Origin of the sequence: Ensifer sp. BR816 (assembly GCF_000378985.1) — a bacterium.
In the GTDB taxonomy this organism is placed as follows: domain Bacteria; phylum Pseudomonadota; class Alphaproteobacteria; order Rhizobiales; family Rhizobiaceae; genus Sinorhizobium.
The window spans coordinates 3,537,856-3,993,186 of sequence record NZ_KB905370.1 but is presented as its reverse complement, the minus strand read 5'-3'; the positions used below and the strand labels follow the sequence as shown (position 1 = coordinate 3,993,186).

General features: G+C 61.7%; 406 protein-coding genes and 22 pseudogenes (2 of these 428 cut by a window edge). 217 read left to right on the top strand and 211 right to left on the bottom strand.

Translation table 11 applies throughout. The annotated features are described in order from the left end of the window. The 3 genes in view from RHIBR816_RS0119190 to RHIBR816_RS0119180 are tightly spaced (at most 54 nt apart) and all read left to right on the top strand, a layout consistent with a single transcriptional unit that may run on beyond the window. Positions 1–1,446, top strand: the 3' portion of a protein-coding gene (locus RHIBR816_RS0119190) for a tripartite tricarboxylate transporter permease (RefSeq protein ID WP_018238207.1). It extends 90 nt beyond the left edge of the window; 1,446 of the gene's 1,536 nt are visible here — the last part of the coding sequence; its start codon lies off the left edge, out of view; it ends in the stop codon at positions 1,444–1,446. A gap of 54 nt (positions 1,447–1,500) precedes the next feature. Then, positions 1,501–2,442, top strand: coding sequence for a sugar phosphate isomerase/epimerase (locus RHIBR816_RS0119185; RefSeq protein ID WP_018238206.1), 942 nt, complete (start codon positions 1,501–1,503; stop codon positions 2,440–2,442). A 4-nt stretch (positions 2,443–2,446) separates the two neighbouring features. Further along, entirely contained in the window at positions 2,447–4,165 is a 1,719-nt protein-coding gene (locus RHIBR816_RS0119180; RefSeq protein ID WP_018238205.1) for a dihydroxyacetone kinase family protein, read from the top strand. Positions 4,166–4,501: 336 nt separating this feature from the next. Here RHIBR816_RS0119180 and RHIBR816_RS0119175 read toward each other — a convergent pair whose 3' ends face one another. The 4 genes from RHIBR816_RS0119175 to RHIBR816_RS0119160 all read right to left on the bottom strand — a co-directional run bounded on the left by RHIBR816_RS0119175 (position 4,502) and on the right by RHIBR816_RS0119160 (position 7,552). Further along, positions 4,502–5,116 carry an acetyltransferase gene (locus tag RHIBR816_RS0119175; RefSeq protein WP_018238204.1) on the bottom strand — a complete coding sequence of 205 codons (615 nt, stop codon included), beginning with the start codon at positions 5,114–5,116 and terminating at the stop codon, positions 4,502–4,504. Further along, complete coding sequence (gene phnL, locus RHIBR816_RS0119170; RefSeq protein WP_018238203.1) at positions 5,113–5,820, bottom strand: phosphonate C-P lyase system protein PhnL; 708 nt, start codon at positions 5,818–5,820, stop codon at positions 5,113–5,115. Before phnL ends, RHIBR816_RS0119175 begins: the two co-directional genes overlap by 4 nt. Before the next feature lie 65 nt (positions 5,821–5,885). Then, complete coding sequence (gene phnK, locus RHIBR816_RS0119165; RefSeq protein WP_018238202.1) at positions 5,886–6,662, bottom strand: phosphonate C-P lyase system protein PhnK; 777 nt, start codon at positions 6,660–6,662, stop codon at positions 5,886–5,888. Continuing rightward, entirely contained in the window at positions 6,659–7,552 is an 894-nt protein-coding gene (locus tag RHIBR816_RS0119160; protein ID WP_018238201.1) for an alpha-D-ribose 1-methylphosphonate 5-phosphate C-P-lyase PhnJ, read from the bottom strand. Before RHIBR816_RS0119160 ends, phnK begins: the two co-directional genes overlap by 4 nt. A 44-nt stretch (positions 7,553–7,596) precedes the next feature. On the opposite strand from RHIBR816_RS0119160, the gene RHIBR816_RS0119155 reads away from it, so the two are divergent. After that, positions 7,597–7,791: a hypothetical protein gene (locus RHIBR816_RS0119155; RefSeq protein ID WP_018238200.1), complete on the top strand. Its 195-nt coding sequence runs from the start codon at positions 7,597–7,599 to the stop codon at positions 7,789–7,791. 46 nt (positions 7,792–7,837) lie between these two features. Here RHIBR816_RS0119155 and RHIBR816_RS0119150 read toward each other — a convergent pair whose 3' ends face one another. Genes RHIBR816_RS0119150 through phnG form a run of 3 tightly spaced genes read right to left on the bottom strand, consistent with a single transcriptional unit; the run spans position 7,838 to position 9,996 of the window. Next, positions 7,838–8,917, bottom strand: coding sequence for a carbon-phosphorus lyase complex subunit PhnI (locus RHIBR816_RS0119150; RefSeq protein WP_018238199.1), 1,080 nt, complete (start codon positions 8,915–8,917; stop codon positions 7,838–7,840). Between the two features lie 3 nt (positions 8,918–8,920). Beyond that, positions 8,921–9,529, bottom strand: coding sequence for a phosphonate C-P lyase system protein PhnH (gene phnH, locus RHIBR816_RS0119145; protein WP_018238198.1), 609 nt, complete (start codon positions 9,527–9,529; stop codon positions 8,921–8,923). Continuing rightward, on the bottom strand, positions 9,529–9,996 hold the full coding sequence (gene phnG / locus RHIBR816_RS0119140; protein WP_018238197.1) for a phosphonate C-P lyase system protein PhnG: 468 nt from the start codon (positions 9,994–9,996) through the stop codon (positions 9,529–9,531). Before phnG ends, phnH begins: the two co-directional genes overlap by 1 nt. Before the next feature lie 93 nt (positions 9,997–10,089). On the opposite strand from phnG, the gene phnF reads away from it, so the two are divergent. Continuing rightward, positions 10,090–10,827, top strand: a complete 738-nt coding sequence (gene phnF, locus RHIBR816_RS0119135; RefSeq protein ID WP_026187191.1) for a phosphonate metabolism transcriptional regulator PhnF — start codon at positions 10,090–10,092, stop codon at positions 10,825–10,827. Here phnF and RHIBR816_RS0119130 read toward each other — a convergent pair. After that, a complete protein-coding gene (locus RHIBR816_RS0119130; RefSeq protein WP_018238195.1) occupies positions 10,824–11,123 on the bottom strand; it encodes a DUF1905 domain-containing protein in 300 nt (99 codons plus the stop codon). The genes phnF and RHIBR816_RS0119130 overlap by 4 nt on opposite strands. A gap of 129 nt (positions 11,124–11,252) precedes the next feature. Between RHIBR816_RS0119130 and RHIBR816_RS0119125 the strand changes: the two genes are divergently transcribed. Together RHIBR816_RS0119125 and RHIBR816_RS0119120 are read left to right on the top strand one after the other, a co-directional pair. Further along, entirely contained in the window at positions 11,253–12,647 is a 1,395-nt protein-coding gene (locus RHIBR816_RS0119125; protein ID WP_018238194.1) for a selenium-binding family protein, read from the top strand. A 157-nt stretch (positions 12,648–12,804) separates the two neighbouring features. After that, positions 12,805–13,422, top strand: a complete 618-nt coding sequence (locus RHIBR816_RS0119120; RefSeq protein WP_018238193.1) for a hypothetical protein — start codon at positions 12,805–12,807, stop codon at positions 13,420–13,422. A gap of 12 nt (positions 13,423–13,434) precedes the next feature. Here RHIBR816_RS0119120 and RHIBR816_RS0119115 read toward each other — a convergent pair whose 3' ends face one another. The 8 genes from RHIBR816_RS0119115 to RHIBR816_RS0119080 all read right to left on the bottom strand — a co-directional run bounded on the left by RHIBR816_RS0119115 (position 13,435) and on the right by RHIBR816_RS0119080 (position 23,321). Further along, entirely contained in the window at positions 13,435–14,121 is a 687-nt protein-coding gene (locus tag RHIBR816_RS0119115) for a glutathione S-transferase family protein (protein ID WP_018238192.1), read from the bottom strand. A gap of 48 nt (positions 14,122–14,169) precedes the next feature. Beyond that, positions 14,170–14,760, bottom strand: a complete 591-nt coding sequence (locus RHIBR816_RS0119110) for a VOC family protein (protein ID WP_018238191.1) — start codon at positions 14,758–14,760, stop codon at positions 14,170–14,172. Between the two features lie 42 nt (positions 14,761–14,802). After that, positions 14,803–16,119 carry a phenylacetate--CoA ligase family protein gene (locus RHIBR816_RS0119105; RefSeq protein WP_018238190.1) on the bottom strand — a complete coding sequence of 439 codons (1,317 nt, stop codon included), beginning with the start codon at positions 16,117–16,119 and terminating at the stop codon, positions 14,803–14,805. A 2-nt stretch (positions 16,120–16,121) separates the two neighbouring features. After that, the gene (locus RHIBR816_RS0119100; protein ID WP_018238189.1) at positions 16,122–16,916 is read right to left on the bottom strand and encodes a citryl-CoA lyase; all 795 of its coding nucleotides are present in this window, start codon (positions 16,914–16,916) and stop codon (positions 16,122–16,124) included. A 154-nt stretch (positions 16,917–17,070) separates the two neighbouring features. After that, a complete protein-coding gene (gene scpA / locus RHIBR816_RS0119095; protein ID WP_018238188.1) occupies positions 17,071–19,209 on the bottom strand; it encodes a methylmalonyl-CoA mutase in 2,139 nt (712 codons plus the stop codon). A 253-nt stretch (positions 19,210–19,462) separates the two neighbouring features. After that, complete coding sequence (locus RHIBR816_RS0119090; protein ID WP_018238187.1) at positions 19,463–21,466, bottom strand: acetyl/propionyl/methylcrotonyl-CoA carboxylase subunit alpha; 2,004 nt, start codon at positions 21,464–21,466, stop codon at positions 19,463–19,465. Positions 21,467–21,495: 29 nt separating this feature from the next. Beyond that, positions 21,496–21,753, bottom strand: a complete 258-nt coding sequence (locus RHIBR816_RS0119085) for a hypothetical protein (protein ID WP_245262624.1) — start codon at positions 21,751–21,753, stop codon at positions 21,496–21,498. 35 nt (positions 21,754–21,788) lie between these two features. Further along, positions 21,789–23,321, bottom strand: a complete 1,533-nt coding sequence (locus RHIBR816_RS0119080; RefSeq protein ID WP_018238185.1) for an acyl-CoA carboxylase subunit beta — start codon at positions 23,319–23,321, stop codon at positions 21,789–21,791. A gap of 244 nt (positions 23,322–23,565) precedes the next feature. On the opposite strand from RHIBR816_RS0119080, the gene RHIBR816_RS0119075 reads away from it, so the two are divergent. From RHIBR816_RS0119075 to mmsB, 4 genes are all read left to right on the top strand, one after another. After that, on the top strand, positions 23,566–24,984 hold the full coding sequence (locus RHIBR816_RS0119075; protein ID WP_018238184.1) for a short-chain fatty acyl-CoA regulator family protein: 1,419 nt from the start codon (positions 23,566–23,568) through the stop codon (positions 24,982–24,984). Positions 24,985–25,111: 127 nt separating this feature from the next. Next, a complete protein-coding gene (locus RHIBR816_RS0119070; RefSeq protein ID WP_018238183.1) occupies positions 25,112–26,254 on the top strand; it encodes an isobutyryl-CoA dehydrogenase in 1,143 nt (380 codons plus the stop codon). 12 nt (positions 26,255–26,266) lie between these two features. Further along, on the top strand, positions 26,267–27,334 hold the full coding sequence (locus RHIBR816_RS0119065) for an enoyl-CoA hydratase/isomerase family protein (RefSeq protein ID WP_018238182.1): 1,068 nt from the start codon (positions 26,267–26,269) through the stop codon (positions 27,332–27,334). A gap of 60 nt (positions 27,335–27,394) precedes the next feature. Then, positions 27,395–28,291: a 3-hydroxyisobutyrate dehydrogenase gene (gene mmsB / locus RHIBR816_RS0119060; protein WP_018238181.1), complete on the top strand. Its 897-nt coding sequence runs from the start codon at positions 27,395–27,397 to the stop codon at positions 28,289–28,291. A 328-nt stretch (positions 28,292–28,619) separates the two neighbouring features. Here the strand turns inward: mmsB and RHIBR816_RS0119055 are convergent, their stop codons facing one another. Further along, positions 28,620–29,369 (bottom strand): SDR family oxidoreductase, encoded by a 750-nt coding sequence (locus RHIBR816_RS0119055; protein WP_018238180.1) that lies wholly within the window; start codon positions 29,367–29,369, stop codon positions 28,620–28,622. Positions 29,370–29,600: 231 nt separating this feature from the next. After that, positions 29,601–30,350, bottom strand: coding sequence for a carbonic anhydrase (locus RHIBR816_RS0119045; protein ID WP_018238178.1), 750 nt, complete (start codon positions 30,348–30,350; stop codon positions 29,601–29,603). 529 nt (positions 30,351–30,879) lie between these two features. Here RHIBR816_RS0119045 and RHIBR816_RS0119040 point away from each other — a divergent pair. From RHIBR816_RS0119040 to RHIBR816_RS0119030, 3 genes are all read left to right on the top strand, one after another. Continuing rightward, positions 30,880–31,962, top strand: coding sequence for a substrate-binding domain-containing protein (locus RHIBR816_RS0119040; protein ID WP_018238177.1), 1,083 nt, complete (start codon positions 30,880–30,882; stop codon positions 31,960–31,962). A 268-nt stretch (positions 31,963–32,230) separates the two neighbouring features. Continuing rightward, entirely contained in the window at positions 32,231–34,486 is a 2,256-nt protein-coding gene (locus tag RHIBR816_RS0119035; protein WP_018238176.1) for an ABC transporter permease, read from the top strand. Further along, the gene (locus RHIBR816_RS0119030; RefSeq protein WP_018238175.1) at positions 34,479–35,267 is read left to right on the top strand and encodes an ATP-binding cassette domain-containing protein; all 789 of its coding nucleotides are present in this window, start codon (positions 34,479–34,481) and stop codon (positions 35,265–35,267) included. Before RHIBR816_RS0119035 ends, RHIBR816_RS0119030 begins: the two co-directional genes overlap by 8 nt. A gap of 31 nt (positions 35,268–35,298) precedes the next feature. On the opposite strand, the gene RHIBR816_RS0119025 is transcribed toward RHIBR816_RS0119030, so the two are convergent. Both RHIBR816_RS0119025 and RHIBR816_RS0119020 read right to left on the bottom strand, forming a co-directional pair. Next, positions 35,299–36,693: a sulfite oxidase gene (locus RHIBR816_RS0119025; protein ID WP_026187189.1), complete on the bottom strand. Its 1,395-nt coding sequence runs from the start codon at positions 36,691–36,693 to the stop codon at positions 35,299–35,301. Positions 36,694–36,888: 195 nt separating this feature from the next. Next, positions 36,889–38,352: a mannitol dehydrogenase family protein gene (locus tag RHIBR816_RS0119020; RefSeq protein WP_018238173.1), complete on the bottom strand. Its 1,464-nt coding sequence runs from the start codon at positions 38,350–38,352 to the stop codon at positions 36,889–36,891. 84 nt (positions 38,353–38,436) lie between these two features. Between RHIBR816_RS0119020 and RHIBR816_RS0119015 the strand changes: the two genes are divergently transcribed. The 8 genes from RHIBR816_RS0119015 (at position 38,437) to RHIBR816_RS0118980 (ending at position 46,895) form a co-directional block, all read left to right on the top strand. Then, the gene (locus tag RHIBR816_RS0119015; protein WP_026187188.1) at positions 38,437–39,135 is read left to right on the top strand and encodes a GntR family transcriptional regulator; all 699 of its coding nucleotides are present in this window, start codon (positions 38,437–38,439) and stop codon (positions 39,133–39,135) included. Between the two features lie 231 nt (positions 39,136–39,366). Beyond that, positions 39,367–40,431, top strand: a complete 1,065-nt coding sequence (locus RHIBR816_RS0119010) for a glycosyltransferase (RefSeq protein WP_018238171.1) — start codon at positions 39,367–39,369, stop codon at positions 40,429–40,431. A 253-nt stretch (positions 40,432–40,684) separates the two neighbouring features. Beyond that, entirely contained in the window at positions 40,685–41,944 is a 1,260-nt protein-coding gene (locus RHIBR816_RS0119005) for an ABC transporter substrate-binding protein (protein WP_018238170.1), read from the top strand. Between the two features lie 95 nt (positions 41,945–42,039). Next, positions 42,040–42,960, top strand: a complete 921-nt coding sequence (locus RHIBR816_RS0119000; protein WP_018238169.1) for a carbohydrate ABC transporter permease — start codon at positions 42,040–42,042, stop codon at positions 42,958–42,960. Positions 42,961–42,964: 4 nt separating this feature from the next. Then, entirely contained in the window at positions 42,965–43,825 is an 861-nt protein-coding gene (locus tag RHIBR816_RS0118995) for a carbohydrate ABC transporter permease (protein WP_018238168.1), read from the top strand. Positions 43,826–43,838: 13 nt separating this feature from the next. Beyond that, positions 43,839–44,906, top strand: coding sequence for an ABC transporter ATP-binding protein (locus RHIBR816_RS0118990; RefSeq protein WP_018238167.1), 1,068 nt, complete (start codon positions 43,839–43,841; stop codon positions 44,904–44,906). A gap of 268 nt (positions 44,907–45,174) precedes the next feature. Beyond that, positions 45,175–45,921, top strand: coding sequence for an SUMF1/EgtB/PvdO family nonheme iron enzyme (locus RHIBR816_RS0118985; RefSeq protein ID WP_018238166.1), 747 nt, complete (start codon positions 45,175–45,177; stop codon positions 45,919–45,921). Continuing rightward, a complete protein-coding gene (locus RHIBR816_RS0118980; RefSeq protein ID WP_018238165.1) occupies positions 45,900–46,895 on the top strand; it encodes a ScyD/ScyE family protein in 996 nt (331 codons plus the stop codon). The genes RHIBR816_RS0118985 and RHIBR816_RS0118980 overlap by 22 nt, the downstream gene beginning before the upstream one ends. A 5-nt stretch (positions 46,896–46,900) precedes the next feature. On the opposite strand, the gene RHIBR816_RS0118975 is transcribed toward RHIBR816_RS0118980, so the two are convergent. Beyond that, positions 46,901–47,095 (bottom strand): DUF2735 domain-containing protein, encoded by a 195-nt coding sequence (locus RHIBR816_RS0118975; RefSeq protein WP_026187187.1) that lies wholly within the window; start codon positions 47,093–47,095, stop codon positions 46,901–46,903. Between the two features lie 503 nt (positions 47,096–47,598). Here RHIBR816_RS0118975 and RHIBR816_RS0118970 point away from each other — a divergent pair. Continuing rightward, the gene (locus RHIBR816_RS0118970; RefSeq protein WP_018238163.1) at positions 47,599–48,633 is read left to right on the top strand and encodes a glutamine synthetase beta-grasp domain-containing protein; all 1,035 of its coding nucleotides are present in this window, start codon (positions 47,599–47,601) and stop codon (positions 48,631–48,633) included. A 166-nt stretch (positions 48,634–48,799) separates the two neighbouring features. Here the strand turns inward: RHIBR816_RS0118970 and RHIBR816_RS0118965 are convergent, their stop codons facing one another. The 6 genes from RHIBR816_RS0118965 to RHIBR816_RS0118940 form a co-directional block, all read right to left on the bottom strand. Then, on the bottom strand, positions 48,800–49,579 hold the full coding sequence (locus tag RHIBR816_RS0118965; protein WP_018238162.1) for a TIGR01458 family HAD-type hydrolase: 780 nt from the start codon (positions 49,577–49,579) through the stop codon (positions 48,800–48,802). A 182-nt stretch (positions 49,580–49,761) separates the two neighbouring features. Continuing rightward, positions 49,762–49,926: a hypothetical protein gene (locus RHIBR816_RS36200; protein ID WP_083854030.1), complete on the bottom strand. Its 165-nt coding sequence runs from the start codon at positions 49,924–49,926 to the stop codon at positions 49,762–49,764. Between the two features lie 201 nt (positions 49,927–50,127). Beyond that, positions 50,128–51,645: a tripartite tricarboxylate transporter permease gene (locus RHIBR816_RS0118955; protein ID WP_018238159.1), complete on the bottom strand. Its 1,518-nt coding sequence runs from the start codon at positions 51,643–51,645 to the stop codon at positions 50,128–50,130. Between the two features lie 14 nt (positions 51,646–51,659). After that, the gene (locus tag RHIBR816_RS0118950; RefSeq protein WP_018238158.1) at positions 51,660–52,151 is read right to left on the bottom strand and encodes a tripartite tricarboxylate transporter TctB family protein; all 492 of its coding nucleotides are present in this window, start codon (positions 52,149–52,151) and stop codon (positions 51,660–51,662) included. Further along, on the bottom strand, positions 52,148–53,092 hold the full coding sequence (locus RHIBR816_RS0118945; protein ID WP_018238157.1) for a tripartite tricarboxylate transporter substrate binding protein: 945 nt from the start codon (positions 53,090–53,092) through the stop codon (positions 52,148–52,150). The genes RHIBR816_RS0118950 and RHIBR816_RS0118945 overlap by 4 nt, the downstream gene beginning before the upstream one ends. A 234-nt stretch (positions 53,093–53,326) precedes the next feature. Further along, the gene (locus tag RHIBR816_RS0118940) at positions 53,327–54,394 is read right to left on the bottom strand and encodes an ABC transporter substrate-binding protein (RefSeq protein WP_018238156.1); all 1,068 of its coding nucleotides are present in this window, start codon (positions 54,392–54,394) and stop codon (positions 53,327–53,329) included. Between the two features lie 78 nt (positions 54,395–54,472). Here RHIBR816_RS0118940 and RHIBR816_RS0118935 point away from each other — a divergent pair, with 78 nt between their 5' ends. After that, positions 54,473–55,150 carry a response regulator transcription factor gene (locus tag RHIBR816_RS0118935; protein WP_018238155.1) on the top strand — a complete coding sequence of 226 codons (678 nt, stop codon included), beginning with the start codon at positions 54,473–54,475 and terminating at the stop codon, positions 55,148–55,150. Then, positions 55,147–56,526 (top strand): sensor histidine kinase, encoded by a 1,380-nt coding sequence (locus RHIBR816_RS0118930; protein ID WP_018238154.1) that lies wholly within the window; start codon positions 55,147–55,149, stop codon positions 56,524–56,526. The genes RHIBR816_RS0118935 and RHIBR816_RS0118930 overlap by 4 nt, the downstream gene beginning before the upstream one ends. 20 nt (positions 56,527–56,546) lie before the next feature. Here the strand turns inward: RHIBR816_RS0118930 and RHIBR816_RS38010 are convergent, their stop codons facing one another. From RHIBR816_RS38010 to RHIBR816_RS0118900, 6 genes are all read right to left on the bottom strand, one after another. Further along, complete coding sequence (locus RHIBR816_RS38010; protein WP_018238153.1) at positions 56,547–56,690, bottom strand: hypothetical protein; 144 nt, start codon at positions 56,688–56,690, stop codon at positions 56,547–56,549. 307 nt (positions 56,691–56,997) lie between these two features. Further along, on the bottom strand, positions 56,998–58,023 hold the full coding sequence (locus RHIBR816_RS0118920; protein ID WP_018238152.1) for an ABC transporter permease: 1,026 nt from the start codon (positions 58,021–58,023) through the stop codon (positions 56,998–57,000). Positions 58,024–58,053: 30 nt separating this feature from the next. Next, positions 58,054–59,595, bottom strand: coding sequence for a sugar ABC transporter ATP-binding protein (locus RHIBR816_RS0118915; RefSeq protein ID WP_026187186.1), 1,542 nt, complete (start codon positions 59,593–59,595; stop codon positions 58,054–58,056). A gap of 139 nt (positions 59,596–59,734) precedes the next feature. Further along, positions 59,735–60,664 carry a sugar ABC transporter substrate-binding protein gene (locus RHIBR816_RS0118910; RefSeq protein WP_018238150.1) on the bottom strand — a complete coding sequence of 310 codons (930 nt, stop codon included), beginning with the start codon at positions 60,662–60,664 and terminating at the stop codon, positions 59,735–59,737. Between the two features lie 236 nt (positions 60,665–60,900). After that, a complete protein-coding gene (locus RHIBR816_RS0118905; RefSeq protein ID WP_018238149.1) occupies positions 60,901–61,710 on the bottom strand; it encodes a TIM barrel protein in 810 nt (269 codons plus the stop codon). 101 nt (positions 61,711–61,811) lie between these two features. Further along, entirely contained in the window at positions 61,812–62,027 is a 216-nt protein-coding gene (locus RHIBR816_RS0118900; RefSeq protein ID WP_018238148.1) for a hypothetical protein, read from the bottom strand. A gap of 53 nt (positions 62,028–62,080) precedes the next feature. Here RHIBR816_RS0118900 and RHIBR816_RS34410 point away from each other — a divergent pair, with 53 nt between their 5' ends. Beyond that, a complete protein-coding gene (locus RHIBR816_RS34410; protein WP_018238147.1) occupies positions 62,081–62,719 on the top strand; it encodes a hypothetical protein in 639 nt (212 codons plus the stop codon). 40 nt (positions 62,720–62,759) lie between these two features. On the opposite strand, the gene RHIBR816_RS0118890 is transcribed toward RHIBR816_RS34410, so the two are convergent. From RHIBR816_RS0118890 to RHIBR816_RS0118855, 8 genes are all read right to left on the bottom strand, one after another. After that, complete coding sequence (locus RHIBR816_RS0118890) at positions 62,760–63,647, bottom strand: NAD(P)-dependent oxidoreductase (RefSeq protein ID WP_018238146.1); 888 nt, start codon at positions 63,645–63,647, stop codon at positions 62,760–62,762. Between the two features lie 82 nt (positions 63,648–63,729). Continuing rightward, positions 63,730–64,503: an exodeoxyribonuclease III gene (gene xth, locus RHIBR816_RS0118885; protein WP_018238145.1), complete on the bottom strand. Its 774-nt coding sequence runs from the start codon at positions 64,501–64,503 to the stop codon at positions 63,730–63,732. A gap of 7 nt (positions 64,504–64,510) precedes the next feature. Continuing rightward, a complete protein-coding gene (locus RHIBR816_RS0118880; protein WP_018238144.1) occupies positions 64,511–65,149 on the bottom strand; it encodes an alpha/beta fold hydrolase in 639 nt (212 codons plus the stop codon). A 93-nt stretch (positions 65,150–65,242) separates the two neighbouring features. Further along, positions 65,243–66,325, bottom strand: coding sequence for a tetratricopeptide repeat protein (locus RHIBR816_RS0118875; RefSeq protein ID WP_018238143.1), 1,083 nt, complete (start codon positions 66,323–66,325; stop codon positions 65,243–65,245). Next, positions 66,325–67,209, bottom strand: a complete 885-nt coding sequence (locus tag RHIBR816_RS0118870; RefSeq protein ID WP_018238142.1) for a Ku protein — start codon at positions 67,207–67,209, stop codon at positions 66,325–66,327. The genes RHIBR816_RS0118875 and RHIBR816_RS0118870 overlap by 1 nt, the downstream gene beginning before the upstream one ends. Before the next feature lie 26 nt (positions 67,210–67,235). Then, the gene (gene ligD / locus RHIBR816_RS0118865; protein ID WP_018238141.1) at positions 67,236–69,698 is read right to left on the bottom strand and encodes a DNA ligase D; all 2,463 of its coding nucleotides are present in this window, start codon (positions 69,696–69,698) and stop codon (positions 67,236–67,238) included. An 87-nt stretch (positions 69,699–69,785) separates the two neighbouring features. Next, positions 69,786–70,622, bottom strand: coding sequence for a bifunctional allantoicase/(S)-ureidoglycine aminohydrolase (locus RHIBR816_RS0118860; RefSeq protein WP_018238140.1), 837 nt, complete (start codon positions 70,620–70,622; stop codon positions 69,786–69,788). A 43-nt stretch (positions 70,623–70,665) separates the two neighbouring features. Then, the gene (locus RHIBR816_RS0118855) at positions 70,666–72,015 is read right to left on the bottom strand and encodes a C4-dicarboxylate transporter DctA (RefSeq protein ID WP_026187185.1); all 1,350 of its coding nucleotides are present in this window, start codon (positions 72,013–72,015) and stop codon (positions 70,666–70,668) included. Between the two features lie 247 nt (positions 72,016–72,262). Between RHIBR816_RS0118855 and RHIBR816_RS0118850 the strand changes: the two genes are divergently transcribed. Next, on the top strand, positions 72,263–73,138 hold the full coding sequence (locus RHIBR816_RS0118850) for a LysR family transcriptional regulator (RefSeq protein ID WP_018238138.1): 876 nt from the start codon (positions 72,263–72,265) through the stop codon (positions 73,136–73,138). Between the two features lie 36 nt (positions 73,139–73,174). Here RHIBR816_RS0118850 and RHIBR816_RS0118845 read toward each other — a convergent pair whose 3' ends face one another. After that, entirely contained in the window at positions 73,175–74,005 is an 831-nt protein-coding gene (locus RHIBR816_RS0118845) for an IclR family transcriptional regulator (protein ID WP_052522737.1), read from the bottom strand. Positions 74,006–74,179: 174 nt separating this feature from the next. On the opposite strand from RHIBR816_RS0118845, the gene gcl reads away from it, so the two are divergent. The 6 genes from gcl (at position 74,180) to RHIBR816_RS0118815 (ending at position 80,679) form a co-directional block, all read left to right on the top strand. Further along, a complete protein-coding gene (gene gcl / locus RHIBR816_RS0118840) occupies positions 74,180–75,964 on the top strand; it encodes a glyoxylate carboligase (protein WP_018238136.1) in 1,785 nt (594 codons plus the stop codon). Between the two features lie 70 nt (positions 75,965–76,034). Beyond that, positions 76,035–76,820, top strand: coding sequence for a hydroxypyruvate isomerase (gene hyi / locus RHIBR816_RS0118835; RefSeq protein WP_018238135.1), 786 nt, complete (start codon positions 76,035–76,037; stop codon positions 76,818–76,820). A 35-nt stretch (positions 76,821–76,855) separates the two neighbouring features. Beyond that, positions 76,856–77,740 carry a 2-hydroxy-3-oxopropionate reductase gene (gene glxR / locus RHIBR816_RS0118830; protein WP_018238134.1) on the top strand — a complete coding sequence of 295 codons (885 nt, stop codon included), beginning with the start codon at positions 76,856–76,858 and terminating at the stop codon, positions 77,738–77,740. Between the two features lie 116 nt (positions 77,741–77,856). Beyond that, the gene (locus RHIBR816_RS0118825; protein ID WP_018238133.1) at positions 77,857–79,125 is read left to right on the top strand and encodes a glycerate kinase; all 1,269 of its coding nucleotides are present in this window, start codon (positions 77,857–77,859) and stop codon (positions 79,123–79,125) included. A gap of 40 nt (positions 79,126–79,165) precedes the next feature. Then, complete coding sequence (locus tag RHIBR816_RS0118820) at positions 79,166–79,657, top strand: ureidoglycolate lyase (protein WP_018238132.1); 492 nt, start codon at positions 79,166–79,168, stop codon at positions 79,655–79,657. 80 nt (positions 79,658–79,737) lie between these two features. After that, positions 79,738–80,679 carry a DUF930 domain-containing protein gene (locus tag RHIBR816_RS0118815; protein ID WP_018238131.1) on the top strand — a complete coding sequence of 314 codons (942 nt, stop codon included), beginning with the start codon at positions 79,738–79,740 and terminating at the stop codon, positions 80,677–80,679. A gap of 207 nt (positions 80,680–80,886) precedes the next feature. Here the strand turns inward: RHIBR816_RS0118815 and otnK are convergent, their stop codons facing one another. The 4 genes from otnK to RHIBR816_RS0118795 form a co-directional block, all read right to left on the bottom strand. Continuing rightward, entirely contained in the window at positions 80,887–82,167 is a 1,281-nt protein-coding gene (gene otnK, locus RHIBR816_RS0118810) for a 3-oxo-tetronate kinase (RefSeq protein WP_018238130.1), read from the bottom strand. A 3-nt stretch (positions 82,168–82,170) separates the two neighbouring features. Then, entirely contained in the window at positions 82,171–82,947 is a 777-nt protein-coding gene (gene otnI, locus RHIBR816_RS0118805; RefSeq protein ID WP_018238129.1) for a 2-oxo-tetronate isomerase, read from the bottom strand. A gap of 13 nt (positions 82,948–82,960) precedes the next feature. Continuing rightward, entirely contained in the window at positions 82,961–83,890 is a 930-nt protein-coding gene (gene ltnD, locus RHIBR816_RS0118800; RefSeq protein ID WP_018238128.1) for an L-threonate dehydrogenase, read from the bottom strand. Positions 83,891–83,960: 70 nt separating this feature from the next. Beyond that, positions 83,961–85,277, bottom strand: coding sequence for an MFS transporter (locus tag RHIBR816_RS0118795; protein WP_018238127.1), 1,317 nt, complete (start codon positions 85,275–85,277; stop codon positions 83,961–83,963). 223 nt (positions 85,278–85,500) lie between these two features. Between RHIBR816_RS0118795 and RHIBR816_RS0118790 the strand changes: the two genes are divergently transcribed. Beyond that, positions 85,501–86,502: a LacI family DNA-binding transcriptional regulator gene (locus RHIBR816_RS0118790; RefSeq protein ID WP_026187183.1), complete on the top strand. Its 1,002-nt coding sequence runs from the start codon at positions 85,501–85,503 to the stop codon at positions 86,500–86,502. Positions 86,503–86,521: 19 nt separating this feature from the next. After that, on the top strand, positions 86,522–87,199 hold the full coding sequence (locus RHIBR816_RS0118785) for an aldolase (protein ID WP_018238125.1): 678 nt from the start codon (positions 86,522–86,524) through the stop codon (positions 87,197–87,199). Here RHIBR816_RS0118785 and RHIBR816_RS34405 read toward each other — a convergent pair. Further along, the gene (locus RHIBR816_RS34405) at positions 87,138–88,160 is read right to left on the bottom strand and encodes a DUF817 domain-containing protein (RefSeq protein ID WP_018238124.1); all 1,023 of its coding nucleotides are present in this window, start codon (positions 88,158–88,160) and stop codon (positions 87,138–87,140) included. The genes RHIBR816_RS0118785 and RHIBR816_RS34405 overlap by 62 nt on opposite strands. A gap of 262 nt (positions 88,161–88,422) precedes the next feature. Between RHIBR816_RS34405 and RHIBR816_RS0118775 the strand changes: the two genes are divergently transcribed. The 7 genes from RHIBR816_RS0118775 (at position 88,423) to RHIBR816_RS0118745 (ending at position 95,535) form a co-directional block, all read left to right on the top strand. Next, positions 88,423–89,199, top strand: a complete 777-nt coding sequence (locus RHIBR816_RS0118775) for a FadR/GntR family transcriptional regulator (RefSeq protein ID WP_018238123.1) — start codon at positions 88,423–88,425, stop codon at positions 89,197–89,199. Between the two features lie 33 nt (positions 89,200–89,232). Further along, on the top strand, positions 89,233–90,216 hold the full coding sequence (denD, locus tag RHIBR816_RS0118770; RefSeq protein WP_018238122.1) for a D-erythronate dehydrogenase: 984 nt from the start codon (positions 89,233–89,235) through the stop codon (positions 90,214–90,216). A gap of 1 nt (position 90,217) precedes the next feature. Further along, positions 90,218–90,994: an SDR family oxidoreductase gene (locus RHIBR816_RS0118765; protein WP_018238121.1), complete on the top strand. Its 777-nt coding sequence runs from the start codon at positions 90,218–90,220 to the stop codon at positions 90,992–90,994. Positions 90,995–91,063: 69 nt separating this feature from the next. Then, complete coding sequence (locus RHIBR816_RS0118760; protein WP_018238120.1) at positions 91,064–92,131, top strand: ABC transporter ATP-binding protein; 1,068 nt, start codon at positions 91,064–91,066, stop codon at positions 92,129–92,131. Positions 92,132–92,282: 151 nt separating this feature from the next. Continuing rightward, complete coding sequence (locus RHIBR816_RS0118755) at positions 92,283–93,587, top strand: ABC transporter substrate-binding protein (protein WP_018238119.1); 1,305 nt, start codon at positions 92,283–92,285, stop codon at positions 93,585–93,587. A gap of 100 nt (positions 93,588–93,687) precedes the next feature. Next, a complete protein-coding gene (locus RHIBR816_RS0118750; protein ID WP_026187182.1) occupies positions 93,688–94,620 on the top strand; it encodes a carbohydrate ABC transporter permease in 933 nt (310 codons plus the stop codon). A gap of 15 nt (positions 94,621–94,635) precedes the next feature. Continuing rightward, the gene (locus RHIBR816_RS0118745; RefSeq protein WP_018238117.1) at positions 94,636–95,535 is read left to right on the top strand and encodes a carbohydrate ABC transporter permease; all 900 of its coding nucleotides are present in this window, start codon (positions 94,636–94,638) and stop codon (positions 95,533–95,535) included. Positions 95,536–95,547: 12 nt separating this feature from the next. Here RHIBR816_RS0118745 and RHIBR816_RS0118740 read toward each other — a convergent pair whose 3' ends face one another. The 4 genes from RHIBR816_RS0118740 to RHIBR816_RS0118725 form a co-directional block, all read right to left on the bottom strand. Then, positions 95,548–96,204, bottom strand: a complete 657-nt coding sequence (locus RHIBR816_RS0118740) for a DUF6064 family protein (RefSeq protein WP_018238116.1) — start codon at positions 96,202–96,204, stop codon at positions 95,548–95,550. A gap of 34 nt (positions 96,205–96,238) precedes the next feature. Next, a complete protein-coding gene (locus RHIBR816_RS0118735; protein ID WP_026187181.1) occupies positions 96,239–97,156 on the bottom strand; it encodes an aldo/keto reductase in 918 nt (305 codons plus the stop codon). A gap of 264 nt (positions 97,157–97,420) precedes the next feature. Beyond that, a complete protein-coding gene (locus tag RHIBR816_RS0118730) occupies positions 97,421–97,831 on the bottom strand; it encodes a hypothetical protein (RefSeq protein ID WP_018238114.1) in 411 nt (136 codons plus the stop codon). A gap of 611 nt (positions 97,832–98,442) precedes the next feature. Next, positions 98,443–99,990 carry a trimethylamine methyltransferase family protein gene (locus tag RHIBR816_RS0118725; RefSeq protein WP_026187180.1) on the bottom strand — a complete coding sequence of 516 codons (1,548 nt, stop codon included), beginning with the start codon at positions 99,988–99,990 and terminating at the stop codon, positions 98,443–98,445. A 95-nt stretch (positions 99,991–100,085) separates the two neighbouring features. On the opposite strand from RHIBR816_RS0118725, the gene RHIBR816_RS0118715 reads away from it, so the two are divergent. After that, entirely contained in the window at positions 100,086–101,033 is a 948-nt protein-coding gene (locus tag RHIBR816_RS0118715; RefSeq protein WP_018238111.1) for a LysR substrate-binding domain-containing protein, read from the top strand. Positions 101,034–101,157: 124 nt separating this feature from the next. Here the strand turns inward: RHIBR816_RS0118715 and RHIBR816_RS0118710 are convergent, their stop codons facing one another. Then, positions 101,158–102,351 carry a dihydrolipoamide acetyltransferase family protein gene (locus RHIBR816_RS0118710; protein WP_018238110.1) on the bottom strand — a complete coding sequence of 398 codons (1,194 nt, stop codon included), beginning with the start codon at positions 102,349–102,351 and terminating at the stop codon, positions 101,158–101,160. Between the two features lie 3 nt (positions 102,352–102,354). After that, positions 102,355–104,433, bottom strand: coding sequence for a transketolase C-terminal domain-containing protein (locus RHIBR816_RS0118705; protein ID WP_026187179.1), 2,079 nt, complete (start codon positions 104,431–104,433; stop codon positions 102,355–102,357). A gap of 122 nt (positions 104,434–104,555) precedes the next feature. On the opposite strand from RHIBR816_RS0118705, the gene RHIBR816_RS0118700 reads away from it, so the two are divergent. Continuing rightward, a complete protein-coding gene (locus RHIBR816_RS0118700) occupies positions 104,556–105,023 on the top strand; it encodes an Lrp/AsnC family transcriptional regulator (RefSeq protein ID WP_018238108.1) in 468 nt (155 codons plus the stop codon). 60 nt (positions 105,024–105,083) lie between these two features. On the opposite strand, the gene RHIBR816_RS0118695 is transcribed toward RHIBR816_RS0118700, so the two are convergent. Next, positions 105,084–107,129, bottom strand: a complete 2,046-nt coding sequence (locus RHIBR816_RS0118695; protein WP_018238107.1) for a 3-hydroxyacyl-CoA dehydrogenase NAD-binding domain-containing protein — start codon at positions 107,127–107,129, stop codon at positions 105,084–105,086. Between the two features lie 176 nt (positions 107,130–107,305). Between RHIBR816_RS0118695 and paaG the strand changes: the two genes are divergently transcribed. From paaG to RHIBR816_RS0118675, 4 genes are all read left to right on the top strand, one after another. Continuing rightward, the gene (gene paaG, locus RHIBR816_RS0118690; RefSeq protein WP_018238106.1) at positions 107,306–108,100 is read left to right on the top strand and encodes a 2-(1,2-epoxy-1,2-dihydrophenyl)acetyl-CoA isomerase PaaG; all 795 of its coding nucleotides are present in this window, start codon (positions 107,306–107,308) and stop codon (positions 108,098–108,100) included. After that, positions 108,097–108,546 (top strand): hydroxyphenylacetyl-CoA thioesterase PaaI, encoded by a 450-nt coding sequence (paaI, locus tag RHIBR816_RS0118685; protein ID WP_018238105.1) that lies wholly within the window; start codon positions 108,097–108,099, stop codon positions 108,544–108,546. Before paaG ends, paaI begins: the two co-directional genes overlap by 4 nt. 31 nt (positions 108,547–108,577) lie before the next feature. Further along, a complete protein-coding gene (gene paaK / locus RHIBR816_RS0118680) occupies positions 108,578–109,888 on the top strand; it encodes a phenylacetate--CoA ligase PaaK (protein ID WP_018238104.1) in 1,311 nt (436 codons plus the stop codon). A 100-nt stretch (positions 109,889–109,988) separates the two neighbouring features. Further along, positions 109,989–110,585, top strand: coding sequence for a TetR/AcrR family transcriptional regulator (locus RHIBR816_RS0118675; protein ID WP_018238103.1), 597 nt, complete (start codon positions 109,989–109,991; stop codon positions 110,583–110,585). A 46-nt stretch (positions 110,586–110,631) separates the two neighbouring features. Here the strand turns inward: RHIBR816_RS0118675 and paaZ are convergent, their stop codons facing one another. From paaZ to RHIBR816_RS0118635, 8 genes are all read right to left on the bottom strand, one after another. Next, entirely contained in the window at positions 110,632–112,689 is a 2,058-nt protein-coding gene (paaZ, locus tag RHIBR816_RS0118670) for a phenylacetic acid degradation bifunctional protein PaaZ (RefSeq protein WP_018238102.1), read from the bottom strand. An 18-nt stretch (positions 112,690–112,707) separates the two neighbouring features. After that, positions 112,708–113,463, bottom strand: a complete 756-nt coding sequence (locus RHIBR816_RS0118665) for a Phenylacetic acid catabolic protein (RefSeq protein WP_026187177.1) — start codon at positions 113,461–113,463, stop codon at positions 112,708–112,710. Positions 113,464–113,491: 28 nt separating this feature from the next. Next, on the bottom strand, positions 113,492–114,568 hold the full coding sequence (paaE, locus tag RHIBR816_RS0118660) for a 1,2-phenylacetyl-CoA epoxidase subunit PaaE (RefSeq protein WP_018238100.1): 1,077 nt from the start codon (positions 114,566–114,568) through the stop codon (positions 113,492–113,494). 25 nt (positions 114,569–114,593) lie between these two features. Next, positions 114,594–115,118: a 1,2-phenylacetyl-CoA epoxidase subunit PaaD gene (gene paaD / locus RHIBR816_RS0118655; RefSeq protein ID WP_018238099.1), complete on the bottom strand. Its 525-nt coding sequence runs from the start codon at positions 115,116–115,118 to the stop codon at positions 114,594–114,596. 16 nt (positions 115,119–115,134) lie between these two features. Then, entirely contained in the window at positions 115,135–115,914 is a 780-nt protein-coding gene (gene paaC, locus RHIBR816_RS0118650) for a 1,2-phenylacetyl-CoA epoxidase subunit PaaC (RefSeq protein WP_018238098.1), read from the bottom strand. After that, positions 115,914–116,198, bottom strand: coding sequence for a 1,2-phenylacetyl-CoA epoxidase subunit PaaB (paaB, locus tag RHIBR816_RS0118645; protein ID WP_018238097.1), 285 nt, complete (start codon positions 116,196–116,198; stop codon positions 115,914–115,916). Before paaB ends, paaC begins: the two co-directional genes overlap by 1 nt. A gap of 28 nt (positions 116,199–116,226) precedes the next feature. Beyond that, positions 116,227–117,231, bottom strand: coding sequence for a 1,2-phenylacetyl-CoA epoxidase subunit PaaA (paaA, locus tag RHIBR816_RS0118640; RefSeq protein WP_018238096.1), 1,005 nt, complete (start codon positions 117,229–117,231; stop codon positions 116,227–116,229). A gap of 569 nt (positions 117,232–117,800) precedes the next feature. After that, positions 117,801–118,727: a LysR family transcriptional regulator gene (locus RHIBR816_RS0118635; RefSeq protein WP_018238095.1), complete on the bottom strand. Its 927-nt coding sequence runs from the start codon at positions 118,725–118,727 to the stop codon at positions 117,801–117,803. A gap of 154 nt (positions 118,728–118,881) precedes the next feature. Here RHIBR816_RS0118635 and RHIBR816_RS0118630 point away from each other — a divergent pair, with 154 nt between their 5' ends. The 5 genes and pseudogenes from RHIBR816_RS0118630 to RHIBR816_RS0118610 all read left to right on the top strand — a co-directional run bounded on the left by RHIBR816_RS0118630 (position 118,882) and on the right by RHIBR816_RS0118610 (position 126,153). Next, positions 118,882–120,579, top strand: coding sequence for a GMC family oxidoreductase (locus RHIBR816_RS0118630; RefSeq protein WP_018238094.1), 1,698 nt, complete (start codon positions 118,882–118,884; stop codon positions 120,577–120,579). Between the two features lie 22 nt (positions 120,580–120,601). Beyond that, a complete protein-coding gene (locus tag RHIBR816_RS0118625; protein ID WP_018238093.1) occupies positions 120,602–123,115 on the top strand; it encodes a CoA transferase in 2,514 nt (837 codons plus the stop codon). Between the two features lie 110 nt (positions 123,116–123,225). Further along, positions 123,226–124,224 carry an ABC transporter substrate-binding protein gene (locus tag RHIBR816_RS0118620; RefSeq protein ID WP_018238092.1) on the top strand — a complete coding sequence of 333 codons (999 nt, stop codon included), beginning with the start codon at positions 123,226–123,228 and terminating at the stop codon, positions 124,222–124,224. 90 nt (positions 124,225–124,314) lie between these two features. Next, a pseudogene (locus RHIBR816_RS34400) lies at positions 124,315–125,087 on the top strand (ABC transporter permease). Then, on the top strand, positions 125,080–126,153 hold the full coding sequence (locus RHIBR816_RS0118610) for a glycine betaine/L-proline ABC transporter ATP-binding protein (RefSeq protein ID WP_026187174.1): 1,074 nt from the start codon (positions 125,080–125,082) through the stop codon (positions 126,151–126,153). Before RHIBR816_RS34400 ends, RHIBR816_RS0118610 begins: the two are co-directional and overlap by 8 nt. A 778-nt stretch (positions 126,154–126,931) precedes the next feature. On the opposite strand, the gene RHIBR816_RS0118600 is transcribed toward RHIBR816_RS0118610, so the two are convergent. Next, entirely contained in the window at positions 126,932–127,867 is a 936-nt protein-coding gene (locus RHIBR816_RS0118600) for a LysR family transcriptional regulator (RefSeq protein WP_018238088.1), read from the bottom strand. Positions 127,868–127,959: 92 nt separating this feature from the next. On the opposite strand from RHIBR816_RS0118600, the gene speB reads away from it, so the two are divergent. The 7 genes from speB to betA all read left to right on the top strand — a co-directional run bounded on the left by speB (position 127,960) and on the right by betA (position 134,780). After that, positions 127,960–128,931, top strand: a complete 972-nt coding sequence (speB, locus tag RHIBR816_RS0118595; protein WP_026187173.1) for an agmatinase — start codon at positions 127,960–127,962, stop codon at positions 128,929–128,931. A gap of 4 nt (positions 128,932–128,935) precedes the next feature. Beyond that, a complete protein-coding gene (locus tag RHIBR816_RS0118590) occupies positions 128,936–129,718 on the top strand; it encodes an SDR family NAD(P)-dependent oxidoreductase (RefSeq protein ID WP_018238086.1) in 783 nt (260 codons plus the stop codon). Further along, positions 129,715–130,452 (top strand): SDR family NAD(P)-dependent oxidoreductase, encoded by a 738-nt coding sequence (locus RHIBR816_RS0118585; RefSeq protein WP_018238085.1) that lies wholly within the window; start codon positions 129,715–129,717, stop codon positions 130,450–130,452. The genes RHIBR816_RS0118590 and RHIBR816_RS0118585 overlap by 4 nt, the downstream gene beginning before the upstream one ends. Further along, positions 130,449–131,339, top strand: coding sequence for a polysaccharide deacetylase (locus tag RHIBR816_RS0118580; RefSeq protein ID WP_018238084.1), 891 nt, complete (start codon positions 130,449–130,451; stop codon positions 131,337–131,339). Before RHIBR816_RS0118585 ends, RHIBR816_RS0118580 begins: the two co-directional genes overlap by 4 nt. Before the next feature lie 101 nt (positions 131,340–131,440). Next, positions 131,441–131,611 carry a hypothetical protein gene (locus tag RHIBR816_RS36180; protein WP_018238083.1) on the top strand — a complete coding sequence of 57 codons (171 nt, stop codon included), beginning with the start codon at positions 131,441–131,443 and terminating at the stop codon, positions 131,609–131,611. Between the two features lies 1 nt (position 131,612). Beyond that, complete coding sequence (locus RHIBR816_RS0118570) at positions 131,613–133,076, top strand: cytosine permease (protein ID WP_018238082.1); 1,464 nt, start codon at positions 131,613–131,615, stop codon at positions 133,074–133,076. Positions 133,077–133,094: 18 nt separating this feature from the next. Next, positions 133,095–134,780, top strand: coding sequence for a choline dehydrogenase (betA, locus tag RHIBR816_RS0118565; protein ID WP_018238081.1), 1,686 nt, complete (start codon positions 133,095–133,097; stop codon positions 134,778–134,780). Between the two features lie 132 nt (positions 134,781–134,912). Here betA and RHIBR816_RS34395 read toward each other — a convergent pair whose 3' ends face one another. Next, complete coding sequence (locus RHIBR816_RS34395) at positions 134,913–136,394, bottom strand: PLP-dependent aminotransferase family protein (RefSeq protein WP_018238080.1); 1,482 nt, start codon at positions 136,392–136,394, stop codon at positions 134,913–134,915. 232 nt (positions 136,395–136,626) lie between these two features. On the opposite strand from RHIBR816_RS34395, the gene RHIBR816_RS0118555 reads away from it, so the two are divergent. The 7 genes from RHIBR816_RS0118555 to RHIBR816_RS0118525 all read left to right on the top strand — a co-directional run bounded on the left by RHIBR816_RS0118555 (position 136,627) and on the right by RHIBR816_RS0118525 (position 144,293). Beyond that, positions 136,627–137,745: an ABC transporter substrate-binding protein gene (locus tag RHIBR816_RS0118555; protein ID WP_018238079.1), complete on the top strand. Its 1,119-nt coding sequence runs from the start codon at positions 136,627–136,629 to the stop codon at positions 137,743–137,745. 101 nt (positions 137,746–137,846) lie between these two features. Beyond that, positions 137,847–138,731 carry an ABC transporter permease subunit gene (locus RHIBR816_RS0118550; protein WP_018238078.1) on the top strand — a complete coding sequence of 295 codons (885 nt, stop codon included), beginning with the start codon at positions 137,847–137,849 and terminating at the stop codon, positions 138,729–138,731. After that, positions 138,728–139,516 carry an ABC transporter permease gene (locus tag RHIBR816_RS0118545; RefSeq protein WP_026187170.1) on the top strand — a complete coding sequence of 263 codons (789 nt, stop codon included), beginning with the start codon at positions 138,728–138,730 and terminating at the stop codon, positions 139,514–139,516. The genes RHIBR816_RS0118550 and RHIBR816_RS0118545 overlap by 4 nt, the downstream gene beginning before the upstream one ends. Before the next feature lie 3 nt (positions 139,517–139,519). Further along, positions 139,520–140,578, top strand: coding sequence for an ABC transporter ATP-binding protein (locus tag RHIBR816_RS0118540; RefSeq protein WP_018238076.1), 1,059 nt, complete (start codon positions 139,520–139,522; stop codon positions 140,576–140,578). Positions 140,579–140,644: 66 nt separating this feature from the next. Then, on the top strand, positions 140,645–141,667 hold the full coding sequence (locus RHIBR816_RS0118535; protein WP_084811112.1) for a sugar phosphate isomerase/epimerase: 1,023 nt from the start codon (positions 140,645–140,647) through the stop codon (positions 141,665–141,667). Then, positions 141,664–142,455 (top strand): inositol monophosphatase family protein, encoded by a 792-nt coding sequence (locus RHIBR816_RS0118530; RefSeq protein ID WP_018238074.1) that lies wholly within the window; start codon positions 141,664–141,666, stop codon positions 142,453–142,455. The genes RHIBR816_RS0118535 and RHIBR816_RS0118530 overlap by 4 nt, the downstream gene beginning before the upstream one ends. A 182-nt stretch (positions 142,456–142,637) precedes the next feature. Further along, positions 142,638–144,293 (top strand): Na/Pi cotransporter family protein, encoded by a 1,656-nt coding sequence (locus tag RHIBR816_RS0118525; RefSeq protein WP_018238073.1) that lies wholly within the window; start codon positions 142,638–142,640, stop codon positions 144,291–144,293. A 466-nt stretch (positions 144,294–144,759) separates the two neighbouring features. Here RHIBR816_RS0118525 and RHIBR816_RS0118515 read toward each other — a convergent pair. Beyond that, positions 144,760–145,265: pseudogene (locus tag RHIBR816_RS0118515) on the bottom strand (tyrosine-type recombinase/integrase). A 342-nt stretch (positions 145,266–145,607) separates the two neighbouring features. On the opposite strand from RHIBR816_RS0118515, the gene RHIBR816_RS0118510 reads away from it, so the two are divergent. Then, entirely contained in the window at positions 145,608–145,934 is a 327-nt protein-coding gene (locus RHIBR816_RS0118510; RefSeq protein ID WP_018238072.1) for a GYD domain-containing protein, read from the top strand. A gap of 412 nt (positions 145,935–146,346) precedes the next feature. On the opposite strand, the gene RHIBR816_RS0118505 is transcribed toward RHIBR816_RS0118510, so the two are convergent. Beyond that, positions 146,347–147,372 (bottom strand): LacI family DNA-binding transcriptional regulator, encoded by a 1,026-nt coding sequence (locus tag RHIBR816_RS0118505; protein WP_026187165.1) that lies wholly within the window; start codon positions 147,370–147,372, stop codon positions 146,347–146,349. 201 nt (positions 147,373–147,573) lie between these two features. Here RHIBR816_RS0118505 and RHIBR816_RS0118500 point away from each other — a divergent pair, with 201 nt between their 5' ends. The 7 genes from RHIBR816_RS0118500 (at position 147,574) to RHIBR816_RS0118470 (ending at position 153,896) form a co-directional block, all read left to right on the top strand. Next, complete coding sequence (locus RHIBR816_RS0118500; protein ID WP_018238070.1) at positions 147,574–148,605, top strand: sugar ABC transporter substrate-binding protein; 1,032 nt, start codon at positions 147,574–147,576, stop codon at positions 148,603–148,605. A 99-nt stretch (positions 148,606–148,704) separates the two neighbouring features. Then, positions 148,705–149,661 (top strand): ABC transporter permease, encoded by a 957-nt coding sequence (locus RHIBR816_RS0118495; RefSeq protein WP_026187164.1) that lies wholly within the window; start codon positions 148,705–148,707, stop codon positions 149,659–149,661. Between the two features lie 17 nt (positions 149,662–149,678). Continuing rightward, on the top strand, positions 149,679–150,455 hold the full coding sequence (locus RHIBR816_RS0118490; protein ID WP_018238068.1) for an ATP-binding cassette domain-containing protein: 777 nt from the start codon (positions 149,679–149,681) through the stop codon (positions 150,453–150,455). Beyond that, a complete protein-coding gene (locus RHIBR816_RS0118485) occupies positions 150,455–151,429 on the top strand; it encodes an ABC transporter permease (protein ID WP_018238067.1) in 975 nt (324 codons plus the stop codon). The genes RHIBR816_RS0118490 and RHIBR816_RS0118485 overlap by 1 nt, the downstream gene beginning before the upstream one ends. A 9-nt stretch (positions 151,430–151,438) precedes the next feature. Continuing rightward, the gene (locus RHIBR816_RS0118480; RefSeq protein ID WP_018238066.1) at positions 151,439–152,449 is read left to right on the top strand and encodes a Gfo/Idh/MocA family oxidoreductase; all 1,011 of its coding nucleotides are present in this window, start codon (positions 151,439–151,441) and stop codon (positions 152,447–152,449) included. 12 nt (positions 152,450–152,461) lie between these two features. Continuing rightward, positions 152,462–153,421: a sugar phosphate isomerase/epimerase gene (locus RHIBR816_RS0118475; protein WP_026187163.1), complete on the top strand. Its 960-nt coding sequence runs from the start codon at positions 152,462–152,464 to the stop codon at positions 153,419–153,421. A gap of 166 nt (positions 153,422–153,587) precedes the next feature. After that, positions 153,588–153,896, top strand: a complete 309-nt coding sequence (locus tag RHIBR816_RS0118470; protein ID WP_018238064.1) for a hypothetical protein — start codon at positions 153,588–153,590, stop codon at positions 153,894–153,896. A 281-nt stretch (positions 153,897–154,177) separates the two neighbouring features. Here RHIBR816_RS0118470 and RHIBR816_RS0118465 read toward each other — a convergent pair whose 3' ends face one another. From RHIBR816_RS0118465 to RHIBR816_RS0118435, 7 genes are read right to left on the bottom strand one after another with little or no spacing between them, the layout of a single operon-like run. Continuing rightward, complete coding sequence (locus RHIBR816_RS0118465) at positions 154,178–154,768, bottom strand: hypothetical protein (protein ID WP_018238063.1); 591 nt, start codon at positions 154,766–154,768, stop codon at positions 154,178–154,180. Beyond that, a complete protein-coding gene (locus RHIBR816_RS0118460) occupies positions 154,761–155,456 on the bottom strand; it encodes a hypothetical protein (protein WP_018238062.1) in 696 nt (231 codons plus the stop codon). The genes RHIBR816_RS0118465 and RHIBR816_RS0118460 overlap by 8 nt, the downstream gene beginning before the upstream one ends. 18 nt (positions 155,457–155,474) lie before the next feature. After that, positions 155,475–156,470 (bottom strand): carbohydrate kinase family protein, encoded by a 996-nt coding sequence (locus RHIBR816_RS0118455; RefSeq protein ID WP_018238061.1) that lies wholly within the window; start codon positions 156,468–156,470, stop codon positions 155,475–155,477. After that, positions 156,470–157,513, bottom strand: a complete 1,044-nt coding sequence (locus RHIBR816_RS0118450) for an ABC transporter ATP-binding protein (RefSeq protein WP_018238060.1) — start codon at positions 157,511–157,513, stop codon at positions 156,470–156,472. The genes RHIBR816_RS0118455 and RHIBR816_RS0118450 overlap by 1 nt, the downstream gene beginning before the upstream one ends. A gap of 3 nt (positions 157,514–157,516) precedes the next feature. Then, positions 157,517–158,359, bottom strand: a complete 843-nt coding sequence (locus tag RHIBR816_RS0118445; RefSeq protein ID WP_018238059.1) for a carbohydrate ABC transporter permease — start codon at positions 158,357–158,359, stop codon at positions 157,517–157,519. A 1-nt stretch (position 158,360) separates the two neighbouring features. After that, positions 158,361–159,308, bottom strand: a complete 948-nt coding sequence (locus RHIBR816_RS37575; RefSeq protein ID WP_026187162.1) for a carbohydrate ABC transporter permease — start codon at positions 159,306–159,308, stop codon at positions 158,361–158,363. A gap of 4 nt (positions 159,309–159,312) precedes the next feature. Next, on the bottom strand, positions 159,313–160,872 hold the full coding sequence (locus tag RHIBR816_RS0118435) for an ABC transporter substrate-binding protein (protein ID WP_018238057.1): 1,560 nt from the start codon (positions 160,870–160,872) through the stop codon (positions 159,313–159,315). Between the two features lie 434 nt (positions 160,873–161,306). On the opposite strand from RHIBR816_RS0118435, the gene RHIBR816_RS0118430 reads away from it, so the two are divergent. The 6 genes from RHIBR816_RS0118430 (at position 161,307) to lpdA (ending at position 168,928) form a co-directional block, all read left to right on the top strand. After that, entirely contained in the window at positions 161,307–162,287 is a 981-nt protein-coding gene (locus RHIBR816_RS0118430) for a sugar-binding transcriptional regulator (RefSeq protein WP_018238056.1), read from the top strand. A gap of 465 nt (positions 162,288–162,752) precedes the next feature. Further along, entirely contained in the window at positions 162,753–164,078 is a 1,326-nt protein-coding gene (locus RHIBR816_RS0118425; RefSeq protein WP_026187161.1) for an NAD(P)H-dependent oxidoreductase, read from the top strand. A 2-nt stretch (positions 164,079–164,080) separates the two neighbouring features. Further along, a complete protein-coding gene (locus RHIBR816_RS0118420) occupies positions 164,081–165,115 on the top strand; it encodes a thiamine pyrophosphate-dependent dehydrogenase E1 component subunit alpha (RefSeq protein WP_026187160.1) in 1,035 nt (344 codons plus the stop codon). 1 nt (position 165,116) lies between these two features. Beyond that, complete coding sequence (locus RHIBR816_RS0118415) at positions 165,117–166,115, top strand: alpha-ketoacid dehydrogenase subunit beta (protein WP_026187159.1); 999 nt, start codon at positions 165,117–165,119, stop codon at positions 166,113–166,115. Positions 166,116–166,117: 2 nt separating this feature from the next. Then, entirely contained in the window at positions 166,118–167,404 is a 1,287-nt protein-coding gene (locus RHIBR816_RS0118410) for a dihydrolipoamide acetyltransferase family protein (protein WP_018238052.1), read from the top strand. A gap of 78 nt (positions 167,405–167,482) precedes the next feature. After that, positions 167,483–168,928 (top strand): dihydrolipoyl dehydrogenase, encoded by a 1,446-nt coding sequence (gene lpdA, locus RHIBR816_RS0118405; protein WP_026187158.1) that lies wholly within the window; start codon positions 167,483–167,485, stop codon positions 168,926–168,928. A gap of 500 nt (positions 168,929–169,428) precedes the next feature. On the opposite strand, the gene RHIBR816_RS0118400 is transcribed toward lpdA, so the two are convergent. Beyond that, complete coding sequence (locus RHIBR816_RS0118400) at positions 169,429–170,136, bottom strand: TetR/AcrR family transcriptional regulator (RefSeq protein ID WP_018238050.1); 708 nt, start codon at positions 170,134–170,136, stop codon at positions 169,429–169,431. A 231-nt stretch (positions 170,137–170,367) separates the two neighbouring features. On the opposite strand from RHIBR816_RS0118400, the gene RHIBR816_RS0118395 reads away from it, so the two are divergent. From RHIBR816_RS0118395 to RHIBR816_RS0118360, 8 genes are all read left to right on the top strand, one after another. After that, entirely contained in the window at positions 170,368–171,480 is a 1,113-nt protein-coding gene (locus tag RHIBR816_RS0118395) for an extracellular solute-binding protein (RefSeq protein ID WP_026187157.1), read from the top strand. 31 nt (positions 171,481–171,511) lie between these two features. Next, on the top strand, positions 171,512–172,594 hold the full coding sequence (locus RHIBR816_RS0118390; RefSeq protein ID WP_018238048.1) for an ABC transporter ATP-binding protein: 1,083 nt from the start codon (positions 171,512–171,514) through the stop codon (positions 172,592–172,594). After that, positions 172,587–174,305: an ABC transporter permease subunit gene (locus RHIBR816_RS0118385; RefSeq protein WP_026187156.1), complete on the top strand. Its 1,719-nt coding sequence runs from the start codon at positions 172,587–172,589 to the stop codon at positions 174,303–174,305. Before RHIBR816_RS0118390 ends, RHIBR816_RS0118385 begins: the two co-directional genes overlap by 8 nt. Positions 174,306–174,417: 112 nt before the next feature. Next, complete coding sequence (locus RHIBR816_RS0118380) at positions 174,418–175,188, top strand: SDR family NAD(P)-dependent oxidoreductase (RefSeq protein ID WP_034816531.1); 771 nt, start codon at positions 174,418–174,420, stop codon at positions 175,186–175,188. A gap of 133 nt (positions 175,189–175,321) precedes the next feature. Continuing rightward, positions 175,322–176,209, top strand: a complete 888-nt coding sequence (locus tag RHIBR816_RS0118375) for an alpha/beta fold hydrolase (protein WP_018238045.1) — start codon at positions 175,322–175,324, stop codon at positions 176,207–176,209. Between the two features lie 187 nt (positions 176,210–176,396). Continuing rightward, positions 176,397–177,374, top strand: coding sequence for a thiamine pyrophosphate-dependent dehydrogenase E1 component subunit alpha (locus RHIBR816_RS0118370; RefSeq protein ID WP_018238044.1), 978 nt, complete (start codon positions 176,397–176,399; stop codon positions 177,372–177,374). A gap of 12 nt (positions 177,375–177,386) precedes the next feature. After that, positions 177,387–178,394 carry an alpha-ketoacid dehydrogenase subunit beta gene (locus tag RHIBR816_RS0118365; RefSeq protein ID WP_018238034.1) on the top strand — a complete coding sequence of 336 codons (1,008 nt, stop codon included), beginning with the start codon at positions 177,387–177,389 and terminating at the stop codon, positions 178,392–178,394. Between the two features lie 5 nt (positions 178,395–178,399). Continuing rightward, complete coding sequence (locus RHIBR816_RS0118360; RefSeq protein WP_026187154.1) at positions 178,400–179,521, top strand: acetoin dehydrogenase dihydrolipoyllysine-residue acetyltransferase subunit; 1,122 nt, start codon at positions 178,400–178,402, stop codon at positions 179,519–179,521. A 252-nt stretch (positions 179,522–179,773) separates the two neighbouring features. On the opposite strand, the gene RHIBR816_RS0118355 is transcribed toward RHIBR816_RS0118360, so the two are convergent. Then, a complete protein-coding gene (locus tag RHIBR816_RS0118355; protein ID WP_018238042.1) occupies positions 179,774–180,736 on the bottom strand; it encodes a Gfo/Idh/MocA family protein in 963 nt (320 codons plus the stop codon). A gap of 45 nt (positions 180,737–180,781) precedes the next feature. Next, on the bottom strand, positions 180,782–181,774 hold the full coding sequence (iolG, locus tag RHIBR816_RS0118350) for an inositol 2-dehydrogenase (RefSeq protein ID WP_018238041.1): 993 nt from the start codon (positions 181,772–181,774) through the stop codon (positions 180,782–180,784). Between the two features lie 662 nt (positions 181,775–182,436). Between iolG and RHIBR816_RS0118340 the strand changes: the two genes are divergently transcribed. The 12 genes from RHIBR816_RS0118340 to RHIBR816_RS0118285 all read left to right on the top strand — a co-directional run bounded on the left by RHIBR816_RS0118340 (position 182,437) and on the right by RHIBR816_RS0118285 (position 192,828). Further along, on the top strand, positions 182,437–183,600 hold the full coding sequence (locus tag RHIBR816_RS0118340; protein WP_018238039.1) for a Gfo/Idh/MocA family protein: 1,164 nt from the start codon (positions 182,437–182,439) through the stop codon (positions 183,598–183,600). Between the two features lie 11 nt (positions 183,601–183,611). Beyond that, the gene (locus tag RHIBR816_RS0118335) at positions 183,612–184,478 is read left to right on the top strand and encodes a sugar phosphate isomerase/epimerase (RefSeq protein ID WP_018238038.1); all 867 of its coding nucleotides are present in this window, start codon (positions 183,612–183,614) and stop codon (positions 184,476–184,478) included. A 90-nt stretch (positions 184,479–184,568) separates the two neighbouring features. Next, positions 184,569–185,507: a substrate-binding domain-containing protein gene (locus RHIBR816_RS0118330; RefSeq protein ID WP_026187153.1), complete on the top strand. Its 939-nt coding sequence runs from the start codon at positions 184,569–184,571 to the stop codon at positions 185,505–185,507. Positions 185,508–185,592: 85 nt separating this feature from the next. Next, positions 185,593–186,639, top strand: coding sequence for an ABC transporter permease (locus RHIBR816_RS0118325; protein ID WP_026187152.1), 1,047 nt, complete (start codon positions 185,593–185,595; stop codon positions 186,637–186,639). 93 nt (positions 186,640–186,732) lie between these two features. Then, on the top strand, positions 186,733–187,710 hold the full coding sequence (locus tag RHIBR816_RS0118320) for a thiamine pyrophosphate-dependent dehydrogenase E1 component subunit alpha (protein WP_026187151.1): 978 nt from the start codon (positions 186,733–186,735) through the stop codon (positions 187,708–187,710). A gap of 12 nt (positions 187,711–187,722) precedes the next feature. Continuing rightward, positions 187,723–188,730 (top strand): alpha-ketoacid dehydrogenase subunit beta, encoded by a 1,008-nt coding sequence (locus RHIBR816_RS0118315; protein WP_018238034.1) that lies wholly within the window; start codon positions 187,723–187,725, stop codon positions 188,728–188,730. A gap of 5 nt (positions 188,731–188,735) precedes the next feature. Further along, on the top strand, positions 188,736–189,854 hold the full coding sequence (locus RHIBR816_RS0118310; RefSeq protein ID WP_026187150.1) for an acetoin dehydrogenase dihydrolipoyllysine-residue acetyltransferase subunit: 1,119 nt from the start codon (positions 188,736–188,738) through the stop codon (positions 189,852–189,854). A 60-nt stretch (positions 189,855–189,914) separates the two neighbouring features. After that, positions 189,915–190,670 (top strand): SDR family NAD(P)-dependent oxidoreductase, encoded by a 756-nt coding sequence (locus RHIBR816_RS0118305; RefSeq protein ID WP_018238032.1) that lies wholly within the window; start codon positions 189,915–189,917, stop codon positions 190,668–190,670. Between the two features lie 15 nt (positions 190,671–190,685). After that, positions 190,686–191,108, top strand: coding sequence for a heme-binding protein (locus RHIBR816_RS0118300; protein WP_245262620.1), 423 nt, complete (start codon positions 190,686–190,688; stop codon positions 191,106–191,108). Positions 191,109–191,141: 33 nt separating this feature from the next. After that, positions 191,142–191,966: a putative hydro-lyase gene (locus tag RHIBR816_RS0118295; RefSeq protein WP_026187149.1), complete on the top strand. Its 825-nt coding sequence runs from the start codon at positions 191,142–191,144 to the stop codon at positions 191,964–191,966. A gap of 58 nt (positions 191,967–192,024) precedes the next feature. After that, positions 192,025–192,492 carry an OsmC family protein gene (locus RHIBR816_RS0118290; protein ID WP_018238029.1) on the top strand — a complete coding sequence of 156 codons (468 nt, stop codon included), beginning with the start codon at positions 192,025–192,027 and terminating at the stop codon, positions 192,490–192,492. A gap of 42 nt (positions 192,493–192,534) precedes the next feature. Beyond that, on the top strand, positions 192,535–192,828 hold the full coding sequence (locus RHIBR816_RS0118285; RefSeq protein ID WP_018238028.1) for a putative quinol monooxygenase: 294 nt from the start codon (positions 192,535–192,537) through the stop codon (positions 192,826–192,828). A 329-nt stretch (positions 192,829–193,157) separates the two neighbouring features. On the opposite strand, the gene RHIBR816_RS34390 is transcribed toward RHIBR816_RS0118285, so the two are convergent. From RHIBR816_RS34390 to RHIBR816_RS0118255, 4 genes are all read right to left on the bottom strand, one after another. Beyond that, positions 193,158–193,541, bottom strand: a complete 384-nt coding sequence (locus RHIBR816_RS34390; RefSeq protein WP_084811278.1) for a RidA family protein — start codon at positions 193,539–193,541, stop codon at positions 193,158–193,160. Between the two features lie 14 nt (positions 193,542–193,555). Then, a complete protein-coding gene (locus RHIBR816_RS0118265; RefSeq protein ID WP_018238025.1) occupies positions 193,556–194,623 on the bottom strand; it encodes a DUF4392 domain-containing protein in 1,068 nt (355 codons plus the stop codon). Further along, positions 194,616–195,635, bottom strand: a complete 1,020-nt coding sequence (locus RHIBR816_RS0118260; protein WP_026187148.1) for a threonine/serine dehydratase — start codon at positions 195,633–195,635, stop codon at positions 194,616–194,618. The genes RHIBR816_RS0118265 and RHIBR816_RS0118260 overlap by 8 nt, the downstream gene beginning before the upstream one ends. A gap of 102 nt (positions 195,636–195,737) precedes the next feature. Next, entirely contained in the window at positions 195,738–196,631 is an 894-nt protein-coding gene (locus tag RHIBR816_RS0118255) for a LysR family transcriptional regulator (protein ID WP_018238023.1), read from the bottom strand. A 348-nt stretch (positions 196,632–196,979) separates the two neighbouring features. Between RHIBR816_RS0118255 and RHIBR816_RS0118250 the strand changes: the two genes are divergently transcribed. The 10 genes from RHIBR816_RS0118250 to glcF all read left to right on the top strand — a co-directional run bounded on the left by RHIBR816_RS0118250 (position 196,980) and on the right by glcF (position 210,684). Continuing rightward, positions 196,980–197,960, top strand: a complete 981-nt coding sequence (locus RHIBR816_RS0118250; RefSeq protein ID WP_026187147.1) for a Gfo/Idh/MocA family protein — start codon at positions 196,980–196,982, stop codon at positions 197,958–197,960. 387 nt (positions 197,961–198,347) lie between these two features. Further along, positions 198,348–199,334 carry a LacI family DNA-binding transcriptional regulator gene (locus tag RHIBR816_RS0118245; protein WP_026187146.1) on the top strand — a complete coding sequence of 329 codons (987 nt, stop codon included), beginning with the start codon at positions 198,348–198,350 and terminating at the stop codon, positions 199,332–199,334. A 289-nt stretch (positions 199,335–199,623) separates the two neighbouring features. Then, entirely contained in the window at positions 199,624–200,610 is a 987-nt protein-coding gene (locus tag RHIBR816_RS0118240; RefSeq protein WP_018238020.1) for a LacI family DNA-binding transcriptional regulator, read from the top strand. Between the two features lie 171 nt (positions 200,611–200,781). Beyond that, positions 200,782–202,320, top strand: coding sequence for a sugar ABC transporter ATP-binding protein (locus tag RHIBR816_RS0118235; RefSeq protein WP_018238019.1), 1,539 nt, complete (start codon positions 200,782–200,784; stop codon positions 202,318–202,320). Positions 202,321–202,499: 179 nt separating this feature from the next. Continuing rightward, on the top strand, positions 202,500–203,285 hold the full coding sequence (locus tag RHIBR816_RS0118230) for a LamB/YcsF family protein (protein WP_018238018.1): 786 nt from the start codon (positions 202,500–202,502) through the stop codon (positions 203,283–203,285). Beyond that, on the top strand, positions 203,278–204,876 hold the full coding sequence (locus tag RHIBR816_RS0118225; protein ID WP_018238017.1) for an urea amidolyase family protein: 1,599 nt from the start codon (positions 203,278–203,280) through the stop codon (positions 204,874–204,876). Before RHIBR816_RS0118230 ends, RHIBR816_RS0118225 begins: the two co-directional genes overlap by 8 nt. Further along, positions 204,873–206,579, top strand: coding sequence for a biotin carboxylase N-terminal domain-containing protein (locus RHIBR816_RS0118220; protein WP_018238016.1), 1,707 nt, complete (start codon positions 204,873–204,875; stop codon positions 206,577–206,579). Before RHIBR816_RS0118225 ends, RHIBR816_RS0118220 begins: the two co-directional genes overlap by 4 nt. Before the next feature lie 166 nt (positions 206,580–206,745). Further along, on the top strand, positions 206,746–208,203 hold the full coding sequence (locus RHIBR816_RS0118215; RefSeq protein WP_026187145.1) for an FAD-linked oxidase C-terminal domain-containing protein: 1,458 nt from the start codon (positions 206,746–206,748) through the stop codon (positions 208,201–208,203). Next, on the top strand, positions 208,194–209,351 hold the full coding sequence (locus RHIBR816_RS0118210; protein ID WP_018238014.1) for an FAD-binding protein: 1,158 nt from the start codon (positions 208,194–208,196) through the stop codon (positions 209,349–209,351). The genes RHIBR816_RS0118215 and RHIBR816_RS0118210 overlap by 10 nt, the downstream gene beginning before the upstream one ends. Before the next feature lies 1 nt (position 209,352). Further along, complete coding sequence (glcF, locus tag RHIBR816_RS0118205; RefSeq protein ID WP_018238013.1) at positions 209,353–210,684, top strand: glycolate oxidase subunit GlcF; 1,332 nt, start codon at positions 209,353–209,355, stop codon at positions 210,682–210,684. 9 nt (positions 210,685–210,693) lie between these two features. Here glcF and bhcR read toward each other — a convergent pair whose 3' ends face one another. Further along, entirely contained in the window at positions 210,694–211,503 is an 810-nt protein-coding gene (gene bhcR, locus RHIBR816_RS0118200) for an HTH-type transcriptional regulator BhcR (protein WP_018238012.1), read from the bottom strand. A gap of 197 nt (positions 211,504–211,700) precedes the next feature. Between bhcR and bhcA the strand changes: the two genes are divergently transcribed. The 5 genes from bhcA to lipA all read left to right on the top strand — a co-directional run bounded on the left by bhcA (position 211,701) and on the right by lipA (position 217,124). Next, the gene (gene bhcA, locus RHIBR816_RS0118195) at positions 211,701–212,891 is read left to right on the top strand and encodes an L-aspartate--glyoxylate aminotransferase BhcA (protein WP_018238011.1); all 1,191 of its coding nucleotides are present in this window, start codon (positions 211,701–211,703) and stop codon (positions 212,889–212,891) included. A gap of 12 nt (positions 212,892–212,903) precedes the next feature. Then, complete coding sequence (bhcB, locus tag RHIBR816_RS0118190) at positions 212,904–213,851, top strand: beta-hydroxyaspartate dehydratase BhcB (RefSeq protein WP_026187144.1); 948 nt, start codon at positions 212,904–212,906, stop codon at positions 213,849–213,851. 15 nt (positions 213,852–213,866) lie between these two features. Next, positions 213,867–215,030, top strand: coding sequence for a 3-hydroxy-D-aspartate aldolase BhcC (bhcC, locus tag RHIBR816_RS0118185; protein WP_018238009.1), 1,164 nt, complete (start codon positions 213,867–213,869; stop codon positions 215,028–215,030). 48 nt (positions 215,031–215,078) lie between these two features. Beyond that, positions 215,079–216,044, top strand: a complete 966-nt coding sequence (gene bhcD / locus RHIBR816_RS0118180) for an iminosuccinate reductase BhcD (protein ID WP_018238008.1) — start codon at positions 215,079–215,081, stop codon at positions 216,042–216,044. A gap of 114 nt (positions 216,045–216,158) precedes the next feature. Further along, positions 216,159–217,124, top strand: coding sequence for a lipoyl synthase (lipA, locus tag RHIBR816_RS0118175; RefSeq protein ID WP_018238007.1), 966 nt, complete (start codon positions 216,159–216,161; stop codon positions 217,122–217,124). Positions 217,125–217,300: 176 nt separating this feature from the next. On the opposite strand, the gene RHIBR816_RS0118170 is transcribed toward lipA, so the two are convergent. Continuing rightward, a complete protein-coding gene (locus tag RHIBR816_RS0118170) occupies positions 217,301–218,305 on the bottom strand; it encodes a glycosyltransferase family 2 protein (protein WP_018238006.1) in 1,005 nt (334 codons plus the stop codon). Between the two features lie 781 nt (positions 218,306–219,086). Between RHIBR816_RS0118170 and RHIBR816_RS37165 the strand changes: the two are divergent. From RHIBR816_RS37165 to RHIBR816_RS34380, 4 pseudogenes are all read left to right on the top strand, one after another. Beyond that, a pseudogene (locus tag RHIBR816_RS37165) lies at positions 219,087–219,227 on the top strand (ATP-binding protein); the annotation flags it as partial. Positions 219,228–219,479: 252 nt separating this feature from the next. Next, positions 219,480–220,350: pseudogene (locus tag RHIBR816_RS34385) on the top strand (tyrosine-type recombinase/integrase). 56 nt (positions 220,351–220,406) lie between these two features. Further along, positions 220,407–220,595: pseudogene (locus RHIBR816_RS0118155) on the top strand (IS110 family transposase); the annotation flags it as partial. A 62-nt stretch (positions 220,596–220,657) separates the two neighbouring features. Beyond that, positions 220,658–221,068 (top strand): annotated as a pseudogene (locus RHIBR816_RS34380) (transposase); the annotation flags it as partial. Positions 221,069–221,568: 500 nt separating this feature from the next. Here RHIBR816_RS34380 and RHIBR816_RS0118145 read toward each other — a convergent pair. From RHIBR816_RS0118145 to RHIBR816_RS0118130, 4 genes are all read right to left on the bottom strand, one after another. After that, entirely contained in the window at positions 221,569–222,369 is an 801-nt protein-coding gene (locus tag RHIBR816_RS0118145; RefSeq protein WP_018238002.1) for a hypothetical protein, read from the bottom strand. Between the two features lie 44 nt (positions 222,370–222,413). Beyond that, the gene (locus RHIBR816_RS0118140) at positions 222,414–224,363 is read right to left on the bottom strand and encodes a mechanosensitive ion channel family protein (protein ID WP_018238001.1); all 1,950 of its coding nucleotides are present in this window, start codon (positions 224,361–224,363) and stop codon (positions 222,414–222,416) included. 53 nt (positions 224,364–224,416) lie between these two features. Further along, positions 224,417–225,652 (bottom strand): alpha/beta hydrolase, encoded by a 1,236-nt coding sequence (locus RHIBR816_RS34375; RefSeq protein WP_371259071.1) that lies wholly within the window; start codon positions 225,650–225,652, stop codon positions 224,417–224,419. 229 nt (positions 225,653–225,881) lie between these two features. Further along, positions 225,882–228,107: an adenylate cyclase gene (locus RHIBR816_RS0118130; RefSeq protein WP_018237999.1), complete on the bottom strand. Its 2,226-nt coding sequence runs from the start codon at positions 228,105–228,107 to the stop codon at positions 225,882–225,884. Positions 228,108–228,384: 277 nt separating this feature from the next. Between RHIBR816_RS0118130 and RHIBR816_RS0118125 the strand changes: the two genes are divergently transcribed. The 5 genes and pseudogenes from RHIBR816_RS0118125 (at position 228,385) to petA (ending at position 232,686) form a co-directional block, all read left to right on the top strand. Continuing rightward, a complete protein-coding gene (locus RHIBR816_RS0118125; RefSeq protein WP_018237998.1) occupies positions 228,385–228,684 on the top strand; it encodes a hypothetical protein in 300 nt (99 codons plus the stop codon). Between the two features lie 65 nt (positions 228,685–228,749). Further along, complete coding sequence (locus tag RHIBR816_RS0118120) at positions 228,750–229,562, top strand: DUF2092 domain-containing protein (RefSeq protein ID WP_018237997.1); 813 nt, start codon at positions 228,750–228,752, stop codon at positions 229,560–229,562. After that, positions 229,559–229,894, top strand: coding sequence for a hypothetical protein (locus RHIBR816_RS0118115; RefSeq protein ID WP_018237996.1), 336 nt, complete (start codon positions 229,559–229,561; stop codon positions 229,892–229,894). The genes RHIBR816_RS0118120 and RHIBR816_RS0118115 overlap by 4 nt, the downstream gene beginning before the upstream one ends. A 101-nt stretch (positions 229,895–229,995) precedes the next feature. Next, positions 229,996–231,537 (top strand): DUF1254 domain-containing protein, encoded by a 1,542-nt coding sequence (locus tag RHIBR816_RS0118110; RefSeq protein ID WP_084811110.1) that lies wholly within the window; start codon positions 229,996–229,998, stop codon positions 231,535–231,537. Positions 231,538–232,129: 592 nt separating this feature from the next. Beyond that, positions 232,130–232,686, top strand: a pseudogene (petA, locus tag RHIBR816_RS34370) (ubiquinol-cytochrome c reductase iron-sulfur subunit). Between the two features lie 97 nt (positions 232,687–232,783). Here the strand turns inward: petA and RHIBR816_RS34365 are convergent. Further along, positions 232,784–233,499 (bottom strand): annotated as a pseudogene (locus RHIBR816_RS34365) (L,D-transpeptidase). Positions 233,500–233,686: 187 nt separating this feature from the next. Here RHIBR816_RS34365 and RHIBR816_RS36170 point away from each other — a divergent pair. Beyond that, positions 233,687–234,055 (top strand): hypothetical protein, encoded by a 369-nt coding sequence (locus RHIBR816_RS36170; protein ID WP_084811109.1) that lies wholly within the window; start codon positions 233,687–233,689, stop codon positions 234,053–234,055. Here the strand turns inward: RHIBR816_RS36170 and RHIBR816_RS0118085 are convergent. The 7 genes from RHIBR816_RS0118085 to RHIBR816_RS0118060 all read right to left on the bottom strand — a co-directional run bounded on the left by RHIBR816_RS0118085 (position 233,971) and on the right by RHIBR816_RS0118060 (position 239,789). Next, a complete protein-coding gene (locus RHIBR816_RS0118085) occupies positions 233,971–235,326 on the bottom strand; it encodes an adenylate/guanylate cyclase domain-containing protein (protein WP_018237991.1) in 1,356 nt (451 codons plus the stop codon). The genes RHIBR816_RS36170 and RHIBR816_RS0118085 overlap by 85 nt on opposite strands. A 112-nt stretch (positions 235,327–235,438) precedes the next feature. Next, positions 235,439–235,723 (bottom strand): copper-binding protein, encoded by a 285-nt coding sequence (locus RHIBR816_RS0118080; protein WP_018237990.1) that lies wholly within the window; start codon positions 235,721–235,723, stop codon positions 235,439–235,441. A gap of 19 nt (positions 235,724–235,742) precedes the next feature. Then, the gene (locus RHIBR816_RS0118075; protein ID WP_026187141.1) at positions 235,743–236,222 is read right to left on the bottom strand and encodes a plastocyanin/azurin family copper-binding protein; all 480 of its coding nucleotides are present in this window, start codon (positions 236,220–236,222) and stop codon (positions 235,743–235,745) included. A gap of 39 nt (positions 236,223–236,261) precedes the next feature. After that, the gene (locus tag RHIBR816_RS0118070) at positions 236,262–237,611 is read right to left on the bottom strand and encodes a multicopper oxidase family protein (protein ID WP_026187140.1); all 1,350 of its coding nucleotides are present in this window, start codon (positions 237,609–237,611) and stop codon (positions 236,262–236,264) included. Between the two features lie 14 nt (positions 237,612–237,625). Further along, positions 237,626–239,089, bottom strand: coding sequence for a TolC family protein (locus tag RHIBR816_RS0118065; protein WP_018237987.1), 1,464 nt, complete (start codon positions 239,087–239,089; stop codon positions 237,626–237,628). Further along, positions 239,086–239,313, bottom strand: a complete 228-nt coding sequence (locus RHIBR816_RS38475) for a hypothetical protein (RefSeq protein ID WP_084811108.1) — start codon at positions 239,311–239,313, stop codon at positions 239,086–239,088. The genes RHIBR816_RS0118065 and RHIBR816_RS38475 overlap by 4 nt, the downstream gene beginning before the upstream one ends. 95 nt (positions 239,314–239,408) lie before the next feature. Then, positions 239,409–239,789: a hypothetical protein gene (locus RHIBR816_RS0118060; RefSeq protein ID WP_018237986.1), complete on the bottom strand. Its 381-nt coding sequence runs from the start codon at positions 239,787–239,789 to the stop codon at positions 239,409–239,411. Between the two features lie 248 nt (positions 239,790–240,037). On the opposite strand from RHIBR816_RS0118060, the pseudogene RHIBR816_RS38005 reads away from it, so the two are divergent. From RHIBR816_RS38005 to RHIBR816_RS38000, 5 genes and pseudogenes are all read left to right on the top strand, one after another. Continuing rightward, positions 240,038–240,495: pseudogene (locus tag RHIBR816_RS38005) on the top strand (YqaA family protein). Between the two features lie 475 nt (positions 240,496–240,970). Then, positions 240,971–241,166 (top strand): annotated as a pseudogene (locus RHIBR816_RS36155) (DUF305 domain-containing protein); the annotation flags it as partial. Positions 241,167–241,196: 30 nt separating this feature from the next. Next, on the top strand, positions 241,197–241,499 hold the full coding sequence (locus tag RHIBR816_RS0118045; RefSeq protein ID WP_018237982.1) for a four-helix bundle copper-binding protein: 303 nt from the start codon (positions 241,197–241,199) through the stop codon (positions 241,497–241,499). Positions 241,500–241,609: 110 nt separating this feature from the next. Further along, the gene (locus RHIBR816_RS39055) at positions 241,610–242,410 is read left to right on the top strand and encodes an FAD-dependent monooxygenase (RefSeq protein ID WP_084811107.1); all 801 of its coding nucleotides are present in this window, start codon (positions 241,610–241,612) and stop codon (positions 242,408–242,410) included. A 29-nt stretch (positions 242,411–242,439) separates the two neighbouring features. Continuing rightward, entirely contained in the window at positions 242,440–242,793 is a 354-nt protein-coding gene (locus RHIBR816_RS38000; protein ID WP_198294177.1) for an FAD-dependent monooxygenase, read from the top strand. A gap of 10 nt (positions 242,794–242,803) precedes the next feature. Here the strand turns inward: RHIBR816_RS38000 and RHIBR816_RS0118030 are convergent, their stop codons facing one another. Then, positions 242,804–244,894 (bottom strand): copper-translocating P-type ATPase, encoded by a 2,091-nt coding sequence (locus RHIBR816_RS0118030; protein ID WP_018237979.1) that lies wholly within the window; start codon positions 244,892–244,894, stop codon positions 242,804–242,806. 330 nt (positions 244,895–245,224) lie between these two features. On the opposite strand from RHIBR816_RS0118030, the gene RHIBR816_RS0118020 reads away from it, so the two are divergent. After that, positions 245,225–245,782 (top strand): cytochrome c, encoded by a 558-nt coding sequence (locus RHIBR816_RS0118020; RefSeq protein WP_018237978.1) that lies wholly within the window; start codon positions 245,225–245,227, stop codon positions 245,780–245,782. A 26-nt stretch (positions 245,783–245,808) separates the two neighbouring features. Here the strand turns inward: RHIBR816_RS0118020 and RHIBR816_RS38465 are convergent, their stop codons facing one another. From RHIBR816_RS38465 to RHIBR816_RS38450, 3 genes and pseudogenes are all read right to left on the bottom strand, one after another. Then, positions 245,809–246,072, bottom strand: coding sequence for a hypothetical protein (locus RHIBR816_RS38465; protein WP_245262617.1), 264 nt, complete (start codon positions 246,070–246,072; stop codon positions 245,809–245,811). Further along, positions 246,048–246,308 carry a hypothetical protein gene (locus RHIBR816_RS38460; protein ID WP_245262615.1) on the bottom strand — a complete coding sequence of 87 codons (261 nt, stop codon included), beginning with the start codon at positions 246,306–246,308 and terminating at the stop codon, positions 246,048–246,050. The genes RHIBR816_RS38465 and RHIBR816_RS38460 overlap by 25 nt, the downstream gene beginning before the upstream one ends. A 739-nt stretch (positions 246,309–247,047) precedes the next feature. Further along, positions 247,048–247,176, bottom strand: a pseudogene (locus tag RHIBR816_RS38450) (Cu(I)-responsive transcriptional regulator); the annotation flags it as partial. A 104-nt stretch (positions 247,177–247,280) separates the two neighbouring features. Between RHIBR816_RS38450 and RHIBR816_RS37995 the strand changes: the two are divergent. Further along, the gene (locus RHIBR816_RS37995; protein WP_018237977.1) at positions 247,281–247,499 is read left to right on the top strand and encodes a hypothetical protein; all 219 of its coding nucleotides are present in this window, start codon (positions 247,281–247,283) and stop codon (positions 247,497–247,499) included. A 752-nt stretch (positions 247,500–248,251) separates the two neighbouring features. Here RHIBR816_RS37995 and RHIBR816_RS34350 read toward each other — a convergent pair. The 10 genes from RHIBR816_RS34350 to RHIBR816_RS34345 form a co-directional block, all read right to left on the bottom strand. Further along, entirely contained in the window at positions 248,252–249,520 is a 1,269-nt protein-coding gene (locus tag RHIBR816_RS34350; protein ID WP_018237976.1) for an MFS transporter, read from the bottom strand. A 98-nt stretch (positions 249,521–249,618) separates the two neighbouring features. Next, on the bottom strand, positions 249,619–251,112 hold the full coding sequence (locus RHIBR816_RS0117995; RefSeq protein WP_026187137.1) for an ABC transporter substrate-binding protein: 1,494 nt from the start codon (positions 251,110–251,112) through the stop codon (positions 249,619–249,621). Positions 251,113–251,235: 123 nt separating this feature from the next. Further along, the gene (locus RHIBR816_RS0117990) at positions 251,236–252,288 is read right to left on the bottom strand and encodes an ABC transporter ATP-binding protein (protein ID WP_018237974.1); all 1,053 of its coding nucleotides are present in this window, start codon (positions 252,286–252,288) and stop codon (positions 251,236–251,238) included. Beyond that, a complete protein-coding gene (locus RHIBR816_RS0117985) occupies positions 252,285–253,289 on the bottom strand; it encodes an ABC transporter ATP-binding protein (RefSeq protein WP_018237973.1) in 1,005 nt (334 codons plus the stop codon). The genes RHIBR816_RS0117990 and RHIBR816_RS0117985 overlap by 4 nt, the downstream gene beginning before the upstream one ends. Next, entirely contained in the window at positions 253,282–254,196 is a 915-nt protein-coding gene (locus RHIBR816_RS0117980; RefSeq protein WP_018237972.1) for an ABC transporter permease, read from the bottom strand. The genes RHIBR816_RS0117985 and RHIBR816_RS0117980 overlap by 8 nt, the downstream gene beginning before the upstream one ends. After that, entirely contained in the window at positions 254,186–255,130 is a 945-nt protein-coding gene (locus RHIBR816_RS0117975) for an ABC transporter permease (RefSeq protein WP_018237971.1), read from the bottom strand. The genes RHIBR816_RS0117980 and RHIBR816_RS0117975 overlap by 11 nt, the downstream gene beginning before the upstream one ends. Before the next feature lie 445 nt (positions 255,131–255,575). After that, on the bottom strand, positions 255,576–257,054 hold the full coding sequence (locus RHIBR816_RS0117970; RefSeq protein WP_026187135.1) for a multicopper oxidase family protein: 1,479 nt from the start codon (positions 257,052–257,054) through the stop codon (positions 255,576–255,578). A gap of 32 nt (positions 257,055–257,086) precedes the next feature. Then, a complete protein-coding gene (cueR, locus tag RHIBR816_RS0117965; protein ID WP_018237969.1) occupies positions 257,087–257,560 on the bottom strand; it encodes a Cu(I)-responsive transcriptional regulator in 474 nt (157 codons plus the stop codon). Further along, a complete protein-coding gene (locus RHIBR816_RS0117960) occupies positions 257,557–258,648 on the bottom strand; it encodes a 2Fe-2S iron-sulfur cluster-binding protein (protein WP_018237968.1) in 1,092 nt (363 codons plus the stop codon). Before RHIBR816_RS0117960 ends, cueR begins: the two co-directional genes overlap by 4 nt. Then, complete coding sequence (locus tag RHIBR816_RS34345) at positions 258,623–261,145, bottom strand: heavy metal translocating P-type ATPase (RefSeq protein WP_034815481.1); 2,523 nt, start codon at positions 261,143–261,145, stop codon at positions 258,623–258,625. The genes RHIBR816_RS0117960 and RHIBR816_RS34345 overlap by 26 nt, the downstream gene beginning before the upstream one ends. Positions 261,146–261,213: 68 nt before the next feature. Here RHIBR816_RS34345 and RHIBR816_RS0117950 point away from each other — a divergent pair, with 68 nt between their 5' ends. Together RHIBR816_RS0117950 and RHIBR816_RS38445 are read left to right on the top strand one after the other, a co-directional pair. Beyond that, positions 261,214–261,570 carry a heavy-metal-associated domain-containing protein gene (locus RHIBR816_RS0117950; RefSeq protein ID WP_371259057.1) on the top strand — a complete coding sequence of 119 codons (357 nt, stop codon included), beginning with the start codon at positions 261,214–261,216 and terminating at the stop codon, positions 261,568–261,570. A 1,063-nt stretch (positions 261,571–262,633) separates the two neighbouring features. Beyond that, positions 262,634–262,797, top strand: a pseudogene (locus tag RHIBR816_RS38445) (multicopper oxidase domain-containing protein); the annotation flags it as partial. 37 nt (positions 262,798–262,834) lie between these two features. Here RHIBR816_RS38445 and RHIBR816_RS0117935 read toward each other — a convergent pair. Further along, a complete protein-coding gene (locus tag RHIBR816_RS0117935) occupies positions 262,835–263,503 on the bottom strand; it encodes a FadR/GntR family transcriptional regulator (RefSeq protein WP_018237963.1) in 669 nt (222 codons plus the stop codon). 436 nt (positions 263,504–263,939) lie between these two features. On the opposite strand from RHIBR816_RS0117935, the gene dmeF reads away from it, so the two are divergent. The 4 genes from dmeF (at position 263,940) to RHIBR816_RS0117910 (ending at position 270,590) form a co-directional block, all read left to right on the top strand. Then, a complete protein-coding gene (dmeF, locus tag RHIBR816_RS0117930; RefSeq protein WP_018237962.1) occupies positions 263,940–264,938 on the top strand; it encodes a CDF family Co(II)/Ni(II) efflux transporter DmeF in 999 nt (332 codons plus the stop codon). A gap of 23 nt (positions 264,939–264,961) precedes the next feature. After that, on the top strand, positions 264,962–265,237 hold the full coding sequence (locus RHIBR816_RS0117925; protein ID WP_018237961.1) for a metal/formaldehyde-sensitive transcriptional repressor: 276 nt from the start codon (positions 264,962–264,964) through the stop codon (positions 265,235–265,237). 695 nt (positions 265,238–265,932) lie between these two features. Continuing rightward, a complete protein-coding gene (locus RHIBR816_RS0117915; protein ID WP_018237959.1) occupies positions 265,933–267,582 on the top strand; it encodes a Glu/Leu/Phe/Val dehydrogenase dimerization domain-containing protein in 1,650 nt (549 codons plus the stop codon). A 35-nt stretch (positions 267,583–267,617) separates the two neighbouring features. Next, positions 267,618–270,590, top strand: a complete 2,973-nt coding sequence (locus tag RHIBR816_RS0117910; protein WP_018237958.1) for a response regulator — start codon at positions 267,618–267,620, stop codon at positions 270,588–270,590. 208 nt (positions 270,591–270,798) lie between these two features. Here RHIBR816_RS0117910 and RHIBR816_RS0117905 read toward each other — a convergent pair. Then, a pseudogene (locus RHIBR816_RS0117905) lies at positions 270,799–271,905 on the bottom strand (ISNCY-like element ISRsp17 family transposase); the annotation flags it as partial. Between the two features lie 87 nt (positions 271,906–271,992). Here RHIBR816_RS0117905 and RHIBR816_RS0117900 point away from each other — a divergent pair. Then, a complete protein-coding gene (locus tag RHIBR816_RS0117900) occupies positions 271,993–273,183 on the top strand; it encodes an IS110 family transposase (protein ID WP_018237956.1) in 1,191 nt (396 codons plus the stop codon). 625 nt (positions 273,184–273,808) lie between these two features. Here RHIBR816_RS0117900 and RHIBR816_RS0117890 read toward each other — a convergent pair. The 3 genes from RHIBR816_RS0117890 to RHIBR816_RS0117875 form a co-directional block, all read right to left on the bottom strand. Next, positions 273,809–273,967, bottom strand: coding sequence for a hypothetical protein (locus RHIBR816_RS0117890; protein ID WP_245262612.1), 159 nt, complete (start codon positions 273,965–273,967; stop codon positions 273,809–273,811). Positions 273,968–275,012: 1,045 nt separating this feature from the next. Further along, complete coding sequence (locus tag RHIBR816_RS0117880; RefSeq protein ID WP_026187131.1) at positions 275,013–275,249, bottom strand: hypothetical protein; 237 nt, start codon at positions 275,247–275,249, stop codon at positions 275,013–275,015. A gap of 46 nt (positions 275,250–275,295) precedes the next feature. After that, positions 275,296–276,240 (bottom strand): complex I NDUFA9 subunit family protein, encoded by a 945-nt coding sequence (locus RHIBR816_RS0117875; protein ID WP_018237951.1) that lies wholly within the window; start codon positions 276,238–276,240, stop codon positions 275,296–275,298. 208 nt (positions 276,241–276,448) lie between these two features. Between RHIBR816_RS0117875 and RHIBR816_RS0117870 the strand changes: the two genes are divergently transcribed. Together RHIBR816_RS0117870 and RHIBR816_RS0117865 are read left to right on the top strand one after the other, a co-directional pair. Then, positions 276,449–276,889, top strand: coding sequence for a DUF2267 domain-containing protein (locus tag RHIBR816_RS0117870; RefSeq protein WP_018237950.1), 441 nt, complete (start codon positions 276,449–276,451; stop codon positions 276,887–276,889). An 86-nt stretch (positions 276,890–276,975) separates the two neighbouring features. Next, a complete protein-coding gene (locus tag RHIBR816_RS0117865) occupies positions 276,976–277,311 on the top strand; it encodes a hypothetical protein (RefSeq protein ID WP_018237949.1) in 336 nt (111 codons plus the stop codon). Positions 277,312–277,408: 97 nt separating this feature from the next. On the opposite strand, the pseudogene RHIBR816_RS38440 reads toward RHIBR816_RS0117865, so the two are convergent. Next, positions 277,409–277,742 (bottom strand): annotated as a pseudogene (locus RHIBR816_RS38440) (IS110 family transposase); the annotation flags it as partial. Between the two features lie 338 nt (positions 277,743–278,080). Between RHIBR816_RS38440 and RHIBR816_RS38890 the strand changes: the two are divergent. Beyond that, positions 278,081–278,206, top strand: coding sequence for a hypothetical protein (locus RHIBR816_RS38890; RefSeq protein ID WP_018237947.1), 126 nt, complete (start codon positions 278,081–278,083; stop codon positions 278,204–278,206). Between the two features lie 108 nt (positions 278,207–278,314). Continuing rightward, positions 278,315–280,858: an NAD-dependent epimerase/dehydratase family protein gene (locus tag RHIBR816_RS0117850; protein ID WP_026187129.1), complete on the top strand. Its 2,544-nt coding sequence runs from the start codon at positions 278,315–278,317 to the stop codon at positions 280,856–280,858. A 346-nt stretch (positions 280,859–281,204) separates the two neighbouring features. Here RHIBR816_RS0117850 and RHIBR816_RS0117840 read toward each other — a convergent pair whose 3' ends face one another. From RHIBR816_RS0117840 to RHIBR816_RS39045, 4 genes and pseudogenes are all read right to left on the bottom strand, one after another. Continuing rightward, a complete protein-coding gene (locus tag RHIBR816_RS0117840; protein WP_034816499.1) occupies positions 281,205–281,993 on the bottom strand; it encodes an NAD-dependent epimerase/dehydratase family protein in 789 nt (262 codons plus the stop codon). A gap of 75 nt (positions 281,994–282,068) precedes the next feature. Continuing rightward, entirely contained in the window at positions 282,069–282,668 is a 600-nt protein-coding gene (locus RHIBR816_RS35325) for an HWE histidine kinase domain-containing protein (RefSeq protein ID WP_157628206.1), read from the bottom strand. A gap of 73 nt (positions 282,669–282,741) precedes the next feature. After that, a complete protein-coding gene (locus RHIBR816_RS39050) occupies positions 282,742–282,942 on the bottom strand; it encodes a PAS domain S-box protein (RefSeq protein ID WP_371259070.1) in 201 nt (66 codons plus the stop codon). 134 nt (positions 282,943–283,076) lie between these two features. Then, a pseudogene (locus tag RHIBR816_RS39045) lies at positions 283,077–283,466 on the bottom strand (GAF domain-containing protein); the annotation flags it as partial. A gap of 569 nt (positions 283,467–284,035) precedes the next feature. On the opposite strand from RHIBR816_RS39045, the gene RHIBR816_RS36100 reads away from it, so the two are divergent. Beyond that, a complete protein-coding gene (locus tag RHIBR816_RS36100; protein WP_084811103.1) occupies positions 284,036–284,539 on the top strand; it encodes a PTS sugar transporter subunit IIA in 504 nt (167 codons plus the stop codon). 208 nt (positions 284,540–284,747) lie between these two features. After that, positions 284,748–285,077, top strand: coding sequence for a hypothetical protein (locus RHIBR816_RS0117825; RefSeq protein ID WP_245262610.1), 330 nt, complete (start codon positions 284,748–284,750; stop codon positions 285,075–285,077). A gap of 399 nt (positions 285,078–285,476) precedes the next feature. Here the strand turns inward: RHIBR816_RS0117825 and nhaA are convergent, their stop codons facing one another. The 8 genes from nhaA to RHIBR816_RS0117770 form a co-directional block, all read right to left on the bottom strand. After that, positions 285,477–286,649, bottom strand: coding sequence for a Na+/H+ antiporter NhaA (gene nhaA / locus RHIBR816_RS0117815; protein WP_018237938.1), 1,173 nt, complete (start codon positions 286,647–286,649; stop codon positions 285,477–285,479). A 1,024-nt stretch (positions 286,650–287,673) separates the two neighbouring features. Beyond that, positions 287,674–287,994, bottom strand: coding sequence for a DUF1476 domain-containing protein (locus tag RHIBR816_RS0117800; protein WP_018237934.1), 321 nt, complete (start codon positions 287,992–287,994; stop codon positions 287,674–287,676). 293 nt (positions 287,995–288,287) lie between these two features. Continuing rightward, a complete protein-coding gene (paaX, locus tag RHIBR816_RS0117795; protein WP_018237933.1) occupies positions 288,288–289,163 on the bottom strand; it encodes a phenylacetic acid degradation operon negative regulatory protein PaaX in 876 nt (291 codons plus the stop codon). 119 nt (positions 289,164–289,282) lie between these two features. Then, on the bottom strand, positions 289,283–290,011 hold the full coding sequence (locus tag RHIBR816_RS0117790) for a TfuA-like protein (RefSeq protein WP_018237932.1): 729 nt from the start codon (positions 290,009–290,011) through the stop codon (positions 289,283–289,285). 103 nt (positions 290,012–290,114) lie between these two features. After that, entirely contained in the window at positions 290,115–290,567 is a 453-nt protein-coding gene (locus RHIBR816_RS0117785; RefSeq protein WP_018237931.1) for a helix-turn-helix domain-containing protein, read from the bottom strand. 151 nt (positions 290,568–290,718) lie between these two features. Beyond that, a complete protein-coding gene (locus RHIBR816_RS0117780; RefSeq protein ID WP_018237930.1) occupies positions 290,719–291,348 on the bottom strand; it encodes a LysE family translocator in 630 nt (209 codons plus the stop codon). Then, on the bottom strand, positions 291,348–291,818 hold the full coding sequence (locus tag RHIBR816_RS0117775; protein WP_018237929.1) for an Lrp/AsnC family transcriptional regulator: 471 nt from the start codon (positions 291,816–291,818) through the stop codon (positions 291,348–291,350). The genes RHIBR816_RS0117780 and RHIBR816_RS0117775 overlap by 1 nt, the downstream gene beginning before the upstream one ends. Positions 291,819–291,861: 43 nt before the next feature. Continuing rightward, the gene (locus tag RHIBR816_RS0117770) at positions 291,862–292,938 is read right to left on the bottom strand and encodes a LacI family DNA-binding transcriptional regulator (RefSeq protein WP_018237928.1); all 1,077 of its coding nucleotides are present in this window, start codon (positions 292,936–292,938) and stop codon (positions 291,862–291,864) included. Positions 292,939–293,177: 239 nt separating this feature from the next. Between RHIBR816_RS0117770 and RHIBR816_RS0117765 the strand changes: the two genes are divergently transcribed. The 9 genes from RHIBR816_RS0117765 to RHIBR816_RS0117720 all read left to right on the top strand — a co-directional run bounded on the left by RHIBR816_RS0117765 (position 293,178) and on the right by RHIBR816_RS0117720 (position 304,542). Further along, complete coding sequence (locus RHIBR816_RS0117765; RefSeq protein WP_018237927.1) at positions 293,178–294,170, top strand: autoinducer 2 ABC transporter substrate-binding protein; 993 nt, start codon at positions 293,178–293,180, stop codon at positions 294,168–294,170. 213 nt (positions 294,171–294,383) lie between these two features. Continuing rightward, entirely contained in the window at positions 294,384–295,898 is a 1,515-nt protein-coding gene (locus RHIBR816_RS0117760; protein WP_018237926.1) for a sugar ABC transporter ATP-binding protein, read from the top strand. Continuing rightward, the gene (locus tag RHIBR816_RS0117755) at positions 295,891–296,892 is read left to right on the top strand and encodes an ABC transporter permease (RefSeq protein ID WP_018237925.1); all 1,002 of its coding nucleotides are present in this window, start codon (positions 295,891–295,893) and stop codon (positions 296,890–296,892) included. Before RHIBR816_RS0117760 ends, RHIBR816_RS0117755 begins: the two co-directional genes overlap by 8 nt. Further along, entirely contained in the window at positions 296,889–297,887 is a 999-nt protein-coding gene (locus RHIBR816_RS0117750; protein WP_018237924.1) for an ABC transporter permease, read from the top strand. Before RHIBR816_RS0117755 ends, RHIBR816_RS0117750 begins: the two co-directional genes overlap by 4 nt. 2 nt (positions 297,888–297,889) lie before the next feature. Then, complete coding sequence (locus RHIBR816_RS0117745; RefSeq protein WP_026187128.1) at positions 297,890–298,738, top strand: sugar phosphate isomerase/epimerase; 849 nt, start codon at positions 297,890–297,892, stop codon at positions 298,736–298,738. Between the two features lie 538 nt (positions 298,739–299,276). Next, positions 299,277–300,440, top strand: a complete 1,164-nt coding sequence (locus RHIBR816_RS0117735; protein WP_018237921.1) for an isovaleryl-CoA dehydrogenase — start codon at positions 299,277–299,279, stop codon at positions 300,438–300,440. A gap of 91 nt (positions 300,441–300,531) precedes the next feature. Beyond that, positions 300,532–302,139, top strand: a complete 1,608-nt coding sequence (locus RHIBR816_RS0117730) for a carboxyl transferase domain-containing protein (protein ID WP_018237920.1) — start codon at positions 300,532–300,534, stop codon at positions 302,137–302,139. 13 nt (positions 302,140–302,152) lie between these two features. Then, positions 302,153–302,536 carry a RidA family protein gene (locus RHIBR816_RS0117725; RefSeq protein ID WP_018237919.1) on the top strand — a complete coding sequence of 128 codons (384 nt, stop codon included), beginning with the start codon at positions 302,153–302,155 and terminating at the stop codon, positions 302,534–302,536. Positions 302,537–302,553: 17 nt separating this feature from the next. Further along, positions 302,554–304,542: an acetyl/propionyl/methylcrotonyl-CoA carboxylase subunit alpha gene (locus tag RHIBR816_RS0117720; RefSeq protein ID WP_018237918.1), complete on the top strand. Its 1,989-nt coding sequence runs from the start codon at positions 302,554–302,556 to the stop codon at positions 304,540–304,542. An 8-nt stretch (positions 304,543–304,550) separates the two neighbouring features. Here the strand turns inward: RHIBR816_RS0117720 and RHIBR816_RS0117715 are convergent, their stop codons facing one another. Then, a complete protein-coding gene (locus tag RHIBR816_RS0117715) occupies positions 304,551–305,729 on the bottom strand; it encodes an IS110 family transposase (RefSeq protein ID WP_018237917.1) in 1,179 nt (392 codons plus the stop codon). 223 nt (positions 305,730–305,952) lie between these two features. Here RHIBR816_RS0117715 and RHIBR816_RS0117710 point away from each other — a divergent pair, with 223 nt between their 5' ends. The 4 genes from RHIBR816_RS0117710 (at position 305,953) to RHIBR816_RS0117695 (ending at position 308,635) form a co-directional block, all read left to right on the top strand. Continuing rightward, complete coding sequence (locus tag RHIBR816_RS0117710; protein WP_018237916.1) at positions 305,953–306,822, top strand: hydroxymethylglutaryl-CoA lyase; 870 nt, start codon at positions 305,953–305,955, stop codon at positions 306,820–306,822. Then, complete coding sequence (locus tag RHIBR816_RS0117705) at positions 306,819–307,604, top strand: crotonase/enoyl-CoA hydratase family protein (RefSeq protein WP_018237915.1); 786 nt, start codon at positions 306,819–306,821, stop codon at positions 307,602–307,604. Before RHIBR816_RS0117710 ends, RHIBR816_RS0117705 begins: the two co-directional genes overlap by 4 nt. 93 nt (positions 307,605–307,697) lie before the next feature. Continuing rightward, complete coding sequence (locus RHIBR816_RS0117700; RefSeq protein ID WP_018237914.1) at positions 307,698–308,069, top strand: antitoxin Xre/MbcA/ParS toxin-binding domain-containing protein; 372 nt, start codon at positions 307,698–307,700, stop codon at positions 308,067–308,069. A 14-nt stretch (positions 308,070–308,083) separates the two neighbouring features. Continuing rightward, positions 308,084–308,635, top strand: a complete 552-nt coding sequence (locus tag RHIBR816_RS0117695) for an RES family NAD+ phosphorylase (RefSeq protein WP_018237913.1) — start codon at positions 308,084–308,086, stop codon at positions 308,633–308,635. A gap of 9 nt (positions 308,636–308,644) precedes the next feature. Here RHIBR816_RS0117695 and RHIBR816_RS0117690 read toward each other — a convergent pair whose 3' ends face one another. From RHIBR816_RS0117690 to RHIBR816_RS0117665, 6 genes are all read right to left on the bottom strand, one after another. Next, the gene (locus tag RHIBR816_RS0117690) at positions 308,645–310,009 is read right to left on the bottom strand and encodes an FAD-binding oxidoreductase (protein ID WP_018237912.1); all 1,365 of its coding nucleotides are present in this window, start codon (positions 310,007–310,009) and stop codon (positions 308,645–308,647) included. 192 nt (positions 310,010–310,201) lie between these two features. Next, positions 310,202–311,311: a sulfate/molybdate ABC transporter ATP-binding protein gene (locus RHIBR816_RS0117685; protein ID WP_018237911.1), complete on the bottom strand. Its 1,110-nt coding sequence runs from the start codon at positions 311,309–311,311 to the stop codon at positions 310,202–310,204. Positions 311,312–311,326: 15 nt separating this feature from the next. Continuing rightward, positions 311,327–312,214: a sulfate ABC transporter permease subunit CysW gene (gene cysW, locus RHIBR816_RS0117680; RefSeq protein WP_018237910.1), complete on the bottom strand. Its 888-nt coding sequence runs from the start codon at positions 312,212–312,214 to the stop codon at positions 311,327–311,329. Further along, positions 312,204–313,061, bottom strand: a complete 858-nt coding sequence (cysT, locus tag RHIBR816_RS0117675) for a sulfate ABC transporter permease subunit CysT (protein ID WP_018237909.1) — start codon at positions 313,059–313,061, stop codon at positions 312,204–312,206. Before cysT ends, cysW begins: the two co-directional genes overlap by 11 nt. 6 nt (positions 313,062–313,067) lie before the next feature. Continuing rightward, complete coding sequence (locus RHIBR816_RS0117670; RefSeq protein WP_026187127.1) at positions 313,068–314,093, bottom strand: sulfate ABC transporter substrate-binding protein; 1,026 nt, start codon at positions 314,091–314,093, stop codon at positions 313,068–313,070. Positions 314,094–314,357: 264 nt separating this feature from the next. Continuing rightward, complete coding sequence (locus RHIBR816_RS0117665; RefSeq protein WP_018237907.1) at positions 314,358–315,416, bottom strand: D-TA family PLP-dependent enzyme; 1,059 nt, start codon at positions 315,414–315,416, stop codon at positions 314,358–314,360. A gap of 163 nt (positions 315,417–315,579) precedes the next feature. On the opposite strand from RHIBR816_RS0117665, the gene RHIBR816_RS0117660 reads away from it, so the two are divergent. The 6 genes from RHIBR816_RS0117660 to RHIBR816_RS0117635 all read left to right on the top strand — a co-directional run bounded on the left by RHIBR816_RS0117660 (position 315,580) and on the right by RHIBR816_RS0117635 (position 319,932). Continuing rightward, the gene (locus RHIBR816_RS0117660) at positions 315,580–316,422 is read left to right on the top strand and encodes a transporter substrate-binding domain-containing protein (protein WP_018237906.1); all 843 of its coding nucleotides are present in this window, start codon (positions 315,580–315,582) and stop codon (positions 316,420–316,422) included. A gap of 70 nt (positions 316,423–316,492) precedes the next feature. Further along, complete coding sequence (locus tag RHIBR816_RS0117655; RefSeq protein ID WP_018237905.1) at positions 316,493–317,155, top strand: amino acid ABC transporter permease; 663 nt, start codon at positions 316,493–316,495, stop codon at positions 317,153–317,155. A gap of 5 nt (positions 317,156–317,160) precedes the next feature. Next, positions 317,161–317,820, top strand: coding sequence for an amino acid ABC transporter permease (locus RHIBR816_RS0117650; RefSeq protein ID WP_018237904.1), 660 nt, complete (start codon positions 317,161–317,163; stop codon positions 317,818–317,820). A gap of 7 nt (positions 317,821–317,827) precedes the next feature. Next, positions 317,828–318,595 (top strand): amino acid ABC transporter ATP-binding protein, encoded by a 768-nt coding sequence (locus tag RHIBR816_RS0117645; protein WP_018237903.1) that lies wholly within the window; start codon positions 317,828–317,830, stop codon positions 318,593–318,595. A gap of 92 nt (positions 318,596–318,687) precedes the next feature. Continuing rightward, positions 318,688–319,071, top strand: coding sequence for a RidA family protein (locus tag RHIBR816_RS0117640; protein ID WP_018237902.1), 384 nt, complete (start codon positions 318,688–318,690; stop codon positions 319,069–319,071). Between the two features lie 48 nt (positions 319,072–319,119). Then, positions 319,120–319,932 carry an IclR family transcriptional regulator gene (locus tag RHIBR816_RS0117635; protein WP_034816493.1) on the top strand — a complete coding sequence of 271 codons (813 nt, stop codon included), beginning with the start codon at positions 319,120–319,122 and terminating at the stop codon, positions 319,930–319,932. Positions 319,933–319,956: 24 nt separating this feature from the next. Here the strand turns inward: RHIBR816_RS0117635 and RHIBR816_RS0117630 are convergent, their stop codons facing one another. From RHIBR816_RS0117630 to RHIBR816_RS0117605, 6 genes are all read right to left on the bottom strand, one after another. Continuing rightward, positions 319,957–321,042, bottom strand: coding sequence for an ABC transporter ATP-binding protein (locus tag RHIBR816_RS0117630; RefSeq protein WP_018237900.1), 1,086 nt, complete (start codon positions 321,040–321,042; stop codon positions 319,957–319,959). Then, positions 321,039–321,974 carry a PfkB family carbohydrate kinase gene (locus tag RHIBR816_RS0117625; protein ID WP_018237899.1) on the bottom strand — a complete coding sequence of 312 codons (936 nt, stop codon included), beginning with the start codon at positions 321,972–321,974 and terminating at the stop codon, positions 321,039–321,041. The genes RHIBR816_RS0117630 and RHIBR816_RS0117625 overlap by 4 nt, the downstream gene beginning before the upstream one ends. Before the next feature lie 3 nt (positions 321,975–321,977). Further along, a complete protein-coding gene (locus RHIBR816_RS0117620) occupies positions 321,978–323,003 on the bottom strand; it encodes an SIS domain-containing protein (RefSeq protein ID WP_018237898.1) in 1,026 nt (341 codons plus the stop codon). Continuing rightward, positions 323,000–323,845: a carbohydrate ABC transporter permease gene (locus tag RHIBR816_RS0117615; protein WP_018237897.1), complete on the bottom strand. Its 846-nt coding sequence runs from the start codon at positions 323,843–323,845 to the stop codon at positions 323,000–323,002. Before RHIBR816_RS0117615 ends, RHIBR816_RS0117620 begins: the two co-directional genes overlap by 4 nt. Continuing rightward, on the bottom strand, positions 323,845–324,726 hold the full coding sequence (locus RHIBR816_RS0117610; protein WP_018237896.1) for a carbohydrate ABC transporter permease: 882 nt from the start codon (positions 324,724–324,726) through the stop codon (positions 323,845–323,847). The genes RHIBR816_RS0117615 and RHIBR816_RS0117610 overlap by 1 nt, the downstream gene beginning before the upstream one ends. A gap of 97 nt (positions 324,727–324,823) precedes the next feature. Then, entirely contained in the window at positions 324,824–326,062 is a 1,239-nt protein-coding gene (locus tag RHIBR816_RS0117605) for an extracellular solute-binding protein (protein ID WP_018237895.1), read from the bottom strand. A gap of 229 nt (positions 326,063–326,291) precedes the next feature. Between RHIBR816_RS0117605 and RHIBR816_RS0117595 the strand changes: the two genes are divergently transcribed. From RHIBR816_RS0117595 to RHIBR816_RS0117560, 8 genes are all read left to right on the top strand, one after another. Next, a complete protein-coding gene (locus tag RHIBR816_RS0117595) occupies positions 326,292–327,521 on the top strand; it encodes an ROK family transcriptional regulator (RefSeq protein WP_026187125.1) in 1,230 nt (409 codons plus the stop codon). A 174-nt stretch (positions 327,522–327,695) separates the two neighbouring features. Further along, complete coding sequence (cysD, locus tag RHIBR816_RS0117590; RefSeq protein ID WP_256375051.1) at positions 327,696–328,637, top strand: sulfate adenylyltransferase subunit CysD; 942 nt, start codon at positions 327,696–327,698, stop codon at positions 328,635–328,637. Beyond that, a complete protein-coding gene (cysN, locus tag RHIBR816_RS0117585) occupies positions 328,637–330,538 on the top strand; it encodes a sulfate adenylyltransferase subunit CysN (protein ID WP_018237891.1) in 1,902 nt (633 codons plus the stop codon). Before cysD ends, cysN begins: the two co-directional genes overlap by 1 nt. Beyond that, positions 330,535–331,338 carry a 3'(2'),5'-bisphosphate nucleotidase CysQ gene (cysQ, locus tag RHIBR816_RS0117580; RefSeq protein WP_018237890.1) on the top strand — a complete coding sequence of 268 codons (804 nt, stop codon included), beginning with the start codon at positions 330,535–330,537 and terminating at the stop codon, positions 331,336–331,338. The genes cysN and cysQ overlap by 4 nt, the downstream gene beginning before the upstream one ends. A gap of 55 nt (positions 331,339–331,393) precedes the next feature. Beyond that, a complete protein-coding gene (asnB, locus tag RHIBR816_RS0117575; RefSeq protein WP_018237889.1) occupies positions 331,394–333,382 on the top strand; it encodes an asparagine synthase (glutamine-hydrolyzing) in 1,989 nt (662 codons plus the stop codon). An 85-nt stretch (positions 333,383–333,467) separates the two neighbouring features. Next, on the top strand, positions 333,468–334,208 hold the full coding sequence (locus tag RHIBR816_RS0117570; RefSeq protein ID WP_026187123.1) for a PHP domain-containing protein: 741 nt from the start codon (positions 333,468–333,470) through the stop codon (positions 334,206–334,208). Beyond that, positions 334,205–335,197, top strand: a complete 993-nt coding sequence (locus RHIBR816_RS0117565) for an ATP-grasp domain-containing protein (protein WP_018237887.1) — start codon at positions 334,205–334,207, stop codon at positions 335,195–335,197. The genes RHIBR816_RS0117570 and RHIBR816_RS0117565 overlap by 4 nt, the downstream gene beginning before the upstream one ends. A gap of 15 nt (positions 335,198–335,212) precedes the next feature. Beyond that, positions 335,213–336,157: an NAD(P)-dependent oxidoreductase gene (locus RHIBR816_RS0117560; protein ID WP_018237886.1), complete on the top strand. Its 945-nt coding sequence runs from the start codon at positions 335,213–335,215 to the stop codon at positions 336,155–336,157. Between the two features lie 7 nt (positions 336,158–336,164). Here the strand turns inward: RHIBR816_RS0117560 and RHIBR816_RS0117555 are convergent, their stop codons facing one another. The 4 genes from RHIBR816_RS0117555 to RHIBR816_RS0117540 all read right to left on the bottom strand — a co-directional run bounded on the left by RHIBR816_RS0117555 (position 336,165) and on the right by RHIBR816_RS0117540 (position 342,353). Next, positions 336,165–337,301 carry a calcium-binding protein gene (locus RHIBR816_RS0117555; RefSeq protein ID WP_018237885.1) on the bottom strand — a complete coding sequence of 379 codons (1,137 nt, stop codon included), beginning with the start codon at positions 337,299–337,301 and terminating at the stop codon, positions 336,165–336,167. Between the two features lie 302 nt (positions 337,302–337,603). Then, entirely contained in the window at positions 337,604–338,686 is a 1,083-nt protein-coding gene (locus RHIBR816_RS0117550) for a glycosyltransferase (protein ID WP_026187122.1), read from the bottom strand. Positions 338,687–338,757: 71 nt separating this feature from the next. Then, the gene (locus RHIBR816_RS0117545) at positions 338,758–339,954 is read right to left on the bottom strand and encodes a glycosyltransferase family 4 protein (RefSeq protein WP_026187121.1); all 1,197 of its coding nucleotides are present in this window, start codon (positions 339,952–339,954) and stop codon (positions 338,758–338,760) included. A 248-nt stretch (positions 339,955–340,202) separates the two neighbouring features. Next, positions 340,203–342,353, bottom strand: a complete 2,151-nt coding sequence (locus RHIBR816_RS0117540; protein WP_245262728.1) for a nucleoside-diphosphate sugar epimerase/dehydratase — start codon at positions 342,351–342,353, stop codon at positions 340,203–340,205. Between the two features lie 923 nt (positions 342,354–343,276). Here RHIBR816_RS0117540 and RHIBR816_RS0117530 point away from each other — a divergent pair. Further along, positions 343,277–343,777, top strand: a complete 501-nt coding sequence (locus RHIBR816_RS0117530) for a hypothetical protein (protein WP_018237880.1) — start codon at positions 343,277–343,279, stop codon at positions 343,775–343,777. A 506-nt stretch (positions 343,778–344,283) separates the two neighbouring features. On the opposite strand, the gene RHIBR816_RS34330 is transcribed toward RHIBR816_RS0117530, so the two are convergent. The 4 genes from RHIBR816_RS34330 to RHIBR816_RS34320 form a co-directional block, all read right to left on the bottom strand. Continuing rightward, entirely contained in the window at positions 344,284–344,916 is a 633-nt protein-coding gene (locus tag RHIBR816_RS34330; RefSeq protein WP_026187119.1) for an isoprenylcysteine carboxylmethyltransferase family protein, read from the bottom strand. A 111-nt stretch (positions 344,917–345,027) separates the two neighbouring features. Beyond that, positions 345,028–348,174 carry an efflux RND transporter permease subunit gene (locus RHIBR816_RS0117515; protein ID WP_018237877.1) on the bottom strand — a complete coding sequence of 1,049 codons (3,147 nt, stop codon included), beginning with the start codon at positions 348,172–348,174 and terminating at the stop codon, positions 345,028–345,030. A 15-nt stretch (positions 348,175–348,189) separates the two neighbouring features. After that, a complete protein-coding gene (locus RHIBR816_RS35315) occupies positions 348,190–349,008 on the bottom strand; it encodes a hypothetical protein (RefSeq protein ID WP_018237876.1) in 819 nt (272 codons plus the stop codon). Continuing rightward, positions 348,995–352,135: an efflux RND transporter permease subunit gene (locus RHIBR816_RS34320; RefSeq protein WP_018237875.1), complete on the bottom strand. Its 3,141-nt coding sequence runs from the start codon at positions 352,133–352,135 to the stop codon at positions 348,995–348,997. The genes RHIBR816_RS35315 and RHIBR816_RS34320 overlap by 14 nt, the downstream gene beginning before the upstream one ends. Before the next feature lie 695 nt (positions 352,136–352,830). Here RHIBR816_RS34320 and RHIBR816_RS0117500 point away from each other — a divergent pair. After that, the gene (locus RHIBR816_RS0117500; RefSeq protein WP_018237874.1) at positions 352,831–353,295 is read left to right on the top strand and encodes a PepSY-like domain-containing protein; all 465 of its coding nucleotides are present in this window, start codon (positions 352,831–352,833) and stop codon (positions 353,293–353,295) included. A gap of 243 nt (positions 353,296–353,538) precedes the next feature. Here the strand turns inward: RHIBR816_RS0117500 and RHIBR816_RS0117495 are convergent, their stop codons facing one another. From RHIBR816_RS0117495 to RHIBR816_RS0117485, 3 genes are read right to left on the bottom strand one after another with little or no spacing between them, the layout of a single operon-like run. Continuing rightward, positions 353,539–355,371: a carbamoyltransferase gene (locus RHIBR816_RS0117495; protein ID WP_018237873.1), complete on the bottom strand. Its 1,833-nt coding sequence runs from the start codon at positions 355,369–355,371 to the stop codon at positions 353,539–353,541. Positions 355,372–355,384: 13 nt separating this feature from the next. Further along, positions 355,385–355,534, bottom strand: a complete 150-nt coding sequence (locus tag RHIBR816_RS36085) for a DUF5989 family protein (RefSeq protein ID WP_018237872.1) — start codon at positions 355,532–355,534, stop codon at positions 355,385–355,387. A 58-nt stretch (positions 355,535–355,592) separates the two neighbouring features. After that, entirely contained in the window at positions 355,593–356,024 is a 432-nt protein-coding gene (locus tag RHIBR816_RS0117485) for a hypothetical protein (RefSeq protein WP_018237871.1), read from the bottom strand. A 434-nt stretch (positions 356,025–356,458) separates the two neighbouring features. Here RHIBR816_RS0117485 and RHIBR816_RS0117480 point away from each other — a divergent pair, with 434 nt between their 5' ends. Then, a complete protein-coding gene (locus RHIBR816_RS0117480; RefSeq protein WP_052522694.1) occupies positions 356,459–357,841 on the top strand; it encodes a GDSL-type esterase/lipase family protein in 1,383 nt (460 codons plus the stop codon). Positions 357,842–357,843: 2 nt separating this feature from the next. Here RHIBR816_RS0117480 and RHIBR816_RS0117475 read toward each other — a convergent pair whose 3' ends face one another. Both RHIBR816_RS0117475 and RHIBR816_RS0117470 read right to left on the bottom strand, forming a co-directional pair. After that, complete coding sequence (locus RHIBR816_RS0117475) at positions 357,844–358,524, bottom strand: response regulator transcription factor (protein WP_034816477.1); 681 nt, start codon at positions 358,522–358,524, stop codon at positions 357,844–357,846. After that, the gene (locus tag RHIBR816_RS0117470) at positions 358,485–360,308 is read right to left on the bottom strand and encodes a sensor histidine kinase (RefSeq protein ID WP_018237867.1); all 1,824 of its coding nucleotides are present in this window, start codon (positions 360,306–360,308) and stop codon (positions 358,485–358,487) included. Before RHIBR816_RS0117470 ends, RHIBR816_RS0117475 begins: the two co-directional genes overlap by 40 nt. 457 nt (positions 360,309–360,765) lie before the next feature. Here RHIBR816_RS0117470 and RHIBR816_RS0117465 point away from each other — a divergent pair, with 457 nt between their 5' ends. Continuing rightward, the gene (locus tag RHIBR816_RS0117465; protein WP_157628204.1) at positions 360,766–360,945 is read left to right on the top strand and encodes a hypothetical protein; all 180 of its coding nucleotides are present in this window, start codon (positions 360,766–360,768) and stop codon (positions 360,943–360,945) included. A 200-nt stretch (positions 360,946–361,145) separates the two neighbouring features. On the opposite strand, the gene RHIBR816_RS0117460 is transcribed toward RHIBR816_RS0117465, so the two are convergent. Continuing rightward, positions 361,146–361,337 (bottom strand): hypothetical protein, encoded by a 192-nt coding sequence (locus RHIBR816_RS0117460; protein WP_018237864.1) that lies wholly within the window; start codon positions 361,335–361,337, stop codon positions 361,146–361,148. Positions 361,338–361,508: 171 nt separating this feature from the next. Here RHIBR816_RS0117460 and RHIBR816_RS34315 point away from each other — a divergent pair. The 3 genes and pseudogenes from RHIBR816_RS34315 to RHIBR816_RS0117435 all read left to right on the top strand — a co-directional run bounded on the left by RHIBR816_RS34315 (position 361,509) and on the right by RHIBR816_RS0117435 (position 363,455). Further along, positions 361,509–362,145 (top strand): annotated as a pseudogene (locus RHIBR816_RS34315) (recombinase family protein). An 84-nt stretch (positions 362,146–362,229) separates the two neighbouring features. Beyond that, positions 362,230–362,904, top strand: a complete 675-nt coding sequence (locus tag RHIBR816_RS0117440; RefSeq protein ID WP_026187115.1) for a L,D-transpeptidase — start codon at positions 362,230–362,232, stop codon at positions 362,902–362,904. Further along, positions 362,901–363,455 carry an OmpA family protein gene (locus RHIBR816_RS0117435; protein ID WP_018237862.1) on the top strand — a complete coding sequence of 185 codons (555 nt, stop codon included), beginning with the start codon at positions 362,901–362,903 and terminating at the stop codon, positions 363,453–363,455. Before RHIBR816_RS0117440 ends, RHIBR816_RS0117435 begins: the two co-directional genes overlap by 4 nt. Before the next feature lie 76 nt (positions 363,456–363,531). On the opposite strand, the gene RHIBR816_RS0117430 is transcribed toward RHIBR816_RS0117435, so the two are convergent. Next, positions 363,532–364,137, bottom strand: coding sequence for a TetR/AcrR family transcriptional regulator (locus tag RHIBR816_RS0117430; protein ID WP_026187114.1), 606 nt, complete (start codon positions 364,135–364,137; stop codon positions 363,532–363,534). Between the two features lie 118 nt (positions 364,138–364,255). Between RHIBR816_RS0117430 and RHIBR816_RS0117425 the strand changes: the two genes are divergently transcribed. The 3 genes from RHIBR816_RS0117425 to RHIBR816_RS0117415 all read left to right on the top strand — a co-directional run bounded on the left by RHIBR816_RS0117425 (position 364,256) and on the right by RHIBR816_RS0117415 (position 367,855). Beyond that, positions 364,256–365,479 (top strand): MFS transporter, encoded by a 1,224-nt coding sequence (locus RHIBR816_RS0117425; RefSeq protein ID WP_018237860.1) that lies wholly within the window; start codon positions 364,256–364,258, stop codon positions 365,477–365,479. A 133-nt stretch (positions 365,480–365,612) separates the two neighbouring features. Then, the gene (locus tag RHIBR816_RS0117420; protein ID WP_026187113.1) at positions 365,613–366,047 is read left to right on the top strand and encodes an OsmC family protein; all 435 of its coding nucleotides are present in this window, start codon (positions 365,613–365,615) and stop codon (positions 366,045–366,047) included. Between the two features lie 326 nt (positions 366,048–366,373). Beyond that, on the top strand, positions 366,374–367,855 hold the full coding sequence (locus tag RHIBR816_RS0117415; RefSeq protein WP_018237858.1) for a trypsin-like peptidase domain-containing protein: 1,482 nt from the start codon (positions 366,374–366,376) through the stop codon (positions 367,853–367,855). Between the two features lie 83 nt (positions 367,856–367,938). Here the strand turns inward: RHIBR816_RS0117415 and RHIBR816_RS0117410 are convergent, their stop codons facing one another. From RHIBR816_RS0117410 to RHIBR816_RS0117355, 9 genes are all read right to left on the bottom strand, one after another. After that, positions 367,939–368,199 carry a hypothetical protein gene (locus RHIBR816_RS0117410; protein WP_018237857.1) on the bottom strand — a complete coding sequence of 87 codons (261 nt, stop codon included), beginning with the start codon at positions 368,197–368,199 and terminating at the stop codon, positions 367,939–367,941. Positions 368,200–368,258: 59 nt separating this feature from the next. Continuing rightward, a complete protein-coding gene (locus RHIBR816_RS0117405; protein ID WP_018237856.1) occupies positions 368,259–368,441 on the bottom strand; it encodes a hypothetical protein in 183 nt (60 codons plus the stop codon). A gap of 111 nt (positions 368,442–368,552) precedes the next feature. Beyond that, a complete protein-coding gene (locus RHIBR816_RS0117400; protein WP_018237855.1) occupies positions 368,553–368,846 on the bottom strand; it encodes a type II toxin-antitoxin system RelE/ParE family toxin in 294 nt (97 codons plus the stop codon). Further along, positions 368,846–369,100 (bottom strand): type II toxin-antitoxin system ParD family antitoxin, encoded by a 255-nt coding sequence (locus RHIBR816_RS0117395; protein WP_018237854.1) that lies wholly within the window; start codon positions 369,098–369,100, stop codon positions 368,846–368,848. Before RHIBR816_RS0117395 ends, RHIBR816_RS0117400 begins: the two co-directional genes overlap by 1 nt. Before the next feature lie 85 nt (positions 369,101–369,185). After that, positions 369,186–369,977 carry a hypothetical protein gene (locus RHIBR816_RS0117390; protein ID WP_018237853.1) on the bottom strand — a complete coding sequence of 264 codons (792 nt, stop codon included), beginning with the start codon at positions 369,975–369,977 and terminating at the stop codon, positions 369,186–369,188. Next, complete coding sequence (locus RHIBR816_RS0117385; RefSeq protein WP_018237852.1) at positions 369,964–371,271, bottom strand: hypothetical protein; 1,308 nt, start codon at positions 371,269–371,271, stop codon at positions 369,964–369,966. The genes RHIBR816_RS0117390 and RHIBR816_RS0117385 overlap by 14 nt, the downstream gene beginning before the upstream one ends. A gap of 555 nt (positions 371,272–371,826) precedes the next feature. Continuing rightward, positions 371,827–374,748, bottom strand: a complete 2,922-nt coding sequence (locus RHIBR816_RS35310) for a DUF6270 domain-containing protein (protein ID WP_018237849.1) — start codon at positions 374,746–374,748, stop codon at positions 371,827–371,829. Positions 374,749–375,026: 278 nt separating this feature from the next. Then, complete coding sequence (locus RHIBR816_RS34305) at positions 375,027–378,614, bottom strand: glycosyltransferase (protein ID WP_157628203.1); 3,588 nt, start codon at positions 378,612–378,614, stop codon at positions 375,027–375,029. 95 nt (positions 378,615–378,709) lie between these two features. Then, the gene (locus tag RHIBR816_RS0117355) at positions 378,710–379,399 is read right to left on the bottom strand and encodes a hypothetical protein (protein ID WP_026187112.1); all 690 of its coding nucleotides are present in this window, start codon (positions 379,397–379,399) and stop codon (positions 378,710–378,712) included. Positions 379,400–379,637: 238 nt separating this feature from the next. Between RHIBR816_RS0117355 and RHIBR816_RS0117350 the strand changes: the two genes are divergently transcribed. After that, positions 379,638–379,838, top strand: a complete 201-nt coding sequence (locus tag RHIBR816_RS0117350) for a hypothetical protein (protein WP_018237845.1) — start codon at positions 379,638–379,640, stop codon at positions 379,836–379,838. A 387-nt stretch (positions 379,839–380,225) separates the two neighbouring features. After that, positions 380,226–380,459: a DUF6429 family protein gene (locus RHIBR816_RS0117345; RefSeq protein ID WP_018237844.1), complete on the top strand. Its 234-nt coding sequence runs from the start codon at positions 380,226–380,228 to the stop codon at positions 380,457–380,459. Here the strand turns inward: RHIBR816_RS0117345 and RHIBR816_RS34300 are convergent. The 3 genes from RHIBR816_RS34300 to RHIBR816_RS36080 all read right to left on the bottom strand — a co-directional run bounded on the left by RHIBR816_RS34300 (position 380,440) and on the right by RHIBR816_RS36080 (position 382,981). After that, positions 380,440–382,139 (bottom strand): IS66 family transposase gene (locus RHIBR816_RS34300; protein ID WP_085929544.1). Its coding sequence is split into 2 segments (ribosomal slippage): positions 380,440–380,744 and positions 380,744–382,139, totalling 1,701 coding nucleotides; the frame shifts between segments, so codons are not numbered across the junction. The genes RHIBR816_RS0117345 and RHIBR816_RS34300 overlap by 20 nt on opposite strands. Positions 382,140–382,184: 45 nt before the next feature. Then, entirely contained in the window at positions 382,185–382,538 is a 354-nt protein-coding gene (tnpB, locus tag RHIBR816_RS0117335) for an IS66 family insertion sequence element accessory protein TnpB (protein ID WP_018237843.1), read from the bottom strand. Next, a complete protein-coding gene (locus RHIBR816_RS36080) occupies positions 382,535–382,981 on the bottom strand; it encodes a transposase (RefSeq protein ID WP_084811099.1) in 447 nt (148 codons plus the stop codon). The genes tnpB and RHIBR816_RS36080 overlap by 4 nt, the downstream gene beginning before the upstream one ends. Before the next feature lie 181 nt (positions 382,982–383,162). Here RHIBR816_RS36080 and RHIBR816_RS0117325 point away from each other — a divergent pair, with 181 nt between their 5' ends. From RHIBR816_RS0117325 to RHIBR816_RS0117315, 3 genes are all read left to right on the top strand, one after another. Then, the gene (locus RHIBR816_RS0117325) at positions 383,163–383,546 is read left to right on the top strand and encodes a hypothetical protein (protein WP_018237841.1); all 384 of its coding nucleotides are present in this window, start codon (positions 383,163–383,165) and stop codon (positions 383,544–383,546) included. Further along, a complete protein-coding gene (locus RHIBR816_RS0117320) occupies positions 383,546–383,725 on the top strand; it encodes a hypothetical protein (RefSeq protein ID WP_157628202.1) in 180 nt (59 codons plus the stop codon). Before RHIBR816_RS0117325 ends, RHIBR816_RS0117320 begins: the two co-directional genes overlap by 1 nt. Positions 383,726–384,323: 598 nt before the next feature. Continuing rightward, a complete protein-coding gene (locus RHIBR816_RS0117315; RefSeq protein WP_018237839.1) occupies positions 384,324–385,097 on the top strand; it encodes an ABC transporter permease in 774 nt (257 codons plus the stop codon). A gap of 26 nt (positions 385,098–385,123) precedes the next feature. On the opposite strand, the gene RHIBR816_RS0117310 is transcribed toward RHIBR816_RS0117315, so the two are convergent. From RHIBR816_RS0117310 to RHIBR816_RS0117270, 9 genes are all read right to left on the bottom strand, one after another. Further along, positions 385,124–386,206, bottom strand: a complete 1,083-nt coding sequence (locus RHIBR816_RS0117310) for a capsular polysaccharide biosynthesis protein (RefSeq protein ID WP_052522693.1) — start codon at positions 386,204–386,206, stop codon at positions 385,124–385,126. A 46-nt stretch (positions 386,207–386,252) separates the two neighbouring features. After that, positions 386,253–387,251 carry a glycosyltransferase gene (locus tag RHIBR816_RS0117305; RefSeq protein WP_018237837.1) on the bottom strand — a complete coding sequence of 333 codons (999 nt, stop codon included), beginning with the start codon at positions 387,249–387,251 and terminating at the stop codon, positions 386,253–386,255. 59 nt (positions 387,252–387,310) lie between these two features. Further along, complete coding sequence (locus RHIBR816_RS34295; RefSeq protein ID WP_018237836.1) at positions 387,311–391,798, bottom strand: glycosyltransferase; 4,488 nt, start codon at positions 391,796–391,798, stop codon at positions 387,311–387,313. A 4-nt stretch (positions 391,799–391,802) separates the two neighbouring features. Next, positions 391,803–393,080 carry a UDP-N-acetyl-D-mannosamine dehydrogenase gene (gene wecC / locus RHIBR816_RS0117295; RefSeq protein ID WP_018237835.1) on the bottom strand — a complete coding sequence of 426 codons (1,278 nt, stop codon included), beginning with the start codon at positions 393,078–393,080 and terminating at the stop codon, positions 391,803–391,805. A 12-nt stretch (positions 393,081–393,092) separates the two neighbouring features. Then, positions 393,093–394,217 carry a non-hydrolyzing UDP-N-acetylglucosamine 2-epimerase gene (gene wecB, locus RHIBR816_RS0117290; protein WP_018237834.1) on the bottom strand — a complete coding sequence of 375 codons (1,125 nt, stop codon included), beginning with the start codon at positions 394,215–394,217 and terminating at the stop codon, positions 393,093–393,095. A gap of 265 nt (positions 394,218–394,482) precedes the next feature. Then, positions 394,483–395,820, bottom strand: a complete 1,338-nt coding sequence (locus RHIBR816_RS0117285) for an RkpR, polysaccharide export protein (RefSeq protein ID WP_018237833.1) — start codon at positions 395,818–395,820, stop codon at positions 394,483–394,485. Continuing rightward, positions 395,821–396,480, bottom strand: coding sequence for an ABC transporter ATP-binding protein (locus tag RHIBR816_RS0117280; protein ID WP_018237832.1), 660 nt, complete (start codon positions 396,478–396,480; stop codon positions 395,821–395,823). Next, positions 396,477–397,247, bottom strand: a complete 771-nt coding sequence (locus RHIBR816_RS0117275; RefSeq protein WP_018237831.1) for an ABC transporter permease — start codon at positions 397,245–397,247, stop codon at positions 396,477–396,479. Before RHIBR816_RS0117275 ends, RHIBR816_RS0117280 begins: the two co-directional genes overlap by 4 nt. Positions 397,248–397,251: 4 nt before the next feature. Then, positions 397,252–398,568, bottom strand: coding sequence for a capsular polysaccharide biosynthesis protein (locus tag RHIBR816_RS0117270; protein WP_026187110.1), 1,317 nt, complete (start codon positions 398,566–398,568; stop codon positions 397,252–397,254). Between the two features lie 411 nt (positions 398,569–398,979). Here RHIBR816_RS0117270 and glmS point away from each other — a divergent pair, with 411 nt between their 5' ends. Continuing rightward, the gene (glmS, locus tag RHIBR816_RS0117265) at positions 398,980–400,806 is read left to right on the top strand and encodes a glutamine--fructose-6-phosphate transaminase (isomerizing) (RefSeq protein ID WP_018237829.1); all 1,827 of its coding nucleotides are present in this window, start codon (positions 398,980–398,982) and stop codon (positions 400,804–400,806) included. A gap of 125 nt (positions 400,807–400,931) precedes the next feature. Here glmS and RHIBR816_RS37990 read toward each other — a convergent pair. Next, a pseudogene (locus RHIBR816_RS37990) lies at positions 400,932–401,190 on the bottom strand (transposase); the annotation flags it as partial. A 277-nt stretch (positions 401,191–401,467) separates the two neighbouring features. Between RHIBR816_RS37990 and RHIBR816_RS37985 the strand changes: the two are divergent. After that, entirely contained in the window at positions 401,468–403,435 is a 1,968-nt protein-coding gene (locus RHIBR816_RS37985; RefSeq protein WP_018237828.1) for a hypothetical protein, read from the top strand. Here the strand turns inward: RHIBR816_RS37985 and RHIBR816_RS0117255 are convergent. The 6 genes and pseudogenes from RHIBR816_RS0117255 to RHIBR816_RS39035 form a co-directional block, all read right to left on the bottom strand. Then, on the bottom strand, positions 403,432–405,021 hold the full coding sequence (locus RHIBR816_RS0117255; RefSeq protein WP_018237827.1) for a heparinase II/III family protein: 1,590 nt from the start codon (positions 405,019–405,021) through the stop codon (positions 403,432–403,434). The two genes, RHIBR816_RS37985 and RHIBR816_RS0117255, sit on opposite strands and share 4 nt — an antisense overlap. Before the next feature lie 8 nt (positions 405,022–405,029). Next, positions 405,030–405,743 (bottom strand): hypothetical protein, encoded by a 714-nt coding sequence (locus RHIBR816_RS35305; RefSeq protein WP_018237826.1) that lies wholly within the window; start codon positions 405,741–405,743, stop codon positions 405,030–405,032. Positions 405,744–405,753: 10 nt separating this feature from the next. Further along, positions 405,754–406,155, bottom strand: coding sequence for a hypothetical protein (locus RHIBR816_RS0117245; RefSeq protein ID WP_018237825.1), 402 nt, complete (start codon positions 406,153–406,155; stop codon positions 405,754–405,756). A 1,155-nt stretch (positions 406,156–407,310) separates the two neighbouring features. After that, positions 407,311–408,228: a nucleotidyltransferase and HEPN domain-containing protein gene (locus RHIBR816_RS0117240; RefSeq protein ID WP_026187109.1), complete on the bottom strand. Its 918-nt coding sequence runs from the start codon at positions 408,226–408,228 to the stop codon at positions 407,311–407,313. 549 nt (positions 408,229–408,777) lie between these two features. After that, the gene (locus RHIBR816_RS39040) at positions 408,778–408,927 is read right to left on the bottom strand and encodes a DUF6719 family protein (protein ID WP_371259056.1); all 150 of its coding nucleotides are present in this window, start codon (positions 408,925–408,927) and stop codon (positions 408,778–408,780) included. A 622-nt stretch (positions 408,928–409,549) separates the two neighbouring features. Continuing rightward, a pseudogene (locus RHIBR816_RS39035) lies at positions 409,550–410,326 on the bottom strand (calcium-binding protein); the annotation flags it as partial. A 153-nt stretch (positions 410,327–410,479) separates the two neighbouring features. Here RHIBR816_RS39035 and RHIBR816_RS37550 point away from each other — a divergent pair. Beyond that, positions 410,480–410,767, top strand: a complete 288-nt coding sequence (locus RHIBR816_RS37550; RefSeq protein WP_157628201.1) for a hypothetical protein — start codon at positions 410,480–410,482, stop codon at positions 410,765–410,767. A gap of 150 nt (positions 410,768–410,917) precedes the next feature. Here RHIBR816_RS37550 and RHIBR816_RS38425 read toward each other — a convergent pair whose 3' ends face one another. The 15 genes and pseudogenes from RHIBR816_RS38425 to RHIBR816_RS0117140 all read right to left on the bottom strand — a co-directional run bounded on the left by RHIBR816_RS38425 (position 410,918) and on the right by RHIBR816_RS0117140 (position 420,916). Next, positions 410,918–411,109: a hypothetical protein gene (locus RHIBR816_RS38425; protein ID WP_084811096.1), complete on the bottom strand. Its 192-nt coding sequence runs from the start codon at positions 411,107–411,109 to the stop codon at positions 410,918–410,920. 379 nt (positions 411,110–411,488) lie between these two features. Further along, positions 411,489–411,719, bottom strand: coding sequence for a hypothetical protein (locus tag RHIBR816_RS0117230; protein WP_018237822.1), 231 nt, complete (start codon positions 411,717–411,719; stop codon positions 411,489–411,491). A gap of 633 nt (positions 411,720–412,352) precedes the next feature. Continuing rightward, positions 412,353–412,517 (bottom strand): hypothetical protein, encoded by a 165-nt coding sequence (locus RHIBR816_RS37545; RefSeq protein WP_157628200.1) that lies wholly within the window; start codon positions 412,515–412,517, stop codon positions 412,353–412,355. 113 nt (positions 412,518–412,630) lie between these two features. Next, complete coding sequence (locus tag RHIBR816_RS38420; RefSeq protein WP_245262606.1) at positions 412,631–412,849, bottom strand: type II toxin-antitoxin system VapC family toxin; 219 nt, start codon at positions 412,847–412,849, stop codon at positions 412,631–412,633. A gap of 228 nt (positions 412,850–413,077) precedes the next feature. Beyond that, positions 413,078–413,203 (bottom strand): hypothetical protein, encoded by a 126-nt coding sequence (locus RHIBR816_RS38885; protein ID WP_018237820.1) that lies wholly within the window; start codon positions 413,201–413,203, stop codon positions 413,078–413,080. Positions 413,204–413,483: 280 nt separating this feature from the next. Then, on the bottom strand, positions 413,484–414,650 hold the full coding sequence (locus RHIBR816_RS0117205; RefSeq protein ID WP_018237818.1) for an ATP-binding protein: 1,167 nt from the start codon (positions 414,648–414,650) through the stop codon (positions 413,484–413,486). Between the two features lie 90 nt (positions 414,651–414,740). Then, positions 414,741–414,960 (bottom strand): annotated as a pseudogene (locus RHIBR816_RS39030) (hypothetical protein); the annotation flags it as partial. Positions 414,961–415,089: 129 nt separating this feature from the next. Next, positions 415,090–415,497, bottom strand: a complete 408-nt coding sequence (locus RHIBR816_RS0117195; RefSeq protein WP_018237816.1) for a type II toxin-antitoxin system VapC family toxin — start codon at positions 415,495–415,497, stop codon at positions 415,090–415,092. Continuing rightward, positions 415,497–415,751: a type II toxin-antitoxin system Phd/YefM family antitoxin gene (locus RHIBR816_RS0117190; RefSeq protein WP_018237815.1), complete on the bottom strand. Its 255-nt coding sequence runs from the start codon at positions 415,749–415,751 to the stop codon at positions 415,497–415,499. Before RHIBR816_RS0117190 ends, RHIBR816_RS0117195 begins: the two co-directional genes overlap by 1 nt. Positions 415,752–416,427: 676 nt before the next feature. Continuing rightward, a pseudogene (locus RHIBR816_RS39025) lies at positions 416,428–416,631 on the bottom strand (hypothetical protein); the annotation flags it as partial. Between the two features lie 451 nt (positions 416,632–417,082). Continuing rightward, positions 417,083–417,361, bottom strand: coding sequence for a BrnA antitoxin family protein (locus RHIBR816_RS36040; RefSeq protein WP_084811095.1), 279 nt, complete (start codon positions 417,359–417,361; stop codon positions 417,083–417,085). Positions 417,362–417,616: 255 nt separating this feature from the next. After that, the gene (locus RHIBR816_RS0117170) at positions 417,617–417,973 is read right to left on the bottom strand and encodes a type II toxin-antitoxin system HicB family antitoxin (RefSeq protein ID WP_018237811.1); all 357 of its coding nucleotides are present in this window, start codon (positions 417,971–417,973) and stop codon (positions 417,617–417,619) included. Next, positions 417,970–418,224, bottom strand: a complete 255-nt coding sequence (locus RHIBR816_RS0117165; protein WP_018237810.1) for a type II toxin-antitoxin system HicA family toxin — start codon at positions 418,222–418,224, stop codon at positions 417,970–417,972. Before RHIBR816_RS0117165 ends, RHIBR816_RS0117170 begins: the two co-directional genes overlap by 4 nt. Before the next feature lie 1,695 nt (positions 418,225–419,919). Then, positions 419,920–420,159 (bottom strand): hypothetical protein, encoded by a 240-nt coding sequence (locus RHIBR816_RS0117150; protein WP_018237807.1) that lies wholly within the window; start codon positions 420,157–420,159, stop codon positions 419,920–419,922. A gap of 352 nt (positions 420,160–420,511) precedes the next feature. Continuing rightward, on the bottom strand, positions 420,512–420,916 hold the full coding sequence (locus RHIBR816_RS0117140; protein WP_018237805.1) for a MarR family transcriptional regulator: 405 nt from the start codon (positions 420,914–420,916) through the stop codon (positions 420,512–420,514). Positions 420,917–421,012: 96 nt separating this feature from the next. Here RHIBR816_RS0117140 and RHIBR816_RS38415 point away from each other — a divergent pair, with 96 nt between their 5' ends. From RHIBR816_RS38415 to RHIBR816_RS0117065, 16 genes are all read left to right on the top strand, one after another. Then, on the top strand, positions 421,013–421,522 hold the full coding sequence (locus RHIBR816_RS38415) for a hypothetical protein (protein WP_084811094.1): 510 nt from the start codon (positions 421,013–421,015) through the stop codon (positions 421,520–421,522). Next, a complete protein-coding gene (locus tag RHIBR816_RS0117135; protein ID WP_018237804.1) occupies positions 421,522–422,184 on the top strand; it encodes a transglycosylase SLT domain-containing protein in 663 nt (220 codons plus the stop codon). Before RHIBR816_RS38415 ends, RHIBR816_RS0117135 begins: the two co-directional genes overlap by 1 nt. After that, complete coding sequence (locus RHIBR816_RS0117130) at positions 422,181–422,483, top strand: TrbC/VirB2 family protein (RefSeq protein WP_018237803.1); 303 nt, start codon at positions 422,181–422,183, stop codon at positions 422,481–422,483. The genes RHIBR816_RS0117135 and RHIBR816_RS0117130 overlap by 4 nt, the downstream gene beginning before the upstream one ends. 4 nt (positions 422,484–422,487) lie before the next feature. Further along, positions 422,488–422,826 carry a type IV secretion system protein VirB3 gene (locus RHIBR816_RS0117125; RefSeq protein WP_026187106.1) on the top strand — a complete coding sequence of 113 codons (339 nt, stop codon included), beginning with the start codon at positions 422,488–422,490 and terminating at the stop codon, positions 422,824–422,826. Then, positions 422,798–425,185 carry a VirB4 family type IV secretion/conjugal transfer ATPase gene (locus tag RHIBR816_RS0117120; RefSeq protein WP_084811093.1) on the top strand — a complete coding sequence of 796 codons (2,388 nt, stop codon included), beginning with the start codon at positions 422,798–422,800 and terminating at the stop codon, positions 425,183–425,185. The genes RHIBR816_RS0117125 and RHIBR816_RS0117120 overlap by 29 nt, the downstream gene beginning before the upstream one ends. Then, on the top strand, positions 425,185–425,880 hold the full coding sequence (gene virB5, locus RHIBR816_RS0117115) for a P-type DNA transfer protein VirB5 (RefSeq protein WP_018237800.1): 696 nt from the start codon (positions 425,185–425,187) through the stop codon (positions 425,878–425,880). The genes RHIBR816_RS0117120 and virB5 overlap by 1 nt, the downstream gene beginning before the upstream one ends. Next, on the top strand, positions 425,877–426,110 hold the full coding sequence (locus RHIBR816_RS0117110) for an EexN family lipoprotein (RefSeq protein ID WP_018237799.1): 234 nt from the start codon (positions 425,877–425,879) through the stop codon (positions 426,108–426,110). Before virB5 ends, RHIBR816_RS0117110 begins: the two co-directional genes overlap by 4 nt. A 5-nt stretch (positions 426,111–426,115) precedes the next feature. Further along, positions 426,116–427,057 carry a type IV secretion system protein gene (locus RHIBR816_RS0117105; RefSeq protein WP_018237798.1) on the top strand — a complete coding sequence of 314 codons (942 nt, stop codon included), beginning with the start codon at positions 426,116–426,118 and terminating at the stop codon, positions 427,055–427,057. Positions 427,058–427,369: 312 nt separating this feature from the next. Further along, entirely contained in the window at positions 427,370–428,041 is a 672-nt protein-coding gene (locus RHIBR816_RS0117100; RefSeq protein ID WP_018237797.1) for a virB8 family protein, read from the top strand. A gap of 26 nt (positions 428,042–428,067) precedes the next feature. After that, complete coding sequence (virB9, locus tag RHIBR816_RS0117095; protein ID WP_034816425.1) at positions 428,068–428,898, top strand: P-type conjugative transfer protein VirB9; 831 nt, start codon at positions 428,068–428,070, stop codon at positions 428,896–428,898. An 8-nt stretch (positions 428,899–428,906) separates the two neighbouring features. Then, complete coding sequence (gene virB10, locus RHIBR816_RS0117090) at positions 428,907–430,082, top strand: type IV secretion system protein VirB10 (protein ID WP_026187105.1); 1,176 nt, start codon at positions 428,907–428,909, stop codon at positions 430,080–430,082. A 12-nt stretch (positions 430,083–430,094) separates the two neighbouring features. Beyond that, entirely contained in the window at positions 430,095–431,087 is a 993-nt protein-coding gene (gene virB11, locus RHIBR816_RS0117085) for a P-type DNA transfer ATPase VirB11 (RefSeq protein ID WP_018237794.1), read from the top strand. A gap of 333 nt (positions 431,088–431,420) precedes the next feature. Beyond that, complete coding sequence (locus RHIBR816_RS0117080; RefSeq protein ID WP_018237793.1) at positions 431,421–433,574, top strand: ParB/RepB/Spo0J family partition protein; 2,154 nt, start codon at positions 431,421–431,423, stop codon at positions 433,572–433,574. Positions 433,575–433,784: 210 nt separating this feature from the next. Further along, complete coding sequence (locus RHIBR816_RS0117075; RefSeq protein ID WP_018237792.1) at positions 433,785–434,207, top strand: antirestriction protein; 423 nt, start codon at positions 433,785–433,787, stop codon at positions 434,205–434,207. A gap of 156 nt (positions 434,208–434,363) precedes the next feature. After that, entirely contained in the window at positions 434,364–435,554 is a 1,191-nt protein-coding gene (locus RHIBR816_RS0117070) for a hypothetical protein (protein WP_018237791.1), read from the top strand. 85 nt (positions 435,555–435,639) lie between these two features. Further along, complete coding sequence (locus RHIBR816_RS0117065; protein ID WP_018237790.1) at positions 435,640–435,942, top strand: hypothetical protein; 303 nt, start codon at positions 435,640–435,642, stop codon at positions 435,940–435,942. On the opposite strand, the gene RHIBR816_RS37530 is transcribed toward RHIBR816_RS0117065, so the two are convergent. The 3 genes from RHIBR816_RS37530 to RHIBR816_RS0117050 form a co-directional block, all read right to left on the bottom strand. Then, positions 435,932–436,141 (bottom strand): hypothetical protein, encoded by a 210-nt coding sequence (locus RHIBR816_RS37530; RefSeq protein WP_018237789.1) that lies wholly within the window; start codon positions 436,139–436,141, stop codon positions 435,932–435,934. The two genes, RHIBR816_RS0117065 and RHIBR816_RS37530, sit on opposite strands and share 11 nt — an antisense overlap. A 97-nt stretch (positions 436,142–436,238) precedes the next feature. Next, on the bottom strand, positions 436,239–437,429 hold the full coding sequence (locus RHIBR816_RS0117055; protein ID WP_026187104.1) for a DUF1173 domain-containing protein: 1,191 nt from the start codon (positions 437,427–437,429) through the stop codon (positions 436,239–436,241). Positions 437,430–437,540: 111 nt separating this feature from the next. Beyond that, positions 437,541–438,761 (bottom strand): ATP-binding protein, encoded by a 1,221-nt coding sequence (locus RHIBR816_RS0117050; RefSeq protein ID WP_018237787.1) that lies wholly within the window; start codon positions 438,759–438,761, stop codon positions 437,541–437,543. Between the two features lie 255 nt (positions 438,762–439,016). Here RHIBR816_RS0117050 and RHIBR816_RS0117045 point away from each other — a divergent pair, with 255 nt between their 5' ends. From RHIBR816_RS0117045 to RHIBR816_RS39020, 6 genes are all read left to right on the top strand, one after another. After that, the gene (locus RHIBR816_RS0117045) at positions 439,017–443,456 is read left to right on the top strand and encodes a strawberry notch-like NTP hydrolase domain-containing protein (RefSeq protein ID WP_018237786.1); all 4,440 of its coding nucleotides are present in this window, start codon (positions 439,017–439,019) and stop codon (positions 443,454–443,456) included. Between the two features lie 5 nt (positions 443,457–443,461). Continuing rightward, positions 443,462–444,514, top strand: coding sequence for a toprim domain-containing protein (locus RHIBR816_RS0117040; RefSeq protein WP_034815427.1), 1,053 nt, complete (start codon positions 443,462–443,464; stop codon positions 444,512–444,514). A gap of 375 nt (positions 444,515–444,889) precedes the next feature. Beyond that, positions 444,890–445,831 (top strand): DUF2493 domain-containing protein, encoded by a 942-nt coding sequence (locus tag RHIBR816_RS0117035; protein WP_018237784.1) that lies wholly within the window; start codon positions 444,890–444,892, stop codon positions 445,829–445,831. Positions 445,832–445,914: 83 nt separating this feature from the next. Continuing rightward, positions 445,915–446,181: a type II toxin-antitoxin system Phd/YefM family antitoxin gene (locus RHIBR816_RS0117030; protein WP_026187103.1), complete on the top strand. Its 267-nt coding sequence runs from the start codon at positions 445,915–445,917 to the stop codon at positions 446,179–446,181. Continuing rightward, positions 446,178–446,576 carry a type II toxin-antitoxin system VapC family toxin gene (locus tag RHIBR816_RS0117025; protein ID WP_018237782.1) on the top strand — a complete coding sequence of 133 codons (399 nt, stop codon included), beginning with the start codon at positions 446,178–446,180 and terminating at the stop codon, positions 446,574–446,576. The genes RHIBR816_RS0117030 and RHIBR816_RS0117025 overlap by 4 nt, the downstream gene beginning before the upstream one ends. 102 nt (positions 446,577–446,678) lie before the next feature. Further along, positions 446,679–446,993 carry a hypothetical protein gene (locus RHIBR816_RS39020; RefSeq protein ID WP_018237781.1) on the top strand — a complete coding sequence of 105 codons (315 nt, stop codon included), beginning with the start codon at positions 446,679–446,681 and terminating at the stop codon, positions 446,991–446,993. A 107-nt stretch (positions 446,994–447,100) separates the two neighbouring features. Here RHIBR816_RS39020 and RHIBR816_RS0117015 read toward each other — a convergent pair whose 3' ends face one another. From RHIBR816_RS0117015 to RHIBR816_RS38410, 5 genes are all read right to left on the bottom strand, one after another. Next, entirely contained in the window at positions 447,101–447,505 is a 405-nt protein-coding gene (locus RHIBR816_RS0117015) for a type II toxin-antitoxin system VapC family toxin (RefSeq protein ID WP_018237780.1), read from the bottom strand. Continuing rightward, the gene (locus RHIBR816_RS0117010) at positions 447,502–447,762 is read right to left on the bottom strand and encodes an AbrB/MazE/SpoVT family DNA-binding domain-containing protein (RefSeq protein ID WP_018237779.1); all 261 of its coding nucleotides are present in this window, start codon (positions 447,760–447,762) and stop codon (positions 447,502–447,504) included. The genes RHIBR816_RS0117015 and RHIBR816_RS0117010 overlap by 4 nt, the downstream gene beginning before the upstream one ends. A 77-nt stretch (positions 447,763–447,839) precedes the next feature. Next, entirely contained in the window at positions 447,840–448,346 is a 507-nt protein-coding gene (locus tag RHIBR816_RS0117005) for an RES family NAD+ phosphorylase (RefSeq protein ID WP_018237778.1), read from the bottom strand. After that, a complete protein-coding gene (locus tag RHIBR816_RS0117000) occupies positions 448,343–448,828 on the bottom strand; it encodes an antitoxin Xre/MbcA/ParS toxin-binding domain-containing protein (protein WP_018237777.1) in 486 nt (161 codons plus the stop codon). The genes RHIBR816_RS0117005 and RHIBR816_RS0117000 overlap by 4 nt, the downstream gene beginning before the upstream one ends. A gap of 274 nt (positions 448,829–449,102) precedes the next feature. Next, positions 449,103–449,468, bottom strand: coding sequence for a hypothetical protein (locus RHIBR816_RS38410; protein ID WP_245262605.1), 366 nt, complete (start codon positions 449,466–449,468; stop codon positions 449,103–449,105). A 36-nt stretch (positions 449,469–449,504) separates the two neighbouring features. Here RHIBR816_RS38410 and RHIBR816_RS0116995 point away from each other — a divergent pair, with 36 nt between their 5' ends. The 3 genes from RHIBR816_RS0116995 to RHIBR816_RS37525 all read left to right on the top strand — a co-directional run bounded on the left by RHIBR816_RS0116995 (position 449,505) and on the right by RHIBR816_RS37525 (position 450,652). Continuing rightward, a complete protein-coding gene (locus RHIBR816_RS0116995; protein ID WP_018237776.1) occupies positions 449,505–449,828 on the top strand; it encodes a DUF736 family protein in 324 nt (107 codons plus the stop codon). Positions 449,829–450,174: 346 nt separating this feature from the next. Further along, positions 450,175–450,342 (top strand): hypothetical protein, encoded by a 168-nt coding sequence (locus tag RHIBR816_RS37980; protein ID WP_018237775.1) that lies wholly within the window; start codon positions 450,175–450,177, stop codon positions 450,340–450,342. Positions 450,343–450,487: 145 nt separating this feature from the next. Beyond that, positions 450,488–450,652, top strand: a complete 165-nt coding sequence (locus tag RHIBR816_RS37525) for a hypothetical protein (RefSeq protein ID WP_018237774.1) — start codon at positions 450,488–450,490, stop codon at positions 450,650–450,652. Positions 450,653–450,664: 12 nt separating this feature from the next. On the opposite strand, the gene traG is transcribed toward RHIBR816_RS37525, so the two are convergent. From traG to RHIBR816_RS36015, 6 genes and pseudogenes are all read right to left on the bottom strand, one after another. After that, a complete protein-coding gene (gene traG, locus RHIBR816_RS0116980; RefSeq protein WP_018237773.1) occupies positions 450,665–452,575 on the bottom strand; it encodes a Ti-type conjugative transfer system protein TraG in 1,911 nt (636 codons plus the stop codon). Continuing rightward, positions 452,572–452,805 carry a conjugal transfer protein TraD gene (locus tag RHIBR816_RS0116975; protein ID WP_018237772.1) on the bottom strand — a complete coding sequence of 78 codons (234 nt, stop codon included), beginning with the start codon at positions 452,803–452,805 and terminating at the stop codon, positions 452,572–452,574. The genes traG and RHIBR816_RS0116975 overlap by 4 nt, the downstream gene beginning before the upstream one ends. After that, entirely contained in the window at positions 452,795–453,082 is a 288-nt protein-coding gene (locus RHIBR816_RS0116970; RefSeq protein WP_018237771.1) for a TraC family protein, read from the bottom strand. Before RHIBR816_RS0116970 ends, RHIBR816_RS0116975 begins: the two co-directional genes overlap by 11 nt. Positions 453,083–453,240: 158 nt before the next feature. Next, positions 453,241–453,450 (bottom strand): annotated as a pseudogene (locus RHIBR816_RS0116965) (Ti-type conjugative transfer system protein TraG); the annotation flags it as partial. Then, entirely contained in the window at positions 453,441–453,680 is a 240-nt protein-coding gene (locus tag RHIBR816_RS0116960) for a conjugal transfer protein TraD (protein ID WP_018237769.1), read from the bottom strand. The gene RHIBR816_RS0116960 and the pseudogene RHIBR816_RS0116965, both read right to left, overlap by 10 nt. Next, positions 453,670–453,940 (bottom strand): annotated as a pseudogene (locus tag RHIBR816_RS36015) (TraC family protein). The gene RHIBR816_RS0116960 and the pseudogene RHIBR816_RS36015 overlap by 11 nt, the downstream one beginning before the upstream one ends. 163 nt (positions 453,941–454,103) lie before the next feature. Here RHIBR816_RS36015 and traA point away from each other — a divergent pair. Continuing rightward, positions 454,104–455,331: the start of a Ti-type conjugative transfer relaxase TraA gene (gene traA, locus RHIBR816_RS0116950; RefSeq protein ID WP_018237767.1), read on the top strand. Its footprint extends 3,392 nt past the window's final position; the window shows 1,228 of its 4,620 coding nt (coding positions 1–1,228); it begins with the start codon at positions 454,104–454,106; its stop codon lies beyond the right edge, outside the window.

Sequence of the window (455,331 nt, the reverse complement as noted above, 5' to 3'; positions counted from 1 at the left end):
ATCCTCGTCGGCGTGCTACCGGGGCTCGGAGCACCGAACGGCGTGTCGCTGCTCCTACCGCTCACCTTCTCGATGGACCCGATCTCGGCGATCATCCTCTTGTCCTGCATGTATTGGGGGGCGCTTTTCGGCGGCTCGACGACGTCGATCCTCTTCAACATCCCCGGCGAGCCATCCTCCGTCGCCACCACCTTCGACGGCTATCCGATGGCCAAGGCCGGCCAGGCGAGCCGGGCGCTGACGCTCGCCTTCGTCTCAGCCGGCCTCGGGGCGCTCGCCGGCGTCGTGATGATCACGCTGCTTTCCGGCTGGGTGGCGAATTTCGCGCTCAGGTTTTCCTCGCCCGAATATTTCGCCGTCTATTTCCTCGCTTTTGCGAGCTTCATCTCGATGGGTGCACAGTCGCCCTTCAAGACGCTCGTTTCGATGATGCTCGGCTTTGCGCTCGCATCGATCGGCATGGACACGATCTCCGGCAATCTGCGGCTGACCTTCGACATTCCCGAACTCATCAAGGGCGTCAGCTTCCTGATCGCCGTCATGGGCCTCTTCGGCATCGGCGAACTGCTGCTGACGACGGAGGAGGACCTGCGCTTCGAAGGCATCAAGGCGCGCGTCAAGCTCGCCGAGATCGGCCGCACGCTGATCGAGATCCCGCGCTACTGGCTGACGATCGCCCGCTCGACGATCATCGGCATCTGGATGGGCATCACGCCGGCCGGCCCGACGGCCGCCTCCTTCATGAGCTATGGCGTCCCCCGCCGCTCGGCGCGCGACAAGTCCCTGTTCGGCAAGGGCGATCCGCGTGGCGTCGTGGCGCCGGAGACCGCCGACCATTCGGCCGGCACCTCGGCGCTGCTGCCGATGCTGGCCCTCGGTGTGCCCGGTTCGGCGACCGCCGCAGTGATGATGGGCGGCCTGATGATCTGGGGCCTGACGCCCGGTCCGATGCTCTTCACCGACCGGCCGGATTTCGTCTGGGGCCTGATTGCGTCGATGTATCTCGGCAATGTCGTCGCCGTCTTCCTGGTGATCGCGACGGTGCCACTCTACGCCTCGATCCTGCGCGTGCCCTTCTCGATCATTGGGCCGATCATCGTCGCGGTGATCTTCTCGGGCGCCTATCAGGTCGCGAATTCCGTCTCGGACATCTTCCTGGTGATCGGTTTCGGCCTGCTCGGCTACGTCTTCAAGAAGCTCGAATACCCGCTAGCACCGCTGGTTCTTGCCATGGTGCTCGGCGACAAGGCCGAGGATGCCTTCCGCCAATCGATGCTGATGTCGGGCGGCAGCCTCAATATCTTCTGGTCGAACGGGCTCGTTTCCGCCCTGATGGCGCTCGGCCTGGTGCTGCTTCTCTCGCCGCTTGCCTTCTGGCTGATCGGCAGCCTGCGCCGGCGCCGGCACGACGTCGCTCCGCATGGCGACGGCAACGCGGCGGCCTGATCCGGCCGCTGCCGAAACACCTGATCAAATCTCTCCAATATCGAGGAGCTCGCCATGGCGCCACGCAAATGGAACCGTGACAACTGGCCGATCGCGGCCGCGATGATCCAGTATCCGAACATTCTGCCGGACGGTCGATCCGTGCAGGAGCAGTCGGTCGAGGAATGGGCCGCAACGCTCTACGACGTGGTCGACGCCGGCTTTACCGAGCTCGACCCGACCGACAGCTGGATCCGGCTCGCCGATCTGTCGCGTGATCGGCTGGAAGAATTCGTCGCCCTGACCCGGTCCCTCGGCCTTACCATTCCGGCGATCTCGACCGCGCGGCGCAGCCTGATCGATCCGGAGCGCGGCGAGGAATATCTCGCCTATGGGCACCGGGTCATCGAGACGGCGGCGGCAGTCGGCGCGGGCTCGGTCTCGTTCGGCTTCTTCGGTCCGCTGACCGAGGCGCAGAGACAAGTGCTCTGGTTCTGGACCGTCGATGGCGTGAAGAACCCGGACGACGCGGCGACCTGGAAGACAGCGGTTTCACGGATCCGCGAGCTTGGCCGCCATGCGCAAGAGCTCGGCGTCGAAGTGTCGCTGGAAATGTACGAGGATACCTATCTCGGCACGGCCGACAGCTCGGTGCGCTTTGTGGAGGACGTCGGGCTTCAAAATGTCGGCATCAATGCCGATCTCGGCAACCTCATCCGCCTGCATCGCCCGGTCGAGCATTGGCAGGAGATGATGGCAAAGGTTGCGCCTTTTGCTAAATATTGGCACGTCAAGAACTACAACCGCACGGAGGATGCGGCATCGGGGCTCATCGTCACCCACCCGGCCCCGCTCGAATTTGGCGTCATCAACTACCGGGCGGCGATCCGCATGGCCCTGGCGTACGGATTTGAGAGCCCCTTCCTCTGCGAGCACTACGGCGGTGACGGCCTTTCGGTCAGCGCCGCCAATCGCGATTATCTGAGGCGCATCCTGCCTCGCGAACAGGGACATTGAAGCGATGACGACGATCTTTGACGCTCCGGAAGATTTTGCCACCACCGCGCTCGCCGGTTTCGCCGCGATCTATGCCCGCAACGTCCGCCTGGTGAAGGGCGGCGTGGTGCGCTCTACCAAGGTGCCGAAGGGCAAGGTCGCCGTGGTCATCGGTGGCGGATCCGGCCACTATCCGGCCTTTGCCGGCTATGTCGGCCCGGGTCTGGCGGATGCGGCGGTTGCCGGTGACGTCTTCGCCTCGCCCTCGACGGCCGCCGTCGCACGGGTCTGCCGGCATGCGGACCAGGGCGGCGGCGTTCTGCTCGGCTTCGGCAACTATGCCGGCGACGTGCTGAACTTCGGCGTTGCGGCCGAGCGGCTGCGGGCGGAAGGCATCGACGTGCGCGTCGTGCCGGTGACCGACGACGTGGCAAGCGCTTCGGTGGAAACGCCCGCCAAACGCCGCGGCATTGCTGGCGACCTCGTCGTCTTCAAGATCGCCGGGGCCGCCGCCGAGGCGGGCAAATCGCTCGACGAGGTGGAGCGGCTGGCGCGGCTTGCCAATGACCGCACCGTGTCTTTCGGCGTCGCCTTCGGCGGCTGCACCCTGCCGGGCGCGGCCGGGCCGCTCTTCACCGTTCCGAAAGGACAGATGGCGCTTGGCCTCGGCATCCACGGCGAACCGGGCATCAGCGAGGAGAAGATTTCCACGGCGAGCGATCTCGCGAAGCTTTTTGCCGGCAAGCTGCTTGCCGAGCGCCCGGCCGGCACCAGCAAGGTCGCCGCGGTGCTGAACGGCCTCGGCTCGACCAAGTATGAGGAGCTTTTCGTGCTCTGGACGGCGATCGCCAAGGAACTGGCAGGCGCAGGCCTCGAGGTAGTCGATCCCGAATGCGGCGAATTCGTCACCAGCCTCGACATGCAGGGCTGCTCGCTGACGCTTCTCTGGCTCGACGAGGAGCTGGAAGCGCTGTGGCGCGCGCCCGCCGATGCGCCGGTGCTGCGCAAGGGCACGATCATCGCTGCGGAACCCGCCACGGATGAAATCGTCGATGCCGACGGCCCGCAGACATTCGCAGCTGCGTCGGAAGCATCGGGGGAAAGCGGCAAATGCATCGCCCGGCTGATCGGCAGCATTGCCGCCGCGCTGAAGGAGACGGAGGAAGAACTCGGCCGCATCGATGCCATTGCCGGCGACGGCGACCATGGCCAGGGCATGCGCCGCGGCTCCGCCGCCGCGGTCGGGGCCGCGAAGACGGCGGTTGCTGCAGGTGCCGGGGCAGCGAGCGTGCTGGCCGCGGCGGGCGACGCCTGGGCGGACCGCGCCGGCGGCACCTCCGGCGCGATCTGGGGGCTGGCGCTCAGGTCCTGGAGCAATGCCTTCAGCGATGACGAGACGATCGGCAAAGCGGCGGTCGTCAAGGGGGCGCGGCTGGCGCTCGATGGCGTCACCCGGCTCGGTCGTGCTCGCGTCGGCGACAAGACGCTTGTCGATGCGCTGGTACCGTTCGTCGAGACGCTGGAAAGAGAGGCCGTCGCTGGCAAGCCGCTCGTCGAGGCCTGGAAGGCGGCGGCGAAGGCAGCGCAGGACGCCGCCGAGGCAACATCCAGCCTGACGCCAAAGCTCGGCCGGGCGCGGCCGCTGGCGGAGAAGAGCATCGGCCACCCGGACGCCGGCGCGATCTCGCTGGCGCTGGTGGCGCGGGTGGCCGGTGAGTTTCTGAAGGTGGCGAAGGAGGCTTGAAAAAGACCTCTCCCCAACCCCTCCCCACAGGTGGGAGGGGCTTACCGTGCGGCAACGTCTCCGCACCATGCAACCGCTGTCCTCGACGCGACGGTTGGAAATGGCGAGTGGTTGAACCGGGCGCCATTTCGAACAAATGCAGCGTGCTGAAGGTTCTGCAAATTCTCTAAGAGAAGCGTGTAGGATGTTGACGTCACCTGGTTTCCTCACTCAGCTCCGCCGCAAGTCACCACGGCTCGGGGGTGTATGCGGAGCGTGCCGCAGGTAAGCCCTCCCACCTGTGGGGAGGGGTTGGGGAGGGGTCTTTCTGCGGCGATTGAGGCGCGCCGCCTGCCGTCACCCGTACCGCACCAGAAACTCATCCGCCGTCAGCTCGCGAAAATCATCCAGCGCCCGGCGCAGCTTGGCGTGGTCCCAGTCCCACCAGCCGAGCCGGTCCATCGCCTCGCCGATCTCGGCGGTGAAGCGCTGGCGGATCAGCTTTGCGGGGACGCCGCCGACGATTGTGTAGGGTGCGACATCCTTCGACACGACCGCGCCGGCGCCGATTACGGCGCCGTTGCCGACCGTGACCCCGGGCAGGATCGTCGCGCCATGGCCAATCCAGATGTCATGGCCGATCGTCGCCCGGTTTTGCCGGCGCCAGGCGAAGAGGTCGTGGTCGGGCTCCGCATCATCCCAATACATCGGCGCGCGGTAGGTGAAATGGTGCAGCGTCGCCCGCCAGGTCGGGTGGTTGGTGGCATTGATGCGCACGGCGGCGGCGATGTTGACGAATTTGCCGATCGTCGCGCACCAGATCGAGCCGTCCTGCATGATGTAGGAATAGTCGCCGAACTCGACCTCGTCGAGACGCGAGCGTTCCTGAATTTCCGTGTAGCGTCCGAGCCTCGAATTGGTGACGCTGGCGGTCGGATGGATGAAGGGTTCGAGACCAAGCTTCTGGCTCATGCGGCGTGCTTCCTCGGCGAGAATTCGGAGACGTCGATGATGCGGTCGGCGACGGCATCGCGGACTTCGGCGTCGTGGAAGATGCCGATCAGTGCCGTGCCTTGCGCCTTCTTCTCGGCGATCATCTCGACGACGACTGCGCGGTTCTTCGCATCGAGCGAGGCGGTCGGTTCGTCGAGCAGCAGGATCTTGTGATCGGTGATGAAGCCGCGGGCGATGTTGACGCGCTGCTGCTCACCGCCGGAGAAGGTGGCGGGCGGCAAGACCCAGAGTTCCTTTGGCAGGTTGAGCTTCGAAAGCAGGTCCGCCGCGCGCTCCCTCGCCTCGGCGGCCGCAACCCCGCGCGCCTGCAAAGGTTCGGCGACGATATCGAGGGCGGAGACGCGCGGCACGACGCGCAGGAACTGGCTGACATAGCCGAGCGTGGTGCGGCGCACTTCGAGCACGGTGCGTGGCTCTGCACTCGCGAGGTTCACGAGCCGGCCGTCGTGCTCCATCAGGATCTGGCCTTCGTCGACGCCGTAATTGCCGTAGAGCATCTTGAGGATCGAGCTCTTGCCGACCCCGGAAGGGCCGCCGAGCACGACGCATTCGCCGGCCTTCACCGCGAAGGAGACATTCGCGGCGACCGGCAGGCGGACGCCGTCACGCAAGTGCATGGTGAAGCTCTTGGCGACTTCTGAAACGACGAGAGGGGTTCCCATGTGTCCTACTTTCCTTTGCGCATGATCTTGTCCGAAAACCGGAAACCACTTTTCGGGATCATGCGTCACACCTGCAAAATCGAGGAAACGAGGAGCTGCGTATATGGCTCGCGCGGGTCGTCGAGCACCCGGTCGGTCAGCCCCTGCTCGATGACGGCTCCGTCCTTCATCACCATCATCCGGTGCGACAGAAGCCGGGCGACGGCGAGGTCGTGGGTGACGATGATCGCCGCCAGCCCTAGGTCGTGGACGAGGCCGCGCACCAGATCGAGGAGGCGCGCCTGCACCGAGACGTCGAGACCGCCGGTCGGCTCGTCCATGAAGACGAGGCGCGGCGAGGTGACGAGGTTGCGGGCGATCTGCAGGCGCTGGCGCATGCCGCCGGAGAAAGCGCGCGGCTGGTCGTCGATCCGGTCCTCGCCGATCTCGACGCGCCTCAGCCAGTCGTTGGCGCTCGCGCGGATATTGCCGTAGTGCCGGTCGCCAACCGCCATCAGTCGCTCGCCGACATTGGCGCCGGCCGACACTGTCATCCTGAGCCCATCGGCCGGGTTCTGGTGGACGAAGCCCCAGTCGGTGCGCATCAGAAAGCGCCGCTCGGCCTCGCCCATATGGGCCAGATCGCGGTATTGTCCGTCGCGCATGTGGTATTCGATGATGCCAGAGCTCGGCATCAGCCGGGTCGACAGGCAGGACAGAAGCGTCGTCTTGCCGGAGCCGGATTCGCCGACGACGGCGAGCACTTCGCCGGGATAGAGCTCGAAGGAGACGTTGCGGCAGCCGATGCGGCTTCCGTAGAACTTCGAGACGTCCTTGACTTTGAGAAGCGGCACGGCACTCATTCTGCGGGCTCCTTGCGTTCGCGATGAGGCTGAGCGAGCATGGCGCCGACGTGGCCATTCGCTTGCCGATCCTCGCAATGGTCGGTGTCGGAGCAGACGAACATCCGTCCGCCCTTGTCGTCGAGCACGACCTCGTCGAGATAGACATTTTCGGCACCGCAGAGCGCGCAAGGCTTGTCGAATTTCTGGATCTCGAAGGGGTGGTCCTCGAAATCGAGGCTGGCGACTTCCGTATAAGGCGGCACCGCATAGATGCGCTTCTCGCGGCCGGCGCCGAAGAGCTGCAGCGCTTCCGACATGTGCATCTTCGGATTGTCGAATTTCGGCGTCGGCGACGGGTCCATGACGTAGCGTCCCTCGACCTTGACCGGATAGGCATAGGTGGTGGCGATGTGGCCGTTGCGAGCGATGTCCTCGTAGAGCTTCACATGCATGAGGCCGTATTCTTCCAGCGCGTGCATCTTGCGCGTCTCGGTCTCGCGTGGCTCCAGGAAGCGCAACGGTTCCGGGATTGGTACCTGGCAGACGAGCGTCTGGCCCGCATTCAGCGGTTCCTCGGGAATGCGGTGGCGCGTCTGGATGATCGTCGCCTCCGCCGTCTTGGTGGTGACCGCGACATTGGCGACCTTCTGGAAGAAGGCGCGGATCGAGACGGCGTTGGTCGTATCGTCGGCGCCCTGGTCGATGACCTTCAGCACGTCATCGGGGCCGAGGATCGAGGCGGTGACCTGGACGCCGCCGGTGCCCCAGCCATAGGGCATCGGCATTTCCCGCGAGGCAAAGGGCACCTGGTAGCCGGGAATGGCGATTGCCTTCAGGATCGCCCGGCGGATCATCCGCTTTGTCTGCTCGTCGAGATAGGCGAAATTATAGGTGGCAAGGTTGTTCATCGCCAATTACCCTTGAGTGTGTCGACCGCTGATGGGGCCAGGATTTGAGCGAGATTTTCGTCTGGGTGGTTGGAATCTTCGTGGTGTGTTCCGCGGTCGCCGGCCTGTTCGGCATTGCCCGCCGGCCGAGGCGCGAACCGGACAGCAAGGCGCGCAAGAACGACGGCGGCGGTGACGCCGGTGTCGTCTATGCCGGTGACGGTGGCGATTGCGGCGGTGGGGATGGCGGCGGCGACTGAACCGCTAAGACTGGATGCAAACCCGATCATTCGGCCTTACCCCTTTTCAACGTGCCATCGATTGCCGCAAGCTGTCGTGGCGCATGCGCCGCACCAGGTCGAGTTCGGCCTGGAAGTCGACATAGTGCGGCAGTTTTAGGTGCTCGACGAAGCCGGTCGCCTGGACGTTGTCGGCATGCGAGATGACGAATTCCTGGTCCTGCGCGGGGGCGACGATGTCCTCGCTGAACTCGTCGGTTCGGAGCGCCCGGTCGACGAGCGACATGGACATGGCCTTGCGCTCGCTCTGGCCGAAGACGAGACCATAGCCGCGGGTGAACTGCGGCGGCTGCTTCGCCGAGCCCTTGAACTGGTTGACCATCTGGCATTCGGTGACGCGGATGGTGCCTAGCGAGACGGCGAAGCCCAACTCAGGCAGATCGAGCTCAACCTCCACTTCGCCGATCCGCACCTCGCCGACGAAGGGATGGGTGCGGCCATAGCCGCGTTGGGTGGAATAGGCGAGCGCCAAGAGAAAGCCTTCGTCGCCGCGGGCGAGCGCCTGCAGGCGCAGATCGCGCGGCATCGGGAATTCCATCGGCTCACGCGTCAGGTCGCCCGCCACATGGCCATCGGGCATCTGGCCGTCGCCTTCGATCAGGCCTTCGCCGTCGAGAATGTCCGAGACGCGCATGACCTGTTCGCCCGGTTCCTTCACGGCTGGCGCCGCGACTGGCTCGTCGCCGATGAGCGACGGATCGAGCAGGCGGTGGGTATAGTCGAAAGTGGGGCCGAGAAGCTGGCCGCCGGGCAGGTCCTTGTAGGTGGCGGAGACGCGCCGCTCGACCAGCATGCCGGCGGTGTCGACCGGCTCGGAATAGCCGAAGCGGGGGAGCGTGGTGCGGTAGGCGCGCAGGATGAAGATCGCCTCGATCATGTCGCCGCGCGCCTGGCGCACGGCGAGCGCCGCGAGCGAACGGTCGTAGAGCGAGGCTTCGGCCATGACGCGATCGACGGCAAGGCCGAGCTGTTCGACCACTTGCTCAATGGTGATCGCGGGCAGCGAGCGGTCGCCGCGGCGGCGGTCGGCTAGCAGGCGGTGGGCGTTGGCAATGGCGGCTTCCCCGCCTTTCACGGCAACATACATGGATCAGAACTCCTTCGCCGAGAGCTTCGTCGTGCGCGGCAGGCAGAGAACCGCGTCGCCCGCCGTCAGCACCAGGTCGATGCCGCGCGGAAAGACCGCCCGGTTGGCCACCCAGAAGTCGAGAAAGACGTCCGGCAGGCCGATCGGGGCGACAACGGTCTCCGTCTTGATGCCCGGCCCGCGGGCGACAAGCGGCTGACCGCCGGTCAGTCCCTCGACCTCGACGACCAGCGTCGTCGAGCGGTCGGGATATTCCTGGGTGCCGAGGGCGAACTGATCGAAGCCCGGCACCGCGGCCCCCTTCTCAACGAAGGCGAAACGCGCCTCGTCCTTGGCTTCTGTCACGCATGCGCCCGTGTGGAAGGCGATCCATTGCGGCACGGCGGACTTGGCGAGCGCCGGCGAGAGCCAGACCGGGGTGTCGTGGTCGCAGAGCGTCAGCGCCACCGCGCCGCTGGCGTTGCCAAGCGGCGAGGGCGGTGAAGCCGAAGCCGAAAGGCGGCCGATCGTGCCCGGCCGAGCGAAGCAGTCCATCAACGTGCGGAACACGGATTGCGCCGCGAAGACCGGGTCGGCGAAGGCGCCGGCGTAGATTTGCGTTTGCGCGCTCATCAATCCTCTCCCCGGACCATGGTGAAGAAATCGACGCGGGTCGCCGCCGTCTCCTCGGCCTTCTGTCGGTCCTCAGCCTCGAGGCGGGCGGCGATCAGCCGGTGCAGCGCTTCGATCGCCGGACGGTGCGCAGCGTTCTGGAAGAGGGCGTCGAAGACCGCCGCGTAGCGTGCGCGCTCCTTGTCGGTGCCGAGCATCTGCCCGTGACCCACCTCGCCGGTCGAGAGCCGGACGGTGGCACGCGACACTGTCGCCTCGCCGAGATTGAAGGGATCGCCGCCGCCGCCGATGCGGCCGCGCACCATGACGAGTCCCGTCTCCGGACCGCGGACCGGCGCCACGTCCGGCTTGTCGGCAATCGCCTCCCAGGCGGCGGCAAGCTCCGCGAGCGTGGCGCGCGCCAGAAGTCGCATGCCTTCCTTGCGATCGATCGCCGGTGGGGCTTCAAGTCTCTGTTTCGCATCCATTCGCTTCACCTAAATGTCTATTGATCTAGACAACTATACATCTTATACCATTCCCTAGCGGTCGGATATGACAGGCTTGTGACGGTGGCAAAAATGGCAGTGAGAAAGATGGTGGAGCGGCAGACCGGCGTGGCGCTCTGGCGGCAGATCGCCGACCGCATACGGCTGGCAATCAGCAATGGCGATTACGACGCGACCGGCATGGTGCCGCCGGAGACGGCGCTGGCACAGGAGTTCGGCGTCAACCGCCATACGGTGCGCAGCGCGCTCGCGGCGCTTGCCGACGAAGGGCTGGTGCGCGCCGTGCAGGGGCGCGGCACGCTGATCGAACGCAAGGAGCGGGTCACCTATCCGATCTCTCGCCGCACCCGCTTTTCTCAAGGGCTTGGCCGGCAGGTCAAGGAAATCGGCACGCGGCTCCTCGCTCACGGTCGAGTGCCGGCGAGCGGCGAGATTGCCGCGGCGCTTGGCCTTTCCGCCGGCGCGGCGCTTATCGAGCTCAACACCGTCAGCAGCGGCGACGGCCGGCCGCTCTCGGTGTCGGTCAGTTATTTTCCTGCGGATCGTTTTCCGCGGATGGCCGAGGAGTATGGGCGTCTTGGTTCCGTCACCAAGGCCTTCGCCGCGCAGGGCCTGAACGACTATATTCGCGCCTCGACGGAGATCGTCGCGCGACATGCCGATGCGGAGGAACTGGCACTGCTCCAGCTTTCACCCGGGGCGATCGTGCTTGAGGCTCGCTCTGTCAACGCCGATCTCGATGGCCGGCCGGTCGAATATGCGCGGACGCGCTTTGCCGCCGACCGGATGAAGCTTCGGATAGAAACTTAGCCGCCGTCCAGCGACAGCTTGACCCGGATCGTCTGGCCGGCGGCCAAATTCTCTTTTTGCCGAACCTCTGACTTCACCGGCAGGAGAAATGAACCCGCGGCCTTGTCCGGGAAGATCGACGTCATCCACTCCGTCTCTCCCGTCCGCACTTTAACAGCCTCACTGCGCCAGCCGCGCGCTCTCGGCGCAGCCAGGAACTTGATTTGCTCGGCAACATGTGCCGGCAGCGTGACGAAATGCCAGCCGCCCTTGCCCGGATAGAGCCAGAGCTCCGCGTCGAATTCGAATTCGCCCATCTGTCTCCGTTACCTTGGCCGCCGTTCCCTTAAATAAGGCAAAGACGCCGCATTTCCGACGCCTTTCTGCCGCATCCATTAACGCTTGCATCTGGATCCACGCATTGTCTTCCCTGGGGGAGAAACGAAATGGCGACGTGGCGACCCGATCCTTCCTTCTATCCATCCCCGCGCATGGCGGCAAAGGCGCCGAAAGAGACGCTTGCCTATGTGGCGGCCTTCGACCCGGACCGGCAGCGGCCGGACGCAATCGCCGTCGTCGACGTCGATCCGGCGTCGTCGAGCTATTCTCAGATCGTCGGGCAGGTGGACATGCCGAATGTCGGCGACGAGCTTCACCATTTCGGCTGGAATGCCTGCTCCTCCTGCCTGTGTCCGAATGCGCCGCATCCACATGTCGAGCGCCGGTATCTGGTCGTTCCGGGCTTGAGGTCATCGCGGCTGCATATCATCGACACGAAACCCGATCCGCGGAAGCCCGAGATCGTCCGCGTCATCGAGCCCGAGGAAGTCGCCGAACGGGCCAACTATTCGCGGCTGCACACGATCCATTGCGGGCCGGAAGGCATCTATGTCAATGCTCTGGCCGACCGTGACGGCAAGGCGCCGGGCGGCATCTTCCTGCTCGACCACGATAGTTTCGACGTGCTCGGCCAGTGGGAGATGGATCGCGGGCCGCAGAAGCTGGCCTATGACTTCTGGTGGCATCTCGGCCACGACACGATGATCACCAGCGAATGGGGGACCCCCGACACCTTCGAGAACGGGCTCGTTCCGGAAGTGCTGCTCGGCTCGCAATATGGCCGCAGGCTGCATTTCTGGGACCTGCATACGCGCAAGCATCTGCAGGAGATCGATTTCGGCGAAGAGCACCAACTCGTCTTCGAATTGCGCCCGGCCCATGATCCGACCAAGGCCTATGGCTTTGTCGGCTGCGTCATCAGCCTCAAGAATCTCTCCGCATCGATATGGACCTGGTATCGCGAAGACAACCGGTGGGCGGTGAAGAAAGTGATCGAAATCCCGGCGGAGCCAGCCGATCCCGACCTCCTGCCACCGGTGCTCAAGGGCTTCAATGCGGTCGCACCATTGGTGACCGACATCGATCTCTCGATGGACGATCGCTTCCTCTATGTCTCCTGCTGGGGCACCGGCGACATGATCCAGTACGACGTTTCCGATCCGCTCGCGCCGAAGGAGACAGGACGGGTGCGGATCGGCGGCATCGTCGCACGCGCGACCCATCCGAAGGCATCGAATGGGCGCTTGAACGGCGGACCGCAGATGGTGGAAATCAGCCGCGACGGCAAGCGCGTCTATTTCACCAACTCGCTCTACGGCGCCATCGATCCGCAATTCTATCCGGACGGCATCGACGGCTGGATGGTGAAGCTCGACGTGGGCGACAATGGCGGCATTGCCTTCGACGAGACGTTTTTCGTCGACTGGCCGAAGGGTCATCTCCCGCATCAGGTTAGGCTTGAGGGCGGCGACTGCTCTTCGGATTCCTACTGCTATCCTTGAGGAGACGGCGGGCGATGCGAGGCAGGCGGCGCCCCTCATCCGGCCTGCCGGCCGCCTTCTCCCCCCAGGCGGGGAGAGGGCCAGGGTGAGGGGCCGTCGCGACTGTTCAGAGGCCGAGTATGAACTTCAGGGAGTGTGGCGCTGTGCGGTCTGGCAAATGACGAACCTGTGGCCGTGGCTCTCGCTCGCCGGTCTCGGCGCCTTTCACGGTGCCAACCCGGCGATGGGCTGGCTTTTCGCCGTAGCGCTCGGGCTGCATCGACAAAGCGCCCGTACCGTCTGGCTGTCCCTCGTGCCGATCGCGCTCGGTCATGCCGTTTCCATCGCGACCGTGCTGGCCGTGGTAGTGGCCTTCGAGGCGGTCATGGACTTGCGCGGCCTGCAACTTGTCGCCGCCGCCTTCATTCTGGCTTTCGCCGCCTATCTTGCGATCTACGGACACCGCCACCGCGTCAGGGTCGGCATGCGCGCCGGCATGGCCGCACTTGCGGGTTGGTCCTTCCTGATGGCGACGAGCCACGGCGCGGGACTGATGCTGGTGCCCTCGGTCTTGAGCCTTTGCCTCGCCGATCAAGGCGGAATGGCCGGCTCGCTGCCAATCTCGCTTGCGGCCGTTGCCGTCCATACAGGTGCCATGCTCGCAGTGATCGCGGCAATCGCGCTCGCCGTCTTTAGCTGGCTCGGGCTTGCTGGCCTGCGCTCCGCGTGGATCAATTTCGATCGGCTCTGGATCCTGGCGCTCGGTGCGACCGGCATCATCCTGATCGTCTGGTGACGCGCGTTCCCCCTACAACGACTTCACGTAATCTATATAGCCGCGGACATCGGCGGCCGGCTCGCTATAGGCGTCGCCGAGCGACTTCTCCATTTCCGCGACATAGGTCTTGGCCCACTCGGGCAAGGCGTAATCGATCGCCGCCAGGAACTCGAGCGTCGAGGCAAGCCTGATATCCGCGATCGATGGCCTGTCGCCGCCGATGAACGGCCTGTCGCCCATATAGAAGGCGCGGAAGACCTCGAGCGGTTCGGCGAGCGCCTCCGCTGCGGCCCCGCGTGCCCGTTCCTTGGTTTCGGCATCCGCGTCGCTGAAGCCGACTTCGCCCGGATATTGCGGGAAGTTGAGAGCCGGGTAGGTGGCGCGGGCGAGATAGGGATAGAAGGTGCCGATCAGGTAGAACATGGCGCTATCGATCATCGCGCGCGCTTCGGGGTCCTTCGGATAGAACTGGTCGAGCCCGTGTTTGTTGCACAGGTATTGCATGATCGCGCAGCTTTCCCAGAGCGCGCCCTTGGGCAGGTCCGCCGTTTCGATCATCGGCGTCAGGTGCGACGGCGCCCGCGCCAGATATTCGGCGGAGCGCGTCTGCCCGTAGACGTCATGCTCGGCAAAATCGAGTTTTGCCGCCCTCAGAAACACGCGCACCGTCATGTTGTTGACGCTGGGCTTGATCACGTTGAGCTTTATCGTTCCCATCTGGCTTCCTCCCTTTGCTTCGCTAGATTGCGTCAGTCACTGCTGCGGTCATGATGATCCGTATGGGTCTTTCGGCGCGCGGTCCGCCGACAGCGTCGGCCGCGCCCCTTCGACCAACGCCTCGATCGCATCGGCGAGATGCACTTCGGCGATGGCGTAGTCGCCGCGCGCAAGCCTGATGTTGTGCGCCTCCATCAGCACGTCGGCATGGGTGTGGCCGGTCGGCGGCTCGAAGCGGTAGGAGGCAAGCTCGACCAGCAGCCCGAGCGGGTCTTCGAAATAGATCGAATCCATGAAGCCGCGATCCTTGACGCCACTGTGCCGGATGTTGCGCTCATTGAGGCGCTCGACCGCCTGCTGGAACGTCGCGCGCGACACAGCGAAGGCGATGTGGTGGACGCAGCCGATATCCGTCGAGGTGCGCTTCGGATCAGGCTTGCGGGTTTCGTCGGTGAAGACAGTGATCAGCCGCCCGTCGCCCGGGTCGAAATAGAGGTGGCTTTCCGACGCCCGGTCGAGGTTCGGCTGCTCGAAGATGAAGGGCATGCCGAGAATGCCCTCCCAGAAGTCGATCGATGTCTGCCGGTCGGCGCCGACAAGCGTAATGTGATGGACCCCCTGCGATTGAAGCTTCCGCATTGCCGGCCTCCCATTTTCAATCAGTCGGCGGAAAACTGCTCTTCAACTTTTATCCGCCTGTTGCTGCACCAGTTTCGACTTGTATTGGCTGCGCTGGAGCGCCCCCCAGGGCACGATTTCTATCCGGGTGGACACGACGAGCACCTCGCGAATGCGCTTCTGGATCCTCTCGGCAAGCTCCTGAGTGCCTTCGCTGTCCCTGGCGAGTTCCACCGAGACCGGCAAGGGCGGCTCCTGTCGGGCGCCGGCCGCGACTGGCCTTATCAGGATCATGCCGCTGACGGCCGGCGCAAATGCATTCACCACGTCGCGGATCGCCGAGGGAAAGACATTCACGCCTCGGATGATCAACAGGTCGTCCGTCCGGCCAATGCAGCGCAGCCGCGGCGCCGTCCGCCCGCATCGGCAGGGCGACGTCCACATCTCGACATGGTCACGCGTGCGGAACCTCAGCATCGGCGCGGCCTGATGGCGAAGATGGGTGAGCACCAGCTCGCCTTTCGCGCCATCCTCTAGCGCGATCGGCGCTGCCGTGTCGGGATCGATCAGCTCGGCATGGACGAAGCCGCGGGCGCCGAGATGCATGCCGCATTGCTCCTCGCATTCGCCCCACAGTGACACGCCGATATCACCGATGCCCATGGCCTCCGTTACTTTTGCGCCCCATGCCTCTTCAAGGCGCGCCCTGAATTTCGGTTCGCCGCCGCCCGGCTCGCCGGCGACAAGCAGCCGCTGGACGCTCGAGCCCTGGAGGTCGAAGCCGCGATCGGCGGCCCATTCGCCAAGATAGGCCGCGTAGGAGGGCGTCATCACCGCTGCCGATGGCTTCAACAGCCGGAAGGCGGTCATCAGGCGTTCGGTGTTTCCGGTGCCGACCGGGATGTGGCACATGCCCAGCCGATCGAAGGCGCCGAGTGCTGCGCCGGCAGCGAAGGGCCCAGCGTTATAGGTCGAAACGATCGTCTCGCCTTGCTTGATCCCCGAGGCGGAATAGCTGCGCGCAGACGTCGTCACCCAATTTTCGAGATCCTGCGCCGTCAGCGGAATATAGCTCGGTGTTCCGGTCGTGCCGCTGGTCGAGTAGATGCGGACGATCTGGTCCATAGGTGCGGCGACATGCGTGCCCATCGGCTCCGCTTCGCTGCAACTCGCCCGGATCTCGCCTTTCTCGGTCAGGGGAAGACCGGCGATCGCATCGAGTCCGCCGACGCTTTCGGCCGTTTCGAAACCGGCGTCCCGGAGCTTGCCTTGATAAAAGCGCGAACGCGTCACGAGGTAGGTGAGCTGTTTGCGGTAGAGCGCGTCGTCCGACCGGATCTGGTCGCGCCAAGGCAGCGTTTCGACATCGGGCTCGAGCATGATCAGCCGCCGCCCTCGTCGGTGTTCTTGTAGGTGACCGCCGCTTCCGCATGCGCGGCCATGGTGAAACCAATCGGGTTTTGCTGCTCCTCCGCCAGGTGGGCGAGCAGGCCGCCGGTGCGGGCCAGCAACGGCACCGCCTTGATCGTCGCAACGGGAAAGTCGAGATCCAGAAGCACGGCGGCGATCGGCATCGAAACGTTCATCACCAGGGGCTTTCCCCAAACCTCGGCCGCCGCGGCGCGGAAATTTCGCGCCATGGCTATGTGAGGTCCGCTGACGCCGCGGGCGTCGGCGAGTTCGAGAATCCGTTCGGCGCGCGGATCGGTCGGGCGATGCACCGGGTGGCCGAAGCCCGGCAGCTTTCCGCCGGTCTTGCGGATGTCCTGCAGCATCTGCAAGGCCACGACCTTCGCGTCGTCGCCAGCCGCTAAACGGGACTGCGCCTCCACGAGAAGCTTGCCGCATCGCTCCGATGTTCCGACCAGCACAGGGCCGCAGCCGAGAAGACCCGCCGCCAAGGCGCCCTGCAGCGAATCCGGATCGGCAGCGAGCGTCATGCGCGCTGCCTGTACCGTCGGCATCATGCCGTGCTCGGCGATTGCAATGAGAAGCAGGTCGAGAAAGCAACGCTGGTTGTCCGTGGGTTCGCGACCGGTCAGCAGCAGGCAGAAATATTCGGTAAAGCTCAGCCGTCCCATGAGGTCGCGGCAGAGATCGCGACCGCGCACCTCGACGGTCTCCGCACTTGCCTGGCAAATGCGGGTGGTCGCCTCGTGAGGTTTGCCGATATGCATGCGGTTGCCTCTGGCGGTGTCTGCAGACGCGGTATCCCTGAGCTACAGCGATGATAGTAGTTCAAAAAAAGCCGAGGTAAAGCGGGGCACCGCAGCGCAAAGGACGGCTCGTGCCTCACGAGCCGTCTGTGAAATTGCCTCTCGCGATTGGTCTTCAGACGTTGCGTCGCCTGCCTTCGATCAGGTCGAGCATGGCGCGGGCGGCATCGAGCACATGCGTGCCGGGTCCGAAGACGGCGGAGACCCCGTTTTCCATGAGATACTGATAGTCCTGTCGCGGGATGACGCCGCCGCAGACGACGATGATGTCCTTTCCGCCCCGCTTCTTCAGCGCCTCGGCGAGCTGCGGCATCAGCGTCTTGTGGCCGGCGGCAAGCGAGGAGACGCCGACGACGGTGACTTCCTCGGCAAGCGCCAGCTCGGCGGCCTCGTCAGGGGTCTGGAACAGCGGCCCGGCTACGACATCGAAGCCGATATCGCTGAAGGCCGAGGCGATCACCTTGGCGCCGCGGTCGTGACCGTCCTGGCCAAGCTTGGCGACCATGATCTTCGGCTTGTGGCCGAGCCGCTTCGTCACCTCGCCAAGCCGGCCGGAGAGCACGCCGAGCTCCGGATCGCCCTCGTAGGCCTTGCCATAGATGTCGGTGACGACCTCGGGAATGGCGGCATGGTCGCCGAAGGCTTGCCGCATCGCATCGGAAATCTCGCCGACAGTGGCGCGCGCCCGCGCCGCTTCGACCGCGGCGGCGAGCAGGTTACCATTGCCGCTTCGTGCGACCTCGGCAAGCGCGTCCAGTGTTTCCTTGACCTTCCGCGAGTCGCGGCGGCGCCTGGTCTCCTCTATCCTCTTCATCTGCGCCGCGCGGACGGCGGAGTTGTCGATCTCGAGGATATCGATCGGCTCTTCGTTCTCGAGCCGGTATTTGTTGACGCCGACAATGACCTCGTCGCCCCGGTCGACCGCCGCCTGGCGCCGTGTCGCCGCCTCCTCGATCAGCCGCTTCGGCAGGCCGGCATTGACTGCCTTGGTCATGCCGCCGAGCGCTTCCACTTCCTCGATCAGCGCCCATGCCTTTTCGGCAAGGTCGTTCGTCAGGCTCTCGACATAGTAAGAGCCGGCGAGCGGATCGACGACCTTGGTGACGCCCGTCTCGTGCTGGAGGATCAATTGCGTGTTGCGGGCGATGCGGGCGGAAAATTCGGTCGGGAGCGCAATCGCCTCGTCGAAGGAATTGGTGTGCAGCGATTGCGTGCCGCCAAGCACCGCCGACATCGCCTCGAAGGCGGTGCGGATGATGTTGTTGTAGGGATCCTGCTCGGCGAGCGAAACGCCGGAGGTCTGGCAGTGGGTCCGGAGCATCAGCGACGATGCCTTCTTCGGCTCGAACTCCTTCATGATCCGTGTCCATAGGAGGCGCGCGGCGCGCAGCTTCGCCGCCTCCATGAAGAAGTTCATGCCGATCGCGAAGAAGAAGGAGAGCCGTCCGGCGAATTCGTCGACATTCAGCCCCTTGGCAAGTGCTGCACGTACATATTCGCGTCCGTCGGCCAGCGTGAAGGCGAGCTCCTGTACCAGCGTCGCGCCGGCCTCCTGCATGTGATAGCCGGAGATCGAGATCGAGTTGAACTTCGGCATCTCCTTCGCCGTATATTCGATGATGTCTGCGACGATCCGCATCGAGGGTTCCGGCGGGTAGATATAGGTGTTGCGGACCATGAACTCCTTGAGGATGTCGTTCTGGATCGTCCCCGAGAGCTTGTCGCGTGAAACGCCCTGCTCCTCGCCGGCGACGATGAAGGAGGCGAGAATCGGGATCACCGCGCCGTTCATGGTCATCGACACGGAGATCTTCTCGAGCGGGATGCCGTCGAAGAGGATCTTCATGTCCTCGACGGAGTCGATCGCCACCCCCGCCTTGCCGACGTCGCCCTCGACGCGCGGATGGTCGCTGTCATAGCCGCGATGGGTGGCGAGGTCGAAGGCGACCGAGACGCCCTGCTGCCCTGCAGCAAGGTTCCGCCGGTAGAAGGCGTTCGATGCTTCCGCGGTGGAGAAGCCGGCATATTGCCGGATCGTCCAGGGGCGGCCGGCATACATGGTGGCGCGCGGCCCGCGCAGGAACGGCTCAAGGCCCGGGAGCGAGTCGAGAGAGCCGATGCCTTCGAGATCGGCGCGCGTGTAGAGCGGCTTGACCTCGATGCCTTCCGGCGTGTGCCAGGTGAGGCTTTCGGCGGAAGCCTTGAGCTCGCGTTCGGCGAGGGCTTCCCAGTCTTTGGTGGTTTTTTCGCTCATTGGCCGCTCCCTTCGAGGCGCATCTGTCCGTGGCGCGGGCCAGACCCCTCCCCAACCCCTCCCCACAAGGGGGAGGGGCTCCCGTGCCGTGCCCTCCGCACCCTATTTTTTCTCAAATTACTCGGTGAACCGTCGAAGTGAGCAGGGCGGTGCCGCCGCAGAGTCCCTCCCCCTTGTGGGGAGGGGTTGGGCAGGGGCCTTTCCCAGCGCTTCAAAATGCTCGGCAGAGCAAAGGGGAGTATCAGCGACACCATCACTCGAACTCCATGATCAGTTCATCCACCGCCAGACTCGCGCCGGCGGCGATCGCGACGCGCTTCACCGTCGCGCGCCGTTCCGCCCGCAGGATGTTCTCCATCTTCATCGCCTCGACGACGGCGAGCGATTGGCCCGCCTCGACGGTGTCGCCTTCCGTGACGGCGATCGACGTGACGACGCCGGGCATCGGGCAGAGCAGCATCTTCGACGTGTCCGGCGGCAGCTTCTTCGGCATCAGCCGGGCAAGCTCAGCCACCCGCGGGCTTCTGACGCGGGCGAGAACATCGATGCCGCGCCAGCGCAGCCTTATCCCGGTGCCGGCGAGGTCGACCTTCACGTTGATCGGCTGATTGTCGATGTTGAAGGTGGCGAGTGTACGGCCAGGCACCCAGTCGGTGGCAACCGGAATGGAAGCTTCGTCAGCGAAGCGTACAGATGCGCCGTCGGCCGAGGCTCCGTAGGTCAGCTGGAATTCGCGCTCGCCAAGGTTCACGATCCACTCATGGCCGACGACCCGGCGGTGGTTGCCGATCGTTCCGGAAATCTGGCTGGCACGCTCCTGGAGAGCCTGATTGACGGTGACGGCGACGGCGGCGAGCTTCATAGCCGAGGCTTCGTCCGGTGCGACGCCCTGGAAGCCGTCGGCGAATTCCTCGGCGATATAGGCGGTCGTCAGCCGTCCCTCGCGGAAACGGTCCTGCTGCATCACGGCGGAGAGGAACGGCAGGTTGTGGCCGATGCCCTCGACCTCGAAGGCGTCGAGCGCCTCCGCCATCGCCTCGACGGCCGTGGGGCGGTCGGGTCCCCAGGTGCAGAGCTTGGCGATCATCGGATCGTAGAACATCGAGATCTCGCCGCCCTCGTAGACACCGGTGTCGTTGCGGATGACCGTGCCGTCGTCCTTGCGGCCTTCTTCCGGCGGCCGGTAGCGCGTCAGCCGGCCGATCGACGGCAGGAAGTTGCGATAGGGGTCTTCGGCATAGAGCCGGCTTTCGATCGCCCAGCCGTCGAGCTTCACGTCGGCCTGGCCGAAGGCAAGCTTCTCCCCGGCCGTGACGCGGATCATCTGTTCGACGAGGTCGAGGCCGGTGACGAGCTCCGTCACCGGATGCTCGACCTGCAGGCGGGTGTTCATTTCGAGGAAATAGAAATTGCGGTCGCCGTCGACGATGAATTCGACCGTGCCGGCCGAGTGATAGCCGACCGCCTTGGCGAGCGCCACCGCCTGCTCGCCCATGGCGCGGCGCGTCGCCTCGTCGAGGAAGGGCGAGGGGGCCTCCTCGATGACCTTCTGGTTGCGCCGCTGGATCGAGCATTCGCGCTCGCCAAGATAAACGGTGTTGCCGTGCTTGTCGCCGAGCACCTGGATCTCGATGTGGCGCGGCTCGGTGACGAATTTTTCGATGAAGATGCGGTCGTCGCCGAATGAGCTCTTCGCCTCGTTCTTCGACGACTGGAAGCCCTCGCGCGCCTCGCGCTCGTTCCAGGCAATGCGCATCCCCTTGCCGCCGCCGCCGGCCGAGGCCTTGATCATCACCGGAAAGCCGATCGACGAGGCGATCCGCACCGCCTCGTCGGCATCCTCGATCAGCCCCATATGGCCGGGCACCGTGGAGACGCCGGCCTTGGCTGCGATCTTCTTCGAGGTGATCTTGTCGCCCATCGCCTCGATCGCCTTGACCGGCGGGCCGATGAAGGCCACGCCCTCCTTCTCCAGCGCCTCGGCGAAGGCGGCGTTTTCCGAGAGAAAACCGTAGCCCGGATGGACGGCGTCTGCACCGGTCTTGCGGATCGCGTCCAGGATCTTGTCGATGACGATATAGGACTGGCTCGACGGCGACGGGCCGATATGGACGGCCTCGTCCGCCAGGCGCACATGCATGGCGTCACGGTCGGCGTCGGAATAGACGGCGACGGTCGCATTGCCGAGCTTCTTGGCGGTCTTGATGACGCGGCAGGCGATTTCGCCGCGATTGGCGATGAGGATCTTCTGGAACATGCGTTTCTCTTTCAATTCTCTCTGTCGCGTCATCGCCGGAATTTCCTGAAATAGGGAGCCAAGCCAATTGCGGCGCCTGCGGCCGTGCCGATCAACGCGAAAGGCGCAAGCACCGTCGCCATCGCAAGCAACGGATCGGTCGAGCGCGCGACGAGCGTGCCGACGGAGCCGATGTCGAGCAGGGTCAGTGCGCCGGCCGCCACCGCGCCGGCGAGCGTACCGGAGAGGGCACTTATCACCAGATGCCGCAGCATCCCCCGGTGACCGCGGCTGGCAGCGTCAGGCATCGTCCGAACTTGCGGTTCCGGTCTCATGGTTTCCATCATAGCGGGATCGTGTCGTGCTTCCGCCAGCGCGTCTCCACCTGCTTGTTGCGCAAGGAGGCGAAAGCGCGGGCGATGCGCTTGCGGGAAGAATGCGGCATGATCACCTCGTCGATGAAGCCGCGCTCGGCGGCGACGAAGGGGTTGGCGAAGCGCTCCTCGTATTCCTTCGTGCGGGCGGCGATCTTTTCCGGGTCGCCGAGCTCGGAGCGGTAGAGGATCTCGGTCGCGCCCTTGGCGCCCATCACGGCAATCTCGGCCGTCGGCCAGGCATAGTTGACGTCGGCGCCGATATGTTTTGACGCCATGACGTCATAGGCGCCGCCATAGGCCTTGCGGGTGATCAGCGTCACCATCGGCACGGTTGCCTGGCTGTAGGCGAACAGGAGCTTGGCGCCGTGCTTGATGACTCCGCCATATTCCTGGGCGGTGCCGGGCAGGAAGCCGGGGACGTCGACGAGCGTCAGGATCGGGATCGAGAAAGCATCGCAGAAGCGCACGAAACGGGCGGCTTTCCGCGAGGAATCGATGTCGAGGCAGCCGGCGAGCACCATCGGCTGGTTGGCGACGACGCCGACCGTCTGGCCCTCGAGCCGGATGAAGCCGGTGATGATGTTGCGGGCGAAATCCGCCTGCAGTTCGAAGAAGTCGCCCTCGTCGGCCACCGCCAGGATCAGTTCCTTCATGTCGTAGGGCTTGGCGGCGCTGTCCGGGATCAGGCTGTCGAGACGCATCTCGATGCGCGCCGGGTCGTCGTGGAAGGCCCGCACCGGCGGCTTCTCGCGGTTGTTCAATGGCAGGAAATCGAAGAGCAGCCGCACCTGCTCGAGCGCCTCGATATCGTTCTCGTAGGCGCCGTCGGCGACCGAGGACTTGGACGTGTGGGTGCGGGCGCCGCCAAGCTCTTCCGCCGTGACGATCTCGTTCGTCACAGTCTTCACCACGTCCGGGCCGGTGACGAACATGTAGGAACTGTCGCGCACCATGAAGATGAAGTCGGTCATCGCCGGCGAATAGACCGCACCGCCGGCACACGGTCCCATGATCACCGAGATCTGCGGGATGACGCCGGAGACCTCGGCGTTGCGGCGGAACACCTCTGCATAGCCGGCAAGCGAGGCGACGCCTTCCTGGATGCGGGCGCCGCCCGAATCGTTGAGGCCGATTACCGGCGCGCCGTTGCGGGCCGCCATATCCATGATCTTGCAGATCTTCTGCGCATGCGTCTCGGAGAGCGAGCCGCCGAGCACGGTGAAGTCCTGAGAGAACACATAGACCTGCCGGCCGTTGATCGTACCCCAGCCGGTAACGACGCCATCGCCGGCGGTCTTCTCTTCGGCCATGCCGAAGTCGACGCAGCGGTGCGTGACATACATGTCGTATTCTTCGAAGGAGCCTTCATCGAGCAGCACGTCGATGCGCTCGCGCGCGGTCAGCTTGCCCTTGCCGTGCTGCGCGGCGACGCGGCGCTCGCCGCCGCCGGCCCTGGCTTGAGCCCGGCGGGCCTCGACCTGTTCAAGTATGGCGCGCATCGCTCTCCTCCCGTTTTTCGCTGATCGTGCAGAGGCTTCGCTCCTGCGTGTTTCCGCAAATCCTAGCCGATTCAAGGATAAAAACATGCAGCAATTCAAACGTGCCACAGCGACCTGTGCGCATCTGATCAGACGCGCGGCGCTGTAGGATCGCAATAGCGCCGACCGCGGCTGGTAAAAAGCCGGATCATGTGCAAATGTGGAAAATATAAAAATGTAAAACGCGAATTGCAAAGTTGCAAACATGGCGATCGGCAAGCTCTATATCGGCCGCAAGGTCCGGGAATTGCGGGAAGCAAACCGTGCGACGCAGGGGCAATTTGCCGAGCGGATCGGCATCTCGACGAGCTATCTGAACCAGGTCGAAAACAACCAGCGGCCGGTCTCGGCGGCGGTGCTGCTGGCGCTCGCCGAAAAGTTCCAGATCGATATCGCCGAGCTCTCCTCAGGCGAGGGCGACCGGCTGCTCTCGGCTCTCTCGGAAGCGCTCAGCGACCCGCTGTTCGAGACCTATGCGCCGAGCCTCCAGGAACTCAAGCTGATCAGCCAGAATGCGCCGGGACTGGCGCACGCGTTGATCAAGTGCCACCAGGCCTATCGCCGCAACAGCGAACAGCTCGCCAGCATCGACGACACGATCGGCCGCGACGCCTCCTTTGTCGAGACGACTCCGTATGAGGAAGTCCGTGATTTCTTCCATTTCGTCGACAACTACATCCACGAGATCGATACGCTGGCCGAGCATCTGGCGGGCGAACTCGGTCTCGGCGAGGGCGACAACCACGCCGCGCTTGCGGGCTATCTCGAACAGCGGCATGGCGTGCGTGTCGTGCGGGGGGCGGCCGGCGACGAGGCGATCCGCCGCTTCGATCCGCGTGCCCGCATCCTGACCATGAACCCCTACGCGCCGGCGCCGACCCGCGACTTCCAGCTGGCGCTGCAGATCGCCCAGCTTCATGCGCGCGAGGAGATCGACCGGATCGCCGGCAGCGCCGGCTTCCGCACCGAGGAAGCCTACGAGATCTGTCGCATCGGCCTGCAGAATTATTTCGCCGGCGCGCTGATCCTCCCCTACCAGCCCTTTCTCAAGGCGGCACGCGAGCTGCGCCACGATATCGAGCTTATCGCCGCTCGCTTCGGTGCCTCTCTGGAGCAGGTCTGCCACCGGCTGTCGACACTGCAGCGCCCCGGACAGAAGGGCATTCCGATCTTCTTCGCCCGCATCGACCGGGCCGGCAACATCACCAAGCGCCACAGCGCCGCCAAGCTGCAATTCGCCCGTTTCGGCGCCGCCTGCCCGCTGTGGAACGTGCACCAGGCCTTCGAGGCGCCGGGCCGGATCATCCGCCAGTTGGCCGAGACACCGGATGGCGTGCGCTATCTTTGTCTCGCCACCCAGATCAGCAAGGGCGGGGGCGGCTATCGCGCCGCCCATCCGCGCTATGCGCTGGCACTCGGCTGCGAGATTTCCTATGCCGACGCCTTCGTCTATGCGGACGATATGGATCTCGGCAACCGCGCCGCCTTCGACCCGATCGGCATCTCCTGCCGCATCTGCGAGCGCACCAAGTGCGCGAGCCGCGCCGTCCCGCCGCTGAAGCGGAAGTTGATCGTCGATCATGACATGCGCGGCTCTCTGCCGTATCGTTTGAGTGAGAGCTGATCTGCCTCGTCTCGTGGGGCTGTTCGTTTTTGAACAGATACTGTGAGAATTTGCGTCTGTGCCTGTGCGAGATTTGATGTAACTACAGCGCCACATCGTCACTATGCGGGTCAGGGAGGACATGCATATGGAATTTCGCCTGTCGGAGGAGCAGCAAGCCATCCGCGCGATGGCGCTCGATTTCGCCCGGGACGAACTCGCGCCCCATGCCGTCGATTGGGACCAGCGGAAGCATTTTCCGGTGGAGACGCTGCGCGCCGCCGCCGCGCTCGGCATGGCCGGCATCTATGTCCGCGACGACGTCGGCGGCACGGGGCTGACACGCCTCGACGCCGCGATGATCATCGAGTCGCTGGCGACCGGCTGCCCGGCGGTCGCCTCCTTCGTCTCGATCCACAACATGTGCGCCGGCATGATCGACCGCTACGGCACGGACGAGCAGCGCCAGCGGCTGCTGCCGCGGCTGCTCACCATGGAGATATTGGCCAGCTATTGCCTGACCGAGCCCGGTTCCGGCTCGGATGCGGCGGCGCTGAAGACGAAGGCCGTGCGTGAGGGCGACGCCTATCTGCTCACCGGGCAGAAGCAGTTCATTTCCGGTGCCGGCGAATCCGGCCTCTACATCGTCATGGCACGCACCGGCGAGGAGGGGCCGAAGGGGATTTCCGCCTTCGTCGTCGACAAGGACGTGGCCGGCCTTACCTTCGGCGCCAATGAGAAGAAGATGGGCTGGCACGCCCAGCCGACGCGGGCGGTGATGCTCGACAATGTCCGCGTTCCCGTGGAAAACCGGCTGGGGGCCGAGGGCGAGGGCTTCAGGATCGCCATGGCCGGCCTTGATGGCGGCCGGCTGAATATTGCCGCCGCCTCGCTCGGCGGGGCGCAGGCCGCCTTCGACAAGGCGCTTGCCTATGTCCAGGAGCGCCGCGCGTTCGGCAAGGCGATCGGCGAATTCCAGGCGCTGCAGTTCCGCCTTGCCGACATGGCGACCGATCTCGAGATCGCCCGCACCTTCCTCTGGCGTGCGGCCGCCGCGCTCGACGGCGGAGATGCGGAGGCGACCAAGCTCTGCGCCATGGCCAAACGTTTTGTCACGGATCGCTGCTTTGCTGTCGCCAACGACGCGCTGCAGCTGCATGGCGGCTACGGCTATCTCGCCGATTACGGCGTCGAGAAGATTGTCAGGGACCTGAGGGTGCACCAGATACTCGAAGGAACGAACGAGATCATGCGGCTGATCGTGTCGCGCGCCGTCATGGGACGGAAATAGGAAGGACATCTTATGGAGATGCAGACCGCTCAACCGGAGGTCATCGTCGAACGCCAAGGCGCGATCGGCAGGCTCCGGCTCAACCGGCCGCGCGCGCTGAACAGCCTCAATCAGCCGATGATCCGAGCGATCGCCGCGGCGCTCACCGAGTTCGAGGGCGATCCGGCGATTGCCGCCGTGCTCGTCACCGGCGAGGGCGAGCGCGGGCTTTGTGCCGGCGGCGACATCCGCATGATCTACGAGGGCGGCCGCGAACGCCCCGAGGAAGGGGCGCAATTCTGGCGCGAGGAGTTCATCGTCAACAGCCGCATTTCCGCTTATGGCAAGCCCTATATCGCCATCATGGACGGCATTGTGATGGGCGGCGGAGTCGGCATTTCCGCCCATGGCAGCCACCGCATCGTCACCGAGAGAACGCGGTTCGCCATGCCTGAAACGGGGATCGGCTATTTCACCGATGTCGGGGCGACCTGGCTCCTGCCGCGGGCGCCGGGCGAGTTCGGCACCTATCTCGGTCTCACCGGCCGTGACGTCGGGGCTGCGGCGGCAATCTACGCGCGGCTTGCCGACAGCTTCGTTCCGTCGGAGAAGATCGACGGGCTGATAGCCTCCCTCGTCAAGCTTCCCTCATCGGCCACCGCCGAGGATGTTTCGGCCGCGATCCGCGCCGTCTCAAGCGAGGCGCCGGCCTCAGCGCTGCTCGCGCACAGTGCCCTCATCGACCGCTGCTTCGCCTTCGACACGGTCGAGGAAATCTTCGCGGCACTGGAAAAGGACGGTTCGGACTTCGCCCGCGAGACGCTTGCGCTCCTGAAGACGCGCTCGGCGATCAGCCTGAAGCTCACTCTTTCGCTGCTGAGAGCCGGACGCGGTAGCGAAACGCTGAACGCGTGCCTGGAGCGGGAATATGCGGGCTGCGTCGCCATGCTCTCGAACCCCGATTTCTACGAGGGTGTGCGCGCCGCGGTGATCGACAAGGATCGCAATCCCAAATGGTCGGTCGGGCTTCCGGACGTCACGCCGCAGACGCTTGCGCGCTTCGCGCGCCATGACGGCGCGCCGCTCTTTGCCGGCGGCTAGGGACGATCGCGCCGACCGGCGCAGGACGCTGGATGTGAGTTGAGGAGGAGGAGAGGCAAGATGACGAAGATCGCCTTTATCGGGCTTGGCAATATGGGCGGTCCGATGGCCGCCAATCTGGTGAAGGCGGGTCACGCCGTTACCGGCTTCGACCTGTCGGAGGCCTCGCGCAACGCGGCCGCCAAGTCGGGCGTTTCCGTGGCCGGATCGATCTCCCAGGCGGTGCGCGAATCCGAATGCGTCATCACCATGCTGCCGGCGGGTTCGCACGTCATCTATGTCTGGGACGAATTGCTCGGCTTCGTCGATCCGGGCACGCTGATCATCGACAGCTCGACGATCGACGTGGAAAGCGCCCGCAAGGTGCATGGCTTCGCAGACAAGGCCGGCTGCCCGTCGCTCGATGCGCCGGTCTCCGGCGGCACCGCGGGTGCGGCCGCCGGGACGCTCACCTTCATGGTCGGCGGCAGCGACGGCGCCTTTTCCCGCGGCAAGCACATGCTCGAAGCAATGGGCAAGAAGATCGTCCATTGCGGCGATGCCGGCGCCGGCCAGGCCGCCAAGATCTGCAACAACATGATCCTCGGCGTCTCGATGGCAGCGGTCTGCGAGGCCTTCGTGCTCGCCGAACGGCTCGGCCTGTCGCACCAGGCGCTCTTCGACGTGGCCTCCACCTCGTCCGGCCAGTGCTGGTCGCTGACGAGCTACTGCCCGGTGCCAGGCCCCGTCCCGGCGTCGCCGGCCAACAACGACTACAAGCCGGGCTTCATGGCAAGCCTGATGCTGAAAGACCTGAAACTGGCGCAGCAGGCGGCAAGCGCGAGCGGAGCGGCGACGCCGATGGGCGCACAGGCGGCGCAGCTCTACAGCCTGTTCGAGAAGCTCGGCCATGGGGCCGAGGATTTCTCCGGGCTGATCCGCATGCTGCGTGGGACGGAGGACGCGAAGGGCGGGTAGGGGCGCGCGCGCGTGCAGAGCACGCAGAATGTAGCAGAACCCGCTTACCGTTCTTGATTGGACTGCAAATTGGGCCAGCGGGTGTCGGTACCCCTCTGCCCTGCCGGGCATCTCCCCCACAAGGGGGGAGATCGGCAAGCGGCGGCCTCCCATTCAAGCAAATTCCCCTTCGCCTCAATCGGAAGCCCTGTGACTTACGCTTTTGCCAGCTCACGGTTGGGCAGCGCCGCGCTTTCAGCCGATCTCCCCCTTGTGGGGGAGATCCCGGCAGGGCAGAGGGGGTGCCACCCCTACCAGCCAAGATGCTATTCCGCTCGCTTCGGCAGCTTCACATCTGCACGGTCATGCCGCCGTCGACTGTGAGGGTGATGCCGTTGACGAAGCTTGCCGCCGGCGAGGCGAGGAAGACGGCGGCAGGCGCGATCTCCTCGGGGCGGCCCCAGCGTTTCAACGGAATGCGCACTTCGACGAAGGCCTGCAGCGCTGGATCGGCGGCCAGATGCGCGTTGGTCTCGGTCGCGAACCAGCCGGGTGCGATTGCGTTGACGGTAAGGTTGTCGGCACCGTGCTCGACGGCAAGCGAGCGCGTCAGCGCCGAAAGCCCGCCCTTTGCCGCCGTATAGGCCGGGTCGCCGGCCCGGGCGGCAAAGGCTGCGATCGACGTCACGAAGATCAGTCGGCCGGCGGTGGAACGCTGCAGAAGCGGAAGGGCGGTTCTCGCCACCGCATAGGCCGCGGTCAGGTCAGTATTCAGGAGCTGCGCGAAATCCTCCGGCTCCATCGCCTCGGTGCCGCGCCTGTCGCGCTCGCCGACCGCATGGACGAGAATGTCGAGCTGGCCGGTCCTGTCGGCCACCTGGGCGAGGATGGATCCGACATCGCGGGTGATATCGCCCGGTGCGATGCCGATCGCAATGCCCTCGCCGGCAAGCCGCTCGCGCGCCTCTTCGAGGCTTTTCCGGCTGCGGCCGTTGATCACCGTCCAGGCGCCGGCCTTGGCGAGCGCGCTCGCCATTTCCAGGCCGAGGCCGCGTCCGCCGCCCGTGACGAGCGCTGTCTTGCCGGTAAGATCGAACATGGGTTGCCCTCGTTGCTGGTGGAGCCATCGAGCCAGGGGTGGCTCTTCGTCCCGAGGGACATTTGCAGCGAAGGGTTGTTTACGCAAGCGTTGGCGAATGCGCCATCGCGAAAGCCACCCCGGCAAAGCCATTGCCGGGGTGGCCCAGCAGCCGTCAGGAGAAGCGACCGCTGCCGAAAGCACCCGATTGAAGCGCGTCACATTTTCATGCGAGGCGCTGGGCGACATGCTCTAGCTCGAGCTCAGGACGTAGCGACGGTTGCCGGCAACCGCAGGCCGCGCGTTCATCGAATAGAGCGCCGTGAACTTCTTGATATCGGAGGGATCGACCTCGATCGGATCCATCGCCACCATCCAGTCGACGATCTCGCTGCAGGGCGGTGTGGTGAGCGATCCTTCATAGGCCCAGTATTTGAGCGAGGCGGGCAGCAGGCCCTTCGGGTCGACGGCGTCCAGCGCAACCTCCTCGCCGGCCTTCTGCGGGAACTTGGCCGCGAGGCTCGCGAAGGTCGGGTTGGCCGCACCGGGGATCAGGAAAACGCCGAGCACGCCGAGCGCGCCCGTTTCGGCGTTCTTATGGACAAAATGCACCTCCATCGGGAAGCTCTTGCCGTCGACCAGATGCTCGCTCGGCGCGTGGAAATGGTATTGCACCAGATCATAGGTCTTGTCGCCGCGCTTGAGCGTGCCGCCGGCGGCCTTCACCTGGATCGTATGGCCGTTGTTGAGGATCGTGCCGCCGCTCTTCCAGTCGGTCGCGAGGTCCGGGATCTCGGCCTTGATCGCGCCCGTGATGTCGATCGGCGATTGCTGCGAGCCGGCCGAACAGGCACTGTTCTCCTTGCTCAGGGAGCCCCAATGCTCGGGCCCCTCTTCGCCTTCATAGCTCCAGTGCACGCCTTCGGCGGCGTAAGCCGTCTTGACGCAGAGCGGGCAAGCGGCGAGCAAGGCCAGGCCACGGAGGAAATCACGCCTTTCCATTCATATTCCCTTTCGAATGATCGCGAGCAGATAATGCTCGCGGGAGGCGATGTTGTCCCGCCGAAGCTGTCCATCAACTGTCTGGAATGACGCAGATCAAAAAAGCCTGCGCGAAACGGATATCGCCTGCGGGATTCGCTCGTCCGGGTAAGAAATCCCGGTGCGGGCGCCCGGTCGCCGCCCGCAAAGTTCGCCATTTACTTGTGCTCCAACTGCGCAGAAAATAGGCGGCTGGGAGGAAGCCTTCGACGCACCTCTCGACAACTGCGCTCGAACCGCTTTCGCCCGCTGATACTTGGAGCGGGGAGGGGGCAAAGTGTGCGCGGTTTTCCACCCGTATCCCACTCTCGTGCATGTCGCCTAAAAGTGCGCAGCGGTTTTGGGGCAACGGCATGCACAAAAAACAAAGACCTAAAGCGCGCGCCCAGCGCGAAGGCGTTTGCATGCGACGCGCTTTAGCCATTGGGAAGCGATCACGCAGGCTCCGGTTGTCGGAACCTGGACTCGAGTGATCCGAGGGAGGAAAGCCATGAGGCGAATTTTGCTCTCCGCGGTCTCCGCCGCGGCGTTATCAATTGGCGTTACATCCGCATTCGCGCAATCGGGCAGCGTCGAGAAGGCCGTCGGCGGCTACAATTTCGACGAGGCCGCCAAGGAAGCCCCGGAAACGAAGAACTTCCATTCCGCCGACGGTCATCTGACCTTCGCGATCGTGACCCACACGGCCGGCAACGGCTTCTTCGATCCGGTCTATGTCGGGGCGAGGGTAGCCGGCAACATGATCGGCGCCGAGATCCTTTTGCTCGGCTCGGAATCGCCGGTGGACGACCCGGCGCGCGAAATCGAGATCCTCAACCAGATCATCCGCGATCCGAAAATCGACGGCATCATCATGACGACGCCGCAGGTTGGCGCCTATAACGATATCGTCAAGGCGGCCGAGGCGGCCGGCATTCCGGTCGCCACCACCAACTCGTTCGACGAAACGATCCTCAACCGCAGCGGCATCAGCCACACCGGCCAGGATGCCTCCGCTGCCGCGATCGGCGGCGAAGCACTTGCCAAATGCGTGCTCGACAGCGGCAAGACCAGCGGCTCGATCCTGCTCCCGTCCTCGACGGCAATGGGCAACATCGAGGTCAACAACCGCGTCACCGCTGCCTTCAACGCGATCGTCAAGACGCTGAAGGATGCCGGCAAGCTCGACGCCTTCAAGGTGGATGCCGGGCCGGAGAATGTCGGCATCGATACCAACCCGAACGATCCGGTCAACGCGCTCGTGACCCTCTTCGAGTCGCGCGGCGACGCGGTTGGCGCCTTTACGGCCAACAACGTCTTCACGCCGCCGCTCGTCAAGGCGGTCGAGCAGATGGGCTGGACCGGCAAGTTCTGCGCTTACGGCTTCGATCTCGGTCCGGCGCAGCAGGAAGGCATCGCCGCCGGCAACCTGACCGGTTCGCTCGGGCAGCAGCCTTTCCTGCAGGGCTTCTGGCCGGTCATGCAGCTCTATCTGCAGATCGACCGCGGCATTTCCGCCGCCAATCTCGACACGCGTGCCCAGCTCGTGACGAAGGAGAACGTCGCAAAGGTCGGCAAGCGGTTCGAGAATTGAATGGTGGCTGGAGTGGAATGATGGCGGCAGCACACCCCCTCTGGCCTGCCGGCCATCTCCCCCACAAGGGGGGAGAATATGTGCGGCTGCGCAATCGCTCCAACGAAAGGTTTCCGCAAGCGGGACGCTTAGCGGGAGATGAAGGCCGCGCGGCGAGTCGTCTCCCCCCTTGTGGGGGAGATGGCCGGCAGGCCAGAGGGGGTAAGGCATCGGCATCCGTTTCGAACGGGTCGCATCATCGTGCGATGCGCAAGCGGCAGATCCCCATATGATACCGACCGAGACGACATCGCTCGGCCGCGCACCTTCCCAGCTCGCCGGCAGCTGGGAGGGCGGGCTGCTCGTTTTCATCGCGCTACTCTATCTTGCCGGAGCGGTCGTCAACCCGACCTTTTTCGGCTCGACCGAGGGTTTCCACGCGCTTCTTCGCGACACCTCCCGCGTCGGGATCATCGCCGTCGGCATGACCTTCGTCATCGTCAACAAGGATCTCGACCTTTCCGTCGGCTCAACCTATGGCCTGATCGCCGTCGTCTTCGCGAGGCTCTTCGCGCCCAGCTTTCTCGATTTCGGCCTCGTCGCCACCATCGTCCTCTGTCTGCTTCTCGGCGCCGCGATCGGCCTCGTCAACGGCGTGCTCGTCACGCTCCTCAAAGTCCCGGCCTTCATCGCTACGCTGACGATTCTGTTCATCGGCCGCGGCTTCGTGCTGGCGCTGACGCATGGCCAGGCCATCTACTATTCGGGCAAGGCCAGGGAGTATCCCACTTTCTTTCATCTGGGCGAGACGAATGTCCTCGGCTTCAACAACCAGATCGCCATCTTCGCCATCGTCGCGGCCGCCGGCGCGATTGTGCTTGCCAAGACGCGGTGGGGCTACGAAACCTTCGCCACCGGCGGCAACGAACAGGCGGCGGTCTATGCCGGCATCCCGGCGAACTGGGTGCGCATTCGCGCCTATCTGATCTCATCGCTTTCGGCGACCGTCGCCGCCCTCTTGGCGGCCGCCCAGGACAAGGGGGTGACCCCGCTCTATGGCGTCAGTTGGGAGCTGACCGTGATCGCCTCGGTGATCATCGGCGGGGCGTCGATCCTCGGCGGCCGCGGACGGGTCATCGGCTCCTGCCTCGGCGCCGCACTGGTCGTCCTCATCGACAAGGTGCTGCGCGAAGGCTGGCCGATCACGCGCACCGTCATCATCGACGGCGAGAGCATTGCGGTCAGCGCCCGCTATACGCTGCCGGCAGGTGCAGTGCTGGTCTTCCTCGGTCTTCTCCTCGTCATCGCGGTGCTGATCGAGCCCTATCTCATTCGCCGGCAGGTGCTGGCCCGCTTCTGGGCCTGGCTGCGCCGGCAGCCGCCGCCTCAAGCCATGGAGATGGGTGGCGTTGCGCTGGAGGGCGTGCAGACCAAGGGAGCGATGGCGGCGGACATGGCGCTGTCGGCGACGGGCTTCGGCAAATTCCTGGCGCGGCGCGATGCGCTCGCCATCATCCTTGCCGCTGTGCTGTGGCTCACGGGGTTGGTGCTTCGCCCGGACTATTGGTGGAACCTCTCCAACACCTTCGCCATCCTGCTCAACTATACGGAGCTGGCGCTGATCACCATCGGGCTCACCTATGTGATCGCGGCCGGAGACATCGACCTCTCGGTCGGCGCGGTGCTCGCGCTTGCCGGCAGCACGGCGGCCTATTTCCTCAAGGTGCTCGGCGCCGATCCGATGACGGCGATCGCGATGGGGCTTATCGCCGGCATGGCCGCGGGGCTCGTCAACGCGACAATGACTGTCGGTTTCAAATTGCCTTCCTTCATCGCCACGCTCGGCATGTTCTATATCGCCCGTGGCCTCGCCGCCTGGTTCGTCGCCGGGCAGCAATTGACCGGCTGGAGCGAGGCCTACAATCTCATTGGCCGCAAGGTTAGCGACGTCCTCCTTTATTTCAGCGTCTCGCTGCCGCCGGGCATCATCCGGACCGTCACGGAGGTCGTCAGCGTGCAGACAATCTGGATGTTCCTCGTCGCCGTGGTCGCCGGCATCGTGCTTGCCTATACGCCGTTCGGGCTCAAGGTCTGCGCCACCGGGGGCAACAGCCGCGCGGCCGCCTATGCCGGCATCAACACCAGCCGCATACGCTTCCTGTCGCTGATGCTGGCGGCGCTCTGCGCAACCATGGCCGGGCTCATCAATGTTGCCTATTTCCGCAGCTTCAACCCGGTTGCCGGCCAGTTCCGCGAGCTCGATGCCATCGCCTCAGTGATCATCGGCGGCGGATCGATCTTCGGCGGGCATGGGACAATGATCGGCGCGCTCGCCGGTGCCGCAGTCATCACCCTGATCCGGGCGCTGCTGCAATTGAACGTCCAAGGATTCACCATGCCACAGCACTGGATCAACGTCTTCATCGGCGTCATCCTGATCGTCGCCGTGCTGATCGATATATGGGTGCGCCAGGCCAACATACTCGGAACGCTGCGGGCGCGTTTCGCGAGGCCGTCGCCGAAAGGAGCGGGCAGCCATGGCTGATACGCAATCGCCCCGGCCGATCGTCGAGATGCGTGGGATCGAAAAGGCTTTCGGCGCCGTGCAGGCGCTTCGCAAGGTCGATCTCGTCCTCTATCCCGGCGAAATCCTCGGTCTCGTCGGCGACAACTCGGCCGGCAAGTCGACGCTGATGAAGATCCTGACAGGCGCCTATCAGCGCGACGCGGGCGAAATCCTCGTTGCCGGTCAGCCGGTGCAGTTCAAGAGCCCGCATGAAAGCCGCGACGCCGGCATCGAGATGATCTACCAGGACTTCGCGCTCTGCGGAAACATGGATGTCGGCCAGAACATCTTTCTCGGCCGCTGGCCGCTGAAAGGCCCCTTCGTCGACCGGCGGGCGATGTATGCGGAAGCCGACCGCGTGCTGAAGCGGTTGAAGGTCGATGTGAACTCGGTCTACCAGAAGGTCGAAAGCCTCTCGGGCGGTCGCCAGCAGTCGGTCGCGATCGCTCGGGCGATCTCGTTCGAGCCGCGCGTCGTCATCCTCGATGAACCGACCGCCAACCTTTCGGTCATGGCGACTGAACGGCTGCTCGAGACCATGCTCGAGCTGAAGAGGCAGGGCGTCGCCCAGATTATCATCTCGCACCGGCTCGTCGACATCTTCGCCGTCGGCGACCGTGTCATGGTACTAAAGCGCGGCGAATATGTCGGCGACCGTCACATCCGGAATACCGACGAGCACGAGGTGCTGGAGATCATCGTCTCCGGCACCCGCGACACGGCGCTGACGGCGGACGAAGCAAGAGGGCGCCGGCCTTAGCATGAGCGAGAATGGAGGCCTGCTGCAGGCTTCAGATCACCTGTGCGGTCACGCAGTGGATCGAGTTGTTGCCGTAGCCGAGACGGTTCCACTCGGCGCGCTCGGGCTGAGTCCTGCCCGCCATGTCGGTGGCGCGCGCCCGCACGACAAGCGGCCCCGTCTGATCCAGACGGGTGATCAGTTCCCACCATTGCCATGCAGAGCGCCGCCGTTCGCCGACAAGCCGTGCCTCATGCCACGGCCCGTCGTTCAGGCTGACATCGACCCTCGCTATGCTCCCGGCGCCTGACCATGCGACACCGCGGATCGCCGTCTCGCCGCGCGGCAGGCTCTCGCCTTGATCGGGCGAAGCGATCAGCGCCCGCACATTCATGAGCGTCACCGCCGCGCGCTCGTCGTGCCCGTTGCGTATCCACTCGTACCAGTACTTTTCCGTCTGATAATGGGCCTCGCAGGGCCTGTCGGTGACGATGATCTCGGTCAGCCACTTCACGGATGCCACGGCGTACCAGCCGGGCACGACCAGCCGCAGCGGGTAGCCGTGCGGCGGCGACAGCGGCTCGCCGTTCATCTCGTAGGCGAGCAGCGCTCCCGTTTCGCGGATCTGGTCGAAGGTGAGGCCGCGCTCGAAACGGATCGGTGCATCGTGACCCTCGACGAGGCCACCGTCCGCGCCGCGAAACGTGAGTTGCGTCGCGCCGGGGCGCAGGCCTGCCCGCTCGATCACCTCGACCAGCGGAACGCCGGTCCATTCGGCGGTGCTGACGGCGCCCATGCCCCAGGCCTCGCCGGGTACCTGCGGATCGAACAGGCTGCGGCCGTTGCCGGCACATTCGAGGGTGACCACGAGGCTCTCGGCATGAAGATTGTGAAGGTCTCTCATGCTGAGGTTCAGGGGTCTCTCGACCAGCCCGCCGACCGAAAGCCGATAGCGCTCGCCATCGAGGTTCGGGATATCGAAATGGTTGCGCAGGTAGAACCGGCCGTTGGGCATGACGGCCCCGCCAGCGAGGTCCGGCACCGACGTCTCGCCGTTCAGCGGATAGGCACGGTGAACGAGAAGCCCAGCCTCGATCGCTTCCTGGCAGGCATCGGCCGGATCGAGCAGCGCCGCCGAAATGTCTGCCGGGGGCGCATCGCAGCCGCCGCTCGCAACCACCTCGGCGCAGGTCGACGCCGCCATCACTTCGACCTCGCCGGCCTGCCGGAACGGCGTCAAGAACGCCTGGAGGGCGGTCTCGTCCGCCGCCTCGGCGATGAAGAACAGCGAATGTGCACCGCGAACGACGGCCTCGCCCTTGATAACGACGCCGTGGCGAGCGGCGCTTGGCCTGCTCAGATGGTTCAGCAGCATCACGCCCATGGCCGGATCGCGCGCGGGGCAGGCTTCGGGCGGGTGCTGATGTCGTACAATGAACAGAGGCATCGGTACCCCCATGCCTTTAGGCAAGACCGGACGAGCATTGGCGGCAATATATCATGCGGCATCTTCGCTTTCGCCGGGTATCGCTGAAAAGCCCCTTTTTGGAGGGATACGGCTCGAGCTTGCACTTCCGCGCCGTCTGCTGGATGGCGCGCGCATCGGAAGACCGTTCTTCCGGTCGCAAGGCCATCATGGGTCCTATTGCGCGTAAGCGCAAAGCGTCCTGGCCGAACCCTCTTCGAAGAGCTGCGTCAGAGCCTTGACGAGGGCGAGGCGGAATGGATGACTCGTCGCCAGATCTGCGCCGAACACGTCCTGCATCGTCAGGAAGGCGTCGACGATCTGCGCCGGTTCGTCGATCTCCCGGACCAGCCCGGCGATGCGGGCGGCATGCGGATCGCGGACGTCGATCTCCCGGCCCTGCTCGTCCAGTCCGCGCGCATAGCGCATCCAGGCGGCGACGCCGAGCGCCAGCCGCTCGTAGCCGGCGCCGGCCGTCAGGCGGTCGCGGATCGTGCCGAGCAGGCGTTGCGGCAGCTTCTGCGAGCCGTCCATGGCGATCTGCCAGGTCCGGTGGCGGAGCTTCGGATTGCGGAATCGTCGCAGGAGATCGGCGCGGTAGTCGCCAAGATCGAAGCCCGGGAGCGGCGGCAGGGTCGGGGTAGCCTCCTCACGCATCAGCCCTTCGATGAGCTTTTCCATGCCGGGAAGGACCATGGCTTCGGCCACCGTCTCGGCGCCGGCCAGGTAGCCGAGATAGGCAAGCGTCGAATGGCTGCCGTTGAGCAGCCGGAGCTTCATCATCTCGAACACGGCGACGTTGTCGACGAAGACGGCCCCCGATCTCTCCCAGGCCGGGCGGCCAAGCGGGAAATCGTCCTCGATGACCCATTGCTGAAAAGGCTCGGTCATGATCGGCCAGGCATCGTCGACACCAAGCGAAGCTGCTATCGCCTGCCGGTCGCTGTCGGTCGTCGCCGGCACGATCCGGTCGACCATGGTCGAGGGCGAGGCGACGCCGCGGACGAATTCGGCGAGAACCGGATCGCGCAGTTCCGCGAAGCGTGAGACCACGCGCTTCAATACGTGGCCGTTGGACGGAAGATTGTCGCAGGTCAGCAACGTGAACGGTGCGACGCCCGCTTTTGCCCTTCGGGCAAGCGCCTCGACAATGAAGCCGATCGCCGAACGCGGTTGCCGCGGATTCCCGAGATCATGGATGATGTCGGGATGCGCTTCGTCCAGCGCGCCGGTTGCGGGATTGTGGCAATAGCCCTTCTCGGTGATCGTCAGCGAAACGATGCGCGTGGCAGGATCGGCCATCCGCGCGATGACCGCTTCCGGGTCCTCCGGCGCGCACAGCAATTCGACGACGCTGCCGATCACCTGCAACTGCTCGCCTTCGCCATCCTGGATCTTCAGGGTGTAGAGCCCGTCCTGTGGCTGGAGTGCATCCCGCGTATCAGGGCTGCGGAGCGAGACGCCCGAGATCCCCCAGGCGGGATCGCCGGCGAGGATCGCATCCGTGAAGACTGCCTGGTGCGCGCGGTGAAAGGCGCCGATGCCGAGATGGACGATGCCTACGGTCACGCGTGCCGGATCGTAGTCCGGCTGCTTCACGATTTCCGGCAGGCGGTCGAGCGTCAATCTTGAAAGCCGCATGGAACTCCTCCTCCCGCCTCGATTGGCAAGGCTTGCAAATTGATATACTAGTATAGCAAAGACTGTCAAACAGGGCGTTCGGCATTGCGGCATCAACCTTCAGATGGGGCAAACGGCATAAGGCTTCGCCGCGTGACGACGGCGGCCGCCATCTATCAGCAACTCCATGCTGCGATCGCGTCGCTCGAGTTGAAGCCAGGAATGTCGCTGCAGGAAAAACGCATTGCGGAGGAATTCGGAGTCAGTCGCACGCCGGTGCGCGAGGCGCTTCTGCGGCTCGCTGAAACGGGCCTCATCGAGATCTTCCCGCAATCGGGCACCTTCGTCTCGCGGATCCCGATTTCAGCCATTCCCGAGGCGGTCGTCATTCGCAAGTCGCTGGAGCGCACCACCGTGGAGCGCGCTGCTGAGGTCGCCACAGCCGAGGATGTCGGGCGCCTCGATGCGATCATCGCTCGTCAGCGGGGTCATGCCGAGCGGAACGAGACGTCGCTGTTTTATGAGGAGGACGAAGCGTTTCACGAAGCCATTTCATCGATTGCCGGCTATCCAAACATCTGGACGCTCGTCAAGACGGTGAAGCTGCAGATCGATCGTGCCCGCCGCCTGACCTTGCCGGTGACCGGTAGGATGGCAGTCGTTATCGAAGAACATAGAGCGATCCGCGATGCGATTTCGGCACGGGACGAGGCCCGCGCCTGCGAAGCGATGATGCGCCATCTCGGCGCTGTGATCCCTGACGTTGAGGCCCTTCGAGAGGACCATCCGGGCTATTTCGCGTAAGGTTTCTCGCGGACGCACACGGGGTTCCGGATGGCTGGCCGTCCTCAAGGTCATTCAAATGCCACAAAACTGAAGACGCTCGACCACGGATCGAAAACGATCTTCGCCGCCCGTTGGCCAATATGGCAATGGCTCCGGCGCAGCCGGAGAGGCTGCATTCCGGAGCGGGCATTTCTCCAAGGACCGAATGAAGGTTCGCCGCAACCAAAGCAGATCTGCGAGGTTCATGCGATGCATTCCATCCAAGACCGACTTCCGGTCTCCATCATCATTGCGAACTACAACTACGCCCGTTTCCTGAGGAACGCGATCGAGAGCGCCCTCGACCAGAGCTACGGCGACGTGGAAGTCATCGTCGTCGACGATGCATCGACCGACAACTCCGCCGAGGTCATCGCGTCGTACGGCACCCGGATCAAGCCATGCCTGCGAGCGGCGAATGGCGGTCATGCCGCGGCCTTCAACAGCGGATTTGCATCAAGCCGCGGCGCGATCGTCCTGTTCCTCGACGCCGACGACTACCTCTACCCGAACGCCGTTTCCGAGATTGTCGCCCAATGGGATGGCGAGGTCGCGCAGATGCAGTTCCGGCTGCACATCGTCGACGAACGGCAGCGCGTCAAGGACGTCTTCCCGCCGCCCGAAGTGCCCTTCGATTCCGGCGACGTCATCCCGCAGTTGTTGCGTCGTGCGCGCTACCAGACGACCGTCACCAGCGGACTGGCTTTCGCGCGTTCGGCGCTAGAGAACATCATGCCGGTCCCTGAGCAGGAGTTCCGGCAGGGCGCCGACGGCTATCTGGTCACCGTGGCACCGCTTTATGGGAGGATAAGGTCGATCGACACCTGTCTCGGCGCCTACCGTATGCACGGAAACAACCATTCGATCTTCGCCGAGAGACTCGGCCAAAGGGCGCGCTGGCGGGTGGAGCATGATTTCCATCGGTTGCATGCCCTTTCGCGTCAGGCCGAGGACGTCGGGCTGGAAGTACCGGCGGACGCCAATTTGCGCGATCCGACGCATCTCGAGGAACGCCTGGCTTCGCTCTGCGTGGACAGCCAGCGCCATCCGGTGGCGGAGGACTCGCGGCTTTCGCTTGCCGCGGCCGGCGCCGCTGCCAGCATGGAGATGAATGTCTCGCTGCGCCGCCGTGCCATGCTGGCGGCCTGGTTCCTGTCAGTGGGTGTGCTGCCGCGACGCATGGCGCAGGCGGTCCTGTCATGGAAGCTCGTTGCCTCTTCGAGGCCTGCCTTTCTCGCGCGAATGTCCAGAACCATTCGCTATGTGACGGGTTAGGCTGCTCCTTCCGCGGACCGCGGGCCTTTCAAGTTGCAGCAAAAGCGGTAGCTGATACCACCCTCTCTAAATCAAGCGGAATGTGGTAGATTTGCGTTGGGAGCAACGTCGGCTTGTGGAGAAGCCCGACGAGGGTCGGACCCGTTGTGGGGCCCGGAACTCATGGACGTTGCATCAGCCTCTCCGCCAAGCCGGATCGGGCGGGACCTCCAGGAAGGGGGTTTCGTCAAGAGCTCGGATTGGGAGGTATTCAATGTTGCGCAAATTCTGTCTGGCCCTCGCCGTGGCGACATCGGCGTTTGCCATCAGCGCGTCTGCCTGGGCCGATTTCACGGTCCTTGTGCCATCGAGCAGCGAGGGCGACGGCCTTAGGGCTGCTGCTGACGACTACTCGAAGATGAAGGGCACGAAGGTGGAGATCGTCCAGGCGCCCTATGCCAATGTCTTCGAACAGGGTGCCAATGCAGGAGCAACGAAATCCGGCGTGTTCGATATCATCCTGATGGATGACCCGTGGATTCCGTTTTTCGCGGAGAACGGACATCTCGAGGACTTGACGCCATACTTCAAGAATGCGGGCATGGAGGGCCCGGACAACGACTTCCTGTCGAAGTCGCTGGCGATCTGCCGCAATCCCTACAATACGGGACCGTATGTGTGCCTGCCCTATGTGGGAAATGCCCAGATGTTCTTCTATGACGCAGCCAAGTACAAGGAGGCCGGCGTCGAGGCTCCGAAGACCTGGGACGACGTCCTGAAGGCTTCCAAGACGCTGACCGAGAATGGTGGCGGTCGCTATTTCGGCTATGTCTTCCGCGGCGGCCAGGGCAACCCCGTCGTGGCCGACTTCATGCCGATCTTCTGGTCCTACGGCGCCAATATGTTCAACGAGGACCGCACGAAGGTGACGATCGATACGCCGGAAGGGGCGGCCGCGATGAAGACGTTCATCGCGCTGCGCGACGTGTCGCCGAAGGGGATCGAGAGTTATAACGCCAACGAGGTCGGTACGGCCCTTGCCGCCGGAACCGCCGCCTCGTCGATCAACTGGCCGAACTGGGTTGCGACCTTCGAGGATCCGAGCCAGTCGAAGATGGTCGGCAAGATCTCCTACAGCCCGATTCCGGCCGGCACGAAGCCGGGCAGTTCGGAGATCGGCCACTGGACCATGGGGATCATGGCGGCGTCGAAGAACAAGCAGGAGGCCTTCGACTTCATGATCTGGGCGACCTCGCCCGAGCAGATCAAGATTTCCGCGAGTCGCGGCAATCCGCCCGTCCGGGCCTCGGTCTTCACCGATGCGGACCTCACCAAGCAGGAGCAGTTCCGCCACTATCCGGTGCTGATGGAGGCGATCCAGGCCTCGACGCCGCGTCCGCGCCATCCGAAGTGGCCGGAGATCGAGAATGCCTTCGGGATCGAGCTTTCCAAGGCGGTCGCGGGCACGATCACGCCGGAGGAGGCGCTGAAGAACGCGCAAGCCGCGGTGGAGCAGATCACCGGCCTTAAATAGACGGTTGCCTGTGTCGAGCGGGGCTCCCGGGAGCCCCGCTCTTGCCGTCGCACGGGTGTCACGGTGCGTACGGACAGGGTCTACGGGAGGGGCCGATGCTGAAGTACAAGGGCGAGCTCGCCAAGTCGCTCCAGCCGGGAGGATCGCTGGAGCATTGGACGGAGCGACATCTGCGCTACCTGATGCTTGCGCCGACCGTGCTCATCCTTCTGGTGCTGACGATTTTTCCCAGTGTCTACATGTTCTATGCGGCGGTCCACCGGATCAGCCCCAATCCCGACCTGCCCTGGGAATTCGTCGGCACCGGCAATTTCGTGCGTCTCATTTCCGACCCACAATTTCACGTCGCGGTCCGCAACACGGCGGTGTTCACGATCGTGGCGGTGGCGCTCGAATTCGTTCTCGGCCTCGGCCTGGCGCTGCTGCTCGACAGGTACATCCGGCGCCTCAGCTTCCTAAAGACGGTGCTGATGATCCCGATGATGCTGCCGCCGATTGCCGTCGCGATCACGTGGAAGATCATCTATGAGCCGCAGTTTGGCGTTTTGAACGAGATCATGTTTCAGCTCGGTCTTCCCGTCCAGGCCTGGGCGGGCGACGTAAACCTCGCGATGTTTTCGATAATCGTCGCCGATGTGTGGCAATGGACGCCGTTCATATTCCTTCTGATGTTGGCGGGGCTGGCAAGTCTGCCGGTCGAGCCCTATGAGGCGGCAGCGCTCGACGGCGCTTCGTCCTGGCGCCAGTTCTGGGATCTGACGCTGCCTTTCCTGAAGCCGGTGATCGCCATTGCGCTGCTGTTGCGCGTCATGGATGCGCTGCGCCTTTTTGATCTCGTCTTCATCCTGACAGGAGGCGGCCCGGCAGACCGGACCAAGGTCCTGAGCCTCTACATCTACCAGGTCGCCTATCGCTTCGCCGATCCCGGTTATGCGGCGGCGATATCGCTCTTCGTGCTGTTCGTGACGATCGTGCTCAGCACCTGGTTCATGAAACGCATGCGGCTGGCGGAGTGAGACGATGGCGACGATCAGGACACGCAGCCGCGGCCGGGAGATGCTTCTCCGCCTGTCGGCCTATCTGACGATCCTGGTTGCGCTGATCCTGACGCTCTTTCCCGTCTACTGGATCGCGGCGAACTCCTTCAAGTTCGACATCGACATCTTCGCCGTTCCGCCCGAATGGCTGCCGCGCAACCCGACCCTGAAGCACTACGACGAAGCATTCATCCAACGTCCGTTCCTGCGCTACGCGCTGAACAGCTTCCTCGTCGCCGCCGGAACGACCGCCATCTCCGTGACCTTCGGCACGATGGCCGGCTACGCGCTGGCGCGGTTCAGCTACCCCTGGCAGTGGCGCAAGCAGATTTCGTTCTGGATCCTTTCGACGCGGATGATGCCGCCGATCGTCAGCATCATCCCGCTCTACCTGTTCTTCAACTATTTCGACATGCTCAACACCAAGTCGGCGCTGATCATCGCCTATACCGCCTTCAACCTGCCGTTTGCGACCTGGATGATGAAAAGCTATTTCCAGGATCTGCCGGTCGAGCTGGAAGAGGCGGCGATCGTCGACGGCGACACGCGCTGGGGCGCCTTCCTGCACGTTGCTCTGCCGCTCGCCCGCCCCGGGCTCGCGGCGACTGCCATCTTCTGCCTGATCATCTCGTGGAACGAGTTCCTGCTGTCGCTCGTCATCACGCTGACCGAGCAATCGCAGACGCTGCCGATCGGCATTGCCGGGCGGGTAACCCAGTACAAGACCTATTGGGGCGAGATCAGCGCGGCGGGCTTCATGGCCTGCGTGCCGATCGTCATCTTCGCCTTCATCGTCCAGAAGCATCTCGTGCGGGGGCTCTCCCTCGGCGCTGTCAAAGGGTGAGGGGTCGAGGCCTATGGCGTCCGTCCGGTTCGACAATGTGACCAAGAAATTCGGCGAGTTCGTCGCGGTCCACGATTTCAACCTCGAGATCCGCGACAAGGAATTCCTTGTGCTGCTCGGGCCCTCGGGCTGCGGCAAGACGACCACGATGCGGATGGTCGCCGGCCTCGAGGAGGCGACATCCGGTGATATCTTTATCAATTCAGACCGCATCAACGACGTGCTGCCGAAGTATCGCGACGTGGCGATGGTTTTCCAGTCCTATGCGCTCTATCCGCACCTCTCCGTCGAGGACAATATCGGCTACCCCCTGAAGATCCGCAAAGTGCCGCCGGAGGAATACAAGCGACGCATCACCGAGGTGGCGCGCCGCGTCGAGCTCGATACGATGCTGAAGCGCCTGCCCAAGGAGCTTTCGGGCGGCCAGCGCCAGCGCGTGGCGCTGGCGCGTGCCATCGTGCGCACGCCGCGCGTCTTCCTGATGGACGAGCCGCTTTCCAATCTCGATGCCAAGCTGCGCACCCAGATGCGGGCGGAGCTGAAGCACCTGCAGCACGAGTTGCAGGTCACGACCATCTACGTGACACACGACCAGATCGAGGCGATGACGCTCGCCCATCGCGTCGCCGTGATGAACAGGGGCGTGATCGAGCAGCTCGGAACGCCGCGGGAAATCTACAACGATCCGCGCACGCTCTTCGTCGCGGGTTTCATCGGTTCCCCGCCGATGAACCTCATCCCGGGGGAGGTGAAGGACGGCGTGTTTGCGAGCGCAGGCTTGCGGGTCGGCGGTGCCGGCCACGTCAGCATTCCGCGCGCCGTGCTCGGGGTGCGACCCGAGGATGTCCACGTGGTGAACCCGGAGGACCCTGACGTCAATCTTGTCGCACCGATCTATTCGGTGGAGCTGACCGGCGAAAACACGCTTGTCAGCCTGCAACTCGGCGGCCGGCTCATGACCTTGCGCGCCGACAAGAACTTCGCCGGCCAGATCGACCAGCGGGTCGGCACCAGGATCGAGACAGACCGCATGTTCCTGTTCGATGCGGAGACGGAGCGACGTGTCGACATTCAGAATTGAGATCTTGGGCACGGATCGAATTGGGGCGGGTGCCGTTACCCCCCTCTGCCCTGCCGGGCATCTCCCCCTCAAGGGGGGAGATCGGCAAGCGGCAATGTCTTGCCTGCACAATTTACTTTCACCTGCATCAGCCACTTTGACGATTTCAGCATCTTCGACCCCGATATCGCGCAAGGCGGCGCCTCTAGCCGATCTCCCCCCTTGCGGGGGAGATGCCCGGCAAGGCAGAGGGGGGTGTGGTCTGGTACTCGGATCGCGCCTTCATGCCGTGACAGCGGCAATCGCTTTCGTCATCTCGTCCGGAGCGCTCGCCGGCGACCCCCAGCCGATTGATGGCAACCCGCTCATTGAAATCCCCGCCGGTCCCTTCGTGTTCGGCCGCGACGACGGCCCCGAGAACGAGAGGCCGCAACGCGTCGTCCAGGGCAGACCCTTTGCCATCAACCGCACCGAGATCACCAATCGGCAATATGCCCGCTTTGCCGCCGAGACCGGGCATCGGCCCGCCTTCTATGCCGATCACCCGCTGCTTGGACTTCCCGACCGGCCGGCGGTCGGCGTCAGCTGGCCGGACGCCGATGCCTTCTGCCGCCATCATGGCCTCGCCTTGCCGACCGAGCAGCAGTATGAAAGGGCGGCGCGGGGCGCCGAGGGTAACGCCTTTCCCTGGGGCAGCAGCGACCGCCTCGAGGAGCGGGCCAACATCGGTGCGGCTCTCTGCTGCTCCGGCGACGACCGCGACGGTTATGCGATGACCGCCCCTGCAGAGTCTTTCGCCGCCGGCGCCAGTCCGGAAGGCGTGCTCAATCTTGTCGGCAATGTCTGGGAATGGACGCGTGACGTCTATCGACCTTACGTCGGAGCGTCGGCCACCGAGGGCCGCCATCGCGTGCTTCGCGGCGGCGCCTGGAACAGCGACGCGCGCCACCTGACGACCACCTACCGGCTCGCCTACGATCCCGACTTCCGTTTTGCTGCGAATGGCGGTTTCCGATGCGTCCGCTCCTCGCGCTGATCGCCGCCGCCGGGGCGCTGCTTCTGGCTGGCAGCGCGGCTGCCGAGCCGGTGGCGGCAGCGGGCTACCGGCTCGAGACGGTTCATGTCCCCGGCGCCGCCTTTGCCGGCCTTGCCCGCGACGGCGGGAGCCTGCTCGTCACCGAGCTCGCCAGCGGTCGCCTCTATCGTCGCGGTGAAGACGGGCGCCTCCAGCCCTTCGGTCCGGTCTTTCCCCATGGCCCCGACGTTATCGGCGACCCGACCGGGCCGTATCGTGTCGCGCGTGTCGGTGCCGAACTCATCGTGGCTCAAGGGTGGACACCGGCCAGCGCCGAAGCGGATCCGCGCGATCACAGCCTGGTTGCGATCGATGCCGCGGGCAAGACGCGTATCATCAGCAATGATTTCTGGAACCCGTTCGATTTCGTCGCCGCCGACCAAGGCTTCTATGTCGTCGACGCGGCACGCAACAGTGTCGAGCATGTGCGATCCGACGGGCGAAAGAGGACCGTGGTCAGTTTTCGACGATTGCCGCAGGCGGCCGATACGTTGCAGAACCTTTCGCCGACGGAATTCGCGGCGGATAGTAGCTACGAGGTCGATGCGGTGCCGACCGGGATTGCGCTCCACGAGCGGCGTCTCCATGTCGCGCTGTTCGGCGGCTTTCCCTTCCTTGCAGGGGCAGGGACGGTCGTTTCGATCCCGACTGGGGGCGCGCCCGAACCGCGGCTCGAGGTTGACGGCCTCAACGCGCCGGTGGCTATTGCCTTTGCAAACGACGGGGGAATGTTCGTGCTCGAGCACGGGACCTATGATCAGAAGCAAGGCTTCGCAAAAGGCAGTGGCCGACTGCTCAAGATCGATGCTGCCACGAAGAGCAGGAGCACCATTCTCGACGGCCTGACACGGCCGGTCTCGGTGCTCGTCTGGGACGCCCGGCAACTCGTTGTTTCGGACCTCGCCGGCAACCTATATCTGTTGACGCTCCAATAGCGCACTCAGTGCTTGGTGCTTGTGTCCTCGCGAACCGCTTCCTCGTGGTACCAGCAGCCGTCAATGGCAGCCGCGCACACTTCCGACGAAGCGAGACTCGCTTTGCGCTGCACCTCCGAACGGCGATCCTCGGCCTTCCGGGAGATATGTGTCGGGAACTGGTAGATCGTCGCGGTCTTGCCCTGAAAACTCGTGGCCATGCTCTGGTCTCCCGTGAGTCCTGACCAGAAAGATAGTACGCTGCGGCGGAAATTGCACATCATTTGCGCTAATTGCTGAAAAATCGATCAATTGCCTGCCGGAATCGCAAGCAACCACCCCGGTTCGCTGTTGAGGGTGGGAATTCGGTGCGATTTTTTAGGCAGCTGCGCGCAACTGACGCATTTTGCGGCGCTTGTTCCTCCCCCGCCCGATCGAGCTTCACGATCGCCCGGTGCATGGGAGGGGCGGATATCCAGCAAAATCAACACGGTGGCAGGGCGTTGGGGCCTGGACGGGCCACTTGCCGTTCGCAGAGGCCTTACGGCCACCCGGCGGGAAACCAGTCTGAATCGACGGCCGACCAAAAAAAGAGTCGCGCCGATCGTCGAGTTGGCACGCTTGATGCTTGATGGGAGTCGATCCCTGGTGGCGAGCACGTTCCCGTGCCACGCGCGCTAGGAATTGCTCAAACCTCGCAGCACCACGTTAGAGAGATTCGCTAATGACCAAGTATAAGCTCGAGTACATCTGGCTCGATGGCTACACCCCCGTACCAAATCTCCGCGGCAAGACGCAGATCAAGGAATTCGACGCATTCCCGGCGCTCGAGCAGCTTCCGCTGTGGGGCTTCGACGGAAGCTCGACGAACCAGGCCGAAGGCCGCAGCTCCGATTGCGTGCTGAAGCCGGTTGCCGTCTACCCGGATCCGGTCCGCACCAACGGCGTGCTGGTCATGTGCGAGGTCATGATGCCGGACGGCAAGACGCCGCATCCGTCGAACAACCGCGCCACCATCCTCGACGACGAAGGCGCCTGGTTCGGTTTCGAGCAGGAATACTTCTTCTACAAGGACGGCCGCCCGCTCGGCTTCCCGGAGCAGGGCTACCCGGCACCGCAGGGCCCGTACTATACCGGTGTCGGCTACAAGAACGTCGGCAACATCGCTCGCCAGATCGTCGAAGAGCACCTCGACATCTGCCTCGCTGCCGGCATCAACCATGAAGGCATCAACGCCGAAGTGGCCAAGGGTCAGTGGGAATTCCAGGTCTTCGGCAAGGGCTCCAAGAAGGCTGCCGACGAAGTCTGGATGGCTCGTTACCTGCTGCAGCGCCTGACGGAAAAATACGGCATCGACGTCGAGTACCACTGCAAGCCGCTGGGCGACACCGATTGGAACGGCTCGGGCATGCACTGCAACTTCTCGACCGCCTATATGCGCGAAGTCGGCGGCAAGGACTATTTCGAAGCGCTGATGGCCGCCTTCGAGAAGAACTTGATGGAACACATCGAAGTCTACGGTCCGGACAACCACTTGCGCCTCACGGGCAAGCATGAGACGGCGCCGTGGAACAAATTCAGCTACGGCGTTGCCGACCGCGGCGCGTCGATCCGCGTTCCGCACAGCTTCGTCAACAACGGCTACAAGGGTTATCTCGAAGATCGCCGCCCGAACTCCCAGGGCGACCCCTACCAGATTGCCTCGCGCGTGCTGAAGACGATTGCGTCCGTTCCGGCGCAGGTCTCGAAGGTCGCTTAAGCTTACAGCGCTGCGCGTCTTTTCAGACGCGCGGCGCTGTAACACTTTGAATCCACGCATCGTGCTTTCCGAAAATCGAACCCGATTTTTGGGCCGATGCGCCAGTACTCCCAAGTGCTTGGCGCCGACTTCGGTCGGCGCCTTTTTTTGTTCGATTATGAGAGATTCATTCTGTTCCACCGCGCCTTGCGAGGATCCAGTCGACCGCAGCCGAAATGTCGGGCATCGTGGCGGTCGGCGCCGGCGCGAAGCACGCCTCGTCGCCCTCGCGATACTTTCCCGTACGCACCAGCAGCGCGTGACCGAGACCGGCGCCCAACGCACCGGCGACGTCCGTTTCCGCATCGTCCCCAACCATCACGGCGTCCGCTGCCGGGCAGGGAATGGTGGCGAGGGCGGCGTGGAAAAAGCCGGGTGCCGGCTTGCCGAGGACGATTGCTTGCCGCTGGCTGGCGAATTCCAGCGCGGCGACGAAGGCTCCCGCATCAAGGCTCAACTCCCCGTCGGCGTCCCTGAAGGTGCGGTTTGGCGCCAGTGCCAGCAACTCGGCGCCGTCGACGAGTTTTCGGAAGGCGGTGTTCAGCGCCTTGTAGTCGAATGCATCGCCGGCGTCGCCGACGACGACAGCCATGCGGCCGCCAGCCGGCAGATCCTGGAACTCGGGCATTAGATCGGGATGGACGAGAAGGTGGGCGGTGCGCGCCTGCGCGCGGAGCCAGTCGCAGGCGGCTTCGGCCGGCGTGAAGAGCTCGTTCCCCGTCACCGGAAGCCCAAGTTTCGCGAGCCGGGCAAGTATGGTCGGCTTGCTCGAACGGGTCGTGTTGCTCACGAAGCGGATGGGAAGGCCGGTGGCCCGCAGGCGGGCGACGGCCTCTGCCGCGCCGGGTACGGCCTTCTCGCCATCGTAGATGACGCCGGCAAGATCCAAGAGCACAGCGCTGATCATCCGACGAGGATGACACGGCAGCGCAGCGGGTCAAGGCTCAGGCTTATGCCTGCGTCGGATGGCAGGCATGGCCGTTTGCGGGTCGCAATCGGGGAATTCGTCGCAACGGCGGCAAATTCAGCCGCCGTTCGTTCCGTAGTCTCAGGGCCGCGGGACGATATCGTCCGACAGCCCGGTTCGCATCAGCCGCGGCGGGTATCCGGGAAGTTGGCCGGATTGATGCCGAGCGTGTGCAGGTCGCGAGCGTTCGGGCGGCGGTGACCTTCGACTGCCGCGGCTGCGGCGGTCGCTGCGCCGAGCACGGCGAAGGCGCGGCCGATGAAGCCCATGCGGTTCTTGCTAGTCATTGTCTTTGCTCACTTTCTTTCGCAATTCGATGAGCAAAAGATGGGCCTCGCGAGGCCTTTTTGCAATGCACAAAACCTCACCCCAGCCATGCAATGAAAGCAGGCCCGGTCGGCATTCGCCGACCGGGCCTGTTGCAGAGCGGGGCGTGGCTGCCCCTCCTCGTCCCGCGCCAAGGTGCCTTGGGAGGCAGGCGGAAGCGATTAGTCTTCGCTTGCCGCGAGCTGGGCGAGCACTTCGCCGCGGCCGCGAGCTCTCAAGATCAGTGGTACGATGAAGGCCAGGGCCGCGATCGCCAGCAGCACCGCCGCAATCGGCGAGGTGAAGAGCACGGTCACATCGCCCTGGCTGATCGACAGCGCCCGGCGCAGCTGCTGTTCGGCGAGCGGCCCGAGGATCAGGCCGACGACAACCGGCGCAATCGGGTAGCCGAAGACGCGCATGATGTAGCCCAGCAGGCCGAAGGCGAGCAGCATGCCGAGCTCGAAGACCGACGGATTGGCGCCGATGGTGCCGAGCGTCGCGAACAGCAGGATGCCGGCATAGAGCCATGGCTTCGGGATCGTCAGAAGCTTTACCCACAGTCCGACCAGCGGCAGGTTCAGCACGAGCAGCATGAAGTTGGCGATCAGCAGGCTGGCGATCAGGCCCCAGACGAGCTGCGGGTTGGTCGCGAAGAGCAATGGCCCCGGCTGCAGGCCATATTGCTGGAAACCGGCGAGCATGATGGCTGCGGTTGCGGATGTCGGCAGGCCGAGTGTCAGCAGCGGCACGAGCGTGCCGGCCGCGGACGCATTATTCGCGGCTTCCGGCCCTGCAACGCCTTCGATCGCGCCATTGCCGAATTCCTCCGGATGCTTGCTCAGGCGCTTCTCGGTGGCATAGGAGAGGAAGGTGCCGATCTCGGCGCCGCCGGCCGGCATCGCGCCGATCGGGAAGCCGATGAAGGTGCCGCGCAGCCACGCCTTCCAGGATCGGGCCCAATCCGAGGCGCTCATCCAGACCGAGCCGCGCACGGCCTCGACCTTGTCGGGACCCTTGTCGCCCTGGGCGGCGATGTAGAGCGTCTCGCCGATCGCGAACATGGCAACCGCGAGCGTCGTCACCTCGATACCGTCGAGCAGATCCGGAACCCCGAAGGAAAGCCGCGCCTGGCCGGTCAACTGGTCGATGCCGATGCAGGCGAGCGTCAGGCCGACGAAGAGCGAGGTAAGGCCGCGCAGCGTCGAGTCGCCGAAGGCGGAAGATACGGTGACGAAGGCGAGCACCATCAGCGCGAAATATTCGCGCGGACCGAAGACGAGTGCCAGCTTGACGATATAGGGGGCGATGAAGGCGAGGCCCATGGTGGCAATGAGGCCGGCGACGAAGGAGCCGATCGCTGCCGTTGCCAAGGCGGGGCCGCCGCGGCCGGCGCGCGCCATCTTGTTGCCTTCGAGCGCGGTGACGATCGAGGAGCTTTCGCCGGGCGTGTTGAGCAGGATCGACGTCGTCGAGCCGCCATACATGCCGCCGTAATAGATGCCGGCGAACATGATCAGCGAGCCGCCGGGGTCGAGCTGGTAGGTTACTGGCAGAAGGAGCGCGACGGTGAGCGCCGGACCGATGCCCGGCAGCACCCCGACGGCCGTGCCGAGGGTCACGCCGATCAGCGCATAAAGCAGGTTCATCGGTTGCGCAGCAACCAGCAGCCCCTGCAAAAGGAAGTCAAGAGTACCCATAATTGTCGGCCTTTCTAGAAGAGCAGGCGTTCAAGCGGTCCTGCCGGCAGCGACAATTGCAGGACTTTGGCGAAAATCGTCCAGACGACGAAACTTGCGACGATGCCGAAGGGAATTGTCAGCCAAAGTTGCCGTTTCCCGAAGCCGCGCGCCGTCATGGCGAAGAGGATGCCGGTTGCGATCGAAAAGCCGAGCGTGTTGAGCAGCAGCATCTGCGCCGCAAGCCCGCCGACGACCCAGGCGACCGGTCCGAACTGCTGCGGTTCACGCTCGGCAAAGTCGCCCCTGAAGCCCTCGACGGCCGTCCAGATGGCGAGCCCGATCAGACAGCAGGCGATCGCGTAAGGCACCGTGGTCGGACCGACCTGCGAGTAGCCGGCAAGTCCGGTGAGCCGGGACACGTCCCAGAAGATCACGCCGGCAATCGCAGCCAGCACGACGGCGATGATGAGCGCCGCCCGATCAGGGCGGCGCGTTTCGACGGAAGGGCTATCTCCCCTGCTCATTTGACCAGTCCGATGTCCTTGAGGACAGCTTCGGTGGCCGTAACGTCCTTGGCGAGCTGCTCGTTGAAGGCGTCGCCGGCGAGGTAGGTGTCCTGCCAGCCTTTGGTTTTCAGCACTTCCTGCCAGCCGGCGGACTTGGCGAGCTTCTCGATGTCGGCGGAGACGGCCGCCTTCTGCTCGTCGGTGAGGCCCGGAGCGGCGGCGACCATGCGCCAGTTCTCGACGACGACGTCGAGGCCGGATTCCTTCAGCGTCGGGGCATCGATGCCGGCGATGCGCTCGGCGCTCGTTACCGCGAGGAGGCGGAGCGTGCCGGCCTTGACCTGCGACTCGAATTCACCATAGCCGGAGATGCCGGCCGTCACCTGGCTGCCGAGGATCGCAGCAAGCGCCTCGCCACCGCCGGAATAGGCGATGTAGTTGATCTTGGTCGGGTCGACGCCGGCAGCCTTGGCGATGAGGCCGACGGCGATGTGGTCGGTACCGCCAGCCGAGCCACCGCCCCATGAAACTGCGCCCGGATCCTTCTTCAGCGCTTCGACGAGATCGGCCATCGTCTTGATCTCGGACGCGGCCGGAACGACGATCGCCTCGTATTCGCCCGTCAGGCGAGCGATCGGCGTGACGTCCTTGAGGGTGACCGGCGAGTTGTTGGTGAGGATAGCGCCGACCATGACATAGCCGCCGACGAGCAGGGCGTTCGGGTTGCCCTTCTGCTGGCTGGCGAACTGGGCGAGGCCGATCGTGCCGCCGGCGCCCGGCACGTTCTGCACCTGGACATTGCCGGAGATGCCTTCCTGCTGCATGACGGTCTGCAGCGAACGGGCGGTCTGGTCCCAGCCGCCGCCGGGATTTGCCGGCGCGATGATCGTGTAGTCGGCGGCATAGGCCGGAAGCGCCAGCGCGCCGGCGAGAATGGATGCGAGGAAGAAGTGTTTCAAGGTCGGTCCTCCGTAGGCGCGGTTCGTCCGCGCGGTGATTGTTGTCGCGAACGGGAGAAACGGGCGGTTGACCTAAAAGCGGCAACCTCCGACCGGATTGGTGATTTCCTCCCGATGCGCTGCTGGCATTCCGCCTCCACGGGTCGCCAGCGGCCCTAAACCAACATAGAAAGCTGACATTAACCTGACATCAACCCGCTGGCTCGTAAACGGTTTGTTTCGGCGGCCGAATATTCACTGGAGTCTGAGCACTTCGTTCCAGCGTGCGATCAGCCGGGCGCGTTTGACCTGGTCGAGATAGACCATGAGGCCGGGACTGACAGGCACCGGCTTCAATTGCCCGCCAAGCATTTCCTGCATGGTATTGGCGGTGTTCTCGCCGGCTACCTCCGGGCTGACGGCCGGGATCTCAAGCTCGCGCGCCATGATCGTCTGGCCTTCCTTCGACATGAAGAATTCGAGATAGCGGCGGCCGAGATCGGGAGAAGCGGCCGCCTGCGGCACCAGGCCGATTCGCGACATCACGACGGTATAGTCCTTCGGCAGCACGATGCCGACATCCGGGTGCCGGGAGGCCCAGTCGGCGGCATAGGAGCCGAGGATGTTGTAGCCGAGCACGAAGCGCCCGTCCGCTACCCGCTCGAGGATCGCCTGACTGGTCGAATAGAGCTTGACGCCTGCCGCGCCCATCGCCTGGATGACGCTCCATATGTCGCCGAACTGTTCCTGGTCGCGGGCCATGAACAGGAAGCCGACGCCGGATCGCTCGATATCATAGGTGCCGATGCGGCCGAAGACGTCGCTTCCCTGACGCTTGAGATAATCGACGAATTCGGCGCGCGTCGCCGGCGGCCTTTCTCCCGAAAAGCTCGGCTTGTGATAGACGAACACGGCGGGCTCGAAGGTCAGCGCATAGGCCGTGTTGCGCCAGTTCGCCCAGGCGGGCCAGCGGCCGCTCATCGGCAGGTCGCTGCGCTGCGCATAGCCGTCATTGCTGAGCTTCACCTGCAGGTCCATCGCGGAGGAAAAGGCGAAATCGGCTGTCGTCTGGCCGGCATCGGTCTCCTTGACGATCCGGTCGTAGATCTCGCCGGTCAGCATGTCCTCGTAACGCACGGCGACATCCGGATTGGCCTTCTGGAAGCCGACGATCATGGGGCGCGCCAGGGGCTCGTCGAGCGAGGAATAGACGACGAGAACCGGTGCGGCCGCATCGCCGGAAACGGCCGGGAAGAACACCGGCGCGGCGCAGGCGAACCCGGCGAGAAACAACCAAAAAGCGAAGGAAATCAAGAACCGCATAATTTCACAATGCCTCACCCACACGCCGTTCACAAGCAAGGTCGCGACCGATAAGGTGAAGCGGGGGAGAGTGACGATTTGCGTATCTTGCTCGTTGAAGACAATCAGGCCCTGGCAGAGGGTCTCTCGGCGCTTTTGCGCGGCAGCGGCTATGCCGTCGATGTGGTGAACGACGGCGCCTCGGCGCATGCCGTCGCGGCGGCCGAGAGCTTCGATCTGGTCATCCTCGATCTGAACCTGCCGGAGATGGATGGGCTCGACGTGTTGCGCGCCATGCGGGCCCGGCAGAACCGGGCGGCGGTTTTGATCCTGACGGCCCGCGGCTCGCCCGAAGAAAGGATCAAGGGCCTCGATCTCGGCGCCGACGACTACCTGATCAAGCCTTTCGACATCGGCGAGTTCGAGGCGCGCGTCCGGGTCCTGCTGCGCCGTCAGGCCGGATTGCGCAGCTCGGTCGTCAGCTATGGCAATGTCTCGCTGGATCTCAATGCGCGCAGCTTTTCGGCCGGCGGCGTGCCGATCGAGATTCCGGCCCGCGAGCTAGGGCTCCTTGAGCTCCTGTTCATGCGCGCCGGCAAGGTGGTTGCCAAGGACGCGATCGTTCAATCGCTGACCGGCCTCGATGACGATCTCAGCCCCAATGCCATCGAGCAATATGTGAGCCGGCTGCGCAAGCGCCTGGCGCCCTACGGGCTGACGGTGCGCACGGCCCGCGGCATCGGCTACTACCTCGACAAGGCGGCGAACCCCGAATGAGGACGGCTGTCTATTCGCTGAGACGTAGGCTGCTCGGCTGGCTGTTGATCTCGACCGCGGTGATCGGCGTACTCGCCCTGATGGATACCTATCGGGAGGCGGTCAAGACGGCGAACGTCGTCTCGGACCGGGTGCTCGCAGGCTCGGCGCTGGCGATCGCTGAGCGCGTCGTCGTCGCCGAGGACGGTACGCTTCAGGTCGACATACCCTATGTGGCGCTGGAAATGCTGACCTCGGCCGCGCAGGATCGCGTCTTCTACCGGGTGGATGGCCCGCCGGGCGCGTTCATCACCGGCTACCAGACACTGCCGTCGCTTCCCGAGGTCGCCGGCCAGTCGACGAGTTTTGCCGATGCGGTGTTCCGCGGCGAGCCCATCCGGCTGGCGGTGCTTCGCCGCTCCGCCTCCACCGGCGTCAATTCCGTTCCCTTCGTCGTCACGGTCGCCGAGACGACGATCGCGAGACGCCAGCTGTCGCAGACGATCTTGCTGCACTCGGCGCTCCGCCTCGGCTTGATGATCGCCGGGGCCGCCCTGATCGTCTGGGTGGCTGTGACCTTTTCGTTGAGGCCGCTCTACCGGCTCGGCGACGCGATCGCCGAGCGCAGTCCCGACGATCTCCATCCGATCGGCGAGCGTGTGCCGAGCGAGGTGCAGGGACTGGTCGATACGGTCAATTCCTTCATGGTGCGGCTGCAGTCGGCACTCGATGCGCTTCGCCACTTCACCGGCAATGCCAGCCATCAGTTGCGCACGCCTCTCGCCATTATCCGCACGCAGCTGGCGCTCGCCCGCCGGGCGGCGACGGTCGACGAGGCGCTTTCAGCCGCCGCGAAGGCGGATGAGGCGGTCGCCAATGCCGAGCGCATCTTGGCGCAATTGCTGCTGATGGCGAAGATCGATGCGGCCGCCAAGGAGGAGGCGCGTGGATCGGAGCGGATCGAACTTGCCCGGCTGGCGCGCAGCATCACCGCCGAGCACGTGCCGGCGGCCGGCGAGGTCGGCATCGATCTCGGCTTTGCCGGCGAAGGGGAACAATGGATCCGGGCCGAGCCGCTGCTTGTCGGTGAGCTGCTGAAGAACCTCATCGGCAATGCGCTGCTCTATGCCGGGCGCGGGGCGGAGGTGACGGTGCGTGTCTCAGGCTCGGATAACGAGGTCGCGCTCGAGGTGGAGGACAACGGCCCGGGCATCAGGCCGGAGCTGCGCGAGGCGGTGCTGAAGCGCTTCCGGCGCGGCGGCACCGAGGCGCCCGGCACCGGGCTCGGCCTGCCGATCGTCGAGGAAATCGCCGCGCTCTACGGCGGAACGATGCGTCTCGAGGACGGCGAGGGCGGCCGCGGCTTGAAGGTGGTCGTCACGTTCCCGGCGGGGTGAAGGCCGCAGCCGCGAAGCCGCTACGAACGCTCTTCGCATTCTTCGCGGTCGCGGGCTTCCAGAAGAGACGCGGCGTCGCGGGTCTGAACCCGCAGCAGCTCGTTCCAGAGCTGGCGAGAAAAACGCGATTGAACCTGGTTCGCAGGCTTGCGCTGCGATGACATGACAAATCTCCGATAGGTTTGGAATGCCGTTCATATAGTCTATCGGCCAGCCGATTGCCACGGCAGAGTCTACCGAGCTGCCTTGCAAGGGAAGCATATGTCGAACGGCAAGAATATCGATCGATATACAGCGCCGCGCGTCCTATCAGACGCGCAAAGGTCGCTGTAGTACTTTGAATTGCTGCATGTCTTTGTCCTTAAATCGAGGTCGATTTAAGGACAAAGACATGCAGTAGGCAGCAGAAAACAAAAATGCCGGGATGAATTTCTTCATCCCGGCTAGCGGCTTCACTGGGAGGCAGTTTCTTTACGTCTTTTTCCGGCCTTTCTGGCGATAGACGTCGACGACCACGGCGGCAACGATGATCACGCCCTTGACGATCTCCTGGTAGTAGGCGTCGACTCTCAGGAAGGTGAAGCCGGAGGTCATCACGCCGAGGATGATCGTGCCGATCACGGTGCCGGTAACGCGGCCGACGCCGCCGGTCAGCGACGTGCCGCCGATGACCGTTGCGGCGATCGCATCGAGTTCGTACATGACGCCCATGCCGGCCTGTGCGGTCTGGGCCCGGGCTGCAGTGACGACTCCCGCGAGGCCGGCCAGCATGCCGGCTATGGCATAGACCTTGATCAGATGCGCTTCGACATTGATACCGGACACGCGTGCGGCCTGGACGTTGGCGCCGATCGCATAGGTGAACTTGCCGTAGCGGGTGTAGCGGAGCGCAATATGGAAGATCAGCGCGACCACGAGGAAGACGATGACCGGCCAGATGCCCGTGCCGATGAAATTGAACTGCTCGATAAGCCCGGAGACCGGCTGGCCCTTCGTGTACCACTTGGAGATGCCGCGTGCCGACACCATCATGCCGAGGGTGGCGATGAAGGGCGGAATTTTCGTCCTGGCGATCAATTGCCCGTTGATGTAGCCGGCAAGGAGGCCGATGCCGACGCCAAGCCCGATCGGCACGATGGCAGGCAGGTCGGTCAGTGAGGGATAGAGCGCCCGCGGCCAGGTGGAGGCCTGCGCGACGCTCGCCGAGATCATTGCCGTCATGCCGACTACGGAGCCTGAGGAAAGGTCGATGCCGCCGGTGATGATGACCTGCGTCACGCCGACGGCGATGATGCCGATCACCGACACCTGCAGGATCATGATCGTCAGGCGCTGGGGGTTCATCAGGAAGCTCTGGCCGACGAGCAGCCAGCCGAGAACTTCATAGACGAGCGCAATGCCGATCAGCACCAGGAAGATGTTGAACTCGGGCGGCAGGCGCCGTCTCGACCCGGCAAGCGGCGAACCCGCGCCCTGTGCAGCGATATTGGTTTCCATTGTCTTTCCTCCCTGCGGTCGGCATCCGCACTAGCGCGCGGCAAGCTCCATGACCTTGATTTGGGTGGCTTCTGCCCTGTCGAGGAAGCCGGTGACGCGGCCCTCATGCATGACCATGATCCGGTCGCTCATGCCGAGCACCTCGGGCATTTCCGACGAGATCATGATGACGGCGACACCGTTGCGGGCGAGTTCGGTCACCAGTCGGTGGATCTCGGCCTTTGCGCCGACGTCGATGCCGCGTGTCGGCTCGTCCAGGATCAGAATATGCGGATTGGTGAGCAACCAGCGGCCGATCAACACCTTCTGCTGGTTGCCGCCCGAGAGGTTCTCGATGCGCTCCGAAAGGTTCGGCGTCTTGACGCGCAGCTTGCGGCTCATCTCCTCGCAGGCCGCGGTGACTTCCTTCTCGCTCACGAAGCCGCGCTTGACGAACTTGTCCTGCAAGACGGCGATCTGCATGTTCTCGAGAATGTCGAGGATCAGCAGACAGCCGGTGTCCTTGCGGTCCTCGGTCAGGAACGCCATGCGGTTCTTGATCGCCGTATTCGGGTTGTCGATCACCAGTTCCTTGCCGTCGATCGAAATCGTTCCCGAGCTTGCCGGCGTGACGCCGAACAGCGTCTCGGCGACATTCGAGCGGCCCGAGCCGACAAGTCCGGCAACGCCGAGGATTTCGCCGGCACGCACGTCGAAGGAGACGTCGTGGAAGACGCCGTTGAGTGTCAGGTTCTTGACCGACAGCACGACGTCGCCGATCGGCACCTCTTCCTTCGGGAACATCTGGGTGATCTCGCGGCCGACCATCATGCGGATGATGTCGTCGCGGGTGACCTGGCTCGAGGCGTGCGTGCCGATATATTTGCCGTCGCGGAAGACCGAGAATTCATCGGCGATCTCGAACAGCTCGTTCATCTTGTGGGTGATGTAGACGATGCCGATGCCCTGCGAGCGCAGATCCCGGATGATCTCGAAGAGATGCGCCACCTCGCGTTCCGTCAGTGCCGAAGTCGGCTCATCCATGATCAGGACGTCGGATTCGTAGGAGACCGCCTTGGCGATCTCGACCATCTGCCGGCTGGCGACCGACAAATGGCGGACTTCGATTTCCGGATCTATGTCGATCTTCAGCCGCTCGAAGAGCTTGGCCGTCATGCGACGCATCTCGCCGTGATCGACGAAGCCGAAGCGGTTCTTCGGCTCGCGGCGGATCCAGATATTCTCGGCGACCGTCATGAACGGCATCAGGTTCAGTTCCTGATGGATCATGGCGATGCCGTTTTCGAGCGCGTCGAGCGGCGACTTCAGCTGGATGTCGACGCCGCGGAGCTTCACCTCACCTTGGTCCGGGTGATAGATGCCGGCGAGGATCTTCATCAGCGTCGACTTGCCGGCGCCGTTCTCGCCCATCAGCGCGTGCACCGTGCCGCGCTTCAGCTTGAACTCAACGTCGTCGAGCGCGACGACGCCGGGGAATTCCTTGCGCACGCCTTCGGCGGTCAGGAGATATTCGGCATTGGGTACGGCACCGCTGGCGCGCACGGCTGCCATCGTTGTGGGACTGAGCGTCATGGTCATTGCCTCCCCATCTTCCGGCCTCGGCCGGAACGTCCACGCAGAGGGTGGACAGCCCTCTCATAGGCCCATCGGCTTCAGGCGGGACTTGTTTCGGATGGGAGCGCGGCCCTGGCCGCGCTCCCAAGAGGAACGATCAGTTCTTCGCCTGGTATTTGTCCAGGTTGTCCTTCGTGACGAGCTCGAAGGGGATGTAGACCTTCTTCTCGACCGCTTCGCCCTTGGCGAGCTTGAGCGCGGCATCGACCGAGCCCTGGCCTTGGCCGGCCGCGTTCTGGAACACGGTCACGTCGAGGTCGCCGGCAGCCATGGCGGCAAGCGCGTCCTGGGTGGCGTCGACGCCGCCGATGACGACCGAGTCCATCGACCGGCCGGCAGCCTTCAGCGCCTGGATGGCGCCGATCGCCATTTCGTCGTTGTTGGCAATCACGGCATCGAACTCAACGCCGGCGGAAAGCCAGTTGGTCATCAGGTCGGCGCCCTGGGTGCGCGACCAGTTGGCGGTCTGCTCTTCGACGATCTCGATGCCCTTGCAGGCGTCGGTGGCGAGAACGTCGTGGATGTCCTTGGTGCGCATGCGGGCGGCCTGGTTGGAGAGCTCGCCCATCATGACGACGGCCTTGCCCTTGCCGCCGAGCATCTTGCAGACTTCCTGCGTCTCCAGCGTGCCGGATTCGACTTCGTTCGATGCGACGAAGGCCTGCTTTTCCGGAAGCGAGTCGATGTTCACCGGCTCGCGGTTGACGTAGACGAGCGCAATGCCGGCGTCTGCGGCGATCTTCGACATGGCGGCGGTCGCATCGGTGTCGACCGGGTTGACGATGATCGCATCGACGCCGGCAGCGATGAAGTTCTGGATCTGGCTCTGCTGCTTGGCGACGTCGTTCTGCGCGTCTTCGATCTGCAGCTCGACGCCGTTCAGCGTCTTGGCATAGTCCTGCATGCCGTTGCGCAGAACCGTCAGGAAGTTGTCGTCGAACAGCGCCATCGAGACGCCGATCGTCTCAGCATGCGCAGCCGTCGACATCATCACGGCCATCGCAGTGCCCAGAATGAATTTCTTCATGTCTACTTTCTCCTCCACTTTTGGTGCCGGCACACCCTGTCTTTTGCCGGAAACCCGATTCTCTGATCGAGCTCATTTCTGCTCGGAAGCAGCACTCCCGCTGCGCTCCCGATGAAAACGGAACAAACAAACCAGTGGTTTGTCATTACGGAATATGTATTCCATTTTATCCGGACGCCGTCAAGTGCGTCTTGCGGCGCCCGGGCGGTTTTCCGCGCTGTCGGCGCGTCAAGCGATCAGGCGCGGGACTGCAGGTAATCCATGCTCTCGCGAACGGCCTTGGCAGGCTCGCTCAATGCATGGACGGAAGGCGCGAAGGGCTCGAATGAGAAGGGACCTTTGTAGCCTTCGGCGCGCAGCCGGCGGATCTGCCCCGCATTGTCCAGACGGTCTGCCGCATCGACCAGAATCCGGTGCGGATCGCGCATTTCGGAGACCGCAACGGCCTCGTCGCTGATGCCCGAAATGTGGACGAGGCCGGTCAGTTCCGGGAAGAAAGCGTCCTCGCCGGCGAGATAATGGTGGAAGGTGTCGTGGACGAGACGGAAGGTCTCGCCGCCGATCTCCCGAATCGCCCCGGCGGCCTCGGTCTTGGAGCGCAACGAGCAGATTTCGAAGCCCAGCGGCTCGACAAGTCCGATGACACCAGCCGTATCGAGCAGCGGCTTCAGCGCTTTGAGGGCTACGCGAAGGTTCGCCTGGCGCTCGCCGTCCTTCTGGCCGCTGCCGTCATTGACCGGCACCAGCACCAGCGCCTCGGCGCCGCAATCGCGGGCATAGGAAATAAGCTCGCGCGCCTCCGCCTCACGTGCCTCGTTCCATTCGTTGAAGCGCTGCAGCGCGTTGATCGAAATGATCGTCAGCCCGTCTTTTTCCGCAAGCGCATTCACCTCCGAGGGTGTCGTGCCGTCGAGAATGGCATTGCCGGAAAGATCGTTGCGAATTTCGACGGCAGAAATGCCGAGCGACTTCGCCAGCGCGAAGAAGGCATCGAGCCGCAGGCCCGGCGCAGCCATGTGGTTGAGGGCGAAGGGAAGGGCGGTCATGGGCAGGTCCTCCAGGAATGTTTGGAATAATCACCGCAACAGTTCGGAACGTTTATTCCATTTTCGATTGGCGATCACTTTCACTATTCGACACCCGGCAGTCAAAGCCGCATGCGGGCGGATGCATTGCATTCCTGCAAGAATGCATTTCGGCGATGATGGAATTCTGTCACGGCACAGTTGTCGAAGCGCTTAATTAGCCATTTTTCATAGTTGACGGCGCTCACCTTTAAGTAGAAGAGCCCGCGCGCCGTCGGAATCGCTTCGAGGCGTTCCACTTTGAATGTCCAATGCAAGTCGGTGGTGCTGATTGGCATGCCCTCGTTCAGATGCGCGTGTGTGTTTGTGCGTGCTTTTTCGGGAGGTTGAGTTGAACGGTCTGGATGCTTTCTTGTCCTTCGTGCCAGTGCAGCCGTCGACAATATTGTCCTATGCCCGAACCTTCCTGAGGCTCCTCCATTTCGCCGGCCTGATCGTCGGATTTGGCGGGGCCGTCTTTCTTGATCTGCTGCTGGCGCGGTATCGTCGAATGACCATGACCGGAGACCTCGTCGGCAACATCGAATGGGTAAGCCGGTTTGTCGCCGTGGGACTGATGTTGCTGTGGACCTCCGGCGTCGGCTTTCTCCTGCTCTATCAGGTGAGCGAACCGGAGAAACTGATGAACCCGAAAATCTGGGCCAAGATCACCATCGTCGCCATCTTGTCGATCAATGGCCTTGCCATTCACCGACTGGTCCTGCCGTTCCTTCGTCGTCGGATTGGAACTCAACTTCTCGCGGGGCTGAGACGGAGGACGAAGGTGGCGCTGATCGGCTGCGGTGTCGTCTCCGCCGTATCGTGGAGCGTGCCCGTCGTGCTCGGTGCTGCGCCGCAGCTGAATTTTGTCGTCTCGTGCGCCGTCATTCTCGCCGCCTACGCGCTGGTGCTGACGCAGGCTTTCCTGATTGCCGTCTTTATGATGCGCGACAAAGCCGAATCCACGGCGGCTGCCGATCTTCCGCATTGATCCAAGGCAGGTCCCAGCGCGCCGCCCGCCTCGCCGCCGTTCACTTGACCCCGTTTGCCTCGGCGATGAAATCCGACAGCATCGGCACGTAGTCCTCGCCGCGTCCGGCCCCGACGGCCTGTGCGAAGGCGTTCCTGACCGCCGCGCCGATCGGATTGGCGACGCCGGCGGCATTGGCGAAGGCGGCGAGGTAGCTCATATCCTTGAAGCCGTTGCGGATCGCGAACTTGTGGGCATTCGGATCGCGCTCCAGCACCCAGCGGAAGAAGGTCTGGTAAAAGGGGCAGTCCATGCGGCCGCCACGGACGACACTGTCGAAGATCTCCGATGTGAGGCCGGCCTTCTGCCCGAGCATCAGCGCCTCGGAATAGAGGGCCGCATAGCCCATCGACAGGAAGTTGTTGAGCAGCTTCATGGTGTGCCCGGTCCCGGTCGGGCCGGTGTGGACGATGCGGCCGGCGAAACATTCGAGCACCGGCCAGACGCGGCGGACGTCATCCTCTGTCCCGCCGACCATAACATCGAGCGTGCCGGCGGCCGCATCCGCCGGGGTGCGGCTGAGCGGCGCGTCGATGAGCGTAATGCCCTTGCGGGCGAGATCCTGGGCGAGCTTCGTCGTCACCGATGGATCGGAGGTCGAGCAGTCGACGATGGTCAGCGGCTTGCCGGCGGCGGCAATGCCGTCCGTTCCATCGACGACGGCAAGCACTTCGGGCGACCCGGTTACGCAGAGCACGACAATGTCACATTGCTCGGCCATCTCGCGCGGCGTTCGCACCTCCTTGGCGCCGTTTGCGACCAGCGCTTCCACCGGCGCGCGGTTGCGGTGCGCCATGACCGAGAGCGGCCAGCCCTTCTTCAGGATGTTTGCCGCCATGCCCTGGCCCATGAGCCCGAGCCCGATGAAACCCACATTCGCCTTTGTCATCGCTCGCCTCCCTTTTCCAGACGGTAATGGTGCACGATTGACGGAGGATCGCCAGACCCGAATTCTGCCCGTTCCGTTCCGGCTAGTCTCTCAAGGTGATCCACACCGGCGCGTGATCGCTGGCATTTTCCCACCCGCGGACGTTCCGGTCGATGCCGGCGCCCGTCAGCCGGCGTCTGAGCTTTTGGCTGAGCAGAATATGGTCCAGCCGCAGGCCGGCATTGCGCTGCCAGCGATTGCGCCGATAGTCCCAAAAGGTGAAGAGCTGTTCCTCCGGATAAATCTTGCGCAGCGCATCGAGCCAGCCTTGGTCGAGCAGTTGCCGGAAGGCGGCGCGGCTTTCCGGCTGGACGAGGGCATTGTCGTCATAGGAGCGGGTCGGATAGATGTCGCGCGGCTCCGGAACGACGTTGTAGTCGCCGGCGAGCACCACCGGCAGCCCGGTCTCGAACAGCCCGGCGGCGTGCAGCGCAAGACGCTCGTGCCAGGCGAGCTTATAATCGAATTTCGGCCCGGGCCGGGGATTGCCGTTGGGAGCGTAGAGTGCGGCGATCAGAATCCCGTTGACGGCCGCTTCGATGTACCGGCTCTGCGTGTCAGAGGGGTCGCCGGGCAGTTCCGTGCGCGTCAGGACCGGCTCGTTGCCGCGGGCCAGAATCGCGACGCCGTTCCAGGCCGCCTGTCCGCGCCAGACGGCGCCATAGCCCGCCGCCTCGATCGCCGGCTGCGGAAACTGGGCGTCGGTCGCTTTCAATTCCTGGAGGCAGACGACATCCGGCTCGGCCGCCGTGAGCCAGGCCAGGAGGCTGTCGAGCCGTTTGTTCACGCCGTTGATGTTGTAGGTGGCGATCTTCATGCTTGGCTCATCGGCCCAGACCGTCGACCCATCGTTTCACGGTTTCGGCCAGCGTCTTCAGGTGATCGGCGGCCGCAAAGCCGGAGACGCTCTTGCGCGGCTTGAGGTCGTGGTCGCCGTCTTCCAGCCAGAGGATCTCGATCCGGTCGGACAGCGTGTATCCCGCAACCTCGTCGCGTGTGCCGAACTCGTCGCGGGTTCCCTGGCAGATCAGTGTCGGCGTCCGAAGGCCGGCGAGATGCCTGGTGCGAAGCTGTTCGGGTTTGGCCGGCGGGTGGAAGGGATAGCCGAGGCAAAGCAGTCCGGCGATCCTTCCGCCGGCATGCAACTCGTCGGCGATCATGCTGGCGACGCGCCCGCCCATCGACTTGCCGCCGATGATAAGCGGCCCCTTCGCGCCGAGTTCCGCGACGGCCGCCCGGTATTCCGGATTGAGTGTCTCGGCGCGCGGTGGCGGCTTGCGCGCACCCGTGCGCCGCGCCGCCATATAGCCGAACTCGAAGCGGGCCACCCGAAAGCCTGCCTCGGCGAGCGCGCTGGCCGTTGCCGTCATCGAGGCAGAATCCATCGGCGCGCCGGCGCCATGCGCGAGAAGAATGGTGGCCGGCGCGTCCTCCGGTCCGTCGAACAGGAATTTTTCGACCATTTCAGTCAGCCGTCCTTTGGATGATTCCGTAATCGGAGCGATCTCAGGATAAGATCACGCGGCAAACCAAAGCGCCACAGCGCCGCACCGTGATCACGCGCGCGTCGTCGGGAGAAGCTGCAGATTCACGAACTGCACGCCGCGTTCTGCGGTCCGCGCCCATTCGGAATCCTTGTCGAGTTCGAGGTAACGCTTCCACCAGCGGCGCGCCTCTCCGAGGTCGCCGGCATCGAATTCGAGCTTTGCCAGGTTGAAGATCGCGTCGGCATAGTCGCCATCGGTGTCGATCGCCTTCTGAAGATGTCGGCGGGCGGTGTCGATGCGGCCGCGCTCGCTCATCAGCCCGGCGAGGTTGAACCAGGCCTCGGCAAAGGAAGGGTCGAGCTTGAGCGCGCGCGCATAATCATGCGCGGCGTCGAGTTCGTGCCCCGCGGCCCGAAGGCAATTGGCACGGTTGAAGGCGGCGACTGAGTCGGTGCGATCGATAGCGAGGTAGCGCTGGTAGATCGCGGCGGCGTCCTCGTATTCGCCGTCTTCTTCGGCCTCTTCCGCTTGCGCAAAGAGCTCTTCGAGCTCTGCTTCCTCGACCGCCCCGAGATCGAGCAGCAATTGTCCGTCGAGCTCGCTCAAGCCTTCGATACGTCGCGCGTAGATCGTCTTCGAGCCTTCATGATGAAGCGACAGCGCCGTCAGCGAAGCGTGGCTGGAGCGCTGGACGGAGCGAGCGATCGTTCCCCAGCCGGCGCCGCTTGCGATCAGTCCCGCATATTTGCGGGCGAGGATCACGTCGCGGAACGAATAGGGCTCCTTGTCATGTTCGAAAGCGTCGAAAAGCGACAGCAGGTCGAAGAGGCGCGGCGCGATCTTCGCCTGGTCGATCAGCGATTGGCGCGGCAGCGCCGATGTCTCCGGCGCCGTCGCCAGGCCCAGCAACCGCAGGAAGCCGTTCTCGCTGAGAAGGTCCCGGCCGTTGCCGGCCCCGCGCTCGAAACGCGTCTCGATCTCCGCGTCGGTCGCCTTCAGGAGCATGCCGCGGCCGAAGACCACATGCGTGGTTTGCCGGGTGACGCCGCGCCGGAGATGTCCGCCCTGGCGCTCGACCTCCCGTGCGATCAGCCGCCGCGGAAAGGCGGCGAGCGCCCCCACGATACCGAATGTCTTGCCGGCGACCCCCATCAGGCCTTCTTCTGTGCGGTCGTCTTCTTTCCTGCGGCGGGCTTGGCTGCAGCGCCCTTCGCAGCGGGTTTTGCAGCCGGCTCAGCCTTGCTCTTGCTCTTGGCCGGCGGCTTCGCTTGCGACAGGCTCGCCTTCAACGCATCCATGAGGTTGATGACATTGCCGCGATCCGGCGGCGCCGCGATGATCGGCTTGTGGCCCTTGAGCTTCTCGCGGATCATCTGCATGAGGGCGATCTCGTAGCGATCCTCGTAGTTCTTCGGATCGAAGGTCGTGGTCTTTTGCTTGATGAGCGCCTCGGCGAGCTGCAGCATTTCCGGCTCGGGACTGCCGACCGGGATGTTGCCGAAATATTCGGCGGTGCCGCGCACTTCGTTGGGGTTCCTGAGCGTGCAGACGAACATGCCGGTCTCCCGGGGCCCGATGGCGATCACGCGTTCGCGGCTCGAAAGCACGAGACGCGCGATGGCGAGTTTGCCGCTCCGGCGCAGGGCCTCCCGCAAGACGATGAAGGTCTCCTCGGCCATCGCCCCGTCCGGCGCGAGATAATAGGGGGCGTCCTGATAGATCACGTCGACTGAGCCTTCTTCGACGAAGGCCTCGATGTTCATCGTATGGTTGGATTCGATCTTGACGCTGTCGAGGTCGGCCTCGTCGATGACGATGTATTTCTTGTCCTCGTATTCATAGCCCTTCACCAGGTCGGATCGCTCGACCAGGCCGAGCTCCGGATCGACCGGCTTCATGTTGATCCGGTTGTGCGTATCCTTGTGCAACTGATTGAAGGTGATGCGTTCGCTCGTCGTCGTGGCGGGATAGAGCCGTACGGGACAGCTCACGAGGCTCAGCCTCAGGTAACCCTTCCAACTTGCCCTGGGTGCCATATTCGTCTCCTGCGCGGTCTACCCGGTTACTTCTCCGCATTGGAAAGCATAGGCAAATCCCTCGCACAGTCGTCGATATCGGCCCAGGGATCGCCGGACGTGGCCAAAAGGCCCGGTAGAGAAGAATAATTTAAATCCTCGGGAGCGTCGATAGTCTCGAGATCGGCCCAGCTCAAGGGCGTGGAGGCCGGCAGGTTGGTGCGGGCGCGAAGCGAATAGGGCGCAGCCGCGGTATGCCCGCGGGCATTGCGGTGGAAGTCGATGAAGATGCGCTTCACGCGCTTGTCCTTGCCCATGCTGGTGGTGAAGCGCTCGGGTGCGGTCGCCGCCAGCCGCGCGGCGATGCCGCTGGTTGCCCGATGGGTCTTCTTCCAGTCGAGCTTCGCGCTGACCGGCACGACGACGTGAACGCCCTTGCCGCCGGACGTCTTGACAAAGGGGACGAGGCCGAGCGTCTCGAGCTCGGCCCTGATGTGGACCGCCGCCTCGACGATTTCGCGCCAGCCGACGCCCTCGCCGGGATCGAGGTCGAAGACGACTCGGTCGGGCTTGTCGAGACGCTTTCGCGTCGACCCCCAGGAATGGAATTCGACGACACCGAATTGCGCCAGCGCCAGATATCCCTTGGCGTCCTCGACCGAGAGATAGGTCTTGGTCTCGCCTTCGGAATTGGTGGACTGAAAGCCGGCCACCGAGGGCGGCATGCCGGTAAAGGGGTGCCGCTGGAAGAAGCAATCCGCGAATTTGCCCGTCGGGCAGCGGACGAGCGAGACCGGGCGGCCGAGGATGTGCGGCAGCATGAAATCGCCGACCATGGCGTAATAGAGAGCAAGATCGAGCTTTGTGGGTCCGGACTTGCCGAACAGACGGCGCGTCGGATTGGTGATGGAGATGCTGGCAAGGTCGGCGTCGGAGATCAGCCGCTTTTGCCGCGGCGAAACGGGCGTCGAGAGGTCGACGTCACGGAGCCCCTGGAACACCGCATGACGGAGAATATTGTCGGCTGTTCGATTCCCGTAGTGAATACGCGCCCGCAGTACCGGCCGGACCCAGATGATCTCCTTCGGCGCACCCTCGAGCTTCGCCGCACCCCCCCTCAGCGGTTCCAGCCGCGCCAGCAATTGTTTCAGCGTTTCGGCGTCAAAGCCGGTTCCGACCTTGCCGCGATACTGCAGTTCGCCATCGATCCATTCGCCGAGCGCGAGCGCGGCAAGGCCTTCGGCGGCTTCGGACATGGTATAGCCGGCGATGACGAAATCTTCCGCCTTCAGCGCCTTGGTCTTGGTCCAGGTCTTGGAACGGCCGCTCTGATAGGGCGCCGAGGCGCGTTTGGAAATGACGCCCTCGAGCCCCAGTTCCGAGGCTTGCTGGTAAAAGGCGCGCCCGTCGCCGACGACGTGGTCGCTCAACTGGATGGCGGAGCGGCTCGACAATTGCGCCCCGAGCACCTGCCCGAGCAGAACCTTGCGCTTCTCGAGCGGGGCGGCGGCGAGGTTCCAGCCGTCGAGATGCAGAAGATCGAAAGCATAGAACACCAGCCTGTTGCCGGCGCCGGCGGAAAGCGCCTCCTGAAGGAGCGCGAAACGGCTGATACCTTCGTCGTCCAACACGACGATCTCGCCGTCGATCACGGCCTCGCGGCATGGCAGCCGGCGAAACGCCTCGGGCAGATCGCCGTAGCGCCTCGTCCAGTCGAGGCCGCCGCGCGTGATGAGGCGCACCTCGCCGCCGGATAAATGCGCCATCGTGCGGTAGCCGTCGAACTTGATCTCGTGCAGCCAGACCTCGCGTCCGGCGGCACCGCCAGGCGGTGCGGTGGATGGCATCGCGAGTTGCGGTTCGATGCGCGTCGGCATCGGCGCCTTCGCTGCGCCGGGAAGCGCGGCGGGGTTGAGCTTGACCGGCTTCGCCGCAGGTTTCGGCTTTTCGACCAGTTCCTCGATCCGCCGCCCGGATTTGACGCTCTCCGGCCGTGCGGCGAGAATGTCTGTCGAAGGATCGGCGGCGGGATCGCGCTCCTTGAAGAGGAGCCAGTGGCGGTGGTCTTCTTCGCCCGGCCTCGGCTTCAGCCGCGTCAGCATCCAGCCGCCGTTGAGCTTTTCGCCGGCCAGGCGAAACTTGAAGGCACCGGTCCGCAGGCTTGTCTCGAGGTCGTCCATCGGAGCCCAGACGCCGGTGTCCCAGACGATCATCGGGCCGGCGCCATATTGGCCCTCAGGGATGACGCCCTCGAAGTCGATATAGTCGATCGGATGGTCTTCGGTCTCCACCGCCAGGCGCTTGTCGGCCGGGTTGAGCGAGGGCCCCTTGGGAACCGCCCAGCTCTTCAGCACGCCGCCAACCTCAAGCCGCAGATCATAGTGGTCCGCTGTCGCGTGGTGTTTGTGCACGACGAAACGGTTGCCGCCGCCGGCGGGGCGCCCGACCGGCTCCGGCGTCTTCGAAAAATCGCGCTTCTTGCGGTAGGCCTCAAGCTTCGACGTCGCCATGCGACCAAGCTATGGCCTATCCGTCGAACCCGCAATATCGGCTGACGCGAGCCGGAACGAAGCGTTCCGGCTCGGTAGCTCCAGCCATCAGGCGAATCGGCCTGGCGTGCCGAGCGTCATATGGCGGTTGACGTCCTTGTAGAGCAGGTAACGGAATTTGCCCGGTCCGCCGGCATAGCAGGCCTGCGGGCAGAAGGCTCTGAGCCACATATAGTCGCCCGCCTCGACCTCGACCCAGTCGGCGTTGAGGCGGTAGACCGCCTTGCCCTCGAGAACGTAGAGCCCGTGTTCCATCACATGGGTCTCCATGAAGGGGATGACGCCGCCGGGCTCGAAGGTGACGATCGTCACATGCATGTCGTGGCGCATGTCGGACGGATCGACGAAGCGGGTCGTCGCCCAGCGGCCCTCCGTGCCAGGCATCGGCGTTGGGGTGATTTCACGTTCGTTGGTGACGATCGGTTCGGGGAGGGGGATTCCATCGACCTTTTCGTAGGCCTTGCGGAACCAGTGGAATCGGGTTGGCGTGGACCCGTCATTGTGCAGGCTCCATTCGGCGCCGGGCGGAATGAAGGCATAGCCGCCGGGCCGCATGCGATGGGCTTCACCGCCGATCGTCAGCCGGAAGTCCCCGTCGACGACGAACAACACGGCTTCGGCGCGGGGGTCGCCCTCGGGCCGATCGCTTCCGCCCGAAGGCCCGACTTCCATGATGTATTGCGAGAACGTCTCGGAGAACCCGGACAGCGGCCGCGAAAGGACCCAGAGACGGGTGTTCGTCCAATGCGGCAGGTAGCTGGTGACGATATCGCGCATCACGCCCTTCGGAATGATCGCGTAGGCTTCGGTGAACACTGCCCGATCCGTCAGCAGGTTCGTTTGCGGCGGATGCCCGCCTTCTGGGAAATAGTAGTTGCTTTGCATCTTTTCGTTACCTGTTGAAGTGTCTGTTCGAACCGGAACGGCCCTAGCGGCCGTTGACGGGATGCGCGATCGCGGAGGTCGGGATCACGTCGCTGGCAGCAGAGGTTTGGAATACAGGTGCGGGCCTGGGACTTGCAGCCTGGTCGCCATCCAGCACCCGGTGGGCCTGCTCGCGGTCGATGTCGCCCTCCCAAACGGCGATGACGACGGCGGCCACACAATTGCCTATCAGGTTTCCGAGCGCCCGGGCAATGCCGACGAACCAGTCGACAGACAGGACCAGCACAAGGCCGATGGCCGGGATGACCGGAATGGCGGAAAGCGTCGCCGCCAGCACGACGATGGCGGAGCCGGGGATGCCGTGGGCGCCCTTCGAGGTCAGCAGCGCCACGCCGAGGATCAGCAACAGGTCGCCGGGTGCAAGCGGCGTATTGGTCGCCTGCGCGATGAACACGGCGGCGAGCGTCAGATAGATCGAGAAAGCGTCGAGGTTGAAAGAATAGCCTGTGGGGATGACCAGACCGACCGTCGAATCCTTGATTCCAAGCCGTTCGAGCTTTCGCATGACCTGCGGCAGAACGCTGTCCGAGGAAGCCGTCGCCATGACGATCATCAACTCCTCGCGCAGATACCGGAGGAACTTGAAGATGCTGAACCCGGCAATTTTCATGATCAGGCCGAGAACGCCGAAAACGAAGAGGATGATCGTCGCATAGAGCAGAACGACCAGATAGCCGAGCTGCTGCAGCGAGCCGATGCCGTATTTTCCGACCGTGTAGGCGATGGCGCCGAAGACGCCGATCGGAGCGAGCCGGACGATGAAGCCGATCACCTTGAAGAGCACCTGCGTCGTCTGGTCGATCACTTCGGCAACCTGTTTGCCGCGCTCGCCGATGAGGGCAAGGCCCGATCCAAACAGCACGGCGAACAGCAGCACCTGCAAGACGTCGCCCTTGGCGAAAGCATCGAGGATTGTCGTGGGGATGATCCGCATCAGGAAGTCGACGGTGCCGGTGACCTGCGAGACCTTTTCGGTGTAGGCGCCCAAGGCACTCGCATCGAGCGTCGTCGGATCGACATTCATCCCATGGCCGGGGCCGAAGACATAGGCTGCGATCAGCCCGAGCGCGAGCGCCAGCGTCGTTACCGCCTCGAAATAGATGAGCGACTTGAGGCCGACCCGCCCGACTTTTCTCAAGTCTCCGGCGCCGACGATGCCGTGAACGACCACGCCGAAGACCAGAGGCGCAATCACCATCTTGATCAATTTGATAAAGCCGTCTCCCAGCGGTTTCAGCTGTGCGGCAAATTGCGGCCAGAAAACGCCGACAAGGATACCAAGGACGAGTGCGATGATGACTTGTCCGAACAAGGACCTGCTAAACCTGGACATTTGCTTCCTCCCAGAAACGCTGTGAGCCCGGCGCTGCGACGAGGCAATGGCTTTTTGTGCCTAAGCCGTCGCGCGGCCTGCTGCCGCCGCTCGCTCATGGATTGGCCGTCTCTAACGGCGTGCACCCTCCTCGTGCGACGCCCGGCCATCCATAGTGATGGGAACAAAAGCAAGGCGATATGTCCAATATATTGTTTGACTTGATCAAGACGTATATCATATCGATCTGTTGAAGGTGGAGGTCGCGATGGAGCTTCGGCATCTGCGCTATTTCATCGCCGTCGCCGAGGCGACGAGCTTTACTGTCGCGGCAAAGAACTTGAACATCTCGCAGCCGCCCTTGAGCCAGCAGATCAAGGATCTGGAGGAGGAGGTCGGTACCCGACTCTTCGAACGTTCGAGCCGACATGTCGAGCTCACCGAGGCCGGCGCCAGTTTTCTCGAACAGGCGAGGATGATCCTCGGACAGGTGGAGCATGCTACGCATCAGGCGCGCGCCATTGGATCCGGCCAGGTGGGCATGCTCAATATCGGCACGACCGGCTCGGTCCTCCTCGGCCAGTTGTCGACGCTGATCGCGCGGTTCCGGGACCGCTGGCCGGGTGTCTTTGTGCGCATCCATGAAATGGACCCGCAGGCGCAGGAACTGGCGCTGCTTTCGCACCGCACCGACCTCAGCTTCGTGCGCAGGCCGCGCTACAATGCCGAACTCGTGGGCCGGGTCGCCTGGCACGAAAAGGTTGGCGTCGCATTGCCGGCTCATCACCCGCTCGCCGGCCATCAAACGGTCGAGCTCGCCGCGCTGCAGCAGGAAAGCTTCGTCTTTCTCCGGCTGGCAGACTCCCGCTTCGCCCGCTACCTGCACGACTGCTGCGTCGCTGCAGGCTTCGTGCCGAACATCACCAACGAAGTGGTCGAATCCTATTCGCTGACCAGCCTGGTCTCCGCCGGTCTCGGGGTCGCGCTGGTTCCAGAATGCATCAGAAATCTCTCGCGTCCCGGTGTGGTCTATCGTCCGCTTGCGGATCCCGCCCCGGAAGCCGATGTCCATGTCCTCAGCCGGCCGAACCCCGGCCCGGTGGCCGCAAGCTTCCTGGAAGCGACCGAGGCGATGTTCGGCTAGAGATCATTTCATCGTTTCATTGTTATGAGCCGCGCCTCACCCCTCCCCGGGACGGTGGCCACCGATGGCGCGGGTCAGTTCGTCCGCCGTCCGGCGTACGAGCGAGCCAAGCGGGTCGAGCTTTTTATCGTCGATGCGGACCGACGGTCCGGATATCGATATGCCGCCGATCGCCTCGCCATATTCGTTGAACAGCGGCGCGGCGATGCAGCGCATACCGAGCGTGTGTTCCTCATCGTCGATCGACCAGCCACGATTGCGGATCTCCTGGATGTCGCGGATCAGCGCCGGCAACGTGTCGAGCGTCCGGTCGGTGAAATGCGTCAAGGTCCTCCCGCCAAGCGTCTTGGCGATCTCGGTATCCGACCAGGTCGAAAGAATCGCCTTGCCGATCCCGGAGGCATGGCTCGGGCCCCGCCGTCCGGGGCGGAAGAAGGCCCGCATCGGTGCATGGCTTTCGACCTGCGAGATGAACACGACGTCGCCATCGTCCTCGATGCCGATATTGGCGGTCTCTCCGCTCTCGTCCATCAGTCGCTTCAGGTAGGGCCGGCTGATCGTACCGAGCTTGCGGAAGCGCAGGAAGGCGTTGCCGATCTCGAAGGCCCTCACGCCGATCGTCCACTCGCCGGTGTCGGGATCGTGCGCGACCATGCCGTGGCTTGAAAGCGATGTCAGCAGGCGATGGATCGTCGACGGCGCCAGCCCCGTCTCGTCTGCCAGGTCGGTCAATGTCGAACCATCGCGATCGGCCACGAGGCTGAACAGTGCCAGGCTGCGGTCGAGCACCTGGACCGAGGAGGGCGTCGCGTTGGCGCCCGCCTTCCGGCCGCGTTTGCCTTTTGTCTGCTCCGATACGATAGCCACCGCCAATACCCCGTCATGTCTCTCTCATAGCCAATAGCGACGCCATTCGGTTTTGACCAGTGCCGCCTGCGATCGTCCTGCTTCGTTAATTTCCGTATAATGGCAATTAATTCCATTTTTATGTTGACGACAATGAATTATGGATTATGTTTCCATTAAACAGGAGGAGTTCCCATGGCCAAGATGCGCGCTGTCGATGCAGCGGTTCATATTCTGGAAAAGGAGGGGATCGATTGTGCGTTCGGCGTCCCGGGGGCGGCGATCAATCCGCTCTATTCGGCGCTCAGAGCGCGTGGATCGATCCGCCATATTCTTGCCCGCCACGTCGAAGGCGCATCCCACATGGCGGAGGGCTTCACGCGGGCAAAGCACGGCAATATCGGCGTGTGCATCGGTACCTCGGGGCCGGCCGGCACAGATATGATCACCGGCCTTTACTCGGCCTCGGCCGATTCGATCCCGATCCTCTGCATCACCGGGCAGGCGCCGCGGGCGCGCCTCGACAAGGAGGATTTCCAGGCAGTCGATATCGCCAAGATCGCCGCGCCGGTCACCAAGTGGGCGGTCACGGTCATGGAGCCGGCGCTCGTTCCCTTCGTCTTCCAGAAGGCCTTCCATCTGATGCGCTCGGGCCGTCCCGGTCCGGTTCTGATCGACCTGCCGGTCGACGTCCAGCTTGCAGAGATCGAGTTCGATCCGGAGACCTATGAGCCGCTCGCGCCTTACAAGCCGGCCGCAACGCGCGCCCAGGCCGAAAAGGCGCTTGCCATGCTAAACGCGGCGGAACGGCCGCTCATCGTCGCCGGCGGCGGTATCATCAATGCGGATGCGTCGGACCTCCTCACCGAATTTGCCGAGATCACCGGCGTTCCGGTCATCCCGACCCTGATGGGCTGGGGCACGATTCCCGACGACCATCCGCTGATGGCCGGCATGTGCGGTCTGCAGACCTCGCATCGCTACGGCAATGCGACGTTGCTTGCCTCCGATTTCGTCTTCGGCATCGGCAACCGCTGGGCCAATCGCCACACCGGCAATGTCCCGACCTATACGGAGGGGCGCAAGTTCATCCATGTCGATATCGAACCGACGCAGATCGGCCGCGTCTTCGCGCCGGATTTCGGCATCGTCTCGGATGCGGGCGCTGCGCTGAAACTCTTCCTCGACGTCGCAACCGAATGGAAGACTGCCGGCAAGTTGCGCGATTGGTCGGCCTGGGCGGCGGAATGCCGCGAGCGCAAGAGCACCATGCTACGCAAGACTCATTACGACCAGACGCCCCTGAAACCCCAGCGCGTCTACGAGGAGATGAACAAAGCCTTCGGCCGCGACACCTGCTACGTCTCGACCATCGGCTTGAGCCAGATCGCCGGCGCACAGTTCCTGCATGTCTACAGGCCGCGCAACTGGATCAATTGCGGCCAGGCCGGGCCGCTCGGCTGGACGCTCCCTGCAGCGCTCGGCGTCCGCGCCGCGGATCCGAACCGGCCGATCGTCGCGCTTTCCGGCGACTATGACTTCCAGTTCCTGATCGAAGAACTCGCAGTCGGGGCGCAGCACAAGCTCCCCTACCTGCATGTCGTCGTCAACAACTCCTATCTCGGTCTGATCCGCCAGGCCCAGCGCGGCTTCGACATGGATTTCGAGGTGAGCCTCGCCTTCGACAACATCAATGCCGGCGGCGACGCGGAGAAGGGCTACGGCGTCGATCATGTCGCCGTTGCCGAGGGCCTCGGCTGCAAGGCGATCCGGGTCAAGAGCCCCAATGAGTTCGCCGATGCCTTCGAACGGGCGCAGGCCCTGATGGAGGAACACCAGGTGCCAGTCGTCATCGAATTCATCCTCGAGCGCGTCACGAACATCGCCATGGGCGCCGACATCAACGCGGTCGTCGAGTTCGAGGAACTTGCCGAGCGCGGCGAGGATGCGCCGACCGCGATCGCCGCCCTGCTCGACTGAAAATCACCAGAGCGGGATCAGGAAGGCCCTTCCCGCCCCATTCGCTTCAGCTTCCAAGAGGAGTAACCGCATGCCGAAATTTGCGGCAAACCTGACCATGCTGTTCAACGAGGCGCCGTTCCTCGACCGCTTTGCGCTTGCGGCCAAGGCCGGTTTTGAAGGCGTGGAATATCTGTTTCCCTACGAATTCGAGAAAATGGCCCTGCGTGCCGCGCTCGATCGCCACCGCCTGACGCAGGTTCTTCACAACCTTCCCGCCGGCGACTGGGCGCGCGGTGAACGCGGCATTGCCATCCTGCCGGACCGGATCGACGAATTTCGTCGGGGTGTTGCGAGCGCCATCGATTACGCGACGGCGCTGGACTGCAAGCAGGTCAATTGCCTCGTCGGCATCGCGCCGGACGGCGTGCCGGACAGCGTGCTGCGCACGACCCTTGTCGCCAATCTGAGGCTCGCGGCGAGCGAACTCGGCAAGCAGGGCATCCGCCTCCTGATGGAGCCGATCAACCGCTTCGACATTCCCGGCTTTTATCTCAATACGGTGGGGCAGGCGGCCGCGATCATCGAAGAGGTCGGCAGCGATAACCTGTTCATCCAGTACGACCTCTACCACCAGCAGCGGACCGAGGGCGAACTGATCGGCGCCTATAAGCGCCATTCGGACCGGATCGCCCATATCCAACTCGCCGACAATCCGGGCCGCAACGAGCCGGGTACCGGCGAGATCAACTACCCCTTCGTTTTCGACGCGCTGGAAGCAGCCGGTTACGAGGGCTGGATCGGTTGCGAGTACAAGCCGCGCGCGACCACGGCGGAGGGGCTCGGCTGGCTCGGAGCCGAGCGCAAGCGCAACTAATCCGCAGACATCATCAAGATCAGGAGCTAAGCACAATGGCATCTATCGGCTTTATCGGACTGGGCATCATGGGGACGCCGATGGCGCGCCACCTGCAGGATGCGGGCCACACCATCATCACCTCGAAATTCGCCATCCCGCCGCGCCAGGAACTGCTCGATCATGGCCTGCGGTTCGTCGAGACGCCGAAGGCGCTCGCCGAGACCGTCGACACCATCATCCTGATGCTGCCGGATACGCCGGAAGTGAAGGATGTCCTCTTCGGCGAGAACGGCGTTTCTTACGGTCTCGGCAAGGGCAAGCTGGTCATCGACATGAGCTCGATCTCGCCGATCGAGACGAAGGAATTCGCCAGGAAGATCCGCGAAACCGGGGCGGAATACATCGACGCGCCGGTTTCCGGCGGTGAGGTCGGTGCCAGGAATGCCACGCTCAGCATCATGGCCGGCGGCGCGCCGGACTCCTTCGAGCGTGCCTTGCCGCTCTTCAAGCTGATGGGCAAGAACATCACCCTTGTCGGCGATTGCGGCGACGGGCAGGTCACCAAGGTTGCCAACCAGATCATCGTCGCGCTGACGATCGAGGCGGTTTCCGAGGCGCTGGTCTTCGCCTCGAAGGCGGGCGCCGACCCGGCCCGCGTCCGCGAGGCGCTGATGGGCGGCTTTGCCTCCTCGCGCATTCTCGAGGTGCATGGCGATCGGATGATCAAGCGGACCTTCGAGCCGGGCTTCCGGATCTCGCTGCACCAGAAGGATCTGAACCTGGCGCTGCAGGGGGCGAAGAGCCTTGGCATCTCGCTGCCGAACACGGCGGCGACGCAGGAGCTCTTCAACAACTGCGCCGCCAATGGCGACAGCGGGCTCGACCATTCCGGTCTGGTCCGGGCGCTCGAGCGCATGGCGAACCACGAGGTCGCCTGAGATTTTAAGAAAAGCGCATGATCGGCCGGGCGGGCGTCCCCATCCACTGCGGCAATCATGCATCCGGGCGGCGGAAGGAGGAGCCGCCGCCCGGGCCTTTGCCAACGGGAGGAAAAATGGCCGCCATTGCCGATCCGCGTCAATTCCTGGAAGTGTTGTTCAACTCGGCGGTCGCTGCCGCCGATCCGGAGCGTGTCATCGCCGCCAACCTGCCGGAACCGCCGAAGGGCCGCACCGTCGTCATCGGCGCCGGCAAGGGTGCCGCACAGATGGCGCAGGCCTTCGAGGCGCTGTGGCAGGGGCCGTTCAGCGGCGCCGTCGTGACGCGCTACGGTTTCGGCGCTACCTGCCGGCATATCGCCGTTCTGGAAGCCTCGCATCCCTTGCCGGACGAAAGCGGGCTACGGGCCTCGAAACGACTGCTTTCCGAGGTCAGCGGCCTCACCGAGGACGACTTCGTCATTGCGCTGATCTGCGGCGGCGGTTCGGCGCTGCTGCCGTCGCCGCCGCATGGGCTCTCGCTCGAGGACGAGATCGCCGTCAACCGCGCGCTGCTCGCTTCGGGCGCGCCGATCCGGGCGATGAATGCCGTACGCAAGCATGTCTCGATGATCAAGGGCGGGCGGCTGGCCGCCGCAGCCCATCCGGCACGTGTCGTGTCGCTCGTCGTTTCCGACATTCCCGGCGACGATCCGGCATTGGTCGCCTCCGGCCCGACGATTGCCGACGAGACTACGCGCGCTGATGCATTGAAGATCATCGAGCGCTACCGTCTGGCGCTGCCGGAACGCGTCCACGCGTGGCTGGCGAGCGAAGCGGCGGATGCGCCAAGACCTGACGATCCGTGCTTCGGTCGGAATGAAGTTCGACTGATCGCATCGGCCGGCGTCTCGCTGGAGGCGGCTGCGGCGGAGGCGCGCGCTGCCGGCGTCGAGGCGATCATTCTTTCGGATTCGATCGAGGGCGAAGCGCGCGATGTCGGGCTCGTCCATGCCGCGATCGCCCGCGAGGTGGCGACCCGAAGCCGACCTTTCAGCAAGCCGGTGGTCGTGCTTTCCGGCGGCGAAACCACCGTGACGGTGAACGGCGCCGGCAGGGGCGGCCGCAACAGCGAGTTCCTGCTGTCGCTCGCCCTCGGCATCGACGGCGTTGGCGGCATTTCGGCGCTCGCTGCCGACACGGATGGTATCGATGGTTCGGAAGACAATGCCGGCGCCTTTGCCGACGACACGACGATCGGCCGGCTGCTGAAGCAGCGGATCGATGCGGCGGCGCTGCTTCAGTGCAACGACAGCTGGTCGGCCTTCGATGCGCTCGGCGACCTTTTCAAGCCGGGGCCAACCGGCACCAACGTCAACGACTTCCGGGCGATGCTGATCCAATGAGCGCGGCCGGAGCAAACGACAACAGATGGGAGGAAATGCGATGAAATCCCTGCCGATCCGGCCCCTGTCGCGGGCCGAGTTCGCCCCCTTCGGCGACGTCATCGAAGTCGACGAGGCAAGAAGCTTCCCGATCAACGCGGGCAAATGCATCCGCTACCACGATCTCGCAACGGTCGAAACGACCGGGCCGGAGGCGCGCGCCCTGATCAGCCTGCTGCGCGGCGAGCCCTACGAAATTCCAGTGCCGCTGAAGATGGTGGAGCGCCACCCGCTTGGCAGCCAGGCCTTCGTGCCGCTGACGGAGAACGCCTTTCTTGTCGTGGTCGCTCCGGATGAGGGTGGCAGGCCGGGCGAACCGATCGCCTTTGAGACGGCGCCCGGCCAGGGCGTCAACATCGCCCGCAATGTCTGGCACGGCATTCTGACGCCGCTCTACGGCGTCTCCGATTTCGTCGTCGTCGACCGCGGCGGCGAAGGCTGCAACCTCGAGGAACATTTCTTCGACACGCCCTACCGGGTCGAATACGCGTAGCGGACATTGTCGCCTGTGCCCTTGTTGCGGGGCCATCAAGCTCTTAGGTTCAGGCGATCGAGTCCGTGATCCATTGAGCAATGCTGCAGACGGCCAGAACAATGTGGGGAGAAACCGGGTGGGGCATTCCGACCTCGATCGCCTTGCATCTGGCGCTGGCGTTCCTGCTGCTGGTCCGGCTGCCCGAGCATTCCGCGCCGGCGAAGGACGAGAGCATCAATGTCGAGCTCGTTCCACCGCCGAAGCGCACGGAGAAACCTCAAGAGAAGCCGAACGAGGCAAAAGTCCAGCCGTCTCGATCGCAGCCGCAAGTGTTTGAATCCGCCTCGGCTGAGCCCGACAAGAAAGAACCGGTCCAGCCGCAATTGCCGCCCGCAGCGCCGAGTAAACCGGAGACGCCGCAACCAGCCCCAGAGCAGGCCAGCCCCGCCTCCGCCAAGCCGGAGAGCGCCGCCAAGCCGTCCGAGACAAAGACGGCAGCATTGGCCGAGTTGCACGTCGATACAGAGGACGCGGTGAACGAGGCGGGCGATGCTGCGCCGGCGGTTCAAAGCGCGCCTGTACCGGCGGAGAAGCCCGCGGTGGAAGAAGCGAAGGCGGATGCCGCGCAAAAGCCCGCAGAGGCTGCATCGGAGCAGCAGGTGAGCGCCCTCGTTCAGGCGAAGCAACTCTATTCCAAGGATGCGCTATCCGATCCGCGCGTCAAACAGGCGATCGGCAGGCTGCCGCCGAAGCGCCGCATCGTGCAGCTTTGTACCATCGAGGCGCTCGAACAGATACGCCGTCAGAGGCCGGATGCCTTTCCAGATATGCTTGTGCCCTTCGGCCCCGTTGGCGGTTTGGTTTCGGCTTCCGGTCTCAACGCTAGCGGCGGAGCCTTCCGCAGCCGATCGAAATGGTATGCGGTCGACTTCAAATGCGAGGTCAATCCGGAGACGACGTCGGTCGCCTCCTTCAGCTTCGCCATCGGCAAGGCAATCCCGAAAAGCGAGTGGGCCGTTCGCCAGCTGCCGAAGGATTGAGGCTGGACGACGCGACATGGAAAGTGGCAGGCGTACAGATTTCCCCCCTCCTCAATCCTTCCCCAAAGGTGGGAGGGGCTGACCTGCCGCACCGCCTCCGTGTCCATTCGAAGACTTCAGCCTGATCCGATCGTTGAAATTGGCATGCGATTGCCGCGGGCGCCAAAGCCCCTCCCACCCGTGGGGAGGGGTCGGGGAGGGGCTTTCTCACCGCATCATCGCCAGTGCCGCGGCGAAGAAATCGTCGCCGCCGAAATTGCCGGACTTCAGCGCCAGCAGCATGTCGCCCTGAGCATTGCCGACCGTGCGAAGCACCGGCACGCCGGGAGCGATCTCGGGGCCGATCAGGAAGGCGGGGATGGCGAGCCTGTCGACCGTCGCACCGGAGGTCTCGCCGCCAGCGACGACGAGGCGCTTGACGCCGCGCGCCACCAGTTCGCTGGCGATGGTTGCGGTCGCGGTTTCGATGGCGTGACCGGACGCCTCCCGGCCGTATTGAGACTGCAGGTGTGAAACGACCTCGGGTGACGCGCTTGCGGCAATGGCCACGGGCCCATCGGCAATCCGCTCGCCGGCCCAGGCGATCGCCGCGGCAATTTCGTCGGATCCGCTGAGCAGCTTCTCGGTGTCGAGCCGCAGCACCGGCATGGAGCGTTCGGCAATATCGAGCTGCCGCAGCGTTGCTGCCGAGCAGCTGCCGGCGACAATGGCGGCAAGCCCGCCGACGGGGCGCACGGCGTCCGTCGTCGTGGTGCCTGCCGAAGAAGCGCGACCGGAGCGCACGATGGCACGGGCGAGGCCGAGCCCAAGGCCGGAGGCGCCGGTCGATACCGGCGTCTGCAGCGCCACCTCGCCGAGCGTTTCGAGGTCGCGCTCCGAGATTGCGTCGGCAATGGCGGCGGAAAGCCCCTCGGCGCGCAGGGCGTCGAGCCGGGCCCTTACGGCGGCGGGGCCGGCCATGATCGTCGCCAGATCGACGACACCGACGTGGCCGTGCGACTGCCGGCCCATGACGCGCACCAGATTGGCGTCACGCATCGGATTGAGCGGGTGATCCTTGAGCGGGCTTTCGCTGAGCGGCTGGCCATTGACGAAAAGATGGCCGAGATAGACCGTCCGGCCGGTTTCCGGAAAGGCCGGCGTGACGAGCACGATACCGCAACCGGCGGCTCGGCTCAGGGCCTCCGTCACCGGGCCGATATTGCCCTGGTCGGTGGAATCGAAGGTCGAGCAGATCTTGTAGAGGACGTGGGCGGCGCCGCGGTCGCGCAGCCAGCGGTCCGCCTTGCCTGCCGCAGCGACGGCCTCGTCGGCGGCGACGGAGCGGATCTTCAGCGAGACGACCACCGCGTCGACCTCCGGCAGGGCGAGTGCCGGATCGGGAATGCCGACCGTCTGCACGGTCCTGAGCCCGTTCTTCGTCAGGGTGTTGGCGAGGTCGGAGGCGCCCGTGTAGTCGTCGGCAATCGATCCGAGCAAAATTGTCATTGGTCAGCTCCGTGCAAAGGGTTTGAACCAGGCCAGGCCGTCGAGCGTTGCGCCGCGCGGGGTGTATTCGCAGCCGACGAAGCCGCTGTAGCCGAGCCGGTCGATCTCGGCGAAGAGATACGGATAATTCAGCTCTTCGCCGTCCGGCTCGTGTCGCGACGGCACGCTGGCAATCTGGATGTGGCCGGTGATCGGCATGAGCCGCCGGAGCGCCATCGTGACGTCGCCATGGATGATCTGGCGATGGTAGATGTCGAACTGGAGCTTCAGGTTGGCAAGGCCTAGCTCGGCGATCAGCCGCTCGGCGGCCCCGAAATCGTTGAGGAAATAGCCGGGCATATTGCGGGCGTTGATCGGCTCGAGCAGGAGGTCGATTTCCTTCTCCGCCAGCCGCTCGGCGGCGCAGGAAACGGCGCGCCGGTAACAGTCTGCTGCCTCTGCGTCGGAGGGATCGGCGAGACCGGCCATCAGATGCAGGCGCTTCACACCGGTTGCGGCCGCATAATCAAGGGCACGCTCGACGTCGGATTTCAATTCCTCGAAGCGGCCGGGAAGGGCGGCGATACCGCGCTCTCCTGCTGCCCAGTCGCCCGGCGGCAGGTTGAAGAGCGCCTGCTCGAGCTTGTTGCGCGTCAGCCGTTCGGCGATCGCCTCCGGCGGCGCCTCGTAGGGGAAGAGATATTCGACGGCCGTAAAACCCGCTTCCGCGGCGGCGTCGAAGCGGTCGAGGAACGACCACTCGTTGAACATCATCGTCAGATTGGCGGCGAAAACGGGCATCTCGATCGTCCTCTTATCCCTTGTCCATGCCGGGCAGCTTGGCGCCGGAAAGCTGGGCATAGAGCCGCGCGAGCGAGGAATCGTCGTCGCGCCCCATGCCGGCGCCGGAAGCGGCGAGGTACATCTGCAGGGAAGCCGCCACCAGCGGCACCGGATAGCGCTCGGCGCGCGCCATGTCCTGGACGATGCCGAGGTCCTTGACGAAGATCTCGATGGCGCTGAGCGGCGTATAGTCGCCGGCGAGCACATGCGGGACGCGGTTCTCGAACATCCAGGAACTGCCGGCCGAGGCGGTGATCACCTCGTAGACCTTGTCGAGATCGAGGCCCTGCTTGGCGGCAAAGGTGATCGCCTCGCAGGCGGCGGCGATATGCACGCCGGCAAGAAGCTGGTTGATCATCTTGAAGGCCGCGCCGGTTCCGGCCGCGTCTCCGAGTTCGTAGACCTTGGCGGCCATCGCGTCGAGCGCCGGGCGGGCTGCGGCGAAGGCTTGCGGCGAGCCCGACGCCATGATCGTCAGTTCGCCCTTCGCGGCGCGGGCGGCGCCGCCGGAAATCGGCGCATCGAGATAGTGGAGGCCGAGCGCTTCGAGCTGCTCCGACAGGCGGCGTGCAATGGCCGGATCCATGGTCGCCGACGAGACGAAGACCGCGCCGGGCTTCATGGCCGCTGCGATGCCGTCGGCGCCGAACAGGACGGCCTCGGTCTGGGCGGCATTCACGACCACCGAAACGACAATATCGGCATCGGCCGCGGCCTCCCGCAGCGTAGCGGCGCCGCGGCCGCCCTCGGCGGCGAAGCGTTCGACGGCCGCTGCGGTAATGTCGTAGCCGACGACATCGAGGCCGGCGCGCTTCATGGACTGGGCCATTCCGAAGCCCATCGATCCGAGACCGATCACCGCCGCGGTGACGCGTTCGGGACTTTCAGCATGCGATGACATGAATAGACTCTCCATCCCTGATGAGGCAGGCGGGCACCGCCGGACCGAATCCGGCGGTGCGGTTGGAAGCTTACCGGTTCACGGTCTTTGCGGGAACCGCCAGCACCGCCAGCGAACCGATGACGAGGGCCGCGGCCAGGAGATACATGCCGGCGCTGTTGCTGCCGGTGAAGTCCTTGAGATAGCCGACCAGGAATGGCCCGAGGAAGCCGGCGAGATTGCCGACCGAATTGATCCAGGCGATGCCGGCTGCCGCTCCGGTCCCGGCAAGGAAGGCCGTCGGGAGCGACCAGAAGAGCGGTGCGCAGCTGATGGCGCCGGCAGCGGCGAGCGACAGGCAGACGATCGCGAGCGTGGTGCTCGTCGCAGTCGTCGCCGCGAGGAATCCGCCGGCGGCGATGAGGGCCGGGACGACGAGGTGCCAGCGGCGTTCGCGCAGCCGGTCAGAGGAGCGCCCGAGCGCCAGCATGGCGATGAAGGTGCAGATATAGGGGATGGCGGAAATCAGGCCGATATTGAGGTTGCCGGTTACGCCGGTCGCCTTGACCAGCGTCGGCATCCAGAAGTTCAGGCCGTATTGTCCGAGCACGAAGCAGAAGTAGATCAGGCACATCAGCCAGACGCGCCGGTCGGCGAGCGTGCCGGCGATGCTGTGCGGGCTCGACGATTTGGTCCGGTTCTCGGCGTCGATATTGTCGCTCAGCACCTTCTTTTCTTCCTTCGTCAGCCACTTCGCATGACCGATCGTGTCGTCGAGATAGAAGAAGGTGGCGACACCGAAGAGAACCGCAGGAATGGCCTCGATCAGGAACATCCATTGCCAGCCGGAAAGTCCGTGCGTTCCGTGGAAACTGTCCATCAGCAGACCGGAAAGCGGATTGCCGAAGATGGAGGAGATCGGGATTGCCGACATGAAGGTGGTGATGATCTTGGCGCGACGATGCGCCGGATACCAGGTCGTCAGGTAGAGAATGATCCCGGGGAAGAACCCTGCCTCGGCGACACCCAGCAGGAAGCGCAGGATGTAGAAAACGGTCTCCGAGGTGGTGAACATGAAGGCGGCGGAGATGACGCCCCAGGTGATCATGATGCGGGCAATCCAGACCCGGGCGCCGACCTTGTTGAGGATGACGTTGCTCGGCACCTCGAACAGAAAATAACCGATGAAGAAGATGCCGGCGCCGATACCGTAGGCCGCTTCCGAAAGGCCGAGCTCGCTCGACATCTGCAGTTTCGCGAAGCCGACATTGACGCGGTCGAGATAGGCGACCACGTAGCAGAGCATCAGGAACGGGATGATGCGCCAAAAGACCTTGCTATAGGCGCGATCCTCCACCGATCGATCTGCATAGACGCCGTCGATCGGCGCCTGGGTTTCCAGGGTCATGATTTTCCTCCTCCAGTAGGCTCGCCGGCACCTCCCTTTGGAACTCCGACGATGCGGCGCCAAGAATTGGCAGCGCTGCCACTTTTTCCTAGCGCAATTTGGCAGCGCTGCCAAGTCAAAAATGGTAGCGCTGCCAAAACAAATGGCGTATCTGAAAAAGATGAGGTGGGCCGCCAGCGACGAGGAGCGATGCGGCGTACGCAGCTGGAGGTGGGAGTCGAAGGTGGATTTCGATTTCAAGCAGAGCACCGTCACGCTCGCCGAGGTCGCCGCGGCCGCCGGCGTCGGTGAGAGCACGGTTTCGCGGGTCCTCAGAAACGAGGGGTCGTTCTCGCGCAAGGCGAGGGAGCGGGTGATGGAGGCCGTCGAGCGGCTCGGCTATGTGCCGAACCGGATTGCCGGAACGCTTGCTTCGGCCGGATCGCGGCTCGTCGCCTTCGTCATTCCCTCGCTCTCCAACATCGTCTTCCCCGACGTGCTGCGCGGGGCAAGCGGCGTCTTGGAGGCGAACCGGCATCAGGCCGTTTTCTCGGTGACCGACTACGATCCGCAGCGCGAGGAGGCGCTTGTCGCCGCCATGCTCGCCTGGCGGCCGACGGCGGTGATGCTCGCCGGCTTCGAACATTCGGAAGGCACGCTGAAGATGCTGCGTGCCAGCGGCTGCCGGGTGGCCGAAGTGCTCGATGTCGACGGCACGGCCGTCGATCTGGCCGTCGGCTTTTCCAATCGTGCAGCCGGGCGTGCCAGTGCCGAATTCCTGCTGAAGCGGGGCTATCGCCGCATCGGCTATGTCGGGCATGAGCTCGAACGCGATACCCGCGCCGGCAAGCGCTTTGCCGGCTTCTGCGAAACGCTCGCGTCCGGCGGCTCGCCGCTGGTCGCTCGGGAGATCTGTTCCGGCGCGTCTTCGGTGGAAAGCGGACGGCTGGGCCTGGAGCGGCTGCTCGCCCGGCACGCCGATCTCGATGCCGTCTATTTTTCGAACGACGACATGGCGCTCGGCGGCTACTTCCATTGCCTGGCGTGGGGAATCGCGATTCCCTCGCAGCTGGCGATCTTCGGCTATAACGGCCTCGACATCGGAAGGGTGACGCCGCAGCCGCTCTCGACCATACGCACGCCCCGCGTCCGGACGGGGCAATTGGCGGCCGAGCTTGTCGTCACCAACGCGCCGCCCCAGGTGGTCGATCTCGGCTTCGAACTGGTCGAAGGCGCAACCGCCTAGAATTGAAAGGATCTGCCCCATGTCCGAGAGCCGCCTGCGCGAGGAAATCTGCCGTTACGGGCGATCGCTGTTCGAGCGCGGACTGACGCCTGGCTCCTCCGGCAATATCTCGCTGAGGCTCGACGATGGCGGCTGGCTGGTGACGCCCACCAACGCCTCGCTCGGCTTTCTCGACCCGGCCCGCATCTCGCGGCTCGATGCCGAGGGGCAGCTCGTCTCCGGCGACAAGCCGACGAAGGAGATACCGCTCCATACGGCCCTCTACCAGTCGCGCGGCAGCGCCCGGGCGATCGTCCATCTCCATTCGACCCACGCGGTCGCGCTCACCATGCTGCCGGAGATCGATCCGCGCGCCGCGCTGCCTCCGATGACCCCTTACTACCTCATGCGTGCCGGCGAAACGGCGCTGGTGCCCTACTACCGTCCCGGCGATCCGGCGGTCGCCGACGCAATCCGCGGCCTCGCCGGCAAATATTCCTCCGTGCTGCTCGCCAATCACGGCCCGGTCGTCGCCGGCGACAGCCTCGAGGCGGCGGTCTTCGCCACCGAGGAACTGGAGGAAACGGCGAAGCTCTATCTGCTGTTGCGCAACCTCAACCCGCGCTATCTGACGCCGGACCAGGTGACCGATCTCGTCAGGACTTTCGGCCTCGAACTGCCGTCGCATCATGATCATGAGGGGCATGATCACGGCTGAGCTGTCGCGCGCCGGTTGCCGGACTTATCGATGCAGCTCCGTCCGGCTTGCGCGGCCTATGCACCAGCGTGACCAGCACGAAGGAAATGATCATCAACAAATACCAAGCGCCGAGCTTGTTGATGGATACGGGCGCCCAGCCGTGCGATTGCGACGGATAGATCCACGCACGTGACCATGTGGCGATGTTCTCTGCGAACCAGATGAACAGCGCCACCAGCAGGAAGCCGAGCATCAAGGGCATGCGGTGGCGAAAGCGGAAGACGCGATAGTGCACTACCGTGCGCAGATAGATCATCGCAGTCGCCGCGAACAGTCCGTATCGAACGTCTACGGTGAAGTGGTGGCTGAAGAAGTTGACATAGATCGCAACGGCCAGAAGCGCGGTCGACCAGACCGGCGGATAATGCGTGTAGCGCATGTCGAAGATGCGGCTGATGCGGGCGAGATAGGAGCCGACAGCCGCATACATGAAACCGGAGAAAAGCGGCACGGCGCCGATGCGGAAAATGCTTTCCTCAGGATAAATCCATGAGCCTGCCGCGGTCTTGAAGACCTCCATGACCGTGCCGACGACGTGGAAGATCAGAATGACCTTCGCCTCGGACAAGGTTTCGAGCCTTGCTGCGAGCATTGCAAATTGAATGCCGAGCGCCGCCAGAAAGAGAAAGTCATAGCGGGCCAGGAGAGCATTTTCGGGCCAGAACTGGTGCGACGCGATGATCAGGGCGAGCAGCAGTCCGCCGAACAGGCACGCCCATGCCTGCTTCAACCCGAAGACGGTGAATTCAACCAACACACCTGCGAAGCCGTGCGCGGGCAGGGCGTCGAGGACCCGATGCGCGGCTGCGTCTATCCGCGCCTCAAGCGAAGTGAAGCGGCGTGCGGGCGCGGCGTCGATGGACGGTGCCGGACCATGGCCGAGATCGTCGAAGCGTTCGAATTTGGGCTGATCTGTCATGCCGTGCTTGTTGCTGGAACTATGCCTACATGCGATGAGGAGAGTTTTGCGCTTTTTTGTGTCCAAGAGGCTACCGGACGCCTCTTCCTAAAGACGCCATTTCGGCCCCCTTGGCGCTGTTCCTTTTCGCATTGCACAACAGCATCCCGTACTTTTGATGCGTCGCCGCAACGAACTGGGGTTGACCTCCCGCTCCGTGCGACATTTATTCGTATTACTGATCCGGTGGACCAACCAGTGGATCAGTGGAGGAGTGGCGCCGATGACTGGCAGTCCGATACTCACGCAGATGCCGAAGGTGGGGCGCAGCCTCGACCGCCGCACGGCGCGTGAGGTGATTGCCGACAAGCTGATGGTGCTGGTGGCGACGAATATGCTCCGCCCGGGTGACGAACTGCCGGGGGAACGGGAGCTCGCCAACGTACTCCATGTCAGCCGCGAGACGGTGCGCGGTGCCATTCAGACGCTTGCGGCACGCGGCATCATCGAGGTTTCCCAGGGGAGCCGCAGCCGCGTTGCCGATGTCGATCTCAGCGACGTCACCGTGACGATTGCCTCGCCGAACGCCATTGACAGCTATGATCTCGAGGACGTTCATGCCGCTCGCCTGCATATCGAGCTGAAGGTGGTTGGCGACGCGGCGGAAAACATCGACGCGGAGGCGCTGAACAAGCTCGAGAGCCTGCTCGAGGTGCAAAAACTCTGCGGCGACGATGCGATGCGCTTCCTGATCTGCGACCGGGAGTTCCACGTGGCGATCTACAGGGCCTGCGGCAATCCGCTGCTCTCGGATTTCGTGACGGACCTTTATACTTATATGATGGATTACCGGCGTAGCGCCATGTCGCGCCCGGGCGCGATCGAGGCCAGCTACAAGGATCACCGCGAAATCGTCGAGGCGCTGCGGCGGCACGACCGCGAAGCAGTCGTCGCGGCCTTTCGCCACCATCTCATGCGCATCTACCAGACGACGAAGGAACTGCTCGTCGACGCAAACGGCAGGAAACAGAAACAGAAGGGCACGCGCAACCCGGGATGACCGGGTGTGGCCGAACGAGGAGGTTCGCCGCGAATGCATGTCATGATCATCGGTGCGGCCGGCATGATCGGCCGGAAACTTGTCGAGAAACTGGCGGCGGAGCCGGAGGCCCTCGGTTATGAGATCGGCCGGCTCACGCTGGTCGACGTGATGGAACCGCCGGTTCCCGCGGCCCTTTCCGCGATCTCGACGGCGCTGGCGCTCGATCTCTCGTCGGAAGGCAGCGCCGGGCAGCTCGTCGCGACCCGGCCGGACGTCATCTTTCATCTCGCGGCGATCGTTTCGGGCGAGGCGGAGGCGGATTTCGACAAGGGCTACCGCGTCAATCTCGACGGGACGCAAGCGCTCTTCGAGGCGATCCGCGCCGAGGGTCAACGCGAGCGCTATGTCCCGCGCGTCATCTTCGCCTCCTCGATTGCCGTCTTCGGTCAGCCCTTCCCGGAAAGGATCGGCGATGAGTTCTTCACGACTCCCCTGACGAGCTACGGCACGCAGAAGGCGATCTGCGAATTGCTGCTCGCCGACTATTCGCGGCGCGGCCTCTTCGACGGCATCGGCATCCGCCTGCCGACCATCTGCATCCGGCCGGGCAAGCCGAACAAGGCGGCCTCGGGCTTCTTCTCCAACATCCTGCGCGAGCCGCTCGCCGGGCAGGAGGCCGTTCTGCCGGTCGACGAAAGCGTCCGGCACTGGTTCGCAAGCCCACGCTCGGCGGTCGGCTTTTTCGTTCACGCGGCGCGCATGGAGACGAGCCGGATCGGGCCGCGGCGCAACCTGACCATGCCGGGATTGTCGGCGCTCGTCGGCGAGGAGATCGAGGCGCTGAAGCGCATTGCCGGCCCGAAGGCCGCGGAGCTCATCCGCCGCGAACCGGACCCGGTCATCGCCGCGATCGTCGCCGGCTGGCCGACGAATTTCGACGCGCGCCGTGCCCGTGAACTGGGCTTTGCGGCCGAGAGCAGCTTCGACGAGATCATCCGGATCCATATCGAGGACGAACTCGGGGGAAAGATCTGACATGACACAGGGCAACAGATCGGGCGAGGGAAAGATCGCGCTGGTGACGGGCGGAGGGTCCGGCATCGGCCTCGGTATTGCCCGCCGCCTGAGTGGCGAAGGCTATCGCCTTGTCATCACCGGACGTCGTCCGGACGTGTTGGAGAAAGCGGCTGCCGAAGTCGCCGCGGACACCGGCGGCATTGTCCGGGCAATTGCCTGCGATGTCGGCGACCCCGAGCAGGTTGCGTCGCTGTTCGATGCAATCCGGGCGGAGTTCGGCCGGCTTGACCTGCTCGTCAACAATGCCGGTTCGAGCGTGCCGCCGGTGCCGCTCGAAGAGGTCACGTTCGAGCAATGGAGCGGAATTCTTGCCGCGAACCTCACCGGCGCCTTCCTCTGCACCCAGCAGGCTTTCCGGCTGATGAAGGCGCAGGAGCCGCGCGGCGGTCGGATCATCAACAATGGCTCGATTTCGGCGACGACCCCCCGGCCCAATTCGGCGCCCTACACCGCCACCAAGCACGCCATCACCGGGCTGACCAAGTCGACGGCACTCGACGGCCGGCCCTTCGACATTGCCTGCGGGCAGATCGACATCGGCAATGCCGCAACCGACATGACGCAGAAGATGAGCAGCGGCGTGCTGCAGGCCAATGGCGAGATCGCGGCGGAGCCGACTATTCCCGTCGAGCATGTCGCCGATGCGGTCGTCTACATGGCGAGCCTGCCGCTTTCGGCAAACGTGCTGACGATGACGGTGATGGCGACGAAGATGCCGCTGGTCGGCCGCGGATAGGATCAAAGCCCTGTCCGTCTAGCGGAGTGGGATGGGCAGAGGCAGATACCAGTTCTGGGAGGAACGCGAATGGCAGGCGTGGATTTTGTCGATGTCCGGAAATCCTTCGGGCAGTTTCCCGTCATCAAGGGCGTCAACATCGAGATCGAGGATGGCGAATTCGTTATCCTCGTCGGCCCGTCCGGCTGCGGAAAATCGACCTTGCTTCGGATGCTCGCGGGCCTCGAGAACATCACCGCCGGCGAGATCCGCATCGGCGACCGGGTCGTCAACCGGTTGCCGCCGAAGGATCGCGACATCGCCATGGTGTTCCAGAACTACGCGCTCTATCCGCATATGACGGTCGCCGACAACATGGCTTTCTCGCTGATGCTGGCAAGCAAGCCGAAGGCGGACATCGACAAGCGGGTCGGCGTCGCGGCGGAAATCCTCGGGCTCTCGAAACTGCTCGACCGCTACCCGCGCCAGCTTTCTGGCGGCCAGCGCCAGCGCGTCGCCATGGGCCGGGCGATCGTGCGCGACCCGCAGGTCTTCCTGTTCGACGAACCGCTCTCGAACCTCGATGCGAAGCTGCGCGTCGCCATGCGCGCAGAGATCAAGGAACTGCACCAGCGGCTGAAGACGACGACGGTCTACGTCACCCACGATCAGATCGAGGCGATGACCATGGCCGACAAGATCGTCGTCATGCATGACGGCATCGTCGAGCAGATCGGCGCGCCGCTCGAACTCTACGACCATCCGGCCAATCTCTTCGTCGCCGGCTTCATCGGCTCGCCGGCGATGAACATGATCCGCGGCCGGCTTCACCCCGAAGATCCGACGGCCTTCATGACCGCGGACGGCACGGCGCTCCCCGTCGCCCGGCCGACTGCCGCCGCGCGGGGCCGCGATCTCGTCTATGGCCTCAGGCCCGAATACATGTCGCTCGACCCGAACGGCCTGCCCGCCGAGGTCGTGGTGATCGAGCCGACCGGCTACGAAACGCAAATGATCGCAAGACTCGGCGGCAATGACGTGACCTGCGTCTTTCGCGAGAGGGTGAATGCCAAGCCCGGCGAGACGATCCGCCTCAAGATCGACGGTGCGCATGTTCATCTGTTCGACGCCGAAACTGGGCGGCGATTGTACGAGTGATTCCCGAGCGGGAGGGCAGGGAGAGGAGCCTTGCCCGACTGACGCGCGGAAGATGCCAGGTACGAGCCGGCATCATGACCGCGGCATTCGCCAAGCGGGACTGCGGATGTCCGAAGCAAAATGCTCCCGCTGTTTCAAGGAGGAGTACCAAATGCCGATAAAGAGACGTGATTTCCTTGCGGCCTCCGCCGCCCTTGCCGGCACCGCGGGTCTTGGCATCCGCCCGTCTTTTGCGCAGGCCGAGCCGAGCTACAAGCCGGAAGAAGGCGCGAGCCTCCGGTTGCTGCGGTGGACGCCGTTCGTCAAAGGCGACGAGGACGCCTGGCTCGCCAACACCAAGAAGTTCACCGAGGCGACCGGCGTCGAGGTCCGCATCGACAAGGAAAGCTGGGAGGATATTCGCCCGAAGGCGGCCGTTGCCGCGAATGTCGGCTCCGGCCCGGACATGGTGATGTGCTGGTTCGACGACGCGCATCAATATCCGGACAAGCTCGTCGACATGACCGAGCTCGCGAATTATCTCGGCGGCAAGTATGGCGGCTGGTATGATGGCGTGAAGGGCTATGCGACCCACGACGACAAGTTCATCGCCATGCCGCTGACGGCGATCGGCAATGCCGTCTGCTACCGCGACAGCCACATGAAAGCGGCGGGCTTCAGTGAATTTCCGAAGGACACGGCGGGCTTCCTCGAACTCTGCAAGGCGATGAAGGCGAAGGGCACCCCGGCCGGTTTCCCGCACGGCAAGGCCGTCGGCGACGGCAACAACTATGCCCACTGGCTGCTCTGGAGCCACGGCGGCAAGATGGTCGACGAAAGCGGCAAGGTCACCATCAACAGCCCGGAGACGCTGGCGGCGATCAACTACGCCAAGCAGCTCTACGAGACCTTCATTCCGGGCACCGAAAGCTGGCTGGACATCAACAACAACCGTGCCTTCCTCGCCGGCCAGGTGTCGCTGACGGCGAACGGCGTCTCGCTCTACTACGCCGCCAGGAAGGATGCGGCGCTTGCCGAGCTGGCGGCGGATATCCGCACGACGAACTTCCCCGTGGGCCCGGTCGGCCAGAGCGTCGAACTGCACCAGACGAGCTCGATCCTGCTTTTCAGCCACAGCAAATATCCGGAAGCGGCCAAGGCCTACATCAAGTTCATGATGGAGGCGGAGCAGATGAATGCCTGGATCCAGGGCTCGAGCGCCTATTGCTGCCAGCCGCTGAAGGCCTTCGCCAACAACCCGGTCTGGACGTCCGACCCGATCCACGCCCCCTATGCGAAGGCTTCCGAGACCTTGCGGCCGAACGGCTATGCGGGCCCGCTCGGCTACGCCTCGGCGGGGGTCATGGCCGATTACGTGCTGGTCGACATGTTCGCGACCGCTGTGACCGGCCAGATGACGCCGGAGGACGCCGTCACCGAGGCCGAGCGGCGGGCGAACCGCTACTATCGCGTCTGATCCTTCATGGCGGCTCGTCGGCCGCCATGACCCTCGATGAGGCCGGCGGCGGGGGTCGCCGGTCCAGCGTCTGAACCCATTTCGTGGCCGGAGAAATTCGATGTCCATCACGTCGTCCGGAAAGCCGCCATCTGCCATGGCCTCGCTGATGCAGAACAACAACGTGCTCGGCCTGCTGTTCATGCTGCCGGCCGCGGTTTTTCTCATCTGCTTCCTCACCTATCCGCTGGGGCTCGGCGTCTGGCTCGGCTTCACCGACACCCGCATCGGCCGCGACGGCATCTTCATCGGGCTTGAGAACTATGAGTTCCTGGCGCGCGATTCGGTCTTCTGGCTCTCGGTCTTCAACACGCTGCTCTATACCTTCGTGGCCTCTATTCTGAAATTCGTGCTCGGCCTCTGGCTGGCGCTTCTCTTGAACGAGAACCTGCCGTTCAAGTCCTTCTTCCGCGCCATCGTGCTTCTGCCCTGGGTGGTGCCGACGGTGCTCTCGGCGCTTGCCTTCTGGTGGATCTACGATTCGCAGTTCTCGATCATTTCCTGGTCGCTCATGCAGCTCGGGCTGATCGACGGGCCGATCAACTTCCTCGGCGATCCGACCAATGCGCGCGCCTCGGTCATCGCCGCCAATGTCTGGCGCGGCATTCCCTTCGTGGCGATCTCGCTGCTCGCCGGGCTCCAGACGATTCCGGTATCGCTGCAGGAGGCCGCCTCGCTCGACGGCGCCACCAGCTGGCAGCGCTTCCGATATGTTACTTTGCCGATGCTGACGCCGATCATCGCCGTGGTGATGACCTTCTCGGTGCTCTTCACCTTCACCGACTTCCAGCTCATCTACGTGCTGACCAAGGGCGGGCCGGTGAACGCGACGCACCTGATGGCGACGCTTTCCTTCCAGCGCGGCATTCCCGGCGGCCAGCTCGGCGAAGGAGCGGCGATCGCTGTCGCCATGATCCCCTTCCTGCTCGCCGCCATCATGTTCAGCTTCTTCGGACTGCAGCGCCGCAAATGGCAGCAGGGCGGACAGGACTGAGATCCGGAGGATAGAATGAACGCGACCACAAGAACGCAGGACGAGGTCCTCACCGATACCGCCGAAGGCATGAGCTATCTCAACCGCCTGCCGCGCCGGATCGTCACGCTTTACCTGCCGATGGCGGTCTTCGTCTTCGTGCTGCTGTTCCCGTTCTACTGGATGGCGATCACGGCGGTGAAGCCGAATTCGCAGCTCACCGACTACAACAATTACAGCCCCTTCTGGGTCGTCGGCCCGACCCTCGACCACATCAAATACCTGCTCTTCGAGACCTCCTATCCGGGCTGGCTGTGGAACACGATGCTGGTCGCCCTCGGCTCGACGGTCCTTTCGCTCGCCGCGTCGATCTTCGCGGCCTATGCGATCGAGCGGGTGCGCTTCACCGGCTCCCGGCCGGTCGGACTGATGATCTTCCTCGCCTATCTGGTGCCGCCGTCGATCCTGTTCATTCCGCTCGCCTTCATCGTCTTCAAGTTCGGGATCTACGATTCCAAGCTGGCGCTGATCTTCACCTATCCGACCTTCCTCATCCCGTTCTGCACCTGGCTGCTCATGGGGTACTTCCGCTCTATCCCGTTCGAGCTCGAGGAAAGCGCGCTGGTGGACGGGGCGACGCGCTGGCAGATCCTCGTCAGGATCATCCTGCCGCTCGCCGTGCCGGGGCTGATATCGGCCGGCATCTTCGCCTTCACGCTGTCCTGGAACGAGTTCATCTATGCGCTGACATTCATCCAGTCGTCGGAAAACAAGACCGTGCCGGTCGGCGTCTTGACGGAGCTGGTGCGCGGCGACGTGTTCGAATGGGGTGCGCTGATGGCCGGCGCGCTGTTCGGGTCGCTGCCGGTCGTCATCCTCTATTCGTTCTTCGTCGACTACTACGTTTCGTCGATGACCGGCGCGGTCAAGGAGTGACGGTCTCACGTATCATCGCTTGCCCGCAACCAGGAAGACAAGGAGGGCGAGGACCGTGGCAAACGGCGCCAGGGCGCCCAGGTCCTCCATGGCCCAAAGGGTGAGCCCGCTATAGAGACACCACACGATCGGGATGGGCAGAAGCAGCCACAGCCTCTTCTGTCCGACCATCAGCATCGCGCCGAAGGTCGTCGCAACAGTCGGATCGGGCATCATCCCGAAGGTTTCCGCGGTGGCGGGCGAACGGCCTGCGACAAGGGCGATGAAGGGATAGGCGAGCAGGCCGCAAACGGCGAGGGCGATGCCGCCGTGATGCCGCAGGTCGCCCGAGTTGGTGGGCGAGCGCGGCAGAAGGGCGGCGAGAACCAGCAATCCCGCCTGCGCGAAGAAAGCGGCGGCAGCATAGGACATCGCCCAGTTGATGCTTGCATAGCGCGTCCACAGGAACTGCCAGGCGCAGAAGGCCCATGCCAGGGAGAAGAGCGGGAGAACCGCAATCCGCGCGCGGGAAGCCTGCAGGGCTGCCGGAACAAGCAGGGCGAGCGCGCCTGCGATGAAGACAAGCTGCAGCGGCCAGAATTCCTGATTGTAGCGTTCGATGAGGCGGAAATAGACGCGCGGCGAGAACATCAGAAAGTCGGCGAGCGTGTAGGTCCCCCATTCGGACATCAGCCAAGCTTCCCGTCAGGAGCCGAGCGGCCGCTCACAGCGCTTCCACATAGTCGATCATGCGCCGGCGCAGCTTCTCGTCCGGCAGAGCGCCGCTTGCGGCCTCGAGGTTTTCGCGCACGTGGTCGGCCCGGGTGGTTGCCGGGATGACGCAGGTGACCGCCGGATGGGAGATGATGAATTTCAAGAGGAACTGGGCCCAGTTGCGGGCGCCCGTCTCGGCGAGCCATTCCGGCAGAGGCTCGTCCTCGATCTGGCGGATCAGGTCACCCTCCCGGAACGGCCGGTTGACGATGACGGCGATGCCTTTTTCCCGGGCCAGTGGCAGAATGCGCTCCTCGATCTCGCGGTCGAGGATATTGTAGGTCGCCTGGACGAAGTCGATGGGCTGGCTCGCCATGACTTTCTCGATCTCGCGATGCCTGCGCCCCTCTGATGTCGTGATGCCGACATAGCGTAACTGTCCTGCCGCCTTCATTTCGAGGAGAGCCGGCAGGTGTTCCTCCCAGGAGACGAGGTTATGCACCTGCATGAGATCGAACTTGTCGACGCCCCAATAGGCGCGCGACGCCTCGATCTGCGCGCCTCCCTTTCCCGGGTCCGATGTCCAGACCTTCTCGGCGGAAAACAGGCGGTCCGGATAGCCGAGCTTGCGCAGACCGTAACCGATCGTCGGCTGCGAGGAGCTGTACATCGGCGAGGAGTCGATCATGCGGCCGCCGCCCTCGAAGAAGGCGGCCATCACCGCGGCGCATTCCGCCATGAGCACCGGATCGTCGCCGACATTGAAGGTGATCCAGGTGCCGAGACCGACCACCGGGATCGGTTCCCCGCTTGAGGGTATCGGCCTGGTGCGGATGCCGGCCGGCTGGCCACGCGCCAGTCGCGGCGCGAGCGGCAGCAATGCACCGATACCAAGCCCCTGAACGGTCGCGCGCCGGGTGATCGCCATCGGGTCGCGCCTCTCAATAGCCTTGCTGGATTTGACCGGAATAATGAACCCGCTCGCATCGGTGCTGAAACCACGAAATCGTGATCGAACCGATCTTCTCCAGATATCCGGCCGTTCAACCCCTTTCGTCAAAGGCGCGCTGGCGTGCGGCAAGTCGAGCTTGACGATGCCGAGGACGACCCAAGCCGGCCGCTTGGCCCGCGCGCGCCAGGCACCGGACATCATCTCGGCGAGAATGCGCAACGCGGTCTGCCAGCGGCGCTGCTACCAGGACCGCCAGCCGGTTGACCAATAGCGGTCTTTCAACTCGCTCAAGCGATCCTCGATGTCGGAAATAACGTCCTCGATGCGCGAGGAACGTCGCATATACCAGGATGGGCGGCTGGTGCTTGCCAGGATCAGGCCCACTAGACCGACCAGGGCGATGGCGGTCCAGGCGGGATGCTCCCGCGCCATCTCTCCGGCCTTGCGGCCGGTGTCCCTGACGGTATTGGCGACGGCCCTGCCGGAGGGGATGCCGAGGTTGGTGATAGCATCTTTCAGCGTGTTGACCTGCTCGCGCAGCCAGCGGACCTCTTCTTCAATGCTCTTCTCATTCGGAACGCCGACCGTGCCGCTCCTTGTATCGACGACCCCGCGCGGTACGGGGGAACCAATTGTCTTTTCCTGTGCCATTGTGTTGGTCCTCCAAGTCTGGGCATCAGAATTGATTTCCAAGAGGAGAACGGCGGGCGGCCTCTGGAGTTCCTTGTTTGGAACAGTCCGCGGCGGCATCCACGCTGGAAACTACCGGTCCAAGCTCGTCGGACTGTCGTGACTGGTCCGAAATGAAGACCGCCGGGCATGGTTCTGCGCACGAGGGTCGCAGAATTGCGCCGCCAATGCGACGCGCTCGAGCGACCGCGCCGCCGTCCAGATGCATTCGGCGCGTTGCGAACAGGAACTGCTTCTCGCCAGGAGGAAGGAACTACGCACCGAGTTTTTGCTTGAAGAACTCAGGGCAGCCAAAAAAGCTGTAGTGCGAAGCGATGGCCCGGGAGACGCCCGATCATGAAGACAGAAGAACCATATTGGACCGGACGCCGAACAGCGCTTCGCCGAAGTGCTCGACGCCGCGAAAAACCGCCGGCCGCAATATGCTAACGCCGCCCGCGGACGGTCTGCCATGCGGTCATGCCATCGATCATGCGGCGGGGGCAGCGGGCTCGCCGCCGGGGCGTCGGTCTTCGGCCGGTCTGCCAGGGGGCTGGTTCCCAGCACCCCGGCATCCCATCAACCGACCGCGCTCAGTACCAAGCGTCGGCCATGCTGTTCTTGCGTCGGGCGACATAGTCGAGCAGCGCTTCGTCGATCGCCACGTCGAGCGGCGGCGCTTCGTATTCGGCAAGCGTCTTCTTCCATGCGCGGTTGGCCCGCAGCGCCATGTCGGTTTCGCCCTGTTCGACCCATTTCTCGAACGGTTCGTTATCGGAAAGTGCGGAGTCCCAGAAGGCGGTCTGGTAGTTGCGCAAGGTGTGATCGCAGCCGAGGAAATGACTGCCTGGGCCCACTTGCAGGAACGCGTCCATCGCAAGTGTGTTGTCATCGACGACCACGCCGGCGAGGTAGGAATGCAGCGCACCGCAGAAGTCGGTATCCATCATGAATTTCTCGTAGGACATGGCGAGCAGACCGTCGACGAAGCCTGCCGAATGCAGGATGAAATTGGCGCCGCAATGCACGGCCGACAGCATCGACATGGCGCCTTCCTGCATCGCCTGCGCATCCGGCAGCTTCGAATTGGAAAAATTGCCGGCGCAGCGCAGCGGCAAGCCCAGCCGGCGGGCGAGTTGGCCGACCACCATGCTGCCGATTGCCGGCTCGGGCGTGCCGAAGGTCGGCGAGCCGGAGCGCAGCGACATCGACGACAGAAAGTTGCCGAAGATCACCGGCGCGCCCTTGCGTTCGAGCTGCGTCAGCGCACAGCCGGCAAGCGTTTCGGCATAGGCTTGGGCGATGGCGCCGGCATTGGTGACGGGACCCATTGCGCCGCCGAGAATGAAGGGCACGATGACCGCCGCCTGATTGGCACGCGCATAGGCGCGCAGCGACTTCGTCATCGTCGCGTCCCAGACAAGCGGCGAGTTGACGTTGACGTTGCCGAGGATGACGCAGTTGTTGTCGACGAATTCGGCGCCGAAGAGAATCCGGGCCATCTCGATCGAATCCTCGGCACGCTCCTCGGCCGTGATCGAGCCCATGAAGCAGCGGTCGGAATATTTGATGTGGCTATAGACCATGTCGAGATGGCGCTTGTTGACCGGCACGTCGACCGGCTCGCAGATCGTCCCGCCGGAGTGGTGCAGCCAGGGGCTCGACTGGGCGAGCTTCACCAGATTGCGGAAATCCTCGATGGTGCCGTAGCGCCGGCCATGATCGAGATCCATGACGAAGGGAGAGCCGTAGGCCGGGGAGAAGACGACGTTGCGGCCACCGATCTCGACGCTGCGGGCGGCGTTGCGGGCGTGCTGGGTGAATTGCGCCGGCGCCGAGCGGACGATCTCCTTCAACATGCCGGGCTCGAAGGTGACGCGGACACCCTCGATCTTCGCGCCGGCGCGGCGCCAGTGGTCGAGCACCTTAGGATCGTCGCGAAATTCGATGCCGACTTCCGCGAGAATGCGATCGGCGGTCGTCTCGATCCGCGTCAGGCTCTCCTCCCCGAGAATATCGTAGGTCGGAATATTGCGGACGATATAGGGAACGCCAAGATTTCTGCCGCCCCCTTCCCGCCGTTGCGGCCGCCCGCCCCGCGTTCGTCTCGAGGCCTCGCCGCCCGTCGCGCAGTCGCCAATGCCATCGTCGATCTCCCATGATTTGCGATGATGGTATTTGCGAGAAAGACCATTGTAACGCTGGAAAAATTCTACGCATGATATAAGCGTAGCTTATGGAAACCATGCGCCGCCTCCTTCCGTCCGCCGCCAGCCTCATTGTCTTCGAGGCAGCCGGCCGCCATCAGAATTTCACGCGTGCCGCCGGCGAGCTCGGGATGACGCAGGCGGCGGTGTCCTATGCCATCCGCGGTCTTGAGGACCAGCTCGGGGTGCTGCTCTTCCATCGCGTGCACAGGGCTGTCGAACTCACCGAAGCCGGCGAAAAATTCCATGCCGATGTGTCCGTCGGTTTGGCCCGTATCCAGAAGTCGGCCGAAGACATTCGCGCCAAGGGCCGCGAGACGAACGTCACCCTGTCGGCCTCGACGGCCTTCGCTTCGATGTGGATGCTGCCGCGCCTCAACCGGCTGCGCGAGGATCTGCCGGAGATCGACCTTCGCATTCAGACGAGCGTTCGCGACCTGGATCTCGACGAGGAACCAATACCCCTTGGCGTTCGCGGCGGCGACCCCAGTCAATGGCCGCGCTATCACGCAGCTTTGCTTGCCGACGAGGTGATCAATGCCGTGGCGTCGCCAGCCTATATCGATGTGCATGGCATGCCCGAGACGCCGGCGGACCTGCTGCAGCACAGCCTCATCCACCTTGAGGAGCCGGTCAGGCGCGCCTGTGACTGGACGGAGTGGTTTGGAAGCGCCGGCCTCGCCTCTCCCTCACAGGGCAAGCGGCTGGCGATCAACGACTATGTCCTGGTGGTCCAGGCCGTGCTCGCTGGCGAAGGCATCGCGCTTGGCTGGGAGCATCTGATCGCCGGGCAGGTGCGCTCCGGCGCGCTGGTGCCAGTCGGGGGACACGTGCTGAAGACCGGCCACGCCTTCTATGTCGTTTGGCCGCGATCGCGGGAACTCAATGCACAGGCGCGGCGTGTTCGGGACTGGCTTTTGGAGGAGGGCGCGCGATACCGCTCCGAGAGCCCGATCTGGATCCGAGGTGCTGGCTGAGGGCGGAGATCACGGCAAGGGTGCGAGCGTCCGGCCGACGCTGGCAATTTCCGGGCCCGTATCCGCGCAGGCATAGCCGCGAGGCCCGCCGCCGATGGCAAGCCCGTCCTAGTCATAGGCGCTTTCATTGCGTCCAGCCCTCGAGAGTCTGGACGAAGTGGGTCAGCCACATATTCGTCTGGTGGCCGTCGAGCGCGCGGTGATCGATGGTCAGCGAAACATAGGCCATCGGGCGGATCTGGATCGTATCGACGCCGTCGATCTCGCGGACGACGACCCGTTTCTCGAGCTTTCCGACACCGAGGATCGCCGATTGCGGCTGGTTGATGATGATCGGCGCGGCGAGCAGGGATCCCGACACGCCATGATTGGAAATGGTGAAGGTGCCGCCTCTCATGTCCGCGGCGCTGAGCGCGTTCGATCGCGCACGTGCAGTAAGGTCCTGCAGCTTTGCTGCGATCTCGGCAAGCGAAAGGTGCTGGGCCTGGTGGATCACCGGCACGACCAAGCCCTTGTCGCCAAGGGCGGTTCCGACGCCGACATTGATGTCGTCGAAAATTTCGAGCGCATCCTCGTGCCAGCGGCTGTTGACCTCGGGAACGGCGCGCATCGCCGCGACGCAGGCGGATACGATATAGGCCGTATAGGAAAGCGTGATGCCCTCCGCGGCCAGCTTCCCCCTATGCTGTTCGCGGTGGCGCATGATCGCCGTAAAATCGGCTTCGAAGACGGCCGTGACGTGCGGCGCCGTCGTCACCGACTGCAGCATATGCGCAGCGATCGCGTTGCGCATGCCGCTGTGTGGGGTCCTGTGCGAACGCGCCGCCGTTCCGCTGTCGACCGAGACTGGGTCTGCAGCCGGTACCGGCGGCTCGGTCCTGGCCGCGGCTTCGAAGCGTTCCGCCTTGGCGGCAAAGGCCCTGTCCATGTCGGCGCGGCTGACGCGGCCGTCCCGGCCGGTGCCGCGGACGGTCGCAGGGTCGATGCCGTATTCTTCGGCTGCGTGGCGCACGGCCGGCGAAAAATGCGCGGGGTGGGGAGGCGGCGTGTCCACCGTGCCTTGGCCGACGTCGGCAACCCGACCGCCGATCCGGCCGAGAACGGCGCCGGGCATGGCGTCGTCGCCATTCTCCATCAATATCTCCTCGAGGATGCCGTCGGCGGGGGCGGCGACCTCCTGGGTCACCTTGTCGGTTTCAAGCTCGACCAGCGGGTCGCCCGATTTCACGCTTTCGCCGACCTTCTTGAGCCAGTTGCGGACGACCGCCTTCGTCCCCTCCTGCTCGATGGGGGCGTTGATGTCGATGAGATCGCCCATGCGTCAATACTCCAGAAGGTCGGTAATTTTCCGGCGGATCCGCTCGACCGAGGGAACCGCCCAGTCGAGCAGGACCGGATTATGGGGACTTGGGATATCGGGCATGGTCAGCCGCGAAACCGGGGCGTCGAGATCGATGAAGGCTTCGTCGGCAACGGCAGCGGCGATTTCGGCCCCGAAGCCCGCGGTGCCGAGATCCTCGTGAACGATGAGGCAGCGGCGGGTGCGGCGGACGGAGGAAAGCACCGCTGTCCGATCCCATGGCATCAATGTCCTAAGGTCGATCACGTCGGCGGAAATTCCCTCTGCGGCCTCTTCGCAACGAGGCACCATGGCGCCCCAGGTGACGATGGTGATGTCGCTCCCCTCGCGCGTGAGCTTCGCCTTGCCGAAAGGCAGTGCGAAGGTGTCGCCCGGATAAGGGCGCCGCGCCCAGCTATGGTCCAGCATGGCTCGATGCTCGAAGAAGATCACCGGATCATTGCCGCGCAGTGACGTGCGCAAGAGCCCGACGGCGTCCTCGGCATTGGACGGCACGGCGACCTTCCAGCCCGGCTGATGGACGAAGGCGACTTCGTTCGTCTGGCTGTGCCACGGATCTCCGCATTTGAAGAAACCGCCCGGCATGCGCAGCACGATCGGCGCGGCGAAGCGGTTGTTGGTCCGCCAGCGGATCGTGCCGCAATCGTTGATCTGTTCGCTCGCCGGCTCCGCATATTTGCGGAACTGGATTTCCGGAACGGGTACAAGGCCGGCCAGCGCCATCCCGACCGCACGGCCGACAATGCCTTCCTCGGATAGCGAAGTGTCGAACACACGGGTCGTACCGTACTTTTCCTGCAGTCCGAGGGTGACGGCATGGACGCCGCCTTTCGGGCCGATGTCCTCGCCGAACAGGATGACCCGCTCGTTGAGCGACATTTCGTGGTCGAGCGTCCGCCGGATCGCTGTCACCATGTTGATCCGCTGGCCGTTGCTTGCCGGCGTCTCGGTCGTCTCCGGGGGGCGGTAGCCGGCACGGTGCTGGCCGCCCATGACCTGCATTTCGCCTTCGAAGAAGACATTGCGGGTGACCATTTCCGGATCGGCGACCGGCCGGGATTCGGCCTCGCTGCGTGCCTGTTCGGCCGCCGCCTTGGCAGCGCCGGCGACCTGATCCCACTCCGCTTCGCTCAGGACGGCTGGCACCAGATAGTCCTTGAGCCGCGGCAAGGGATCGCGCGCCCATTCGCTTCTGACGAGATCCTCGCTCTTATAGGTCTGGGTATCCTGGAAGCTGTGTCCCTCGAGGCGGGGCACTCTCATTCGCAGGAGGACCGGACGGCGTTCGTCGCGCACCAACTCGACGGCCCCCTTCGTCAGCCGGGCGGCTTCTTCCGGGTCCGAACCGTCGCCATCGAGGACGGTCAGGTTTTTCCAGGCCGCGAGATTGGCGGCGATGTTGCCCTCGGGGGTCTGGAGGGTCGAGGGAACCGAGATGCCGAAGCCGTTGTCTTCGATATAGAAGAGCATCGGCAGTCCTTGCGTCGTGGCGACCGTCAGCGCGGACCAGAAACCGTTGGAGGCGACGGAACCATCGCCGCCGAGGACGACGGCGATGTCCCGATCGTAGTCCTTGTTCTTGAGCGTCATGCTGAAATAGGTGATCGCCTGCGCCCATCCGGCCGTCGGTGTGTACTGGGACCCGACGCCGCCGCACATCGGCAGGGCCGACGCGCCGTTGGGATTGGGATAGTTGAAGACGACGCCGATGTCGCGGCCATCGGAATAACCCCCGGCACGCGCCATGGCTGAACCGAGCGCGTCGGCCGGATCGACGCCCAGCGACAGGAGCAGCGGCCGCGACCGATAGTAACCGCAGGCGGCGTCGTGCCTTCCCGTGAGGTGCAGCCCGAGGAGAATCTGGGCCATGTCATGGCCGCGGGCGGAGAACTGATAGAGGACTTTCTTTTCCGGGACGAGGCGCTTCTCCTCCATCTCGTCGAGTTCACGGGAGAGGAGCATCAGTTGAACGACTCTCTTCCAGTCGATGCTCTCGTCGGGTGCGTTGCGCCGGTCAGGTTTGAGTACAGCCTGTCCCATCGTATGAAATCCTCCCAAATTCCTCATTGAGAGAATACCCCGTCCGAGGCGCAAATCGGTTTCAATCTTGGGGTCGTTTCGGTATCACTTGATCAGTCTGTTTCGCTTTTGGAAGAATTCTGATGGATGCATTCAATCTCGACGCGGTCGACCGAAAGATCCTGAGAGTCCTGCAGGAACAGGCCGATATCAGCCATGCCGCATTGGCCGAGGCCGTCGGTGCTTCGCCGGCATCCTGCTGGCGGCGCATCAAGGCTCTCGATACGGCCGGCGTGCTCGGAAAGACCGTCAGGCTCGTCAATCCTGAGTTGGTCGGACGCGGCCTGAACGTCTTCTGCCATGTGCGGATGAAATCGCACGACCAAGTGGCCCGTCGCAGCTTCGAGCGCTTTGTCGAGAGCCACGAAGAAGTGCTGGAATGCTATTCGATGTCCGGCGAGTGGGACTATCTCTTGCGGGTCGTCGTGGCCGATGTTGCCGATTACGAACGATTGCTGATGCACGGCATCCTGACGCACGACGCGGTGGCTAACTCGTCCTCGCATTTCGCCCTGAAGAGCGTGAAATACTCGACCGCGGTTCCGGTGTGATTCTAGTGAGTTTGAGCGGGATGCGGGCGGAAAACCGCGCACACCTTTCCTCATCCCGCTCTAGCCGCGCGGCTCGAGCCTGCCCTGCTTGAGCGTTGTTGTCGGCGGTTCGGCAAGTCCTCGGTCCGTGAGTTTCTGGACCCCATTGACGACATCTTGAAGTCCACGGGCCTCGGCATAATGCATGAGGCCGCCGCGCCAGCGCGGGAATCCGTAGCCGTGGATCTCGACGAGGTCGATGTCTTCGGTCCTGATCGCAACGCCTTCTTCCAGGATGCGGGCCGCTTCATTGATCATCGGCAGGACAATGCAGTCGATGATCTCCGCCTCGCCCCACGGATGCTGCGTCCATCCGGCCGCCGCTTCGGCAATGATCGCCGAGACGATTTCGGAAGGCCGCGGTGTCCGATCGCCGCTCGCATAGTCGTACCAGCCGCCGCCGGTCTTTTGCCCGAGCCGCTGCATCGTGCAGAGCCGTTCCGCGACCGGCGCGAAGGGTGTTTCGCCCCGAGCGCGCGCCGCTTGCCGCTGGAAGGCGGCAATATCGAGGCCGGCCAGATCCTGTGCTTCGAACGGCCCCATCGGCAGGCCGAAACGCCGCATTGCCGCATCGACGGCCCGCGGCGTCGCGCCGGACAGCAGTAATCGCTCCGCCTGGGTGCGCGTCACCTTGAGTAGCCGGTTGCCGATGAAACCATCGCATATGCCGGCGCGTACCGGCACCTTGTTCAGCCTGCGGGCGAGTTCGAAGCCGGTTGCCAGAACCTCGGGCGCTGTCGCCGCCGTCGGCACGATTTCGAGAAGCTTCATCACATGCGCTGGGCTGAAGAAGTGCAATCCGAGAAAGCGATCCGGTCGTTCGACGCCGGCCGCGATCTGCTCGGGATCGAGATAGGACGTGTTGGTGGCGAGAATGGCGTCCGGCCGGCAAGCGTCTGCAAGGCGGGCAAAGACCGCGCGCTTGACCGCCATGTCCTCGAACACGGCTTCGATGACGAGGTCGGCGTTTCCAAGCATGCCGTAGTCGGTCGTGCCGACCACGCCTGCGACCCGCTCGGAGGCCGTTTCCGGGCTTATTCGACCGCGCTTTGCGGCGCCGTCGAAGATCGTTTGCAGAGTGGCGAGCCCGCGGGCGAGGCCCTTCTCGTCGCGCTCGACGAGCGTAACCGGTAGGCCCGCGTCACGCAGGGCTGCGGCGATGCCGGCTCCCATGGTTCCGCCGCCAATGACGGCGGCCGTGTCCAAGCGCTTCGGCATCACGCCCGCGAGTTCCGGCGGGCGCCGTGCGGCCCGCTCTGCGAAGAACACATGCCGGAGTGCCGCGGCCTGGGCAGAGCCGCGCAGGTCGAGAAACGTCTCCCTCTCGAAGGCCATGGCCGTTTTGAAATCGGCATCGATGGCCCGCCGGACGCAGGCGAGCGCACGAATCGGCGCGTCCTCGCCCTTTGCGCGGGCAGCGACCGTCTTGGCGATCATTTCCCAGGAGGCCTCCTCGATGGCCGGTACCGCGCGCTCGATCAGCGGGGTCGGCAGCGGCCGTTTCAGCGCAGCACGGGCAAAGTCGATGGCGCCCTTTTCGAGATCTCCGTCGATCAGCGTATCGATCAGTCCCCGAGACAGTGCCTCTCGCGCATCGACGGGTGTGCCCGAACTGATCATTTCCGCAGCGTTGGCGGGGCCGACCAGGCGCGGGAGGCGGACGGTGCCGCCGGCACCGGGGACGAGCCCGAGACGGACCTCCGGCAGGCCCAGCTTGGCGGAGGCGGAGGCGACACGGAAACGACATCCGAGAGCGACCTCCAAACCGCCCCCGAGCGCGCTGCCGTGCATCGCCGCCACCCAGGGTTTTCGGGCGGTTTCGATCCGCGCGACGACGTCGGGCAGGTGAGGGGGTAGCGGCGGCTTGCCGAATTCGGTGACATCCGCTCCGGCGATGAAGGTGCGCCCTGCGCAGCTGAGGACAACGGCTCGGACAGTGAGGTCCGCGTCCAGGGTCTCCGCCGCGTCCAAAAGGTCCTGCCGAAGCGCCTGTGACAGGGCGTTCACTGGAGGATTATCGACGGTCACGATGGCGATCTCGCCGATGCGTTCAATCTTGACAGTCATGCGGGAGGCCTTTGCAAACTGCGACGCTCGATCCAATCTTTGTTGGCGCGTTCGACATCCGCCGCTCGCAACGTCGGAGTGAGAAGACGTTCTTTCCCTCTTTATAATTGACTGACCGGCCGGTTTATGCAACTCTTTTCTCGGTAGCCCTGCGAGGTGGCTGCATTGGAGGAATCATGCCCGAGACCGAAACCGTCCTGTCGGCTGTCGCCGACGGCGTTCTTCGCTTGACGCTCAATCGTCCGGACAAGCTCAACGCCTTCAACGACGAGATGCATGTGGCCATGCGGACCGGCCTGGAAAGAGCGCATCAGGATCCTGCGGTCCGCGCCGTGCTCCTGACCGGAGCAGGCCGAGGCTTCTGCGCCGGGCAGGATCTCGGCGACCGCGACCCGCGCCAGGGCGGCGAGCTGCCGGATCTCGGACGGACCCTTGAGCTCTTCTATAATCCCTTGATCCAGCTCATCCGCAGCCTCGATAAGCCGGTGGTCTGTGCGGTCAACGGCGTGGCTGCGGGGGCGGGCGCAAACATCGCGCTCGCCTGCGACATTATCCTCGCGGCGCGCTCGGCGCGCTTCATACAGTCCTTCGCCAAGATCGGCCTGGTGCCGGACTCCGGAGGCACATGGAGCCTTCCTCATCTGATCGGCGAAGCGCGTGCCAAGGCACTTGCGCTGACCGCTGAGCCGATCGATGCCGAGACTGCGGCGAATTGGGGCCTGATCTGGAAGGCGGTCGACGATGCGGCGCTCCTCGACGAGGCGGCGGCCCTCGCCGGCCGGCTTGCCGCGGGGCCCACCAAGGGGCTGGGCTTGACCAAGCGGGCCATCCAGTCGGCCGCGTCGAATTCCCTCGAACAGCAGCTGGAGCTGGAGCGCGACCTGCAGCGCGAGGCTGGACACAGCATGGACTACGCCGAGGGCGTCGCGGCCTTTCTGGAAAAGCGCAAGCCGGATTTCACGGGCCAATGACGGAAATGCGCCAATTCACGGCACAGGAACTTGCCGAGGCCGCTGCCGATACGATGTGGCGCGGGGACAACGCCTCCCGCCGCCTCGGCATGGTCCTCGAACAGGTGGCGCCCGGCGCGGCCGTTCTTTCCATGCCGGTCCAGGAAGAGATGGCCAACGGTCACGGCATCTGTCACGGCGGCTATATCTTCGCGCTGGCGGATTCGGCCTTTGCCTTTGCCTGCAACAGCTACAACCAGCGCGCTGTCGCCCAGCATTGCTCCATCACCTATATCGCGCCGGCCTTCGCCGGCGACCGGTTGACGGCGACGGCGCGAGAAGTGTCCCGGCGCGGCCGCGGCGGCATCTACGACGTCAGCGTCAGCAACCAGAAGGGAGAGCAACTGGCTGAATTCCGCGGCCATTCGCGCACTGTCAAGGGAACCCATCTCGCGGAAGAGCCGTAGGCCGACAAACGGAGTTCGAAGGAGTCATCTTATGGAAGAGCTTTCGCCGCGTCCCGGCGACCTCGAAGCGATCGAAACGGCGTCGCGCGACGAAATAGCGACGCTGCAACTCGGCCGCATGAAATGGTCGCTCGGCCACGCCTATGAGCATTCGCGCTTCTACCGGACGCACTTCGACGCGGCCGGCATCCACCCTTCGGACCTGACATCGCTCAGCGATATCGCAAAATTTCCCTTCACGACGAAGCAGGACCTCAGGGACACCTATCCCTTCGGCATGTTCGCCGTGCCGCGCGAGCGGCTCGTGCGCATCCATGCGTCTTCCGGCACGACCGGCAAGCCGACCGTCGTCGGCTATACGCAAAGGGACGTCGACACCTGGGCCGATCTCGTCGCGCGCTCGATCCGCGCCGCCGGCGGCCGCCGCGGCGACCTCGTGCATGTCGCCTATGGCTATGGCCTGTTCACCGGCGGGCTCGGCGCCCATTACGGGGCGGAGCGGATGGGCTGCACCGTGGTGCCGATGTCCGGCGGCATGACGGAACGCCAGGTGACGTTGATCGAGGACTTTAGGCCGCGTGTCATCATGGTGACGCCCTCCTACATGTTGTCGATCCTAGACGAGTACCGCCGCCAGGGTTTCGATCCGCGCCAGAGTTCATTGGCGGTCGGCATTTTCGGTGCCGAACCCTGGACCAACGCGATGCGCCAGGAAATCGAGCAATCCTTCGACATGCATGCCGTCGATATCTATGGGCTGTCGGAGGTCATGGGGCCGGGAGTGGCGAACGAATGCGTCGAGACGAAGGACGGGCTGCATGTCTGGGAGGACCATTTCTATCCGGAGATCATCGATCCGGAGACCGGCGACGTTCTGCCCGATGGGGAAATGGGCGAGTTGGTCTTCACCACGCTCACCAAGGAAGGCCTGCCGATCATCCGCTACCGCACCCGCGATCTTACCCGGCTGCTGCCCGGCACGGCACGTTCCATGCGACGGATGGAAAAGATAACTGGCCGCTCCGACGACATGATCATCCTGCGCGGCGTCAATGTCTTCCCGACGCAGATCGAAGAGCAGATTCTGCGATGCCGGGGCCTTGCCCCGCATTTCCAGATAGAACTCAGTCGCAGCGGACGGATGGACACGATGACCGTGCATGTCGAATGCACGGCGGAATCGGCGGACGAGAATGCCCGCGCCGCCTGCGCCCAGACGCTCGCCCACTCTATCAAGAATGTCGTAGGTGTTACGGCGACGATCGCGATTCGCGACCCGGGTAGCGTCCCGCGCTCCGAGGGAAAGGCGAAGCGGGTCGTCGATCATCGGCCCAAGGCGTGAGGCCCGCATGCTGGGACGAAGTTAGACATTCCGTCCCAAGATGCGGGAAGCACGATTGCTTCCCGTATCACGGGGAGGCGCATGAAAACGCAGGATCAACATGGCACGAACGCGCGCGGTCGATTTTGAGGAAAAGCAACGCAGCATCTTGAGCAATGCGGCTGCGGTCTTCGCCGAACTCGGCATGGAGAAGGCGTCGATGGCGCAAATCGCTTCGCGCAGCAATGTGTCGAAAGCGCTGCTCTATCACTACTATCCCGGCAAGGATGCGCTGATCTTCGATATCATCCGCACGCATCTCGAAGAGCTGGACGCGGGGATCGCAAGCGTCGATCGTCAGGATCTGTGCCCCGAGGACCGTCTGCGGGCTCTGGTGCGCCAGGTGCTCGACAACTATCGCGGCGCCGACAACGAGCACAAGGTGCAGCTCAACGGCACCAGCGCCCTGAGCGCGGAACAGCTGGAGCATCTGAGAAGCATCGAGCGACGCATCGTCAAACGCTTCGCCAACACGATCGGCGAAATCAATCCGAGCCTCAACGGTGAAAAGCCGCTGCTGATGCCCGTCACCATGTCGCTCTTCGGGATGATGAACTGGGTCTATATGTGGTTCCGGCCGGGCGGCCCGATCAGCCGCGACGAATATGCCGATCTCGCCACGACATTGCTCCTCAATGGAGTGAAGGCGGTTCGCTAGACTTTCTGCAGTGTGCGAGAGGACGTCGGGACCGGTTCCGATCGCCTCAACTCCGTGTCTTGGCGACCATCGTCAGAACGTCGTATTGCGCCACGACGGCGCCGTTCTGATTGGACACCCGGCAATCCCAGCGAACTTCGCCATAGTCGGCGCCGATGCGTGGGTTGATTTCCTTGCAGGTGAGTTGCACCTGCAAGCTGTCGCCCGGATAGGCCGGCGTCAGGAAGCGCAGGTTGTCGACGCCGTAGTTGGCCAGAACCGGGCCGGGTGCCGGATCCACGAAGAGCCCGGCCGCGAGCGAGACGATCAGATAACCGTGGGCGACGCGACCCTCGAAGAACGGGTTCGCCCGCGCCGCCTCTTCGTCCATGTGCGCGTAGAAGGTGTCACCGGTGAAATGCGCGAAATGTTCGATGTCCTCGAGTGTCACGGTGCGCGCGCCTGTCATGAGCTGGTCGCCGATGCGGAGTTCCGCGAGCGACTTGCGGAACGGATGCTCGTGGTCGCTACGCACCTCGGCGTCCGCGACCCAGCGCCCGGTTACCGTTGCAAGCATGGTCGGCGAAGCCTGAACGGCGGTACGCTGCATGTAGTGCTTCACGCCGCGAATCCCGCCAAGCTCCTCGCCGCCGCCGGCGCGTCCGGGGCCGCCATGGACCAGACCGGGCAGCGGCGAGCCGTGGCCGGTGGAGGACTTCGCGGTCGTGCGGTTGCCGATCAGCACGCGCCCGTGGAACGGCGCCATGCCGAGCACCACCGCCTCGGCAAAGGCCGGGTCGTTCGTGAACACCGACGAGACGAGGCTGCCCTTGCCCCGCCTTGCAAGTTCGAGGGCCTCCTCGGCGGTGTCATAGGGCATCACGGTGCTGACCGGGCCGAAGGCCTCGACGTCATGAACGGCTTTCGCCTTGAGCGGCGCATCGCAATAGAGCAGGACGGGGTTGAGGAAGGCGCCGACCCGCGCATCGCCGGAGACGAGCCGCGGATTGTCGGGGTCGCCGGCGACGACTTCGGCGTCCGCCGCCAGGTCGCGAATGCGGGCGCGGACCTCCTCGCGCTGGCCGAGGCTCGCCAGGGGTCCCATGCGGACATTCTCGTCAGCGGCGTTGCCGAGCGCGGTCTTGGCAAGCCGCTCGCCGAGCGCGGCGACGACCGCGTCGCAATAGGCGCGTGGCGCCAGGACGCGACGGATGGCCGTGCACTTCTGGCCCGCCTTGGCCGTCATCTCGCGCGCCACCTCCTTGACGAAAAGCTCGAACTCCTCCGTGCCGGGCGCCGCATCGCGGCCGAGCAGCGAGGCATTGAGACTGTCCGCCTCCATCGTGAAGCGTATCGAATTCTCGACGATCGCCGGGTGGGTCCACAGCTTGCGGCCGGTCGAGGCCGAACCGGTGAACGTCACCACGTCCTGTCCATCGACGTGATCGAGGAGGTCGCCGATCGACCCGCAGACCAGTTGCACCGCGCCTTCGGGCAGAAGCCCGGTTTCCAGCATGCGACGGACGACGAGCTCGGTGAGATAGGCGGTCTGGCTCGCCGGCTTGACGATCGCCGGCATGCCCGCGAGCAATGTCGGCGCGAGCTTTTCCAGCATGCCCCAGACAGGAAAGTTGAAGGCGTTGATGTGGACGGCAACGCCTTCGAGCGGCGACAGGATGTGGCGGGCCGAGAACGTGCCGTCGCGCGAGAGGGGCTCGACGTCACCCTCGACGAGGACCCGAGTATTCGGCAGCTCGCGGCGGCCCTTGGACGAATAGGCGAACAGGGTGCCGATGCCGCCCTCGATGTCGATCCAGCTGTCGGTCCGGGTCGCGCCGGTCGCCGACGAGAGCGCATAGAACTCTTCCTTCCGGTCCATCAGCGCCTGAGCAAGTGCTTTCAGCAGCGCGGCGCGTTCGTGGAAGGACATGCGCCGCAGGGCCGGCCCCGCCTTTTCGCGGCCGTAGGCAAGCGCCGCGGAAAAGTCGATGCCGGTCGAATCGATCAGCGCCACGGGGGCACCGGTCGACGCGTCGAGCAGCGTCGCACCTTCCCCGCTGCCCGGAACCCAGGATCCGTAGACATGGCTTTCGAGCTTGCGGGGCCGGTTTGCCGGAGCATCCATTTTCTTTTTCCTTCGCGGTCAGTTCAGGTTCAATGCGGCAAGCTGCCCGTCGAGGGTGGTCTGCCATTCGGAAAGCAAGGCTTCATTCGGCCTATGGCGAAGCCCCAAGCGCTTGAGCATCTCGTAGCGGGCGGAGCCTGCAAGGCCGAAACTCGCCGCGACGCGCGGGCGCCAGTAGCCAACGGACTCCAAGGCGGCGCGGCGTGATCCTTCGTCCCCGACAATGCGCTCCAACGCCTCGACACCGAGTGCAGTGTGATGCGCTTCGCGCGGCAGGATCTCGCGGAAGATTTCGGCGAGCGGCTGGTAGGAGACATGTGTCAGTTCGCGCAACTGGATCACGGTCGCCATTCCCATCAGTACGTTCAGGACGACCGCATCCACCCAGCCCTGGAGCGGATAGTGGAAGACGGACAGGCGCATGTCGCCGCCCTGGCGCGCCGCGCCGATGTCGGCGTCACGGGCGAGCCGCGCATTCCAGGCGTGGTGTACGGCATAGCGCTCGACATCGGCGCCGAAAGTCCCCATGACGTCGAGCACGCGGCCGGCATGGTCGGTCTTCTCCAGCACGATCCGGGCGGTTGCAATGCGCTCCTTGATGCCGGGAGCATCGTTGATGATGTCGGCAAAACCGGCGGCCCCGGCAAGTTCGCTATCGACGAAGCTTGCCATCAGGCGCAGCACTTCGCCGCGGTAGCGCGGCGGCGCATTGTCGGGCGACGTCAGCACGCCGCCTTGCCGGAGGTATTCCTCGATGGACATCGTTTCAGACATCGGCATCCTCCCTCCGCCTTGGCGCGTGTCACTGATCGTAGCTGACGACGATTCGGTCGCTCAGCGGATAGCTTTGGCAGGTGAGGACATAGCCCTGGCGGACCTCGTAGTCCTCGAGCGCGTGGTTGACTTCCATCTCGGCTTCTCCCTCGAGCACCTTCGCGCGGCAGGTCGAGCAGACGCCGGCCTTGCAGGCATAGGGCGCGTCCATTCTGTTCTCGAGTGCCGCTTCCAGAAGCGACTGTCCCTGTTTCGGCATGCTGAAAACGCGCGTGGCGCCGTCGAGCGTGACGGTCGCCTCGCAGGCGATGCCGCGCTCCGCCGCAGCAACGCTTTCGGCCTTTCGGCGAGCACGGCCCGGTTGCGAGGAGGCGAAGAGCTCGAACTTGATCTGCTCGTCACGCATCCCATGCCCGCGCAGTGCCGCGGCGACAGCCAGCATCATCGGTTCCGGACCGCAGATGAAGGCCATGTCGGCCGCCTCGATATCGATCCAGTGCTTGAAGAGAGCCGTGCATTTCTCCGCGTCGACGCGTCCCGCGAAGAGGTCGATATCCTGGGATTCGCTCTCCAGCACATGCAGGATGGCGAGCCGGCCGAGATAGATGTTCTTCAGGTCGTCCAACTCTTCGCGGAACATGATCGAGCCGATCTGGCGATTGGCATAAACGAGGGTGAAGTGAGAGCGCGGCTCGCTGGCGAGCGTCGTCTTGATGATCGACAGGATGGGCGTGACACCGCTGCCGCCGGCAAAGGCCAGATAGTTCTTCGCCGCCTCCGGCTCGATCGGGGTGAAGAACGCACCCATCGGCGGCATGGCCTCCATGGTGTCGCCGACGCGCAGCTCCTCGTTCGCCCAGGTCGAGAAACAGCCCCCCTCGACCCGTTTGATGCCGACGCGCAACGTGCCTTCGTGCCGCCCGGAGCAGATCGAATAGGAGCGGCGCAATTCCTCGCCATCGAAGCTGCGGCGGAATGTCAGGTATTGGCCCTGCGTGAAATCGAAGATGCCGCGGTCCTGCTCCTGCGGGGTGAGCGTCACGACCACGGCATCGCGCGTATCCTGACGGATTTCGGTTACCTGCAGGGAATGGAATCGGGCCATCTTGCGGATCTCACTGGGCAAAAGGTCAGATGCACTTGAAGTAGTCGAATGGTTCGAGACAGTCGGTGCAACGGTAGCTTGCCTTGCACGGCGTCGAACCGAACTGGCTGATCTTCTCGGTCTTCGTCGATCCGCATTGCGGGCAGGCGATGATCGGATCGGAGCGACCCGAGAGCCGCGCGCTGCGCTGGCGCAGCATGGCATCACTGGCGGCGCCGTCCACGGGTGGCGCAATGCCGTAGCGTCGCAATTTTTCGCGGCCTTCGGCGCTGATCCAGTCGGTCGTCCAGGCGGGCGAAAGCCGCCGCTCGAACCTGAGCTTAGCGACGCCCTTTTCCCGCAGCGTTTGCTCGATGTCGAGGTTGATCACCGCCGTCGCGGGACAGCCCGAATACGTCGGTGTCACGGTGACGACCAATGTCTCGCCCTCCCACCGGACCGCGCGGATAATGCCGAGATCGACGACCGAGATCACCGGGATTTCGGGATCCGGCACCTCGTCGAGCCAGTGCCAGATTTCGGCGGTGGAGGGCAGCGTCGCGGTCGCCATGGCCGGCCTCCTTCCGTTACCAGGTGGCGCACGGATAGGCGCGCTGGAGGAACTGCATTTCGGCAAGGATGAAGCCCATATGCTCGGTATGGACGCCACGCTTGCCGCCCTTGTGCATGTAACCGTCGGCCGGCTTCTTCAATGTCGCCTCGGCCAAGGTTTCGCCGACCACGTCGTCCCACGCCCCTTTCAGGCTCTCCGGCGCGGGGATAATGCCAGCCGCAGCGAGTTCCGCATCACCTGTGTCGCCGATGAAAAGTTCGCCGGTATAGGGCCAGAGCTCGTCGAGCGCTTCCTGCATGCGACGGTGGCTTTCCGCCGTGCCATCGCCGAGCCGGACGATCAGGTCGCGGCTGCGGTCGAGGTGATAGGCGACTTCCTTGGCGGCCTTTTCGGCGATATCGGCAATGCGCTTGTCGGCGGCCGAGCGCAGTGCCTGCAGGATCACTAGATGCCAGGCATCGAACAGGAATTGCCGCATCAGCGTTTTCCCGAAATCGCCGTTCGGGCGCTCGACGAGCAGCACGTTGCGAAACTCTGTCGCGTCGCGCAGGTAGGCAAGGTTATCGGCGGTGCGGCCCTTGCCTTCCACCTCGCCGGCGAGGCCAAGCCACAACTGCGTCTGGCCGATCAGGTCGAGGGCAGTGTTGGCAAGCGCAATGTCTTCCTCCAGCGCCGGCGCGTGGCCGCACCATTCCGACAGCCGATGGCCGAGGATCAGGGCATTGTCGCCCATGCGCTGCAGGAATTCGAAAAGCACGGTCCCGTCGCCGGAGGGGGTGGGCGTCACGCTCATCACATGTGCCCCACTTCGTCCGGAACGTCGAAGAACGTTGGATGGCGGTAGACCTTGGAATTGGCGGGATCGAACAGCGGGCCCTTCTCGGAAGGCGTGCTTGCGGTGATGTCGGTCGATCGCACCACCCAGATGCTGACGCCCTCGTTGCGGCGGGTATAGACGTCGCGGGCATTGTGGATCGCCATTTCCGCATCGGGCGCGTGCAGGCTGCCCACGTGGCGGTGGTTCAGGCCGTGCTGGCCTCGAATGAAGACTTCCCAAAGCGGCCACTCACTCGACATGGGCACTCCTCCTGTTTGACGCCTTGCTCTATTCTGCCGCCGCCGGTGCCGTGGTTCGGCGAGCTTCCGCCTTGGCCGCATGGGCGAGCAGTCCCTCCCGGAACCAGGCTCCGTCGTCCCAGGCTTTCCGGCGCGCACCGAGCCGCTCGGCATTGCAGAGGCCGTTGCCGGCGATCACCTCGAAGAACTCCTTCCAGTCCGGCTCGCCGAAATCGTAGCCGCCCTTCGTCTCGTTCCACTTGAGTTCCGGGTCGGGCACCGTCAGGCCGAGATAGTCGGCCTGCGGCACGGTCTGGTCGACGAACTTCTGGCGCAGTTCATCATTCGAGTTCTGTTTGATCTTCCAGGCCATCGATTGTGCGGAGTGAACCGAAGCATCGTCCGAAGGGCCGAACATCATCAGCGACGGCCACCACCAGCGATCAAGCGCATCCTGGACCATGGCCTTCTGCGCCGGCGTGCCCTTCACCATCTTGGCGAGGATGTCGAAGCCCTGGCGCTGATGGAAGCTTTCCTCCTTGCAGATCCTCACCATGGCGCGCGCGTAGGGCCCATAGGAGCACCGCTGCAGCGGCACCTGGTTCATGATCGCGGCGCCGTCGACGAGCCAGCCGATAGCGCCGATATCCGCCCAGGAGAGCGTCGGGTAGTTGAAGATCGAGGAATATTTCGCCTTGCCGCTGTGCAGCTGCTCATACATCTCGTCGCGGCTGATGCCGAGCGTCTCGGCGGCGCAATAGAGATAGAGGCCGTGGCCGGCTTCGTCCTGGACCTTGGCGAGCAGGATCGCCTTGCGCTCCAGCGTCGGCGCGCGGGTGATCCAGTTGCCTTCCGGCAGTTGCCCGACGATCTCCGAATGGGCGTGTTGGCTGATCTGCCGCACCAATGTCTTGCGGTAAGCCTCCGGCATCCATTCCTTCGGCTCGATCTTCTGCCCGGCTTCGATGCGCTGCTGGAAGGCGCGCTCCTCGGGTTCCATGTCGTCGAGCGATTTGACGCGGGTGCCATCGGTCTTGACCATCTGTGCGTACATGGCTCGCCTCCTGCATCATCGCCCGGTCGACGGTGCGAATTTATTGACCGACCGATCGGTCATTTGTCTAGCATGGCGAATGTCACAGTTCAACGCAAGTTTTGCGCATTTCTGTGATATTTTCCCATTCGCGCAGCGAAGCTTAGCATAGATGCGCCGAAACGGGCTGAAAAACGGTCCTGAGCTTAACGGTAACCGTCTAACGCTTTGTACCCGAGGCGAACCACCGCTTCGGGTGGACAGCGGAAGTTTAGCCGCAAAAAAAGCAGCTACCGCTGATCGCGATCAGAGCAGACTCGCGCTTGTAGGAGGCGAAGCTTCTTCATCACCGATAGAACTTCCATGTACGGAAGCTTCGTAGCGACGGGGATAGGGCGGCAACAGCGTTCGTCAGCACCGCCGTTCGGGCTGACCAGGATTGTCGAAAGCTTGTGCGTCGCCTCGAACAACTTGCTCGAATCGGGGATGTTGTCCGACGGTTCGGGAGTGGGATATTCAAAGACGTTCGTGGCCGCGGCCTTGCGCTCGGCCGGCCCGGTGATTGCCCGTCGCCCGCGCCGAGCTCAACCTCAGTTCCACACGCGATTGACAGCATCAAATGCAATCTTGATTGCCGGATCGTCGATGCGCGCACTCAAGCACACGAAACTCAAAGCCGTTTCGATTGCAACGCGGTCGGCAATTACCAGTCCGTGTGCTTGCTGCTCATGTAGTGCAATGGATTCCCGGCAGAGGCTTAGCCCAAGACCCGTCCGGACCATTGCAAGCATGGATGGCTCCTGATCGACGGATGCGACGATGTTTTGGCGGACCCCTAGCTTTCCAAACACCTCGTTCAAAAGGCGATTGTGGACGGACGCGTGCGGCGTGCCGATCCACGGCAGGGCCGCAAGGGCAACCCAGTCCTGTCCACGTACAAAAGCCGCGAGCGATGGAGGCGCGACAACGCGGTAGGTCAGTCGGGCCAATTCCCGAACGTGAAAAAGGCTGTCGCTTCCGTCCGCAACGACGCTCGCCACTGGATCGAAGTCTTTGATATCGCCAAGAAAAAAACCGACATCCAGTTCGTTTCGCCGGAGCCCTTCCGGCACATCGCCGCTCATGCCATGGCGAAGCTCCGTTTCGATCCCCGGTCCGCTGTCAACGAGCGCCTTCAGAAAACCGCCAAGCCTGGTGAACTCCGGATCGATGATCGTGCCGATCCGGAGCTTGCCGCGCACCTGCGCGCCTAAATGTCGGGCCGTCTGCCCGAAATCTTGGAGAGCGGCGAACACCTGTTCGGCCTTCGCGGCCAGCAACGCGCCCTCATGGGTCAGTTCCAATCCCTTGGACGTTCGCCGGAACAGGGTGACGCCTGTATCGGAGGCAAGACGTTTCAGGTGCTGGCTGAGAGCGGGCTGGGTGAGGTGCAGTTGCTCGGAAGCCCGCGTGACATTTCCTTCGCGAGCCACCGCAACAAAGGCCCTCAGGGTCTTCAAGTCGATCGGGTGAGGCATATTAGTCCCGCTTATAATGTTTTGCCACACTTCTAATTGGATTTCTCTCGGATTCAAGTTTTATCTAAGAAAGGACGAGGGAGGCGTGTGAAATGAGCCAATTACCGATCGAGCTTTATAAGCCTGTGTCTCGATGCGCAGGAGCGTTCGCGCGATGAAACAGACCTCCGGCGTGCGCGACAACAACCTAGAGTTCGACTACATCATCGTCGGTGGAGGCTCCGCCGGCTGCCTGCTGGCAAACCGCCTCAGCCGCGATCCCGCGACGCGCGTGCTTTTGCTGGAAGCGGGCGGGAAGGATGATTATCCCTGGATCCATATCCCTGTCGGCTACCTCTATTGCATCGGCAATCCGCGCACCGATTGGCTATTCAAGACCGAGCCGGACGCCGGGCTGAATGGCCGGTCGCTACGCTATCCCCGCGGCAAGACGCTCGGCGGCTGCTCCTCCATCAATGGCATGATCTATATGCGCGGGCAGGCCCGCGACTTTGACGGCTGGGCCGCGGCAACGGGAGACGATGCCTGGTCGTGGGAGAATTCTCTGCCGGACTTCAAAGCCCATGAGGATCATTACCGTCTGGACGGCGGCGCGGATCCGCAGACGGGCGGCAACAGTCGGTTCTCCGACATGCACGGTCATGGCGGTGAATGGCGCGTCGAGAAGCAGCGGCTGAAATGGGACATCCTGGAGTCCTTTGCCGAGGCGGCCGTTCAGGCCGGCATCCCGCGTTCGGACGATTTCAACAGCGGTGACAATGAAGGCGTCGGCTATTTCGAAGTGAACCAGAGATCCGGCTGGCGCTGGAATACGTCGAAAGCCTTCCTCCGCCCTGCCAAGACACGGCCGAACCTCAGCATCTGGACGCAGTCGCATGTCGAGAAGCTGATGTTGGAGACCGACGCTTCAGGGCGCACGCGCTGCGCCGGCGTCGTTCTGAGCCGTCGTGGGCACAGGGTGGAGGTACGCGCCAAGAAGGAGGTCATCCTTTCCGCCGGCGCGATCGGCTCTCCGCATATCCTGCAATTGTCGGGCATTGGGCCGGCACACCTGCTGAAGCGCCACGGCATAGAGGTGGTGCATGATCTACCTGGCGTGGGAGAAAACCTGCAGGATCACTTGCAGATTCGTGCCGTTTACAAGGTCGGCAACGCGAAAACACTGAACACGCTTGCCAACAGCCTGATGGGTAAGGCGATGATCGGGCTTGAATATGCACTACGGCGCAGCGGCCCGATGAGCATGGCGCCCTCACAGCTTGGCGCCTTCATCCGGTCGGATGCAGCGCAGGCCCACGCCAATCTGGAATTTCATGTCCAGCCGCTCAGTCTCGATGCCTTCGGCGAGCCGCTGCACCGCATTCCCGCCTTTACCGCGAGCGTCTGCAACCTCAATCCGACGAGTGTCGGAACCGTCCGCCTGCGCTCCGACAAGGCCAGCGATGCGCCGGCGATCGCGCCGAACTATCTCAGCACGGAAGACGACCGGCGGATTGCTGCCGACAGCATCCGCCAGATCCGCAGGATCGTGACGCAGCCGGCTCTTGCGAAATATCGGCCGGAGGAGTGGAAGCCTGGCCCCCAGTTCCGGAGCGACGAAGAACTCGCCAAGCTCGCCGGGGACATCGCCAATACCATTTTCCATCCTGTCGGGACGACAAAGATGGGACGCAATGACGATCCGACGGCGGTGGTCGACAGTCGCCTGCGGGTGAGAGGAATCGCCGGCCTTCGCGTCGTCGACGCGGGCATCATGCCAAAAATCACCAGCGGCAACACGAATGCGCCGACACTGATGATTGCGGAAAAGACGGCGCGCTGGATCGTTGAAGAAGCCCGGCAGCACGCATGAAATACTTTGGGAGGACACCTCAATGACATCGATCTCGCGTTCGGCGCTTCCGCTATCCGGCGTTCGGGTGGTCGACTTCGGCCAATATATCGCCGGGCCAGCGGTGGCCATGATCCTCGGCGATCTCGGCGCAACCGTCGTGCATGTCGATCCACCCGGAGGTCCCATGTGGGACAATCCCGCGAACGCGATCCTCAATCGCAACAAGCTGATCGTCACCATCGATCTGAAGACCGCGGATGGACTTGAAGAGGCGAGGGCGCTCATTGCCGGGACCGATATTGTCATCGAGAATTTCCGCCCCGGCGTCATGGCCCGGCTTGGCCTCGATTTTGAAGCGTTACGCTCGGCGCGCCCGGAGCTGATTACCCTGTCGATCCCCGGTTTTGCCTCCAACGACCAGTTGCGCCGCGATTGGCGGGCTTTCGAAACGGTGATTGCGGCGTCCTCCGGTGTCTTCACCGATATGGGGCTGAACCGGGTGTTGATGGGCATCAACCCGTCCTTCTCGCCGCTGCCGTTGGCCTCCGCCTATGGCACAATGCTGGCGGCCTCCGCGACGGTGCTCGCGCTCCAGGCACGGGAACGCACCGGCCACGGCGACCATATCGAAGTGCCACTGGCAAGCGCGGTGATGGAGGGGCTCTCCTATAACTCGATCAAGATCGACGACTATCCGCTGCGCTACCAGACCCAACGCGAGCGAGAGATCGAGCGGCGGCAGCGCGAAGGCCTGCCGATGGACATGTCCTACGAGGACCTCCAGGAGTTTCTGGATCCCTTCTATCGCAGCTACATGTGCAGCGATGGGCGCATGTTTTACGTCGTCTGCCCCAGCCACAGGAATCATGCAAAGCGCTGCCTGCAGGCGCTGGGCCTCTACGATGCGCTCGCCGCCGAGGGTCTTCGCGAAGAGGAAGACACTTACCTGCCGGTTTCGCAGTGGTCTTCGGATGTCTCGCTTGGCGTTTATCCCTTGCCGAAACACTGGGCCGACAAAATCGCGGCTCGGATGAAAGAGGTTTTCCTGACGAAGACGGCGGCAGAATGGGAACGCATTTTTGGGGAAGGTCTGTTTCCGGGCGCGCCGCAGCGCTGGCTGAAGGAGTGGATCAGCGATGATCACGCCAACGCCGCGGGGCTGATGATCAAGGTCGACGATCCGGTTTACGGACGCATGACGCAGCCGGGGCCTTTGGCTTGGCTCCAGGAAAGCGCCGAAGCCATGCTTACGCCGCAACCGCGACGGTGGGGATCTGTCGATGAAGCGGTGGAACTGCTGTCCCGCACGGGCTCGTTGCAGGTGCCGGCCGCGACGGCGAGCAACTCCGGAGGCTGGCTGAATGGCGTAAAGGTGCTTGACCTCTGCAACGTCATAGCCGGTCCCCATTCGGTCGCCTATCTCGCCCGCTTCGGGGCGGAGGTCATCAAGATTGACCCCGCCAAGCCGCTTTACGACTGCTGGAATACCGTGATTTTCGGCATGTCGCATATGCGCGGCAAGCAGTCAGTTCTCTTGAATATCGGCTCGCCCGACGGGCGAGTGGTCTTCGAACAGTTGGTAAAATCCGTTGATGTCGTGGTCTGGAACGCCACCGATCGGCAAGTGAAGTGGATGGGCCTCGATGCCGAGAGCCTGGAGGCGCTCAATCCGAATGCGATCTTCTGCCAACTCGACTGCTTCGGCGGCGTGAGGAAGGGGCCGCGCACAGACTATCTCGGCTATGACGATCTGGTCCAGTCGGCAACGGGCATCATGCTGCGTTTTGGCGGATCGATGCAGACGCCGGAAGAGCATGCGCATGTTGGTACGATCGATGTCATGTGCGGCTTTGGAGCCGCTCTGGGTGTGGCGGCTGCCCTCTATCAGAAATCGAAGACGGGTATCGTCGGCCGGCCACGGACTTCCCTTTCGGCGTTGACCGGACTTGCGCAGATTCCGTTCTGCTATGAATACGAGGGGCGCGGGCCCTTCGACGAGCCGTCCGGCCGCGACATCAAAGGGTATGACGCCCTGTCACGGCTCTACGAAACAGGATCCGGTGACTATCTTCTCCTATGCGCAACCGAAAAGGATCTGCCGCGGCTTATAACTGTTGAAGGGCTGGAGGGGCTCGATTCGGTCGCGGTGCCAGACCGTGAAGGCTGGCTTGCCCGCGCCTTCAGGTCCGCACCGGCCGAAACCTGGCAGCACCGATTGTTACAGGCCGATGTCGGCGTGTCGCTTTGCGAGAACATCGAGACGATTAGGGCCAGGAGTGCGAGGGTTTCGGACGGAACTCCGGGCACCGACCGTGGCAGCTATTCCTTTTCGATCTTCCCCGACCATCCGAGCGGTCACGCGGTTACCCAGCTTGATCCTTTCGCGATCCGGCCGACGGTCGGCAAGGTCATCGCAGTGACTCCGGCGGAAAAATATGGCGCCTCAACGCGCTCGGTCCTCAGGGCCCTGAATTACACCGATGCTGAGATCGATCGGATGATCGCTTCGGAAACGGCAAGCGAAACATGGAGCGCGGAGTATCTGCCGAGCTGACGGACAACGGTGGTGCCGGTTCGTGGAGGAGCCGGAGCCGCCCGACAGTCCTCGATGTTTGGCGATGGCGTCAGGGACGAAGAACGGACATCGTATTGGGAGGAAACATGATGAAGAAACTGCTTGCTTCTGCCTGCCTCGTTGCCGGGTTTCTGGCCGTGACGGGCACCGCGAACGCCGCCTGCGGCGACGTAACCATCGCTAGCATGAACTGGCAGAGCGCCGAGGTCCTTGCCGCGCTCGACAAATTCATCCTGACCGAAGGCTATGGCTGCAACGCCGAAATTATCGTGGGTGACACGGTTCCGACGATCACCTCGATGATCGAGAAGGGTGAGCCGGATGTCGCGCCTGAAGGCTGGGTCGGCCTGCTGCCGGAGGTCGTCAACGGCGGTATCCGGGACGGTAAACTCGTCGCCGCCGCCGACTCGCTCTCTGACGGTGGCGTGCAGGGCTGGTGGATCCCGAAATACGTCGCAGACGCCCACCCAGACATTAAGACGATAGACGACGCCCTCAAGCATCCGGAACTTTTCCCTGACCCAGAAGACAAGAGCAAGGGGGCCGTTCACAACGGCCCGGCCGGTTGGGGCGGCACGGTTGTGACTGGCCAGCTCTACAAGGCCTATGGCGGCGCGGCAGCCAACTTCACGCTGATCGACACCGGCTCGGCCGCCGGCCTCGACGGCTCGATCGCCAAGGCTTACGAGCGCAACGAAGGCTGGGTCGGCTATTACTGGGCACCGACTGCGCTGCTCGGCAAGTACGACATGGTGAAGCTCGACCACGGCGTCGCTTTCAACGAGGCCGAGTGGAAGCGCTGCAACACGGTTGCCGACTGCGCCGACCCGAAGAAGAACGATTGGCCGAAGGACAAGGTCCAGACACTTGTCACCAAAGGTTTCTCGGATCGCGCGGGCGCCGAGGTCATGGGCTATCTCGGTAAGCGCTCCTGGACGAACGACACGGTCAATAAACTGATGGCCTGGATGACCGATAACCAGGCGACCGGCGAGGATGGCGCCAAGCACTTTCTGGAAGAGAACGAAGCGCTCTGGACCCAGTGGGTCTCGCCGGAAGTGGCGGAAAATATCAAAGCCGCGCTCTAAGCAACACCTCATCTAACAATCGGCCGGCGCGCCTTCTGGCGCGCCGATGCGGGGATGCTTTGCGGCCAGCAAGGCGAGAAAGGGATCGGCATGGATTGGTTCATGAAATTTCCGACGATGGATGCTAACGGGCTTCGCAACCTCAAGAAGGCAATCGACGAGGGCTTTCGCGCTTCGGCCTCATCGCCTGGCTCGCCAGCCGCAACTGGAAGATCGTCACCGGCGCCGTCGGCACGCTGCTCCTCATTGGCTACTTCGACATGTGGGACGACACCATGAAGACGGTCTCGATGATCTTCGTCTGTACGGTCCTCTCCATTGTTATTGGCATACCGATCGGCATCGTCATGTCGCGCTCCGATCGGGTGCAGAATGCTCTCAACCCGATCCTCGACGTCATGCAGACGATGCCGAGTTTCGTGTACTTGATTCCGGTCGTCATGCTGCTCGGTATCGGCAAGGTTCCCGGCCTGATCGCCGTCATCATCTACGCCATTCCGCCGATGATCCGGCTTACCAATCTCGGCATCCGCCTCGTCGATAAGGACGTCTTGGAAGCGGCCGACGCCTTCGGCTCGTCGAACTGGCAGAAGCTGAAGAACGTGCAGATGCCGCTTGCGCTACCCACCATCATGGCCGGCATCAACCAGACGATCATGATGGCGCTCGCCATGGTCGTCATCGCCTCGATGATCGGCGTGCAGGGTCTCGGCCAGCCGGTGCTGAAGGCGATCTCCAACCAATATTTCACGCTCGGCATCTTTAACGGCCTCGCCATCGTCGGTATCGCCATCATCTTCGACCGGGTCAGCCAGGCCTATGGTCTGCGACTACAGAAGCATCGGGAGATTGTTCATGGGTAATCGAAAAATCGGTGGTTTGGGTATCGAGATCAAACACCTCTACAAGATATTCGGGCCCAACGGCGCAGACTATATCAAGCTGGTGGAAGACGGTCTCACCAAAGCCGAACTGAACAGTCGCTACGGTCATGTTCTCGGGTTGAGGGACATCAACATCTCCATGCCGGCTGGCGGGATTCAGGTGATCATGGGTCTTTCCGGCTCGGGGAAATCCACGCTGATCCGCCACATCAATCGCCTGATCGATCCGACGTCGGGCGAGGTCCTCATTGGCAGCGAAGACGTGGTGAAGATGGACTCGAGGCAACTGCGCGAATTCCGTCGGCACAGAACGGCGATGGTGTTCCAGAAGTTCGCCCTTCTTCCGCACCGTACCGTTGTGGAAAACGTGCTTTACGGCCTGGAGATTCAAGGGGCGCCGCGCACGCGCCAGATAGATTGCGCGATGCAGTGGATCGAACGTGTGGGGCTCAAGGGCTTTGAACGGAAATATCCGAACCAGCTTTCGGGCGGAATGCAGCAGCGGGTCGGACTTGCCCGAGCGCTCGCGAGCGATGCGCCGATTCTCCTCATGGACGAGGCCTTCTCTGCGCTCGACCCCCTCATTCGCATGGACATGCAAACAGTGCTGCTCGACCTCCAGAAGGAGATCAAGAAAACGATCGTGTTCATCACCCACGATCTCGACGAAGCGCTGAGGCTGGGCGATCGGATTGCGATCTTGCGAGACGGTGAGGTGGTGCAGCAGGGAACCGGCCAAGAAATTGTGATGAACCCCGCCAATGAATACATCGCAAGCTTCGTCAAGGAAGTGAACCGCGCGCGCGTGCTCAAAATCGAGACGATCGCGCTCGGACCGCGCACCGCCGATTCAGTAACGAGAGTTTCGGTGCCGGTTGGCGCCACATTAGAAGAAGCAGCAAGGGTAATGACACGCGCCGGGGAAACAGAAATTGCGGTTGTCGACCCTGACAGGCAGACGATCGGAACGGTGACGCTGGAGCGCGTTCTCGCGTTCATGGTCGACGGCGGAGAGATGAAGACGGGCCTTCGCTGCACTGGGTGAAGCGCATTTCTCTGTCGCGGTAGACAGCCGACGCGACCGCACCTCGCGCCGGATCAGCATTGGTGGCTGGAAGTTGAATGTCAGAGCTCAGTGCAAAGTATTCACTGTACCATTGCCATTACTGCCGCGGCTAGTTTCCATCCACCGAAGCGTCGTGGATGGGTGGATTAGGGAAATTCGCAGCAACAGTGTCAAACGGCAACATTGCTCACCGGCACCCGACATTGTCGCAACTATAGCGAGCCGCAGCTGGGTCGATAGCGGTCGTACCTCAGCCCGCTCGAGGCGTCGCAGCGGGAGATGTTCTCGTTCGTGCTTCCAAAATCGCATAATGTATTAACGGGAACCAGCACGCGGAATGTTGGCCTGCGGCAGTTGTCGCTGCTGGCCTCAATAATCGTGTCGAGATTTTCGATGCGGTGGAAATGCCCGGAGAATGTCTTACGGGTGCGGCATAGGCACGCTCGCCTACTCGGCCGGATGGAAGCGCTGGGGTTTGATCTTCGTGCTGAATGAGTTCTTTACACTCTAACTGGGGACTGAAATCCAGAGAGATTAAGGGCCAGTTTAGAAAGGAGCAAATCCGCTCCTCGATTGCCCGCCGGCTCGGCCTCGACATCGGCGCACTCGCCGCTGCCGACCGGCTTCCAGAGAAGGCGGCTGCGTTTCTTTCTTGGTTCAACGAAGGAGTGATCATGATCCGGTACTGAAGGGCGATCGCTCATTTGTGGTTCGTGACCACATATCCGTTTCAAGGAGCACATCATGGCCTCAAAGTCTAACAATGCGGTTTGCGCACGCTCTCTGTAATGGCCTGGGCTAATGTTTCGGCCGCGCGGGACGGCTTGTTGCGCGGATAAGCGATATGAAACATGTCCTCAAAGGTCATCCGCTCGGGCGCAAGCACCCGCAGGCGGCCGTTGCGCACCCATTCGTCGGCATAGTGATCGGGCAGGAAGCCGATATAGGCGCCTGAGAGGAGGAGCAGCAGCGTTCCCTCCATATGCGGCGTCGCGGCCGCCCAGGTGAAGTCCACGCCGCAGATCGTCTCATTCAGCATATAGGTGCGGCCGGCGAAGGACTGGGCTTCCAGAATCTCGTCGGTGATTTCGGCATCGGGCATGTTAAAGAGCGGGTGCCGCTGGGCGCAGTAGAGCTTCTGCACTTCGGAAAAGACGGACTGGCTGCGGACGTGCGGCATGACGCTACCGACCGAGGGCATGAGCACGATCTGGTAGGACCCGTTTAGGAGGCCCTGGTGCAACACCTGCGGCGCGGCGACGTCGATTTCCAGATGCACGCGCGGTGCCTGCCGGTGGAATGCGGCAAGCCCGCCCTGCAGGTCGAGAGTCAGATTGGTGATCATGGCGTCCACGGTGCCGAAGCTGAGACTGCCGGTAAGCTCACCCTGTGCTTCGCCGACGCGGCTCTGGAATTTTTCTAGGGAGCCGAAGAGTTCCAGCGTCGCCTCGTAGACGAGCCGTCCCTCGTCAGAGAGCAGAAAACCGCTGCGCCCGCGGCTGCATAGGCGGAGGCCCAGGCGTTCTTCCAGGTGGCGCATATGGGTGGAGATTGTCGCCTGCGTCATGCCGAGCGCGGCTTGGGCGGCGGAGAACCCACCGTGCTGGACGACCGACGCAAAGACGCGAAGGAGCCGCAGTTCTGCGTTTCCCAGCGATAAATTCAGAACTCGTTGGCGAACCTTGTTGATCATACATTGATTAATACACAACTAAACATACAAACATAGGACCTTTTAGATATATTCGTCATTCGTCAAACTCCTCTCACCTGAGGAGTGGTAATATGGCTAGAAATTCCTATGAGGCCGGACGTTTGGACCTGCCGTTTGTCGGCATTTGCACCTTTGGCAAATATCCCTATCAGCCGGACTGGGATGCGATCGAAGCGGACGTTGCAATTCTCGGCGCACCCTTCGACTGCGGCACGCAATGGCGGGCCGGCACACGTTTCGGACCGCGCGCCATTCGCGAGGCATCGACGCTGTTTTCCTTCGGGCACGGTGGCGCCTATGACCACGAAGACGACGTAACCTACCTTCCCAACGACGGTGTCTCGATCGTCGATATCGGCGACGCCGACATCGTCCATACCGACACGACGAAAAGCCACGCCAATATCGAATACGGCGTACGCAAGATCCTCGCTGCTGGCGCGCTACCGGTGGTGCTCGGTGGAGATCATTCCGTCAACATCCCCTGCATCAGCGCCTTTGATGAGGACTGTGCCAAGAACGGGCCGATCCACATCGTCCAGATCGACGCGCATCTCGACTTCGTCGACGAGCGACATGGCGTGCGCTACGGCCACGGCAACCCGATGCGCCGCGCCGCGGAAAAGCCCTATGTCAGCGGGCTATCGCAACTCGGCATCCGCAACGTTTCCTCCACGGCGAAGGAAGGCTATGAGGATGCCCGCACGATGGGCTCCGACATCCTTTCCGTGCGCCAGATACGGGCGCTCGGCACGGAGACGGTGGTCGCGCGCGTGCCGGCCGGCGCGCGCTATTACGTGACCATAGACATCGATGGTTTCGACCCCTCGATTGCGCCGGGCACCGGCACGCCGTCGCATGGTGGCTTCATCTATTACGAGGTGCTGGAAATCCTCGCCGCGCTCGCCAAGCGCGGCACCGTCGTCGGCATCGACCTGGTCGAGGTCGCGCCGGATTACGACCATTCCGATTCCACCGCGATCCTCGCCGCGCAGGTGCTGATGAACCTCATCGGCCGCGTCATGCATGCGAACAAGGGCTGAGATCATGGGACGCATCCGCTACGATTTTTCCGGCGAACACGTGCTGGTCACGGGGGCGAGCCGCGGCATCGGCCGGGCGGTGGCGGAGGGATTCGCCGCGGCCGGCGCCGACGTAACGATCCTTTCCTCCGGCGCCGGCATCCATGATGCGGCCCACGAAATGTCGGCCCGCTTCGGCCGGAAGGTCGCGGCGCTGGAATGCGACATCACCGACGGTACAGCCGTGAAGGCGACGATCGCCTCCCTCGGCCGCATCGACGTCCTCGTCAATAATGCCGGGCTGGAACGCATCACGCCGCTGCTCGATGAGGACGATGCCGTCGAGAACACGTTTCGCCGCATCACCGACATCAACACAAACGGGACGTTCTACGTCACCCGGCATGCCGTGCCGCGAATGGCAGCGGGTGGGCGCATTGTCATCACCGGCTCGATCTGGAGCAGGGTGGCCGTGCCGGAATTTTCCGCCTACATCGCCTCCAAGCACGCCAATCTCGGCTTTACGCGAGTTATGGCAAAGGAGCTCGGACCGAAGGGGATCCGCGTTAACGCCGTCTGCCCCGGCTGGGTGCGCACCGAGGCGGCCGTGCTGTCACTCCAAAACATGTCGCTGCGCACTGGCCGCAGCGAAGAGGACCTGTTGGCCGAGATCGTCGGAGCCCAGGTTCTGCCCGGCCTGCTGGAACCGGAGGATCTGGCCGCCCCCTATCTCTTCCTCGCCTCCGACGGGGCCAAGGATATGACTGGTCAGGCGCTGATGCTCGATCGCGGCGAGGTGATGGCATGACCCGACGCATTCTCATCACCGGCGCATATCGCGGTATCGGCGCGGCCTGTGCCATGGCTTTTGCCGCTTCGGGTGCGCGTGTTGCGCTCGCCGATATCCGCAAACCGGACGAGTCCGCGGATGCGGCCGCAAGGGCAGGGGCGGTCGAGGTTCTCACGCTCGCCTGCGACGTCTCCGACGAAAACGCCGTCACGCTCGTGGGTGAGGCGGTGCTGAAAAAATTCGGTGGGGTGGACGTAGTCGTGCATTGCGCCGGGATCATTCACGAGGCGCCGTTGCTCGAAACTTCGATAGCCGATTTCGACAGGGTAATCGCCATCAACCTGCGCGGCAGCTTTCTGGTCGGCAAGATGGCGCTGGGGCTGATGGAGGGGTCCGCCGAGGCGCCGGCGCGACTCATCATGATCGCCTCGGACATGGCCTATTACGGCCGCGAGACCTTTTCTCCTTATGTCGCCTCCAAGCACGGCGTTCTTGGCTTGGTCCGCTCTTGGGCGAAGGAGTTCGCGCCGCGCGTCCTGGTCAACGCCATCTGCCCCGGTCCGATCGACACCGAAATGCTGGGTGCTGCCCATATGAGCGCCGAATGGCGCGCCAGGGAACTGGCCATTCCGCTCGCCCGCTTCGGGAAGCCCGGGGAGATCGGAGAACTCGCACTGTTCCTCGCGGGATCCGGAGGGCGCTACTTCACTGGCCAGGGTGTCGGTAGCAACGGCGGGAGTGTCATGCCGTGATCAGCAATCCCATTCCGTGGCCGAACGGCGCACGCTGCGCCGCCTGCATTACCTTTGACATGGATGCCGACAGCCTCATTCATATCGCCCATCCGCAGGATGGCCACAGCCGTGTTTCGGCGATCTCGATGCTGCAGTACGGCCCGAAGGTGGCAGTCCCGCGCATCGTCGAAAGCTACCGGCAACTCGGCATCAAACAGACCTTCTTCGTGCCGGCCTGGTGTATCGAGCAATATCCGCGGGCGATCGAAACCATCCTCGAAGGCGGCCACGAGCTCGCCCATCATGGTTTCCTGCACGAGCACCCGCGCGAGCTTTCCGACGAGGACGAAGCCTATTGGCTCGACCGCGGCATCGAGGTGATCGTGAAGGCGAGCGGCAAGCGGCCGCGGGGTTGGCGCGCGCCGCTCTACAATTTCTCCCATCGCTCCGCCGATCTCCTGGTGTCGCGTGGCTTCGACTACGACGCCTCGCTGATGGGTGACGACATTCCCTATTTGCTGGAGTGTGGCGCCGGGCGGCTCGTTGAACTGCCGTCTCACTGGGGACTCGACGATTGGCCGCAATACGTCCAGTCGGTGGACCTTGACTACATGATGCCGATCCGCGCACCAGAGCAGGGCTTTGCCGCCTTCGCGCAGGAGTTCGCGGCCGCTTACCGCCACGGCGCGCTCTGGGTGCCGGTCGTGCATCCCTTCGCCACCGGCCGGCTCGCGCGTTGGGAGGTGGTTCATCGTTTTCTCGAGCAGGTTCTGAAGCGCGGCGACGTCTGGTTCGCGCCAATGGAGGAAATTGCCGCCCATGTGCGGCGCGTTGTCGAAAATGGCAACTGGTCGCCGAGGATCGACCGGCTGCCCTTCTATACGGAACCCGTCCGGGTTCGGTAGCAGCGAAGGCGGACTCCACCTTCGCAGATCGGCGGCTGATGGAGCCGCAACTGTCTTCGCGGAAAGACGCCAGAAGGCGCGACGCGAAAAGGGGAACGACGATGGAAAACAACGATATCGCCTGGCAGAACGAACTCACGCGGCGCGCCCGCATCTACGAGGACATCGAGGCGGGAAGCCGTTTCGAGGGCGTGATGACCGCACTCGACTATGCCGGCATGACCGCGCTGACGCTCGTGCTCGTCATCGGCTTCTGGATCTGGGGGGCTTGAGATGACCGACGATGTTGCACATGATCGTCTGGCGGTCATCGAAACCGAGCGGACAGATGCCGCCTTCTATCGCGCCTGCGCCGAGCGGGGCGATGCGCCGCTTCTGCCATCCGAGAGGCTCTGGGGCTTCTGGGAATTCACCTATGCCAATTCGGCGCTCGCCATCGCCACCTGGGCGTTCCTGATCGGTGGCGCCGTCGGTCTCTTCGTCGGGCCGAAGGAGGGCATTGCCGCTATCGTCATCGGCAATATCATCGGTGTCGTGCTGACGGCGCTCGCCACCACCACCATGTCCGGACGCTACGGCATCGAGCAGTTCATCGCGTTGCGCAGCCAGTTCGGCTACAACGGCAGCCGCGTCGTCTATCTGCTGGCAGTCGTGCTGCTGACGATGGGGTGGCTGGCGGTTCTCGCCATGATGTTCGGCCGCTCGATCGACGGCCTGATGGCGCTCAGCGCCGGGGAAGCGGCCAACCCGACCGGCGTCAAGATGACCGTCGCATCGGTCGGCGCCATCCTGCTCACCTGGTTCGTCGTCGCCAAGGGGCCGACTTCGATCAAATTCTTCAACATGGTGGTGTCACCGGCTCTGGTGCTGCTGATGGGTGTGATGCTCTATCTCATCCTCAGCCAGCGCTCCTTCGGCGAGCTTCTGGCGCTGCCGGCGCTCGCGCCCCCCTTCGAGGACAACACGCTGAACTTCATCGTCGCCGTCGAGGTCAATCTCGCCGCCGGCTTCTCCTGGTGGCCCTACATCGGCAATCTGGCGCGACTGACGAAGAACGAGCGCAGAGCCTTCTGGCCGAACGTTCTCGGCATCTTCGGGGCGGCCGCACTCGGCGAGATCGTCGGCCTTTTGGCGGCGGTGGCGCTCGGCGAAAGCGATCCGACGATCTGGATGACAAAGATCGCCGGTCCGATCATCGGCATCGTCGCGCTGCTTTTCGTCGCCTTCGCCAACATGACCTCGATGGCGAACATCCTCTATACGTCCATCGTCGGCCTCCGCCAGGTGGGAACGGCCTCCGTGCGCGCCATTCCGTGGGGCACGATCCTCTTCCTGTTCTGCGTCATCCCGCTCGGCCTCGTGGTCTTCTACCCGCAGATGTATGACGGGTTCTTCATCTTCCTCGTCTGGACCTCGGCGCTCAATTCGGCGCTCGCCGGCATCGGCATCGTCGACTACTTCTTCCTGCGCGGCCAGAAGCTCGACGTGCGCAGCCTGCACGGACCGCAGCAAAACGGCCCCTACCGCTTCTGGGCAGGCTTCAATCCGATCGGGCTCTTCGCGCTTGCCATCGGTTGCATCGTTTATGTCGTCGTCTTCAATCCGCAGACGCTCGCCAGCCTGCCGGCCTTCAAATACCTGACCGCCTCCATTCCCGCCTGTGTTGCGGCGGGTGCCGTCCACTACGCCCTGACCCGGCTCTTCGCCCGCGGCCGCGGCTGGGGCCAGTATCCATAACGTCCGGAGAAGACCACCATGACCGACACCTACGACTACATCATCATCGGCGCCGGATCGGCCGGCTGCGTGCTCGCCAACCGCCTGTCGGAAGAACCGGCCACGAAAGTTCTCGTCCTCGAATACGGCGGCAGCGACAAGTCGATCTTCATCCAGATGCCGACGGCGCTCTCCATCCCGATGAATGGCACCAAGTACAACTGGAAATACATGACCCTGCCGGAACCCGGCCTCGACGGAAGGCGAGTGCATTGCCCGCGCGGCAAGGTCATCGGCGGCTCCTCCTCGATCAATGGCTTGGTCTACATGCGCGGCCATGCGCGCGACTTCGATGAGTGGGAGGAGCTGGGCGCACGCGGCTGGCGCTATGCCAATTGCCTGCCTTATTTCCAGCGCGCCGAAAACTGGCAGGGCGGAGGCGACGCCTATCGCGGCGCTTCCGGGCCGCTCGCCACCAACGCCGGCAACAAGATGAAAAATCCGCTCTACCGAGCCTTCGTCGATGCTGGCCGCGAGGCCGGCTATATCGCCACCGACGACCCGAACGGCTCCATGCAGGAGGGCTTCGGACCGATGCACATGACCGTGAAGGACGGCGTGCGTTGGTCGACCGCCAATGCTTACCTGAAGCCGGCGATGAGCCGTCCGAATCTTAAAGTCGTGACCCACGCGATGACGCGGCGCGTGCTGCTCGACGGCAAGCGCGCCATCGGCGTCGAATATGAACTCGCCGGCGAGCGTCATGTCGCGCGCGCAAACCGCGAGGTGCTCGTCTCCTCCGGTCCGATCGGCTCGCCGCACCTGTTGCAGCGCTCTGGCATCGGTCCCGCGGGGGTGCTTCAGCGTGCCGGGGTCGCGGTTCTGCACGATCTGCCGGGCGTCGGCGAAAACCTGCAGGACCATTCCGAGGTCTATATCCAATATTCCTGCAAGGAGCCGATCACGCTCAACGGCAAGATGGGCCTCCTGAGCCGCGCCCTGATCGGCGCGGAATGGTTGCTGTTCAAGAAAGGGCTGTCGGTCTCCAACCATTTCGAAAGCGGCGGCTTCATCCGGTCCGATGCGTCGCTCGCATGGCCGGACATCCAGTTCCATTTCCTGCCCGCCGCCATGCGCTACGACGGCAAGAAGCCGCTCGACGGCCACGGCTTCATGGTGCTGACCGGGCCGAATAAGCCGAAGAGCCGGGGTTATGTGCATCTGCGCTCGCCCGAAGCGCACGAGCAGCCGCATATCCTGTTCAACTATCTCGACCGCGAGGAGGATCGCGAGGGTTTTCGCCGCTGTCTGCGGCTGACGCGCGAGATCATCGCCCAGCCGGCCTTCGATCGGTTCCGCGGCGAGGAGATCGCCCCCGGCGCGAGTGTGCGCAGCAATGACGAGATCGACGCCTGGGTGCGCGAGACCATGGAGAGCACCTATCACCCCTGTGGCTCCTGCCGCATGGGCGAGGACGCCATGGCCGTGGTCGACAGCGAGCTCAAGGTGCGCGGCATCGACGGACTGAGGGTGATCGACAGTTCCGTCTTTCCCTCGGAGCCAAACGCCAATCTCAACGCGCCGACGATCATGCTGGCGGAGCGGGCTTCCGACATCGTCTGCGGCAAGCCGCTGCTCGCTGCCTCCAATGCCGAGGTTAGTGTTGCGCCCGGCGTCGGCGCCACGCAGCGCAGCGGCACGCCGGTGCGCGTCGTCCAGCACTGAGTTGGGGGCAGGGAATGTTGCGAGGTATCGGTTATGTGACCGCCCGGCGGGATTGCAACGATGCGGAGCGGTCGCATGAATGGGCCACTGCCATCGAGGTGTTCCTGAGCCGCATGGTAGCCCGTTGCGCCATCATGCTGGGGCGATCGCTTCCGCAAGCCGTAGAAGATACGGCTTCATGCGGTCCGCCGGAACGCCGGCATAGCCGAGGATGAGCGCGCCTGGCCGCGGCGTCGTGATTGTATAGTCCGAGAGCGGATAGCATTGCAGCCCCGCGTCGAGCACAGCGCGATGCACGGCTTGGTCCTCCCGGCCGCCTTCCAGCCAGGCGAGCGCGTTGAGCCCGCTTTCGGAGCAATCGAGGCGTGCGAGGCCGGCAAGGGCCATTCCTCCCGCCTCCATGAAGACCTCGCGGCGTTCTACGTAAAGGCCGCGCATGCGGCGCAAATGGCTGGCGAAATGTCCGCCGCCGATGAATTCGGCAAGCGCGAGCTGAGCTTCCACCGGAACGCTGCGATGGATCAGCCCCGCAAGATTGCGAAAGACGCCCACCAGCTGTGGCGGCAGCACGAGATAGCCGATGCGGATGCCTGGATAGAGCGCCTTGCTGAAACTGCCCGCATAGATCACCCGGTCATGGCTGTCGACGGAACGCATGGAGGGTAGCGGCGCACCGTCGTAGCGGAACTCGCTGTCGTAGTCGTCCTCGATGATCCACGCATCGCTTGCCTGTGCCCATTCGAGTAGGGCGAGCCGGCGCGGCAGCGACAGCGTCACCCCGAGCGGATGGTGGCGCGACGGCATTACGAAAGCGAGCCGCGCATCGGGATAGCGGGCGCTGACGCCCGCGACATCCATGCCGTCGGCATCGACATCTGCCAAGCACAGGTGCAGCCCGAGCGTACGAAACAGGTTACAGGTGGTTAGGGGGCCGGGATCCTCGAACCATATCCCGTCTCCGGGATCGGCAAGCGCAAGTGCGGCGAGCGTGAAGGCGGCGTGCCCGCCGGGCGTGATGACGATCTGCTCCGGATCGCAAGGGTCACGTCGGTGCAGGGCCAGATATTCGGCGATCCTCTGCCGCAGCACCAGCTCGCCCGCAACATCGCCATAGCCCATGGTCGCCTTGCCGCTGCGCGTCACCGAATTCCAGCATTTTCGCCAGACGGCGAAGGGAAAGCGTTCGAGCGCCGGTCGGTTGGGCAGGAACGGCTTTTCTTCCATCTGGCCGATATCAGCCGACATCTGGCGAGAAAGCTCGCCGATCCGCGACAGGCGGGACAATGCGATGTCCGGTGCGTCTCCACGGGTTGGTGCGAAGCGCGGCTTCGGCGATTGGCGCGGCAGGGCCGCTGCGACGAAAGTGCCGGCCCCCTGGCGCGCTTCCAGATAACCCTCCGCCTTCAGGTTCTCTAGCACCCGCACCACGGTTTGGCGCGACAGCCCCAGTTCCTCGGCAAGGATGCGACTCGCTGGCAGGCGGGTTCCCGCGCGCAGGTGTCCGTGCAGGATCGCCATCCGCAATTGGTCCTGCACCTGGCGGAATTTCGGCAACGCGACCCCGGCGTCAAGGCGCAGGAAGGGCAGAATCGGGCCTTCGAGCTGTTTGATCACCGGTATGCCTCCGCAAAATTGGTACGGTTGAATGCATCATAATGGACATTTTATTCTTGTCCAATTGTTGCATCCTGCCCCTACACGAAAACGCACGGCTTCGAGCCCTTCGGCAAGACGCGAACAAAGTGCAAGGGGAACCCGGATAGACGGCGGCGCCGACGACCGGATGCAAGACAGACAACAGCAGCCATTGCCCACGATCCGTCACAGACGGTCAACAGGAGGAACCATGAAGAAGCTTGTATCGCGCGCAACGAGCCGCGCATTCATCGCCACGCTCGCCCTGACCGTCGCGCTACCGGGCCTTGCCCGCGCCGAGGCGCCGGAAGAACTGGTGGCCGCCGCCACGAAGGAAGGCATGCTGACGGTCATCGCGCTGCCGCATGACTGGTGCAACTACGGCGAGGTCATCGCGGGCTTCAAGATCAAGTATCCGGGCATTACGGTCAACGAGCTGAACCCGGATGCCGGCACCGCCGACGAGCTGGAGGCAATCCGGTCCAACAAGGGCAATACGGGCTCGCAGGCGCCCGATGTCGTCGACCTCGGCCTCGCCTTTGCGCCAGCGGCTGCCGAGGAGGGGTTGCTGCAGCCCTACAAGGTGGCCACGTGGGACGAAATCCCGGCCAACATCAAGGACGAGAAGGGCTATTGGTACGGCGATTATTACGGCGTGATGGCCTTCGGCGTGAACAAGGACTTGCTTGACACCCCGCCGGCCGATTGGGCCGATCTCCTGAAATCCGACTATTCCGGCGCCGTCGCGCTGACCGGCGATCCGCGTTCGTCCGCGCAGGCGATCCTTGCGCTGATGTCGGCAGGCCTCTCGCGTGGGGGCAAGCCCGGCGCGGAATCCGGCGGCAAGGGTCTGGAACTCTTTGCGGAACTGAACAAGGCCGGCAACTTCGTGCCGGTGCTCGGCAAGGCCGGCACCATCGCTCAGGGGCAGACGCCGATCGTGGCCGCGTGGGACTACAACCTGCTCGCCTGGCGCGACGGCCTGAAGGGCAATCCGCCCATGGAGGTCGTCGTGCCGGATAGCGGCGTGGTCGCCGGCGTCTATGTTCAGGCGATCTCGGCCTTTGCGCCGCATCCGAATGCCGCCAAACTATGGATGGAATATCTCTATTCCGACGCGGGCCAAACCGCTTGGCTGAAGGGCTACTGCCATCCGGCGCGCTTCAACGCCATGCTGCAGGCGGGCAAGTTCCCGCAGGAGCTGCTCGACAAGCTGCCGCCAGCCGAAGCCTATGAAAAGGCCGTCTTCCCGACCGTGGACGAGCTGGCCGCCAACAAGACCGCCATCGTCGAAGGTTGGGACAAGGTGGTCGGCGCCAACGTGAAATAGGGCGAGATCCCCCGCACGAAGGCTACGCCGTTGCGAAGTCTCGGCTGCCTCTCCTTTCACGCCGTTCCGGCAAGACCGGAACGGCTTCAGGGAAAAATCCAATGACGACAAGCGCAGCTATCCTGCCGAGCGCCGTGCGGCCGCGGCAGGCACTCAACTGGTTCGGGGTCGCTCCCTTCTTCCTTTTCGCACTTTTGTTCCTGATCCTGCCGACGCTCAACATCGTGCTCGGCGCCTTCCGCAATGCGGAAGGGCAGGCGACGCTGGAAAACCTCGGCAAGCTGTTCTCACCATCGATCCGCGCTGCCTTCTGGATCTCCATCGAACTGAGCCTGCTGACCGCGGCGCTTGGTTGCGTATTCGGCTTTTTCATCGCCGCTGCCATCACCCTTGGGGAACTGCCGCGTTGGCTTCGTAATGCCATCCTCACCTTTTCCGGCGTGGCCTCGAACTTCGCCGGCGTGCCGCTCGCCTTCGCCTTCATCGCGACACTCGGCCGTCTCGGCTTCGTAACGATGCTGCTGCGCCACTGGTTCGGCATCAATCTCTACGGCCTCGGCTTCAACATCGTCTCGTTCCTCGGCCTGGCGCTCACCTATCTTTATTTCCAGGTCCCGCTGATGGTGCTCATCATCACCCCGGCGCTGGAGGGGCTGCGGCGCGAATGGCGCGAGGCGGCCGAAAGCCTGGGCGCCACCGGCTTCCAATACTGGCGCCTGGTAGCGCTGCCGATATTGTGGCCCTCGCTTCTCGGCACGCTGGCGCTGCTTTTCGCCAACGCCTTCGGTGCCGTTGCGACCGCCATCGCACTTACTGGCTCATCCCTTTCCATCGCGCCGATCGTGCTTTTTGCGCAGATCCGTGGCGACGTGCTCAACGATCCGCATCTCGGCTACGCCATCGCGTTTGCGATGATCGTGCTCACCGCTGTCGCCAACGGCATCTATATCCTGCTGCGCCTGCGCGCCGAGAGGTGGGTCAAATGATGGGGAAACGTCTCTGGTCCTGGCTCGCCGTCGTCCTGGGCGGGATTTATTTCCTGCTTCCGCTGGTCGGCATGTTTGATTTCTCGCTGCGCATGCAGCGTGGCGGCTACAGTTTCGAAGCCTATCGCATCGTGCTCGCCGATACGCAATTTCAGCAGACCTTCGGCTATTCGGTCATGCTGGCCCTACTGACCATCGTGCTCGGCATCCTGATCGTCGTGCCCACGGCCTATTTCGTGCGGCTACGCTTTCCCGGCCTGCGCCCCATCGTGGAATTCATCACGCTGCTGCCGCTGGTTATTCCGCCGATCGTCATCGTCTTCGGCTATATTCGCATCTACAACACCTCCTCCATCCTGCCGCTGACGGGAAGCTGGTGGGGCACCAACATCCTCCTCGTGTTCGGTTATGCAACGCTGTCGCTGCCCTACATGTACCGTTCAGTGGATACGGGCCTACGCACTATCGACATCGCCAGCCTCACGGAAGCCGCACAAAGTCTCGGGTCCGGCTGGGCGCGCATCCTCGCCGTCGTGATCCTGCCGAACGTCTTCGTGTCGGTACTGTCGGGCGCCTTCCTGACCTTCGCAATTGTCATTGGCGAGTATGTTTTTGCCGCGCTGCTCAACGTCAACTCCTTTGGCCCCTACATGGTCTGGATGGGCGGCAATCGCGCCTACGAGCCTTCGGCGCTGGCCGTGGTCGCCTTCGCCATAACCTGGGTCTGCATGGGACTGATCCAGCTTTTCACCCGCTTTTCCAAATTCTCAACCGTGAGGCGCTGAACCATGGCCTTCCTCGACATTCATCATCTGGAAAAATCCTTCGGCGCACAGCGCGTGGTCAAGGACTTCAACCTCGGCATAGAAAAGGGCGAATTCGTCTCCTTCCTCGGTCCTTCCGGCTGCGGCAAGACGACGGTGCTGCGGATGGTGGCAGGCTTCGAGATGCCGACCTCGGGCGCAATCCGCATCGACGGGCGGGACGTCACCGGCCAGCCCGCCAACCGGCGCAAGATCGGCATGGTGTTCCAGGCCTATGCGCTGTTTCCCAACCTGACGGTCGAGCAGAACATCGGCTTCGGCCTGCGGGTCGCGGGTGAGGGCAAGGCCGAGACCCGCGTGCGTGTCGCCGAAATGCTGGAACTGATCGGGCTACCGCAGCTCGGCAATCGCTATCCCTTCCAACTTTCCGGCGGCCAGCAGCAGCGGGTGGCGCTGGCGCGCGCGCTTGCGGTGCGCCCGCAGGTGCTGCTGCTCGATGAGCCGCTGTCGGCGCTCGATGCGAAAATCCGCGTCAGCCTGCGCGAGGAAATCCGTCGCATCCAACGCGAGCTCGGCATCACCACCATTTTCGTGACGCATGATCAGGAAGAGGCATTGTCCATGTCGGATCGCGTGGTGGTCATGCATCAAGGCGTCGCCGATCAGGTCGGTACACCGTTCGAAATCTACAATCGGCCGGCGACGCGTTTCGTGGCGCAGTTCGTGGGTACGTTGAACCTCCTGGACGCCAACTTGCTGGATGCCGCCGCTGGCCGGATCGGGCTGGGCGACGTGCCAGTGGCGCTGAACCGGACGCTACCCGGCCGGACCGGCGACCGCGTCAGCCTGGCGCTCCGGCCGGAAACGGTGGCGCTGGGGCGCAAAGAGGAGCGCAACGTCGTTCTCTCCGGCCATATTGCCGAGGTGCATTTCCTCGGCTCGGTGATCCGCATCCGTGTTGCGGTCGCCGGTCAGCTTGTCTCGCTCGACACCTTCAACCAGCCCGACAGGCCGCCGCCCTCGGTCGGCACGCCGGTCGAGGTCAGTGTCTCGGATCGCGACCTGCTCGTTCTGGCCGCCTGACAGAGCCGAATTAACCCCCCCCCAACAAACCCGATCGCTTGCGAAGGAGCCGGCATCGTGACCGATATGCCATGGAACGTCATGCCGCGCCCGGACTGGCGGCAGAGAATTGCAGCCCTTCCTGTCGAAAGCCGTACCCGGCTTGCATCGCGGGCCCGCAGCGCACCGTTGTTTGCCCATGCCTACGCTTTTCATCTCAATATGCGCTTTGGCGGCATGACGCCGTTGCATCTGGCCGAGTTCGCCAGTGCGCGGCGTCTCTCCGGCCTCAAAATCCATGTCGAAGACGGCGAACAGGCAAGCCTGAACAGGATGCCTGATGACGCGTTGCGCGCCTTTGCGGCGGCGGTGGACGGGCTCGGTCTGGAACTGCATGTCGAGACCAGCACGACGGAGGTGGCCGGTCTTTCTGACGCCGCGCGCATCGCGCTTGCCACTGGCGCCACCTCGCTTCGCTGCTATCCACGATATGAGGGCCGCATTTCCCAGATAGTCGACTCGACGATCGCGGACCTGCGGCGCCTCAAGGAGTTTGATCCACACGGCAGGCTCCGCTACACGCTCGAACAGCACGAAGATCTCAAGTCGGAAGAGCTGATCCATATTCTCGAGGCTGTCGCAAATCCGCGCCTCAGCCTGCTGTTCGATTTCGGCAATATGATCAATGCCTTCGAATTGCCGATGCCGGCGCTGAGGGCTCAGGCGCCGCATATCACCGAGGTGCATGTCAAGGACTGCCTCGTCCAACCGGATCGCGGCGGCTGGGCTCATCTTGCCTGTCTGTCGGGGCAGGGTGATTTGCCGATGCACGCGATGTTTGTGGAATTGCTGCTACTAGGCACCGATCGACCGCAGGTTCTGGCCTTCGGGCTGGAGGAGGAAGAAGGCTATTTTGCGCCTGCGCTGCGCTTTCCCTCTGACGGCCTGGATCCGTTCATTCCCGCGCGCTCGGCGAGCTTCACGGATATCGGATCCGGCGATCTGGCAGCGCGGCTACGGCAGGAGTTCGTTGCCGCGCATAGGCAGGTCGAAACTGTCAGAACTTTATTGCAGGAAATTGCAACAGAAGCCGAGAGGATTGAAGGATGACTGTCGAACAAGTCTGTCCGCCAGTGTTTCTGGCGTTTGCTCACGAAATGGTCGCTGCCGCCGCTGCGGTGATCCGGCCATATTTTCGTCAGCGGATCGAAATTGCCGCCAAAGCAGATGCGAGTCCCGTCACAGAGGCTGATCGGGCTGCCGAAATGACGATGCGGCGGATGATTGAGGACCGTTTCCCTGACCACGGCATTCGTGGCGAGGAGTTCGGCCACTCCAAGGCGGATGCGGAATGGGTGTGGGTGCTCGATCCGATTGACGGCACGAAATCCTTCGCCTCCGGCTCGCTGGCATTCGGTACGCAGATTGCGCTGCTGTATCAGGGCATGCCGCTGCTCGGAATCATCGATCAGCCTATAACCGAAGAGCGTTGGATTGGCCGCCGCGGATGGCCGACGCTGTTCAATGGCACGCAAATCCATACAAGCGCCACGTCCTGTCTCAATGAGGCAATTGTCTATACGTCGGCGATGGAGCAATTCGACGTCCAAGGACGGGAACGCTTTTCAGACCTGGCAGCAGGGGCGCGTTTCACGCGACTGTCGCATGATTGCTATGCTGCCGGTTTGCTCGCGCTTGGCAGTGTTGACCTCTTAGTCGAGAGCAAGGTGTTCGACTACGACATCCTGCCACAGATTCCGATCATCGAGGGTGCCGGAGGGGTCATTTCGGATTGGGAGGGGCGGCCGCTGGACGACGCGAGCCATTACGAAACTGTCCTCATGGCGGCGAACAAAACGCTTCACACGGCGGCGCTCGAGCGACTGCGCAGGAAATGACGTTCGCAGCGGCTCCGGCTGTCTCTGTAACTAGCAACCCATTTGCCAAGTTGGAGGTGCTCGATGCTTTTCCCTTCGCAGCGATGTCAAGTCCTGACGCCAGGAACCTGCCATGAAAGCCCGATCGGCGCATTCACAATGCGTTCGACGTTCGGCACGGCTCGCACTGAGGCGCAACGTCGATGAGCGGTTCACTGGTTCTGCTCAATCTCGCGGGTGCCGTCGCGTTGCTGTTGTTTGCCACACGCATGGTCCGTACCGGCGTTGAACGAGCGTATGGAGATCTGCTCCGCCAGCGCCTGCGTGGAACTCTCGAGAATCCGATGCTGGCCGTCGGCGCCGGCAGCATCCTTGCGATTTGCCTGCAGAGTGCTACGGCAGTTTGCCTCATCGTTGGCGCCTTTGTGGGGGCCGGTATCGTCGGCGGCTCGTCCGGGTTGCTGGCGGCGTTGGGGGCCGATCTGGGCTCCGCGATCGTTGCCAAGTTGCTGTCATTCAACTTCAGCTTTGTGACCCCGCTTTGCCTCGTCGCCGGTACCGCGTTTTTCATGTCCACCGAAAAACGCGAATTGCTCCAGGTCGGACGCATCCTGATTGGTGTCGGGCTCCTTATTCTTTCGCTCAGGCTGATTGGTGAGGCCTCCGAACCGCTTAGACATAGCGAGCTCCTGCCGGTCATTGTGCGCTATCTTGCCGACGACAGGGTAACGGCCTTTCTTGTCGCGGCAATCATGACCTGGCTCTTTCACTCCAGCGTCGCTGCTATTTTGTTGTTCGCGGCGCTTGCGGAGCGCAACCTCATTCCGTTGACCCTTGGTGTAGTGCTGGTGTTGGGCGCCAATGTCGGCGGCGGCATCATCGCTGCCATGTTAACGCGCGCCGCGCCGCCGCGTTCGCGCATCGTGCCCATCGGGAACCTGCTTCTTCGTGGCGCCGGCGCGCTGACGGCGCTCGGCGCGATCATCCTGCTGCATCCGCCTTACGAGCGCTTGGGCGACAGTCCCGCCTTGGCGATGCTGAACTGGCACGTCATCTTCAATGTCATGCTCGCACTGGTCGGCCTTCCGCTCGTAGGACCTGTCGTCCGTCTGGCAGAGCGCATGACGAGTTCTAACACAACGCGGCCGGAAACGACGGATGTCGCGCACACTGTGCTCAACGAGGCGGCGCTCGACACGCCAATGCAGGCACTTGGCAACGCCACGCGAGAGGTCGTCGCCGTCAGCGAGCTGATAGAAAACATGCTTCAGCGTATCATCGAGCTCTACGAATTGGCTGGAGACGACAAGATCAAGTCCCTGACCACGCTCGACGATCGGGTCGACGCCAAGCATCAAAGCATCAAGCTATATCTCGCCAAACTGGCAACGCGCTCCCTGAGCCACGACGAGGCGCTCCGGTGCCGAGAACTGCTGGGCGCCTGCGTGAAGCTCGAGCAGGTGGGTGACATTATTGTCGGCAATATGCTTACGCATGCGCGAAAGAGGAACGCTCGAGGCTTGGAATTCACGCCAGAAGGTTGGAGAGAACTTCTCGATTTCCACGGCACCGTGCTTGCAAACGCGCGGCTCGCCTTTAACGTTCTGGTTTCCCGCGACGCCGAATCTGCCCGCCAGCTCGTAGAAGAGAAAGATCGCCTTCGCGATCTGGAGAAATCCGCCAACACGAGCCATTTCAAGCGCCTGCGCGAAGGAACGGCGAAAAGCATCGAAACGAGCTCGATCCATCTCGACACCGTCAGAGATCTGAAACAGATCAATTCGCTTCTGGCCTCAATGGCCTATCCCGTCCTGGAGGAGTTGGGCATCCTTCAGGGTTCTCGGCTGAAGGGAATTTGACGTGTGTCGGCAGCTCAACGAACGGCGGCAGTCGGCGACACCCGTTGCCGACCACTCTTATTGCGAATTCGGTGCCCTGGGGGCGATCGACGTACGGTTCACGCGACAGCGTTCATGGAGTGCCAATATAGCGGTGAAGGGTTCACTACAACGCAGTTGATTCATCCGCATTGGAGCGCGGTTCGCTGCATTGGTCCAGCATGCTTCACTCTTGGGCTTGTTGGTTACCCCTTGACTGCCTTCGGCATCTCTAAAGCTCAGCGAATGATTGTTTCAAAATCTGTTTGAGGGCGGGGCAAGACGCTGCGCCCGGTACGGAGCACATCCGAGCTCCGGCAAGGAAGTCTGCTTCGCGCGCCAGCAGGGGACGTTCAATGTGTGAGCGGCGGGCGGCCGCAAAGGGTCGATCTTTGGCTTTAAGCAGGCTCAGGGCGGCATTTAAGACGAGAAATGCCGCCCTGAGTGCCTAGAGTTCCACTTGCTCAGAGGCAAGGGCGTCGTCCACCTCTATTCCGAGGTACTGCACGGTGCTCTCCAGCTTCCTGTGCCCGAGCAAGAGCTGGACGGCGCGCAGGTTGCCTGTCTTCTTGTAAATGTGGGCCGCCTTCGTCCTCCTCATCGAATGCGTGCCGTAGCGCTTCGGATCAAGCCCGATGCTCGACACCACCGTTCGACGATCCGGCCATACTGCCGCGTCGACAGATGCGGCTTTGCGTGCACTCGGCTGGGAAACAGGTAATCCCGTTCACCGAGCCTCCGACGTCCGATCCAGGCACCGACAGCCTCCCGCGTTTGATCGGTCAGTTCGAATTGCACTGGTCGGCCTGTTTTCCGTTGGATGATGATCGCCCGGTCGCGCACCCTGCCGGAAATTGCAACATCGGCAACTGAGATCGCGACGAGATCACAAGCCCGCAGTTTGCTGTCGATCGCGAGATTGAACAGCGCCAGGTCGCGCACCGCACTCGACATCTGCAGGCGGGTTTGGATGGCCCAGACCTCCTTCGGCTTCAATGGAGGCTTCTGGCCGATGATGCGGCCGGAGTTCCAGCTAGACATGGCCTTTCTCCCAAAATCCACCCTCCACTGCCGCAGCGCTCAACCTTCAAGCGGCCCAATGGTAATCCTCCTAGAAGCGACCGTTCGGGTCTATTCTGCCCTCTGCGGATTGTGGCTGGATTATCTGGAGCCCGCCGCGCCAAGAGAAACGGCGAAATTGAAACCATTCACCGCAACATGTCCGCACGGTGGAAATGATTCGCGTTAGCTCTGGACTGAGCGTTAACTGGACTGTGCTGACGGAGGAGGCAAACCATGGCGATGTATCTCACGCGCTTCAGCTACACACCCGAGACGTGGGCGCGCATGATCGAAAACCCCGAGGATCGCCGAGAGGCGGCACGCACGTATATTGAATCAGTAGGGGGAAAGCTCCACGGGTTCTGGTACGGCTTTGGTGAGCATGATGGCTGGAACCTGTGGGAGGCGCCTGATACCGTCTCGATGGCGGCTGTCGCGCTAGCCATCGGCGCAGGAGGCGCGCTCAGCTCTATCGAGACGACTGTGCTCCTCAGCGTTGAGGAGACGATTGAAGCTCTCGGAAAGGCGAAGACGATCCGGTACCGACCGCCGGCCACGTAGACGCGGCCCACTGCTTCTTATCCATATTTAGACGAGTAGGTGCTCGCGGGCACGCGGGTCCCGGCGCGCAGTCTCTGCGAAGTGGGCCGGAGGTTGGAAAGCCCGCAATAGCTCTTCGTGACGTTCACCCACCATCTCAGTCGGGTGGAAAGCGGGCGTCCGCCGCGCACAGCACGAAAGACCGTGGAACGGCCATAGCCGACGCTGGGAACCGGCTGGCTCTGGATGGACCGACCCGCTGCAAGGTCCGTTCGGAGAGAATTGCTCGAGGAGAAGGGGCGAATGCCCGGAGTCTAAGAGCAAGCGGCGAGGCGGGAATCGGCCTCGGCTCGCCGCTGCGGTTACTGCAGGCGCCGTTCTTGTTCGCGGTCCAGCTCGTGGCGATGCCAATTCAGCTTTTGATTCCGCGAAGTCACAGGCCGCAGTTGTATCGAGTGTGGACGAGTATCTGAGAGGGAGACGGCTCGGTCGTAACGCCGTTCAGGTTGTCCTTAATCCATCTGGCGGCCGATGCGAGTTCGTTCGCGAAGTCGTGGGAGATGACATAGTCCATCACCCTCGATTCGAGCAGACCACGGGAATGGTTCGTCAACTCGTGTCCGACGAAGACTGTCTCGTCCGCCTTGCCGGCGTTCTCCAAGGCCTTTGCAACACCGCGGTTTGCGCCGGCGACGTTGTAAATGGCTGCAGGATGGCCGTTCGCTTCAAAATACCGGGTTAGTTGCTCGCATGTGCTTTCCGGCCGGTCGTCCGAGATCACACGCTCCTCGATCTTTAGGTAAGGAAAATCCGATCGCAGAACCCTGCGGAAGCCCATTTCACGCTCTTGTTGGCAGCGGAATGGCACGCTCATGACGATCAAGATATTGTTTCGCTCCTTCGGCAAGGCGTTGCCGATCAGCAGCGCTGCGACACTGCCGGCGGCATATTGATCGTTGCCGATATAGACACTGCGGCGGGAACTGGGCAGATCCGTCGTCAGGCAAACGACAGGAATATCGATCGACCGAAGCTTTCGTATCGCTCGATTGATCGCCGGATGCTCGCGCGCGATGATCACTGCGCCGTCTGCCCCGCTGCCGTCCTGCTCAATCTGGCGGGCGAGAGCGATGGGATCGACCTCGCTGGTGGTCACGTAAGTGCCCTCGACCTCAACCCCAGCGACGCTTCGATTGACCTCCGCGGCAGCAGCAGCCATCGCGGCATTGAACGTTTCCCCAGAATCGCAAAACAGCCGGATCTGAACAGGCACATCGCTATCGGACCGTTCGTTTCTTAACTTCTCCAGGGCCCCCAGAACGCGCGATCTCGTTCGTTCCCTGACGCCTTCACGGTTGTTCAGGACTCGATCGACCGTCGCAGGACCGACGCCGGCCAATCGCGCGATGTCGTGCACCGTGGGGCCCTTCCAAGTCTTGGAATTCGAGTAATCAGCCACTGTGGCGTCTCCAATGTGATGTGAAAGACATCATCTTTCAAAATCGCGCCCATGCGCAACCCTCATTTTTCCCACACTTGGGCAAGATTTGTGCTTTGCAACAACATTGATGCGAAACACATCGTTAAGACGGCATCACGGTCCTTGAATGATGTGCTTCCAATCGAAGACAATGCCTCCGTTAAGAGGAGGAGAACCCCTATGAACTTTAAAAAAACTGTGCTGCTTTCCGCTCTGCTAGCCGCGACCGCGCTTGGCGGTGCTGCAAATGCGCAGGATGGCGAGAAACAGTATCGCTTCGTCATGGTCTCCCATATCGGCTCGAACGATCCGAACATGGGTTGGCTGACGAAATCGATGGAGGAGTTCGAGAAGAAATATCCGAACGTCAAAACCGAATATATCTCCACCAACAACTATTCGGTCCAGGAGCACGTTCGCCTTCTCGAGCAGGCGATTTCAACGCAGCCGGACGGCATTGCCGTGCCGATCGTCAGTTCCGATGCTTTCGAAGCGCCGCTGCGCAAGGCGATCGAGGCCGGAATCCCGGTCGTCGCCTTCAACATTCCCGATGGACGCCCCGATGGTGAGCGTATTCCCTACCTCACCTATGTCGGCGGCGACGAATATCTCACCGGCAAGAAACTCGGCGAGTATGCTCTTGAAAAGGCAGAAGCCGGAGAAATCCCGAAGCCGACCCGCGTTGTCTGCGCCAGCCATGACTCTGCGCACCAGGGCCTCAAGGCCCGCTGCAATGGGATGAAGGAGGCGATGGAGAAGGCCGGCGCCAAAGTCGATGAACTGTTCATCGGCGCCGAGCCGGCGACTGCTCGCAACGCGCTTCAGGCCTTCCTGCAGGCCAATCCGGACACCAATTACATCTTCACGGTTGCCGGCTGGTCATCGCCCTGGGCATGGGGTGTTGCCAACGACACGAAGCTTGACCCGGATGTCGACGACAAGGGCGTAACCGTCCTGACAGTCGACGAGGGTCCGGTTTCGATCGAAGGCGTGCGCGCCGGCCACGTCTTGGCGACGAACAGCCAGGGTTTCTGGCTGCAGGGTTATGCTCCGATGGAGTGGCTCTACTGGAACAAAGAGTTCGGCTACGCACCGCAGTCAAACATCCTGACGGGCCCGGTCATCATCAACAAGGATAATGCCGACAAGTGGGCCGAACTGGTCCGGGGCGTGTTCGGCGACAAGGCCTACGACGAGCAGAACACCTGGTAAGGGTTCCTCCCGGAGGGCGGCCGGACACTGCACGGGCCGGCTGCCCTCGATCGTTTGGATGTGACTCACGTCGCGCACTGAACCAGCGAGCATAGTGTCATGAAACACCTTGTGCGAAGCCAAGGCTTCGGCGCGATTATCGGCGTCGTCGTCATGCTTGTCGTCTTCACATTGATCGATTTTTCCGGCTGGTGGACTATTCAGACCATCGCCAACGTCAGCCAGTTCACCGCCATTCTCGCCTTTGTCGCGATGGGTCAAGCACTGGTCATCATGACGAAGGAAATCGACCTGTCCGTGGGATCGGTCTACGGGTTGGCCGGTGTCGCCTTCATCACGATGGAACCGGCGCTCGGCGTGCCCGGCTCCTTTGTCCTGGCCCTTGTCGTCGCGGCGCTTGTCGGATTGCTTCAGGCGATCGCGGTGGTCAAGGGCGAACTGCCGTCGATGATCGTCACGCTCGGCGGCCTCTTTACCGCGCGCGGGATCATCTATGTATGGACCGGCGGTTCGGTGCACAATTTCTCGCCGGCGGCACGCAGTCACCCAATGACGCGCCTGTTTGGCGGCGAGCTTTTTGGCATCGACGCCGCCATTTTCTGGCTGATCGCCGTCGCAGCAATACTCGGTCTTCTGCTGTGGGCGACGCCGTTCGGCAACGGCCTCCTCGCCACCGGCGGCAGCCGCGAAAGCGCGGAAACGCGCGGCGTGCGCACCGATCGGATCAAGATCGCCGCATTCATTCTCTGCTCATTGCTGGCTGGATTCGCCGGCATCCTGACCTTGTGCAACCAGCCGCAGACCCATGTCACCCTCGGCGAAAACATGGAGCTCGAGGCGATTGCCGCGGCAGTCATCGGCGGCTGCCTGCTGACCGGCGGGCGCGGTTCGATCCTCGGCGCCATTCTCGGAGCGCTGATCGTCGTCAGCTTCCGCTACGAACTGATCGCACTTGGCGCGCCGTCGTCCTGGTACATCACCTTCATCGGCGCCGTGCTCATCGTCGCGGTCATCTTCAACCAGAAGCTGGCCCGTTTCCTCGGGCACAGCGCTTGACGCGGGAGGACGCTCAAGTGACGAACACCCACCCCCTCATTCAGGTCAAGAGCCTCGACCTTCACTTCGGCGCCTTCCATGCCCTCAAAAACGTCTCGGTGGACTTTCATGCCGGCGAGCTGATCGGCCTGGTCGGCGACAACGGCGCCGGAAAAACGACGCTGATCCGCGTTCTCTGTGGCATCTACGCGCCGAGCTCAGGAGAAGTCTATTTCGACGGCAAGAAGATCGAGAAGTTTCACCCGAAGCTCGCCATCGACCAGGGCATCGAGACGATTCAACAGTCCGTCGGGCTTTGCGACAATCTCTCGATCGCGCGCAATTTCTACCTTGGCCGTGAGCCGGTGAAGCGTGTGCTTGGCATCCCCTTTCTCGACTTTGCCAAGATGCGGGAGAAGTCGACACGGGTCATTCGACAATTTGGCCTGCGCGAGAACGTCTCGGCCGACGACGAGGTGGAACGCCTTTCCGGTGGTGAGCGTCAGTCGGTGAAGATCGGTCGCGCGGTCGAGTTCATGAACCGGGTCGTCATCATGGACGAGCCGACGAACCACCTGTCGGTGCGCGAGCGCGAGCATGTCAACGAGTTGGCGGTGCAACTGAAGGAGCAGGGCCTTCTGGTCATCTACATCACGCACGACATCTTCCAGGTGCACAAACTAGCCGACCGTGTCGTGATCATGGAAAACGGCGAGAAGGTCGCCGATGCCTCGACTGACGCGCTGACGGCGGAAGAACTCGAAGAGGTCATCCGGCAGGGAGGCCGCCTTGTTGAGAAGCGGGAGGCGGTCTGATGACACTGTCGATCGCCAAACCCCTCATTCGTCGTCATGCGGAATTGGGGATATTCCTGATCGGCGCGGTGCTGATCGTCGTATTCACTTTAACCTCGGACGGCAAATGGGCCAATTTCTACAACATTGGCACGATTCTGCAGGTGACCGCGACGCTCGGGCTGATGAGCCTCGGCGTGGCCTTGGTGATCGGCACGGGCGAGATTGACATTTCCGTAGGCTCGACGTTCGGTATGGGTGCGCTCGCCTATCTCTGGCTCGCCGCGCACGTTGACCCGTCGCTCGCCGCCGTGGCTGCGATCGCTGTCGGCGCCGCGATCGGCCTAGTTAACGGACTGCTCGTCACGCGGACGGGCACGCCGTCCCTTATCATCACACTCGGTACGCTGATGATTTTTCGCGGCATTTCGATCGCGTTGACCGAAGGCTTTTCCTTTTCCGTCCCCTATGCGGCGCGCAAGGGCTGGGCCTATTTCGGGCTCGGAGGTGGCGAGTTCCTCGGTTTCAACACTGCCCTCTATTGGCTGATTATCGTGCTCGTCATTCTGATGGCGATGTTGAAGGCGATGCCTTTCGGCAATCGCCTGCTTGCGGTCGGCGGTTCGGCCGAGAGCGCCCATTCTCGCGGCGTGCGGGTGGATCGGATCAAGCTATCGGCCTTTGTCCTCTGCGGCGTCCTTGCCGCTTTCGCCGGAACGCTCGAGGCCGGCAAGCTCGGCTTCGCGGACGGTTCCATGGGCCGCCTGATGGAACTGCAGGCGATTGCCTCCTGCGTGCTGGGTGGCTGCCTGCTCGCCGGGGGCCGCATGTCCCTGATCGGGGCGCTGATGGGCGCGTTCGTGCTGTCCTCGGTCCAGTCCTATCTCGTCGTCACGGGCGTTCGTCCGCAATGGTTCATCCTGATCTTGGGGCTCATAGTGGTGATCGCCGCCTATGGCGACCGATCCCTGCGTCAGTGGGCACTTCGGAAATAGAGGTCTTAAATGTCTGTCAGAATAGCGATCATCGGCGCCGGTATCATGGGCGCCGACCATGCCCGGATTGTCTCCGAAGATCTGCCGGGGGCAACCCTTCAGGTGGTGTGCGATGCCTCGTCGGAGCGCGCCCGAAAGGTGGCTGAGGAATGCGGTGCCGTTGACGTCTCCTCCGACCCGCTGGCGACGATCACGCGCGGCGACGTCGATGCCGTGCTGATCGCCAGTCCCGATGAAACCCATGCCTCGCTGTCACTCGCTGCTATCGAGGCCGGCAAGCCGGTGCTCTGCGAAAAGCCGTTATCGCAGAGTTCGAAGGAGTGCCTTACCGTAATCGACGCGGAAGTTGCACGCGGTCGTCAGTTCGTCCAACTCGGTTTCATGCGGCGCTTCGATCCGTCATACCGTGATATGAAGGCATTGCTTGACGACGGCTCCCTTGGCGGCGCGATCATGATGCACAACTTCCACCGCAATGTCGAAGCGCCAGCGAACTTTACCGGCCAGATGGCGATCACCAATTCCGCACCGCATGAGTTCGACGTCGCGCGTTTCGTGCTCGGCGCCGATTACACGACCATCACTGTTTTCCAGCCGACGGGCGTCGACGCGACAAGGACCGGCGCTCCGGTCTTCATGGTTCTCGAAACTGACAGGGGACAGCTCGTCAACATCGAGATCAACAATAATGCCGCCTACGGCTACGACGTTCGCGGTGAGCTGATCGGCGAGAAGGGATCGATTTCCCTGAACGCACCTGTCTACACGCGCCACAACAGCGACCTGATGGCCTACGAGCGCTATGCGCCCGATTGGCGCCCGCGCTTTGCCGAGGCCTACCGACTGCAGAACAAGGCCTTCCTGAACTTCGTTCGAACCAGCGTTTTCCCGCCGATCGCCTCCGACGCCTGGGACGGCTATTGCGCGGCCCTCGTCGCCGAGGCCGGCGTTGAGGCCCTGCGCAAGGGCGAGCGCATTACCATAACAAGGGCGGAAAGACCGTCCCTGTACAACCGATAAAAGGATAGTGACATGAAAATGGGCTTCGTTTCCGACTGTCTTGGCGGCCTGACCTTCGATGCGCTTCTCGACAATGCCGCCCGCCTGGGCGTCTCGGGTGTCGAGGTCAACACGGGCGGCTGGTCGACCGCGCCGCATTTCGACCTCGAGACGATGAAGGCGAGTGCCGATGCGCGCCGCAGCTTCATGAAATCCTTTGAGAGCCGCGGGCTCGAGATCATCGCGCTCAACGCCAACGGCAATCCGCTTCATCCGACCCAGCCGGAACAGGGCAAATGCCTCAAGGACACGATCCGCGTCGCCGGTGAGATGGGCATCAAGACCGTCTGCGCGATGTCGGGTCTTCCCGCCGGTCGCACCGGCGACCTGATGCCGAACTGGGTCGTCTCCTCCTGGCCGCCGGAGACGCAGGAAATTCTCCGTTACCAATGGGAGGAGAAGCTGCTGCCGTTCTGGGCGGAGATCGCGGTGCTTGCGAGGGAGAGCGGCGTCGAGCGCATCGCGCTGGAACTGCACGGCAATCAGTGCGTCTACAACGTTCCGTCCCTTCTGAAGCTTCGGGCCGCCATCGGTCCGGTCGTCGGCGCCAATCTTGATCCTTCGCATTTGTTCTGGATGGGGGCCGATCCGCTCGTCGCGGCCGAGGCCCTTGGGGAAGCGGTCTATCACGTCCATGCCAAGGACACGATGCTCAACGCTCCTATCCAGGCGACGACCTCGCTCCTGGAAAACGGCTCATTGATGGACATTCCAGCGCGTAGCTGGTCCTACATCACGCTCGGCTTCGGCCATGGCGAGCAATGGTGGCGGCAATTCTGCTATCGGCTCAAGATGGCCGGCTATGACGGCTGGCTGTCGGTCGAGCATGAGGATGTGCTGCTCAACAGTCTCGAAGGGCTGGAGAAGTCGATTGCACTGTTGAGGGGCGTCATGCCGGTGGCCGCGAGCGATTACAGGCCGCAGGCAATCTGACGGAGCCGGCAAGGAAGAGACAGGGAGGACGCGGCCGTCCCCCGGCTGCGCCTGCAATGCGCAAAGCGCAACCGATCGACAAGGTGAGGCCCGACGTAGCGGCCTCTGCCTGTGCGCCGGGTGGCAGCCGGCCTCCTATGTCCACCATTCGGAAAAGGAGCGGTCCATGACAAACCGGGGCGAGCCGGCAACTCCAATAAATCTCTCTGAGCTAAGATCGATGATCGCGGCAAGGAGCGTCATTTTCCCGGATCAGGTTGAGAGTGTGGTCCGCAAGGCGCTCGCCGAGCCTGAACTGATCGCCTTTGGCTCAACATACTCTGTCGCCGCGGCGTGCTCGGTTTCCCAGACGACGGTCGTGCGTCTCGCCGGTCTTCTAGGTTTCGCCAGCTTTGGGGAACTGAGAACCCTGTTCCGGGAACACTTGTGTGACCGCATCGGGCGCATGCCGCATCTCGGCGACTTCTCCTCTTGACTACGAATGTCGTCAGCAATCTTCCTATTTTTGGCTGGTAGATTGCCCTTGCGAGGTAGTGACCGCTTTAGACTTTAGCCGGGCCGTTCGTTGTGCTTGTCGTCAAGGACTGCAACGGGTCGATGTTTCCGGTTCCTTCCCGTCGGGAAGGGGTGGAAAGCGGGAATTCATTGCGAGTGCGCTGAACAGCGGCTTTTGTTGGGCGAAGTTCCTGCGGAATTATGCACATGGCAAGGCTGCGCTTTGCCCGACGCCCCTGGGCACCGTTCTTTGGTGCTCGCCTAGGTTAGGTTGCGTTGATAACGAGCGTTGAAGTTTGCGGGCATCGACCAGTTGGGCTCATTGCCGAGAACCCTCTGAAAAAATCCCGCCGCATAGCTCGTATCCTCGTTGGCGTTCTCCCGGAAAGACCACCAACTGCGCAGGTCATCGATCACCCTGTCGATTTCGACCTCCGTGTGGAACTCTTGGTCCATCGTCGCGGCGTATACGGTCAGGCAGAATGTCGTGGCGACATACCCTTCAGGCCAGAACTCAGCAGCAGAGCCTCGAACAAGCTGTTGTGGAGGCTTCGTTGTTTTTAACGGCATCTCGGCAATGAGTTCCCGCAGCATGAGCGACGGAGCAAATTCGAAGAACTCGCGGCGTTCAGTTTGGTTAGCCGGCCTTTGTTGCTCTATGCTTTTCAGCCAACCGACAAAGGTGCGCGCCAATTTCAACTCGTCGATCTGAAAGCGATATCCCATGAGCTCGCCGCACAATGCAGCGTGGGCCTCGAACGCCGTTCTGAACCAGTGCAACTGTCTCGCGGCGATCCGCAGCGGCTTGTTCGTCGGCGGCAAATGCGCGATCAACTGGCGAAGGTCAAACATGGGCCGCGTACCTCGCAAAAAACGTAGATAACTTCGCGCGGTCCTGCGTCCGAAAGGCTTGCGAAATCTCGTCCTGAAGCGCGGTCGTTAGATTGGTCGCGGCCTGAACCATCTTCGCGTAATCTCCGTTCTCGCGGTCCGATAGCAGGTACAGCAAGACGGAAAAGACGGCGACCTGCGCGAGGGTTTCCTTCGATGCGGGGGAATGGGCGTCTAGATAATCGATCCGGATAGGCTCTTCCCTGAGAAGTTGGAGGGCTAGTTGCGCGGCGAAATGCTCTGGCGCGGCGCGCGACGTGACCTGACCAAAAGCCTTTCGCCCAGCGCTCTGGCTGACCAGCGCCCTGCTGGCGCCCAGTTCGCTGAGGACGATTTTCATCGTCTCGTAGAATACAGCGGAGAATTCCTCTGATTGCCCGCCGGGAGCCATCATGTCCTGGAGCTTGTGAGATCCAAGCGTCACCTCGCCGAAAACCGTATGGACGACGCTGCTTACCATCTGGTCGACGCTGCGGGCGAGCAGCCCCATTTCCCGGAGCGCTGTCAACGCTATCTTTGAGGCGGGGGAAGGAAGTTTCGTCGGCGTACCCTGCACGGCGTCACATCCTCTCTTTAACGCATACCGCAATCCACGCAGCGCGTCCTTCAGTTGCGCTGCGTCTGGAGCGAATTGTGGCCGCACGCCCATGACCCTACTCCCATGACCTCATTGCATCGCTTTCGCTGCGCCGGCTGCCGCCAACATAGCTCCTCCGCGTCTCGGAGTGGACTCTATAAATCGCCGAGTCGCCTCGTAACTTGCAACGCCCGCCTGACTGCCGAGACCGGTCGCGTTCAGCGCCGAAGACGCTTGGCCGACCTCGACGGCATCGTAGGGTGAAAGGCCCTTGACAAGGCCGGCGGCAAATCCGCCATTGAAGCAATCTCCACATCCGCACGTGCATTTTACCTCAACCTTGAAGGCTGGAGAATGGAACTCCAGACCCGACTGGTCTAGATAATAGGCGCCATCGGCGCCAAGTGTCAGGATAACGCACCCGGCGCCCCTGCTCAGCAGGAAGTGGGCAAGGTCGCGGTTCTCCGTCAATCCGGACAGCGCCTTGGCCTCCTCTTCGGATGGAAGGAAATAGTCCGTGTAGGGGAGAAGAGCCTCGACCTTCGGCAGGTCTTCCGGCGTCGAAGCGAATACGTCAAGAGTGGTGATCACGCCCCGGCGGCGCGCCTCTGACATCAGTTCCGCCGTCCTGCCAGTGTCATCCATGCGATTCATGAGGCCAACGCCGCCGATATGGAGGATTTTTGTGTCCAGCAATCCATCAATGGCTGAATCTGACACGTAGAATGCGTCCGTAGCGCCCCGTTTGTGAAGGGCCGGACGCGTGCCGTCCGGACGCGTGGTCACGATCGAGGAAGACGTCGAGAAGCCCTTGCAGCGCTGCATCATACGGATGTCGACGCCGTATGAGCTGAGTTTCATGCGGACCCAATCTCCCATGTCGTCGTACCCCACACCTCCGACCGCTTGGACGCGCAGGCCGTATTTGGCGGCGACGATGGCGGCCGATCCCGCCGCGCCCGAGACCGCGAGCGTGTAGTCCTCCACGAAACATGTCTGGCCTCCGGGCGGTATCGCCGTGACGGGGCGGCAGAGAGCGTCAAAGGTGTAGAAACCGACGCAGCTAAGATCGAATGTCGTCGACATCAGTTCACCCCCACACGATAGCCGTCTTCGCCGAAGAAGTAGAGGCGGCTTGTATCGAAACCCACCGCAATGGCGCTGTCGATTGGGGCGCGGAATTCACGACCCGCCTTGATCTCGATGTTCTTGTTCGCTGTGCGCACCGTGAGGTAGGTGATGTCGCCGGTCGGCTCCACGCCGTAGACTTGCCCCTGAAGGTTGTCTCCGCCAATCTGGCAGTCCTCAGGACGGATGCCAAGCGTGATGTTTCCGGAGAGATTTGCAGGACAGGGAACCCTGATGCCGGCGGAGGAGAATGTTCCATTCTGTGCCGTGCCGGCAATGAGGTTCATCGGCGGCGAGCCGATAAAACCGGCCACGAAGGTGTTGGCAGGGTTTGAATAGATGTCGTCGGGCGTGCCAATTTGCTGGATGACGCCCTTGTTCATGATCACGATGCGATCGGCCAGCGTCATCGCCTCGATCTGGTCGTGGGTCACGTACACGGTGGTCACCTTCAGCTCCCGCTGCATATGCTTGATCTGTACGCGCATGCTGGCGCGCAACTTAGCGTCCAGATTGGACAAGGGCTCGTCCATGAGGAATACCTGCGGTTGTCGCACGATTGCGCGCGCGAGCGCCGCGCGCTGACGTTGTCCCCCCGAGAGAGCGCCGGGCTTGCGATCCAGGAAAGGACCCAATTCGACCATTTCCGCTGCGCGCCGGATGAGGTCATCATGCTTTGCCTTCGGCACCTGACGCATCCTCAACGGGAAGCGGATGTTCTCGTAAATCGACATATTCGGATAAAGGGCATACCCCTGGAAAACCATGGCCACGTCCCGGTCACGGGCGTCGATGTCGTTCATCAACGCATCGCCGATGCGGATCTCGCCTTCCGTCGGGTGTTCAAGGCCAGCAATCATCCGCATGGTCGTCGTTTTTCCGCAACCAGATGGACCGAGAAGTACCAGGAACTCTTCGTCGACAACGTCGAGGTTCATATCCTGTACGCCGACGAACGAGCCGAAGCTCTTGACGACGTTCTTGAGTAGAATGGAAGCCATGGCTTATCCTTTCACGGCACCCATCGTCAGCCCGCGCGAAAGATGCTTTTGGATCAGGATCACGAGGATCAGGATCGGCGCGAAGGCGATGAACGAGACGAGTGCGATTGCGTTGTAGATCACCCCATCGGAGCCGCCGGTGAAATTGGCGAGGGCAACCGACATCGTGTAGGCTTTCGACGTGGAGGCGATGAGGAGTGTGAAGAGAAACTCATTGATGGCGAAAATGGCCGCGATGACCGCCGCGGTGATGATGCCGGGCAGACAGGCCGGTATCATGATCTCCCAGAGGATGGTCAGGTCGCCTGCGCCGTCGGTACGCGCCGCGTCCTCGAGCTCCTTCGGGATATCCAGCATGTAGCTGCGGATGATCCAGGTCACGAGACTGAGATTGATGGCCGCGTAGATGAGCATGAGTGCCCAGACGGAGTCGAGCAGGCCGATGTTCTTGAACAGGAAGAAGATCGGTACAGCGACGATCGCCGGTGCCATCATCCGTGTGGAAAGGATGTAGAAGCCGATATCCTCGCGCCCCTTGAACTCGTATCGGGCAAGCGCAAAAGCTGCGGGGATCGCAAGGACAAGGTCGATGACGACGGACCCCGCTACAGCCAGAATCGAGTTTCGCAGGTAGAGTGCGATGGGCCAATCGCTTACAAGCAGGCGCCATGCATCCAGGCTCCAGGTCGGCCAGTAGATGGGTTCTGGAACAATGATCTCGGTGCGCGGGCGGAAGCCGATCGTCAGGAACCACAGGATTGGCACCAGGCAGACCATCGCCCAACTGACGAGAATGATGTAGCGGACAAGAAGGTTGTCACCACCGGATTTGCGAACGCTGGCCATCTCACGACTTTCCTGACTTGAATGCACGCTTGACGATCGTTTGGGCGATGACAATCGTGATGAGGAGCATGAGGACAGAGGCGGCGGATGCATAACCGAAGTTGAACATCCGGAAGCCTTGGCGGTAGATGAAGTAGCTCATTGTCTCTGTCGCGCCGCCAGGTGTGCCCTGGGTCATAATGTAGACATTGGTGAACATTGTCGTGATATCGATGCCTCGCAGCGTTACCGCGACGACGATTATCGGCCGCATCATCGGAAGCGAGATGTTCCAGAAGATGCTCCCCCAGCTTGCTCCATCGAGCCGGGCGGCTTCTTCGATTTCCTCGTCCTGTCCCTGGAGTGCACCCACAAAGATGATGAACAGAAACGGGGTCCACTGCCAGACGTCGGCAACGATAAGGGTCAGCCGTGCCAGCCATACGGACGACAGCCAGTCGACATTGTTCGACACCAGTCCGACCGACATCAGCAGATCGGAAATCACGCGGCCGTCGTTGAAGGCGAGCTTCCAGATGAATGCTACCGCGGACGGCATGAACAGCATGGGCATCAGGAAGACGATCCGCCAGCCGCGCACAAATGGGTCGCGGTAGCAATAGAACGCAACCGTCATTGCTATGATTGTCTGGAGGCTCAATGACAGGCCGCCGATGATCGCAGTGTTGGCCAGTGCAGCCCAGAATTCCCGATCCTGGATGATGCGCGTGTAGTTCCCGAGGCCGGCCCATGACCAGTTCACGAACTTGACGACGAAAAGGCTCTGATACATCGCGAACAGGCCAGGGTAGAGCGTGATCGCGAGCAGGTACAGGACCGCGGGTCCGACAAGAAGATAGGGAAACATCTTCTTAGCGGTCGCCGAGCGTGGGCGGCGGATCGAGTACACCGCTGCAGCGGGAGCGGCCTTGGCCGCCCCCTTTTCAAGTGTGTGAGTTGAATGTGCCATGGACTTAGAACGGCAACGCCTTGCCGCCACCAACATACATGCCGGGTGCCACATCTGCATAAGCGACGGGGCCGTTTCCGCCTGAGAAGCCGTTCTTCTCCATGATACTCTTCCACGCCGCCTGGCCGTTCTCAAGAGCTTCCTTCGCGGAGATCTGGCCAGTAACTGCGCGGTTAATCTCGTTGCCGAGGGCCTGTTCCATCTCGAACATGCCCGGAAGGCGGGGCGCGCACCAAGCGTGCTCAAGGCTATCCGCCCACACCTTTGCCGGCTGGCTGACCGCTCTTAACCGCTCATTCGCCAACACGGAGCGATAGCCGGGGGCTACGCCGTTGGCGTTGGCCTCATTCATGGCCATGATGGAGGAGGTCGTAAGGAAGGCGAGCATCAGGAACGCGCCTTCGGGGTTCTGCGCGGTTGCAGCGACGCAAGAGGTCGAGCCTGCAATGTTCGGCGGAGCGAACACACCGCCCGAAATCCGCGGCTCATAAATCGTCACGAAATCATCAACGATTTTCGACTGGTCCGGGCGCATGGCCTGCGTGCCGCTGTCTTGCCAGCTGATATTGGCAGCAACCTGACCGCCGAGCCAAGCGGCACGGTTTTCGCCCCAGCCGGCGCCCGAGACGCCCTCGATGGCATTCTTCTGAAGCGCCATGATAATGTCCATGGCCTTCATCCCCGCATCGCTCGTCAGTTGCGGATTCCACTGGTCGTCGAACAGCTTCAACCCGGCCTGCGCGGCGATGTGCTCCCAAGTATAGGTGGCCCAGAAGCCACGCGCCGCCATCAGGCCGACGCCCGATACGCCACCGCCAAGTTTATTTGCTTCGGCGGTAATGCGGATGAGTTCGTCATAAGTCGGAACGGAGCTCGCACGATCGATCGTTCCGCCAAGGATCTTCTCCATGATCGATTTGCGAAGGTGCACCATCTGAATGTCGCAATCGAACGGAATGCCGACGAGCTTTCCCCCAAAATACCCGTAATTGAGGCGGTATGTGTCGTAAAAGTCGTCGAGCGGAAGCTTCCACTTTTCGACGAACGCGCCGAGATCATCGTACAGGAATCCTGGACCGGCGAAATCACCCAGCCACGGGGAGAAAAATTGCAGCGCGTCGAAGGAAGCGTTGCCTGAAATGAACTCGGAGACGGCCTTGTCGTAGAAGCTGTCGTCCGGGATCGGAACAAGCTCCACCTTGATGCCGGACAACTGTTCGAAAGGCTTGAGACCCTCGGCCGCGGATTCCTGGTCTGCTGCTCCGACGGCGAAGCGGACGGTTTTACCTGCTTGTTCTGAACGTACCTGTTCCCAATCGACCGTTCTGATCCAGTCTTTTGCCGGATCCCACAACGGTTCGTCCGACATCGAGTAGAGCTTGCGGTAGTCCTCTCGCACGTAGTCCTTAACCGAGATTTTGTCGAGAATGGATTGGATATCCGGAAGATCGGACTGGGCGAAGGCCGGCAGCCTCAGGCTGGAGGCCGCACCCGCGGCCAGGCCCAACACTGCGGTCTGCCGCAGAAAGCCGCGGCGCGACACACCCGTATTCAAGATAGTCATTAGCTGTTCCTCCCCAATGTAAACTAATCAGTTGAATGCCCATGGAGGCAAGACTGTTTTGGCACGGCCTCCATTCCGTGCCATTCCGGCGGCGATCTCCGCTTCACGAGCGATAGAACAATTGCCATCCAAAAATACAATGTGTTCACGATGCCCCGATGTCAACCCCTTTTTCGGGAGCGCTGGCTGCGCAAAAGCGAACATCAATGGCAAATAACGTCAATATGTGCGAATATTCGTTGTGTTGCGGAGACAATGGCAGGCGAGTGGGCCGACGGTAGGTCTGACTATAAAGTGCGTCCCTCGTCTTGGCCGGAACGGCTTCTGGCCTTTGAGCCTTTTGCCGTTCGTGTTCGCCCCGGCAGGAGGAGGTGAAATCGCGACGGCAGTGTGATATCGACCGCTACGCCTGTAGAACCCATGAGGAACGCAAAATGCAGATCACGTCTCCAGTTGTGATGGCCCAGAGCGAGTCTGAGAGACTGCGAGCCCGCGTCGTGTGGCTGTATCACGTGGAGAACTACACGCAGAACGACATTGCCAAACAGCTTGGCATCAATCGAGTGATGGTCGTCCGACTCTTGGCGGAGGCGCGGCGTCGCAATGAGGTCCGCGTTTCCATTTCGTCGCCGCTCTCAGACATGGTGGCGCTCGAAAGGGACCTTGAGATCGCCTTCGGGGTCACGCGGGCAATCGTCGCGCCGTTCAGTGATCCCGACGGAGACCCTACGAAAGTTATCGCCGCTGCCGCGGGAGCGCTCATATCCACGATGATGAAATCTGGGATGATCGTCGGCGTGGGCTGGGGGCGAACCCTTTACAATACGCTGCCTTTCATTGCTGGAGCCACTCTCGAAGACTTCCGCGTCGTCTCCTTGTTGGGGGGCATTTCTGCGGCGCGGCGTTTCAATCCAGCCGAATTTGCCTGGCAGTTCGCGGAACTATTCATGGGGGAGGGATTCCTGGTCCCCGCGCCGGCTGTGGTCGACAGTCCGGAAACAAAGCATGCGCTGCTCGAGAGGTGCGGGCTTGCGGCAATTTTTGAGATGGCGGACAAACTGGACGTTGCCCTATTGTCCGTCGGCGGGATTTCGGCCCTTACAACAAGCTATCGCACGGGCTATTTGAGCGAGGCTGACCGCCGCTCCCTCATCGACGCGGGCGCAGTCGGCGACGTCCTTTACAACTTCATCGACAAGCAGGGCAACCTGATAGATCACGAGGTTAATTCCCGCGTGATCTCGGTGAATCTTGATCGCTTGCGTCGTACTCCCGAGCGTGTGCTGATCTCGGGCGGTCCGGAAAAACTGCACGCGCTGCTCGCCTCTCTTTCGACCATCAAGCCGACCACTTTTGTAACCGATGAGCAAACGGCAAAGGCGTTGCTGTTGGCGGCTGAGCAGACCAACACATAGACGTCGCGGAGAAGGCGCGGCATCCGTTTGGCGTTCGCCTTCACGAACATTATTCAAAAGTCTCGACTGTTTGTTCTATTCTGCTCGTGTGAGTCGGTGCACTCTTTGCATGGACGTCCCGTCTTTTCGCATAAATTTGGTTTGCGATGGCCGCCACAGCATCCCTGGTTTCAGGCAAGCCCGACGAATGTGCAAGACATTTGGCAGCCTTCCGCGTTGCCTGCCGGGGATCGGCGGAGCCTAAACCCGCGTCTGCACGTGAGCATCGGTCCAGTTTGATGCCTTCCGCAAAAGGAGCACGCGAGATTCCTAAGCTCCCAGTCTAACCCCTTGAAATCCCCATCCTTGCCGCGAAAGCGCTCCCCAAGCGCTGTCATGACGATCGTCAAGCGCGAACAAATATGTTGACGGAAGTACAAATGTACACTACCTACATTGCTGGCAGTGGATATCGGGAGGACTGAAATGCCCATCAATGTTGCGCCAACGGGCCTTGCGCGAGACCTCATGCGACGCGAGGAGGAGGGGAGGCCCATCCGTATAGGCCTGGTAGGCAGTGGAGAAATGGGCACCGACATCGTGACCCGTGTCGCCCACATGCCAGGCATCGAAATTGGCGCGATTTGCGACCTGAACGTCGCCCGCGCTCGCGCTGCAGTGGACATCGCCTACCAATCTGACGGCTATCATCGCGACGCGGTCAATTCGATGGAGCTGAACACCGCCATCGAGAGCGGAAAGGTCGCGATCACCGCGGATTCGACCAACATTCTCAACAGTGGCCTCATCGACGTGGTCATCGATGCCACCGGCGTGCCGGCAGTCGGCGCCGAGATCGGGCTCGCCGCCATGGAGCACGGCAAGCACCTGGTGATGATGAATGTTGAGGCCGATGTAACGATCGGCGCCTATCTCAAGAGCGAAGCCGAGCGGCTTGGCGTGACCTACTCGCTCGGGGCGGGTGACGAGCCGTCTTCATGCATTGAGCTGATCGAGTTCGTGTCGGCCATGGGGCATCCGATCGTTGCGGCCGGCAAAGGCAAGAACAATCCGCTGAACGTCGATGCTGTTCCAGACGACTATGCCGAGGAAGCCGCGCGCCGGAACATGAATGTCCGCATGCTCGTGGAGTTCGTCGACGGTTCCAAGACAATGGTCGAAATGGCCGCGATCGCGAATGCCACGGGACTAGTCCCTGACAAGCCCGGCATGCACGGCCCGGCGGCCACGCTGGACAAGCTTTCCTCGGTCCTGATCCCGGAGAAGGACGGGGGCGTCCTCTCGAAGGCGGGTGTGGTCGACTATTCCATCGGCAAGGGTGTGGCGCCGGGCGTTTTCGTGGTCGCCGACATGTCACATCCGCGCATTTCCGAGCGCATGGAAGACCTCAAGATGGGCAAGGGGCCCTACTTCACGTTCCATCGCCCCTATCACCTCACCTCGCTCGAGGTCCCGCTCACCTGTGCGCGTGTCGTGCTCTACGGTAAGCCGGACATGGTGCCGCTGTCGACCCCGGTCGCGGAGGTCTGCGCGGTCGCCAAGAAGGACCTTGCGCCCGGCGAAACGCTCGACGCCATCGGTGAATACTCCTATCGGGCCTGGATCATGACGGCGCCGGAGGCGCGGTCCTCCTCCGCAATCCCGTGCGGCCTCCTTCAGGGCGGTACCGTCACGCAGCCGATCCGTAAAGGAGAGCTTATAACCTATCAGAACGCGTCGGTTGCGCCCGGCTCGCGCATTGCGGAACTCCGCGCGCGACAGGATGCGCTCGTTTACGGAAAGGAGGCTTGATCATGTCGGGACGCGCCCAGGCGATGCAAGTGGAAGGCGAGACCAGCAATCTGCCCTTCATCTACCGCCAATACGAACGCGAGCAGCTTCTTGATGCGCTTCGAAAGATGCACCTCATTCGCCGGTTCGAGGAAGGTGCCGAAGAGTGCTACATGCGCGGGCTCATTCACGGGACGATGCATCTTTCCATCGGTCAGGAAGCGAGCGCAATGGGAATCTGCATGCCTCTTGTCAACGAGGACCAGATAACCTCTACCCACCGAGGGCACGGCCACTGCATCGCCAAGGGCGCCGAAGTGAAGCGGATGTTCGCAGAGTTCTTTGGCAAGACTACCGGCTACTGTGCAGGTCGCGGCGGGTCGATGCACATCGCCGATGTGTCGACTGGGAACCTTGGCGCGAACGGGATCGTAGGGGGCGGGCTTCCGATCGCCGTCGGCGCGGCGCTCACCGCAAAGCGGCTTCGCACGGGCAAGGTCGTTGTCTGCTTCTTCGGTGACGGCGCGAACAACGAGGGTGCCTTTCACGAGGCGCTGAATATGGCTGCCATCTGGAAGTTGCCCGTCATTTTCGTGTGCGAAAACAACGGCTACGGCATGTCGACTTCGACCGCCCGTTCGACGGCGGTCGCCAACGTCGCCGATCGCGCGGCCGCCTACTCCATGCCGGGTGTGATCGTCGACGGCAACGTTTTGTCGGAGGTCGCGGAGGCCTCCCATGAGGCGGTTGAAAGGGCCCGCCGCGGCGACGGACCGACGCTCATCGAATGCAAGACCTACCGGTATCGCGGACATTCCAAAAGCGACCGCAATCGCTATCGCACGAAGGACGAGATTGACGACTGGATGACCAACCGGGATCCGATCAAACGCTACGAAGCTCAGTTGATCGAGTTCGGTATCGCGACGTCGGACGAGCTAGAGGCGATCCGCGGCAGTGTGCAGCAGGAAATCGACGCTGGTATCGAGTTCGCGAAGGCTAGCCCGATGCCGTCAATCGATGGCCTCGCTGACAACGTCTACACGCTCGAGGCATGACATGAACGCGCCAGTCAGAGAAATCAGCTACTCCCAAGCCATCCAGGAAGCCATGGCGATCGCCATGGAAGCGGATGAGCGCGTGATCCTCATGGGCGAGGACATCGGCGTCTATGGCGGCGCCTTTCAGGTGACCGGCGATCTGGTTGACCGCTTCGGCTCCGACCGCGTCATGGATACCCCCATTTCCGAGCTTGGCGGCGCAGGTGTCGCCGTCGGCGCAGCGGTCACCGGCTTGCGACCGATCTTCGAATTCCAGTTTTCCGATTTCGCCGCGCTCGCAATGGAGCAAATCGTCAACCAGGCGGCCAAGATGCGCTACATGCTTGGCGGTGCGGTGTCGGTTCCACTCGTAATGCGGTTCCCGGCCGGCTCCGGAACCGGGGCTGCGGCACAGCACAGCCAGAGCCTGGAAGCATGGCTTGGTCACGTGCCAGGGCTAAAGGTCATTCAGCCGGCGACGCCGCATGACGTGAAAGGCATGCTCCTTGCTGCCGTGGCGGATCCGGATCCGGTGATGATCTTCGAGCACAAGCTGCTCTACAAGATGAAGGGGCCGGTTCCCGAGGGACACTACACGGTGCCGCTCGACAAGGCGGAGGTCCGGAGGGAAGGGCGCGACGTCTCGATAGTCGCAACTTCTATCATGGTTCACAAGGCCCTGGAGGCAGCGGAAGTGCTTGCCGGCGAGGGCATCAGCGCCGAAGTGATCGATCTGCGATCAATCCGCCCCATCGATCGGGAGACGGTCATCGCCAGCGTCATGAAGACCTCCCGGCTGATCTGCGTTTATGAAGGCGTTAAAACGCTCGGTGTCGGGGCGGAGATCAGTGCAATGATCGCCGAAAGCGAGGCGTTCGACTACTTGGATGCTCCGATATTGCGCCTCGGCGGGTCCGAGACGCCGATCCCCTACAATCCCGAGCTGGAAAAGGCTGCCGTCCCGCAGGTACCGGACATAATCGATGCGGCCCGCGGCCTTGCGAGGGGAGTGCGATAGGTATGGCGACCGAAGTCATTTTGCCGAAGGTCGACATGGACATGGCGACCGGCAAGATCTCGAAGTGGTTCTTCGGCGAGGGCGATGCCGTGAAGGAGGGCGACGTCCTTTTCGAGATCGAGACCGACAAAGCCGCAATGGAAATCGACGCGCCGGCGAGCGGAGTCCTGCGTAACGTGACCGGCAAGGAAGGCGTGGATATCCCGGTCGGCTCGGCCGTCGCGTGGATCTATGCCGAGGGAGAGGCCGTCAACGAGACGGCCGTCCCTCTTGCGCCTTCGGCCACCGCCGAAAGTCCGCTGCCGGTGTCCGAAGCAAAGACGCCGGCCGCGGAGCTCGCAGTCGAACAGAAAGTTGACAGCGCCCCCCGCGCCACGCCGCTCGCACGACGCCTCGCGCGGGAGCGAGAGCTGGATCTAGCCAGGCTAAACGGCAGCGGCCCGCGTGGCCGCGTCGTCAGTGCCGATGTCCTGGGAGTCTCCAACACGGTCGTCGATGCCGGGGCACAGGCCGAGCCCGCAGCGGTTCAGTCGGAGGCTCCGGGGAGCATCGCAGGCGAGAACGCGCTTCGGCATTTTCCCGAAGGGTCCTACGAACTTCAGGCGCACAGCTCCATGCGTCGGACGATCGCACGGCGGCTCGTCGAGGCCAAGAGCAGTGTTCCGCACTTCTACCTTGCGGCGGACTGCCGGCTCGACGCGCTCCTGAAATTGCGCGCGGAGCTCAATGCTGCGGCGCCGCTGATCGAGAGCGTGCCGGCCTACAAGCTCTCGGTGAACGACCTCGTCATCAAGGCTTACGCACTCGCTCTGGCGGGTGTTCCGGACGCTAACGTGTCTTGGACGGACGAGCATCTGGTGCGCCACAGCCATTCCGATGTCGGCGTGGCGGTTTCCGTCCCCGGTGGGCTTATCACCCCGATCATCCGCCAGGCGGAGCAAAAGAGCCTTTCGACCATCTCGAACCAGATGAAAGACTTGGCCGCGCGTGCCAAGGCAGGAAAGCTGAAGCCCAACGAGTACCAAGGCGGCACGGGAGCGGTGTCAAACCTCGGAATGTACGGCGTGAAGGAATTCGCTGCGATCATCAATCCCCCCCACTCCACGATCCTGGCGGTCGGCGCCGGAGAGAAGCGGCCGGTGGTAACCGCAGAAGGGGGGGTGGGCGTTGCTACGGTCATGAGCGTAACGCTGTCCACGGACCATCGTGCCGTGGATGGTGCGCTGGGCGCAGAGCTTCTCGCGAAGTTCCGCGCGCTCATCGAGAATCCATTGAGTATGCTGGTCTAGTTTCCTCCCGCAACTATGGGGGATCGTTGCCGCGGCGCAGTCGAGCCGAGGCGCGTCCCCCAATTTTTTTTTCAAGGAATGCTCATGTCCTACGACGTCATCGTTATCGGTTCGGGCCCGGGCGGCTATGTCACCGCCATCCGCTCGGCGCAGCTGGGCTTGAAGACGGCGATCGTCGAGCGCGAGCATCTGGGCGGCATCTGCCTGAACTGGGGCTGCATCCCCACGAAGGCGCTGCTTCGCTCCGCCGAGATTCTCGACCATGCCAACCACGCCAAAAACTATGGCCTGACGCTCGAAGGCAAGATGACAGCCAACGTCAAGGATGTCGTTGCCCGCTCGCGCGGCGTCTCGGCGCGGCTGAACGGTGGCGTCGCCTTCCTCATGAAGAAGAACAAGATCGACGTGATCTGGGGCGAGGCCAAGCTGACGAAGCCCGGCGAGATCGTCGTCGGCGCACCGTCGAAGCCGGCCGTCCAGCCGCAGAATCCCGTGCCGAAGGGCGTGAAGGGCGAGGGCACCTATACGGCCAAGCACATCATCATTGCGACCGGCGCCCGGCCGCGGGCACTGCCCGGCATCGAGCCTGACGGCAAGCTGATCTGGACCTATTTCGAGGCGATGAAGCCCGAAGAGCTGCCGAAAACCATGGTGGTCATGGGATCCGGCGCGATTGGCATCGAATTTGCCAGCTTCTATCTTTCCATGGGCGTCGACGTCACGGTCGTCGAACTCCTGCCGCAGGTCATGCCGGTCGAGGATGCCGAGATTTCCGCCTTTGCCCGCAAGCAGCTTGAAAAGCGCGGCATGAAGATCTTCACCGACGCCAAGGTGACGAAGGTCGAGAAGGGCGCCAATGACGTCACGGCCCATGTCGAGACGAAAGACGGCAAGACAACGCAAATCAAGGCCGATCGCCTGATCTCAGCCATTGGCGTACAGGGCAATATCGAAGACCTTGGCCTGGAGGCGCTCGGCGTCAAAACCGACCGCGGCTGCATCGTCACCGACGGCTACGGCAAGACGAACGTCGCAGGCATTTATGCGATCGGCGACGTTGCGGGTCCGCCGATGCTGGCGCACAAGGCCGAGCATGAGGGCGTCATCTGCGTCGAGAAGATTGCCGGCGTCCCAAGCGTCCATGCGCTCGACAAAAGCAAGGTCCCGGGCTGCACCTATTGCGACCCGCAGGTCGCTTCCGTCGGCCTCACCGAGGCGAGGGCCAAAGAGCTCGGCCGGGACATTCGCGTCGGCCGCTACAGCTTCGGCGCCAACGGCAAGGCGATTGCGCTCGGCGAGGACCAGGGCATGGTCAAGACGATCTTCGACAAGAAGGGCGGCGAGCTCCTCGGCGCGCACATGGTGGGCGCGGAAGTCACCGAGCTCATCCAGGGCTTCGTCGTTGCCATGAATCTGGAGACGACCGAGGAAGAGCTGATGCACACGATCTTCCCGCATCCGACGCTCTCCGAGATGATGAAGGAAAGCGTGCTCGACGCTTATGGCAAGGTGTTGAACGCGTGAGCGGTCCTTCCCTCCCGAATCTTCGGTAGCCCTTATAAGCCCGGCGCGCGCGGTCGCTTCCCTGTTGTCCGTCTCGAAGCAGTATCAAACCGAGGGAGATGGCGCCCATCAATGCGTGCCAAATTGTGTTTAGAACAAGCCATCCCTGTTGCCTAGAGACCACTCTCGGCGGCTAGAGCAGGTCGCGCAGGCTAACCCACGAACCGTGAAACAACCGAAAGGGTTATTTCCGGAAGATGCGAGAAACGTGAGAGGATGGTGGTTTCCACTTGGACCGATAGAGCGAGCTTGACCTCCTGAATGCGGAAAATATGCGTTCTGAAGAACTATGCGCGGAAATGCTGCGCAAAGAGAATGCGCAACTTAGGAGAATGCTTGAACGATTTTGAGCTGGGTTCGAGAGATGGCGGCCGTATGGACATCAGCGCATACCCAAAGCGCCAGCTTATGCGTCAGTCGCGGCGCCGCAATGAGTAGACCCGGCGCCTATCACGTCGCGCTCAATTTCCTGGCTGGCTATTTGGGGGCTCAGCGCGACCACCTGTGGCGTCTGCGCAATCAGACTGCGACGCCAATATAGCGCGTGAAATCGCAATTGAACGTGCGGTACAGGCTTCAGGGTCGACACCAGTTCCCGACGAGTCGCACCATGACCTGACGCCATCGAGCAGCTTCATGATGGCGCGCGCCGAAACCTCACAATTGTTGTAGCCCATTTCGCAGGCCGCTGCCTCGTACATTCGGACACACAATTGCAGCCAGTGCTCAATTTCCTGCCGAATTCCTGGCTGTAGGAAACCGCAAATACGATCCGTGGCAACGAGTATGTCCCACAGGTCGCTTTCTGGAAGTTCGAGCTGCCGCTTCACATGCGTTCGTACCATGCTGTCCCAAAATTCGTTCACGCCAGCGCTGTTCTCGACAGCGCTGAGGATCGCGGAACCCCAGCAGTGATAATGCCACCGCAGCGTCTGGGCGACGATTTCATCTCGCCCGTCCGGAAAATGGAAATATATACTCGACGCCTTCACGTCGAGAGCCTTGGCAAGTCCTCTCATCGTTACGCCCGAGAAACCTTGCGTCGTTGCAAGTTCGAGAAAAGCTTCAAGAACTTGGCGGCGCCCGTTAGTCAATTTGGTCCAGTCAAATTGATCGAGGTGGCGGCGCATTTCATCACACGCTTGCTGAACTCGAGGCGGCAGGGTCATCTACAGGGTCCTAACAACATGGCGGCTTTGAGCCTCCGCTAACAAGGCTTCGTACCTCCTTCATCTATATGTATGTCTCGGCTCGTGCAATTCTTAGGAGGCGACAGCTTCTCCCCCAAGCCGCTCCTCGGAGAGTATGTAAACGATAACATTCCAAAAAATATTGACAGCGGACGCGATTTGGATTTATCTAACTGTCGTTAGTTAGATAATAAAAAAGGGGATCCAGAAATGTTCGATAACATGCCGCGATCGGTTACTCGCCGCACGATCCTGAAAGCTGGTGGTGCCTTGGCAGCCAGCTCGCTCGTTGCACCGGCAATCATTCGAAGCGCCTGGGCAGAGGAGGAGCCGATTACACTGCTCACCTGGGAGACCTACCATGAGCCTGAGTGGATCGCCGAATGGCAAGCTGCCAACGGCGGAGTTAAAGTAAAGCCAATTATTATTTCTTCGCTGGATGAAGTATTCGCGCAGTTGCAGTCCGGCGCTGTCAAGCCCGACGTCGTCTACTCGGAGGCTTCCACAGCCGGGCGCCTCAAGAAGGCAGGACAAATCGGTCCGTTCGATATCTCCAAAGTTCCCAACGTGGCAAATGTGCTTCCGGGGCTGAACTGGAAGGAGCCCCTCTCAGTCGAAGGTACCCTTATGGGTATCCCGCTCCACTGGGGCACGCAGCCGCTCCAGTACAATGCCGATGTGATCAAAGAGCCACCTACCACTTGGGGCGACCTTTGGGACGAAAAGTATAAAGGTAAGGTGACGACGTTCGATGACGCTACCGTCAATATTCCGATGGTCGCGCTCTACGTCGGCGCCAAGGACCCTTTCAACCTGACCGAGGAAGAGTTTACGAGCGTCACGGACGCGCTTCGTGCACTGAGACAGCAGGTTCGGGTGGTTACCCGTGGCTTTGACGATGCGGCTAACCTCTACGCGTCCGGCGAGGCGTTGATCGGCTACTGTCACAATGTCGCTGTTGTGAATTCGCTTAAGAAAAAAGGCGTGAATTCCAAGTATTCGCTGCCAAAAGAAGGCACTCCCTCCTGGATCGAAGGTACATTCGTGACGCCGAAGGGGCAGCGGGACATCGTCTATAAGTTCCTCAATGACACCATGTCGCTCCCTTGGCAGGCGAGGTTCATGAAATTCTCCGGTAGCAACGGCATTCTTACGGGCGCGGACGCCCTCAAGGCCGGGCTTACTGAAGAGGAGCTGAAGAATACGAATGTCCCGGATTCCGAGGACCCTGGCTTCAAGGATAACCTCGTATTCTTCCGAGAGCCCGAGGACGTCGAACGGCGAATCCAGATCTGGAATGATTTCCTGGCCGGCACCCTTTGATTTCGGCCCAAATTAGCTCTGGAGACTGCCCATGGGAACGCGTGAAGCTGGCCCGGTACTTTCGCTTGTGGGGGTATCTAAAACCTATGAGGGCGCACAAAAGCCGGCGCTCGAGAAGGTGTCATTCTCGGTGAAGCCTGGAGAGTTCTTCTCGATACTTGGCCCGAGTGGATCCGGTAAGACTACCATCCTTAGGACCGTTGCCGGCTTCGAAAAGCCAGATAGCGGCCAGATCGTGATGGACGGAGATGTGATGAATGCCGTGCCCCCATTCAAGCGGGACGTTCGCACGGTATTTCAGAGTTATGCATTGTTCCCGCACCTCACGGTGCGGGAAAATGTCGAATATCCCCTCCGGATGCAGGGCGAGCCGAAGGCAAGTCGTCGGAGGAAGGCCGAGGAAACGCTGTCGCTCGTCGAACTGTCAACTTTTGCCGACAGGCTGCCTCACCAGCTTTCGGGGGGACAACGACAGCGGGCGGCTCTGGCGCGCTCCATAGTCTCCCGGCCAAGACTTCTTCTTCTCGACGAGCCCCTTGCCGCTCTCGATCTCCGCTTGCGGCAGCAGATGCAACACACATTGGTCGCCCTGCAGAAGGAACTCGGGATCGCGTTCATGTACGTCACGCACGATCAGGGCGAGGCGCTGTCCATGTCAGATCGCGTTGTCGTCCTGCACGATGGCAAAATCGCCCAACTGGCTACCCCGAGAGAAATTTATTTCGCACCTCAGAACGAGTTCGTCTCCAGGTTCGTAGGGCGTTCGAACCTCGTCCCCGTTCACTTTGAGCCGGAGGGCAGCGGCTATGCTGGGACGATTGAGGGAACCAGAATTGCTGGTCTTACCTCCGAACGAGGTGGAACAGCGCGGATGGCAATAAGGTACGAAGCGGTTCAAGTGATGGCGCCCAACGGTGCCGGCCGCTTGCCCGACGCAGTTCCCGGAATAGTCGAAGACGTCCTTTTCCTGGGGACGAACTGTGAAGTCAACGTCCGTTGCGGCGGTATCAGCTTGATCGGAACCGTGCCAGCCGCACGAGAGTCAACTTTTTTGGTAGGTCAACCGGTGCAGGTCGGCTTCGATCTCATAAACACTCAGGTGTTTTATGACTGATAGTATCGCGACAATAGCTGCTGACGGCAAAACGTTCCGGCGACGCTTGCCGCTGAAATTCAGTTTCGCAAGCGCTCCTGTGGTGGCTTGGCTGTTCCTCATCGTTTTCCTGCCCAACCTCCTGCTCATAGGAACGAGCTTCCTCAAGTCGTCGGCAGGCGTGATCCTCTTTGAACCGTCGCTGGTAAATTACGCGCGCATCTGGAATTCGGCGGGTTTTTGGGCGTTGCTGTGGCGCACGCTCTCGTTCAGTTTCATCGCGTGCGTATTCGCTACGATGATTGCCTATCCGCTGGCTTTCTATGTAGGCAGGGTTGTCGGACGGAATAAAGCCCTGCTGACAATGCTCGTTGTAATCCCGCTGTGGATCAGCCTCCTGATGCGGATTTTCGCATGGCGGGTGATCCTCGGTCAGTCGGGCGTGCTCAATGCGGCGTTAGTGTCGAGTGGCATTCTGGACGCGCCATCGGAAGCGTTTCTCTACAGCCCGACGGCAGTCGTGATCGTCTTCGCCTACATCTCTGTACCGTTCATCTTCATCTCGACCATGGGGGCGTTCGAGAAGATCCCGCGGGACCTATTCGAAGCATCGGAAGACTCCGGCGCTACCGCCTTTCAGACCTTCGTCCATCTTGTCTGGCCGCTTACGCGCAGAAACCTGGCGATAGGCTTTTCACTGGCGTTTCTCGTGACTGTTGGCGACTTCGTCACTCCGGCAATGATCGGCGGAATCGATGGCACGACCTTAGGGGTAGTCGTCTCCACACAATTCGGATTTGCAAACAACTGGCCTTACGGTGCGGCCGTCGCCGTTGCTTTGATGCTGAGCGTTGCCTTGCTTCTTGGCGTCATCCTTGCACTGTGCCCTGCTAGGGGAGTCATGGTCGGGGGAGAGTCTGATCAGGCGGCTTCGTCCGCGGCGACCCGCTTTGGTCGCCGTCTGGGCGCCGCCGGATTTGTCGCTGCGATTGCTTACCTGTATGCGCCGCTAGCAATCATCGTGCTGTTCTCGTTCAACTCGGCAAACCTGCAGGTTTTTCCGCTTCAGGGGCTGACACTGCACTGGTACCACGAACTTCTTCAGGACCAGTCCCTGATCGAGGCTGCGCGGCGCTCTGTTGTGGTTGCTGCGTGTGTCGTGTCGGTATCGGTTGTGGTCGGGACAGCCTTTGCCCTCATCGTGCACTACGCAAGACTGAAGGGAGCGCGCTTCTACGAAATGGCGTTCGCTCTTCCAATCGCCACCCCGGGCGTCGTCTTGGGCATCGAGATGGTGCTGGGGACGGAACTGTTCGGCATTCCGTCCGGCATCACCAGAATTGTCGTTGGCCAGATGAGCTTCGTGATGCCGGTGACCCTGCTTCTATTGCTGGTTCGCCTGCGGCGCATCGATCCAAGCCTCATGGAAGCTTCGTTGGATCTCGGGGCAAACCGCTGGCAAAGCTTTGCCCACGTTCTATTCCCCATGATCCGGGGGACGATCCTGGCCAGCGCCTTTCTCGGTCTCACCCTGTCTGCCGATGACGTCATGGTCACGCTGTTCCTGTCCGGTGGTTCACCGACATTGCCGATCTGGGTGTTCAACCAGATGCGATTTGGGTTCACGCCTTCGGTCAACGCGGTCTTCTCGCTGCTCTTGGTTGCATGCTTGCTAGCGGTGACGGTTGCGAGTTGGCGGAACGCTTCCAAGCGAGCTCGGGTGCCGAATTGAGGATTTGTACGCAGCTGGCAGCGGCGGCAGGTCCGCTCATGGGCGACCATCTGCCGAAATGGATCGTACGCGAGCTGCGAGAGCAGCAATCATGAGAGGAAAGGTTTTAGAGGTGAGTAGCTATAGCGGTCGAGTGGTTGTCGTGACCGGCGCCGGATCCGGCATGGGGCGGGCGATGGTAGGCGAGTTTGTATCCAGAGGGGCGTACGTCGCCGCTCTCGACATCAATATGGCGCGTGCCGTGCAGACGGTTGAAAAGCTGGAAAAGCCGGAAATGGCAATTCCCGTGCAGGTCGATGTGAGCGATCCGCAAAGCGTGCAGCGCGGGGTAGAAACGATCATTGCCAGGTGGGGGCGTATTGATCTTCTCTGCAACAATGCGGGCATTCTCGACGGCCATGCTCCAGCACATGAAGTAAGTCTCGAGGAATGGAACAGGGTTATGGCGGTGAATCTCACCGGTCCGTTCCTAATGTCGCGAGCCGTCATCCCGCAAATGCTGGCACAGGGAAAAGGCGCAATCATCAATACGGCGTCAACATCTGGCTTCAGTGCTGCCGGGGGGGGCTCGGCCTACACTGCTTCCAAGCATGGTGTCATAGGTTTGACCCGGCAGCTCACATTTGAGTACGGCGCTCGCGGCATCAGGGTAAATTCCATCTGCCCCGGAGCGACCGCCACGCCTTTAGCGCTGCCCGAACACAACGCGGCCTCTCCAGACATGGATTTGGCAATCAGCAAGGTGCCGGCTCGCCGTTGGTGCCAGCCTGAGGAAATCGCAAAGCTTGCAGCATTCCTCGGAAGTGATGATGCGGACTACGTTCACGGGAGCGCCTACGTGATGGACGGCGGTTGGCTGACCGCCGCACGCGACCCGTTCTAAGCGGTTGGGGTTTGGTCTTGTCGGTGGGCATCGGCAAGATTCCAGTACATTCACGAGTTGCAGAGGCCGTCTGCGAGTTGGGCGAAGACGTTCGCCATTGAGGCAATAAAATACCTGCAAGAGGGAGACTGCGATGGTTGACAGACAACAATGGCCCGAAACCGGGATTGAGGGTTTCGAACGCGGCTTTGCAACTGTGGACGGTGTCAGGTTGCATTATGTCACTGGCGGGAGAGCGTACGGCGAAGTCGTCCTTCTGTTCGCAGGCTTCCCACAGAGCTGGTACGCATGGCGCAAGATTATGCCGATCCTTGGCGAGCGTTACAGGATCATAGCGCCCGATCTGCCTGGACAGGGCGATTCTGATCGCCCGATGGGCGGCTGTGATACGTTGAGTGTTGCGAAGATCGCCCGCGGGCTGGTTCAGAAGTTGGGTGTGGATCGCCACTTTCTCGTGGCCCATGATGTCGGCGCCTGGGTCGCATATCCCTACGCAGCGCTCTACGGAAGTAGCGTTAAAGGGCTAGCCATCCTGGATACGGGAATACCCGGCATCAGCCTTCCCGACGCACTGCCTTGGTCTTCCGACGTTGCATGGCGCACCTGGCATGTTGCCTTCCACAACGTTGCTGACTTGCCGGAGGCACTCATCCAAGGCCGGGAGCACATCTATCTTAACTGGTTTCTCCAGCGCAAGGCGGCGAATCCGCAAGTGTTCTCTGATGCCGACTTCGAAGAGTATCTCCGCGTCTTCTTGTACAGCGGGCTCAAGGGCGGACTCGCCTACTACCGTGCCGTAACGCTGTCGGCCGAGCAAAATCGGGAACTCAGCGCCAAGGGAAAGCTGGAGATGCCGGTCCTGGCGGTGCGAGCCGATCAGGGGTCAATGCCGGACCTGGTGGCGCAATTGCAGAAGATCGCAACCAATGTCCGGGGGACCGCAATAGAGTCCTGCGGTCACTATCTGGCGGAAGAACAACCCGACGCACTTGCGCGGGAGTTGCAAGGCTTTTTTGGCTGACACTTGACGTCAGCGTGGGGTCCGGTGGTCCACCTTCCCAAGACGGGTGGATTCCAGTGGCTGCGGTTGACCGTGGTCGGTCAACCGCAGCCAAGATCAGAATCGCCACACGGCATCGAACGCTCAACGATGACCGGCGCACGGGTGAAAAGGCAGCTTTGGGAGCCATAAGCAAGGGGAGCTTGAAATGTCGGCTTTACAATTCTCTCGCGAAGAACTCGTCAACGTTTATCGAACCATGCGGACGATCCGCCGGTTCGAGGAGCGGGTCATGGAGGAAATGGGTACCGGCGACATCCCCGGCAACACCCATCTTTATGCCGGCCAGGAAGCGAGCGCGGTTGGCGTCTGCCTGCAGCTTCGCGACGACGACTACATCTCCTCGACGCATCGCGGTCACGGTCACTCGATCGCCAAAGGCGTCGACATCGACAGCATGATGGCCGAGCTGTTCGGCCGCGCCAGCGGCACCTGCGGCGGCAAGGGCGGATCGCAACACATTGCCGACCTGCGCAAGGGGATGCTGGGCGCGAACGGCATCGTCGCGGCGGGGGCGCCGATCACCTGCGGGGCGGCGTTGAGCGCCAAGCTGCTCGGCACCGGTCAGGTGGCGGTGGCCTTTGCCGGCGACGGCGCCATGAACGAAGGGGTGATGTCGGAAAGCTTCAACCTCGCCAAGATCTGGATGCTGCCGATCATCTTCGTCATCGAGGACAACGGCTTCGGCGAGGCGACGGCGAATGCGCATGTGTCGGCCGGCAGCTTCACCCGCCGCGCCGAAAGCTACGACATCCCCACCATCGAGGTCGACGGCACCGACGTCTTCAGCGTCTATGCCGCGGCCGGCGAGGCGGTGGAGCGCGCCCGGGCGGGCGGCGGCCCGACGATGCTGCATGTGCATGTGCCGCGCTACTACGGCCATTATAGCGGCGATCCCGACACCTACCGCACCCCCGAGGAGAAGGCGGCAATGCGACGCGAGCGCGATTGCCTCGGTAATTTCCGCAAGCGCGTCAAGGACGTGTCGCTGGTCGAGACGGCAGAGCTCGATGCCGTCGACGAGGAAGTCGAAGCCGCAATCGACCGTGCCGTCAGCGCGGCTCGAGCGGCGCCGTTCCCGCCGATGTCCGCGCTCACCACCGATGTTTACGTCAAGTATTTGTAAGGAGCCGCGACGATGGCACAGAAGTCTTTCCGGCAGGCCCTGAACGAAGCCCTTCATTTCGAGATGGGCCGCGATCCGCGCGTGATCATGATGGGCGAGGATCTGACCGGCGGCGCCGGCGCCAACGGCGTGAAGGATGCCTGGGGTGGTCCGTTCGGCGTCACCCGCGGGCTGCTGGACGCCTTCGGGCCGGAGCGCATTCGCGACACGCCGATCAGCGAGGCGGCCTTTATCGGCGCAGCGGCGGGGGCGGCGCTCACCGGCCTGCGGCCGATCGCGGAAATCATGTTCGTTGACTTCGCCGGCGTCTGCCTCGACCAGATCATGAACCAGGCGGCGAAGTTCCGCTACATGTTCGGCGGCCGCGCCAAGACCCCGCTCGTCGTTCGCGCCACCTATGGCGCCGGCAGCCGCTCCGGGTCGCAGCACACCCAGGCGCTCTATCCGATCTTCACCCACATTCCCGGCCTCAAGGTGGTCATCCCGTCGACCCCCTATGACGCCAAGGGGCTGCTGCTGCAGGCGATCCGCGACGACGATCCGGTGATCTTCCTCGAGCACAAGATGCTCTACGACACGGTGGGAGAGGTGCCGGACGGCGCCTACACGATCCCCTTCGGTGAGGCGCGGGTGGCGCGCGACGGCAAGGACGTGCTGATCGTCGCTATCGGCCGCATGGTCCAGGTCGCCGAAGAGGCCGCCCGCAAGCTGGCGGCCGAGGGCATCTCCGCCTGTATCATCGACCCGCGTACCACCTCGCCGCTCGACGAGGACACGCTGCTCGAGTTCACCGAGACGATCGGCCGTGTCGTCATCGTCGACGAAGCCAATCCGCGCTGCGGCGTGGCTGCCGATATCTCGGCACTCTTGGCCGACAAGTGCTTCGATGCGCTGAAGGCGCCGATCAAGCTGGTGACGGCGCCGCATTCCCCGGTTCCCTACGCCCCCAATCTCGAGGACGCCTATATTCCCTCGGCCGATGCCGTGGTGAAGGCAGCGACCTCCATCATCAAGAGGTAGACACGATGTCGTCAATCGAGGCAGTCACCGTTCCCAAATGGGGAATGACGATGACCGAGGGCAAGATCACCCAGTGGATGGTCGGCGAGGGCGGACATGTCACTCGCGGTCAGGAAATCCTCGAGATCGAAACCACCAAGGTCACCAATGTCGTGGAAGCCGCCGCGACCGGAACGCTGAGGCGCATCGTCCTTGGCGAGGGAACGACGGCGCCGGTCGGTGCGCTCGCCGGCGTGATCGCCGACGCGGCGGCGACGTCGGAAGAGATCGACGCCTTCATCGCAAGCTATGCGGACCGGCTTGGTGCGGGTGAGGAAGGCGAAGGCGGCGCGTCGGCGCCACGGACGATCGCTGTGGATGGTGGTGTGATCAACGTCCTCGAAGCGGGACCGGAGAGTGACGAGACCGCCGTGCTGCTGCACGGCTTTGGCGGCGATCTCTCGACCTGGCTGTTCAACCAGTCGGCGCTCGCCGAAAACATGCGGGTGGTTGCGGTCGATCTGCCCGGACACGGCGCCTCGTCGCCGATCGCGGGCGAGGATGTCTTCCCGAAGATCGTCGCTGCCGTCGACGCGGCGGTCGAAGCCGTTGCGCCCGGCAGGATCCATCTGGTGGCGCACTCGTTTGGCGGCGCTGTCGCTGCGGCGATCGCCGCCAAGCGGTCCTCGCGCGTCGGTTCGCTGACGCTGATCGCCCCGATCGGGCTGAGCAAGCAGATGAGCCGGGATTTCCTCGTCGACTTCGTTGCGGTGGAACGCCGCCGGCCGCTGCTCGGCGTATTGGAGCGGCTGTTTGCCGATCCGTCGAAGATCACCAGCGACATGGTCGAGGGAACGCTTCGCTTCAAGCGGCTCGAGGGCGTGCCGGAGGCGCTGTCGGCGATCGCCGACACGATCGCCGACGACAATGGCCAGTTGCAGTCGATCGCTGGCCAGCTTCGGGAGCTGACCTGCCCGGTGACGCTCCTGTGGGGCGAACGGGACGAGATCGTCCCGCTCCCGCAGGCGGCCGACCTGCCCGAAAATGTTCGGCTGCGCGTCATCCCGGCGGTCGGCCACATGCCGCAGATGGAGGCATCGTCCGCCGTCAACGAAGCGGTTCTGGAGAACATACAAGGCACCGGATGAAGAAATGCGAGCTGCCGAGGCGAAGGGCAGCTGGTCTTCTATAAGGTGAAGGCGAGCTGGCAATCACACGCGAACTCGGCTGCTCGACACAGATGGTGGTGTACGCCCATTGCAGGGCACGTAGCGAAGCTTGGGATCGGCCGGCAACTCCGCCTCGGTGACGAACCTTCCGCCATGACTCTTGCTGCGCTTCAGGAAGAAACGGCCGCGGGGTTCAGCGCATGCGCGCCGAACTCCGCATTCCCAATCGCCTTACGAATAGTCGACTTCGACCCGCCGTTTTTCCTGCAACGACCGGCGTGCTGCGTCTAGCACGACAGCAGCATCGTAAGCGTCTTCAAGCGTCGATAGTGGTGCTTCTGAGTTTGCCAGACAATGGTTTAGAAAGTAATTCTGCACCTGGAGGAAGCTATCCCAATATGTTGCGTCATCCCAGAACGGAATGGTGGCATCACCGAATTTCGTAACGTCCCATGGCACAACGCCGCTTCCATCCATCCCGATGACCTTGAAATAACATGACCAGGGCTCGCGGCTTCGATCGTCGGCGGAAAAGCTGCCCCAAAGATTTGCGATTTTTCCGTCGGGATATTCCGCTGTGATCATCAACTGATCGTGGGCGTTTCTGTCCGTGAAATGTACGTTGGTGCCCGTCGCATATACGTGAGATGGTCGCCCCAAGAAGTAGAGCATGCAGTAGGCGTGGTGCACCATCAGCTCGCGCATTGTGAGATCCGGTTCGCCAATTGAGGCGTCGTGCCGCTTATTGTAGATCGCCCAAAAGCTTACGATGTCGCCAAGGTTGCCATTCTTAATGTGAGCGTTCAGCCGCCTCATGCTTTCCGCATACACATAGTTGTGTGAAGGCATACAAGTTCGGTTGTGAGCCTTCGCAAGTACGGCAAGCTCTTTTATTTGAGATGCGCGCTCGCAAAGCGGCTTCTCCAAAAGCACATGCTTGCCCGCCAGAATCGAACGTTTCGCGTACTCGAGATGGGAAGCGGTACTTGTGGCAACAAGGACGGCGTCGATCTGCTGGTCCGACAAGAGGTCTTCAAGAGTGGCATAGACCGTGCCACCAAACCGCCGGCAGAATTCTTCGGCCTTGTTCAACGACCGGCTCCATCCCCCGATGAAGATGTCGGAACCGAGTTGGCGAAGCGCCTGAACGTGAAGCTCGGCCACGCGACCCAGCCCAATAATTGCAAGCTTCATTAGACTATTCCTATCTATCTCTGAATTACCGAGACCGCGCTTCGGCTACTTTGGGATCGCCACGGCCCGGCCTTCTTGCCAGGACAGCGTTGCCGCATCGGCAATGAGCTGCGCCCGAAGCCCATCTTGTGCATTCGGAATTGGCGTCGACCCCGTCGAAACAGCTTCGACAAAGTGCTTCATCTCGGCGAGATATGCCGCCTCGAAGCGCTCGAGGAAAAACGGTTGAGAAAGCGCACTCTGGAAGCCCGTGATTTTGGCGCTTTCCACGAGGTTTTCCAGGACGTTTGAGACGCGCAGCATGCCTTTTGAGCCGTGTACTTCAAGACGCTTGTCGTAACCGTAGGTCGTTCTGCGAGAGTTTGTAATTTGGCAAATACGACCAGAGGCAGTCGTCAGAATGACTGCCGCCGTGTCCACATCACCCGCTTCTCTGATTGCTTCGTCAATGAGATTGGATCCGACTGCAAATACCTCGACAGGTTCCTCACCCAACACGAAGCGCGCCATGTCCAGGTCGTGAATCATCATGTCCCGGAAAATGCCCCCTGAACCTTTGATGTAAGCCGCTGGCGGAGGCGCCGGGTCCCGGGACGTGATCGAGACTGTTTCAACATCCCCAATTTCGCCATCCTTCACTCGCTGGCGCAGAGCGCCAAAGTGCGGATCGAAGCGCTGGTTGAACGCGGTCATGAAAGGAACGCCTGCCCTTTCAATAGCATCAATGCATGTCCGGACTCGTTCGGAAGAAAGATCGATTGGTTTTTCGCAAAAGATAGCTTTGCCTTCTGCCGCCGCGGCGTGGATCATGTCGAAATGGGTTGGCGTAGAGGTGGCGATTACCACGGCATCTATGTCTTTCGCGGCCAGGATACCGGCGGTGTCGCGAACCTCTATCCCAAAGCGCCGTGCACAAGCCTTTGCTGCATCTGCAGAGGCGTCGGCGACAGCGACAAGCGTTGCCTGCGAAATTCGCTGGATGGAATGAGCATGCACCTGTCCGATTCTTCCGCATCCCAAAATCCCGATCCGAAGCATTCTTTATCCTTTCAAATCTTCAAGCATATTTGAGCGAATCAAGTTGTCGGCACTGCCATGCATCGCTCAGGCGCAGTGGCCCGCTCGTCCGAGTGGTTTCTTGCGTTGCGGTTAGCAAAGCGGGTCTTTTCGCCAATGGCGACGTTTACACGCCAGGGGCATCGGTAAGCGCATGTCAGTGCGAGAAGTCCAGATAATGTTTGAGCGCAGCTAGCTTCGCTTCGGCCAGTTGTGTTCTCATTTCGCTCATTCTAGCGACCTCGCGTGTGACGACCGCTATCGCTCCTTGAAAGTTCACGAGCCCACCTTGGAGCAACAAAAGGGGCACAACAACGAAGACTGCGATGCTGCTCCCCACACGTTTGCGGCGTTGTTGATGCATTGAAACCTCCCAATCACTCTCAAACATGTGCTTGCCTGCTCTCGAGCCTTAAGGACCAAAAATCGTCTCAGACGATGCCCGTCTCTTCGGCCATTTCCCTCCTTCGTTTCGGACAACGGCGGCAGCGAGAGCCGGTGTAACAGTGTGTCCGATTTCTAGCATGTAATCGTTGACACGGCAATTTTTTTATGGTGTACACGTTTACATCAGAAAAATCCACGGCAGGATCGAAATTTGCCACAGCCGGGCACATTGCCGGCTCGAATGGGGGAGACGAAGGTTGAAAAAGCTGAACGTTGCATTGATCGGTACAGGCTTCATGGGCAAGGCCCATTCGATTGCCACAGCGGTGGTGCCAATTCTCTTCGGTGCGCCGATCGAGATCGAACGCAAGGTTATCGTCGACATCGACGAGGAGATGGCGCAGAAGGCGTCCAAACAGTATGGCTTCGCGGAGTACGCGACCGATTGGCGCGAGGTGGTCTCGCGCCCCGATATCGATATCGTCGATATCTGCACTCCGAATGATACGCACGCCGAAATCTCGATCGCTGCCGCAAAGGCCGGCAAGCACGTCATGTGCGAAAAGCCGATGTCGATGACGGTTGCGGAAGCGGAGGCGATGCTTGCTGCGGCGAACGAGACTGGCGTAGTGACGATGGTCTCCTACAACTATCGTCACACGCCGGCCCTGCAGATGGCAAAACGCCTGATTGATGAGGGGCGCATTGGCGATATCCTCACTTTCCGGGGCTACTACCTCCAGGATTGGGGCGCTGACCCGAATGCCCCCCTGTCCTGGCGCTTCAACAAGGCCAAGGCCGGCTCAGGAACGCTAGGGGATATCGGGACGCATGTGATCGATGCGGCGCGCCTTCTGGTTGGCGAGTTTGCCTCGGTCAACGCCATCGTCAAGACCTTCATTCCGGAACGGCCATTGCCTCTTGGGCGCTTCTTTGGCCAAAGCGGTGCCGCCTCCTCCGAAAAGGGCAAGGTCGACGTCGACGATACTGCGCTCACTCTAATCAAGTTTGCCAACGGGGCGCACGGCAGCATCGAAGTGACGCGCAATTCGTGGGGCCACCATAACCAGCTTGGCTTCGAGATCCACGGCACCAAAGGCTCGATCGCCTTCGATTACCAGCGCCTCAATGAGCTTCGCGTAGCCTTTGCCGATGATCCGGCGGATGCCTTCGGCTTTCGCACCATCTATTCCGGACCGAACCAGCCGTTCGGCGACAAGCTGTGGCCGGTTGCGGGCATGGGGCAGGGCTATATCGATATCAAATCAATCGAATGGTACAACTTCCTCAAGGCCATTGCCGAGAATAAGCCGGCCTCGCCGGACTTCAAGGACGGCGTGCAGATCGAGCGCATAGCTGAAGCCATTCTCGTCTCGGGAGAGAAGGGCGCCTGGGAAGATATCAAGCAGTCTGCTGCCTGAGGAGTGGTCCCATGACGATCAAGCTCGCAATGCACACCTGGCCCTACGCAAGCAACCCGACATGGTTGCCGGCCTATACGCTTGAGGAAACGATCAGGCGGATCAAGAAAATCGGGTACGACGCGATCGAAATTGGCGCGGCCAGCCCTCATGTCTTTCCGCCGACGCTGAGCGCCCAAAGGCGTAAGGACATCGGCAAGATGCTTAAGGACTATGACCTGGAGCTGGCGGCTATGCTGCCGGCGCATGGCGGCGGGCCTGGCAATAATGTCGCGTCGCCGATTCCGGAGGAACGTCGTTGGGCCGTCGACCATTACAAGGAGATGGTCCAGCTCACCGCCGATTGGGGGGGCAAGCGGCTGATCTGCCTGCCCGGTTGGTATATCTTCGGAACGACATATCGGCAGGCATGGGACTGGGCCGCGCAGGCTATTCGGGAAATCGCCGGCTTCGCGCAGGACTTCGGCGTCGAGATTGTGATTGAACCCACGCCGGAAGACAGCAACATCGTCAACACCTGCGATAATACCATCGACATGATGAAGGATGTCGGTGAGCCGAACGTACGGCTGATGTTCGATAGCCATCACGTCATCACCGAGAAGGAGGTGATGAGCGACTATGTCTATGCGATGGGGAAGGACCTGGTCCATATCCACGCTTCCGACAACAACCGCTTGCCACCTGGTATGGGCAGGGGCGACTTCCCGGCGCTCATAGACGCGCTGAAGGAAACCGGCTTCGACGGCTATCTGTCGATGGAATGCGGCTTCCACCAGCGAGGCATCGAGCCAGACTGGGTAGCACGCGTCTCGCTGGAATATCTCAGACCATTGGTGGATGCAGCAAATGCATCGAAATCGCTCTCCCGAATGTAAACGTTGCCATTAGCCGTTCTCAGTGGAGGAGGACGGTCCGGTTGCTCTTGGGTGCTGCCGGACACCCGAACAAGAAAAGAGGGAATAGAAATGAAGCGAATGATTATTAGCACAACGGCGATGCTTCTCGCGGCGTCATCTGCTTATGCAGGCGACATCGGGGTTACCATTGCTTCGAACGACACGTTCCTGGCGGTGATGGTCCAGGCGATGAAGGACGAGGCCGCCAAGACCAGCCAACCTCTGCAGATCGAGTTTGCCGACGCTGACGTCAACAAACAGCTGTCGCAGATCCAGAACTTCATTGCCGCCAAGGTCGACGCCATCATCGTCAACGTGGTGGAAAGCACCGCAACACCGACAATCACGAAAATGGCGGCCGATGCCGGCATTCCGCTGGTCTATGTCAACAACACGCCGAGCGATCTCGACCAGCTTGGCCCGAAGGCGGCCTTCATCGGCTCGAAGGAGATCGATGCCGGCACTCTGCAGGCCAAGGAAGTCTGCCGCGTCTTGAAGGAAGAGGGCAAGACCGAGGATGCCGGCATTCTGATCATTCAGGGTGTTCTCGCCCAACACGCTGCGGAACAGCGGAGCAAGGCGGTCCACGACGTTGTTGCCACGCCGGAATGCAACTTCATGAAGATCATCGACGAGCAGACGGCACAGTGGGATCCGGTGAAGGCGCAGGATCTGATGACCAACTGGATCACGGCGGGTTACAAGCCGGTCGCGGTCCTCTCCAACAACGACGACATGGCGCTGGGCGCTGTCAACTCGCTCAAGGCGGCCGGTTGGGAGATGAAGGACGTCATCGTCGCCGGCATCGATGCCACCAAGGAAGCGATGCATTACGTGAAGACCGGCGATCTCGACGCCACAGTCTTCCAGGATGCGGTGGGACAGGGCGCCGGTTCAGTCGACACCGCGATCAAGCTTGCCAAGGGCGAGAAGGTCCAATCCCCGGTCTGGATTCCGTTTGAACTGGTGAATGCGGCTAACGTCGACACCTACCTCAACAAGAACTGATCGCCGCTGACCTGCGGATGTGCCGCATACGGCGGCACATCCGCAGGCTATCTCCAACGACTCTTAAGGCGGAGGTTTCTTCGCAATGACAACGTCCTCGGGAGCCACGGCCGTGGCAGGAAAGCCGGTAGCGAAAAGAAAGCTTTCGAACGAAATGTCGACGGCCCTTGTGCTCGTCGGTATTGCGCTCATGTTCGAGCTTCTTGGCTGGATTTTTGTTGGAAGTTCATTCCTCGGCAACCAGCAGCGGCTGTCGATCATTATTCTTCAGGTCTCGGTCATCGGTATTCTTGCCGTTGGCGTAACGCAGGTGATTATTACGAGTGGGATCGACCTCTCATCGGGCTCCGTGCTTGGTCTCGCTGCTATGGTGGCGGCGTCGCTTGCTCAAAGCTCGGCAGACGTGCGCGCCCTTTATCCGGCGCTGACGGATCTGCTTCCGATCTGGCCAATTCTGGCAGGGCTCTTGGTTGGCTTGCTTGCCGGTCTTATCAACGGCTTGATAATAGCCAAAACCAATATTCCGCCTTTTATTGCTACGCTGGGCATGATGGTCTGCGCCCGCGGCGTTGCCAAGTGGTACACGCTTGGCCAGCCCATCGGGCTGCTGAATCCTGACTTCACCTGGCTCGGCAAGAGCTTTATCCTCCTGGGCTTCCCCTTGCCGCTGCCGGTAATTATTTTCATTGCCGTTGCGATCATCTCACACATCGCTCTGCGCTATACACGCTACGGCAAGTTCACCTATGCGATCGGCGCCAATCCGCAGGCTGCGCGAGTGTCGGGCATCGATATCGGCTCGCACCTTCTTAAGGTCTATGCCATCGCCGGCCTGCTTTCCGGCCTTGCCGGTGTTGTGACAGCGGCACGTGCGGCTTCCGCCCAGCCTACAATGGGGGTTGCCTATGAGCTCGATGCCATCGCGGCCGCGGTGATTGGCGGCACCTCGCTTGCCGGCGGCGTCGGTCGCATCACTGGCACCGTGATCGGAACTATCATTCTCGGCGTCATCACCTCCGGTTTCACCTTCCTTAAGGTCGGCTCCTATTACCAGGAGATCATCAAGGGGATGATCATCGTCGCAGCCGTCATCATCGATCAGTACAGACGCTCCCGAAAAACAAGAGTGTGAACTGAATCGAGGAGACCACACGCCAGATGGATGCCGACGAAGAAAGATCGGTTCGTAAGCGCCGTGCCGGACCGAAATATCAGTGAGGAACAAATGTCAGCTCTGCAGCTATCACATGATGAGCTCGTCAACGTCTACCGAACCATGCGGATGATCCGCCGGTTCGAAGAACGGGTGATGCAGGAAATGGGTACCGGCGACATCCCCGGCAACACCCATCTCTATGCCGGCCAGGAGGCGAGCGCCGTTGGCGTCTGCCTGCAGCTTCGCGACGACGACTACATCTCCTCGACGCACCGCGGTCATGGTCACTCGATCGCCAAAGGCGTCGACATCGACAGCATGATGGCCGAGCTGTTCGGCCGCGCCAGCGGCACCTGCGGCGGCAAGGGCGGATCGCAACACATTGCCGACCTGCGCAAGGGGATGCTCGGCGCCAACGGCATCGTCGCGGCGGGGGCGCCGATCACCTGCGGGGCGGCGTTGAGCGCCAAGCTGCTCGGCACCGGTCAGGTGGCGGTGGCCTTTGCCGGCGACGGCGCCATGAACGAAGGGGTGATGTCGGAAAGCTTCAACCTCGCCAAGATCTGGATGCTGCCGATCATCTTCGTCATCGAGGACAACGGCTTCGGCGAGGCGACGGCGAATGCGCATGTGTCGGCCGGCAGCTTCACCCGCCGCGCCGAAAGCTACGACATCCCCACCATCGAGGTCGACGGCACCGACGTCTTCAGCGTCTATGCCGCGGCCGGCGAGGCGGTGGAGCGCGCCCGGGCGGGCGGCGGCCCGACGATGCTGCATGTGCATGTGCCGCGCTACTACGGCCATTATAGCGGCGATCCCGACACCTACCGCACCCCCGAGGAGAAGGCGGCAATGCGACGCGAGCGCGATTGCCTCGGTAATTTCCGCAAGCGCGTCAAGGACGTGTCGCTGGTCGAGACGGCAGAGCTCGATGCCGTCGACGAGGAAGTCGAAGCCGCAATCGACCGTGCCGTCAGCGCGGCTCGAGCGGCGCCGTTCCCGCCGATGTCCGCGCTCACCACCGATGTTTACGTCAAGTATTTGTAAGGAGCCGCGACGATGGCACAGAAGTCTTTCCGGCAGGCCCTGAACGAAGCCCTTCATTTCGAGATGGGCCGCGATCCGCGCGTGATCATGATGGGCGAGGATCTGACCGGCGGCGCCGGCGCCAACGGCGTGAAGGATGCCTGGGGTGGTCCGTTCGGCGTCACCCGCGGGCTGCTGGACGCCTTCGGGCCGGAGCGCATTCGCGACACGCCGATCAGCGAGGCGGCCTTTATCGGCGCAGCGGCGGGGGCGGCGCTCACCGGCCTGCGGCCGATCGCGGAAATCATGTTCGTTGACTTCGCCGGCGTCTGCCTCGACCAGATCATGAACCAGGCGGCGAAGTTCCGCTACATGTTCGGCGGCCGCGCCAAGACCCCGCTCGTCGTTCGCGCCACCTATGGCGCCGGCAGCCGCTCCGGGTCGCAGCACACCCAGGCGCTCTATCCGATCTTCACCCACATTCCCGGCCTCAAGGTGGTCATCCCGTCGACCCCCTATGACGCCAAGGGGCTGCTGCTGCAGGCGATCCGCGACGACGATCCGGTGATCTTCCTCGAGCACAAGATGCTCTACGACACGGTGGGAGAGGTGCCGGACGGCGCCTACACGATCCCCTTCGGTGAGGCGCGGGTGGCGCGCGACGGCAAGGACGTGCTGATCGTCGCTATCGGCCGCATGGTCCAGGTCGCCGAAGAGGCCGCCCGCAAGCTGGCGGCCGAGGGCATCTCCGCCTGTATCATCGACCCGCGTACCACCTCGCCGCTCGACGAGGACACGCTGCTCGAGTTCACCGAGACGATCGGCCGTGTCGTCATCGTCGACGAAGCCAATCCGCGCTGCGGCGTGGCTGCCGATATCTCGGCACTCTTGGCCGACAAGTGCTTCGATGCGCTGAAGGCGCCGATCAAGCTGGTGACGGCGCCGCATTCCCCGGTTCCCTACGCCCCCAATCTCGAGGACGCCTATATTCCCTCGGCCGATGCCGTGGTGAAGGCAGCGACCTCCATCATCAAGAGGTAGACACGATGTCGTCAATCGAGGCAGTCACCGTTCCCAAATGGGGAATGACGATGACCGAGGGCAAGATCACCCAGTGGATGGTCGGCGAGGGCGGACATGTCACTCGCGGTCAGGAAATCCTCGAGATCGAAACCACCAAGGTCACCAATGTCGTGGAAGCCGCCGCGACCGGAACGCTGAGGCGCATCGTCCTTGGCGAGGGAACGACGGCGCCGGTCGGTGCGCTCGCCGGCGTGATCGCCGACGCGGCGGCGACGTCGGAAGAGATCGACGCCTTCATCGCAAGCTATGCGGACCGGCTTGGTGCGGGTGAGGAAGGCGAAGGCGGCGCGTCGGCGCCACGGACGATCGCTGTGGATGGTGGTGTGATCAACGTCCTCGAAGCGGGACCGGAGAGTGACGAGACCGCCGTGCTGCTGCACGGCTTTGGCGGCGATCTCTCGACCTGGCTGTTCAACCAGTCGGCGCTCGCCGAAAACATGCGGGTGGTTGCGGTCGATCTGCCCGGACACGGCGCCTCGTCGCCGATCGCGGGCGAGGATGTCTTCCCGAAGATCGTCGCTGCCGTCGACGCGGCGGTCGAAGCCGTTGCGCCCGGCAGGATCCATCTGGTGGCGCACTCGTTTGGCGGCGCTGTCGCTGCGGCGATCGCCGCCAAGCGGTCCTCGCGCGTCGGTTCGCTGACGCTGATCGCCCCGATCGGGCTGAGCAAGCAGATGAGCCGGGATTTCCTCGTCGACTTCGTTGCGGTGGAACGCCGCCGGCCGCTGCTCGGCGTATTGGAGCGGCTGTTTGCCGATCCGTCGAAGATCACCAGCGACATGGTCGAGGGAACGCTTCGCTTCAAGCGGCTCGAGGGCGTGCCGGAGGCGCTGTCGGCGATCGCCGACACGATCGCCGACGACAATGGCCAGTTGCAGTCGATCGCCGGCCAGCTTCGGGAACTGACCTGCCCGGTGACGCTCCTGTGGGGCGAACGGGACGAGATCGTCCCGCTCCCGCAGGCGGCCGACCTGCCCGAAAATGTTCGGCTGCGCGTCATCCCGGCGGTCGGCCACATGCCGCAGATGGAGGCATCGTCCGCCGCCAACGAAGCCATCCTCGAAAACATCCAGCGCGGATGAGCACGCGCTTTACCGATGCCCGAAGTGTGAAATGAACTGGTTCTAATTGGGAGCAAATCCATGTCCGGACGATTGTCAGGCAAGCGCGTTCTCTTGACCGGAGGCGTGGCGAATATCGGTCTTGCCATACTTGAGGCATTCGTGGCCGAAGGTGCAACAGTTTCTGTGGTCGACATCGATGCAGCCAAGGGTGCCGAAGTCGAGAAGCGTTTTGGCGAGCGAGTCCGCTTTTTCAAAGCGGATATCTCGCAGGAAGACGAAATCAAGGACGCGATCGCTCAATCGGTCGCCTGGATGAAAGGGTTGGACACGCTGTGCCTGAATGCAGGCGTCCAACTCTCGGGCAAAGTGGAAGATTTTAGTACCAGCAACTGGGACAAGGTTTTCACGATCAACGTCCGGGCCAATTTCATTTTTGCGCGCGAGTCCGTCAAACACCTCCGTGCTGCTGCCAAGTCTTCGATCGTGATGATGTCGTCGCTTGCCGGCAAGCGTGGCGCGCCGGGGTTGCTAGCCTATTCGGCATCGAAAGCCGCAGTCATTGGGTTGACGACAACGCTCGCCCTCGAACTGGCTCGCGACGGAATCCGTGTAAACGCTGTCTGCCCGGGTTGGATTGATACCCCGTTCAACCAGCCGGCCATCGACTACATCGGTGGCAGAGACAAGCAGGAAGCCCTGGTTCCGACGGTCATCCCGCTTGGACGACAGGCCACACCGCAAGAGGTCGCGCCGTTGTTCGTCTATCTCGCCTCGGATGAGGCTTCGTACGTCACAGCTCAGTCGATCAATGTCGACGGCGGAATCTACAACTAAGGCAACGGCGAGGGCATGAAAATGGCGAAGATGATTACGCATGAATCGGCGCTCAAAGCCATTGAGGTCGGCGCGGCGAAAGCACGGCAGCTTGGTGAGCCTTCTTCTCTCGCAATCGTGGATGCCGGCGGCAACCTGATGGCGTTCTTGCGCGTCGACGACGCCGCGCTTTCCACAGTCGAGATCGCTCAAGGCAAGGCATATACCGCTCTGGCCCTGCGCTCGCCTTCCGGGAGCTGGCTCGAAATCGTGCAGCCGGGCGCAGCGCTCTATGGGCTTGATGCGCTCGGCGGGCGCAGGCCCTTTGTCGTCTTCGGCGGCGGATTGCCGGTCCACGACGGCAAGACCGTCATCGGGGGGGTTGGCGCGTCGGGGGGACCGGTGGATGCCGACGTAGCGATTGCAGAGGTGATGGTGTCAGCGCTGCAGCAGCACTAGCCCTATCCTTCTTTCACTGCCTATGAGGGTCGCATGTCAACGGAATCAGTTGCAGCAAAGGCATCCATGTCGGCTTCTGAAGTTCGACAGATGATCCGCGAAGGGAGCCTTCGCGTCCCAACCACCGGGTTTGCCGAAGGGTTCATGCAAGCCAATCTGGTGATTTTGCCTGAGCGGCATGCATCCGACTTCCGCCTATTTTGCGAGCGCAATGCCAAAAGTTGCCCGCTCCTCGGCATTGGCAAGCCGGGCGATCCGGGCTTGCCTGAATTAGGCTCGATTGACATTCGCACAGACGTGGCTCGATATCGAGTCTATCGGTCGGGCGAGCATACGGAGACAATAGCCAACCTTTCGGACATCTGGCGTGACGATCTCGTCACGTTCGCGCTTGGTTGCTCATTCTCGTTTGAGAGCGCGATCCTTCGCGCTGGGATCGATATCCGTCACATCAGTGCCAATCGCAACGTTGCGATGTACGCGACGAATCTCCCTACCAACCCTGCGGGGCCCTTTGCCGGATCGATGGTGGTGTCGATGCGGGCATTTCGGCCGGCCGATGCCATCCAGGCCATCATCTTGTCGGACCGCTATCCGCTTGCCCATGGCGCCCCAGTTCACATAGGCGATCCCGCCGACATTGGCATCAAAGACATCATCAGGCCAGATTACGGCGATCCGCCGGTTATCGAACCGGGTGACATACTCGGCTTCTGGGCTTGTGGGGTAACGCCGCAGCTCGCACTTCAGGAGGCGAAACTGGACCTCGCGATCACACATGAGCCGGGATTTATGCTCGTTACCGATTTGCCAGCGGATCTTGCGGTTACGCCCGGCAAAGAGACCCGGAGAAACTGAACCGAAGTTGGGCGCCGAGACGTGCCCGCCGTTCACGGCATCAACTGGAGAGCTACCAATGTCTGAACACATCGTGCGCGTTGAATGGAGCGCGACTGAGCATACCAAACAACCCGGTACATACAGCCGCGACCATAAGTCAATCATCAGCCCTCAGGTAACTATCCCTGTCTCGGCAGCCCCGGATTACTTAGGCAACAGCGAAATGGCCGATCCAGAACAGTTGCTCGTTTCTGCGCTCGCAAGTTGCCACATGCTGTACTTCCTGGCGATTTGCGAAGGAAGCGGGTATACGGTCAGCACTTATGTCGACGAAGCCGTCGGCACGGTCGCCAAAAGCCCTGTGGGTTTCCACTGGGTATCGTCGATCACGCTTCGGCCCAGAGTCTCCTTCAGTTCTGAAAAGCAACCCGATCGCGACGCTCTGGCTCGGTTGCATCACCGCGCGCACAAAGGCTGCTTCATTGCAAATTCAATTAGGTCGAAAGTATCCATCGAGTTGGAACCACAGCTAGCTGATGCTTGACATGCGATCAACCAACGAAAATCTGTGAAGGAGAGGCGATACATGAAGGAAAAGCTTGTAGTTGTCGCAGTGGTCATCGCGCATCAAGGAAAAGAGGACCTCCTTAGAGACGGGTTGATGGAACTGGTTTCCATCGCACGCACGGAGCCAGGCTTCGTCCAATACGATCTGCACGTTTCGCTCGATCGCCCCGGAGAATTCCTCTTTTATGAGATCTGGGACGATGAGCAGTCGCTCGACCTGCACAACAATACGGAATCAATGAAGGCATTCGGCGCAAAAGCCGGCCAGTGGATCCAGTCGGTCACGCTCAATAAGTACAGGCACATCTCTTAAGCCTGGATACCTTCATCGGCTTGGATCGCGAATGCGAATACGGCCCCGTCCGGCCGGACGGCCAAGATATCGGTGGGCGAGAGCAGCATTTACCGGAATTGCCAGATTAAAGGACTGTCGGATGACTTCCAACATGGATAAAGGCCATCAGAAAGCTCCCGATCTCTCGGTGCACTATCGCCCAATCGCCTTGAAGGCTGTTCTTGCCGCTTGCAGCGTTGGTTCCGCGGAACCAACGCCGTTGCGACGGGCGTTCCAACACCATCCAGATTTCCATGGGTATGAGGAAGACTAAACCGGCTTGACCTCCTCCGATGCGAAGGAGAGAACTAGCCACCGTGACGCATTCGCTGACCTAGCTGTTTCAGCATAGACACGGCCGCCATTCGTGCCTCGGGGCAGAGCTTTGTGCAACGGACAAGCCCCGCGACCCGGACGAGCCGTACGGCCCGATCAAGGTCACCGCTGCAGGCGGAGCGCAACTGTCCCAATATATTCAATGCGCAAAGGCGGGCGGCTGCCTGGCCATCCGCGAGGGTCAAATTATCGCCAATAACGCCCTTGTAGATCAGCTGACCACCCTTGCGAGGGCCCTGGCCGGCGACGAGGACCAGAGCACCCGATTGGACAAAGGGAACATAGTTCCCTTGAGGAGGATTTTCTTCGGGAAGCTCCAGACCGAGGCTGGTCAAGCGCGCATCAACGATCCCCATCCCCATCCCTGTTCTCACTTCAGTTGGCGCCAATCGCCGCTATCGCCTTTCCAGCCAACGACCCTGCCGGCGAGGCGCTCAAGCGTGTTGCGCAACGTGGTCACAAGCCCTGCCCACTCGGTAGCGGAAATGCCATCCACTGCCGGTTCCGGCCCCATGAACATGCCGTCGACACCACCGAAGGAAACGCATTGTTCTATGCACCGGCGCTCCAACTCGCCGTCGTGGAAGATCGAGGGTTTCTCAAGTAGTGCCGAAAGGGCAGCGATAAGCCCGGTAGCACCCCAGTTGGAGACGTTCGAAACGATCAGGTGGTCGGCTGCCGTTGCCGCCGCCACACCTCCACGTCCCGGATGGCCACTATCCTTGGCCTTCGGTGAAAAGACCTTGAGTTCTTCTGCGATCACGCCCATCCCCAACTCATTTCCTCCATCGCCGATAGCAACGAACGGAACGCCTTTGGATTTCGCGCGAAGGAAAAATTGATCGAGATCGGCGACAAGACCGTCGAGAGGCCGTCCACCGAGACCATGATAGACGCCACGGTCATTTCTTCCTGGGCGCTCAATCGAGATGACCAGGGACGGTCTGGTTACATCGAGCAGAGAGTCCGTAATCTGCCGGCAGCCTGCATCGTCCTTTGGCACGCTGCGAATGTAGACCGGTCGGATGAACTCGACCGACTGGATTACGCCAGATTCGGGGAAGGGAAGGGGAGAGAGGCCGGCTCCCCGGCAAGTCCCGGTCGTCATTTCAACCCAGTCGTTGTCCGTCAGGATGATCGTTTCAACACCCAGCCCCAGGAAGAATGCACGCGCCATGAGCGCTGCACCCACGGGGCCATCGGTCTCAGGGACGCCGGCCCCCTCGGGAAAGCCTGTGGCAATGACAATCGGACCGCCATGGTCGCGCACCCGGTCGCAAATCAGTTTGGCGGCCGTCATGCAAGCCGGGCCGGGCTGGCGGCTTTGAAGCGCCTCATAAATCTTGCCGATCAGCCCGAGGCCTGTGAGATCGAGCGTCATAAAATTCTCGATAGTCCGGGCGATTCTCTCGCCCTTTGCACTTTGCAGATCAAGCATGTTCAGGTTCCGATACGGTGGTGAGGTAGTTGGCGAACTTGTCAGAATCGACGTTGCCGCCGCTGACCAGTATCGCGGCGATTTTTCCCGTGATTTCCAACTTGCCGGCCAACAGCGCGGCCAATGCTACCGCCCCGCCGGGTTCGACCACGAGTTTCAGGTCACGATAGGCGAAGCGGATAGCCTCCTTCACCTCGTCGTCGTCGACAGACAGCCCGCCGGCGAGATGCTTTCGACATATCGGGAACGTCAATTTGCCCGGAGCAGGGACCAGCAGAGCGTCACAGATCGATGTGGCAAGCGCGGGCGCTTTTCGCGGCTCACCGGCGGCAAGCGAAAGCGCCATCCCGTCGAAACCTGCGGCTTCAACGCTATAGATTGCCGCCCGCGGCATGAGAGTGTGAACTCCGCAAGCAGCGCCTGAAACAAGCCCTCCGCCGGAACACGAAAACAGCGCAACATCAAGCGAGACACCTATTTCAGCAGCTTGGTGGGCGATTTCCGCACCGAGGGTCGCCTGACCGGTAATGACGTACGGATCGTCATAGGGCGGCACGATGACAGCTCCGCTCTCAGCCGCGATTTGCGCGCCGATCTCTTCACGATCTTCCTTGGTTTTGTCGTAGAGCCGGACGCTCGCGCCGTTTTGCCGCACACCCTCCACCTTCGTCTTGGGAGCGTCGTAAGGCATCAAAACAGTGGCTCGAATCCCAAGTTCTCTGGCTACAAACGAGATTGCCAATCCGTGATTGCCTGACGACCACGTCACAATGCCGCAATCACGCTGCGCCGCGTTGAGCTGCAAGGCCCTGTTCAGGGCGCCGCGAAGCTTGAAGGAGCCGGAACGTTGCAGGTTCTCCGGCTTGATGAGCACACGTCCTCCAACCAGCCGGTTCAGCTCCTGACTCTCTAGGATCGGCGTACGCACCGCATATTTCCCAATACGATCCCGCGCCGCTTGGATTGAATCTGCAGTCGGTTCGAAATGGTCGAGTGGAGGTTGAACTGTCACCTGGAGCTCCAAAGACGGTATATGCTCCAAGACAAGCTCAGCGATGACTTAAAGTAAAATTATAATCCCTGATCGATCGGCATAAGGAGATGTAATGCGTCCTCATTGCGCGTGGGAGTCCTCACTGGCAACGCGCTGCGCAATCGCCGCAAGTTCCTCAAGCATTTCGCTGCCGAAGCCTAACGGGTAGAACGCGTAGAACCTCAAGGGGGGGAGGTCTATTTCGCTTGGGACAGGCTGAAGAATGTTGCCGTCCTTTGCCGCACCGAGAGTGCCTTCTGCAACAAGTGCAACGCCTATGCCGTCGAGCGCCAGTTTCTCGATTGTCGAGATCGATGAGTTTGCGAAGATTCGAGGGGGTTGACCGCTTTTTTCAAATATCAGCTCCCGGAGATAGTCAAATGGGTAGGTATTACGAGGATAGGTCAAAATGGGGACGGTCGGAGCTTTCTGATATGTGAGCGGTTCGCCCGTGACGAGCCCGGGGATCGCATAGAACCGCAGAGGGTAGTCCTTGAGTTTTACACAGGTGAAACCTTCGAGGACTGCGGGTCCCAACATCAGTGCGATGTCGATTTCGCCGTTTTGCAGGGCAACGAGCATTGACGGGGTGACGTCCACCGTCATGTCGAAGTCTATGTTTGGAAAGCGGCGCGAGGCCTGTTCGAGAAATCGCGAAAGCCACGTTTGAACAATAGTTTCCGAGACCCCAAGGCGTATCCTGCAGTGCAGGTGCCTATTGAGTTCAAGATCGCGCTCCATGGCAACGACCTGCCGCAGAAGCAATTCTGCATGGCCGAATAGGGTTCGCCCAACCCTTGTCAGAGCTATGGGCTTCGCCATTCGATCGAACAGAGGTTCGCCGACTAGTTCCTCCATCGCCCCAATCCGCTGTGAGATTGTCGGCTGCGTGGTGTTGAGCTTCTCTGCTGCCTTGGAGAAGCTGCGCAGGCGTCCTGCCCAATAAAAAACTTCCAGGCTTCTTAGGCTGAACATTCTAGGTCCCCATAATCTCCATCGATACCCATCCGCGGCGCGCCCGAACTTCTAAAGGGCTTGGGATCCAATCGCCGCCGCGCATGCTCTACTTCCACCGTAAACTGGATGTTATCGTTGACATAGACAAAAATCGCGGTTTGTATACGTTAACATTCGCAAGGCGGCCGTCAAACCCTGTGTGGGTTCACAAGTTGGCTTCAGAAACTGCCCGCCGGTGGTGAAGGGGAACCTTCGCGCTAGCATGTCACCCGCAGGGACTGCGGCCAGGAAGGGAGAGGTAAGGGATGACAACAAACATCGAAAACTCTGCTGCCTTAACCCTCTATTCATTCGGGTAGGTGGGCAATGAGCGTCGCGGTAGGTGTAATTGGAACCGGGGTGATGGGCTCGGAACATTCCCGCATTCTTCGCGAGGAGACCAGCGGGGCGCAGCTTTCGGCCGTTTGCGATGCTGACGAAGACCGTGCCCGTGCCGCAGCCGGAGGACGTAGGGTGTTCACTGATCCGCTCGAGCTGATCAACTCGGATCACGTCGAAGCGATTGTGATCGCCGCGCCGGATGCGATGCACGGCAGCCTCGTGCTGGCTTGCATCGAAGTGGGTAAGCCAGTGCTGTGCGAAAAGCCCCTTGCACTCACCGAGGCCGAGGCGCTTCAAGTTGTCGAGGCAGAGGTCGCCAAAGGGCGGCGACTGGTTCAAGTTGGCTACATGCGGCGCTTCGATGCGCCCTATGTAGAGATGAAACGGCTGCGTGAAGCAGGGGAAATTGGAAAGCCGGTCATCCTGCACAACGTCCATCGCAATCCCGTCGTGCCTGCATGGTTCAGCGGACCGATGTCGGTGACGAATGCCTTTGTCCACGAGATCGACATGAGTAGGTGGCTGCTCGGCTCGGAGATGGTGTCGGCGCGGGTTTATTCCGGGCCGGGTGGTGACCCGCTGATGATCACAATGCAGACCGACCAGAACGAGATCGTTTCAACCGAGATCTTCATGAACTGCGGCTACGGTTATCATGTGCATTCGCAGCTCGTCGGCCGTGATGGAACTATCGAGACCGCCCTCCCAACCGCCACTGTCAGGAATGTCGCTGGTCATCACGGCTCAACTTATCCAGAAAATTGGGTGCCACGCTTCCGAAATGCCTACACAAGCCAGATGAATGCTTGGGTAAGATCTGTAAGAACGGGTGAGTCCAGTCACGGGGCTGGCGCGTGGGACGGATATGTCACCAGGTCTCTGGCAGAACAGATCGTCGCGGCACTCGGAGCGAACGCCACAGCACAGCTAACGATTGAAGCACGTCCCGCATTCTACGCAATGTAAATGGCCTCAAAAGCAATGCCAATCGGCTCGCGGACTGCAACGCTGATGGGCATTCAAGCGCAGTGGTCGGATATGCTGTCATCGGCGTCGGCTGTATCGCTTAAGAGGCGTTTCATGTCCTCGATTGGACAAACCGGAAGCCTAACACGCCCTGGTCGCGCTGGTTGTGAACAATGACGATGATGGACCTTGTTTCGTTCTCACCTGATGAGTCCCATTTTTCAGAGGCAGACCGCCTTTCGGATGGGACCTGCGAGCCGCGCTCAGGCATGTAATCGTTGACATTGGTCATTCTAGTTGATCAAATGCCACGCCGTGTGTACAGCACTGCATGGGCTTCGAACGCAGCCCCGGCGACGTTTTTCTCTTTGGATTGAGCGAGTTTAGATGAGCAAGCCGCCGACTGTCCACGACGTGGCACGCCTGTCGGGTGTATCGACCGCCACAGTGTCTCGATACTTTACCGGGAAGACTGATGCGATTTCACCTGAAACCATCGAGAGTGTGCGTAACGCCGCCGAGGCTCTTGGGTATACGCCATCAGAGATTGGGCGCTCGCTCCGCCTGGCTCGCAGCCGTGTGGTCGTGATGTTGGTCCCCGATGCAACGAATCCCTTTACTGCGGATGTTGCGGCGTCAGTCGAACAGGCGCTGAAAGATTTCGGCCTCTCTATGGTGCTGGCGAACGCTTCCGAAAATGCGGAACAGCAGGACCGGCTACTCTCCGACGCACAAGGTCTGCGGGCGCGCGCGATTGTGCTGCAAGGTGCAATAGATACGCCGCGCCTGCGTGACATGGCTTCGCGGCAGAACAACTTTATTTTTGTCAATCGTCGCCCGGCGCCGGGAATCATCGCTCCCTACGTGGGCATCGACAACTTCGCGGCGGGTCGCGCGGTCGGCCGCTATTTCGTGGAGCGCGGGTATGAGAACTGCGTTGCAATTCACGGACCGCGCCATTACTCCGGCAGCACTGAGCGGCTTGATGGCTTCCTTGCCGGTCTCGGGCAGGAGCGCCCTGTTTTTCAGTTTGAGAGCGCATACACCATGGAGGCGGGTTACCGCCAAGGTCAGTTGCTGCTGGCTGATCACACCCGTAGATATGCGGTATTTTGCGGCAACGACATGATTGCCTATGGGGTTTATCGCGCCGCCATGGAGAAGAGCATGCGCGTGCCCGACGATCTGGTGATCTTCGGCTTCGACGACAATCGGTTGAACGAGTGGCTGGCGCCTTGGCTCTCCACCGTGAAGGTTCCGGCGTTCGATTTCGGGCCTGCCATCGCCAAACTCATTCATGAGCCGATCGCCTCCGACGATCCCAATAGGAACGTTATTCTTCCGTTTACGCTGACGATCAGAAAGTCTGCTTAGACAAGGGCAGGGACTCGCAAACGAGCGAGCGCACTTGCTGCCAAAGCCGGGCCTTCCTTTCCGGGATAAACAAATCCCCTCATGTAATCGTTGACATCGGCATTTTGCATAGTGTACACGTTTACATTACGGAAATTGAAAAATTCATGCACGTTTGGACGCGAGTGGCAGAGCGCTTGAAAGGTGGGCTTTCGCCGAGTGGCAGGGCCCCTTCAATCATGGAACCAAGAGCACTTGCAATCCAAGTGGGGCGAACGCGGACCTCCTCGAAACATCTGGACAAAATGAAATGGCCAAGCCGCCGACCATCCGCGATGTAGCACGCCTTTCCGGGGTTTCCACCGCCACGGTTTCGCGGTTCTTCACAGGCAAGACGAGCGCGATTGCTCCCGAGACAATTGAGAGTGTACGCAGTGCCGCAGAGGAGCTCGGTTACACGCCCTCGGAGATCGGTCGCTCGCTCCGACTGGCGAGCAGCCGGGTCGTGATGATGCTGGTGCCCGATGCCACCAACCTCTTTACCGCCGATGTCGCAGCGTCGGTTGAGAATGCGCTCAAAGGCATTGGACTTTCATTGGTGCTCGCAAACACGGCTGAAAACGCTGAGAAGCAGGACGGCCTGCTCGCAGATGCGCAGGGCCTGCGTGCGCGAGCGATCGTTCTACAGGGCGCAATGGATACACCGCGATTGCGCGAGATGGCCGAGCGGCAAAACAACCTCATATTCGTGAATCGCCGGCCCGCGCCCGGCATTGTCGCTCCCTATGTCGGGATTGATAACTTCGCTGCCGGCTTCGCGGTCGGACGCTATTTCATCGAGCATGGCTACGAGAACTGCGTGGCAATCCACGGGCCACGACATTATCCGGGAAGCAGTCGGCGCCTTGAAGGCTTTCTCGCCGGTGTCGGCGAGATGCGCCAAGTCCTCCGGTTCGAGTGCGCTTTCACGATGGAGGCCGGCTACCAGCAAGGTTCGCTTCTTCTGGCTGACCGCAGCCGTCGATACACAGTCTTCTGCGCCAACGACATGATCGCCTACGGTGTTTATCGGGCCGCCATGGAGAGGAACATGCGGATTCCCGAAGAGCTGATCATCTTCGGGTTCGACGACAATCGCGTGAACGGGTGGCTTGCTCCTTGGCTCACGACCGTCAAGGTTCCGGCGTTCGATTTCGGCCCTGCGATTGCGGAGCTGATCAACGAAACGCCCGCCACGAACGATCACAACCGAACCGTCATCCTGCCGTTTTCACTGACGATCCGGCAGTCTGCTTAGAGGAGCAGCAAAGAGGGCCGGAGCAACAGCACTTGCCGGACACCAAAGTGCAGCGGGGAAAAGAAGAAAATGAATGAGATCGCCAATACGGTCTCGGGCGAGTTTCAAAGTTGCGGCGCATCAATTCTATCAGGTCCTACGCCGAAGGGCGGAGCGTGAAAGGCTAACAGCATGCTGTCACCATCTACAATCAAGGTCGTTCGCGAAACGGGTGCGCTGCCTAACTCCGAGTATCTCTTGGAGGTCGAAAACGTCCGCAAGGAATTTGCGGGGGTCGTTGCGCTCGACAATGTCTCATTCCGGGTTCGCCGCGGCAGCGTGCATGCGCTCATGGGCGAGAACGGTGCCGGCAAGTCGACATTGATGAAGATCATTGCCGGGATCTACACGCCGGATGCCGGGGAATTTAAGTGGCGCGGCCAATCGATCCGGCTGAACAGCCCGCTCGACGCGCTCGACAACGGAATCGCCATGATCCACCAAGAGCTCAACCTCATGGCGCCGATGACGGTCTCGGAAAACGTATGGATTCGCCGCGAGCCGAAGAACCGATTTGGCTTTATCGACCACGACGAGTTGCGCCGCCGCACGCTGGAACTCTTCGACCGCCTCGGGATCGATATAGACCCGGACGAACAAGTCGGTAAGCTCTCCGTCGCCAGCCGACAAATGGTCGAGATCGCGAAAGCGGTTTCCTATGAATCAGACGTCCTGATCATGGACGAGCCTACCTCGACTCTGACCGAGCGTGAGGTGGAGCACCTTTTCCGGATCATCCGAACACTCAGGGAAGCCGGAAAGGGGATCATCTACATAACGCATAAGATGAACGAGCTTTTCGAAATTGCCGATGAGGTCTCGGTCTTTCGTGACGGCAAGCACATCGCGACCAGAGCCGCCAACGAGGTCACCCGCGACGACGTTATTCGAATGATGGTTGGTCGCGAGCTCTCGCAGATGTTTCCGAAGACACCCGCCCCGATTGGCGACGTCGTCCTGAGAGTGAGCAATCTCGGACTGGCCGGCCTCTTCGAGGGCATTTCCTTCGACTTACGAGCCGGCGAGATCCTCGGCATCGCGGGCCTGGTTGGTGCGGGGCGTTCCAATATAGCCGAGACGATCTTTGGCGTCACCCCGGCGACCTCGGGTACTATCGAGATTGGTGGCAAGAAGGTGGTTGTGGATTCGCCTGCTGTCGCCATGGAACATGGCATGGCCTTCCTCACCGAAGAACGCAAGGAGTCCGGCTGTTTTCTGCTTCTCAACATCCAGGAAAACATGCAGATGGCGGCGCTGCGCAGCGGCTATGTCCGGCGCGGCTTCGTCGATCAAACACGGCTGTCCCGCGACTGTGATGCTATGACAAGCGCGCTGAGGGTCAAAACCCCAAACATGGAGGAGTTGATCCTGAATCTCTCCGGAGGCAATCAGCAGAAGGTACTCATCGCCCGCTGGCTGTTGACGAAGCCGCGCATCCTCATACTTGACGAGCCTACCCGGGGTATCGACGTCGGCGCTAAGGCGGAAATCCACCGCATGATCTCTAATCTTGCCGGCGAAGGCCTGGCGGTGATCATGATCTCCTCGGAGATGCCCGAGATCCTCGGGATGAGCGACCGTGTCATGACTATACGTCAGGGGCGTTTGTCCGGCATTTTGGATCGCGCGGAAGCCGATCAGGTAAAGATCATGGAGCTTGCAGCACAATGACCACCACGGTGGCGGCAGAGACCCGCTGAAGCGACTGGTGTGCATCGACTGGGACCGGTGCCACGAAAAACAAAGATCTGACCTGTGCAAGGTCCACGAAACCTTCCATCGGCAGGTCTTCAGCGTTCGTGAGCTAAGGTCTTAACCGCATCAAGAAACCACTCGAAACAGGCTGTGATATGGCAAGCATCGATCTCAATAGCGATCTCGGCGAAAGTTTCGGCCCCTGGCCGATGGGTGACGATGCCTCGATGCTCGGCATTGTCACCAGCGCCAACATTGCCTGCGGCTTTCATGCAGGCGATCCGGCGGGCATCCTTACGGTTTTACGTGAGGCCGCGCGACGCGGCGTCTCGGTTGGCGCCCATATCGGCTATCGAGACCTGGTCGGCTTCGGCCGGCGCAACATGGACCCCTCGAGCGCCGAGCTCGTAGGCGATACGATCTACCAAATCGGCGCGCTGCAGGGCCTCGCGAAGGCCGCCGGCACCGAAGTTCGCTACGTCAAGCCGCACGGAGCGCTTTATAATACTATCGCCAACGATATGCGCCAAGCGGACGACGTGATTGCCGGGATCAAGGCGGTCGATCCCTCGCTGATACTCATGGCGCTCGCGGGTGCCCCGATTGTCGAGCAAGCCCGCGCGGCTGGGTTGACGGTCGTGTGCGAGGCCTTCGCCGATCGCGCCTACAACGGCGACGGCAGCCTTGTCAGTCGCCGGCTGCCGGGCGCGGTCATCCACGACGCTGAGGTCGTCGCGACGCGGATGCTCCGCATGGTCAGCGAGCATCGGATCACCGCGATCGACGGCACCGACATGGTCCTCGAAGCGCAATCCATTTGCATCCACGGTGACACGCCCTCCGCCGTTGCACTCGCCCGGGCGGTGCGCGACAGACTCATCGCAAGCGGCGTCGAGCTGAAGCCCTTTGCTGGCTCGATCCGGGATTTGGCTAATGCCTGACCGCTGCCTACGGTTTCTGCCCGCCGGCGCTGATGCTCTTCTGGTCGAATTGGACGACCTGGAAACGACGCTGACGTTACTCGATAGTTTGTTGGCCACCCGGCCGGATGGGGTGAAGGAGTTCGTTCCGGCCGCACGCACCGTGATGATCCGCTTCGACCCGCTCGTCACCGACCGCTCCGCGATCGCCGCATTCGTTGCGCGGATCGATCTTTCGATGCGGAGTGTGCGGCAGGGCGAGACGTTCGATATTCCAGTGACCTATGACGGTGAGGATTTGGGCGACATTGCCGAATTTCTCGGCTGGCCGGTGGAAGAACTCATCCGCCGCCACACCGACGCGACCTACACCGTAGCCTTCACCGGCTTCGCACCGGGTTTCGCCTACATGACCTGCGATGATCCCGCGTTCGACGTGCCGCGCCGCAAGACCCCCCGGGTGCGAATTCCGGCCGGTTCCGTGGCGATAGCCGGCACGTTCGGTGGCATTTATCCAACTGACAGCCCAGGCGGTTGGCAGCTTCTCGGCACAACACCGCTTTGCATGTGGGATACAGCCCGCCCCCGGGCGGCGCTGCTTGCCCCTGGCGATCGCGTGCGCTTTCGCGATATGGCCAAGGGCACCCTGGTGCCGGCCTCCGTGCCCGAACGGCAGGCGGACGTCGCGGCGCCGGGAGGGGGCTTGCGCGTTATCCGCGCCGACCGACCGGCGCTTTACCAGGACCTCGGCCGTCCCGGTCGGGCAGATCAGGGCGTCTCGAGGTCCGGCGCGCTCGATCGCGCCGCACTTCGCAACGCAAATCTCTGTGTCGGCAATCCGAGCGATACCGCGGCGATCGAGATCACTTTCGGGGGCTTCGCAGTCAGGGCCGACCGGCCCGTGACGCTGGCGTTAACGGGCGCGCCGTGCCCGCTGGAAATTCGCACGCCGGGCGGCCGCGCAGTCTCCGCCCCGTTTGCTCATCCGTTTGCGCTCGACGCCGGCGACGAGTTGACGCTCGGCGTGCCGAGCGAAGGGATGCGCAGCTATCTGGCGCTCCGCGGCGGCTTCGCTGTCGAGACTGTCCTCGAATCGGCCTCGATCGACACGCTGGCGAAGATCGGGCCACCGCCGATTGCTACGGGCGATGTCCTCGTTCCGGCGAGCGGACCGGCCGGCGCCGTCGACCCCCACCGGCCCGAACCGGACCACCTGCCGCGCGCGGGCGAGACCGTGTCTCTTGACGTGGTGCTCGGCCCGCGAACCGACTGGTTCACGGACGAAGGCGTGCAAACCTTTCTCTCGCAGGAGTGGGAGGTCACTGCCGAATCGAGCCGCGTCGGCGTGCGCCTCTCCGGGGCCGCACCGCTCGAACGACGCGACGCGGCGGAGCTTCCCTCCGAAGGCACGGCGCTCGGCTCGATACAGGTGCCACACAGCGGCCAGCCAGTGCTCTTCCTTGCCGACCACCCGCTGACCGGCGGCTATCCGGTGATCGGCGTGGTTGCAGCCCATCACCTCGATCTGGCCGGCCAGATCCCAATCGGCGCGCGCATCCGTTTCAATTCGATCGCCGCCTTCGATCCGCATATGAAGGATACCGACCGATGAAAAAGCTGCTCATCGCCAATCGCGGTGAAATCGCCATCCGCATCGCCCGGGCTGCGCGCGATTATGGCGTCGCCTCGGTCGCCATTTATGCGGATGCCGATGCGGCATCACTCCATGCCGAGATTGCCGACGAGGCCTACGGCCTCGGTCCCGGTCGCCCGGCGGAGACTTATCTCAACATCGAAAAGATCCTCGATATCGCCCGCCGGGCCGACGCCGACGCCGTCCATCCCGGTTATGGCTTCCTGTCGGAACGCACCGAATTCGCACAAGCGGTGATCGACGCGGGCCTTACCTGGGTCGGTCCCGCCCCCGAGGTCATAACAGCGCTCGGAGACAAGGTCGAGGCGCGGCGCATTGCGGCCAAGGTCGGGGCGCCTCTCGTCAAAGGTTCGGACGGTCCGCTCGCTTCGGCTGCCGAGGCGGTCGACTTCGCCAAGCAAGCCGGCCTGCCGCTTGCCATAAAGGCTGCTTTTGGGGGCGGGGGCCGCGGCATGAAGGTCGCACGGCGGCTGGACGAGGTCGGTGAACTGTTCGATTCAGCCGTGCGCGAGGCGAAGGAAGCCTTTGGCCGCGGTGAATGCTATGCGGAGCAGTTCCTCGACCGGCCCCGGCATATCGAGGCGCAGGTCATTGCCGACAGCCACGGCAACACGGTCGTCCTCGGTACGCGCGACTGCTCGCTGCAGCGGCGCAACCAGAAGCTCGTGGAAGAGGCTCCGGCTCCCTTCATCACCGCCGACCAGCGTGCGCGCATTCACGACGCCGCCCGCGCCATCTGCACGGAAGCCGGCTATACTGGGGCAGGGACCGTGGAGTTTCTGCTTTCGCAGAATGGGGTAATCTCGTTCCTCGAGGTGAATACGCGGCTTCAGGTCGAGCACCCGGTGACCGAAGAGACGACTGGCGTCGACATCGTCATCGAGCAATTGCGTATCGCTGACGGCCTGCCGCTCTCTGTCACAGAGACGCCTGAGCCGCGCGGCCATGCCTTCGAGTTCCGCATTAATGCCGAGGATCCTGGGCGAGGCTTCCTGCCCACTCCGGGCCTCATCACCCGCTTCCGCGCCCCTGCAGGGCCTGGCGTGCGCATTGATGCCGGCGTCGAGACTGGATCGGAGATCCCCGGCTTCTACGATTCCATGATGGCAAAGCTGATCGTCACGGGCGCCACCCGCGAGGAAGCGCTTATCCGGGCTCGGAGGGCGCTAGCCGAATTCCGCATCGAAGGGGTCGCCTCCGTGCTGCCTTTCCACCGAGCGGTGCTTGATGAGCGCGATTTCACCGGCGAGGACGGCTTCGGCGTCTTCACCAACTGGATCGAGACGGAGTTCCGCGGCTTGGAGCCTTCACCCCGCGTCGATCCGGCAGGAAGTGGGCTGATACGCAGCTTCGTCGAGATCGATGGGAAGCGGCACGCCATCGGCCTGCCCGCAGCCCTATTTTCCGGTCTGGGCGCCCCGCAGCTCGTGCAACAGGCTACGTCAGTAAGCGACGGCGGCGTGACCGCTCCGATTCCTGGCACGTTGCAGCAATGGTTGGTCGATGACGGAGCGGAAGTCGCGGAAGGCGACGCTGTCGCCGTTATCGAAGCGATGAAGATGGAAACTCGCATACTTGCACCGAAGGCGGGTCGGATCCGCATTAAGACCGAAGCGGGCGCGGTCGTCAGCCTCGGCGCAGAACTGGCCACGGTTGGCTGAGCCACACGGTTTCGTCACATGGCAAACCCCGAGCTCCGATGACCCGATCGCCCGTCCAGAGGTGCCAGCTTGGTGGTGCTCGCATCACTGCGATGGCGCGTTCAGGCGAGCAGGCGAGGGTCGTCGACCTCCTCGCTTACCGTTTCGATCACGAAGAGTATCTCTCATGTCAACCATAGCCATGCCTGAACCGGATGCCGGCGTCCTTGCGAGAGCACCCCAAATCATCGCGGCGCTTGAGGCTGCGCTGCCGGCAGGGACTGTCATCTCGAGCCCGGAGGAAACACGGGCCTATGAATGCGACGCGCTGACCGCGTATCGCTGTCCGCCTCTTGCAGTTGTGCTGCCGCGCACAACCGAGGAAGTGGCAACCGCCATGCGCGTCTGCCATGAGTTGCGTGTACCCGTCGTGCCCCGTGGAGCAGGGACATCGCTTGCTGGCGGCGCTTTGCCGACCGCGGACAGCGTCGTCATCGGCACCATGCGTTTGCGCGAAATACTCGAGGTCGACACCGCCAACCGCTTCATTCGTGTGCAGACGGGTGTAACGAACCTCGCCGTCAGCGCCGAACTGGAAGTCGAGGGCTTCTTCTACGCGCCTGATCCCTCCTCTCAGCTTGCTTGCACGATTGCCGGCAACATTGCGATGAATTCCGGCGGTGCGCACTGTCTTAAATATGGTGTTACCACGAACAATCTGATGGGTGTCCGAATCGTCATGGCCACGGGCGATATCGTCGAGCTTGGCGGCCCACTCCTGGGTGTGTCGGGCCTTGACCTCGTCGGTTTGATCTGTGGATCGGAGGGCCAGCTCGCCATTGTTACCGAAGCAACGCTCCGGATCGTGCCGAAGCCTGAAGGCGCACGGCCGGTACTGATCGGCTTCGACAGCGCCGAAACGGCTGGTGAGTGCGTAGGACGCATTATCCGATCGGGCCTGCTGCCCGTCGCGATCGAATATATGGACGACGTTTGCCTGCGTGCGGTCGAGGCCTTCGTCAAGGCGGGCTATCCGAATTGCGCAGCCGTGCTGATTGTCGAGGTGGAAGGCTCCGAGGCGGAAATCGACCATCAAATCGAGCGTATCCGTCTGATCGCCGAGGAGCTGAATCCGGTGGAGTTCCGTGCCAGCCGAACCGCCGAGGAAAGCTTGGCGATCTGGAAGGGGCGCAAATCGGCATTCGGGGCGATGGGCCGGCTCGGCGATTACCTGTGTCTCGATGGGACCGTGCCGGTATCGAAGCTCCCCCACACGCTCAAGCGCATCGGCGAGCTGTCGAAAGCGTATGGGTTGGAGGTCGCCAATGTTTTCCACGCAGGCGATGGCAACATGCACCCGCTGATCCTGTTCAACGCGAACGCGCCCGGCGAGCTCGAGCGAGCCGAAGAATTCGGCGCCGACATTCTTCGGCTTTGTGTCGACGCAGGAGGCTGCCTGACCGGCGAGCATGGGGTCGGAATCGAGAAGCGCGACCTCATGACGAAACAATATACGGCCGATGACCTGGCGATTCAGATGGAAATCAAGAGCGTCTTCGATCCCGCCTGGTTGCTCAACCCAGCCAAGGTCTTCCCACTCGAAGTCAGTCAGCCACATCGTGATGCGGCAGCGAGATGCCCATGATAACGAACAGCAGCGATCACGCGGCGACAGGGTTTTCGCCGCCCAGCGAGGCGGAGGTGGCTGGTATGATCGCCGAAAGCTATGCGCGGGCCGCACCCCTGCGGGTCGTCGGCGGGAGCACTCGTATCCGATCGGAGGCCATCGCGGCTGCTCAGACCCTTACCTCGCGACGCCTTAGCGGTATCGTGACCTATGAGCCCGGCGCGCTGACGCTGATTGCGCGCGCAGGAACGCCTATCGAGGAAATTGAGGCAACACTTGCCGCCGAGGGCCAAGCGTTCGCATTCGAACCGATGGACCATAGGGCGGTACTTGGCACCAAGGGGGCTCCCACAGTTGGTGGCATGGTTTCGGCCAACATCTCTGGCCCCCGCCGAATACATGCGGGTGCTTGTAGGGATCATCTCCTTGGCGTGCGGTTCGTCGATGGCAGAGGGCGGATCATCAGGAATGGTGGCCGGGTGATGAAGAACGTCACTGGGCTGGACCTCGGCAAACTGCTCTGCGGCTCCCACGGAACTCTTGGCGTGTTGACCGAGGTCGCGCTGAAAACGTTGCCTGCCGCGGAAAGCCAACAGACGCTGGCCTTTCATGGCACTTCCGTGAAGGAGGCAACAGAAATCTTTGCGGCGGCACTCGCCACTCCCTTCGAGGTGTCCGGCGCCGCTTTTCGGTCCGGCACTGTCTGGCTCAGGGTCGAGGGGCTTTCCCCGCAGGTCGACTATCGTCGCGAAAGGTTGTCCGCACTCTTCCGCGATCGAGAGATCGACATATTGGGTGAACCTGCCAGCCGTGCGCTTTGGCGTGGATTGCGCGATCTGCACCATTTCGCGGGGTCGAGCGTACCGCTTTGGCGGATTCTGGTTAAGCCGAGCGAAGCTCCAGCGGTTGTGGCCCGTTTGCATGCGCTCGGCGGGGACGTGTCGCTGGACTGGGGTGGCGGATTGATTTGGTTTGAGAGTAACGCCAATGGCTCTGCGGTCCGTCACGCAGCCGGTGTGGGGCAAGCTGCGCTGCTGCGCCGTGGCACGCTGCCGAACAGTGAGGGTTTTCCCGCCGAAGGAGCCTCTGTAGCTCGGCTCTCAGCTGCCTTGCGCCGGACTTTTGATCCCGCCGGAATTCTCAATCCCGGATTGATGGGTAAATGAGATGCAGACAAACTTCACCGACACACAGCTCGCCGATCCCGCCACGAGACGTTCGAACGAGATTCTGCGGTCTTGCGTCCACTGCGGCTTCTGCACAGCGACGTGCCCGACATACAAGGTGCTTGGCGACGAGCTCGATAGCCCGCGCGGTCGCATCTATCTGATCAAGGACATGTTGGAAAACAACAAGGTCCCTGACGAGCGAACGGTAATGCATATCGACCGCTGCCTTAGTTGTCTGAGCTGCATGACGACCTGCCCCTCGGGTGTGAATTACATGCATTTGATCGATCATGCGCGCGAGTATATCGAGAAGACCTACAAACGCCGGTGGGAAGAGAGAGCTCTCCGTTGGCTTTTGGCAAAAATTCTGCCGCATCCCGGCCGGTTTCGGCTGGCGCTGATCGGTGCAAGACTCGCCCGCCCCTTCAGGAAATTTCTCCCCGACGCTCGCCTGAGGGCCATGTTGGAGATGGCGCCCGATCATATTCCGCCGGCCAGCGAGAATGACAGACCACAAAGCTTTTCGGCGATCGGCGCGCGTCGCAAGCGTGTTGCCCTGCTCATTGGTTGTGCGCAGCGCGCCCTGAACACGGATATCAACGATGCCACGATCAGGCTGCTACGGCGCCATGGCTGTGAGGTCGTAATCCCGAAGGGCATGGGCTGCTGTGGTGCCCTGACGCATCACATGGGCAAGGTCGAAGAAAGTCATACAATGGCCGCGGCGAACGTCCGTGCGATTGTCCACGAACTCGACGGCGAAGGTCTGGATGCCGTGGTCATAAACACGTCGGGTTGCGGGACGACGGTAAAGGACTATGCCCATCTGTTGCGAAACCATGCGATCGCCGACGATGCATCTCGCGTCGCCGCTCTCGCCAAAGACGTAACGGAAATCATGGCCAACCTCGGCTTGAACGACCCATTCCACGCCGAGCCGCTACGCGTGGCCTATCATGCTGCTTGTTCGCTGCAGCATGGCCAGCAGATCCGCTCCGCCCCGAAAGAGTTGCTTCGGGCGGCAGGCTTCGAAGTCGTGGAGCCGCGTGACAGCCATATCTGCTGTGGATCTGCTGGGACGTATAATCTGATGCAGCCGGCAATATCGTCTGAACTCAGAATTCGTAAAGTAGCGACGATCGAAGCCACTCGCCCTCAGGTGATCAGTGCCGGCAACATCGGCTGCATGATGCAGATCGGCTCCGCGACCGAAATACCTCTTGTTCACACTGTCGAATTGCTCGACTGGGCCACAGGTGGACCGAAACCCCGTAGCATCGCCAATTCCGTTGCCGTGAAAATGCGGGAATTGCCAGCATGTAGGTGTTGAGGTTTCCGGCTATGGCGCTCCTAAACGCCGCGACACCATCTTCGCGGCATTCCTTACTCGTTCGCCGATTTGTTGCACTTGCCTGTCCGGCATTCTATGCGTTGGGCCTGAAACGGAAATGCCGGCCACCGCTTCGCCGTGCACATTCAAGATCGGGGCTGCAACACAACGCATCCCCTTGGTTCGCTCCTCGTCATCCAACGCATAGCCTCGGTCTTTCGTGACGCGCAGTTCTTCTTCCAATTGAACGATCGACCGAACGGTATTCGCAGTGAACCGCTCCAAGGTGGTCTTCTTGAAAAGTGAAGCGAGACGGCTGTCGTCATATGTGCTGAGCAACGCCTTTCCTATTCCCGAGGCATGCAGGGGAGACAGTGTCCCTGGCGGGAAGAATGCCCTGATCGATTCGTGAGTTTCGACCTGGCTGATGAAGAGGACATTGCCGTCCTTCTCGATGCCAAGGTTCGAGGTCTCTCCCGTCTCCAGCATCAGCTCCCGCATGATTGGGCGGCTGCGTTCCACAACGTTGGTACGACGAAGAAACGCGGAGCCGAGCCGATAGGCCTCGGGGCCGATATGCCAGACCTGCCGGTCGGGGCTGATCTCGACGAATTCACGACGTTCCAACGTCGAGAGTACCCGATGCATCGTGGCGGCCGATTGGCTGAGATGGGCGGCAAGTTCCGACAACGTCAGTCCCTCGGGCGAGGCCAGAGCCTCCAGCACGTCCAAGGCGCGGTCGAGAGACTGGATGACGCTCGGGGACTCGGGGGCATTGAACCCTTTCGGGCGACCTCTTCGCCGCTTTGCTGGCTGCATTGCTTTTCACCTCCGCCAAGTGATCCAATATTTGAATGCCAGATATGAAAAATCAATCCGCATAATGAAAAATTATAACATGCTGATTTCAACCGATAAAGATTGAATGTATGGCGTTTTGAAAAATACTTTCAAAAAAATTTACCGCGTCGGAACGGCGTGTTATCAATATTTCCAGCTTGAGGAGGACGCCCCCCATGTACCTGCAAAACCCGGTCTTCATTCCAGGTCCGACCAATCTGCCGGAGGTGCTGCGCAAGGCGTCGGATATGCCGACCATCGACCATCGCTCGCCCTTGTTTGGAGAGATTTTGCGTCCTGCCCTCGCAGGCGTAAAAAAGGTCGTGAAGTCCGAAGCTGCTTCGATTTTCGTTTTCCCTGCAACGGGCACCGGCGGATGGGAGACGGCGATCACAAACACCCTCAGTCCCGGTGACCGCGTTCTCGTGGCTCGCTATGGAATGTTCAGCCATCGCTGGATCGACATGTGCAAGAGGCATGGCCTCGACGTTAGTGTTATCGAAACGCCGTGGGGCAGCGGCGCCCCGGTCGATCGGTATGAGGAAATGCTGACCGCCGACAAGGCGCACCAGATCAAGGCCGTCTTGGTCACGCATAACGAGACCGCAACGGGGGTCAAGTCGGATATCGCCGCGGTTCGGCACGCCCTCGATTCAGCTCGCCACCCGGCCATGCTGTTCGTCGACGGTGTCAGCTCCATTGCTTCAATGGAGTTTCGCATGGACGATTGGGGCGTCGACGTTGCTGTGACCGGCTCGCAGAAAGGCTTTATGCTACCTGCCGGGCTAGCAATCACCGCATTCTCTCCCAAGGCCTTGGCGGCGCTCGAAACGGCCAAGCTGCCGCGCACTTTCTTCGACGTTCGCGATATGTCGAAGAGCTATGAGAACAACGCCTACCCCTATACCCCCGCCGTCGGGCTGCTGAACGGCCTGAAGGTCTCAACGGAGATGCTGCTGGCGGAAGGCCTTGAGAACGTATTCGCGCGCCACAACCGCATAGCAGCGGGAATCCGTGCGGCCGTGCGTGCCTGGGGTCTGGAGCTCTGCGCGAGCAGCGAGGACCTTTACTCGGACACTGTCAGCGCAATTCGAACCCCTGACGGCTTCGACGCTACATCCGTCGTTACCCACGCGGCGAAGAAATATGACGTGGCCTTCGGTGTTGGGCTGGGAGAGGTCGCCGGCAAGGTGTTCCGCATCGGGCATCTCGGCAGCCTGACGGACGTGATGGCCCTTTCGGGCATCGCGACGGCGGAGATGGTCATGGCGGATCTTGGTCTTGGCATCAAGCTCGGTTCTGGGGTTGCCGCCGCCCAGGAATACTACCGCAAAAACCAGGTTTCAGGGGACCGGGGAGCCGCCTGAGAGGCCATGACGATGTATATCCCGACGCTTTTCGACGTGGATGAAGCGCATGCGCGCATCAAGCCGCACATTCATCGCACCCCGGTTCTCACCTCGCGTTGCATCAACTCCCTTGCCGGGGCGGAGCTTTTCTTCAAGTGCGAAAATCTTCAGAAGGCGGGCGCCTTCAAGGCCCGTGGCGCATCAAACGCCGTTTTCGGGCTAAGTGATGAGCAGGCGGCGAAGGGCGTTGCCACCCATTCCTCGGGCAATCATGGGACCTGTTTGGCCTATGCGGCGGGACGGCGCGGAATACCTTGCACCGTCGTCATGCCCCGTACCGCGCCGCAAGCGAAGAAAGATGCTGTCCGCGGTTACGGTGCCAAGGTTGTCGAGTGTGAGCCGTCAACATCCTCCCGGGAAGCTGTCTTTGCCGAAGTCGTCGCCGCGACCGGCGCGGAATTCGTGCATCCCTATAACGATGCGCGCGTCATCGCCGGTCAGGCAACCTGCTCGAAGGAGCTGATCGAACAGGTCGCGGGTCTCGATGCGGTGATCGCTCCCATCGGCGGCGGCGGCATGGTTTCGGGAACCTGCCTCACGCTGTCGAACCTGGCGCCGCACATCAAGATCTACGCGGCCGAGCCGGAGCAGGCAGATGATGCATACCGGAGCTTCAAGGCAGGGCACATCATTGCCGACGACGCACCAGTTACCGTGGCTGACGGCCTGAAAGTGCCTCTCAAGGATCTGACGTGGCACTTCGTCAGGAGCCACGTCACCGACATCCTGACGGCCTCGGAGGCAGAGATCGTCGACGCGATGAAGCTTATCTGGAAGCGAATGAAGATCATCATGGAGCCTTCCAGCGCCGTGCCGCTCGCGACCATTTTGAAGAACAAGGATCTGTTTGCCGGCAAGCGTATCGGCGTGATCATCACCGGCGGCAATGTCGACCTTGACAAGTTGCCTTGGCAATAGGGGAGAGAAAGAGAGATGAACATGGAAACGAAGCTCGCAGGCATGGAAGTCGGCTACGATGTACCGGCTCTTCCCGGAATGAGCGTCAATGAAATCCAGACGCCGTGCCTGATCCTCGATCTCGATGCCCTCGAACGCAACATCCGCAAGATGGGCGACTATGCCAAGGCGCACAACATGCGCCACAGGGCGCACGGCAAGATGCACAAGTCGGTCGATGTTCTGCATCTCCAGCAGGAACTTGGTGGCGCGATCGGTGTGTGCTGCCAGAAGGTGTCGGAGGCAGAGGTCTTCGCGCGCGGCGGGATAAAGGACGTGCTGGTTTCGAACCAGGTCCGGGAACCGCTGAAAATCGAACGTCTAGCACGCCTCGCCACGGGGGACGCACGCATCATCGTTTGCGTCGACGATTTGGCCAACGTCGCAGAACTGTCCGCAGCGGCGCAGAAACACGGCACAACGCTCGAATGCTTCGTCGAAATCGATTGCGGTGCCGGCCGGTGCGGCGTGACCACCGCCGCCGCTGTTGTGGCACTTGCCAAAGCTATCGACGGTGCTGCGGGTCTCAAGTTCGCTGGCATTCAGGCCTACCAGGGCGCCATGCAGCACATCGACAATTACGAAGATCGCAAGGCCAAGCTCGACATCGCGATTGCCCAGGTGAAAGATGCGGTCGCTGCCTTGAAGGTCGAGGGTCTTGAGCCCGAACTGGTGAGCGGCGGCGGCACCGGCAGCTACTATTTCGAGAGCAATTCCGGCGTGTACAACGAACTGCAGTGCGGCAGCTACGCGTTCATGGATGCTGATTACGGTCGCATCCGCGATCAAGGTGGCAACAGGATCGATCAAGGCGAATGGGAAAATGCGCTCTTCATTCTCACCAGCGTGATGAGCCACGCGAAGTCCGACAAGGCAATTTGCGACGCCGGATTGAAGTCCCAGTCGGTCGATTCCGGACTACCCTTCGTCTATGGCCGCACGGACGTCAAGTACGTGAAATGCACGGATGAGCACGGCGTCATCGAGGATCCGAACGGCGTGCTCAAGATCAATGAAAAACTTCGTTTGGTTCCTGGCCACTGCGATCCGACCTGCAATGTTCACGATTGGTATGTGGGCGTGCGCAACGGCCGGGTTGAAACGCTGTGGCCGGTCTCGGCCCGTGGTAAGGCCTACTGATCGCCAAAGAGGGCATTGCCCCCACGTCGCAGGAATCGGAAGTTCGCAATGATTATCGTACCGGAAAATCAGATCGCCGGGCTGATTACCCCCGCTGATTGCCTCTTGGCGGTCGAGGGGGTCTTCGCCTCCATGGCTGAAAGGTCGGCCTACAATTTCCCTGTTATTCGCGAAGCAATCGGACACGCGGACGCGCTCTATGGTTTCAAATCGGGGTTCGACCGCGACAGTCTGGCCCTCGGCCTGAAATCCGGTGGTTTCTGGCCGAACAATGTTGAGAAGGGGCTGGCGAACCACCAGTCGACCGTTTTCCTGTTTGACGCTGATACCGGCGGGTGCCGCGCCGTTGTTGGCGGCAATCTGCTGACGGCGCTTCGGACGGCGGCAGCCTCGGCTGTCTCGATCAAGTATCTTGCCCGTAACGACGCGAAGGTGCTCGGCATGATCGGCGCGGGCCATCAGTCGACGTACCAGTTGCGCGCTGCGGTGGAGCAGAGGCCGTTCGAGAAGGTCCTCGCGTGGAATCTGCACCCCGAGATGCTCAGCCGTCTCGAAAGAATCGCGCGCGAACTGGAGCTTCCTTTCGAAACCGTCGACCTCGATCGTCTGGGTGCGGAATCGGATGTGATCATTTCGATCACCTCGTCGTTTGCCCCGATCCTCAAGGCCTCTCAGGTTCGCCCCGGCACACATCTCGCCTGTATGGGCACGGACACAAAAGGCAAGCAGGAGGTGGATCCCGAACTCGTCGCTGCGGCAACGGTGTTCACCGATGAAGTCGGTCAGGCGGTCACGATCGGTGAATGCCAGCACGCGATTGATAAGGGGCTGATCAGCAAGGACGACATCGTCGAGATCGGTGCGGTCATCACCGGTCGCCACAAGGGCCGTTCGTCATCAGAAGAGATCACATTGTTCGACGGAACGGGGGTCGGTCTCCAGGACCTGGCGGTGGCTTCAGCCGCTGTCGAACTCGCGCTATCGAAAGGGGCAGCGATCGAGGTGGATTTTTAGGCCATTGCGTCGCATTCTGAAGGCCAGAGCTGTTCGGTCGGGACAGTAGTGGAGGGTCTCCGTGTCTTAAGCGGGGGGCTTTCGCCGCATTCTCGATACGACGAAGGAAGAAACATGGTAACGGTTTTCGACGCGGTCTCGGATCGGGCGCAGCGCATCCGCCATCCGGAAAAGGCGCACCGGCCGGACACGGAAGTGCTGCGCAAGCCGGACTGGATCCGCGTGAAGGCGCCGACCTCGAAGGGTTACCAGGAGACCCGCTCGATCGTGAAGAGCAACAAGCTCGTCACCGTCTGCGAGGAGGCCGGCTGCCCGAACATCGGCGAATGCTGGGACAAGAAGCACGCCACCTTCATGATCATGGGGGAGATCTGCACGCGTGCCTGCGCCTTCTGCAACGTGGCGACCGGTAGGCCGAACGCCCTCGACCTGGACGAGCCCGCCAACGTCGCCAAGGCGGTCAAGCAGATGGGCCTCAGCCACGTCGTCATCACCTCGGTCGACCGTGACGACCTCGAGGACGGCGGCGCCGAGCATTTCGAGAAGGTGATCTTCGCGATCCGCGACGCGTCTCCGACGACGACGATCGAAATCCTGACCCCGGACTTCCTCAAGAAGCCAGGCGCGCTGGAGCGGGTGGTCGCCGCCAAGCCCGACGTCTTCAACCACAACCTCGAGACCGTGCCAGGCAACTATCTCACGGTGCGCCCGGGCGCGCGCTACTTCCATTCGATCCGTCTCCTGCAGCGGGTGAAGGAACTCGATCCGACGATGTTCACGAAGTCCGGCATCATGGTCGGCCTCGGCGAGGAGCGGAACGAGGTGCTGCAACTGATGGACGACCTGCGCACCGCCGACGTCGACTTCCTGACGATCGGCCAGTATCTGCAGCCGACCCGCAAGCATCACAAGGTCGAGAAGTTCGTCACCCCCGAGGAGTTCAAGTCCTACGAGACGGTCGCCTATACCAAGGGCTTCCTGATGGTCGCGTCGAGCCCGCTGACCCGCTCGTCGCACCATGCCGGCGACGACTTTGCACGGCTGAGGGCGGCGCGGGAGAAGAAGCTGGCCGCAGGATAGTTGACAGCCTCGACTGGGGCATCCCGGTGGGTGAACGCAACGCATGCTATCATTGCGATGATTTCCGTACACGTCGACGACAGCAATCGTTTCCCCCAATCGCGTCACCATACTGGCATGCGGCAATTTTGATCGCGACGCGGGACCGAGAGACGAATTCTGTGTTTCACATGTATCTATTCTTGCAGCAGGTAGCGAATCTCTCCAGTGCCGCCGAGGGCCACCGGGGCCGGTGACCGCGGGCGCCGCAAGCGCTCGGATTTGTCTGCAAGGATACCGCTGACGATCGCCGGAAGGGCGCCGGGATGCTTCAAGGCGTAGCCGATGGCGCTTCTAAAGCCGTCCTGGTTTTTGAGGTCGAGAAAATGCCGCAACTCGTAACGGTCTCGAACATGGCGTTCGTGCCGGCGCAACGCAGTCTCGGCGGCGGCGCCTAGCCGGGCTTCAGCAAGCATTGCCCGGTCGGCTTCGTAGAGACACTTCAAGTCGATCGTGCGGTGCCTGCCGCTCAGGGAATTGCCGCGCACGAGGGCAGCGTATCCGCAGCTTTTGATGATCTTGTAGCGCGCGCCCTTTGCGAGCGCCCGGGCGTAAAGATTGTAGTCTTCGCCGAGGCGCAGCGTCTCATCGTAACGAAGCCCATGCTCATCGAGGAAGGCGCGTCGCATAATCGGTTTCAGGAAGCCGATTTCACCGCGGCGGGCGCCGCGCCGCGAGATGTTCCCTTCCACAAAACCGGCAAGATCGATGAGCCGTGAGCTCGGCGTGAACTGCTTGACCTTTGCAGCCGCGGTCGCCGCTCGCTCCCCATCGATGAAGGCAATGTTGTCCGCGATCAAGTCCCAACCGTCCTCCGAAAGCAGTTGCCGCAGCCGGCCTGGAAGGAAGAAATCGTCCGCGTCCAGTAGCGCAAGAAGGGGGGATTCCGAGATCGAAATTGCGTGATTGCGAGCCGCAGACGGCCCGTGGTTTGCTTCGAAGCGAACGACAGTCAGCCTCCCGGTCCCATCATCGGCGGCGCTCGCAACCGCCGCGGTTTCATCGGTTGAACCGTCATCGACGACGACGACTTCAGAGGCTTCGGGCTCGGCAAGTGCAGAGGTGATCGCTCTGGCGATCGTGTCGGCGGCATTCTTTGCCGCGATGATAATGCAAACGGCTGTCGGCGCGGCTGCGGTCATAAGGGGCTCCAGCATGTGATGCTCTGGCAGGAAAAATGCGACCGGATGTTACTGCACGACTCCGATCGACTTAGTGGTTCAAGGTGCGGCGGCGAGCTCGGCAGTCCCGAGCGGACGAGAGAGGGAATGCTGTGCGATGATGTTGCAAACACATGTCCAAGTCATCTTATTCCGTTCCCGTTCAGAAGGGCTCTCGCCGCAATCGCCTTACTCCCTCGGTGATAGACGCCGCTTTAAGAAGTCCGACGCAGCCGGAGCCTCAATTCGCCCAGCCCCGTTGATTCAGCGACAACTTACCCCAGGAGAAGCTCATCGATGTGAACGTGGAAGTCGGCAAAAAAACGGCATGGCAACGATTACATTAACAGCGAACGTCGGAAAACCAGCACAACACATGATGATGCATGTGGACACGGTCAAGCGGCGGTCTACTCCGATCGACGACTACATGCGGGAATGCTTGGCCGATGCACTTCGGAATCCGTTGAAGGCGCCGAAGGGTTTGAAGACTTCAATCCAAGGCGTCCAAGTACCACTCATATCGACCTCGTCGTAAAACCGAAAGCATTGCATCATTGTTCTCGTCGGCGGGAGCCCGCCAACAGATGGATTGGCGATTAACGTGGCGACGGCAAGTCCGGCCAATCTACAGTCCGCCCATGGAGTGTACGCTAGTGACTTCGCAGGGGCGCGCGGGGAACTGGTCCACCTATACGGCTGAGCAAGTCCACCTCCATGGGAGGCTTCTGTCGCTGGGGGTACAGACAATTACAAACTCGGCTATGAACGCGGGGCCATGATGCTGACTTCCAACCGCCGGCTTTGCCGAATGTGGCGACCCCGTCTCAATACCGCACTGTTTGGCAGGCTGTTGCATCACGCCGTCCTGCAGATTGAGGGTTCGAGCTACCGGCTACGTCAATTGATGAGACGGAGTGGCTGTATTGTCCGCTTCGTGCAAATCAACGAGACATCCTCCCCAACGCAAACGTAGTTCCGCTTAGGGTCGATCTTTCCGGTTCGATTCGTCGGCGTCGGGTGGATGGACTAAGCCGCTCGCGCGGCAAGGGCGCTTGTGGCAGGCGGTGGGTTTCCTGATCGACGGCGGTTCTTTGTGTCTCGGGTTCCTGGCCTGACGATTGAGGCTTCTCAATCTGATGGACAGGAGGGTCCCATGACAGAGGAGAAGACCACCCGGCTGCGTGAGCGGATGATCGAGGATATGCGCATCCGCGGGATGGGCGACAAGGCGCAGCAAGCCCACATCCGGGCGATCAAGGATTTCGCGGCCTTTCTGGGGCGCTCACCCGACACGGCGACGCCGGAGGAGTTGCGGGCCTATCAGCTACACATGACCAATGCCGGGGTAACGCCCTCGACATTCAATGTCCGGATCATCGCGCTCAGGTTCTTTTTCGGGATCACCTGCGGGCGCGAGGAGATGAAGCGGTACATGCAGTTCCAACGCAAGCCGCAGAAGCTGCCGGTCGTCTTGAGCGTCGAGGAGGTCGCCGACCTGCTGGCCGCGGCTCCCGGGCCCGGGCTGACGTATCGTGCAGCGCTCAGCATCAGCTATGGCGCCGGGCTGCGGGCTTCGGAGGTGTGCCACCTCAAGGTCACTGACATCGACAGCGAGCGCATGTTGATCCACGTCGAAGAAGGCAAGGGCGGCAAGGATCGCAAGGCCATGCTGTCGCCGGGCTTGCTGGATCTGCTGCGCGATTACTGGCGGGAGGCGCGTCCGCGGGGATGGCTGTTTCCCGGCAAGCCGAAGATCAATCCGATCTCGCCGCGCCAGCTCAACCGGGCCTTCACCGCGGCCAAGCACATGGCGGGCATCGCCAAGCCCGCGACGCTGCATACCCTGCGCCACAGCTTCGCCACGCATCTGCTGGAGGCGAACACCGACGTGCGGGTGATCCAGGTATCTGCTCGGTCATGCCAAGCTGAGCAGCACCGCCCGCTACACATGGGGTAATCGCGGTGCGACTGCCCCCGGCAATTTTTTGCAAGATGATGCTGGCTGGGTTGGTTGCCCCCGATAAGATGGAAATACGGGCTCACGATTGGAACCGGGCCCAAACATCGAAAGGAGGCAACCATGGACCAGTATATCGGGCTCGACGTTTCATTGAAAGACACTGCGATCTCGATCCGAGAGGACGGGAAGCGGATCTGGCGGGGGAAGCGCGCGTCGGATCCAAAGGTGTTGGCGCAGGTGATCCGCAAGCACGCCCCGAACGCCAAACGTGTCATATTCGAGACGGGGCCGCTGTCGACGTGGTTCTACCCGCAACCTGGCAAGGTCGCCGAATGCATAAACCTCCTTGACGATTGGAATGCGATTAGACAACCCACCGCGTCGCCATCTCCAACAGCCGCCTGATCAGCGCCAATGCCGAGGCGGTCGCCTTCCGCTGGAAGGACTACCGGATCAAATCTGGCGACCGGCAGAAGGTCATGCGGCTGGCCACCGACGAGTTCATCCGCCGCTTCCTGCTCCATGTGCTGCCCGACGGTTTCCACCGCATCCGCCATTACGGCCTGCTCGCCAGTGCGGGCCGCAGGACCAAGGTCGCAAAGATCCGCGCTCTGCTCGGAGCGGAAACGGCCAAACAAGATGATCCGCCAAGCGCTGCGACGATCCCGCTCACTCTGAGAGAGCGATGCCCCGACTGCGGCGGCCCGATGCGCATCATCGAGATCTTCCGACGCGGTCAGAAACCCAGAGCCCGGGCGCCACCGAGAAAGCAAGCCGCATGACAAGACACCCATCACATTGGCCAAAGCCGACCCGAAAACACCCTGCATTCGGCGATCGGATCGCTTTGCGCCCAATAACACTGAGCACCGCAAAATCGTCAAACTCGACAGGGCCGAGACCGTCAAACCCGCTTCCGATCATCGCATTCCACACCCTCAGGTCGGCCCTTTTGCTTTTGTCGTCAGCGCCGAAGTCCACAACAGACGCCCGCGGCCCCGCGCTTTCCCCATAGGTCCCACCCAGCCTCCGCGGCTTCCTCCTTCCAAGGTTTGTCAACGCGGGCCGCCCAACGCCAGCGGCAAACGTCGCGCTGCGGCCCGCATCGAAAAACCTTCAGGACAGCCGAAGTTCGGCAGTCCATCCACCGAGGTCTGCATTCGTAGCCGCAAGCGATCATTCTCTTGTCTGCCTAAGCAGCTTGCCGGGACACCGCAATTTAGCGCCATGGGACATTTACGCTGAATTGTCTCGGTCCCGCGGAGCGCCCTTGATCGCCGGGCTAGAACTTAACCGCGAGCCCGAGGATCGGCCCTTGCTGCACGGCATCGAACTGGAAGCCGTCGTCGCTGTAATCAACCCCGAGTGCTCGATATCCGGCAATGGCCGAAATCCTGTCGTTGAAATCGTAGCCAACGCCCACCGCGACATCCCAGTCGAGGTCGGCACCGCCGCCGCCGACCAGTCCCCAGCCTGTCAGGTAGACCTCCGGCGTGAAGGAATACTTCCCGCGCAAGCCGGCCATGCCATCGAGCCATGTGGCGCTGTCGCTTCGCTCGACGCCACCCAGCATGCCACCGTTGAAGGAGAGCGTCGTTTCGACCGACCACACCTTCACGCCGCCCACAATGTCGAGAAGTCCATCCGGGCCATCGAGGAGCGCGTAGCCCACGCCCAGCAAGCCCGAAAAGCTCTTCGACGTCACGTCGACGTCAGTCGCGAGTATTCCAAGAGGGGTCTCGCCGTTTGCGGACAGCTTTGTGTAGATGACGTCGCCGATGATGCTGAACCGGTCATATCGCGCTTCGCCGGCCGCCATGAACGCGAAATCGAGATTTCCCAGGATGTCGCCGAAATCGGCGTCGATGTCCACGGTGGGAAGCCCGAACTGGGAGGTATCGCCCGATAGGCCGGCCATCCAGAAGTACGGAGCGACCGAGAAGGTCCAGCCATCCTGCGTTTCGGCAGGCTGAGGGGCCGGGATCAGGAGAGGCGAGACGTCGGCGGCGTGCACCCAGGTAGAACCCAGTGCCGCCAGGGCCAGCGAGAACCCAAACTTCAGACATTTCTCCGCAATCTCCATCGACTTCTCCTTCACCGTCAACACTGATTCTGGCCGCCAACCATTTAAGAGTGGTTGGGTTCACTGGCCGCCGATGGAGCCAATTTGACCGCCCTTCGTTTGCGGGTGACCTCCTGTGCGATCGCGGCGCTGTTGTCCGCATTGCCTGAGACCTCGACCGTCGGGACGGCAATGCGGATTCCATTTTCCTCGAATGCTTTCTTGATCATCACCAACGCCTTCCGCTTGATGGCGAACTGTGCACCGGGCAGCGTCATCAGCTTGAGCTTCAGCACGACGGCAAACTCGCCGAAACTGTCGACGCCTTGCATCTTCAACGGCTCCAAGGTGCTGGCCGCGAACTCCGGATCCTGGGCAAGCTCCAGGCCGATCTTCTTGATAAGCTTGCGCGCCGTTTCGACATCCGAGTCGTAGGTGATGTTGATGGTCCATTTCTCCATGACCCAATCCCGGCTCATGTTCTGCACCGCTCCCAGTACGCCGAAAGGGACGGTGTAGATCGGCCCGCGGTGGTGTCTGAGGCGCACGGAGCGGAGACTGAAGGATTCGACCGTGCCCTGATAGCTGCCGCTCTGGATGTATTCGCCTATGCGGAACGCGTCGTCGAGCATGTAGAAGACGCCACTCAGTATGTCTTTGACCAGTGTCTGCGAACCGAAGCCGATGGCAACGCCGAAGATGCCGGCACCGGCGATGAGCGGCCCGATCTGCACTCCCAGCTCGGCCAGGACGGAGAGTCCCGCAACGACGAGGATCAGAACGGCAAGGGCATTGCGGAAGATCGGCAGAAGCGTCCTCAGCCGGCCGAGCCGGGCCAGCTCCGCGGAGTCCGGGGACTGTGTCCGCTCCGCCAGCATCAGACGGTGATCGATATAGCCCTTTGACAGATGCCAGATCAGGTCTGCCAACAGCAGGACGATCACCGCGTTGAAGACGCCAGAGACGATGCGGTCGGCAAGAGAATCCTGTGTCAGAGAACTCAGGTTGAAGCGGGAGACTGCCAACAGCCAGGCAACCGCCACGGCGATGACCAACGCGCGTGCACCACGGCCGATCAGGACCCTTGCCAAAGTGGTCCCCCAGCCGCCTTCGGCGATTCCCGTTGCGCAGGCTTCGCTGAGCCGACCGGTCGCCGCGAGGACTCTTGGCAGGAGCAGCGCATAAATCCCGACCCACAGCACTCCGGTCATGCCAGCGATCCAAGCCAACCACAGAGCAACCAGATAGAAAGTGAGCAGGGACGCTTTGCGTCGAGAAACGGACCCGTCGGCCGACTCCCTCCATACGATTTCGATGCCGACAGCGAGCAGGCCGAGACCGAACAGGTAGGCGACGGTTCGACGGACTTCCGGAGAGAACTCGAGCTCCGACATCAGGCTGACGAACGCCCACCCGAACAGGAGAATGGCTGCGAAGGCCCCGACGCGCCGGTTCCAGAACGAGACGCGCGTACGATTTTTCGGATCGAAAGCCCGCTCGGCGCGGCCCACGGCATCACTTGCCGCGATCACCAGGGCGAGCGTCATGACGATGCGCCAGACGATGAAAGCGGCGAGAAAGGTAAGAACAGCCTTCTTCAACAGGGGCGGCCAGCCGAAAACCAGGAAGAGACCGAGACTCGCGAACGTGAACACGAGGAGCGGTGGCAGTTCGGAAAGCAGCCGTTGGTGGAGCGGAGCAGGGGGTTGCGAGTCGGCAGGCGGCTCTCCTTTCCTGCCTTCGGAGAGCAAGCGCCGCACAACGTGCTCGGCGAGATATCCAACCACGATCAGGCAGAGTACGAGGAACAAAGCCTTGCCGGGGCGGCCCGAGTTGATTTCCGTCGATGCGATCGAAGCCGCCCGAGCAACCTCGCTTGGGATGCGCGGGATCGCATCTACCAGCGCCCAGAGCCGGCCGCGGACGGTCGCCTCCCAGTCCAGCATCGTATCTGAGATCGAAACGCTTGAAGCTGCGGCAGCCTGCGCGAATGCGAGCTTCGGAACAAGGTTCATGCACGCGGCTGCGGCCCGCAGGAGGTGTCGACGAGGGAGTCCAGACCAAACCATCAGCGCCCGCACTCCCGAGGCGCGGGGTGCACCGTGCCGCAGTCGTCCGGCGCTGTTGGCAGCGAGCGGGTCCGGGTACTTGCCAGGCTGTTCAAATGTTCCGCGTAATTGTCGCGGGAGTGCTGATCCACCACCGCAGCCGGCGCGGCAAGCACCAGCCCCGCGGCATTGCCAACCGCGGCGGCCGTACCGGTCGTGGCCACGAGGATATGGTCCCCGAGGCCGACCCTGCTGTCGGTCAGCGTCTGCCCCTCCGAGATGCGCGAACCGATCAACCGGACGATCTCCGGTGATTCCGCGAACTTGCCGTGGTTGAGGCTGTCGCCCGCCTTGATCTTGGTCAGGTCGATGACTGTGATCTTGTTGTCCTCTAGCTCCCTCTTGTACGGGGCCTGCTCGGGATCGATGGCTCCGAGCCGGGAGACGTCGCCCCACACGCGACGCGAGACTGCCAGGGCGCGGTCGTCACGGGAGACGAAGAGGGTGAACCGCGGGTGCTGCTTGCCCATGTCGACGATCTGCTGGCGAAAGACGTCTACGTCAACATCGGGAGCCGCCAACATGACGTTTTTGAATTTCGAAGGCAGTCCGCCGTTGCGGATGGCCATCTGGCGCAGCGATTCCAGAGCGAGCCAGTTTCCCATCGAGTGGGCCAGGATCGAGACCTCTTTTACTTCCGGGTCGCGGTAGAGGTACTGAAAGAGGTTCTCCAGCGCGTTGCGCGTGTAGTTGGTGCTCTCGCGGTCATATCCGTAGGCGAGCAGGCTTCCTCGCGAGGGCCAGGTGACCAGAACGGGAGCGCTACGGACTTCGGAATCGTGCACGATCTGTGCGAAGCGGTAGACGGAATCCTCGAAGCGGTTGTTGAACCCATGGATGAACACGAAGACGCTCCGGTCCGGGCTCTTCCGGACGCTTGCGCTCAGCCACTTCTTGGCGGCGGTCACGTCTATCTCCTCGGCCTTCAAGGTCGCGAAGTCGGTCGCAGGATTGGACGGGAGCCGCTTCGGCCAGGCGACCTCTCCCGTCTTGCGGGCGCTCTGGGGTGGAATGGAAACAGTCATGTCGGCAAAGGCCGGGCTGAAGGCACGTTCCCCGGTAAACATCTCTCCAGGTATCGCCGAGCGGTCGCGGGTCGTCGTGATCAGCATGTTCACCCGGCTTGATTCGGGAGACGTGTCCGCCACAGGCGTCAGCACCCCTTTCGGGTGGCCCCCGCATCCCGCCACGACCAGCAGCGTCCCGCAGACCACAATGCTCTGAAGACGCCGCAAGAGGCTCGACTGCGTCGTGCGACGGTTTTTGCTACTCACTGGTATCCCCATGTTAAGAGTGCGTTACGCGAGACGCGGTGTCCTCCGGTCGTTTCTGCACCACGGCCGATGCACGAAGTCTAGGCGAAGACAGGGCGGCACGCCCGTAGCATCAGGGAAGTTACGGATAGTTATCGCGGGACACGCGTTTCTAGTGCGGCCGCGCATCGGCCGCAGCCGCACGCGCGATAGCGGCCTCAACGCCCCCGGGTATCGGCAGTCCCGCCTTTCGAAGCCCTGAAACCAGGCGCAACTGGTCCTTCGGCGTGTAATTTCTCGTCGTGAGTTCAGCCTGAATGTTGAGAATAAAGTCCGGGCGCATCCGCATGAACGTCTCGCCCGCTCGCCGGGCCTCAGCGGGCATCCCAGCCTCCGCATAGATGACCGCGGCCACGGCATGGAAAAGCGGGAACTTCTGGAGGTCGGCCTGTTTGATTCCGGCGGCCGCCGCCGGGTAGTCTCCAAGCATGTAGGCCGCAAGGGCGCGGGTTCCGTGATAGTACCCCCCTCCGCCCGGATTGAGCGCGATTGCCCGGTCCAGAAGCTCCGCGCCGCGGTGCCATTGTCCGCCCATCGCCAGCCGGGTCGCAAATTCACCCAAGAGCTCGGTGTCGTTGGGGTTCATGACGAGAGCCTGCTCTCCGGTGCGCATCGCCTCGGTATACTGGCCGTTGAAGAACAATGCAGTCATCAGCGCCTGACGGCCGCGGGTGTTGCCGGGATCGAGCTGAATTCCTCTCCGCGCCGCTCGGAGCGCCCGTTCCATGGCAGTCGGAGCGCCTGACTTCGGATTGAAACTGAATCGCTCCTCATCGAGGTAGACGATGGACAGCATCGCCCAGGCGGTCGCATAAGTCGGATACCGGGCGACGGCGCTTTCGAGACATGCCCTGACCTCGGCGTGACGTTCGACGCTCAGCTCTGCGCGGTAATCGTAGAACCTCAGCGTGCACCTGTAAGCACCAAGATCGTCCGGCGGCGGATTGGCGGCATCGGCCTGGGCAATGATGCCGTACGGCTGCGCAACCGCCGTCGCGACTTTGCTCGCGACATCGGACTGGATTGCGACCAGATCGCGCGACCGCAGATCGTTGTCATAGTCCTCCGACCACAGGATCGCACCGTCGGAGGCATCGAGGAGCCGCGCGGTCACCCGGATGCGGCTGCCCGATGTCCGCACGCCGCCCGCGAGCAGATACCGCGCGCCCAGCTCATCCCGGACCTGCGAGACGTCCACGTCCGGCGGCAGCGATTTCGACGTCTCGCGACCGAATACCTTTATCTCCTTGAAGCGTGGAAGAGCGGTCAGGAGTTCTTCCGTCACGCCATCTGTATAGAGTTCAGCATTCGGCCCCTCTCCTAGATTGGCGAAGGGCGCGATCACGAGCGTGGGACCATCGGGCACCCGAACAGTGTCTACTCGTAAAGCGGAAGGCGATCCCGGCCGACCGATCGTCGAGTAGCCGAGGATCGCGGTCGCGACCGCTAAGACGCCTGCGACTAGCAATGCCCCGTACCGCCGCCTTCGACGGGTCGCGGGCTCGGACGAATCCGGAGCCGCCGCCCTGTCCGGTTCGGCAGGCACGGGATTGTTCCATCTGAACGTCGGCCCATACCCGCCTTTGGGAACCTCTATTCGCAGCGGATCGTTCTGCCCTGCCACCAGGTAGTAACGCTCGAGCGCCCGCCGCAACCTGGCCGCCTCGATCCGCACGACCGGGTCGTCCTGCGTGAAGCTCTCATCCCGCTTGAAGACCTCGATCGCGATCGAGTAGCCCTTGATCCGCTCGGCGCGGCCGACAAGCGTCTCCTCGACGATATAGCGCAGGAGCGCGGCTCCTCGCCCGCCACCGTGAAATTCCTTGCTCGAAACTATCCGCTCGAGCTGGACGCGAACGTCGTCAGGACCCGGAGGCGGAAGCGCGGAAGCGGCCGAAGCATTCCTGCGTCCTGGAGCCGGAGCCTGCATTGGCGGCGTCGCACTGTCCGTCGCATCAGCGTCTTCCGGCGAGCCTCGTTCCGAGAAGGTGGGGACATAACCGCCCTTGGGAATGCCGATGACGACAGGATCGGATTTCCCGGCCGTCAGGTAGTATCGCTCGAGGGAACGACGAAGGTGGCTCGCGGCGATGCGCACGATCGGATCGTTCTGCGGATCGAACGTGCTGTCCCGGCCGAACACTTCCACGGCAACGGAGTAGGCCTTTATCCGGCCGCCGCGCCCGGCGAGGGTCTCCTCGACGACATACTGCAGAAAACGGTGTTCGCGGTCGGTCGCGTCGAACTCGGCGCTCTGCCGGATGCGGGAGAGCTGGGCCAGACACCTGGCGTCGGTGGACTGCGGTTTCTCCGCTTCCGATTCTGCAGCGTGAATCACGGTACCCCCGTGCGTGAAAGCGAGGATTGCGCCAGCCGTTCCCTACGACCGGAAGCAGCATCCAGTAGCATAGCTTAGCTATACGTCAAGCGTGTAAAACGCAACAGCAACAACCGTTGATCGACTGCTGTGCGACATATGGCGACGGCAACGTAGGGAAGCACCGCGCGACCGCCTCTCGGCAGCCCGGCCGCCACAGTTGATCACGTAAGTTACAGCCCTTCACCTACGCACATACCGGAACTCCGCATAGGCTGCCTGCTTATGGGAGCGGCGAATGACCAAGATCAACGACCTGACGGGCAAGGGGCAGGCATTTTCGGCGGCGGCAGGCCGCTTCCCGCAGGCCGAATTCACGGTCCGCCGTCTGATGAGAACGAGCGAGGATTTCTGTGACCTGTGCTGTGAGCTCGCGGAGGCCGAGCATGCGCTCGCTCGGCTTCCGCAATCCGCCAGGGAGTTGAGTGAAGAACGGCAGCGCGAATGGCAGGAGCTTATCGATTGCCTGGTCGCCGAAATCGGCGACGCCCTTGTAGAGCAAGGAGGATGGAGGCCCGGCTCGGGGAACCCCGACTGAAGCGAACCGTCCGATCAAGTCGTTGGCGATGCATCCGGGCATCGCACTAGCTGAGAGAGAGTGACATGAAGCAACAGAACGTGGATGCCAACCTCGTTTCCGGGACCAGGCGTCGAGCGGCGGGACTGGCGGTCGCCGCAATTGCCGTCGCGCTGTCGAATGCGCCGTCCCGGGCCCAAAGCACAATCGACCCGGACGCGGATTCCGTCCTGCGTGCCATGACCGATCAGTTGCAGGCGCTGAAGGAGTTCGACGTCGAATACGATACCGACCACGAGGTCGTGCTGAGGGACGGGCAAAAAATCCAGTACAGCGCGTCGGGCAGGATCGTGGTGTCCCGGCCTGCAGGGTTCCGCATGACGCGGCAGGGCCCGTATGCGGATATCGAGGCCAGCTTCGATGGCAAGGTCGTTTCCCTCTACGGCAAGCGGCTGAACGTCTACGCCCAGATCGACAGTCCAGGACCCTCGATCGACGAAGCGGTGGTCGAGTTTCGGGCTGCCACCGGGCTCGACGCTGCCGGGGCCGACTTCCTGTCCGCCGATCCTTATGCCGTGCTGACGGAAGGCGTGGTTTCGGGATCGCTGGTCGGCACCGCCTTCGTGGGCGGCGTGCTATGCGATCATCTGGCGTTCCGGAACAATGACGTGGACTGGCAGCTCTGGATCAGCAAGGGCGAGCAGAACCTTCCCTTGAAATACGTGATCACCACGAAATGGGTGACCGGTTCGCCACAATACACGCTGCGGTTCCGCAATTGGGACACAGGCGGCGTCGATTCGAAGACGTTCTCGTTCAAGCCGCCGGCCGACGCAAAGAAGGTGGACGCGGTCCATGCCGATGCCGTCGGCGACCTGATCCTGGAGGCACAGCAATGAGCATGAAACGGACGTCCCTGAGATACATCTCGGCTGCGGCCATCATCGCCGCCCTCGTGACGGTCGACGCTTGGACTGCAGGGCAGCCGGGCCGCGAGGGGGTCTTCATCGGCGAGGCCCAGGCGCGCGTCGGACGCCCGCTGACCCCGGCCAGCGTCGCAGGCGTCGCGAGGCGCACTACACGCCGGACGATACGGCGTTCGGCGATCTATGTCGCGGCCCTGCCTGCCGCCTGCGTGAGGACGAGCATTAGCGGCACAGTCTTATGGCAGTGCGGAGGAACCTACTACCAGCCCTATGGGGGCCGCTACGTCGTCGTCTACGTGGACTGACGTCTCCGGCGAACGCCGCTCATCTCGGCAGGTAAATCGAAACGGTGAACACAGGGTCAATGAGACAAGGGCCCGGTCTGACGGGCATAGAGGTAAGTTCAATGACGACACGATCCATTTTGACGTGGGGTTGCAGCGCGATTGCAGGCTGCCTCATTCTCACGACCGCTCTGGCTTCGTTGCCTGCAGTAGCACAGGAGCAATTCGATCCGAAATATTCGGCAAAGGTTCCCGCATACATCAAGACACCGGATACGGTTGAGACACGGATCGGAACGCTCAAGTTTTTCGACGGCTTGCCGGACAAGGAAACCGTTCAGAAGGTCTATGACAACCTAGACTTCGCCCGAGGCGTGGAGGCCTTCTTGTCCGGAATTCCCGCCGCGTCGGTCTATGCATTGTGCGAAGGAATGAGCCAAGCCGGTGTGACGAGGAACACTCACATCGGAATAATGGAAGACCTGATGGACGCGCGATCCTTGTTCCTCACGCCCAACTCCACCACGGTTTATGTGTTTATGTGTCTCGACCTCAAGGAGGGGCCGGTCGTCGTGGATGTGCCCCCCGGCGTGCTCGGGCCTGTCGACGATGCCTACTTTCGCTGGGTGACCGACGTCGGACTAACGGGACCCGACAAGGGCGAAGGCGGGAAATACCTTTTCGTGCCTCCTGGCTATACGGGCGCTCTGCCGAAGAGCGGCTATCATGTTGCCACGCCAAGCACTTACGGCAACCTGATCTTCTATCGCGCCTTCGTGAAGGACGGTGACATTGCAGCTGCATCCAAAAGTGTCAAGGCGAAGGCACGCATCTATCCTTTGTCAGCCGCTCAAAGCCCGCCTACGCAAGCCTTCGTTAATGTTTCTGGGAAGCAATTGAACACGATCCACGCCAACAGCTTCCGCTTCTACGAGGAGATAAACGAGGTCGTTCAGCATGAGCCAGGTGACGCCTTCGACCCCGAAATCGTTGGCCTCTTCGCTTCCATAGGCATTAAGAAGGGGCAGCCGTTCGCTCCTGATGCACGCATGAAGGCAATCCTCACGGATGCAATCGCCGTCGCCAACGCAACCGCCCGCGCCATTGTGTTCGCTCCTCGCGACGAGCGAGTGATGTTCTATCCAGATCGGCAATGGGGGACAAGCTTCGTCGGCGGCAGCTATGCCTTCCTCGACAATGGCGAACGGATGCTCGATGCGCGGACCCAGTTCCACTATTACGCGACGGGCATCACACCGGCCATGGCCGACGCAAAGCCAGGCACCGGTTCAGCCTATGCCTATGCTGCCCGTGACAGCAAAGGGGAGTATCTCGACGGCGGCAAGACGTACAAGATCACGCTTCCCGCTCCGATCCCAGCGGCCAACTTCTGGTCGTTCATGGTCTACGACGGGCAGACCCGCTCGATGCTGGAAACCGATCAGAAGCTCGCTGGGATCGATAGCACGCAGGAAGATATCCAGAAGAACCCTGACGGATCGGTGACGATTTGGTTCGCTCCAAAACCGCCTGCCGGTCACGAAACGAACTGGGTGCAGACAGTCTCGGGTAAGAGCTGGAACTCGCTACTTCGCCTTTATGGCCCGCTTGAACCGTGGTTCGACAAGACATGGAAGCCAGGTGATTTTGAACTGGTGAACTGAAACTTAGTCATCCCGTGCTTTCGGTACTGGTTTGCCGAGGCGCGGGATGGCCGCTCTAAGCTTCCCCTGTTTCGTCGTCGCCCTATTCGTGGGTGAGGATTCCGGAACCATCGCCTTATGGCCGCTGAACATTAGGGGGCACAGATATACGGTGGCGAGATCATCGATCGGTCTCGACCGGCAAAGTCGCAAGGTCACCGCCAGCGCTATCGCCGAGCGGCCGCTTCGGGTCGATCTTTCCGGTCTAGATCCCATCGCAGCAGGGTGGTGAGCGGAAGTCCAATGCGAAGAACCTGGACGCGGCTTTGCAGGACAAGCTGCCATTCCAGTCGCCACTCTACAGCGGGTCAGATTGGTCAGCATGCATGGTCGAAAATCATTGCGAGCCTCAGTTGATCCCCCCTCTAATCAGGAAGCGCAGCGTTAGATCGAACGACGGCTCGCGGAACCCACAAGATTTTCCGCCGATCGCGAGCGAGTGCCCCCGCCTTTCCTTGCCTATCCATACCGAATAAAATCGATTGCCGAATATTGCGGGCAATGACCGCCTGGATGGTGACGAGTGCCGTCAGGAAATGCAGCGTTTCTGGCGATGAACGAGACAGCCGAGCCTACCAAACGTGATTTTCTCTATCTGGTGACCGCCATGGCCGGGGCCGTGGGTGTGGGGGCCGCCTCCTGGCCATTCATCGACCAGATGCGCCCTGATGCGTCGACGCTTGCAATGGCCTCTATCGAGGTGGACATATCGTCCTTGGTGGAAGGCATGTCACTAACCGTAAAATGGCGGGGCCGGCCAGTCTTCATTCGCAACCGCACTCAGCAGGAAGTCGAGGCAGCACGAGCGACTGCGCTTGATGATCTCAAGGATCCTTTGGCGCGGAACGCCAACCTTGGCGATGAGCAGCCGGCGACCGATCTCGCCCGCTCTGCAGGTGAGGGGAAGGAGAACTGGATTGTGATGGTTGGAGTGTGCACGCACCTCGGCTGCGTGCCTCTCGGACAGGCGGGGGATTTCGCGGGCTATTCTGCCCTTGCCACGGATCGCACTATGACACTGCCGGGCGCGTCCGGAAGGGGCCCGCACCGGAGAACCTTGCGATTCCCCCGTTCGGGTTCACCTCGGAAACCGTCGTTCGCATCGGATAAGCCGCGCACCATAAGCCGCTGCACCTGTGCAGCACCCGTAAACCGGCGGTACAGAGCGCGCCTTTCCGGCTCCAGCCCCGCTTGGGTGCGCAACTTTCTAGGATCGGTCCGGCTTGTCGTTTGACAGGTCCGTGACAAGAATGGGGGTTCCGTCCGCAACGCGGTTATAGAGATCGATGACATCCTGGTTGATCATCCGGACGCAGCCGGACGAGACATGTTTGCCAATCGTCCACCATTCCGGCGATCCGTGAACGCGGTAGAGCGTGTCCTCGCCATTTTGGAAAATGTAGAGAGCGCGGGCTCCGAGCGGATTGTCGGGACCGGGCTCCATTCCGCCGCGCTCCAGACTGTATTTTTTCAGCTTGGGCTCCCGCTCGATCATCTCATCGGCTGGTATCCAGCGGGGCCATTTGCGCTTGTACTGCACGACACCATGGCCCGACCATTCGAAACCGGCGCGGCCCAGGGCGACGCCGTAGCGTATCGCCTGACCCTTCACCTGCACGAGGTAGAGGAAGTGGCTCCCGACATCGACCACGATCGTGCCGGGCGGCTCGCCTGTCGGGTCGGCCACGACTTGTCGGTGAAACGGGGAGCGATCTTTTGGTAAGGAACCGCCGGTACGGGATAAGATTCTGTCGACCTCTGCCCGTACATCTCCGCCAGGATTGAGCCGGCGCCTGAAGCGCGCGGCAGACGGCCGTTGTTTGTCGGCTCGCCCAGGGCGGCTGTGTGGCCCGTCAACCCGAGCGCCACCGCCGTTGCAGCTAGTTTCAAGAACGAGCGGCGATTGACCTCATGTCCATGCATGCTCCTTCACCTGTCTCCGGTCTCTCGCACTCAGCCGCGGACGAAAACGAAGACGCTTTGATATTGATCCTGATTTTTGAACGGGGGACAGGCGGCATCAGTTCCGCTGGGATCGCGGAAATGGTGATCGCCGACGAGGTCTCGTCGTGATACAGTCAGTCCAGCGCATGAACCATGGGAGGTGGGAATGCGTGAGCTTGCATTCGCACTTGCGGCTGTGATGTTTGTCGCTCCGATCGCGGGTGCCGAGGAGCCTGTTGTTTTCCATAAAGCGCAGTTCGACGACGCCACCGTCGTCAGCCTAGGGCTCGTCAGTAATAGGATGACGGAACGACCCGGATACGACTACGACGTGGTCATCTCGCTTTCGCAGACCGACGCCCATAGCGGGGCGATCTACAGCGATCCCGGACAGCATCGGGCACTGGTCAAGTGCGGTGATCCGGCCAAAGTGTCGGTCAGGGGTGTCGACTACACGGTACCTACATCCGGCGCAGGCGGAGAGGACTGGAAGACGGATCTCTGGAGAGCCGTCTGCGAGACGCCCGTTTCGTAGGCCGGCGCACGTTCGACACCTCCGGAAGCGTTCTCTCGCAGCAGGTAGCACACGTCTATGGGGAGCCGCCGCCCCGGCAGGGGGGCTGCCTTCAGCGAAATCCATGCCGCGGCCGGAGCCGGGCTTCGCAGGCGGGCGACCAGCTCGGATGAGATCACGAGAGGCGCATCGAGCGACTTCGCTAAGGTTTCAAGGCGCTGGGCCACGTTCACCGCGTCGCCAATGACGGTGAACTCGCTGTGGCAGCCGCTGTCCAGAACACCGCCGACGACGGTGCCATAATGCAGTCCAATCGCTGCATCGAGCGCGGGATAGCCATTCCGAACGCCGTGATTTCTCCAGTCGTTCAGAGCGTCAACCAGGTCGAGCGCACATGCGAGTGCCCTGTCCGCATCGTCTTCCGTGGGCCGCGGCTGCCCGAACACGGCCATGACGCCGTCGCCGATGAACTTGTCGACGGTTCCTCCGTGGTCAAAGATTGTCTGAGACACGAGCTGACGATACTCAGCCAGCACGAATGCCAGCTCGCGGGCAGTGGCGGTTTCAGCAAAGCTGGTGAAATCGCGAAGATCGATAAACATGATCGCTGCGTTGCGGCGCTCGAGGCCGAGAGCTTGCCCCCTTTCCTGCAGTTCCGAGACGATCAGTGGGGAGAAGAACCGCGAGAGATTGTGCCGGCGCTGGTTCGCCTTGAGGGCCTCCTTGCGCGTTCGGTCATGATCGCGCGCAAGCAGGTAAATCGCAAAGGCGGTGAAGCCGAAGCTGACCGTTAGGCCGAGATCCTCATTGAAGAACGACGCAAGCAGCGACGTGACGCTGGCGGTGTGGTGCCTGGCCGCCGTGATCGCCAGCATAGTCACCCAGGCCGTGAGGACGATGCCGGAAAACACCAGCACAAGACGACGGTCGAGCTTCAGACCCACATGAGTGAGCACAATGAAGGCAACCACCAGGCTCGTCGTCGTTAGGTTATGGTTCTCGGTGACCGGTCCAGCAAGAATATGCGCGTAGAGGATTAAGGTGACGAGCAGGGCATCAAGGACGACGAACAGGGTCTTCAGCCAGGAGCGTCCGGGCAGCAAACGTGCGGTCGCGACGGAAGCGACGCTGATGACGAAATAGCTGATGACAACGACACGCTGCGTGGTCTCGGCACCTTCTCTGCTGCCGAGTATGAGGTTAGCGAGCAGGATTGCGAACGCAACGAACCGCAAGAGGATGGCGCGGACTTCGCGCTCGAAATCCCAGTGGGGATGAAGTGAAGACGTCATGTCTGTCCGCTTGCACTGAGATCGGGTTGTTTGACGACCTGGCCACCCGCTTCCTCCCTGCCGGATGGATGGAACGGGACGCGGCCCAATCCTGGCCGCGTCCCGTTCGCTACTACTTGACCTGTGTGACGGTCAGCTTGCCGTTGACGCGCTCGGCGACGAATTCGATGTTCGCGCCTTCCTTCAGCTTCTCCAGCATGGCGTCGTCCTGGACGCGGAACACCATCGTCATCGCGGGCATGTCGAGAGACTTCAGCTCTTCGTGGATCAGCGTCACCTTCTTCGCTTTGGCGTCGATCTTCTTGACGGTGGCCTTGGTGAACTCGGCGGCGAGAGCGCCGTAGGCGGTGCCAAGGGCGACGGTGGAGGCGAGGGCGAGCTTGACGAACGTTTTCATATGAGGCTCCTTTCGATGATTACTTCTTGGCAACCGTGATGTCGCCGTGCATGCCTGCGTCGTAGTGGCCGGGCACCAGGCAGGCGATCTTGAACGTGCCGTCATTGGTGAACTTCCAGATGATTTCGCCGGACTTTCCGGCCGCGAGACGGATGGCGTTTGGATCGTCATGTTCCATCTCCGGGAACTTCTCCATCACCGCCTTGTGCTCCATGATCTTGTCTTCCTGATCGAGCACGAACTCATGGTCGAGTTCGCCCGCGTTCTTGATTGCGAAGCGGACGGTCTGGCCCTTGCGGACCTTGAAGGTCGACGGCGTGAAGATCATCTTGCCGTCTTCCTTCTCCTTCATCGTGACCTGGATGGTCTGGGTGGCGTTGGTTTTCTTGCCGGGTTCGCCGACCGCCATGGCCTCGCCATGGCCGCCTGCGTGATTACCACCAGCGAGTGCCGGAGTGGCGAGCGCGGCGACGAGAAGTCCGAAGGTTGCAGCTTTCATCGTGTAGTCCTTTGGTTGGTTGAACATCGGCACGCGGCATCATCCGTGTTTCGAACGTTTCGGCGTGATCTGGGTCTTTGCGTCCTTGGCCTTGGTCCAATCGGGAAGCTCGCCCGTCCATTCCCAGGCCTGGGTGCCGGGCGGGTTCTCGTACCAGCCGGGATCGGTATAATCGTCGGTCGAGATGCCTTCGCGCACCTTGACGACCGAGAACATGCCGCCCATCTCGATGGGGCCGTGTGGACCCCAGCCGGTCATCATCGGCACTGTGTTCTCGGGAATTTCCATTTCCATTTCGCCCATGTCGGCCATGCCTTTAGTGCCCATCGGCATGTATTCGGGCTGGAGCTTCTTGATCTTCTCTGTGACCTTCGACTTGTCGACGCCGATGAAGGTCGGGATATCGTGCCCCATGGCGTTCATCGTGTGGTGCGACTTGTGGCAATGGATCGCCCAGTCGCCGACATATTTGGCGTCGAACTCGTATGCCCGCATCGCCCCGACCGGGATGTCGATGCTGACCTCGGGCCAGCGTGCTTCCGGCCGCACCCAGCCGCCGTCGGTGCAGGTGACCTCGAAGTCATAGCCATGCATGTGGATCGGGTGGTTGGTCATGGTGAGATTGCCGACCCGGACGCGCACCCGGTCGTTCTTGGAGACGACGAGCGGGCTAATGTCCGGAAATACGCGGCTGTTCCAGCACCACATGTTGAAGTCGGTCATTTCCATGACCTTCGGCACGTAGGAACCGGGGTCGATGTCGTAGGCGTTGAGCAGGAAGACGAAGTCCCGGTCGACGGGCATGAACTTCGGGTCCTTCGGATGGACGACGAAGAAGCCCATCATCCCCATCGCCATCTGCACCATTTCGTCGGAATGCGGGTGGTACATGAAGGTGCCGGACTTCACGAGGTCGAACTCGTAGACGAAGGTCTTGCCGACGGGGATGTGCGGCTGCGTCAGCCCGCCGACGCCGTCCATGCCGGAGGGCAGAATCATGCCATGCCAGTGGATCGTCGTGTGCTCGGGCAGCTTGTTGGTGACGAAGATGCGCACCCGGTCGCCCTCGACCGCCTCGATAGTCGGTCCCGGCGACTGGCCGTTGTAGCCCCAGAGGTAGGCAATCATGCCTTCGGCCATCTCGCGCTCGACCGGCTCGGCGACGAGGTGGAATTCCTTGACGCCGTTGTTCATGCGGTAGGGGAGCGTCCAGCCGTTAAGAGTGACGACGGGATTGTAGTCGGGGCCGGAGGTTGGACGGACCGGGGCTTGAGTCTCCGCCGTCTCCATAACGGCTGCCTCGGGAAGCCCCATGTTGGAGGTCTTCGCCCAGGCGGCGGTCGACACCAGTGCAGCGCTCGCGCCTAATAACTGTCTTCTGTTGAACATTGTCTGTTCCTTTCTCAGTGGCCGCCACCGCCGCTCTCGGCGGCTGCCGCGACTTCCGTTTCGCCGGAAGCCGCTCCTGCGCCGCCGCCATAGATGGCGGGGGCGAGATTGGCCTCGGCCAGCCAAAAATCGCGCTTGGCGTTGACGGCAAGCAGGATCGAGTTGACCTTGTCGCGGCTATCGGCGAGCAGTTCGAAGGTGTTGGTGATCATCGCGTTGTAGGTGAGGAGGGATTCCTCTTCGATCTTGGTCCGCAGCGGCACGACGCTGTTCCGGTAGTGCCGGGCGATATCGTAGTTGGCGCGGTAAGCCTGGTAGGCGGAGCGGGCCTCCGAGCGGACGTTGACCGCCTTTTCCGCCAGCAGGTTCGCCGACCGCATGTAAGCCAGTTCCGCCTTGCGCATGCGGGCCCTGCCGCTGTCGAAGATTGGAATGACGAATTCGAGTTCGGCAATGCCTGTCGTCTCGGTCTCGACGTTGCCGTCTTCCTTTTCCCTTTCGGTCTCGAAGCCGGTCAGGAGTTCGAGGTCAGTGACGTAACGGGTTGCTTCCGTCAGCTTGTAGGATTTGGCTGTCGCTTCGAGGTCAAGTTTCGCCATCTGGAGATCGACACGGCGTTGCAACGCTTCCGCCTCGATCAGACCGCGCTTCATCAGACCTTTCGGCAGGGACGGCAGGCGGTTCGGCACGTGGTAGTCGATGTCCGAGCCCCAGACCCCCATCAACCGCGTCAGCTCTTCCTTGGCGAGCCGGGCCTCCAACCGCACCTTCGCAGACTGTCCTGCCAGCTCGGCGTAGAAGACGTGCTCGCGAGCCTGGGAGCCCTTCGTCATGGCTCCGGTCTCGCCGAGCTTCTGGGCGAGTTCCGAGGCGGCGTCGGCCGCCGCCTGCGCCTGGTTGAGCTGACCGACCGTCTCCCAGGCGGCGACGGCATTGATCCAGGCGCGACGCGTGTCTGCAGCGAGCTGCAGGGTGCGCAGCGCGGCGTTCAACTGCGCCTGCCGGAACCGGGTGTCGGCGATGGCGATATCGCGCTCGCGCGTGGCGAGCGCCAGGATGTTATTTGCAATCACACCCTCGACGGACCTGAATGCCTCGATCCCCGGCGCTCCGATACCGTTGAGGCCAATGGCGACCGTCGGATTGACAAGCATTGTCGACTGCCAGGCGTCGGCAGCCGAGTCTCCAAGATCGGCATAGGCGGCCTGCAGCCCCTTGTTGTTGAGCAGAGCGACCTGGACGGCGGTTTCGACGTCGATGGTCTTCTTCGCCATCAGCGTCTTCACGCGGTCGGAGACGATGCGGGCCTGCTGCTGGTTCTGTACCCAGACCGTCTGCTTGCCCGCAGCCTCAGCGGTCTTGCCCTTGACCAAGGAAAACCCGGCATCCTTCGCTGCGTACTCGGTCGTGGAAACGCAACCGCCGAGTACCAGCGGCAAGACGAGCGTCGCAGCGAGTTTCATCTTGGCTCTGATCATGACGCGTCTCCTTCGGGAGCCTGCACGTCATTCTGATTGCGCCACGGCTTGGGATCGACCGGGACACGGTGGGTGTAGCCCGAGACCGGGCTCGTATATCTGATAGGGCGGACTCCGACCTGGGAGGTGGCGAGGTCGCCTGAAGCAATGACATCGGGAGGCAATGTGGTAGCGCATCCGCTTGCGAAAAGCGGCAATGCGACCACGAAGAACAATGGTTTCATGGTTTTATCCGAATAGGAAATTGGAGTGGGGGCTCGAGAGCAACCTCGCTCGCGAACACTCCTGAGACCCGTGAGAAGAACGGGTGAGGTCCTATTCAGATGTTCGGGGGTCGGTGCAGAGGCGGAAGTTCGCCCGTGGTCCGGGCGTCGTCGATGAACTCGCGGAAGGAGGCTACCCGCGGTCCACCAACAGGCTCGGCGGCCGCGACAATCGCCATGCTGACGCAGAATCCCTTGCAGCACTCGGTTTTCGCGAGCTTCTGCGCATCGTCTGGGGAGGATTTCTGGTCGCCGTGTGTATGTCCGCCGCTCCCCATCTCATGATGATGGCTGTCGGACTGCGCGACTTCAGGATTGGCCGAAGTGCTATGCATGGCCGCAGAGGCGGCCGGCAATGAGTAAACCGTCAGCGACATGACAATCGCCAAGCGGAGCAGAACCAACATCTTTTGCAATGTGATTCGAAACATACCCATGCCCGAGGACTACCATCGGTTCCGAAGTTGTCAATCGTCAGCTCGTATCAACACGCGATTCGCGTCGATAGTGTGGCACTGCTACAGCGATAAACTTAACCTCGCCGCAGATTTGAGTTCTAAGGATTACGATCGTGGTAAGGTCAATCGAAGAAATGGACAAGATTGCGATTTGGTGCCGTTGGGTGGTGGGGTGATGACGGTACTTCCGCCGACCAACCAATAATACCAAGCTTGAGCTCGGCCGGATGCTGGAATTATGCGCGTACCTTGGGTTGTTCGTTGTCGCCTTCGGCGCGGCAACCTTGCTGCCGTTTCAGTCGGAACCGGTGCTCGTGGGCCTTCTGCTGTCCGGAGAGTTCTCCATCGCTGGACTTGTCGCCGTTGCAAGCGTCGGAAATGTCCTCGGCGCTGTTTGCAACTGGGTTCTCGGACTTTTCATCGACCGCTTCCACGACCGGCCGTGGTTCCCGGTTAAGCCGTCATCCCTGGATAGGGCCAGCGCGTGGTATGGACGCTACGCTATGGCCGCTGGTCGCTGCTTCTTTCCTGGATGCCGCTGTTCGGCGATGCCTTGACCGTGCTTGCCGGAGTGCTGCGGGAGCCGCTGTGGTCCTTTCTCATCCTGGTGACGGTCGCAAAGACGGGACGCTATCTTCTCTTGGCGGCAGCAACACTCGGAACGAAGGCGGCGATCGGCTTCTGATCCTATTTCGCACAGCCCCTACGGGAACTTTCGCCGACAGGGCGGGTTTGGCCGGCGAAAGGGAACCGGCCCGATGCCCGTCCTGACAACAATATCCCGGCTCATCCGGATAGCCGTCCTATGCTTCGCCATGGTCAATCTCCATGGTCTTGCGGCGGCGCCAATTTCCAGGCGGACCACCAGTGCCCATCAATAGCTGCGTCGGATTACGACGGCTTCCAGAAGGCGCTCCGGTCCGGACCCTGCTGCCCAAAACTTCACTGCTGCCCGATCCTGCAGGTGCCGGCATTCGAAACCATGCACGAGGCTTCACGAACCGCACCGCCGCTGCTTGCCCTGGCGCAGCCGTTCCTGCTGGTGCGGGCGCTCTATCCTCCCCCCAAACCTCGGCTTGCCTGACCAGACACCCAAGCAAGTTCTATCGTGAGATGACAGGAGAATGAAATGAACAGAATCCTCAGGACCGCGGTCATGCATGATGGCAAAGGATCCGGACGTAGCGTTCGTCTGCGGCATGATCGCCCACCACACGGCGGCGATCAACATGTCCGAGGTCGAGTTGAAGTATGGCGACGACCAGCAGGCGAAGTCGATGGCCGAGAAGATCATCGCAGCCCAGAAGAAGGAAATCGAAGAGATGACCCGAGTGGGTCAAGGAACACGCGAAGTGAGCCCTTCAGTCTCTCGAAAGGAGGTTTGCCATGCATCATCGTCAATCGCCGGAAATGAAAGCCTGCATCGCCGAGTGCCTGTCCTGGAACCAGGAATTGGGCGGCGAGCATATCGAACCGAGGCACTTCAGGTTGATCTCGGCTTGCGCTGAGATCTGCCGGGCGGCGGCGCATTTCATGCTGATCGGCTCGGAATATCACAAGCACGTCTGCCGAGAGTGCGCCGAAATCTGCACCGAGTGCGCGGCGGACTGCCAGCGGATCGGCGATATGCAGAGCTGTGTCGATACCTGCCGCCGATGCGCCGAGAGCTGCGGCAAGATGGCGGCCTAGTTCGGATCGCACAGGAGAGCGGTATTCGGACTTGGGCCACAACTGAGCTGCGCCCCAAGCCGTGACGGCACCGCTAGGCATCCGGTAGCGCGAACACCTTGCGCTACCGGATGAAGAAAGGACACAGCATGCGCGCAGTGATCGTTGGCGCGGGTATTGCCGGATTAGCGGCGGCACAGGGCCTACGTCTCATTGGATGGGATACGGAAATTTACGAACAGGCCGAGGCGCTCGAACCTCTTGGAGCGGGCCTTAGTCTCAGCGCCAATGCGCTTAGGGGCCTCCGCACGCTTGGTCTCTATGACCTGGTCACTGCCGCGGCGCAGCCGATCCAGCAGCTCGAGCTGCTGGACCAGGGCGGAAGGGTGCTGCAATCCACCGACTTCCAGGAACTCGGGCGCCGTTACGGACATCTGGCGATGGCCGTGCTGCATCGAGGCGACCTTCACAAAGCGCTTCTTGCGAAACTCCCTGAAAGGATGATCCGGACGGGCATGGAGTGCGTCGGCGCACGCGAGACCGACGATCGTATCGTACTGGATTTCGCAAGCGGCGAAGCAGTCGAAGCTAATTTCGTCGTCGCCGGCGACGGCATTCACTCTGTCGTGCGCAAGGCGCTCTTTCCGGAATCGCGTGAGCATTTTGCCCGCTACACGTGCTGGCGGGCAATCGCTCCGTACGTGCCTGGTGACATGAATCGGGCTCGCCTTACCGAGAGTTGGGGGCGGGCAAGCGATTCGGTCTCGCCGCCTTGCCAGGCGAGCGAGTCTACTGGTTTGCCTGTTGCGGCGCCGAAAGGAGAGATGATCCTACCCTGGAGAAGCTCGATCTGGAGGGTGTCCAGGACATCTTTGCGGACTTCCATGAGCCGATCCCGGAGGTGCTCAATCGCACGCCTGCGGATGCGTTGATCTGGACCGACATTCTCGATCTCGATCCAATGTCCTCGTTCACCGCTGGCAAGGTCGGGCTGCTGGGGGATGCAGCCCATGCGGTAACGCCGGACCTCGGGCAGGGGGCCGGCCTCGCCATCGAGGATGCCGCCATTCTTGCGGCGTTGCTCGGACGCCTTCCCGTTCAGCGAGCCTTGAGCGAATATGACGCGCGGCGGGTCGATCGTGCGCGCCGCATAGCGACCGCATCTAGGCTTTATGCGCGAGTGGCGCAATGGAGCAATCCGCTCGTCGTTCCGCTCCGCAATTTGCTTATGAGCAGCATTCCACATGGCTTCATGGACCGGCAGCTCAATGCCGTTCTCGACATCGGTTTCGAGCCCATTCGCTCAGCCGCATGAGATCGCAGTTTCATTTCTGTAAAGTCCTCAGTCTGAGCGAATTGCCGATCACGCTGACCGACGAGAGCGCCATCGCCGCGGCGGCTATAATCGGCGAGAGCAGGAGGCCGAAAGCGGGGTAGAGGGCGCCGGCGGCGACCGGCACGCCGGCGGCGTTGTAGATGAAAGCGAAGAACAGGTTCTGCCGGATGTTCCGCATCGTCGCATGGCTCAACTGACGCGCCCGGACGATGCCCTGCAGATCGCCCTTAAGCAGGGTGACGCCGGCGCTCTCGATCGCCACGTCGGTTCCCGTCCCCATGGCGATGCCGACATCGGCGGCCGCCAGGGCAGGGGCGTCGTTCACCCCGTCGCCGGCCATGGCGACGATGCGGCCTTCGTCGTGCAGGCGCGTGACGATCTCGCTCTTGTGCTCCGGCAGGATTTCCGCTTCGACCTCAGTGATGCCGAGCTTCCGTGCAACGGCATCGGCGGTCGTCTTGTTGTCCCCGGTGAGCATGACGACGCGTATGCCGTCCTTCACCAGCGCCTCTACCGCGGCGGGCGTTGTCTTCTTGATCGGGTCGGAGATGGCGAATAGCCCACCGACGCGGCCATCGACCGCGGCAAAGATGACGGTCGCGCCTTCACCGCGAAGAGCCTCCGCCTTGTCGGCGAGCGGGGTTAGATCCACGCCTTCCTCGGTCATGATGCGGCGGCTCCCGATGACGAGCCTTCGCCCGTCCACCACGCCGGTGACGCCCTTGCCGACCGGGGTGTCGAAGTCTTGCGCCCCGCCGAGCGCCACACCGCGTTCACTGGCAGCCTCGACGATTGCTGTTGCGAGCGGGTGCTCGCTCGACCGCTCTAAGGTGGCGGCCAGCCGCAGCAGCCCGTTCTCGGCGAGACCGTCGCTGGCGACGATCGACGTGACCTTCGGCCTGCCTTCCGTCAGGGTGCCCGTCTTGTCAACGACGAGCGTGTCGACCTTTTCGAATCGTTCAAGCGCCTCGGCGTTCTTGATCAACACGCCCTGGCGCGCGCCCTGTCCGACGCCGACCATGATCGACATCGGAGTGGCGAGGCCGAGAGCGCAGGGGCAGGCGATGATCAGCACGGCGACGGCGCTGACAAGCGCATGTGCAAAACGCGGCTCCGGTCCAAGTGACATCCAGGTTGCGAAGGCGATGACGGCGATGAGAATGACGGCGGGGACGAACCAGCCGGAGACATCGTCCGCGAGCCGCTGAATGGGCGCGCGTGAGCGCTGCGCCTCCGCGACCATTCTGACGATCTGAGACAGCATGGTGTCGCGACCGACCTTTCCGGCCTCCATGACGAAGCCGCCCGTCTTGTTCATGGTGCCGCCAATCAGGTTGGCACCCGTTTCCTTGGTGACGGGCATCGACTCCCCGGTGATCATCGATTCATCCACGGAGCTGCGGCCCTCGACGAGGACGCCGTCGACCGGGACCTTTTCGCCGGGGCGAACGCGCAGCCGGTCGCCGACCGCGACCGCCTCGAGTGGCACGTCTTCGTCGGTGCCATCGCCGCGGACGCGTCGGGCGGTCTTCGGCGCGAGGTCCAGCAGTGCCCGGATGGCACCTCCAGTCTGCTCGCGGGCACGCAGTTCAAGCACCTGGCCGAGCAGGACGAGCACGGTGATGACGGCGGCCGCCTCGAAGTAGACCGGAACGGAGTCGTCGGGGGACCGGAGCGCCGTTGGGAACAGACCGGGAGCGAGCGTTGCGACCACGCTGTAGATCCAGGCGGCACCAGTTCCCATGGCGATCAGGGTAAACATGTTGAGGTGTCTGGTGACGAGGGACTGCCAGGCCCGTTCGAAGAAGGGAGCGCCCGCCCAGAGGACAACGGGCGTCGCGAAGACAAGCTGCAGCCAGTTCGAGGTCCGAGGACTGAGCAGCATGTGGAGATCAACAAGATGGCCCCCCATCTCGAGGATCAGAACCGGGATGGTGAGCGCCAGTCCGATCCAGAACCTCCGCCGCATGTCGACAAATTCCGGACTGGGACCCGTTTCGGCGGTCACGACTTCGGGTTCGAGGGCCATACCGCAGATCGGGCAGTTGCCCGGGCCGATCTGCCGCACCTGCGGGTGCATCGGGCATGTGTAGATGACCTCCTCGCGCTGTTTCGTGCGCGGTGCCTGGGCGGACTCTGCAGCGATATTCCCGGTGGCGGGATGATGGTGATGGTGGTGTTCGTGCCCATCAGGCTGGTGTTTGTGTTCATCCATGGCCAACAGCTCCAGGTCGGGACCGGCTCACCAAGCAAAGATAGAGCCGGAAGCTTCAGGGCCAATGCCACGCCCCAAAATGGCCAATATCGCTGACGATCTCGCTCGAGGCTTGGGGGCTCACATTGCGGCGAGGGTCGAAACAGTTACCTTGATCCTGGTCAACACAGTCGACGTGTTAGGAAGGGTTTCTGAATGGGCCCAACAGCGGTGAAGATGTTCGGTCTCATTCTGCTGGCGAGCGCAGGCGCAGCCGGGACGGCGGCACAAGGCCTGCAGTCGGACAACGTCTCCCAAAGGCAGCAGGGTATGAAGGCAATGGCGGCGGCCGCCAAGACCATCAATGCCATGTTCAAGGGATCGTCGGCCTATGACGCGAAGGCTTTCAAGGCCGCCGCTGAAACCATAGGGTCTCACTCGGGGGAAGGTATGTCGTCCCTCTTTTCTGGCTCCGTCACCGCACCGGGTTCCAAAGCCAGCGCCAGCATCGAAGCCGAACGCGAGCAGTTCAACAAGCTCGCCGCCGACCTTGGCGGCTATGCTACCGCGCTCTCAGCCGCGGCGGATCGCAATCCGGATGCCCTCAGTCCTCAGATGCGCATGCAGGGTGGCGATACGATGATGGGCGGTCCGCTTGCGAGGAAACCGCAGGCCGCACGAGACGTCGCTTCGATGCCCGCCGAGCACGCCTTTCACCTGATGCTGCAGACCTGTACCTCCTGCCACGCCAAGTTTCGGACGAAGAACGAATAGCCGGAGGCCAGAACCAACTCGTATCGCTACGGTCGTTCCCGGATTTGGCTCTGCTGCTTTCGCCAACCGTATCGCGTCAGACCGCGCGGCTTGTAGATCGAAAGCACCGTCGTCATGAGCAAGACGAAGATCCCACCGGCGGCGTGGACGACGAGCGAGCGCCTCATGCCGAGAAGATCGACTTCCGCCAAGCCTTTCGCGGCCGCGCCCGCGACGTAGCTTATCAAATCCATCTGTAGCAGCAGCACGACTGCGGTCAGCAGGGTCAGCAGTGTCGGAACAGGCCCCAAGTGGTGCCGAGCGCCTGCACGAGGCCCGTAAGGAGCGACGCGAAAACCAACGGGACTATGACGAGGCGTGCGATGGCGTCCATCGCGACATACGGGCTTTGCGCCGTCTCACCTCCCGTGCTGACCAGCCCGACTAGGCCGAGCGCCAGGAAACACGCCACCGCACCAAGTGAACTGACCGATGAAATGACATGAAGAACGAGGGTGAATTTGCGGAGGGCAGCAGGCATTGTCATGGGCGGTCATTTGCGGACGGCGTTTCGCTTGCGGGAGACATGTGGCGGCCCGGCCCGTGGGGACCGCCGATGTCAAACGCGATGACAATCGCCGCCAGCAGTACGAGCATAGCGGCAACGACCCCGGAGATTTTCACCCAACGCGGCATGCCAGGATAAGGGGACTGATCTGCCATCTTTGCTCGCCTCTTGGCCATTGCTTATTTGGATAGCGCAATTCTACATGATGGATCACTAACACTAGCTCCCGACCGTCGGCGGCGTAGGATCGTTTGCGCTTGAGGGGGCGTTCGAATGACTTTCAAACCGTTCTCAGTTTCGGTGATCAGCTTTCGCCGTGATGTCGATTGGCCTCGTTGTACCGAGCGACGCCCACGATGCCAGCAGTGGGTGGACCTATCCTCCGACCTGCTGCAAGGGCAAAGATGTCGGACGGGCTGTGACGCGATCCCGTTGGGACGTCAGCAAGGGCCGCCGAGGGTTCTCGGTTATCCTCCAGCCCGGCGACCATTACCTCGCAACCAGACCCCACAGTTTTTTCATTCCTTACGGAAACTAGTTTCCGTCTGGAGACGCAATTACCATATCCGCCATCATCCGACGGAAGACAATATAAACTGCTTTTTCGCGTCGCCTGATAAGGCCTGACGCATTGGGGTTTGACGACCCGGTCATTTCAGCGAAGTAGCACGGCGCTGACGTCGCTTCGTTCGTTTCCGCCCCTGTTGGCGATTTCCTAAATGATTGGACAGTCCGGCCGATCATCGCCATGGCAGTGGCTGGCGAAGATGCCTCAGCGTCTGGTCATTTCCTGGATAGCGGCAATCTTGCGCTCCAACTCGGCGACGTGGCTACAGGGGCACGGCTTGCTTCTGAGTCCCGTTGTCGCCGGCGGCTAACTCTGTCTCGATGATCATGTGGCTTGACCTTGCCACCGTTGTAAGCCCTAGCATTATCGGGTGGAGACTACTTATGACGAACCCTCGCCACAAATTGGAGGAGGACATCCTCGTGCTGTTCGAACGGGCGTGTCGCCTGCGCGAACTCGCTGTGGCTGAACACCTGTTGCGAGCATTGGAAGCGGCTACCGAAGCGAACGACCCTGACAGACTGGCTGATGACAGCGGCGCGCTAGCGGATGCTTACCGTGCCGTCGCAAGAATGCGGCCATATCGCCGGCGCTCGCGCTGACGCAGTGCCCGCAGGTCATGTCGGGGATATTAGGATGGTGCATTTGGAAGTCTCCTTTTATCTGACTTGCCCCAAAATCGAGTTTCCAACGATGGCGGGGTCAAGGGGGTGTGCGAAAATCTTTGCCGATGTTGGCGCGCGCGGCGCACCATCTTCGCTGGTGTTGTTTGCTGCTGGCCATTGCTTATGACCAGGTCGAGAGGGGCGGCGGAAGGCATCCCCCGGTTCGCGACTTTCCAAGCTGTCAGCAGATGGGAGGTTGAACGGAGTAGCAGCTAGGCGTCTTTACCGAGGCCCTGAACAAGAGGATTCGCCATGCGCACACGAGACCGCCCGCACGTATGCTGTTTCTGCACTTCGGCTTCGTCGTTGCCGTCTGCATTGGAAGGGAGGCGTCGGCGCATAGCTCCCCGTCGGGATGGTATTATTCCTATCAGTGCTGTAGCGATCGGGACTGCCAACCGGTCCATGGTGCCGCCATCACGGAAGGACCGGAAGGAATGCGCTTGAGCGGATCGGTCGTTTTTCGTCGCTGAGGACCTCACTGAAGCCTGGCATATCGTTCTGGTAGCTCCCGGCCACAATCGCGCCTGCCCCCCGTGGTCAGAGGGCAGAGTACGCGGTCGGGATGATGCTACGTGTGACCGGAGGCGTCATGTGGCCGGCGCGGGCATCCAGCCGCTCCTTCCTTGACCTCAAGGGTGAGCCCGTTCACTTCGAACATTTGGGAAGAGTGCGTTCAAAACGGCGCCTCATTGCTCGCGGCGATCGTCGCTGACGACAGCCGCTACGGCCGCATGATCGGCGGGCCAGACGAGCGCGGCGACGAGCAGCCCGGCCGCGGACATGGCGGCGAGAATTGCGAAGGTGAATGCGATGCCGACGGCCGCACCCGCCATCCCGGCCGTCAGATAGGCAACGAACCAGCAGGCATGGGTCAGTGCAAACTGGGCGGCAAAGAGAACGGACCGGTCCGACCTGCCTGCCGCCCGCGCGACTAATCGGCCGGCCGGCGTGAGGATCAGTGCATAACCCGACCCAAGGACCAACCAGAGCAGCAACACAGTTGCATAGCCGGTGACCGCAGCACCGGCCCCCAAGCCGCCCGAGCAGAGACACGCGCCCGCCAGCATCACGACACGTTCCGGAAAGCGGTCGAGCAGCCTCGGTATGAGCATGGCGGCCGACATGGATCCAACGCCGAAAACACCGACTGCAAGGACAGTGGCTTTCGGCCCGAGGCCCAGTTCCGACTGGACGATTACAACCGTGTTGACGAGCACCATGGCGCTGGCGGTAGCCGCGCAGAAGGTGAGGGCGAGAAGACATCGCAGCATCGGCGTGCCGAGATAAATCCGAAGACCTTTCACCGCGCGCGCGCCCACGCCGCGACCGACGGAGGGATTCTGCGCCGGGAGAGACACGGACGCGACCAAGGCCGCCGAAACCAAAAACCCTGCGACAGCAACGATGAAAAGCCCCTCGAGCGGGACGAGGCTCAGGAGGAGAAGGGCGAGCAGGGGACTCGCCACCGTCTCCATGTCGTAGGAGAGCTGGGTGAGTACTAGTGCCCGGGTGTAATCCTTCTCGTCGGGCAGGATGTCGGGAATGGTGGCCCGCACGCTCGGCACGAGACCGGCGGAAACCGAATGCAGCAGCACGATCAGGAGGTAGACCTGCCAGACTTCCGTGACGAATGGGAAGAGGAACATCACCGCCCCGCGGGCGATTTCGAGCCCGATCAGGACGCTGCGTCGGGAGAACTGCTCAAGCCCGGCGGTGACGAAGGGAGAAAGTCCGACCGTGGTCAGCGTCTTCAGGGCAAGCGCCGTGCCGAGCACAGCGCCGGCCGCACTGCCGGCCAGTTCGAAGGCCATGAGCCCGAGCGCGACGGTCGCCAGCCCCGCCCCGACGAGCGAGGCGACCTGTGCCAGGTAGAATGCACGGAAGGTCGGATTGGAGAGGACACTGAGCATCTGACGCGCCTGCAGGTTCTGGAATCTGGCCGTTCCGACGCGCATAACTGCGCCTGCCGACGCATGGACTGAAGTGCGCGGGGAGAGATTGCGTCGGTGGGGGATCGCTCGGAACAGAAGCCCGCGCGATCCCGAGATGACAGTTATTCGACGGAAAGATCCTTGGTCATGAGGTAGTAGACCAAAGGATGCATGTCGTAGTTCTTCACCCGCTCGCTACGGGCGTCGAATGACGTCTCGTTCACCAGATAGATGGTGACCGCCTCATCGAAGAATTTCTTGGCAAGCTGCGCATAGATCTCGTATCGCGCCTGCGGATCGATGAGCGAGGATGCCTTCTCGATTAGTGCGTCGACGTCTTCCGAGCAGTAATGCGACATGTTGTAGCTGCCGCCGCAGGAATAGTCTGCCGTCAGAAAGCCGAAGGGATCGGCAATATCGGTGAGATATCCACGCGACATCAGCGCCATGTCATAGTCGCCGGAGATCATCTGGGGTTCGATCGCGGTATACTCGGCCACGCGCAGATTGACCTTGATGCCGATCTCGCCAAGTTGCGCCTGGATGATGGCACCGACATCCTTCAGTTCGGTCCTTGCCGTATAGGCCAGGAGTTCAAGCTGCAATTGTCCGGGCCGGATTCCGGCCTCCTCCAGCAGCGCCTTCGCACGAGCCGGATCGTAGATCGGTTTGATGCCTTTCGGCGCCCAGGGATCGTCAGGCTTGAAGGCCGAAGCCGCCGCCGTCACCGTGCCTTCATAGACGCTGGCGGCAATCCCCGCGCCGTCGATTGCGGCCTGGATGGCCTGGCGGACGCGGACGTCGTTGAGCGGTTCCTTCTTGTTGTTGAGCAGCAATTCGGTCACGCGCGGCGTTTTAAGCTGTATCAGGTCGATCCCCTCCGCCCCTTCCAGTTGCTTGACGCCATGGGCCGGGATCAGCCGTGCGATATCGGCCTCGCCGCTGCGAACCTGGGTCATGCGGGTGTTGGCATCGGGAATGAAAACCACCATGCCGCCCTCGAGCGCGGGCTTGCCGCCCCAGTAATTGTCATTGCGCTTGAATTTCAGATATTCCTTCGGCTTGACTTCGACGATCTCGAAGGGACCGGTGCAACGGCCGACAGGGTCGATCGTCGCGCCCTGATAGGCGGCCGGCGACAGGATGGTGGTGTTGGGCGCGGCGAGTTGCGCCGGCAGCAGGACCGAAGGGGTCTGGGTGGTGATGCGGACCACCTTCTCCCCGACCGCTTCCACCGACTTGATCAGTTTGGGCGAGAAGGGCCGCGCCGGCATTTCTGCCGCCAGCAGATGGTTGAGCGCGCCGGCCGCCGCTTCAGCGGTCAGCGGCGCACCGTCCTGGAATTTGACGCCATCGCGCAGCGTGAACTCCCACACGGTCGGTTCGACCTGTTTCCACGACGTGGCGAGACCCGGCTCGAGCTGCAATTGCCAATTGAGACGCACAAGCGTCTCGAAACAGCCGGCGCGGCTACCAAGGTAGGAATCGTCGCTGGCCATCTGCCAATTGGTCTGAACCGTCTGAAAATCGGCATAGGTCAGCGTTTTGCCTTCCTGGGCCATGGCACTTGTAGCCAAAGCCGTTACGCAGACTGCCGCCATTGTGTATCGCTTCATCTTCTGTTCCTCCTCCTGTTTTGTTTCGTATCGACTACCCTGCCAGCCGGTATCCGACCCCGAGGGCCATGTGCTGTCATTCGGGATGACAGCTCACCCCCCATTCGTTTCTTCGCCCCTGTTCTATGGCGAGCCCGCCTCTGCCGTCTGCCCGGGCGGCAACTCCCGCCAGAAGTGGCAGCGCACCTGATGGCTCTCGCTCGCCGACTCGAATTCCGGCTCGGCCTGCGAGCACTTCGCCTGTGCGTGGGCGCAGCGGGTGTGGAAACGACAGCCGCGGGGCGGGTTAAGCGGACTCGGAAGGTCGCCGCGCAACTGGATCTCCGGCGAATAGAGGCCAGTCCGATCGAGCATGGAGGCGGCGATCAGCGCCCGCGTATAGGGGTGGCGCGGCGTCCTGAAGAGCGCATCACTGTCGGCGACCTCGACGATCCGGCCCAGATACATCACGGCGATGCGGTCGCAGATGTGGCGCACCACCCTCAGGTCGTGAGAAATCATCAGCATGGTCAAGCCGTGGCGCCGCTTCAGATCAGTCAAAAGGTTGAGGATCTGCGTGCGCATCGAGGCGTCGAGCGCGGATGTCGGCTCGTCGCAGATCAGGAACCGCGGCTCGAGGAGCAGGGCCCGACCGATGACGACGCGCTGCAATTGTCCGCCCGAGCATTGCCGCGGGTAGCGTTCATAGAAGCTTTCGTCCAGGCCGACTTCCGCGAGCATGCGCATGACCTTGTCGCGTCGCTCCTCGCGCGTCCCTATGCGGTGCTGCGCCAGCGGCGCCTCCATGCTGGTGCCGATCCGCATACGCGGGTCGAGCGCCCCGAACGGGTCCTGGAAGACGAGTTGCACGGTGCGCCGGAGGCGCTTCAGATCCTCGCCGCCGACGTCGGCAATCTCCTGCCCTGCGATTCTCACCTGGCCGCTCGTCGGCGGTGTTTGCCGTGTCAGCAGGCGGGCGATCGTACTCTTGCCGCAGCCCGACTCGCCGACAAGGCCGAGCACTTCGCCTTGTCGAATGTCGAAAGAGACACCATCGACCGATTTGATCGAGAACAACCGGCTGAGGAAGTAGTGCTTGGCAAGCTCGTCGACCTCGACGAGTCGCGGTCGAACGGCCTCGCTGGCCGGCGCCTGCGGATCCCTCGCGGACTTTCGCAAAAGCGTGACGTTGTTCATGCGGCCGACTCCTTTTCGGGTTCAACGGCCCAACAGCGCGTTTCGTGGCCATCCGCGTCGGGTTTCAGCGCCGGCTCGGATCGCATGCACCGGCTGGCGATGCCGTGCTGTGACGCCGCGCTGCAGCGCGGGTGGAAGCGGCAACCGCAGGTCAGCTCCCGCGCATGAGTGCCCGATCCGGGAATCGACAGCAATTGCCCGCTCTGGTCGGGCACGAGCAGAGAACAGCGCATCAGTGCCTGCGTATAGGGGTGTTGCGGCGACTCAAGGACCGCCTTAGCGGGTCCTTCCTCGACGATCCGACCGGCATACATAACCGCCACTCGGTCGGCGAGCGCGGAGACGACGGCAAGGTCGTGAGTGATCAGCAACGTCGCCAAGTCGCGCTTGCGCCTTTGCTCGTCGATCAGCCTCAGAATCTGCGCCTGCACGGTCACGTCGAGCGCCGTGGTCGGCTCGTCGGCGATCAGCATCTGCGGATCGCCGCTTAGCGCGGCGGCGATCATGACACGCTGCGCCATCCCGCCGGAAAGTTCATGCGAGAAGCAGCGCGCGCGCACCGCCGGATCGGCAATGCCGACCTCTCGCAGCAAATCCAGCACCCGCTCCATGGCCGCGCGCCGGCCGAAACCGCGATGAACCCGCAAGGGCTCGGCGATCTGGGCGTTGACCCGCGATGTCGGATCGAGCATGGCCTGCGGCTGCTGGAAGAGCATCGCCATGCGTCCGCCGCGCATGCGGTTCATTTGCCGATCCGACAGGGAGAGCACGTCCTCACCGTCGAAGCGAATGCGCCCGCCAGTGATCTCGCCTCCGGCCGGCAGCAGCCGCATGAGTGACAGTGCCGTCATGCTCTTGCCCGAACCGGATTCGCCGACCAATGCCAGCACCTCGCCACGATTTAGCGTCAGGCTGAGCCCGTCGATCACCGGCGTCGGCTGGCCGGGGAAGGCGACCGTGAGATCCTCGATCACCAGCAATGGTTCGTTCGTCTTATTCATCGCCCGAGTCTCCATCTCTGGCTTCGATCTCCAGCCCGTGCCCGATCCAGGTGACGCTGAGCGCGGCCACGAAGATCGCCAGGCCCGGCGCGATCATCAGGATCGGCAGCCGCTCGACATAGGGCTGTGCATCGGCCAGCATAAGTGCCCAGTCGGCCGCCGGCGGCTGTACGCCGAGCCCGAGGAAGGAGAGCGCTCCGACCGTGATCAGCTTGTGACCGAAGCGCAGGAAGCTCACCGCCGCGATCGGACGGATGATGTTCGGAATGACGTGGCGCAGGACGATGAAGGACCGGCTGCAGCCAAGCACCTCCGCCGCCCGGATATAGCCCTGAGCGTTGATCGCCAGCGTCAACCCGCGGGCGAGTCGCGCAAAGGGTGTCCAGCCGATGACCGTGAGCGAGGCGATCAGAGTCGCATAGCCGGGGCCGAAAATGGCCACGAGGAAGATCGCCACCACGACGTCGGGGATCGAGATCAGCACGTCGATAATGCGCATCGTGACCTCGTCGAACACGCCACCTACGACGCGTCCGGCGACGACGCCGATCAGCGTGCCGATGGCAAAGGACAAGAGAACGGTGACCATGGCGATGGTGACGGTGAAGCGACCGCCGACAAGAAGGCGGCTGAAGAGGTCGCGCCCGAGATGGTCGGTGCCCAGCCAGTGCTCCGCGCTCGGCGGCGACAGCCGTGCAATCAGGTTCTGCACGGCCGGATCATGAGGCGCGATCCACGGCGCGAGGATGAGCGTTATCACGAGCGCCACCAGGATCACGACCCCCGTGCGGAAGGTCCAATGGCGTCCGCGGAGGAACCGCCACAGCCGCTGCGCCGCCAGGTGCCTCGGCCGCATAGGCAGAAGCGAGCTGGCAGCGACACTTTGTGAAGTGTTGTCAATGCGCATGGCCGGACCTCACTGCCGGGTTGAGCGCGACATAGAGCATGTCGGCTATCGTGTTGATCAGGATCGACAGCGCCACGATGGACACGAAACCGCCTTGCAGCATCGGGACGTCGCGATTGATGACAGCCTCGTAGAGCAGCCGCCCCATGCCTGGGATGGCGAAGATGACCTCGATCACCACCGAGCCGCCGAGGAGTCCGGCCAGCCACAGTGCGAAGAAGGTGACGACCGGCAAAGAGCCGTTTCGCAGGCCGTGGCGCATCACCGTCTGGCGCATGCTGAGGCCGCGGCTGCGCGCTGCGGTGATGTAGGGGGCCTGCAGCACATCCATCATGGCGGCCCGCGTCACCTGCGTGAAATAGGCCATCGGGCGCAGCGACAGCACCGTGGCCGGCAGCACCAGCGCCGTCCAGCTCGTCCAGCCGGCCGACGGCAGCCAGCCGAGGTGAAGCGCGAAAACGAGAATGCCCATCGGCGCCAGCCAGTATTCCGGCGTCGCAACGAAGGTCTGAACCATCAGCGTCGTGGCGCTGTCGACCGTCCCGCCCGGCCGCGTTGCCGCCAAGGTGCCGAGCGGTATGGCAACGGCGGCGGCAATGCCGAGCGCCGTCAGCGCCAGGGTTATCGACACGCCGAGGGCGTGCCCGATCTCGGAGGCAACGGGCCTGCCGCTCGCGAACGAATAGCCGAGATCGCCCTGCAGCGCCTGCCACAGCCAGGCGCCATATTGCACCGCCAGCGGCCGGTCGAGACCCAAATGGATGCGCATCGCCTCAACGGCGGCGGGATCGACATCAAGGTCGCGGACCCGTGACATCAGGATCGTCCGCACCGGATCTCCACCGCTCACATACGGCACGAGGAAAGCCAGAAGCGAGACGCCGAGAAGCATCAGGCCTAAAATCAAAAGACGTTGAAGCAGCCTTGTCCACATGTCGTCCTCCCATTTTCACGCCGCGGCCGCGACCGCCACTGTGCACCACGAAGAAGGAGCTTCGGCTCGCCGCGGCTCAGCTTCTGGGGAGCACTCTGAGTGCTCCCGTCTCTGGCGAACGCCTGCCCCTCCGGCAATGCGCTCACTCGCTGGCTGCAGTTCTTTTGGGCAAAGGCCACGCTGGATCTTCGCCTTCGTTCGCTCCTTTAATCTGCAACCACTTCGATTGCTCTCTAATGCAAAATCCTAATATAAGTAACGCAGTCAAATGTGCTAAAGACAAGTAAGTCTCAGAATTTTATGCCATTTATCAATTACAAATGCCGTATATTGCAAATATTAAACAAATACGTCTCCGGCGAAACGTTCCCCCTTCGGACATTAATAGTTCGGGGCTGGAATGTTATTTAGCGCCTTTAATTGACGAACTGCAGTATAAGCCGAGCTACACTTCATACTCGACCGTCGTCATCATTCCTCCGATCATATGGTAGAGGTGGTGGCAGTGAAGCGGCCATTTGCCTGGGTTCACCGCGTCGAAAGCGACTGTCACGCTGCCCCGAGACGGCACGAGGACGGTGTCGCGCACCGCGCCCGGGAACCGCTTGCCGTTGATGGCAACGACCTGAAAGTGATGGCCGTGCAGATGCATCGGGTGCGCCATCGTGGTGTCGTCACGGAAGGTGATCTCGACGCGCTCGCCCTCGGCCACCGCGAGCGGCGCATCCTCGCCGCGCCTCTTGCCATTCAGCATCCAGACATAGCCGGGCGCCTCGGTAATCGTCACCGTGTGCTGCCGGTCGGCCGGACGTCCCGCCAGTGGCTGCACGGCGCGCAGCGTTTCATCAAGCGCCAGCCCTACGGCGACTGCGGCTTCGTCGGCTTCTCCGCCGACGCGTACTATGGTGCCGGACGCGGTAGCCAATATGAAACCGGTGCGCGCACGCTCTCCTTCGCGGATGGCAAAGATCGGCCATGCGCCTTCGTTCTTCGGCAGGTCCAGCGCGATATCGAGGCGTTGCGCGATGGCGAATTCGAAACGCCGTCCGCGGACCGGCTCGACCGGCATCCCGTCGACGGCGATCAGGCGCCCCTCGAGCCCGCCAAGGTCGATCCAGAAGTTGGTCGCGGCAGCGCCGTTGATCAGCCGCAGGCGCACCCGCCCACCGCGCTCCACCCGGAAGACTTTGGGATCGTCAAGCGTGCGGTCATTGGCGAGGAAGGCGTCATGTTCGACATCGTTCAGGTGCGCAACTGCGGGCGCAGCCACGCCGCTTCCGCCGGTATGCCCGCCTGCGGCGGGCGCCGGAGCACCGTGACCCATTGCGGCATGGTCCATGGGCGCGGCTTGTGCCTGGGCAGCCTGCCCACCACCCTGCAGGCCGGCCAGCACCTCGGCCGGATCGCGGAAGGTGAAATCGTGGAAGAGCACGACCACCTCCTGCACGTCTTGCCGAGCCTCGGTCGGGTCGCGCACGATAAGCGGTGCGGCCAGCAGGCGCTGTTCCTGCAGACCGTGATGGGAGTGCATCCAGTTGGTGCCGGCGTGTTTCAGCAGGAAGTCGTAGTTGTGCGTGCCGCCTGGGGAAAGCAGCGCCTGAGAGATATTCGGAACGCCGTCTTGCTTCCACGGAGGGGTAAGGCCGTGCCAATGAATCAGCGTCTCCTCGTCGAGCCCGTTTTCCAACCGCACTTGGAATGGACCGCCTGCCTCCGCGATAAGCCCGTGCGTGCCGTTAGGCTGCATCAGACCGTACACGGTGGCGGCCCGGCCGTTGACCTCGATCGTCCTGGTTCCGGCCCTGATCAGGGTTGCCGGCGCTGCGGAAGCGTGGCGCGCGGGGACCAGCAATGACGGACTGGCTACAGCCACACCGGCGGCGGCGCAGGAAGTGAGAAACTGACGACGTGAGATGTGTGGCATTCTCGTCTCCAACTCTTTTCCCTAGCGGCCGCTCACAGGATTTCTTTCTTTCGGCGCACGGGGTCGACACCGCCCGCCCCAAAGCGCGTAAGGTCCATGTGCCTGGCTTCAACCTCAATGGCGCCGGCCAAGTCCTCGAGGATCGGACACTCCGGGCGGTGGTCGCCATGACAATGTTCGGCCAGGTGTTTCAGTGCGTCTGTCATCGCCTGGAGTTCCTGGAGCTTGTGTTCCAGTTCCGCGATGTGCTGGCGGGCTATGCGCTTGACGTCTGCGCTGGCGCGATGGCCATCCGACCAAAGGGCCAGCAACTCGGTCAGTTGCGTCACGGAGAAGCCGAGATCCCGCGCCCGCCGGATAAAGCGCAGCTTGTGCACATCCTTCTCGCAGTAGATGCGGTAGCCCGCCTCAGTCCTATGAGCGGCGGGAATGAGCCCGATCTCTTCATAGTAGCGGATCATCTTTGTGGAAACGCCCGACTCTCGGGAAACATCACCAATATTCATTTCACATCCTCCAATTTGTGCTGCGACTCGACCGCCGCTTCGGGTGTGAAAAACACATCGACATGCAGGTCTTCCGGGCTGAGCCCGCACTCGAGAAGGATTGGCGTCGCGCTGTCGGTCATTGCCGGCGGACCCGCCATGTAGGCTTGCCAGCCATCGAGGTCCCGCAGATCCTCCGCGACCGCCCTGGTGACCGTTCCCGTGCGGTAACCATCGGACCGCTCGACCTGCGAAAGCACCGGGATAAAGGTCAGGTTGGGATGGCGCGCGCACAGGGTTCCAAAGTGGTCCACCAGATAGAGATCCCGCTCCTGGCGCGCGCCGAAGTACAAGTGGATAGGCTGCCGGAATCCGTGGTTCAGCGCCGTCTCCACGATAGACTTTATCGGCGCCATGCCGGACCCGCCGGCAATTGCCAGGATTGGGCCTGTATGGCGGTGGCGCAGGAACGCGCTGCCGAAGGGGCCGCGGACCGTCACCTCGTCTCCGACCGCAAGCCGAGTTGCTACCCGTTCGCTCGCCGCGCCATTGGGGATGCGGCGTACGTGGAACTCGAGTTCCCTTTCGCCAGGCCGGTTTGCCATGGAATAGTCGCGCGTCGGCGCTCCCGGAAAGGAAAGCTGCGCATATTGCCCCGCGCTGAAGGGGAGCGGCAGGCCGCTTTCCGGCATAATCCTCACACGCTTTATATCATGCGTGGCGTCGTCCAGCGAAATAACTCGTGCCTGGAACGTCTCAACCGGATGGTCCGCCCGGACTTCCTCCCTGCCCAGCCAAGCGACCGCCGCATTACCTTTCGGCTGAGCCCTGCAGGCAAGGATCAGCCCCAGAGCCCGCTCTTCGGCCGTCAGAGCGAATGGCGTATGCGGCAACAAGTCAACCTCACCTGTTATCAGGCGCGACTTGCAGGAGCCGCAGCGACCCGAGCGACAGCCGTGAGGATAGGCGATACCCTGCTCCAGGGCCGCCTCCAGGATGGTGCGCTCGTCCGCTACCGCAATCTCCCGGTCCGCCTGGCGGATATGAACTGACTTTCCCACGAGTCCTCCTCCTTGCCCATTGCTATTGCGCTGCCGCCAGGCGGCCATTTACGTCAGCCTGCACCGCATCGAATTTCATGGGAGCCCGGAAGCGCTTGAGCCGCAGCGCATTGCCCAAGACGAAGACACTGGACAGCGCCATGGCGCCGGCTGCGATCATGGGAGAGAGCAGCAGGCCATAGGCGGGGAACAGCACGCCGGCGGCAACGGGTACTAGTACCGTGTTATAGGCGAAGGCCCAGAACAGGTTCTCCTTGATGTTGCGGATCGTCGCCTTCGAAAGGGCGATGGCATTCGGCACCCCGCGCAGGTCGCCAGACATCAACACGACGTTGGCACTTTCGATGGCCACGTCAGTCCCGGTGCCGATAGCGATGCCCACATCTGCGGCCGCCAAAGCAGGGGCATCGTTGATGCCGTCTCCCACGAACGCCACCTTGCGGTCCCCGGCGCGCAAGTTTTCCAGCGCCTGGACCTTTCCGTCTGGAAGCACCTCGGCCACCACCTCGTCGATCTTCAGCCGGCGAGCGATCGCCTCGGCCGTCTTTCGGTTATCGCCGGTGATCATCGCAACCCTGAGCCCGAGCTTGTGCAGCGCGTTGACTGCCTCGACGGTTGTCTGCTTGATCGGGTCCGATACGGCGATCACCGCGGCAATCTTCCCGTCGACGGCCGCGAACAGCGGGCTCTTGCCCTCATCTCCAAGCCGATTCACTTCGCCTGCGAACGCGGTGACATCGAGGTCTAGCTTCGTCATCAGTCGGTCAGCGCCGACATGAACCGTGCGGCCCGCCACGAGCGCCTTGGCGCCGAATCCGGGGATGGCGTCGAAACCTTCCACTTCAGGCAGAACAAGACCCGCACGCTTCGCCGCCGCGATAATGGCCTCTCCGATCGGGTGCTCCGACCGCGTCTCGACCGCAGCCACCAGTCCGAGCACTTCGTCCCGGTCGAACCCCCCGGCGGGAATGAGATCCGTGAGCTCCGGACGGCCCTTTGTGAGCGTACCTGTCTTGTCCATGGCGATCACATCGGCGCCCTTAAGCGTCTGTAGCGCCTCGCCCTTGCGGAAGAGAATGCCCATTTCGGCCGCGCGGCCCATGCCGACCATGATAGAGGTTGGCGTGGCAAGACCCATGGCGCACGGACAGGCGATGATGAGCACGGCCACCGCATTAACGAGCGCGAAGCTGAGTGCCGGCGTCGGACCAAGGGACAGCCAGATGAGGAAGGTGATCGCGGCGGCGAGCATCACCGCCGGCACGAACCATGCCGTAACCTTGTCTACCAGCGCCTGGATCGGCAGCTTTGCCCCCTGCGCCTGCTCAACCATTCGGATGATCTGGGCGAGCACGGTATCGGCGCCGACCTTGGTGGCGCGGAAGGTGAAGGCGCCTGTCTTGTTGATCGTGCCGCCGACCACGCCCGCGCCCAAGCCTTTTGCAACGGGCACGGGCTCTCCAGTGATCATGGACTCGTCGACATAAGAGGAACCGTCCACGACCTCGCCATCAACTGGCACCTTGTCGCCCGGTCGCACGAGAATGAGGTCTCCCATCTGCACCTGATCGAGCGGGACTTCGACCGTCTCGCCATCGCGCACAACTCTGGCAGTCTTCGCCTGAAGACCGACAAGGCGCTTGATCGCTTCCGACGTGCGGCCCTTGGCGCGATTTTCCAGATATCTGCCGAGCAGGATGAGGGTCACGATCACCGCCGCAGCCTCGTAATAGATATTGGCGGTGCCATTGGGCAGGATCGAGGATGCGAAGGTGGAGACAACGGAGTAGCTCCATGCGGCAGCCGTGCCGAGGGCCACGAGGCTGTTCATGTCGGGGGCCCCGCGCAGGAGAGCGGGCACGCCCTTGCGGAAGAAGCGGAGGCCCGGTCCGAAGAGCACAAGGGTCGCCAGCAGGAACTGCAGATACCGGCTCTCCTGCATGCCGATATTGTTCATGACAAAGTCATGGATCGCCGGCACGAAATGCGAGCCCATTTCAAGCACGAAGACGGGAAGCGTCAACACGGCCGAGACGCTCAAGGCGAGCGCGAGACTGCGCGCCTCGCGCTCGCGAGCCTCTGCCTGTGCATCCTCAGGGTTTTCGGCCGCGACTGCCCGGGCGGTGTAACCCGCCCGCTCGACGGCCGCCATCAGGTCTTGGATACTGGCAGCCCCGCTGACTACGCGCAGGAATGCCCTCTCGGTGGCAAGATTCATCGTAGCGTCGAGGACACCGGGCTCCCGTTTTAGCGATGCTTCAATGCGGTTGACGCAGGAGGCGCACGTAGCGCCCTCGACTGCGAGTTCTACGCTTTCCGTTTTCGTGGAATAGCCGGCGTTCTGAACCGCCTTCAAAATGGCACCCAAATCGGCCGGGCCTGCGAACGCCACATCGGCGCGCTCCGTCGCCAGGTTCACGGCCGCGGACTTCACGCCAGGTACGGTTCGAATAGCCTTCTCGATTCGACTGACGCAGGAAGCGCAGCTCATTCCTTCGACATAGATGCCGAGAAGAGCAGGATCTGTAGCAGTCGCCGGGCTCATGTTGCTCCTCCGAAAAATCGACTGCATCTGTTTGTAAGGTTTACAACGGTCGGAAGGTCAAGCCCCCTATGACAAATTTATTTTGTGCGCATACAAGGGCAAAAAAGCACTTGACCTTCCAACCGTTGGAAACGGCAGGATGCGCGTGCATCAATCATAACCAGGAGATGAAATTCATGTGCGGAGAACATCAGCATCATGCTTCCAGCGCTAGCGAACCTGCCGTTTCGGGGGTCCGGTTCAAGGTAGCCGATATGACCTGCGACCATTGCGCGGGTACGATACGCAAGGCCTTCGCGACGACCATGCCGGGGACCGAGATCTCTATTGATCTGGCCTCTCGGGAGGTCACGGTAGCGGGAGACGCGGCCGAAGCCGCAGAGACCCTTCGGACAGCCGGATACGAGCCCCAGCCGATCGGCTGAACCACGAGAGCAGGCTCGGCAGCGATTAAGGCAAACCTCTGAGGCTCCGACATCGACGGGCCTCGGAGGCGTGCCTAGGGAGCGGCGGCGTCTGAAAGATGTTTCCGCCATGGTTCCGAGAAAGCTGGCCGCTACCTTTGGCGCAGGTGAGCATAGCCATCGCACCAGGTTTTGGTTCGCGGCGCCCAGGGCCGCTGCAGGTCGGGGCCTATTTCAAAAGTTCGAAGCGACCGTCAGCCCGCGCCGATGCCGAATTGCGATTGGGCAGCCCAAGTCCAAGTGGCTCGGCCCAGATGCAGCCGTCACGATCGATCTCCTTGCGAGTCATGCCGTTCGGCCGCCAGCGCCTTGACCCCTTGGCGGAGGCATCAAGCTGCTGCTGCGGAATGCTGCGGAGGCCCCTGAGTTCGGCGAACCGACGCAGCCAATCATTGTTCCCGAAGACCGTTACGACCATGTCGAAAGGGGCAAACCCGAACCGAGAGATAACGTGGTCTTATGGCTTAGTCGGGCATGCTCGAAAAAAGTGGTTAACGGACTCCTGTGGTCGAACAGTGACGCTCGTCCGTTACGCCCAAAAAGAAAAGTGGCTGCCCTCGTCCCTTGGACGGCAGCCAATCTGCTTCACGAGGGGGAATTTGGAGGATGGAAGGCTGTGATGCACTCGGCTTCGGAAGTCTCCATCCAACGATTGCTATTCTAACACCGGCGCCACCGGTGGGCTGCGGTATTTGAAGCGATACAAGGCATATCATTTGGTTTTTCGCCCGCTATACAGCTAATTTGGCTGGCGCTCTCTCGCTCTCAATCCCCCCAGAATGGTGTCAAACCGGAACTCAGTCTAAAGACGCAGTTGCCCAATTTGGGAGAGGTGATCGCCGCTGAAAAAGCAGATTTCGGGTCAATAGACGGAGGAAGTCTTCCCGTTCGGCAGATTAAAGAGAGATGGTGCACTTGTCTCCTTTTCATCTGAACCCTGTCGACCCGAAACCGAGAGGTATAATGGGATGGTTCCGGCTTATGCGGCTGCGCCATGCCACGGCCTCAGCCTCCGCACGCCAGGGTGCCGGGGCTGATGCAGCCGCCGATCAGGCCCGGCGAGAGCTTCCTGTACGAGTTCATTCCGCCGGATGCTACCACCCGCATGCCACTTGTCTCGAGCTCGGCCGCGGTCTCGCCGGAGCGGTCATCATCGAGGCACGAGAACCGATCGCCATCAACCGTGACGGACAACACGCTCTCAATAGACCGCTCAAATAGATGCTCAGGTATTTGGGCCAAGTATGTTTGTTCTCGCTTCGACGATGTGGTCGTGCATGTTTAGCTCGGCCCCTCTGCTGTCCCGATCTTTGATCGCGTCCAGAATCGCCTGATGCTTGGCGATATAGGCCTTCATGCGGTCAGGGGTTAGTGACTGCTCCTTCATCTTCCCCCAGAGGTTTCCCGCCCGTACCGTGTGAATCCCCTCGTAGAGCGAGGCGAGAAGGCCATTGCGGGCGGCTCCGACGATGATGCGGTGAAAGACAGCGTCCCATTTCTCGAATTCGACCAGGGTTTCCGCCGCGCTGCCCCGATCGATCGATTTCTGCATTTCGTCGATCTCCTGCCTGGTCGCCCGTAACGCCGCCAGGGCGGCGATCTTGGGTTCCATGATCAGCCGAGCCTCGAAAACTTCGGCCGGATAGGTGCGCAACGCGTCTCCCGTGCTGCCTGGCGGACGGCGCAGCGCCGTCGAGGTAACCCCGCTGCCGGCGATAAATGTCCCCCTGCCCACGTGCCTGATCAGCCGGCCCTCCTTTTCCAGAGAAGCAAGCATCCGTCGCAGTGCGGTGCGGGGCAGCCCGAGTTTGACCGCCAGGTCGCGCTCCGGCGGCAACCGATCCCCCGGCTCCAGACCTTCGGCCTCGATGAAATTCTTCAAGACTACGCTCATGAGCCCTCGCCAAATATTTGCCGCAACCAAATTGATCTACATTGACACCAATTTCAAGACCAATCCTCTACTAATCGCGTGTCAAACCTGATTGGTGGCGAAGGGTGCTGAACCTGAACCCACTCCCGTGCAACAAACCAATCCGCTTGCCTCTCGGCCCCGGCTAGCAGTAGTCGGCGATGCTCCTGCGCAGTTGTTCATCCCCACCGTGATCGTGACCCAGACACTCGGGGAGCTGCTGAGCCAACTGTTCTATGTACGCTTTCCGCCCAGCTGGGAGCAATTGCCGCAGCATCCTTGCCGGCGGCTTGACCCCACACCGAGGACGGCATTCGTCACGGGCATTCTAAGCTTGCATTCAGCAGACAGGCGTTGCCCTCTGTCGCCCATTATAGTATACCCCCCTATATCACTTTCCGAGTAGTTTGGGAACTTCATGATGCCATCCCACAACCTGCATGGTCATTCCGACCCTCACAGCCAGGATCATGGACATCGCCACGAGTCCAGTCGGGCGCTCAACGCGGCTCATGATCATCTTTTCCTCGGCGACAGCCACGCTCGCAACGAGCGGCGGACCTGGCTCGTCATTGCCATCACCGCCACTATGATGGTGGTGGAGATCGTCGCAGGAAACCTGTTTGGGTCGATGGCGCTTGTGGCCGATGGTTGGCACATGTCGACACATGCCGCCGCCCTGCTCATTACGGCGCTCGCCTACCTCTATGCCCGCAAACACGCCCATAACCGGCGTTTTTCTTTTGGCACCGGCAAGCTCGGTGACCTTGCCGGCTTTGCCAGCGCCGTCGTGCTCGCCCTGATTGCTCTGCTGATCGGCTGGGAAAGCCTCGTGCGTCTCAGAAGTCCTGTCGCCATCGACTTCAATGAAGCGATTCTCGTTGCTGTTGTGGGTTTGGCTGTCAATCTCCTTTGCGCATGGCTTCTGAAAGACGATCATCATCACCACGGGCACGATCACGGTCATCACGCCCATCATGGCCGTGCGGGCGAGGACCAGAACATTCGGGCAGCGTATCTCCATGTCCTGGCCGATGCACTGACGTCAATACTGGCGATCGCAGCGCTGGCCTTTGGTAGCCTTTATGGTTGGACCTGGCTGGACCCCGGCATGGGCATCGTCGGCGGCTTGGTCATCGCGCGCTGGTCATGGGGGCTCATTCGCGATGCCGGCTCGGTGCTGATCGACTACATTCCCGAAGGCGAGGAGCTGCCGGACGAAATCGAGGAGATCATCACGCGCGAAGGTGCGGAGATCGTTGACCTGCACGTATGGCAACTCGGGCCGGGCCATCACGGCGCCATCGTTTCGATCGTAACGGACAAGCCTCGTGCGCCCTCCTATTATCGGGAAAAGCTTGCAGCTATTCACGATTTGTCGCATGTGACCGTGGAGATTGAAGCTCGCGCGGCTTAAACCCGGGCGACAAGGAACTGCACATGAGCCACACCATCCGCGAAAAACAAAAGCTGATCAATCGCGTGCGCCGCATTCGCGGCCAGATGGAGGCTGTCGAGCGGATGCTCGTCGACGAGAAAGACTGCGCCGAAGTCATGCAGGTGCTCGCCGGGGTGCGTGGCGCGGTCAACGGCCTCATGGGCGAGGTGATCGAGGACCATGTCCTGATGCACGTCGCCGCCGAGGGGCTGTCCCAGAAGGAACGCGACGAGGGCGCTGCCGAACTGATCGATGTGCTGCGCGCCTACCTAAAGTAGCTGTCGGTTTTGCGGGCCTGCGGGCAGGCTTCGGCGCCGGTTCGATCGCGGGCTGCCACCAAACTGACGTTCGTGGCCAAGGCGAAGACGGCTCCGCCTGGAAACGTCGCCTGCGGCCCTGGGATCCGGTCGGTTCGGTCGAGACGGGCTTCGGCCGCATTCCGTGCTCGTTCGATCACGCCGCGCGCAGCCTCGGTCAGAATGCGACAGTTCCCGGAAATCTTCGCCTGTCGCGGCGAGAACCAAAGTAAAGCGCGGGCGCAAATGTCCGCGAATGCGCGGGCCGCGGTCGATAACCGTTTCCGTTTCGGGGACCGGCCGTTCTGACTGAATGCTAGCGAGGTCCGCAAAGGGTCGATCATGCCGGTTCTGACCGCGTCGCAGTAGGGTGGGATCCCGAAATTCGCAGCAACAGCGCCGAAGGGCAAGATTGCTCGCCAGCACCGGACATCGTCGTCGCTATGAGCGGGAGCGTAGGGTCGAGCCGTTACTCCGGAGCCTCGCGGGTAATCGCGAACGTGTTCTCTGATTCGAGATCTCATATGTATGAACGGGAACTAGGGCGTCGTTGCGCTGCGACGATATGATGCCACCACGCCAACGGCTGGTGTGACACGCTCCCCCGATAGTCAAGATTCTGCAGCCACGACAAACCTGATATACTCGCGGGGCGGCCGTCCGGAAGGAGGCAAAGCATGAGCGATCAAACAGTGCGCGTACTGCTTGTCGAGGATAACCCGCTCCACGCAAAGCTGATCCAAAGGCTGCTCGACACCGAAATGCAGTTGCGCTGCGAGGTGGTGGCCGTGGATCGCCTGGCCGACGGGCTTGGAGAGCTTGAGCGGGGCGCGACTGATCTGGTGCTGCTCGATCTGATTCTGCCCGATAGCCAGGAGCTGGAGACGCTGTTCAGAATCCGATCGGCTGCGCCGTATGTCCCGGTGGTGATCCTGACCGGCCTCGACGATGTGAAGCTCGCGGCACACGCAGTCGAGGCAGGTGCCAGCGACTTTCTGCTGAAGACCAGGCTCAACGGCATCGCGCTCGACAGGGCAATCCGCTACACACTGGCGCGCAAGCGCGCCCATGGTGGTGAGTGGGACTCGCCGATGTTCCGCCTGGCCCAGCAACAGTTCCTAAAGGCCGCCCAGATCATGAATCTGGATGACAACATCCGCCAACGGCTGCTGTTCCCGCAGCGCACCCAGGTTGTGTCGTTCCCATTCTTCCGCGACGACCGTGCGCAGGTCGAAACCGTGTTCGGTTACCGGGTGCAGCATGTCCTGACCATGGGGCCGACCAAAGGCGGAATTCGTTATCACGAGGACGTCGATCTTGGCGATGTGGCCGCGCTGGCAACGTTGATGACCTGGAAATGCGCCTTGATGCGGTTACCTTTTGGCGGCGCCAAGGGCGGTGTGCGCGTAGACCCCACCGTCCTTTCGAAAAGCGAACTGCAGCGGCTGACCCGGCGCTACACGGCCGAAATCATCGACATCATCGGACCCGACAAGGACATCCCGGCGCCCGACATGGGGACCGACGAGCAGGTCATGGCCTGGGTGATGGACACCTATAGCCAGCAGGTCGGCCATGCGGTTCCGGCGGTGGTCACCGGCAAACCGGTGGTGCTCGGGGGCTCGCTTGGACGCAAAGAGGCGACCGGGCGCGGCCTGGTCTATGTCATCGAAGCCGCGGCGGAAGCAATCGGGCTGGATCTCGCCAAATCGACCGCCGTGGTGCAGGGATTCGGCAATGTCGGCAGCTTCGCGGCGCGGTTTCTGGCCGAGGCAGGCGTCAAGATTATCGCGATCAGCGACGTCTCGACCGGGCTCTACAACCCCGCCGGCCTGTCAGTGGACATGCTTTTAGAATATGTGGCCAAAAATCGCGTGCTGGCGGGCTTTCCGGATGCGGAGTCTATCTCGAACGCCGAGCTTCTCGAACTCGAATGTGATGTCCTGGTTCTGGCGGCACTGCAAAATCAGGTAACCGCCGAGAACGCTGAGCGGATCAAGTGCCGGTTGCTCGCCGAAGGCGCCAATGGTCCCACCACGCTTGAGGCTGACGAGATCCTCAACGAGCGTGGAGTGCACATCATCCCCGACATTCTCGGCAATGCCGGCGGAGTGACCGTTTCCTATTTCGAGTGGGTGCAGGGGCTGCAGAACCTGACCTGGACGCTCGACGAGATCAATCACCGGCTCAAGGCGATCTTGCTGGATGCGTTCGTGCGGACGCGCCGCCGTGCGGAAGATGACCAGGTTGATCTGCGCACGGCTGCCTTGATCGAAGGGATCACCCGCGTGACCGAAGCCAAGCTGCTGCGCGGTCTATTCCCGTAAGGAGCCTGCACATCCCGCCGGATGGGAGGGATCTAATGACCAACAATACCGCCATTCCTGATGCTTCCCGCACCGAGGACATGCTTGCGGAGCAGCTAGAAGCTGCCCGGGCGGCACAGGCACGGGCAGAAGCGGCACGCGACAGTCTTTTGGACGGCATCGAGTCAGCTTTGGAAGGTTTCGTTCTTTATGATGCCGATGACCGAATGGTCGCGTTCAACTCGCGCTTCGAAAAGCTGTTTGCCCCCAGGGTCGCGATCGGAATGAGCTTCGAGGACCTGATACGCTCCGCTGTGGAGCATGGGTTGGCCCCAGTTGGCGAGCTCAACGTGGAGGAGTGGGTTGCGCAACGAATGGAGCGGCACCGCAATCCGGGTCCGCCATTCAAGGTTAGGCTCAACAACGGAATGTGGATTCGCGTCAGCGAAGGCCGGACCCGCGATGGCGGCCTGGTGGGCGCCTATACCGACATTACCGAACTGGAGGAACAGCGCGAGCATCTCGAGGAACTGGTCAAGACAACCGAGACTGCAACCGAGCGAGCTAAAGCGGCGCAAAGGCAACTGCTCGATGCAATCGAATCGTCCCTGGAGGGTTTCGCCCTCTATGACTCCAGCGACCGGCTGGTCGTCTACAATTCGCGCTACCGAGATTTCTTTTCAGGGCCCGAGCGTGCCGTCCTTCCTGCCGGACAATTTGCTGGCGAAACGCCGGGCACGCCGTTCGAGCTGGTGATCCGTACCTTTGCGGAAAGCGGCTTGTCGCCGCTCGACGGCCAGACGGTCGACGAGTGGATTGCCCAACGCCTCGAGCGCCACCGCAATCCGCGCGGACCCTTTAATTTGATGCACAAAGATGGGACCACTATCCGCGTCAGCGAGCGCAAGACCACCGATGGCGGAACGATATGCGTCTACTCCGATATCACCGAGCTTGAAGAGCACCGCCATCACCTGGAGGAGCTGGTTGCCAAGCGCACAGCCAAGCTCGAGCAGCGCACGGAGCAACTGCGTAAGTCGCGTGAGGAGCTTGAGCGCGCCCGTGACGCGGCCGAGCAGGCGAGCGTCGCCAAGAGCGAGTTCCTCGCGAATATGAGCCATGAGATCCGCACGCCCATGAACGGCGTGATCGGCATTGCCGAACTGCTCGAGGGCACCGAGCTTTCCGAACAGCAGCGCAGATATGTCTCGATCATCCTCCATTCCGCCGACACGCTGATGGACCTGATCAACGACATTCTCGACTTTTCAAAAATCGAGGCCGGCCGGTTGGAGCTCGAGACGATCCCGTTCGTGCTGCGCGATACATTGGGCGACACGCTGCAAACGCTTGCCAAGCGCGCTGCCGACAAAGGCCTCGAGCTTGCTTGCCATATCCCTCCCGAGGTGCCGGACCACCTGATCGGTGATCCGACAAGGCTGCGGCAGATCATCGTCAACCTTGTCGGCAATGCCATCAAGTTCACAGAGAACGGCGAAGTAGTGGTCGATGTTACCATGGAAGGGCAGAACGCCAACGGGATACGCCTTCAGTTCCAGGTGCGCGACACCGGCATCGGCATCCCCGAAGCACAGCAGGAGCGAATATTCGAGGCTTTCGCCCAAGCCGATACGTCGACGACGCGGCAATATGGCGGCACCGGGCTCGGCCTGGCGATCGCGGCACAACTTGCCGAGAAGATGGGCGGGCGGATGCAGCTCGAGAGCACGCCAGGCGCTGGCAGCGTCTTCACCTTCGCTGCCGATTTCGGGCTCGCGCCGGAGGAAAGGAGGTCCCGCCCCGTGCGCGAGGCAGAATTGCGCGGTCGGCGCACCCTGGTGGTCGACGATAACGCCACCAATCGCCAGATTCTCGAGGAAATCGTCGTGAACTGGGGCATGATCCCAATCGTCGCAACGGACGGCGTGGCGGCGCTCAACGCACTCGAACAGGCTTCCGGTTCTCCGCCGGACCTCGCGCTTCTCGACGTGATGATGCCTGGGATGAGCGGGTTCGAACTTGCTGCCTGCATGCGGCTGCGCCCAGGCCTCAAGGAGACCCGGATCGTCATGATGTCGTCCGCGGGCCGGCCAAGTGACGAGGCGCTGTTGCGCAGACTGGATGTCTCCAGGTTGCTGGTGAAGCCTGTCAAACAGTCCGATCTGCTGAACGCGATCACCAACGCCCTTGGGGTCTCGATGCGGGAAGACGAGGGCGAGGGCCCCGCCAGCGCGGCGCACCTGCGGACGAGCCCGGGGCTCACCGTGCTGCTTGCCGAGGATGGGGCGGTCAACCGGCAGGTCGCAGTTGATCTTCTGACGAAGCGCGGGCACCGGGTCGTGGCCGTCGGGAATGGCCAGGAGGCAATCGAAGCGGTCGAACGTGGAAGTTACGACCTGGTACTCATGGACGTGCATATGCCGGTCATGGACGGGCTCGCCGCGACCGCCGGAATCCGGGCGCTCGCTCGGCCCGACAGGGCTCGTGTACCGATCGTCGCGCTGACCGCCAGCGCGACGGCTGCCGATCGCGAGCGCTGTCTCGCGGCAGGAATGGATGGCTACGTCACGAAACCATTTCGCGCCGCCGAGCTGTACCGCGTCGTCGAACAATATGACCCAATGCGGGTTCCGATTCCCGAAGGGCCGGTAACCGCCGTCCCAACCCAGCCGGCGGCTGCGGACGCGTCGGTGCTCGATTGGGAGCGTGCTCTGCGCAATCTCGATCGAAACGAGGCACTCCTGCGCGAATTGGCGGCAATGTTCCTCATCGAGTACCCGAAGCTGATCGCCGCTCTCGACGCGGCGTATGCCAGCGGCGATGCTGCGGAGTTGCGGCGGGCAGCCCACACCTTGAAGGGCTCGGCAGATGTAATCGGCGCCGACGCCGTCGTGACGGCAGCACAGCGGCTTGCAGATTTGGGCCGCGAAGGAAAGCTCGCGCCTTTTCCAGAGGCACGGCGCGCACTGGGCGCCGAGCTGGATGGCCTTGAGCCGGAACTCCAGCGAGCGATGTTGGACGCCGAGTAAAGCGCTTCTACTAGACTAGTGCCCATCCATAAACGCCTGTTTTTCTGCGGTTTTGCAAGGTTGTTTGCCGGCTGACATCGTTTCTTGGGACGCGTGATGGCACAAGGCGGCGCAGGTTGTGGCCCGAAGAGCGATCTGGCGGCAATGGGTCATGGGGTATCGGCCGACGCTCGCCGGCCTTGCTCTGAACGCCACCGGATCAGGAGCGTCAGGTCGGCCTGAGGCGGGCGAAGAGGGCGAGATTGTAAGCGACCACCGAGGACCAGACATAAGCCTTGAAGTGGTCGAGCCCACGCCAGGTGCAGCGCCCCAAGCCATAAGCGCGTTTCAGGCAAGAGATGCCGGCCTCGATGCCGGCGCGGAAGTTGCGCAGCTTGCGATAGACCCAGCGGCTGCTGACCATGTCTTCGATGCTGAGGCCGCGCTTCTTGTGGAAGGCCATGTCGCGGATGCCGCGGGCTTTGGCTCCGCTCAGATTTTCGCGGCTGGCATAGCCGCCGTCGGCCGCCGCCTGACGCGGCGGCTCGCCGTAAAAGGCGATGTGGCGTTCCAGCATCGGCAGCAAGCGCTCGCTGTCGGTCGGGTTGCCGGCTTCGATGACGAGGTCGAGGATCAGTCCGCTTCTGCCGGTGGTCAGATTGAGTTTGTGGCCGTAGTCGACGTCGCGGCTGCCCTTGACGATGATGTCGGCATGCGGCTCGAACAGGCTCACCAGCTTCTCGCCGGCAGGGACCGGCTCCCCGACCAGGACCCGCTGTTCGGTCTGGGCGATGATCCGCTCGATCAGCGGCCGGTAATGGCGGAGTTGGGCCTGCCACAGTTCGCCGGCCGGGCCCGCCGTCAGCGGGACCTGTTCACTGGCCTGCTGCAGATAACTCAAAGTCGTGCGCGTGATCTTGAGCAGTTCGCGATAGTGCCTGATTCGTTTGGGGCGGCCGCGGGTATATTCGATCGCCCGAGCCCGCTTCTTTGCCGCGCGGCGATGGTCGTGCCATGGGATGGCGCTACCCAGCGCCTCGGCCTGCTGCAACAGCCGCACCGTCACCCGGACAGCGTCCCATAACAGGCTGCTGTCGCTCGGTTCATGTATCGGTGCGGCGGTGACGGTGCTGTCCACGCGCACGACCTTGCCACTTTCCAGCTTCTCCTGCCGGGCGCTCGCCAGCAGCACCCCGTTGATCTCTTCAAAGGTTTGCGCCCGGATCGCGCTGATCGTCTTGTGCAAGACCGACTTCTTCGGGTTCCAGCCCCACGGCAGCCGGGCAAACGCCCGGAACGAGGCGGAGTCTTCGAGATGGAAGGCCAGTTCCTGGTAGATCCTATGAGAAGAGGTGGATAGCGATCCGCGCTGTGACAAAGTGAGGTCGCTTTCAATCAACACCTTACTCTGGAGAGGCCGAACATGCACGCTGCGAATGAACGACCTGAAGCGCCGACGACCGCTATCCGCATGGATCTTGGCGCAATCTTCGTCTCCTTGGAACTCAGCCGTTCGAAATGGCTAATCACCTCGCTGTCGCCGGGCGGCGGCGAGAAGATGTCGAAACATGCGGTGGCGGCCGACGACATCGCCGGCCTGCTGGCGCGGTTTGCCGAGCTCAAGAGGAAGGCGCAGGCACGGACGGGGCGCTACTTTCCCACCATCGTGATCCAGGAGGCCGGGCTCGACGGCTTCTGGATCCACCGGGTGCTGCAGGCCGAGGGGATCGAAAGCCACGTCGCCGATCCGGCCTCGATTGCGACCTCGCGCCGGCGGCGGCGGGCCAAGACCGACAAGATCGACGGTGAGACGCTGGTGCGCGCGCTGCTCGCCTATAAAAGGGGCGAGCCGCGCGTCTGTGCGATGCTGCGGGTGCCGACGCCCGAGGAGGAGGACCGTCGCCGCATCTCGCGTGAGCGCAAAGCGTTGACGAACGAGCGCGTACGCCACGTCAATCGCATCAAGGGCCTGCTGTTCAGCCAGGGCGTCTCCGGCTACCAGCCCCTGCGCCGCGACCGGCGCACGCGGCTCGAGGAGTTGAGGACCGGCGATGGCCGACCATTGCCGACGCATCTGAAGGCGCAGGTCGGCCGCGAACTCGATCGGCTGGAGCTGCTGATCGGACAGATGAAGGCAGTCGAGGCCGAGCGCGACGCCATGCTCGCTGCCGCTCCGGTCGACTCTGCGCATTTCGCTGATTGTGAGCAGCCGGCACCGGCGATGCTGCTCGCCTTGAAAGGCATCGGGCCGGAGTTTGCCGTTGTCTTGTGGTCGGAGGGGCTGTCGCGTCATTTTGACAACCGACGACAGGTTGCAGCCTATGCCGGCCTTGCACCGACACCCTGGCAGAGCGGCTCGGTCGATCACGACCAGGGGGTATCGAAAGCAGGCAATCCAAGGCTGCGAACGACGCTGATCCAGGTGGCCTGGCTGTGGTTGCGCCATCAGCCGCACTCAGCGCTCAGCCTGTGGTTCAAGCAGCGGGGGAAGCAGAACGATGGTCGTCTGAAGAAGAAGACGATCGTGGCGCTCGCCCGCAAGCTGCTCGTCGCGCTGTGGAAATACGTCAATGCCGGCGTCGTCATCGAGGGGGCCGTGATGAAGACCCCCTGATCCCGATCGCAACCGAATTCTGCAATCTTCCAGGACCCGATCAGTCCTGGCGGATCCAGGTGGGACGAACCTCAGTTGAGTATGGCTTCAAACGCCGCCTGGTAGAATGGTCTCGTCCTCCTGAGCCCTTGTCCGCCGCAAGCGGGATGTTGGTTCCGCTGTCTCGAACAGCGACCGTATATAAGTTGGATCTGGCTTGGCAACGAGCCGCGTCTTGCAATCGGGCTCAGACCGCGGATGCCGCAACAACCGACGGAAAGCAAAAAAAGTTACCCTGACGAAAATTCCACATTGACGCCCGCCCAATCAGCGGGCGCTTTTGCCGAGATGACAGATGCAAAGGCTTACATCTCTCGCAACGCTCGCCGTACCCGTGCCCTTCGCGTGGAGCGCCCCCTTGATTGACCAGCGGACCATAATGTCGGTCTCGCTCACTGCTGCGATCGCTATTTTCGCGGCAACCATGGTCGGAATATTTTTGGCTTGACCGCCTGGCTGCAAGGATGTGCGCGCCACTTAAGCCGTGTTTCTAGGGGACGGGCGGATGATGCGGCGATCCATGAGTTGGAAGCACGGCTACTTTGCGGTTTACGCGCACACCGATGGCTAATCGTCGCCTGCGGCCCTATCGCTGGACAGGTATCGTGAGCTTCTTCAACAATTCGCTATCGCGCACGCCGGACTGATAGATCGTAAACAGCCTCACTGCGAGATCGTCCGCATCCGGGCCTTCGTGAGGAAGGTGATACTCCTCCAGCAACTCGTCGAACACTTGGCAGATCATGGCGAGTTCGGTAGGGGAGATGGGTAGAGTTTGGAAATCCGGGCCGGGGTACATGGCGCAACCCCCATTCGTGTCAGGGCGAAAGCGCAATGGTCTCTCAGCCAGCGGCGCCCGTGGAACTAGCCACTGATGATCACAGTGTGCACCTGGAATGTTGCTTTGCATAGTTCCCACCGGCGCAGGAAAAGGGCGTCAGTGTGAGTGCCGCCATAGGGAGTATGTTTGATTACCGACCGACTCTGGCTGCCTACGTCTTGTTTGCAATCCTCTTCATTTGTCTGATGAGACGGTCTCGACCCCGATATGGTAATCATAGGACGCAGTCATGCTTCCAACTCCCGTGTTGAGATCTCGAAAACCCCAACAGGATAAGCCGAAAGGCTGGAAGCGTGACTGTCCCTCGATCATCACCGGCATCTCAGTGATCCGTTCTCTCAGCGGACGCGGTCTCTTTCATGCCACCTCCTTGGGGCTGGGGGACCCATGGCAGTGGCTCCGTCCGCGCCCCTAATCCGCGTGGGACCGGCAGCACTACGAAGCGAAGCCGACCAGCGGCCGCCCTTGGGGCCTCTGGTTTCATTCGGCGGATCGCTTCAGGTTCACGCTGGCGTTTATCAGCCATTCCACCGGCGTGCTCAGTGATGTGACAGGTTAACGATCACGCGGCCGCGGTCTTCGGTTCAGAGGATCGCTTCCGACAGTCCGCCTGTTTCGCTTGGCAGATGGAGTGGTTGCCGTCCTCGTGACCGTTGGCACCGTGCGGTTACGCGACATTTGGGCTTCATTCACGCTGGGCGGCCCCCGGGAACTATCAGTCCTGCCATCCGGTTCTTGTCCGTGAAGCTAGAGGAACTGGCTATGCCCAATAAAAATGCGCCCCCACCCAAGACGGTCGTCCGTAAAGAGCAGCCTGTCCGCCGTCCCGACGAGAAGGAAGCGCCCGTGGAGCCTGACGATCGCAAACATCCGACGCGAGATACAAGGGAGACGCCGGCGCCGAACCCAAACGGGGAATCGCTCCCGAACAGGACGCCGTGAGACGGCCTCAAGGCGCGCGATCGGTAAGGGCGTCTGCGCCCTCCTGCTCGGCGCAATGCGCACAGCAGTAGATGATGTTGCCCTGCTCGACGCCGTGCCCGATGATCCGCACGCCGCAATGCGGGCAGGTTGGAGCGAGTTTCTGGATCGCGCATTCGAAACTATCGAAAGTGTAGGTTTCATCCCTCAGCGTCACCTGGAAGGCCTTATCATAGTCGTTGCCGCACTGGTCGCATTTGGCCATGGCTATATCCTCCTGCTCATCGATAGGTTCCGTCTTAGGTCCCGGCTCAATCATCATGCCCGATCATGTGGACGACTTCCTCGATGCAGCGGGGTCTGATGCCCAATTCTTCCAGGCCCGGCAGGCCGCTGGCCGCGACATTGTCACGCCGCATGAGCTCGACCTGGTTGCGCGTCAGCGATACGGCGGGAAGAAGCTCCGCAGCAGTTGCCAATATGCTCCATACCGCGAACGGCAGGGGCACCAGCCTGCTTGGCGCCCTGAGTTGAGCGGCAATCTCCCGGACGATTTCCCGATACGAATAAATGCGCGGACCGGCGCACTCGAAGGTCGAAGCATCCGTGGCAATCTGCCCCGAGGCCAAGCGGCTCACGGCTTCCGCCACGTCCTCGACATGAACCGGTTGCAGCCGAGTGCCGCCATCGCCGAATAGCGGATAGATCGGGAGGAGGCGTACCAGCCTTGCGATCGTCGTGACGAACCCGTCGTCGGGACCCGCCATCACAGCGGAACGGACGATCAGCGCGCCCGGGAACGCTGCCTTTACCGCCTCCTCGCCGCGGCCCCTGGCCCGGATGTAATCCGAACTGGATTTCGGATTCGATCCAATGCCGGAAATATGCACGAACCTCTCGACGCCGGCATCCCGCGAAGCGGTCGCCAGATCGGCGGCGGCTTGTACATGGACACGCTCAAAGGTCAGCTCACCGCGCTCGACATAGAGGCTAACCGTATTCACCACCGCTCGAGATCCCGCCACGGCAGCGGCGATCGACGATGGATCCAGAATGTCCGCCGCGATCTGCTGAGATGGCCTCCTGCCCGACGTGTTGTCCAAGATATTCTTGTGCGGATGACGGGAGGCGGCACGGACATCGACAGCCTTGTCAAGAAGCCTGCTCACGATCCGCCGTCCGAGGAAGCCGGTGGCGCCGAACACTGTCACGATGTTCTCGCCGGCCACATCGTCTCGACCATGTTGGTTGGTCATTGTCTAACGCTCCTCTGACCTCCGACGCAACGTCGGCCGCGTTTTTCGCCAGGCCGCATCGGGCCCTTAATCCGCTTGGCGCGATGGGATCCGGCTTTGCGAGACTGACAGCGGGGACGATGAGGGTTACCCGTTAGGCAGATAGCCGCTGGAACATCGGCGCATTCTTCTGGTTCGGTGATCATCACATGGAAGGCAGGAGGGTACCATGAGTGCTTCCGGCGTTGCCGTCTTCGACAAGACGCTTCAGATCACCAATGTCTGGCTCGACGAAATCATGGAACATCAGGGGCCGGACCGCCAGCGTGCATGGCATATTCTGAGTGCCGTTCTTCACACCATTCGCGATCGCCTGCCCGCCGACCTTGCAGCCCATCTTTCGGCACAGTTGCCGCTGCTGGTGCGGGGTGCCTATTATGATCAATACGAGCCTTCCAAACAGCCGGCGCAGTCGCGGAGCTTGGATGCGTTTCTAGGCCAGGTGAAGACCGAGCTTGCCTCCACCCGGCCGGTCGACGCCAAAGAGGCGGTGCAAACCGTGTTCCAGGTGTTGTCGCACCACCTTGATCCGGGCGAGGTGCGCAAGATCCGCGAAAGTCTGCCTCAGGATCTGCGGGCACTTTGGCCAGATCCGACTAAGCGTCAATAGTTGCGCGAACGTGGAGCAGAGCCAATCTTTCATGGGTCGAGAATATGCCGGAGAAGCTTGCTGTGGCGCCGCGCAGGAGGAACGCAATGTTGTTTTCCGACATCCTGGCTGACCAGGAAACCACAGACAAGCTGGGTGCCGCCCTGATCATATTGGCGCATGACGAAGGCGGTGGCCGCCCCCGCAAGGGTGTTTTGCTCACGCGCGAACTCGTCGAGGATGCATTCGGAGGCGACAGCGACCGAGCAGCCGAGGCGATCAGGTCCGGGGTCATTGACCACGAGGCTCTGTGCAGGATCGATGGTCCGGACCGGCTGATCTACCAGACGCTGAATGCAGCAAACGATATTGTCCGCTGGCATCCGGCCACCTTCGGCCGCGGTGATCTGGGATTATTCGAAGGGCCGGTGCGATCCAGGTAAGATTTGCCGGGATCACTGAGCCAGCTTCATGCTTGCGCAGACTACTGACTGCCGGAAGCCTCGAGACCGGGAAAAAATCGCAATTGCTAAGAAACTTTCAGCCGGATGTTGGCGCGGGCTGTAGGGTATACCCGAACGACTTTGCTCTTCGCTCGAAATGGTGAGGACGCGTCGACGGTGCTCCTCGTAGTGGGAGGCTCCCAGATCACTGTATTCCATGCCGTGCCGCAGGGTATTGTGGAACAAGCGATTTCGCGGGCCGTGGCAGTGACCGCCTTGGCCTTGCCGACGCGTGCCGACAGAGGCCGATAGATTGCCCCCAACGCGGTCTGAGTGCGCCCAACCGCAACCGCGGCAAGTCGCAGTAGCGCCGCGGCCCGGCTACCAGATCGTCGGGTCCGAGACGACAACACCTTGCCGCCGGAGATTTTTGTTCAGGTCGAGTCGGGTTCTGCAAGGAGTTCGGAACGCTCACTCGAAAACCGAGGCAATGATGGTCCTGCAGCCTCTCCAGCCCCGATGTCTTTGCTCCCTCGGATCGTCCGATCCTCAGAATCGACCCTCGATGATCTCGGTGCGTCAGGAGACGCGCGCGAAGATTGAGAAGCGAAAAACTGAAATCAATCCTGTGACCAGCGTTTCGTGGCTCTGAACTCGAGTGTATTTTAGTTGCATGAGCGCGTCGGCGTGGACATTCAGTGAAAGGCTGCCGTCCCAGCCAGTGCTTGGATGGACAGCAAACGCCACTGATTGGACATGAGAGGAGGCGATGGGCCACATACTGCCGGCACATCTCCACGGCCGACCGGAAGCGGAGTGGTCGCGACCCTATCGGGATCCAGCAGACAACGCCCATCTGCGCGAAGGCCTGCGCAAAGCCGGCGTGACGGTCTAGTCAGCGGCGGCCTTGCGATCTCCCCATCGGCCGTGCCCAGGGGAGGAGGCTTCGGAACCTTCCCCTCCGGGGGAACGTTTGCTGCAAAACTCCCGCGAAGGTTTCAAGATGCCGAACGACACAGATCGACTGACCGTTCTCATCACTGGCTCGAGTGGCTTTCTTGGACAGGCGATCGCGCGCGGCCTTGAGGACCGCTACCGCGTCATCGGCCTGGACGTGGCCGCCCCGAAAGGCGCGGCGGACCGTCTCGAGACGATCGAGATCGACCTGACCTCCGACGACAGCGTCAGGAAGGCCGTGGAAGAGGTTGGCAAGCGGAGCGGCGGTCGCGTCGCCTCGGTGATCCACCTCGCCGCCTATTACGACACGACCGGCAAGGCCGACCCGAAATATGACGCGGTCAACGTCCAGGGGACGCGCCGGCTGCTTGCGGCCTTGAAGCGGCTTGAGACCGAGCAGTTCATCTTTTCCAGCACGCTGCTGGTGCATGCGCCGAGCTCGGAGAAAAGCGCAAGGATCAACGAGGATGCGCCGCTCGAGCCTTCCTGGGCCTATCCGCAGTCGAAGGCGGAGACGGAAGCGGTGATCGCCAGGGAGCGCGGACAGATCAAGACGGTGATCCTCAGGCTTGCCGGGGTCTATGACGAGGATTGCCGGGCCGCCTTCATCGCCCAGCAGATCGCCCGCATCTTCGAGCGGCTGCCGACCGCCTATCTGTTCACCGGCGATCTCGAAGCGGGGCAGCCCTATCTGCACAAGGACGACCTGGTCGAAGCCTTCGTGCGCAGCGTCGACCGGCGCGCCGAATTGCCGGCGCAAAGCGTGATGCTGATCGGCGAGGAGGAAACGCTTTCCTACGGGGAGTTGCAGAAGCGCATCGGCCGGCTTCTGCACGGCGAGGACTGGCGCACCTTCGTGCTCCCCAAGGGGCTCGCCAAGACCGGGTCATGGATGCAGACGGAGGTGCTCGATCAGGAGAGCGACATCAGGCCGTGGATGATCGAGAATTCCGACGACCATTTCGAGATCGACATATCCCGCGCCCGCGGCCTGATCGGCTGGGAGCCGAAACACCGCCTCTCCCGCACGCTGCCGGAGATGATCGGGCGCCTCAAGGAGGATCCGACCGACTGGTACGAGAAGAACAAACTCGAACCCTCCACCGTCGCCGCTTCGGAGCCGGAGATCGAGCAGGCGAAACGAAGGCTCGATCGGCCGCTGGAACGCAGCCACGCCCAAGTCGAGGCAGCCGTCGAGCGCCAGCGGCTTTTCACGCTTTGGGCGCCGATGGCGAATGTCGCGCTCGGGCTGTGGCTCGTCGCCTCGCCGATGACGCTCGGACTTTTCGATCCGGTCACCGTCGCGCCACCGCCCGCCCTCGGCCACGAGATCGCGGCCGCCGATATCCGCAATGCGCGCCTCGGCATCAGCGAGGTCCTGTCGGGATTGCTCGTCGTCTTCTTTGCGCTTCTCGGCATGTATCGCCGCTGGTCCTGGACACAGTGGATCACCGCCGCACTCGGCGTCTGGATCATGCTGGCGCCGCTCGTCTTCTGGACGACCAGTGCTGCCGCCTATGCCATCGACACGCTGGTCGGGCTGCTGATCCCGGTCTTTGCCGTGATGATCCCGCCGACGCCCGGCATCAGCAACCGGGCGCTGGCGGCGGATGACGACCGACCGCTCGGCTGGAGCTACTCGCCTTCCGCCTTCACCCAGCGCATTCCGATCGTCGCGCTCGCCTTCATCGGCCTGTTCGTCTCACGCTACCTCGCAGCCTATCAGATGGGGCATATCGATGGCCTCTGGGACCCGTTCTTCGGTCCGGGCGAGGCTCCCGTCCGCAATGGCAGCGAAGCGGTGGTGACGTCCTGGGTCTCGAAGGGCTTTCCGATCGCCGACGCCGGTTTCGGCGCCTTTGCCTATGCACTCGACATCCTCGCCGGCGCGATCGGCGACCGGCGCCGCTGGCGCACCATGCCGTGGATGGTGCTGCTCTTCGGCCTGCTGATCATTCCGCTCGGCGTGGTCAGCGTCTCCTTCATCATCATCCAGCCGCCGCTGATCGGCGCGCTCTGCACGCTCTGCATCGTCCAGGCGGGCGTCACCGTCGTGCTGATCCCCTATTCGATCGACGAGGTGCTGGCGGCCGTTCAATATCTCTGGCGGGCGACAAAGGCCGGCGAGCCGTTCTGGCGCACCTTCTGGATGGGCGGTCCCGCCCTGTCGGAAAACCAGTCGCCGGCGCCCGATCTCGACCGACCGGCTTCCGAACTTCTGAAGGAATTCATTACCGGCGGCGTGAACTTCCCGTGGACGCTGGTGGCAAGCGTGGGTCTCGGCGCGATGCTGATGACGACGCCGCTGATCTTCGGCAGATCGCCGCCGCTCTATTACAGCGATCATGTGGTTGGCTGCCTCGTCATCCTGGTCGCCGTCACCGCGATGGCCGAGGTGGCGCGACCGGTGCGTTTCCTCAATGTCGCGCTCGGCGCCTGGGTCGCCGCCTCGCCGTTCCTGCTTTCCGGCGGCGGCACCGTTGCAAGCTTCGCGGATGTCCTGCTCGGCCTCGGCCTGATCGCCCTCAGCCTACCGCGCGGGACGCGCAGCGAGGAGCATTACGGCGGCTGGGATCGGGCGATCGTCTGACTGATCTGCTGGCGGGTGCCCCGGCCCTGTTGCGCCGGGCCTGGCTTACGACACGTTCGACAACGCGTCGAGGCCACGCGTGCCCTACCGCCACCAACGCAGGCGGCAGCGGGCTGCCAGAATCAGAGAGAAGAAACCGAAAAATGCGCCGCTGGAAACGACGGTCGCGGCGGTATGCGTTGCATCGCCTTCCGCCGTGCATCCTCGACCGGCATCGTCCGGGAAAGCTCGTGCACTCCTTCGCAATCGATGCGACAGATGTTTTCGAGACGATTACCGACTTCAGACCGATTTCTTGCGAGAGCGAGGTGCTGGCTCTGGTGTCGCCCGTTTCTTGCCTGGAATCCTAAAGGACGGGAGGATAGGGCGCGTCTGGAAGACCCAGAAGCTCGGCGTGCCGCCCCATGGCGCCCATGATCGCACGGCCGATTTCGGCAACGGTCGGCGCATCGGCATCCACAACGTTCAGCGCCTGCGATCGGCTGGAACTCAGCGCGAAGATGACCGCCTCGGCGATCGCCTTCGTTGAGGTCGTCTGAAACCGGCTGCGGCCGCCATAGGCCAGGGGGATGCGCTTGCGACCGTCGAGCAGGCGCTTTACGAACCACCATTCGCTCGCATGTTTGCTGCAAGGTCCGTGGATCGCGCAGGGGCGCAGGACAGTGACCTTCGTGCTTGCCGTGTCCAGGAGACGGCGCTCGATTGCGGCTTTTCTCGTCGAATAGGTCTGTGGCCCGGGCTCCACCGTGCGGTGATCCTCACGGATCGGCACGGGGTAGTTCGGAAAGCCGCGTTCACTTGCCTCGTCGAGCGTGCGGCCCTGCGCATCGCAATAAACGCTGGCACTGGAGATCACCGCTATGTGCCCGACGCTAGCCTGCAGGCCGAGCAGTTGATCGGCGTGCCGGACGTCGAACGCGACGCAGTCGAGGAGCAAATCCGCGCCGCCGGCAGCCGCTTCATGAAGTGCCGCACGGTCCTCGCGATCTGCGGCAACCTGCTGCCATGGACCCGGGATTGGCGCCGGCGATCGGCTGACGAGCCGGATCTGCCAACGATCGCGGGCAAGACGCTGCGCAACGGCAAGGCCGATCTGACCGGTTCCTCCGATAATGAATGCGGTCGAGTGAGCCATGCGGTTTCCGCCGTCCATGCACTCTTTCAGGCCGCGATGCCCGACTCCTTGGTCGCGGAGACTCGGTCGCCGTGCTCAATCGGAAAGGCGGTCCGCGGACAAGGTCACCCGGACTGTCAGCCCGGTTGGACCAAAGTCTCGGGAAAGATCTGCATCAAGCTGCCTAGCCGTGGCTTCCATGAGTGTCGTTCCAAATCCTTCCGCATTCGGCGCCACGATCGCCGGCCCGCCGCGTTCGCGCCATACAACGGTATACCGGTCAGCTCTTGCCGTGCATTCGACCTCGATGCGGCCGCTCGGCATCGACAGGCTGCCGTACTTGGCGGCGTTCGTCGCAAACTCGTACAGCAACAATGCCAGGTGCGTGATCGCGTTTCCGCTGACGCGCGGGTCCGGCCCAGTCAGGGTGAAACAGGAGGCGGAGTCGACCTTGCCGTCATAGGGGGAGAGGATCGTCCTGATCAGCGAATGCAGGGTCGTTGCCGGCTCTTCCACTGAGTCATCGGCTATCGGCCGCGCCAGGGTCAGAGCGTGGGCGCTGGCGAGTGCGTTGAGTTGAGCGCACACGGCAGTGGCCAGACCGGACGGTGAGGTCGCGGATCGCGCGCTTACCCGGACCATGCTGCTCGCTACGGCAAAAAGATTCTTAATCCGATGCTCCATTTCGCTGAGCAAGAGTTGCTGCTTTTCCTGAGCGCGGCGACGATCGGTAATGTCGCGTGCAATGTAGGAGACGCCCGCGACCGTCTCATCGCGATCCAGGATGGGAGATCGTCAGCGAGATGTCCACCGGACTTCCGTCCTTGCGCTGCCATCGGGTCTCGATGTGTTGGTCACGGTCGCCGGCGAGGATCCGCGAGAGCATTGCGGTTTCGTGGTCGAGGCTATCGTCCGGGATGAGGACCGCCGCCGGCGTCCCCAGGACCTCAGCTTGCGTATAGCCGAGCAGCCGTTCGGCGCCGGTATTCCAATTGGTGACGATGCCGCCCAGGTCACTGTGAAGATGGCATCATTCGAGGATTCCACCACGGCGCTCCATCGCCGGGCGTTCTCGTCAGCCAAATGGCGGCCGATGCTGAAGCCCAGTTGCCTGGCAATCGTCAGCGATAGTTGGAGTTCGTCCGCCGTGAAGTCGTGAGGCCTTGCGAAATAGACCATGAACTTGCCAATGACTTTGTCGTCGATCGCCAGCGGCACGAAGGCGAGGGCACGAATGCCTTCCTTCTGGATCGTCGTCCTCAATCCTGCCGTTATATCGGCGGTATCGATGTCGCCGATGAAGATCGGCTGTGCATTTTGATCGCCCTGGCGCCACGGCGAATGTCCGCCGACGGCCTGCCGATAAGCTTCAGACAAGTCCCGCCACGCGACGAACCGCATGACCCCTTTGACGTCGAAGCGCAGGATCGAGGCGCGGCCGCATCCCAGTCCGTCGATGATTGCATCGAGAGAGGCTTGATAGACGTCATCCATCGAACGCGCGCGATAGAGGCGGTCGGTAAAGCGATACAGCACACTTTGCTCCATGAGCTCGCCGCGCGAACTGTTCCGCGGTGCGAGCATGCTGGTCCTTCATCTTGACCACCGGTTTTTGGAGAGCCGATGTTACGAACAGCCGAGCCTTGGGGAGTGTCTCAGCATACGCGAACAGCGTGTGCTTGCAAAGGACTTCAGCGCATTGTTGATCGAGGTCGGCGATACCTGTCAGGCGACGGTGGTGCTGTCCGGGCATTCAATCCTACCGTGCCGCTCGCCGCGTGCTTGTCCCGCTTCTGGCGCATTCGGTGGCAAGCAGCCGTTTGACGGACATGGCACCACTCGATGTGGATGCGGTCGCACGCTCAAGTCGGGATGATAAATGATCGGTTGGCGACGAGACGTGAACGGAGTTGATTGCTTCAGTCTGCATTGCGATCTTGATTCTCGCTCGAAAACCCCCAAATCCCTGTGAGGACATACCGTCCGGTATATGACCAGTCGTCGGTGAATACGCAGGAAGTTCGCGTAATAGCTTCTCCACCGCGATCGAGTCAGGGGTTGTGATGCGTTCACATGAGTTTCACTGGCAACGGGAACTGATAATCAAGGCTCCTTGCCACGACAGTCGATCCGCTCTTGAAGCAATCGCGTCAGATTTATCAGAACGAACTGGTATCAAGGCTCGCTCCATATTTGATCATCTTGTGGAGCGTGAGGCTCTGGGATCGACCGGTTTTGGCGGAGGATTTGCTCTGCCCCATGCCCTCGTGCCGAAGCTTCGCGCACCCGCAAAGGTGCTGATGACCCTTCGGCAGGGCATCGACTTTGACGCACCCGATGACGAACCGGTGGACATTCTTTTGGCGATGGCCTGGCCGCAGGACCACCAGGATGGCTTTCTGCCGGCACTTGCCAAACTTTGCCGTCCGTTCAGGTCGAGCCAGGTTCTCCAAGGACTTCGGAACGCCCGCTCGAGAACCGAGGCAATGATGGTCCTGCAGTCATTCTTCAACCCTGATGTCGTGACTCTATCGGATCGTCCGATCTTCAGAATCGACCGGCAATGATCTCGGTACGTTAGGAGACGCTCGTGGAGGCGTCAGAGACCATCGATCAGAGCGTATTCGTTGCGTTCGATGGTTCGGCGCTCGCTTTTGACGATCGCCCCAGCAGTTTCTATACTGGTCCCTCGGCGCAGAACGGAGGCGCTGCTTGGAACGATCGTTATTTCTCGCCAGACTCCTCGGTCCGGCATTTGTCGCGGTTGCGATCGGAATGCTGATCAATCTCGACATGTACGAGACCATGATCGCGGAGGCGCTCCGCCCTGGCATCGTGTTCTATCTGTCCGGTTTGCTGTCGCTGCTCGCTGGCCTGACAATCGTCAACCTGCACAATAGGTGGCAGATGGACTGGGTCGTGATCATCACGGTGCTGGGCTGGTTGATGACAAGCGGTGGTATCATGCGCATCGTCTTGCCGCAGGTCGCCATTGCTGTCGGTTCTACCATCTATGGCGGGCGCGCCTCTACGATCGTCGTGGCGCTGCTGACCGGCACGTTCGGCGCTTTCCTTAGCTTCAAGGGTTACGTGCGGCGCGGCTGAGACCACGGAATTATAGGGATGCTCGCCAGCACTTGCGATGGTAGGTTCGGCCGTTATCACGAAATCGGCCGAACGGATGCAGAAGCTGACAAAAACACACGTCACTATCCTAACGGTCGTGAGCGTTCTCTTCATCGCGCAAGTCGTTTTGTCTTTAGCTGCCGTGCTGGGCTGGCTTCGCTGAGCGCAGTCCCCTTTGCAAGGGATGTTCCATCGACTGTCGCCGGCGGCCGCAGTGGGTCGAACTGCGGCGCTTGTGTGAGCAAGCACCGAAAGTCTGCGACTGATGCAGGGTCTCCCGTTCGACGCGGAATACTGCGCGTTAGAATCGCTAATCGCTAGCTGAGAATTTTGCCCCTCCCGCAAAACGGCCCCTGATCTGTCGTTAGCGGTGAAAAGTCAATGGCTATATTTTCCCGAATGGGGCCGACAAGCCAACACGAGCGAACCTGCAATTGCCGAGAGTACCGAACCGGCAAGCACCCCGATTTTGGCTTGATCCTGTAGCTGTTCAGAGTCTGGAAACGCGAGAAGGCTGACGAATATACTCATCGTGAAGCCGATCCCGCACAAAAGCGCCCCGCCAAAGATGTGTCGCCATGTTGCATGCTGCGGCATGTCGGCAATTCCCAAGCGAACTGCGACGACAGTTGTCAAAAAAACGCCTGTCATTTTCCCAAACACGAGCCCTAAGACAACGCCGCTCGTCACCGGTGATGCCCAAGGTGCAAGCTCCGTACCCGTCAAAGCGACGCCCGCGTTCGCCAAGCCGAAAATGGGTACCACGACGAACGGCACCACGTACTGTAAACGCTCTTCGAGCCGGTGCACCGGTGACTGTTCGGTATGGTGTTCGATGCCGGGTAGGCGACGGAGTGGTACGGTCGCTGCGAGCGCTACGCCGGCAAGTGTAGCATGAACGCCCGCCTGGAATACGAAGAACCACAGAACCACGCCAAGCGCCAGGTACGGCACCAGATGGCGCACCCTCCATCGGTTCATGGCCACAAGCAGTCCGAGCACCGCAACCGCGCCCGCCAGATAGCCGAAGTGCGGGCCGCCGGAATAAACGAGGGCGATGATGAGAACCACACCGAGATCGTCAATGATGGCGAGTGCTGCCAAGAACGCTTTCAACGAAGCGGGAACACGGTTCCCCAGGAGTGACAGAACGCCGAGCGCAAAGGCGATATCGGTCGCCGCGGGAATGGCCCATCCGCGCAAAGCTTCAGGATTGCCGAGGTTCAGACCGACATAGACAACCGCAGGAGCGGCCATTCCACCTGCCGCGGCAAGACCTGGCAAGGTGCGGCGCGGCCATGTCGCGAGCTCTCCGTCCAGCATCTCGCGTTTGATTTCGAGGCCAACCTGCAGAAAGAACAATGCCATCAGTGCATCATTTATCCAATGAAGTATGCTGAGAGGTCCTAGATGGACGTGCAGAATATGAAAGTATCCATCCGCGAGAGGAGAGTTTGCGAGGAGCAGGGCAAGACCAGCCGCCGCCACCAGGACAATCCCCGATGATGCCTCCGCATCAAGAAACTGACGCAAGATGGACTGTGACTTCACAATTCACTCCTGAGGCCGAACGACTGGTCGGATTCTCGAACACGGGTCGGCACTAAACATCTGATCCACGGCGCAATAACCTGCAGGGCTTCGAACCCGTTACTGTTGTCGTGGCAACTCGCCTGGACGGATCACTGGCGTCCTTCCGACGTCAGGGGCGGGTTCGACCATTTCAGTGTCACCGACACTCGGCGGCTTCAGAACTCCGTCGCATTCATCAAGCTTTTGCGTGAGCGTCCCCTGATCGGCGTCCCCATCCGGAGCGACGCGGCAACGCTCATTCTCGGCACCACTTCTGGCGTCCTGGGAAAGTGCTGACGTTGCGACCAGGGCCATGATTGCCAGCAACGGGGCGGCTACGAAATCTCTGGTTCGTTTTTGCCTCATTGGACTCGTCCTTCAGTTTAGGCGCCGCGGGAGCGACATCCTTCCGTGGCGTTAGAGGCTTGGAATAGGGGCCTAAACTGAAACCCGAATTCGTCAGCAACAGTTCCGGTGAGTAGCTGCCAATCGAATGCCAGACATAGGCGGTCCTTGATGGGGCGGTATCCGCGCGAGAAGATGTCGCGCGACAACGTCGGCGGCGATAGCCCCCGACTGCTCGCCAGTCTGGCCGAGCCGCACCAGAAGGCGCAGGCGCGCAGGATGACTCAAGAAGCGGGCTGGACAAATTCTGGTTCGACCGGGTGCTGAACCGGTAAGACCGGATTAAAAGTCACATTGTCGATCGGTTGTGGTGGAGCGCCGTCGGCGCGCCAACACAGATCGACTCGGCGGCTAGGTCCTGATCCGCTCCCTGATGGCCTGGAAGCAGTTTCACACCGAATGGGAGGAAGGGCCCGCCGCCCTCCGGAAGCTCAAAAGCCGCACCGGTCACCGATCAGCGCCAATATTCATCGCGTTACCTGCCGAAGTCGATGAATGGGATGGCGCTGACGAAAAAGAAGGCAAGGATCGCCAGGGCGATCAGTGTCACTATCACCGTAACCACGGTCGGTGGCTTTCTATCAGAACTCAGTGGTAGTCAGGTATCCCTGATCTGGTCGACAGCGGTCGCCAGTAGTTCGTCCATGATGACGCGAATCTGTTGATCGGACTGGGCGATGCCGGCCGCGTCGAAATCGGCGCGCACCTTGCGGAACACATCGTTGTCCCCTGCTTCTTCGAAGTCCGCGCGGACTACCTCCTGCGCATAGGTGTCGGCGTCCGCGCCGATTTTACCGAGCTTTTCAGCGGCCCACAGGCCAAGCAGCTTGTTACGCCGCGCCATCGCCTTGAACTTCAACTCCTCGTCAATTGCGAACTTCTTTTCGAAGCCTTCCTGACGGTCCCTTATGCTGCTCATCGCTTGGGCCTTCGTTTCAGATTGCGAGTTTCGACCTGGATCCGACATCCAGAAGATGACCGGCTAATCGAGAGTGGCGCGAATGGACGTCGTTGGCAAGACCAGGACATTCACGCAGATGATCGGCGACGGCTACAGCCTCAAGCTGGAACGGTTGGTTTCTGCTCCGACCCCGGAAAGGTGGGTGATGGCGGGCAGTCCGGACCTTCCGAGCGGCCGTCGGGAACGCCCACTTAGGGTCGAGTGCGGCATTCCGTTTCGAGTACCACATTGGCTTTTCGCCACTAGACAGCCTACGCTTCGAGCAGCGAAAGGCGCCTTTCTGTGTCCTCGGTCATGGCACTGAGCGGACCGGAGCCGTTGAGGAATGTGCGTGCGATGTGTTCGTCGGTCGCAGGGGACAGGTGCCGATAAAACGCGGCAAAGAGACGGCGCGCTTCGCTGCCGGGCCAGTCCTCGGGTAATGCCGCTGCGGGCAAGCGAGGATCATGCAGCAGCACGGTGCGGAAGCGGTGGATCAGAAGGAGCCGCATCGTCAGCGCGGTGGCGGGCGGAAAGGGGCGCTTCTGCGCAAGGCGGGCAACGGGCTCGAACTGGTCGAGGAAGGTGCGATAGGCGGCGGCATGCGGCGCGAGGTTCCAATACGCCCTGACGAAAGCGGCGAGTGCCTTCGGATCGGGCGAGTCGGCCCGAAGGATCAGGGAGTCAGCCAGTGCCGGTGCCGGTCTCGCCGGCCCGATGGCCAGGCGCGGGTCCAGACGCGCATAGCCGGCGCGCTCGAGGGCCTGCATCCTTTCCTCCGCTTCGGCGCCGGTGAGATGAACGAGCCGCCAGCTATCCTCTTCGGAACCGCCGAAAATCACGTGTGCCGCGGAAGCGAACTCGCTTCCGGCTCTCTTCGAAAGGCGATAATAGCTGCGTCGCCCCTCCCTTTCGCCCAGGAGCTGGCCGGCGGCAACGAGCCGCGAGACGGCGGTCCGCACCAGCGTTTCGCTGATGCCGACGGCGGCGCAGGTCTCGATCAGATTGCCGATCCACACGACGCCGCCGCGAGGTTCCACCACGTCCCCATAGATCGTCACGATGAACCCGGCGGCCTTCAGGGGGGTCTGAGCGAGAATGTTTTCGACGAGTTCCGCGACCCGATCGTCCGCCCCATTGCCTGCCATCGATTGCCTCCTCGCCGCCTGCAGCCCCGCATCACATTCCACGGGCGGCCGCAGAACACAATCGGGAATGGCGCAGGAGAAAACACCGACGCTGGACGATGCGGCGTAGTGGCCAGCGTTCAGGCTCCCGCCTTTTTATCGGACGGCGGCAACTGCCCCAGCAGTTTCGTCCAGAGACTGGTCGCGTTGAATTTCCAGTCTTGCGGAGGCGCGTGTCTTTCCGTCGGCATCCGCCGCAGCGCTTCGAGGAGTTCAAGCGCATCGATGCGCTTCTGGTCGACGTAGTTGTCGCGCAGCATTGCGGCATCCGCACCCAAAGGAACTCTGGCGCGGGAAAGCAGCGCGGACCAGGTCCGTTCCTTGTAGAACAGGCTTGCCGCCGCAGCCTCGATGTCGACCGCATCCGAGACGGAAAGGGTGGCCTGTTCGGAGAGGTAACGAAGCGTGGCGCGCAGATTGACGAGCGGCACGGTAAGTGCCGCATAATCGAGTTCCTGCGGTGCATGCAGCAGCGCCACGTCCGAATCGTCCATCGTCTCGCCCGCAACGTATTGGCGAAAGACGTCGCCGATCCCGACCATGCCGAACGGGGCGCATTCGGCCGCCCTGAGGGCTCCCATGCTGCCCCCGCCGAGGACCGCGACGCCCTCGGAGAGTGCGAAGAGAATTTCCTTGTGCCAGACCGGGGCGACATATTCAAAATTGCCATCGATCAGGCCGATGGCCGCGGCGCCATCATGTACGGCGCGCAGGATGTCGCCCTGCGTGGCGGGCGGGCGGATCGTCAGTGCGTCGCCGGCTACCTTGGCGGCATCGGGGACGGTCGGGCCGACGAACACGATCTTCATGCGGCCCCCGCAAGGCGAACATTCCGGACCACATCGAGGCACGCCGCTTTGCGCGAAAGGGATCGAGCGGCCCCTTGCTCACCGAACCGATGACCGGGAGCGGTCAGCCGTGCAAAGGCTCTGCGTGGCGGGCGGTCGGCTGCACGGCCGCCTGTTCCGTCTCACCGGATTGCGCCATGGCCGCGACGAGGGCGATGATCTTCTTGCGCAAAACCGGATCGGCGATCTTCAGGAAGGCCCTGTTGAGGGCGATCCCCTCCTTCGAGGCGACGAAGGACGAGATTTCGTGCGACTCATGAACGTCGGCCGCCGTCTCGCCCGACTGGGGCCTTTCGTCCTGCTGGAAGAAAAAGCTCGGATGAACGCCGAGGATATCGGCGATCGCCTGCAAACGGCTCGCGCCGATGCGGTTCGTGCCTTTCTCGTATTTCTGCACTTGCTGGAAGGTGATACCGAGGCCGTCGGCCAGTTTTTCCTGGCTCATTCCGACCATCAGTCGTCGCATCCGAACGCGTGAACCGACGAAGGTATCGATCGGATTGGGATTCTTCTTCATTTGCGATTCTCCTCGCGATCTCTCGTCATAGTTATATATAAGTTTGCTCGAATGCGCGAGCGGATGCAATCACTGCGCGCTAATTTCCATGATGGAATGGCGCTTTTGCGGCAGGGCTCGGCGACGGCCTCGCGCAGGCCGTCGAATGAGGTCATTGCACCGCCAGGCCAGCAGCCGCCGAGGCCAGGGCGACCAGGCCGAAAGCGATCAGGAGGCCGCCGGAAAGGCGCGAGGTCCAGGCGGCAAAACCGTCGGGTAACCTGGTCTTCGCGATTGCGACGCCGCCACTCAGGAGAAACCACCAACCCAGCGACCCGAGGAAGACGCCGGCGACGACGATCGCAGCGCTCGATCCATCGCCGACGGCGGCGAGACCAAGACCCGCAAATATCGCGGCGAAGGTCAGGATGGTCGTCGGGTTTGCCATCGTCAGCAGGAAGGTCGCTGTCGTCGTATGCAGCAGATCGCGTGCACCAATCTCTGCCGCTGCCGCAACCGGGCGTGGCCGCAAACCGCGCCAACCGAGCCACAGCATGAAGACGCCGCCGACGAGACCGAGGGGCACCGAAAGCGTCGTGAGAAACGTCGCAAATGCTGCAAAGCCGGCCGCCGCCATCAGTGCGTAGGTCGCATCGGCCAGCGCCGTCCCGAGGCCACCGGCGGCGCCGGCCCAGAAGCCACGTTCCAGCGTGCGGCTGATGCAAAGCGTGCCGATCGGGCCGAGCGGTGCGGCGATGGCAAGCCCGAGGAGCAGCCCCTTCGTGAACAGCAATAGGGTCATCATCTTTCTCGCTTGGCATCCCCCGCGGCCGGCAGGGTGACGGGACGTTCCATGGCGGTGGAAAGCGCGATGACGGTCTCGCTCCTCGCGAGATAGCGGCGTGCTTTCAGCTCCGCCAGAAAGGGTTCGATATCACCGAGTGTCGGCATGCGCACCTTGGCGCAGTAGGACCATGCCCCGGTGACGTGATGGCACTCCGCGACTGCCGGATGGGAGGCGATGAAACTGCGAAATTCGCCCTCGTCGGTTTCGGTCGCCAGGGCGATCCAGACGAAGGCGAGCACGTCGAAGCCGAGGATCCGGTGGTCGACGTCGAGCGTGAAGCGGCGGATGACGCCACTGGTGACCAGACGGCGGATGCGCTCGTTGACCGCCGAGGGCGAAAGGTCCACCGCGGCGCCGATGTCCGTCAGCGAGGCGCGAGCGTCGTCAGCGAGAATACCAATGATTTTTCTGTCTGTAGTATCCATGACAGAAAAATACCTTGATACGTCGCTAATGTACAGAGAATATTTAAGGCCTGCCTCGCGGCAGGTCGATGTCCTTCAGGGCATCGAGCGGCCCGGTCAGTGCCGTCCTCGGCGGCACGAGCTCCGGCTCGACCAGATGAATGCGTGGCGCCGCCCGAGGCTGCTCGATCACCTCGAAGGCCTTGGCGATCATCCTCTCGACGTCCTGCCGGATCATGATGACGGGGAAGGGGAGGAAGGAGGCGAACGGATCGTAGTCGTAGCAGCCGACGACGAGGTCCGTGAAATTGTCGTGCGGATGTTCGGCCATGAAGCGCAGCAGGCCCTCGAAATTGATCGACGAGTTCACGAAGAGGCCGCGGGGCAGCTTGCCGTGCCGGGCGTAGAAGGCCTCGAAGGCTTTTCGAGCGTTGTTCGGGGCGTAGCCGGTCGGCTGGATGCATTCGTCCGGATCGTCCCCGAGCAGTTCCTTCTTCACGGCCCGGAAGCCGCGGATACGCTCATGGCTCGCATGGTCGTTGCGGCCGCCGAAAAGATAGAGATCGCGCGGCCGGAGTGGCCGGTCGGCGGGAAAGTGGCGGATGATCGCCTCGGTCAGCAGCCGGCCGCCTTCGAAATTGTCGCTGATGACAGACGGCACCTTCGTGCCCGGCAGGTCGATATTGATGTGCTTCAGGCCGGCCGCTTCGCAGACCTCGTGAACCCCGTCCGGATCCGTTGCGCCGCAGATGAACAATTCGTCGATCGAATAGGAAATCAGCGTTTCGGCGGTCTTGCGTTCTTCCTCCGGGTCGCGGCTGGCGCTGACGACAATCGGGCACTGGCCCTTGCTGCGCACATGCGCTTCGAAGGTCTGGGCGAGCGAGGAGAAGTAGCGGTTGTCGTGCACGGGCAGGAGCAGCCCGACGAGGCCCGAGCGCGAGCTGCGCAATCCGCGCGCCTGGCGGTTCGCCGTATACTGGTGGGTTTCGGCGAGGCTGCGGATGAGCTCGGCGGTGCTTTCCTTGATGCGCCGCTTGCGCCAGGTGCCGTTCAGCACGGCGCTGACCGTCGAGGGCGAGCTGCCCGAGAGCACGGAGAGATCGTAGATCGTCGCCTTTTTCTTGCCGCTGCTCGCCATCTGAGCCCCCTCGAATCCCTTAGAGCCGATTTCCGCTTGACGAAAGATTAAGTCTGCAGGATAGTCTCTGCACCATCGATTGTGCAAACAAGAAATATCGATTGCGCACGGCATGGGTCGTCTGAGGAGGCGGCGGTCAGCGGCGGGAAACTCGCTTCTCGTCATAGGAGGACTGAAAATGGAGGCCGGCGCGCCAGCGCCCGGGAGAGTTCCCGTTGCGGGAACTGTGGAGGAGAGACATGATCAAGAGAATTCTTGCTGCCGCGCTCGCGGCATCGCTTTCGCTCGCCGGTGCCTTTTCCGTCGCGGCGCAGGATGCGCCGAAGGTCGGCGTGGTCGTCAAAATCGGCGGCATTCCGTGGTTCAACGCCATGGAAATGGGCATCAAGGAGCGCGGCCAGAAGCTAGGCCTCGACGCCTTCATGGTCGGCCCGACGAGCGCCGACCCGGCGCTGCAGGTCCGCGCCATCGAGGATCTGATCGCCCAGGGCGTGAAAGTCATCGGCGTCGTGCCCAACGATGCCAAGGTGCTGGAGCCGGTCCTTACCAAGGCGAAGGAAAAGGGCATCATCGTCATCACCCATGAATCGCCGAGCCAGAAGGGCGCCGACTGGGACTTCGAGCTTGCCTCGTCCCAAGGCTTCGGTGAGGCGCATGGCAAGCTGTTGGCCGAGAAAATGGGCGGCAAGGGCGAGTATGCGGTCTTCGTCGGTTCGCTCACCGTGCCTCTGCACAATGCCTGGGCCGATGCGGCGATCGCCTATATCAAGAAGAACTATCCGGAGATGACGCTGGTCGGAGAACGATACGGCGTTGCCGAGGACGTCGACAAGAGTCGCTCGACGGCGCTTGACCTGATTTCCGCCCATCCGAACCTCAAAGGTTTCCTGGCCTTCGGCAGCCAGGGCCCGATCGGCGCCGGCCGCGCCATCGAAGAACGGCGTAAGGTGGGCGAGATCTTCGTTCTCGGGCCGTTTTCGCCCGGGCAGGGCCAGAAGCTGGTGAAGTCCGACGCGATCTCCGGCGGCTTCATGTGGAATCCTAAGCAGGCCGGCGAAGTCTTTGTAACCATGGCCGACAAGCTCCTCAAGGGCGAGGAGGTGAAGGACGGCGATGAGATCGAAGGCCTCGGCGTGGTCCATCCGGACTTCCAGAACCGCAACATCATCGTCGACCAGCTCGTGCCGATCAACAAGGACACCGTCGCAGATCTCGCCGCGATGGGCCTCTGATAGTGTTTCCAGACGGGATGCCGCGCCGTGCATCCCGTCCTACAGCGCCGCGCGATGCGCAAAGGTCGCTGTAGCACTTTGAATTGCTGCATGTCTTTATCCTTAAGTCAGGGTCGATTTAAGGAGGAATGCAATCGGGTTCTCCCGGCTGCTGGGCCGGCTCCGGCCGGCCTGGCAAGTCTTCAGAAACGAAGTTCGACAGGCGCAGGATCCATGCATCAGGCTACGAGCGCGACGGTCAGCGAAAAGCCGCTTCTGTCCCTTCGCAACATCAACATGACCTTCGGCGGCGTCAAGGCGCTGAAGAATGTGAGCTTCGAGGTCAGCCCCGGCGAGGTGCATTGTCTGGCAGGCGAGAACGGTTGCGGCAAGAGCACACTCATCAAGGTGATCACCGGCGTCTATCGCCCCGCCGACGGCGCCGTCATCGAATATGACGGTGAGACCTATTCGCATATGTCGCCGGTCACCGCCCAGGACCGCGGCATCCAGGTGATCTGGCAGGACCTGGCGCTGTTTCCGGAAATGAGCGTCGCGGAAAACATCGCGTTCAGCGAGATCGTGGGCCGCCGGCCGCGTCTCGTCGACTACGGACGCATGCGCCGGATCGCGATCGAGGCCTTGGCCCGTCTCGGTATTACGCTCGACGTCGACCTGCCGCTCAAGGAATACGCGATTGCCCAGCGCCAGATCGTGGCGATCGCCCGGGCACTCATCGGCGAGGCGAAGATCGTCTTCATGGACGAGCCGACCGCATCGCTGACGCAGTCGGAGACCGACCACCTCCTCGATATCGTCCGCAATCTCTCAGCCTCCGGCGTTGCCGTCGTCTTCGTCAGTCACCGGCTGGCCGAGGTTCTGGAGATTTCGAGCCGCATCACCGTCCTGCGCGACGGCGCGTTGGTCGGGGTCTATCCCGCCGCCGGCATGACGCAGTCGCGCATCACCGAACTGATGACCGGCAAGACCTTCGACCAGCACGTCCGCGCACGCCCGAATGACGATCAGCCGGTGGTGCTCGAGGTTCGGGGGCTGACGCGGCCGGGACAGTTCGAAGATATTTCGCTTACCGTCCGGCGCGGCGAAACGATAGGCATTACCGGTTTGCTGGGAGCAGGTCGGACCGAACTGGCGCTCGCTCTTTTCGGCATGCTGAGGCCCGCTTCGGGCAGGATCAGCATCGAGGGCAAGGAGGTCCGCTTCACCTCCAACCGCGATGCGATCAAGGCGGGTGTTGCCTATCTCTCGGAGGACCGGCTGTCGCTGGGACTCGTCCAGCCGCAGTCGATTGCCGACAATCTGGTGATCGCCTCGCTCCGCAAGATCCTTTCCGGGGGACTGCTCTCCGACGATCGCAAGCGCGGCCTCGTCTCCCGCTGGATCGCCGATCTCGGGGTCAGGATTGGTCGCCAGGCCGATGCGATCTCCACGCTTTCGGGTGGCAACCAGCAGCGCGTCGCGATCGCCAAATGGCTCGCCACCGATCCGAAGATCCTCATTCTCGACTGCCCTACGGTTGGCGTCGATGTCGGCGCGCGCGCCGGCATTTTTGACATCGTCGCCAAGCTCGCCGAGACCGGCCTTGCGATCATCCTCATCTCCGACGAGGTGCCGGAGGTCTATTTCAATGCCGACCGTGTCCTGCACATGGCGCAGGGCCGCATCGTCGGCAGCTATGACCCGCGCCAAACGCGGCTCGAAGACGTCGAGGCGGCCGTCTATGCGTAGCCTGATCCGTACTCACGCGACCGAATTCTCGCTGCTGGCGGTGATCGTCGTCATCAGCACCGTGCTTTCCTTCGCCACGGCGAACTTCTTTTCGCTCGGCAACGCCTTCGACCTTTTGAACATCAGCGCCGTCAACATCATTTTCGCCGTCGGCCTGCTGGTGGTTCTGATCGCCGGCGGCATCGACATCTCCTTCGCCGTCGCCGCTTCGGTCGTGCAATATTGTACGGCGATCGTGCTCGGCTGGATCGGCGGGGGCGGCTGGGTCTCCGGGCTCCTGATCGCGGGGGCGCTCGGCGTGCTGCTCGGCTGCCTCAATGCGTTCCTGATCCACCGCTTCCGGATCATCTCGATCGTCGCGACGATCTCCACCTTCAACATCTATTTCGGGCTGCTGATGTTCTTCACCAGGGGCGTGTCGATCTACGACCTGCCCGACTGGCTGACCGACCGGGTCATCCTCTTCGAGCATGAAATGCCGGACGGGACCTGGATCGAAATCACGCTGCCGGTTCTCGTCATGATCATCTGTGTTGTCGCCACCTGGACGCTGATCACCCGCACCACTGTCGGCCGCCAGCTCTATGCCTTCGGCGACAATCCGGAAGGGGCGCGCCGCTTCGGTATCAATATCGGCGCGATGCAGTTCATCGCCTTCGGCTGGCTCGGCCTGATGGCCGGTATCGGCGGGCTGATCCAGGCGCATTATGCCCAGGAAGTGGTGCCGAACGCGCTTTATGGCCGCGAACTCGACGTGCTTGCCGCGGTGGTGCTCGGCGGCGCCCGGCTGGGCGGCGGCAAGGGTTCGGTGCTCGGCTGCGTTCTCGGCGTTCTCCTGATCTCGATCACCCAGAACGGCCTCAACCTGATGGGAGTCTCGCCCTTTGCCTTCAAGATGATCGTCGGCGCCATCATCCTGCTCGCCATCACGCTTTCCAATACGCGGGTCGAGCGTTTGCTCTCCTTCGTCGGACAGAAGGGGGCGGGCCGATGACCACTATCCTCGAGCGCGTGAAAACGGCCCTCGGGCCGGAGATGGCCGGACCCGGCCTCGCCTTCGTCGCCGTCGTCCTTGTCTTCGGACTTGCCTCGCCGCAGTTCCTGAGTGCGGCGACCTTCGGCTCCGTCGCCTTCCAGCTTCCGGAACTGGGTCTCCTGACGCTTGCGATGCTGCTGCCGATCCTGACCGGCGGCCTCAATCTGGCTATCACTTTCACCGCGAATATCGCCGGGCTGACGCTTGCCTGGGTCCTCAGGGAGAATGGCGGGGTCGATGCCGGCGTTGGCATCTTCATCGTCGGCTGCCTCATGGCGCTCTTGGTCGGCGCGGCGAGCGGCGTCGTGATGGGGCTGGTGATCGCCTTTACCCGCGCCCATCCGATCCTCGTGTCGCTCTCGATGATGATTTTTCTGCGCGGCCTCGGCGAGTTCCTGACGCGTGGCGGCGATATTTCCGGTTTCCCCGCCTTCGTGGGGCCGATCGGCCATGGCTCGGTCGCCGGCATTCCCGTGCCGCTGATCGTGTTCATCGTCTGCGTCCTCGGCTGGCACGTGCTGCTCGGGCGCACCAAGCTCGGCTTCAACACCTATATGATCGGCTCAAATCTCGAGGCGACGCGCTACTCCGGCATCAACACGCGCAAGGCGATCGTCCTCGTCTATACGCTCTCCGGCGTAATGTGCGCCATTGCCGGCATCATCATGCTGGCGCGATTCAATTCGGTGCGCATCGGTCACGGCGAGTCCTACCTGCTGATCACCGTGCTTGCCTGCTTCCTCGGCGGCGTCAATCCGTTCGGCGGCTTCGGCCGGGTGATCCCCGTCTTCGTGGCGCTCGTCGTGCTGCAGCTTCTGTCGTCAGGCCTCAATCTCATAGGGGCGAACCAGCATCTCGCGACCGCCGTCTGGGGCATCCTGCTCGTCGGCGTGATGATCCTTCGCTGGGTCGCTTCGAAAATCAAGATTTCAATCATCAGAAGAGGATCATGACCATGCAGGGATTTGGCGTCCATACGAGCATGTGGACCATGAACTGGGACCGTCCGGGCGCGGAGCGGGCGGTGGCGGCCGCCATCAAGTACGAGGTCGATTTCATCGAGATCCCGATGTTGAACCCGCCGGCCGTCGATACGGAGCACACCCGTGCGCTGCTTGACAAAAACCGGCTGCGCGCACTCTGCTCGCTCGGCCTGCCTGAGCGCGCCTGGGCCTCGGTTAGGCCGGATGCGGCGATCGAGCATCTGAAGGTGGCGATCGACAAGACCGCCGATCTCGGCGGCGAGGCGCTGTCCGGCGTCATCTATGGCGGTATCGGCGAGCGCACCGGCGTACCGCCGACCTTGGAGGAATACGACAACATTGCCCGGGTGCTCGAGGCCGCCGCCAAGCATGCCAGGTCGCGCGGCATCGAGCTCGGCGTTGAGGCAGTCAACCGCTATGAGAACCACCTGATCAATACCGGCTGGCAGGCGGTGAAGATGATCGAGCGGGTCGGCGCCGACAACATCTTCGTGCACCTCGACACCTACCACATGAACATCGAGGAGAAGGGTGTCGGCAAGGGCATTCTCGATGCGCGCGAGCACCTCAAATACATTCATCTCTCTGAAAGCGACCGCGGCACCCCGGGTTACGGCACCTGCGGCTGGGACGAGATCTTCTCGACCCTCGCGGCGATCGGCTTCACGGGCGGCCTCGCCATGGAGAGCTTCATCAACATGCCGCCGGAAGTGGCCTACGGCCTCGCCGTCTGGCGTCCGGTCGCCAAGGACGAGGAGGAAGTGATGGGCAACGGCCTTCCCTTCCTGCGCAACAAGGCCAGGCAATATGGGCTGATCTGATGAGAACCTTTCAGGGCGGGCCGGCTCGGCTGGACCGCCACGGTCGATCGGCGGGCATGCCTTACGGAACCAGCGTCGGTTGACTGGGCGGCGCCTGAGCGCCGGGGTCGAGCGCGAGAATGCTGACCACAAGAGCGACGAGGATGCAGATAAGCACGAGGAAGGCGAGGCCAGCTTTGTCGGTGCGCTTCGGCATTCCGTATAAGGAGCGTTGAATGTGAGAAATTCGAGGCAAGTCCCCGGAGATTGGGGTTGCTCCGCATCTTTGTGCTAACCAAAATAGGCCTCCGCCGAACAAGGCGTCCAGGCTCCGAGCAGCCGGTACTATCTCGGCACCTACGCCTTTCGCCACCAAAGCATCGTTGCGCCGCTTGCGTGGCTTCTTCCTTTGCAATTCGTGCTTGGCCGCCCGGCTCTTTGGAAGGAAATTAGCCGGCAGCGATGTTATCGTTCGCGACAGGGCCGCAGAGCGGTAACATGGGCCGGCGCGCCTGTCTGACGATGAGGAGATCGTCGGCGGCGTCGGGAGGAGAACGGAATGTTTGAAGCTGGAATGAACTTCGCCCTTGGCGAGGAGATCGACGCGTTGCGTGACACGGTGCGCCGGTTCGCCTCGGAGCGGATCGCGCCGCTGGCGGACGAAACGGATCGCAGCAACGCCTTCCCGGCCCCGCTCTGGCGGGAGATGGGCGAACTCGGCCTGCTCGGCATCACCGCCGACGAGGCCCATGGCGGCGCCGGCCTCGGCTATCTCGCCCATTGCGTGGCGATGGAAGAGATCAGCCGGGCCTCGGCATCGGTCGGCTTGAGCTACGGCGCCCATTCCAACCTCTGCGTCAACCAGATCAACCGCAACGGTAACGCCGCGCAGAAGGCGAAGTACCTGCCGAAGCTGATATCGGGCGAGCATGTCGGGGCGCTTGCGATGTCGGAGCCGGGTTCAGGTTCGGATGTGGTCTCGATGAAGCTCCGGGCCGAAAAGCGCGGCAACCGGTATGTCTTGAACGGCAGCAAGATGTGGATCACCAATGGCCCCGATGCCGACGTGCTGGTCGTCTATGCCAAGACCGATCCGGCGGCCGGGCCGCGTGGCATCACCGCCTTCCTCGTCGAAAAGACCTTTCCCGGCTTCTCGACCGGCCAGAAGCTCGACAAGCTCGGCATGCGCGGCTCGAACACCTGCGAACTCGTATTCGAGGACTGCGAGGTGCCGGAAGACAACGTGCTCGGCAAGGTCGGCGAGGGTGTGAAGGTGCTGATGTCGGGCCTCGACTACGAGCGGGTCGTGCTTTCCGCCGGTCCGCTCGGCATCATGGCGGCTTGCCTCGATGTGGTTGTCCCCTATCTCCATGAGCGAAAGCAATTTGGCCAGCCGATCGGCGAATTCCAGTTGATGCAGGGGAAGCTTGCCGACATGTATGTGACGATGAATGCGGCGCGCGCCTACGTCTATGCGGTGGCATCCGCCTGCGATCGCGGCGAGACGGCCCGCAAGGACGCTGCCGGCTGCATTCTCTATGCCGCGGAGAAGGCAACCGCGATGGCCCTCGAGGCGATCCAGGCGCTCGGCGGCAACGGCTATACCAACGACTATCCGGCCGGCCGGCTGCTGCGCGACGCCAAGCTCTACGAGATCGGCGCCGGCACGAGCGAAATCCGCCGCATGCTGATCGGCCGCGAACTGTTTGCCGAGACGAAATAGCCACTACAGCGCCGTGCGTCCTTCAGGCGCACAAAGGACGCTGTAGACCGAGGGGACCGCTCGACTGAGGAAGGCCAGGGCTGGGGGGACAATGACAATACTGCGATCGCACATCTCGCCATCCTCGGATGTGTTCAAGGCAAACCGTGCCGCCATGGCGGAGGCGATCTCGACGATAGAGGAAGCGGTGCGGCTGGCGGCGGGCGGTGGTGGAGAAACCGCGCGCGAGCGCCATGTCAGCCGCGGCAAGCTCCTGCCGCGCGACCGGGTCGCGGCCCTGATCGATCCCGGCACGCCCTTTCTCGAGATTGCCGCCACGGCGGCGCATGGAATGTATAACGGCGACGCGCCGAGCGCCGGGCTGATTGCCGGCATCGGGCGGATTTCCGGCCGCGAATGCATGGTCGTCTGCAACGACCCGACCGTCAAAGGCGGCACCTATTATCCGATCACTGTGAAGAAGCATCTCAGGGCCCAGGAGATCGCCGCCGAGAACCGGCTTCCCTGCGTCTATCTGGTCGATTCTGGCGGCGCGAACCTGCCGAACCAGGACGAGGTCTTTCCGGATCGCGATCACTTCGGCCGCATCTTCTACAACCAGGCCAATATGTCGGCCGCCGGGATCCCGCAGATCGCGGTGGTCATGGGCTCCTGCACGGCCGGCGGCGCCTATGTGCCGGCCATGTCCGACGAGACGATCATCATCGAAAAGCAGGGCACGATCTTCCTCGCGGGGCCGCCGCTGGTGCGCGCGGCGACCGGAGAGGTGGTCTCGGCCGAGGACCTCGGCGGCGCTGACGTGCACACCCGGCTCTCCGGCGTTGCCGATCACCTGGCGCGCGACGATGCGCATGCGCTGGCGCTTGCCCGCCGCGCCGTCGCGGGGCTCAACCGCGAAAAGCCGCATTCTGTCGAGCTTCGCGAACCAGAGCCGCCGCTCTACGATCCCGACGAGATCGCCGGCATCGTGCCCGGCGACCTGAAAACGCCCTATGAAATTCGCGAGGTGATCGCCCGTGTCGTCGACGGCTCGCGGTTCGACGAGTTCAAGGCGCGCTTCGGCACGACGCTCGTCTGCGGCTTCGCCCACATCCACGGCATCCCCGTCGGCATCGTCGCCAACAACGGCGTGCTGTTTTCGGAGTCGGCGCTGAAAGGCGCCCATTTCGTCGAGCTGTGCGCCCAGCGCAGGATCCCCCTCGTCTTCCTGCAGAACATCACCGGCTTCATGGTCGGGCGCAAATACGAGACCGAAGGCATCGCCAAGCACGGCGCCAAGCTGGTGACGGCGGTTGCGACCGTTCAGGTTCCGAAGATCACCATGCTGGTCGGCGGCTCCTTCGGGGCCGGCAATTACGGCATGTGCGGCCGGGCGTTCTCGCCGCGCTTCCTCTGGACCTGGCCGAACAGCCGCATCTCGGTGATGGGCGGCGAACAGGCGGCGGGGGTTCTCTCGACCGTGCGCGGCGAGGCGCTGAGGCGCGCTGGGACGCCCTGGAACGAAGAGGAGGAGTCGCGCTTCCGCCAGCCGGTTCTCGATCTCTTCGAGCGCCAGAGCCATCCGCTCTATGCGTCGGCGCGTCTGTGGGACGATGGCGTCGTCGATCCGCGCAAGAGCCGGGAGGTGCTGGCGCTGTCGCTGTCGGCGGCGCTGAATGCGCCGGTCGAGGAGACGCGTTTCGGCTTGTTCAGAATGTAGGGGAGGGCTCAAGGTGAAACGCGACAATATCAACGCCATGAGCGCGCCGCAGCCGCGCGGCGGCTATTCGCAGGCCGTCAGTATCGAGAGTTTCCGGCGCCTGCTCTTCGTCAGCGGCCAGATCCCGATGAAGTCCGACGATGTCGTGCCGGAGGGCTTCGAGGCGCAGGCCCGCCAGGTCTGGCATAATGTCGATGCACAGCTGAAAGCCGCCGGCATGTCCAAGACCGACATCGTCAAGGTCACGACCTATCTTGCCGACAGGCATAATCTCGTCGCGAACCGCGAGATCCGAAACGACTATCTGGGGGCGCTGGCGCCGGCGATGACGGTGGTGATTGCAGGCATCTTCGATTCTGCCTGGCTCCTCGAAGTCGAAGTGGTGGCGGCGCAGTAAAAGCGGAAGAGAGGCGTATGTTTTCGAAACTCCTGATCGCCAATCGTGGTGAAATCGCCTGTCGCGTCATCGGCACCGCCCGCCGGCTCGGCATCCGCACCGTCGCCGTCTACTCCGACGTTGACGACGACGCGCTACATGTGGCGCTTGCCGATGAGGCGGTGAGGATCGGGCCGGCGCCGGCCTCCGAAAGCTATCTGTCGATCGAGAGGATCATCGAGGCGGCAAGAAGCGTCGGCGCGGAAGCCATCCATCCCGGCTACGGCTTCCTCTCGGAGAATGCCGAATTCGCGGCGGCCGTCGAGGCGGCAGGCATGGTTTTCGTCGGGCCTCCGGCGAGCGCAATCCGCGCCATGGGCTTGAAGGACGCTGCCAAGGCCCTGATGGAGCATGCAGGCGTTCCGGTCGTGCCCGGTTACCACGGCGACGAACAGGAGGCGGGCTTCCTTGCCAGGCAGGCGGACGAGATAGGCTATCCGGTATTGATCAAGGCTCGCGCCGGCGGCGGCGGAAAGGGCATGCGGCGCGTCGACCGGCCGGAGGATTTCGGCTCGGCGCTCGAGGCTGCCCGGCGAGAGGCAGAGGCCGCCTTCGGCGACGGCTCGGTGCTGATCGAGAAGTATCTGACCAGGCCGCGCCATATCGAGGTCCAGGTTTTCGGCGACCGGCACGGCAATATCGTTCATCTTTTCGAGCGCGACTGCTCGCTGCAGCGCCGACACCAGAAGGTGATCGAGGAGGCGCCGGCCCCGGGTATGACCGCCGAGGTACGCCGCGCCATGGGCGAGGCGGCGGTGAAGGCGGCGCAAGCGATCGGCTATGTTGGCGCCGGGACGGTCGAGTTCATCGCCGATGTTACGAACGGGCTCTGGCGGGATCAGTTCTTTTTCATGGAGATGAATACCAGGCTGCAGGTGGAGCACCCGGTGACCGAGGCGATCACCGGCTTCGACCTCGTCGAGTGGCAGTTGCGCGTCGCCGCCGGGGAGCCGCTGCCGAAGAGGCAGTCCGACATCACGATCGACGGCTGGGCGTTCGAGGCGCGGATCTATGCGGAAGATCCGGCCAAGGGATTCCTGCCCGCAATCGGCCGGTTGAAGCACCTGAGCTTCCCCGACGGGAACGTGCGGATTGATTCCGGGGTGCGCCAGGGCGACATGGTAACGCCCTACTACGATCCCCTGATCGCCAAGCTGATCGTCCATGGCCCGAACCGGTCGGCGGCCCTTGGGCAGTTGCAGAAGGCGCTGAAGGCATGCCGGATCGGCGGCACCGTCACCAATCTCGACTTCCTCATTCGCCTGACGGAAGAGCACGATTTCCGCTCGGGCATGCCGGATACGGGGCTTATCGACCGGGAAATCGAGCGTCTGACGGCGCCGGTCGCGCCGGATGACGAAGCGCTCGCACTGGCGGCAATCGCCGCGACCGGCGTGCTCGCACCGGCGGTGACGGGCGATCCGTGGTCGTCGCTCGGCTATTGGCAGATCTGGGGCGACGCGCAACGGACGATCACGCTCGAGCATGAGGGCGGCCGCTCGGAGGCGACCTTGAAGGCGCGCGGCCGCGACCAGTTCGCGGTGCATGCCGGCTCCAGCACGCTGCCGGTCCTGGTGCTCGAGCGGTTCGAGGATGGCGCCCGGCTGGAGGTCGCCGGTCAGAAGCGGGTGCTCCGCTTCATCCGCGACGGCGAGACACTGACCTTGTTCCTCGGCGGCCGCAGCCTCGTCTTCCACCTGCCGGATTCGCTGTCGGGCGGGCACGGTGGCGAGATTGCCGATGACGAGCTCATCGCGCCGATGCCGGGCCTCATCAAGCTCGTGCGCGTCGGCGCCGGTGAGGCGGTCGCCAAGGGCCAGCCGCTCGTCGTCATGGAAGCAATGAAAATGGAGCTGACACTTTCGGCGACGCGGGAGGGCAAGGTCGCGAGCGTGCATGTGGCCGAGGGTGCCCAGGTCAGTGAAGGCACCGTGCTCGTCAAGCTTGATGAGGAGGCTGCTGAGTAATGGAAAAGTCAAGCCGCTTTTCGGTTGGGATCGAATGCCTGTCTGGATCGGATCATGGTCCAGAGGACGGTTATGCGCCGTCTGGCCAGGGCGATGATGGCCTGGGTGTGGTGTTTTCCCTCTTTTCGCTTTCGGTCATAGAAGGCCTTGGACAGTGGGTCCCTTGTGGAGACGGCGCAGAAGGCGCTCTGGAAGAAGACGCGTTTGAGGGCCTTGTCGCCGCCATGGGCACGTCGCCAGTTCCTGGACATTCCGGATTGTCGGATGACAGGCGCCAGACCGGCGGCGCTGGCCAGCGCGTCGGCGGAGGGGAACCTGTCGATGGTGCCGATGTTGGCGATGAGTTCCGCCGTCAATACCGCCCCCATCCCCGGCAGGGAACGGATGAGGGCGCCATCAGGGTGGTCGTCGAGAAGAGCCTCGATATCCCTGTCGAGGCGGGCAAGGATCTGGCGGGCCTCGAGCGCTTCGGCTGCGATCTCACGGATCATGTCGGCGAAGACGGCCTCCCCCGGCACGACGGTTCGCTGGCCCTGGGCGGCTTCGAGCGCGGTCCGGGCAAGCGCTTCGGCCGCATGCAGATGCGGCGTCTTCCTGAGGTAGGCCACGATCCTCTTGTGGCCTGCAGAGCGGATCTCGCCCGGCGTGACATAGCGGCTGATGAGCACGAGCGGTCCCTTGCCGGTCAGGTCGAGGCGCCGTTCCAGGCCGGGATGAATGGCGCCGAGGAGCTGGCGCAATCGGGAGATACGGCGTGTCTGGTCATCGGTGATCTCGCGTCGGCGCGTGACCTTCAGCCGAAGCGCGATGACGGTCTCGTCGTGGGGCAGGATCGGACGCAGCGACCGGGTGCGGACGAGATCGGCGATGGTGTGGGCATCGCGTGGGTCCGACTTGCGCTCGCCGCCGGCAAAGCCGTGTCCGGCCCGGTTGACGGCGATGCCCGGTACGTGGACGAGACGCAGGCCCTCGGCCAGCAGGACCGCTTCGAGGAAGCGGGCCAGCGATCCGGTGATGTCGAGCCCGATCACGACGTCGTCGCCAAGGGCCACCAGTTCCCTGACAAGGGCGTCGATATCGGCCTGTTCGTTGTCGACGGCACGGTTGAGAAGAACGCGGGCCGCATGATCGAGCGCACAGACCCAGTGGGTCTCTTTTGCGACGTCTATTCCAACAAATACCTCCATCGGGTGCCTCGCATCGTTGGGAGCCGGCGCAGGCCCGGGATCGCCGACATCGCCTTACTTAGCCATCGCGGGCATCGAGCAATCAGCGGTCGAACCAAGGCGGTGAGACAGGCGGCGCAGCCGCCGGAGCCATCGAGGACAGCCGAATGACAGCCATACCCATCTCACCTGCGCCACGACAGCTTGCGGCAATCAATGGCACGTTGAAAAGGGGTAAGGCCGAATGACGTCGCTCGCAGGCGAGCATGTGACGATCGTCGAGATGGCGCCGCGGGATGGTCTTCAGAACGAGGCGAGGCTCGTCGATACCGGCGACAAGATCAAGCTTGTCGACCTGCTGTCCGATTGCGGCTACGAGCGGATCGAGGTGACGAGCTTCGTCAGCCCGCGCTGGGTGCCGCAGATGGCCGATGCGCCGGCGGTGATGGCCGGGATCGTGCGGCGCCAGGGCACGCGCTATGCGGCGCTGGCGCCGAACATGCAGGGCTTCGAGGCGGCCCTTGGCTGTGGCGCCGACGAGGTGGCGATCTTCGCTTCCGCCTCCGAGAGCTTCTCCCGGAAGAACATCAACTGCTCGATCGCCGAAAGCATCGAGCGGTTCCGGCCGGTGGCGGAGGCAAGCCACCATCACCGCATTCCGCTGCGCGGCTATGTGAGCTGCGTCGTCGAATGCCCCTATGAGGGGACTATCGCGCCGCAGGATGCCGCCCGCGTGGCACGGCTGCTTTCCGAACTCGGCTGCTATGAGATCAGCCTGGGTGACACCATCGGGCGAGGTGCGCCGGAAGCCGTCGACGCCATGCTGGACGCGGTGCTTGGTGAGATTGCCGCATCGAAGCTCGCGGGCCATTTCCACGATACGTCCGGTCGCGCACTCGAGAATATAGCCGTCTCCCTAGAGCGGGGGCTCAGAGTATTCGACGCGTCGGCTGGCGGGCTTGGCGGATGCCCCTATGCGCCGGGCGCAGCCGGCAATGTCGATACGGTCGCTGTGAACGCTTTTCTGCAGGAGCGAGGCTTTTCGACAGGACTGGATGCGGCCAGGCTCGAACGAGCCGCCGCCTTCGCACGGTCCTTGAGGAGTACCGCATGACCTACGCGACGATCCGTTATGCGAGCGACGAACGAGGTATTGTTCGGCTGACGCTCGCCCGCCCGGAAAAGCACAACGCTCTCTCCGCCCTGATGATCGGCGAACTCACGGATGTGGCGGGCCGACTCGGCGCCGATGCGACCGTGCGTGCGGTCGTTCTCGAGGCAGAAGGAAAGAGCTTCTGCGCGGGCGGTGACCTGGAGTGGATGCGGCAGCAGTTTTCCGCGGACCGGCCGACGCGGATCGCCGAGGCGACGCGGCTGGCGATGATGTTCAAGGCGCTGAACGAGATGGCGAAACCGCTGGTCGCGCGTGTCCACGGCAACGCCTTCGGCGGCGGCGTCGGGCTGATCAGCGTGTGCGATGCCGTCATCGCGGAACACGGTGCGAAATTCGGACTGACGGAAACTCGCCTCGGGCTGATCCCGGCGACGATCAGCCCCTATGTCGTCGCCCGGATCGGCGAGGCAAGGGCGCGGCCGCTGTTCATGTCGGCGCGGATTTTCGGGGCCGAAGAGGCGAAGACTGCCGGGCTCGTGTCGACGGTTGTCGACGTCGCGACCCTGGATGCCACGGTCGAATCGGAAGCCGCGTGCTATCTGGCGGCGGCGCCGGGAGCGGTCGGTCGCGCCAAGCGGCTTGCACGGTCGCTCGGGAGCGCGATTACCGATGCCGTCATCGCCGCGACAATCGAGCAACTCGCCGACACCTGGGAGACGGACGAGGCGCGGGAAGGGGTTTCCGCCTTCTTCGAGCGCCGCGACCCGTCCTGGCGGGCTTAAGGCTTTCAAGGCCGGAGGCGCATTGTGCTTGAATCGAGCGGAAACTGATCCTAGATTAGTAATGCACTGATCAAAATAGGATCGAATATTGTAATGATGGCTGTCGATTTCCAGATTCCGGCGGCGCGCTTCGGCGATGACCACTCGCCGTTCCTGTCGGCGCGCCTTGTCGCCGACCGGCTCGGCGTCACGCTGGCCGAACTCGCCAAGTTGATTGGCGTCGCTCGCAACACACTGACGGCAAAGTCCGGCGCGAGAAAGGTCGACAGCGCCTTGAGCAAGGTCGTCCGCATCCTCGCCATGGCATCCGAAATGGCCGGCGACGAGGCGCGCGCCGTCATCTGGTTCAAGCACCAGCCGATCCCCGGCTGGGCCGGCAAGACGGCTTACGATCTGGTCGGCGAAGGCAAGGCCGACAAGGTTCTCTCCTACCTCGAAGCCGTCCGCGCGGGCGTCTACGCCTGATGCGAGGAAAAGGGGTGAGCGGTACTCCGCCCGGACCCCACTCCAACCTGGAGCAAAGTGCGTCGGCCGCGACGGTGACGCTCTGGCGCGCCTTCGTGCCGCGCTGGGCGCATATGCCGCTGTCCGGCGAGGGCGCTGCCCGTTTCGGCGGTCGATGGAACCCGGTCGGCACGCCGGCCATCTATGCCGCGCGCGAGCTTTCGACCGCCTGGGCGGAATACAATCAGGGCTTCGTGCAGCATCCGGCGCTGATCGTCCAACTCGAGCTTCGCGACGCGAAGCTGGCGGATCTCACGGATGGCACTGTTCTTGCCGAACTCGGGCTCGAGGAGTCGATTCATCGCTGCGAATGGCGCGACGAACTCGACAAGGGCCTCGTGCCGCAGACGCACAAGACCCGTGCGGACCTGTTCGAACGCGGCTACGATGGGGCGATTTATCCGTCCCACATGTCGCCAGGCGGCACCTGTGTTGCCCTCTGGCGCTGGAATGGCAAAGGCGAACCGCGCCTCGACGTCATCGATCCCGAGGGCCGGCTGCCGAAATCGCCTGCCTCCTGGCTCTAAATTTCGTGTTCAGCCGAGCACCTTGCCGGGGTTGAGAATGCCATTCGGATCGAGCGCCGCCTTGACGCGCCGCATCACCTCGATCTCGGCCGGGCTGCGGGATCGGTCGAGAAAGTCGCGCTTCAAGATGCCGATGCCGTGTTCCGCAGAGATCGAACCGCGGTAGCGGCCGACGAGGGCGTAAACGATGGTGTCGACCTCATGCAGCATCCCCGCAGTGGCATCCGGCCCCGAGAAGGCGATGTGCAGGTTGCTGTCGGCGACATGGCCGAAGAAGGAGACATGGGCGGCGGGAAACGCCGCGCACAGCGCGGTGCCGCATTCATCGGCGAAATTGCCGATGGCGCCGATCGGCAGGCTGACGTCGAGATTGACGAGCGACGGCAGGCGGTCGAGCGCGTGACCTTCACGGACGCGCCAAAAGGCCTCGGCTTCCTTTTCCGACTGTGCGATCAGCGCATCGCCGATCAACCCGTCTTCGAGCACTTGGCCGAGGAAGGCCTCGAACGCGTCGCGCTCGCCGTCACGCCCATGGGTGTCCTGTTCGATGATGACGGCGAAGGCGGGCAGCGTCTCGAAGAACCGGAGGTCTTCCGCCGCACAATTGAAGCCGAAGTAGCCTTCCCACATCGTCTCATAGGCCGACAGCCCCGGGAGCTGTTGCTGCGCCCGCTTGAGCAGTGCGACGACATATGCATAGCTTTCGAGGGCGCAGAGCGCCGTCAGGCGACCCGCGGGCAGCGGGCGGAGCCGCAGCACCGCGCGGGTGATGATGCCGAGCGTGCCCTCCGATCCGATGAAGAACTGCCGGAGGTCGTAGCCGGTATTGTTCTTGACCATCTTGTTCAGCGACGAGAGCACGGTGCCATCCGCAAGCACGGCCTCGAGGCCCAGAACGTTGTCGCGCGTCACGCCGTGGCGGATGACCCGGATGCCGCCGGCATTGGTGGCGAGATTGCCGCCGATCTGGCAAGAGCCGCGGGCGCCGAGGTCGATCGGCAGCAGGAACCCGGCCTCCTCGGCAGCGCGCTGCGCCACTTCGAGCGGCGTTCCGGCAAGCACTGTCATCGTTGCGGCGTCGCTGTCGATCTCCTCGATGCCGGTCATCCGTTCCAGCGAGATGACGATCTCGTCTGCATTCGGGTTGGCGCCGCCCGCGAGACCGGTCATGCCGCCCTGCGGTACGACGCTCTGGCGGTACTCATTGCAGATCTTCAGGGCAGCGGCGACATCGCCCACGCTGGCCGGACGAATGACGGCTTTCGGCAGGCTGCGTCCGCTCAGGCTGGCGTCGCTGCGATAGCGTTGGCCGATTTGGTCTCCGGTCAGTACGGCGTCGCCGAGTGATTGGACGAGTGCTTCGATCACGGTCATGAGACGGCTCCAATGGCAAACGGGCCACGGAACGGAACATTCCGGGCGAAGCAATCGCCCTGATAGAACAAACCTCACACCCGAGCCAGAGACCACCCGCCTCCTCCATGCGTTCTTTATGGACAAAGCATACAGGAACTCAGGGGACTACGGCGACCTGCGGCGCTGCAGTGACGCGGCACGCCGCACGGTTCATGTGCCGGTGCGTGCCAGTTCGGCCGCGGGTGATGCTACCGGCCGCGGGATGGCTGCGACGTCGCCGTCCTTGCGGAACAGCTTAAACTTGGTCGGCCGGAAGGCGACACGGGTGTGGTCGGTCGAGGAGGCGCGCTCCGGCGGCAGCTCGATCTCGACCGAAGGATGCGTCTTGCCGAGATCCAGTTCGAGATGCCGCGTGCCGGCGACGCGCCGGCTTGCCGTGACGAGGCCGGCGAGACAGCCGCCACAGCCGTCGATCAGCTCGATGTCATGCGGGCGGAAGTAGAGGGTTGCCGCCCCGTCCGGCTCGTTTGCGGCACGCAGGCCGATCGGCCGGTCCTCGAACCAGATCTCGCCGCTCGAAAGCGTGACGTTCAGGCAGTTCGACTCGCCGATGAACCCATAGACGAAGGGCGAGACCGGATGGTCATAGATGTCGTCGGGCGTGCCGACCTGCTCGATCGCGCCCTTGCTCATCACCACGACGCGGTCGGCGAGTTCGAGCGCTTCTTCCTGGTCATGGGTGACGAAGACGGTCGTGTGGCCGGTGCGGTCGTGAATTTCCCGGAGCCACTTGCGCAGTTCCTTGCGCACCTGCGCGTCGAGTGCGCCGAAGGGCTCGTCGAGCAGCAGCACGTTCGGCTCCACCGCCATGGCGCGCGCGAGCGCGACGCGCTGCCGCTGGCCGCCCGAGAGCTGGGCCGGATAGCGCTTTTCCAGGCCGGAAAGCTGCACCAGTTCGATGAGATCGAGGGCCCGGCGGCGGATCTCGGCGGCCGGCGGCCGCCGACTGGATGGCCTAACCTTGAGCCCGAAGGAGACGTTGTCGAGCACGGTCATGTGCCGGAAGAGGGCGTAGTGCTGGAAGACGAAACCGATGTTTCGCTGCTGCACGCTCTTCCGCGACGCGTCCTCGGCGCCGAAGAAGACCGTGCCCTCGGTCGGGCTTTCGAGCCCGGCGATGAGCCGGAGCAGTGTCGTCTTGCCCGAGCCGGACGGGCCGAGAAGCGCGATCAACTCGCCGGAGCGGATGTCGAGCGAGACGTCGTCGAGCGCCGGAAAGCGGCCGAATTCCTTGCGTATGTTCTGGACGCGGACTTCCATGAATGTCTGGACCTTTCAATGCCTACGGCTGGCAGCGATCTCGTCGCTGTAGCGAAGTTCAAGCGCCGTCTTCAGGACGAGTGTCACCAGCGCCAGAAGCGCAAGGACTGCCGCCACTGCGAATGCCGCGACGAAGTTGTACTCATTATAGAGGATTTCGACCTGCAGGGGCATCGTGTTCGTTTGGCCGCGAATATGACCGGAAACGACGGACACGGCGCCGAACTCGCCCATTGCCCGGGCGTTGCAGAGGAGCACGCCATAGAGCAGGCCCCATTTGATGTTCGGCAGGGTCACATGCCAGAAGGTCTGCCAGCCCGTGGCCCCGAGCGACAGCGCCGCCTCCTCGTCGCTCGTGCCCTGCTCCTGCATCAGCGGGATCAGTTCGCGGGCGACGAACGGGAAGGTCACGAAGACGGTGGCAAGCACCAGGCCGGGCACGGCAAAGAGAATGTGAATGCCGTATTTCTGCAGGAAGGGGCCGAGGGCGCTGTTGGCGCCGAAGAGCAGCACAAAAACCAGGCCCGAGATCACCGGCGATACGGAGAAGGGGAGGTCTATCAGGGTCGTCAGGAACGCCTTGCCCTTGAACTCGAACTTGGCGATGGCCCAGGCGGCGGCCACCCCGAAGACCAGGTTCAGCGGCACGGCGATCACGGCGACGATCAGCGTCAGGCGGATGGCCGAAAAGGTTTCGGGATCGCGGAGCGCGGTCGCGAACTCGACCGGCCCTTTCCGAAACGCTTCGATGAAGACGGTCGCTAGTGGCAGGAGCAGGAAAAGGGCAACGAATCCGAGCGCAACGGCGATCAGGGTCAGGCGCGCAATTCGCGTTTCCGAGGTTGCCGCTTTGACGAGTTTGGATGGCGCCGCCGCCGGCGCCGAGCTGGTATCAAGCGCCATTGCTGTATCTCCGTCTGCTCCAGGATTGGATGCTGTTGATGACCAGCAGCATGATGAAGGAGAGGAACAGCATCACCGTGGCGATTGCGGTCGCGGCGGGATAGTTGAATTCCTCCAGACGGATAATGATCAGCAGCGGTGCGATTTCCGAGACATAGGGCAGGTTGCCGGCGATGAAGATCACCGAGCCGTATTCGCCGACGCCGCGGGCAAAGGCAAGGGCAAAGCCCGTCAGTCCGGCCGGAAGCAGCCCCGGCAGCAGCACCCGGCTGATCGTCTGGTAGCGGTTGGCGCCGAGCGTTGCCGCGGCCTCTTCGACCTCCTTGTCGATTTCCTCCATGACCGGTTGCACCGTGCGGACGACGAAGGGGAGGCCGACGAAGACGAGCGCCACGACGATGCCGGCCGGGGTAAAGGCGATCTTGATGCCGAGCGGTTCGAGGATCGAGCCTATCCAGCCGTTCGGCGCATAGAGCGCCGTCAAGGCAATGCCGGCAACCGCCGTCGGCAGTGCGAAGGGCAGATCGACCATGGCGTCGATCACCCGCTTGCCCGGGAACCGATAACGCACAAGCACCCAGGCGAGGACGACGCCGAAGAACAGGTTGACGACCGCGGCGATGAAGGCCGTGCCGAAGCTGATCGTCAAGGCATTGACGGTGCGCTCGTCAAGGACCAGCGACATGAAATTGGACCAGCCGAGGCCGCTTGAGCGCCAGATCAGGCCGGAGAGGGGAATGAGGACGATGAGGGTAAGCCATGTCAGTGTCACGCCGAGCGCCAATCCGAAACCCGGAATGACACTCGGCTGCCGAAACCGCCATCGCGTGCTGCTGCGAAAGGCCATGTGGTGTTATTGTCCCGGCTTGTAGATCTGGTCGAAAACCCCACCGTCGGCGAAGAATTTCGGCTGAGCTTCCTTCCAACCGCCGAATTCGTCAATAGTGACGAGTTTCACATCGGCAAAGCGGGCCGTGTCCTTCGGGTCGGCAAGCTCCGGCTTGAACGGCCGGTAGTAGTGCTTGGCGGCGATCTTCTGCCCGGCGTCGCTGTAGAGATAGTCGAGATAGGCTTCCGCCACCTTGCGCGTACCCTTCGCGTCGACATTGCCGTCGACGAGCGCCACCGGCGGTTCCGCCTTGATCGAAATCGACGGCGTGACGATCTCGAAATTATCGGGGCCGAGTTCTTCGAGCGAAAGATAGGCTTCGTTCTCCCAGGCGAGCAGCACGTCGCCGAGGCCACGCTGGACGAAGGTGGTGGTTGCGCCGCGCGCACCGGTATCCAGCACCGGCACGTGCTTGAAGAGTTGCGCCACATATTGCTGCGCCTTGGCGTCGTCGCCACCATTGGCGGCGCGGGCCCAGGCCCAGGCGGCGAGGAAGTTCCAGCGGGCGCCGCCCGAGGTCTTCGGGTTCGGCGTGATGACCTGGATGCCGTCCTGGGTCAAGTCACCCCAGTCCTTGATGCCCTTCGGGTTGCCCTTGCGGACCAGGAAGACGATCGTTGACGTATAGGGAGCGCTGTTGTTGTCCAGGCGGGACTTCCAGTCGGCCGGGATCTTGCCGGTCGCCTTGGCGATTGCGTCGATATCGGCCTCGAGCGCCAGCGTCACCACATCGGCCTCGAGCCCGTCGATCACCGAGCGGGCCTGCTTGCCCGAGCCGCCATGCGAGGTTTGGATCGTCACGGTCTCGCCCGTGTCCGCCTGCCATTTCTCGGCGAAGGCGGCGTTGAAATCCTTGTAGAGTTCCCGTGTCGGGTCATAGGACACGTTCAAAAGCGTCGTATCAGCGGCGGCAAGGCCGATCGAGCCTAACTGCAGGCTTCCGACCAAAAGGGCTAGTTTCACCATTCCGGCAAGTCTATTCGAACTCATGTCGACCTCCATCCTTTGCCAGATAAAACTATCAATTTAATCGACTATCTCAACGCAAACATATGACGCCGTCGGCGGGATTCGGGAAATGTCCTATCCTTATTTCAGCATTTCCCGAAATTCCTTGCCCGCTGCGGACGCAGCCTTCCGATCGATGCGGCAGGAGAATAGCCCAATTTCGGGCCGTGCTGGAACAACTGGATTTGCGGCAGTTTATAATCGCGGTCGGCCGATATGCCCTTCATAGGGCGGAGGGCCCGGCCGCTAGAGAACGCGGCCGCGGGCGACGATGGCCCACTCGGCCTTGGGCTCGCCGGCTTCGATGATATGGACGGCGTCGACCATATTGGTCACCACGCAGGCGTGGTTCGGAACGATGCGAACCTGTTCGCCGACGGCAAGTCCGATGGGGCCGTCCGAAACCAGGCGTCCATGTTCCTCGGAAAGCTGGTCGATGCGGATGTCGTCGCGCCCGAGCACATGGCCGTAGCCGGCAAGACCGAGGAGATCGGAGGTGAGCACCTTGCTGCCGGCGTCGATGATCGCCCTGTTCTCGGCCGGCACGGAGACGACGGTCGCGAGCACCGTCAGGGCGCAGTTTTCCCATGTCGCGACGCCGCGCGCGACGAGTGAACGGTCGTTATAGATATAGGTTCCGGGGCGGTGTTCGGTCGCAATCGGTGCCTCGCCCGCCTCCATCATGCTCGGCGTGCCGCCGGAGGTAATCGACGGGACTTCGAGGCCATCCGCTTCGATCAGCTTTTTTGCTTCCGTCATGAAAGACTGGACGCGGGCCGTGCCGCCGGCCGGCGGGTAGGTCATCAGGCCACCGAAGCGCAGTCCGGGCGCATTGCCTATGCGGCGGGCGAGCGCGGCTGCCTCTGCCGGCGTCGCGACACCGCAACGATCGGCGCCCGTATTGCATTCCACGAGGACTGTGAGGGGCTTTTGGCGGGGGGAAAAGAAACCGGCCAGCCCGTCGATGACGTCAGCATTGTCGGCGACGACGCTCAATGCCACCCGCTCATTCAGTTTGCCGAGGCGCGCGAGCTTGGCTTCACCAAGGATGTTGTAGGTGATCAGCACGTCTTTGATCCGCGCGCTGCCGTCGACCATCGCCTCGGCCTCGGTGACCTTCTGGCAGGTGATGCCGATCGCTCCGGCCTCGAGCTGTAGTTCCGCCATCTGCGGCAGCTTGTGGGTCTTGATGTGGGGCCGCACGCGAATGCCGTGGCGATCGGCGTAATCCTGGAAGGCGCGGACATTCCGCCGGGCGACATCGAGGTCGACGAGCACGGCGGGCGTTTCGATCGGCAGGGTCATTGGCTCGGTTCCTCCCACAGGAAAAATCACGGACGGCGAATCTCGCCGAAGCCGCTTGACAAGTTATGACCCGAGGCATTTGATAGGTCAATCCGGTATTGAGGACGCATGTCCAATATAACGGACAAAGAATTCACCGGGAACGAAAAAGGGGAGATCTCCGATGATCAAGACAATCACTCTGGCCGCGAGCCTCGCGGTCGCCGCGCTGGCAGCCATGCCCGCGCAGGCGCAGCAGCCGTCAAGCAAGCTCGATGAGGTTCTGGCGCGTGGCCATCTGATACTCGGCACCGGCAGCACCAATGCGCCGTGGCACTTCAAGAGTGCGGAGGACAAGCTGCAGGGCTTCGACGTCGACATGGGCCGCATCATCGCCAAGGCGCTGTTCGGCGACCCCGACAAGATCGAATATGTCAACCAGTCGTCGGATGCGCGCATCCCCAACATCACCACCGGCAAGGTCGATCTCACCTGCCAGTTCATGACCGTCACCGGCGAACGCGCCCAGCAGATCGCCTTCACCATTCCCTATTATCGCGAGGGCGTCGGCCTGATGCTGAAGGGCGATGGAAAGTATGCCGACTACGCGGCGATGAAATCCGCGGGATCGTCGGTCACCGTCTCCGTTCTGCAGAACGTCTATGCGGAGGACATGGTCCATGCCGCCCTGCCGGAAGCGACGGTCGACCAATATGAATCCGTGGACCTGATCTATCAGGCGCTGGAATCCGGCCGCGCCGATGCGGCGGCCACCGACCAGTCGTCGCTTGCCTGGTACATGACCCAGAACCCGGGCCGCTACAAGGATGCCGGCTATGGCTGGAACCCGCAGACCTATGCCTGCGGCGTCAAGCGTGGCGACCAGGACTGGCTGAACTTCGTGAACACGGCGCTGCATGAAGCCATGACCGGCGTCGAATTCGACTTCTACGCCAAGTCGTTCAAGACCTGGTTCGGTAAGGACCTGACCCCGCCGCAGATCGGCTTCCCGATCGAGTACAAGTAAGCCCTCGTCACCGGCGGCCCCGCCCATCGGCAGGGCCGCCCCGACGCGTGCTGAGAGGCGGGATGCGCCCATGACCTATACATTGAATTTCGCGGCTGTGTGGCGCTCCTTCGACCTGCTCCTGCAGGGCCTGGCGCTCAGCCTCGGGCTGGCGCTCGTGGCGATCCTTGCCGGTTGCGTGATCGGGCTGATCACCGCCTTCGGACTTGTTTCGAAGAGCGTCCTTTTGCGCAAGGCGGCCGGGCTTTACGTCACGATCATCCGCAATACGCCGATCCTGGTGCTCGTCCTCTTCAGCTATTTCGCCCTGCCGGAGCTTGGCGTGCGGCTCGGCAAGATCGAAAGTTTCGTGCTGACGCTGGCGATCTATTCTGGCGCCTATCTTGCCGAAGTGTTCCGCGGCGGTCTCATAGCGGTGCCGCCGGGCCAGCGCGAGGCGGGGCTGGCGATCGGTCTCACCGAGATGCAGATCCGCACCTCGATCATTATCCCGCTGATGCTGCGCAACGTCTTGCCGTCGCTCGGCAGCACGATGATTTCGCTCTTCAAGGATACGTCGCTCGCAGCCGCCATCGCCGTGCCGGAGCTGACCTTTGAGGCGCGCAAGATCAATGTCGAGACCTTTCGGGTCATCGAGACCTGGATCGTCGCGAGCTGCCTCTATGTTGCAACCTGCTCGCTCTTGGCGGCGCTGATGCGCGCCGTCGAGCGCCGTCTCGCCGTCCCGAGGTGACGCCCATGGATTTCGGCTTTCTCGATCAGCTCTGGGTCGCCCGCATCCCGCTCCTCAAGGGGCTCGGCGTGTCGATCTCGATCTCGCTGCTGTCGATCGTCGTCGGCACGGTTCTGGGCGTCTTCGTCGGACTGGCACTCACCTATGGCTACAGGCCCGTTCAATGGCTGGTGCGCGGATATACGGACTTCATCCGCGGCACGCCGGTGCTCGTGCTGGTTCTGGCGAGCTATTATGTGCTCAGCACTGTCGGCATCGATCTCGGGCCGTTCCAGGCGGGCGTTCTGGCGCTGGCGGTCTTCTGCAGCTCGCATGTCGGCGAGCTGGTGCGCGGCGCGCTGCAGTCGATCCCCAAGGGCCAGACCGAGGCCGCCAAGGCGATCGGGCTGACCTTTCCGCAAACCTTTGCCTATGTGCTGGGGCCGCAGGCGCTGCGCCAGGCGCTGCCGGCCTGGGTCAATACTGCGGCCGAGATGGTCAAGGCATCGACGCTGCTGTCGATCATCGGCGTCGGCGAGCTGCTGCTGCGCACCCAGGAAGTGATCTCCCGCACCTTCATGAGCCTCGAATTCTATTTCTTCGCGGGCTTTCTCTATTTCGTCATCAATTACGGCATCGAGCGCTTCGGCCGCTACGTCGAGCGCAAGACCGCCGTCCCATCGTGAGGCTCCGATGACCAATCTTCTTGAAATCCGCGATCTTCACAAACGCTACGGCACGGTCGAGGTGCTGAAGGGCGTCGACTGCGCCATGCGCCAGGGCGAGGTGATCAGCATCATCGGCTCCAGCGGCTCCGGCAAGACGACGATGCTCCGCTGCATCAACATGCTCGAGGAATTCCAGGGCGGCACGATCGCGATCGACGGCCAGGAGATCGGCTACGAAACCGCCGGCGGCGTGCGGCGCCGCAAGCCGGAGCGCGAGATCGCTCGCCAGCGCGCGATGACCGGAATGGCCTTCCAGCAGTTCAACCTGTTTCCGCATATGACCGCCGCCGCCAACGTCATGCTCGGCCTCGTCAAGGTGAAGAAGATGGGCCGCGACGAGGCGCGTACGCTGGCCGAGAAATGGCTCGACCGCGTCGGTCTGCTTTCCCGCAAGGACCATTATCCGGGCCAGCTTTCCGGCGGCCAGCAGCAGCGCGTCGCGATCGCCCGGGCGATCGCCATGAACCCGAAGCTGATGCTCTTCGATGAGGTGACTTCGGCGCTCGACCCGGAGCTCGTCAACGAGGTCCTGCAGGTCATCAAAGCGCTCGCGGAAGACGGCATGAGCATGCTGATCGTCACGCACGAGATGCGCTTCGCCTACGAAGTGTCGTCGCGGGTGATCTTCATGAACCAGGGACGCATTGGTGAGGAGGGCAATCCCCGCGAAATGTTCCTGAAGCCGCAGACCGAGCGGTTGGCGGAGTTCCTGAAGACGTCGACGTTCAACTGACCAGAGCGGGATGAGGAAAAGTGTGCGCGGTTTTCCGCCCGCATCCCGCTCCAACTTATTAGAGCCGATCCAATGAAGAAGTGGAGTGTAGTGTGACGATCAAGCGTTTTGGAACGGGAGAATCCGGTGCCGGCAAGCAGCCCTTGCCCTTTGCGCGCGCCGTCGAGGCGAATGGCTGGCTCTATGTTTCGGGGCAGGTCGCCATGGAGAAGGGCGAGATCATCAGCGGCGGCATCGTCGCCGAAAGCCGCAAGGCGATCGAGAACATGATCGCCATATTGAATGAGGCTGACTACGGCGTGGAAGACGTGGTCAGGATCGGCGTCTGGCTCGACGATCCGCGCGACTTCTGGACCTTCAACGGCGTCTATGCGGAGTACTTCGGCAGCAACCCGCCGGCCCGCGCCTGCGTGCAGTCGCGCATGATGGTCGACTGCAAGGTGGAAGTTGACTGCGTCGCCTACAAGGCTAAATGAGGTGAACCGGGCGTGCTTCGCGCGCCTATCAACACGATCGAGGACGCGATGGCGGAGGCGGAAGACACGATCAATCGCAGGGCACGGGGTCTCGACCGTGCCTTTGAGATCCTGGATTATCTGCGCCTGCAGCGCCAGCCGCTGCGCCCCAACGAGATCGCCCAGGGGATCGGCGCGCCGCGCTCGTCGGTCTATGAGCTGGTCAACCTGCTGCTGCGCCAGGGCGTCATCGAGTACCGGGGCGACGATGGCCGCGTCTTCCTGGGCCGTAAGCTCTATTTCCTCGGCGCGGCTTACGCCGAGCAGTTCGACCTGATGCGCGAGTGCGAGCATCTGCTTTCGAGGGTCGCCGAGGAGACGCGCGAGACCGCGCAGATGTGCCAGCTCGAGGGCAACAAATACGCCGTTGTGCTGATGAACGAGGGTAGCCGCCCCTTCCGGATCTCCACCAATATCGGCGATCCGGTCGCCATTCCGTGGACCGCCTCCGGTCGCCTCCTCGTAGACCATATGAGCGACGAGGAGATACTGGCCTTCATCCCGGAAAGCGACTTCGTGTTGCCGAACGGCAAGCATCTCGATCCGGTCGAGTTCATCTCTCAGGTCCGTCAGGCCAAGAGCGACGGCTATTTCACCTTCAACAGCATCGTCGACAGCTTCACCCATTGCTTTGCAGTGCCGGTCTACGACGCGGAGGAGATCTGCATCGCCACCCTCTGCCTCGTCGCCCCGAAGGAGGACGGGCTGCGCAACCGCGATGCCTATCTGCGGGTGCTCGTCGATGCGGCGGGCGAATTATCGGAAAAGCTTGGCTATCGGCACGCCGGTGCGGCAACGGCGCGGAGCGTCGCGGGCCGCTAGGAACGGGCTAAATCCACGAAGGCTTCATGCCGCCCGAAGGGAGCGGCCGCTTTCCGGATCGAAGAGATGCAGTGCCGCTTCATCGAACGAGAAGGCCTGTGTCGATCCCGTTGCGAGCGCCGTTCGTGGTGGCAGGCAGGCGGTGATGCGCTGTCCGCCGATCGTTGCCGTGGTCACCAACTCCGGTCCGGTCAATTCCATCACTTCGACATCGGCAATCAAACGGGCGCCGCTTGCGCCGAAATCCGCGAGCCGGAGCGCTTCGGGCCGAATGCCGACCTTAACCGGCCCGCTCGATACTGTCGTTCTCTTGAAATCGCGCGGGAGCGGCAGCACCTCGTCGGAGCGCGCGATTCTTACCTGGTGTCCGACGATTTCCGCATCGAGGATGTTCATCGGCGGCGAGCCGACAAAGCCGGCGACGTAAAGCGTCGCGGGCCGATCGTAGATCTCCGCCGGCGTGCCGAGCTGTTCGATGCGTCCGTCGCGCATCACGGCGATGCGGGTGGCGAGCGTCATCGCTTCGATCTGGTCGTGGGTGACGTAGACGACCGTCGTCTTCAGCATCTGGTGCAGGCGCTTGAGCTCGGTGCGCATCTCCATCCTGAGCTTGGCGTCGAGGTTCGACAGCGGCTCGTCGAACAGGAAAACCCGCGGATTGCGCACCAGCGCCCGGCCGATCGCGACCCGCTGGCGCTGACCGCCGGAAAGCTGACTCGGCTTGCGGTCGAGCAGGTTCTCGATCTGCAGCAGCCTTGCGGTGTCGCGCACCGCCTTCTCGCGTTCGGCGGCCGGCACCTTGCGCATTTCGAGGCCGAAGCCGATGTTGCGGGCGACGCTCATGTCCGGATAGAGCGCATAGGACTGGAACACCATGGCGATGTCGCGATCCTTGGGATGGGCGCTGAGGATCGAACGCTCGCCGATCAGTATGTCGCCGCCGCTCGGCTCGGCGAGCCCGGCAATGATGTTGAGCAGCGTGGACTTGCCGCAGCCGGAGGAGCCGAGCAGCACCAGGAACTCGCCGCTTTCGAGCGCGATGTCGATGCCTTTCAAAGTCTCCACATCGCCGTAGCGCTTCTGAATGTTGCGGATTTCGAGTGCGCTCATCGGCGAGTTTCCCCGAGATAGACCGAAAGGGGTTTGCCGTAGCTGCGCGGCAAGGTGGAAATCGCTTCCGAGGCGACAGTGACGCCGGTCCTGAGGCAGGCCTCCAGCGGCATTTCGGCGGCGAGTGCTGCCAGGAAGCCGGCATTGAACACGTCGCCGGCGCCGATCGTATCGACGACGGCAACACGCGGCGCCCCGACGGAAAATTCCTTGCTGTCGCGGTCGAGGGCGAGGGCCCCGTGCGGGCCGCGCTTGACGACGACGATCGCATCGGCAGGCATCCCGGCTTTCAGGATCCGCGCCGCCTCGGCCGGGTCGGACCGCCCGGTCAGCGTCGTCGTTTCGACTTCATTGAAGAGCGCGCAATGGCAGCGTTTCAGCCAGCCGAGCGTTCTCAGGCAATTGGCTTCCGTCCAGCCCTCGAGCGGCCAACCGGTGTCGAGCGCCACGGCGATGTCGTGCGCATCCGCCCAATCGAAGAAGTCGTCATAGGCGTGTGTCAGCGCATCGGTCAGGAAAGAGCCGGAGAGCAGGGCGAGGCCGCCGCGAAGGCGGCTCCCGTCGAGCAGCGCGCGCACTTCGTCGAAGCTGAACAGCGGCAGGTGGCCGCGCGTGGTGAAGAAGGTGCGCTCGCCGTCCGGATGGGTGATGCCGACGGAGAGAGTCGAGCCAACAGCTTCGACCGGCCAGTGGCGCGACTTTTCGCCGAAGGCTTCCTTCAGCCATGTCCCGAACTGGTCGTTGCCGACATTGGCGGCAATCGCGTAGTCGACGCCGAGCGACTCCCAAGTAAGCGCGCTGTTGCCGGCGCAGCCGCCGACACGCAGCTCGTCGTGATCGACGATGATCTCCGTGCCTGCCTTCGGCCAGGGTTCGGCGGGGCCGAGGATGAGGTCGACATTGACATTGCCGATGACGGCCAGTGGACGCATTTTCTACTCGCTCCGGGTGATCTTGGTGGATCGTACCGGCGTGCCGGCATTGTCGACGCGGGCGTCGGCAAAGGCGATCATGAAGGCATGCGCCACCGGCAGCATGGCGAAAATCGCCGCCATGCCTGCCGCCGGCTTGAAGGGAATTGTCGTCACGCCTGCGAGCGGCGGCTCGCCCGATGCATCGAAGACGACGACTGGCGAACCGGCTTCCGCCGCCGAGGCTGCCATGACGGCAACGAGACCGGCGGTCGGGTCGGCGGCGCGGAAGAGCACGACGCCGATGGAGGGCCCGAGCATTTCCATCGGCCCATGGCGCAACTGTCCGCCTTCGAGCGAGAAACAGGGCAGCCGCGACAGTTCGGTGAGACCGAGAGCGACCGCCTCGGCGAGCCCCTGGAGGAGACGGCCGGAGGTCACCAAGGCACTAACGTCGGCGAGCGCTTGCAGTGCCCCTTCGATCTCGGGCGCTTCGGGTGCTTTGAGGGCGGCCAGCGCTGCTGCCGGGTCGTCACCACAGGCAGAGAGGATTGCGAGATGCAGCGCGAAGCTGATCGTCAGGCTGCGTGTTGCCGCAAACGCCTTTTCGCTGCCGCCGGTGCCGATCAGCGACGGCACTGCTTTCGCGAGAAAAGAATCTGCCTCGAGTGTCAGGCCAAATGTTTCGGCCGTGCCGCCATTGGTCTCCTTGAACCAGCGCAGCACCTCGGCGCTTTCGCCGGATTGCGAGGTGATGAGGATCGTCTTGCCTTCGACCGGCAGCGGCTGGCCGAGTTGCTCTGAGAGCGGCAGGGCAATGGCATCGATACCGAGGGCGCGGTAGAGCGGCTCGAGGGCGCGGCCGACCGCATGCGAACCGCCCATGCCGAGAAGCAGAAGCCGGCCCGTGGCCTTCAGCGACGCCGCGATCCTTGCAGCAAGCACGGCCGCCTGCTCGTAGGAGGCAAGAGCATCGGCGTGCTGGCGGGCCATTTCGCGATCGATCGCGATGAGCCCGGAGGGACGTTGTTTCGAGCTCCGCATGATCATCCCTTTACGCCGCCGCTGGTCAGTCCCGAAATGAGGGCGCGTTGCATGATAAGGCCGATCAGCACCGGGGGCAGGGCGGCAAGCACCCCGGCGGTCGCGATCAGCCCGTAATCGGAAACACGGCCGCCGGCGAGATCGGCAATGGCGACGGTCAGGGTCTTGGCGCGCAGGTCGGAGGTGAAGAGCAGCGCGTAGAAGAACTCGTCCCAGGCGAGCAGAAAGGCGAAAAGTGCCGAGGTCGCCATGACCGGAGCGGCGAGCGGCAGCGTCAGCAGCCTGAGAATCTGGTCGAGCCGCGCGCCGTCGATCATTGCGGCACTCTCGATCTCCCTCGGTATGGCGTCGAAGCCGGATTTGAGGAGCCAAGTGGTAAAGGGCGCGAGAATGGTGAGGTAGACGAGTGCCAGCCCAAAGACCGTATTGAGCAGCCCAAAATAGGCAAGGCCCATATAGAGCGGCACCGCAAGCGCCACCGGCGGCAGCATGTAGGTGGCAATCACGGCATAGAGGGACCACGAGACGGCAGGGGTGCGGGACACCGCCCAGGCGGCAGGAACCGCGACGACAATCGCGGCGAGCGTCGCCATGCCTGCGACCATGAGGCTGTTGATCAGCGCGGCGATGAAGGCGGCGCCGGCGCTGTTCTCGATGGCGGAAAGAAGCGTGCGATAGCGGGAGAGTTCGATATCGCTCGGCCACCAGCTGAGCGGCTTGGCGGAAAGATCGGCGGCCGGCGAAATGCTCATGACGAACAGCCACACGACCGGGGCAAGGATGACCGCGGCAAGGAGCAGGGCGCTCGCGTGAACGAAGATGGAGAAGAGGCGGCTTTGGCGTTCCATCAGGCGGCCCCTGCGGCCCTGCGGAGCAGCGCCGCATAGGCGGCTGCAAGGACTGTCACGAGCAGGGTGACGATCAGCGCCAGCGATGCCCCGGAACCGGCCCGCTGGAAGGAGAAGGCCTCCTGATAGACGAGGATTGACAGCGTGCGTGTGCTGTTCGCCGGGCCGCCGCGGGTCATCACCCAGATGATGTCGAACACCTTGAAGGCCTCGATCGTTCGCAGCACCAGCGCCACGAGCAGCGGACCCGCCAGATAAGGCATGATGACGAAGCGGAAGCGGTTGAAGGGACCGGCGCCGTCGACAAGAGCGGCGGCGGTGATGTCGCGCGGAACGGCTTGCAGCGCGGCCAAAGCAATCAATGCCACCAGAGGAAAGTTCTTCCAGCAGTCCGCGATGATCAACGCGGTCAGCGCCGAGCCCGGTTCGCCGAGCCAGGAACGGTAGCTGTCGATCAGGCCGAGCTGGGTAAGTGCGGCGTTGAGCGCGCCATATTCCGGATTGTAGATCAGCCTCCAGAGCGTCGCATTGACCACCGTCGGCAGCGCCCAGGGCAGGATCATCAGCGCCCGGAGCGCCGTTCGGCCGCGGAATTGCTGGTGGAGAAGAAGGGCGGCAAGAACGCCGAGCACCATTTCGGCGGCGACCGAGACGACGGCAAACCAGGTCGTCGTGACGAGTGCCCTTTGGAAGTTCGATCCCGCCAGCATCTTCTCGTAGTTGGCGATGCCGACGAAGCTTCCCTCGGTGCCGACGAGCTTGGCATCGGTGAAGGAGAGCCGCACAGTGTCGACGAGCGGCCAGCCGATCACCGAAACCATCACCACGAGCAGCGGCAGCATCAGCAGCCATGCACGTGTTGAAATCCAGTTGGCCGACATCGGTGAACCTTCGCCTGGGGCAGTAGTCGGGATCGCGACGAGATCACAAGGGAAGGTCCCGCACGAGACGCGCGCGGGACCTGGTGGAGTCCTGCGGTCAGAGCCCGCTATTCTCGGCGGCGGACTTCAAGGCGTCCTCCGGCGAGGCCTGGCCGAGCAGCGCCTCCTGGATCGCCTGCTGCAATGCGGTCGAGAGTTCCTGGTATTTCGGCGTGGTCGGCCGCGGATACATGGCGGCGAGGCCGAGCTTGGCCGCGGCGATCAGTTCTTCCTGGCCCTTCGTCACATTCGGGTCTTCATAGGAGGAGGCCCAGATCGGCAGGCTGAGCTTCGCATACGCGTTCTGCGTTTCCTGCGAGGTCATGTGGACGATATATTTCCATGCCTCTTCGGGATGTTTGCTCGTTGCGGTGATGCCGAGCCCCATCGAGCCGTTGACGGCGGAAACCTCGCTCTTGCCGGCGACACCGGGGGCGGGGACGACGCCGACCTTGCCTGCGACCTTGCTCTCCTTGGGGTCATTGGCGAGATTGTACATATAGGTCCAGTTAAGCGCGAAAGCGGCCTCGCCGTTCTGGAACACTTTTCGGACATCCTCCTCGAGGAATTCCTTGGAGTTCGGATTCGTCAGGCCCGAGGTATAGCTCGTCACCATGTAGTTCAGTGCGTCGAGGCCGCCGCCGCTCGTGAAAGCCGGTTTGCCGCCGTCGAGGAACTTGCCGCCATAGGCGCTGACCAATGTCGTGTAGTCGCAGATCGCGGCTTCGGCCTGCGACCAGCTCCAGGCGATCGGTGTCTGCAGCAGCCCCTTGCCCTTGATCGTCTTCGCCTGCTCGGCCAATTCGTCCCAGGTCTTCGGCGGCGCCTTGATGCCGGCCTTTTCCAGGATTTCCTTGTTGTAGAAGAGATACTTGGTGTCGAGGATCCAGGGCATGCCGTAGCGCTTGCCGTCGTATTCGACCGTCGTCCAGGCGCCGGGCAGGATGCCCTTTTTCATCTCGTCGGTGACGCGATCGGTGACGTCGACGAGCACCTTGTTGCTGGCATATTCGGCCGGCCAGATCACGTCGAAGAGGACGACGTCATAACCGCCGCCGGAGCCCTGCGCCAGGACCGTCTTGTCGTGCAGTCCCTCGTAGGGGACGAATTCGAGATTGACCTTCACGTCCGGGTTGGCCTTGGTGAAGGCCTCTGTCATGGCACGCACGTCGGCTTCGCTATAGGCCGCCTGCGCCATGAAGAGCGCGTTGAGCGTCGTTTCCGCGTAGGCCTGGCCCGCGAACGTGACGGCGATGAGTGTCGCCCCCAGCAAGGCATTGCGTGTGGATTTCATCATTGCTGCCTCCAGTAGCTGATCGTTCCAATCTGCGCGGCGCGCCCATAGAGGCTGCCGCGTGCACGAAATCCGCCGTTGATCGCGACGGTTGTCGACAAATCGATCCGAGCGTTTGCGGCCCTCACGCCGCTGCCGTCGTTCCCCGAGGTTCTTCCGACCTCTTATTAAGTCAATTGTCTTGACTTATTTCTTGTTCAATATTCTAGATGTGTCAAGCGGGATTTGCGGGATGAACCAGATGCGCCCGATCCGGGCCAAGAGCGGCACCAATCAGGAGGGCGCGAGCGCCCATAATCGGCGCGTCATGATCGACGCGCTCCGGGTGAACGGGCAATTGTCACGGGCCGATCTTGCGCGTGCGACGGCGCTCACCAAGCAGGCCGTTTCCAACATCATCGAGGACCTCGAGCGCGACGGGCTGGTCGCTTCGCTCGCCGCCGTGCGCAAGGGCCGGGGGCAGCCTTCGACACCCTATCGGCTGGTGCCGGAAGGCGCCTTTGCCATCGGGCTGCAGATCGATCGGCATGTAACGCGGACGATTGCAGTCGATCTCGTCGGCACGGTGCTTGCCCGAGGAGAGACGAACCTGCCCGCCGGTGGGCCGGAGCGGGGGACCGAAACCATCCTCTCACTTATCGAAAGGACGAGACGGGAGCTTGCCGACGTGGCGCCGCAGTCGAGGGATCGCCTCGTCGGGCTCGGCGTCGCGATGCCCGGTCCGTTCGGCATCGACACCGATCCTGACGATCCCTGGATGATGGCCCTCTGGCAGCGCTTCCCGCTGTCGGAGGCGCTGGCGATCGGAACGGGCCTCGATGTACGGCTGCAGAACGACGCGGCCGCGGCAGCGACGGCGGAAAAGATGATCGGTGCCGCGCATGGCCTGGACCAGGCGATCTGCATCTATGTCGGCTATGGCATCGGCGCCGGGCTGATCCTTGACGGAGAGCTCTATCGCGGCGCCAACGGCAATGCCGGCGAGATCGGCATGATCCTCAGCCGGCCGAGAGACGGAACCGAAGACCAGCGGGCGCCGCTCGAACATCGGGCGTCGATCGCCTCGCTTTGCAAGATCCTGGATCTCGATCCTGCCGACCCCGATCTCTATCGGCATCTCGACGATTTTACCGCTGCGTCGGATGCCCGAATTGCCGGTTGGATCGCCGACGCTGCCTACGAGTTGAGGCGAGCCGTCCAGATTCTAGAGACGATTTTCGATCCGCAGACGATCGTGTTGTGCGGCGGTATGCCGCCCGGACTCGCCCGCCAACTCATCAACGCCATTCATCCGCTGCTGCCGTCGATCGCCGAACGGAGAACGCGAAGCGGGCCGCGCCTGCAACTCGGGCTCACCGACCCGTGGGCGGTGGCAATCGGCGCCGCGGCGGAACCGATCAGCCGGACCTTCGACCCCAGTTTCTCCGCCATTCTGAAAATCCGTACGCCCGGATCTTCGTGACGTGACCGCCGAGCAGCCCTGGTTTGGGGCGTGCATTTCCACGCCGTGTAACCTTTGTTACTTGAAATATTAGTGATATGGCGCTTAAATGCCGCCTTTCGGTGGAGCTTTCATCCGCCAAGCGATTGCTAATACACACCCGACTATATTCGTGGGTGCGCATTCGATAAATGCATAGCGAAAAGTTCTTTTTTCAAAAGTCAGTGGGGTTACGGCATGTCTCTTGCCAACCTTCGGCGACTTGAAGCTGAAGCCATTCATGTCCTTCGAGAAGTAGTCGCGACGTTTTCGAACCCGGTTGTACTTTACTCGATCGGAAAGGACTCGTCCGTTCTACTGCACTTGGCGATGAAGGCATTCTTCCCGGCAAAGCCGCCATTTCCGTTCCTTCATGTGGACACGACGTGGAAGTTCCGGGAGATGATCGCGTTTCGCGATCGGATGGCGCGCGAGCTCGGCTTCAATCTGCTCGTGCATACCAACCAGGATGGGGTCGACCAGGGCATCGGCCCCTTTACCCACGGGTCCAACCTGCACACCCACGTCATGAAGACGATGGCGCTGAGGCAGGCGCTGGAGACATACGGCTTCGACGCGGCGCTCGCGGGGGCGCGGCGGGACGAGGAGAAGTCGCGGGCCAAGGAACGCATGTTTTCGATCCGCAACGCCCAGCACGGATGGGACCCCAAGCGCCAGCGCCCCGAAATGTGGAAGACCTACAATACGCGCGTCGGCGCGGGCGAGACGATGCGGGTGTTCCCGCTCTCCAACTGGACCGAATTCGACATCTGGCAATACATTCTGCAGGAGAACATCCCGATCGTGCCGCTTTATTTTGCGGCGCGCCGGCCGGTGGTGCGGCGCGACGGCATGCTGATCATGGTCGATGACGAGCGCATGCCGATCGAACCGGGCGAAGAGGTGATGGACCGGATGGTTCGCTTCCGCACGCTTGGTTGTTATCCACTGACCGGCGCGATCGACTCCGAGGCTGCCACGGTTCCGGACATATTGCGCGAAATGCTGACGGTGCGCACCTCCGAACGGCTGAGTCGGCTGATCGACACGGACGAGGCCGGCGCCATGGAGAAAAAGAAGCGCGAGGGGTATTTCTGATGTCGTATCTCCAATCCGTGCCGCCGCACGATCTGGCGGCGCATCTCGCCGACCACGACGGCAAGTCGGTGCTGCGCTTCATCACCTGCGGTTCCGTCGACGATGGCAAGTCGACGCTGATCGGCCGGCTGCTCGTCGACGCCAAGCTGGTCTTCGAGGACCAGTTGACGAATCTCGGCCGTGTCGGCTCTTCGGGCGCCGTCAATGGCGGCGAGATCGACCTCGCCTTGCTGCTCGACGGGCTCGAGGCGGAGCGCGAGCAGGGCATTACCATCGACGTCGCATACCGCTATTTCGCCACGTCGAAACGCAAATTCATCGTCGCCGACACGCCCGGCCACGAGGAATATACGCGCAACATGGTGACCGGCGCTTCGACGGCCGACCTGGCCGTCATCCTGATCGACAGCCGCCAGGGCATTCTCCAGCAGACCCGGCGCCATTCCTACATCGCCTCGCTGCTCGGCATCCGCCACGTCGTGCTGGCGGTCAACAAGATCGACCTCGTCGAGTTCCGACAATCGGTCTTTGACGAGATCGCCCGTGACTACAAGGCTTTCGCGAAGAAGCTTGGCTTTGCCAGCATCCAGCCGATCCCGATCGCCGCGCGGTTCGGCGACAACGTGATCTCGGCATCACCGAACACGCCCTGGTACAAGGGGCCGGCGCTCCTCGAATACCTGGAAACGGTGCAGCTCGACCCACCCGCGACGGAGAGGCCCTTCCGCTTTCCGGTTCAACTGGTGATGCGGCCGAACGCGAATTTCCGCGGCTATGCCGGGCAGATCGCGTCCGGCAGCGTTTCGGTCGGCGATCCGGTCGTTATCGCGAAATCCGGACAGCGTTCGTCGGTCAAGGCGATCGTCACCTTCGACGGCAATTTGACCACCGCCGCCGAGGGCGAGGCCGTGACGCTCGTGCTGGCCGACGAGGTCGACGCCTCGCGCGGCAACATGCTGGTGGCGCCCGCCGCGAGGCCCTTCGTGGCCGACCAGTTCCAGGCGCATGTCATCTGGTTCGACGCCAATCCGATGCTTCCCGGGCGCAGCTACATCCTCCGGACCGAGACGGACAGCGTCAGCGCAACGGTCACCGCGCTCAAGCACCAGGTGAACATCAACAGCTTTGCCCGCGAGGCGGCGAAATCCCTGCAGATGAACGAGGTGGGCGTCTGCAACATCTCGACGCAGGCGCCGATCGTCTTCGACGCCTACAAGGAGAGCAGGGCCACGGGCAATTTCGTCTTCGTCGACCGGGTGACCAACGCGACGGTCGGCGCCGGCATGATCGATTTCCCGCTCAGGCGCGCCGACAACGTGCATTGGCAGGCGACCGACGTCAACAAGGGGGCGCGGTCGGCGATGAAGAGCCAGCGGCCCGCCGTGCTCTGGTTCACCGGGCTTTCGGGCTCCGGCAAGTCGACGATCGCCAACGCGCTCGACCGGCTGCTGCATGCCCGCGGCAAGCACACCTACATGCTCGACGGCGACAATGTGCGCCACGGGCTCAACCGCGACCTCGGCTTCACCGAAGCCGATCGCGTCGAGAACATCCGCCGCGTCGCCGAGGTCGCCAAGCTGATGGCCGATGCCGGCTTGATCGTGCTCGTCTCCTTCATCTCGCCGTTCCGCGGCGAGCGGCGCATGGCCCGCGAATTGATGGAGGAGGGCGAGTTCATCGAGATCTTCGTCGACACGCCGCTGGAGGAATGCGCGCGCCGCGACCCGAAGGGCCTTTACGAGAAGGCGCTCGCCGGCAAGATCGCCAATTTCACCGGCGTCTCCTCGCCCTACGAGGCGCCGGAGAGCCCGGAGCTGCATCTGAAGACGGTCGAAGAGGACCCGGTCGCACTGGCGCTGAAGATCGAGGCATTCCTCGACAGACACCGGGAGGAGAAATGACGCCCCTTTGCGAACTCTTCGAGCGCATCGCGCTCGAGGCCGGCGCGTCGATCCTCGCAGTCTACGAGGCGGGGCCGAGCGTCTGCTACAAGGATGATCGTTCGCCCGTGACCGAAGCGGATGAGCTGGCCGAAGCGATCATTCTCGGCAGGCTGGCGGCGGCTTTCCCGGATATTCCGGTCGTTGCCGAGGAGGCCGTCGCGTCGGGCTGCGTCCCGGATATTGGATGCGGCACGTTCTTCCTGGTCGATCCGCTCGACGGCACGAAGGAATTCATCAACCGCCGCGACGATTTCACCGTCAATATCGCCCTGATCGAAGGCAACCTTCCGGTGGCCGGCATCGTCTACGCGCCGGCCCAGCGCTGCGCCTATGTTGCCGACAGAGGCCGGGCGGAGAAGCTCGTCTTTGGCGCCGACGCTCAGGTCGGCCATCGCCAGGCGATCCGGGTGCGCGCCCGCGGTCCGGTGCTGACCGCCGTCGCCAGCCGCTCGCACAACAGCCTGGAGACCGAGGCCTTTCTCGCCGGCCACGGCGTCACGGATTTGACCTCGGTCGGCTCGTCGCTGAAGTTCTGCCTGCTCGCCGAGGGCAGGGCGGATGTCTATCCGCGTTTCGGCCGGACGATGGAATGGGACACGGCGGCGGGCGACGCGGTGCTCAACGCCGCCGGCGGATCGGTCGTCCGGCTGGACGGCTCGCGCCTTCGCTACGGCAAGATGAAGCAGGCGGACGACAGCGACTTTGCCAACCCGCATTTCGTTGCCTGGGCGGACATGCCGCTCGCGATGTTGAGCTGATGTTATTTTCCTGCCCAAGCGGTTGGGCACTGGCGTTCGATCAAAGGAACATGCCATGTGCGGAATTGCCGGCCTGATAAACTATACGCGGCGCGGAGACGAAGAGTCGGCTGCCACACTGAGGCGCATGGCGGATGCGCTTGCGCACCGCGGACCCGATGCTGCGGGCATATGGCTCGACGAGCGGAGCCGCGTCGGCCTTTGCCATCGGCGGCTGTCAATCATCGACCTTTCACCCACCGGTGCGCAGCCGATGCACTCCGCGACAGGCCGATACTCAATTGTCTATAATGGCGAGATTTACGGTTTCCACGAGTTGCGGAACGAGTTGGAGGCACGGGGCTCACGCTTCCGGGGCCAATCCGATACCGAAATACTTCTGGAGGCGGTCGAGGTTTATGGCCTTGAAGGTGCGCTGCGGCGTTGCAATGGCATGTTCGCGTTTGCACTCTACGACAGCCTCACCCGCAAAGTCTCGTTCGCGCGCGATCGGATAGGGAAAAAGCCTCTCTATATAGCCGTCGCCCGGGATGCGATCGCCTTTGGGTCTGAACTAAAGAGCATCAGGACACATCCTTCGTTTTTGTCTCCGGAGCTGGATCGCGACGCCCTCACGCTCTATATGCGGCATGGTTACGTGCCGACGCCCTATTCCATCTATCGCGATATTTTCAAGCTCCCTCACGGGTCGTGGCTGAGCGTCTCCATCGATGAACCGCCGGCTTCGTCGGTGGCCGCTTTGGCGGCGGTAAAGTCCTATTGGGATGCTTTTGATGTGGCGGCACAGGGAGACGTGCGGCGCATCGAGAATGCGGACGAGGCCCTGCATCTCCTGGACGAGACGCTGAAGCGGGCGGTTAGCGAACGCATGGTCTCGGAGGTTCCCATTGGAGCGCTTCTTTCCAGTGGCGTCGATTCGTCGCTGGTTTCTGCCATCATGCAGGAAGTCTCCACGTCGCGCGTGAAGACTTACACCGTGCGCTTTGTCGAGGAACAGTACAACGAGGCAGATCAGGCGTCGGCGATCGCCCGATACCTGAACACGGACCACACCGAGATCACCGCGGAGCCGGATACGGCTTTGGAGTTGATCGGTGATCTGCCGGGTGTCTACGACGAACCTTTCGCAGATCCATCGCAAATCCCCAGTCTCCTTGTATCGAAACTCGCGCGAAGAACTGTAACCGTCGCCCTCTCGGGCGACGGCGGCGACGAGTTCTTCGGCGGTTACAAGCGCTATAGCCAGATGACCGCCTTCGATCGTCTGTCAAACAGGATGCCTGCAGTTGCGCTGCAGGCGACAAGGCATGCACCGCACTGGGCGCTTGAAATGGCCGCCAGTGTAGGCCGCAGCGTTGTTCCCGCGTCACTTCAGGACGAGGTGACCGGAAACCGATTGAGAAGGCTGGCCGAACTGTTGCAGATCGCGGATCAGGATGCGCGCTATCTGGACTTTCTTTCGCTCTGGTCGCAACCGAGTGAGATCGTGTGCGATGGGCGTGAACCTCTCACTGCCATGACGTCGAAACGCGTCCCGGCGGGTCTCGGCGCGGTGGATCGGATGATGTATCGCGACATGGTCGCGTATCTGCCTGACGATATCCTGGTCAAAATGGACCGTGCTTCGATGGCCGTCGGTCTCGAGATGCGGGCGCCATTGCTCGACTACCGCTTTATCGAGTTGGCGTGGCGTGCGCCTCGGTCACTCTGCTTCGCCGAGGCTCGCGGGAAGCCCGCGCTGCGCGCGCTGCTTTCCCGGCGATTGCCGGAGGAATTCGTAAGCCTTCCGAAACGCGGATTCGGCGTACCGATCAATTCCTGGCTTCGCGGGCCGCTGCGCAACTGGGCGGCAGACCTGTTGTCGCCCTCTCGCTTGAGCCGGGGCGGGGTTCTCCATCCAAAGCTGATTACGGAACGCTGGAACGAGCATCTTGCTGGCCGCCGCAACTGGGGTCCGCAGCTCTGGGCAGTATTAATGTTCAATGCCTGGGACGATCGATGGACGACGCCGCGACCGAGCGTCCTTCTAAACGAGGCGGTCTGAAGCGTCGCAAGGGCTTTTGTTAGAGCCAGCCATAAGGAAGAACATGGAAGGCTTCAGGTCTTCCCGCATCGAGGGCACAACCAGCATGGAAGCGCAGGAGAGAAAGAGCACCAGCAAGCCCGTGTTCTGCCGGTTTCGCGAGCTCGGCCGGGCGAACGTGAATGTCGAGCTTCAGCTTCACACGACCTGGACCGACGGGCAGGCGACCGTGTTGCAAATCCTTGAGACGGCGAGGGAACGTGGCCTCGGCGCGCTGGCGTTCACGGAACACGTTCGCGAGGATACAGCCTGGTTCATCGACTTCAAGGACGAGGTCCTTTCGGCCGCACGCGATTTCGACGAGCTTCAAGTCTATGTCGGCTGCGAGACCAAGGCGTTGGATGCCGACGGCAGGCTGGACGTATCGCAACAGGTGCTGGACGCGTGCGACATCGTTCTCGGCGTCGTCCACCGGCTCCCCGACGGCCGCGGCGGCTACCTGGACTTCACGCAGCTTTCCTTCGAGCAGACCGCCGACATCGAATTTCAGCTTTCGATGGGCTTGATCAGGAATGCGCCGATCGATGTCCTCGGACATCCGGGCGGCATGAGCCTGAGGCGACACGGCCGGTTCCCGGAAGGGTATTTTCGCGCCATGATGAGGGCAACGCTCGAACGGCAGATCGCCATCGAGATAAACGCCTCGTACCTGGTCGATATGCCGGCATATCTGGCGCTCTGCGAAGAGGTCAACCCGTTCGTTTCGATCGGCTCCGATGCGCATCGCCTGGAACAATTGGGCCGTTGCAGGGATCAACTGCTTGAATTGGGAGTAGGGCGATCATGAAGGCCTTTATTACGGGGGCGGGTGCCCTTCTCGGCCAAGGCATCATCCGAGCCCTCAGGCGGTCCACCTTGAACGCGAGGATCATCGTCGCGGATCCGAGTCCGCTCTCCGCCGGTCTCTATTGGGGAGACGCCGCCTATCTCGTGCCGATGGCAATGGACCCACACTATTTGGATCGGCTCGGTGAGCTCCTGCGAGCGGAACGGCCCGACATCCTGATCCCCGGAACCGACGTGGAACTCCCGATCCTCTCGGCCAATCGCGAGGCGATCGAGAAAACCTATGGAACCAAGGTGATCATCAGTCCGCCTCGCGTCGTGTCGATCGCCAACGACAAATGGCTCACCTCGGAGTTCCTGCGGGAAAGAGACCTTGGCTTCGTTCCTTCGTGTCTGCCCGGGGACGAGGAAGCCCTGATCGCCCAGTGCGGATTTCCACTTGTCGTCAAGCCGAGGGTGGGCGCCAGATCGATCGGCTTCAGTGTCGTTCGCAACCGCACGCAGCTTGATCACGCGATTGCCGAGCAGCCCGGCATCGTCATACAGAAATATGTCGGCTCTGAAACGAGCGAATACACAGCGGGCACGCTGACCTTCGACGGGAAATGCCCTGCAACGATCGTGATGCGCAGGGATCTTCGCGACGGCAACACCTACCGCGCCTTTGCCGAGCCCTTTCCCGCTCTCAATAGGGCGATGGCGGAGGCGGCCGAAGCCCTTGGTGCCTACGGGCCGGCAAACTTCCAGTTTCGCCTGGACGACGGCGTTCCGCGTATTTTCGAGATCAACGCGCGGTTTTCCGGGACCACGGCCGTCAGGATCCATGCCGGCTTCAACGAGGTGGAAATGTGCATCCGGCATATCCTCTTCGGCGAACCGGTCATCCAGCCGGACATCACGCCGGTGACGATATTGCGGCACTGGTCGGAGACGGTGGTGAAACCCCGCGATCTGGTCACGGCTTCGGCTCCCCTGGAAGAAGAAGTGTGAGGTGAAAGACCGGTCGTGACTGTCAAGGAACTGGTTGTAACCGGTGCGACGGGGTTCATCGGTGCGAGACTGATCGATCAGGCGCTCGCGAGAGGCTACGCCGTTACGGCGCTCGCGCGCGACCCGGATCGGATCGCGGCCCGGAGGGATGCCCACCTGCGCGCAGAGAAATGGTCGGTCGGCGAGCCGCTGCCGTCGGTCGGCCAGGCGGATGCGGTTGTTCATCTCGCTGCCTATATTCCCGCAGACCTCAGCGACGCGGATCAGACCGTCAAATGCTTCGAGATCAACACCTACGGAGCCCTGCAGGCTGCCATGGATGCCGCCTCCCAAGGGGTGCGGCGGTTCGCCTACTTCGGATCGGGGCAGGTGTACACGCCCGCCGCGGAGCCGGCCTCCGAGACCAGCCCCACCTTTCCGGTCAATCGCGCCAGCTACTACCTGGCGAGCAAGCTCTCGGCGGAGATTTGCCTGCTTGCCTTTGGGAAGGCGAAGGCGATGCCTGTCACGATCCTTCGCCCCGCATCGGTTTACGGGCCTGGCATGGACGGCAAAGGAATGGTGACGGCGTTCATCCGCGCGCTTGCGCGCGGGCATCCGGTGATCATTCGCGATGGCGGCACTTACCGCGTCGACCTCGTCTATGTCGACGACGTGGCTTCGCTGGCACTCGAGGCAGTCGCGGGCGCAGGCGAGGGCGTGTTCAACGCGGGTAGCGGGCACGCCTGTACGTCACTGGAGGCCGCCCATATCATCGCCGAGGTGATGGGAGCGGACCCCGCGCTGATCAAAGTGGAGGGCGAGGGCAAAGACGGAGGCGCGGCGGGCTTTGCGGCGCTGAATGTCGCCAACGCTGCCGAGCAACTGGCTTACACCCCACGCGCGTTCCGCCAGGGCATCGAGGCGTGGAAGGCAGAGACGGGGTTTGCGGACGTCCTGAGCGCGAGCGGGCAAGACTGATGCTGTGTTACGCGAAGAGGAAGTCGCTTCTCGAAAAGTTTGCAGCTGCGAGCTTGCCGTTCGGATCGTCGACGAGGATCGAGAAGGCGTTGCCGGCGGAGTCGTAGCCCTTGATGAGCACGTCGCCGTCGGTGGCGTTGTACGCCCAGACAGTGCCCTTGGCGGCCGAACCGGAATACTTGGTGACACCGAGCTTTTCGATGACAAGGAGATCGACACCGTCCTGGAAATCCATGATGGTATCCTGGCCGCTCCGCGCCGGCGCTCCCTTGAAGACGAAACGATCGGAATCGGCCCCGCCCCAAAGCTTGTCGCATCCCGCCTCACCGAGGAGAACGTCTCTCCCGGCGTCGCCGCTCAGGCTGTCATTGCCGTCGCCACCATAGACGTAATCGTTGCCGTTGCCGCCCTTCAGGAAGTCGAAGCCTGCTTCTCCTGACAGGATGTCGTCACCGTCGTCGCCGAAGGCCCGGTCATCGCCGGCGCCCACGGAAATCCTGTCGTTGCCGGAGCCGCCGTGCGCGTCGTCGATCCCGGCCTCGGAATCAAGCACGTCGTTCCCGTCGCCGCCGTCGAGGTAATTGTTCCCGTCGCCGCCATCGACGATGTCGTTGCCGATGCCGCCATAAATGCGGTCGTTGCCGGACTGACCTTTCAGCGCGTCATTGCCGCCTTCGCCGTAGATCGTATCATTGCCGGCGCCGCCGCTGGCCGCCTGCTGCGTCAGTTTCCCGGTCGCCGGGTTTATCCGCTGATTGAAACCGTCGTCTCCTGAGCCACAGTAGACGATGTCGTCGCCGTCGCCTGCATCGACGTATTCTTCGCCGGCGCCACCATAGATCGTGTCGTTTCCCGCACCACCCAGAATATGGTCGTGGCCATCGCCGCCGTTGATGACGTCATTGCCGACATCGCCATCGAAGATGTCGTTTCCCAATCCGCCGAACAATATGTCGGAACCGATACCGCCATCGATCCGGTCGTTGCCATCGCCTCCGTCGACGTAGTCGTCACCGAGGCCGGCCTTGATGACGTCATCGCCAAGTCCGCCGTAGATACGGTCGTTGCCGTCATAGCCCCAGATCTCGTCGGCAGCGAGAGTGCCGCGGATCGTTTCGGACAGATTCGTCCCCTTCAGAATCATCGTGGATGTCCTAGCGTCCCCCGAAAGGGCCATACTCGATGCATTGGGTGTAAAAGGCGTTTACGCCTAGGAACGGCTCATCACCACCAAAGGACGTAGCACTCTGCAATCGAAAGCTGATGTATACTACTTCTTCTAGAAAATATCAAACGCATTTCAACTCCTGAAAAGGCTGCGAAACCAAAATCGACTGAGCGAGCCGCGCGGGAAACGGGGGGTCTCGATTGCATGTCGAGAAAGGGTTGCTTGGCGGCCCGTGCCGGTTCGAGGTCCGCGATGGCGCTGCAACACGAAGTTCGCACTCAAGGGCATAGGAAACTTGAATATTTCGCCCTGATCGCGGCGATCGCGTATTCATTTTCGACGCGCGCTCGGGCGTTACGAGCGTAACGGGCATACTCGACAGGCGACAGGTCGAGAATCTGTCGTATTGCATTTGCGAGTGCCGCGGGGTCGCGTGCCGGTACGGCAATGCCGGCATTTCCGGCGACGGCGGCGGCATCGCCGACGTCCGTCGTGACGATCGGCTTGCCATAACTCATCGCTTCCGCGATCACGTTGGGAAAACCCTCGGTCCTGGACGACAACACCAGGACGTCGATACTGCGGTAGTAGGATGGCATGTCGGCGATCTCACCCTTGAGGTCGACGGCATGCGCCGGCAAACCCGCTTTCGCCATCAAGTCGACCACAGCGCGGTTGTCGGGGGAAAGCCCGTTGCCGGCCGCGGAAAAGACGGCCTGCGGGTGTGTCCTGCGAACGGCAGCCACGGCCTGGAAGAACGTGCCATGATCCTTCTGCGGATGAAATCGACCGACGATGCCAATCCGACGGGCAGTCGTCGCCTCTGTGGGGCCGATCTGCGGTAACTCGAACCCGTTCGGGATGGCAACCATGTTCCGGTTTGCGTAGCCGTAAGCCCGATGCAAGTCGAGCGCGCGCACGCTGTTGTAGATGATGCCGGCGGGCTGGCTCGACAACATCTTTGCACCGGCAATTGCGACACGTAGGCCGCGCGTAAGCGAAGCAGGATCGTCCAGGGATTGGCGAACATTCCAATAGAGCGACGCTCCACACCCGGCAAGGCGGGCCGCGATCGTGCCAACGATCATCGCGTGGTACATCCAGCACAGGATCACATCGGGCCGTTCCTTGCGGATAAGCCGCGCGAGCCGCAAGGTCGCGGCCGGGAGCGCGGTGATCGAGGAGGCGGACAACGATACATATGTAACTCTCGGATTATCCGCGAGATTGCGGTTCCGATCCGAGACACCGATCAGCGAAGCGACGACAATATGCTCTTCGGCCGAACCGCGAAGGAGACGTGCGAGCATAGTCTCGGCACCCGCACTGCCAGTGAAGTTGGTGATGACATGCATTATCATCGCGGCGGCTCTATGTTGGGTGCTGCCCATGCATATATCGGAGGAATGATCCGCTGCACCATGGACCGTCGTCAATCCGGCAAGCCCATGCCGGCCAACAGAACCCGGTTGATCATGTGCACGTCAAATTTGTTCTCCGCGAGTTCTCGCGAGCGCCTACCCATATTTTCCGCAAGATCCGGATCACGGGCAAATGACGCCATTGCATCGGCGAGCGCGATCACGTCGAGCGGTTTCACGGTTATACCGTTCACACCCGGCTCCACCGTGTCGCGGCAGCCTGGTAAATCCGTCGTGATGATCGGTCTGCCCACCGCCAGCGCTTCGAGAATGCTCCGAGGAATGCCTTCGCGGTAATAGGAAGGCAGGACAAAGACATTACATGCCGCCAGATAAGGGCGCACGTCCTTGGTGGTGCCAAGATAGTCCAATATTCCCTCGCTGACCCAATCGTTGATTTCTTCGCGCGAGATGGCGGTCGGATTGCTGTCAAAATGGCCGAGCAGTTGAAACCGGGCATCGGGGAAGGTGCGGCGCACGATTCTTGCGGCTTGGATATATTCCACCACTCCCTTGTCGCGCAGGAGCCGTGCAATCATGAGAAAGACAGGCCCTTCGCGCGTTGCTTGCGCAAAGGCAAAGTGCTCCAGATCGACGCCGGATCCGTGAACCATCGTAGGCGACGCAGCATCCTGCAGCATACGGTAGCGGCGAATGTCTTCTGCATCGGCGTCGTTATAGACAAACACCACTCTCGCGCGCTTGAACGCTGATCGATACAGCCGGACGCACATGTGGCGGATGGCCAATGCTTTGAACGAGCGACCGCCCGCTTCGGAAAAGACGTGGCCGAGACCCGTTACGAGGAAGCAGCGTTCCTCTATCCCGAGCGTTCGGGCGGCAATGCCGGCATAGATGATCGGTTTCATCGTATAGGGTAGGATCATGTCGGGCTTCAGCCGCTTGAAGTGTTGCCGCAGCGACCAGAAGGTACGGATGTCCTCGATCGGGTTGAGGCCGGTTCGGGCCATGGGAATGCGAACGAAGCGCACGCCGATTTCGGCGAGTGCCTGCTCGACTTGCGGGTCGTGTTCGGGAGCGAAGGCTATGACGTCATGTCCGGCGCCCGCCAATCGCTTCAGCAGCTCCAACCGAAAGATTATGAGAGACGCCGTCAGGCTTGCGACGATGGCAATCACCCGCCGGCGCGCTGGAGGGTATGCAACATCGGGCCGAGCCGTAAAACAGACGACGTCCTCTGTTTGCATGCGAGCGGCATGTTCAGCGGAACTCAAAGTTGGCCTCCGAATCGACATGCAGTTGCTCCCAGCGTGCAAAGCGACGTGTGATTGTCCGGGTCACACGCCGGCGCAGGTCGCCGCTACTCGCTCGCACGCCTGGCCCTGAGACCGAGGACCTGGCGTCGGACCGGCTTCGAGCGAAGGAGCCGGTCCTCGTGGCCACGCGCCTGTGACCGGTAACAGAATTCAGGCGAACCGCGCTTCCCATTCCTCAACTAATCCGGCAACCGAAGCCCGCCGCGAGCGCTCCCTGGGTAGACTTGGCGCTGCGGAGCCCCGGCCTTGCCGCGGCCCCTCGGTTGGAGCCGGCCTCGCTTCGTTCTCGCCGAGGGACGCTTCGTATTGCCGGCATCGTGTTCGTAGCGCGGAAGCAGTTCGCGAATGACAGCGACGACGGCCGGGTCGTTGCCCCGGTCCGCATAGCGCTGCAGGCGGGCGAACGCGTCCCGCAAGGTCGGCAGGGGAATGGGTTCCGGAACCGCGCCCAGAACACCTGGCACCGGCGACGTCGTGCGCTTGTCGCTGTCGTCGAAAAGCTCCTCGTAGAGCTTCTCGCCCGGCCGGCAGCCGATAAATTTGATCTCGATGTCCTGGTCCGGGGTGAAGCCGGCCAGCCTGATCATCCGGCGCGCAATGTCGACGATCTTGACCGGCTCGCCCATGTCGAGAACGAATATCTCTCCCTGTCCGAGCTGTTTCTCAAAACCGTGGGCCGATGCCTGCAGCGTCAGTTCCACGGCCTCACGGATCGTCATGAAAAAGCGCGTCATGCATGGATCGGTCACGGTCAATGGGCCGCCTTTCGCAAGCTGACGCTTGAAGAGCGGGATCAGCGATCCGCTTGATCCCAGCACGTTGCCGAAGCGAACAGTCATGAACCGCGGACCGTTCCCAGTTTCGAGACCATGGAGGTCGAGCGCCTGGCAATAGAGCTCCGCAAGCCGCTTCGTCGCGCCCATCATGCTTGTCGAGTTCACGACCTTGTCGGTCGATACCTGGACCATGGCAAGCGTGCCGTATTTCTTCGCCGCATTGGCAACGTTCATGGTGCCGATGACGTTGGTGAGGACGCCCTCGCACGGGTTCATTTGCACCATGGGCACATGCTTGAGGGCCGCAGCGTGGAAGACCAGCTCTGGCCGATGCCGCTCGAAAATTTCCTCAACACGCTGGCTGCGCCGGACGCTGCAAAGGTAACTCCACGTCGGTACCGTCGGGAACGTCTCGTTGAGCGTCATGTCGATCGAGTACAGATTGTATTCCGTATTGTCGACCAGCACGATCTCCGAAGGCCCGCACGCGGCGACTTGCGAGGTCAGCTCGCTGCCGATCGATCCGCCGGCGCCGGTGATCAGCACGCACCGGCCACGAACAAGACGGGCGATCGCCTCGCGGTCGAGCGCCGCCTGCGGACGCTCGAGGAGGTCGGTCAGTTCGATCGACCGTAGTTCGTAAGGGTTGTCTCCCTTGGCGTGCTTGAGCTCGGTCAGCTGCGACAGACGCGAGACTGCAATTCCGAGCCTTTCGGCGGAGCGCAGCAACTCGTCCGACGCGGATTCACCGAAGTTCGCCGGAGCTTCGGTGAAAACAACGTGACGCGGCCGCTTGTTGACTTGCTGCAGTTCCGCCACGACCTGTTCGAAATCCTCGATCCGCCCGGCGATCGGTACGCCACGAAGGCTCATCCCGAGCTGGTCAGCACTCTTGTCGAGGCAGGCCACCGGCACATGAGTGGCGTTCGGATCCCGGGCGAGTGCGCGCAGATAGAGCTCAGCGGCGTCTCCCGCTCCGATGAGCAGCAGCGGGACCTGGTGGTCGTCTCCCGCCCCCTTATTGCGCCCATTCTTGAAAACGGGCCGCGCCAGTGGGATTTCCTCGGCGCGAAAGCTCAGCCGTGCAGCGGCGAGGAAGGCGATCAGAAGGAGCGACTGCATCGGCACGACGGTTCTCGGCATATCGACCAGTCTCGTCGAAAAGAACAGGAGCGAGATGAGCAACAGAGATGTTACGAGGACTGCGCGAAGGATGATCAAGAGATCGGAGATGGAGCCATATTTCCAGTTGCGGCTATAGAGGCCGGACAAGGGGAAGATGAACGCGCAAATGGCGAGGTACTGAGCACCGGACCACAACAGCACAGAGGTGGTTCCGGGCCTTGTGCTGAGCTCTGCAAAGCCGTAACGCAGCAACAGCGCCACGGCGAGCGCAATGCCTGCGGAGCCAAGGTCTGCAACATACAAGGCGGGGTATTTCTGGACGCTGAAAACGGCCCCTCGTAGACGCCTGTAGCCGATATCGAGGGCTGCACCGCATAGCGCCAGCAACGTCTTGGCCGATGATCTTGCTGCTGCCCCTCTTGGTAACATTAGGAAACTATCGCGCACTGCCTTCGCGGCGGCGTAAAAACGCTGCATGACGGCCCCTTCCGAATATCTGCAAGCCTGCCGTCCAGCCGAACGAAAACCGCACCTCCCCAAGAAGGCCTAATGGTGGATCAAAAATGGTGCGTCTGTAGGTCTTGTCGTCGACTAGCTCGAAAGGCTTGATAAATCTAATTCGACAAAAGATTATATTCGCGACGGGCTAGGTCGCGACGCAAATGATTTATATTAAGAGCACGTAATTTACTGGTTGTAAACAGTCTTCAGGGCATCGGTCCAATTATAGTTTTACATAAAATTGATTGCTTCTGAGTGGTTGAGCGTCTCCGGCACGCAGGCTGCCGGCAAGAGCGGACAAGCTGAACGTCGCCTACTGCATGGTTTCCTGGACCGGGATCGTTTTAGGAACAAAATCATGCAGCAATTCAAAGTGCTACAGCGAACTTTGCGTCCAGCTAGACGCGCGGCACAGCCGAGAAAGGGCGAATGTCAAGGTTGGATTCAGGTAAAAGTTGAGACCTCGATTGCCGGAATCGGAGCCGCGACGACGGACAGTAGACCTTTGGCACTGCCCGTCTTTGGATGGCTCCGAGCCGGAACTTCCGTGCTGGCGTTCAGTCATTCCGCCCGGAACTTGCCGCTGAACGATTCGATGACGGCGTTGTCGAATTCCTCGGCTGGTCGCCATTGGTCGTGGCCGATCTGTGGCCCATGGGGAGGGCGCGCAGCTTAACGAGCCCTCATATATCTAAAGGCATATGGTGTGGGGTGGCCGAAGACGATAGTCTGTGCGCCGTACTTGAAGCTTAGCCATTCAAGCTTTCAAAGAAATCGTAATAGATCTGCGCCACCTGGCGCCTTGCCACAGTGATCATCGCATTGGCCCTGTTTTCAGCGAGGGCGGACATATGCAAGCGCGAAGCGTTATCGAGATTGTCGAGTCCGGCGGGGGGCCGCCCGCCGATCTGATCGTCGCCGGATACTGGGCAAGCCAGGCCGGTCTTGTGGCTTTTGTTCTCAACGGTGTCACGCCCCAGGCGATCAATCTGGTTCTGGACCCGATCGTGACGACGCTGCCGTTGTCCATCCCTGGCGTGCTTTATGTGCGGATCTGCGACGCGGCACGCGTATGCGAGGCCGTCCGATGCGCCGACGAGATCTATGCGGCGACCGGGACGTTCCGAAGGCTGACGGCTGACTACGGCATCGCCCCGACAAGCATCCGCTCTGTCGCCACCGCCATTCCAAAACTGGAAAGTCGCACGCTTCTGTCGGAAGGCGATGCGCATGCGCCAAGGCTCGGCGGGCCGCCTGTCGTCCTGCCTACCGCAGCGATGCATCGTGTCCGCTGGGGGGTGACGGACACGACGGGGCCGTCCTGGCCGCGGTTGCAGGCATCCGGCCGATAATTCAAGTGATGACGGAATGTTCGAGCGCCATCGACGCGGGCGAACGCGACCGGCGCACGGCATGGCGCCGGCGGCGACCGATTGAGTCGCGCGAAATCGCGTCGTCCGGGTGCAAATGAATGCGACGCGCTTTCAGGTCTTTGCTTTTGTGCATGTCGTTGTCCCAAACCGCGGAACAGTTTTGGGCGACATGCACTAAGTCTTGCAGGGGCAATCCCTATGATAATGCCATGGCCGAAAGCTTCATGAAAACGCTGAGGTCGAAGCGGCCTACTCGGCGGCCTCGAAACCTTCGAGGAATCAGACGCACGAAGGTCGCTGTAGCACTTTGAACTGCTGCATGTTTCCTTAAATCGGCTCCGATTCAAGGAAACATGCAGTAGGGGGGCGCAGTTCGGTCCGATACAAGCGTTGACCTGCATTGGCCTGTTACTGCCAGACACGCCCCAGATTCCGCGACCGGTGATGCGGATGCTCCGATGTTCCCGTCACCGTGTCGATGAACATCAATAGATCCAGAGAAGCGTTGGCAGGGAACCTTCGGCCTGCAAGTATTCGAATGCTTCAATCAGCGGGAAGAAGAGCAGAAGGAGGCAGGCTTCTCTGAGAGTCCGGCGGACGATTTTCGGCGAAAATGTTGTCCCGCGAGCCTCCTGGTACAGCATCGGATTGGGCCAGAACCGCGGGGTTCGGCTCGCATATGCGTGATAGGCCGGCCCAAACCTGCTCCGCAGGAAGCGCTCTTCCTGTAGCGCCGTCCTGAGCAGTACGATGTAGGTGGTCGAACCGAACAGACAGGCGGCAGCAAGCGACCCGAACATAAAGCCAATTCCGGTCGCGCCGATTGTAGAGAAGAGATAAAGCGGATTCCTGGTGATCGAGTAAGGGCCGCTTACCACCAATTCCGCATTCTTGCGGCCGCCGATATAGAGAATGCTCCAAAGCCGTCCAACAATGCACAGCAGCACGAGCGCCAGACCAATGTGCTCGATCAACTCGTGAATCGCTGATGCTTCGTTCCACGCGGGCCGGGTCAACGACAGGCCGCCAATCCCCAGAACAGCGCACAAGCGAAGAATTCGAAGGCGCGGCCTTTGATCAACCGGTTGCTGCTTGCCGAAGGAAGCGGTGGGTTCCATCATCGTGCCCCAAACGACCCCATCATTGGCGATCTACCCACGTTTGGCGTACGAGAGATTGAGCAAGGTCGTTTTATAGTCTGGCAGGGTACATCTCCGCTGAGGTCCTCTTCACGCACCGACCGCCTCACCTACGACTGGAGTTGGCTCAGCCGAATTCCTCACGATTCGTGATCCGTAGCGGAGGTACAAGGACGGCAGGACAAACAGGTTGAGCAGGGTCGAGGTGACGAGCCCGCCGATGATGACCACCGCCATCGGATGCTCAATCTCGTTTCCGGGCACCTGCCCGAGATAAACCAGTGGAACGATCGCCAGCCCCGTGGTCAAGACGGTCATCAGTATCGGCGATAGCCGCTCACGGGCTCCGCGCAGGACGAGACCCGGTCCGAAGCTCTCGCCTTCGTTCTGTTCGAGCTGCTGATAATGGTCCACGAGCAGAACACCATTGCGCGCCGCGATACCCAAAACCGTCAGAAAGCCGACCAGCGATCCCACCGAAATGATGCCGTCGCCAGCGTATGCTGCCAGGAGACCGCCGACCAAGGCAGCCGGCAGGAGAAGATATGCCAGGAGCGCAAGCCGCCAGCTTCGGAACGAGGCTTGCAGCAGGAAGAAGATCCCCATCGCTGCTCCAATCGAGAAGAACAGGATGCGCCTTTGAGCAGCTTCCCGCTCTGCGTACTCCCCAATGACTTCGGGGTGATACTCCGGAGGGAATTCCACGCGCGCCAACCGCTCCTTCACGTCTGACACGACCGAGCCAAGGTCACGTCCTTTCACATTTGCAGCGACGTCGATGCGCCGTGAGACCTTTTCGCGCTTGATGACGTTCGGCGTGGGGGCGACTTTCACTTGCGCGATATCACCTAGCCGCACATGCCCGCCCGTCGGTGTGTCGATCAAGAGATCACGGATGCTGCCGACATCGTGCCGTGTTTCAGGCGTTCCCCATACAATGACATCGTACAAATTCGGTCCGCGATAGATATCGCTCACTTCGATACCGGCCAGAATAGTAGCCGCTGCCCGGCGGACGTCTCCCGGCTTGATTCCGTGCGATCGCGCGGCGGCCAGATCGAGCTGGATCGTGATATGGGGGATGTCTTCCTGCAGCTCAATGTGCAAGGCGACCAGGCCGGGGACATCCGCCAGGGCTTTTTTTACATCGTCAGCCTTCGCCCGCAGCAAGTTCAACTCAGGTCCATAGATGCGGACGACGACCGCCTCGCTTGCTCCAGTCAAGACTTCCCGGATTCTCTCTTTCAGGTATGTCTGGACATCACGGTATAGACCGGGATAACCGTCGACGACCTCCTGAATAGCCGCGAGCGTCTTATCGTAGTCGGCTTCTGGCGCGACGCTGACCCAGTTTTCCGTGAAGTTTATGCCCACGACTTCGTCCGATGCCACGGCACGCCCGACATGCGCGCCGAAATTGCGAACGCCGGGAATGTTGCGCAGCTCGGAACTGGCCTTGATGGTGATCCGGCTCATCTCCGGATAGGACGTGCCAGGCTTCGTCACCCAATGCATCAGGAAATCGCGCTCTTTAAAATCAGGCAGAAGCGAGTGCCCGAGGAAAGGCAGAACGGCCAAACCTATCGCCGTGACGATCCCGGTGAAAGCGAAGACCGCCCGCGGTGCTCGGATGATCCGGGAGAGGATTCGGATATAGCTCTCCTGTAGCCCGCGTACGAAAGCGGGGGGCCTCTCGTCCAGCGGCTTCCACGAGAACAGTATCAGACTCAGGGCAGGCGTGACGGTCAGTGCCACGACCATGGAGGCGAAAAGGGCGAGCGTGTAGGCCAGAGCAAGCGGCTTGAAGAAGGAACCTGACAAGCCATCCAGAAAGAAGACCGGCAGGACGGCCAGAATAATGATCAGCGTCGCATAGACGATGGCCCGACGAATCTCGAGCGATGCTTCGAGAACCACGGTCGCGGTCGATTTCGGATGCCCGAGGCTACGATTTTCGCGCAGGCGCCGCACAATATTCTCGATGTCGATGATTGCGTCGTCGACAACAGCTCCCAGCGCGATCGCGAAACCCGCCAGGACCATCGTGTTGATCGTTGCCTCCATCGCATTCAGGACAAGGCCCGCAGCCACCAAGGACAATGGAATCGCCACGAGGCTGATCAGGGCGGCCCGCCATTGATACAGAAACGCGATGAGAACCAGTGTCACGAGGATGCTGCCCACGATAAAGGCCTTCGTCAGGTTGTCGAGGGACATCTCGATGAATGTTGCCGGGCGGAATATGGTGGGATCGATTGCTATCCCTGAAAGGCCAGGCTTGAGAAGCTCCAGCGCCTCATCCACCCCCTCGGTGACCTCCAAGGTGTTGGCCCAAGGAAATTTTTCGACGATCAGCAGAAGACCGGGGCCATCATTCACGATTCCGTCGCCGATCAACGGCGGATGGCCTTGCACGACGTCGGCTACTTCGCCGAGGCGCAAGGACGAATCGCTCTCGGCATGAAAGGCGACGCGGGACAGATTATCCGGGTTTGTCACCGGGAGTATGTGTCGCACGTTCAGCCTTTGATCACCTGCATCGATCAGTCCTCCTGTCTCCGTTTTCGATTGGCGTTTGTGCGGCAGCAAGCCGACATTGAGAGCGTCGCCCGTTGTCTCCAGCACCTGATCGAGCGTGATGCCGAGAGCCCTGAGCCGCTGCGGATCGACCTGAACTTGCAGCTGGCGTTTGCGAACACCCCACGCGGCCACATTCGCTACGCCTGGAACGTGCATAAGCTTTGGACGGATCGTCCAGCGGTAGATCTCCGAGAGAGCGACGAGGGACATTTCGTTGGAGGACAGGCCGATCTTCATGACCCGGCTTGTCGCGGATAGCGGCTGAATCATGATGGGCGGCCGTGCCACGTTGGGGAGCAACGGCTTTGCGACTGCAAGTCTCTCCTGCACCAGTTGCCGCGCCGAAAGCAGATCGGTCCCGCGCCCGAAGATCAGAACGACGGATGACAGTCCGGGAACCGACTTTGAGCGCAAGATCTCCAACCCGGGAGTGCCCGCAAACGATAGCTCCAGCGGCAGCGTGACCAAAGATTCGACCTCCTCGGTCGAAAGTCCAAGCGCCTCGGTCTGAATCTCTACGAGGGGGGGCGCGAATTCAGGAAACACATCGGTCCGCATTTCGCGAAGTTGGCCGACCCCAAAGAAGACCAACATTGCGGCGGCAAAAACCAGAAAGAAACGTAACTTGAGACTTCCTTCGACGATCCAGCGCATCATGGCTAGGCCTCCCGGCTAATGGCCGATCCCAAACTCGATGCCGTACAACATGGGCGCTCCGACCGTTACGACCTCAGTACCCACTGGGGGGCCCTCGGACAGAAAGGCCAGATCCTTGACGACGTAATCCAATTGGATGGGATGCCGGATGAATGTAAGCGGCTCCAAATTCGTATAGACCCATGCTTGGCCGTGCTCGTCGTAGAAGACTGCGCTGAACGGGACGGCTTTTCTTGGCGTGGCCTCATACGGCAGCTCGATGAGAACAGGTGTCTTTGGAGCCAAGGCCGTGTCCGCTCCATCCACGACACAGTACAGGCCTCCATCACCGTCGCCGCCCGAGATCGGCGGGAACACGACGTGCGCTCGCACCTTGCCGGACTCGCTGCCCTTGGCCAGCGGTATGAGGAGCGCAGGTTGGTCCCGCGCCACCTTGGGGACGTCGCCGATCGGCAGAACGCGCACCCACACTCTTCCGGCAACTGTGGCGGGCAAGTTTTCGGGGGTGGGCGAGAGCTCCGAACGCGCTCCCGCCGCAATCTCGTTCGGCGGTCCGGCATCGAGGCCGGTCTGCTCCACCTCGTTCGCATCCACCACAACTGCTGCGACCCGACGTTTTCGAATGGCTATCGTCTCGCGAACTGCAGTGGTCTCTATTCCCAGCCGCTTGAAAGCACTTGGTTCCAGGATGACGCGATTGAATTTCGTTCCCGGTTCGGGTTCGACATGGGCCGGCTCGCCCTTGCCGACGGAAGCAGCTTCGGCTCGCTCACCCGGACAGGGCAAGCCTGCCATGATGAGCGCGAGGCCAATCCAAAGATTACTCGGCCGCATGTTTGATACTCCCATCGGCTTGGACTTCCGGCTCGAGCATGACTTCCGGCTCGGGTCTCACGCGCAGAACCGAGTAAAAGACAGGCAGAGCAAACAGAATGAGGAGCGTGGATGTAACGAGACCACCAACGATGACCACAGCCATCGGGTGCACGATTTCCATCCCCGGCGCCACGCCCCAGGTGACAAGCGGGAGAAGGATGATCGTTGTGACCACTACGGTGATCACAATGGGGATGCAATGTGATCCCGCGACGGACTGGATGAGATCCGATCGAAGGGGCCGTTGCTCTTGCTCGAGGCGCTGGAAGCGGTGGACGAGCATGATTGCGCCGCGCGTCGTGATCAAAAGCACTGCCAACAGTCCCGCAAGCGATCCAATTGTAACAATGCCGCCGCCCGCAAGCGCTGCCAGGATACCGCCCGTCAATGAAACCGGCGAGAGGATGAAGACCAGCGCAGCAAGACGCCAGCTTCCGAGAGAGGCTTGCAGAAGGAAGAACGCTCCAATGGCAGCAGCAATACCAAGGCTGGCAACCCAAGCGAAGGTACTGTCCCACCCGGCGCCTTCTCCAATGACTTCAGGATGGTACTCGAGAGGGAACTTGATGCCCTTCAGCTTCATCCCGACGTCGGCCAGGACCGCGCCGAGATCGCGGTCTCGGACATCCGCGACAACCTCCACGTGCCGCGAGGCGCCGTCTCGCCTGATGGCCGCGAAGTTCGAGGTGAGACGCACATCCGCGACATCGCCCAGGCGGATCTTTTCTCCCTTTGGAGTATCGACCAATATCTCACTGATCAGGTTGGGGTCACGCCGCATCTCAGGCACACCCCAGACCACCACCTCGAAAATCTTCTGCTCTTCGTAGAGGCTGCCGACCTCGATGCCACCCATCAGAGTGGCCGCCGCGCGACGAACATCCCCCGGCTTGAGTCCGTAGCGTTCCGCCGCAGCCAGGTCGGCCTCGATTTCGACGCTGGGCTCCTCTTCGCGATTGCGGATGCGAGGATCCACGATGCCAGGTACATCCGAAAGGGCCTGCTGAATCTCCTCTGCCGCGCTCTGCAGAAGATCCCAAGCGGGACCGTAGATCTGGACGACCACAGCTTCGCCGTCATCGGTCATCAAATCCCGAACTCTTCGGGTAGCGAATGACATGGGTTCGCCGCGGACTCCCGGATATTTTTCAAGGGCCTGCCGGACAGCTGTCACCGTCGCGTCATAATCAGCATCCGGTGCGATGCTCACCCACAGTTCGCCGGAGTTGACCCCCGCAACGGTGTCCGACTGAATGGCGCGCCCCAAAATGGCACTGACGTCACGAACGCCGGCAATACTTCTTACGTCGCTTGAGGCCTCGCTCAATATTTGGCTCATTTTCGGATACGAGGTCCCATGTGGCATCTTCCAGCTGACCGACAGGTCGCGATCCTTGAAGGCAGGAAGCAGAGAGGGGCGAAGGAAGGGCAGCGTCAGAAGGCTCGTGAGCACAAGCAGCCCGATAGCCAAAGCCGCCGTTTTCGGTGATGCGAGAACTCCCGACAGAAGACCTTCGTACCGTTTCCGGATCCCCAGGGAAGGCGGCTCGCCGGTTCTCTGGGCTCCATTCGGCATGAGAAGAAGGCTCAGCGCGGGTGTAACGGTCTGGGCGACGATCGTCGATGTGAGCAATGCGACCAGGATCGAAAGAAAGAGCGGCTGAAGCAATGCACCCGCAGTTCCGCGAAGGAAGAGGAACGGGAGCGTGAGCAGCACGGCGATCGCTGTGGCATGGAGGAGTGGCCGGCGCACCTCCATCGCTGCGGCAAAGACCTTGGCCGAGGCCGGTTCGGCGCCACGATGATCGCGGGACCTGCGCCTGATATTGTCAGCATCAATGACCGCATCGTCGACCACTACAACGAGAGCGGCGACGAGGCCCGCCAGGATCATCGCGTTGATCGTTGTTCCAGATAAGACAAAAGCGGTCCATGCGGCCAGCAATGATAGCGGGATCGCGACGAGCGCCACGAGCGCCGCGCGCCAATCCCTCGTCAGTGCGATCAAGGCCAGCACTGCCAACAGGCCACCCAGGATGAGCGCACGGGAGAGATTGCTGAGCGAAGTCTGAATAAAGGTGGCCGGTCGAAAGACGCTGGCGGTGATCTCGACGCCAGGCAAGCCCGGCTTCAATGCTTCAAGTGCGCGTTCGACGCCTTCCGTCACCTGCTGGGTGTTGGCTCCAGGCAACTTCTCAACCATTAGGACAAGCCCCGGCGCATCTTTGACGATGCCATCGCCGATCATCGGTTGATGCCCCTCGACCACGGTCGAGACGTCGCTCAGAAGCAATGTGGAGCCATCTGCGGCGGGAAACGATATCCGAGCAAGTTGATCGGGGGACGAAATGGGAAGAAGATGCCGAATGTCGTAGCGCTGGCTGGGCGTGTCGATGAAGCCGCCATTTCCGGGCGTAGAGGCACGCAGGAAGGTCAGCGGCGAAACCCACAGCGCGTCTCCAGCCGCCTTTATGACATCATTGAGTTCAACACCCCTGTCTCTGAGTTTCCCGGTATCCACCTGGACCTGAAGCTGGCGCTCGCGCTGCCCCCAGATGGATACGTTCGCGACACCTGCTACGCTCATCAGCCGCGGCCTGATCTTCCAGCGCGCGAGAACCGAGAGCTCGATCAGAGATTGGTTATCCGAAGACAGGCCGATCTGCATGGTCCGGTTTAGCGACGACACCGGCTGCAGCATGGTCGGGGGTTTCGAGACTTTCGGAAGAGCACTCGACTGCAGGAGCCGCTCCTGGACCATCTGGCGCGCATTCATCATGTCGGTACCAGGGGTGAAAACGAGAAGCACCGAGGACAGGCCGGTGATTGAATTGGAGCGCATTGCCTCTAGCCATGGAACCCCGGTCAGGATTTCTTCCAGAGGATTTGTGATGAGCGCTTCGACTTCAGCGGCCGCCAGCCCGAGTGCTTCCGTTTGCACCTCCACTTCCAGCGGTCGGAACTCTGGGAGGAGATCGACCGATTTGGTGCGGAGTTGCGAAATCCCCGTGAATAACAAAGCAGCAGCGCAAAGAAGTACCAGATAGCGAAACTGCAGGCTCAAGCTGATGATCTTGCTCAACATGGCGTGTCTCCGAGGCAAAGTCTCTCACCAGTCCGTCCTAGTGAAGCTCGTCTCGCGATCATCCGATCTTTAGGCGGCTAGCCGGCTACGCGGACGAGATAATCTTACAGCCGACTATGCTGACGCTTGCGGGTGCGCCCTTTCGCCAAGGTGATGCGAGCTCGGGCCTCTGCTTCAAATGCCGATTATTCTGTGCTCGTTAATGCGCATGCCCCGCCTTTCGGGGGCTGTCCCGGCAACCAGGGATGCTGAAGCGTTTTGCCTTCATGTGAACCTCCTTGAGGCCCTTGCGAAGTAAGAAGTAAAGAAGGCTGCATTCGAATGTATTTTTGATGCGATGCAAAAGTTGCCCGCGTTAAATGTCGGGGTCCAATCGATATCGCAGCGCGTTTATATCTTGGTGGGAGGTGTCTCTGGCGGATAATTTATAAATTCTCCGCCAATATAATTCACGCAACCCGTATGCAATACTTTGCATAAAAGACAATTTTAAGGAAACTACAATATCATAAAAACTACATAGAATTTTGAAACCCCAGAATTTCCCCTTCATATAGAAACTATACTACTTTACGAAATTTGCACATAGACAAAATTATGTAGACCGGTCGTGGGGATTGCTGAAGGGCCGAGGCAGATGTTTACTGATGGAGTCAACGCGAAAGCTCGATGAGATCCTATCCAGGAGGCCCTCAATGAAACTTGCTCGTCACTATGTAGCGCTCGGTGCACTCGCCTTTTTCTTGCCAGGAGCGACCGACGTATCCGCCGAGGAACAGGAGATCGCCTGCGAGAAGGTGCCGTCGGCGGTGCGAGACGTCTTCGACAAGGCGTATCCCAAGGCGACGATCAAGGCCTGTGCCGAGGAAGTCGAAAACGGAGAGCTGGTCTATGAAATCGAAAGCATCGAAGGCGAGACAGCGCGTGATGTGTCGTATGATCGCGATGGTGGGCTCCTCGTCGTCGAGGAATCAATGCCCATGGAAGCGGTGCCTCAGGCGGTGCGCACGGCCGTTAACACCAAATTCGCCGGCGGAAAGATCAAGCTTGCTGAGAAGCTGATGCGCGACGGCAAGGAAAGTTACGAGCTTCAGATAGCCTATCAGGGGAGGGACCTAGAGGCCGTCTTCGATCCCGACGGAACCGAAGTGAAGGAATGATGGGCGAAACCATGTGGCTGGGTCGGCCATATGGTCGTGCAGACGCCCGCCGTCCGGGGGAAGACCGGCGGCGACGGCGAGGCGATGCTGCGAGATCAGTGCCGCACAAAAAATCGAGTACAAGATCGTAGCTTAGATTGAGTGCAGACGTTAGGGCATCCTCCTTTCCGGTCAGTCACTGAAAGCAGAAGGATGCTCTCAAAAGTGCTTGAGCGTCCTTTGCGCGTTCCAAAGCGCGGCGCTTTAGTCGAGCGCGAAGCGGTCCTTGTAGTCCTGCCGCAGGTGCGACGGCTGATCTTCCTTCCTCAAAAAGCAGTTGCCGACGACGAGACATTCGATCTCGGTGCCCATGAAACAGTGGAAGGCATCCTGTGGGGTGCAGACGATCGGCTCGCCGCGGACGTTGAAGCTGGTATTGACCAGCACGGGACAGCCGGTTCGCTGCTTGAAGGCGCTCAAAAGCGCCCAATAGCGTGGATTGGTGTCGGGATGCACCGTCTGCACGCGGGCCGAATAATCGACATGCGTCACGGCCGGGATCTCCGACCGCGGCACGTTCAGGCGGTCTATGCCGAACAGGTCGGCCTCGTTCGGACCGAGCGGCAGTTTCCGCCGGTCGAGCACATCGGCCACGAGCAGCATGTAGGGACTGTCTGCGTCAATGTCGAACCACTCCGCCACATCCTCGCGCCGGACGGACGGGGCAAAGGGGCGGAAGCTTTCGCGGTATTTGACCTTGAGATTGAGCGTCTTTTGCATCGTCGGCGAGCGCGGATCCCCGAGGATCGACCGGCCGCCCAGCGCCCGCGGTCCGAACTCCATGCGGCCCTGCATCCATCCGACCGCCTTGTCGTCGACCAGCGCGTCGACGGTGCGGGCGATCACCGCGTCGTCGTCAAGCACGGTGTAGACGGCGCCGGCGGCCGACAGCCGCTTCTCGATGTCGCGTTGGTCGAAGCCGGGGCCGAGAAAGGCGCCGGCCATGCGGTCCCTTCCGTCGAGAACGCGGCCGTGTCCGAGATAACCGTGCCAGGCGGCGAGCGCCGCGCCGACCGCGCCACCCGCATCGCCGGCCGCCGGCTGGATCCAGATGTCGTCGAAAATCCCCTCCCGCAGCAGCTTGCCGTTGGCGACGCAGTTCAGAGCGACGCCGCCGGCGAGACAAAGCCGACGCTCGCCGGTTTCCTGGCGGGCATACCGGGCCAGTCTCAAGACGACCTCTTCGGTGACCGCCTGGATCGACGCGGCGAGATCCATCTCGCGCCGGGTCAGGGGCGATTCCGGCTTGCGCGGCTCGGCGCCGAACAGCCGATGAAAGGCCGGGGAGGTCATGGTGAGACCGGCGCAGTAGTCGAAATAGCGCTGGTCGAGACGGAACGACCCATCCTCCTTCAGGTCGATCAGATGATCCAGGATCTTCTGCGCGAACTGCGGGCGGCCATAGGGCGCCAGGCCCATCACCTTGTACTCTCCGGAATTGACCTTGAAGCCGGTGTAGTAGGTGAACGCCGAATAAAGCAGCCCGAGCGAGTGCGGGAAGCGGATCTCCTTGAGGATCTCGAGATCGTTGTCGCGGCCATGGCCGAGCGACGTCGTGCACCATTCCCCGACCCCATCCATCGTCAGCACCGCGGCGCTTTGGAAGGGCGACGGAAAGAACGCGCTGGCCGCATGCGCCAGATGATGCTCCGTGAAGAGCAGTGAGCCGGACCATTCCTTCGATCCGGCAAGCTTTCCCAGTTGGCTGCGCAACAGTTTCTTTTGAAACAGTTTTTCCTTGATCCAGAGCGGCATCGCCATTCTGAAGGAGCGGAAGCCGCGCGGCGTCGTCGCCAGATAGGTCTCCAGCAACCGCTCGAACTTCAGAAACGGCTTGTCGTAGAAGACGACGTGGTCGATGTCGGCCATGTCGCATTCGGCCGCCGCCAGGCAATAGGCCGCCGCCTCGGCCGGAAAGGCGGCGTCGTGCTTCTTGCGGGTGAACCGCTCCTCCTGGGCGGCGGCGACGATCACCCCGTCTTCGACCAGCGCCGCGGCGCTGTCGTGGTAGAACGCCGAGATACCGAGAATACGCATGGGGCGGCCCGGCTCAGAACAGGGTGTAGATGAACGGCGCCACCGCGGTGCCCTGGGTCAGGACCACCAATGCACCGAAAACACCGAGAACGATAAAGATCGGCAATAGCCAGAACTTCTTGCGCACGCCCATATAGGCCCAGAGCTCACGTACCAGTTCCATGTCGCATTTCCTCCAGCCATAACCCGGCGCCGGTTTGTCGCTTCAGAACTGCCTGCGGTCAGAACTGATTGCGCATCGTCGTCGGATCCGGTTCGTGTGGTGACCGCTTGTTCCAGTAGGTGTCGACGCTCTTGTCGAAGGCGGCAGCGAGCGGATCGTAGCCGCGCAGCTTCAAAAAAACCCCGATCGGCACGAAGGCGACCGCATAAATCAGCAGCATCACCACCGGATTGACGATCTTGAACAGCAACAGGCCGAGCTTGGTCCACAGCCGGTTTGGCACGGCGAGCCAGTCGGGAGCGGCGAACGCCAACAGGACGAGGACACCGCCGACAACCGCAAGCGCCGTCGTGATGGGAGTCAGTCCGCCACTGATAATCCATCTTACGAGAACGAAAGCGAGGAGGATGCCGCCGACCGTGTAGCCGAAGCTGCGGTTCGACGGCCCCTCCAAGGCGTGCTCGGAAAAAGGTTCGTGCGACTGGTTCATTGTGCACTTCCTCAGCGGCCAGTGCTAATCCCTAAAATACGTTATACGCGAAATGCCGTCGCGTCTTGCCTGAAAGGCCCCGTATAGGGGCGGTGGTATAGAACAATCGACGACCGTTCCGGTCAATATGCCATTGGATATAGGCGGCCGCCGAGGCGTGCTTGCGGCTGAAACGAAAAGGGCGGTTTCAATCAGACCATTTGGCCGACCGGGCGTTTTTGGGGAGACTCGACCAGCAAAACTCCTTATATTCCGCCGGACAAAAAATGCTGCCCATAAGTTCTATTCTCAATCCATTTGTGTGAATTCAAGTGCAAGAGATAAGACCTTTATCAGCCAAAGCCGTCAAAACAGACAAGTCGGAATCGGCCGCTTGAACGAGCGGTCGGCAAGCGCGCGTCTTGCTGAACGGTTTGCGAGGAGGACAAGAGGTCATGACAAAGCGGCATCTTGGGCTTTTGGTATGCGCAGTGCCCGGCTTGTACCTATTGTTGAGTCCGATCTACGCTCTGCTGAATTACCAACTATTCGCAGCCGAGACCCCGCATTTCATCCGCTACGTGCTGATTCCAGGCCTGCTGGGAGCAGCCTTGATGGGCATCGGCTTACTCGCGAAGCCGCGCTTTTCTACAGTTGTCGGCATTTCTGCCTCGAGCATGTTGCTCGCCCTCTTCCTCTTCGAGGCGATGCACACGGTCTCGGTCGTCTCGGTCCGGTTGGAAATGTTCGGCCAGCTCAGCGCGGCGCAGGCCGAAACGCTGAGGCGCAACAAGAACGCCGTGCCTGGCTTCACATTGCGTGGCCTGAATCGGCTGTCCGGCACCGACGAACTTCCCGAGGCCCTGCTGTCCGGTTTCCCGTCGACGCAGGTGGTGCTGTGCACGTCGAAAAGTGGCATCGTAAGCTACATGGCGGACCGCTACGGCTTCAACAATCCGGACGATGTGTATGACCGCCGGTTGGACCTGATGCTCCTGGGAGACTCCGTCGTCGAGGGCTTCTGCCTGCCCTCGGGCCAGGACCTTGCAGCGAGGCTGCGGGCCGGTGGCCTCAACACTGCGAGCATGGGCATACGAGGAAATGGTCCACTGCTCGAACTCGCTATGCTCGGCCGGTTTGGTGAAACATTACGTCCCCGGCATGTGATGATGGTCTTCTTCGAAGGCAATGACTGGGAGAATCTGGACCGCGAACTTGCAGTGCCCTGGCTTCGCGCAGCGCTTTCGCAGGAGGCGAACTACGGTTCGCAATCGACAGCGCAAGCGACCATGCGCGAGGCCCGGAGCATTTTGGCCGAACGCAAGAATGTCCCGGTGAAGAGCATCGATCTTCTGACCAGAACCGCCCTGATGCGCAATTTTTTCGCCCTGCAGCAAACTCTCACGAGACTGGGATTGGTCTATCCGAAGATTACGCCAGCGAACCCGGAGTTCAGACAGGTATTGCATCGCGCGAAAGCACTTTCCGAGAGCTGGGGCGGTTCATTCAGGCTCGTCTACGTGCCGAGGATGGACCGCTTCATCGGACCGTTCTCATCGGACCGCCCCTTCGACCCGCTGAGGAGAAAGGTTCTCGCCGCCGCCGCGGCCGAGGGCGTCGAGGTTATCGATCTCCATGAGGCCATGCGCGCTCAAGCCCAGCCCATTCTTCTCTACGCGCCCAACGCGCATTTCAGTCGTGCCGGGGCCGAATTTGCTGCGCAGGAGATCCTCCGCCGCATGCCGGCGCAGGGACAGGGCGTTCCGATAACGCAAAGGACGAATGCTCTGCGAAATTGCGGGGCAGCGTGCCAGCCGCCCGTCGCAAGCCCGCAATGATATCAGCTCGAACCAAGCTGCAGCCGCTGGGAAATATTGGCGAGTTCGACGCGCGTCGTGATGTTGAGCTTGCTGTAGACACTATGAAGGTGGAGCTTGACGGTGCCGGGGGTTATTCCGAGCCGCGCGGCTATTTCCCGACTTCGTAAACCTTCGGCCGCGAGGCCGGAGATCTCGAGTTCGCGCGGCGTCAACTTCTCGATGACCGACCGACGTTCGTCATCGCGTTCGCGGATCCGATCAATCGCGGCACTCAAACCTTGATCGGCCAAATAGGTGCCGCCCACCATGACCGCCCGAATGCATTCGATAAGGACGCTCGGCGCCTGTTCCTTGAGGACAACGCCGCGCACCCCATTGTGCATCGCCTCGGCAAGTTCTTCATCACTGATATCAGCGGTGAGAATGACGCAAGGCAGATCCGGCCGATCGCTATGGAGGCGACGAACGAGATCCAGTCCGGTTATTTCCGGCATCCGCAGATCGAGGACGACGACATCGACGGGCTCGGTCGCGACAACCTCGATCGCCTCCCCGGCGGTTCTGCATTTGGCCACCACCTGCCAATCGGACTCAGCCGCGATCAAAAGGCATAGCGCGTCGAGGACGATCAGGTGATCATCGACGATAACGATGCGCGGGCTCAGGGATGAGCCGGGATCTTGATGGTTATCCGCGTCCATTGCTCCACCTTGTCGATCGAGAGCTCTCCGCCCCGGGTCGCCACACGTTCACGCAGGCTTCGCGGACCGACCTTGCTGCTCTCGAGCTCCGAATGCTCAAGCCGCCGGTCAAAACCGAAGCCCGTTCCGTCGTCGTCGACGGTCAGGATCACCATCCCCTCGCCGAGGCGGAGCCGGGCCTCGACTTTTCGCGCGTGCCCATGGCGCGCGGCGTTGGCGGTTGCCTCGGCAATCATCCGCGTCAGCTCGTCGATGATAGCGGCCGGCATCCAAAGGTCTTCGGGATCCAGAACGAAGCGAAAGTCGATCGACCATTGCTGCCGCAGACGTTCGGCTAGGGCTTCCAATCGCAGCGCCAATGGAGAGTCGATTGCGTGGCGATGGTCGGATCCCCGCTCCGCCGCGCGAATGAGCGCGCGGAGATCTCTTTGTTCTTCGAAAAGCATGGATTGTATGGCCAACAGACGCCTGTCGATCTCGTCACGTTCGCACTTTGACGAGCGCAAGGCCTGCAGTTGCAGGGCGGTTCCCGCCAGCGTTTGCAGCACTCCGTCGTGTATATCCCGTCCAATCTTGACGCGCTCCTCAACGGCGGCCGCATCGCTGAGACGGCGCAGCAGGATCGCTTGCTCGAAGAGTGTCTTCAATCGGTCGGCGACAATCTCCGCCATGGCGACGTCATCCAGGGTCGGGGCCGGCGGATCGAGGAGGAACAGGCGCGCTTCGACATCGATTGCGCGGAACTGCACCGAGATTGCCGAAGCGATCGAGAAGTCGGCGGCGAGCGCCGGAGAAATTGGCAACTCGTCGCCGCGCCATCGATCGAAGCGCCCCTCGCCGCGATGAATGAGGGCTCGGGAGTGTTTCGCGTCGGTAACGAGGAGACTTGCATGCTGCAGCACTTCCGGCGTCCATGGCAGATAGGCGGTCGGTGACAGATGCCTGACCTCGCATGCGCCGTTCTTCCATATTGCGAGATTGGTCCAGGGTTCGTCACCATCGCTCCACATCAGCAGCACGCGACCGACGCGCATCACCTGCGCCGCATAGTCCAATGCCGCTTCGGCGGGCCAATCGCGCCCATCGGGCGCTGAAGGCGTCCGTTCGACGAGTCGCAACAAATGCGAGCGCACCACCTCCTGGTGGGTCCCCAGCCATGTGAGAAGAATCGTGGCTGTCAGCAAGGAGAGAATGAACGACAGGGCGACCGCCGCGTCCACGTCCGAATTGAACGGCCAGCCGGTACTCGAAAACGCCAAGTATGCCAGGACCGCAATCCCAATGGAGCCAGTCCATAGGGCGCCGCGCCAGAGCCAGTGCAGCGTCGCAGTCAGCTGGACAAAAGGCATCAGCATGAAGACCGGGCCAGACAGGCGACCTGTCAGAAACGCCAAGCCAATCAAAGTGGCGACGTCGATCATGTGTCGTACGAACGTGCCGCGGACCAGATGGACCGGCGCTTTCCAAACAAAAAGGGCTGCGGCGATGGCGTAGACCAGATAAGCGGTGAGCAGCCAGAAGATGAGGTTCGAGTGAGGGCGCGGGGTGGCGGCATCAAGCCATGTAATCCAGAGGCTGCCAATCGCCAGAACGATACGAGCGATGGCGATCACCCCGTCCGAGCGAGCGCGAAATGTGTTAATCCATGTCTGTCGGTTGATCGCTGTGGCGAGCGTGCTTTCGGTGACTGTGGTCGTCCCGCGCTTCTCGGCGATTGCCTTCAGCGCCATGCGCCACTGGTCGAGATTGAACGCGCGCTGGAAGGCGGCCGGCGACACCCTCATTTCGGCTCCTTCGGTGACGACCTACCATTTTGAAGACTTATGCAACCCACCTCTGAACGTTGTGCCCAAATCTGCAGTGGCAGGCAGGTGCCGCCCCACTCTTTGTGAGAACACAACGGAATTATGTCGCATCACACCACAAAGGGCCAGCTTCGTTTCCGGCCGCTATAGCGCTGTGCGTCTTTTCAGGCGGGCGGAGATCGCTGTAACACTTTGAAATAATGTATGTTTTTATCATTAAGTCGGCAACGATCAAGAAAAAAAGCATCGATCTGCACCGTTTGTGCGAAAGGCATGCGCTTGGCAGGAGAGGGGCGATCTCAGGCGTAGCCAACCTCTATTCCACCTATGGCGTAGCTCGCGTGAGCAACTGGCAGTGAATTTCAGCACCTGCTAATTTGACCTCTGAGGCAAGATCAGACCCGCTTTCATGATGGAGCCTTTCCAGGAGGTCGGAATGCACAAGGACGATCCTCGGATCAAGCAAAAGCTAGCGCAGATCGACAACCATCGTCGCCATGCGAAGCTCGCGGAAGCCCGAGCCTATACGCTGTTGGAGGACGCACAGTATTCTTATGAGCACATTGCGCGTCTGAAGCGCGAGATTTTCGATATCGAGAGCAGTTTGCCTCGCTGAAAAGGGACCTCCATCCGCGGGAGTCGAACCCGGTATGGGAGGCCGGAGGATTTCGTCGAAAGACCGCATCCATTGGCCCCTGAAATGGAATGCGCCGCAACCTTCCCTATATCGAGAGGGTGACATCTATCCCGCCCTCACTACGGTGAAGCTCGGCGACAATTCGAGGCAATGCCTCAGCGTGATCTGGCCAACCTGCGTTACTGTTCGCTGATCATCATGTCCATGATCTCGTCAGGCGACTCGTTAACCTGGAACATCACGCAGGTCCCGTTATTGGGCGCGAAGGTGACGAGAGTGGTGCGTCGCTTGCCCTCTACCCGCTGGAAGTGCGTAACAGTGTCCATGTTAACGAAAATTGGTCCATTGCTGTCGTGCAATTCGAGCCACATGGGATTACTCCTCTCTAAGATGGCGGTTCTGTCCCAAGATAGCACCAAAGAGCCTGGGAGGAGGAAACGAAAAGCCTCGAATCCCACCCCGTTTTCTGCATCAATCTCGCAATATCAATCACTTAACAAACACGCGGCCATCGGAATATCCAGCAAAGGCGGGATATTCCGATGCTCAAGTATATCATCTATCGGCGGGTCATTACGGCAGAGCAGGGACGCAGCGGTCTCGCCCTTGAGGCGCAAAAGCGGGATATCAACATCTTCCTCGAGCGGTTCTCAGACGTGCCGTTCGAGGTCATCGGCAGGTTTCAGGACGAAGGCAGCGGAGCCAACAACGGCGGCCTGAACTGAGCAAAGCCCTTGCCCTGGTGCGCAAGACAGGCGCCGATCTACGGGTTGCAAAGCTGGATCGGTTAAGCCGCAAGGTCTCATTCATCGCCACGATCATGGACGATCCGAAGGTCAAGCTTCGCGTTGCCTCGATGCCTCACGCCAGCAAGTTCGAATTGCACATCTACAGCGCCTGGCGGAGCAGGAGCGGACCTTCATCATCGAACGCACCAAGCTGGGCGGCATGAGGGGTGCCACCATGAAGCGGAACGTCGCCATACAGGCCAAGGCCGACGCTGAATCGACCACGGTGATGAAGGTGATTGCCCCGATGAAAGAAGCCGGCGCCTCACCGTCGCACATCGCCCGGACCCTCGACGAGATGGGGATAGCGACATCCCGTGGGGGCAAGTGGACGGCCATGCAGGTCAGCCGAGTGATTTCCCGAAGTGGCACGGAAGGCCGTTCTACTTGAGAATGCCGAGAAGTTTTATGTTGTGGCAAATGAAAAATCTGATTTACTGCCACCTCGCTACTTGGCTTTTGGGGGATATTGCCGATGGGGTGGATGCGCAGGGATGTTGTGCTTGGTGGTTTAGCGTCACTTGGCAACGTGGCGGTCCAGAAACCCACTTTCGCATCTGCGTCTTCCTATCTTTCCGGCACCGCCGTCGACAATGGTGTGACGTTCCGAAGCACCAACTTTGCCAAGATCGACAAGAGGTGGCGCCGCCAGGTTGTCAAGTATTTCAGCAGCGAGCCGATCGGCACCGTCGTCGTCGATACCAGGCACCATTTTCTCTACCTGATCATGGAGAACAAGACTGCCATCCGCTATGGCGTCGGTGTCGGCCGCGAGGGTTTCAAATGGTACGGCCGCGCCACGATCGACCGGAAATCGCTCTGGCCGCGCTGGACGCCGCCGCCTGAGATGCGCGAGCGCCACCCCGAACTGCCTGAATCGGTCGAGGGAGGTTCGCCAAAGAACCCGCTTGGCCCGCGCGCCATGTACCTGCTTCGCGATGGGGTCGATACCGGCTATCGCTTGCACGGTACGCTGGAGCCGGGCAGCATCGGCAGGGATGCCTCCAGCGGTTGCATCCGCATGTTCAACGAAGATGCGATCGATCTTTATCAGCGTTGCCCCATCGGCACCGCGGTGCAGGTCCTGCCCCACATTGCCGACCAGGCTGAAAGTGCCGCTCAGATGAGCCAAGCAACTCCGGTCGAATGAGGAATATCACCCTGATGTCTGCTTTGACCGGATATACGAGGCTGCCGATCGCCGCGGCCATGCTTCTGGCGCTTGCCGCGTGCAACACTACTGATACCGCTGCGCTGGAAGAGCCGGCCGCGGTGCCGTTGACCGGGCAAACCAACGATCCGGCGCCCGGATTCGAGACCGTCATGGCCGGCAGCGAAGAGGACTTCATCCTGAATGCCGGCCGGCGGACATACTTCACGCTGGACTCTGCCGCGCTCGATTCCGTCGCCATGGCAACGTTGGATAAGCAGGCCATTTGGCTCAACAGCAACCCGCGTTGGCTGGTCAAGCTGCAGGGATTTGCCGACGATTCCGGGTCCGCGTCAAAGATGGTAACGCTGTCGCAGAGACGCGCCGACGCGGCGATGGCCTATCTCGTCTCGAAGGGCGTAGATGCCAACCGGATGTGGGCCAAGGGTTACGGAAACGACCGCGAAGTCCGTGACTGCACGGATCGCTCCTGCAAGGTGCAGAACCGGCGCGTCGTCTCCAACCTGCGCACAGAGCGCGATTCACTCTGATCGCAGGATGTCCAGCTGCCCTCCGTCAAGGCGGCAGCTTTCGCAACCCGGTAAGGTCGAAGCGTCCCGTATCAGATCAGCCACGGCCGCCCTTTTCGTCGACTCTCAATCCTTCGAGCAGGGCCCGGAAGCCGTCCACCGCTCTTTGTGACGTTTCCTGCGGTTCGTCGGAATTGGCGATCCACAAGGCGGCATGACTGCTGGCGCCGTTGATCAAGCGCGCCGCCACTTCCACGTCGATGTCGATGATCGCGCCCTCGGCTTGTAGCTGACGCAGACTTTCGCTCAAGGCAGCGATGCAGCCATTGGTGCTCGGCCACTGCGATATGTCCCCCAACACGGCAGGTCCATCACGGAACATGATGCGCTGGATCTCCGGCTCGAGCGCCATCTGGATGTAGGCGACGCATTCCTCGACGAATCCCTCCCAGCGGCTCGGAGCGGCGGAGGAAACCCGGTTCAACCGCGCCGTCATCTCGGCGTCGATCGCCTGGATGACCGCCTGAAAGAGACCCTTCTTATCGCCGAAGTGGTGATAGAGAGCGCCTCTCGTCAGCCCCGCCTCTGCGGTGAAATCGTCCATCGAAGCGTCGGCGTATCCGACGGTCCCGAAAGCTTGCCGGGCTGAGGCAATCAACTTTGCCCGGGTTTCGACAATCATGTCGTGACGCTGTCTGCGCATGCAGTCTCCCATTCACATACGCTGCGTATTTTATTTGACATACGAGACGTATGCAACTAACTAAGGACATACGCCACGTATGTAAGTGGCAGTGCCGGGTCCTTACAAGGAACATCCCATGTCCAATCCATACGCAGAGATATTCAGGGCGCCGGGTGCAAAGGGCTTCTCAGCCGCCGGCTTTATCGCCCGCCTGCCGATCGCGATGGCCCCGATCGGCATCGTCGCCATGCTGTCTCAGACGCACGGAGAGTACTGGTTGGCGGGCGCGGTGTCGGCAACGTTTGCGCTGACGAATGCGCTGGTTTCTCCGCATATATCGCGGCTGGTGGATCGCCACGGCCAGACGGCCGTCGTGGTTCCCACGACGATTGTATCGGTCCTGGCCTTCCTCGCGCTCGTTGCGGCGGCCAATCAAAATTGGCCCGACTGGGCGCTCTTCGTCTCGGCCTTCCTGGCTGCGGCGATGCCCAGCATGCCTGCATTGCTGCGCGCCCGCTGGACTGAGATCTTCCGCAACCGGCCCGAGTTGAACACCGCCTTTGCCTTTGAATCATCGGCAGACGAACTGGTCTACATCGCCGGGGCTTCGCTCTCGGTCGGCCTGGGGGTCTCGCTCTTCCCTGAGGCAGGCATGCTTGCCAGCACCATCTTCCTCGCGCTTGGAACTTTGGCCTTCATCCTGCAGCGCTCAACCGAGCCGAAGCCGCGCGATTCCGAGGACGATGCCCCGCAAGGCTCGGCGATCCGCCTGCGTCCCGTGCAAATCATCACGCTCGCGCTCGTGTTCGTGGGGTCTACGTTCGCGACGGCGGAAGTCAGTGCCGTCGCAATCACAAAGGAACTCGGAGAGCCCAATGCCGCCAGCGTCGTCATCGGCGTATACGCGATCGGCTCCTTCGTGCTCGGCCTGGTTCTCGGCGCTCTCAACCCGACCATGCCCTTGCACAGGCAGTTGCTGATCGCAGTGAGCGCCCTAGCCATTACCTCCTGGCCGCTTCTGGTGGCGGACACCGTGCCGATCCTGGCACTCGCCGTCTTTGTCAGCGGTATCGCCATTTCGCCGACCTTCATTACCGCCTTCGGCCTGATCGAGCGCCGTGTTCCGTCCTCGATGCTGACGGAAGGGGTGACCTGGGTGACGACCGGAATCGGCATCGGAATGGCGCTCGGTGCCTTCATCGCGGGCTGGGTCGTCGACAATTTTGGTGCGCAGAACGGCTTCTGGGTGTCCGTTGTCGCCAGCGCGGCGACCGTCGCGACCATCGGCCTCGGTCAGCGGAATTTGGCCGGAACCACAACGGAATGCCCTCCCGACTCGCTTGTCCAGCCGGCCGAATAGCAAAGCGGTCGCAGACGTTCGTGTGGAATTTTGAAGACGACACGCCGCGCTCTGTTGGCACGGCGTGTTTTTGCGTGATGATTTACGGGTTCAACGCGTCGGAACGTGTTTGGCATATCTGCAGGAGGTGACCATGAAAGCGCGGATCAAATGGGTTGAAGAGCGGACCTTCGTCGGCCAGTCCGGGAGCGGGCACAATGTCGTGCTCGGTACGGCTTCCGGGCCGGAAGGAAGCACTCCGGGGCCGAGCCCCATGGAGATGGTGCTGATCGGCACCGGCGGCTGCTCGGCCTTCGATGTCGTTCACATCCTCGAAAAGGGCCGCCAGGCGGTCGAGGACTGCATCGTCGAGCTCAGCGCAGAGCGGGCGGACCAGGAGCCGAAAGTCTTCACCCGCATCCACATGCACTTCGTGGTCAAGGGACGCGGCCTTGCCGCAAGCAAGGTCGAACGCGCCATCGCGCTTTCGATCGAGAAATATTGCTCCGCGTCGGCGATGCTCGCCAAGACGGCGACGATCACCCACGACTTCGAGGTCGTCGATACGTCTGCCGCTACGCCGGACTGACTTGTGCGGGCGCCGCTGCCAGGCGGCGCATCCGGCTCGCGGCAGCACAAGACCGCGACCTAAAAGAATGCCTCCAAGTCAAAGGCCGCCGCGTGAAGAATGACGTCGCCGTCTGATGCTATGTTTAGGTTAACTTTATTTCATGAACGAAATTTAATCTTGGAAATGAGGCGGATATCACATTTTTACTTCGGTTCTATCGTCAAGTGGGGCTGACGACGCGGTGGAGAACCCACAAGACACTATAGGCCAGCGTCTATATTGGCGGTGATCGAACGCCACCGACTTCGCGTGCATCAACCTCCGAATATAGAAGGAGACACGTCATGGCCAATTCTCCAGAACAAAAGGGCTCGCGTGCGGGCCGCTTGACCGCCGTCTTGGCAGCCCTGTCCTCCGTTTCCGCACTCAGCCTTGCAGCTCTCGTCGCGGAACCTGTCGCCATGCACGCAACGAATGGTCCAGGTTCGACCGTGCGTGCGGCGCCGAATGCCGTGCAGCCGCCATCGGCGGCGGAGCCCGGCGACTTTGCCGACATCGTCGCCCGGGTGAAGCCGGCGGTCATCTCGGTGCGTGTCGAGATCGACGCGGCGCAGCAACAGGCCGCAGCCCAGGATGACGACGGCGCTCCCAATCCCGATGACGGGCAGGGCCCGCTTATGGGCGAGGGTTCGGGCTTCTTCATCTCCGCCGACGGCTATGCCGTGACCAACAATCACGTCGTCGACCATGCCCATTCGCTCGAAGTGATGACCAGCGACGGCCGGAGCTACGAGGCGACAGTCGTCGGTACCGACCCGAAGACCGACCTCGCCTTGATCAAGGCCGACGGCCGGGATTTCCCGCATGTGCGCTTTGCCGATCAACGGCCGCGCGTCGGCAATTGGGTGATCGCGATCGGCAATCCCTATGGCCTCGGCGGCACGGTAACGGCGGGAATCGTTTCGGCCGAAGGCCGCGACATCGGCGCCGGTCCCTATGACGATTTCATTCAGATCGATGCGCCGATCAATCGCGGCAATTCCGGCGGGCCGGCCTTCGACGTCAACGGTGATGTGATCGGCGTCAACACGGCGATCTTCTCGCCCTCCGGCGGCTCGGTCGGCATCGGCTTCGACATCCCGGCTGACACGGCAAAAGCCGTCATCGCCGAGTTGAAGGACAAGGGCCATGTGACGCGCGGCTGGCTTGGCATCAAGGAACAGCAGGTCACTCCCGACATCGCCGAGGGCCTCGGGCTGAAGGAGGCCAAGGGCGCGCTCGTCGACGAGGCGGATCCGGCCGGCCCAGCCGGTAAGGCGGGCATCCGGTCGGGCGATCTCATCACGGCGGTCGACGGGGCAGCGATCAATGACCCGCGTGAACTGGCCCAAAAGGTTGGAGCAAAGGCTCCGGGCACCTCCGTGACGGTGAGCATCCTTCGCAACGGCGCGCCAAAGGACATCACCTTGGATCTCGCGACAATGTCGGAGGACCGCCCGGCGCCGGTTGAGGCGGCAAGCGACGGCGGCGCTGCCCCTACCGGCGGGCAAGAGTTCGGGCTGCTGCTTGCCCCGGCAAGCAAGGTGGCCGGCGCCGCTGAAAAAGGCATGGTCGTCGTCGCCATCGATCCGAAGGGAGCGGCGGCGCAACATGGGCTTGAGGCTGGCGACGTCATTCTCGAGGTCGCCGGCAAGGCGGTTTCGAACGCCAGAGACTTCCGCCGCGATCTCGTGTCGCTGCGCAAGGAAGGCAAAGCGGCCGCGCTCCTCCACATCCAGTCGGGCGGTGTGACGCGGTTCGTCGCCTTGCCGCTCGGCCACGCATGACGACGCACGTGGCGGAGGCTTTGCCGGCTAAGGTCGGGAGTGGGAGACGAGCCTGACTTGTCTCTCGCGTCAACGGGATCAGGTTAGCTTACCAAGGTGCCCCAGTTGGGGTCCCATTGAACGTCCTCGACCAGCTCCACATAGATCGGCGCCTCGCCCGCGCTATGGGCCCTTGCCAGCCGGAAGGCGGCTTCCGGCTCCATTTCCTCGCCGGGGAAGATGACATCGTCCTTGGACGGGTCGACGGCCTGCCGCACATAACCTCTGATCTCGTCGCCGTAGCGGTAGAGCTTGACGATGATTGCGCCCGGCACCGGCTTTTCAGGCAATCGTTGGATCAGCATGCGTGTCTCTCCTCAAGGAGGCAGCGATATAAGTTCCGCAACCGGATAGGCTGCATCAGCTAGGCCATTCCTGCCGGGTCGCCGATCGGCAGAAGCGCCGGATCGGTCGGGTCTTTGGTGTCCTCCGGCTTCTTGATCGGCGGATCGGGGGACTTCTCAAGGCCGCGATCCGGTCGGCCGGGGATTCCTTGCGGCTCTCTCGGTGTTTCGGCAGGTGCGGGAATAGGATCTTGCTTCGGCATGGCGGTCTCCTTTCGAAGAGACAACGACCATGGGAGATGATGGTTCCTGAACGATGCTTTCCTTGAATGACACGGGAAACACTGGCCGGCGACCAGGCGTGGACCCACTGACTAGATGGCGCTGTTCGCCCAATCCTCGTGCCCGTAACGCACGCGGACAATCAAAATATCGTCGTCGGGCTCGATCTGGTAGATAACGAGATGCGCTTTGAAGGGGTGGACACGCATAGGCGGCGATAATTCTTGGCGCTCACGTGCCATACGGGGGTTGGCGGCGATCAGAGCGAAGATGCTGAAAAGTTCGTCATGGTACCTTCTCGCCTGTGCAGCGCCAAAGAGGCGCACTCCTTCCTTAGCGATCGCGATAATGTCTTCTTCCGCTGCGAGGGAAATGCGAAATCCCATTATGGGGGGTCGCGCGGCGTTTCGGCCCGCGCCAGAGCCGCCGAGAAAAGCTCGTCCTTTGAGCGATTTCCCGCGCCGCTTTTCAGCCCGTCATCGACAAAGCGCTGCATGATGGCAATCTTGTCATTCCGCTCTTGATCTCTGCGGATGAGATCGCGCACATAGTCACTGGCGTTCGCATAGCGGCCTGTTCGCGTTTGTGCTTCCACCCAGTCCTTCATGGGATCGGGCAAAGATACGTTCATCGTGGCCATGTCAGCCTCCATACTTCGGCCAAGATGACACGCTTTGGCAAAGTTTGTCAAATTCAGTCCCCGAGATCCATTGGGCAGGGCTAGGCTATCCCGACCCGTCCTTCTTCCTGGCGGTCGCAAGCGGCTGCGTTGTCAGCTTGAACTTGGCCATTTCCGCCGATGTCAGATAGTGGAGCCGGTCCGGCGGTGTTTCGAGCGCGCTGATCCACAGGCCGGCGCCGACCCCCATCGTGTCGAGATGGCGGGTCACCCGGGCTGTGGTGGATTGTGCCGCAGACATCGCTTCATCCGCCGTTTGCCGGCGGCTGCCGCCGTTGAAGACCTGGTGCACGCCGACGATCGCATCCTTTTCGGCGATACGGCTGACGCCGCCGGCAAAGACGATCGGGCAGGAGGAGGCGCAGAGCGCTCTCGATGCCACCTTGGTCGCAAGCCTTCTTTCGCGGATCAGGCTCGAAAGCGCGAGGGCGTCATCCACCGAGCCGCCGGGAGAATTGAGCGCCACTGTCTTTACATATTCGCCACGCGCCGCAATCTCCTCGGCGAAGCGTCCGCTTGCCCCAGGATCGATCGTGCCTTCGGCGAGCAAGACGCCGCCGGATGCGAGTTCGAATGTCATCGGTCGTCGCAGCACTTCATCCGGGCTTGCGGGCTTTACGCGCGGAGTAGGTCCGCCTTCGGTCAGCGCCGGCGGCAGGATGGGCCGGTTCTCATGGAACGGATCGAAGGCCGGCAGCTCAGCGTTCATCGCCGTCAGGTCGCGCATGTCGATCAGCAGGAAGACCGCCGCAGCCGATAGCAGTGCGTAGAAAGCGCCGCGCATCAGCACACCGTCGTCGAGGCGCATCAGCGCCTTGAATGTGTCATCGATCCTCATGCGAGCGATCCTTTGCGCGCGTTCTCGCGTCGAGATTGGTGATGTTGTTCGCTTCCTCCGCTTTGCTCTCGGCTTCCACTTGCGCGGCCACCTCCCCGAGATTGGCGCCATTCGCCGCTACCGCTCGCTGCACGTGCAATGCTTGCAGAAGTTCGGCCGCCGTGATCCGCTCGGCAAAGGGCAGCTTCTCCTCCTGTTTGCGGATCGCCCCGTGCACGGCAGCGAGAATGAACACCAGCACGCCCGGCAGCAGGTCGATGGAAATGGCTCCGGCCCAGGCCGGAATGAAATCGGTTGCATAGCGCAACACCGCTTCCGCGGAGGAGAGCGGGACGAAGCGCCGCTCCGCCACCGGCGCCCGTGCGAGGATTTCGTCGGCCGCCTCGGAGAGCACCTTGGACTGCGCCGCCACCGAGGCCCGCACCGTCTCCATCACCTGGTCCTGGCGGTTGACGAGATCGGCGTCGCCGCCGTCGGCCACCGGGGCGATGAAGCCGAGCGACAGGTCGTCCGCGGCGCGCCGGATCGAAGGCGCGATCGAGGTCTGGCCGAGCGAAGCGATGACGCCCGTCAGCGCCACCACTTCGGAGGAAAACTGGTCTGCGCGCGGTTCGATCGCCCCTGGCGCGGAGACGAGTGTGCGCATCGTTTCGAGCCGTTTTTGCCCCTCGTTGAACAGCGTCGTCACCTGTTCGCGCGAAGCGTTGACGCCGTTTTCGAGCTCCTTCATCTGCGCCGACATTTGCGACAGCAGTTGCACGACGCTTCCCGAGCCCGTCGTGCCGGTGAGCGCCCCCGTCTGGCGCTCCGAGGCGGCAAGCTGGGCGAACCGTTCGGAGGCGCGCTGAATGTCGGGCAGCAGGCTCTGAGCGGCAAGGGCGTTCTGATGGGCCTGGTCGAGATCGGCCGTATAATCCTCCACCGTTTGCGCCAGATGCTGTTCGAGCGCGGCCGAACCGGCCAGCGCCGCCGCATTGAGCCAGCTCGACATGGCGATGATCATGCCGGCGCCCAAAGCCATCACGCCCAACATTGCGGCCCGGCCCGTATGGGTGGTCACATGTGGATAGAAGCGGGCCATATAGGTCCAGAAGGCGTAGATTCCGACGGACACCGAGGCCGAATAGATCATCGCCGCGAAAAAGACCGCGGTCGCCGAGCCGTCGAGAATGCTGCGCACGCCCAGATAGGTATAGACGCCGGAGGCGAGCGCCAGCACCGCAAGCGCAAAGCGCGTCATGGTTTCGACAGCCGCGACGCCGTCGTGCAAACGTTGGGATGCGCCGACTGCCATGGCCAAATCTCCGCGAAGGAATGTATTCCTTAACAAAGAATTAAGAAGCGGGCGGAATAATGGCTGCCGTAGTAATTCTACAACTTTCCATGGATGTCAGGAAGCCGACACCAATTCAGGGGTAGATTCGGCGCCCTCTATGATATAGAGGGCAGGCCTCGGGTATTCTGCATGATTTTGGAACAAGAGAGCCGCGACGACGAATCGAAGCAGCGCCCCTCAGATAGAAGCCAGCAGGAAAAATTTGACCCTTGGGAGGAACAGTTTCGGCGCGACTACCGGCAGTCTGACAGAGAATTCGACTTCTGAGCGAACGATCGGGACGAAGCATGACGTTTCATCACCGTGTACATCCAGGGGACCATCCTTCAGCGCTATTTGCTCGAGATCTCTGGCCTGGATCCGAGTAAGCGCTTTCTGGACTTAGCGACGGCTGAGCTTCTTGCGTCGGAATTCTGCATCGAAGATATCGACCCCTTCAAAATACTGGACCTCTACCACGCTGTACTGCAGTTGTGCGTTCCCGCACACGATCCCATGGACTGAGGACGCCGATCACACGGCGCGCAGTCGCCAGACTAGAGCGTTGACCTCCGAGGGTGGGGCGATCTCAATCGTGGTGATCGGTTCGGATTGCAGAAAGCCTACCCCAGTCACACCCCTAATTGGGTCCTCTTGCCGACCATGGAAAAGGTGGACGTCACAACCCGGCGGTAGAACGATTTGCAGTGACAACTCCGTTGCAGGATGAGCGAGGCGTAAGCCATCGTTCTCGATCTTAACCTCGACTCCTTCGCCACAGTGCAACATCAGTCGAGCACTTGCGGGCAAGTTCGCTCCGTTGTGCAACGTCTCCCGTAGCTGCAGATCCAGCCGATCGGTCGCGCCCTCAATCCGGCGATGGATTTCGACATCCCGCACGGCGGTATGGCTGCCCTCGAATACGAAGCCTCCGGGGATTTCCTTGCCCCACAGCCGTGCCAGCCCCGGCTCGATTGCATAATTTGCGCCGGGTAGGACAAATGCATTATGTGCCTCGGGCCCGCGCAAATAACGCGGGAGATCCCGAGCATACTCATGCGAATAGAAGCTCGGATCGATCAACCATTCGATCCCGTCAAAATAAAGCGTAAACGAAAGGTTGTCGGCATGCTTATGGGTCGCCGCGAGCGAGGTAGCCAAGAATACCAACATGAAGGGCCGTCCGCTGTGATCGGCCTTTGCGATGGCATATCCCGCCCGCGGCAGAATGCTTATCTCCTGCCTGCCATAGGGCTTGCGCCCGTCAGGGTCACCCACGGGTGAGTTGGATCGGCGGAAGGTATCACCCTGCGCCAAGGTTCGCTGGCCATCGGGATAACGCATTAGGGCAGAGAATCTGGATAATTCCGTTGCGATGAGCGGGATTTCTGTCTCGCGCCCGCTGAGGGCTGCGAAAGCCCCGATCGTTGCGACCACCCGCTCGATGCCGAGATGATAACCGATCGAATTTTCGGCAAAGACCGCGAAATCTCCGTCGCGAGCAATTAGCTGTGCGAATTGATCCTTTGCGCGTGCCAATGCGGTTTCCACCCAGAGATCGGCGCAGGCCCAGCCCGGAAAGGCCAAGCCGACTGTCATCAGGGCTAGGTCCTGGAACCAGGCATGATTGTGATAGCGGATTGGTTGGTGGCTGGCATAGAAGACCAAGGAGGCCAGCAATTGTGCATGGCGATGGATGGCCCGCCGCAGCCGAGTCATGAAGCGGGCATCGAATCCGTGTTTTTGCCCCAGCGCATAGAGCGTCACCATCGCAAATGTGCGCTCTGCGACGCCATGGTCATACCATGCGTACTTGATGTTGGAATCCGGTTTGTCAAAGCTGCGCTCCAACCAGTCAGTGACAAAATCACGGGCAGAGAACAATGGTCCGATCTCATTGGCGTCGGTGTGCAGCAGCATCAGCAGAACGGCCGGATGCTGAGAATGCCACGAATACTGATAGGTGCCGTTGTCTTGGAGTTGTGGCGGCAACGGTGTGCCCAGAGGCCAGTCAAGTAACGTGTTTCCGGCCAGTGGACACCGGCCGGACGCCATGAAGTTGCGCGCTAGACGGATGTAGTCGGGAAAGCAGGCGCGTTGGTAATCGATGAGTTTGCTAACAACCTCACTCGGAATGGGCTGATCTACGTCGAAAACACGATCAGGCTGGTCGGCCTCCTGCCAGAGCCAGATATCCGAAATGTCGCATCCCGCATCCCGCCCCGGAACACCCCTGATGTAGAATCGGACATCGGAGATTGGGCGCCCCTGAGGGGTATTCCAGCCATTTCGCCAGCCCCAAGCAAGATCGCGGAGGCCCACGCAGAAATCGAACCACTCATCCTGCAGCGGATGGGCTGCCTTTGCATGGTGATAGGTGCCGTCCTCGGTATGGCCGATGGCGATATAGGAGATCTTTACCCAGCCGCGCAACCGCACCCGCACGCCAACCCCGTTCGAGTGTGATGCGTCCGGCACGGTGAAGCGCAGTTGCTGGCTGATCGCCGCGCCATCGCCTGAGGCACCGAACGCCACAGCAACATGATCCGCCCCGACAGTGACTCTACCGGGGCCACAATTCAAGCGCGCAGCATCGAGCGGCTGGCTGCCGGGGCTTCCCGACAGGCTGAAATGATCACAGTGGAGTAGATCGCGGTCGCTGAGGCAGGCGGAAGGGGCCATAGGGCGGTCTCTGTCATTTGTTGCGGGCTGGCGCTTTGCCACTAATGTGGTCGCGATCTTGCCAGCGATATCGCGATAGTAATCGTCGCTAAAATGGAAGAAATCGCGGCCCCAACGATGGGCAAAATTAGAATAAACCAATTCGGGCGCGGGAGCCACAGTTTGGACATTCGTGTAGTTGGTTGTGATGAAATCGTAATATTTGTTTAATAGCTGGTTCTGCTGCATCACGATCTTTAAGTCGGCCTCGCCGAAGCGGCTAATCTCACCCGTATCGTCATTTCGGTAGCATTCGGCCCAGAGTGCGCGATGCAGGATCAGCGGTCTGCCCTGCAAGTCCCCCAGAAAACGCAGGGCAGCCTGCTCCCAGATATGCATGGCCTCAGGCTCAACACGACGCAGCAGTTGCACGCCTTCAAGACGGCGACCATACGGGGTCAATTGAAGCAAGTTCGAGCGGGTAATGACCGAGCCGCCCGCGAGGAACAGGTCGAACCTTTCGTCAATGAAATCCACGACCAGCGGCACGTCTGCAGACACACGGATGATACCGGCCGCCTCCTTGCGCAGGTCATGGCGCAGCATGCGGTTTTCGAAAACGCCCTTGCCCTCGACCTGCAGCTCTTCGTCGGTCGCGGTGAAATCCCAAGGTGGAGCATAGATGCTCGTCAGTGAACTGCGGGCAAGATAGAAAGAGATTTCCACCTCGTTTAGATGTTCGAAGGCATCGCGCGTCACGCAACTGCCAAGGATTGCAACCTGTGTCTGCGTCATCTCAGCTCAACACTTTCCTGTCGCGGACGCTGTCTGAGCAAGCCGCGTCACATGGTCGTCGCCCTCGCGTTTCTCGCTGCGTAGATCCTTCTCGAAAATAGGCAAATCTGCAGCGCAAGGGGCCGCGCAAGGTTCCACCGGCGTCTCGGTTAGCCTAGAGGCAATCTGGTAGGCGTGACAGTTGCCGACGACGTTGAGCTTCATTTACTATTCCATATTCCGGGCCGGTCCAGAGAGCATCAGTTTGGGCTTCGCCTTGTGTGCGGTGTCGGCTGTCCTTATTTGATCACCGTCAGCTCCGCCATGACTATTTTCTCCATTGCGCTCTGGCCGCGGACGCGCTCCGCCGCGGCCCGTGACTTTTGTAGGAAGGCCTCTGGGTTCGTCCACAGGTCCTGGATGGCACGTGACAGACCATCGGCATCTTCGGGTTCTGCCATATAGCCGCAAGCATCGTCCACAAATTCCGGAATTGCCGCGACGCGGGACGTTATCGGCACAAGTCCCGAACTCATCGCCTCATCGCGGGAAACACCTTGGGCATCCATACGGGTGGGATTGAGAAACACCCCATATTCACGATGCAGGGCCGCTATCTCCAGCTGTGTCAAGAATCGCTTCTCACAAATAACATTAGGAATGTTGAGGAGCGGAGCGGTAATTTCCTCAAATTGCGGGCCGTCGCCAACAATCCGGAATTCTAGCTCGTTAAAAAAGTCTTGCCTCTGCAGGCCCAAGATCGCCTTGACGCTCAGGTCGTTGGCATACTTGGCTGAGGCGAAAGGCCGGATCGACAGAATTTTCCCACGTTGTTCAACCGATTTTTCGTGGTAGGCGAACAACTGGTCGTCGATCGGATTGTGGATAATGTGGTACTGTTCGGGCGGGCAGATGACCTCCAGATCCTCGAACACCTCGTTTGCAAAGTACTCTGACACGAATATGAACCGCAGGTTCCTAGGCAATGGCGCGAATAGCCTACGCCAGAAGGCCAGTCGCAGATCGCTAGCCGTTTTTGCTTTTTCCAGTTCTTCCTCGGTTGAATAGTTGAAAGTTCGCCGCCACCAGGGCTGCACCTCGGCGCCATGTACCCAAACCGTGACCCGGACCTGATCGACGTGCCGCTCCAATACTCGCCACATTGCCTCGTCCAGGAAATGCACGAGGACATGGTCATACTGCCCGGAGCGCAGCATCAGATCTAGCTGCTCGGCTGAGCCGGACATGCAGTCGATGTTCTGGAATTCGTGCCACGACACGTCGTGTTCGGGGCGTAGCCGGTAGATGTCCGGAGTGATTCCGCCCAGTTCGCGATATGCGCGCACCCGGCTATGAACGAAACCATTGCGGTAGAGATCCTGATAGGACGGGTACTGGTTAGTCAGTAGGAGCAATCTCGATCCGGAGATAATTGGGCGCGGAGCAGGGTGGCGATCATCTAACAAGACTCCGTGTACAGTGCAGCGGCCAGGACCACGTAGACGAATACCAAACCGGACGAATTCTGTGCCTTCAGATGGCTTCAGTAGGGCATTTCGGCTGGTGGCCAACATTTGATGGCCGATCTTCTGTTTTTGCGCATCGAGCCAGACCGCAACGAATTGCGTGCTCAGCCCAGGCCCGACCAGCGGATGCAGGCGATAGCTCCCGTCCTCACCCTTCAACGCCGACAGCGGGCGGAACTTCCTTTCGTAGATATAGACATGTTCCTCGTCGCCCAAGGTGCTGGTAAGATGCCAAACTCCCTTTGCGTCGGTTATCCAGGTGACCTTGCCCGTTCCAGGTTTCGGCATGTCGGCGGCCAGCGCCGCGCCGGGAATAAATGGAACGGTGATCTCGATATCCCATGCCGGGGCAATCGCATCAGCCCGCGCCGCGAGTTCGACTTCGGCAAGCCCCAGATTGATCCCCGGCAAATCCTCCACCGCAACCGCCACTCGCTCCTCGGCGCCCGGATTAATGGCCCCACCTTCGCAATAGCCGAAGGGATCGAGCGCCAGCATTTCCCCCCCCTCGAGGACGGCATCTGGCAAATCCTGCAACCATCGGTCTAGTCCGGCCGCAGGCGCTTGATCGCCGCGCAGGAGCGAGCGGCGGACCGCCACACGATCGACAGGCACATAACTCGGGCCATCGACAAGCGCTACGCCGCCTTCGTCGAGATGGTGGTAGGCTGCCTTGCCTAGAACGGCTGCGCCGCTGTAGCGGGTCGCAAGGATCAGGTCTGTCAAATAATTCTCGCCGTAATAATCGCCAGGGACGAAACCCGCCAGCCACTCGTCACACGCCACCAAATCTCCCAAGCGAATTCGAGCGGCCTCTTTTGGGGTCAGCCGACGCATTGGGCAGGGCAGATCGTCCGCCGGCAAATCGATATCAGCGGGTAGGACCAGAACCACCCGCAAACCAGGTAACTTCTGGCGACGGATTTGCGCAGTCAGGCTGTTGGCCTCGCTCAGGGTCATGGCTCGGGCCAGGATGGTGATCCGCGGAAGCGCGGAGAGGTCGGGCATAACAATCCCCGCATGATGGGCGATCCGCGCCAGTCGGTGACTGTAGGTGTGTTCCGACAGGGCCTTGCGCAAGCCCGCCAGTCGCAGCCTAGCTGTGAGGCCCATCTCGTCCTGCTTGCGGACACGCCGCAGTGCCTCGTCGCCGCTGTCGGTCGAGACGACCAGATCGCCGAACATAAGTCGCAAGCCCCGTGAATAGTTGCTGATGACACGAGTGTTGGACGCAAGCAATTCGTACACGCGGCGAGCATACATGCTCTGGGAATTCTTGACTGAATTCAGGTTGATCCCAAAGGTATAACCCTTGTACGCCCGGTCAATCTCGGAAGGCGGTAGGTTACCTACAATGTATTTGCCGTAATCTTCCGGGAATTTGTAATCCAGGTGATCCTTGCCAAAGTTACGGTCAAAGATCTCAAAACGTCGGTACTTCGTCAGGCTGGCCAGAAAATTATCCAGATCCCGAGTGCGATCGGGATAGCGGACGTAATATGCACCAGCAAAGCAAAAGGCGTCCTTGCGCGGACCGATCTCGACTGGGTTGTGGACTTCGGGCTGGCAGGCAAAAGGCAGTAGATGCACGCGGTCATGCCCAAGTTTCGCCTTGTAGCGCGATATGCAATCGATATCGGTTGTGAAGACTAGGTCAAACCTCTGAGCCGTGGTCAAAAAGCTCTCGAAATGGACCGGATCCTCCTTGTTCCAAAAAGCGGTTGGGATGCTGCGGGCACGGCACCAGTCAATGATGCCCTGTATTTCTCGGCTCAGTTGCCAGACCTTCGACCCCCATTCCTCGTTGAGTCCCCTCCAGGCAGATTCGACTAGAAGCAGTTCGGGCCGAAAGTCTTCTAATTCAGTCTGCCAATTCCCAACCGATAGCTGTTGCAGATCACACTCGGGCGCATAGCCCGTGTAAGTAAATTCATCCATGATCGCGGCGACACGCAGGCTGCTGCGCAAGGCGCGGGTAGCGCGCGCCTTCAATGTGGCGGCGTCATGGCCTTCGCGCGCAAGCTTCAGCAATCGCTTCTCGCGCGAAGAAAGATTCAGTCCGTCCACCACCGGCTGGAGCATTTTGAGAGCGTCCTCAGCCGCCCCTATTTCGATTAACGCAAACCCAAATTTCCGGGCAATTCGAGGTGAAGAATCGAGTTCATGAGCCGCACGTAGCAGCGCAAGGGCCTGGCTCGGAAATCGAGGTCGTATTCGGTCGGCCAAAGCGGCCCACCGACGAGCAGCGTCTTGAGGCGGCAGTGGAAGAGCGAGTACCCAGCTGGCCACCAGCTCAGGGGAAACCGATGTGCCTGCTTCCTCGTCGACTAGGGGCGGCGCGGTAATGAGATTGTGATCCACCGATCAGGACTCCGTCTTCCCGTATGCTTTCGTACAAGCGACAAGTAACCTCCCAATCCCGGGAACATCCTTGCCGAGGGCTTAAGCGCGCCGAATCAGCGCGTCTTCTTCCATATGGAGGTTAGTTTCACGCTACGAAGCGGCCTCGTTATCCGCCAAGAGGTGCTTTGATACACGGCCTTGAGCTTGCGCTCCGAGGCTGCCAACTCCTGACGCAATTTCGTGGACTGTCCTGAGAGTGCAGTCTTTTCTTTCTGTAGCGCCTTAACCTTGGCTTGCTCTGAGGCTCGGTCGCTTGCCGAAGCCGCCAGTTGATCGCGCAGGATTGCGACCTCTGTCGCCAGTGCGGCTTTCTCTTTCTGCAGTCCCGTAAACTTGGTTTGCTCTGAGGCTCGGTCGCTTGCCGAGGCCGCCAGTTGGTCGCGCAGGACTGCGACCTCTGTCGCCAGTGCGGCTTTCTCTTTCTGCAATCCTGTAACCTCAGTTTGCTCGGAGGCCCGGGCGCTTTCAGAGGCTCTCAGTTGGGCGCGTAGTTCGATCACTTCTGCCGCTACGGCGATCTTCTCTTCTTGCAATGCCTCGATCCGAGCTAACGCTGCGGTAATCGAAATCTCGGCTCGCACCTGCGCCTTCTGCAATACTTCGATCTCGCGACGAGCCTGGGTCAGTGACTGCTCAACGGCAGTAACCTCAGCCTCCCTTTCGGCCTTGTGGCCAGCCGCAGAAGGTTTCAAGGTGAGATTGATTTCTTCCTGCTCTGCTTCGTCTCTGATCCAGCCTACCATACCAATCATCCGGTCTTAATGCTGCTGCCGCCCGTCCCGAATTCATCCAGTTTATAGTTCTCGTTAGCTGAATTAATCGCGGCAAAGTTGAGGACTTTTGATGCTTTGTCGAATCCAGCGGCAAAGGTCAAGGGCGTTCTAAGGTCTACTCGTGTGTGGCGTTTCGACGCTGGCACAGCTCAAATCATAACGCAGGAGTATAACAATAACTTCTCTCGTGCATCTGAGGTGACCGCACATGCAGGTATTGTGGAGAATCGCGCGCGATGTCACGGCATACACGAAGAGTATGCGCGCGTTACGGCCGCAGATAGCAGCGGGCCTCACCCATTCGAAATTTTCGTTCCGGGACGGCAGCACCGAGCTTTGGCTGGGTGAAGAAGGCAGGGAGGAGCGAAACGTCAACGTCGCCACCCGCAAGATGATCGAGACGTCGTGACCTGATGTGGTGGATGGCACCGGTCTCGGTATCGCAGTATGCCAAAGGGGGGCGATCGAAAATCACATGAGAGACAGCCGCCCACCACATCAAGTCAGGACGCTCTCACGCGAGTTCGATACGTGGGAGGCTTAATTCAGACGAGACTTCCGACGCAACTATCGAGAGTTCGACTTTTAGCATTTAGTAGGAAGTCACTGGCTATGAATGATGAAGAGCCAGCCGAGGACGGGGTGTCTCGAAGGGGTCTTCCTCCAGTTCAGAAAGACGCAGGCACCCAGGTTGATTTTACCTTAGTGGCGCTTGAGTTCACAAGAAGCAAGATAGCCGGTATCCATCCGAGCAGGGCCGCGGGATTTTGGGTGCCGCGCGTGGTAACGTCGGTTCATGGAGATCGATGAGGACAAGATCGACGATGCCGTTTTGGCGCTGTTATGGCTGACGCTGCATAACGAGCGTTGCGCCTGGAAGGGTTTCGACTGGGCAACGACGGATCGGCTTCACAAGAAGGGCATGATCGGCGACCCAGTCAACAAGTCGAAGTCATTGATCCTGACTGATGAAGGCCTGGAGCGTTCGCAAGCGTTGTTCCGGGAGCTGTTTACGCGGCCGCCGCAATAGCCGTCCCTTTGTGCGACTTCCATTGCCAAGGCAGCAGTTCGTGCAGGCGGGAGACGGGAAGATCGGCGATGCGGGCGAACACATCGGCGAGCCACGCCTTTGGGTCGACGTCGTTGAGGCGGCAGGTCGTGATGACGGAGAGCATGATGGCGGCACGATCGGCCCCTCGCTGGGAACCGGCGAAGGTCCAGTTTCGACGCCCGAGGGCAATTCCTCTCAGAGCGCGCTCGGCCGCATTGTTCGTGAGACAAATCCGGCCATCGTCGAGGAAACGGGCAAAACCATCCAGCGCTTCAGCATGTAATCGATCGGCTCGATCACCTCGGACGATTTGCTGAGCGTGGCGCGCTCCCGTTTCAGCCACGCGTGCATGTCATCGAACAGCGGCTTGCTCTTTTCCTGCCGCGCGGCCAATCGTTCTGCGGCGCTCAATCCATTGATCTGGCGTTCGATCTCAAACAGCGCATCGTACCGTTGGACGGCCTCCAGGGCGATCGGCGAGATCGGCTTGCCTTTGCGTTTGCGCTCGCGGGCATTTTTCTGGATGTCGGCCAGCTCAAAGAATTTGCGCCGCGCATGCGCATGGCAAAAGGCGAAGGTGATCGGTACCGCTTTCTTTTCGGCGACACTGAGCGGCTCGAAGCCATTGTAACAATCACTCTGCAGAATGCCGCCATACCCGGCCAGGTGCTTCTGCGGATGCTCGCCGCGGCGGTCGCTCGACGCATAGTATATGGCCGCCGGCGCTGCCGCTCCGCCGTAGGGCCGGTCATCGCGCACGTAGGTCCATATTCGCCCGGTCGTGCATTTGTCTTTGGCCTGAATGGGGATGGTGGTGTCATCGCCAAAAAGGCGCTCGGCCGCAAAGACATGCGCCTCGATCAAATCAAAGATCGGCAGGAGCGCGGCCGTTCCATACCCGACCTGGTCGGCCAGCGTCGAGGTCGAAAGCTCGAGGCCCTCGCATTTGAACCGGGTGCTCTGGCGGTTGAGCGGGCTATGCATGCCGAACTTGTCGAACAGGATCGTCGCCAGCAGATGAGGACCGATGAAGCCGCGCGGCGTCGCATGGAACGGTGCCGGCGACTGGCTGATCGCCTCGCAGTCACGGCAGGTAAATTTCTCCCGCACCGTCTCGATCACCTTGAACCGGCGCGGAATCTCCTCGAGCGTCTCGGTGACGTCTTCGCCCAGTTTCGACAGGCGCGACCCGCCGCAGCATGCGCAGGTGGCTGGAGGATCGATGACCACGCGCTCGCGCTCGATATCCTCCGGCCACGGCTTTCGGACCGGTCGTTTGCGTGTGAACGAACGCACGCTCGAGGTCTTGGCGGCCGCCGCCTGCGCTGCGGCTTCATCCTCCGTCGCCGCCATCACCAGTTCTTCGAGCTGCAATTCCATCTGGTCGATCAGGCGCGCCGTGCGCTCGGATCGCCGGCCGCGCAATTCGCGCTTCAGCTTTTCGATCGCCAGTTCCAGACTGGCAATCAAGGCCTCACTGTCCGACAGCATGGCCTGCGCATTGGCAGCTTGCGCCACCGCAATGTCCCGCTCGGCGACGACGGTATCGCGCTCGGCAACAACGACATCACGTTCAGCCTGCAACATCTCACGCTCGGAAAGCAGCGCCAGATAGGCGCTCGCAAGGTCCGCAGGAAGATCCACAGGCTTCGAAGTCATGAAGCCATTCGATCAGATTCACTCAATATTTTCAATGCAATAATGCTATCCGATCCGTGTCGGACGCCAGGTTTCCTGCGGATTGCGCCAGTCGATCCCGGACAACAAATACGACAATTGCGCCGGTGAGATCGCTACCGCGCCGCCCTCCATGTTCGGCCAGATAAACCGGCCCTTCTCCAGCCGCCGGGTAAAAAGGCAGGCGCCCAGACCATCATGCCAGATGATCTTCAAAATATCCGATCTGCGGCCCCTGAAGACGAAGAGATGCCCTGACAACGGATCATGCTGCAGAACCTCCTGCACCCGAAGCGCCAGGGAGGGAAAGCCACAGCGCATGTCCGTATAGCCCGTCGAAAGCCAGACCTTGACGCCTGTTCCCATCGGAAACGGATTCACCGCAGCGCCTCCAGTCCGCGCAGGATCCGAAGCAGCGCTTCAATGTCGACATCGCGTCCCACGATCACACGGCGACCATTGGCGCTGACAACCTCCATCAGCCCACTTTGTGCCGTCGAAGAATTGGTCGGCGCAACAACCGGCATGCCTGGCTCCGGGAATAACAGTGCAGGAACAAACCCTTCACTCCCCCGGCCATTGCCGAGCCGTCCCTCGCGCGCTGCTTTACGCCAATCGTTCAACTGAAAGCGTGTGATCCCATGGCGACGTGCCGTTGCCGTGACCTGACGTGGGGCGGAATAACTCTCCGCCACGATCGCAAGTTTGGCCTCGTTGCTGAAACGGCGACGCCGCCCGCTATCGACAATCTCCATACGGCTAACTTGCGGCCGCTTCTCTATCGTTAAATCCACGGTTCTCACACTGTCTATATTGACGTCCATATAGACAGAGCATCCAGTTCGCCTCACTTCTCAGCAAGGCGGCCCTCCTCGGATGCGTACGATAGCCGCGCGTCGAGGTACGGTTTTTCCCGTTGGTTCACTTGCGTTTGAAAACAGTGATGGCTAGTTTTCTTGCTCAGTGATTATCCGCCCATGATGGTATCGTAAGAAGAAGTAACCGATGGCAATCACCGACCTTGTCAAAGACCTTGAGGCAGCGACGGGGCCAAGCCGCGAGCTAGACGCAGCCCTGGCGATTTTGCTTGGCTACAAGCGCAAGGTCGAACAGATCAGGGATCCAGCATCTGGGGAGCAAACTAGGCGCTCTTTTTGGATACATCCGGGCGGTCAAGATCCCGGTCGCGTACCACAGTTTACTGCCTCGCTTGATGACGCACACTTACTTGCTCAGACCGTAGCGCCCGGCACTAATGGAGGGGTCAGTTGGGACGAGCGCGGCGGCAACGCAAAGGTTGGTGACGGCCCGTATTATTCTGCCGCGACTCCGGCTATCGCTCTCTGCATCGCAACTCTAAGGATGCGATTTTCTGAGGACGTTGAATGATGCGGCAGGAACTCTTTGACGAATTGGCAGCATTGAAAGAGCCGAGTAGGCGCATCGACCAAGCCATCGCAGAGCTGTTCAAATATCGCCGGGAAACGAAAAACGTTACGGCGCAAGGAGCGCGCCAGCGCGACTCGCAGTCACTTGGTATGCCTCGAAAGGCAATGAAGTCGGCATAGTCCTAAAGTTCACCGGAAGTATCGACGCCGCAAAAATGCTGCTCGAATTGGCATTTCCGAATGTGCATAGGAGAAGTATCCATTACCGTTGACGTAAGCCGATTGCCTCCGGATTTTCTCGTATGCATATTATTTCATGGATGATGGAGACCGTGCCGCTACACAATGGTATTCTCCAAGCCCATCTGCAAAATTCCAAACCGCGGTCAAGAGCGCCTCCCGTCTTTCCGCCGTGGCTTTTACCCGCAACGGTCAAAACATCCCCACTAGACGCAAAATCAGAAGCGACTGGCTGAGTGTAATGATCTCTTTTGTCACCAATGCGGGCTCTAGGGTGTAGGTCACTGCGGGCTTGAAAATTCGCGAGCCACTGAACGCGCCATTGCGCAAGGGATCTATCTATCAGCGCAGCCCATCGTTTGAATGCCGGATAGCTAATGCACGGAAACAAGAACAGAAACACGACGCGCGAGGCCGATTATCAAGAACAAGTTGCGTCCAGGCGCACATCTGACTTATTGGAAGCCGACTTCCATGGAGCTGCCGATCACGCAAGGATCTCGACCTCTAAGGGGACGATAACGCGGAGCGAAACACGATGATTTTGGCCAGAACCTATTTTCGCGTTATCTCGGCGATGATCGTTCGCGAAATGTCTACTAAGTTCGGCAGCAAACCCGGAGGCTATATCTGGGCACTGCTGGAACCGATTGGCTACATAGCGATGATGACGCTCATCTTCGGCGCCATTTCGCATGCACCCGCACTCGGCACCAATTTCATTCTTTTCTTTGCCACCGGCTACCTCGGATTTCAGATGTACCAGGCAAAGGTCGGATATCTGAGTTCGGCCGTGCGAGCCAACAAACCCCTGCTTAGCTATCCGAACGTTGCGCCGATCGACGCCATAACGGCGCGATACATACTACAGACGATGACGACAGTGCTCGTCGCAATCGTTGTCTTTTCCGCGATCTTTCTTATGTCACATGAAAGGCCGGAGTTGAATTGGCCACGTCTATTTGAAGCTGAACTATACGCGGGCGCCCTCGCGCTTGGCATCGGCATGTTCAACGCCGTCATGTTCGTGAAGTATGCCCTCTACGAGCAGGTCTATGGGATTCTCACAAAGCCGATGTTCCTTCTGTCTGGCGTGTTTTTCTTGCCAGACACCATGCCTCATCCGTACAGAGAGGTGCTGTTGAGCAACCCGCTTGTTCATGTGATCATGCTTTTCCGCTCCGGCTTTTACCCTGAGTATAGAGCGATTGGCTTGAGCCTTCCCTACCTCTCCGTATGCTCTGCCGCGATATTCTTCTGTGGCATGGCCGTCTTCACGTTTTCCAGAAAGACGCTGCGAAACGAAACTTGAAAAGAAAGAGTTCTCGGCCGCATGCCTCAAGCTATCAGCTGCTCCGCCCGCATGCGGGCGAGAACGTCCAATGCATCTTCAATCTCGATCGGCGTCTTTGTCACCGGATCGAGATACCTGGCATACAGAATGTAGGCGGCTGCAAAGACCTCATCGATCGAGAGCTTTCGGTTCCGCCGCGAGTTCGGCTGACGATCGTCTGTCAGACCCCAGCCTGAATAGAAGGGGCACCCGACTGTTGTCACCTTGATGCTGCGCAGCAGCGCCTCGAAGCCGGAAAGTGACGTGATCGTGTAGACGTGATCGATGGTTTCGAGCGCATCCGCAAGGCTGATATCCTGGGTGAGGATCATTGCGAGATCGCGCACCCTCTCTGGGTTGGACTTGGCCTTGGCCGTGCCTTTCAGGACTTCGGGGTGCGGCTTGTAGATGATCTGAGCGTCGGGGTTTTCAGACGCTGCCAGCCGGACGAGATCGTTATTCGTCACTTTTTTTGAGCAGCCATAGGCGATCGACGCATCGCGCTCCACCTGACCAATCACAAGCACACGCCTTTGCGTCTTTTTGCCATAGACCAAAGCGATATCCAGCGACTTGCCTGAATTGTACTTGCTGAGCCGGCTTGTGAGCAGTTGCTCCCGGATGATCCGTGCTCTATGCATCAGCAAGCGGTCGCTTGCGAAATCATAGGTCCTGAGAATGTCCTCCAGATCAGACGGCCCGTTGGCGTTGAAAAACATGTCCTGCTTGTCAAAGGTGAGTGAAAGCGGCGGTACTCGCAAGGCGCCAAGTGCGACCGAGCGGATGAAGCCGTCCTCGGCATAATGGAACGGAATACCCTGGCGCGCGCAGAACGCTTTGAGTTGCGGCGGTCCCCGATATTGCCACGCGAGCACACGGGTTCGGGGGTCGCGAAGTAGCTGCCGTTTCCAATACAAATCGAACTCGAAAGGCAGGAGAACTGGACGCGAGAAAATCAGCTTAGCATCTGGAAACCAGTCGCGCACGTAGGACTTCCAACGACTGAAGCCGAAGAGAAATAGGGGAGGCTTTGCCGGATCCTGAACTTGGCTGATGATGGGAGCCTCATGCTTTGAAAGCGGCCTCATATTATTTCGCGCTCTGCGGTGCCGCCGCGGCTGGTCCTCTCGTCATCTAGAGCCCGACCACTTTTCTCACGTCGTCCAGCCGCTGCGACCAGGTATGTTCGGCGAGGACATATCGCGCGCCAGCTTCGGCTCGCTCCAGATCGCGTGCAGTTGGCCCCTTCTTCAATCTGGCAAACAACTCAGTCGCCTCAGCCTGATCTCTGATAACGTGACAGTAATCCGAAAAGTACCGATCTACTGCGGTAGTCGGATTTGTTACCGCGATACCTCCGCAAGCGAGAATCTCGACCAGTCGGCGTGAATACATCGACGGTGAGTCTTCAATCGTATTCACGTTCAATGAAATCAGATAATCCCTGTAAATTTGAGCGGTGTCCGAATGAGGAATGGCCGCCCGAACCTCCAGGCCGCTAAAATCGGGATATCGATAGTTTTGGGAGTTTCGGCCCGAGTTTCGATCATAGACAATAGTAGCGACACCAGAATCCGCACAGGCCGAAAACATAAGGTCCTGCCATTTTCGCCTAGTCTCATGTATTTTCCGGCTGTAGCTTCCGACGAAATTGGCCATATTGTATTTGAAATCGAATCCTCGAAAAAAATGCGTCCCTGGCTGAACCGGAAACATTAACGTGTGTACCGTTGTGCTCTCTCCAACTATGCGTTTGTATTTGTCGATGCAGTTTTCGTCTACTGTAAATATGTGATCGAAAAGGCGCGCGCTATCAATGAACCTTTCAAAGTGGACGCCGTCCTCTTTGTTCCAGAAGACCGTTGGAATACCGCGGTCGCGTGCATAAGCCACGACCTTCGCCAATCTTTTGTTGTCGTACCGTGGGGTCCCTGGATACGATGCCACTTTATACCGCCATCGGCGGCGGTGCCCCTCCCAAGCCGACTCCACGAACAGCATGTCGGGCTTCTGGAACCGCAGCACCCATTTATAATTCAAGGGAGTGAGAGTAAATGTCCGGCATTCCTTCGACAAACATGCCGCCGTGAGACTGTCGGAAATCAGTGCAACAGACAATTCAGCGTTTCGCATTCACAGGTTCCAATTCTCTCCGTTCCTTCCAGTTGAAGCAGCGCCCACAATCCAGGGCATCAAGCCCTCTGGATCAGCGAAATCTCGCGCTGAATTGTCATCCCATAACCCGACTGGGCTCGGACGCGAAGGGAGGCCGCCTTCGAAAGTTTGGCAAAGTGCACGGGATCAGAATACAGCCGCTCGATGGCGTCCGCCATTGCGACATGATCTTCCGCAGGCACGACGACAGCACAGTTTTCGTCGACAAACTCGGGGATGCAGGCGACATTCGTCGTGACTGGCACCAGGCCCGAAGACATCGCTTCATCGCGTGATACACCTTGCGTATCCATGCGTGTCGGCGATAAGAAGATGCCAAATCGCTTGTGAACCTCCGCAATCTCTGACTGAGATAAGAACCGGCGGATGATCTTCACGTTTCCAAACGACGTTAGCGGCGCCGTTGTTTCCTCGAACAGTTCCCCATCCCCATAAAGGCAAAATGAGAGATTGTTAAATATCTCTCGCTTTGACAGCTCGATTATTGCTGCTACGGTCAAATCGTTTGCATATATCCTATTCGCGTATGGGCGGATTGATAGTACATTTTGTCTCGTTTCGTCCGCTTTTTCTTGGTATTCGAATATATCCGGATCTATATAATTATGAATTACGCGGTACGTCGATTTCTTCAAGCGTATATCCAGATCATTTTGTGCTTGCTCTGCTAAATAATCCGATACAAAAACGAACTTGACATTATCATTCGACTCAGAGAAGACGCTCCGCCACAATGACTTGCGTTTGTCACTTAATCGCTTCTGGCGAGCGACTTCCTCGTCGCTCTTGCGCCCGAAATCAAATGTCCTTCGTTGCCAGACCTGAATTTCGGCGCCGTGAACCCAAATCGTGACTTTAATACGATCAAGGTAATCCTTGAGAACTTTCCACATGTGTTCGTCTAGAAGATGCACCAATACGTGCTTGACCTGGCCTGCTTCCAATGTGGATCGAAGCAGTTCTGCATCACCGGTCGCAACGTCGATGCCTTCAAACTCGCGATAGCCGAGGGATTCTTTGCTGATGCGAAAGACTTCGGAAACCAGCCCCGCGTTCTTGTAGGCGCGAAGGCGGCTGTGGAGGAAACCGTAGCGGTACAGGTCATCGTACGCTGGGTATTGCTTAGACAGAACCAGATAGGGAGTGCGAACGGCAAGTGCTGCCGGACGCTCAACTTGATTGCCAAACACGACCGCTTCGATCTTTGCTTCTCCCGCACCCTGAACGCGCAGGCCAAATCGGACTTTCGCACAATTCTCCGGGATGGCGAGGGAATGGCGTCCGCCTGCTTTGTTCATTTGATGCGATATTTTTGCGCCGTTTCCGTCTCTAAATTCGAAAACGGTCTTCAATTCCAGCCGGCTTTCCACCACTGCCTCAAACTGGCTGTTCAACACGAGGTTGAGTTCCTGTCTATCAAACTCTCGGCGGCAGTAAAGATAAACGTGTTTGTCATTCTGGAGCTTGGAACGGAGGTGAAGCCTGCCGCCGTTCAATCGCAGGTCTATTCCGCCTGCGCTTGAGATCATCCCATGCAATTCCTTCGCACTCAGTTGGGGCAGTTCGCTCGATGCAATAGATTTGGATGTGCTCGTTAGGCCATGTCCGATCGGAATGATTTGCTCAACTAGAGACGCACCTTTGTCGGCAAGCGCAAGGTCGTCAACGTCCGACCTCCGGAGTTCGGCCAATTGAGCGCCGCCTTCTATGTAGTGGAATTCATCGGTCGCCAGCATTTCTGGAAGCGAAACTATCGCGCCACGCGGATCCGCAATTGCTGTTGCAATCCAGTCCGAGGATATGGCCGATGCCCTAACGAGCGCGGACCGGGCGAACAGTTTCAATGTTGTGCGATATTGATCCCCATCTGCGTGCAAAGTGAGGTCGCCGTTTTTCGCCTGATAACGGCTCGCCTTTCCAAAAGCCATTGCCGAGGAGTATCTTTGCGCCAGCTGAAGATCTGTAAGATACTCGGGTCCATAGTAATCTTCCGAGTGCAACAGGCCTACCCACGCATCATTGCCGACGTTCTTGATGTATTCTACGCAAGAGTCTTCGTTTGTGCATTCGACAATGCTGTCGATCTTGGTCGATGAATTACCGGAATAGCGCTTCAACACGATCAGGAACTTATTGGGGTATCGCTGCCGGCTGAAGTTCTCCATATGCAGCGAATATTCTTCAGGCGTGTGCGCAACTGCGAATAGGGCTATCCGCGGCTGTTTCGGCGGTTGCGCCTGGCCGCTCAATGTCGATCGAATGTAGTTCAACCGGTCGGCATATGTGTGCTCTGACATGACCTTGCGCAAGCCGAGCAAACGGAACTTGCGGTAGCCCACTTCAGTTTTGCAAATCGCTTCGAGACGCCGACGGAGCTCGGCGGCTTCATCCGATGAGACTACGAGATCGCCGAACAGTAGCCTAACGCCACGCGAGAAGTTTGATACAACAACCGTGTTGGAAGCGAGCAGCTCAAAAACACGCCGTGCAAACATTGTTTGCGATTGCTTTATTGTGTTCATGTTGATGCCGTACCGATAGCCTTTATAGGCTTTGTCAATTTCGGAGAACGGCAGCCTCCCCAAGATCATCGGTGAGTATTTGTCGGGAAACGTATAATGCGGGTGGGGATTGTCAAAGTTTCTATCATAGATCTCGACAGACCGTAGCGAACCGACCGCATCAATCAGCGCCGAAAAATCGCGTTGCCTTTCGGGGTATCGTAGGTAGTAAGAACCTGCAAAGTTGAAAGCATCTTTGCGATCATACATCTCTATCGGATTGTGAACAGAAGGCTGCGCGGCGAATGGGAGCAAGTAGACTCTCTCATGACCAACAGCCTCTTTGTACTTTGGGATGCAGTCAATATCGGTCGTGAAGACGTAGTCGACGCATTTTGCAATGGGAATAAAGGTGCTGAAGTGGACTGGATCTTCTTTGTTCCAAAATAATGAAGGCGTATTGTTGTCTCGGCACCAAGCGATGATTTCGAGTATCTCCGAACCATTATTGCTGATCTTGGTCTGCCAGAGCCCATCCAAGCCCTTCCAGGCCGATTCAATGAAGAGCAAGTCGGGCCCAAACTCTGTAAGTTGCTGCCGCCAGCCTTCCGGATGCAATTGCAGAAGTGTGCATTCCGGGTCGTAAGAATGGACAGTGAATTCGTCCATGACGCCGGCGATGCGCAAGCGGCGGCCGTCGTCTACTTTAAGTTTATGAGGGCGTCTGGCCGACGCGACTTTCAGTACTTGCTCTTTTTTTTTTGTTCCCGCCTCTAGTTCTTTATGCTTTGAAGCTTTGCGGCGCTTCCCTTCCTTATGGATGCGCAAAGCCTCCTTTGGAAAACTTACCAAACCCGACCATGAGTTTGTTGCGTTTATCAAGGCCGCGCCGAGTTGATATGACAGCGAGTTCTTGGAATTGTTTGCACGCGTCTCCGCCGCGACCCGCAATTGTTCAGCACGAGTCAATAATTGCTGAGAGCGTCGCAACTCGGCTTCTAGGGTTCCGATGCTCTCTTTATCCGACTTGGCAGCGGCGGCAGCATCCCGAAGCTTTGCAATTTCGTCCGCGAGTTTCTCCTGTTCGGACAAAAGCTCCCGCTCTCGACTCTCATTCTGTTGGATAATCTCTTCGAACCTAAGCTTTTCACGGTCGAGCTCGTCTGCCAGCTTCTCCCGTTCGAACAAACGTTCCCGTTCTTCGCGCTCTTTTTGCTTGGCGCTCTCTTCAAGCTTAAGCTTTTCTGCGGAGGCGATTCTCGCTGTTTCCGTGGTCTTCTTTAACTTCTCGTCTAAGCGCGACAGTTCTTCTTTTTTGGTAGCCAATTCATCGCGGATGACCCGTTCCAGTAGATGGAAAGATCGTTCGAGCTGCTGAACATCCTCGGTTGGTATTGATACTCTAGCTCCCTGCAGATGACCATCTTCAGGCTTAACTCCGACCAATCCGATCCAGCTTTCGAGAAACTCCACCGAACTGACGTTAAACTTCCGCGCTACAAGGTCATGTATTTCCGTGAGATAAAACGTATGCTTATGGTCGATGAAGTCATTGATGCCAAAGGGCACCGTTACAACAATTTGACCGTGTGGCTTCAGAAACTTCACTGCTGCATCAAGCATGTCCTGAGGCCTGACGAGATGCTCAAGGACTTCCGAGATCACAAGGCTGTCGAAGGGCTCATGTTCCTTTGGATCAAGAGTGAGAAAGTCAGCTTCAACGAATTTAACTCTCTCCCGAGTCGATTCTGACTCCTCCGAGAGGTGTTGTCGGGCCTGTTCAATTACCGTCTTAGAACTGTCAACACCGAGCACCACTCTTCCTTCTCGCCCTAGAAGGATAGGTACGATTCCCGAACTGCAACCGATATCAAGGACCCTCTTTCCCTCAACCATGCTACAAATCCAATGGATGCGCTTCTGCGTGTGACGCATGAAGTTCGGTCCAAGTTCTCCGTAGTATGCTTCCCAGACCCGATCATGGGTGAGATCCTTGATCGACATGGGATTACTTCCAGATACCGCGAGTGTCGATTAAAAGCGCACCATCCCGCAGTGCCGGCACTCGTTCCTTGAATTGCTTGTGATCGACAAGCATTACAACCACGTCTGCAATGTCGAGTGCTTCAGCCTGAGTCGAGAGCAATGCTCCACGCCTCGCAAGCTCCGTTGGGAGAGCGTCGATATTAGGTTCAACTACACATATCTGTTCAGGATATTTCTCCGCCAAGCGAAGCGTAATTTCGAGGGCGGGACTCTCGCGAAGATCATCGATGTCCGGTTTGAACGACAAGCCCATGCAGGCAATTTTGATCTTATCCAGGCTACGTCCGAACTTATCGGCAGCAGCGGCCACTGCAGCATGAACCTTTTCTTCGACCCAATGCGGTTTGCTGTCGTTTACCAGTCTTGCGGTGCGGATCAACCGAGCTTCCTCGGGTGAGCTATGGACGATGAACCATGGATCAACTGCGATGCAGTGTCCGCCGACACCGGGGCCGGGTTGCAATATGTTGACGCGCGGATGTCTGTTTGCAAGCTTGATCAGCTCCCACACATCGATGCCATGTTTGTCACAAATGAGCGACAGCTCGTTAGCAAACGCTATGGCAACGTCACGCGAGGCGTTTTCGGTCAGCTTGCACATTTCGGCCGTGCGGGCGTCAGTGACAATGCAATCGCCTTGTACGAAAATCTTGTAGAGCGCTACTGCGGCGTCTGAGCATTTCGCGGTAAGACCGCCAATCACCCGATCATTCTCCACGAGTTCCCGGAGGACATGGCCCGGCAAAACTCTTTCGGGGCAATGCGCGACGCGGATATCTGAGTCTTCTCCTTTGTCTTGCGGGAAGCTGAGATCGGGACGTTCTTCGGCCAACCAAACCGCCATCTGTTCAGTTGCGCCGACCGGAGATGTTGATTCCAGGATTATTAGATCGCCCCTTTTCAAAACCGGGGCGATCGATTTCGAAGCGGCTTTGATAAAACTCAAATCAGGTTGGTGACCGTCTCGAAACGGTGTCGGAACAGCAATGAGGAAAGCATCTGCTGGCTCAGGTATTGTCGTTGCCCGTAAGTAGCCTTCCGTCACTGCGGCATGTACAACCATGTCCAGCTCGGGCTCGACGATGTGAATCTTTCCCTCGTTAATGATGTCGACGGTCGTTTGGTTTATATCGACGCCGATTACTTTAACGCCCCGTGCAGCAAATGCGGCGGCCGACGGCAGCCCAATATAGCCAAGGCCGACAATTGAAATGGTCTTATCCATGAAACGTTGCGGCATAATGCCTCCTCTTTACTTACGGAACGCTTCCTGAATTGCAGATAGGATGCGTGTGCAGGCTTGCCCATCGCCGTATGGATTATGAGCGAACGCCATCTGATCGTAGGCTGACTGATCATTCATCAACTGGCGCACGCCGGCTACGATTTGGCCCAAATCGGTCCCGACGAGCTTGACCGTTCCCGCCTTCACTGCCTCCGGACGTTCGGTGGTGTCGCGCATGACAAGCACCGGCTTGCCTAAGGACGGCGCTTCCTCCTGAATTCCTCCGGAATCGGTGAGGATGATGTGAGCTCGCGTCATCAGATACACAAACGGCAGATATTCCAGAGGTTCGATCAAGTGAACGTTTGGAAGTCCATTTAGAATGCGTTCGACCGGTTGGCGCACATTCGGGTTGAGGTGCACGGGGTATACAAAATCGTCAGAAGGGAATTCCTCGCTCAGTTGCTGTATAGCTGAACAGATACGCTCAAATCCTTCTCCAAAATTCTCGCGGCGATGGCCCGTAATCAGTACGAGGCGCCCGCCGCGTAGAAAGGAGAAACGGGCTGCTAGATCGGATGCCAATTGTGTGTCGGTCTCCAACCTGTTTCGAACCTGAAGCAGTGCGTCAATCACCGTATTTCCGGTGACGTGAATTTCGCTGTTGGAAACACCTTCCTTCAACAGGTTTAAGCGTGATTCTTCGGTCGGAGCAAAGTGCAGTCTCGTTAACGCGGCCGTCAGTTTCCTATTGGCTTCCTCTGGCCAGGGAGAATATATATTTCCTGTCCGTAGGCCCGCTTCCACGTGGCCTATCGGGATTTGCTGGTAGTACGACGCCAATGTGGTGGCGAGTGTCGTTGATGTGTCCCCGTGGACCAACACCATGTCCGGCGAAAACCCCTTGAGAATTGGCTCTATGCGTATAAGAATCTCGCTTGTGATCCCGGAAAGGCTTTGACCAGGCTTCATAATATCAAGATCATAGTTCGGTTCGATATCGAACAGCTCGAGAACTTGATCGAGCATCTGGCGGTGCTGGGCGGTCACGCATACCCTTGCATCTATTGTGGGCTGTTCCCTCAGCGCTCTCACCAAAGGGGCCATCTTGATGGCTTCAGGCCGAGTTCCAAAAACGGTCAGAATTTTCATGCAAGCTGTCTCGCAATTAGTTTCGTTGCCACATCCGTGAGGGGAAGCGCGTCGGGCGACACCAGTATCCAAATGGCATAGGCTGGGCAACAGCTAGTGTCACAGAGTCCCCGAATTTTACTGTCCCGATGTTGAAATTTCTCCTGTCCGACATCCGAGCGGGCAATGTCGTTCTACACTAATTCCACACCTGGATTGAATTGTCCTCGGATGAAGCGTCGATCCAGCGTTCGACGGCAGCTTCGGAGTTAGCGCAGGGTCGTCGCTATGCCCGATCTCTGATGTTGTAATAGCTCATCACGCCGATCCCCCAAGCGAAAAGCAGGCCTAAAGTCGCAAGAAGCGCGTTCAACAACCGCGCGGGATACTGCGCCATTTCCGAGAGCGTCGGTTCAATGAAGAGCGCCAAATAGCGCTGCCGGTTGTTCGCCTCTATCCTGGCTTTTTCCAGTGAGCTCAACGCCGCCGTATAGGCCCGTTCGGCAAACTCGCGTTCGGTCTCGAGTTCCTCGAACTCGGCGATGCGGCCGGCGACGTCAGGGGCATCGGGATCGTTCGCGACGGCTTTCTTCTCCCCCGTCCCCAGCCGTTGGCGCTCGACCGCGAGCTGTTGTTCGAGGCTCTCGATGCGCGTCTTCAGCACGCGGATTCGTGGGGTGTCCTCGCTCATCTGGCTTTTGGCGGTAGCCAGGTCTGCATTGAGCTGCGTCAGTTGCTGCTCCAGCGAGCCGATGAGTTGGACTGCGAGCTTGGCTCCCTCCTCCGGACTGATTTCCTGGGACTTGTCGCGATAGTCGCGCAGTGCGGCCCGGGCCTTGGCAAGTCGTGCCTCGCCGGCCAGCACCTCGTCCTGCGCGGCCCTCAGCACATCGTTGCGCGCCGAAAGCGACAGGCTGTTCACGAGATTGTCGCTCTGATTGACAATAAACTGGGCGATCTCCCGCGCCTGTCTCGGATCGAAGGCCTTGACGTCTACCTGCATGATACCGGACGCGTGGTCGAAATTGACGCTCACCATGTCCCGCCAATAGGCGAGTTTGTCCTCAATCGGTAAGTCGGAGCCGATGCCGTAGAAATAATCGAGCCCACGCGTGGCGTAGACGTCCTCCAGCTTGAACCTGCGGTCGGCGTCAGCGGCCATACGCTCGCTCTGGATATAATCCATGAGGATATAGCTATCCGAAACCGTGCTGCCGCCGGAGGCCTGGGTGAACATGCCAAGAATATCGCTCGACATGCCGCCCTCGATGCTGCGCACGGCAAAGGAGGTGGTGCTGTGATACTGGTCCGCTGCGAGGAAGGCCATGTAGAGCGAGGCGAGCGTCGCCGGCACGGCAACGAGTCCGACGAAAGAGATGCCGATGATCGCATGACGCCAGCGGAGCTTCTTCAGCCAACCCTGCAGTGGACCGGGCTTTTTTTCCGGTTCGATCTTGTTGCGCTCGGGGAGCGGGATGACTGGCGCGCTCTCCTTGCCGAGCAGTCTCTCGAGCACGGCAATGCCCTCGTTCTTGGCGTGGGCTCTTGGAGTTGGAGTGGCGGGCCCATTGGCGGCCTCGGCAGGCCTCGGCTTGTCGGCTGCCGCGTCTTTGCTCGCCGCCATCTAGTTTCCTTTCATGTTCCTGTCGTGCGCGCGGATCGCGTCCTCGACGTCTTCATAATAAGTCAGCTTACCATTTTCCAGCACGACGCCGCAGTCGCAATAGTCGCGAATCGTACTGGTGCTATGCGAGACCATGATCACATCGGAATCCTGGAGCTTGGTCTGGAATATAGCCTGGCATTTCTTTTTAAAATTTGTGTCACCAACGGCGGTGATTTCGTCGACCAGATAATAGTCGAAATTGACGCCCATGCTCAAGCCGAAGGCAAGCCGCGCCTTCATGCCGGAGGAATAGGTGCCGACCGGCGCCTTAAAGAAGGGGCCGAGCTCGGCGAAATCCTCGACATAGGCGATCAGTTCTTCGGTGTCGATCCCATAGATGCGCGCGACGAAGCGTACATTCTGTTCGCCCGTCATCGTTCCTTGAAAGCTGCCGGCGAAGCCGAGTGGCCAGGAGATCTTGCCGCGGCGGATGATTCGGCCGCCGTCGAGCTTGGTTGCGCCGGCGATCAACCGGAGCAGCGTCGACTTTCCGGCGCCGTTGCGGCCGAGTAGGCCAACACTCTTGCCTCGGTTGAGGGTGAGCGAGGCGTCTTCGATGATGGGTTTCTTGATGCCCTTGGTGCGGGCATATTTCGTCGCCTGCTCGAATCGGATCATTCGTTTCTCAGCGTCTTTCGAGAGAAGGTGAAGACCAGCATTCCGGCAAACAATGTCAGAAATGCGATTCCGTAAAGATAGGTCATGTCGAGGCCAATGGCGCGGTATCCCGGATAAAAGCCCTTGCGGAAGACCATGACGATATGGACGAGCGGATTTATGAGTAGGAAATCGCGGTAGGGCGCCGGGATCGAATCCGGCAGGAAGAATACGCCGGAAATCATGAACAGCGGACGGTTGACGATGCTAAAGACTTGCTCATAGAGCGGGTACTTGAGAAAAAGCACGGCGTTGATCATCGCCACGCCGAGGCCAAAGAGACAGGCCATGGCGATGGCCTCCAGGATTGCCGGCCAGTGCAGATCGGTATCGACCCGCATGGTCGCGACGATGGTGCCGAGGACGATGAAGGCGACCAACGTCGTTGTGCAGACCTGAAGGACGAAGCGTGCCACGATCGTATCGATCGGCGCGACATTCGGGTAGCTGAGCAGCGCCTTGTTGGCGCGGACCGCGCTGTTCAGGTAGCTGGTCATCGCCTGGTAGAACTGAAAGGCGATGTAGCCGGTGGCGAAGAACAGCGCAAAACTGGTGCCGAGCGCCGGCGCGCGAGCGATTGCCCGGAAGATGAAGGTCATCAAGAGAATATGGGCGGCCGGGTCGAGCAGCGCCCAGATATAGCCGCCGGGCTTCGAGCCGAAGCGCGTCGCCATCTCCCTCACGAGCAGGGCGCCCACGACCCGGACATGGGTGGAGAGATAGCTCACGGCTTCACCCGTACGGATAGAGAATGCGGCCGATCAGCCGCAGCCGCCGGTCGGAGAGGCCGCGGAAAAAACCGATGGGGTCTGTCCGGAAATCTTCGATGTCGCGGTCGTTGCCGGCACGGCGGATGGCCGGCGCCACGACCGCGGTGAGCAGATGGCGCCAGCCGAGCACGCCGTAGGGACCCCACGGCCGCCAGGCCGGGCGGGAGGGGTTTGTGAGATGGGGCTCTTCGAGTTGCCGCTTGATCGCGGCGACGGTCGCTTCGAATGACGTTTGCTCTCCGGTGACGGGGTCGAAGTAGCGAGGATAAAGGAGATAGGCGCCGGCGAAAAGCGCCTCCGGCGAAAGCTTTCTGCCGCGGCGCGGATTCGGCTGCCTGTCGTCCGTCAGCCCCCAGCCGGCATAGAAAGGCAATCCCGCCGTCGTAACCTTGATTCCGCGCATGAGCGCCTCGAAGCCGGCCAGCGACGTGATCGTATAGACATGGTCGATCGTGCGCAGTGCTTCGGCGAGCGGCAAGCTCTCGGTCACCACGTCGCAGAGATGCGCAACTTCGGCGGGGTCGGAGCGGGCCGGACGGACGCGGCTCAACACGTCCGGGTGCGGCTTGTAGACAAGCTGGGCATTCGGCTGCTCGGCTGCGGCAAACCGCACCAAATCGTTGTTTGTCATCGGGCTCGGACAGCCGTGGCGGATCGAGGCATCGTCTTCGACCTGGCCGACGACCAGCACGCGCTTGCGCGTCTTTGGTCCATAAAGCTCTTCCGTCGTCCGCTGCAGCCCGCCATTATATTTGCTGATGCCGCTCTCCAGAAGAAGCGCGACGCCGGCGCGAGCCCGTTCCATCAGCGCCGCATCCGCCTCGAAGTCATAGGTTGAAAGCAGCACTTCGAGATCGGACGGCCGGTGGCAATCGAAATAGGGCGTCCTGCTGTCGAGCGCCAGCGACAGGGGAGGCGTACGGCTGGCGCTGGGCCGCGCCGAACGAAGGAAGGCGTCCTCAAGGAACAGCACGGGAATAGCTTGCTGCGCCGCGATGGCGGTGAGCGCCGGCGGCAGTTCTCGCCCCCAGACGAGGAATTCGCAACGCGCCTCCGCGAGAATTCTCGCTTTCCAGGCTCGATCAAATTCTCGCTCGCCTAGATCCTTCGGCAGGAAATAAAAACGACTGCCGGGGAAGTAGCGCTGGAGGAAGGGCCGTTTCCATTCGGTCACATGGACAGCAAAGATCGTCACCTGCTCCGGTGAAGGAGCAGAGGGAATGAACCCGCGTCCCTTTGCCGTTCCTGCGGTCTTTGCCTGTCGCCTCGTCACCGCCATCAGCGCCTGAAAACAAGAAAATCCACTGCTGTGTACATGTTTGCCTGATGATCCGCCAGCTGTCAGTCGTCATTCATCAAGCGAAAACCGTCCTTTCCTTCGGCGCGCCTAGGGGTGAAGCGCGCAACGCGCATATGAGGCGGAGAGTGCTGCGAGGAAAAGGGCAACGGTTACCGACGACTCGGTTAAACACTAAAAGTTACATAGAGAGGATTGTCTCCCGCGATAATTTCGTTACCAAGGCTTCGAGAGGGCGGCATCCGTCTTTGGGGACAGACAGCAGCGGGCCGGCTTATCGCTGACGTAGTTTCATGAGTTGGCGAAACTGGGCAGGCAGCCGCGGTGCTGTTTTCTTATCTTTCTGGCGATCCGGTGCGCCGTGTCAGCGTGCAAAAGAATGCGGAGTTATATATGTGCGGGATTGTGGGTATCGTCGGGCAGCAGCCGGTCTCGGAGCGGCTGGTCGATGCGTTGAAGCGCCTTGAATACCGGGGATACGATTCGGCCGGCGTTGCGACGATCGAGGGGGGAGCGCTGGATCGCCGGCGCGCCGAGGGCAAGCTCGTCAATCTCGAGGCGAGGCTGAAAGAGGAGCCGCTCGCCGGTAGCATCGGCATCGCCCACACGCGCTGGGCGACTCACGGGGCACCGACCGAGCGTAACGCCCATCCGCATTTCACCGACGGCGTCGCCGTCGTGCACAACGGCATCATCGAGAATTTTGCCGAGTTGAAGGACGAACTGTCCGAGACGGGTGCCGAATTCCAGACCGAGACCGACACGGAAGTCGTCGCGCAGCTGCTGGCAAGACTTCGCCGCGACGGCATGGGACGCCGCGAGGCGATGCACGCGATGCTGAAGCGGGTGCGGGGAGCCTATGCCCTTGCCGTTCTTTTCCAAGACGACCCTTCGACGATCATGGCGGCCCGCAACGGCCCGCCGCTGGCGATCGGCCATGGTAACGGCGAGATGTTCCTTGGCTCCGACGCCATCGCGCTCGCGCCTTTCACCAATGAAATCACCTATCTGATCGATGGCGACTGGGCGGTGCTCGGCAAGACCGGCGTCCATATCTTCGACCTGGACGGCAATCCCGTCACACGGCCGCGACAGCTGTCCACAGCCGCAGCCTATATGGTCGACAAGGGCAACCATCGTCATTTCATGGAGAAGGAAATCTACGAGCAGCCGGAGGTCATCTCCCACGCGCTCAGCCACTATATCAACTTCATCGACCATCGGGTGCTGCCGGTTTCGGACAACATCGACTTCGCCAAGGTGCCAAGCCTGGCGATCTCCGCCTGCGGCACCGCCTATCTGGCCGGGTTGATCGGCAAGTACTGGTTCGAGCGCTATGCCCGCCTGCCGGTCGAGATCGATGTCGCCTCCGAATTCCGTTATCGCGAGATCCCTCTGTCGCCGCAATCGGCCGCCCTCTTCATCTCGCAATCGGGCGAGACTGCCGACACGCTTGCCTCGCTGCGTTACTGCAAGGAGCACGGCCTGAAGATCGGCGCGGTCGTCAACACGCGCGAATCGACCATTGCGCGCGAGTCCGATGCCGTCTTCCCCATTCTCGCCGGTCCTGAGATCGGTGTCGCGTCGACCAAGGCCTTCACCTGCCAGCTTGCCGTTCTCGCCGCCCTCGCGGTCGCTGCGGGCAGAGCGCGCGGCACCGTCAGTGAAGAGGAAGAACAGGCGCTGGTCAGGAACCTTGCCGAGATGCCGCGCCTCATGGGGCAGGTGCTCAACAGCATCCAGCCGAAGATTGAGTTCCTGTCGCGCGAATTGTCGAAATGCCGCGACGTGCTTTATCTCGGCCGCGGCACCAGCTTCCCGCTCGCCATGGAGGGTGCCCTTAAGCTCAAGGAAATATCCTACATCCACGCGGAAGGCTACGCCGCCGGCGAACTGAAACACGGTCCGATCGCACTGATCGACGAGAACATGCCGGTCATCGTGATTGCGCCGCATGACCGCTTCTTCGACAAGACCGTCTCCAACATGCAGGAAGTGGCGGCGCGTGGCGGAAGGATCATCCTGATCACCGACGACCGGGGTGCTGCCGCTTCGAAGCTCGACACGATGCACACGATCGTGCTTCCGAATGTCGACGAGATCATCGCGCCGATGATTTTCTCTCTGCCGGTCCAACTGCTCGCCTATCACACGGCGGTCTTCATGGGCTCCGATGTCGACCAGCCGCGCAACCTCGCCAAATCGGTCACCGTCGAATGATTGTGATCAGCTTATCACGTCGGTCCGGTGCGGGATCACGGGTAGCCGACTGCTAACATCTGTCCAGCCTTTCGTGCGATCGTTTCGTCTGTCGCTGACCCGTGTGGGAGTTCGCGGATCGGGCTCCGGCCGTCTTCCAGAAACGGTGAAAAACATCCCAGCGCTTGAGCATGTAATCAATCGGCTCGATGACAAAGAGGATTTGCTGAGCGTGGCGCGCTCTCGTTTCGCCACTCGCGCAAGTCATCGAACAGCGGTTTGCGGTTCTTCGGCGCTTGATCCATTGATCTGGCGACCGTTCTCGAATTGCGCATCGTGCCGTTGAACGGTCTCCAGGGCGATCGGCGAGATCGGCGTGCCTCTCCGTTCGCCGTCACGGGCACTTCCGGATAGCCGACGTCGACGACAACATGGAGCGCACGGACTTTCGAGAATGCAGCTAGCCACAATCACTGCCAGCGCAAGAAGAAGCTGACGTTTGTTCCCGCAAATGCGCGGCGCGTGTCGGTGGTTGCCGATTACACAGCAGATGGCGCTCAAGACATTCCGTATCGGCGATTTGTGACGGTGCACTACCCATCTCGCGGGCTGACCGAAGCCACGACCCTGTTGCGGCGAACAATGGCGTTTACCAGAAGCTCGGTGATTCCGGCACTGGGGCGTGGGTGCGCGTCGCGCCGACCTGCCGTTCAGCTTTATCATTGCATCTGATGTCGGCGATGGTACACCAAACGCTATCCAGGCCACGACGAGCATCCCAGTAAGCGAGTCCGCGTTGATATGGATGAACATCTTTGAGGCAAACACCGGATTTCCGGTGACCATCAGCTTCAATGGAGGGGCGCCGATGACGATCAAGACTAATAGCGGCGGTAGCATCGCAGCAGGTGGTTTCGTTGCCGGCATGATCGTTATGGGGATCATCTCTGGTGCAACGTTCCGGCTTGTGAGCGATCAGTCTTCAAGCGCGATTCTTGCTGCAGCAGAAGATGCCGCAGATCGTGTTGAAGCTGCGGCCTCGGCTATCAACTACGTCACCGGCTATGGCGCCGTAGACCTTACTGGTGCTGTTAGCGCGCAAACTGTGATCGAGGCTGCTGTGGCTTGGTCATACGCGAATAACACGCCGCTGTTCTGGCCTGACGGCACGTACCTCTCGACTGCAACAATCCCGAACTTCCATGACGTTCGTCACGAAGGTCCGGGCGTTGTGAAACGGGGTACTGATCTGTTCGCCGTCAATCCAGCAGAGGGGCAGACAAACACCCTCTACGTCTCTACGGGCGGCTCACCCACCGCTGACGGCCTATCGTCCTCGCAGCCGATTTCGTCGCTGCAAGGGGCTTTCGACGCGCTAAAACATTATTGGCCGCTGGACGGTAAATGGGTCGTCAAACTTGCTGCCGGCACGTATTCGGCTCCGTCGCAAAGGACTGCGCGGCTTGGGCACGCCAACAGCGACATGACCGCTGCCGGCATAGACATGAAGAACGCCATTACGATTCAGGGGCCTGATGTCGGCTATGATCCGGCGACCAACCCTGAGCCTGTCCCGACTGCAATTTTTGATGCAGGTGGTGCTGCTGCTGTTGGCATCCAGCTTGAGCGCGGCGTGAAGGCTCTCGTCAAGGATATCAAGTTCCAGAACTATAGTGGTAGTTCAAGTTCTATTGGTCTGTCTATAGATGGTGCCGGCTGGCTGAGAACAGAAAACGTTCATGCTTCCGGCTCCGTTTATGGTATCAGCGCCACCAATCATGCCTTGCTCGAGGTAAAAGGCGGAGCAATCACAGCTTGTACGACCGGCATTAGGTCGCTGTTCAACACAAAGCATGAAATCGGGAACCAACTGGCAGGGGCGGTCGGGCAAGGACCGTTTATTCGAAGCTGCACTTCGAGTGGCTTCATGGCCCAAGAAGGTGCGACAGGCCACTCTGATTTCGTCACCTACGAAGATAACGCCGTCGGTGTTCTCGCTGCGGTAAATGCCCGCGTGAATCTCAATGGCTCGACTTTCAAGCGCAATACTGTCGCTGTTCGGGCGCAGGCGGGCAACGTGTTTCCGTCCGGCGTCAACTGGTACATGGGTACCACTGACGCCAATACAGAAGTTATTCGAGTTCAGGACGGCGGTTCTATTGCTTCTGAGAATTCCACAGCGTGGCGAGAGATCGCGGCAAATCTCGCCCCAACCGCATCTTCCGGCACTACGGAAACCACTGTCGCCAGCTTCACGCTGGACACCTACAAACTGTCAAGTGTTCCTACCTCAATCTACCCAGGCAAGGCGATTAGAATTCGCGCCGCTGGCACGATTACGGGTGTCGCCGGCACAAAGAGCGTAAGGGCTCGTCTCGGTGGCTCACTCCTCGCGGGGGCGACCATTGAAGCTGATGCGAACGGCGGGTTTGTCTTTGAGGCGGAAATTCGCCTTCTCACCTCTGCCACGCAGGCGACGGCGCTCAAGCTTGAGACCGGTATCGGTACCAATCGCGTAAAAGTTGGAACGGGAACATCGACGGTTAACACCATCGCTGCGGGAACATTGCCGCTAACGTTCACGGTCCAATGTGCCAACGTGGGGGATGGCGTGACGACGAGTTGGGTCTCGGCAGAGATAAAGGGTTAATCCCAAGAGAGCGTGAATGTCTCGTCCATCGATGTGGTCCTAACGAGGAAGGATACATCGAAGGCCGGTTCGACCTTGTTGGGCTTTATCGAGCGCCAGCCAGAGACAGTTGGCTCCGACTGTCCCGAAATGATCTTGGACGGCATGCTCGACAAAATTCTCAGCGTGCCGCTCTGGCCTGTGATCGTGACGCCATCTGGAGTTCGGGAGACCTTCTTGTCCGCAGGGATCAGAAAGCGCGTTCCGTAAATGGCATAACCGTTTTCTGATCTTGCAGATACGCGCTCATGAGCCTTATCGGAAACAGGGTCAACTTGATCCCTGATTGTGATGGAGCGGTTGACGCGATCGAACGTGACGGTTCGTCTCGCTTCGAAGCCGCGCCACATCCTCGTCTCTCCGGTCACCTCGAAGGTTCTTTCGGCGCTGCGAGATGAGACGATCTGCGAATGCTGGCCGATGGCGGCCATATCTCGCCACGCCCGTTCTCCGACAACGTAAGGCAGGCTGTGAGAATCGGCAGAACGCATGTATATACGCATCGGGTCTTTCGGCTGATGCGCATACATCCCGCCGTCGATCAGCCATTCCTCGCCCGAGCCGAACAGTGACAAAGACAAGTCGTCGTCATGACGGTGTGCCTGGCTGAGAAATCCTGACTTGAACGACCCGTGTAGGGCCTGTGTGTCCCATCCGCTGCGGAAAAAAGCCCAACCGCTATCGGGGAGAACAAGATCGTTTGAGGCGGGTTGAGGCAGTCGGCGCACGGTGAAGTCGGCGGTGTCGCCAATGTGGGGCAGTTTGCGATCGGGCCGCGTCATGTGCGCCAGAATCGTCTCGGCCCGATCAAGGCCGGCAGTATCGATTTCAGTGCCTGTGTACGCCAACGTTATTTCGTTCGCATGCTTCATCTGCGCGATGCCGAAGTGATGATAGCCGGTGCTGTTTTCGACATGGCCGCCGTCTGGGGCGAATGCTGCGGAAATCTCGAACCGGATACGATCAAGCGCCAGGTGTTCTGTTTCGCCGTCCGCCATCTCCTGCGAGTATTCGAACAGCGCAATGCTCTGATCCAAGCCGTGGTTATTGCCCTTCTGGTAGAAGCTCTCATCCTTCAGCAACTCGGCATGTTCGCGGCAGACTGCATCCAGAAGCGGATCAATTTTCGGCAGGATTTGGCTTCGAACGAGAAGAAGGTTGACTAGCCGTAGCGCGGTAGCGTGGTCGTGCCACGGCATATTTGTCTGGACCCTGGGAGCGTCCCGAAACTTAGACCACCACTGGTCGAGCATGGCGAGCGCTCGATCTGCGCCTTCGGTGCTCATGTTGTGGCGATCGAACGCGATCAGGTCGGGAATGAATGCAAATTGATGGACCTGCCATCCGAGCGTCCGCGGCTTGTCGTGGAGTTGGTCCCAGTGACCGTCGCCGAGTGAGACGGTCCCGAACTGTGGGGTGTCCCACGTCTCGGAGGTGATTACTTTCTGCCCCGACGCAGCTTGAGCCTTGGTGAGGCGGGTCAGCTTCTTAAGGTGCCAAAGAGAGGTTGCCTCTTGGGCCGGGGCTGGCATTGTCCAACGGAGCATGTTTCTCTCTAAATCGTTGTGTTTTCGGCGGTCCGGTAGTTGTCGATTAGCGCAACGTATTTATCGTTAGGGACATCGCGCAGCGCGATGAACATGCTCTTGTATCGAAGGCAATTCTGAGCTGTGATCGTCCCGAGTTCTTGGGCTGGCGCTCCTGCTACGATAGTCAGAGGCGGGACATCTCTCGTAACCACGGCGTTTGCGCCGACAATTGAAAGGGAGCCGATCTCAATGCCGCCCAGGATTTTGCAACCAGTGGCCAGGTACGCATAATCTCCAATCAATGGGACGCCGACGCGCTTTCCTTCTGCGCTCAAGCGGATCTTGCCGCCAGAGCGGCCGCCGAGCGTGACATTCGCACCGATCATGGCCCCCTTGCGAATTTCGCAGTCGCGGTGAATCACGATGCCAATGCCGCCGTAGCCGAACCTGACGCCTTCACCGAATTTAACTGAGTTGGGGATAGATGAGTTGTGTAGTAAGTAATTTAGGTTCTGGCACTTGACGGCACTCTCCGTGTCGCCACGTTTTAGATACTCCTGCGCGGCTCGCCATATTCGATACGCATCGGGAACTCCCCTGGTAAGCAATCCGTCGAACTGATCCAACAGAGGGTCGACGGCAACATCAACCAACGGCTTTGTTTTGACGGGGATGCATGGAAGCGCCTGGTGCCTGACACGGTTCCATAGGCGCTGCATGTAGGAAGAGATAGCGTTCATCTCGGGTGTGTCACGGTGAGGTCTCTTGCAGGATCGAGGTGGAAGCCGCCTTTATTGTCGCGAGACAAATGGCAGTTGCCGGATTGAACGCAGTCACGACTTCTCCATCGGCAACCGTCGCTTTGGCATACCCTGAGTGATAGCTAAAGCCACCCGCCATGCCAGGTAGCGCGTAGTCGAACAGAGATTTCGCTGCATCGAGGCTTTCGGTGAAGCGCGGAACCACCCCGAATTGTAGCTCGCCGCCGTTGGGATCGGTCCACGTAACCTTTATCTCTTCTGGCTTGCTTCCGCTCGTAGGCACTATGGCCTTCTTGCGGCGGTAATTGAACAACTGCGCGATAGCGAGATCCATCTGCCTCTTTGGCTCTCTCAGAGCCTCTAGCTCTGCAATGATTTCCTGACGTGTCATCGATCATGCCCGGTTGTCTGCTGGTAGAAAATTTTCTCGTATGAGAGTGTCGATGAAGTCACTGCGCGCAGCGAAGGTACTTCATCAGCGTTCTCGACAGCCTTTTGCCGAAATGGAGATTTTGGGCCAGTTTTCCTCGTCGCCTAGTTCCAGCTCGGCAACTGCATGCGCCAACCGCTCGACCTGATCCATTACCCTGTCCGGCTCCCTGCATCCGGCGACCGTATCCCATCAGAGGTTTTGGGCGCAAGCCACTTTCCAAAGACAGAACCACCATCGGCCGCTGTGCGGGCCACCCACCACACACCAATGGATCGCGCGAAATTCTTCGCGACGGTGCGCTCGCCCTTGTTCGCCGGCAAGTACGATCGCGCAACCGCACGCCAACGCCGCAGACACTGTGACGATTGAAAGTCACGACGTCTTCTTACTGGGCTGAGTCGGATGGCTCGCAGGGTGTGGTCGACGACCGCACCCTGGCAACTAGCTGCGGCACGTGCATTCAACGTTCTGAGATGACATGCTCAGCTGAAGAACTGCATTGATGAAGATCCAGCATCCCGGCAGGATCGACGCCTTCTGTCGTGTTTCATCCGTTTCCGGCCAAGGCCACTTTTACAGGAATCCTCAATGACCATCACGATCACGTCTCCGCGTGGGCGCGCGCTTTTATGCATGGCCACGAAGCCAACCCGCTGACCTGTTATCTGGATCCGGTTGGCGTGCCTACGATCGGCACGGGCTCGAAGATGGCCGGGTTTGTCTCACGAACAATGCCGCGGGGCGCTTTGCGGGGCTCTTGCCTGAGAACTGGAAGCGCGTCGCTGGTGGCGCACTTGCTGGCGCCTTAAAGGTGCCGGCTCATATCGCTCGCCTGAGGTTCACCTCGATCAGGAGAAGGCGACAGTAGCCGCTTCACAAGAGTTCCTTTATCGCTGCTGTCAAGAGCCACACCGTGTTTACAATGGGATCCAATTCACCACGCTCGGCGCTGTCGCCTCGACTCCGCCGCTGATTGGGAGACGATCCTCAACGGTGAAGGCTTTTGGGCCCATGCCTTCGATTAGCCGCGCTACGAAAGATATCGAACACCACAAAAGCAAGGCAAGCATCCATGGATCTGGATCGACGGCGTTGAACCTTCGTTGCAGAGATTCATTCTCCGCTGTTGAAGGCAGCACACTCCAATGCCGCTAGCCTTTCCTTGCAGATCGCCTCGACGAGACGGTGAAGGTGTTCGGTCCGTTCGAGAAGCCACCCGAGCGTATCTTCAGTAATTTCGAAGTGCTTCGAGTAGCGGGCCTTTACATAGGCCTCGTTCAGGATGTTGTACCAAGCCGTAAAGCGATGCTGATCGCGCGGCCAGGCGCCAATAAGGCGATGGTCCTGCTCTTCTGCAAGGCCGCGCAGAAACTTAAGATTATGCGACGGCGGACTGTAGTTGGTAAGGACCAAAAGGATAGCCGCGTACAATTGTTCGATCGCTTGGTGTAGTAGAAAAGCCGCTTCCTTGAGGTCTTGTTCCCTGATGCAGAACGTTGCGGTTTTTAAGAAAACCTTGGCGTGCGGTATCCGGTCATCGAAATATTCCTTGGCAATTCGAAAAGCATCGGCGGGCGAACGCCGTTTCGGTTCTGCCAGTGACCGGTCGTCGAGTTCGTAGAGCATTATGCCCTCGCGCAGAATGTCGACGAAGAAATACTGCCCATCGGCGAGGAAGTTGTTCACCTCGCGGGCGCCGTGGACGATCGGGCTGACCGGCGTCGAGATCCCCTTGTCCCACATCAGCCGGTCGGTCGCCTTGTCCCAGTATTCCGGTGCGGCAAGCTTCTTCGAATTGACGATGACGAGAATGTCGTAGTCGGAGCGGTAGCCCTTCATCGTGTGTGGCTCGTCGACGAAGGTGCCGCGGGCATAGGAGCCGAACAGAATGATTTTCAGGATTCGGCCGCGCTTTTTAAACGCGGCAGAGCTTCCTTCCAGTGCATCGGCGAACTCCTCGTGAATGATCTCCACCACGCGGGCAAGCTCGAGCTGCTTCTTCTCTGGCAGATGTTCCAGGCTCGTTCTCATATCCAACCGATAGGACAAAGACGACTAGCCGTCTACTGTCTGTATTCATTGGGTTTGACCCAATGGGTGCCAATTCACGTTGGAAATACCTCTGCGAAGATGTCGCGCGTCGTCAGGAGTGTTCTTAGGTTTTTGATGAGCGAAGTGTTGTACCGGACGCATGGCTAACACTTTCCGCATTTAATGGTGGTGTCGATGCCGTGGAAGAAAAGCTCTAGATGACGGAGTGTCTCCCCTTTATTGCTCGGTCGCTTGATGACGCGAGCAGGTTCAATACCACTGTGTGGACTCCTTTTTACCCGTAAGTAAAAAGGAGTCCAGCGTCTGAGCGTTCGATTTCACAGACGTGCAATTTGTGCGCCAACGAATGTACGGAAGCAATAGGTTGCAGCGCGTTTGCACAGGCAATGTTCCGCAGTCGTTATCGCCTGAAGGGTGACCGGCGACCACACCCATGGTCGCGCGTGCCTGGCGCGACGACGGCGGGTCGAACCGCATTCACAAATTCAGATCACGCGCGTCCGTCTCGTTGTCGCTGTACACTTCGCCTCAAGTGGGCCTGGCGATACACTCCCGCTTTCTCGGTATATTCGCGGTGGTATAAGCGCCTGCTAGCCGTTTGATCTGGCCGGGTGGGCAAGTTTCGAACCCAATCTGAGCCTGCCGGGAGGAGGCTCTTCCGTAAGCGTTCGCGTGCACCCAACCCAGAAGACACGTGCTGAAAAAGAAAGAGGCTCAATTTTTCCATCGTGTTCATAGTATTTTTCTCATCACTCACTTCAAAGCAGGAAATGCTCTTTCTGGAGGGTGACAGCGTCGTTGAGGTGGACGCAAAGTCGGCTTTCTTGTCGCCATTCACATCAGCGTAGATGTAGGTGTCCGAGGTTGCCTTGTCGTACCGCAGTTGCCCGGCCTTACCGGTAAAGGCACCCGTCCCTAAGAAGCTGAATGTCTGATTGCCGGAAATGCCGGTATTCGCGTCGATCGACGAAAGGTCGATCTTGTCTCCGGCTGACGCCGAGAAGTCAAAGATCGTGTCGCGCCCGGACGTGGCAACGGTGGAATCCGACGTCGACTTGAACACAAACGTGTCCTTGCCGAGGCCGTCAGTCATCCGATCCGCGCCGACGGCTCCGTTGAGTACGTTATTAGCCGAGTTGCCGCTCAGGGTGTTGGCGAGATTGTTGCCCGAGCCATTGATGGCCGCGGTTCCGGTGAGCGTCAAGTTTTCGACATTGGAGGCCAGCGTATGGCTCGCACTCGACTTGACGGTATCGGTCCCTTGGTTCGCAGCCTCGCCGATCGTGTCGCCGCCATCGGTGATATAGGTGTCGTTGCCGACGCCGCCGACGAGGCGATCGGCACCGGTACCGCCGTTGAGCGCGTTTGCCGCTGAATTGCCGGTCAGCACATTGGCAACGCTGTTGCCTGTGCCATTGATGGCAGCGGTTCCGGCCAACGTCAGGTTCTCGAGGTTAGCGGCAAGCGTGTAAGAAACCGTCGACTTGACGGTATCGGTGCCCTGGTTTGCAGCCTCGACGATCGTGTCGGCACCGTCGAACATATAGGTGTCATGCCCCAGGCCCCCGACAAGGCGATCTTTGCCCTTGCCCCCATCAAGGACGTTGGCGCCGGCATTGCCGGTGAGATCGTCCTTGTGGCCGCTGCCCGTCAGGTTCTCGATTCCGAGAGTGATGTCGGGAATACGCAAGCCCAGCTGCTCATCGATCATGGCCGCGAACGACGTGAACAGTTCCGAGGAGGTGAAATCGTCCACCGGCATTCCGCCAAGGAGGATTTCGACGAGCTCCGTCAGGACACCGCCCGAAGCATCGCCGCCGCTGTTGAGCCAGAAAGCACCGAGATTTGCGGTAACAGCTTCCGACGATGTCGAATAGTCAGCGGTATCGTTTCCAGTGTCGCCGACTAGAAAATCGAAGCCTGCGCCGCCGCGCAGAATATCGTTGCCGATGCCGCCGAAGAGGAGATCGATGCTCTCACCGCCGTCAACGGTATCGTTACCCTCGCCGCCGACAAGGGTATCGTTGCCACATCCGCCGACGAGGGTATCCGAAAAGCTTTTCGTCTCGGTGGGCAGTGCGGTGGAATCGTCGGCGCTGCAGCCGCAGTCTTCCTCGCTTTCCTGCCAGGGTTTGAGTTTGCCGGTACCGGCCGGTACAAGGGAATTGGGATCGGCCTCGCCGAAAATAATGTCATCTCCGTCGCAGCCATCGATAGTAACGAGCTGCCAGTGAAAGCCACTAAGTGCGAAACCGCCTTGGCCAAAGGTGCCGGCTTCCTAGGTGGCGTTTCACGCTCTTCCGGCAACGCATCAAGCGGTGCTCAAGCGTGGGAAGCGCCTGAGGTCAGAAAAAGCGAGGTTGCCACGGTCGTCGAAGAAGTCGCCGCTCGAGGTACGCTGAAGTCGATTGGCCTGAGGCTTGGCTACAGCGAGGGATATGAAAACAGGGCTGGCAAGGTTGCGCTGGTCGAGGCCGCCAGAGTGCTGGGCTGCAGCGAACGACAACGAGAAAGTTGAGCGGCATGTGCCCATTCGCGGCGCGAAGTAACGTATCCTGGTGAAGACATTGCTATCGACCCGGCCACAGCGCCGGGTCTTCTCTTTTCGGTCCGCGGCCTTATTTCGCGACCGGTCCCGCGTCACGTGTGAACGCGGGACACATTGCAGTCAGTATCTCCATCTCGGAGCGCGCTTCACATTGTGAAGCAATTCAGAAGCCGTGGCGAAATCGCCGAAGATAAGGGTTAGCCGCCGCTCTTCCTCCTGGCATAAGCGCTGTCGGCGGCAAAAATCGTGAATATTCCACACCTTAGTAGTAACATGCTTGGAAAGCTCATCGGCTTCAACGCGTACAACCATCCTCGCTCCTCCCAAAGCTTAGGGAGTGAGACTATTATACCAAAGTCTAATGAAGCAAGGATAAAGAGTAAGTATTACTTATTTCCTTAAGTATTACTTATTGCCTGGCGCCGTCTCCTCCGGCGACGGGCGATCGTGCGGCCGGCTCCCTTCAGTGGTTGAGCTGGCCGCTCTCTTTCCTCACTGGAAAAGAAAAGCCTGGCGCCGATGCATCAGCGACAGGCTAGGTCGGTACGCGATACCCGGCGGCGCTGGGAGGATGAGCGTCGCATAACTGACGTATAGTGCATGAGTGCACAAAAATAAAGCAAAAACGCAAATGCCCAATCTGGCGGCAAGCCGGTGACCGGCTCGGCGTCGAGCTCTCATTGGTGAAAAGCTACTGACTCATTGAATACCCGACGTTTGGTGCATCGTCGCCGTCTCCTTGGGCAAGGAATTGGGCGAGTGCCGAAAGCAATGCTGCCGCACTATAACGATCCAACAAAAACTCGATCGTTTCATTTGCGAAAGATTTGAGTTCAATAATCCCAAGAAGCGGGTCCCTCAAAAGTACAACGATGTCGTTGCTTAGAAACTCAGCTCTCGTCGTGTTCTGATTGTCGTTCATCTGTGACTTACCCGAAAACTGCCCGGCACAAGCAACGGAACGGCACTTCAGCTTACAGAATATAAGAACCTGATAAAGTACCAACCTAGGGCTTCTTTGGAGTTATTAAGGGTGAAGTGATTGTCGACGTAGTCTCGCCGTCGCGCCGCATCTCGCCTACCACCGATGGTACGGGCTCAAAGCCTGGCAAGACGCCCGAGACCTGCAGCTTTGCCGGCAGCCCCTTTGTGAGCGCTGCCTTCCAATCGGAGATAGTCACCGAGGCGACGGTCGTGAACCGTCGCACTCCTCATCGCGGAGACTACGCTGTTCATCGATCCAAACAATCACGAGAACGTGTGCCAGCCACACCATGACGGGCTGATCCCGCGCGAGGAGAGGCGCGGTCACGTCATCGGGTGTGATGTCGATGGCCGCCCGATCGACCCCGAGCACCCATGGAACCGGGCCGGAGGGGTGGGTGACGAACAGTCGGCGTTCAGCCGCGCCCGTGCCCCACCTCCGTACGCACTGTGAGCAATTTTGAAGAGGGGGATGTTCGCCATCCCCGTAAGGGATGGGCATGTCGGACGCGATGTTGGCGGAGCCCGATTGGTTTCAGCCGCGAATGCCGGCTTGAAGCAGTGACGTTGGTCAGGAGTGCGCCGTCAGCGTCGCGCAGGCCGCCCGCGACGTGTCGGCTGGAGCGACGCCGATCGCGCCACGGTTGAACCGGCCGAAACGGACTCGAGCCTCGACCATCTCAGTACCGAATTGCTGACGGACAAGCATGCTGCCGCGCGAAACGAAGAATGACACGACTTCCGGCTTTTGCGTCGTCTGTGGTCTTTGCCGGCAGCCCTCCGCGGCTAGAATCCGCACAACATCGGTTTGTGGAATTGGCGGCGCTCGGATCGGTGCCCTATCAGTGCTCATGCGCAAGTGGACCCACGATTTGTGAGGCCTTCGGCCCGCGCGGCGGCGGCCATCTTTCGGTCCGCGGTCGCAAGCGGCGGCTCACTCAATTTCGCCAGCGCGACGTAGGTTGCGTCGTAGCCCGACAGCCCATGCTTGAGAGCAAGACCGACGACGGATACGCCATCGCCGACGGCTTCGTCTTTGAACGGCAGGCCGTGCAGGCTGAGCGTCATGGCAAGCGCCGTGCCTGGGTTTACCCGGCCACGCCTTTCTGCCCATAACGAACAGCTTGCGGATCTCGAACCAGAACAGCGACGGCACCGGGCAAGGTGCCTCCCCCCAGCGCCGCGATGGGCGGCTCGGCAGCCTCGCTCTGCTCATCGGGCAGAAACCAGCATACCGAACAGAGCCAAACCAAATGAAGTTGGCAAGGCGGACGATCTACACGCGCATAGTCGAGATCACTCGGCTTGTTCGAAGCTGAACACGAGCGCGGCCTTGGAGGGCGCGTCCTGGAAGAACGAGACACCGATGCGGTGCGGGACATCATCAGGCAGTTCCACGAGACAACGGTTTTCCGCAATCACTCTTTCTCCGATTGGAAGCCGAACGAGCATTCAGTCTGATTGTCCAGGCCTCCGCGCATGATCTGCCCGGTTGCAAGCTGGAACGGCAAGCCGGTCGCCGTGGCTTGGGCGGTTACCGCGCAGTTTGAGAGTGGCCCTGTTGCCACATAGCCACCATTCGATCTGATCGCCGCCGGCTCCAACGCGCCTCCGCTTGCGTCAGTGGTGATAAGGCGCTGCATCTATGGAACGCGTCACGCCAGCATTTCGATCGGCAGCTGCAGGTATGTGTCTGAAGGCTTCAGACAAGTTCGCGCAAAAGCTTTCCTGCAGCCGAAAGCGGCACTGCCTCGACACCGTTCATCAGAGGAAATATTTCGGAACCCGGATACACGACGAGGCGCTTTTCGGGGTTTATTGCCTCACAGGCGAGGTAAAACCCCTTTTCCACTTTGGGAGCGAGGCTGCGTTTGATCTCGATCGCCCAAGGGCGGGCCCCGGGAGGCGTGATGAGTAGATCGATCTCGGCTCCCGCGGCTGTCCGGTAGAAGTTCAAGTGACTGCCATAGGGGGCGGCCGCGGATAAAGTCTCGATAACGAAACCTTCCCAGCTTGCACCGGCGACGGGATGACCAAGGATCTGGTCATGGTTTGCCAGTCCCAGGAGGGTGTGAGTTATCCCGCTATCGCGAACGTATACGCGGGGTGATTTAACCAAGCGCTTGCCGACGTTGGCATGCCAGGGCTCCAGGCGCCGCACAAGTAGCAGATCGACGAGCAGGTCGAGGTAGCTCGCTACAGTCTTGCCGTCGACGCCGAGCGCGCGGGCAAATTCTGCCGCGTTGAGAAGGCCCGACTGATGATGGGCGAGCATCGTCCAGAAGCGTCTGAGCGTTTCGGCTGGAATGCGAGGGCCGAACTGCGGGATATCCCGTTCCAGGTATGTCCGGATGAAATCCTGTCTCCAGCGCTGGCTTATCCGGTCGTTCGTGGCAAGGAAACTGTCCGGAAACCCACCTCGTACCCAGAGAGGAATGATATCTTTGTCGGCGACCTCTAGACCGTCGATTGGATGCATCTCCTGATAGGCGATGCGGCCGGCGAGGGTTTCACCGGACTGTTTCAGCAGATCCATGGAGGCCGATCCAAGCAAAAGGAATTGTCCGGCCCTTCTACCTGATCGCCGCGCGCGATCGATGAGTCCACGCAGGTTTTGAAAGAGGTTCGGGAGGCGATGAACTTCATCGAGAATGACGAGCTTGTCGACGTGTTGCTCGAGGTAGAGCTCCGGTTCCCTGAGCTTGGCGCGATCGGCGTCAGACTCGAGATCGAGATAGACCGAGGGTCGCCGCTCAGCGATAGCAAGTGCAAGCGTCGTCTTCCCCACCTGTCGCGGGCCGATAAGTGCGACGGCGGGGTAGGCATCGATGAGTTCTGTCAGCGTGGTGGTTATATAGCGCTCAATCATCCTTGCATTTATGGAGATATATTCCAGAATTGCAAGGATGGAGGCCAGAGGATGATGAGTTTAGGGAGGCTACATGAGGAGCGTATGCGCTCCCCTCCAATGCGGCGGCGGCAGGTTTGCGCTGATCTCACAGTCACATTTCTCGCGACCTTGGAAGTGCCCGGCTGCGAATGCGAGACCTGAAGTAATCGCAATCCTCCTGAGTGCGATCATTGAAAGGCACGGCGACTACTGCAGCGATCCCGAATCCCTCGACCACATGGCCGAGCCAATCGAAGTGCGTTTGGATTTGGTGCCAGGGAACCTCCATTTGCGCAGCGTCCTGATCTACTCGGCGTTCTAATTTTGCTCGGCCGTCACATCGATAGTCCACAAATCGGGAGGCTAGTGTGGTGGGAAGCAAGATCCTCCGGCGGGTCCGTTGCGACCGCTGGACCGCTCATGCCGGCGTCTCCCAAGGATTGATCACCGATGCGTCTGTGTCTTCAAAGTCCTTGACGTTGCGCGTGACGAGGATCAGGTCGTGAACGATCGCGGTCGCGGCAATCAGCCCGTCGATATCCCCACGCGGCCGGATCGCGGCGATGCGGCCCCCTTCGACGGCAATCTGGTCGGTCACCGGCAGGATGCGGTCGCCATGCTCGTGGCGCAGCTTGCGCAGCCATTCGGTGAGGTGAGCGGCAGCCTTCGGATCCGACTTCTGCTTCAGGGCAATGCCGCGCATGATCTCGCCGAGGGTCAGCGCACTCAGGTGGATGCTGAGCGGATCGACCGAGCGCAGCCAGGCAACCGCCTGCGGCGCGCCGCGGCGCGCTTCGGAAACGATGTTGGTATCGACGAGATACATCAGAAGGCCACGCCGCGGCTTGGAGTGTTGGCGCGGTCATCAACCGCATCGGCGAGCTCATCGTCCCAGGCGGGACCCCCGAGCAGATCGTCGACCAGCGTCGGCCGGCCGGCGCGCAGAGCGTCGTAATCGCGGGCGGACAGCACGACGGCCGTGCGCTCGCCGCGGAGCGTGACGATCTGCGGTCCCTCGTGTCGCGCCTTCTGCACCACTTTCGAGAAGTGGTTCTTGGCGTCCTGCAACTGCCATTCCATTGTTTTGCTCCGAGTAAGCTAGCCTGTCTAGCTATATACAAAGACTTTCCGGCGGGAGAAAGCGGGAATTTTCAGCGACTGCGGAGACTTCGGCCTCGATCGGGCGGCTTATCGGGCATAACTGTTTTCTGGCTAGGCTGTGCGGTTCTTGGCGAATTCTATGGCATCCGCTTCGCCACCGCCGATGTCGTGCCCTCCACCCGCTCAGCTACCGGGTTGGGCGGTACCATGTCCCGCGGCTGAACGAGCTCGACGCCGTTTTCTCGAACGGACCGAGACACGGATGGCGAGGGAACTGGCGGGATCGAGGCTGATTTCCTCCTGGCCGCAAACCATGGCGAGCAGTTTGTCGAACTCACGTTGAGCGGGATGTTCAACTGATCGGCGGCGATGCGGCGCGACACCTTGATCGCCTCGGGGATGGAGTTGGCGACGCAGCGGAAAGCGACGGCGTTGCCGAGGCAGCGACGTTTGTCGAACTGGAGAGCGTGTTGTGCGGGCGGCAAGGACGCTGCCTTAGATTCGTTGACCGTGTTATGGGCCAACAAGCGTGCCGGCGGGGTAGGCATCGACGCGTGGTAGCTATATAGCGGGCAATCATCCTTGCATTTATGGAGTGTTATTCCAGAATTGCCAGGTTGGAAGCCTGGGGAAGTTACGCGAGGGGCGTCTGCGCTCCCTCCAGATGCCGCGGCGGCAGGTTTGCGGAGGTCTCACAATCCCGCTTCTCGCGCCCGTGGAAGTGCCCGGCTGCGAACGCGAATCGCCATGGGTGCGATCATTAGAAACGCCACGGCGACTACGTCAGCGATCCGAGCCCTCGACCACATGGCCGAGTCAATCGAAATGCGCGTGGATGTAGCCCCCAAGAAATGTCCATCTGCGGATCGCTGCCGATCCCTATTCATACGTCAATCGAGATATTTGGCGGAGCTCGTCCCGGCGCCAGCTGCGGTCTGCCAAATCCGGAATCCTCCGCCACATATATTCAGATGCTATTCAGCAGTTGCACGACGGCGTCACTTGGTCGGAAACGGACGCCGAGCTCGCCGGAGACTCCAGCCTTTCTCGAGTCCTTTGCGCATCGTCTCGACATCCGCGGCGGCATAGCGTTGGTTGTGGCGACCTGTGCGTGCCCGAGCCAGGCTTGGATTGTCAAAAGGTCCACACCGGACTGGAGAAGCTTCATGGCCAAGAGAGTGTCCGAAGATGTGCGGCGATATCTCGCTCGGCGCCGCCTCAGCGATGGGCGGCGAGCGTCCTTTCGCTACCCGAGAAGTGGAATGCGCGCACGACGAACGGGCGCAGAACCTCGCCGGTTTCCGCGGAAATTATCGCTTCGCTCGCGATGTATCGATCTTCTCGGCAAGCCAGATCTTGATCCGCGACTGATACGGCACGTCACGCTTGCCGGCCGCGACCTTGGTCTGTTCCAGCAGAGAGTTAGGCAGACGCAGCGAGATCGAGGTGGATGATGGCCTCAGGTTCGGCAATCGCACCTTCGCCGCCTTGCTCCAGTCGATATGATCGGCGGAGTCGTGGTGTTCCCAATAAGTCCGCTCCTGGGCCTCGGTGCTGAAGTCCGGCCCGGGATCAGGCTTCCTGCTCATAATAGCTCCGCTCCTTTCGGCTCATACGCCTCTACCTTCCGTCGTCGGCGCGACCGAGCGCATGAATGCGCTGCTCGCTCAAACTATGCCTCAGATCTGGCACCGCGAACGGCGCCAGGGCGAACTACTGCATGTTTCCTTCAATCGTAGCCGATTGAAGGACAAAAACATGCAGCAATTCAAAGTGCTACAGCGTCCTTAGTGCGTCTGATAAGACGCACGGCGCTGTAGGGACCTATTGTCAGGGGACGAGCATTACGCTGACAGGCGCGCCTCGGCAAAGTTTGCTGCGGCTTCTTCCAATGCCTCTTCTGCCCACTGGTTGAGACTCTTCCCCGAAAGCTCGGCAGCAAGAGCTGCTCGGCGGTGGACTTCGGGAGCGACACGGAACATCATCTTGCCAGAATAGGGTCTCTGAGGCTCTTTGCCTATCTTCCTGCAGGTCTCGAGGTAGTCATCGACTGCCTCATGGAAGGCCTTCTTAAGTTCAGCGACACTGTCACCGTGAAAGCCGATTACATCGGAGATACCTGCAATCCTGCCGAAAAACACTTCGTCCTCAGCGTCGAATTCGATGCGAGCGTGATATCCATTGTAAGTCATGGTGTTCATGGTGTTACTCCAATCTGCGCCAGGAACTCGCGAGCATCGCGCACCTGATAACGCTTTGCTTCCTTGTCCGGATGAGGTCGATGGAAGCTCGCAACTATGCCGTCTTTTTCGAACTTAACGCGGGAACCGCTTCCCTCGATTACACTCGCTCCGGCAGCCACAAGCAGGTTCTCTATGGCGGCCCATTCAATGTTGCCAGAAACAGTATCCTTGAATACGGCCGCGAGGGTCTTTCTCTGCTTGCTGTTCATGCTAGCAAATATAAAGGCGCTTGCTGATTATGCAAGCATAATCTCAGCAGCATAGTAAATTTAACGGAGATAAGCGCACCACCAGTCCTACGCTTGCATGCGCGGCAGATTAAGACCAGAGCGTGCCCCTGGATAAGATTTTTGGTGCCGCCCCAAAGCTGTTGCGCCTGCTCTAGCCGCTTGTCGCAGCCGGGCCATCCTCCGCGACCTAGTTGCCAGAGAGCGTCGAGATTGCACATCTACGGACGGATAGCGTTAGCCGCAAGCTCGAGCGCAATACGTTCCGCTCCTACCATGAAATAACCCCATGCGCGGCGCCAGCCCATCATCCCGGGGTCGCAACCAAGCTCGGACGCGGCGACCGCCACCTCCGTTGTCCTTTTGGTTCCTTCGGCGCGCAACAGCACCAATCACTAATCACCAATCAGGTTCGCCTCAGCCTCGCCGCTTCGTTCTGCGTCGGCGCTTTGCCGCTTCTGGAATGAAGCTGAATGAGTCAGGCGTTGGACCCTGGGGAGGGTTCCTTCAAGCGGAGCAGCTTGCCGGGGGCAGTCGGTCCCGGTTTCCGCCCTTCGGGCGGCGCTCTCGCTAAAACCTCCTGCGGCTGCCCTTTTAACCGGTCAAGCTGCGCGCGAACGGGCTCCGGCGCCAAAGCGCCTGCGCCTGGTACGCTCTTTTTGTCGGGCACTCACAAGCCTGTGCTCGCCCTGGCTTGTATACGCGAATTTGTTGGCAAGTATCGCGGCTATGGCCCCACTTCCGAAGATGCTTCGAACCGAAGCGTCTTGCTGCTCGGCGGAAATGAGCTTGCTGCGAGACGAGGGTCCTTCGTAGCACGACGCCCAGGAAGCCGGTATGCGGCGAACTTTCACCCCTCGGGTCAAGCAGGTGGCAGGTTCGAGCCTTGGCGACCAGGATGTCGGTCCTTGGAGCTCAAACTACCACGCGGCATATTCAAGGTGTTCTGTCCTCGAAGAAGCTCGCCGTCTGGGACCCGTGGTGGGCTCAGTCGTTGACGTTGAAAGGAGAACGACATGTCACGTCACGTTTCTGACATCAAGGGCACCGTCGCGAGCTTCTTGGGGGAACTTGGCATCATGACCCGGCGGCGCGCGTCTTTGCGCCGCCGCTATCTCCAGAAGAGCAGCTGCTGGTCGATTGCTATCGCTCTGGGCAGATCGAGGAGTGGGCTTGGCAGTGCCATCTTGACGAAGATCCGGTGCTGGCGGTGCATTTCAGTCGCATGAGCCAAACCCCAACCGTCCGCTGATAGGCGTTAGACTCTCATCCAAGTTTGATAGCACGCCATAATGAGCGGGTTTCGACGCAGCTCATCTTCATGCGCTTGGGGACGACGTTACTTGCCGTACTGCTCCTTTAATGGAGGCTATATCACCAGCATCAGCAATGTCGCGCCGATAATCAGCAGCGCAGAAAGGATCGATGCCCAGATCACAAGCATATCGTGATCGTAGTGGTTTTTGTCGTGCTCAGAGCGATGCATTTGCACCTCCCGTGCGGCGGGGAGACCGGTTCTTTTTCCGCTCTCCTGCCCAATTCGAGACTACTACGAAGGCAATGATTCCACCATAAATCCTTCAGCTATCCGAGGACGCCTGGCCTTAATTTCCGAATTACGACGCCCGAGGCTTGCCCGGGAGCCGACATCAGGTTGCTGGTTCGCTATCAAGTGTGTCAGACCGGGTTGGGGTGCACGCAACCGGGGCCGGAGTGAGGTTTGACTGTGTGGAAGACGTACAGCCAAAACGTGAACTCGCCTTCGCGCTTTTCCATCCAGGCTTCAAGCGCTCGGTGCGCAGCCGCGGTCTTGGCGTCGCAGCGGTAGACCTTCATCGCAAGATCCACAGCCGCCGCCACCGCGCGCTCTTCTTCCATGACCGCCTTGCCAGACGGATCAGGGCTCTTCTTCGACATGTTGACTCTCCTTCAAGAGTCCGGCGCAGAACGACGTGGCCGGACGCTCTCACAGCGATAAACCAGATCGCATCGTCCGGAAGCACAGGCTCCGCTCATGTCGGCCGTTTCGAACGCTAGTTTATTTGGTTGATCAGCGGAAGACGCAAAATTCGCAATCGCAGGTCGAATTCCTGTCGGAGCCCTCTGGGCGACATGATCACCCGCCCGTCGCAGTCTGCGACGCCATCGCCGATATTGAACTCCTCATCCAGCCCATTCGAGGCGGCCATTGTGAACGCTTTAGGTCGGGGCAAACCACACGAAGCGCGCTTGGTTAAGGACACACGCCTGACGGACGGCTCGATCAAACTCAAGATTTCGATGCACTTTGATTCGCCGGCGGCGCGGTTGATTCGAGGTTTTTGCCTCCCTCCAGACTGCGAAGCTTCTCCAGGATTTCGCTGGCGATCTCGAACTGTCGCGCTTTGCCGCGTCCCATCGAGTTCTTGACAAACCGCTCGGTCAACAGCCCGCGTCGCACGAGAGGATCTATCGTTTCCGTGACGCCTGTACGCGTGAGGCCTGTATTTTCGATGATATTTGAAAGGGTTAGGCGTTGATGGCCCTGGTGCATAATGTAGAGCACGCTCATCATGCCGATCTGCTTCAAACGCGACTGGGGTGTCTCGTCTTCCAACGGATGATCGAAGATTTCACGGAAGATGAAGCCCGAAAAGGCAAGGCTGTGCCACTGAACGTCGAGTGCTCTTGTCATTGCTTAAACTGCATTGTATAGGTCAGTATATTGAGTGTGTGGCAAGTGCGATGGCAGGGACATCGCCCTGTGCCGTGATCGCGAAGGCTCCTGTTCATGAGAAATCTTCTCTCCGTTCTGGCTCTAATCAGCGTCCCTGTATCATACCTCATTCCAGCGAGTAACGCTCGCGCTGAAGATTGGGGATGCCAGGTCATTCTATGCCTTTCGAATCCTGGTGGTCCAATGCAGTACGCGGCATGCCGGCCGCCTATCCAAAGGCTTTGGCGAGCACTTGGCAGGGGAGACGGGTTCCCGACCTGCGGCAGCGTCGGTTTGCGGGCTTCGCGGCCGCGCTTTGAACCGTACTACTGCGATGAGGGCTTCAGGCTTACCACGCGCACGAGTGATCGTGGACAGGCAGCAAGCTGCGTCTCGACGACACCTCAAACCGTCCCGATGAGCGAATGCTACGATCAAGCTGACGATACGCCTTCATTTCGCTACCCGGGCGGCCACGAACGACATTGCCGGCGTTACGTGGTCAGACGGCCCCACGTCCGCCCCCAGCCCCACTACGTCGACGTGACCATCGACGGGATTGGCAGTCAGAGGGTGTGGTACTGATGGCCGCTGACTTCGTCGACCTCGCGCACATGTGTGCTCCGGACATTGCGGTCGAGACGCTCGCAGCGATCGTGAGCCTGGAAAGCGGATTTCACCCCTTCGCAATTCGCATCAATAGCGGGGCGCCGCTTGCCAGGCAGCCCGGATCCAAGGCCGAAGCGATCGAGGTCGCATCGGGGCTTCTTGCCGATCGCCAAGACATTCAACTCGGCCTGGGAGGGATACGACCCGACGACTTTCCGACGCTCAATCTCGCCCTCGCCGATGCCTTTGAACCATGCCTGAATCTCCAGGCAACCGCGACATTGCTGAACGGGTACTACCAGGTGGCTCTTCGTGCGGGAAAGAGATCTGAGACCGCCGACCGCTTCATGCTGCAATCTTTTTATGGGCGAGGCGATGCGTCCCTCGGCGCGCTTGCGCAATACGACGAACAGGCCATGCGCGAGGCGAGGCGGCTTTCAAAGAGGCTGACGTCGCTGGCTATAGGATCAGGAGCCGTGGGTGATGATGCTCGCTCGGATGTATCGGCCGCTCGTGAAAATGATGCTGCCCCCTTTGAAGAGCAGGTCGCAACCCCGCCACCCTGGGACGTCTTCGCCACCGGGCGGGCGACCTCTGTCTTTGTTTTCCGTGACGACCAAAAGGAGCGATCCGAATGACTTTTGTTGCCACCGTCCGTTCTGTTCTCACCGTCGCATCGACAGCGGTTATCGTTTCGATCGTCATGGTCGAACCAGCCTTCGCCCAGGCAACGGGCGGCATTGAAAGCGTGCTTCAAAACATCGTCGATATGCTGACCGGCAATGTCGCAAAACTGCTCGCGACCATTGCCGTCATAATAGTCGGCATCGCCTGGATGTTCGGATATCTCGATTTGCGGAAGGCGGCCTATGTGGTCCTCGGCATCGGCATCATCTTTGGTGCCTCCGAGATTGTCAGCACGATTTCGGGGGCTTGATGTCATGCCCGCAGAAATCACTCTTGAGGAGGACACACTGTTCCTCGCTTGCACCCGTCCCGCGATGGTTGCCGGCGTCACGATGGAGGCGATGGGCGTCAACCTCATGCTGACGACGATCCTCTACGTCATCGCCGGGTCGGTGGGCTATGCGCTTTTTGGCGTCGTCCTTCACCTCTTCTTCCGAACCCTCGTGAAGCAGGACCACAATATGTTCCGCATTCTGATCGGCTCGATCGAGACGCGCGGCCGCTCCCGTAACGGCGCCCATTGGGGCGGCACGTCGCTGACGCCTCTGAAGCTCGGCCGGCGTTATGACGAAAGGGATATCGGCCTTGCCTAACCTTGCCGCCATCAAGGCCCGTGAGCTGCAGCCGGAAACCTTCATCCCTTACGTCCGCCATCTCGATGACGCGACGATAGCGCTCGATTCTCAGGTCCTGATGGTCATGGTGGCACTGGAAGGCGTCTCGTTCGAGACTGCCGACGTGCTGGACCTCAACGGCCTGCATCGCGATCTCAACACGCTTTACCGCAATGTCGCCGACGAGCGTCTGGCGATTTGGGCGCACATCATCCGCCGCCGCGACAACGAATACCCCGAAGGGGTGTTCGTGAGCGCCTTTTCGAAAGCGCTCAATGGCAAATATCGTGACCGCATGATGCGCGAAGATCTGTTTCGCAACGATCTTTATCTGACGCTTCTCTGGAGCCCGAACCGAGACCCTGCGGAAAAGATTACCAGCCTCATTTCTCGGCTGAGCAAAGCGCGCCACGCCGATATCGAACTGGACGAGGAGGCGCTCAAACTTCTCAGCGACAAGCTCGTCGACGTGACGGTTGGCCTCCAGCGCTTTCGGCCACGCGTGCTGTCGCTCTATGAGCGCGACGGTCTTGTGTTTTCCGAGCCGAGCGAGGTTCTGCATCAGATCGTCGGTGGCCGCCGTGAGCCGGTTCCACTGACACAAGGACGCATATCTTCCGCGATCTACTCGGATCGCTTGATCTTCGGACGCGAAACCGTGGAGATTCGCCATGAGGCCGAAAGCCGCTATGCCGGCATGTTCGGCTTCAAGGAATATCCGGCAAAGACCCGGACCGGTATGCTTGACGGCGTGCTCACCGCTCCCTTCGAGCTCATCCTGACGCAATCCTTTGCCTTCATCGCGAAGGCTGATGCCCGCACCATCCTCGGGCGCAAGCAGAACCAGATGGTCGGCGCCGGCGACAAGGCGGCCTCGCAAGTCGAGGAGCTCGACACGGCGATGGACGATCTCGAATCCAATCGGTTCGTGCTCGGCGAGCATCATCTGACGCTTTCGGTCTTTGCTCCTTGCATCAAGGAGCTTACCGACAATCTGGCCAAGGCCCGCTCGTATCTGACCAATGGTGGAGCCGTGGTGGCGCGCGAGGATTTGGGGCTTGAAGCGGCCTGGTGGGCGCAACTGCCGGGCAATTTTCGTTACCGCGCCCGGTCCGGGGCGATCACCTCACGGAATTTCGCAGCACTTTCGCCCTTCCATTCCTATCCGATCGGGAAGAAAGACGGCAACGAATGGGGACCGGCCGTTGCCATGCTGAAAACCGCGTCCGGTTCGCCGTACTATTTCAACTTCCACTACGGCGATCTCGGCAACACCTTCGTCTGCGGCCCCTCCGGCGCTGGCAAAACCGTGCTTTTGAATTTCATGCTTTCGCAGCTCGACAAGCACGATCCGCATATGGTGCTCTTCGACAAGGATCGAGGCGCCGATCTTTTCGTACGGGCTGCCGGCGGCACCTATCTGCCGCTGAAGAACGGTGCGCCAACCCGATGCGCGCCGTTGAAGGCGCTCGAGCTGACACCGCAGAACAAGATGTTCCTGGCGCATTGGGTCGGCAAGCTGGCCGGCCCCGCAAGAGGTGATTTATCCGTCGGTGAATTGCGTGACATTGCGGCTGCTATCGACGGATTAGCCGACCTGCCGGTTGAGCACCGTACAATCGGGGCGCTGCGGACCTTCCTCAACAACACCGATCCGGAAGGGATCGCCGCCAGGCTGCGCCGATGGGAGAGGGGAGGGCCGCTCGGCTGGGTCTTCGACAATCCTTTCGATGACATCGGCATCGGCGCTAAGTTCCTCGGCTACGACATGACCGATTTTCTCGACAATGAGGAAATCCGCACACCCCTGATGGCCTATCTCTTCTATCGCGTCGAGCAGTTGATCGACGGGCGCCGAATCATCATCGTCATCGACGAATTCTGGAAGGCGCTCGCCGATGAGGGCTTCCGGGATCTCGCCCAGAACAAGCTCAAGACGATCCGCAAACAGAACGGACTGATGCTGTTTGCCACACAGAGCCCGCGCGACGCGATCGCCTCGCCGATTGCTCATACGATCATCGAGCAGTGCCCGACCCAGGTATTTCTACCGAACCCGCGTGGCAACCGAAGCGACTATGTCGACGGTTTCAAGCTCACCGAGCGGGAATTCACGCTTCTCGCTCGCGAGCTTTCCAACGAGAGCCGCCGTTTCATCGTCAAGCAGGGCCACAACAGCGTCGTCGCCGAACTCGATCTCACTGGTTTCGACGACGAACTGGCAATCCTGTCCGGTCGAACGGCAAATGTCGAACTCGCCGACGCAATCCGCCATGAAGCCGGCGACCGGCCCGAAGTCTGGCTACCGATCTTTCAGCAAAGAAGGAGTGCAAGCTGATGGCTACACGTAACACGCTCCATGCGGCGGTCGCCGCTCTTCTCCTGTCATCCGGTCTGGCAACAGCGCAGGGGATTCCGGTGATCGACCAGACCGCGATCGCCAAGCACATCGAGAGCATCGCCCAACTCAAATCTCAGCTCGACACCTTGAACCAGCAGCTTCAGCAGGCTGAGCAGCTTTACGGTTCGCTCAACAAGCTCACCAATATGGCAGATATAGCGAGCGTGCTGAACGACTCATCGGTCCGCCGGGCTCTACCGCACGACTTCCAAGCTGTCGCCAGTGTTCTCAACGGATCCGGAGGAGGGGTCTTCGGCGATTCTTCGTCGCGGTTCCTGGATAACAATTCAATCTACCGGACGAGCGCCGATGATTTCTATGCCGAGGAGCTTTCCCGTCTGCAGAATCGCAACGCCGGCCAGATGAGCCTCGGCCAGCAAATCTATGACGCAGCGACCAAACGGATCGACGGCATTGACCAGTTGCGTCAGCAGATCTCCGCGGCAGGCGACGCCAAGGACATCGCCGACCTGCAGGCGCGGCTACAGGCCGAAACGGCATTTCTCCAGAACGATGTGCTTCGCATGCAGGCGCTGCGCATGATCCAGGAGGCTCAAGTACAGGTCGACGAGCAGCGCAGGGCCGAGGACTGGCGCAAGCGCATGGACGCGATGGGAGCGGCCTTGCAATGAAGGTTCTCGCGCTCTTCATGCTCATCACCGCACTCGCCGCCTGCTCCAACGAGCCCGAGCGGGCCTATACTGTCGATGAATTCCTGGCGAACAAGTCCCTCCTTGCCGAGGTAATCGCCAAGTGCCGAAACAATCCGGGCGAGCTCGGCAACACTCCGAACTGCCAGAACGCAGCAGCCGCAGACTTTAAGGCTCGTCTTGAACGTATGGGACAGGCACTCGGAGGGTGACGCGCATGTATCAGGTCTTTGCCTTTGTCGACGGGCAGTTCAAGGCGCCCCTGGAGAACTTCATTTCCTCGGGCACCTCCAACATCGCCAGTTGGGTCGCCGGCCCTTTGACCGCAGCACTGACCTTACACGTCGTGCTTTACGGCTTCCTGGTCATCCGCGGGTCGGTGCAGGAGCCGATCATGGACTTCGCGTTCCGCGCGATGAAGCTGGCGATCATCCTGATGCTGGTGAAGAACGCCGGCAACTATCAGACCTATGTCGGTGATGTCTTCTTCGAGACGCTTCCGAAGGAAATCTCTCAGGCATTGAACTCCGGCAGGGCACCGAGCGCTTCGGCCTTCGACAGCCTCCTCGACAAGGGCCAGGAGAGTGCAAGGGAGATATGGAACAGAGCCACCTGGCCGGTTGACATGGTCACAAGCATCAGCGGCACGCTCGTCCTCTGCGCGAGTTTTGTCGTTGCCGCCGTCGGCTTCGTCGTGTCGCTCTATGCCAGGCTGGCGCTCGCCATCGTGCTCGCAATCGGGCCGGTATTCATTGCACTTGCCATGTTCCAGTCCACCCGGCGCTTCACCGAGGCCTGGATCGGTCAACTCGTCAACTTCGTCATCCTGCAGGTGCTGGTGGTCGCAATCGGTTCGCTGCTGATCACCTGCATCGACTCAACCTTCGCCGAGGTCGAAGGCTATAGCGACTTGTTGATGCGGCCGATCGCACTTTGCGCCATCTGCCTCGCCGCTTTCTACGTTTTCTACCAACTTCCGGGCATCGCTTCGGCACTCGCCTCCGGCGGTGCGTCGCTAACTTATGGCTATGGCACGGCGCGTAGGGCGCATGAGAGCACGCTTGCCTGGGGTACCTTACACGCCACGCGCGTTGCCGGCCGCACCATCCGTGCGGTTGGAGCTACCCTCACTTCCGGCAAGACCAGGTCAACGGCTTGAGAAAACAATTAGAAGGCAATTCCGCATGACACGTGTAGCGCTGTTTCTATGTCTAGCATCTGCCGTAAGCGCCTGTGCGTCGCATTCCCACTCTCCGCCCACATGCGATGGCTATTCCCGAAGACCGCTCAACCGGTCTATGTGGCAGTGGCAGGAGAAGGGCGCGCTGAAGCATAGCCATTCGGATCTGACGCGAACTGGGCCAGCGACCATCGCATTAGCCTTTACCGAAGGACCGGCAACGGATCCGCCTCCAGCCTTGCAGACCTTCGGCCTTGCCGGCTCCTACGGTCGTTGCGCGGGGTAGCAGCCATGGTTACCGCAGAAAGCCTCAAGAGCTACTTCGAAAAGGCAAGGCGCTTCGATCAGGACCGGATGATCATGGCCGAACGCTCGGTCCGCATTGCCTGGTCCGTCGCCACCGTAGCTGGCCTCCTGGCCGTCGCCTTGGCCGTCGCCATCCTGGCGCTGACGCCGCTGAAGACGGTCGAACCCTTCGTCGTCAGGGTCGACAATTCTACAGGCATCGTCGACGTGGTGTCGGCGTTAGGCTCGGCGCCCGGCACCTATGACGAGGCGGTGACCAAATATTTCGCCGCCAGATATGTCCGGGCGCGCGAGGGCTATGTCTGGAGCGAGGCGGAGGAAAACTTCCGCATCGTCACACTGCTGTCGGCCGAAACCGAGCAATCGCGCTTCGCCGCCCTCTACCGTGGCAGCAATCCTCAGTCGCCGCAGAATATTTACGGCCGCATCGCTACCTCGAAGGTCGATATCGTTTCGATTGCACTTATCAACGCGCAGGTTGCCTCGGTCCGCTACACCAAAACCGTCGTGCGCGGCGAGGAGGTCCGGACCACCCATTGGGTGGCCACGCTTACCTTCACCTACGTCAACGCCCCCATGTCCGCGACCGACCGGCTGGTGAACCCGCTCGGCTTCGTCGTCAGCGAATACAGGGCCGATCCGGAGGCGATCAATTGAACCACCGCCTGTTCACCGTCGTCATCATGAGCGCCGGCCTCTCCTCAAGCGCATTTGCACTGGAGACGCCGCGCGCCGCGCCCTACGACAATCGCGTTCGCTTCATCAACTATCAGCCTTATGACATCACGAAGATCGTCGGATCGCTGCGCTCCTCCGTGCAGGTCGAGTTCGCTGAGGACGAAGAGGTCGTGCACGTGGCGCTCGGCAATAGCATTGCGTGGGAAGTGGCGCCGGCCGGAAACATCCTCTTCCTTAAACCCCGCGAGAACCAGCCGTTGACGAACATCTCGGTGGTGACGGCTCGCCGCGATGGTTCGACCCGCAGTTACCAGATGGAACTCACGGTGCGCGACGGTTCGGTCGCTGCAGGTCAGAACACCTATTTCTACGTCAAGTACCGCTATCCCGCCGACGAGACGAGGCGCCGACGCTTCGACGCTGCTGCGCGGGCGCAAGCGGCAGCGGCGCGCGAGGCGGATCAGGTATTCTCCCTGCATGAAGCCTATGGCCCCCGCAACTGGCGATATTCGGCGCAGGGATCGACTGCACTCGAGCCAAATGCCGTCTACGACAATGGCAAGATCACGACCTTCGCCTTCTCCGGCAACCAGGAAATGCCTGCAATCTACATAGAGAACTCGGACGGAACGGAGAGCCTGGTGCCAAAAACGATCGAGGCAGACCTCGTTCGTGTCCATGCGATCAGCCGCAAGTTCATCCTGCGCCGGGGAGGGGACGTGCTCTGTGTGTTCAACGAGGCTTATGATCCGCTTGGCATCAATCCCGATACCAATACGACCTCTCCATCAGTCGAGCGCGTCACAAGGCAGCCGCCGGCTGGCGCTGAGCGATAGGGACGGCAATGCCAGAAGAATTTCAGGATCGAATCCCCGGAGAGCGCGCAGAAACCAATAGCGGTCGGAGGCTTGACGGGCACCCCTTGGTAAGGCGCGGCGCAGTGGTCGCAGCGATGATTGCCTTCATCGGCTTTGCCCTTTGGTCGATGCGCGATCAGGAGGGCAAAGCGAATACGACTAATCCCGAGCGGGTGGTCGTCCGTCAGACGACGAGTTTCGAGCCCGCGAAGGAGGAACCGAAGATCGAGGCTCCCATGCCACAGGTCGAACTGCCCCTGCCTGTCGTGGAAAGAAAAGCAGCGCCGGCCGATGATCCGCTACTCGACTCGGCGCGCCGCGCTCCAGTCATTGCCTATAACGGACAACGGGCCCTGGCGGAGCGGCGAGAAAATACTGCAACCAGCACCGACCCCGACGCCAGCTATCTCCCCCTCGCTTCAACCTTCGGCACGGTCAACACACAGCCTGAGGATCAAGCTCGACGTTTCAATCAGCTGATGACGCCCACACAGCTCGAAGGATCGCGCGCGGGACGACTCGGCAACCGGAACTTCATCGTGGCGATGGGAACCTCGATCCCATGCGTGCTTGAGACCGCACTCGCATCCGACCAGCCGGGCTTTGCAAGTTGCATCATCAATCGCGATGTGCTCTCCGATAATGGCCGGGTCGTACTGATGGAAAAGGGTACACAGGTGGTCGGCGAGTATCGCGGCGGCCTTAACCGCGGCCAAAAGCGCCTGTTCGTCCTCTGGAACCGCGCCAAGACGCCGAAGGGCGTGATCATCACGCTCGCCTCACCGACGACGGATGCGCTTGGTCGGGCGGGGGTGGACGGTTACGTCGATAGCCATTGGTGGGAGCGTTTCGGCAGTGCCCTGCTGCTCTCGGTCGTCGGCGATGCTTCCAGCTATCTTGGCAGCCGTCTGCATGACAGCGACGTAGACGCCCAAGGAACCACCACGGCCGGCCAGCAAGCAGCGGCCGTCGCCGTCGAGCAGTCGATCAACATTCCACCGACGCTGAAAAAGCATCAGGGTCAGCTCGTGTCGATATTCGTCGCCCGCGACCTCGATTTTTCCGGTGTCTACCGTTTGCGTGTGACCGAGCCGCGCACCCAAATCTTTGACCGCGCCGTGCTGGGGGAATTCGGTTCGCGGTCGAAGCCGGTAACGAAATAGGCAGACGATCCGATGGCGGAAGCAGCAGATGCAGGTGTGGTGCGAGAGCTGCTTTCGCCGCTCTCGCGGTTTCTCGAGAATAAGTCGCTCTACGAGGTCGTCATTAACCGGCCATGCGAGGTATTGACGGAAGGGGCGGAAGGATGGGCGAGCCACTACGCGCCCGAACTGACCTTCGAGAAGCTGATGCGGCTTGCGCGCGCCATCGCCACCTATTCGCACCAGGCCATCGACGAGCAACAGCCTATCCTCTCCGCCACCCTGCCGGACGAGGAGCGCATCCAGATTGTCATCCCGCCGGCGACGATCAAGGAAACCGTCAGCATTACCATTCGAAAACCGTCGTCGGTGACGTTCAGTCTAGATGACCTGGAGAAGGGCGGGCTGTTCGACGTGACTGCGCCCACCGAGGGGCTGGCAGTAGCCGACCGAAGACTTATCGATCTGCACCGAAAGGGCGCATATGCGGAATTCCTGCGCGCCGCCGTGCTAGCGCGCAAGAACATTATTATTTCGGGGGCAACCGGGTCAGGCAAGACGACTTTGTCGAAGGCGCTGATCCGGCACATCCCTGACAGCGAGCGGATCATCTCGATCGAGGACACGCCGGAGCTTTTTATCGCGCAGCCGAACCATGTCCGGCTATTCTATTCCAAGGGAGGCCAGGGCACTGCGAAAATTGGACCAAAGGACCTGTTGGAGTCATGTATGCGCATGCGGCCCGATCGAATTCTTTTGCAGGAACTGCGTGACGGCACAGCGTTCTACTACGTTCGGAACATCAATTCCGGGCACCCAGGCTCGATCACGACGGTGCATGCCGACTCCACAAGGCTGGCGGTCGAACAGCTGACCCTCCTCGTCAAGGAGTCCGAGAGCGGCAAGGACCTTGGAAGGTCTGAGATACGCGATCTCCTTAGAGTCGCAATTGATATCGTCATTCAATGCAAGCGGATTGACGGCCGCTTCCGTGTTACCGATGTCTGCGTCGATCCTCTCGGATAAGACGCGCCCGCCCGGAAGTCAGCATGTGAAATCCTGAGAGATCGCGCAAGCGCGACTATCGCGCGGCGCCGGCCAACCCGTGTCCCGCGAAGATCGGCGATACCCGCAAGGCCCAACCCGCTTGGGTGGCCTGTGACACGTGCTTTGTATCCTATTCCGCCGGGCCGGCAATCCGAACAGCCGGCCATCTGTGGCCTGCGACGAGGCGGGCGCCAGCCGGAAAACGGTGGAAGGCTGCGGACGGGTAAGGAGGGAGAGGGGGGAAGGGGCGTTCGCGGCGGGTTGCGGTTGTCGGAGAGAGGCTCCGGCCAGTCCGCCACGGAGAGAAACGACATGGCACAGGCCATCCAGAAAATCACCCTAAATGCCGGGCGCGACATTCCCTTCAACAAGCTCGTTCTCAGCCAGCAGAACGTGCGCAAGACCAAGGCGGGCGTCTCGATCGAGGAGCTTGCCGAAGACATCGCTCATCGCGGACTGCTGACCAGCCTTAATGTCCGTGCAGAGCTCGATGGTGACGGCAACGAGACCGGGATCTATCGCATTCCGGCGGGCGGCCGCCGCTACCGCGCGCTGGAATTGCTGGTCAACCAGAAGAGGCTGTCCAGGACCGCCGGAATCCCGTGCATCGTCAGCAAAGGCGAAACCCTCGAAGTCGAGGACTCGCTTGCCGAAAACGTCAAGCGCCTCGATCTCCATCCCCTGGATGAGTTTCGCGGCATGATGGCGCTGCGCGAGCAGGGGCTCGACGAGGAAGAGATCGCGGCCCGCTTCCACATCTCGGTGGCGACGGTGAAGCAGCGCCTGCGGTTGGCCTCCGTTTCGCCGCGCCTGCTAGAATTCTATGCCAATGACGAGATGAAGCTCGGCCAGGTCATGGCGTTTTCGATCACCAATGACCATGTCCGGCAGGAGCAGGTCTGGGACACGATCTCCCGGTCTCATGATCAGGACCCCTACTATATCCGCCGGATGCTGACCGAAACCGCGGTCCGGGCCTCCGATCGACGTGTCGTCTATGTCGGCATCGACGCCTATGAGGCTGCCGGCGGTGTCGTGATGCGCGACCTGTTCGATGAGGACAATGGCGGATGGCTGCAGGACCCGGCCCTGCTCGAGCAGCTCGTGCTCGAAAAGCTGACCGCCGACGCCGAGGCGCTGAAGAGCGAAGAGGGATGGAAATGGGTCTATGCCGCCTTCGACTTTCCGTACGGCCACACCTCTGGCCTGCGCCGCTTCTACGGTGAACGGCTCGAGTACACCGAGGAGGAGCTTGCCCGCCATGACGCCCTGAAGGCGGAATATGACAAACTCGATGCAGAATATGCCGCGGCGGAGGACTATTCCGAGGAGACCGAAGCCCGGCTTGAGGAACTCGGCAACGCGTTGGACGCCCTGAACGACCGACCTTTCGTTTTCGATCCGGCGGACGTCGCCCGCGGTGGCGCCTTCATCTCGCTTGCCGCCAAAGGCGAGTTGAAGATCGAACGCGGTTTCGTCCGGCCCGAAGACGAACCTGTCGTAGAGGCGGATGGCCGCGATGCCGCTGATGGCGATGACAGCGGTGCAAGCGACGACGATGTCGCTACGGCTCCCGCGAGCGGCGGGGTCTCGACCAACGGCAAGCCTGTCGGCACCGAGGAACCGGAGGACGATGACGGCAAGATCCGTCCGCTCTCCGACCGTATCATCGAGGACCTCACGGCCGCCCGCACTGTCGCGCTCCGCAATGCGCTGGCCAATGATCCGGTAATCGCCTTCATCGCCGCCCTGCACGTGTTCGTCCTCAAAACCTTCTACAGGTATGGGTCGGACTCGTGCCTGGAAATCACCGCGCAGCACACGGCGTTCAGCCAGACCCCGGGACTCGGCGATACGGTCTGGGCGAAGGAGATCGGTGAGCGGCAGGAGTCCTGGGGCCATGATCTTCCCGGCAATGCCGACGAAGTCTGGGACTATCTGATCGCGCTCGATGAGGCGAGCCGCATGGCGCTGTTTGCCCATTGCGTCTCGCTGTCGCTCAACGCCACGATCCAGGCGTGGAACCGGCGCTCGCGGGAAGTCGCCCATGCGAAGCAGCTTGCCCAGTCGATCGGGTTCAGCATGGTCGAGGCAGGTTGGACGCCGACTGTTGACAACTATCTCGGCCGGGTCACGAAAGCGCATATCCTGCAGGCCGTCCGGGACGCGAAAGGCGAACAGTCGGCGCAGCTCATCGACCATCTGAAGAAACCCGACATGGCCCGTGAGGCCGCCCGGCTGCTGGAAGGCAGCGGTTGGCTTCCCGAAGTGCTGCGGCTTTCGGTCGACGAAACACCCGACGAAGCTGCCGCCTCCATGGCGGATACGGTTGACGTTAGCGATGGCAGTACCGAGGGAGGTGCTGACGTCGATCTGCCAGCCTTTCTGACAGAAGGTGCGGATGCCGAAGAGACGTCCAGCGATCTCGCAGAGGATGGCGGCGAACACCTCGAAGCGGCGGAATAATCGCTTTAAATTCATCAATCAAGCGGAGGCCCGGCCATCGTGCCGGGCCTTCCTATTTCTCACCATTGGAGACAAAGCGTGTCGGGCCGGGAAGGGGGCGGCTGCGGTTGGCCGGAGGAGGAAGAGAGGGGCCGGAGCAGGATTGAAGCCGGGCGATGGGAGAGAGGGTTGTCCGGCCTGAACCCTGTCGCCTCTCTGGAGAGTAAATCAATGTCGACATCCGTGATTGCAGCTCAAAGCGCCACTATCGTCCCCGAAGAGCGTCGCCAGGAATTCCTGCCCGCGCTGTTCGGGCGTTCACTCCTGATCGTCGCTGAGAACGCGGTCTACAGCTTCATGGACCGGCTGAGTCCGCTCGACTATGGCGGCGGCTTCTGGGATTTCTACGAATACGAGGGCAAGCCGCTGTTCCTTGCTCCGCAATCTACATCGCGGTTTCGGATTACCGGCGAGATCACCGGATTTCAGGGGGACGTTTCCGCCGAAGCCGCCGGGATCATCGCCACGCTATTCGCCTTCTCCCATCTCTCGTTCCAGTATCAGTCGGACTATCTCTCAGAGGGCTACGCCCGTCTCTACACCTATTCGGCCGACCATCCAGAAGCTTCCGAGATATTCCAGGCGATCGATTGACAAGCCAAGACGCGCCGCTCCCCGGGTGGCGTGTCTTAACTTTCCCGTTTGGCCGCCCCGTCGGACAGACCCTCGGCGGCGAGCCATCTTCCATCCCACCAGCCCGGTTGTCGCGAAAGCGATCAGCCGGGCTTCTTCGTTTCAGGAGATTTGAGCATGAACACCATGATTTCCGCCCCGTGGCCGGTATCGTCCGGCTTCAAGGTCGATATTTCGCGCGGCGAACGTATCGGCCGCGTCTCGTCCGAATGGTTCTCGCGTCCCGACGACGAGCGCTACCTGTCGCTCACCGATCTTCATCGCGCGGTCAGCGCCAGAACCGATCGCGCCCGCGTTCGAACGGTCGAAAGCGCCGAGATCCGCGTGGAAGCGACCCGTGACAATGCCGAGCGCCTTGCCTTGATCGTTCCCGGCGGGCGTCAGCCGATTGCGCCGACGCACTGGAGCTATGGCCAGCTTTGCAGCCTGGTCGGCGCGCCCGCGAGCTATATGCGGCAGCTGCCTGCGCCGCTGGCCGCGATCAACCTTCAGCACGGGCTGCTGAACCACAGCGCCGAACTGGTCAAAACCCTGGAGATGGATGACGGTCGCGTCGAGCTCAGGGCGGTGACCGGACCCGAATACGGCCGCATATGGGACAAGGACCTTGTTGCCGCCGTCATGAGCATCGCCGGCAACGGAACCGGGGATACGATCTGGAAGGTACCGGGCGTGCTTGACTGGTCGACCATGACCCACAATCCGTTCGTCGATATCATGAAAGACACGACGACACTCTATGCCAGCGACCGTGATGTCTTTCTCTTCCTGGTCGACGACACGCACCCGATCGAGGCCGGCCGTCTGCCGAACGGCGATCCGGATCTTTACTTCCGCGGGTTCTATGCCTGGAACTCCGAGGTCGGCTCCAAGACGCTCGGCATCGCGTCGTTCTATCTGCGGGCGGTGTGTGCCAACAGAAATTTGTGGGGCACCGAAAATTTCGAGGAGATCACCATCCGGCATTCGAAGTTCGCGGCGCAACGCTTCGCCCATGAAGCGACGCCGGCGCTGACGAGCTTCGCCAATTCCTCGCCGGCGCCCTTCATCGCCGGCATTCGCGCCGCCCGTGAGCGGATCGTTGCCCGCAACGACGAGGACCGCTCGGATTTCCTGCGCAAGCGCGGTTTCTCCAAGGCCGAAACCGGCAAGATCATCGAGACCGTGCTTTGCGAAGAAGGGAGGCCACCCGAGAGCATCTTTGACTTTGTCCAGGGGATCACCGCGCTTGCCCGCGGAAAAGCCCATCAGGACACGCGATTGGAGCTGGAAGGCAAGGCCCGAAAGCTCCTCGAAAGCGCTGCCTGATTACGGTCTTCTAAAGCGGCATCGCCCATCCAACCCGATCAGAACCCGGCCATCCGCGCCGGGTTTTCGCATTCACGGAAATCCCATGTTCAACACCGAAGCACTCTCTCCCATGCAAGCGGGCCGCCTCAACGCCGCTCTGGACAGGCAGTATCGATTCGATGGTGTCGTCAGATCACTCCGCTCCCATATCGAAGCGCTGGCGGCGGCAGGTCGGCTGGAACTGACTGAAGGGGACGGGATGATCGACTATTCCCGGGCGCGCTTCAACCGGCTCGGATCCCACAGGGGGCAAGACGCCTATGTCGCGCGTCTCCGGGCGAAGCGATATTTCTACGTCAACGGATGGGCGGCGCCGAAGCTGGTGTATGACGCGATCAGGCGTTGATCTCGGTTGCTGTTTGCTCCGCCGCGGCCTCGGACGGCCGCATGGACATTGCCAAATCACTCTCTCCGGCTGTCTGCTCGACGTCGACCTGATTGCCAGCGGCCTTCAGATCGATGTCTCCCCAGATCGAGCGATCTCGCCGGGACAGGCGACGCCGATTTTTGATCTCGACAATGAACGGCTTCTTTTCAGGCTTCATGATGGTCCGGTTGAAGAAAATGACGGATAGTTACTATGCCGCAGCTGTTCTTATTCGCTTCGCCCTGTCAACGCCCCGCGTTCCCATGTCCCCCGTATCAAGGAAGCCGCGGCATTTCGCCCTCGGCCACCCGCCAGACCCAGGGTGCGATCTCCGGTCTCGCCTCGATCATATCCGCAAGCGCGTGTTCGTAATCGTCTCCGGCACTTGCCGGCACGATGAACATCGCGACGGGCGCGGGTTTTTGTTCGGGCAATGTGACCGACACGATCGGCGCATCGCGCGGCAGGTTGAAACGCAGTCCCTTGACGCTCTTTCGCTTAAGATGGCTGAGCTTTTCCAGGAGCCGCAACTCGTGAATGTCCTCGAATGGCAGCCAATGCTCGTTGACGACCATGAGGGCGACCTCTTCAACCGAAGCGATGCCGGCGGCCGACACGCCGAAGGTGGCGATGACGATCAGATGGAAGGTCTCGCTCGAGCGCCACAGTTCCAGTTCGGTCTCATAGCGCGCGGCAAGCCGCCTCCATGCACCGTCCTCGATCATCAGCGGGAAGGGAACATGTCGTACCACGATCCTGTGCCCCTCGCGCGCCGCGGAAAACTCCTTCACCTCGGCCACGATCATCATGAGCTTGCGCGGTCCCGACCCCGTCGCCTGTATGTCTTTGAGCGCGGCGGCGCGACGGGCGGCGATCCCGTCCTTGTCCTCGGGATGGAATACCTCCGGGACGAAGAGCATGTCGCTCAACGGACCGCCCCTTGCGGTCATCTGTGAGGCGGCATTGATCAGGCTCGTGCGCACCCGGCCCCAACCACGCCGGCCCGCCCATGTCGAACGCCATTCCGTGAGTTCGCCAGCCTCCCAGAGATAATGCAGCATGCCCTTGAGCGACAGCTTTTTGGGCTCGCTGCGGATGCCCGGCTCGGCTGCTTCGGCCGGCGCGCCCGGCGCCGATCGCGGCCCGCGCTTTGTCAGGGAAAAATCCAGCTTCAGCTCTGCCTTGCCGCTGGCATCGATCTGGATCGCATTGCCGATCAGCGGGCCGAGGCCGGAAAGCTCGTAGGGTGGCTCATAGGACGGGCACGCAGGATCGTGGTCGCGCCCCGAGAGCGGCATGCGCTTGATGAGATACTGATCCTCCAGGCGCGCGATATACATCGCAACCGGTGGCTCCTTGCACAGACACATCGGGCGCCGCCTCTGCTCATAGGCATGCCCAAGCAGTACTCGAAACTCGACAGATTCCTCTTCGAGTGACCTGTCGCCGATCAGAAACCGCCGCACCTTGCTCCTCCTACGCCGCCGGACGAGGTCTTTAATGGCGAAGTAGCACAGACCTGATCGATTATACTATCGGAAATATTATAGTATGAAACAGTGGCCAGCGCGATCTGCTTATCGCCACAGGCATGAAAGCGGTGCTGCGGCGAGCTTTTCGCCGAACGGTACGACATCGGTATTGTCATAAAGGACGATGCCGAAGGCAAATTTCTCGCCGCACGCGTCCGCTAGCGTCTTCAGGCCCCCGAAATCACCCGCCTTCACCGTGGCGCTTGCCTTCACCTCAATTCCCACGATCATGCCGTCGTCGCGTTCGAGCACGACATCCACCTCGCGCATCTGCTGGTCTCGGAAATGGTAGGGCGTAAGCCTAAGGTCCGAACCCGACATGAGTTTCAGGATCTCGGAAAAGACAAAGGTTTCCAGAAGCGAACCGAATGCACCGCGATCGGCCTTGATCCGGTCGAAGGTGAGCCCTCTTGCCGCGGCCAGTATGCCGGAATCGAGGAAGTGCAGCTTTGGCGTCTTGGCAATCCGTTTCAGTGCATTCGTATACCAGGGCTGCACGGTGGCGATCAGGAACACCTGTTCGAGCAAGCCGACATACCGCTGTCCGGTCTTGTGGCTGACATTGATGCTCGACCCGAACTGCGAATAGTTCACCAACTGGCCTGAATGTTCGGCCAGGAGCCGCACGAATTTCGGCAGCTCGGTCAGTTTCTCGACATCGGCAATATCCCTGAGATCGCGGGTGAGGACCGATGTCAGGTAGGATCGCGCCCAGTCCTGTCTCCTCCGCTCGCTTTCACGGGCGATTGCTTCGGGAAAACCGCCGCGCAAAACAAGCTTCAGAAGATCGTCGCCGACGATCGCTTCCCGATCGCCTTGCAGTTTTCCTTCGAACAACCGGGGCAGGAAGGTCGACGGTCCTCCATCGATCTCGAGCCGGGACAGCGGCAACATGCGGATCGTCTCCATGCGGCCGGCCAGGCTGTCGGCGACACGAGGCAGGGTGAGTACATTGGCTGAGCCGGTCAGCAGAAAACGGCCCGGACGATAATCCTCATCCACCGTCTTCTTGATCGCCAGGAGCAAGTCGGGCGCGCGCTGGATTTCGTCGATGATCGCCTTGTCGAGACCCCTTATGAATCCGGCGGGGTCGGATTGCGCCGCCGCAAGCACGGTCTGATCGTCCAGCGTGATGTAACGGCGATCGTCGCCGTCTAGCTTCCGCACGAGCGTCGTTTTTCCCGCTCGGCGTGGGCCGACGATGAGGACGACCGGCGTATCCGAAAGAGATTCTTCCACCCGATGCTCGACGAACCGATTGTACATGGCTGCTTCCGACTCTTTGAAAATTGGAAATATGAAATATGATAATTGGAAGTCAATAGGCCGTTAATTGGGAATTGGCATCGAGGAGTCTGGAAGGGGATGAGGGTCCCAGCCTGACCCCGCACCGATAGCTACTCCTTGAGATAGGTGTTGCGTCGCCCCAGAGGGAGAGAGGGGCCGGATAAGGGGCGGCCTGCCGGGGTTTGGAGAGCGTTCGGGCGGGCCGGTCCTTTTCCGCTCTCGACAGGGTCTGCCATGAACCTCATCACATCCGGCGCCGCAAACGCGGCCGCCACCTCGCTTGCTCCCGCCGATCACACCGGCCGTGCTGGCAAAATTCTCCTCGCCGGCCATCAGCTTCTGCCGTTTCTCGAACGCGGCCAGGCCATCGGCGCAGCCGACCTTCGCGCTATCCTCACGAATGCCTTCGGCGGCTCGGACGCCGAAGGCTTCTGGGCATGGAAGGATGCCTATGAGGCGACCGAGGTCGCGCAGGTCCTGTTCCTGCGCAAGTTCGGCGCGGCGATCTCCGCCCGCGCGAACGCCCCTCAGGCGGCGCTGGCGATGCTGAACAAGATCGTGGGCCTGGTCCCGACCCACACACGGCGCTCGGAGGAAAGCCAACAGCTCCAGCAGTTTTCCACGCCACTGCCACTTGGCTTTATCGCGGCTCGCGCCGCCGGCATCATGGCGGTCGACACAGTGCTCGAGCCGTCGGCCGGGACCGGCCTGATGGCCATCTTCGCCGAACTTGCCCATGCGCGCCTTTCCCTTAACGAATACACCCCGGTTCGTCGCGGTCTGCTGGTGCACCTCTTCTCAGGCTCGGCGGTGTCGCAGCACGACGCCGCCCGCATCGATGACTATCTCGACCGTTCCGTTCGTCCGACGGTCGTGTTGATGAACCCGCCGTTTTCGGCCGGCGTTCATGTCGAAGGCCGCATGCCCGACACCGCGTGGCGTCATCTCGCCTCCGCCTTCGCCCGGCTTGCGCCTGGCGGCCGACTTGTGGCGATCACCGGCTCCAGCCTGTCCCCCGACAATCCCAAATGGCGCGACGCCTTCGTCCGCCTGCAGGACCGCGGCACGGTTCTGTTCAGCGCGGCGATCGACGGCAGCGTCTATGCCCGGCACGGCACGACGATGGAAACCCGCCTGACGGTGATCGACAAGATTGCCGCCACTGATCCCACAAGCCTCATCTCATCGCACGGCGTGGCTCCCGATCTGGAAACACTGCTTTCGTGGATATCGGGCCTTCCGCCCCGCTCGCCCTCGACCGCGCCGAACTTAATTGGAGGGCCGCTTTCCAACGGGGTCTTACGCGCCTGCGCGGCGAAGATGGCCGCACGCAAGGCCGCCGACACCCTGCGCCCCGCGGCGGTGATCGCTCCGGCAAGCCGGACATCGCCCGCTGTCCGTGCGCAGCGACCCGTGTCCCCGCCGGTGGCCCACGTCGACGACGAGGTTATTGCACTCGACTACGAACTGCGCGACGCAGCGCCGAGCGTCCGCGTCGACGTCGCCGACGGCATTTACGAACCCTATCGGCTGCAGGCCATCCATATCCCGGGCGCAAAGCCCCACCCGGACAAGCTGGTGGAATCCGTCGCCATGGCATCGGTGGCACCGCCCAAGCCCACCTATCGGCCGCATCTGCCGAGGCGCATCATCACCGGCGGCGATCTCTCCGACGCTCAGCTCGAGAGCGTGATTTATGCCGGCGAGGCTCATTCCGGCTATCTCGCCGGCCATTGGTCCGTCGATGCCACATTCGACAACCTCAAGGCCGTCGCGCCCGAAACGGAAGGCGCTGTTCGTTTTCGTCGTGGCTGGTTTCTCGGCGACGGCACGGGCGCCGGCAAAGGCCGCCAGGCCGCCGGCATCATCCTGGACAATTGGCTCCAGGGCCGTCGCCGCCATCTGTGGATCTCGAAATCCGAGACCCTGATCGAAGACGCCCAGCGTGACTGGAGCGCGCTTGGGCAGGAGAAGCTGCTCGTCACGCCTCTGTCGCGCTTCAGGCAGGGCAAGCCGATCAAACTCGACGAGGGAATACTCTTCGTCACCTTCGCCACGTTGCGCACCGATGAGCGCGAAGGCAAACGATCGCGCGTCCAGCAGATCGTCGACTGGCTCGGAGAAGACTCTGACGGTGTGATTATCTTCGATGAAGGCCACGCCATGGCGAATGCCGCCGGCGGCAAGTCCGAGCGCGGCGAAAAAGCCGCCTCGCAGCAGGGCCGTGCCGGGCTGCGCCTGCAGCGTGCTTTGCCGGATGCCCGCGTCGTCTATGTCTCCGCAACCGGCGCGTCCGAGGTGGAATCGCTCGCCTATGCCGAACGCCTCGGCCTCTGGGGTAGTGCCGACTTTCCCTTTTCGACCAGATCCGAGTTCATCGCGGCGATCGAGGACGGCGGCGTTGCGACGATGGAAGTGCTCGCGCGTGACCTCAAGGCGATGGGCCTTTACGCATCGAGGTCCCTGTCGTTCGACGGCGTGGAATACGACATCCTCGAACACGAACTGACCGCGGAACAGGTCCGCATCTACGATTCCTACGCCGAGGCCTTCCAGATCATCCATAACAATCTAACCGAAGCGCTCGAAGCCACAGGCATCGTCAGCAACAGCACCACGCGCAACAAAAACGCCAAAGCCGCCGCCCGGTCTGCCTTCGAGAGCTCGAAGCAGCGCTTCTTCAATCACCTTCTGACCTCGATGAAGACGCCGGCCTTGATCGGCGCGATCAGCAAGGATGTGGAAGCGGGTCACGCGGCAATCGTCCAGATCATCTCCACCGGCCAATCGCTCACCGAGCGTCGGCTGGCGGAAATCCCGACCGAGGAGTGGGGCGACATTCAGGTTGACGTCACGCCGCGCGAGATCGTCGCGGAATATCTCAGCCATTCCTTTCCGACACAGCTCTTCGAGGAATATTCGGATGCCGAAGGCAACCTCTTGTCGCGGCCGGTCTATGACGCCGATGGCAACCCCGTCCTGTGCCGGGAAGCGGTCGCGCGCCGTGACGCGTTGCTGGAACGGCTGGGCAGCCTGCCCGCGGTCCCGACCGCACTCGACCAAATCGTCCAGCAATTCGGCAGTAGACAAGTCGCTGAGATTACCGGGCGCACACGTCGCATCGTTCGCCGCGACGATGGCGGTACGATCGCCCGCTTCGCCGTCGAGAGCCGGCCGGGCAGCGCCAATCTCGACGAGACGCGTGCCTTCATGGACGACGAGAAGCCGATCCTGATCTTTTCCGAAGCAGGCGGCACGGGACGCTCCTATCATGCCGATCTCGGCGCCAAGAACCAGCGCCTACGCCTGCACAATCTTCTCGAAGCCGGCTGGCGGGCCGACGTTGCGATTCAGGGTCTCGGGCGCAGCCATCGCACCAACCAGACGCAGCCTCCGCTCTTCCGCATGATCGCCACCAACGTCAAGGCGGAGCGCCGGTTTCTGTCAACCATTGCCCGGCGTCTCGACACGCTCGGCGCGATCACCAGGGGCCAGCGCCAGACCGGCGGGCAGGGCATGTTCAGAAGCGAGGACAATCTCGAATCCCAGTATGCCCGCGATGCGCTCAGGCAGTTCTATAAGCTCATCCACCGCGGCGGCGTCCCCGGTTGCTCACTGGAAAAGTTCGAGACGATCACCGGCCTTTCGCTGGCCGCCGAGGAAGGTGGCCTCAAGGACGAGCTGCCGCCGATCCACACCTTCCTCAACCGCATGCTGGCGCTGACGGTTGCCATGCAGAACCTGTTGTTCGACGCTTTCGAACAGTTGCTGGCTGCCCGGATCGAGGGTGCGATCGCCGCCGGTGTCTATGACAAGGGACTGGAGACGCTGACAGCAGACCGTATGACGGTGAAGGCTAGACAACTCGTCTATACCCATCCGGTCACAGGTGCTGAGACGCATCTCTTGACGATCGAGCGCATGGATCGCAACAGGCCGATGATGCTCGCCGATGCCCTGGCTATTCCCGCGCGCGACCCACGTGCCAGGCTAATGGTCAACGGCAAGTCGGGCCGCCCGGCCGTGCAGGTTCCGACCCGCTCGGTCATGCTCGATGACGGCTCGGTTGAGCCGCGCGTCGCGCTCATCCGGCCGATGGACGAAATCCGTTTCGAGCTGCGCCAGCTTGCAGAAACCAACTGGGAGGAAGCGAACGAGCAAATCTTCTCGGCTGCGTGGAATGCCGAAGTCGCCAATCTCCCGGAGTTTTCGATTTCGACCATGCATGTCGTCTCTGGCCTGCTGCTGCCGATCTGGAAATTGCTGCCTCAGGATTTTTGCCGGGTCTATCGGCTGGAGACGGATGAGGGAGAGCGCATTGTCGGCCGTCTGATTTCTTCGGAGGGTCTAGCCCTGCTGTGCAGGAATTTCGGGCTCGATCGGTCGGAGGTCATCAGCGCCGCCCAGATCTGGGAATCGCTTCTCGGCGGCTCCTCGGTGGTTGGCCTTGCCGGCAACATGACGTTGCGACGGGTTCGGGTGATGAACGACTATCGCGTCGAACTCAATGGCTTCACCGACGGGATGCGCGACAGGCTCAGATCGATCGGCCTGTTCTCCGAGTTGATCGCCTGGAAGCTCCGGTTCTTCATTCCGACGTCGGAGGAGGGATCGGCGATCCTTTCTCGCCTCCTCGAACGGCATTCGATCGTCGATGTCACTGGGCGGGCGTGACCACCATGATGTCCGCCTCCCAATTGGCCGATCGTCTCGCGCGCAACGCCGAGGCGGTTTGCCGTCATTACCTCTCCGCCGGCCATCGGGCCGGCAATTACTGGATCGTCGGCGACGTCGCCAACGCCAAGGGCAAATCGCTCTATGTCCGTCTCTCCGGCCCGCGTGCCGGGCGGTGGACGGATGCAGCAACCTCTCAATATGGCGATCTGCTCGACCTCGTTCGGGAGACCTGCGGGTTGGTGGACTTCCGTGATGTCGCAGACGAGGCGCGGCGTTTCCTAAGCCTTCCCGAACCCATTCCGGCTCACCACAATTTGACATTGGCCCGCAGGGGCGACGCCCAAACCGATCCGCCGGTCGATAGACCGGCAGGCGAGCGCGCGCGACGCTTGTTCCGCATGACAGAGCCGCTCGACGGTACGCTCGCCGACAGCTATCTGCGCCAGCGCGGCATCTTGCGGGCGTCTTTGCATCCGGCGCTGCGCTTCCACCCGTCCTGCTACTATCGGGATCTCGTGACTGGTCGAACGAGCTGCTATCCGGCCCTGATCGCAGCCGTGACCGACCGCTCCGGCGCGATCACCGGTGTGCATCGCACCTGGTTGGACCCGGCGGGGGACGGCAAGGCGAAGTTAGACGATCCCCGACGCGCGCTCGGCGGGCTGCTCGGAAACGCGGTTCGCTTCCGGTTTCCTCTTCAAGGCCCCGTACCGGTCATGGTCGCAGGCGAGGGGCTCGAAAGCATCTTGTCGCTCGCGCATGTGATGTCTGGCATGCCGATGGTCTCGGCGCTGACCGCCAATCACCTTGCCGCTTTCCGGCTGCCGGATGGCTGCCAGCGCCTCTATATCGCGGCTGACGCCGACGCGGCCGGCCGGCACGGAATCGAAGGATTGAGCCGCCGCGCGCAGGCGCTCGGGATCCTGCCGCTCGTGCTGTCCCCCGAACTCGGCGACTTCAACGAGGATCTGCGGCGGCTCGGACCGGAGCGGCTCATCGTGCATCTTCGGGCCCAGCTCGCGCCGGACGATGTCCTGGCCTTTCTGCCCGCATGATCGGGCCGGCAGCGGAGGCGAGGGGCGCGGCGTGGGAGGAAGGGCCGGTCTCCGGCCGCTCGCCGTTCGGGTGGGCGCGCCCGCGGGCCTGCCGAGAGGCGACCCTTACCATGCGGCGGGCGGGCCTTCAGCGGGTCAGTCGGGTTTCTTCCCCGCGCCGGCACTTCCTTGCCGCATCGGCCGTTCCGAAAACCGGTTCCCACTTTTCGGGCCGATGCGGAAGCCGGCGCTTCTCGCGGGTCAAGAAACCCTCCCTCCGCCGCCCGGCGCTCACGCTGGGCCGCTTCGCTTCGCTCGCGGTTCCGGCCCGCCGGCGCATGGACAGGGATCGCCGTCAGGCCGCGAGAGGCGCGGCCCAAACCGACGGAGACCATCATGAACCTCACTCTTCCCATCGACGACGCCTTCGAGCCCCATCACGCTTCTTCCCCGACCGACCGCTTCGTCTACGAGATGCAGATCCATGGCCATCGCCCCTTCCAGGACGAGCCGGACCCGCGGCCGCTGCCCGAGGAGCCGATCGTCCAGTCGGCGCTGACCGCCATCTTCGACGCTCTGTTCGAGATGCTCGGCGACACGCGGCTGGAGCCCGACCTCGAAGATCTGCTCTGGTCGACGGTCAACCTCTTCCATCGTGCCGGCGAACGCATCCAGCGCGAGCTTCAGCGCAACGAGGATGGTCAGCGCAATGGTCAGCGCGAGCAGGACGGCTCGGAAGTCAAAAGCGTCGAGCTGGAGCGCCTGATCGCCGAAGGCATCACCCTCCTCGAGCGCCGCAACGCCTTCGAGTTCATGCGCGACTATGCGGCCGACCTTTTCGAAGCCCAAACCGGATCGGCATGGCGGCCGCGCACCGGCTCCAAGGTCAGCCACGCCAACATGACCGCGGCAATGATCGACTCCAGGGATTTCCTGTCCGCCCGCCGCCGCACTGAGACCGAGGTCTTGATCCCGGCCGGCACCAAGATCGCCTTTGGCGGCGGCATCGACTACAACGACCATGAGCGGATCTGGGCGAAGCTCGACCAGGCTCTCGCCAAATATCCCGACATGGTGCTGCTGCATGGCGGCTCGCCGAAGGGAGCGGAACGCATTGCCGCCTGCTGGGCCGAAGCCCGTAAGGTGACGCAGATCGCCTTCAAGCCGAACTGGACGAAGCACGCCAAGGCGGCACCCTTCCGGCGCAACGACGACATGCTTTCGGTCATGCCCGCCGGCGTCGTCATCTTTCCCGGCTCCGGCATCACCGGCAATCTCGGCGACAAGGCCCGCCGCCTCGGTATCCCGGTCTGGCAGCTCGCGGGAGATGGCGCGTGAGCGCCATCCCTCCACACGGCGCGAGGCGGTGCTTGCATTTCCTGAAAATTGTGTACACATTTCCCCTTGAATGGAGCTTCGCCATGCCTCAGTCCCGGCAACAGACATCATCGCCCCGCCGTGTCGGCGTGCGGGAATTTCGCGGCAACTTGACGTCCTTCCTCAAGCAGGTCGAAGACGGGCAGAGGTTCGTCCTGACGTCCCATCACAAGGTTGTTGCGGAAATCGGACCGCCGTCGTCGGACATCGTCACGCGGAAACCTGGCGCGTTGCGCGGAAAGATCAAAGTTCCCGATGACTTCGACAGTCTGCCGGCGGATGTTCTGAAGTCCATGGAAGATGGGACGTGAGGCTGCTGCTCGATACGCATGCCTTGTTGTGGTGGCTGAACGACGACGAAAAGCTCGGGAATCATGCGCGCCGCCTTATCGGCGATCCCGAGAACGACGTCCTCGTCAGTGCTGTTTCCCTTTGGGAAATCACCGTGAAGCTCAGGATCGGCAAACTTGATGCCGATATAGAAGAGATTCTCGCGATCTTACCGGATCAGGGATTCGACCGGCTGGATATCACCGATGCGCATTTGATCGCTCTCGCTGCACTTCCGCTTCATCATCGCGATCCCTTCGATCATCTCCTCATGGCGCAAGCCGTGGCCGAGGGAGCGCATTTCGTTTCGCAGGATCAAAATGTCGCGCTCTATGGCATTCCGTTCGTGATTTGCTCGGATTCTGCTGATCTGTGATTTCCGACGGGGCGTGGTTTCTATGAAGGAGCCGCCGCCCCGAGCGCTCGCGCCGCGCGCTTGCCTTGGCGGATTTGCTTGGCTCGAACCGCGCCTGCTCAGATGATTGGGCGCGGGTGGACGAGTGGGGAAAGAGCACTCACTCGATTCCATGCGAACAGCTTCAGGCACGGGATTCGTATTGATGGCGGGCGTGCCAGGCCGCCCGAAGACGTCAACGCCGTGCTCGGCTATGAGCGCTTCCTTGAAATCATGTCGGACAGAGAGGACCTCGAACACGGAGATACCAAGCGGTGGTGTGGTGGGCATTTCGATCCCGAATGGTTCGCTCTCGCGGTCGTGGACAAGGATGTGCGCAACGCACTCCACCCGAATGTGAAGCGCCGGCTGTATCAGCCAAAGCCGGAGGCAGCATAGAGCATTGCAACGCCACGCCGGCCGCATCATTCCGCTGTTAGCATTTGACCTTGACGGTCAAAGACAATGTTGCGGATTCCCTTAAGCGGCCCCGAACCAGCCAGGGTTCAAAGCGACCAATCCTCCACCCGCAGGTTCTCAACCCTGTTGAACTCGCCGACATTGTTGGTAACGAGTATCAGTCCGCGGGCTTTCGCCTGTCCTGCGATCAGCACGTCATAGGGGCCGATGGGCGTCCCCTTCGCGGCAAGGGCCGCCCGTATTTCGCCCGCGACAAAGGCATCGCTCTGGTCAAAGTCGAGGATCGGAAAATCCGCCAGCAACAAACGCAGGGTTTCGAGGTTGTGTTGGACCTTCGTGCTCTTCTGAGCTCCAAAATAGAGCTCATACGCGACGACCGACGGCAGGCCGATACTGCCCTGAGGGCTATGGAGTACACGGCTGACCAATGCATCCGACTTGCGGCCGATCAGGGCAATGACGGCGTTTGTGTCGAGAAGATGCGAGATCACCCAAACACCGCGTCGAGCTCCGGCCGATCCTGCTGTTCCGGCTGCTCGCGCCCGCTCTCCATGAAGTCTTCACTCATGCCGCGGGCCAGCGCTGCCTTCAGCGACGACCACGGCTCGCCCTCCTCGACATGCGGGCGGAGAATAAGAGCATCGCCCTCCTGCGTGATCTCCACGCGCTCGGCGTTGAAGCGGAATTCTTTCGGCAGGCGGACGGCCTGGGAGTTTCCTGATTGGAATACCCGTGCAAGATAGGGCATGGCCGTCTCCTTTGTATATACTGAGATGTATATACGGTCTTTCGACCCTCAGTTCAAGAAGGGCCGCGATCCGGGCATCATGCCGCTGGGGGGTGCAGCCTTGTATCGAGGGCGAAAGCCTCCTGGAATTTCAGGGCGTAGGAGCCTGGCGCGCCGCCTGCGAGAAAAATCAGGTTCCAGCTATGTGGCGATACCGCGCTCGGGATCGCCACAAATCGGTGGCGTCGGAGCAGATCGTCGCCGAAGGTTTGCTGTCCCGCGCCGGGAATGCCCGGGCGGAGCCAATTGGGATTGGGCACAGTTCCAGGATCGACGACATGGACATTAGCGGCATCCGCAATAACAGCCGCCGTCAAGGTGTGCGCCACCGTGTCGAGTGCCCGAAACCCCTTGTGGACCGCGACCTCGAGGATTGCCGTCGCGGGATCGAGCGAGCAGTAGACTGTGCGAACACCCTTGCTGTTCCAGCGGCCGCCGACCCGATAGGCGCCTTCGCCACTATCCCATGTCGGCGCGTGGACGGCTTGATCGAGCCGCCACGCGATGAGCTCGGTCCCGCCGAGCCCAATTGGCAAAGGGGTCATGCATAGACGCCGTATTCGAGACGGTCGAGATGATCCTCAATCAGTTCGACGCCGGCGGGCGTCCCGAGAAGATCGATCGGACGGCGCTGATCGAGCCCGATCGCCGGGCGCTCGAGCCATTGCTCGGCTTCAGCCTGCGATCCGAAGATATCTGTTGCCTTTGCGAGTATCTCCGCGAACTTCCATGCGCGACCGCTCTGTTCCTGGCTGAGCGGCTTGGAGGGTGTGTCCTTCCGCCGCTGCCAGGTGCGCAAACTCATGCCCACGGCCTTTTCGAGCGAGTCCGTTTTGCCGATGATGACCAGATGCCCGACAAGATGATCCAGCGCCGAGGCCGGCAGGCCGCGCAAAAGCAGTTCATGCGCATCGAGAGGGCTGGTCAGGCTGCGCGCGAGCACGCGGGCACCGCCGAGCAGCGCCGCCACCTTCTGCAATTCGCCGGTCGGTGATTCCGGGATAATTTTCTCTGCCGCGTTGGCCATGGGATCATCTCCGCGTCATATGTCGCTTTATATATGACAGGTGACGCGGCTGATTTCAAGGTTGGGGATTTCGCTGATGAAGCCAGCCCCCATTGCCGTAGCCGCTCGTGTGCCAATGGCGGTGTGCCTGTTGAACACCGGAGCCTCGGATGGCCGACTGGTGGTGTGTGGGTTGGCCAAAGGTCGCGTCCTGATGCCGGCGGTCAACCGTTGCACCTGGTATTGCGGCAGGATCGGCAGGTGGCAAGGCGATCGCCGCACCGACCTCGCGGCATCACGAGGGATGATGATGCGGGCAGCGAATGGAGTTCATCGCTTGCCGCGGCTGGGCACGGGGCGAGGGGCACAGCGGTGACCCGCCCGGCGAAGCAGCGTTCCAGGGTGCGCGGACGATGTCCGGCAGCGCTGAACCGGGCGGCTTTGGTGGTTTGTCGCGGCCTTCAGTTGCCCCGAACCATTCCCGTTTTATGTCGCTCGTATAGACGACCGCCTGCTTTTGCGGCCAACCCCTGACGGGGTAAGACTCGCCCGAAATTTTTGCAAAATTCGATTTGGGTTCTTCTGTCCTGGCGGAAATAGAATTTTGCAAAATTTTCGGCCGAGCTGACCGCAGCAGGTCGGCCGTCTCTTCGTGCGCCATCGGGAATGGTCCCGAGCAACCGAAGGAGACAGAACCATGGCCACCACGATCGCAACGCTCACGCAGAAGACCGACGGCATCCTCGAAGGCGTCTTCGCCACCATCCGGGTCAACGCCCCGATCGCCATCGTCCCGAACGCAAGCAAGTCGAGCGAAGAAGCCCCCGACTACCGCGTCATCCACCGCAAGACCGGCTTCGAGATCGGCGCAGGCTGGAACCGCATCGCCCGCCAGACCGGCGAGGAATACCTCTCGGTGAAGATCGAGGCCCCCGAGATCGGCGTGATCTTCGGCAACCTCGCACCGGCACCCGGCGGCGATCCGAGCAAGAAAGTGATCCTCTGGAACAATCCGAACTGAAGAGCAAATCGAGCGGCCCCGAGCGATCGGGGCCGCCTTCGCTGTTTCGCGGTTTGATCGTTGCGGGAGCATCGGGAGCGAAACCGGGCATCGAGCCCATTTTCGCTCCTCCGGTCGTGCCACACGAGACCAAGGACTGTCTGCTCAGATACCCGATTCTGCCGTGAGGCTCGTGCCGCTTCAAGGACGGCGGCCCCTCCAATTTTCAGCCGCCGCCCTGAAGGGCGCCATCAGAAAACCGGTTCCTCCGCTCGCCGGCTCCGCCGGTCGCTGACGCCATCCTTGACCCGGCCCGATCCTCACGACCCCGGGCGTCATCTTTCACATCATCAAGGAGATGACGACGATGACGATTGCACTCGAGATCCAGCTTGAAGAACTGCGCCGCGAACTGGCCAATGCCGATCCGACCGAGCGCTGCCAGATCGAAGCGGAGCTGGAGATCGCTCAGGCCGAACTGGCGGTAGCGATCGCTGAACAGGAAGGCACCATCAACGCCGCGCCGCCCTTCTGAGGGCGGGGTTTGCCTTCTAGCCTGGGTCGGCGCGCCGGATCGACCGGCGCCCCGACCCGAAGCTTAAGCTTCGTACCCACGATCACCGGCAAGGATCAGAAACGCTTCGCAGGGGCAGCCTTCAAACCATGGTTCGGCGTCGGACATGCGTTCGGTCTATAGCCGCGCGCCCGTTTCGACCATCTACAACCCTTCCAGCCGTCACATCGACCTGCTTGCAGCCCGCAAGGCGATTGACGAGGCCCTGTCGGTCATGAACGCCACGAAATGGCCGACGAATGCCGATTACGACCTGGCAGAGAACGCCTGAACCTTTGCGGGTCTATTTGACAAACCGATTGGCCTTCGCCTCCTCCTTCATGTCCTTTCGCCGGAAGTAGATCGCCCGGCCGCAGCGGATGGGGCTATGGCCCTGGACGATGATGATCTGCTCGTCCTTGCGCATCGACTGCGTGATCTCGTGCGGCATGATCAGCGGCCGGCGCTGGAAGTTGACGCTCTCGGATTTCCGCGATGCGTTGTTCTTCGTGTCCCAGCCGATGTTGCGGGAACTGCCCTTCACCTCCACCGTCATCTCGCCGCATTGCGCCGAGACGTTGCGCGCGGTGTCGAGCGCCTTGATGGCAGCATAGGAGGCGAAGGCGCAACCATCGATCCACGATGTCGCGCCATCCTTCCCGAAATGCCGCTCAAGCTGGCCGACGGACTGATACATCAGCATCATCGAGATCCCGTACTTTCGGCCGCGGTCGCGCGCCTCCTCCAGCACCCGCATGTAGCCGAGAAGATCGACCTCATCGAGTATGAACAGCGCCCGGCGCTGGAACTCGCCATCGGCCTGCACCATGGCGTTGATCAGCGAGCCGATGATCACCCGGCCGATGCCCGGATAGGAGCGCAGGATCGATGCCGGGATGTTGAGGAACACGTCCTTCCTGCCCGAAACGATGTCGCTCGATTTGAACGCATTGCCGCAGACGAGCGCCGCGTAACTCTCGAGCGACAGCCACTGCGTATCTTTCGATGCGGTCGAATAGACGCCGCTGAAGGTCTGCTCGGTCATGTTGGTGAAGACGCCGAGCGTTTCCCGTATGAAGGCCGAAGCGGAATGCTCCTGAATGTCGCGGAGCATGGCGAGCACCGAGGGCTCAGGCTCCGAGACGATCTGGCGGAGACTGCGCAAGGTCCGCCGTCCCTCATAGTCCGGTGAGAGCATCACATGCGCCAGCAAACCGGTCAGGAGATTGTGGGCCTGGTTCTGGAAATAGGAACCGGTCGAGCTTTCGAAGCGCACGCTCTCCGACAGCAGCATATGCGCAATGCCGACAATGTCCTCTTCCTTTTGCTTCGACGTCTCGATTCCGTCGAGCACGTTGAAGCCCATGATCGGGTTCGTCGGATCGAGCACCATGACCTCGCGCCCGAGCACGCGGGTACGATGCTCGACCACCATCGGGGCGACCTCGGTGGAAGGATCAAGGCAGATCAGTGGCCCGCGGTAGCGTAGCGCGGTCGGCACCACATTGCTGGTGGTCTTGTATCCACCCGACCCGGCGAAAAACAGCATGTGGGTGGAATCGAAATCCTGTTTATAGGTGAGCAACGGCGCCTTGCCGCCTTGTCCCCAGGTCGCCGGATCGTTCGGATCGAAGGGCAGCTGGTGGACGATTTCCTTGTCGACCCTGTAGCGCTCGCCGACGGCGATTTCGCCGTCCGTCGGAAACAGCTTTCCGGCAGCAGACATCGAAAGCCAGTCCGCGTCCCCGAAGGTTCCGCGCTTGGCGCGCGTCACGGGATCGGGCACGACGGTCGAGATCCGCGCGGCAACCGCCACCGCCATGAAGCCCACGAGCGCGCCGATGACGGCGACGAAATCCAGATAGGAAAGCGCCTGGCTCCATGTGACCGCACCGCTCTCGACAGAAGGGGCGAGCCTGCCGAATTCGCGCAGCGCATAGAACCCGACGACCGCCAGAAAGCACATGAGACTCACTATCGCCACCGGCCTTCGCCGGTGCAATGGCAATGCCCATACACTCAAGAGCCCCGCGAGCGGCCCGAACAGAAGCGCCGGTACGGGTGCGGCCCGCAGGAACCAATAGGCCGTCTTGCCCGACATGCCGGCGGCCAGTTCCTGCCACCGCCAGCCGACCACGTAGGCGGCGAAAGCAGTGACAGTGAGCGGCACCAGAACGAGCAACAGGCTCGGATGCGTTTTTGCTGATCGGCTCATTCAGCCGCCTCCGCGATGCGTCGGGATCCGTCATCGACCGTGGGCATCTTGAACGCCGCTTCGCCGATATCGCGCATGCGCCGATACTCCAACGAGCCCGGGGCGATTCTTGCCAGTTCGAGAAAACCTCCGAGCAGGAAGGCCCGGTCGGCGTTCGTGAGGCCTGCCCTGACGACGATGCCGCCGAGCAGGAATTTCTCGCGCGCCTCGCGCTTGCGCTCAGCTGTCATGAGAAACCTCCGCCGTCGCTCCAGTGCCACCAGTTGGCGGTCGACGCGCCGGAGCAGTTGGGCCAGAAGCCCCCTTTTTCTCCCCTTTGCGAAATCGCGCGGCGATCTCCTCGACGATGCGATCGACCTCCTCGTCGGCGATCTCCATTTCCGCCAGTCCCGATTTCGTGGCGGCCCGCGCAAAGCGCTCGGCGGACTTGGCGATCATCGCGCGTCTGCGCTCGCGTAGCTTCTCGATCTGGGAGTCGATGTCGGTGATCGACGATTTTGCAGCCATTCCGGCGTCCTTTCCTGTCGGCGCAATCTCAACAAATCGATTATACTGTCTAGTGAGAGGCAGTCAAATGGGCAATCTCGTTTCAATCAGAACACGTCGCGGCAAGAATTCCGGCACTTGCCGGAGAAGCGGCATCGGCCTGGCAGGCCGATCGGTTGGAGGGTCCACACACTCAAGAGCCCCGCGAGCGGCCCGAATAGAAGCGCCGGCACGGGTGCCGCCCGTAGGAACCAATAGGCCGTCTTGCCCGACATGCCGGCGGCCAGTTCCTGCCACCGCCAGCCGACGACATAGGCGGCGAAAGCCGTGACAGCGAGCGGCGCCAGAACGAGCAACAGGCTCGGATGCGGTCGCGCCTTCAGTGCCATTCCGCTGTCTCCCGGGTTCGCGCCTCAGCCGCATCCGGCGACGGCGCCTTGAACGCGGCCTCGCCGATATCGCGCATGCGCCGATACTCCAACGAGCCCGGGGCGATTTTTGCCAGTTCGAGAAAACCTCCGAGCAGGAAGGCCCGGTCGGCGTTCGTGAGGCCTGCCCTGACGACGATGCCGCCGAGCAGGAATTTCTCGCGCGCCTCGCGCTTGCGCTCAGCTGTCATGAGAAACCTCCGCCGTCGCTCCAGTGCCACCAGTTGGCGGTCGACGCGCCGGAGCAGTTGGGCCAGAAGCCCCCTTTTTCTCCCCTTTGCGAAATCGCGCGGCGATCTCCTCGACGATGCGATCGACCTCCTCGTCGGCGATCTCCATTTCCGCCAGTCCCGATTTCGTGGCGGCCCCGCGCAAAGCGCTCGGCGGACTTGGCGATCATCGCGCGTCTGCGCTCGCGTAGCTTCTCGATCTGGGAGTCGAGGATTTGCAGCCATTCCGGCGTCCTTTCCTACCGATGCAATCTCAAAAGCAATTATACTGTCTAGTGAAGGGCAGTAAAATGGACTATTTTGTTGCAATGAGAGCAGGCCGATCGGTTTGATGGCGCAATATACGTCGCTCACGCGACGTGCTTGGACCATGCGGAGACGTCAGTGGCGATCATGTTCGTCAGAGCGCAGATGATCAGCAGGGGAGCGGGACGCAGCATCGTCTCGGCCGCCGCCTATCGCCATCGCGCCCGGATGATGGACGAGCAGGCTGGAACGTCTTTCAGCTATCGTGGCGGATCGCGGGAGCTGGTGCACGAGGAGCTGGCGCTGCCTAATCAGATCCCCGCCTGGCTGACGACGGCAATCGACGGCCAATCCGTCGCCAGGGCGAGCGAGGCGCTCTGGAATGCGCTCGATGCGTTCGAGACGCGTGCGGACGCGCAGCTTGCCCGCGAGCTGATCATCGCGCTGCCGGAAGAGCTGACACGGGCGGAGAACATTGCCCTTGTCCGTGAGTTCGTCCGAGACAGTTTCACGTCGAAGGGAATGGTGGCCGACTGGGTCTATCACGACAAGGACGGCAATCCGCACATCCATCTGATGACGACGCTGCGTCCCCTGACCGAGAAGGGGTTCGGGCCGAAGAAGGTTCCTGTGCTTGGCGAAGACGGCAAGCCGCTACGCGTCGTCACGCCCGACCGGCCGAACGGCAAGATCGTCTACAGACTCTGGGCCGGCGACAAGGAAACGATGAAGGCCTGGAAGATCGCCTGGGCGGAAACGGCGAACCGTCATCTGGCGCTGGCCGGCCATGAGGTCCGCCTGGATGGTCGCTCCTATGCCGAACAGGGTCTCGACGGCATCGCGCAAAAACATCTCGGCCCGGAAAAGGCGGCGCTCGCCCGCAAGGGCGTCGAGATGTATTTCGCGCCGGCCGATCTCGCCCGCCGGCAGGAGATGGCCGACCGGCTGCTTGCCGAGCCTAAGCTTCTGTTGAAGCAGCTCGGCAACGAACGCTCGACTTTCGACGAGAAGGATATCGCCAAGGCGCTGCATCGTTACGTCGACGATCCCGTCGACTTCGCCAATATCCGGGCACGCCTGATGGCGTCGGACGAACTGGTCACGCTCAGGCCGCAGCGGCTCGACGCTGAGACCGGCAAGGCGTCGGAACCGGCGGTGTTCACCACACGCGAAATCCTGCGCATCGAATATGACATGGCGCGGTCGGCTGAGGTTCTATCGGAGCGTAAGGGCTTTGGCGTCTCCGGCGCCAGAGTCGCTGCAGCGATCAAACGCGTCGAAACGGCCGATCCGGCAAAACCCTTCAAGCTCGATGCGGAACAGGTCGACGCGGTTCGCCATGTCACCGGCGACTGTGGTATCGCTG

Excerpts from the sequence above, each read along its gene's own strand:
- RHIBR816_RS0119185 (WP_018238206.1), top strand. The coding sequence starts at position 1,501 with ATGGCGCCACGCAAATGGAACCGTGACAACTGGCCGATCGCGGCCGCG.
- RHIBR816_RS0119180 (WP_018238205.1), top strand. The coding sequence starts at position 2,447 with ATGACGACGATCTTTGACGCTCCGGAAGATTTTGCCACCACCGCGCTC.
- RHIBR816_RS0119175 (WP_018238204.1), bottom strand. The coding sequence starts at position 5,116 with ATGAGCCAGAAGCTTGGTCTCGAACCCTTCATCCATCCGACCGCCAGC.
- phnL (WP_018238203.1), bottom strand. The coding sequence starts at position 5,820 with ATGGGAACCCCTCTCGTCGTTTCAGAAGTCGCCAAGAGCTTCACCATG.
- phnK (WP_018238202.1), bottom strand. The coding sequence starts at position 6,662 with ATGAGTGCCGTGCCGCTTCTCAAAGTCAAGGACGTCTCGAAGTTCTAC.
- RHIBR816_RS0119160 (WP_018238201.1), bottom strand. The coding sequence starts at position 7,552 with ATGAACAACCTTGCCACCTATAATTTCGCCTATCTCGACGAGCAGACA.
- RHIBR816_RS0119150 (WP_018238199.1), bottom strand. The coding sequence starts at position 8,917 with ATGTATGTTGCCGTGAAAGGCGGGGAAGCCGCCATTGCCAACGCCCAC.
- phnH (WP_018238198.1), bottom strand. The coding sequence starts at position 9,529 with ATGAGCGCGCAAACGCAAATCTACGCCGGCGCCTTCGCCGACCCGGTC.
- phnG (WP_018238197.1), bottom strand. The coding sequence starts at position 9,996 with ATGGATGCGAAACAGAGACTTGAAGCCCCACCGGCGATCGATCGCAAG.
- phnF (WP_026187191.1), top strand. The coding sequence starts at position 10,090 with ATGGCAGTGAGAAAGATGGTGGAGCGGCAGACCGGCGTGGCGCTCTGG.
- RHIBR816_RS0119130 (WP_018238195.1), bottom strand. The coding sequence starts at position 11,123 with ATGGGCGAATTCGAATTCGACGCGGAGCTCTGGCTCTATCCGGGCAAG.
- RHIBR816_RS0119125 (WP_018238194.1), top strand. The coding sequence starts at position 11,253 with ATGGCGACGTGGCGACCCGATCCTTCCTTCTATCCATCCCCGCGCATG.
- RHIBR816_RS0119120 (WP_018238193.1), top strand. The coding sequence starts at position 12,805 with ATGACGAACCTGTGGCCGTGGCTCTCGCTCGCCGGTCTCGGCGCCTTT.
- RHIBR816_RS0119115 (WP_018238192.1), bottom strand. The coding sequence starts at position 14,121 with ATGGGAACGATAAAGCTCAACGTGATCAAGCCCAGCGTCAACAACATG.
- RHIBR816_RS0119110 (WP_018238191.1), bottom strand. The coding sequence starts at position 14,760 with ATGCGGAAGCTTCAATCGCAGGGGGTCCATCACATTACGCTTGTCGGC.
- RHIBR816_RS0119105 (WP_018238190.1), bottom strand. The coding sequence starts at position 16,119 with ATGCTCGAGCCCGATGTCGAAACGCTGCCTTGGCGCGACCAGATCCGG.
- RHIBR816_RS0119100 (WP_018238189.1), bottom strand. The coding sequence starts at position 16,916 with ATGCATATCGGCAAACCTCACGAGGCGACCACCCGCATTTGCCAGGCA.
- scpA (WP_018238188.1), bottom strand. The coding sequence starts at position 19,209 with ATGAGCGAAAAAACCACCAAAGACTGGGAAGCCCTCGCCGAACGCGAG.
- RHIBR816_RS0119090 (WP_018238187.1), bottom strand. The coding sequence starts at position 21,466 with ATGTTCCAGAAGATCCTCATCGCCAATCGCGGCGAAATCGCCTGCCGC.
- RHIBR816_RS0119085 (WP_245262624.1), bottom strand. The coding sequence starts at position 21,753 with ATGCCTGACGCTGCCAGCCGCGGTCACCGGGGGATGCTGCGGCATCTG.
- RHIBR816_RS0119080 (WP_018238185.1), bottom strand. The coding sequence starts at position 23,321 with ATGCGCGCCATACTTGAACAGGTCGAGGCCCGCCGGGCTCAAGCCAGG.
- RHIBR816_RS0119075 (WP_018238184.1), top strand. The coding sequence starts at position 23,566 with ATGGCGATCGGCAAGCTCTATATCGGCCGCAAGGTCCGGGAATTGCGG.
- RHIBR816_RS0119070 (WP_018238183.1), top strand. The coding sequence starts at position 25,112 with ATGGAATTTCGCCTGTCGGAGGAGCAGCAAGCCATCCGCGCGATGGCG.
- RHIBR816_RS0119065 (WP_018238182.1), top strand. The coding sequence starts at position 26,267 with ATGGAGATGCAGACCGCTCAACCGGAGGTCATCGTCGAACGCCAAGGC.
- mmsB (WP_018238181.1), top strand. The coding sequence starts at position 27,395 with ATGACGAAGATCGCCTTTATCGGGCTTGGCAATATGGGCGGTCCGATG.
- RHIBR816_RS0119055 (WP_018238180.1), bottom strand. The coding sequence starts at position 29,369 with ATGTTCGATCTTACCGGCAAGACAGCGCTCGTCACGGGCGGCGGACGC.
- RHIBR816_RS0119045 (WP_018238178.1), bottom strand. The coding sequence starts at position 30,350 with ATGGAAAGGCGTGATTTCCTCCGTGGCCTGGCCTTGCTCGCCGCTTGC.
- RHIBR816_RS0119040 (WP_018238177.1), top strand. The coding sequence starts at position 30,880 with ATGAGGCGAATTTTGCTCTCCGCGGTCTCCGCCGCGGCGTTATCAATT.
- RHIBR816_RS0119035 (WP_018238176.1), top strand. The coding sequence starts at position 32,231 with ATGATACCGACCGAGACGACATCGCTCGGCCGCGCACCTTCCCAGCTC.
- RHIBR816_RS0119030 (WP_018238175.1), top strand. The coding sequence starts at position 34,479 with ATGGCTGATACGCAATCGCCCCGGCCGATCGTCGAGATGCGTGGGATC.
- RHIBR816_RS0119025 (WP_026187189.1), bottom strand. The coding sequence starts at position 36,693 with ATGCCTCTGTTCATTGTACGACATCAGCACCCGCCCGAAGCCTGCCCC.
- RHIBR816_RS0119020 (WP_018238173.1), bottom strand. The coding sequence starts at position 38,352 with ATGCGGCTTTCAAGATTGACGCTCGACCGCCTGCCGGAAATCGTGAAG.
- RHIBR816_RS0119010 (WP_018238171.1), top strand. The coding sequence starts at position 39,367 with ATGCATTCCATCCAAGACCGACTTCCGGTCTCCATCATCATTGCGAAC.
- RHIBR816_RS0119005 (WP_018238170.1), top strand. The coding sequence starts at position 40,685 with ATGTTGCGCAAATTCTGTCTGGCCCTCGCCGTGGCGACATCGGCGTTT.
- RHIBR816_RS0119000 (WP_018238169.1), top strand. The coding sequence starts at position 42,040 with ATGCTGAAGTACAAGGGCGAGCTCGCCAAGTCGCTCCAGCCGGGAGGA.
- RHIBR816_RS0118995 (WP_018238168.1), top strand. The coding sequence starts at position 42,965 with ATGGCGACGATCAGGACACGCAGCCGCGGCCGGGAGATGCTTCTCCGC.
- RHIBR816_RS0118990 (WP_018238167.1), top strand. The coding sequence starts at position 43,839 with ATGGCGTCCGTCCGGTTCGACAATGTGACCAAGAAATTCGGCGAGTTC.
- RHIBR816_RS0118980 (WP_018238165.1), top strand. The coding sequence starts at position 45,900 with ATGCGTCCGCTCCTCGCGCTGATCGCCGCCGCCGGGGCGCTGCTTCTG.
- RHIBR816_RS0118975 (WP_026187187.1), bottom strand. The coding sequence starts at position 47,095 with ATGGCCACGAGTTTTCAGGGCAAGACCGCGACGATCTACCAGTTCCCG.
- RHIBR816_RS0118970 (WP_018238163.1), top strand. The coding sequence starts at position 47,599 with ATGACCAAGTATAAGCTCGAGTACATCTGGCTCGATGGCTACACCCCC.
- RHIBR816_RS0118965 (WP_018238162.1), bottom strand. The coding sequence starts at position 49,579 with ATGATCAGCGCTGTGCTCTTGGATCTTGCCGGCGTCATCTACGATGGC.
- RHIBR816_RS36200 (WP_083854030.1), bottom strand. The coding sequence starts at position 49,926 with ATGACTAGCAAGAACCGCATGGGCTTCATCGGCCGCGCCTTCGCCGTG.
- RHIBR816_RS0118955 (WP_018238159.1), bottom strand. The coding sequence starts at position 51,645 with ATGGGTACTCTTGACTTCCTTTTGCAGGGGCTGCTGGTTGCTGCGCAA.
- RHIBR816_RS0118950 (WP_018238158.1), bottom strand. The coding sequence starts at position 52,151 with ATGAGCAGGGGAGATAGCCCTTCCGTCGAAACGCGCCGCCCTGATCGG.
- RHIBR816_RS0118940 (WP_018238156.1), bottom strand. The coding sequence starts at position 54,394 with ATGCGGTTCTTGATTTCCTTCGCTTTTTGGTTGTTTCTCGCCGGGTTC.
- RHIBR816_RS0118930 (WP_018238154.1), top strand. The coding sequence starts at position 55,147 with ATGAGGACGGCTGTCTATTCGCTGAGACGTAGGCTGCTCGGCTGGCTG.
- RHIBR816_RS38010 (WP_018238153.1), bottom strand. The coding sequence starts at position 56,690 with ATGTCATCGCAGCGCAAGCCTGCGAACCAGGTTCAATCGCGTTTTTCT.
- RHIBR816_RS0118920 (WP_018238152.1), bottom strand. The coding sequence starts at position 58,023 with ATGGAAACCAATATCGCTGCACAGGGCGCGGGTTCGCCGCTTGCCGGG.
- RHIBR816_RS0118915 (WP_026187186.1), bottom strand. The coding sequence starts at position 59,595 with ATGACGCTCAGTCCCACAACGATGGCAGCCGTGCGCGCCAGCGGTGCC.
- RHIBR816_RS0118910 (WP_018238150.1), bottom strand. The coding sequence starts at position 60,664 with ATGAAGAAATTCATTCTGGGCACTGCGATGGCCGTGATGATGTCGACG.
- RHIBR816_RS0118905 (WP_018238149.1), bottom strand. The coding sequence starts at position 61,710 with ATGACCGCCCTTCCCTTCGCCCTCAACCACATGGCTGCGCCGGGCCTG.
- RHIBR816_RS0118900 (WP_018238148.1), bottom strand. The coding sequence starts at position 62,027 with ATGCCAATCAGCACCACCGACTTGCATTGGACATTCAAAGTGGAACGC.
- RHIBR816_RS0118890 (WP_018238146.1), bottom strand. The coding sequence starts at position 63,647 with ATGACAAAGGCGAATGTGGGTTTCATCGGGCTCGGGCTCATGGGCCAG.
- xth (WP_018238145.1), bottom strand. The coding sequence starts at position 64,503 with ATGAAGATCGCCACCTACAACATCAACGGCGTGAACAAACGGCTCGAC.
- RHIBR816_RS0118880 (WP_018238144.1), bottom strand. The coding sequence starts at position 65,149 with ATGGTCGAAAAATTCCTGTTCGACGGACCGGAGGACGCGCCGGCCACC.
- RHIBR816_RS0118875 (WP_018238143.1), bottom strand. The coding sequence starts at position 66,325 with ATGGGGGTCGCCGGCAAGACATTCGGTATCGTGGGGGCGCTCGCCGCC.
- RHIBR816_RS0118870 (WP_018238142.1), bottom strand. The coding sequence starts at position 67,209 with ATGGCACCCAGGGCAAGTTGGAAGGGTTACCTGAGGCTGAGCCTCGTG.
- ligD (WP_018238141.1), bottom strand. The coding sequence starts at position 69,698 with ATGGCGACGTCGAAGCTTGAGGCCTACCGCAAGAAGCGCGATTTTTCG.
- RHIBR816_RS0118860 (WP_018238140.1), bottom strand. The coding sequence starts at position 70,622 with ATGCAAAGCAACTACTATTTCCCAGAAGGCGGGCATCCGCCGCAAACG.
- RHIBR816_RS0118855 (WP_026187185.1), bottom strand. The coding sequence starts at position 72,015 with ATGTCCAGGTTTAGCAGGTCCTTGTTCGGACAAGTCATCATCGCACTC.
- RHIBR816_RS0118850 (WP_018238138.1), top strand. The coding sequence starts at position 72,263 with ATGGAGCTTCGGCATCTGCGCTATTTCATCGCCGTCGCCGAGGCGACG.
- gcl (WP_018238136.1), top strand. The coding sequence starts at position 74,180 with ATGGCCAAGATGCGCGCTGTCGATGCAGCGGTTCATATTCTGGAAAAG.
- hyi (WP_018238135.1), top strand. The coding sequence starts at position 76,035 with ATGCCGAAATTTGCGGCAAACCTGACCATGCTGTTCAACGAGGCGCCG.
- glxR (WP_018238134.1), top strand. The coding sequence starts at position 76,856 with ATGGCATCTATCGGCTTTATCGGACTGGGCATCATGGGGACGCCGATG.
- RHIBR816_RS0118825 (WP_018238133.1), top strand. The coding sequence starts at position 77,857 with ATGGCCGCCATTGCCGATCCGCGTCAATTCCTGGAAGTGTTGTTCAAC.
- RHIBR816_RS0118820 (WP_018238132.1), top strand. The coding sequence starts at position 79,166 with ATGAAATCCCTGCCGATCCGGCCCCTGTCGCGGGCCGAGTTCGCCCCC.
- RHIBR816_RS0118815 (WP_018238131.1), top strand. The coding sequence starts at position 79,738 with ATGCTGCAGACGGCCAGAACAATGTGGGGAGAAACCGGGTGGGGCATT.
- otnK (WP_018238130.1), bottom strand. The coding sequence starts at position 82,167 with ATGACAATTTTGCTCGGATCGATTGCCGACGACTACACGGGCGCCTCC.
- otnI (WP_018238129.1), bottom strand. The coding sequence starts at position 82,947 with ATGCCCGTTTTCGCCGCCAATCTGACGATGATGTTCAACGAGTGGTCG.
- ltnD (WP_018238128.1), bottom strand. The coding sequence starts at position 83,890 with ATGTCATCGCATGCTGAAAGTCCCGAACGCGTCACCGCGGCGGTGATC.
- RHIBR816_RS0118795 (WP_018238127.1), bottom strand. The coding sequence starts at position 85,277 with ATGACCCTGGAAACCCAGGCGCCGATCGACGGCGTCTATGCAGATCGA.
- RHIBR816_RS0118785 (WP_018238125.1), top strand. The coding sequence starts at position 86,522 with ATGTCCGAGAGCCGCCTGCGCGAGGAAATCTGCCGTTACGGGCGATCG.
- RHIBR816_RS34405 (WP_018238124.1), bottom strand. The coding sequence starts at position 88,160 with ATGACAGATCAGCCCAAATTCGAACGCTTCGACGATCTCGGCCATGGT.
- RHIBR816_RS0118775 (WP_018238123.1), top strand. The coding sequence starts at position 88,423 with ATGACTGGCAGTCCGATACTCACGCAGATGCCGAAGGTGGGGCGCAGC.
- denD (WP_018238122.1), top strand. The coding sequence starts at position 89,233 with ATGCATGTCATGATCATCGGTGCGGCCGGCATGATCGGCCGGAAACTT.
- RHIBR816_RS0118765 (WP_018238121.1), top strand. The coding sequence starts at position 90,218 with ATGACACAGGGCAACAGATCGGGCGAGGGAAAGATCGCGCTGGTGACG.
- RHIBR816_RS0118760 (WP_018238120.1), top strand. The coding sequence starts at position 91,064 with ATGGCAGGCGTGGATTTTGTCGATGTCCGGAAATCCTTCGGGCAGTTT.
- RHIBR816_RS0118755 (WP_018238119.1), top strand. The coding sequence starts at position 92,283 with ATGCCGATAAAGAGACGTGATTTCCTTGCGGCCTCCGCCGCCCTTGCC.
- RHIBR816_RS0118750 (WP_026187182.1), top strand. The coding sequence starts at position 93,688 with ATGTCCATCACGTCGTCCGGAAAGCCGCCATCTGCCATGGCCTCGCTG.
- RHIBR816_RS0118745 (WP_018238117.1), top strand. The coding sequence starts at position 94,636 with ATGAACGCGACCACAAGAACGCAGGACGAGGTCCTCACCGATACCGCC.
- RHIBR816_RS0118740 (WP_018238116.1), bottom strand. The coding sequence starts at position 96,204 with ATGTCCGAATGGGGGACCTACACGCTCGCCGACTTTCTGATGTTCTCG.
- RHIBR816_RS0118735 (WP_026187181.1), bottom strand. The coding sequence starts at position 97,156 with ATGGCGATCACCCGGCGCGCGACCGTTCAGGGGCTTGGTATCGGTGCA.
- RHIBR816_RS0118730 (WP_018238114.1), bottom strand. The coding sequence starts at position 97,831 with ATGGCACAGGAAAAGACAATTGGTTCCCCCGTACCGCGCGGGGTCGTC.
- RHIBR816_RS0118715 (WP_018238111.1), top strand. The coding sequence starts at position 100,086 with ATGGAAACCATGCGCCGCCTCCTTCCGTCCGCCGCCAGCCTCATTGTC.
- RHIBR816_RS0118710 (WP_018238110.1), bottom strand. The coding sequence starts at position 102,351 with ATGGGCGATCTCATCGACATCAACGCCCCCATCGAGCAGGAGGGGACG.
- RHIBR816_RS0118705 (WP_026187179.1), bottom strand. The coding sequence starts at position 104,433 with ATGGGACAGGCTGTACTCAAACCTGACCGGCGCAACGCACCCGACGAG.
- RHIBR816_RS0118700 (WP_018238108.1), top strand. The coding sequence starts at position 104,556 with ATGGATGCATTCAATCTCGACGCGGTCGACCGAAAGATCCTGAGAGTC.
- RHIBR816_RS0118695 (WP_018238107.1), bottom strand. The coding sequence starts at position 107,129 with ATGACTGTCAAGATTGAACGCATCGGCGAGATCGCCATCGTGACCGTC.
- paaG (WP_018238106.1), top strand. The coding sequence starts at position 107,306 with ATGCCCGAGACCGAAACCGTCCTGTCGGCTGTCGCCGACGGCGTTCTT.
- paaI (WP_018238105.1), top strand. The coding sequence starts at position 108,097 with ATGACGGAAATGCGCCAATTCACGGCACAGGAACTTGCCGAGGCCGCT.
- paaK (WP_018238104.1), top strand. The coding sequence starts at position 108,578 with ATGGAAGAGCTTTCGCCGCGTCCCGGCGACCTCGAAGCGATCGAAACG.
- RHIBR816_RS0118675 (WP_018238103.1), top strand. The coding sequence starts at position 109,989 with ATGGCACGAACGCGCGCGGTCGATTTTGAGGAAAAGCAACGCAGCATC.
- paaZ (WP_018238102.1), bottom strand. The coding sequence starts at position 112,689 with ATGGATGCTCCGGCAAACCGGCCCCGCAAGCTCGAAAGCCATGTCTAC.
- RHIBR816_RS0118665 (WP_026187177.1), bottom strand. The coding sequence starts at position 113,463 with ATGTCTGAAACGATGTCCATCGAGGAATACCTCCGGCAAGGCGGCGTG.
- paaE (WP_018238100.1), bottom strand. The coding sequence starts at position 114,568 with ATGGCCCGATTCCATTCCCTGCAGGTAACCGAAATCCGTCAGGATACG.
- paaD (WP_018238099.1), bottom strand. The coding sequence starts at position 115,118 with ATGGCGACCGCGACGCTGCCCTCCACCGCCGAAATCTGGCACTGGCTC.
- paaC (WP_018238098.1), bottom strand. The coding sequence starts at position 115,914 with ATGAGCGTGACGCCCACCCCCTCCGGCGACGGGACCGTGCTTTTCGAA.
- paaB (WP_018238097.1), bottom strand. The coding sequence starts at position 116,198 with ATGTCGAGTGAGTGGCCGCTTTGGGAAGTCTTCATTCGAGGCCAGCAC.
- paaA (WP_018238096.1), bottom strand. The coding sequence starts at position 117,231 with ATGTACGCACAGATGGTCAAGACCGATGGCACCCGCGTCAAATCGCTC.
- RHIBR816_RS0118635 (WP_018238095.1), bottom strand. The coding sequence starts at position 118,727 with ATGCCTCACCCGATCGACTTGAAGACCCTGAGGGCCTTTGTTGCGGTG.
- RHIBR816_RS0118630 (WP_018238094.1), top strand. The coding sequence starts at position 118,882 with ATGAAACAGACCTCCGGCGTGCGCGACAACAACCTAGAGTTCGACTAC.
- RHIBR816_RS0118625 (WP_018238093.1), top strand. The coding sequence starts at position 120,602 with ATGACATCGATCTCGCGTTCGGCGCTTCCGCTATCCGGCGTTCGGGTG.
- RHIBR816_RS0118620 (WP_018238092.1), top strand. The coding sequence starts at position 123,226 with ATGAAGAAACTGCTTGCTTCTGCCTGCCTCGTTGCCGGGTTTCTGGCC.
- RHIBR816_RS0118610 (WP_026187174.1), top strand. The coding sequence starts at position 125,080 with ATGGGTAATCGAAAAATCGGTGGTTTGGGTATCGAGATCAAACACCTC.
- RHIBR816_RS0118600 (WP_018238088.1), bottom strand. The coding sequence starts at position 127,867 with ATGATCAACAAGGTTCGCCAACGAGTTCTGAATTTATCGCTGGGAAAC.
- speB (WP_026187173.1), top strand. The coding sequence starts at position 127,960 with ATGGCTAGAAATTCCTATGAGGCCGGACGTTTGGACCTGCCGTTTGTC.
- RHIBR816_RS0118590 (WP_018238086.1), top strand. The coding sequence starts at position 128,936 with ATGGGACGCATCCGCTACGATTTTTCCGGCGAACACGTGCTGGTCACG.
- RHIBR816_RS0118585 (WP_018238085.1), top strand. The coding sequence starts at position 129,715 with ATGACCCGACGCATTCTCATCACCGGCGCATATCGCGGTATCGGCGCG.
- RHIBR816_RS36180 (WP_018238083.1), top strand. The coding sequence starts at position 131,441 with ATGGAAAACAACGATATCGCCTGGCAGAACGAACTCACGCGGCGCGCC.
- RHIBR816_RS0118570 (WP_018238082.1), top strand. The coding sequence starts at position 131,613 with ATGACCGACGATGTTGCACATGATCGTCTGGCGGTCATCGAAACCGAG.
- betA (WP_018238081.1), top strand. The coding sequence starts at position 133,095 with ATGACCGACACCTACGACTACATCATCATCGGCGCCGGATCGGCCGGC.
- RHIBR816_RS0118555 (WP_018238079.1), top strand. The coding sequence starts at position 136,627 with ATGAAGAAGCTTGTATCGCGCGCAACGAGCCGCGCATTCATCGCCACG.
- RHIBR816_RS0118550 (WP_018238078.1), top strand. The coding sequence starts at position 137,847 with ATGACGACAAGCGCAGCTATCCTGCCGAGCGCCGTGCGGCCGCGGCAG.
- RHIBR816_RS0118545 (WP_026187170.1), top strand. The coding sequence starts at position 138,728 with ATGATGGGGAAACGTCTCTGGTCCTGGCTCGCCGTCGTCCTGGGCGGG.
- RHIBR816_RS0118540 (WP_018238076.1), top strand. The coding sequence starts at position 139,520 with ATGGCCTTCCTCGACATTCATCATCTGGAAAAATCCTTCGGCGCACAG.
- RHIBR816_RS0118535 (WP_084811112.1), top strand. The coding sequence starts at position 140,645 with ATGCCATGGAACGTCATGCCGCGCCCGGACTGGCGGCAGAGAATTGCA.
- RHIBR816_RS0118530 (WP_018238074.1), top strand. The coding sequence starts at position 141,664 with ATGACTGTCGAACAAGTCTGTCCGCCAGTGTTTCTGGCGTTTGCTCAC.
- RHIBR816_RS0118525 (WP_018238073.1), top strand. The coding sequence starts at position 142,638 with ATGAGCGGTTCACTGGTTCTGCTCAATCTCGCGGGTGCCGTCGCGTTG.
- RHIBR816_RS0118510 (WP_018238072.1), top strand. The coding sequence starts at position 145,608 with ATGGCGATGTATCTCACGCGCTTCAGCTACACACCCGAGACGTGGGCG.
- RHIBR816_RS0118500 (WP_018238070.1), top strand. The coding sequence starts at position 147,574 with ATGAACTTTAAAAAAACTGTGCTGCTTTCCGCTCTGCTAGCCGCGACC.
- RHIBR816_RS0118495 (WP_026187164.1), top strand. The coding sequence starts at position 148,705 with ATGAAACACCTTGTGCGAAGCCAAGGCTTCGGCGCGATTATCGGCGTC.
- RHIBR816_RS0118485 (WP_018238067.1), top strand. The coding sequence starts at position 150,455 with ATGACACTGTCGATCGCCAAACCCCTCATTCGTCGTCATGCGGAATTG.
- RHIBR816_RS0118480 (WP_018238066.1), top strand. The coding sequence starts at position 151,439 with ATGTCTGTCAGAATAGCGATCATCGGCGCCGGTATCATGGGCGCCGAC.
- RHIBR816_RS0118475 (WP_026187163.1), top strand. The coding sequence starts at position 152,462 with ATGAAAATGGGCTTCGTTTCCGACTGTCTTGGCGGCCTGACCTTCGAT.
- RHIBR816_RS0118470 (WP_018238064.1), top strand. The coding sequence starts at position 153,588 with ATGACAAACCGGGGCGAGCCGGCAACTCCAATAAATCTCTCTGAGCTA.
- RHIBR816_RS0118465 (WP_018238063.1), bottom strand. The coding sequence starts at position 154,768 with ATGTTTGACCTTCGCCAGTTGATCGCGCATTTGCCGCCGACGAACAAG.
- RHIBR816_RS0118460 (WP_018238062.1), bottom strand. The coding sequence starts at position 155,456 with ATGGGCGTGCGGCCACAATTCGCTCCAGACGCAGCGCAACTGAAGGAC.
- RHIBR816_RS0118455 (WP_018238061.1), bottom strand. The coding sequence starts at position 156,470 with ATGTCGACGACATTCGATCTTAGCTGCGTCGGTTTCTACACCTTTGAC.
- RHIBR816_RS0118450 (WP_018238060.1), bottom strand. The coding sequence starts at position 157,513 with ATGGCTTCCATTCTACTCAAGAACGTCGTCAAGAGCTTCGGCTCGTTC.
- RHIBR816_RS0118445 (WP_018238059.1), bottom strand. The coding sequence starts at position 158,359 with ATGGCCAGCGTTCGCAAATCCGGTGGTGACAACCTTCTTGTCCGCTAC.
- RHIBR816_RS37575 (WP_026187162.1), bottom strand. The coding sequence starts at position 159,308 with ATGGCACATTCAACTCACACACTTGAAAAGGGGGCGGCCAAGGCCGCT.
- RHIBR816_RS0118435 (WP_018238057.1), bottom strand. The coding sequence starts at position 160,872 with ATGACTATCTTGAATACGGGTGTGTCGCGCCGCGGCTTTCTGCGGCAG.
- RHIBR816_RS0118430 (WP_018238056.1), top strand. The coding sequence starts at position 161,307 with ATGCAGATCACGTCTCCAGTTGTGATGGCCCAGAGCGAGTCTGAGAGA.
- RHIBR816_RS0118425 (WP_026187161.1), top strand. The coding sequence starts at position 162,753 with ATGCCCATCAATGTTGCGCCAACGGGCCTTGCGCGAGACCTCATGCGA.
- RHIBR816_RS0118420 (WP_026187160.1), top strand. The coding sequence starts at position 164,081 with ATGTCGGGACGCGCCCAGGCGATGCAAGTGGAAGGCGAGACCAGCAAT.
- RHIBR816_RS0118415 (WP_026187159.1), top strand. The coding sequence starts at position 165,117 with ATGAACGCGCCAGTCAGAGAAATCAGCTACTCCCAAGCCATCCAGGAA.
- RHIBR816_RS0118410 (WP_018238052.1), top strand. The coding sequence starts at position 166,118 with ATGGCGACCGAAGTCATTTTGCCGAAGGTCGACATGGACATGGCGACC.
- lpdA (WP_026187158.1), top strand. The coding sequence starts at position 167,483 with ATGCTCATGTCCTACGACGTCATCGTTATCGGTTCGGGCCCGGGCGGC.
- RHIBR816_RS0118400 (WP_018238050.1), bottom strand. The coding sequence starts at position 170,136 with ATGACCCTGCCGCCTCGAGTTCAGCAAGCGTGTGATGAAATGCGCCGC.
- RHIBR816_RS0118395 (WP_026187157.1), top strand. The coding sequence starts at position 170,368 with ATGTTCGATAACATGCCGCGATCGGTTACTCGCCGCACGATCCTGAAA.
- RHIBR816_RS0118390 (WP_018238048.1), top strand. The coding sequence starts at position 171,512 with ATGGGAACGCGTGAAGCTGGCCCGGTACTTTCGCTTGTGGGGGTATCT.
- RHIBR816_RS0118385 (WP_026187156.1), top strand. The coding sequence starts at position 172,587 with ATGACTGATAGTATCGCGACAATAGCTGCTGACGGCAAAACGTTCCGG.
- RHIBR816_RS0118375 (WP_018238045.1), top strand. The coding sequence starts at position 175,322 with ATGGTTGACAGACAACAATGGCCCGAAACCGGGATTGAGGGTTTCGAA.
- RHIBR816_RS0118370 (WP_018238044.1), top strand. The coding sequence starts at position 176,397 with ATGTCGGCTTTACAATTCTCTCGCGAAGAACTCGTCAACGTTTATCGA.
- RHIBR816_RS0118365 (WP_018238034.1), top strand. The coding sequence starts at position 177,387 with ATGGCACAGAAGTCTTTCCGGCAGGCCCTGAACGAAGCCCTTCATTTC.
- RHIBR816_RS0118360 (WP_026187154.1), top strand. The coding sequence starts at position 178,400 with ATGTCGTCAATCGAGGCAGTCACCGTTCCCAAATGGGGAATGACGATG.
- RHIBR816_RS0118355 (WP_018238042.1), bottom strand. The coding sequence starts at position 180,736 with ATGAAGCTTGCAATTATTGGGCTGGGTCGCGTGGCCGAGCTTCACGTT.
- iolG (WP_018238041.1), bottom strand. The coding sequence starts at position 181,774 with ATGCTTCGGATCGGGATTTTGGGATGCGGAAGAATCGGACAGGTGCAT.
- RHIBR816_RS0118335 (WP_018238038.1), top strand. The coding sequence starts at position 183,612 with ATGACGATCAAGCTCGCAATGCACACCTGGCCCTACGCAAGCAACCCG.
- RHIBR816_RS0118330 (WP_026187153.1), top strand. The coding sequence starts at position 184,569 with ATGAAGCGAATGATTATTAGCACAACGGCGATGCTTCTCGCGGCGTCA.
- RHIBR816_RS0118325 (WP_026187152.1), top strand. The coding sequence starts at position 185,593 with ATGACAACGTCCTCGGGAGCCACGGCCGTGGCAGGAAAGCCGGTAGCG.
- RHIBR816_RS0118320 (WP_026187151.1), top strand. The coding sequence starts at position 186,733 with ATGTCAGCTCTGCAGCTATCACATGATGAGCTCGTCAACGTCTACCGA.
- RHIBR816_RS0118315 (WP_018238034.1), top strand. The coding sequence starts at position 187,723 with ATGGCACAGAAGTCTTTCCGGCAGGCCCTGAACGAAGCCCTTCATTTC.
- RHIBR816_RS0118310 (WP_026187150.1), top strand. The coding sequence starts at position 188,736 with ATGTCGTCAATCGAGGCAGTCACCGTTCCCAAATGGGGAATGACGATG.
- RHIBR816_RS0118305 (WP_018238032.1), top strand. The coding sequence starts at position 189,915 with ATGTCCGGACGATTGTCAGGCAAGCGCGTTCTCTTGACCGGAGGCGTG.
- RHIBR816_RS0118300 (WP_245262620.1), top strand. The coding sequence starts at position 190,686 with ATGAAAATGGCGAAGATGATTACGCATGAATCGGCGCTCAAAGCCATT.
- RHIBR816_RS0118295 (WP_026187149.1), top strand. The coding sequence starts at position 191,142 with ATGTCAACGGAATCAGTTGCAGCAAAGGCATCCATGTCGGCTTCTGAA.
- RHIBR816_RS0118290 (WP_018238029.1), top strand. The coding sequence starts at position 192,025 with ATGTCTGAACACATCGTGCGCGTTGAATGGAGCGCGACTGAGCATACC.
- RHIBR816_RS0118285 (WP_018238028.1), top strand. The coding sequence starts at position 192,535 with ATGAAGGAAAAGCTTGTAGTTGTCGCAGTGGTCATCGCGCATCAAGGA.
- RHIBR816_RS34390 (WP_084811278.1), bottom strand. The coding sequence starts at position 193,541 with ATGGGGATCGTTGATGCGCGCTTGACCAGCCTCGGTCTGGAGCTTCCC.
- RHIBR816_RS0118265 (WP_018238025.1), bottom strand. The coding sequence starts at position 194,623 with ATGCTTGATCTGCAAAGTGCAAAGGGCGAGAGAATCGCCCGGACTATC.
- RHIBR816_RS0118255 (WP_018238023.1), bottom strand. The coding sequence starts at position 196,631 with ATGTTCAGCCTAAGAAGCCTGGAAGTTTTTTATTGGGCAGGACGCCTG.
- RHIBR816_RS0118250 (WP_026187147.1), top strand. The coding sequence starts at position 196,980 with ATGAGCGTCGCGGTAGGTGTAATTGGAACCGGGGTGATGGGCTCGGAA.
- RHIBR816_RS0118245 (WP_026187146.1), top strand. The coding sequence starts at position 198,348 with ATGAGCAAGCCGCCGACTGTCCACGACGTGGCACGCCTGTCGGGTGTA.
- RHIBR816_RS0118240 (WP_018238020.1), top strand. The coding sequence starts at position 199,624 with ATGGCCAAGCCGCCGACCATCCGCGATGTAGCACGCCTTTCCGGGGTT.
- RHIBR816_RS0118235 (WP_018238019.1), top strand. The coding sequence starts at position 200,782 with ATGCTGTCACCATCTACAATCAAGGTCGTTCGCGAAACGGGTGCGCTG.
- RHIBR816_RS0118230 (WP_018238018.1), top strand. The coding sequence starts at position 202,500 with ATGGCAAGCATCGATCTCAATAGCGATCTCGGCGAAAGTTTCGGCCCC.
- RHIBR816_RS0118225 (WP_018238017.1), top strand. The coding sequence starts at position 203,278 with ATGCCTGACCGCTGCCTACGGTTTCTGCCCGCCGGCGCTGATGCTCTT.
- RHIBR816_RS0118220 (WP_018238016.1), top strand. The coding sequence starts at position 204,873 with ATGAAAAAGCTGCTCATCGCCAATCGCGGTGAAATCGCCATCCGCATC.
- RHIBR816_RS0118215 (WP_026187145.1), top strand. The coding sequence starts at position 206,746 with ATGTCAACCATAGCCATGCCTGAACCGGATGCCGGCGTCCTTGCGAGA.
- RHIBR816_RS0118210 (WP_018238014.1), top strand. The coding sequence starts at position 208,194 with ATGCCCATGATAACGAACAGCAGCGATCACGCGGCGACAGGGTTTTCG.
- glcF (WP_018238013.1), top strand. The coding sequence starts at position 209,353 with ATGCAGACAAACTTCACCGACACACAGCTCGCCGATCCCGCCACGAGA.
- bhcR (WP_018238012.1), bottom strand. The coding sequence starts at position 211,503 with ATGCAGCCAGCAAAGCGGCGAAGAGGTCGCCCGAAAGGGTTCAATGCC.
- bhcA (WP_018238011.1), top strand. The coding sequence starts at position 211,701 with ATGTACCTGCAAAACCCGGTCTTCATTCCAGGTCCGACCAATCTGCCG.
- bhcB (WP_026187144.1), top strand. The coding sequence starts at position 212,904 with ATGTATATCCCGACGCTTTTCGACGTGGATGAAGCGCATGCGCGCATC.
- bhcC (WP_018238009.1), top strand. The coding sequence starts at position 213,867 with ATGAACATGGAAACGAAGCTCGCAGGCATGGAAGTCGGCTACGATGTA.
- bhcD (WP_018238008.1), top strand. The coding sequence starts at position 215,079 with ATGATTATCGTACCGGAAAATCAGATCGCCGGGCTGATTACCCCCGCT.
- lipA (WP_018238007.1), top strand. The coding sequence starts at position 216,159 with ATGGTAACGGTTTTCGACGCGGTCTCGGATCGGGCGCAGCGCATCCGC.
- RHIBR816_RS0118170 (WP_018238006.1), bottom strand. The coding sequence starts at position 218,305 with ATGACCGCAGCCGCGCCGACAGCCGTTTGCATTATCATCGCGGCAAAG.
- RHIBR816_RS0118145 (WP_018238002.1), bottom strand. The coding sequence starts at position 222,369 with ATGGAGATTGCGGAGAAATGTCTGAAGTTTGGGTTCTCGCTGGCCCTG.
- RHIBR816_RS0118140 (WP_018238001.1), bottom strand. The coding sequence starts at position 224,363 with ATGAACCTTGTTCCGAAGCTCGCATTCGCGCAGGCTGCCGCAGCTTCA.
- RHIBR816_RS0118125 (WP_018237998.1), top strand. The coding sequence starts at position 228,385 with ATGACCAAGATCAACGACCTGACGGGCAAGGGGCAGGCATTTTCGGCG.
- RHIBR816_RS0118120 (WP_018237997.1), top strand. The coding sequence starts at position 228,750 with ATGAAGCAACAGAACGTGGATGCCAACCTCGTTTCCGGGACCAGGCGT.
- RHIBR816_RS0118115 (WP_018237996.1), top strand. The coding sequence starts at position 229,559 with ATGAGCATGAAACGGACGTCCCTGAGATACATCTCGGCTGCGGCCATC.
- RHIBR816_RS0118110 (WP_084811110.1), top strand. The coding sequence starts at position 229,996 with ATGACGACACGATCCATTTTGACGTGGGGTTGCAGCGCGATTGCAGGC.
- RHIBR816_RS36170 (WP_084811109.1), top strand. The coding sequence starts at position 233,687 with ATGCGTGAGCTTGCATTCGCACTTGCGGCTGTGATGTTTGTCGCTCCG.
- RHIBR816_RS0118085 (WP_018237991.1), bottom strand. The coding sequence starts at position 235,326 with ATGACGTCTTCACTTCATCCCCACTGGGATTTCGAGCGCGAAGTCCGC.
- RHIBR816_RS0118080 (WP_018237990.1), bottom strand. The coding sequence starts at position 235,723 with ATGAAAACGTTCGTCAAGCTCGCCCTCGCCTCCACCGTCGCCCTTGGC.
- RHIBR816_RS0118075 (WP_026187141.1), bottom strand. The coding sequence starts at position 236,222 with ATGAAAGCTGCAACCTTCGGACTTCTCGTCGCCGCGCTCGCCACTCCG.
- RHIBR816_RS0118070 (WP_026187140.1), bottom strand. The coding sequence starts at position 237,611 with ATGTTCAACAGAAGACAGTTATTAGGCGCGAGCGCTGCACTGGTGTCG.
- RHIBR816_RS0118065 (WP_018237987.1), bottom strand. The coding sequence starts at position 239,089 with ATGATCAGAGCCAAGATGAAACTCGCTGCGACGCTCGTCTTGCCGCTG.
- RHIBR816_RS38475 (WP_084811108.1), bottom strand. The coding sequence starts at position 239,313 with ATGAAACCATTGTTCTTCGTGGTCGCATTGCCGCTTTTCGCAAGCGGA.
- RHIBR816_RS0118060 (WP_018237986.1), bottom strand. The coding sequence starts at position 239,789 with ATGGGTATGTTTCGAATCACATTGCAAAAGATGTTGGTTCTGCTCCGC.
- RHIBR816_RS0118045 (WP_018237982.1), top strand. The coding sequence starts at position 241,197 with ATGCATCATCGTCAATCGCCGGAAATGAAAGCCTGCATCGCCGAGTGC.
- RHIBR816_RS39055 (WP_084811107.1), top strand. The coding sequence starts at position 241,610 with ATGAAGAAAGGACACAGCATGCGCGCAGTGATCGTTGGCGCGGGTATT.
- RHIBR816_RS38000 (WP_198294177.1), top strand. The coding sequence starts at position 242,440 with ATGTCCTCGTTCACCGCTGGCAAGGTCGGGCTGCTGGGGGATGCAGCC.
- RHIBR816_RS0118030 (WP_018237979.1), bottom strand. The coding sequence starts at position 244,894 with ATGCACCCGCAGGTGCGGCAGATCGGCCCGGGCAACTGCCCGATCTGC.
- RHIBR816_RS0118020 (WP_018237978.1), top strand. The coding sequence starts at position 245,225 with ATGGGCCCAACAGCGGTGAAGATGTTCGGTCTCATTCTGCTGGCGAGC.
- RHIBR816_RS38460 (WP_245262615.1), bottom strand. The coding sequence starts at position 246,308 with ATGACAATGCCTGCTGCCCTCCGCAAATTCACCCTCGTTCTTCATGTC.
- RHIBR816_RS37995 (WP_018237977.1), top strand. The coding sequence starts at position 247,281 with ATGACGAACCCTCGCCACAAATTGGAGGAGGACATCCTCGTGCTGTTC.
- RHIBR816_RS34350 (WP_018237976.1), bottom strand. The coding sequence starts at position 249,520 with ATGCGCGTCGGAACGGCCAGATTCCAGAACCTGCAGGCGCGTCAGATG.
- RHIBR816_RS0117995 (WP_026187137.1), bottom strand. The coding sequence starts at position 251,112 with ATGAAGCGATACACAATGGCGGCAGTCTGCGTAACGGCTTTGGCTACA.
- RHIBR816_RS0117990 (WP_018237974.1), bottom strand. The coding sequence starts at position 252,288 with ATGAACAACGTCACGCTTTTGCGAAAGTCCGCGAGGGATCCGCAGGCG.
- RHIBR816_RS0117985 (WP_018237973.1), bottom strand. The coding sequence starts at position 253,289 with ATGAATAAGACGAACGAACCATTGCTGGTGATCGAGGATCTCACGGTC.
- RHIBR816_RS0117980 (WP_018237972.1), bottom strand. The coding sequence starts at position 254,196 with ATGCGCATTGACAACACTTCACAAAGTGTCGCTGCCAGCTCGCTTCTG.
- RHIBR816_RS0117975 (WP_018237971.1), bottom strand. The coding sequence starts at position 255,130 with ATGTGGACAAGGCTGCTTCAACGTCTTTTGATTTTAGGCCTGATGCTT.
- RHIBR816_RS0117970 (WP_026187135.1), bottom strand. The coding sequence starts at position 257,054 with ATGCCACACATCTCACGTCGTCAGTTTCTCACTTCCTGCGCCGCCGCC.
- cueR (WP_018237969.1), bottom strand. The coding sequence starts at position 257,560 with ATGAATATTGGTGATGTTTCCCGAGAGTCGGGCGTTTCCACAAAGATG.
- RHIBR816_RS0117960 (WP_018237968.1), bottom strand. The coding sequence starts at position 258,648 with ATGGCCGCCTGGCGGCAGCGCAATAGCAATGGGCAAGGAGGAGGACTC.
- RHIBR816_RS34345 (WP_034815481.1), bottom strand. The coding sequence starts at position 261,145 with ATGAGCCCGGCGACTGCTACAGATCCTGCTCTTCTCGGCATCTATGTC.
- RHIBR816_RS0117950 (WP_371259057.1), top strand. The coding sequence starts at position 261,214 with ATGACAAATTTATTTTGTGCGCATACAAGGGCAAAAAAGCACTTGACC.
- RHIBR816_RS0117935 (WP_018237963.1), bottom strand. The coding sequence starts at position 263,503 with ATGAGCGTAGTCTTGAAGAATTTCATCGAGGCCGAAGGTCTGGAGCCG.
- dmeF (WP_018237962.1), top strand. The coding sequence starts at position 263,940 with ATGATGCCATCCCACAACCTGCATGGTCATTCCGACCCTCACAGCCAG.
- RHIBR816_RS0117925 (WP_018237961.1), top strand. The coding sequence starts at position 264,962 with ATGAGCCACACCATCCGCGAAAAACAAAAGCTGATCAATCGCGTGCGC.
- RHIBR816_RS0117915 (WP_018237959.1), top strand. The coding sequence starts at position 265,933 with ATGAGCGATCAAACAGTGCGCGTACTGCTTGTCGAGGATAACCCGCTC.
- RHIBR816_RS0117910 (WP_018237958.1), top strand. The coding sequence starts at position 267,618 with ATGACCAACAATACCGCCATTCCTGATGCTTCCCGCACCGAGGACATG.
- RHIBR816_RS0117900 (WP_018237956.1), top strand. The coding sequence starts at position 271,993 with ATGCACGCTGCGAATGAACGACCTGAAGCGCCGACGACCGCTATCCGC.
- RHIBR816_RS0117890 (WP_245262612.1), bottom strand. The coding sequence starts at position 273,967 with ATGATCTGCCAAGTGTTCGACGAGTTGCTGGAGGAGTATCACCTTCCT.
- RHIBR816_RS0117880 (WP_026187131.1), bottom strand. The coding sequence starts at position 275,249 with ATGGCCAAATGCGACCAGTGCGGCAACGACTATGATAAGGCCTTCCAG.
- RHIBR816_RS0117875 (WP_018237951.1), bottom strand. The coding sequence starts at position 276,240 with ATGACCAACCAACATGGTCGAGACGATGTGGCCGGCGAGAACATCGTG.
- RHIBR816_RS0117870 (WP_018237950.1), top strand. The coding sequence starts at position 276,449 with ATGAGTGCTTCCGGCGTTGCCGTCTTCGACAAGACGCTTCAGATCACC.
- RHIBR816_RS0117865 (WP_018237949.1), top strand. The coding sequence starts at position 276,976 with ATGTTGTTTTCCGACATCCTGGCTGACCAGGAAACCACAGACAAGCTG.
- RHIBR816_RS38890 (WP_018237947.1), top strand. The coding sequence starts at position 278,081 with ATGGGCCACATACTGCCGGCACATCTCCACGGCCGACCGGAAGCGGAG.
- RHIBR816_RS0117850 (WP_026187129.1), top strand. The coding sequence starts at position 278,315 with ATGCCGAACGACACAGATCGACTGACCGTTCTCATCACTGGCTCGAGT.
- RHIBR816_RS0117840 (WP_034816499.1), bottom strand. The coding sequence starts at position 281,993 with ATGGCTCACTCGACCGCATTCATTATCGGAGGAACCGGTCAGATCGGC.
- RHIBR816_RS36100 (WP_084811103.1), top strand. The coding sequence starts at position 284,036 with ATGCGTTCACATGAGTTTCACTGGCAACGGGAACTGATAATCAAGGCT.
- RHIBR816_RS0117825 (WP_245262610.1), top strand. The coding sequence starts at position 284,748 with ATGCTGATCAATCTCGACATGTACGAGACCATGATCGCGGAGGCGCTC.
- RHIBR816_RS0117800 (WP_018237934.1), bottom strand. The coding sequence starts at position 287,994 with ATGAGCAGCATAAGGGACCGTCAGGAAGGCTTCGAAAAGAAGTTCGCA.
- paaX (WP_018237933.1), bottom strand. The coding sequence starts at position 289,163 with ATGGCAGGCAATGGGGCGGACGATCGGGTCGCGGAACTCGTCGAAAAC.
- RHIBR816_RS0117790 (WP_018237932.1), bottom strand. The coding sequence starts at position 290,011 with ATGAAGATCGTGTTCGTCGGCCCGACCGTCCCCGATGCCGCCAAGGTA.
- RHIBR816_RS0117785 (WP_018237931.1), bottom strand. The coding sequence starts at position 290,567 with ATGAAGAAGAATCCCAATCCGATCGATACCTTCGTCGGTTCACGCGTT.
- RHIBR816_RS0117780 (WP_018237930.1), bottom strand. The coding sequence starts at position 291,348 with ATGACCCTATTGCTGTTCACGAAGGGGCTGCTCCTCGGGCTTGCCATC.
- RHIBR816_RS0117775 (WP_018237929.1), bottom strand. The coding sequence starts at position 291,818 with ATGGATACTACAGACAGAAAAATCATTGGTATTCTCGCTGACGACGCT.
- RHIBR816_RS0117770 (WP_018237928.1), bottom strand. The coding sequence starts at position 292,938 with ATGGCGAGCAGCGGCAAGAAAAAGGCGACGATCTACGATCTCTCCGTG.
- RHIBR816_RS0117765 (WP_018237927.1), top strand. The coding sequence starts at position 293,178 with ATGATCAAGAGAATTCTTGCTGCCGCGCTCGCGGCATCGCTTTCGCTC.
- RHIBR816_RS0117760 (WP_018237926.1), top strand. The coding sequence starts at position 294,384 with ATGCATCAGGCTACGAGCGCGACGGTCAGCGAAAAGCCGCTTCTGTCC.
- RHIBR816_RS0117755 (WP_018237925.1), top strand. The coding sequence starts at position 295,891 with ATGCGTAGCCTGATCCGTACTCACGCGACCGAATTCTCGCTGCTGGCG.
- RHIBR816_RS0117750 (WP_018237924.1), top strand. The coding sequence starts at position 296,889 with ATGACCACTATCCTCGAGCGCGTGAAAACGGCCCTCGGGCCGGAGATG.
- RHIBR816_RS0117745 (WP_026187128.1), top strand. The coding sequence starts at position 297,890 with ATGCAGGGATTTGGCGTCCATACGAGCATGTGGACCATGAACTGGGAC.
- RHIBR816_RS0117735 (WP_018237921.1), top strand. The coding sequence starts at position 299,277 with ATGTTTGAAGCTGGAATGAACTTCGCCCTTGGCGAGGAGATCGACGCG.
- RHIBR816_RS0117730 (WP_018237920.1), top strand. The coding sequence starts at position 300,532 with ATGACAATACTGCGATCGCACATCTCGCCATCCTCGGATGTGTTCAAG.
- RHIBR816_RS0117720 (WP_018237918.1), top strand. The coding sequence starts at position 302,554 with ATGTTTTCGAAACTCCTGATCGCCAATCGTGGTGAAATCGCCTGTCGC.
- RHIBR816_RS0117715 (WP_018237917.1), bottom strand. The coding sequence starts at position 305,729 with ATGGAGGTATTTGTTGGAATAGACGTCGCAAAAGAGACCCACTGGGTC.
- RHIBR816_RS0117710 (WP_018237916.1), top strand. The coding sequence starts at position 305,953 with ATGACGTCGCTCGCAGGCGAGCATGTGACGATCGTCGAGATGGCGCCG.
- RHIBR816_RS0117705 (WP_018237915.1), top strand. The coding sequence starts at position 306,819 with ATGACCTACGCGACGATCCGTTATGCGAGCGACGAACGAGGTATTGTT.
- RHIBR816_RS0117700 (WP_018237914.1), top strand. The coding sequence starts at position 307,698 with ATGATGGCTGTCGATTTCCAGATTCCGGCGGCGCGCTTCGGCGATGAC.
- RHIBR816_RS0117690 (WP_018237912.1), bottom strand. The coding sequence starts at position 310,009 with ATGACCGTGATCGAAGCACTCGTCCAATCACTCGGCGACGCCGTACTG.
- RHIBR816_RS0117685 (WP_018237911.1), bottom strand. The coding sequence starts at position 311,311 with ATGGAAGTCCGCGTCCAGAACATACGCAAGGAATTCGGCCGCTTTCCG.
- cysW (WP_018237910.1), bottom strand. The coding sequence starts at position 312,214 with ATGGCGCTTGATACCAGCTCGGCGCCGGCGGCGGCGCCATCCAAACTC.
- cysT (WP_018237909.1), bottom strand. The coding sequence starts at position 313,061 with ATGGCCTTTCGCAGCAGCACGCGATGGCGGTTTCGGCAGCCGAGTGTC.
- RHIBR816_RS0117670 (WP_026187127.1), bottom strand. The coding sequence starts at position 314,093 with ATGAGTTCGAATAGACTTGCCGGAATGGTGAAACTAGCCCTTTTGGTC.
- RHIBR816_RS0117665 (WP_018237907.1), bottom strand. The coding sequence starts at position 315,416 with ATGACCCTGCCGATCGAAACGCCCGCCGTGCTCGTCGACCTCGATGTC.
- RHIBR816_RS0117660 (WP_018237906.1), top strand. The coding sequence starts at position 315,580 with ATGATCAAGACAATCACTCTGGCCGCGAGCCTCGCGGTCGCCGCGCTG.
- RHIBR816_RS0117655 (WP_018237905.1), top strand. The coding sequence starts at position 316,493 with ATGACCTATACATTGAATTTCGCGGCTGTGTGGCGCTCCTTCGACCTG.
- RHIBR816_RS0117650 (WP_018237904.1), top strand. The coding sequence starts at position 317,161 with ATGGATTTCGGCTTTCTCGATCAGCTCTGGGTCGCCCGCATCCCGCTC.
- RHIBR816_RS0117645 (WP_018237903.1), top strand. The coding sequence starts at position 317,828 with ATGACCAATCTTCTTGAAATCCGCGATCTTCACAAACGCTACGGCACG.
- RHIBR816_RS0117635 (WP_034816493.1), top strand. The coding sequence starts at position 319,120 with ATGGCGGAGGCGGAAGACACGATCAATCGCAGGGCACGGGGTCTCGAC.
- RHIBR816_RS0117630 (WP_018237900.1), bottom strand. The coding sequence starts at position 321,042 with ATGAGCGCACTCGAAATCCGCAACATTCAGAAGCGCTACGGCGATGTG.
- RHIBR816_RS0117625 (WP_018237899.1), bottom strand. The coding sequence starts at position 321,974 with ATGCGTCCACTGGCCGTCATCGGCAATGTCAATGTCGACCTCATCCTC.
- RHIBR816_RS0117620 (WP_018237898.1), bottom strand. The coding sequence starts at position 323,003 with ATGATCATGCGGAGCTCGAAACAACGTCCCTCCGGGCTCATCGCGATC.
- RHIBR816_RS0117615 (WP_018237897.1), bottom strand. The coding sequence starts at position 323,845 with ATGGAACGCCAAAGCCGCCTCTTCTCCATCTTCGTTCACGCGAGCGCC.
- RHIBR816_RS0117610 (WP_018237896.1), bottom strand. The coding sequence starts at position 324,726 with ATGTCGGCCAACTGGATTTCAACACGTGCATGGCTGCTGATGCTGCCG.
- RHIBR816_RS0117605 (WP_018237895.1), bottom strand. The coding sequence starts at position 326,062 with ATGATGAAATCCACACGCAATGCCTTGCTGGGGGCGACACTCATCGCC.
- RHIBR816_RS0117595 (WP_026187125.1), top strand. The coding sequence starts at position 326,292 with ATGAACCAGATGCGCCCGATCCGGGCCAAGAGCGGCACCAATCAGGAG.
- cysN (WP_018237891.1), top strand. The coding sequence starts at position 328,637 with ATGTCGTATCTCCAATCCGTGCCGCCGCACGATCTGGCGGCGCATCTC.
- cysQ (WP_018237890.1), top strand. The coding sequence starts at position 330,535 with ATGACGCCCCTTTGCGAACTCTTCGAGCGCATCGCGCTCGAGGCCGGC.
- asnB (WP_018237889.1), top strand. The coding sequence starts at position 331,394 with ATGTGCGGAATTGCCGGCCTGATAAACTATACGCGGCGCGGAGACGAA.
- RHIBR816_RS0117570 (WP_026187123.1), top strand. The coding sequence starts at position 333,468 with ATGGAAGCGCAGGAGAGAAAGAGCACCAGCAAGCCCGTGTTCTGCCGG.
- RHIBR816_RS0117565 (WP_018237887.1), top strand. The coding sequence starts at position 334,205 with ATGAAGGCCTTTATTACGGGGGCGGGTGCCCTTCTCGGCCAAGGCATC.
- RHIBR816_RS0117555 (WP_018237885.1), bottom strand. The coding sequence starts at position 337,301 with ATGATTCTGAAGGGGACGAATCTGTCCGAAACGATCCGCGGCACTCTC.
- RHIBR816_RS0117550 (WP_026187122.1), bottom strand. The coding sequence starts at position 338,686 with ATGATAATGCATGTCATCACCAACTTCACTGGCAGTGCGGGTGCCGAG.
- RHIBR816_RS0117545 (WP_026187121.1), bottom strand. The coding sequence starts at position 339,954 with ATGCAAACAGAGGACGTCGTCTGTTTTACGGCTCGGCCCGATGTTGCA.
- RHIBR816_RS0117540 (WP_245262728.1), bottom strand. The coding sequence starts at position 342,353 with ATGTTACCAAGAGGGGCAGCAGCAAGATCATCGGCCAAGACGTTGCTG.
- RHIBR816_RS0117530 (WP_018237880.1), top strand. The coding sequence starts at position 343,277 with ATGCAAGCGCGAAGCGTTATCGAGATTGTCGAGTCCGGCGGGGGGCCG.
- RHIBR816_RS34330 (WP_026187119.1), bottom strand. The coding sequence starts at position 344,916 with ATGGAACCCACCGCTTCCTTCGGCAAGCAGCAACCGGTTGATCAAAGG.
- RHIBR816_RS0117515 (WP_018237877.1), bottom strand. The coding sequence starts at position 348,174 with ATGATGCGCTGGATCGTCGAAGGAAGTCTCAAGTTACGTTTCTTTCTG.
- RHIBR816_RS35315 (WP_018237876.1), bottom strand. The coding sequence starts at position 349,008 with ATGCGGCCGAGTAATCTTTGGATTGGCCTCGCGCTCATCATGGCAGGC.
- RHIBR816_RS34320 (WP_018237875.1), bottom strand. The coding sequence starts at position 352,135 with ATGTTGAGCAAGATCATCAGCTTGAGCCTGCAGTTTCGCTATCTGGTA.
- RHIBR816_RS0117500 (WP_018237874.1), top strand. The coding sequence starts at position 352,831 with ATGAAACTTGCTCGTCACTATGTAGCGCTCGGTGCACTCGCCTTTTTC.
- RHIBR816_RS0117495 (WP_018237873.1), bottom strand. The coding sequence starts at position 355,371 with ATGCGTATTCTCGGTATCTCGGCGTTCTACCACGACAGCGCCGCGGCG.
- RHIBR816_RS36085 (WP_018237872.1), bottom strand. The coding sequence starts at position 355,534 with ATGGAACTGGTACGTGAGCTCTGGGCCTATATGGGCGTGCGCAAGAAG.
- RHIBR816_RS0117485 (WP_018237871.1), bottom strand. The coding sequence starts at position 356,024 with ATGAACCAGTCGCACGAACCTTTTTCCGAGCACGCCTTGGAGGGGCCG.
- RHIBR816_RS0117480 (WP_052522694.1), top strand. The coding sequence starts at position 356,459 with ATGACAAAGCGGCATCTTGGGCTTTTGGTATGCGCAGTGCCCGGCTTG.
- RHIBR816_RS0117475 (WP_034816477.1), bottom strand. The coding sequence starts at position 358,524 with ATGGACGCGGATAACCATCAAGATCCCGGCTCATCCCTGAGCCCGCGC.
- RHIBR816_RS0117470 (WP_018237867.1), bottom strand. The coding sequence starts at position 360,308 with ATGAGGGTGTCGCCGGCCGCCTTCCAGCGCGCGTTCAATCTCGACCAG.
- RHIBR816_RS0117465 (WP_157628204.1), top strand. The coding sequence starts at position 360,766 with ATGCACAAGGACGATCCTCGGATCAAGCAAAAGCTAGCGCAGATCGAC.
- RHIBR816_RS0117460 (WP_018237864.1), bottom strand. The coding sequence starts at position 361,337 with ATGTGGCTCGAATTGCACGACAGCAATGGACCAATTTTCGTTAACATG.
- RHIBR816_RS0117440 (WP_026187115.1), top strand. The coding sequence starts at position 362,230 with ATGGGGTGGATGCGCAGGGATGTTGTGCTTGGTGGTTTAGCGTCACTT.
- RHIBR816_RS0117435 (WP_018237862.1), top strand. The coding sequence starts at position 362,901 with ATGAGGAATATCACCCTGATGTCTGCTTTGACCGGATATACGAGGCTG.
- RHIBR816_RS0117430 (WP_026187114.1), bottom strand. The coding sequence starts at position 364,137 with ATGCGCAGACAGCGTCACGACATGATTGTCGAAACCCGGGCAAAGTTG.
- RHIBR816_RS0117425 (WP_018237860.1), top strand. The coding sequence starts at position 364,256 with ATGTCCAATCCATACGCAGAGATATTCAGGGCGCCGGGTGCAAAGGGC.
- RHIBR816_RS0117420 (WP_026187113.1), top strand. The coding sequence starts at position 365,613 with ATGAAAGCGCGGATCAAATGGGTTGAAGAGCGGACCTTCGTCGGCCAG.
- RHIBR816_RS0117415 (WP_018237858.1), top strand. The coding sequence starts at position 366,374 with ATGGCCAATTCTCCAGAACAAAAGGGCTCGCGTGCGGGCCGCTTGACC.
- RHIBR816_RS0117410 (WP_018237857.1), bottom strand. The coding sequence starts at position 368,199 with ATGCTGATCCAACGATTGCCTGAAAAGCCGGTGCCGGGCGCAATCATC.
- RHIBR816_RS0117405 (WP_018237856.1), bottom strand. The coding sequence starts at position 368,441 with ATGCCGAAGCAAGATCCTATTCCCGCACCTGCCGAAACACCGAGAGAG.
- RHIBR816_RS0117400 (WP_018237855.1), bottom strand. The coding sequence starts at position 368,846 with ATGGGATTTCGCATTTCCCTCGCAGCGGAAGAAGACATTATCGCGATC.
- RHIBR816_RS0117395 (WP_018237854.1), bottom strand. The coding sequence starts at position 369,100 with ATGGCCACGATGAACGTATCTTTGCCCGATCCCATGAAGGACTGGGTG.
- RHIBR816_RS0117390 (WP_018237853.1), bottom strand. The coding sequence starts at position 369,977 with ATGAGGATCGATGACACATTCAAGGCGCTGATGCGCCTCGACGACGGT.
- RHIBR816_RS0117385 (WP_018237852.1), bottom strand. The coding sequence starts at position 371,271 with ATGGCAGTCGGCGCATCCCAACGTTTGCACGACGGCGTCGCGGCTGTC.
- RHIBR816_RS35310 (WP_018237849.1), bottom strand. The coding sequence starts at position 374,748 with ATGACGCAGACACAGGTTGCAATCCTTGGCAGTTGCGTGACGCGCGAT.
- RHIBR816_RS0117355 (WP_026187112.1), bottom strand. The coding sequence starts at position 379,399 with ATGGTAGGCTGGATCAGAGACGAAGCAGAGCAGGAAGAAATCAATCTC.
- RHIBR816_RS0117350 (WP_018237845.1), top strand. The coding sequence starts at position 379,638 with ATGCAGGTATTGTGGAGAATCGCGCGCGATGTCACGGCATACACGAAG.
- RHIBR816_RS0117345 (WP_018237844.1), top strand. The coding sequence starts at position 380,226 with ATGGAGATCGATGAGGACAAGATCGACGATGCCGTTTTGGCGCTGTTA.
- RHIBR816_RS36080 (WP_084811099.1), bottom strand. The coding sequence starts at position 382,981 with ATGGACGTCAATATAGACAGTGTGAGAACCGTGGATTTAACGATAGAG.
- RHIBR816_RS0117325 (WP_018237841.1), top strand. The coding sequence starts at position 383,163 with ATGGCAATCACCGACCTTGTCAAAGACCTTGAGGCAGCGACGGGGCCA.
- RHIBR816_RS0117320 (WP_157628202.1), top strand. The coding sequence starts at position 383,546 with ATGCGGCAGGAACTCTTTGACGAATTGGCAGCATTGAAAGAGCCGAGT.
- RHIBR816_RS0117315 (WP_018237839.1), top strand. The coding sequence starts at position 384,324 with ATGATTTTGGCCAGAACCTATTTTCGCGTTATCTCGGCGATGATCGTT.
- RHIBR816_RS0117310 (WP_052522693.1), bottom strand. The coding sequence starts at position 386,206 with ATGAGGCCGCTTTCAAAGCATGAGGCTCCCATCATCAGCCAAGTTCAG.
- RHIBR816_RS0117305 (WP_018237837.1), bottom strand. The coding sequence starts at position 387,251 with ATGCGAAACGCTGAATTGTCTGTTGCACTGATTTCCGACAGTCTCACG.
- RHIBR816_RS34295 (WP_018237836.1), bottom strand. The coding sequence starts at position 391,798 with ATGTCGATCAAGGATCTCACCCATGATCGGGTCTGGGAAGCATACTAC.
- wecC (WP_018237835.1), bottom strand. The coding sequence starts at position 393,080 with ATGCCGCAACGTTTCATGGATAAGACCATTTCAATTGTCGGCCTTGGC.
- wecB (WP_018237834.1), bottom strand. The coding sequence starts at position 394,217 with ATGAAAATTCTGACCGTTTTTGGAACTCGGCCTGAAGCCATCAAGATG.
- RHIBR816_RS0117285 (WP_018237833.1), bottom strand. The coding sequence starts at position 395,820 with ATGGCGGCGAGCAAAGACGCGGCAGCCGACAAGCCGAGGCCTGCCGAG.
- RHIBR816_RS0117280 (WP_018237832.1), bottom strand. The coding sequence starts at position 396,480 with ATGATCCGATTCGAGCAGGCGACGAAATATGCCCGCACCAAGGGCATC.
- RHIBR816_RS0117270 (WP_026187110.1), bottom strand. The coding sequence starts at position 398,568 with ATGGCGGTGACGAGGCGACAGGCAAAGACCGCAGGAACGGCAAAGGGA.
- glmS (WP_018237829.1), top strand. The coding sequence starts at position 398,980 with ATGTGCGGGATTGTGGGTATCGTCGGGCAGCAGCCGGTCTCGGAGCGG.
- RHIBR816_RS0117255 (WP_018237827.1), bottom strand. The coding sequence starts at position 405,021 with ATGCTCCGTTGGACAATGCCAGCCCCGGCCCAAGAGGCAACCTCTCTT.
- RHIBR816_RS35305 (WP_018237826.1), bottom strand. The coding sequence starts at position 405,743 with ATGAACGCTATCTCTTCCTACATGCAGCGCCTATGGAACCGTGTCAGG.
- RHIBR816_RS0117245 (WP_018237825.1), bottom strand. The coding sequence starts at position 406,155 with ATGACACGTCAGGAAATCATTGCAGAGCTAGAGGCTCTGAGAGAGCCA.
- RHIBR816_RS0117240 (WP_026187109.1), bottom strand. The coding sequence starts at position 408,228 with ATGAGAACGAGCCTGGAACATCTGCCAGAGAAGAAGCAGCTCGAGCTT.
- RHIBR816_RS38425 (WP_084811096.1), bottom strand. The coding sequence starts at position 411,109 with ATGGTTGTACGCGTTGAAGCCGATGAGCTTTCCAAGCATGTTACTACT.
- RHIBR816_RS0117230 (WP_018237822.1), bottom strand. The coding sequence starts at position 411,719 with ATGAACGACAATCAGAACACGACGAGAGCTGAGTTTCTAAGCAACGAC.
- RHIBR816_RS38420 (WP_245262606.1), bottom strand. The coding sequence starts at position 412,849 with ATGACGCTCAGCCTGCACGGCCTGCCGTTCAAAGACGAAGCCGTCGGC.
- RHIBR816_RS0117205 (WP_018237818.1), bottom strand. The coding sequence starts at position 414,650 with ATGATTGAGCGCTATATAACCACCACGCTGACAGAACTCATCGATGCC.
- RHIBR816_RS0117195 (WP_018237816.1), bottom strand. The coding sequence starts at position 415,497 with ATGTATCTCGTCGATACCAACATCGTTTCCGAAGCGCGCCGCGGCGCG.
- RHIBR816_RS0117190 (WP_018237815.1), bottom strand. The coding sequence starts at position 415,751 with ATGGAATGGCAGTTGCAGGACGCCAAGAACCACTTCTCGAAAGTGGTG.
- RHIBR816_RS36040 (WP_084811095.1), bottom strand. The coding sequence starts at position 417,361 with ATGAGCAGGAAGCCTGATCCCGGGCCGGACTTCAGCACCGAGGCCCAG.
- RHIBR816_RS0117170 (WP_018237811.1), bottom strand. The coding sequence starts at position 417,973 with ATGAACACCATGACTTACAATGGATATCACGCTCGCATCGAATTCGAC.
- RHIBR816_RS0117165 (WP_018237810.1), bottom strand. The coding sequence starts at position 418,224 with ATGAACAGCAAGCAGAGAAAGACCCTCGCGGCCGTATTCAAGGATACT.
- RHIBR816_RS0117150 (WP_018237807.1), bottom strand. The coding sequence starts at position 420,159 with ATGTCGAAGAAGAGCCCTGATCCGTCTGGCAAGGCGGTCATGGAAGAA.
- RHIBR816_RS0117140 (WP_018237805.1), bottom strand. The coding sequence starts at position 420,916 with ATGACAAGAGCACTCGACGTTCAGTGGCACAGCCTTGCCTTTTCGGGC.
- RHIBR816_RS38415 (WP_084811094.1), top strand. The coding sequence starts at position 421,013 with ATGAGAAATCTTCTCTCCGTTCTGGCTCTAATCAGCGTCCCTGTATCA.
- RHIBR816_RS0117135 (WP_018237804.1), top strand. The coding sequence starts at position 421,522 with ATGGCCGCTGACTTCGTCGACCTCGCGCACATGTGTGCTCCGGACATT.
- RHIBR816_RS0117130 (WP_018237803.1), top strand. The coding sequence starts at position 422,181 with ATGACTTTTGTTGCCACCGTCCGTTCTGTTCTCACCGTCGCATCGACA.
- RHIBR816_RS0117125 (WP_026187106.1), top strand. The coding sequence starts at position 422,488 with ATGCCCGCAGAAATCACTCTTGAGGAGGACACACTGTTCCTCGCTTGC.
- RHIBR816_RS0117120 (WP_084811093.1), top strand. The coding sequence starts at position 422,798 with ATGACGAAAGGGATATCGGCCTTGCCTAACCTTGCCGCCATCAAGGCC.
- virB5 (WP_018237800.1), top strand. The coding sequence starts at position 425,185 with ATGGCTACACGTAACACGCTCCATGCGGCGGTCGCCGCTCTTCTCCTG.
- RHIBR816_RS0117110 (WP_018237799.1), top strand. The coding sequence starts at position 425,877 with ATGAAGGTTCTCGCGCTCTTCATGCTCATCACCGCACTCGCCGCCTGC.
- RHIBR816_RS0117105 (WP_018237798.1), top strand. The coding sequence starts at position 426,116 with ATGTATCAGGTCTTTGCCTTTGTCGACGGGCAGTTCAAGGCGCCCCTG.
- RHIBR816_RS0117100 (WP_018237797.1), top strand. The coding sequence starts at position 427,370 with ATGGTTACCGCAGAAAGCCTCAAGAGCTACTTCGAAAAGGCAAGGCGC.
- virB9 (WP_034816425.1), top strand. The coding sequence starts at position 428,068 with ATGAGCGCCGGCCTCTCCTCAAGCGCATTTGCACTGGAGACGCCGCGC.
- virB10 (WP_026187105.1), top strand. The coding sequence starts at position 428,907 with ATGCCAGAAGAATTTCAGGATCGAATCCCCGGAGAGCGCGCAGAAACC.
- virB11 (WP_018237794.1), top strand. The coding sequence starts at position 430,095 with ATGGCGGAAGCAGCAGATGCAGGTGTGGTGCGAGAGCTGCTTTCGCCG.
- RHIBR816_RS0117080 (WP_018237793.1), top strand. The coding sequence starts at position 431,421 with ATGGCACAGGCCATCCAGAAAATCACCCTAAATGCCGGGCGCGACATT.
- RHIBR816_RS0117075 (WP_018237792.1), top strand. The coding sequence starts at position 433,785 with ATGTCGACATCCGTGATTGCAGCTCAAAGCGCCACTATCGTCCCCGAA.
- RHIBR816_RS0117070 (WP_018237791.1), top strand. The coding sequence starts at position 434,364 with ATGAACACCATGATTTCCGCCCCGTGGCCGGTATCGTCCGGCTTCAAG.
- RHIBR816_RS0117065 (WP_018237790.1), top strand. The coding sequence starts at position 435,640 with ATGTTCAACACCGAAGCACTCTCTCCCATGCAAGCGGGCCGCCTCAAC.
- RHIBR816_RS37530 (WP_018237789.1), bottom strand. The coding sequence starts at position 436,141 with ATGAAGCCTGAAAAGAAGCCGTTCATTGTCGAGATCAAAAATCGGCGT.
- RHIBR816_RS0117050 (WP_018237787.1), bottom strand. The coding sequence starts at position 438,761 with ATGTACAATCGGTTCGTCGAGCATCGGGTGGAAGAATCTCTTTCGGAT.
- RHIBR816_RS0117045 (WP_018237786.1), top strand. The coding sequence starts at position 439,017 with ATGAACCTCATCACATCCGGCGCCGCAAACGCGGCCGCCACCTCGCTT.
- RHIBR816_RS0117040 (WP_034815427.1), top strand. The coding sequence starts at position 443,462 with ATGATGTCCGCCTCCCAATTGGCCGATCGTCTCGCGCGCAACGCCGAG.
- RHIBR816_RS0117035 (WP_018237784.1), top strand. The coding sequence starts at position 444,890 with ATGAACCTCACTCTTCCCATCGACGACGCCTTCGAGCCCCATCACGCT.
- RHIBR816_RS0117030 (WP_026187103.1), top strand. The coding sequence starts at position 445,915 with ATGCCTCAGTCCCGGCAACAGACATCATCGCCCCGCCGTGTCGGCGTG.
- RHIBR816_RS39020 (WP_018237781.1), top strand. The coding sequence starts at position 446,679 with ATGATTGGGCGCGGGTGGACGAGTGGGGAAAGAGCACTCACTCGATTC.
- RHIBR816_RS0117010 (WP_018237779.1), bottom strand. The coding sequence starts at position 447,762 with ATGCCCTATCTTGCACGGGTATTCCAATCAGGAAACTCCCAGGCCGTC.
- RHIBR816_RS0117005 (WP_018237778.1), bottom strand. The coding sequence starts at position 448,346 with ATGACCCCTTTGCCAATTGGGCTCGGCGGGACCGAGCTCATCGCGTGG.
- RHIBR816_RS0117000 (WP_018237777.1), bottom strand. The coding sequence starts at position 448,828 with ATGGCCAACGCGGCAGAGAAAATTATCCCGGAATCACCGACCGGCGAA.
- RHIBR816_RS38410 (WP_245262605.1), bottom strand. The coding sequence starts at position 449,468 with ATGGCGCACGAAGAGACGGCCGACCTGCTGCGGTCAGCTCGGCCGAAA.
- RHIBR816_RS0116995 (WP_018237776.1), top strand. The coding sequence starts at position 449,505 with ATGGCCACCACGATCGCAACGCTCACGCAGAAGACCGACGGCATCCTC.
- RHIBR816_RS37980 (WP_018237775.1), top strand. The coding sequence starts at position 450,175 with ATGACGATTGCACTCGAGATCCAGCTTGAAGAACTGCGCCGCGAACTG.
- RHIBR816_RS37525 (WP_018237774.1), top strand. The coding sequence starts at position 450,488 with ATGCGTTCGGTCTATAGCCGCGCGCCCGTTTCGACCATCTACAACCCT.
- traG (WP_018237773.1), bottom strand. The coding sequence starts at position 452,575 with ATGAGCCGATCAGCAAAAACGCATCCGAGCCTGTTGCTCGTTCTGGTG.
- RHIBR816_RS0116975 (WP_018237772.1), bottom strand. The coding sequence starts at position 452,805 with ATGACAGCTGAGCGCAAGCGCGAGGCGCGCGAGAAATTCCTGCTCGGC.
- RHIBR816_RS0116970 (WP_018237771.1), bottom strand. The coding sequence starts at position 453,082 with ATGGCTGCAAAATCGTCGATCACCGACATCGACTCCCAGATCGAGAAG.
- RHIBR816_RS0116960 (WP_018237769.1), bottom strand. The coding sequence starts at position 453,680 with ATGACAGCTGAGCGCAAGCGCGAGGCGCGCGAGAAATTCCTGCTCGGC.